Origin of the sequence: Embleya sp. NBC_00896, from assembly GCF_045207785.1 — a bacterium.
In the GTDB taxonomy this organism is placed as follows: domain Bacteria; phylum Actinomycetota; class Actinomycetes; order Streptomycetales; family Streptomycetaceae; genus Embleya.
This window is the reverse complement of the sequence record NZ_CP108777.1, coordinates 1,945,025-2,406,397: the sequence shown is the minus strand read 5'-3', so window position 1 is coordinate 2,406,397 and position 461,373 is coordinate 1,945,025. Positions and strand designations below refer to the sequence as shown.

General features: G+C 71.2%; 387 protein-coding genes, 15 pseudogenes and 1 riboswitch (1 of these 403 running past the window's edge). Of the genes and pseudogenes, 187 read left to right on the top strand and 215 right to left on the bottom strand.

Annotation, left to right across the window (positions count from 1 at the left end; all coding sequences use genetic code 11):
* The 15 genes from hypE to OG928_RS44025 form a co-directional block, all read right to left on the bottom strand.
* On the bottom strand, window positions 1-17 hold the 5' portion of the coding sequence (hypE, locus tag OG928_RS44095; RefSeq protein WP_406291841.1) for a hydrogenase expression/formation protein HypE. The gene continues 1,087 nt to the left of window position 1, outside the view; only the first 17 of its 1,104 coding nucleotides appear in the window; it begins with the start codon at window positions 15-17; its stop codon lies beyond the left edge, outside the window.
* Window positions 10-1,134, bottom strand: coding sequence for a hydrogenase formation protein HypD (gene hypD / locus OG928_RS44090; RefSeq protein WP_331767651.1), 1,125 nt, complete (start codon window positions 1,132-1,134; stop codon window positions 10-12). Before hypD ends, hypE begins: the two co-directional genes overlap by 8 nt.
* Window positions 1,131-1,487 (bottom strand): HypC/HybG/HupF family hydrogenase formation chaperone, encoded by a 357-nt coding sequence (locus OG928_RS44085; protein ID WP_331767650.1) that lies wholly within the window; start codon window positions 1,485-1,487, stop codon window positions 1,131-1,133. The genes hypD and OG928_RS44085 overlap by 4 nt, the downstream gene beginning before the upstream one ends.
* Window positions 1,488-1,534: 47 nt before the next feature.
* The gene (hypF, locus tag OG928_RS44080; protein WP_331767649.1) at window positions 1,535-3,895 is read right to left on the bottom strand and encodes a carbamoyltransferase HypF; all 2,361 of its coding nucleotides are present in this window, start codon (window positions 3,893-3,895) and stop codon (window positions 1,535-1,537) included.
* On the bottom strand, window positions 3,892-4,686 hold the full coding sequence (gene hypB / locus OG928_RS44075) for a hydrogenase nickel incorporation protein HypB (RefSeq protein ID WP_331767648.1): 795 nt from the start codon (window positions 4,684-4,686) through the stop codon (window positions 3,892-3,894). The genes hypF and hypB overlap by 4 nt, the downstream gene beginning before the upstream one ends.
* Before the next feature lie 4 nt (window positions 4,687-4,690).
* Entirely contained in the window at window positions 4,691-5,128 is a 438-nt protein-coding gene (locus tag OG928_RS44070; RefSeq protein ID WP_331767647.1) for a hydrogenase maturation nickel metallochaperone HypA, read from the bottom strand.
* Between the two features lie 169 nt (window positions 5,129-5,297).
* Window positions 5,298-5,411: a DUF6893 family small protein gene (locus OG928_RS44065; RefSeq protein WP_406291838.1), complete on the bottom strand. Its 114-nt coding sequence runs from the start codon at window positions 5,409-5,411 to the stop codon at window positions 5,298-5,300.
* The gene (locus OG928_RS44060; RefSeq protein ID WP_331767646.1) at window positions 5,396-6,067 is read right to left on the bottom strand and encodes a hydrogenase maturation protease; all 672 of its coding nucleotides are present in this window, start codon (window positions 6,065-6,067) and stop codon (window positions 5,396-5,398) included. Before OG928_RS44060 ends, OG928_RS44065 begins: the two co-directional genes overlap by 16 nt.
* Window positions 6,064-7,470: a hypothetical protein gene (locus OG928_RS44055; RefSeq protein ID WP_331767645.1), complete on the bottom strand. Its 1,407-nt coding sequence runs from the start codon at window positions 7,468-7,470 to the stop codon at window positions 6,064-6,066. The genes OG928_RS44060 and OG928_RS44055 overlap by 4 nt, the downstream gene beginning before the upstream one ends.
* Window positions 7,467-8,153 carry a DUF6084 family protein gene (locus OG928_RS44050; protein WP_331767644.1) on the bottom strand — a complete coding sequence of 229 codons (687 nt, stop codon included), beginning with the start codon at window positions 8,151-8,153 and terminating at the stop codon, window positions 7,467-7,469. Before OG928_RS44050 ends, OG928_RS44055 begins: the two co-directional genes overlap by 4 nt.
* Window positions 8,150-8,794, bottom strand: a complete 645-nt coding sequence (locus OG928_RS44045; RefSeq protein ID WP_331768327.1) for a DUF5947 family protein — start codon at window positions 8,792-8,794, stop codon at window positions 8,150-8,152. Before OG928_RS44045 ends, OG928_RS44050 begins: the two co-directional genes overlap by 4 nt.
* A 5-nt stretch (window positions 8,795-8,799) precedes the next feature.
* Entirely contained in the window at window positions 8,800-9,333 is a 534-nt protein-coding gene (locus tag OG928_RS44040; RefSeq protein ID WP_331767643.1) for a hypothetical protein, read from the bottom strand.
* Entirely contained in the window at window positions 9,330-11,108 is a 1,779-nt protein-coding gene (locus tag OG928_RS44035; protein ID WP_331767642.1) for a nickel-dependent hydrogenase large subunit, read from the bottom strand. The genes OG928_RS44040 and OG928_RS44035 overlap by 4 nt, the downstream gene beginning before the upstream one ends.
* Window positions 11,109-11,187: 79 nt before the next feature.
* Window positions 11,188-12,264 (bottom strand): hydrogenase expression protein HypE, encoded by a 1,077-nt coding sequence (locus OG928_RS44030; RefSeq protein ID WP_331767641.1) that lies wholly within the window; start codon window positions 12,262-12,264, stop codon window positions 11,188-11,190.
* A 222-nt stretch (window positions 12,265-12,486) separates the two neighbouring features.
* Complete coding sequence (locus OG928_RS44025; protein WP_331767640.1) at window positions 12,487-14,211, bottom strand: enoyl-CoA hydratase-related protein; 1,725 nt, start codon at window positions 14,209-14,211, stop codon at window positions 12,487-12,489.
* 576 nt (window positions 14,212-14,787) lie between these two features.
* Between OG928_RS44025 and OG928_RS44020 the strand changes: the two genes are divergently transcribed.
* From OG928_RS44020 to OG928_RS44010, 3 genes are all read left to right on the top strand, one after another.
* A complete protein-coding gene (locus OG928_RS44020) occupies window positions 14,788-16,599 on the top strand; it encodes a PIG-L family deacetylase (RefSeq protein ID WP_331767639.1) in 1,812 nt (603 codons plus the stop codon).
* Between the two features lie 163 nt (window positions 16,600-16,762).
* Window positions 16,763-17,251, top strand: coding sequence for an isochorismatase family protein (locus tag OG928_RS44015; protein WP_331767638.1), 489 nt, complete (start codon window positions 16,763-16,765; stop codon window positions 17,249-17,251).
* A 142-nt stretch (window positions 17,252-17,393) separates the two neighbouring features.
* Window positions 17,394-18,170 (top strand): hypothetical protein, encoded by a 777-nt coding sequence (locus OG928_RS44010; RefSeq protein ID WP_331767637.1) that lies wholly within the window; start codon window positions 17,394-17,396, stop codon window positions 18,168-18,170.
* Between the two features lie 306 nt (window positions 18,171-18,476).
* Here the strand turns inward: OG928_RS44010 and OG928_RS44005 are convergent, their stop codons facing one another.
* The 3 genes from OG928_RS44005 to OG928_RS43995 are packed head-to-tail and all read right to left on the bottom strand — an operon-like array spanning window position 18,477 to window position 19,887.
* Window positions 18,477-19,334 (bottom strand): class I SAM-dependent methyltransferase, encoded by an 858-nt coding sequence (locus tag OG928_RS44005; protein ID WP_331767636.1) that lies wholly within the window; start codon window positions 19,332-19,334, stop codon window positions 18,477-18,479.
* A gap of 27 nt (window positions 19,335-19,361) precedes the next feature.
* Entirely contained in the window at window positions 19,362-19,706 is a 345-nt protein-coding gene (locus tag OG928_RS44000; protein ID WP_331767635.1) for a VOC family protein, read from the bottom strand.
* Between the two features lies 1 nt (window position 19,707).
* Window positions 19,708-19,887: a CopG family transcriptional regulator gene (locus OG928_RS43995; RefSeq protein WP_331767634.1), complete on the bottom strand. Its 180-nt coding sequence runs from the start codon at window positions 19,885-19,887 to the stop codon at window positions 19,708-19,710.
* 258 nt (window positions 19,888-20,145) lie between these two features.
* Here OG928_RS43995 and OG928_RS43990 point away from each other — a divergent pair, with 258 nt between their 5' ends.
* The 4 genes from OG928_RS43990 to OG928_RS43975 all read left to right on the top strand — a co-directional run bounded on the left by OG928_RS43990 (window position 20,146) and on the right by OG928_RS43975 (window position 26,777).
* A complete protein-coding gene (locus OG928_RS43990) occupies window positions 20,146-23,571 on the top strand; it encodes a PQQ-binding-like beta-propeller repeat protein (RefSeq protein WP_331767633.1) in 3,426 nt (1,141 codons plus the stop codon).
* Between the two features lie 140 nt (window positions 23,572-23,711).
* Window positions 23,712-25,028 carry a hypothetical protein gene (locus tag OG928_RS43985; protein ID WP_406291833.1) on the top strand — a complete coding sequence of 439 codons (1,317 nt, stop codon included), beginning with the start codon at window positions 23,712-23,714 and terminating at the stop codon, window positions 25,026-25,028.
* Window positions 25,029-25,202: 174 nt separating this feature from the next.
* Window positions 25,203-25,913, top strand: coding sequence for a hypothetical protein (locus OG928_RS43980; protein ID WP_331767631.1), 711 nt, complete (start codon window positions 25,203-25,205; stop codon window positions 25,911-25,913).
* Window positions 25,914-25,967: 54 nt separating this feature from the next.
* Window positions 25,968-26,777: an SGNH/GDSL hydrolase family protein gene (locus tag OG928_RS43975; RefSeq protein WP_331767630.1), complete on the top strand. Its 810-nt coding sequence runs from the start codon at window positions 25,968-25,970 to the stop codon at window positions 26,775-26,777.
* A 188-nt stretch (window positions 26,778-26,965) separates the two neighbouring features.
* On the opposite strand, the gene OG928_RS43970 is transcribed toward OG928_RS43975, so the two are convergent.
* The 3 genes from OG928_RS43970 to OG928_RS43960 form a co-directional block, all read right to left on the bottom strand.
* Window positions 26,966-27,292 (bottom strand): YciI family protein, encoded by a 327-nt coding sequence (locus tag OG928_RS43970; RefSeq protein WP_406291831.1) that lies wholly within the window; start codon window positions 27,290-27,292, stop codon window positions 26,966-26,968.
* A gap of 398 nt (window positions 27,293-27,690) precedes the next feature.
* Window positions 27,691-28,962, bottom strand: a complete 1,272-nt coding sequence (gene mtnK, locus OG928_RS43965; protein ID WP_331767628.1) for an S-methyl-5-thioribose kinase — start codon at window positions 28,960-28,962, stop codon at window positions 27,691-27,693.
* A gap of 16 nt (window positions 28,963-28,978) precedes the next feature.
* Window positions 28,979-30,634, bottom strand: coding sequence for an FAD-dependent oxidoreductase (locus OG928_RS43960; RefSeq protein WP_331767627.1), 1,656 nt, complete (start codon window positions 30,632-30,634; stop codon window positions 28,979-28,981).
* Window positions 30,635-30,719: 85 nt separating this feature from the next.
* On the opposite strand from OG928_RS43960, the gene OG928_RS43955 reads away from it, so the two are divergent.
* The 4 genes from OG928_RS43955 to OG928_RS43940 all read left to right on the top strand — a co-directional run bounded on the left by OG928_RS43955 (window position 30,720) and on the right by OG928_RS43940 (window position 34,915).
* A complete protein-coding gene (locus OG928_RS43955) occupies window positions 30,720-31,439 on the top strand; it encodes a hypothetical protein (protein WP_331767626.1) in 720 nt (239 codons plus the stop codon).
* Entirely contained in the window at window positions 31,439-32,566 is a 1,128-nt protein-coding gene (locus OG928_RS43950) for an acyl-CoA dehydrogenase family protein (RefSeq protein ID WP_331767625.1), read from the top strand. The genes OG928_RS43955 and OG928_RS43950 overlap by 1 nt, the downstream gene beginning before the upstream one ends.
* 379 nt (window positions 32,567-32,945) lie before the next feature.
* Complete coding sequence (locus tag OG928_RS43945; protein WP_331767624.1) at window positions 32,946-34,286, top strand: phosphoribosyltransferase; 1,341 nt, start codon at window positions 32,946-32,948, stop codon at window positions 34,284-34,286.
* Window positions 34,287-34,444: 158 nt separating this feature from the next.
* Entirely contained in the window at window positions 34,445-34,915 is a 471-nt protein-coding gene (locus OG928_RS43940) for a VOC family protein (protein WP_331767623.1), read from the top strand.
* 208 nt (window positions 34,916-35,123) lie between these two features.
* Here OG928_RS43940 and OG928_RS43935 read toward each other — a convergent pair whose 3' ends face one another.
* From OG928_RS43935 to OG928_RS43915, 5 genes and pseudogenes are all read right to left on the bottom strand, one after another.
* Window positions 35,124-36,536: a GH39 family glycosyl hydrolase gene (locus OG928_RS43935; RefSeq protein WP_331767622.1), complete on the bottom strand. Its 1,413-nt coding sequence runs from the start codon at window positions 36,534-36,536 to the stop codon at window positions 35,124-35,126.
* A 357-nt stretch (window positions 36,537-36,893) separates the two neighbouring features.
* Window positions 36,894-37,904 carry an ornithine cyclodeaminase family protein gene (locus OG928_RS43930; protein ID WP_331768326.1) on the bottom strand — a complete coding sequence of 337 codons (1,011 nt, stop codon included), beginning with the start codon at window positions 37,902-37,904 and terminating at the stop codon, window positions 36,894-36,896.
* Window positions 37,905-37,918: 14 nt separating this feature from the next.
* On the bottom strand, window positions 37,919-38,953 hold the full coding sequence (locus tag OG928_RS43925) for a proline racemase family protein (RefSeq protein ID WP_331767621.1): 1,035 nt from the start codon (window positions 38,951-38,953) through the stop codon (window positions 37,919-37,921).
* Entirely contained in the window at window positions 38,950-39,192 is a 243-nt protein-coding gene (locus tag OG928_RS43920; RefSeq protein WP_331768360.1) for a hypothetical protein, read from the bottom strand. The genes OG928_RS43925 and OG928_RS43920 overlap by 4 nt, the downstream gene beginning before the upstream one ends.
* Window positions 39,192-39,542, bottom strand: a pseudogene (locus OG928_RS43915) (proline racemase family protein); the annotation flags it as partial. The pseudogene OG928_RS43915 and the gene OG928_RS43920, both read right to left, overlap by 1 nt.
* 344 nt (window positions 39,543-39,886) lie before the next feature.
* Between OG928_RS43915 and OG928_RS43910 the strand changes: the two are divergent.
* Window positions 39,887-40,336, top strand: a complete 450-nt coding sequence (locus OG928_RS43910) for a MarR family winged helix-turn-helix transcriptional regulator (RefSeq protein ID WP_406291827.1) — start codon at window positions 39,887-39,889, stop codon at window positions 40,334-40,336.
* Window positions 40,337-40,448: 112 nt separating this feature from the next.
* A pseudogene (locus OG928_RS43905) lies at window positions 40,449-40,523 on the top strand (hypothetical protein); the annotation flags it as partial.
* 156 nt (window positions 40,524-40,679) lie between these two features.
* Here the strand turns inward: OG928_RS43905 and OG928_RS43900 are convergent.
* Window positions 40,680-40,769, bottom strand: a pseudogene (locus OG928_RS43900) (hypothetical protein); the annotation flags it as partial.
* A gap of 360 nt (window positions 40,770-41,129) precedes the next feature.
* On the opposite strand from OG928_RS43900, the gene OG928_RS43895 reads away from it, so the two are divergent.
* Window positions 41,130-41,573, top strand: a complete 444-nt coding sequence (locus tag OG928_RS43895) for a hypothetical protein (protein ID WP_331767620.1) — start codon at window positions 41,130-41,132, stop codon at window positions 41,571-41,573.
* 718 nt (window positions 41,574-42,291) lie between these two features.
* Here the strand turns inward: OG928_RS43895 and OG928_RS43890 are convergent.
* A pseudogene (locus tag OG928_RS43890) lies at window positions 42,292-42,438 on the bottom strand (carboxylesterase family protein); the annotation flags it as partial.
* 398 nt (window positions 42,439-42,836) lie between these two features.
* Window positions 42,837-43,427, bottom strand: a pseudogene (locus OG928_RS43885) (aldo/keto reductase); the annotation flags it as partial.
* A 158-nt stretch (window positions 43,428-43,585) separates the two neighbouring features.
* On the opposite strand from OG928_RS43885, the gene OG928_RS43880 reads away from it, so the two are divergent.
* The 5 genes from OG928_RS43880 to OG928_RS43860 all read left to right on the top strand — a co-directional run bounded on the left by OG928_RS43880 (window position 43,586) and on the right by OG928_RS43860 (window position 48,512).
* Window positions 43,586-44,119, top strand: a complete 534-nt coding sequence (locus tag OG928_RS43880) for a hypothetical protein (protein ID WP_331767619.1) — start codon at window positions 43,586-43,588, stop codon at window positions 44,117-44,119.
* 300 nt (window positions 44,120-44,419) lie between these two features.
* Window positions 44,420-44,914, top strand: a complete 495-nt coding sequence (locus tag OG928_RS43875) for a DUF4259 domain-containing protein (RefSeq protein ID WP_331767618.1) — start codon at window positions 44,420-44,422, stop codon at window positions 44,912-44,914.
* An 82-nt stretch (window positions 44,915-44,996) separates the two neighbouring features.
* The gene (locus tag OG928_RS43870; RefSeq protein ID WP_331768324.1) at window positions 44,997-45,416 is read left to right on the top strand and encodes a helix-turn-helix transcriptional regulator; all 420 of its coding nucleotides are present in this window, start codon (window positions 44,997-44,999) and stop codon (window positions 45,414-45,416) included.
* A gap of 10 nt (window positions 45,417-45,426) precedes the next feature.
* Window positions 45,427-45,843: a VOC family protein gene (locus OG928_RS43865; RefSeq protein ID WP_331767617.1), complete on the top strand. Its 417-nt coding sequence runs from the start codon at window positions 45,427-45,429 to the stop codon at window positions 45,841-45,843.
* 263 nt (window positions 45,844-46,106) lie between these two features.
* Window positions 46,107-48,512, top strand: coding sequence for an excinuclease ABC subunit UvrA (locus tag OG928_RS43860; protein ID WP_331767616.1), 2,406 nt, complete (start codon window positions 46,107-46,109; stop codon window positions 48,510-48,512).
* On the opposite strand, the gene OG928_RS43855 is transcribed toward OG928_RS43860, so the two are convergent.
* On the bottom strand, window positions 48,497-50,704 hold the full coding sequence (locus tag OG928_RS43855; protein ID WP_331767615.1) for an MMPL family transporter: 2,208 nt from the start codon (window positions 50,702-50,704) through the stop codon (window positions 48,497-48,499). The two genes, OG928_RS43860 and OG928_RS43855, sit on opposite strands and share 16 nt — an antisense overlap.
* 483 nt (window positions 50,705-51,187) lie before the next feature.
* On the opposite strand from OG928_RS43855, the gene OG928_RS43850 reads away from it, so the two are divergent.
* From OG928_RS43850 to OG928_RS43840, 3 genes and pseudogenes are all read left to right on the top strand, one after another.
* The gene (locus OG928_RS43850; protein WP_331767614.1) at window positions 51,188-52,147 is read left to right on the top strand and encodes a phenylalanine 4-monooxygenase; all 960 of its coding nucleotides are present in this window, start codon (window positions 51,188-51,190) and stop codon (window positions 52,145-52,147) included.
* Window positions 52,144-52,398: pseudogene (locus OG928_RS43845) on the top strand (gamma-glutamyltransferase); the annotation flags it as partial. The gene OG928_RS43850 and the pseudogene OG928_RS43845, both read left to right, overlap by 4 nt.
* A 40-nt stretch (window positions 52,399-52,438) precedes the next feature.
* Entirely contained in the window at window positions 52,439-52,651 is a 213-nt protein-coding gene (locus OG928_RS43840) for a hypothetical protein (RefSeq protein ID WP_331768359.1), read from the top strand.
* Between the two features lie 254 nt (window positions 52,652-52,905).
* On the opposite strand, the gene OG928_RS43835 is transcribed toward OG928_RS43840, so the two are convergent.
* Window positions 52,906-53,889: an NADP-dependent oxidoreductase gene (locus OG928_RS43835; protein ID WP_331767613.1), complete on the bottom strand. Its 984-nt coding sequence runs from the start codon at window positions 53,887-53,889 to the stop codon at window positions 52,906-52,908.
* A gap of 532 nt (window positions 53,890-54,421) precedes the next feature.
* Between OG928_RS43835 and OG928_RS43830 the strand changes: the two genes are divergently transcribed.
* Entirely contained in the window at window positions 54,422-55,183 is a 762-nt protein-coding gene (locus OG928_RS43830; protein ID WP_331767612.1) for a hypothetical protein, read from the top strand.
* A 140-nt stretch (window positions 55,184-55,323) separates the two neighbouring features.
* Here OG928_RS43830 and OG928_RS43825 read toward each other — a convergent pair whose 3' ends face one another.
* Window positions 55,324-55,818 carry a PaaI family thioesterase gene (locus OG928_RS43825; protein WP_331767611.1) on the bottom strand — a complete coding sequence of 165 codons (495 nt, stop codon included), beginning with the start codon at window positions 55,816-55,818 and terminating at the stop codon, window positions 55,324-55,326.
* A 131-nt stretch (window positions 55,819-55,949) separates the two neighbouring features.
* Between OG928_RS43825 and OG928_RS43820 the strand changes: the two genes are divergently transcribed.
* Entirely contained in the window at window positions 55,950-56,429 is a 480-nt protein-coding gene (locus OG928_RS43820; RefSeq protein WP_331768323.1) for a helix-turn-helix domain-containing protein, read from the top strand.
* 113 nt (window positions 56,430-56,542) lie between these two features.
* On the opposite strand, the gene OG928_RS43815 is transcribed toward OG928_RS43820, so the two are convergent.
* From OG928_RS43815 to OG928_RS43790, 6 genes are all read right to left on the bottom strand, one after another.
* Window positions 56,543-57,091, bottom strand: coding sequence for a hypothetical protein (locus OG928_RS43815; RefSeq protein ID WP_331767610.1), 549 nt, complete (start codon window positions 57,089-57,091; stop codon window positions 56,543-56,545).
* Window positions 57,092-57,271: 180 nt separating this feature from the next.
* Window positions 57,272-58,105, bottom strand: a complete 834-nt coding sequence (locus OG928_RS43810) for a class II glutamine amidotransferase (RefSeq protein ID WP_331767609.1) — start codon at window positions 58,103-58,105, stop codon at window positions 57,272-57,274.
* 171 nt (window positions 58,106-58,276) lie between these two features.
* Window positions 58,277-58,597 (bottom strand): carboxymuconolactone decarboxylase, encoded by a 321-nt coding sequence (locus tag OG928_RS43805; protein ID WP_331767608.1) that lies wholly within the window; start codon window positions 58,595-58,597, stop codon window positions 58,277-58,279.
* A 232-nt stretch (window positions 58,598-58,829) separates the two neighbouring features.
* On the bottom strand, window positions 58,830-59,330 hold the full coding sequence (locus tag OG928_RS43800; RefSeq protein WP_331767607.1) for an NUDIX hydrolase: 501 nt from the start codon (window positions 59,328-59,330) through the stop codon (window positions 58,830-58,832).
* Window positions 59,331-59,552: 222 nt separating this feature from the next.
* Window positions 59,553-61,262, bottom strand: a complete 1,710-nt coding sequence (locus tag OG928_RS43795; RefSeq protein ID WP_331767606.1) for an FAD-dependent monooxygenase — start codon at window positions 61,260-61,262, stop codon at window positions 59,553-59,555.
* A gap of 195 nt (window positions 61,263-61,457) precedes the next feature.
* Window positions 61,458-62,486: an alpha/beta hydrolase gene (locus OG928_RS43790; RefSeq protein ID WP_331767605.1), complete on the bottom strand. Its 1,029-nt coding sequence runs from the start codon at window positions 62,484-62,486 to the stop codon at window positions 61,458-61,460.
* Between the two features lie 392 nt (window positions 62,487-62,878).
* Between OG928_RS43790 and OG928_RS43785 the strand changes: the two genes are divergently transcribed.
* Window positions 62,879-64,048 carry a hypothetical protein gene (locus OG928_RS43785; protein ID WP_406291824.1) on the top strand — a complete coding sequence of 390 codons (1,170 nt, stop codon included), beginning with the start codon at window positions 62,879-62,881 and terminating at the stop codon, window positions 64,046-64,048.
* Between the two features lie 136 nt (window positions 64,049-64,184).
* Here OG928_RS43785 and OG928_RS43780 read toward each other — a convergent pair whose 3' ends face one another.
* The 21 genes and pseudogenes from OG928_RS43780 to OG928_RS43680 form a co-directional block, all read right to left on the bottom strand.
* Window positions 64,185-65,579, bottom strand: a complete 1,395-nt coding sequence (locus tag OG928_RS43780) for a nucleotide pyrophosphatase/phosphodiesterase family protein (protein ID WP_331767603.1) — start codon at window positions 65,577-65,579, stop codon at window positions 64,185-64,187.
* Complete coding sequence (eboE, locus tag OG928_RS43775; protein ID WP_331767602.1) at window positions 65,579-66,763, bottom strand: metabolite traffic protein EboE; 1,185 nt, start codon at window positions 66,761-66,763, stop codon at window positions 65,579-65,581. The genes OG928_RS43780 and eboE overlap by 1 nt, the downstream gene beginning before the upstream one ends.
* Window positions 66,760-67,695 carry a TatD family hydrolase gene (locus tag OG928_RS43770; protein ID WP_331767601.1) on the bottom strand — a complete coding sequence of 312 codons (936 nt, stop codon included), beginning with the start codon at window positions 67,693-67,695 and terminating at the stop codon, window positions 66,760-66,762. The genes eboE and OG928_RS43770 overlap by 4 nt, the downstream gene beginning before the upstream one ends.
* A gap of 4 nt (window positions 67,696-67,699) precedes the next feature.
* Window positions 67,700-68,515, bottom strand: a complete 816-nt coding sequence (locus tag OG928_RS43765; RefSeq protein ID WP_331767600.1) for an EboA domain-containing protein — start codon at window positions 68,513-68,515, stop codon at window positions 67,700-67,702.
* Window positions 68,508-69,350: a sugar phosphate isomerase/epimerase family protein gene (locus tag OG928_RS43760; protein ID WP_331767599.1), complete on the bottom strand. Its 843-nt coding sequence runs from the start codon at window positions 69,348-69,350 to the stop codon at window positions 68,508-68,510. Before OG928_RS43760 ends, OG928_RS43765 begins: the two co-directional genes overlap by 8 nt.
* Window positions 69,351-69,357: 7 nt before the next feature.
* Window positions 69,358-69,534, bottom strand: a complete 177-nt coding sequence (locus tag OG928_RS43755; protein WP_331767598.1) for a hypothetical protein — start codon at window positions 69,532-69,534, stop codon at window positions 69,358-69,360.
* 99 nt (window positions 69,535-69,633) lie between these two features.
* Entirely contained in the window at window positions 69,634-70,764 is a 1,131-nt protein-coding gene (locus OG928_RS43750; RefSeq protein WP_331767597.1) for an SCO3242 family prenyltransferase, read from the bottom strand.
* The gene (locus OG928_RS43745; RefSeq protein WP_406291820.1) at window positions 70,754-71,947 is read right to left on the bottom strand and encodes an inositol-3-phosphate synthase; all 1,194 of its coding nucleotides are present in this window, start codon (window positions 71,945-71,947) and stop codon (window positions 70,754-70,756) included. Before OG928_RS43745 ends, OG928_RS43750 begins: the two co-directional genes overlap by 11 nt.
* A 327-nt stretch (window positions 71,948-72,274) precedes the next feature.
* Complete coding sequence (locus OG928_RS43740) at window positions 72,275-73,456, bottom strand: ROK family transcriptional regulator (protein ID WP_331768322.1); 1,182 nt, start codon at window positions 73,454-73,456, stop codon at window positions 72,275-72,277.
* A gap of 409 nt (window positions 73,457-73,865) precedes the next feature.
* Window positions 73,866-74,846 (bottom strand): OmpL47-type beta-barrel domain-containing protein, encoded by a 981-nt coding sequence (locus OG928_RS43735; RefSeq protein ID WP_406292130.1) that lies wholly within the window; start codon window positions 74,844-74,846, stop codon window positions 73,866-73,868.
* Window positions 74,847-74,942: 96 nt separating this feature from the next.
* Window positions 74,943-78,443 (bottom strand): annotated as a pseudogene (locus tag OG928_RS43730) (ThuA domain-containing protein); the annotation flags it as partial.
* 199 nt (window positions 78,444-78,642) lie between these two features.
* On the bottom strand, window positions 78,643-79,503 hold the full coding sequence (locus OG928_RS43725; RefSeq protein ID WP_331767595.1) for a sugar phosphate isomerase/epimerase family protein: 861 nt from the start codon (window positions 79,501-79,503) through the stop codon (window positions 78,643-78,645).
* A 94-nt stretch (window positions 79,504-79,597) separates the two neighbouring features.
* Complete coding sequence (locus OG928_RS43720; RefSeq protein ID WP_331767594.1) at window positions 79,598-80,821, bottom strand: ABC transporter substrate-binding protein; 1,224 nt, start codon at window positions 80,819-80,821, stop codon at window positions 79,598-79,600.
* A complete protein-coding gene (locus tag OG928_RS43715; RefSeq protein WP_331768321.1) occupies window positions 80,818-81,858 on the bottom strand; it encodes an ABC transporter permease in 1,041 nt (346 codons plus the stop codon). Before OG928_RS43715 ends, OG928_RS43720 begins: the two co-directional genes overlap by 4 nt.
* Window positions 81,859-81,923: 65 nt before the next feature.
* Entirely contained in the window at window positions 81,924-82,934 is a 1,011-nt protein-coding gene (locus OG928_RS43710; RefSeq protein ID WP_331767593.1) for an ABC transporter permease, read from the bottom strand.
* Window positions 82,931-84,445, bottom strand: a complete 1,515-nt coding sequence (locus OG928_RS43705) for a sugar ABC transporter ATP-binding protein (protein WP_331767592.1) — start codon at window positions 84,443-84,445, stop codon at window positions 82,931-82,933. The genes OG928_RS43710 and OG928_RS43705 overlap by 4 nt, the downstream gene beginning before the upstream one ends.
* On the bottom strand, window positions 84,442-85,596 hold the full coding sequence (locus OG928_RS43700) for a Gfo/Idh/MocA family oxidoreductase (protein WP_331768320.1): 1,155 nt from the start codon (window positions 85,594-85,596) through the stop codon (window positions 84,442-84,444). The genes OG928_RS43705 and OG928_RS43700 overlap by 4 nt, the downstream gene beginning before the upstream one ends.
* A gap of 646 nt (window positions 85,597-86,242) precedes the next feature.
* Window positions 86,243-86,410 carry a hypothetical protein gene (locus OG928_RS43695; RefSeq protein WP_331767591.1) on the bottom strand — a complete coding sequence of 56 codons (168 nt, stop codon included), beginning with the start codon at window positions 86,408-86,410 and terminating at the stop codon, window positions 86,243-86,245.
* Window positions 86,411-86,586: 176 nt separating this feature from the next.
* The gene (locus tag OG928_RS43690; RefSeq protein ID WP_331767590.1) at window positions 86,587-87,150 is read right to left on the bottom strand and encodes a hypothetical protein; all 564 of its coding nucleotides are present in this window, start codon (window positions 87,148-87,150) and stop codon (window positions 86,587-86,589) included.
* Window positions 87,151-87,212: 62 nt separating this feature from the next.
* A complete protein-coding gene (locus OG928_RS43685) occupies window positions 87,213-87,713 on the bottom strand; it encodes a hypothetical protein (RefSeq protein ID WP_331767589.1) in 501 nt (166 codons plus the stop codon).
* Between the two features lie 204 nt (window positions 87,714-87,917).
* Entirely contained in the window at window positions 87,918-88,763 is an 846-nt protein-coding gene (locus OG928_RS43680) for an SAM-dependent methyltransferase (RefSeq protein ID WP_406291817.1), read from the bottom strand.
* 361 nt (window positions 88,764-89,124) lie between these two features.
* On the opposite strand from OG928_RS43680, the gene OG928_RS43675 reads away from it, so the two are divergent.
* Window positions 89,125-90,687 carry an NAD(P)/FAD-dependent oxidoreductase gene (locus OG928_RS43675; RefSeq protein WP_331767588.1) on the top strand — a complete coding sequence of 521 codons (1,563 nt, stop codon included), beginning with the start codon at window positions 89,125-89,127 and terminating at the stop codon, window positions 90,685-90,687.
* Window positions 90,688-90,779: 92 nt separating this feature from the next.
* On the opposite strand, the gene OG928_RS43670 is transcribed toward OG928_RS43675, so the two are convergent.
* The 5 genes from OG928_RS43670 to OG928_RS43650 form a co-directional block, all read right to left on the bottom strand.
* Window positions 90,780-91,421, bottom strand: coding sequence for a hypothetical protein (locus tag OG928_RS43670; RefSeq protein ID WP_331767587.1), 642 nt, complete (start codon window positions 91,419-91,421; stop codon window positions 90,780-90,782).
* A 442-nt stretch (window positions 91,422-91,863) separates the two neighbouring features.
* A complete protein-coding gene (locus OG928_RS43665) occupies window positions 91,864-92,709 on the bottom strand; it encodes a hypothetical protein (RefSeq protein ID WP_331767586.1) in 846 nt (281 codons plus the stop codon).
* Between the two features lie 19 nt (window positions 92,710-92,728).
* Window positions 92,729-93,244 carry a SigE family RNA polymerase sigma factor gene (locus OG928_RS43660; protein WP_331767585.1) on the bottom strand — a complete coding sequence of 172 codons (516 nt, stop codon included), beginning with the start codon at window positions 93,242-93,244 and terminating at the stop codon, window positions 92,729-92,731.
* Between the two features lie 302 nt (window positions 93,245-93,546).
* The gene (locus OG928_RS43655) at window positions 93,547-93,912 is read right to left on the bottom strand and encodes a hypothetical protein (RefSeq protein ID WP_331767584.1); all 366 of its coding nucleotides are present in this window, start codon (window positions 93,910-93,912) and stop codon (window positions 93,547-93,549) included.
* A 25-nt stretch (window positions 93,913-93,937) separates the two neighbouring features.
* Window positions 93,938-94,729, bottom strand: a complete 792-nt coding sequence (locus OG928_RS43650) for a patatin-like phospholipase family protein (RefSeq protein ID WP_331767583.1) — start codon at window positions 94,727-94,729, stop codon at window positions 93,938-93,940.
* A 222-nt stretch (window positions 94,730-94,951) separates the two neighbouring features.
* On the opposite strand from OG928_RS43650, the gene OG928_RS43645 reads away from it, so the two are divergent.
* On the top strand, window positions 94,952-96,445 hold the full coding sequence (locus OG928_RS43645; protein ID WP_331767582.1) for an amidohydrolase family protein: 1,494 nt from the start codon (window positions 94,952-94,954) through the stop codon (window positions 96,443-96,445).
* A gap of 155 nt (window positions 96,446-96,600) precedes the next feature.
* Here OG928_RS43645 and OG928_RS43640 read toward each other — a convergent pair whose 3' ends face one another.
* The 3 genes from OG928_RS43640 to OG928_RS43630 form a co-directional block, all read right to left on the bottom strand.
* A complete protein-coding gene (locus tag OG928_RS43640; protein WP_406291813.1) occupies window positions 96,601-97,830 on the bottom strand; it encodes a nitric oxide synthase oxygenase in 1,230 nt (409 codons plus the stop codon).
* Between the two features lie 91 nt (window positions 97,831-97,921).
* Window positions 97,922-99,097: a globin domain-containing protein gene (locus OG928_RS43635; RefSeq protein WP_331767581.1), complete on the bottom strand. Its 1,176-nt coding sequence runs from the start codon at window positions 99,095-99,097 to the stop codon at window positions 97,922-97,924.
* Window positions 99,098-99,853: 756 nt separating this feature from the next.
* Entirely contained in the window at window positions 99,854-100,726 is an 873-nt protein-coding gene (locus tag OG928_RS43630) for an oxidoreductase (protein ID WP_331767580.1), read from the bottom strand.
* 81 nt (window positions 100,727-100,807) lie between these two features.
* On the opposite strand from OG928_RS43630, the gene OG928_RS43625 reads away from it, so the two are divergent.
* Complete coding sequence (locus OG928_RS43625) at window positions 100,808-101,785, top strand: DUF5937 family protein (protein ID WP_331768317.1); 978 nt, start codon at window positions 100,808-100,810, stop codon at window positions 101,783-101,785.
* A gap of 130 nt (window positions 101,786-101,915) precedes the next feature.
* Here OG928_RS43625 and OG928_RS43620 read toward each other — a convergent pair whose 3' ends face one another.
* Window positions 101,916-104,621, bottom strand: a complete 2,706-nt coding sequence (locus tag OG928_RS43620; protein WP_331767579.1) for an immune inhibitor A domain-containing protein — start codon at window positions 104,619-104,621, stop codon at window positions 101,916-101,918.
* Between the two features lie 428 nt (window positions 104,622-105,049).
* On the opposite strand from OG928_RS43620, the gene OG928_RS43615 reads away from it, so the two are divergent.
* From OG928_RS43615 to OG928_RS43600, 4 genes are all read left to right on the top strand, one after another.
* Complete coding sequence (locus tag OG928_RS43615; RefSeq protein ID WP_331767578.1) at window positions 105,050-105,844, top strand: metalloregulator ArsR/SmtB family transcription factor; 795 nt, start codon at window positions 105,050-105,052, stop codon at window positions 105,842-105,844.
* Window positions 105,845-105,968: 124 nt separating this feature from the next.
* Window positions 105,969-106,478, top strand: coding sequence for a hypothetical protein (locus OG928_RS43610; RefSeq protein ID WP_331767577.1), 510 nt, complete (start codon window positions 105,969-105,971; stop codon window positions 106,476-106,478).
* 547 nt (window positions 106,479-107,025) lie between these two features.
* Window positions 107,026-107,610 carry a hypothetical protein gene (locus OG928_RS43605; protein ID WP_331767576.1) on the top strand — a complete coding sequence of 195 codons (585 nt, stop codon included), beginning with the start codon at window positions 107,026-107,028 and terminating at the stop codon, window positions 107,608-107,610.
* Between the two features lie 414 nt (window positions 107,611-108,024).
* Complete coding sequence (locus OG928_RS43600; RefSeq protein WP_331767575.1) at window positions 108,025-108,393, top strand: VOC family protein; 369 nt, start codon at window positions 108,025-108,027, stop codon at window positions 108,391-108,393.
* 94 nt (window positions 108,394-108,487) lie between these two features.
* On the opposite strand, the gene OG928_RS43595 is transcribed toward OG928_RS43600, so the two are convergent.
* The 4 genes from OG928_RS43595 to OG928_RS43580 form a co-directional block, all read right to left on the bottom strand.
* Entirely contained in the window at window positions 108,488-109,750 is a 1,263-nt protein-coding gene (locus OG928_RS43595; protein WP_331767574.1) for a DUF2201 family putative metallopeptidase, read from the bottom strand.
* On the bottom strand, window positions 109,747-111,033 hold the full coding sequence (locus tag OG928_RS43590) for an AAA family ATPase (RefSeq protein WP_331767573.1): 1,287 nt from the start codon (window positions 111,031-111,033) through the stop codon (window positions 109,747-109,749). The genes OG928_RS43595 and OG928_RS43590 overlap by 4 nt, the downstream gene beginning before the upstream one ends.
* Before the next feature lie 59 nt (window positions 111,034-111,092).
* The gene (locus tag OG928_RS43585) at window positions 111,093-112,502 is read right to left on the bottom strand and encodes a hypothetical protein (protein WP_331767572.1); all 1,410 of its coding nucleotides are present in this window, start codon (window positions 112,500-112,502) and stop codon (window positions 111,093-111,095) included.
* A 367-nt stretch (window positions 112,503-112,869) separates the two neighbouring features.
* Window positions 112,870-113,280 carry a Fur family transcriptional regulator gene (locus tag OG928_RS43580; RefSeq protein ID WP_331767571.1) on the bottom strand — a complete coding sequence of 137 codons (411 nt, stop codon included), beginning with the start codon at window positions 113,278-113,280 and terminating at the stop codon, window positions 112,870-112,872.
* A gap of 215 nt (window positions 113,281-113,495) precedes the next feature.
* Between OG928_RS43580 and OG928_RS43575 the strand changes: the two are divergent.
* From OG928_RS43575 to OG928_RS43565, 3 genes and pseudogenes are all read left to right on the top strand, one after another.
* A pseudogene (locus OG928_RS43575) lies at window positions 113,496-113,920 on the top strand (transcriptional repressor).
* The gene (katG, locus tag OG928_RS43570; protein WP_331767570.1) at window positions 113,890-116,115 is read left to right on the top strand and encodes a catalase/peroxidase HPI; all 2,226 of its coding nucleotides are present in this window, start codon (window positions 113,890-113,892) and stop codon (window positions 116,113-116,115) included. The pseudogene OG928_RS43575 and the gene katG overlap by 31 nt, the downstream one beginning before the upstream one ends.
* A 308-nt stretch (window positions 116,116-116,423) precedes the next feature.
* On the top strand, window positions 116,424-116,942 hold the full coding sequence (locus OG928_RS43565; RefSeq protein WP_331767569.1) for a pyridoxamine 5'-phosphate oxidase family protein: 519 nt from the start codon (window positions 116,424-116,426) through the stop codon (window positions 116,940-116,942).
* Window positions 116,943-117,374: 432 nt separating this feature from the next.
* Here the strand turns inward: OG928_RS43565 and OG928_RS43560 are convergent.
* The 9 genes and pseudogenes from OG928_RS43560 to OG928_RS43520 form a co-directional block, all read right to left on the bottom strand.
* Window positions 117,375-117,476, bottom strand: a pseudogene (locus OG928_RS43560) (chloramphenicol phosphotransferase); the annotation flags it as partial.
* Window positions 117,477-117,775: 299 nt separating this feature from the next.
* Window positions 117,776-117,976 (bottom strand): DUF5988 family protein, encoded by a 201-nt coding sequence (locus tag OG928_RS43555; protein WP_331767568.1) that lies wholly within the window; start codon window positions 117,974-117,976, stop codon window positions 117,776-117,778.
* Between the two features lie 176 nt (window positions 117,977-118,152).
* Window positions 118,153-121,479, bottom strand: a complete 3,327-nt coding sequence (locus OG928_RS43550) for a S8 family serine peptidase (protein WP_331767567.1) — start codon at window positions 121,477-121,479, stop codon at window positions 118,153-118,155.
* Between the two features lie 255 nt (window positions 121,480-121,734).
* Window positions 121,735-122,550 carry a hypothetical protein gene (locus OG928_RS43545; RefSeq protein WP_331767566.1) on the bottom strand — a complete coding sequence of 272 codons (816 nt, stop codon included), beginning with the start codon at window positions 122,548-122,550 and terminating at the stop codon, window positions 121,735-121,737.
* Window positions 122,537-123,067 carry a SigE family RNA polymerase sigma factor gene (locus OG928_RS43540; protein WP_331767565.1) on the bottom strand — a complete coding sequence of 177 codons (531 nt, stop codon included), beginning with the start codon at window positions 123,065-123,067 and terminating at the stop codon, window positions 122,537-122,539. The genes OG928_RS43545 and OG928_RS43540 overlap by 14 nt, the downstream gene beginning before the upstream one ends.
* Before the next feature lie 308 nt (window positions 123,068-123,375).
* Window positions 123,376-124,257 (bottom strand): zf-HC2 domain-containing protein, encoded by an 882-nt coding sequence (locus tag OG928_RS43535; RefSeq protein WP_331767564.1) that lies wholly within the window; start codon window positions 124,255-124,257, stop codon window positions 123,376-123,378.
* Window positions 124,254-124,808, bottom strand: a complete 555-nt coding sequence (locus OG928_RS43530; protein WP_406292127.1) for a sigma-70 family RNA polymerase sigma factor — start codon at window positions 124,806-124,808, stop codon at window positions 124,254-124,256. The genes OG928_RS43535 and OG928_RS43530 overlap by 4 nt, the downstream gene beginning before the upstream one ends.
* Window positions 124,809-125,106: 298 nt before the next feature.
* Window positions 125,107-126,165, bottom strand: coding sequence for a cytochrome P450 (locus OG928_RS43525; protein ID WP_331767562.1), 1,059 nt, complete (start codon window positions 126,163-126,165; stop codon window positions 125,107-125,109).
* Window positions 126,166-126,357: 192 nt separating this feature from the next.
* Entirely contained in the window at window positions 126,358-126,441 is an 84-nt protein-coding gene (locus tag OG928_RS43520) for a tryptorubin family RiPP precursor (protein WP_406292125.1), read from the bottom strand.
* 491 nt (window positions 126,442-126,932) lie between these two features.
* Between OG928_RS43520 and OG928_RS43515 the strand changes: the two genes are divergently transcribed.
* Complete coding sequence (locus OG928_RS43515) at window positions 126,933-127,760, top strand: MOSC N-terminal beta barrel domain-containing protein (protein WP_331767561.1); 828 nt, start codon at window positions 126,933-126,935, stop codon at window positions 127,758-127,760.
* A gap of 219 nt (window positions 127,761-127,979) precedes the next feature.
* On the opposite strand, the gene OG928_RS43510 is transcribed toward OG928_RS43515, so the two are convergent.
* Both OG928_RS43510 and OG928_RS43505 read right to left on the bottom strand, forming a co-directional pair.
* Complete coding sequence (locus OG928_RS43510) at window positions 127,980-128,816, bottom strand: hypothetical protein (protein ID WP_406291807.1); 837 nt, start codon at window positions 128,814-128,816, stop codon at window positions 127,980-127,982.
* A gap of 107 nt (window positions 128,817-128,923) precedes the next feature.
* Complete coding sequence (locus tag OG928_RS43505) at window positions 128,924-129,427, bottom strand: SigE family RNA polymerase sigma factor (RefSeq protein WP_331767559.1); 504 nt, start codon at window positions 129,425-129,427, stop codon at window positions 128,924-128,926.
* 262 nt (window positions 129,428-129,689) lie between these two features.
* On the opposite strand from OG928_RS43505, the gene OG928_RS43500 reads away from it, so the two are divergent.
* The 3 genes from OG928_RS43500 to OG928_RS43490 all read left to right on the top strand — a co-directional run bounded on the left by OG928_RS43500 (window position 129,690) and on the right by OG928_RS43490 (window position 131,774).
* On the top strand, window positions 129,690-129,899 hold the full coding sequence (locus tag OG928_RS43500) for a hypothetical protein (RefSeq protein WP_331767558.1): 210 nt from the start codon (window positions 129,690-129,692) through the stop codon (window positions 129,897-129,899).
* Between the two features lie 82 nt (window positions 129,900-129,981).
* Window positions 129,982-131,253, top strand: coding sequence for a phosphotransferase family protein (locus OG928_RS43495; protein ID WP_331767557.1), 1,272 nt, complete (start codon window positions 129,982-129,984; stop codon window positions 131,251-131,253).
* Window positions 131,254-131,330: 77 nt separating this feature from the next.
* Complete coding sequence (locus tag OG928_RS43490) at window positions 131,331-131,774, top strand: nuclear transport factor 2 family protein (RefSeq protein ID WP_331767556.1); 444 nt, start codon at window positions 131,331-131,333, stop codon at window positions 131,772-131,774.
* 170 nt (window positions 131,775-131,944) lie between these two features.
* Here the strand turns inward: OG928_RS43490 and OG928_RS43485 are convergent, their stop codons facing one another.
* The 5 genes from OG928_RS43485 to OG928_RS43465 all read right to left on the bottom strand — a co-directional run bounded on the left by OG928_RS43485 (window position 131,945) and on the right by OG928_RS43465 (window position 136,132).
* Entirely contained in the window at window positions 131,945-132,448 is a 504-nt protein-coding gene (locus tag OG928_RS43485; RefSeq protein ID WP_331767555.1) for a MarR family transcriptional regulator, read from the bottom strand.
* 298 nt (window positions 132,449-132,746) lie between these two features.
* Complete coding sequence (locus tag OG928_RS43480; RefSeq protein WP_331767554.1) at window positions 132,747-133,523, bottom strand: tryptophan 2,3-dioxygenase family protein; 777 nt, start codon at window positions 133,521-133,523, stop codon at window positions 132,747-132,749.
* Between the two features lie 470 nt (window positions 133,524-133,993).
* Entirely contained in the window at window positions 133,994-134,455 is a 462-nt protein-coding gene (locus OG928_RS43475; protein ID WP_331768316.1) for an HIT family protein, read from the bottom strand.
* A 188-nt stretch (window positions 134,456-134,643) separates the two neighbouring features.
* Entirely contained in the window at window positions 134,644-134,772 is a 129-nt protein-coding gene (locus OG928_RS43470) for an LPFR motif small protein (RefSeq protein ID WP_331767553.1), read from the bottom strand.
* Between the two features lie 259 nt (window positions 134,773-135,031).
* A complete protein-coding gene (locus OG928_RS43465) occupies window positions 135,032-136,132 on the bottom strand; it encodes a M20 family metallopeptidase (protein WP_331768315.1) in 1,101 nt (366 codons plus the stop codon).
* Window positions 136,133-136,434: 302 nt separating this feature from the next.
* Between OG928_RS43465 and OG928_RS43460 the strand changes: the two genes are divergently transcribed.
* Together OG928_RS43460 and OG928_RS43455 are read left to right on the top strand one after the other, a co-directional pair.
* Window positions 136,435-137,319, top strand: coding sequence for a LysR family transcriptional regulator (locus tag OG928_RS43460; protein ID WP_331767552.1), 885 nt, complete (start codon window positions 136,435-136,437; stop codon window positions 137,317-137,319).
* Between the two features lie 310 nt (window positions 137,320-137,629).
* Complete coding sequence (locus OG928_RS43455; RefSeq protein WP_331768314.1) at window positions 137,630-138,850, top strand: GDSL-type esterase/lipase family protein; 1,221 nt, start codon at window positions 137,630-137,632, stop codon at window positions 138,848-138,850.
* Between the two features lie 100 nt (window positions 138,851-138,950).
* Here OG928_RS43455 and OG928_RS43450 read toward each other — a convergent pair whose 3' ends face one another.
* Window positions 138,951-139,310 (bottom strand): hypothetical protein, encoded by a 360-nt coding sequence (locus OG928_RS43450; RefSeq protein WP_331767551.1) that lies wholly within the window; start codon window positions 139,308-139,310, stop codon window positions 138,951-138,953.
* A gap of 163 nt (window positions 139,311-139,473) precedes the next feature.
* Entirely contained in the window at window positions 139,474-140,139 is a 666-nt protein-coding gene (locus OG928_RS43445; protein WP_331767550.1) for a hypothetical protein, read from the bottom strand.
* A 947-nt stretch (window positions 140,140-141,086) separates the two neighbouring features.
* Between OG928_RS43445 and OG928_RS43440 the strand changes: the two genes are divergently transcribed.
* Complete coding sequence (locus OG928_RS43440; protein WP_406291803.1) at window positions 141,087-142,637, top strand: hypothetical protein; 1,551 nt, start codon at window positions 141,087-141,089, stop codon at window positions 142,635-142,637.
* A 160-nt stretch (window positions 142,638-142,797) separates the two neighbouring features.
* On the opposite strand, the gene OG928_RS43435 is transcribed toward OG928_RS43440, so the two are convergent.
* Window positions 142,798-143,625 carry a serine protease gene (locus OG928_RS43435; RefSeq protein ID WP_331767548.1) on the bottom strand — a complete coding sequence of 276 codons (828 nt, stop codon included), beginning with the start codon at window positions 143,623-143,625 and terminating at the stop codon, window positions 142,798-142,800.
* A gap of 603 nt (window positions 143,626-144,228) precedes the next feature.
* On the bottom strand, window positions 144,229-145,200 hold the full coding sequence (locus OG928_RS43430; protein ID WP_331767547.1) for a helix-turn-helix domain-containing protein: 972 nt from the start codon (window positions 145,198-145,200) through the stop codon (window positions 144,229-144,231).
* A 105-nt stretch (window positions 145,201-145,305) separates the two neighbouring features.
* Here OG928_RS43430 and OG928_RS43425 point away from each other — a divergent pair, with 105 nt between their 5' ends.
* Entirely contained in the window at window positions 145,306-146,151 is an 846-nt protein-coding gene (locus tag OG928_RS43425; RefSeq protein ID WP_331767546.1) for a dienelactone hydrolase family protein, read from the top strand.
* A 130-nt stretch (window positions 146,152-146,281) separates the two neighbouring features.
* Here the strand turns inward: OG928_RS43425 and OG928_RS43420 are convergent, their stop codons facing one another.
* The 3 genes from OG928_RS43420 to OG928_RS43410 are packed head-to-tail and all read right to left on the bottom strand — an operon-like array spanning window position 146,282 to window position 148,185.
* The gene (locus OG928_RS43420) at window positions 146,282-147,622 is read right to left on the bottom strand and encodes a hypothetical protein (RefSeq protein ID WP_331767545.1); all 1,341 of its coding nucleotides are present in this window, start codon (window positions 147,620-147,622) and stop codon (window positions 146,282-146,284) included.
* A gap of 9 nt (window positions 147,623-147,631) precedes the next feature.
* Window positions 147,632-147,796, bottom strand: coding sequence for a hypothetical protein (locus OG928_RS43415; RefSeq protein ID WP_331767544.1), 165 nt, complete (start codon window positions 147,794-147,796; stop codon window positions 147,632-147,634).
* The gene (locus OG928_RS43410) at window positions 147,796-148,185 is read right to left on the bottom strand and encodes a MerR family transcriptional regulator (RefSeq protein ID WP_331767543.1); all 390 of its coding nucleotides are present in this window, start codon (window positions 148,183-148,185) and stop codon (window positions 147,796-147,798) included. The genes OG928_RS43415 and OG928_RS43410 overlap by 1 nt, the downstream gene beginning before the upstream one ends.
* A 62-nt stretch (window positions 148,186-148,247) precedes the next feature.
* Here OG928_RS43410 and OG928_RS43405 point away from each other — a divergent pair, with 62 nt between their 5' ends.
* The 3 genes from OG928_RS43405 to OG928_RS43395 all read left to right on the top strand — a co-directional run bounded on the left by OG928_RS43405 (window position 148,248) and on the right by OG928_RS43395 (window position 152,130).
* Window positions 148,248-149,534: an MFS transporter gene (locus tag OG928_RS43405; protein WP_331767542.1), complete on the top strand. Its 1,287-nt coding sequence runs from the start codon at window positions 148,248-148,250 to the stop codon at window positions 149,532-149,534.
* A 224-nt stretch (window positions 149,535-149,758) separates the two neighbouring features.
* On the top strand, window positions 149,759-151,180 hold the full coding sequence (locus tag OG928_RS43400; protein ID WP_331767541.1) for a DHA2 family efflux MFS transporter permease subunit: 1,422 nt from the start codon (window positions 149,759-149,761) through the stop codon (window positions 151,178-151,180).
* Entirely contained in the window at window positions 151,177-152,130 is a 954-nt protein-coding gene (locus OG928_RS43395; RefSeq protein ID WP_331767540.1) for a sigma-70 family RNA polymerase sigma factor, read from the top strand. The genes OG928_RS43400 and OG928_RS43395 overlap by 4 nt, the downstream gene beginning before the upstream one ends.
* Before the next feature lie 133 nt (window positions 152,131-152,263).
* Here OG928_RS43395 and OG928_RS43390 read toward each other — a convergent pair whose 3' ends face one another.
* The gene (locus OG928_RS43390) at window positions 152,264-153,109 is read right to left on the bottom strand and encodes a siderophore-interacting protein (RefSeq protein ID WP_331767539.1); all 846 of its coding nucleotides are present in this window, start codon (window positions 153,107-153,109) and stop codon (window positions 152,264-152,266) included.
* 362 nt (window positions 153,110-153,471) lie between these two features.
* Here OG928_RS43390 and OG928_RS43385 point away from each other — a divergent pair, with 362 nt between their 5' ends.
* From OG928_RS43385 to OG928_RS43375, 3 genes are all read left to right on the top strand, one after another.
* Entirely contained in the window at window positions 153,472-154,443 is a 972-nt protein-coding gene (locus tag OG928_RS43385) for a FecCD family ABC transporter permease (RefSeq protein ID WP_406292124.1), read from the top strand.
* Window positions 154,440-155,513 (top strand): iron chelate uptake ABC transporter family permease subunit, encoded by a 1,074-nt coding sequence (locus OG928_RS43380; protein WP_331767537.1) that lies wholly within the window; start codon window positions 154,440-154,442, stop codon window positions 155,511-155,513. The genes OG928_RS43385 and OG928_RS43380 overlap by 4 nt, the downstream gene beginning before the upstream one ends.
* A 286-nt stretch (window positions 155,514-155,799) precedes the next feature.
* Window positions 155,800-156,576 (top strand): ABC transporter ATP-binding protein, encoded by a 777-nt coding sequence (locus OG928_RS43375; RefSeq protein ID WP_331768313.1) that lies wholly within the window; start codon window positions 155,800-155,802, stop codon window positions 156,574-156,576.
* A 220-nt stretch (window positions 156,577-156,796) separates the two neighbouring features.
* Here OG928_RS43375 and OG928_RS43370 read toward each other — a convergent pair whose 3' ends face one another.
* Entirely contained in the window at window positions 156,797-158,122 is a 1,326-nt protein-coding gene (locus OG928_RS43370) for a salicylate synthase (RefSeq protein ID WP_331767536.1), read from the bottom strand.
* A gap of 159 nt (window positions 158,123-158,281) precedes the next feature.
* Between OG928_RS43370 and OG928_RS43365 the strand changes: the two genes are divergently transcribed.
* The 4 genes from OG928_RS43365 to panD are packed head-to-tail and all read left to right on the top strand — an operon-like array spanning window position 158,282 to window position 161,768.
* Complete coding sequence (locus OG928_RS43365; RefSeq protein WP_331767535.1) at window positions 158,282-159,673, top strand: lysine N(6)-hydroxylase/L-ornithine N(5)-oxygenase family protein; 1,392 nt, start codon at window positions 158,282-158,284, stop codon at window positions 159,671-159,673.
* 3 nt (window positions 159,674-159,676) lie between these two features.
* Window positions 159,677-161,116: an enterobactin transporter EntS gene (entS, locus tag OG928_RS43360; protein ID WP_331767534.1), complete on the top strand. Its 1,440-nt coding sequence runs from the start codon at window positions 159,677-159,679 to the stop codon at window positions 161,114-161,116.
* Window positions 161,117-161,122: 6 nt separating this feature from the next.
* Window positions 161,123-161,332 (top strand): MbtH family protein, encoded by a 210-nt coding sequence (locus OG928_RS43355; RefSeq protein ID WP_331767533.1) that lies wholly within the window; start codon window positions 161,123-161,125, stop codon window positions 161,330-161,332.
* Window positions 161,333-161,345: 13 nt separating this feature from the next.
* Window positions 161,346-161,768, top strand: coding sequence for an aspartate 1-decarboxylase (panD, locus tag OG928_RS43350; RefSeq protein ID WP_331767532.1), 423 nt, complete (start codon window positions 161,346-161,348; stop codon window positions 161,766-161,768).
* Between the two features lie 97 nt (window positions 161,769-161,865).
* On the opposite strand, the gene OG928_RS43345 is transcribed toward panD, so the two are convergent.
* From OG928_RS43345 to OG928_RS43335, 3 genes are read right to left on the bottom strand one after another with little or no spacing between them, the layout of a single operon-like run.
* A complete protein-coding gene (locus tag OG928_RS43345; protein WP_331767531.1) occupies window positions 161,866-162,966 on the bottom strand; it encodes an ABC transporter substrate-binding protein in 1,101 nt (366 codons plus the stop codon).
* A gap of 5 nt (window positions 162,967-162,971) precedes the next feature.
* The gene (locus tag OG928_RS43340; protein ID WP_331767530.1) at window positions 162,972-172,688 is read right to left on the bottom strand and encodes an amino acid adenylation domain-containing protein; all 9,717 of its coding nucleotides are present in this window, start codon (window positions 172,686-172,688) and stop codon (window positions 162,972-162,974) included.
* Window positions 172,685-180,466 carry an amino acid adenylation domain-containing protein gene (locus tag OG928_RS43335; RefSeq protein ID WP_331767529.1) on the bottom strand — a complete coding sequence of 2,594 codons (7,782 nt, stop codon included), beginning with the start codon at window positions 180,464-180,466 and terminating at the stop codon, window positions 172,685-172,687. Before OG928_RS43335 ends, OG928_RS43340 begins: the two co-directional genes overlap by 4 nt.
* 184 nt (window positions 180,467-180,650) lie before the next feature.
* On the opposite strand from OG928_RS43335, the gene OG928_RS43330 reads away from it, so the two are divergent.
* From OG928_RS43330 to OG928_RS43315, 4 genes are all read left to right on the top strand, one after another.
* On the top strand, window positions 180,651-184,187 hold the full coding sequence (locus OG928_RS43330; RefSeq protein WP_331767528.1) for an amino acid adenylation domain-containing protein: 3,537 nt from the start codon (window positions 180,651-180,653) through the stop codon (window positions 184,185-184,187).
* 241 nt (window positions 184,188-184,428) lie between these two features.
* Window positions 184,429-185,073: a PAS domain-containing protein gene (locus OG928_RS43325; RefSeq protein WP_331767527.1), complete on the top strand. Its 645-nt coding sequence runs from the start codon at window positions 184,429-184,431 to the stop codon at window positions 185,071-185,073.
* Window positions 185,074-185,078: 5 nt separating this feature from the next.
* Window positions 185,079-186,212, top strand: coding sequence for a pyridoxal phosphate-dependent aminotransferase (locus OG928_RS43320; RefSeq protein WP_331767526.1), 1,134 nt, complete (start codon window positions 185,079-185,081; stop codon window positions 186,210-186,212).
* Window positions 186,209-187,144 carry an ornithine cyclodeaminase family protein gene (locus OG928_RS43315; protein WP_331767525.1) on the top strand — a complete coding sequence of 312 codons (936 nt, stop codon included), beginning with the start codon at window positions 186,209-186,211 and terminating at the stop codon, window positions 187,142-187,144. The genes OG928_RS43320 and OG928_RS43315 overlap by 4 nt, the downstream gene beginning before the upstream one ends.
* A 19-nt stretch (window positions 187,145-187,163) precedes the next feature.
* Here OG928_RS43315 and OG928_RS43310 read toward each other — a convergent pair whose 3' ends face one another.
* From OG928_RS43310 to OG928_RS43290, 5 genes are all read right to left on the bottom strand, one after another.
* The gene (locus OG928_RS43310) at window positions 187,164-187,637 is read right to left on the bottom strand and encodes a cupin domain-containing protein (protein WP_331767524.1); all 474 of its coding nucleotides are present in this window, start codon (window positions 187,635-187,637) and stop codon (window positions 187,164-187,166) included.
* Between the two features lie 193 nt (window positions 187,638-187,830).
* Entirely contained in the window at window positions 187,831-188,469 is a 639-nt protein-coding gene (locus tag OG928_RS43305) for a hypothetical protein (RefSeq protein ID WP_331767523.1), read from the bottom strand.
* A gap of 519 nt (window positions 188,470-188,988) precedes the next feature.
* Window positions 188,989-190,038, bottom strand: a complete 1,050-nt coding sequence (locus OG928_RS43300) for a phosphotransferase (protein WP_331767522.1) — start codon at window positions 190,036-190,038, stop codon at window positions 188,989-188,991.
* Between the two features lie 216 nt (window positions 190,039-190,254).
* On the bottom strand, window positions 190,255-190,686 hold the full coding sequence (locus OG928_RS43295) for a MarR family winged helix-turn-helix transcriptional regulator (RefSeq protein WP_331767521.1): 432 nt from the start codon (window positions 190,684-190,686) through the stop codon (window positions 190,255-190,257).
* A 96-nt stretch (window positions 190,687-190,782) separates the two neighbouring features.
* The gene (locus OG928_RS43290) at window positions 190,783-191,349 is read right to left on the bottom strand and encodes a hypothetical protein (protein ID WP_331767520.1); all 567 of its coding nucleotides are present in this window, start codon (window positions 191,347-191,349) and stop codon (window positions 190,783-190,785) included.
* A gap of 1,038 nt (window positions 191,350-192,387) precedes the next feature.
* Between OG928_RS43290 and OG928_RS43285 the strand changes: the two genes are divergently transcribed.
* From OG928_RS43285 to OG928_RS43210, 16 genes are all read left to right on the top strand, one after another.
* On the top strand, window positions 192,388-193,731 hold the full coding sequence (locus OG928_RS43285) for a SidA/IucD/PvdA family monooxygenase (protein ID WP_331767519.1): 1,344 nt from the start codon (window positions 192,388-192,390) through the stop codon (window positions 193,729-193,731).
* Window positions 193,728-194,897, top strand: a complete 1,170-nt coding sequence (locus OG928_RS43280; RefSeq protein ID WP_331767518.1) for an FAD-dependent oxidoreductase — start codon at window positions 193,728-193,730, stop codon at window positions 194,895-194,897. The genes OG928_RS43285 and OG928_RS43280 overlap by 4 nt, the downstream gene beginning before the upstream one ends.
* Window positions 194,894-197,182 carry a class I tRNA ligase family protein gene (locus OG928_RS43275; protein ID WP_331767517.1) on the top strand — a complete coding sequence of 763 codons (2,289 nt, stop codon included), beginning with the start codon at window positions 194,894-194,896 and terminating at the stop codon, window positions 197,180-197,182. The genes OG928_RS43280 and OG928_RS43275 overlap by 4 nt, the downstream gene beginning before the upstream one ends.
* Window positions 197,179-200,559: an amino acid adenylation domain-containing protein gene (locus OG928_RS43270; protein ID WP_331767516.1), complete on the top strand. Its 3,381-nt coding sequence runs from the start codon at window positions 197,179-197,181 to the stop codon at window positions 200,557-200,559. The genes OG928_RS43275 and OG928_RS43270 overlap by 4 nt, the downstream gene beginning before the upstream one ends.
* Complete coding sequence (locus OG928_RS43265; RefSeq protein ID WP_331767515.1) at window positions 200,556-202,106, top strand: AMP-binding protein; 1,551 nt, start codon at window positions 200,556-200,558, stop codon at window positions 202,104-202,106. Before OG928_RS43270 ends, OG928_RS43265 begins: the two co-directional genes overlap by 4 nt.
* Window positions 202,090-202,353, top strand: a complete 264-nt coding sequence (locus OG928_RS43260) for an acyl carrier protein (protein WP_331767514.1) — start codon at window positions 202,090-202,092, stop codon at window positions 202,351-202,353. Before OG928_RS43265 ends, OG928_RS43260 begins: the two co-directional genes overlap by 17 nt.
* A gap of 1 nt (window position 202,354) precedes the next feature.
* Window positions 202,355-202,969: a GNAT family N-acetyltransferase gene (locus tag OG928_RS43255; RefSeq protein ID WP_331767513.1), complete on the top strand. Its 615-nt coding sequence runs from the start codon at window positions 202,355-202,357 to the stop codon at window positions 202,967-202,969.
* Window positions 202,966-204,063, top strand: coding sequence for a C45 family peptidase (locus tag OG928_RS43250; RefSeq protein WP_331767512.1), 1,098 nt, complete (start codon window positions 202,966-202,968; stop codon window positions 204,061-204,063). The genes OG928_RS43255 and OG928_RS43250 overlap by 4 nt, the downstream gene beginning before the upstream one ends.
* Window positions 204,060-204,872 (top strand): alpha/beta fold hydrolase, encoded by an 813-nt coding sequence (locus OG928_RS43245; RefSeq protein WP_331767511.1) that lies wholly within the window; start codon window positions 204,060-204,062, stop codon window positions 204,870-204,872. Before OG928_RS43250 ends, OG928_RS43245 begins: the two co-directional genes overlap by 4 nt.
* 113 nt (window positions 204,873-204,985) lie before the next feature.
* A complete protein-coding gene (locus tag OG928_RS43240; protein ID WP_331767510.1) occupies window positions 204,986-205,855 on the top strand; it encodes an isocitrate lyase/phosphoenolpyruvate mutase family protein in 870 nt (289 codons plus the stop codon).
* Window positions 205,852-206,778, top strand: a complete 927-nt coding sequence (locus OG928_RS43235) for a 3-oxoacyl-ACP synthase (RefSeq protein ID WP_331767509.1) — start codon at window positions 205,852-205,854, stop codon at window positions 206,776-206,778. Before OG928_RS43240 ends, OG928_RS43235 begins: the two co-directional genes overlap by 4 nt.
* A 49-nt stretch (window positions 206,779-206,827) precedes the next feature.
* Complete coding sequence (locus tag OG928_RS43230; protein WP_331767508.1) at window positions 206,828-209,092, top strand: iron-containing redox enzyme family protein; 2,265 nt, start codon at window positions 206,828-206,830, stop codon at window positions 209,090-209,092.
* A gap of 49 nt (window positions 209,093-209,141) precedes the next feature.
* Entirely contained in the window at window positions 209,142-210,224 is a 1,083-nt protein-coding gene (locus OG928_RS43225; protein WP_331767507.1) for a saccharopine dehydrogenase, read from the top strand.
* Window positions 210,217-211,407 carry a saccharopine dehydrogenase family protein gene (locus OG928_RS43220; RefSeq protein WP_331767506.1) on the top strand — a complete coding sequence of 397 codons (1,191 nt, stop codon included), beginning with the start codon at window positions 210,217-210,219 and terminating at the stop codon, window positions 211,405-211,407. Before OG928_RS43225 ends, OG928_RS43220 begins: the two co-directional genes overlap by 8 nt.
* Window positions 211,404-212,738, top strand: coding sequence for an ATP-grasp domain-containing protein (locus OG928_RS43215; RefSeq protein ID WP_331767505.1), 1,335 nt, complete (start codon window positions 211,404-211,406; stop codon window positions 212,736-212,738). Before OG928_RS43220 ends, OG928_RS43215 begins: the two co-directional genes overlap by 4 nt.
* Before the next feature lie 5 nt (window positions 212,739-212,743).
* The gene (locus OG928_RS43210; RefSeq protein ID WP_331767504.1) at window positions 212,744-214,060 is read left to right on the top strand and encodes an MFS transporter; all 1,317 of its coding nucleotides are present in this window, start codon (window positions 212,744-212,746) and stop codon (window positions 214,058-214,060) included.
* 137 nt (window positions 214,061-214,197) lie between these two features.
* On the opposite strand, the gene OG928_RS43205 is transcribed toward OG928_RS43210, so the two are convergent.
* Window positions 214,198-214,746 carry a MarR family transcriptional regulator gene (locus tag OG928_RS43205; protein WP_331767503.1) on the bottom strand — a complete coding sequence of 183 codons (549 nt, stop codon included), beginning with the start codon at window positions 214,744-214,746 and terminating at the stop codon, window positions 214,198-214,200.
* A gap of 148 nt (window positions 214,747-214,894) precedes the next feature.
* On the opposite strand from OG928_RS43205, the gene OG928_RS43200 reads away from it, so the two are divergent.
* Entirely contained in the window at window positions 214,895-216,145 is a 1,251-nt protein-coding gene (locus OG928_RS43200) for a flavin-dependent oxidoreductase (protein WP_331768312.1), read from the top strand.
* The gene (locus tag OG928_RS43195; protein ID WP_331767502.1) at window positions 216,142-216,621 is read left to right on the top strand and encodes a DUF3237 domain-containing protein; all 480 of its coding nucleotides are present in this window, start codon (window positions 216,142-216,144) and stop codon (window positions 216,619-216,621) included. The genes OG928_RS43200 and OG928_RS43195 overlap by 4 nt, the downstream gene beginning before the upstream one ends.
* 10 nt (window positions 216,622-216,631) lie before the next feature.
* On the opposite strand, the gene OG928_RS43190 is transcribed toward OG928_RS43195, so the two are convergent.
* A complete protein-coding gene (locus OG928_RS43190; protein ID WP_406291793.1) occupies window positions 216,632-217,729 on the bottom strand; it encodes a 1-aminocyclopropane-1-carboxylate deaminase/D-cysteine desulfhydrase in 1,098 nt (365 codons plus the stop codon).
* Window positions 217,730-218,350: 621 nt separating this feature from the next.
* On the opposite strand from OG928_RS43190, the gene OG928_RS43185 reads away from it, so the two are divergent.
* From OG928_RS43185 to OG928_RS43160, 6 genes and pseudogenes are all read left to right on the top strand, one after another.
* Entirely contained in the window at window positions 218,351-219,946 is a 1,596-nt protein-coding gene (locus OG928_RS43185; RefSeq protein WP_331768310.1) for a M14 family metallopeptidase, read from the top strand.
* Window positions 219,947-220,219: 273 nt separating this feature from the next.
* Window positions 220,220-221,032 (top strand): annotated as a pseudogene (locus OG928_RS43180) (S1 family peptidase); the annotation flags it as partial.
* 6 nt (window positions 221,033-221,038) lie between these two features.
* Window positions 221,039-221,398, top strand: a complete 360-nt coding sequence (locus tag OG928_RS43175) for a proprotein convertase P-domain-containing protein (RefSeq protein ID WP_406292122.1) — start codon at window positions 221,039-221,041, stop codon at window positions 221,396-221,398.
* A 348-nt stretch (window positions 221,399-221,746) separates the two neighbouring features.
* The gene (locus tag OG928_RS43170) at window positions 221,747-224,638 is read left to right on the top strand and encodes an AAA family ATPase (protein ID WP_331767501.1); all 2,892 of its coding nucleotides are present in this window, start codon (window positions 221,747-221,749) and stop codon (window positions 224,636-224,638) included.
* Between the two features lie 265 nt (window positions 224,639-224,903).
* On the top strand, window positions 224,904-225,803 hold the full coding sequence (locus OG928_RS43165) for a hypothetical protein (RefSeq protein WP_331767500.1): 900 nt from the start codon (window positions 224,904-224,906) through the stop codon (window positions 225,801-225,803).
* Entirely contained in the window at window positions 225,800-227,779 is a 1,980-nt protein-coding gene (locus tag OG928_RS43160) for a 2OG-Fe(II) oxygenase (protein ID WP_331767499.1), read from the top strand. Before OG928_RS43165 ends, OG928_RS43160 begins: the two co-directional genes overlap by 4 nt.
* Here OG928_RS43160 and OG928_RS43155 read toward each other — a convergent pair.
* A complete protein-coding gene (locus tag OG928_RS43155; RefSeq protein WP_406291790.1) occupies window positions 227,695-228,027 on the bottom strand; it encodes a DUF2071 domain-containing protein in 333 nt (110 codons plus the stop codon). The genes OG928_RS43160 and OG928_RS43155 overlap by 85 nt on opposite strands.
* A gap of 396 nt (window positions 228,028-228,423) precedes the next feature.
* On the opposite strand from OG928_RS43155, the gene OG928_RS43150 reads away from it, so the two are divergent.
* Complete coding sequence (locus OG928_RS43150) at window positions 228,424-229,035, top strand: class I SAM-dependent methyltransferase (protein ID WP_331767497.1); 612 nt, start codon at window positions 228,424-228,426, stop codon at window positions 229,033-229,035.
* A 111-nt stretch (window positions 229,036-229,146) separates the two neighbouring features.
* On the opposite strand, the gene OG928_RS43145 is transcribed toward OG928_RS43150, so the two are convergent.
* Window positions 229,147-230,835 (bottom strand): aromatic amino acid ammonia-lyase, encoded by a 1,689-nt coding sequence (locus OG928_RS43145; RefSeq protein ID WP_331767496.1) that lies wholly within the window; start codon window positions 230,833-230,835, stop codon window positions 229,147-229,149.
* A gap of 660 nt (window positions 230,836-231,495) precedes the next feature.
* Here OG928_RS43145 and OG928_RS43140 point away from each other — a divergent pair.
* Both OG928_RS43140 and OG928_RS43135 read left to right on the top strand, forming a co-directional pair.
* Complete coding sequence (locus tag OG928_RS43140; protein ID WP_331767495.1) at window positions 231,496-231,828, top strand: hypothetical protein; 333 nt, start codon at window positions 231,496-231,498, stop codon at window positions 231,826-231,828.
* 131 nt (window positions 231,829-231,959) lie between these two features.
* A pseudogene (locus OG928_RS43135) lies at window positions 231,960-232,364 on the top strand (class I SAM-dependent methyltransferase); the annotation flags it as partial.
* A gap of 31 nt (window positions 232,365-232,395) precedes the next feature.
* Here the strand turns inward: OG928_RS43135 and OG928_RS43130 are convergent.
* The gene (locus tag OG928_RS43130; RefSeq protein ID WP_331767494.1) at window positions 232,396-233,832 is read right to left on the bottom strand and encodes a helix-turn-helix domain-containing protein; all 1,437 of its coding nucleotides are present in this window, start codon (window positions 233,830-233,832) and stop codon (window positions 232,396-232,398) included.
* 128 nt (window positions 233,833-233,960) lie between these two features.
* Here OG928_RS43130 and OG928_RS43125 point away from each other — a divergent pair, with 128 nt between their 5' ends.
* Complete coding sequence (locus OG928_RS43125; RefSeq protein WP_331767493.1) at window positions 233,961-234,593, top strand: ATP-binding protein; 633 nt, start codon at window positions 233,961-233,963, stop codon at window positions 234,591-234,593.
* A gap of 1,335 nt (window positions 234,594-235,928) precedes the next feature.
* On the opposite strand, the gene OG928_RS43120 is transcribed toward OG928_RS43125, so the two are convergent.
* Window positions 235,929-236,057 (bottom strand): hypothetical protein, encoded by a 129-nt coding sequence (locus OG928_RS43120; protein ID WP_331767491.1) that lies wholly within the window; start codon window positions 236,055-236,057, stop codon window positions 235,929-235,931.
* Window positions 236,058-236,550: 493 nt separating this feature from the next.
* Here OG928_RS43120 and OG928_RS43115 point away from each other — a divergent pair, with 493 nt between their 5' ends.
* Both OG928_RS43115 and OG928_RS43110 read left to right on the top strand, forming a co-directional pair.
* Window positions 236,551-237,615, top strand: coding sequence for a hypothetical protein (locus OG928_RS43115; protein WP_331767490.1), 1,065 nt, complete (start codon window positions 236,551-236,553; stop codon window positions 237,613-237,615).
* A 141-nt stretch (window positions 237,616-237,756) separates the two neighbouring features.
* A pseudogene (locus OG928_RS43110) lies at window positions 237,757-238,184 on the top strand (pyridoxal-phosphate dependent enzyme); the annotation flags it as partial.
* A 40-nt stretch (window positions 238,185-238,224) separates the two neighbouring features.
* On the opposite strand, the gene OG928_RS43105 reads toward OG928_RS43110, so the two are convergent.
* Window positions 238,225-239,607 (bottom strand): serine hydrolase domain-containing protein, encoded by a 1,383-nt coding sequence (locus OG928_RS43105; protein ID WP_331767489.1) that lies wholly within the window; start codon window positions 239,605-239,607, stop codon window positions 238,225-238,227.
* A 287-nt stretch (window positions 239,608-239,894) separates the two neighbouring features.
* Between OG928_RS43105 and OG928_RS43100 the strand changes: the two genes are divergently transcribed.
* On the top strand, window positions 239,895-240,740 hold the full coding sequence (locus tag OG928_RS43100; RefSeq protein ID WP_331767488.1) for a M55 family metallopeptidase: 846 nt from the start codon (window positions 239,895-239,897) through the stop codon (window positions 240,738-240,740).
* Here OG928_RS43100 and OG928_RS43095 read toward each other — a convergent pair.
* Entirely contained in the window at window positions 240,737-241,018 is a 282-nt protein-coding gene (locus tag OG928_RS43095) for a hypothetical protein (RefSeq protein ID WP_331767487.1), read from the bottom strand. The genes OG928_RS43100 and OG928_RS43095 overlap by 4 nt on opposite strands.
* A 175-nt stretch (window positions 241,019-241,193) precedes the next feature.
* Here OG928_RS43095 and OG928_RS43090 point away from each other — a divergent pair, with 175 nt between their 5' ends.
* Together OG928_RS43090 and OG928_RS43085 are read left to right on the top strand one after the other, a co-directional pair.
* Window positions 241,194-241,661: a hypothetical protein gene (locus OG928_RS43090; protein WP_331767486.1), complete on the top strand. Its 468-nt coding sequence runs from the start codon at window positions 241,194-241,196 to the stop codon at window positions 241,659-241,661.
* 225 nt (window positions 241,662-241,886) lie between these two features.
* On the top strand, window positions 241,887-242,831 hold the full coding sequence (locus OG928_RS43085) for an endonuclease/exonuclease/phosphatase family protein (RefSeq protein WP_331768308.1): 945 nt from the start codon (window positions 241,887-241,889) through the stop codon (window positions 242,829-242,831).
* A gap of 55 nt (window positions 242,832-242,886) precedes the next feature.
* On the opposite strand, the gene OG928_RS43080 is transcribed toward OG928_RS43085, so the two are convergent.
* Complete coding sequence (locus tag OG928_RS43080; protein WP_331767485.1) at window positions 242,887-243,651, bottom strand: methyltransferase domain-containing protein; 765 nt, start codon at window positions 243,649-243,651, stop codon at window positions 242,887-242,889.
* Between the two features lie 380 nt (window positions 243,652-244,031).
* Here OG928_RS43080 and nadE point away from each other — a divergent pair, with 380 nt between their 5' ends.
* From nadE to OG928_RS43060, 4 genes are all read left to right on the top strand, one after another.
* On the top strand, window positions 244,032-244,871 hold the full coding sequence (gene nadE, locus OG928_RS43075) for an ammonia-dependent NAD(+) synthetase (protein ID WP_331767484.1): 840 nt from the start codon (window positions 244,032-244,034) through the stop codon (window positions 244,869-244,871).
* Window positions 244,872-244,975: 104 nt separating this feature from the next.
* Complete coding sequence (locus OG928_RS43070) at window positions 244,976-245,740, top strand: dienelactone hydrolase family protein (protein ID WP_331767483.1); 765 nt, start codon at window positions 244,976-244,978, stop codon at window positions 245,738-245,740.
* A gap of 350 nt (window positions 245,741-246,090) precedes the next feature.
* The gene (locus OG928_RS43065; RefSeq protein ID WP_331767482.1) at window positions 246,091-246,774 is read left to right on the top strand and encodes a hypothetical protein; all 684 of its coding nucleotides are present in this window, start codon (window positions 246,091-246,093) and stop codon (window positions 246,772-246,774) included.
* A gap of 193 nt (window positions 246,775-246,967) precedes the next feature.
* On the top strand, window positions 246,968-247,171 hold the full coding sequence (locus tag OG928_RS43060) for a cold-shock protein (RefSeq protein ID WP_331767481.1): 204 nt from the start codon (window positions 246,968-246,970) through the stop codon (window positions 247,169-247,171).
* A 200-nt stretch (window positions 247,172-247,371) separates the two neighbouring features.
* Here OG928_RS43060 and OG928_RS43055 read toward each other — a convergent pair whose 3' ends face one another.
* The 3 genes from OG928_RS43055 to OG928_RS43045 form a co-directional block, all read right to left on the bottom strand.
* Window positions 247,372-247,650: a hypothetical protein gene (locus OG928_RS43055; protein ID WP_331767480.1), complete on the bottom strand. Its 279-nt coding sequence runs from the start codon at window positions 247,648-247,650 to the stop codon at window positions 247,372-247,374.
* 87 nt (window positions 247,651-247,737) lie between these two features.
* On the bottom strand, window positions 247,738-248,400 hold the full coding sequence (locus OG928_RS43050) for a hypothetical protein (RefSeq protein WP_331767479.1): 663 nt from the start codon (window positions 248,398-248,400) through the stop codon (window positions 247,738-247,740).
* Entirely contained in the window at window positions 248,382-248,723 is a 342-nt protein-coding gene (locus tag OG928_RS43045; RefSeq protein ID WP_331767478.1) for a helix-turn-helix transcriptional regulator, read from the bottom strand. Before OG928_RS43045 ends, OG928_RS43050 begins: the two co-directional genes overlap by 19 nt.
* Before the next feature lie 133 nt (window positions 248,724-248,856).
* Here OG928_RS43045 and OG928_RS43040 point away from each other — a divergent pair, with 133 nt between their 5' ends.
* The 7 genes from OG928_RS43040 (at window position 248,857) to OG928_RS43010 (ending at window position 258,709) form a co-directional block, all read left to right on the top strand.
* Window positions 248,857-251,010 (top strand): MMPL family transporter, encoded by a 2,154-nt coding sequence (locus tag OG928_RS43040; protein ID WP_331767477.1) that lies wholly within the window; start codon window positions 248,857-248,859, stop codon window positions 251,008-251,010.
* 106 nt (window positions 251,011-251,116) lie between these two features.
* Window positions 251,117-251,668, top strand: a complete 552-nt coding sequence (locus OG928_RS43035) for a DUF1772 domain-containing protein (RefSeq protein WP_331767476.1) — start codon at window positions 251,117-251,119, stop codon at window positions 251,666-251,668.
* A 203-nt stretch (window positions 251,669-251,871) separates the two neighbouring features.
* Window positions 251,872-253,209, top strand: coding sequence for a hypothetical protein (locus OG928_RS43030; RefSeq protein WP_331767475.1), 1,338 nt, complete (start codon window positions 251,872-251,874; stop codon window positions 253,207-253,209).
* 137 nt (window positions 253,210-253,346) lie between these two features.
* Window positions 253,347-254,933, top strand: a complete 1,587-nt coding sequence (locus tag OG928_RS43025) for a hypothetical protein (RefSeq protein ID WP_331767474.1) — start codon at window positions 253,347-253,349, stop codon at window positions 254,931-254,933.
* Window positions 254,933-256,231 carry a CHAT domain-containing protein gene (locus OG928_RS43020; RefSeq protein ID WP_331767473.1) on the top strand — a complete coding sequence of 433 codons (1,299 nt, stop codon included), beginning with the start codon at window positions 254,933-254,935 and terminating at the stop codon, window positions 256,229-256,231. The genes OG928_RS43025 and OG928_RS43020 overlap by 1 nt, the downstream gene beginning before the upstream one ends.
* Window positions 256,228-257,631 carry a hypothetical protein gene (locus tag OG928_RS43015; protein WP_331767472.1) on the top strand — a complete coding sequence of 468 codons (1,404 nt, stop codon included), beginning with the start codon at window positions 256,228-256,230 and terminating at the stop codon, window positions 257,629-257,631. The genes OG928_RS43020 and OG928_RS43015 overlap by 4 nt, the downstream gene beginning before the upstream one ends.
* A gap of 316 nt (window positions 257,632-257,947) precedes the next feature.
* On the top strand, window positions 257,948-258,709 hold the full coding sequence (locus OG928_RS43010) for an LPXTG cell wall anchor domain-containing protein (protein WP_331767471.1): 762 nt from the start codon (window positions 257,948-257,950) through the stop codon (window positions 258,707-258,709).
* Window positions 258,710-258,804: 95 nt separating this feature from the next.
* Here OG928_RS43010 and OG928_RS43005 read toward each other — a convergent pair whose 3' ends face one another.
* Window positions 258,805-259,863 carry an AsnC family transcriptional regulator gene (locus tag OG928_RS43005; protein WP_331767470.1) on the bottom strand — a complete coding sequence of 353 codons (1,059 nt, stop codon included), beginning with the start codon at window positions 259,861-259,863 and terminating at the stop codon, window positions 258,805-258,807.
* Between the two features lie 131 nt (window positions 259,864-259,994).
* On the opposite strand from OG928_RS43005, the gene OG928_RS43000 reads away from it, so the two are divergent.
* Window positions 259,995-261,872 (top strand): glycoside hydrolase family 3 N-terminal domain-containing protein, encoded by a 1,878-nt coding sequence (locus OG928_RS43000; protein ID WP_331767469.1) that lies wholly within the window; start codon window positions 259,995-259,997, stop codon window positions 261,870-261,872.
* Between the two features lie 97 nt (window positions 261,873-261,969).
* Here the strand turns inward: OG928_RS43000 and OG928_RS42995 are convergent, their stop codons facing one another.
* Window positions 261,970-263,061 carry an NlpC/P60 family protein gene (locus tag OG928_RS42995; protein ID WP_331767468.1) on the bottom strand — a complete coding sequence of 364 codons (1,092 nt, stop codon included), beginning with the start codon at window positions 263,059-263,061 and terminating at the stop codon, window positions 261,970-261,972.
* Window positions 263,062-263,070: 9 nt separating this feature from the next.
* A riboswitch (cyclic di-AMP (ydaO/yuaA leader) is annotated at window positions 263,071-263,208 on the bottom strand.
* 423 nt (window positions 263,209-263,631) lie between these two features.
* Between OG928_RS42995 and OG928_RS42990 the strand changes: the two genes are divergently transcribed.
* Complete coding sequence (locus OG928_RS42990) at window positions 263,632-264,171, top strand: hypothetical protein (protein ID WP_331767467.1); 540 nt, start codon at window positions 263,632-263,634, stop codon at window positions 264,169-264,171.
* Window positions 264,172-264,264: 93 nt separating this feature from the next.
* Here the strand turns inward: OG928_RS42990 and OG928_RS42985 are convergent, their stop codons facing one another.
* Window positions 264,265-265,800: a DUF885 family protein gene (locus OG928_RS42985; protein ID WP_331767466.1), complete on the bottom strand. Its 1,536-nt coding sequence runs from the start codon at window positions 265,798-265,800 to the stop codon at window positions 264,265-264,267.
* Between the two features lie 117 nt (window positions 265,801-265,917).
* Here OG928_RS42985 and OG928_RS42980 point away from each other — a divergent pair, with 117 nt between their 5' ends.
* The gene (locus OG928_RS42980; RefSeq protein ID WP_331767465.1) at window positions 265,918-267,348 is read left to right on the top strand and encodes a PLP-dependent aminotransferase family protein; all 1,431 of its coding nucleotides are present in this window, start codon (window positions 265,918-265,920) and stop codon (window positions 267,346-267,348) included.
* Window positions 267,349-267,571: 223 nt separating this feature from the next.
* Here the strand turns inward: OG928_RS42980 and OG928_RS42975 are convergent, their stop codons facing one another.
* Together OG928_RS42975 and OG928_RS42970 are read right to left on the bottom strand one after the other, a co-directional pair.
* Window positions 267,572-267,811, bottom strand: coding sequence for a hypothetical protein (locus OG928_RS42975; protein WP_331767464.1), 240 nt, complete (start codon window positions 267,809-267,811; stop codon window positions 267,572-267,574).
* 89 nt (window positions 267,812-267,900) lie between these two features.
* Window positions 267,901-268,557 carry an FMN-binding negative transcriptional regulator gene (locus tag OG928_RS42970; protein WP_331767463.1) on the bottom strand — a complete coding sequence of 219 codons (657 nt, stop codon included), beginning with the start codon at window positions 268,555-268,557 and terminating at the stop codon, window positions 267,901-267,903.
* Window positions 268,558-268,769: 212 nt separating this feature from the next.
* On the opposite strand from OG928_RS42970, the gene OG928_RS42965 reads away from it, so the two are divergent.
* Entirely contained in the window at window positions 268,770-269,354 is a 585-nt protein-coding gene (locus OG928_RS42965) for an XRE family transcriptional regulator (RefSeq protein ID WP_331767462.1), read from the top strand.
* A 103-nt stretch (window positions 269,355-269,457) separates the two neighbouring features.
* Here OG928_RS42965 and OG928_RS42960 read toward each other — a convergent pair whose 3' ends face one another.
* Window positions 269,458-272,067, bottom strand: a complete 2,610-nt coding sequence (locus OG928_RS42960) for a LuxR C-terminal-related transcriptional regulator (RefSeq protein ID WP_331767461.1) — start codon at window positions 272,065-272,067, stop codon at window positions 269,458-269,460.
* A gap of 450 nt (window positions 272,068-272,517) precedes the next feature.
* Here OG928_RS42960 and OG928_RS42955 point away from each other — a divergent pair, with 450 nt between their 5' ends.
* From OG928_RS42955 to OG928_RS42940, 4 genes are all read left to right on the top strand, one after another.
* Entirely contained in the window at window positions 272,518-274,878 is a 2,361-nt protein-coding gene (locus OG928_RS42955; RefSeq protein WP_331767460.1) for an arylsulfatase, read from the top strand.
* 136 nt (window positions 274,879-275,014) lie between these two features.
* Window positions 275,015-275,974 carry a formylglycine-generating enzyme family protein gene (locus tag OG928_RS42950; protein ID WP_331767459.1) on the top strand — a complete coding sequence of 320 codons (960 nt, stop codon included), beginning with the start codon at window positions 275,015-275,017 and terminating at the stop codon, window positions 275,972-275,974.
* Window positions 275,975-276,540: 566 nt separating this feature from the next.
* Window positions 276,541-278,001, top strand: a complete 1,461-nt coding sequence (locus OG928_RS42945; protein WP_331767458.1) for an amidase — start codon at window positions 276,541-276,543, stop codon at window positions 277,999-278,001.
* A gap of 210 nt (window positions 278,002-278,211) precedes the next feature.
* Window positions 278,212-278,814 (top strand): RDD family protein, encoded by a 603-nt coding sequence (locus OG928_RS42940; RefSeq protein WP_331767457.1) that lies wholly within the window; start codon window positions 278,212-278,214, stop codon window positions 278,812-278,814.
* A 64-nt stretch (window positions 278,815-278,878) separates the two neighbouring features.
* Here the strand turns inward: OG928_RS42940 and OG928_RS42935 are convergent, their stop codons facing one another.
* The 3 genes from OG928_RS42935 to OG928_RS42925 all read right to left on the bottom strand — a co-directional run bounded on the left by OG928_RS42935 (window position 278,879) and on the right by OG928_RS42925 (window position 281,978).
* Window positions 278,879-279,982, bottom strand: coding sequence for a hypothetical protein (locus OG928_RS42935; RefSeq protein ID WP_406291780.1), 1,104 nt, complete (start codon window positions 279,980-279,982; stop codon window positions 278,879-278,881).
* 332 nt (window positions 279,983-280,314) lie between these two features.
* Window positions 280,315-280,662 carry a hypothetical protein gene (locus OG928_RS42930; protein WP_406291779.1) on the bottom strand — a complete coding sequence of 116 codons (348 nt, stop codon included), beginning with the start codon at window positions 280,660-280,662 and terminating at the stop codon, window positions 280,315-280,317.
* A gap of 284 nt (window positions 280,663-280,946) precedes the next feature.
* A complete protein-coding gene (locus OG928_RS42925) occupies window positions 280,947-281,978 on the bottom strand; it encodes a serine hydrolase domain-containing protein (protein WP_331767455.1) in 1,032 nt (343 codons plus the stop codon).
* Window positions 281,979-282,634: 656 nt separating this feature from the next.
* Between OG928_RS42925 and OG928_RS42920 the strand changes: the two genes are divergently transcribed.
* Complete coding sequence (locus OG928_RS42920; RefSeq protein WP_331767454.1) at window positions 282,635-283,282, top strand: GAP family protein; 648 nt, start codon at window positions 282,635-282,637, stop codon at window positions 283,280-283,282.
* A gap of 241 nt (window positions 283,283-283,523) precedes the next feature.
* On the opposite strand, the gene OG928_RS42915 is transcribed toward OG928_RS42920, so the two are convergent.
* The 5 genes from OG928_RS42915 to OG928_RS42895 form a co-directional block, all read right to left on the bottom strand.
* A complete protein-coding gene (locus OG928_RS42915; protein WP_331767453.1) occupies window positions 283,524-284,759 on the bottom strand; it encodes a hypothetical protein in 1,236 nt (411 codons plus the stop codon).
* Window positions 284,760-285,100: 341 nt separating this feature from the next.
* Window positions 285,101-285,376, bottom strand: coding sequence for an SHOCT domain-containing protein (locus OG928_RS42910; protein ID WP_331767452.1), 276 nt, complete (start codon window positions 285,374-285,376; stop codon window positions 285,101-285,103).
* A 44-nt stretch (window positions 285,377-285,420) separates the two neighbouring features.
* Window positions 285,421-285,864, bottom strand: coding sequence for a DUF6325 family protein (locus OG928_RS42905; protein WP_331767451.1), 444 nt, complete (start codon window positions 285,862-285,864; stop codon window positions 285,421-285,423).
* Between the two features lie 355 nt (window positions 285,865-286,219).
* Window positions 286,220-288,127 (bottom strand): HAMP domain-containing sensor histidine kinase, encoded by a 1,908-nt coding sequence (locus OG928_RS42900; protein WP_331767450.1) that lies wholly within the window; start codon window positions 288,125-288,127, stop codon window positions 286,220-286,222.
* Window positions 288,117-288,839, bottom strand: a complete 723-nt coding sequence (locus OG928_RS42895) for a response regulator transcription factor (RefSeq protein WP_331767449.1) — start codon at window positions 288,837-288,839, stop codon at window positions 288,117-288,119. Before OG928_RS42895 ends, OG928_RS42900 begins: the two co-directional genes overlap by 11 nt.
* Before the next feature lie 294 nt (window positions 288,840-289,133).
* Between OG928_RS42895 and OG928_RS42890 the strand changes: the two genes are divergently transcribed.
* The 6 genes from OG928_RS42890 to OG928_RS42865 all read left to right on the top strand — a co-directional run bounded on the left by OG928_RS42890 (window position 289,134) and on the right by OG928_RS42865 (window position 293,954).
* Window positions 289,134-289,775 carry a hypothetical protein gene (locus tag OG928_RS42890; protein WP_331767448.1) on the top strand — a complete coding sequence of 214 codons (642 nt, stop codon included), beginning with the start codon at window positions 289,134-289,136 and terminating at the stop codon, window positions 289,773-289,775.
* The gene (locus OG928_RS42885; RefSeq protein ID WP_331767447.1) at window positions 289,762-291,057 is read left to right on the top strand and encodes a hypothetical protein; all 1,296 of its coding nucleotides are present in this window, start codon (window positions 289,762-289,764) and stop codon (window positions 291,055-291,057) included. Before OG928_RS42890 ends, OG928_RS42885 begins: the two co-directional genes overlap by 14 nt.
* Window positions 291,054-291,818, top strand: coding sequence for an ABC transporter ATP-binding protein (locus tag OG928_RS42880; RefSeq protein WP_331767446.1), 765 nt, complete (start codon window positions 291,054-291,056; stop codon window positions 291,816-291,818). The genes OG928_RS42885 and OG928_RS42880 overlap by 4 nt, the downstream gene beginning before the upstream one ends.
* On the top strand, window positions 291,815-293,056 hold the full coding sequence (locus OG928_RS42875; RefSeq protein ID WP_331767445.1) for an ABC transporter permease: 1,242 nt from the start codon (window positions 291,815-291,817) through the stop codon (window positions 293,054-293,056). Before OG928_RS42880 ends, OG928_RS42875 begins: the two co-directional genes overlap by 4 nt.
* 161 nt (window positions 293,057-293,217) lie before the next feature.
* Window positions 293,218-293,442, top strand: a complete 225-nt coding sequence (locus tag OG928_RS42870) for a helix-turn-helix domain-containing protein (RefSeq protein ID WP_331767444.1) — start codon at window positions 293,218-293,220, stop codon at window positions 293,440-293,442.
* An 11-nt stretch (window positions 293,443-293,453) separates the two neighbouring features.
* On the top strand, window positions 293,454-293,954 hold the full coding sequence (locus OG928_RS42865) for a Clp protease N-terminal domain-containing protein (protein WP_331767443.1): 501 nt from the start codon (window positions 293,454-293,456) through the stop codon (window positions 293,952-293,954).
* Window positions 293,955-294,003: 49 nt separating this feature from the next.
* Here the strand turns inward: OG928_RS42865 and OG928_RS42860 are convergent, their stop codons facing one another.
* Together OG928_RS42860 and OG928_RS42855 are read right to left on the bottom strand one after the other, a co-directional pair.
* The gene (locus tag OG928_RS42860) at window positions 294,004-294,993 is read right to left on the bottom strand and encodes a Gfo/Idh/MocA family oxidoreductase (RefSeq protein ID WP_331767442.1); all 990 of its coding nucleotides are present in this window, start codon (window positions 294,991-294,993) and stop codon (window positions 294,004-294,006) included.
* A gap of 400 nt (window positions 294,994-295,393) precedes the next feature.
* Window positions 295,394-295,714, bottom strand: a pseudogene (locus OG928_RS42855) (MFS transporter); the annotation flags it as partial.
* Between the two features lie 361 nt (window positions 295,715-296,075).
* Between OG928_RS42855 and OG928_RS42850 the strand changes: the two are divergent.
* On the top strand, window positions 296,076-296,414 hold the full coding sequence (locus tag OG928_RS42850) for a chaplin (RefSeq protein WP_331767441.1): 339 nt from the start codon (window positions 296,076-296,078) through the stop codon (window positions 296,412-296,414).
* A gap of 157 nt (window positions 296,415-296,571) precedes the next feature.
* On the opposite strand, the gene OG928_RS42845 is transcribed toward OG928_RS42850, so the two are convergent.
* The 5 genes from OG928_RS42845 to OG928_RS42825 form a co-directional block, all read right to left on the bottom strand.
* Window positions 296,572-298,302, bottom strand: a complete 1,731-nt coding sequence (locus OG928_RS42845; RefSeq protein ID WP_331767440.1) for an amidohydrolase family protein — start codon at window positions 298,300-298,302, stop codon at window positions 296,572-296,574.
* A 410-nt stretch (window positions 298,303-298,712) separates the two neighbouring features.
* Entirely contained in the window at window positions 298,713-299,231 is a 519-nt protein-coding gene (locus OG928_RS42840; protein WP_331767439.1) for a DUF1990 domain-containing protein, read from the bottom strand.
* Between the two features lie 155 nt (window positions 299,232-299,386).
* Window positions 299,387-299,935: a hypothetical protein gene (locus tag OG928_RS42835; protein WP_331767438.1), complete on the bottom strand. Its 549-nt coding sequence runs from the start codon at window positions 299,933-299,935 to the stop codon at window positions 299,387-299,389.
* 193 nt (window positions 299,936-300,128) lie between these two features.
* The gene (locus OG928_RS42830) at window positions 300,129-300,578 is read right to left on the bottom strand and encodes an SRPBCC family protein (protein ID WP_331767437.1); all 450 of its coding nucleotides are present in this window, start codon (window positions 300,576-300,578) and stop codon (window positions 300,129-300,131) included.
* A gap of 333 nt (window positions 300,579-300,911) precedes the next feature.
* Window positions 300,912-301,778 (bottom strand): haloalkane dehalogenase, encoded by an 867-nt coding sequence (locus OG928_RS42825; protein WP_331767436.1) that lies wholly within the window; start codon window positions 301,776-301,778, stop codon window positions 300,912-300,914.
* 294 nt (window positions 301,779-302,072) lie between these two features.
* Here OG928_RS42825 and OG928_RS42820 point away from each other — a divergent pair, with 294 nt between their 5' ends.
* Window positions 302,073-302,402, top strand: a complete 330-nt coding sequence (locus OG928_RS42820; RefSeq protein WP_331767435.1) for a MarR family winged helix-turn-helix transcriptional regulator — start codon at window positions 302,073-302,075, stop codon at window positions 302,400-302,402.
* Window positions 302,403-302,422: 20 nt separating this feature from the next.
* On the opposite strand, the gene OG928_RS42815 is transcribed toward OG928_RS42820, so the two are convergent.
* Complete coding sequence (locus OG928_RS42815; protein WP_331767434.1) at window positions 302,423-302,980, bottom strand: TetR/AcrR family transcriptional regulator; 558 nt, start codon at window positions 302,978-302,980, stop codon at window positions 302,423-302,425.
* Between the two features lie 103 nt (window positions 302,981-303,083).
* Between OG928_RS42815 and OG928_RS42810 the strand changes: the two genes are divergently transcribed.
* The gene (locus OG928_RS42810) at window positions 303,084-303,689 is read left to right on the top strand and encodes a DUF2867 domain-containing protein (RefSeq protein WP_331767433.1); all 606 of its coding nucleotides are present in this window, start codon (window positions 303,084-303,086) and stop codon (window positions 303,687-303,689) included.
* Between the two features lie 330 nt (window positions 303,690-304,019).
* Here the strand turns inward: OG928_RS42810 and OG928_RS42805 are convergent, their stop codons facing one another.
* Window positions 304,020-305,150 (bottom strand): hypothetical protein, encoded by a 1,131-nt coding sequence (locus OG928_RS42805; RefSeq protein WP_331767432.1) that lies wholly within the window; start codon window positions 305,148-305,150, stop codon window positions 304,020-304,022.
* Window positions 305,151-305,791: 641 nt separating this feature from the next.
* Between OG928_RS42805 and OG928_RS42800 the strand changes: the two genes are divergently transcribed.
* The 3 genes from OG928_RS42800 to OG928_RS42790 all read left to right on the top strand — a co-directional run bounded on the left by OG928_RS42800 (window position 305,792) and on the right by OG928_RS42790 (window position 308,207).
* Complete coding sequence (locus OG928_RS42800) at window positions 305,792-306,334, top strand: flavodoxin domain-containing protein (protein ID WP_331767431.1); 543 nt, start codon at window positions 305,792-305,794, stop codon at window positions 306,332-306,334.
* Between the two features lie 300 nt (window positions 306,335-306,634).
* On the top strand, window positions 306,635-307,090 hold the full coding sequence (locus OG928_RS42795) for a cyclic nucleotide-binding domain-containing protein (RefSeq protein ID WP_331767430.1): 456 nt from the start codon (window positions 306,635-306,637) through the stop codon (window positions 307,088-307,090).
* Window positions 307,091-307,142: 52 nt separating this feature from the next.
* A complete protein-coding gene (locus OG928_RS42790) occupies window positions 307,143-308,207 on the top strand; it encodes a DNA alkylation repair protein (RefSeq protein ID WP_331767429.1) in 1,065 nt (354 codons plus the stop codon).
* A gap of 368 nt (window positions 308,208-308,575) precedes the next feature.
* On the opposite strand, the gene OG928_RS42785 is transcribed toward OG928_RS42790, so the two are convergent.
* From OG928_RS42785 to OG928_RS42755, 7 genes are all read right to left on the bottom strand, one after another.
* Window positions 308,576-309,199: a hypothetical protein gene (locus OG928_RS42785; RefSeq protein WP_331767428.1), complete on the bottom strand. Its 624-nt coding sequence runs from the start codon at window positions 309,197-309,199 to the stop codon at window positions 308,576-308,578.
* Window positions 309,200-309,418: 219 nt separating this feature from the next.
* A complete protein-coding gene (locus tag OG928_RS42780; RefSeq protein WP_331767427.1) occupies window positions 309,419-310,477 on the bottom strand; it encodes an NAD(P)-dependent oxidoreductase in 1,059 nt (352 codons plus the stop codon).
* A 192-nt stretch (window positions 310,478-310,669) separates the two neighbouring features.
* Window positions 310,670-313,489 (bottom strand): hypothetical protein, encoded by a 2,820-nt coding sequence (locus OG928_RS42775; protein WP_331767426.1) that lies wholly within the window; start codon window positions 313,487-313,489, stop codon window positions 310,670-310,672.
* Window positions 313,486-314,598, bottom strand: a complete 1,113-nt coding sequence (locus OG928_RS42770) for an AAA family ATPase (protein WP_331767425.1) — start codon at window positions 314,596-314,598, stop codon at window positions 313,486-313,488. Before OG928_RS42770 ends, OG928_RS42775 begins: the two co-directional genes overlap by 4 nt.
* A 12-nt stretch (window positions 314,599-314,610) precedes the next feature.
* A complete protein-coding gene (locus tag OG928_RS42765; protein ID WP_331767424.1) occupies window positions 314,611-316,116 on the bottom strand; it encodes a VWA domain-containing protein in 1,506 nt (501 codons plus the stop codon).
* Window positions 316,113-317,540 carry a hypothetical protein gene (locus OG928_RS42760; protein WP_331767423.1) on the bottom strand — a complete coding sequence of 476 codons (1,428 nt, stop codon included), beginning with the start codon at window positions 317,538-317,540 and terminating at the stop codon, window positions 316,113-316,115. Before OG928_RS42760 ends, OG928_RS42765 begins: the two co-directional genes overlap by 4 nt.
* On the bottom strand, window positions 317,510-318,019 hold the full coding sequence (locus OG928_RS42755; protein WP_331767422.1) for a hypothetical protein: 510 nt from the start codon (window positions 318,017-318,019) through the stop codon (window positions 317,510-317,512). Before OG928_RS42755 ends, OG928_RS42760 begins: the two co-directional genes overlap by 31 nt.
* A 420-nt stretch (window positions 318,020-318,439) precedes the next feature.
* Between OG928_RS42755 and OG928_RS42750 the strand changes: the two genes are divergently transcribed.
* Window positions 318,440-318,973 (top strand): hypothetical protein, encoded by a 534-nt coding sequence (locus OG928_RS42750; RefSeq protein ID WP_331767421.1) that lies wholly within the window; start codon window positions 318,440-318,442, stop codon window positions 318,971-318,973.
* A gap of 609 nt (window positions 318,974-319,582) precedes the next feature.
* Here OG928_RS42750 and OG928_RS42745 read toward each other — a convergent pair.
* From OG928_RS42745 to OG928_RS42730, 4 genes are all read right to left on the bottom strand, one after another.
* On the bottom strand, window positions 319,583-321,268 hold the full coding sequence (locus OG928_RS42745; RefSeq protein WP_331767420.1) for a BBE domain-containing protein: 1,686 nt from the start codon (window positions 321,266-321,268) through the stop codon (window positions 319,583-319,585).
* 201 nt (window positions 321,269-321,469) lie between these two features.
* Window positions 321,470-322,378 (bottom strand): zinc-binding dehydrogenase, encoded by a 909-nt coding sequence (locus OG928_RS42740; protein WP_331767419.1) that lies wholly within the window; start codon window positions 322,376-322,378, stop codon window positions 321,470-321,472.
* A gap of 116 nt (window positions 322,379-322,494) precedes the next feature.
* On the bottom strand, window positions 322,495-323,259 hold the full coding sequence (locus OG928_RS42735) for an SDR family oxidoreductase (protein ID WP_331767418.1): 765 nt from the start codon (window positions 323,257-323,259) through the stop codon (window positions 322,495-322,497).
* A gap of 94 nt (window positions 323,260-323,353) precedes the next feature.
* Window positions 323,354-324,436, bottom strand: coding sequence for an alkene reductase (locus tag OG928_RS42730; protein WP_331767417.1), 1,083 nt, complete (start codon window positions 324,434-324,436; stop codon window positions 323,354-323,356).
* A 323-nt stretch (window positions 324,437-324,759) separates the two neighbouring features.
* Here OG928_RS42730 and OG928_RS42725 point away from each other — a divergent pair, with 323 nt between their 5' ends.
* Entirely contained in the window at window positions 324,760-325,320 is a 561-nt protein-coding gene (locus tag OG928_RS42725) for an anthrone oxygenase family protein (RefSeq protein ID WP_331767416.1), read from the top strand.
* 47 nt (window positions 325,321-325,367) lie between these two features.
* Here the strand turns inward: OG928_RS42725 and OG928_RS42720 are convergent, their stop codons facing one another.
* The 3 genes from OG928_RS42720 to OG928_RS42710 form a co-directional block, all read right to left on the bottom strand.
* Window positions 325,368-325,946: a hypothetical protein gene (locus tag OG928_RS42720; protein ID WP_331767415.1), complete on the bottom strand. Its 579-nt coding sequence runs from the start codon at window positions 325,944-325,946 to the stop codon at window positions 325,368-325,370.
* Window positions 325,943-326,233: a helix-turn-helix domain-containing protein gene (locus tag OG928_RS42715; RefSeq protein WP_406291766.1), complete on the bottom strand. Its 291-nt coding sequence runs from the start codon at window positions 326,231-326,233 to the stop codon at window positions 325,943-325,945. Before OG928_RS42715 ends, OG928_RS42720 begins: the two co-directional genes overlap by 4 nt.
* A 228-nt stretch (window positions 326,234-326,461) precedes the next feature.
* A complete protein-coding gene (locus OG928_RS42710) occupies window positions 326,462-327,259 on the bottom strand; it encodes a TIGR03084 family metal-binding protein (RefSeq protein WP_331767413.1) in 798 nt (265 codons plus the stop codon).
* A gap of 212 nt (window positions 327,260-327,471) precedes the next feature.
* Between OG928_RS42710 and OG928_RS42705 the strand changes: the two genes are divergently transcribed.
* The 3 genes from OG928_RS42705 (at window position 327,472) to OG928_RS42695 (ending at window position 329,332) form a co-directional block, all read left to right on the top strand.
* Window positions 327,472-328,296: a MerR family transcriptional regulator gene (locus OG928_RS42705; RefSeq protein WP_331767412.1), complete on the top strand. Its 825-nt coding sequence runs from the start codon at window positions 327,472-327,474 to the stop codon at window positions 328,294-328,296.
* Between the two features lie 223 nt (window positions 328,297-328,519).
* Entirely contained in the window at window positions 328,520-328,669 is a 150-nt protein-coding gene (locus OG928_RS42700) for a hypothetical protein (RefSeq protein ID WP_406291764.1), read from the top strand.
* A 105-nt stretch (window positions 328,670-328,774) separates the two neighbouring features.
* Window positions 328,775-329,332, top strand: coding sequence for a hypothetical protein (locus OG928_RS42695; RefSeq protein WP_331767410.1), 558 nt, complete (start codon window positions 328,775-328,777; stop codon window positions 329,330-329,332).
* Between the two features lie 22 nt (window positions 329,333-329,354).
* On the opposite strand, the gene cynR is transcribed toward OG928_RS42695, so the two are convergent.
* Complete coding sequence (gene cynR / locus OG928_RS42690) at window positions 329,355-330,257, bottom strand: transcriptional regulator CynR (RefSeq protein ID WP_331768307.1); 903 nt, start codon at window positions 330,255-330,257, stop codon at window positions 329,355-329,357.
* Between the two features lie 124 nt (window positions 330,258-330,381).
* On the opposite strand from cynR, the gene OG928_RS42685 reads away from it, so the two are divergent.
* Window positions 330,382-331,023 carry a carbonic anhydrase gene (locus tag OG928_RS42685; protein ID WP_331767409.1) on the top strand — a complete coding sequence of 214 codons (642 nt, stop codon included), beginning with the start codon at window positions 330,382-330,384 and terminating at the stop codon, window positions 331,021-331,023.
* A gap of 108 nt (window positions 331,024-331,131) precedes the next feature.
* A complete protein-coding gene (gene cynS / locus OG928_RS42680; RefSeq protein ID WP_331767408.1) occupies window positions 331,132-331,602 on the top strand; it encodes a cyanase in 471 nt (156 codons plus the stop codon).
* A 57-nt stretch (window positions 331,603-331,659) separates the two neighbouring features.
* Here cynS and OG928_RS42675 read toward each other — a convergent pair whose 3' ends face one another.
* The 6 genes and pseudogenes from OG928_RS42675 to OG928_RS42650 all read right to left on the bottom strand — a co-directional run bounded on the left by OG928_RS42675 (window position 331,660) and on the right by OG928_RS42650 (window position 339,302).
* Window positions 331,660-332,781 carry an NADH:flavin oxidoreductase gene (locus tag OG928_RS42675; protein WP_331767407.1) on the bottom strand — a complete coding sequence of 374 codons (1,122 nt, stop codon included), beginning with the start codon at window positions 332,779-332,781 and terminating at the stop codon, window positions 331,660-331,662.
* Window positions 332,782-332,943: 162 nt separating this feature from the next.
* Entirely contained in the window at window positions 332,944-335,868 is a 2,925-nt protein-coding gene (locus tag OG928_RS42670) for a poly(A) polymerase (protein WP_331767406.1), read from the bottom strand.
* Window positions 335,868-337,595 (bottom strand): RNA ligase family protein, encoded by a 1,728-nt coding sequence (locus tag OG928_RS42665; protein ID WP_331767405.1) that lies wholly within the window; start codon window positions 337,593-337,595, stop codon window positions 335,868-335,870. The genes OG928_RS42670 and OG928_RS42665 overlap by 1 nt, the downstream gene beginning before the upstream one ends.
* 91 nt (window positions 337,596-337,686) lie before the next feature.
* On the bottom strand, window positions 337,687-338,079 hold the full coding sequence (locus tag OG928_RS42660) for a response regulator (RefSeq protein ID WP_406291760.1): 393 nt from the start codon (window positions 338,077-338,079) through the stop codon (window positions 337,687-337,689).
* Window positions 338,080-338,289: 210 nt separating this feature from the next.
* Window positions 338,290-338,679, bottom strand: a pseudogene (locus tag OG928_RS42655) (DUF1992 domain-containing protein); the annotation flags it as partial.
* A gap of 227 nt (window positions 338,680-338,906) precedes the next feature.
* A complete protein-coding gene (locus OG928_RS42650) occupies window positions 338,907-339,302 on the bottom strand; it encodes an SHOCT domain-containing protein (RefSeq protein WP_331767403.1) in 396 nt (131 codons plus the stop codon).
* A 428-nt stretch (window positions 339,303-339,730) separates the two neighbouring features.
* Between OG928_RS42650 and OG928_RS42645 the strand changes: the two genes are divergently transcribed.
* Window positions 339,731-340,552 carry an SAM-dependent methyltransferase gene (locus OG928_RS42645; protein WP_331767402.1) on the top strand — a complete coding sequence of 274 codons (822 nt, stop codon included), beginning with the start codon at window positions 339,731-339,733 and terminating at the stop codon, window positions 340,550-340,552.
* 72 nt (window positions 340,553-340,624) lie between these two features.
* Here OG928_RS42645 and OG928_RS42640 read toward each other — a convergent pair whose 3' ends face one another.
* From OG928_RS42640 to OG928_RS42630, 3 genes and pseudogenes are all read right to left on the bottom strand, one after another.
* Window positions 340,625-342,160 (bottom strand): YfcC family protein, encoded by a 1,536-nt coding sequence (locus OG928_RS42640; protein WP_331767401.1) that lies wholly within the window; start codon window positions 342,158-342,160, stop codon window positions 340,625-340,627.
* A 180-nt stretch (window positions 342,161-342,340) separates the two neighbouring features.
* Complete coding sequence (locus tag OG928_RS42635) at window positions 342,341-343,690, bottom strand: M20/M25/M40 family metallo-hydrolase (RefSeq protein ID WP_331767400.1); 1,350 nt, start codon at window positions 343,688-343,690, stop codon at window positions 342,341-342,343.
* A gap of 436 nt (window positions 343,691-344,126) precedes the next feature.
* A pseudogene (locus tag OG928_RS42630) lies at window positions 344,127-344,474 on the bottom strand (hemerythrin domain-containing protein); the annotation flags it as partial.
* Between the two features lie 433 nt (window positions 344,475-344,907).
* On the opposite strand from OG928_RS42630, the gene OG928_RS42625 reads away from it, so the two are divergent.
* The gene (locus tag OG928_RS42625) at window positions 344,908-346,521 is read left to right on the top strand and encodes an FAD-dependent oxidoreductase (RefSeq protein WP_331767399.1); all 1,614 of its coding nucleotides are present in this window, start codon (window positions 344,908-344,910) and stop codon (window positions 346,519-346,521) included.
* A 188-nt stretch (window positions 346,522-346,709) separates the two neighbouring features.
* On the opposite strand, the gene OG928_RS42620 is transcribed toward OG928_RS42625, so the two are convergent.
* From OG928_RS42620 to OG928_RS42595, 6 genes are all read right to left on the bottom strand, one after another.
* Window positions 346,710-347,081 carry a hypothetical protein gene (locus OG928_RS42620; protein ID WP_406291758.1) on the bottom strand — a complete coding sequence of 124 codons (372 nt, stop codon included), beginning with the start codon at window positions 347,079-347,081 and terminating at the stop codon, window positions 346,710-346,712.
* A 175-nt stretch (window positions 347,082-347,256) separates the two neighbouring features.
* The gene (locus OG928_RS42615; protein ID WP_331767397.1) at window positions 347,257-347,691 is read right to left on the bottom strand and encodes an SPW repeat protein; all 435 of its coding nucleotides are present in this window, start codon (window positions 347,689-347,691) and stop codon (window positions 347,257-347,259) included.
* A gap of 228 nt (window positions 347,692-347,919) precedes the next feature.
* Window positions 347,920-348,471 (bottom strand): DUF4396 domain-containing protein, encoded by a 552-nt coding sequence (locus OG928_RS42610; protein ID WP_331767396.1) that lies wholly within the window; start codon window positions 348,469-348,471, stop codon window positions 347,920-347,922.
* A 366-nt stretch (window positions 348,472-348,837) separates the two neighbouring features.
* Window positions 348,838-349,050 (bottom strand): hypothetical protein, encoded by a 213-nt coding sequence (locus OG928_RS42605; RefSeq protein WP_331767395.1) that lies wholly within the window; start codon window positions 349,048-349,050, stop codon window positions 348,838-348,840.
* 279 nt (window positions 349,051-349,329) lie between these two features.
* Window positions 349,330-349,497 carry a hypothetical protein gene (locus tag OG928_RS42600; protein WP_331767394.1) on the bottom strand — a complete coding sequence of 56 codons (168 nt, stop codon included), beginning with the start codon at window positions 349,495-349,497 and terminating at the stop codon, window positions 349,330-349,332.
* A 336-nt stretch (window positions 349,498-349,833) separates the two neighbouring features.
* Window positions 349,834-350,994: a helix-turn-helix domain-containing protein gene (locus OG928_RS42595; protein ID WP_331767393.1), complete on the bottom strand. Its 1,161-nt coding sequence runs from the start codon at window positions 350,992-350,994 to the stop codon at window positions 349,834-349,836.
* Window positions 350,995-351,086: 92 nt separating this feature from the next.
* On the opposite strand from OG928_RS42595, the gene OG928_RS42590 reads away from it, so the two are divergent.
* Complete coding sequence (locus OG928_RS42590) at window positions 351,087-352,277, top strand: M20 family metallopeptidase (RefSeq protein WP_331767392.1); 1,191 nt, start codon at window positions 351,087-351,089, stop codon at window positions 352,275-352,277.
* A gap of 90 nt (window positions 352,278-352,367) precedes the next feature.
* Here the strand turns inward: OG928_RS42590 and aroC are convergent, their stop codons facing one another.
* From aroC to OG928_RS42535, 11 genes are all read right to left on the bottom strand, one after another.
* Window positions 352,368-353,600 carry a chorismate synthase gene (gene aroC, locus OG928_RS42585; RefSeq protein ID WP_331767391.1) on the bottom strand — a complete coding sequence of 411 codons (1,233 nt, stop codon included), beginning with the start codon at window positions 353,598-353,600 and terminating at the stop codon, window positions 352,368-352,370.
* A gap of 165 nt (window positions 353,601-353,765) precedes the next feature.
* The gene (locus tag OG928_RS42580; RefSeq protein WP_331767390.1) at window positions 353,766-354,524 is read right to left on the bottom strand and encodes a sulfite exporter TauE/SafE family protein; all 759 of its coding nucleotides are present in this window, start codon (window positions 354,522-354,524) and stop codon (window positions 353,766-353,768) included.
* A complete protein-coding gene (locus OG928_RS42575) occupies window positions 354,521-355,564 on the bottom strand; it encodes a zinc-binding dehydrogenase (RefSeq protein ID WP_331767389.1) in 1,044 nt (347 codons plus the stop codon). The genes OG928_RS42580 and OG928_RS42575 overlap by 4 nt, the downstream gene beginning before the upstream one ends.
* Window positions 355,561-356,469, bottom strand: a complete 909-nt coding sequence (locus OG928_RS42570; RefSeq protein WP_331767388.1) for an ABC transporter permease — start codon at window positions 356,467-356,469, stop codon at window positions 355,561-355,563. Before OG928_RS42570 ends, OG928_RS42575 begins: the two co-directional genes overlap by 4 nt.
* A gap of 15 nt (window positions 356,470-356,484) precedes the next feature.
* Complete coding sequence (locus OG928_RS42565; protein WP_331767387.1) at window positions 356,485-357,612, bottom strand: ABC transporter permease; 1,128 nt, start codon at window positions 357,610-357,612, stop codon at window positions 356,485-356,487.
* Window positions 357,609-359,381 (bottom strand): ABC transporter ATP-binding protein, encoded by a 1,773-nt coding sequence (locus tag OG928_RS42560; protein WP_331767386.1) that lies wholly within the window; start codon window positions 359,379-359,381, stop codon window positions 357,609-357,611. The genes OG928_RS42565 and OG928_RS42560 overlap by 4 nt, the downstream gene beginning before the upstream one ends.
* Entirely contained in the window at window positions 359,356-360,435 is a 1,080-nt protein-coding gene (locus OG928_RS42555) for a BMP family ABC transporter substrate-binding protein (protein ID WP_406291754.1), read from the bottom strand. The genes OG928_RS42560 and OG928_RS42555 overlap by 26 nt, the downstream gene beginning before the upstream one ends.
* 311 nt (window positions 360,436-360,746) lie before the next feature.
* On the bottom strand, window positions 360,747-361,127 hold the full coding sequence (locus tag OG928_RS42550) for a cupin domain-containing protein (protein WP_331767384.1): 381 nt from the start codon (window positions 361,125-361,127) through the stop codon (window positions 360,747-360,749).
* 68 nt (window positions 361,128-361,195) lie between these two features.
* Window positions 361,196-361,927: an FCD domain-containing protein gene (locus OG928_RS42545; protein WP_331767383.1), complete on the bottom strand. Its 732-nt coding sequence runs from the start codon at window positions 361,925-361,927 to the stop codon at window positions 361,196-361,198.
* Window positions 361,927-362,412 carry a VOC family protein gene (locus tag OG928_RS42540; RefSeq protein WP_331767382.1) on the bottom strand — a complete coding sequence of 162 codons (486 nt, stop codon included), beginning with the start codon at window positions 362,410-362,412 and terminating at the stop codon, window positions 361,927-361,929. Before OG928_RS42540 ends, OG928_RS42545 begins: the two co-directional genes overlap by 1 nt.
* 103 nt (window positions 362,413-362,515) lie before the next feature.
* The gene (locus tag OG928_RS42535; protein WP_331767381.1) at window positions 362,516-364,039 is read right to left on the bottom strand and encodes an aldehyde dehydrogenase family protein; all 1,524 of its coding nucleotides are present in this window, start codon (window positions 364,037-364,039) and stop codon (window positions 362,516-362,518) included.
* Window positions 364,040-364,268: 229 nt separating this feature from the next.
* Here OG928_RS42535 and OG928_RS42530 point away from each other — a divergent pair, with 229 nt between their 5' ends.
* The 6 genes from OG928_RS42530 to OG928_RS42505 all read left to right on the top strand — a co-directional run bounded on the left by OG928_RS42530 (window position 364,269) and on the right by OG928_RS42505 (window position 369,027).
* Window positions 364,269-365,666, top strand: coding sequence for an amidohydrolase family protein (locus tag OG928_RS42530; protein ID WP_331767380.1), 1,398 nt, complete (start codon window positions 364,269-364,271; stop codon window positions 365,664-365,666).
* Window positions 365,667-365,806: 140 nt separating this feature from the next.
* Window positions 365,807-366,826 (top strand): zinc-binding dehydrogenase, encoded by a 1,020-nt coding sequence (locus tag OG928_RS42525; RefSeq protein ID WP_331767379.1) that lies wholly within the window; start codon window positions 365,807-365,809, stop codon window positions 366,824-366,826.
* Window positions 366,827-366,828: 2 nt separating this feature from the next.
* Window positions 366,829-367,152 (top strand): hypothetical protein, encoded by a 324-nt coding sequence (locus OG928_RS42520; protein WP_331767378.1) that lies wholly within the window; start codon window positions 366,829-366,831, stop codon window positions 367,150-367,152.
* Window positions 367,149-368,213 (top strand): FGGY-family carbohydrate kinase, encoded by a 1,065-nt coding sequence (locus OG928_RS42515; protein ID WP_331767377.1) that lies wholly within the window; start codon window positions 367,149-367,151, stop codon window positions 368,211-368,213. Before OG928_RS42520 ends, OG928_RS42515 begins: the two co-directional genes overlap by 4 nt.
* Window positions 368,198-368,587 carry a VOC family protein gene (locus OG928_RS42510; RefSeq protein WP_331767376.1) on the top strand — a complete coding sequence of 130 codons (390 nt, stop codon included), beginning with the start codon at window positions 368,198-368,200 and terminating at the stop codon, window positions 368,585-368,587. The genes OG928_RS42515 and OG928_RS42510 overlap by 16 nt, the downstream gene beginning before the upstream one ends.
* A 53-nt stretch (window positions 368,588-368,640) precedes the next feature.
* Window positions 368,641-369,027 carry a VOC family protein gene (locus OG928_RS42505; RefSeq protein ID WP_331767375.1) on the top strand — a complete coding sequence of 129 codons (387 nt, stop codon included), beginning with the start codon at window positions 368,641-368,643 and terminating at the stop codon, window positions 369,025-369,027.
* 159 nt (window positions 369,028-369,186) lie between these two features.
* Here OG928_RS42505 and OG928_RS42500 read toward each other — a convergent pair whose 3' ends face one another.
* Window positions 369,187-370,242, bottom strand: a complete 1,056-nt coding sequence (locus OG928_RS42500) for an aldo/keto reductase (protein WP_331767374.1) — start codon at window positions 370,240-370,242, stop codon at window positions 369,187-369,189.
* 185 nt (window positions 370,243-370,427) lie between these two features.
* Between OG928_RS42500 and OG928_RS42495 the strand changes: the two genes are divergently transcribed.
* The 12 genes from OG928_RS42495 (at window position 370,428) to OG928_RS42440 (ending at window position 385,024) form a co-directional block, all read left to right on the top strand.
* Window positions 370,428-371,627 (top strand): aromatic ring-hydroxylating dioxygenase subunit alpha, encoded by a 1,200-nt coding sequence (locus tag OG928_RS42495; protein ID WP_331767373.1) that lies wholly within the window; start codon window positions 370,428-370,430, stop codon window positions 371,625-371,627.
* A gap of 68 nt (window positions 371,628-371,695) precedes the next feature.
* Entirely contained in the window at window positions 371,696-372,157 is a 462-nt protein-coding gene (locus OG928_RS42490) for a VOC family protein (RefSeq protein ID WP_331767372.1), read from the top strand.
* A complete protein-coding gene (locus OG928_RS42485) occupies window positions 372,154-372,579 on the top strand; it encodes a nuclear transport factor 2 family protein (protein WP_331767371.1) in 426 nt (141 codons plus the stop codon). The genes OG928_RS42490 and OG928_RS42485 overlap by 4 nt, the downstream gene beginning before the upstream one ends.
* An 11-nt stretch (window positions 372,580-372,590) precedes the next feature.
* Window positions 372,591-373,373 (top strand): hypothetical protein, encoded by a 783-nt coding sequence (locus tag OG928_RS42480; RefSeq protein ID WP_331767370.1) that lies wholly within the window; start codon window positions 372,591-372,593, stop codon window positions 373,371-373,373.
* Between the two features lie 176 nt (window positions 373,374-373,549).
* A complete protein-coding gene (locus tag OG928_RS42475) occupies window positions 373,550-375,418 on the top strand; it encodes a 2-oxoacid:acceptor oxidoreductase subunit alpha (protein ID WP_331767369.1) in 1,869 nt (622 codons plus the stop codon).
* Window positions 375,411-376,475: a 2-oxoacid:ferredoxin oxidoreductase subunit beta gene (locus OG928_RS42470; RefSeq protein ID WP_331767368.1), complete on the top strand. Its 1,065-nt coding sequence runs from the start codon at window positions 375,411-375,413 to the stop codon at window positions 376,473-376,475. Before OG928_RS42475 ends, OG928_RS42470 begins: the two co-directional genes overlap by 8 nt.
* A complete protein-coding gene (gene fdxA / locus OG928_RS42465; protein WP_331767367.1) occupies window positions 376,472-376,777 on the top strand; it encodes a ferredoxin in 306 nt (101 codons plus the stop codon). The genes OG928_RS42470 and fdxA overlap by 4 nt, the downstream gene beginning before the upstream one ends.
* A 90-nt stretch (window positions 376,778-376,867) precedes the next feature.
* Entirely contained in the window at window positions 376,868-379,003 is a 2,136-nt protein-coding gene (locus OG928_RS42460) for a hydantoinase/oxoprolinase family protein (RefSeq protein ID WP_331767366.1), read from the top strand.
* Window positions 379,000-380,592, top strand: coding sequence for a hydantoinase B/oxoprolinase family protein (locus OG928_RS42455; RefSeq protein ID WP_331767365.1), 1,593 nt, complete (start codon window positions 379,000-379,002; stop codon window positions 380,590-380,592). The genes OG928_RS42460 and OG928_RS42455 overlap by 4 nt, the downstream gene beginning before the upstream one ends.
* A 273-nt stretch (window positions 380,593-380,865) precedes the next feature.
* Window positions 380,866-382,395 carry an AMP-binding protein gene (locus OG928_RS42450; protein ID WP_331767364.1) on the top strand — a complete coding sequence of 510 codons (1,530 nt, stop codon included), beginning with the start codon at window positions 380,866-380,868 and terminating at the stop codon, window positions 382,393-382,395.
* Complete coding sequence (locus OG928_RS42445; protein ID WP_331767363.1) at window positions 382,392-383,051, top strand: RraA family protein; 660 nt, start codon at window positions 382,392-382,394, stop codon at window positions 383,049-383,051. Before OG928_RS42450 ends, OG928_RS42445 begins: the two co-directional genes overlap by 4 nt.
* Before the next feature lie 281 nt (window positions 383,052-383,332).
* Window positions 383,333-385,024: an amidase gene (locus OG928_RS42440; RefSeq protein WP_331767362.1), complete on the top strand. Its 1,692-nt coding sequence runs from the start codon at window positions 383,333-383,335 to the stop codon at window positions 385,022-385,024.
* Window positions 385,025-385,079: 55 nt separating this feature from the next.
* Here the strand turns inward: OG928_RS42440 and OG928_RS42435 are convergent, their stop codons facing one another.
* Window positions 385,080-387,539: a hypothetical protein gene (locus tag OG928_RS42435; protein WP_406291747.1), complete on the bottom strand. Its 2,460-nt coding sequence runs from the start codon at window positions 387,537-387,539 to the stop codon at window positions 385,080-385,082.
* 247 nt (window positions 387,540-387,786) lie between these two features.
* On the opposite strand from OG928_RS42435, the gene OG928_RS42430 reads away from it, so the two are divergent.
* The 3 genes from OG928_RS42430 to OG928_RS42420 all read left to right on the top strand — a co-directional run bounded on the left by OG928_RS42430 (window position 387,787) and on the right by OG928_RS42420 (window position 391,994).
* Complete coding sequence (locus tag OG928_RS42430; RefSeq protein ID WP_331767360.1) at window positions 387,787-388,911, top strand: chitinase; 1,125 nt, start codon at window positions 387,787-387,789, stop codon at window positions 388,909-388,911.
* 251 nt (window positions 388,912-389,162) lie between these two features.
* The gene (locus OG928_RS42425) at window positions 389,163-389,873 is read left to right on the top strand and encodes an excalibur calcium-binding domain-containing protein (protein WP_331767359.1); all 711 of its coding nucleotides are present in this window, start codon (window positions 389,163-389,165) and stop codon (window positions 389,871-389,873) included.
* A 96-nt stretch (window positions 389,874-389,969) separates the two neighbouring features.
* Window positions 389,970-391,994, top strand: a complete 2,025-nt coding sequence (locus tag OG928_RS42420; protein WP_331767358.1) for a caspase family protein — start codon at window positions 389,970-389,972, stop codon at window positions 391,992-391,994.
* An 81-nt stretch (window positions 391,995-392,075) separates the two neighbouring features.
* On the opposite strand, the gene OG928_RS42415 is transcribed toward OG928_RS42420, so the two are convergent.
* Window positions 392,076-394,970, bottom strand: coding sequence for a CHAT domain-containing protein (locus OG928_RS42415; protein WP_331767357.1), 2,895 nt, complete (start codon window positions 394,968-394,970; stop codon window positions 392,076-392,078).
* Window positions 394,971-395,256: 286 nt separating this feature from the next.
* On the opposite strand from OG928_RS42415, the gene OG928_RS42410 reads away from it, so the two are divergent.
* Together OG928_RS42410 and OG928_RS42405 are read left to right on the top strand one after the other, a co-directional pair.
* The gene (locus OG928_RS42410) at window positions 395,257-396,243 is read left to right on the top strand and encodes a sigma-70 family RNA polymerase sigma factor (RefSeq protein WP_331767356.1); all 987 of its coding nucleotides are present in this window, start codon (window positions 395,257-395,259) and stop codon (window positions 396,241-396,243) included.
* A 245-nt stretch (window positions 396,244-396,488) separates the two neighbouring features.
* Complete coding sequence (locus tag OG928_RS42405) at window positions 396,489-396,899, top strand: SgcJ/EcaC family oxidoreductase (RefSeq protein ID WP_331767355.1); 411 nt, start codon at window positions 396,489-396,491, stop codon at window positions 396,897-396,899.
* Window positions 396,900-397,154: 255 nt separating this feature from the next.
* On the opposite strand, the gene OG928_RS42400 is transcribed toward OG928_RS42405, so the two are convergent.
* Together OG928_RS42400 and OG928_RS42395 are read right to left on the bottom strand one after the other, a co-directional pair.
* The gene (locus OG928_RS42400; protein WP_331767354.1) at window positions 397,155-398,075 is read right to left on the bottom strand and encodes a cobalamin-binding protein; all 921 of its coding nucleotides are present in this window, start codon (window positions 398,073-398,075) and stop codon (window positions 397,155-397,157) included.
* A gap of 16 nt (window positions 398,076-398,091) precedes the next feature.
* The gene (locus tag OG928_RS42395; RefSeq protein ID WP_331767353.1) at window positions 398,092-398,472 is read right to left on the bottom strand and encodes a MerR family transcriptional regulator; all 381 of its coding nucleotides are present in this window, start codon (window positions 398,470-398,472) and stop codon (window positions 398,092-398,094) included.
* 62 nt (window positions 398,473-398,534) lie between these two features.
* Here OG928_RS42395 and OG928_RS42390 point away from each other — a divergent pair, with 62 nt between their 5' ends.
* Window positions 398,535-399,677 carry an alkene reductase gene (locus tag OG928_RS42390; protein WP_331767352.1) on the top strand — a complete coding sequence of 381 codons (1,143 nt, stop codon included), beginning with the start codon at window positions 398,535-398,537 and terminating at the stop codon, window positions 399,675-399,677.
* A 115-nt stretch (window positions 399,678-399,792) separates the two neighbouring features.
* Here the strand turns inward: OG928_RS42390 and OG928_RS42385 are convergent, their stop codons facing one another.
* Window positions 399,793-401,307: a carboxylesterase family protein gene (locus tag OG928_RS42385; RefSeq protein WP_331767351.1), complete on the bottom strand. Its 1,515-nt coding sequence runs from the start codon at window positions 401,305-401,307 to the stop codon at window positions 399,793-399,795.
* Window positions 401,308-401,802: 495 nt separating this feature from the next.
* On the opposite strand from OG928_RS42385, the gene OG928_RS42380 reads away from it, so the two are divergent.
* The 6 genes from OG928_RS42380 to OG928_RS42355 all read left to right on the top strand — a co-directional run bounded on the left by OG928_RS42380 (window position 401,803) and on the right by OG928_RS42355 (window position 409,285).
* Complete coding sequence (locus OG928_RS42380; RefSeq protein ID WP_331767350.1) at window positions 401,803-403,098, top strand: extracellular solute-binding protein; 1,296 nt, start codon at window positions 401,803-401,805, stop codon at window positions 403,096-403,098.
* Window positions 403,099-403,279: 181 nt separating this feature from the next.
* Window positions 403,280-404,311: a carbohydrate ABC transporter permease gene (locus OG928_RS42375; RefSeq protein WP_406291742.1), complete on the top strand. Its 1,032-nt coding sequence runs from the start codon at window positions 403,280-403,282 to the stop codon at window positions 404,309-404,311.
* Window positions 404,308-405,219, top strand: a complete 912-nt coding sequence (locus OG928_RS42370; protein WP_331767349.1) for a carbohydrate ABC transporter permease — start codon at window positions 404,308-404,310, stop codon at window positions 405,217-405,219. Before OG928_RS42375 ends, OG928_RS42370 begins: the two co-directional genes overlap by 4 nt.
* Window positions 405,220-405,331: 112 nt before the next feature.
* Window positions 405,332-406,966 carry a glycoside hydrolase family 13 protein gene (locus OG928_RS42365; RefSeq protein ID WP_331767348.1) on the top strand — a complete coding sequence of 545 codons (1,635 nt, stop codon included), beginning with the start codon at window positions 405,332-405,334 and terminating at the stop codon, window positions 406,964-406,966.
* A 242-nt stretch (window positions 406,967-407,208) separates the two neighbouring features.
* Complete coding sequence (locus tag OG928_RS42360; protein ID WP_331767347.1) at window positions 407,209-408,228, top strand: LacI family DNA-binding transcriptional regulator; 1,020 nt, start codon at window positions 407,209-407,211, stop codon at window positions 408,226-408,228.
* A 67-nt stretch (window positions 408,229-408,295) separates the two neighbouring features.
* Entirely contained in the window at window positions 408,296-409,285 is a 990-nt protein-coding gene (locus OG928_RS42355; protein WP_331767346.1) for a PfkB family carbohydrate kinase, read from the top strand.
* Between the two features lie 27 nt (window positions 409,286-409,312).
* Here the strand turns inward: OG928_RS42355 and OG928_RS42350 are convergent, their stop codons facing one another.
* From OG928_RS42350 to OG928_RS42340, 3 genes are all read right to left on the bottom strand, one after another.
* Window positions 409,313-409,792 carry a hypothetical protein gene (locus OG928_RS42350; RefSeq protein WP_331767345.1) on the bottom strand — a complete coding sequence of 160 codons (480 nt, stop codon included), beginning with the start codon at window positions 409,790-409,792 and terminating at the stop codon, window positions 409,313-409,315.
* Between the two features lie 79 nt (window positions 409,793-409,871).
* Window positions 409,872-410,717, bottom strand: a complete 846-nt coding sequence (locus OG928_RS42345; RefSeq protein ID WP_331767344.1) for a hypothetical protein — start codon at window positions 410,715-410,717, stop codon at window positions 409,872-409,874.
* A gap of 141 nt (window positions 410,718-410,858) precedes the next feature.
* Window positions 410,859-411,785, bottom strand: a complete 927-nt coding sequence (locus OG928_RS42340) for an SMP-30/gluconolactonase/LRE family protein (protein WP_331767343.1) — start codon at window positions 411,783-411,785, stop codon at window positions 410,859-410,861.
* Between the two features lie 248 nt (window positions 411,786-412,033).
* On the opposite strand from OG928_RS42340, the gene OG928_RS42335 reads away from it, so the two are divergent.
* The 4 genes from OG928_RS42335 (at window position 412,034) to OG928_RS42320 (ending at window position 416,923) form a co-directional block, all read left to right on the top strand.
* A complete protein-coding gene (locus tag OG928_RS42335; protein ID WP_331767342.1) occupies window positions 412,034-412,537 on the top strand; it encodes an Lrp/AsnC family transcriptional regulator in 504 nt (167 codons plus the stop codon).
* 516 nt (window positions 412,538-413,053) lie between these two features.
* Window positions 413,054-414,613, top strand: coding sequence for a discoidin domain-containing protein (locus tag OG928_RS42330; RefSeq protein WP_331767341.1), 1,560 nt, complete (start codon window positions 413,054-413,056; stop codon window positions 414,611-414,613).
* A gap of 67 nt (window positions 414,614-414,680) precedes the next feature.
* Entirely contained in the window at window positions 414,681-415,967 is a 1,287-nt protein-coding gene (locus OG928_RS42325) for an MFS transporter (protein WP_331767340.1), read from the top strand.
* Entirely contained in the window at window positions 415,964-416,923 is a 960-nt protein-coding gene (locus OG928_RS42320; protein WP_331767339.1) for a hypothetical protein, read from the top strand. Before OG928_RS42325 ends, OG928_RS42320 begins: the two co-directional genes overlap by 4 nt.
* A gap of 144 nt (window positions 416,924-417,067) precedes the next feature.
* Here the strand turns inward: OG928_RS42320 and OG928_RS42315 are convergent, their stop codons facing one another.
* Together OG928_RS42315 and OG928_RS42310 are read right to left on the bottom strand one after the other, a co-directional pair.
* Window positions 417,068-417,958: a siderophore-interacting protein gene (locus OG928_RS42315; protein WP_331767338.1), complete on the bottom strand. Its 891-nt coding sequence runs from the start codon at window positions 417,956-417,958 to the stop codon at window positions 417,068-417,070.
* 46 nt (window positions 417,959-418,004) lie between these two features.
* The gene (locus tag OG928_RS42310) at window positions 418,005-419,054 is read right to left on the bottom strand and encodes an ABC transporter substrate-binding protein (RefSeq protein ID WP_331767337.1); all 1,050 of its coding nucleotides are present in this window, start codon (window positions 419,052-419,054) and stop codon (window positions 418,005-418,007) included.
* Between the two features lie 129 nt (window positions 419,055-419,183).
* Here OG928_RS42310 and OG928_RS42305 point away from each other — a divergent pair, with 129 nt between their 5' ends.
* From OG928_RS42305 to OG928_RS42295, 3 genes are read left to right on the top strand one after another with little or no spacing between them, the layout of a single operon-like run.
* On the top strand, window positions 419,184-420,242 hold the full coding sequence (locus OG928_RS42305) for an iron chelate uptake ABC transporter family permease subunit (protein WP_331767336.1): 1,059 nt from the start codon (window positions 419,184-419,186) through the stop codon (window positions 420,240-420,242).
* The gene (locus OG928_RS42300) at window positions 420,239-421,267 is read left to right on the top strand and encodes an iron chelate uptake ABC transporter family permease subunit (RefSeq protein ID WP_331767335.1); all 1,029 of its coding nucleotides are present in this window, start codon (window positions 420,239-420,241) and stop codon (window positions 421,265-421,267) included. Before OG928_RS42305 ends, OG928_RS42300 begins: the two co-directional genes overlap by 4 nt.
* Window positions 421,268-421,317: 50 nt before the next feature.
* On the top strand, window positions 421,318-422,148 hold the full coding sequence (locus tag OG928_RS42295) for an ABC transporter ATP-binding protein (protein WP_331767334.1): 831 nt from the start codon (window positions 421,318-421,320) through the stop codon (window positions 422,146-422,148).
* Window positions 422,149-422,289: 141 nt separating this feature from the next.
* Here OG928_RS42295 and OG928_RS42290 read toward each other — a convergent pair whose 3' ends face one another.
* Window positions 422,290-422,793 carry a hypothetical protein gene (locus OG928_RS42290; protein WP_331767333.1) on the bottom strand — a complete coding sequence of 168 codons (504 nt, stop codon included), beginning with the start codon at window positions 422,791-422,793 and terminating at the stop codon, window positions 422,290-422,292.
* A 283-nt stretch (window positions 422,794-423,076) separates the two neighbouring features.
* Between OG928_RS42290 and OG928_RS42285 the strand changes: the two genes are divergently transcribed.
* Window positions 423,077-423,421, top strand: a complete 345-nt coding sequence (locus tag OG928_RS42285; RefSeq protein WP_331767332.1) for a hypothetical protein — start codon at window positions 423,077-423,079, stop codon at window positions 423,419-423,421.
* A 237-nt stretch (window positions 423,422-423,658) separates the two neighbouring features.
* Entirely contained in the window at window positions 423,659-424,906 is a 1,248-nt protein-coding gene (locus tag OG928_RS42280) for a ricin-type beta-trefoil lectin domain protein (protein WP_406291737.1), read from the top strand.
* Window positions 424,907-425,052: 146 nt separating this feature from the next.
* On the opposite strand, the gene OG928_RS42275 is transcribed toward OG928_RS42280, so the two are convergent.
* The gene (locus OG928_RS42275; RefSeq protein ID WP_331767330.1) at window positions 425,053-426,207 is read right to left on the bottom strand and encodes an ROK family transcriptional regulator; all 1,155 of its coding nucleotides are present in this window, start codon (window positions 426,205-426,207) and stop codon (window positions 425,053-425,055) included.
* 208 nt (window positions 426,208-426,415) lie between these two features.
* Between OG928_RS42275 and OG928_RS42270 the strand changes: the two genes are divergently transcribed.
* From OG928_RS42270 to OG928_RS42235, 8 genes are all read left to right on the top strand, one after another.
* Entirely contained in the window at window positions 426,416-427,144 is a 729-nt protein-coding gene (locus OG928_RS42270) for an amino acid ABC transporter ATP-binding protein (RefSeq protein ID WP_331768305.1), read from the top strand.
* A 264-nt stretch (window positions 427,145-427,408) separates the two neighbouring features.
* Entirely contained in the window at window positions 427,409-428,347 is a 939-nt protein-coding gene (locus tag OG928_RS42265) for a glutamate ABC transporter substrate-binding protein (protein WP_331767329.1), read from the top strand.
* Between the two features lie 111 nt (window positions 428,348-428,458).
* Window positions 428,459-429,103: an amino acid ABC transporter permease gene (locus OG928_RS42260; protein ID WP_331767328.1), complete on the top strand. Its 645-nt coding sequence runs from the start codon at window positions 428,459-428,461 to the stop codon at window positions 429,101-429,103.
* Entirely contained in the window at window positions 429,100-429,966 is an 867-nt protein-coding gene (locus OG928_RS42255; protein WP_331767327.1) for an amino acid ABC transporter permease, read from the top strand. Before OG928_RS42260 ends, OG928_RS42255 begins: the two co-directional genes overlap by 4 nt.
* A gap of 59 nt (window positions 429,967-430,025) precedes the next feature.
* Window positions 430,026-430,991, top strand: a complete 966-nt coding sequence (locus OG928_RS42250; protein ID WP_331768304.1) for an asparaginase — start codon at window positions 430,026-430,028, stop codon at window positions 430,989-430,991.
* Between the two features lie 118 nt (window positions 430,992-431,109).
* Window positions 431,110-431,883 (top strand): copper homeostasis protein CutC, encoded by a 774-nt coding sequence (locus OG928_RS42245; protein WP_331767326.1) that lies wholly within the window; start codon window positions 431,110-431,112, stop codon window positions 431,881-431,883.
* A gap of 132 nt (window positions 431,884-432,015) precedes the next feature.
* Window positions 432,016-432,459, top strand: a complete 444-nt coding sequence (locus tag OG928_RS42240) for a hypothetical protein (protein ID WP_331767325.1) — start codon at window positions 432,016-432,018, stop codon at window positions 432,457-432,459.
* Between the two features lie 260 nt (window positions 432,460-432,719).
* The gene (locus OG928_RS42235) at window positions 432,720-432,908 is read left to right on the top strand and encodes a DUF1059 domain-containing protein (protein WP_331767324.1); all 189 of its coding nucleotides are present in this window, start codon (window positions 432,720-432,722) and stop codon (window positions 432,906-432,908) included.
* A gap of 153 nt (window positions 432,909-433,061) precedes the next feature.
* Here OG928_RS42235 and OG928_RS42230 read toward each other — a convergent pair whose 3' ends face one another.
* The 12 genes from OG928_RS42230 to OG928_RS42175 form a co-directional block, all read right to left on the bottom strand.
* Window positions 433,062-433,400: a chaplin gene (locus OG928_RS42230; RefSeq protein ID WP_331767323.1), complete on the bottom strand. Its 339-nt coding sequence runs from the start codon at window positions 433,398-433,400 to the stop codon at window positions 433,062-433,064.
* Window positions 433,401-433,585: 185 nt separating this feature from the next.
* On the bottom strand, window positions 433,586-434,623 hold the full coding sequence (locus tag OG928_RS42225; protein ID WP_331767322.1) for a right-handed parallel beta-helix repeat-containing protein: 1,038 nt from the start codon (window positions 434,621-434,623) through the stop codon (window positions 433,586-433,588).
* 57 nt (window positions 434,624-434,680) lie between these two features.
* Window positions 434,681-436,132, bottom strand: a complete 1,452-nt coding sequence (locus OG928_RS42220; protein ID WP_331767321.1) for an acetyl-CoA carboxylase biotin carboxylase subunit — start codon at window positions 436,130-436,132, stop codon at window positions 434,681-434,683.
* 5 nt (window positions 436,133-436,137) lie between these two features.
* Window positions 436,138-436,830, bottom strand: coding sequence for a biotin/lipoyl-containing protein (locus tag OG928_RS42215; RefSeq protein ID WP_331767320.1), 693 nt, complete (start codon window positions 436,828-436,830; stop codon window positions 436,138-436,140).
* Window positions 436,830-438,536, bottom strand: coding sequence for an acetyl-CoA carboxylase, carboxyltransferase subunit beta (gene accD, locus OG928_RS42210; protein ID WP_331767319.1), 1,707 nt, complete (start codon window positions 438,534-438,536; stop codon window positions 436,830-436,832). Before accD ends, OG928_RS42215 begins: the two co-directional genes overlap by 1 nt.
* Before the next feature lie 105 nt (window positions 438,537-438,641).
* On the bottom strand, window positions 438,642-438,971 hold the full coding sequence (locus OG928_RS42205) for a TcmI family type II polyketide cyclase (protein WP_331767318.1): 330 nt from the start codon (window positions 438,969-438,971) through the stop codon (window positions 438,642-438,644).
* Window positions 438,972-439,074: 103 nt separating this feature from the next.
* On the bottom strand, window positions 439,075-439,557 hold the full coding sequence (locus tag OG928_RS42200; RefSeq protein ID WP_331767317.1) for an SRPBCC family protein: 483 nt from the start codon (window positions 439,555-439,557) through the stop codon (window positions 439,075-439,077).
* Window position 439,558: 1 nt separating this feature from the next.
* Entirely contained in the window at window positions 439,559-439,816 is a 258-nt protein-coding gene (locus OG928_RS42195) for an acyl carrier protein (protein ID WP_331767316.1), read from the bottom strand.
* A complete protein-coding gene (locus OG928_RS42190) occupies window positions 439,813-441,099 on the bottom strand; it encodes a beta-ketoacyl synthase N-terminal-like domain-containing protein (protein ID WP_406292119.1) in 1,287 nt (428 codons plus the stop codon). Before OG928_RS42190 ends, OG928_RS42195 begins: the two co-directional genes overlap by 4 nt.
* A gap of 2 nt (window positions 441,100-441,101) precedes the next feature.
* Window positions 441,102-442,370, bottom strand: coding sequence for a beta-ketoacyl-[acyl-carrier-protein] synthase family protein (locus OG928_RS42185; protein WP_331767314.1), 1,269 nt, complete (start codon window positions 442,368-442,370; stop codon window positions 441,102-441,104).
* Window positions 442,367-442,783, bottom strand: a complete 417-nt coding sequence (locus OG928_RS42180; protein WP_331767313.1) for a cupin domain-containing protein — start codon at window positions 442,781-442,783, stop codon at window positions 442,367-442,369. Before OG928_RS42180 ends, OG928_RS42185 begins: the two co-directional genes overlap by 4 nt.
* Before the next feature lie 52 nt (window positions 442,784-442,835).
* The gene (locus tag OG928_RS42175) at window positions 442,836-444,014 is read right to left on the bottom strand and encodes a SchA/CurD-like domain-containing protein (protein ID WP_331767312.1); all 1,179 of its coding nucleotides are present in this window, start codon (window positions 444,012-444,014) and stop codon (window positions 442,836-442,838) included.
* Between the two features lie 354 nt (window positions 444,015-444,368).
* On the opposite strand from OG928_RS42175, the gene OG928_RS42170 reads away from it, so the two are divergent.
* Window positions 444,369-446,048: an FAD-dependent monooxygenase gene (locus OG928_RS42170; protein WP_331767311.1), complete on the top strand. Its 1,680-nt coding sequence runs from the start codon at window positions 444,369-444,371 to the stop codon at window positions 446,046-446,048.
* A 119-nt stretch (window positions 446,049-446,167) separates the two neighbouring features.
* On the opposite strand, the gene OG928_RS42165 is transcribed toward OG928_RS42170, so the two are convergent.
* The 4 genes from OG928_RS42165 to dctA form a co-directional block, all read right to left on the bottom strand.
* On the bottom strand, window positions 446,168-446,884 hold the full coding sequence (locus OG928_RS42165) for a class F sortase (protein ID WP_331767310.1): 717 nt from the start codon (window positions 446,882-446,884) through the stop codon (window positions 446,168-446,170).
* A 149-nt stretch (window positions 446,885-447,033) separates the two neighbouring features.
* Window positions 447,034-447,450, bottom strand: a complete 417-nt coding sequence (locus OG928_RS42160; RefSeq protein WP_331767309.1) for a hypothetical protein — start codon at window positions 447,448-447,450, stop codon at window positions 447,034-447,036.
* 237 nt (window positions 447,451-447,687) lie between these two features.
* Window positions 447,688-448,722: a methyltransferase gene (locus OG928_RS42155; RefSeq protein WP_331767308.1), complete on the bottom strand. Its 1,035-nt coding sequence runs from the start codon at window positions 448,720-448,722 to the stop codon at window positions 447,688-447,690.
* Window positions 448,723-449,000: 278 nt separating this feature from the next.
* Window positions 449,001-450,446 (bottom strand): C4-dicarboxylate transporter DctA, encoded by a 1,446-nt coding sequence (gene dctA / locus OG928_RS42150; RefSeq protein WP_331767307.1) that lies wholly within the window; start codon window positions 450,444-450,446, stop codon window positions 449,001-449,003.
* A gap of 317 nt (window positions 450,447-450,763) precedes the next feature.
* Between dctA and OG928_RS42145 the strand changes: the two genes are divergently transcribed.
* The 3 genes from OG928_RS42145 (at window position 450,764) to OG928_RS42135 (ending at window position 453,594) form a co-directional block, all read left to right on the top strand.
* Window positions 450,764-452,443 carry a sensor histidine kinase gene (locus OG928_RS42145; RefSeq protein WP_331767306.1) on the top strand — a complete coding sequence of 560 codons (1,680 nt, stop codon included), beginning with the start codon at window positions 450,764-450,766 and terminating at the stop codon, window positions 452,441-452,443.
* A complete protein-coding gene (locus tag OG928_RS42140) occupies window positions 452,440-453,135 on the top strand; it encodes a response regulator (RefSeq protein ID WP_331767305.1) in 696 nt (231 codons plus the stop codon). Before OG928_RS42145 ends, OG928_RS42140 begins: the two co-directional genes overlap by 4 nt.
* A gap of 138 nt (window positions 453,136-453,273) precedes the next feature.
* On the top strand, window positions 453,274-453,594 hold the full coding sequence (locus OG928_RS42135; RefSeq protein ID WP_331767304.1) for a hypothetical protein: 321 nt from the start codon (window positions 453,274-453,276) through the stop codon (window positions 453,592-453,594).
* Between the two features lie 72 nt (window positions 453,595-453,666).
* Here OG928_RS42135 and OG928_RS42130 read toward each other — a convergent pair whose 3' ends face one another.
* Window positions 453,667-453,951, bottom strand: a complete 285-nt coding sequence (locus OG928_RS42130; protein ID WP_331767303.1) for a hypothetical protein — start codon at window positions 453,949-453,951, stop codon at window positions 453,667-453,669.
* 391 nt (window positions 453,952-454,342) lie between these two features.
* Here OG928_RS42130 and OG928_RS42125 point away from each other — a divergent pair, with 391 nt between their 5' ends.
* Genes OG928_RS42125 through OG928_RS42115 form a run of 3 tightly spaced genes read left to right on the top strand, consistent with a single transcriptional unit; the run spans window position 454,343 to window position 456,815 of the window.
* Window positions 454,343-454,930, top strand: coding sequence for a M23 family metallopeptidase (locus OG928_RS42125; RefSeq protein ID WP_331767302.1), 588 nt, complete (start codon window positions 454,343-454,345; stop codon window positions 454,928-454,930).
* Window positions 454,918-455,913: an LD-carboxypeptidase gene (locus OG928_RS42120; protein ID WP_331767301.1), complete on the top strand. Its 996-nt coding sequence runs from the start codon at window positions 454,918-454,920 to the stop codon at window positions 455,911-455,913. Before OG928_RS42125 ends, OG928_RS42120 begins: the two co-directional genes overlap by 13 nt.
* Window positions 455,910-456,815 (top strand): aminodeoxychorismate lyase, encoded by a 906-nt coding sequence (locus tag OG928_RS42115; RefSeq protein WP_331767300.1) that lies wholly within the window; start codon window positions 455,910-455,912, stop codon window positions 456,813-456,815. Before OG928_RS42120 ends, OG928_RS42115 begins: the two co-directional genes overlap by 4 nt.
* Window positions 456,816-456,967: 152 nt before the next feature.
* Here OG928_RS42115 and OG928_RS42110 read toward each other — a convergent pair whose 3' ends face one another.
* The 4 genes from OG928_RS42110 to OG928_RS42095 form a co-directional block, all read right to left on the bottom strand.
* Window positions 456,968-458,110 (bottom strand): ABC transporter substrate-binding protein, encoded by a 1,143-nt coding sequence (locus tag OG928_RS42110; RefSeq protein ID WP_331767299.1) that lies wholly within the window; start codon window positions 458,108-458,110, stop codon window positions 456,968-456,970.
* A gap of 85 nt (window positions 458,111-458,195) precedes the next feature.
* Window positions 458,196-459,068 carry an ABC transporter permease gene (locus OG928_RS42105; RefSeq protein ID WP_331767298.1) on the bottom strand — a complete coding sequence of 291 codons (873 nt, stop codon included), beginning with the start codon at window positions 459,066-459,068 and terminating at the stop codon, window positions 458,196-458,198.
* Window positions 459,065-459,883, bottom strand: coding sequence for an ABC transporter ATP-binding protein (locus OG928_RS42100; protein ID WP_406291727.1), 819 nt, complete (start codon window positions 459,881-459,883; stop codon window positions 459,065-459,067). The genes OG928_RS42105 and OG928_RS42100 overlap by 4 nt, the downstream gene beginning before the upstream one ends.
* Before the next feature lie 366 nt (window positions 459,884-460,249).
* Window positions 460,250-460,576: a rhodanese-like domain-containing protein gene (locus OG928_RS42095; RefSeq protein WP_331767296.1), complete on the bottom strand. Its 327-nt coding sequence runs from the start codon at window positions 460,574-460,576 to the stop codon at window positions 460,250-460,252.
* Between the two features lie 44 nt (window positions 460,577-460,620).
* Between OG928_RS42095 and OG928_RS42090 the strand changes: the two genes are divergently transcribed.
* Window positions 460,621-461,253 carry a helix-turn-helix domain-containing protein gene (locus OG928_RS42090; protein WP_331767295.1) on the top strand — a complete coding sequence of 211 codons (633 nt, stop codon included), beginning with the start codon at window positions 460,621-460,623 and terminating at the stop codon, window positions 461,251-461,253.
* Window positions 461,254-461,373: the final 120 nt, after the last annotated feature.

The window sequence follows — 461,373 nt, the reverse complement described above, 5'->3', positions numbered from 1 at the left end:
ATCGTGAGGTCAGACAACGGAACTCGCTTTCCGGGGTGCGGTCGTAGCGTCGAGCCGGCGGTAGAGGTAATAGGCGGCGCAGGCGCCCTCGCTGGAGACCATGGTGGCGCCGAGCGGATTGCGCGGGGTGCACGTGGTGCCGAACGCCTCGCACTGGTTCGGCTTCAGCAGGCCCTGCAACACCTCGCCGCTTCGACACGCGGAGGGTTCGCGCGTGGTGATGTCGGTGACCTCGAAGCGATACTCGGCGTCGTGATCGCGGTAGCGCGGTGAGAGCCGCCACCCGCTCGCGGGAATGACGCCGATACCGCGCCACGCACGATCGGTCACCTCGAAAACGTCGTCCAACATCGCCTTGGCCGTCGGGTTGCCCTCGGCGCGAACCGCCCGGGGATACGCGTTCTCGACCGTGTACTCGCCGCGCTCCAGTTGGCCGACCGTGCGGCGGATGCCCTCCAGGATGTCCAGCGGCTCGAATCCCGTGACCACGATGGGTACCTTGTAGCGCTCGGCCAGTTCGGGATATTCGTCGACGCCCATGACGCTGCACACGTGACCGGCGGCGAGGAAACCCTGCACCCGGCAGTCCGGCGAGCGCATGATGGCCTCGATGGCCGGGGGCACCCGGACATGCGAGACCAGCAGACTGAAGTTTCGGATCCCGAGCTTCTTCGCCTGATGGACCGCCATCGCGTTCGGCGGGGCGGTGGTCTCGAAGCCGATGCCGAAGAACACCACCTCGCGCCCGGGGTTCTCCCGCGCGATCCGCAGCGCGTCGAGCGGCGAATACACCACACGCACGTCGCCGCCCTCGCCGCGGACGCGAAACAGGTCGCGGTCGGTGCCGGGCACCCGCAGCATGTCCCCGAAAGAGCAGAAGATCACCTCGGGGCGCGACGCGATCTCCAACGCCTTGTCGATCACCTCCAGCGGGGTCACACAGACGGGGCAGCCGGGACCGTGAATCAACTCGACCTCGGGCGGCAGGAGTTGGTCGATCCCGTGCCGGATGATCGTGTGTGTCTGCCCGCCGCACACCTCCATGAGCGCCCACGGCCGGGTCACGGTGGCGCGGATGTCCTCAAGGAGTCGTCGGGCCGTCTCCGGGTTGCGGAACTCCTCCAGATACTTCACTTCGCGGCCTCCATCGGCGTGTCGCCGGCCATCGTCCCGGGCGCGCCGGGCGCACCCCCGACCCCGGGCGCACCCCCCGCCCCGGGCGCACCCCCGAGCGCCTCCCACGGGTCGCCGAACTCCTCTTGCAACAGCCCGAGTTCGTCGAACAGCGCGAGGGTCTTGCGGGCCGACTCCTCATCCAGTCGTTGCAGCGCGAAACCCACGTGCACGATGGCGTACTCGCCCACGCGCAGGTCCGGCAGGTACTCCAGGCACACGTCCTTGATCACGCCGCCGAAGTCGACGACGGCCATCCGGGTACCGTCTCGTTCCTCGATCCGCATCACTTTTCCGGGTACCGCCAGGCACATCGGATTCTCCTCGTTCGGTGACCGCTCGGATCCGTCGTCTCCCGCACTCAGCCGACGGGGTCGCGGCCCGGGTGTGGGACGCGCGCGGCCACCATCAATTGGCCGAGCGCGAGACCTCCGTCGTTCGGCGGGACGCGCCGGTGCCGCAGTACCGTGAATCCCGCCTCGCGCAATTCCCGCGCGCAGGCCGACGACAGCAGCGCGTTGGCGAAAACGCCGCCCGTCAACGCGACCGTCTGCTCCGCGTACAGTTCGCGCGCACGCACGCACACGTCGACGACGAGCCGAACCAGCGCGCCGTGGAATGCGGCGGCGAGCGCCTCCGGTGTGGTCCCCGCGCGCAGATCCGCCACGGCGGCCTCGAGGAGCGGGCCCGGCTCCGCGACCAACATCGCCCCCTCCGCCCGCGCGTCGGCCGATCGCAGCCCGAACGCGTAGCGGGGGAAAGGGTGCCCCGCGTCGTGCCGGGTCGCGGCGGCCTCGAGTTCGAGCGCCGCCTGCGCCTCGTAGCCGGCTCGGTGACACACACCGATCAGCGACGAATACGCGTCGAAGAGTCGCCCCATGCTCGACGTCGGGACACAGTTGAGGTCGCGTTCGAGCTGACGCGCGAGCAATCGGCGCTCGTCCGACGGGCAGGCGACCACGCACGGCAGGTCCTTCGCCCACGGGATACCCGCGTCGTACAAGTGGGCCAGTGCCATCCGGTAAGGGCGCGCCACCGCCGCGTCGCCACCGGCCAGCGGTACCTGGCCAAGACGCGCGAAGCGCCGGTAACCGTCGTAGTCGGCCAACAGGAACTCGCCGCCCCACACCGTGCCGTCGTCGCCGTAGCCGGTGCCGTCGAACGCCACCCCGATCACCGGCCTGCCGCCGTCCAGTCCGTGTTCGGCCATGACCGCGGCGATGTGCGCGTGGTGGTGCTGTACCCGCAGAAGCGGCCGCCCCGCCGCGCCGTTCCGCGCCCAGGAGGCCGAGCGGTAGCCGGGATGGCGATCCGCGACGAGCACCTCGGGCCGCACGCCCGTAATCGTCTCCATGTGCTCCACCGCCTTGCCGAACGCGTCCAGCGTGGCCAAGTCGTCCATGTCGCCGATGTGCCCGGACAACCAGGCGTGTCGGCCCTCGGCCACGGCGAACGTGTTCTTGAGATCTCCGCCCACCGCCAACACCGCCCGAACCGGCACCGGCAGCGGAATGGGCAGCGGCGCGTACCCGCGGGAGCGACGCAGCGGCACGGGTTCGCCGTCGAGCACGCGTACGACGGAGTCGTCACACGGCACCCGGATCGGCCGGTCGTGCGCCAGCCACGCGTCGGCCAGTCCGGCCAGCCGCGTCAACGCCTCCTCGTCGTCGATGGCGATGGGTTCGCCGGCCACGTTCCCACTCGTCATCACGAGCAGGCGTGGGCCGGGCGGATCACCCGGGAGCCCGAAGAGGAGGTGGTGCAGCGGTGTGTACGGGAGCATGACGCCGAGGTCCGGAGCACCCGGGGCGACGGTGTCGGCCGGCGTGCAAACACCGCGGCGGCGCAGCAGGACGATCGGTCGCGCGGGATCGGTCAACAGTGCGCGTTCCCGCGGGCCGACCCGGGCGTGCGGTTCGATGTCGGCAAGCGACCGCGCCATCAGCGCGAACGGCTTGTCGCCTCGGGCCTTGCGGCGACGCAGGCGCGCCACGGCGGCCGCGTCGGCGGCGTCACACGCGAGGTGGTATCCGCCGATGCCCTTGACCGCCAGGACCGCCCCGTCGGCCAGCATCCGACGGGCCACCGCGACGGCGTCCGGACCGGTGGCGCGCACGCCGTCCCCGGGGACGATCACAGCGAGTCGGGGGCCGCACGCGTGGCAGGCGATGGGCTGGGCGTGAAAACGCCGGTCGGCCGGGTCGGCGTACTCGCGAGCGCAGTCCGGGCACATCGGGAAGCGGGCCATGGTCGTGCCCGCGCGGTCGTAGGGCAGGGCGGTGACGATGGTGAAGCGCGGGCCGCAGTTGGTGCACGTGATGAAGGGATGGCGGTAGCGACGATTCGCGGGGTCGGCGAGCTCCGTGAGGCAGTCCGCGCAGGTGGCCACGTCCGGTGGGATGAGCGTGCGACCACCGCCCTGGCGGGAGGCCACGATGGCGAATCCGGTGCCCCCGACGCTCGTCATGCCCTCGTGCGCCACGGACTGCACGTCGGCCAGTGGCGGTGCTTCGGTACCGACTCGCCGACAGAAGTCCGCGACCGCGTCCGGGTGTCCCTCGACCTCCGCGAGCACCCCCGCGCCGGTGTTCGTGACGTGGCCGGTGAGCCCGAGCTCGGTGGCGAGCGTGAAGACGAACGGCCGAAAGCCCACTCCCTGGACGAGGCCGCGCACGGCGACCCGACATCGCCGAGTCGTGGCGATATCGGGGGATGTCGTCAAGGCGTCTCCCCGGACAAGGCGTGGACATGCGCGGGGCCGTGGTCGTGGCCGTCGTGGCCGTCGTGGCCGTGGCCGTGGCCGTGGCTGTGCCCTCCGTGGGAGTGCTGTCGTGACATCACCGGCTGATGCGTGCTCCCACCCCCCAGAACGTCGACCGCCCGATCAAGGAGCGTGCCCGCCCCCAGGCCGCTCCGGGCGGATGTGAGCACGACCTCCACGCCGGGGTTGACCTGTTCGACATTGGCCCGAAAGGCGGCCTCGTCGAACTCCACGGCCTCGGCGATGTCGACCTTGGTGACTACGACCAGGTTCGCGAGCCCGAACGCGGTGGGGTACTTCAGCGGCTTGTCCTCGCCTTCGGTGACCGAGGCCAACACGACCCGCAGGGCTTCCCCGAGATCGTAGGAGGCGGGACAGACCAGATTTCCGACGTTCTCCACGAAAAGCAGCCGAGTGCCGTCGGGCAGCCAGCCGGCCAGGTGTCGCCGAAGCATCGACGCCTCCAGATGGCACAGCCCATCGGTGAGGATCTGTTTGACCGGCACACCGGCGCGGGCCAGCCGCGTCGCGTCGTTCTCGGTGGCCAGGTCGGCAGTCAACGCGGCGACCGGCAGGCCGCGTTGCCGGGCGAGGCCCAGCTCCGCCTCCAGGAGGGCGGTCTTCCCACTCCCGGGACTGGACAGCAGGTTGACGGCGACGGTGCCACGCTCGGCCAGCTCGGCCCGCAGGTCCCGCGCGCCCTCGTCGTTCCTGGCGAGCACGGCCTGCCGAAGATCGACGACTCGGCACATGGGTTCAGCCTTCCTGGTGGGCGCGAGCACGGGAGGGGGCGGGCGGGTCGGCGTGGGCGTCGGCCCCTCGGTGACCGTCGGCGCACGCCGAACCGTCGGCCCAACGAACGTCGAGGATGCGCAACTCGCGTCCGGCGAGCAGGTCGACGCCCGCGCCGCGGCCGCACCGGGAGCAGCACAGATCGGGCGGCATGCCTACGGCCCACTCCGTGGCGCACGGGATACATCGCGCACGGGCCGGCACCGGCTCGACGATCAGCTCCGCGCCCTCCGACACCGTGCCGGCGCACGCCAACTCGAAGCAGAAGGCCAGGGCTTCGGGAACGACACCGGCGAGTTCGCCGACTTGGAGCCGGACGGTCAGGACGGCATGCGCGCCGCCCGCCCGGGCCCTCGACTCGATCTGATCGACGACGGCCGCCGCGATCGACATCTCGTGCATGGGCCTCCTGACCGCGCGTGGTCGCCGCATCGGACACGTACATCCGCCCGGCGGGTCCGTCCGGCTCCATTACAGGCCGTGGTGACCGCGCAGGCGGGTCGCCGCGCCGTCACCACGTGTCGGTCTACCTCGTTCGCCGCAGTGCCCGGTCACCGTTCGCCGTCGGCGGTCACATCCGGCGGATGCGCAGGTAGCGCTCGATGTCCGGCAGGCTTTGCACGGTGAGGACGGCCAGACCGGCAAGGGCGACTGCGCCCAGGCCGCGGATCAGGATGTTTCGCACGCTGAAGCCTCTTTCTTCTCATCGGGCCTTGTGTCTTCTGTGTCTTCACCGGTTTCGGACGCACCGGCTGCCGGCGAGGCATCGTCCCGGGTCGGGTTCGACGCCACTTGGGGCACCGCGTCGTGGGCTTCGTCGGGTGACGAGCCGCGGGTCTCGCTGTGCAGCACCCGCAGGATCAGGTCGACCGCCTCGTCGACGGCCTCGGCCACGGGTGGGCTGAGCCCGATGCCCTCGTCGAGCGAGGCCGGTTCGCAGCCGACCACCAGTACCCGTCGCGGTGGGGTGCCACCGGTGCCCGCGCTCAGCGTGCCGAGCAGGGCCAGCACGGCGTCCGGCCCCATGCGGTGACCGTCGAGTAGGGCGGATCCGGGCTCGACCGCTCCCGGTGTCGCCGCCTCGATCAGGTACACGGTCCCCGGCTCGCCGCCGCGCGCGGTGGCGTCCACCAATACCAACGTCCGGTAGCCCTCCAGAAGTTGGTAGGCCAGGTGGACACCGCGTACACCGAAGTCCACCACCTCGACGCGGGCGGGCAGTGTGTGGCCCGCGAGCCGGCGGACGGTCTCCACCCCGAATCCGTCGTCCCCCAGGAAGATGTTGCCGACGCCGGCGACCAGTACGTGACCGGCGCCGCCGCCCTGTCCTCCGGCGCTCACATCTCCTCCAGGGGAGTGATCTCGTCGGGCTGGAAGTACAGGAACCGGCCCTGTTCGCGGCGCAGGTCCGCGCCGGGATCGCCGTCCACGGTGACCGCCAGGTGCACGAGACCGTCGACGTCGTGCAACACCGCCTCGACTCGGGCGGCCCGCCCGTGGAGGAACAGGTCCTGGGCGTCGGTGCGGCGCGGGCCGGGTTTGAGCAGGACACGGCTGCCCGCGCCGAGCGATCGGCCCTCGACCACGACCCGGTCGCGGGCCGGGTCGAAACCGGCGTCGCTCGCCGGATCCCACCACGGTGTGTCGGGCGGTGCCGGGGTCAGGCCGGCCGCGACCGCCATCGCGGCCGGTTCGGCGTCCGGGCGCAGCGTCCGGACCGCGCCGTGCAGGCGCTCCCATACCTCCGGCGGAAGCGAGTCCGCCAGGTCGATCACGGCGCCGGCCCGGGCATCGGTACCCCGGGCCTCGCGCTTTTCCTCGTCGGTGAGGGCCGCGGTACGCAGGGCCAGGATCTCGTCGATCTCCGTGCCGTCGTACAGCGCGCCCGGGCTCTCGGGAGCCACCATCGGATGGTCTTCCAGAATGATCGGGGAGGAGAGCACGACGTCGGTGCGACCCGATTCCCCGGCGAGCACGGGCCACGTGTGCAGGTTGCGGCAGCTCGCGACGGCGCCCTTGGCCCACTCGGGCGGATCCGTCATCGACACGAACGCCCCGCCGTCGAGGCCGAGCAGCACGTGTGCCGAGATCAGCGAGTGCGCCAGGGCGGTGTCCCGGTCCGCGCCCGGAGGCGGCTCCCAGTCGCTGGTGTTCTCCACCTCGACGATGAGCCGGGCACACGCGTACGGTCCGGGGACCTCGCCGGACCGAACCCGGACGACGCCCTCGACGCGCCGCCGCGTGCGCACCAGGCGGCCGACCACCCGATCGTCCTGGCATACCGGTTCGATCTCCCGGCGCACGTCGCGGGAGAACGGAAACACGACGCCGTCACCCGCCAACGCGTCGACGGGAACCACGAGTTCGACGCGCTCCTCGATACCCTCGTCCCAGGGAACCAGTACCCGCTCCGGCAGGGCGAGCGTGTCGACCGGCTCGAACACGTCCTCCCCCAGGGCTTGTTCCACCAGGCGTCGCTCCACGTGCAGGAAACGCACCTCGACCGAGAGGGACGCCCCGCGGCGCGGCTCCATCAGGCATTCGGTGCGTTGGGAACAGTGCTCGGCGCTGTCGGTGCCCCAGGAGGGCGGGACGAGCACGCCGAACTGCCACCGCATTCTGTTCTTGGCGGCCGACGCCCGGTACGGGTAGAGGACGTAGCCCTCGAACAGGACGGCGTCGGCGATCTGGCGGGCCGCGGCGAACCGGGACTCCACCGCCGGGGTGAAGGTGGTCGTGGTCATCGGGGCGTCCCCTCGGCGGTGAGGCGGCTCGAGGCGCGAACCGAGGGTGTCGGCGCGGGCGCCGCCGTGTCGAGCAGCGCCCGCACGGTCGCCTCCCAGGAGGCGAGCCCGTGCCGCGTGCGGAAGGCGAGCAGGTCGTCCATGCTGTCGCGGGGCAACCGGATCCACCCGCAGCCCGGGAAGTGCTGCTCGATCATCTCCTGCCACACGGTGACGGGCATGCGGACGTTCGCCTCCCGGTCCCACGGCACCGGCTCGACACGGAAACCGCCGGCGCCGGCGAAGAGCGTCCCGGAGAACAGCAGCAGGAGGGGCACCTCTCCGCTGCGCAGCGCGTGGAAGTAGCGGCCGGTGGCGATGTCCATGTCGTAGGTGCAGGGGACGGGCATGTCCACCTCGGTCGTCCCGGTGAAGCCGGGAACGGTGATCGACACCTGCGCGAACTGCATCGGGTTCATGCTGTCGGCCCAGCGCGAACGCTCGCCGAACAGGACGTCGAGCCGGTCGGCCTCGGGCGTGTCGTATCGGCGCCGGGCCGGCTCGATGCGCAGTTGACAGCGCAGCGCGAGGGCGTGCACGCGGGCGTCGTCGGCGGCGGTGATCCGGAGCCGAAACACCAGTGTCGGGCCCGCCGCGTATCGGTCGGCGCGCACGTCGACGCACGCGAAACTCAGCTCGGTCACGGCCGTTCGTCCTTTCGCGGGGTACGGGCCCGCTCCCTGACGTGGGCGAAGAACGCCTCGAGGTCGGCGCGGGCCTCGGCCCCGCCGTCGAAGCCCTGCCAGTGCAGGCGCATCCGGCCGACCAGTTCGTAGCAGATGTCGATCGGCACGAGGAAACACTCGGTGCCCTCCGCCGAGCGGTGTACCAAGAGGGCTTCGATATCGGCCCTGAGCGAGGCCGCGAGGTGGCTTTCGCCCAGTGCCTCCTGCCACGTTCGAGGATCCAGCTCACTCTCGGTCGCGCCTGCGGGGCTGGGGTACAGCGCGACCAGGCGATCGAGTGCGGCGTTGCGAAAGAAGAACGCGGTGCCGACCGGGATCTGCAGTGTTTCCCACACGCCGTCGTCGAGACAGTGGTCGGGATCGGCCAGGTAGCGATCGGGCACGGTGCGAAACCGGCCCCCGGCGGCGCCGGGTCGATCGAACAACATCGCGCAGCCCTGGCAGGCGCAGGCCAGGACGCGAACCTCGGTGTCCACGAGGTGGCGGTGGCCTTCCGCCAGTGCCTGTCCACAGAGTTCGCACCGCTCGCTCCGTGGGGGCGCGGGTTCCCGAAATCTGCGCAGCCCGGTCGTCGCGAGCCGCTCGGGCGCGGTGTGCATCGCGGTCACCGGGTGCCCTCCCGAGCGAGTTCGGGCGGCCGTGCGCCGATCTGCAACAGCGTCGGCTCGGGCGCGCGCGGCTCGGGTTTCTCGAGTTCGAGGGACGCCACCTCGGGGGCGAAGCACCCCAGTGCCGCCTCGATGCTCTCCCTGGCCGCGTTCTCGGTGCTCGCGCACCCGCACCCTCCACCGCCGTCGGCCAGGCGCAGCCGAAGGGTTCCGGCGTCGGGGTCGAAGGCGACGACCTCGGCCGGATGCGCCGTGACGGCCTTGAGCGCCCGCTCGATGCGGGTGTCGACGTCGTGCGGATGCAGGTCGTGCAACACCAGCAAACCGGTCACCAGCTCGTCGTCCAAGGCCGCCCGAAGGTCACCGCCGGACGCGTCGAGCAGTCCCGTCAGCCGGGCGAGGCCGGCACCGTAGAACTCCATCAGGACCCGCACCAGCTCTTCGGCGGCCGCGCATGCCGCCTGGTCACCGCTCTCCGCGAGGCGCTCGAGGACCTCCTCGACCCTGCGGCCGGTCTGCTCGGCGTTCATCCGCCGAAACCGCTCAGTCCGGTGGGCACGTGCATCTGACGCAACGTCTTGCCGCCGCCGACGTACATGTGCACACCGCAGGGCAGACACGGGTCGAAGCTGCGCACGGCCCGCATGATGTCGATGCCCTTGAAGTTCTCCGGGCTGTTCTCCTCGAAGATCGGCGTGTTCTGTACCGCGTCCTCGTAGGGTCCGGGTGTGCCGAAGCTGTCCCGTACGCTGGCGTTCCACGGCGTGGGTGGGTACGGGTGGTAGTTGGCGATCTTGCCGTCCCGGATCACCATGTGGTGCGAGAGCACACCGCGTACCGCCTCGGTGAAACCGACCCCGACGGCCTCGTTCGGAACCTCGAACTTCTCCCACGTCTGTGTGCGTCCCGCGCGGGCCTCCTCGAGGCCCTTCTCCGCGAAGTGCAGGGCGACGCCGGCGGCGTACGCCTGGAAGTACGTGCGGGCCCGGTTGCGTTCGAGGGTGTTGCTCCACTGCGGAATCCGCCACTCGAACGTGGTCTCGGGCTTGGTCATCGTGCGCGGAAGGTTGATCTGCACGCTGTGGCCGGTGGACTTGACGTAGCCGCAGTCGACGAGGCCGTTCAGGGCGGTGGACCACAGGCGGGCGAGCGGGCCGCCTCCGGTGTCCAGCGCCAGATAGTCCTTGCCGTCGAACCAGCGCGGTGACATCACCCAGCTGTAGTTGCCCTCGAAGTCCCGCTTCTGCGGATCCGGGATGGTGTGCTGGTTCCACGGGTGCCGGGCGTCGACGGGATTGCCGAGCGGGTCGTGGGTGACGAACTGCTCCTGCCCTTCCCAGTCCTTGTAGTAGGAGCTGCCGAGCAGGATCCGGATGCCCAGATTGATCTCGGTGAGGTCGTTGGTGATCAGTTTGCCGTCCACGATGATGCCGGGGCTGACGAACATCCGACGGCCCCAGTCCGTCATGTTGCGATAGGTGAAATCGCAGTGGTCCGGGTCGTTGAGCGCACCCCAACAGCCGAGCATGATGCGGCGCCTGCCGTTCTCCTCGTACCCGGGCAGCGCCTGGTAGAAGAAGTCGAACAGGTCGTCGTGCAGCGGCACCACGCGCTTCATGAACTCGACGTAGCGCATCAGCCGGGTGAGGTAGTCCGTGAACAGTTGCACGCTGGCGATGGTGCCCACGCCGCCCGGGTAGAGCGTGGAGGGGTGTACGTGACGCCCCTCCATCAGACAGAACATCTCCCGCGTGTACCGGCTGACCTGCAGGGCCTCGCGGTAGAACTCACCCTCGATGGGGTTGAGTGCGCGCATGATGTCCGCGATGGTGCGGTAACCGTGGTCGCCGGCATGCGGCGCCTCGGTACGCTCGGCCATCTCCAGCACGCCGGGATTGGTCTCGCGAACCATCTTCTCGCAGTAGTCGACCCCGACCAGGTTCTCCTGGAAGATGTTGTGGTCGAACATGTACTCGGCGGCCTCGCCGAGGTTGATGATCCACTCGGCCATGTGCGGCGGCTTGACGCCGTAGGCCATGTTCTGCGCGTAGACCGAACACGTCGCGTGGTTGTCCCCACAGATGCCGCAGATTCGGCTGGTGATGAAGTGCGAGTCGCGCGGATCCTTGCCGCGCATGAAGACGCTGTAGCCGCGGAAGACCGACGATGTGCTGTAGCACTCGGCGACCCGCTTCTGTTTGAAGTCGATCTTCGTGTGGATCCCCAGGCTGCCCACGATCCGGGTGATCGGATCCCAGGACATCTCCACCAGGCCGTCGCCGGACGATTTCGTCTTCGTTGCCATCGTGTCTGTCGTGCCCTTCTTCAAGCGAGGACGTCGGCGGGCCAGGAGTGGCCGCCGCGCGGTCGTGAGCGTTGGACGATCACCAGGGCGGTCGATAGCCCGTCGTCAGCTCGCGGCGGGTGTGGCGCCACTTGGGTTCCTTGTCGACGGCCTTGGCCGTCATGGCGCGGAGCTTGCGGATCACCACGCCGTACGCGGTGCTGGCGGAACTGGAGACCTTGGCGCCGGGAGGTTCGTCCATGAACGGCATGAACTTGTCGGGGAAGCCCGGCATGGTGCAGGCGATGCAGATTCCGCCGACGTTCGGGCATCCGCCGATGCCGTTCATCCAGCCGCGCTTGGGGACGTTGCACTTGACCACGGGTCCCCAACAGCCGAGCTTGACCAGGCACTTCGGCGAGTCGTAGCTCAAGGCGAACTGGCCCTGCTCGTAGTAGCCCGCCCGGTCGCAGCCCTCGTGCACGGTGGCGCCGAACAGCCATGTCGGGCGCAGCCGGTCGTCCAAGGGGATCATCGGTGCGGATCCGGCAAGCTGGTAGAGAAGGTAGGTCAGGGTTTCCGAGAAGTTGTCGGGCTGGATGGGGCACCCGGGCACGCACACGATCGGCAGGCCCGCCTTGGACTTCCAGTCCCACCCGAGGTAGTCGGGCACACCCATGGCGCCGGTGGGGTTGCCGGCCATGGCGTGGATGCCGCCGTAGGTCGCGCACGTGCCGATCGCGACGACCGCGGTGGCCTTGGGCGTCAGCCGGTCGAGCCATTCGCTCGTGGTGATGGGTTGACCGGTCTCGGGGTTGTCGCCGAAGCCACACCAGTAGCCCTCGGCCTTGATCGATTCGTTCGGGATCGAGCCCTCGACGACCAACACGAACGGATCGAGCTCGCCGCGCTCGGCCTTGAAGAACCACTCGATGAAGTTGTCCGCGCCCTGCACCGGGCCGCACTCGAAGTCGATCAGCGGCCAATGGACGGCGATCTTGGGCAAGCCCGGCAGTGTGCCGGTGACGATGTCCTCGATGCTCGGCTGCATCGCGGCGGTCAACGCCACGGAGTCGCCGTCACAACTCAGGCCGGCGTTGATCCACAGAATATGAACCAGCGGTTCCTCGTCCGGAGGTGGCTGCCCGGCGGGCCCTGCGGCGGTATCGGCGTTCATCGATGCGGCATCCATGCGAATGCCTCCTCAAAAGATGGAAGACTCCGACAAAACGGACCTTGTTCTTCATAGCAGGAACCGGGTCGGATGGGCTTGCGGACTGGGCCGAACAGGTGTGCCGCGGACCGGGTCCGAACCGCTCCTCGGTTGGGTCGGCGGCCGGTGGGTCGGCGGCCGGTGGGTCGCGGTCGCTCCGGGCCGCGGCCGAGTCGGCCACGCGCGTCAGTCGGGAATCGCGGCCGTACCGGACGCCTCGGTCGCGAGGTGCGGCGGTGTACACGGGGCGGGCCCCTTGCGTACGAAGGCGGAGCGCCGCGCGTGGTACGACTCGCCGGGTGCGAAGAAGTTGCGATGCATGGCGGCCAGTTCCTCCGCCCGGTAGTCGGCCAGCGGCTTGGTGGCCTCGTCGCGCTCGCGGATCGCCTTCTTGGTCCCGATCCGGTTCTGCACGTGCGGGTTCGACGCGGTGAGCCGGGCCAGCCGGGCGACCTCGCCCGCGAAGGACTGCGGTCCGACCGCGACGACCCGGTCCACCAGACCCAGCCGATGGGCGGTGGCCGTGGTCACCGGAAGAGCCTGTCGGGTGAGGCGTTCGGCGACGGTCGCTCCGACGCGGCGCGGCAGCGTGTACGTCCAGTACTCCGAGCCGTACAGACCCATCAGACGGTAGTGCGGGTTGAGCAGTGCGCCGTGGCGGCACCAGACTTCGTCGGTGGCCAGGGCCAGCATGACGCCGCCGGCGGCCGCGTTGCCCGCGACGGCCGCGATGGTCAGGCGGTCGGTGGTGGTCAGGATCGCCTCCACGAGATCATCCATCGCATCGATGTTCGCCCAGGACTCGGCGGCCGGATCGGGCGCCGCCTCGATCACGTTGAGGTGGATGCCGTTGGAGAAGAAGTCCCGGCCGCCACCGAGCACCAGGACCGAGGTCGGCCGGGAACACGCGTGCCGGTAGGCGTCGAGGAGTCGCCGGCAGTGGGCCGTGCTCATCGCACCGCCCGGGAAGCCGAATTCCAGGAAACCGACCGGGCCGTCCTCGCGGTAGCGGATGTCGCTCCAGGTGCGGCGGCCCTCGGGCAGCACGAGCGGGGCGGGCACCTCGGGCAGCGGGGGAAGCCCGGCGCCCAGAGCCATGGTCGCCGGCAGCTTGAAGGTCGGCGGACCGCCCGCACGGCGTCGGGGTCGCAACTCCGGAATCCACACCGCGCCGTCGGTCGTCGCCCGGCACAGCGCTCCGGCGCGGGTGGCGATCGGCGCACCGGGACTGCCGCGCAACTCGTCCTCGGCGTGGCCACCGTGGAGAAACCACTCGCCGCCGAGGAAATCGTCCAGGACACCGGGCTGGGAGTCGCCCGCCCGCAGCTTGCGCAACACGGTGTCGGTCGAATCCGTCGACCAGTCGATGCGGCGCACGACTTGGCGGTGATACGGCCTGGTGTGATCGTCGATGTCCCAGCCGGGCCCATGCTGAGGGCGCGGAATATGGGTCCCCGACGCGAATCGCCGCACGGCGAGGAGCACGGCTTCGAGGGCGGCGTCGGAAACCTCGTTGCGGTAGAAGTCGCTCTTGCCGATCGCCGGTGGCAGGGGACAGTCGACCGAGGCCCACACGTCGCCGCCGTCCATGACGTCGTCGGCTTGGAGAACGGTCACGCCCCACCGGGTGTTGCCCTCGTGGATCGCCCAGTCCAAGGACGAGGGGCCTCGGTCGCCGAGCGGTCCGGGGTGCAGGACGAGGCAGGTGTACGCCGACCAGATGTCCCGGGGAATCACGCTCTTGAGCATCGGGGCCACGATCAGGTCGGGCGCGTGCCGGCTCGCGGCCTCCCGAAGCAGGTCGTCGTCGACGCCCGCGCATACCGCCACCGTGTGGCCGCGGTCGCCCAGTTCGGCGAAAACACGCTGGGTCAGACTGTTGAACACGCTCGCGACGAGCAAAATCCGCATGCCATCCTCCGGGCCGCCACCCAGCGGCGAGAGCCGCGAGACCCGACCGGAATCGATCCTCGCCCCATATGCGACCTCCGCAGTCGAGACCCACCGACAAGGTCACCCGATTGAATCTGCCGCCGCCCGCCGAAGGCCCGTCCCGACGCTCTACGACGTGTTCCGACACGGCGCCTCGGGCCGAATGCGCCCGTCGTCGGTGCCGCTGACGAGTCGGCGCGGCTCGGTGGCCGTCAGGGCGATCGGCAACGCCGTCGCCGCCCCGACGGTCAAGCGCTGCCGCCCGCGCACCGTGCCGTCCCCGAGGTCGAGTGCGACGACCTCGCCGCGGTCGACGGCGGCGTTGGCGGGCCGCTCGGCTTCCCGGGTGACGCCGGTGTCTCAGGCGTAGTCTTTTCAAGAGATCGAACGCAGGTTCCCATCGGGCGACCGGCTCTACTTTTCCGACCCGTTTCCGGACGGTGTGTCAAGCAATGAGCACAGAACGCCAACGTTCCTCGCTGAACGGGTCGAATCCACATCAAGCGGTGGCCCGCGGATGACGACGCATCCCTCTCCCAGTCGACGGAGGAAAGCGTGAACACACCCGACGGCTTCATGCAGATCGCCGCGCACCCCGACGACGACCTGTATTTCATGAATCCCGAGATGATCGAGGGGATCCGGGCAGGCGCGGCTTCCACGTCGGTGTTCCTGACGGCCGGCGAGATCCAGGACCCGTTGCACACGCGCCAACTCGGGCTGATGGCCGCGCACGCCGAGGCGGCGCAGGTGCGCGCACCGACCTGGAGCGGTGCGGCGTTGGGGGTGCCGACCTCCCTGGTCGAGGTGTTCACCCTGGACCAGCGCCCCGACGTGCGCCTGGTCTTCATGAACCTCCCCGACGGCACGAGCCTGCCGGGCCTGGCTGCCGGCACCTCCGCTGCGCGGACCGTCAACCCGCGCTCCGCGGTCACCGGCGTCGACGCGGTATTCACGTATACCCGCGCCCAACTCCTGACCGCGCTGGTGACGCTGTTCGACCATTTCACCCCCGGCGTGCTGCGGACGCTCGACGACCTTCCGGACCCGCGCTACGCGAGCGACCACCTCGACCACACCTCGGCCGCGATACTCGCCAACGACGCCGTTTCGCAGTACCAGAGGTCCACGGGTCGCCGCATCCTTGTCACCTCGTATCGCGGATATGGCACCGCGAACTCCCCCGACGACATCTGCTCGACGGAACAGGCCGCGAAGACGGCCGTGTTGCTCGCGTACACGGACATCGCCACGCACGGCGCGACCACCTCGGGTTGGGGGAAGCCGCAATACGTGCGATGGTCCCGCGGCAGCCGCTGGGTGGGGCGGAACGCGGACAACACGCTTCAGGCCTTCGTCGTCGTCGGCAACCAGGTGCTGTTCTGGCGTCAGGCGGCCGACGGCACCTGGGGCAGCGCCCGGAGCCTGCCCTCACCCGGCGGTCCGCCGGCCCCGGGGCTGTCCGTCGCGAACAACCCGGACGGGCGGCTTCAGGTGGTCGGTCGGCGGCTGGACAACCATCGGGTCACCACGATCCATCAAACCTCGGTCAACGGCGATTTCGCCACATCGTGGTCCGACTTCGGCAACCCCAACGACATCGCGGCCCCGGCCAACAGGCCGCGGATCGGCACGCCGATCCTGGTCCGCAACCAGGACGGCCTGCTGCAGATCTTCGTCAAGAACGGCGGCGGCGGCGTCAGCACCGTGGTGCAGACGAACCCGGTCACCGGGGCCTGGGACCTGACCTGGACGGACCTGGGTGGCAGCGGCTTGCAGGACGAGCTCGCCGCCGTGGTGGGCAACGCCGGCCGGATCGAGCTGTTCGGCTACGCGCTGGACGACTCCCGCAACGGCCTGCTGTCCACGTGGTACCAGTCGGCGACCAAAACCGTGTTCGACCGCACCTCGCCGCTGGTCGCGACCAATGTCGCGAGCGGCCCGACCCCGGTGCGCAACGCCGACGGCCGGATCCAGGTGTTCTACCGCGAGGACGGCACCGCCGACGTCGCGGTACTCACCCAGTCCTCCGCGGGCGGCCCTTGGTCGACCGGTCCGACCAACGTGGGCGGCGACGGCGGCACCAGGGAGATCGGCGGGACCACCGTGCTGTCGGACGGCCGCGTCCTGCTCTACGCCCGCAACGCATCGGGCGGTATCAGCATCTGCCGGCAGACCGCCCCGAACGCGGGCTTCGGCAGTTGGACCGCTTTGGCCGGCACGGCCGCCGACACTCCGGCGACCGGCTACGGTCCCGACGGCCGACTCGTCCTGTTCCGGCTGGGTACGGACGCCAACCTGTACGCCGCCACCCAGACCACGAACGCGCCGGACGCGCCTTTCTCCGCATGGCGATTACTCGGCTGAACCGGCCGTGGCGGAACTCCGCCGGAAGGAAACTTTTCCATCCGTCCTCACGACCCTTCGGGCAGGGCGGTTCGCGATGGGTGGAGGACTGCGAGGTGGCGCCGATTCGGTGCGGCCGGTCGCGGCAGGTGACGTCTCGCGGGCTTGGCCTACGATCGTCTCCGTGACCACCGCGCTGATCCTGATCGACCTGATGCCACGCATCGTCGCCTTGCCCGTTGCGCCGCACTCCGGTGAGGAGGTACTGGCGCGTTGTCGTCGGCTGGCCGAGGTGTTCAGGGCGAACCAACGCCCGGTGGTGGCGGTTCGGGTGGAGAGGCCGAATACGAGCGAACAGCCGCCCGGCAGCGACTTCGTCGACGGTCTGGTCCGGCCCGGCGACATCGTGATCGTCAAGCGTACGGTCGGCGCGTTCCACGACACCGACCTGCACGACCGGTTGCGCGAGCGGGATGTGGACACGGTGGTACTCGCCGGGTTGGTCACCACCATGGGGGTGGAGTCCACGGCGCGGGCCGCGAGCGACCACGGCTACGACGTGGAGTTCGTCGCCGACGCGATGTCCGGATTCACGGCCGACGAGCACGACTTCACCGTGGAGAGGATCTTTCCCCGGTTCGGCGCGGTGAACAACAGCGCGGCCTACACCTGAACAACCCGACGCGATGGCCGGCGCGGACCACGGCGCCACCGCACTGCCGTCCCGATCGAGACGGCCGCCGACGGCCGGTGCCGTCACGCTTGTCGGGGCGCGGTGGTAGGACGGGGCTGACTCGTCGTCTTTGGGAGCTCACATGTCATCCGAACCACCCGTGCAGAGTGTGCAGTTGGACGATTCCGCAGAAAGCTGGAGGGGGGAACTCGCCGGCGCGTTCGAAGCACTTCTGGGCCGCCGGCTGGACGAGTTCGATCCGTCGGCGGCGTACGTCCTGTACCACTGGGACGACATGATGTCGGCGGAGTTCTTCGAGTTCTTCGAGGACGCCGACGTGCTCGGGGCGGTGGTCGCACCGGAGGCGGAGGACTTCGAAGCGGACGACTACCCGCTGAGCTGGACGCGTTGGCAACTGGATCTGGGGCGTTCGTTGTTCCTCCTCGAGGGGAACGTCTCGGCCGGGGCGCGGGCCGTCTCGCTGGACGAGTCCCGGCTCGTGGTGAACGGGGCCGATCTGGCGCGGCTGCTGGACGGCGAGGACGTGGCCCCGGACGACGTGTTCGTGACGGTGCTCGCGCGCGTGGCCACCGACGCCACGCTGTTCGACGCCATGCGCGCGGCTACGTGGACCATGGGATCGCCTGCGGACCTGGCGGATTTCCGTACCGACGCCGAGACCGAACCGAAGTGGGCCGCCGCACTCGAACGGATCGACCACCCGGCGCTGCGCGACCACCTTCGGATGCTGTGCCTGACCGCGCAGTCGGCGCGCAGCGCCGGCGGCCTCTACCTGGGCACCGACCACTGCCCGGCAGACCTTCTCTGGCCGGCCGAACAACCCGGCCACACTCTGGTGGCCGCCTGGGAGTTCGGCGAAGGCCAAGCGTCGTCCGCGATCTTCGAGGTCAAGCGCTAGGGCGTGTCTTCAATCCCCCGTCGGGCTCCGCGGCGTCCGGTGCCGTGCATCGGCGTGCCGGAGAAGCAGCCGCATAGTGGTTCTATTCGGCTGTTTCTCCGGTGCGGCGAGGCGAGCGCAGCGAGGAGCCCGAAGGGCGGATGCCGGGCGTCGTGGTGCTCGGCGGGGGATTGAAGACACGCCCTAGGACAGGTCTAGGGTCCCGCACTGCGAAAGGAGGGCCGGATTCCGAACGGATCCGGCCCTCCCGTCAATCGCGCTTCCAGGCTGCGGACACCGCCGGGCGGGCTGTGGAGCGGAGGCGGGTCAGGTAGTGGCTACCAGCAGTTCCTCACCGCTCGACGTGCGAAGGCCATCCGGGCGGCCGGTGAAGTATCGATCGTTGAGCTGGGACGCCGACACGTGCCGGGTTTCCTTGAATCCGGCCTCGTCGGCCATTGCCAGCATCTCCGGCGGCGCGAAGAAGCTGATGAACGGCGTCCCGGCCGCTCTGGCCCCGTTGACCGCGACCTGGAATCCGGCGCGCTTGTCCTCGTCGAGAAGCTCCGGCGGCAGCTGGAACGTCATGGCCAGCGTGGAGCCCGGGGCGAGCGACGCGAGTTGGCGCAGCGTGGCCGCGTTCGCGTCCTTGGTCAGGTACAAGGCGACGCCGGTGGAGGCCACCACGGCCGGCTGGTCCGGGTCGAAGCCGGCAGTCGTCAGTTGATCCCACCACGACCCGCCCGCCTCGAAGTCGAACGGCACCAGTCGCAGCCAGTCCGGGACGCCGAAGCCGAGCTCGGCCAGACGCCGGCGCTTCCAGGCCTGGGGTTCGGGTTGGTCGACCTCGAACACCCGCAGGCGGGAGGCGATCTCGGGCCTGCGCTGGGCGAAGGTGTCCAGGCCGGCGCCCAGGATGATGTATTGGCCGACGCCACGGCCGGCCTGCTCGACGACCAGGTCCTCGATGAAACGGGCCCGGCCCACGATTGCCGCCCGGAACCAGTCGGTCGTGCTCGGGTCCATGTCCGCGCGGCTGCGCCAATCGTCGCCCGGGGCGGCCAGCCGTAAGCCGATCTCGTCCTCGAGCACGTGGGGCGGCGAGTCGATCCGGACGTGCAAGGCCCGCCACAGGGCCACCCGCACCGCCGTGCTGTCCGGCTCCGCGGTCTGTTCGTCAGTCATGATGCGCTTCCTCTCCGTCTCCCGTGATCATCGCTGCGCCGGGGCCTGGAGGCTCCACAGACGCCCGTCGGGGTCGCGAACGGTCATCTCCCTGGTCCCGAAATGGGTGTCCGCGAACGGGGCGACCACCTCGACACCGGTGGCGGGGCGGAACGCATCCGCGTCGGGCACCTTCAGTACGAGCCGCATCTCGGGCTCCTTGTCTTCGGGAACCTCGGCGATGAACAGGTAGGGACCGTCGCCGTTGCGAAGTTGGCCGGAGTTGTGATCCGTCGAGAACTCCAGCTCATATCCCAGCCCTTGGAAGAACTTGGCGGCCTTGCCCCAGTTGTGCGTCTCCAGGAACACGGCCTCGATGCCTTCGGTCGTCATGTCAGTTCTCCTTCTCGGACGATGGCTCTCGTTCACCCTGGGTGTCGTCGAGGTAGGCGCGCAGCGCCGCGGCGACCAACGCCGACAGCGACAGCTCCGACTCGATGGCACGGTGCTTGACCTGCCTGATCAACCCGATCGGCAAGTACACGTTGAACTGCTTCACATCCTCGTCACCCACGACGTCGATGCTAGCAAGCTAGCAAGCTAGCCGTCGACAACTGCCGCAGTACATACCGGTCGGGTGATCGCGAGCCGCTCGGGCGCGGCACTAGCACTCGCCGGACGTCTGTCGGGTTACCTGCGTGCGGCGGTTGCGTGAAGGGACTGCATCGCGCTTCGTCGTGACATGACCCAATGGCGAACTCTCGCCGTCCCGACGAGGAATTCTCTGCCCACAGGGCGCAAAACGCGCCCCGACGGAAATAGCCTCCGCGGCATGAAATGGATACGTGTAGCAGCCAAGACAGGTCTTGTGCTGCTCGTCTTCGCTTTGTGCTTCGGAGTGCAGTCCGCATCGGCGCACGTGTCGCCGCAGCACGCCGAACTCGTTGTCTCGACCAAGGATGGAGTCACCAGTGGGCGGCTGATCGTCCACCGCGACCTGGTGTCCCCGGAGCAGGCCGGTGCCTGGGCGTCGCGCCTGCTGACCGCCGACTGCCCGGCGAGCGGATCGGGCGTCGCCGGCGACAGCGGCGGGGTCCCCGGCGGTGTCGTGATCGAACTGGCGTGGGGCTGCCACGTCGACGCGTTGGACCTGGCCGCGCTGCTGAAGCAGGGCGGGCTGACCCAAGTGGTCACCGAGTTCGACGGCACGACGGTCGACGCGACCGCCGCCACACCGATCGTCGACGCGGCGGGGGTCCACGCGGCTCCCACGACTCCCTCGTTCCCCTGGCGCCCGCTGATGGTGGGCGTGGCGCTCGCCGCCGCGATCGCGCTGCTCATCGCGCGTCTGGTGATCCGATACCGCGCGATGCCGCCGCGTCCGGTCCGCACTTCCCGCCGGCGCCGCACGAGGATCGCCTTCGGCGGTGCCGCGGTCCTGGCCGGTTTGGCGCAGCAGGCAACCTCGGGAGTGGCGTTCGCGGCCGACCAGGCGGTGACCGCCGACGTGGTGACCGTTCAGGGCACGGTGTACGCGGACGGCAACGCCAATGGGGTGCGCGACAACGGCGAGACGCCCATGCCGGGCGTCGACGTCACCGACGGTGCGGTCTGGACGACCACCGGCGCCGACGGCTCGTACAGCCTGCCGGTGGACCTGTCGCGCCGGGAGACGGACCTCGTCAGCATCGTCTCGCCGAACGGGTACACGCCCACCCTGCGCAACGACTACGTCCCGGGGTTCTTCCGCAAGGTGCCCGACGGCACTGGGCCGCGCACCGGCGTCGACTTCGCCCTGATGCCGGACAAGAACGCCGCGAATCCCACCGAGACATGGGAGATGGTCTCCGACGTCGAGGTCAGCAACACCCAGGACGGGGCCGCGGCCACGACGCTGCCGCAGTGGACCGGCCAGGTCGAGGCGATGTCCGAGGTCGACAAGGCAACCCTGACCATCACGACGGGCGACCTGACGGTCACCGACTACGCCGCGGAGCCCCGCCGTCAGGGCGGGTACGACATCCTCCGCAAGGGACTGGTCGACGGCAAACTGGGGCACCCGTTCTACCCGGTCGTGGGCAATCACGACGTCGGTGGCACCGCCACCTCCAAGGGATACGGCGGCAGCCTGGAGTACTTCCGCAGGAACATGGGCCCCGAGTGGTACAGCTTCGACCGCAACGGCCGCCACATCGTCGTACTTGAGAACAACTACGACTCCAGCGGCCTCGCACCGCAGTTGGCGTGGCTGCGCGAGGACCTCAAGCGCCACGCGGTGGGCAAGCAGGTGTTCGTCTTCGCGCATCGCTCCCTGTTCACCGTGTGGGGCCCCGGCGCCGGAATGCAGCCGACCGTCGACGAACTCTCCAAGTACGACGTGCGCATGTTCGCGGCCGGCCACAACCAACAGGCCGAGTTCCGCCGCGGCGCCTTCGACCGGTCGGTCGAGATCAACAACCAAGGCACGTACGGCATCGACGGCGCACGTCCGGACTACAAGGTCCTCGACTTCAAGGGGATCACCGACAACCCCGGCACCCCGGGGAACGAGGACACCGGCTATGTGATGGGCGTCCACCGCCAATTCGCCATCGACGACGACGCCGCCTTGGTGAGCCCCGCGCAGGGCAGCGTGCACGGCACGGGTACCGCCATCCCGATCGAACTGTATGCCGAGGACGACGGCCGCACTCCGGCCACGGCCCGCCTCACCATCCGCGACGCGCGCGGCAAGGTGCGGCAGGAGAGCCGGTTGACGTTCGGTGCGAAGGTCCCCGAGACGGGCATCCGGAACTGCTACACACCCCCCGGGGGCGTACCGGAGCCGTGTCCGGCGGCGCGGACTTCCTGGACCCGGGCAAGCGACACGACCAAGCCTCTTCCCCCCGGCGCGTACACGGCGGAGATGACCGCGGTCGACACGGCGGGCAAGCCGTGGACCACGATCACGAACACCTTCGAGGTGGTTCCGGGCGGCCGGTTGGAGAAGCCGAACACCGGTCAGGACTGGGTTCGTCAGGGCGGGGACGAAGCGGGCCGCTCCGCCAGTGCCGATGAACCGGGAACCGCGCTGGACCTGCGCTGGGCGGCCAATACCGGCGAGCAGTTCAACCTCAATGGATCGGTCGTGGTCGACGGCAAGGTGATCGTCTCGTCCCGGGCCTTCGATTCGCCGCACAGCATGATGCTCGCCTACGACATCAAGTCCGGCCGCGAGGTCTGGCGCACGTATCTGGACGGCGACGCGGAGTCCGCGCCGACGTTCCACGACGGAAAGGTCTACCTGACGACGGGTGTCGGCCGCATCTACGCACTCGACGCGTCCGACGGCCGGGTCGCCTGGCAGGCGATCGAGAACGAGGAGCAGCACGGGGATACGGTGCGCCGATACGGCCGTGCCGGAGGCCCGGTCAGCGTCTTCGAGCTGAAGAACGCGCAGCGAACAGTCGCCGTCTACCAGGACTGGAACAGGATCCAGTGCCGCGACGCCAAGAGCGGTGACCTGTTGGGCGGCTTCGGCGGAGCAACCAGTTGGGGCCAGTTCCACAGCACGGCGGTACGCGAGCCGGGCTCCGACACCGCCTACCTGCACACGGACTCCAGCAGCACGTTGGTCGCCATGGACCTCGCGAGTTGCAGCCAGTTGTGGGTGCAAGGCACCGGCGGGGGGATCGACAGCCACTCCTCCCCGGTCCTCACCAACCCGGCGAACGGCAACCCGCAGCTCGTGACGATGACGGCGAGCGGCGCCCGCGGGCACGACCCGAGGAAGCAGGGTGCGGTCACCTGGCAGTCGAGTGTGGGCGGATCCAGCTCCTGCGAGCCCGGCCCCGCCCCGGTGACCAGTCCCGCGGTCTGGGGCGGCATCGCCTACATCGCGGGTCGCGACGGCATCGTCCGCGCGTACGACACCACCGCCGTCGACCCGGCCAAGCCGCTGTGGGAGACCCGCGTCGGCTATCTGCCCGGCGAGAGCCCCCAGGACGACAAATGGCGGGTCGCGATGGGCTGCACCACCCCGGGAGCCGGGTCGCCGACGATGCACGCCCTGGTGACCGAGTCCCTCGTGTACGCCGGCACCTGGGACGGTCGGCTCGTCGTCCTGGACCGTGCCACCGGCAAGCTGCTGACCGAGTACAACCTCGGCGCCGGGCTGGCTTCGGCGCCGTCCGTCAGCGGTGACTGGCTGTTCGCCCTGACCGACGACGGGACGATCCACGCGCTGGCGGCCCGGCAGTTGCGCGGTCACACCGGCTGACGCCGCACCGGTAGGCACATCCACGCTTCGCGGGTTGCCCTCCCCGGCCGGGGAGGGCAACCCGCGGGGCACCGTCGATCGGAAGAATTACTGTGAACCCCCTTACGGCGGCTCGTTCCCGAGCGCTTCGTCTCCTGCTCATGGGCGCTTTGGCGGCAGCGGCGTCGGTCCTCGGACTCGCGGGCGTGGCCGAGGCGCACCCCTTCGGCACCCCGCCGGTCGTCCGCATCGCGGCCGAGGGCACGACCGTCAACGTCATCTGGTCGGCCGCGGCGGACGATCTGACCGTACTCGGCGAGGCGGCCAAGGCCGAGGCGGTCTCCGAAGCGCAGTACCTGGGCGCACACGTCAAGGTGAGCCAAAACGGAGTGGCCTGCCGACTCGACGAGGCGAACACCCTGCGCCTGGCCGGCGACGGCGCCCGGCTGCGTTACGGCTGCCCCGAGCCGGTGAACACTGTCGCCCTGTCCATCACCGCGCTGTCGAACGTCGACTCGAGGTACCGGACGATCTCCGTGACGCCGACGGGCGCAGGTGGACTGCACACGGCGAACGAGCCGACCCGTACGCTCGCCCTGGGCCCATCGGGCGCCGACCACGCCGACGACGCCGGCGGACCGCAGGGGCCCTTCAGTGTCTGGACCACGGATCTGACCGCACTCCTGGACCACCGTGTCGCGCTGCCGTTGGCGCTGCTCGTCGCCGCGCTCGTGGGCGCCTTCCACGCCTGCGCCCCGGGCCACGGGAAAACGCTCGCGGCGGGCTTTCTCATCGGCGGCCGGGGCCGGGCGCCACACGCGCTGTGGCTGGGCCTGATCGTCGCCGCGATGCACACCGTGTCCGTGGCCGCGCTCGCCGTCGGGTGGTGGCTCGCCGCCGAGAGCGCCCCGGACGTGGCGGCGCTGACCGGCTGGCTGCAACTGATCGCCGCGCTGGTCGTGGTCGGCGTGGGCGTGGGCTTGCTGCGGCGCCACCGGGCCGGCCTCACGCACGGGCACAACCACGACCACGCGCACAGCCATGCGCATGGGCACGACCATGCGCACGGGCACGGGCACGGGCACGGGCACAGCCACGGGCATGGGCATGAGCACGGGCACAGTCATGTCGTCCCCACCGAATCGCTGCTCACCAGGCGCGGCCTCGTGCTGCTCGGCACGTCCGGCGGCCTGCTGCCGTCCCCTTCGGCGTTCCTCGTGTTGCTCACCGGGCTGCTCACCGGTCGGTTCGGCATCGCCATCCTGATGGTGGCGGCCTTCGGGGTCGGGATGGCACTGACTCTCGCGGGCGTCGGTCTGGCCGTGCTGCGAGGACGCGACGTGCTGCTGGCCCAGGCGTCCAAGTCGGCCAGGCTGCGGACATGGACCCTGCGACTGCCGATCGCCGGAGCGTCGGCCGTGGTGATCGGCGGCGTCCTGGCATCCGCGATGGCCGCGGGACAGGTCCTCGCTCCGTGATCCACCGCCATCAGCGCACCGAGGCTTGCGACACCGACTCCCGCCCCCGCCCTGTCGGCGCGCCACGGTCGTGTCCGACGGGTCCTCCGGCCGACCGGCCATCGGAGCCGGCCCGGGCGAGTGTCGTCCGGGGCCGCGAGGGTGAGCGGGCTCCGGGAGGGCAATAGGGGTGGCGTGAGCACAAAGCAGCCGAACACCGAGGCCGGAGCCGTCGACGAGGACGCGGTGGTCGACGAGTTGTACGGGCTTTCCCCCGACGAGTTCACCACCGCCCGTGACACGTACGCCGCCCAGGCCCGCAAGACCGGCGACCGTGCCGCCTCCGGCCGGATCGGCAAGCTGCGGCGCCCGGTCCTGGCGGCCTGGCCGGCGAACCTGCTCGTCCGCGAACACCGCGAGGAGATCGACGCGTTCCTGGAGCTCGGCCCGGCCATGCGCCGAGCCCAGGAGCACCTGGAAGGCCGCGAACTGCGGGAACTCTCCCGACAGCGCCACCGGATGATCGATGCCCTTCAGCGCCGGGCCCAGGCCCTCGCCGCCGCTCGCGGACACCCCGCCATCGGCGAGGCGACCCTGCGCGAACTCCAGGACACCCTCGCCGCGGCCCTCGCGGACCCCGACGCGGCCCGGGCGTTGGCGGCCGGCGCCCCCACCGGCACCCTGCACCCCACGGGCGGCTTCGGCTCCCCCACCACGCCCGCCACGCCCGAAGGCGCACACCCGAGAAAGAGCACGGACGCGACCGACGCGAAGGACAACAAACGGCGATCTCACCGAAAGAAGGAAGACAAGGTCGGTAAACCCCGAGTGACGTCGACGGGCGCGTGTCGCGCAAGCGCCCCAAGGAGCTCTCGCCGATTCACCTGGTATGGGTACTTCCGGTGAAGTATGGGTGCTGCTAAGAAAGTCGAGGCAGAGATCCTGCTACTGGGAGGTTCCATGAAACTGTCCCGAATCGCGGCATTCTCATCCTCGCTCCTCCTCGGCGCCGTCCTCGCTCTCACCGGAGCCGGCCAAACACAGGCCTCGGACAACGCCGCCGCTCTCGACTACGTGGCCCTGGGCGACTCCTACTCCGCGGGAGTCGGCGCCGGCAGCTACGACAGCGCGAGCGGCAACTGCATGCGCAGCACCAAGGCATACCCCAAGCTTTGGGCGGCCGCGCATTCACCCTCGTCGTTCGCGTTCACCGCCTGTTCGGGTGCTCGCACGGATGATGTCAAGGCCGGTCAGCTCGCCCCCCTCAGCTCCGCGACCGACCTCGTCTCGATCACCGTCGGCGGCAATGACGCGGGTTTCTCGGACGTCATGATCACCTGCGTCCTCCAGTCCGAGTCCAACTGCATCAGCCGGATCAACCAGGCCAAGAGCTACGTCGACTCGACCCTGCCCGGAAAGCTCGACTCGGTGTACTCGGCGATCAGAACCAAGGCTCCCTCGGCCCGGGTCGTCGTCATCGGCTACCCCCGCTTCTACAAGCTCGGCGACGGCTGCACCTTCGGGCTGAGCGACAGGGCACGATCCGCGATCAACGAGGCCGCGGACTACCTCAACACCGCCGTCGCAAAGCGCGCGGCCAACCACGGCTACGACTTCGCGGATGTCGTCCCCGCCTTCACCGGCCACGAAATCTGTTCCGGGTCGGAGTGGCTGCACAGCGTGAACTGGTTCAACCTCACCGAGTCGTACCACCCCACCCGCGCCGGACAGTCCGGCGGCTACCTGCCCGTCTTCACCGCACACGCCTGAGAGCCGCATCGACGGCGTTCGTGGAGCAGTAGCCCTCGTCCGTAAGGGTCCGCGGATCGCACGTCACCGAGAAATCGATCCAGTCGGAGCGCACCTCGACCGGTCCGGAACTCCACCCGGATCCGGTCGAGGTACGTCTCACCCTGCCGGTACGTCAGCTCGGCACAGCCGCCGGGTCGTCCCCTCGTTCAGGGCAGCTCCGTCGGCCGACCCGGTATCCCACGAAACGACGGCCCCACCGCGCACGGACTGATGTCGAGACGCTGCCAGACATCGCCGGTCATGTACGGCTCGATCGCCAGCCAGGCGTCGAGCTCCTCGCGCGTCGGGAAGTCCAGGACGAGCATCGAACCGATCATCCGTCCGTCGGCGGCGAGGATCGCCGTGCCGAAGAGCATCCGCCCCGCGGCGACCATCGTGTCGCCGAGCTCGATGTGCCGTTGCCGGGCCGCGAGCCTGCGGGCCACAGCGTCCTGGTCGGTTCCGTCGTAGGCGATCAACAAGAACTGCACCACTGCCCCGATCATCCACCGGAAAGGGCATCACCATATCGCCGACGCCACGGCGACCGGCCCCGGTATCCGTGTCGGTCCGGGCGTGGATTGTTGAACTCGCTTTGCCTGTAGCCCAGTTGAAGTACGCGGGATCAAACTCGACCGACTCGACCGACTCGACCGATCGTCGTCCCGTACGAGGTAGCCCCGAAGGGAGGGGCGTCAGCCGGCGCGGGTGTTGCGTACTGCCAGGGAAGTGAGCACGCACGATGCGCGGGGACCGCGACGCGATCCTCATCGCCCTGGCCGCAGTGCTCAGGAAAGAGCGCCCTCCGCCGACGTGGCACAGGCGCTGGAGCAACTGGAGCGCGTCGTCGACGGACACCGCATCCGAGCCGAACGGGCCGGGTGCGAACGCCTCATGCCCTCGCCGTACACGGACCGTCGTGCCCGGCGGCGGCCGTGAGGTCGGCGGCGCTCTTGTACCGGCCGGGGCCGGTCACCAGGTCGCGGGCCAGGCGCAGGGCGCGACGCTCGGACGCAGCGCGTCGTCGGGGATCGGATATCGACGTGAAGTCGGTGGGCCGGGCGAAGCCGATGACGCGGCGTAGGATTTCGGCGCCGCAGAAGCCGAGGGTTTCCGTGAAGAGTCGGTCGAGGTAGTCCTGACGTTCTTCTTCGAGAGCGGTCCGGTCGCTCGGGGTGGCGAACATCGCCTGCGGGTAGGCGTCGCCGGACGCACTGGCGCGCCAAAGCGCGGCGAAGTGTTCACGGAAACCGTCCCAGAGGCGTTCGACGGTTTCGAGCAGCCATTGCTTTTGCGTGTGTTCGCGTTGTTCCTGGGCGAAGTAGCTGATGAGCAGGTGGGCCAGCACGTTGCCGAGGTCGAAGCCGAGGGGGCCGTAGCAGGCGAACTCCTGGTCGATCACGTGCACGCGGTCGTCGGAGATCATGATGGAGCCGGTGTGCAGATCGCCGTGGATCAGTGCGTCGCGTGCGCTGAGGTAGCGGGATTTCAGCCGGGACACCGCCAGCTTCAGTTCGGTGTCTTGTCGGATCAGGGCGACGTCTTCGTCGAGTTCGGGGCTGGTCCACTCGTTGCGCGGGTGGGGCAGATAGATGTCGGTGAAGACCATGTCTTCCATGATTCGACACATCTCGGTGTTGGTCTCGAACCAGGAAATCAGGGCGCGTTTGTGGTGTGCCGGGAGCGCGAGGTCCGAGGTGAAGAAGAGGGTTCGCGCCAGGTATTCGGCCATGTGATCGGCGAAGTGCCCGTAGCGTGTCGCGGTGGTGAGGCCGTGGCGCATGACTGTGTGCCCGTCAAGGTATTCGACGGCCAGCAGACGCAGTTGCGCGTCGATGTGCAGGGGTTCGGGCACGTACGCGCTCGCGTGTCGGCGGTGTTCGACGATCGCCCGGTGCTCGAAGAGGATGCGGTCGGGCGTCAGTGGCCATTCGGGTCCGATCGCGCGGACATAGGGCACGGCCTGCTTGACGCAGACGGCGCCTTGGGGGCCGTGGACGGCGAAGACGAAGTTGACGTTGCCGTCGCCGATCTCGCGCACGACCCAGTCGGCCGGTGCCCCTCCCAGCCGCCCGACCAGCGTCGGCACACCCGTCAGATAGCGCCGTAGGCCGCTCTCGTCGAGCAGCGGATAGTCCTCGTGCGGGGCAGGCGGTACGGGCATGGGTTTCCTCCGGGTGTCACGAGGGGCTGCGATCACGAGTGGGACGGTTTCGCCACACTGGCGGAGCGAGGCCGAGATGGTCTTGGAGGACCCGCTCCGCGCAGTCCAGCACGCCTGGGATCGAGCCGGGGTCGGATGTCCAGCAGTCGCTGACCACGTGCACGGCCTCGCCGGGCACGGGGCTGCGCATATCGGCCGCGATCGCATGCGAGCGGCGATTCGGCCGCCACACGTGCCACGCGCCCTCGTGTGGCGGACGCGACCAGTTCTGCCAACACGCCGCCAGCGGTGGCCGGATGCGTACCCGGTGCATCGCGCACAGCAGTTCGTGGGCGTGGTCGACCATGGCGGCACTGGGCCGCGGCGCCTGGTCGAAGACTTCGCCGTCCGGCCCGCGATAGCGGGGGCCGGCGTCGAATCGGTCCCAGTACCCGGCCGACGCGCCGTTGGGGTAGGCGGCCAGCAGCAGCGCGGGGCCCTTGTCGGGGGATGTGGGCGGGCGGATGCCTCCGTACCAGAGCTGTCGCAACGGGGTGTCGGTGGTGCTGCGCCCCGTGGTCACGCCCCGCTCCCGCCACCACGGTTCGGCGTACGCGAGGAAGAGCTTGAGCGCGGGCACCGCCTGGACCGCCTCGATGTTCCGGCGCAGCCGCTCGGTCGGCGCGAAGGCCGTTCCGTCGACGTGCCTGAGCGCGCCTTGCGGCAACGCCAGTACGACGGCGTGGGCTCGCACTCGCAGCCGGTCTCCGGTGTCCCGGCCCGCGCGGTCTTCGAGCGCGAAGGTCAGCTCGTAGGCGGGCGCCTCACGTACGGACTGTGGATCGGGGGTGGCTCGGTCGATCCGGCACAGTCGATGGCCGAAACAGGTTCGCCCTCCCGCCGCCTCGAAGGACTCGTGCAAAGTGGTGGGAAGGGACTGCATGCCGCCGGACAACGTGACGTATCGGGCGTGCGGCGGGGTGTGGAACAGTACGTCGATCCAGTCGGCCGCGTTTCCGCCGTGCCTGTCGTAGCCGCCGGTGTCGTCCACGTACCGCACCGCCTCGGCGCTGAGTGCGGCTTCGAGCACGGACGACCAGGCGAGCCGATTCAGCGGCCGGCCGAGGACGGTGGCGGTGTCCCGAAGCGACCGGTAGACGCCGGCGTGCGTGTGGGCGTCCCGTCGGCGCCCGTGCGCCACTGCCCGGTGATAGCGCGCGCGCAGCCACTGGAATCCGCCGATCGCGGATTCCACCGCGAGCAGGGTCAGTTCGTCCGGGCCGTACCCGCGTTCGCGGCGGCGCAGCCGGTACGGCAGGTGGGAGCCGGGGTCGCCGAGCTGGTGCTGGCGCAGCAACGTACCGCGCACGTACGTCAGGTTCTCGCCGCGGCCGAATTCGAAGGGGACGAGACGGGAGCCGAGACCGAGGTGGTCGAGGAGGCTCATCACCAGGGTCGCCTCGCGGTTCAGGCGCATGGCGCCGAGGTCGGCCCAGCCGCCGCGCACGCCTCGGAGGGCGACCGACCGGATGCGCCCGCCGGTCCGGTGGGAACGCTCGTACAACGTCACCGGGGTGTGGGGAGGGCCGGCGCGGCCGAACTTCAGGCGGTACGCCGTGTAGCAGCCACCCACACCGGCGCCGACGACGGCGATGCCGGTCGTGGTCGCGCCCCCCAGTTCGCGCCATTCCATTCATCACTCTTTACCGTAGCGTTCACCCCTTGCACCATAGAGTCACCAAACGCGGTGGTCGTCGAACGTCGTCGAGGGAGAATCTGTGATCTTCAGGAAAGACGTTCTGGCGAAAGCGCCCGCTGCCTACGACGGCCTGTCGGAGTACTTCCGCGACATTCGGGCCTTCTTCGAGGTCGTCAACGTGCGTTTCGCGATACCCGAGTACGGGGTCAGGCTGCGCCCGATCGCCGGCAACGAGCTGTTCTCCAACGCCAACAGCTATCTGCTCGCCGACGACAGCTCCTACCCGTTCTACCTGTGGCTGCCCACCTGGCTGGGGCGCTTCTACGTCGATCCCGATCGGGTACCCGGGCGATGTGTCATCGACGAGTGTCCGACGGCCGACGCCCGGCTCATCGCCTTCATCTGGCCGTGGCTGGGTTTCAACGACGCGTACGTCCGCGACGCCGCCGAGCCGGAATGCTGGTTCGGCGTAGCCGACCCCAGGCCCGACGATCCACACGAGAAGGTACGGGCCACGGCGGAGAGCCTGTTCAACTACTTCCGGGTCGAACGGACCCTGGACGACGAGGCCGACGGCTGGGCCACGGGCAACTTCGCCGGTCAGGAGATCGGCTGCAACCTGACGGGCCGCTGGCACCTGAAGCGGGTGCCGATGACCAACCTGACCAGCTACTACGAGGTGGAACGCAACGTCGTGCGACCGCTGGGGGAAAAGTTCTCCAAGCTCGCCGCCGACCTCGCCGCGCCCGACCTCACCCCCACACGCCTGGTCACCCCGCAGGCGGCCGCGGGCGCCTGATGACCGCTGCGCTCGCCTTGGGTACCGCGCCCGAGCTCCTCGCCCATCCCGTCCTGGCCGCAACCGTCCACGTGGCCGACCGGCTGCTGCGGCCGCACGCGGACGCCACCGCGCAGAGCGGGGTTCCCCGCGCGCACCTGGACGCCCTCGCGCGCGCGGGCACGCTCGGCCTCGCCGCTCATCGACCGGCCGGCGATGGGCGGCAGGGGGCCCGGCTCATGCGGGAGGCCGCGGAGGTGTTGGCCGCCGCGGACGGCGCCACCTGGTTCGTCGCCGCCCAGCACCACCAGCCGGTCCGGGAGGTCATGGCCAGCGACAACGGCGAACTGCGCGAGCGATGGCTCGGGGAACTCACCAGCGGCCGCACGCTGAGCGGCATCGCCGTGTCACACCTCGCCCACCCCGGCCGCCCCGCCGTCACCGCGACCGCTTCCCGCGGCGGCGGCTGGCTGCTGACCGGGCGGGTGCCGTGGTTCACCGGATGGGGCCTGGCCGATGTCGTGCTGCTCGGAGCGGCGACCCCGGACGACCGTGTCCTCTTGGCGCTCCTGCCGTGCGCGACGGTCGCCTCCCGCCCCGGCACGGTGCGCCGCCACGACCTGTGGAGCATGAGCGCCACGCACGCCGTCGGCATCGAGCTGAGGGCGGTACGGGTCACGCCGGCCCAGGTGGTTGCCCTCCCCTCGCGTACCGACTGGTTGCGTGCGTACACCCAACGCACGATCGACACCCACCCCGCCGTCTTCGGCTCGCTCCGCGCGACCACGGCCTTCCTTCACGCCCACGCCGGCGGTACGGACACCGCGCCGGGCGCGGCGGACGGCTTCGGACAACTCGCGATCGACGTCGCCCGGCGGGCGGCAATCCTGCGCAGGCGTGCCTACGCCCTGTGCGACCACGCACCGCCCGGCGAGGCCACCCGGGAACGGCATACGATCCGCGCCGCCGCTGTGGAACTGGCCTTCCGGAGCGCCTCCGCCTGCCTCGCCGCAACCGGAGCCCGCTCGATGCTGCGCCACGCCACCGCCGCACGTCTGACCGCCGAAGCCGCGTTCCACCTGGTCCACGGGCAGACATCCGACGCGGCGAACCTCTACGCACAACGTCTTCTCGACGGACCGGAGTGACGCTGCCGCGGATCTCGCCGAGGGGCTGGGTGGTGGCGGTGGCAGTTGCCGTGGCGGTTGCGGTTGCGGTGGTGGCGGCGTCATCGGCCGGGCGCACGTGATTGTTCCCGCTGCGCGGCTGTCCGGGCCGGGTAGTGCCGGGTAGTCCCGACGCCGAGGCGAACAAGCCGTACGTGGCAAGCACGGCGGGCGCTCGGGCCGTAAACATCGCAGAATCGAAGGAGCAAGGGAGACGGATCGGCAGCCGGTCTTTCGCCGCGCATCCGTCCAGGACCGGGCCATCACACCGATGGGAGCCGGTTCACGCGGCGGCCGAACACCGTCACCCGCCCGTATCGGGCCCGGCAGGTGCCCCGAGCGGCCGGAAGGAGAAGAAGTCGTGCTCTTCACCGATCGTGTCGACGCGGGACGAAAATTGGCCGAGCGGTTGGCGCCCCTGGCGGGCGAGGACGTGGTCGTCCTCGGACTGCCCCGGGGAGGGTTGCCGGTCGCCGCCGAGGTGGCGGACGCGCTCCGAGCGCCACTGGACGTGTGCCTGGTGCGGAAACTGGGCGTGCCCTTCCAACCGGAACTGGGGATGGGCGCCGTCGCCGAAGAGGGTGTCCTCGTCCTCAACGACCACGTCGTCCGGGCCTCGGGCGTCTCCCAGGCCGAATTGCGAGAGATCGAACAGCGGGAACGGGAGGTGTTGGAAGACCGTGCCCGCCGCTACCGGGGCGACCGGCCACCATTGGAAATCGGCGGCCGAACCGTCGTGGTCGTCGACGACGGCATCGCGACCGGATCCACCGCCCGCGCTGCGTGTCGAACCGTCCGAAACCGCGGCGCGGCGCGCGTGGTGCTCGCCGTACCGGTGGCGCCGGCCGGCTGGGGGGAGCAACCGGACCCGGACGCCGACGAGGTGATCTGCCTGAACAAGCCGGTGGGTTTCATGGCGGTGGGACAGTTCTACGCGGACTTCTCCCAGACCACCGACGAGGAGGTCGTCTCGTGCCTGGACCGGGCTGTCGCCCGGGAGTCGGAGCCGTCGCCGGGGGCGGGTGACGGGTCGACGCGGAGCGCGGGATCCGTGCCCACGAACAGGGACATCGAGCTACCGGTCGGAACCATGCGGCTTCGCGGGCACCTGATCGTGCCCGAAGGAGCCGGCCGGATCGTCGTCTTCGCCCATGGCAGCGGCAGCAGCCGACACAGCCCGCGCAACCGCTTCGTGGCCGGCACGCTGAACCGGGCCGGCCTGGGGACGTTGCTGTTCGATCTCCTCACCGAGAGTGAGGAACACGCCCAGGCGAACGTCTTCGACATCGAACTATTGGCCCAGCGCCTGATCGACGTCACGCGCGGGCTCCGGGAGCGGCCCGAAACGCGAGCGTTGGCGATCGACTACTTCGGGGCGAGCACCGGCGCCGCTGCCGCCCTGTGGGCGGCGGCCGAACTCGGTGACGAGGTGGGGGCGGTCGTCTCCCGGGGCGGCAGGCCCGACCTCGCGGAACCACGTCTGCCTGCGGTCACGGCTCGGACATTGCTCATCGTGGGCGGGAACGACCACGTGGTGCTGGAGCTCAACAACCGGGCGCGTACCTTCCTTCGCTGCGAGAACCGCCTCGAGGTCGTCCCCGGGGCCGGCCACCTGTTCGAGGAACCCGGCACTCTCGACGCGGTGGCCGAACTGGCTCGGAACTGGTTCGTCGGACGGCCGGGCCCCGACTCGAACGGATAGGCCGGAGCGCCCAGCGCCGCCCCCGCTTTTTCCTCGGCCGGCGGGTCGCGGGCCGCCCGTGGCTTCGGGCGGCAGACCGGATGCGGGCGTGCCAGGCTGGGACCGGGGGCATCGCACATCCTTCCGGGGGAATCGCACACCCTTCAGGAGAGACCGTCATGGCGAATGTCGAATCCGTAAAGCCCATTCCGGACGGATATCCGCAGCTCACTCCGTACCTGTGTGTCGACGGCGCGGGAGCGGCGATCGCCTTCTACACGGAGATCTTCGGCGCCACCGAACGCATGCGCATGGGCGGGCCCGAGGGCAAGATCGGCCACGCCGAGTTCACCATCGGCAACGCGCTGATCATGATCTCGGACGAGTACCCCGAGATGAGCGCCCTCGCCCCGAAATCCGTCGGCGGCACGCCGGTGACCATGCACCTGTATGTGGACGACGTCGACGCCACGTACAACCGGGCCGTGGCGGCCGGCGCGACGGTGGTGCAGCCGCTCGCCGACCAGTTCTACGGTGACCGCAGCGGCTGTTTCGAGGACCCCTTCGGGCACCGCTGGAACGTCGCCACGCACGTGGAGGACGTGCCACCCGAGGAGATTCGGCGGCGCGCCGCCGAGAAGGGTGGTTGAGCCGAGGCCGCCCGGCATCGCGCCGGGACACCGCCCCCACGGTGGGCTGCTTCACCGCGGGGGCGGTGCTGTTGTGGCGTTGCTTGACGTGACACGAAGGGTTGCCCGTGACAAGACGAGCGGCTGCTCCCCTGGGGCGTGCCCGCGTGCCGTCCCGCGCCACTCGGCCGAACGGCGCGGGACGGCACGTCTGTTCAGCGACCGGCGATCAGGACAGGACGAGTTGGGTGACCGACGGGCCGGGCAGGGTCACGGACACCTGACCGTTGACCACCTGTTGCCGGGCCAGTGGGACGGGCTTGGCGTAGCTGATGGTCGAGCCGTCCTTGCGGTGGCCGTCGACATTGGTGACGTTGCCCTTGACGGACACGACCGCGTTGTACGCCGTGGTGCCCTTGTTGATCAGGATCACCACGTTGGGGTTCGCCGACGCGAACACCTCGACACCGGGCAGGGTCGTCGACGACTGGACCAGGCTCGTCCCGAAGTGGGACAGCGCGGTGCCCTCCTGACCGGTGAAGAACCCCAACCCCTGGTAGAGGGGCATGCGTTCGTTCAAACCGGCACCGTTCCGCAAGGTGGGATCACGGTCGGCGTTCGCCTTGTCGTAGAGCAGGCTCAGTGCTCCGTTCTTGTCCCCGAAGGCGTAGCCGCGCGCACCCGCGTTCGCGAGGTGGCCGAACACGCTCGCGGACCACCAGATGGCGGCGTTGCGGTACTGGACGGGCTCGGTGCCGATGTTGTCGCAGCCGGCCGGGTTGGGGTGAATACCCCAGTCGGAGTTGGTCTCGCCGACCTGGATGCCGATCCGGTCCGCACGGGCCGGGACGATCTCGCGGATCATCGCACGGACCGTCTCGACGTCGGCGCCCCACTGCGGCGTGGCCGCGAGCAGGGCGTTGTCGCAGGCGGCACGCTCGCCCGCGCCGTACTTGTGGAAGTCGACGAAGTCCACCCGTGAACCGCTCGCCACCAGGAACGGGCGCAGGTAGTCCCAGTTCGGGTCCGACATCGCGGGGCCGCCGACGGTGATGGTCGGGTCGACCGCCTTCATCGCGTCGTAGGCCGAGTTGAACGCGGCCGCGTAGACGCCGGCGTCCCCGGTACCGGGCTTGGTGTTGGGCTCGTTGCCCACGATCCAGCGACCGACGCGGTTCGCGGCCGGCCCGGTGTTGAAGTGGCGCACCATGGCGGCCGCCTCGCGGGCGTCCACCGGCACGATGACCACCGGTTCGGAGCCCACGTCCTTGATGGCCTTGACCCACGCGTCACCCGACACCGTCGTGTCCGCGCCGTCGCCGTTGGCCACGATCGCCGAGGTGGTGTCGCCCGGAACCGCGTACTTCAACCCCATCCGCAGCGAGCCGTATCGCCCGGCGAGCATCGCGCGCACCTGCGGGTCGTTGGTGATGTAGGAGTGGTAGCCGTATCCGGTGACGTCCGCGCTGAACGTGTCGGCCGGCACGGCGCGTTTGACGGTGGTGAGATCGACGGTGATGTCGGCTGGGGCCGCCTGGGCCGTGCCGGCGGACATCGTGCTCGCCGCCAGGGCGAGGGCCGCCGCGATCGCGACGGATATCGGGATTCTCTTGCCGCGTTGCTTCTTACGGTCTTGCGACACGCTGAGCCCTTCGAGTCGGGGGCTGGACGCCGCCGTTCGGAATGCGACCGTCGGGAGGCGTACCAGCACCCGGTGACGGTGCGGCCAGTGTAGGCAGAACCGAGGGGGCAGATTCCGGTCACCGGACGCTCCTGACCGGCCCCGCGGGTACCGATACGGAGTTACCGGCGCATAGCCAACTCCCGTACGCCGTACGCAGGTTCGCGCAGACGCGACCGGTAGCCGAATCACGCGGATGCTCCTGCGCACAACCACCGAGAGGCGAGCCCCAGCCGAGTTCGGCCGGCAAGTCGACGAGTTCGTCAAGCGGGTCGGGCGCCCGCCCGCGTGTCAGCCCGCGATCGGCGCCAGGTGCCGTCAGTCGGCATCACGCACCAGGTCTGCTTCGACGGCATACCCGATTGCGGCGGCCGCCTCGGAGACGGTCTCCCGATGGGGTTCCGGTGCCGCCGGATCCAGGTCGTGCCGGTACGCCGCGACCGCCACGGCCAAGTCCTCCCAGGCCATGCCGACGCTCTTGAACAACCGGGGTCGGTCCATGGGGACGGTCGCCTTCCCGCGCACCAGTTCGGCGAGATTGCTCTGCGCCGCTCGCTCGGCGAACGCACCCTCGGCGAGCGGGATCAGCAGGTCCCCCGCCTCGCGATGGGCGGCCGTGCGCGCCTCGACGTAGACGGCGGAGCGGCGCACGAGAGCGGAGTCGACCTCGCGGGCGGTCGGTTCGTGCGAGCCGACCGCGACCACGGTGGCATGGTCGCGGATCAGACCACCGTCGAAGAGCGGGGTCCTGGCCGTCGTACAACAGACCACGATGTCCGCGTCCGCCACGGCGTCCGGGGTGCCGAGGGTCGCCGTGAGGCCGAGCGAACGGGCGTATCCCGCAAGGGCCTCGGCCGGTTCGGGCCGCCGAGCGACCACGGTGAGCCGGGTCAGTGGACGCACGGCGAGCAGCGCGTCCAGGTGCCCGTACGCCTGTGGTCCCGTGCCGAAGAGCACCAGGTGCGCGGCGTCGCGCACGGCCAGACGACGCACCGCGACCGCCGTGACGGCCGGGGTCCGCAACGAGGTGAGCGCCACGCCGTCGAGCCACGCGAGCGGTCGCAGCGTGGGCCCGTCCAGCAACAGGTACGTACCGGTGATCCGCGGCAGGCCGATCGCCGGGTTGGCGGGTGCCACCCCGGCGATCTTGACGCCGACGTACTCGGACAGGGCCGCGGGCATCAGCAGCAGGTCGCCGGCGGGGACCGGCACGATCGAGCGCGCCGGGACGGTCTCTGGATCGAGCCCGTCCAGCAGCACCCGCTCGATCGCGTCGGCGGCCGCCGTCGGCGGCAACGCGACGCGAGCGGACCGCGGTTGGGCCGACATCGGGTCGACTGTCGTCACAGCAGGAATCCCGTCCCCAGCGTGTCGTCGGCGTGCAACAGGAAGCGATGCTCACCGGTCCGGTGGGCCGTTCCGGTGACCTCGGTGATCACGCCCTCGGGATGGAAGCCGGCGAGTCGGCCGGTGAAGACCGTGCCCGTGATCGATTCGTGTCGCAGTGCGTCGTTCGGCCCGATCCGACCGCTGTCGGCCAACAGGGCGAGCCGGGCCGACGTCCCCGAGCCGCACGGGGAGCGGTCGATCTGGCCGTCGGCGAAGACGGTGACGTTGCGCTGGTTGGGCCCGCTCGCCGTCGGCGCAAGGTCCTCGTGCAGGATCACACCGTAGACGCCGGAGAGCATCGGGCTGTCCGGGTGTCGGGTCGCGGGCTCGTCGGCGAGAGCGGCGCGGATCTCCCGTCCCGTCGCGGTCAGTTCGGGCAGCAGGCCCGCGGTGACGGTCAACCCGAGCGTGGTCGCGTCGACCGAGGCGTAGTAGGCCCCGGAGTAGGCGAGGTCGACGTACACGGTGCCGCGCGAGGTGGTCACGGGGATCTTCCGCGCGGCGATCCGGGTCGGGACGTTGCGAAAGGTCACGTCGACGGTGCGACCGGCCCGGCGGCGCACGAGGGCGGTGACGCGGCCCGAGGGTACGTCGATCCGCACCCGGGCGATGCCGTCGTCGGGCGCGGCGACGAGCCCTGATTCCACGGCCCAGGCGCCGAGCGCGATCGTGCCGTGTCCGCACGCCGTGGAGTAGCCGTCCTTGTGCCAGAAGAGCACGCCGAGGTGTGCTTCGTCGTCGTCCGGGGGAACGACGAAGCCCCCGTACATCCCGGCGTGACCGCGCGGTTCGCGGGTGAGCAGGAGTCGGATGTCGTCGAGTGGGCTGCGGCGCGGGGCGGTGGCGTTGCCGCCCGCGCCGATGGCGATCGCGCGACGCTCGGCGACCGTGTCGCCCGCGATGATCGGCAGACCCGTTCGCACGATCCTGAAGGGTTCGCCGGCCGAGTGGTAATCGACGGTCTCGACGACCGCCGGGTCGTTGGTCATCGGGAAGCCTCCGAGGGCAGCGGGCTCACTGTGCGGGTCGTGGTGACGAAGTCGAGCCCGGTCCGGTCCGGGCGCCGGGCGGGGGCGCGCTCGACGGCCCGAACCGTTTCGGCCGCCCCGAAAGCGGGCACGGCGAGCACGGGATCGACGGGATCGACGGGATCGACGGGATCGACGGGATCGACGGGATCGACGGGATCGACGGGATCGGTGGGTTTGTGGGCGGTGACTGTCGCCACAGGATGCCTCCGGGGATCGGGTCGGTGGGGTCGAGGAAGTACTGGGCGGTGCCGGTGATCCAGGCTCGCCCGGTCACGCTGGGGACCACAGCGGGGCGGCCGGCGACGCTCGTCTGCGCGACCGGTCGACTGGTCGACCGGTCGACTGGTCGACTGGTCGACCAGTGAGGGTCGTGAGGTCGCGGAGATCGCGGAAGTCGCGGCCGAGCGGCAGGTCGCCGCGCGCGTGCGGTTGCGCCATGCACGCGAGGTCCCGATGCCGCACTGCGAACGATCGAACCTGGGCGGATGGCCATCGCGTGTGGCGAATACGACGAGATCGACCCGGGGGCGAGCAACCGGACGTACCGGCTTTTGCGATGCACGCACCCGTTCCGGATGCCCTGCGACGGCCACGCCGCCCTTGGGCTCGCTACTCATGGCCGGGCCCGCCAGGGCCGCGTAGTAGGCGCGCGCGGCTCCGACCACGACGGCATCCGTGGCAGGTCTCTTGAACACGACTGTACAATTTCACATTGCACTCGACTTGCCAAGGTCCAGCCCACTTGGACTCTGCGCACGCCGACTCCGCACGCACCGAAGCCCGCACACGCGGTGCGGCGCGTCGTGTCACCACGAGGCGCGATGCGGGCAGATGGACGGGTTACCACCACGGTCGCCGTATACACAGACTCATTGGCCGCGCCAACGATGTATGGCCGTCGTGGAAGAGACCCCCGCATGCCTGAGCGTGAAGCCGAGTTGGCTGCTCACCCAGTTGGCAGTGCACGCCCACCGGCTGGCGTCCGACGGATTCGGCGAGGTGGGCGCGCGCGGGTACCACTACCGGATCCTGGCCGCGCTGGACGAGTTCGGGGCGGCCAGCCAGGCCGAACTCGGTCGCCGATGCAACATGGACCGCAGCGACGTCGTGGCGGCGATCAACGAACTGGCCGAGCAGGGCTTCGTCGAGCGGACGCCGGACCCGGATGACCGAAGGCGCAACATCGTGACCTTCACCAACGCGGGTCATCGCCAGCTGCGACGCCTGGACCGAGCACTCGACAGGGTGCAGGACGACCTACTCGGACCGCTTTCGGCCGAGGACAGGCAGACCTTGACCCGCCTGCTCACTCAACTGCTCACCCACCACCAACGGGGGTGACGCGGCCGGCCCGAGCGTCCGAGGATGCCGCCTCCCTACCAAGGACGGTGCCGGGGACCACATTCGAGGGGCCCACGGCCCGCTCCGGCAGCACCCCGATGACCTGGTCCGCATGGTGGTGGTGGAGGTCGGGTTCGACCTCGACGACGACGAATCCGGCCTCGCCGAGCGGCTGACCGGCGTACGGGTCACCGAGGAGCTGCTGCGCGACGCCGAGTACCAGTTTGGGCGCGCCCCGGAGGAACCCGCCCCGGAATGGACCAGCGTCGTCATCGACATCACCGACGCCGACGAAGACGGTGCGGACGACGCGGCCGAGTTCTTCCAGCGCCTGGCGGGCGGGGCGTTTGGGGCCGCCGCGGGTGAAGCGGCGCAGTACCTGTTCGGCTTCGGCGGCGCCGAGGGTGGAGCACGGTGGCAACCCCTTCGGCATCCCCAGCGCGCACCGCCGTCAGCTTCCTGCCGTCCGCCGGTTCGGCCGCGTGGCCGTGGGCGGCTTGGCGGGGGCGACCGGCTCGTCCCGCTTCCGATCGATCCTCCCGTTCGGAGGAGTGACTCCCCGACCCGCTCCCCGGTGTCGCACCCAGGACCTCCCGCCCCCGCCACGGAAGCACCACGCATGACGCAAAGTCATGACCGAAGACTCCGTGTAACGCAAATCACGTTGATGCCCGCCCCGAAAGGTCACTGAGCGGCTCACCGCCGTGCAAGGATGTGTCATGTGAGATGTGAAATGTCACACCTCACCAGCTGTACGCCCGAACCCGGGCGTCACGACATCGGAGGATTCCCCATGAAGCGCATGTTGACCGCGGCAGCCTTAGGCGTCGCCGGATTGAGCATCGTCGCCGCCGCGCCGGTCGCGATCGCCGATCCTGCTCCCAGCACCGTGACCTGCGGTACCTACGGTCTCCAGTCCGGCCTCTCGACCAAGGTCTGTGCCGAGGTCACCGGCGAGAACGTCCAACTCTTCGGCCAGGTCGGCCTGGCGGGGCCCCCTTCGCCGGGCGGTCCGCTGCCGCAGCCGAAGCCGCTGATCATGCACCTGTCCGGCAACGTGGCCGGTGTCTCGCTCGGTGCGGTGAACCAGAATTCGGTCTTCCAGAACGCGACGATCAAGGTCTCCGGCGTGGGCGGCACCGTCGCATGCGGTTCGACCATCCACGGCAGCTTCAGCGTGGACTCCTACCAGTGGCCGGCGCGGCCGGTCACCATCGATCTTGTGATCCCCTGCTGACGTCGCGTCCGACCGTCACGCGGAGCCGCGCAACCGTCGCCTCGTAGTCCCGGGCGCAACAGCGCCGCCGTGAGCGCACAGCGTCGATCGAGTCCTGTCGGCTTCGCCGCGCCGAGTTGCCACTGATGCTATTGGCGAATTCGGGTGGGGTTGTCCGGCCCATCGGATCTCATCCGCGGGCCGGAATGCAACCAAGCGCGGCGTGCGGCCACGGGCGCGGGCGCGCGGTGTCTCGGTGAGCCAGGCGTCGATGCGGACGAGGTTGAGCGCGGCGCCGGTGAGTAGGCGTCCGAGGCTGGTCTTGGCCAGGCAGTGGTAGCGGCTGCGGCGTATGCCGAAGGCTCCGCTGCCTGGGAGATGGTCCCTTGGATGCCGGCGCGGAAGCTGGAGCACCGTTTTCCACGCGTCGGTCCGTTGGAGTACGCGTGCCCGGTGGACGGTCCGGTGGACCTTACAAGGTCGCAGTGTGACGGCCCGGACAACCCAATGCCCCATCCGCTTCGCGCGGATGGGGCATTGGTCGTCGAGTGGCCGCAGTCCTTGGGCGGGGTTCACTCCCACTCGCGTAGGAAACCCGGCACCGACACGGCCTGGGCTTCGGTCCGCTTCTCCAGGCGGCTGCCGCGGAGCAGGGTGACGGGCATGATGTCGCTGGGCCCACGATGCCCGGCGCGGGTCGTTGTGGCGGCCGTCGTCCCACCCCGTCCCGGAGGTTGCCGCCGTCACGCGCCAGGGGACCGCCGTCGTACTCGGGAAGACTGGACATGCCGATCGTGTAGGCGCCGCCTTGGATCCACACCATCACCGGCAGCCCTACGCCCGGGCCCGGCTCGGGCGACCAGACGTTGACCGTCAACCAGTCGTCGTCATCGACGGGCAACTGCCTTTCGGCTTCGGCGCGGAGGGTGCACGCGGCACGCTATCGATGCTCCCCGACACCCTACGGAACGGCGACCACGACGAACCCCCGGAAAGGGGTGACACCCGCAATACGCCGGAAAGGGGCCGCGGCGGCAGGCCGGGCCCGGATGTGAGGCCGGCCGTATAGCAGTTCGCGGGCCTCGCGCCGCCCGAGTACGGGTTCGCGGCCGGCGGGGCGGCCGTGGCGATCGTGCGCGGCGCGGACCCGGACGAGGCCCCGCCGCCGGGCTGATCGACACCGTCCCCAACGCCCCGCGCCTTGCGGGCCCGGCCGCAGGCGCGGCGCCGGTCCCCGACGCGGGGCGACGGGCGACATCAGGTGGGCGGCGGCGGCCCCGGCGGTCAGCGGCGGCGCAACGCCGGGTCGAGCAGCGCGGGCGGGGTGTCGTTCTTCTCGTGCGCGGCCAGGTCGGTGCCGGGAGCGACGATCGCGTCGATCGCGTCGAGCACGTCGGCGGAGAGCACGGTGTCAGCGGCGGCGAGCTGCGAGTGCAGGTGGTCCAGTGTGCGGGGACCGATGAGCGCGCTGGTCACGGCGGGATGCGCGGTCACGAATCCGAGCGCGAGCTGGATCATGGTCAGGCCGGCCTCGTCGGCGACCTTGGCCAACTGCTCGACGGCATCGAGCTTGGCCCGGTTGGAGGGGATGTCGGTGTCGAAGCGTTGCGGCAGGAACGTGGAGCGGCTGGTGGTGACGTCCCGGCCCGCACGGATCGCGCCCGACAGCCAGCCCGAAGCCAACGGGCTCCACACCAGTACACCGAGCCGGTACTGCTCGGTCACGGGCAGCACGTGGCTTTCGATACCGCGCTGCAGGATCGAGTAGCTGGGCTGTTCGGTGACGTAGCGGCCCAGGTGGTACTCGCGAGCGGCCGACTGGGCCTGCACGATGCGGTATGCGGGGAACGTCGAGGAGCCGAAGTAACGGATTCGAACTGGCGCGCCCCCGGCACGCCGGACCGTGTCCGGTGTGCCGCGTCCCGGACCCGGGGGAACCGGCCCGTGGCGGGCTGTACTCCCGGGTGCGCCGACGACGACGGCACACCGCCGCCGCCGCGGCGTCCGGACCGACCACGGCGAATCCACGCACCATGATCGCCCGCGACAGCGATCCCTCGGACGGCTCCTTCGCCGACGGCAACAGCTACTCCGCGGACGCCCTCAATGCCGCGAGGGCCGCCCCCGGCGCCCGGATCACGGTGGACGGACTGGCCTTCACCATGCCGCGGTACGGTCCCGGCGAGCGCGACAACGTGGCGGGCGGGGGCGGCGTGATCGCACTGAGCGGGCACGCCCGCGAGATCGGCTTCCTCGGCGCCTCGGCAGGCGGGGTCACCGGCGCGGTGACCATCCGGTACGCCGACGGCACCTCGACCACCGCGAACCTCTTCCTGACCAACTGGCTCACGGACCAGCCCACCGCGAACGGCGCCCGGATCGCCGTCACCACCGACCACCGGGTCACCCCGACCGGACCCGCCAACTTCGGCCTGAACTACCGCCTCTACGTCAACACCGTCCCCGTCGACCCGGCCAGGGAACTGCACTCGGTCACCGCCCGCCAACTCCGCCCTCCACATCCTCGACCTGGCGACCCGCCCGGTCACATAGCACCTCACACGTGACACCGGTCGGGTGTGCGGACCGGCTCCCCAAGCCCGGTCCGCACACCCGACACACCTGCATTCACCGGGTGAACCACCGAATGCCGCGTCCCCGGAGGCGATCGCCGAGCTCACCGATCGGGCACTTGGAGCCTGATGCGCGCCCTGCGCAGCCGCGGCCTCGGCAGCGCCTGGACGACACTCGGCCTCGGACGCGCAGTCGCGCGCCCTCTTGCGAGTACGTGAGTCCTGCCGGCCTCATGAACCATGTGTCGGTCGCCGATGCGAACATCCGCGAAAGAGCGACACGAGGGGAACAGCATGGGCACCTGGGATATCGGCCCCTTCGACAACGACATGGGCGCCGACTTCGCCAACACCTTGGACGAAGCCGCCGAAACGGATCGCGAGAGCATCATCCGCGGCGCGCTCACCACCACGATCGCCACCCGCGGCTACCTTAATGCCTTCGAAGGGACGGAAGCCGTCGCCGCCGCCGCACTGATCGCGGCCCAATGTCCCTCCGGCGTGCCGATCGACGCCTCCCACGGCCCCCAAGAGCCCATCCCCGCACTCCCCTTCGACCTGCGCACACTCACGATCGACGCGCTCGACCGGGTCTTGGCCGAGGACTCCGAACTCGCCGCGCTCTGGGACGAAACCGGTGACGGCCCTCGTTGGCGCCGGAACATCGCCTGTACCCGAAGGATCATCGCCGGCGCGGTCGAATCTCGGTTTCGGCCGAATCAGCCTGGCTCCGCCCAGCGGATCAAGATCGCGTGCCACGATCCGTCGGGCCCACCGCAAGGCCCCTGATCAGCGAGATCGTGGTGCGGCCGACGGTCCGGAAGCGCTGGTCGTGGACGCGGGCCGGCGGTGGCGTGCCATGCTGGTGCACATGATCCTGGAGGACCTGGTACGCCTGCGCCGCGCTCGGGACATGATGGACCGCGACTACGCTCAGCCGCTGGATGTCGCGGCGTTGGCGAACGTCGCCCTCATGTCGCCCGGGCACTTCTCCCGCAGCTTCCGCGCCGCCTTCGGGGAGACGCCCTACAGCTATCTGATGACCCGCCGTATCGAGCGGGCGAAGGCGCTGCTGCGGCGGGGCGACATGAGCGTGACGGACGTCTGCTTCGCGGTCGGATGCACCTCGCTGGGGTCGTTCAGCTCGCGCTTCTCCGAGCTGGTCGGCGAGAGCCCCAGCGCCTACCGGGCCCGCAGCCACGGGGCCGACGCCGCGATCCCGGCGTGCGTCGCCAAGATCCTCACGCGACCGGTCAGGAACGGAGAAGCGAAACCCGCCGCCACCTCGTAGCGTCGAGGACATGGACATCAAGCTCGCACAGTGCTTCATCGCAGTCGACGACCATGACAAGGCGCTCCCCTTCTATCGCGACGTCCTCGGCCTGGAGGTACGCAACGATGTCGCGTTCGAGGGGATGCGCTGGGTGACCGTCGGCTCCCCCGCGCAGCCGGACGTGGAGATCGTCCTCGAACCGCCGCTCGCCGACCCCAACGCCTCGCCGGCCGACAAGGAGGCGATGGCGGAACTGCTGGCCAAGGGCATGCTGCGCGGCGTGATCTTCTCCACCGACGACTGCGACGCCACCTTCGAACGCATCCGGGCCGCCGGCGGGGACGTGTTGCAGGAGCCGATCGACCAGCCGTACGGCGTCCGCGACTGCGCCTTCCGCGACCCGGCCGGCAACATGCTCCGCTTCAGCCAACCCCGCAAGCGGTAGGGACCGGCTGCGGTAGGTCCCGGCCCGGCCGTCGCCGTCCAGCGCTCCGACTCCCGGGCGGCGCAGGCGATCCGGTCCCTCCGGGCGGACGGCGGTGTCCCGCCCCGGCCCCGCTGCGCCGGATCGCGCCGCGTGGCCGGGGCCCAGAGCCGCCACGGGCCGAAACGAAGGACAACCAGGTGTACTGCTCGAACTGGTTGGATCGAGCCAGGCGCCACCAACGGAAACCGCGAAGGCGGCTCCGCCCAACAGATGGAGACACGATGAGCGCGGCCACGCGGACGGACACGCAGTCGCCTGCACTGCACGTTGCCGACACCCACGAACTGATCCGCGTGCACGGCGCGCGCGTGAACAACCTCAAGGACGTCAGCATCGAAATCCCGAAGCGCCGGCTGACGGTGTTCACCGGAGTCTCCGGCTCGGGCAAGAGCTCGCTGGTGTTCGGCACCATCGCCGCGGAGTCGCAGCGGATGATCAACGAGACCTACAGCGCCTTCGTGCAGGGCTTCATGCCGACGCTGGCGCGGCCTGAGGTCGACGTACTCGAAGGGCTGACGACCGCGATCATCGTCGACCAGCAGCGGATGGGTGCCGACCCCCGGTCCACGGTCGGTACCGCCACCGACGCCAACGCGCTGCTGCGTATCCTCTTCAGCCGACTCGGGAAACCGCACATCGGCCCGCCCAGCGCGTACGCCTTCAACGTCCCCTCGGTCCGGGCGAGCGGTGCCATCACCGTCGAGCGCGGTGCCAAGAAGGCGGTGAAAGCGACCTTCAACCGCACCGGCGGCATGTGTACGCGTTGCGAAGGCCGAGGCGCGGTCTCCGATATCGACCTCACCCAGCTCTACGACGACTCCAAGTCGATCGCCGAGGGCGCGTTCACCATCCCCGGCTGGAAGTCGGACAGCTGGTGGACCGTGCGGATCTACGCCGAGTCGGGCTTCCTCGACCCGAATAAGCCGATCCGCAAGTACACCAAGAAGGAAATGCAGGACTTCCTCTACCACGAGCCGGTCAAGGTGAAGGTCGAGGGCGTGAACCTCACCTACGAGGGGCTGATTCCCAAGATTCAGAAGTCGTTCCTGTCCAAGGACAAGGAGGCGCTGCAGCCGCACATCCGGGCGTTCGTGGAGCGTGCGGTCACCTTCACCACCTGCCCCGAGTGCGACGGAACGCGGCTCAGCGAGGGGGCCCGGTCGTCGAAGATCAAGCGGATCAACATCGCCGACGCCTGCGCGATGCAGATCAGCGACCTCGCCGAATGGGTCGGCGGTCTCGACGAGCCGTCGGTGGCGCCGCTGCTCGCGACGCTGCGGCAGACTCTCGACTCGTTCGTGGAGATCGGGCTGGGCTACCTCTCGCTCGACCGGCCGTCGGGCACGCTGTCGGGCGGCGAGGCGCAGCGGGTCAAGATGATCCGCCACCTCGGCTCCTCGCTCACCGACGTCACCTACGTCTTCGACGAGCCCACCGTCGGCCTGCACCCCCACGACATCCAGCGGATGAACGACCTGCTGCTGCGGCTGCGGGACAAGGGCAACACGGTGCTCGTCGTGGAGCACAAGCCGGAGACGATCGCGATCGCCGACCACGTCGTCGACCTCGGCCCCGGCGCCGGTACGGCGGGCGGCACCGTCTGCTTCGAGGGCACCGTCGAGGAACTGCGGACCGGCGGCACCGTCACCGGCCGCCATTTCGACGACCGGGCCTCCGTCAAGAAGACGGTACGCACGCCCACCGGCACGCTGGAGATCCGCGGCGCGACGAGGCACAACCTGCGCGACGTCGACGTCGACATTCCGCTCGGCGTGCTCACCGTCGTCACCGGCGTGGCCGGCTCCGGCAAGAGCTCGCTCGTGCAGGGGTCGCTGGTCAACGGTTCGGGGGCCGCCGGCGCGGGTGTGGTGTCGATCGACCAGGGCGCGATCCGCGGCTCGCGACGGAGCAACCCGGCGACGTACACCGGACTGCTCGACCCGATCCGCAAGGCGTTCGCGAAGGCCAACGGCGTGAAGCCGGCGCTGTTCAGCGCCAACTCCGAGGGCGCGTGCCCCACTTGCAACGGCATCGGCGTCACCTACACCGACCTGGCGATGATGGCCGGTGTCGCCACCACCTGCGAGGAGTGCGAGGGCAAGCGGTTCGAGGCATCGGTGCTGGATTACCACCTCGGCGGTCGCGACATCAGCGAGGTGCTCGCGATGTCGGTGAACGAGGCCCAGGACTTCTTCGGCGCCGGCGAGGCGCACACGCCGGCCGCGCACGCGATCCTCGGCCGGCTCGCCGACGTCGGGCTCGGCTACCTCAGCCTCGGCCAGCCGCTCACCACGCTGTCCGGCGGCGAGCGGCAACGGCTCAAGCTGGCCACCCACATGGCCGAAAAGGGCGGCGTCTACGTCCTCGACGAGCCGACCAGCGGCCTGCACCTCGCCGACGTCGAGCACCTGCTCGGCCTGCTCGACCGGATCGTCGACGCCGGCAAGTCAGTCATCGTCATCGAGCACCACCAGGCGGTCATGGCGCACGCCGACTGGATCGTCGACCTCGGCCCCGGCGCCGGCCACGACGGCGGCCGGATCGTCTTCGAGGGCACACCCGCCGACCTCGTCGCCGCCCGCTCCACCCTCACCGGCAAGCACCTCGCGACCTACGTCGGCACGTGACCGAGGCCGCCGCTGGGCGCGGGGGATGCCAGGGTTTCCTCGAGGTGTTTGCCCTCGATGTCGGGGTCCGGGACGTACTTGGCGAACCACTGGGGGTGGTACCAGAGCTTCGCGCGGACGATGGCCATCGTGGCCGGAACGAGGGCCAGGCGGACGACGAAGGCGTCGAGGAAGACGCCCACGGCGAAGCTGAAGCCGATGGCCTTGATGGTCGGGTCGTCGGTGAACATGAAGGCCACGAAGATCGAGAACATGATCAGCGCGGCCGCGGTCACCACGCGTGCCGACAGGCCGGTGCCGCGGGCGACCGCGCCGCGAGCGTCGCCGGTGGTGGTGAAGTCCTCCTTGATGCGCGACACGACGAACACCTCGTAGTCGCTGGAGAGTCCGAAGATGATCGCGAGCATGATGATCGGCAGGAAGCTGATCGTCTCCGACGGGGTGATGTCGAAGATGTCCTCGCCCCAACCCCACTGGAACATCGCGACCTCGACGCCGAACGCGGCGGAGATCGACAGCAGGAAGCCGATGATCGATTTGATCGGCACGAGGATGGTTCGGAACGCGAACGTGAGCAGCACGAACGCCAGACCGACGACGACGAGGAGGAACACCGGGAGGGCGGAGGCGAGTTTGGCGGAGACGTCGATGTTGGAGGCGGTGCTTCCGCCGACGAGGACCTGGGCGCCGGTCGCGCCTTCGATGGCGCTCCGGTTGTCGCGGATGTGATGCACCAGATCCGCGGTGGCGCTCGTGTCCGGTCCGCTGCCGGGGATGACGCGGATGACCGCGATCTGGTCGATCACCGCGAGCGGCGCCGCCGCCACGACGTTCGGCTGCCCGGCCAGCGCGGTGGTGAGCTGCTGCACGGCGGCCTGGTCGACGGCGTTCTCGGTGACGACCAGCAGCGGACCGTTGAAACCGGGGCCGAAACTCTCGGCGGTCAGGTCGTAGGCCTTGCGGGCCGTGTTGGACGTCGGCTGGGAGGCGGCGCTGGGCAGGCCCAGTTCCATCTGGGTCGCCGGAACGGCCAGCAGCAGCAACAGCCCGACCCCGGCGACGAGGACCGACACCCGATGCCGCACGACGAACCTCGCCCAGGAAGCGCCGAAGGTCCGCGCGGGTTCGGTCGCGGTGGTCCGCGCGACCTCCTCGTGGTGGCCCGGGCGCAGCGGGGTGCTGATGAACGCGGCGACCTTCTCGCCCGCGAAGCCGAGCATGGCCGGTAGCAGCGTCAGGGCGATCAGCAGCGCGATCAGTACCGCCGCCGCGGCGCACAGCCCCATGATGGTCAGGAACGGGATGCCGACGACGGACAGGCCGCACAACGCGGTGATCACGGTGAGCCCGGCGAAGACCACCGAACTGCCGGCGGTACCGAGCGCCAGGGCCGCGGAGTCCTCGACGTCCATGCCGGCGAGGAGGTTGTTGCGGTGCCGGAAGAGGATGAACAGTCCGTAGTCGATGCCGCAGGACAGGCCCAGCATGATCGCGACCGTGGTCGACGCCGAGGCGATGTCGATCACCGCGGCCAGGGCGGTCACGCTCGTCAGGGCGATGCCCACTCCGATGACCGCAGTGAGGATGGGCAGGCCCGCGGCCACGATCGCGCCGAAGGTGATGAGCAGGATGACGAGTGCGACCGCCAGGCCGATGATCTCGGGGAGTTCGGAGGGGGTGATCCGCCAGCCGGGGTAGACGCTGCCGGAGTACTCGACTTGGACTCCGGCCTGCTGGGCCGGCAGGGCCGCGCGTTCGAGGGCGTCGAGGGTCGAGTCCTGCACGTCCGCCGGTTGCGCGGTGTATTGGACCCAGGCGAGCGCGACGTGCTGGTCGGGTGAGACGCCCTGGTCGGTGAACGGATCGGAGACCGAGGCCACCTGGGGTACGGTCCGCATCTGCGCGACCGCCGCCTCGATGCCGGATCGATGGGCGGAATCGGTGACCGTCGTCGTGCCGCCGGTCGCGAACACGACCTGGGTCTGCGCGCCACCGAGCGCGGGGAGCTTCTGGTTGAGAAGGTCCGTCGTCTCCTGCGACTCCGTGCCGGGAATGGTGAACGCGTCGTTGGTCTGCCCCCCGCTCGCGGTCGCGGCGACGATCGCGGCGACGAGCAGGGCGAGCCAGACGCCGAGCACCGTGCGTCGATGCCGCAGCGACCACCGTCCGAGTCGGAACAGGTACGTGGACATGTGCTTCCCTCCGCGCCCACCACACAGCCGCTGCGGTCGGCGCGAACCACCGGCTCCCGGCTGCTTTTGCGATGTCGCCTGCCACCTCGACTGGACAATTTGGGCATATTGTCCGCTCTGCGACTCACCCGAACCCTGCGGCGCGCCGCATCGACCGCAAACGTGCACCACCCGGCACAGCCGCACCGAGCCTCGCTCCCCCATCACGCAGCCGCCGGGCTCGCCCGGGGGAATCCGCGCCTTGTGGAAGGGGGCGCGAGGCTGTCCCTGGTACCCGGCGAAGCCGCCTACGCCCGGCCCGATTTCCGCGCCCGATCGTGAATGGGCGGCGTCGGGGCGGGGGTTGCGCGGGCGACCAAGCATCGCGCGTTCGCGGTCGTGAGACCGAGATCGGTGACACCTTGTCCCGATAGGGGCACTGTAAGTGTCATGAGTGCTGCGTGGGAACCAGTCCCGATCACACCCGACGGCCGGCTCGGTCCAGTGGGTCGACATCCTGGCCTGCACGACCCCCAATACCGGTTACGGCGCAGCGCGATCATCGCGTTGGCCCACGGCCGCGGCGTGGGCGAGTCCTCGTTACCCGTCGCGTACAGCGCGGTAGAACACGCGACGTGGCGCACGGTGCACGCGGCCCTGGAGCCGGCCCTGCGCGCCCACGCGTGTCGTGCGGTGCTGGAGGCGCACGAGGACTCCAACATCCGCGCGGACCGGATCCCGCAGCACGCCGAGGTCGGGGCGCACCTGAGAGCCCGTACCGGGTTCGACTTCACCGTCGCCGGTGGCTTCGTACGGAACCGGCGGTTCCTGGGGTCGCTTGAGCACGGCTACTTCCACGCCGTGCAGTTCGTCCGGCACCCGGCCGCGCCGCTGTACACGCCGGAACCGGACGTGATCCACGACGTGTTCGGCCATGGCGTCCACCTGACGTCGCCGCGCTTCGCCGACCTGTACCGCCTGTTCGGCCGGAGCGCCGGACGGTTGCGCACCAGGCAGGCCCTGGACCTGCTCAGCCGGGTGTACTGGTACACCCTCGAGTTCGGCGTGGTGGCCGAGGCCGGGACCGTCAAGGCGTACGGTGCGGCGCTGCTCTCCTCGCCCGCGGAGATCAGCCGGTTGCCCCGGTTCGAGATCCGCGCATGGGATCTCCGCGCCATCGCCACGACCCCGTACCGCGCCGAGGGGTATCAGCCATTCCTGTTCGCCGCGCGCTCCATGGACCACCTCGCGGACGCCCTGGCCGTGTTCTGCGAGGACTTCGACGACGACACGGGGGCCCGCCTGGGGCTCCCTCCGGCTCCCCAAGTCCCGCATATCCCGCGGCGGGACGAGTGCCGTCTCCCGCGGCGGAGCCGAACCGAACCGAACCCCGCACGGGAGATGCGGCACCGCCCTTCGACCCGCGCCGTGACACGACCGCTCCCGGACGAGAGGCCCACATGACCGCCGCACTCCCGCTCCCGGTGCCGACCACGTCCTTCGGCCTGGCCACCCCGCACGCACTCGCGACCGACGCCGGCGCCCGCCGCGACGGCGGCAACGCGGTCGACGCCGCGCTGGCCGCCGCGGTGGCACTGACCGTGGTCTATCCGCACCACTGCGCCGTCGGCGGAGACCTGATCGCACTGGTGGCCCGCCCCGACGGGCGAATCCTCGTCGTCAACGCCGGCGGAGCCGCGCCGCCGGCCGCCGACCCGGACGCGCTTGCGGCGCCCGCGCTGGATCGTGGACGGCATGGGAGCGGGCGCGCCGGCCCATGTCGCCTCCGTCGAAGGCGACATGGGCGAGGAGACCACCGAGGCGCTGCGGGCGGCGGGCTTCCCAATACGGGTCTGCGCCGACCTCGACGAAGCGGTGGGACAAGGCCAACTCGTCCGCCGCGCGGCGAACGGCGCCCCCCGCGCCGCCGCCGACCCCCGCAGCGACGGGTCCGCGGTGTCGTGCTGACCGCCGCGGATCGGATCCTTGACCCACCGCCACCGCCACCGCGCGCCGGGCCGACCACCAGAGGAAGGAAATGGGCCCGGGGGGTCGCGAGTTGCTGCGAGGTGCTGCGCCCGGAGAACGCCTTCCGGGCGCAACGCCTCGCAACCCGCGTAGGTGCTCCATCACCCGCCCTGGACGCGGCCAAGGTCCATGCAGCGAAGGCCGGATACGCCCGTCCCTCGGGCTCCACAGAACCGCAGGGCGGGAAGTCGAGCTCAGCCGTTGGAGTCCGTCGCTCCGAGGGCCCGGTCATGGCCAGGTCGGAAGGTCAGAATCAGCCGTCCCCGGACGCCACCCGCTTCCAGGAGTCGGTGCGCTTCGGCGGCCTGCTCGGCCGGCAGGATCCGTGCGACCCGTAGCGCAACCCGGCCGTCCTCCACCTGCTGCCGGAGGCGGTCGAGCTTCGCCCGTTGGCGCGCGTACCGGGCTACCCACACCGGCTGAAAGGTGACGCCCCGTTCCCAGGTGCCCTCGAAGCCGCGGAGGGTCGCGATCCGACCGCCATCGCGTACGGCGCGGGCCGCGGGTCGGTCGAGGAGGGCGCCGTCAACGAGCCCGTCGACGCCGTCGGGCACCGCTGCGCGTACCTGCTCCGGAAACTCGGGCCCGCGCGGCAGCACGATGTCGGCACCCAGTTCCTTGACAAGCGGTTCGTCCTGCGGCGCAGCGTCGGCAACGACACGCAGACCGTCCGCCTTGGCCAGTTGGACGACGTAGCCGCCGACCGCGCCGGCTGCGCCGGTTACCGCGATGGTCGCGCCCGGCGCGAGGTCGAGCGTGTCCAGCGCCAGGCGCGCGGTCAAGCCGTTCATCGGCAGGGACGCGGCTTCGGCGTCGGTCGCGCCGGCCGGGACCCTGGCGACCGACTCGGCGGGCACCACGATGTGTTCCGCGTAGGCGCCGTGCGTCTCGGACGGCACCACGACGGCCATCACGTGCTCGCCGATCCGCAGATCGGTGTCGACTCCCGCGCCGATCTGCTCGAGTACGCCCGCGGCGTCCATTCCCGGAACATAAGGGGGCCGGGAGGTCGGCGGGATGACGAACGGTGCCCCGCTGCGCACCACGGTGTCGGTCGCGTTCACAGCCGCCGCATGGACCCGAATACGCAGTTCGCCCGGACCGGCATCGGGGGCCGGGAGATCGATGACGTGTAGCACCTCGGGCCCACCGAACCTGGTTACGCCTACGGCTTTCATGTGAACCTTCCAACTTCGCTTTGGGTACGGCTCGGTTCAAGACGGGAAGTCCTTCGGCGAGCGTCGTCGCGGTGGCCTCGCCCCGCGCGGCGAGCAGATCGAGCAGCACACGCCGCGTCGGGTCGGCCGGCGCGACCAGGACGCCGTCCACCGCCCCGACGCCGCCGCCACGTTCGTCCCTCACGCGATCCGGGCCGCGCTCATGAGGGAACACCTTCACCGCCGCCACTGAATGATGCAACTTCAGAGTTGCACATCATTTCCCCAGACGCAACCTCAGAGTTGCACTTCGACGGCACCCCGGGGCAGGTGCCCAGTGGTCGCGATCCCGGGACCGTCCAGAGCCGCGGGATCGCCAACGCTCACGCGCGCACCGCGACCGAGTCGCCGTCCACAACAGGGAACTCGCTACGAAACGAGGCGCGTTCGTCGGGTCGCGGAGGGGTACCCCGGAGCGCCCAACGGTGTGGTGCGCTGCCATACTGAGCGCCTTCCACATCCCCCGGCATTCTTTCCAGCGGAGGTTCCTGCCTTGGTACACGCCCACGCGCGCGGCACGATCGCGCTGCTCGTGGTCGCGCTCTTCTCCGCCACGACGGCCTGTACGGTCGCGGCCGACGTAGTCGCGGCCGGGTCCCCGTCACAGGCCGCGCCGAGCTCGTCCGCGGCGCCGTCCACCGCCGCGCCCGCTCCCGACGCCGAACCGTATCTGACGACGCGTGAACTGCAACGGGCACTGCTCACGAAGGCCGACATGCCCAAGGGTTGGGTCACGCGCATGGGATCGAACGACGTCGGTCGAGACCGCGGCGAGGGCACCGGCTGCGAGCGGTTGACCACCCACGCGAACCCGGCGTCCGGTCTCCATCCCGTCGAGGCGACGGCGGACATCCTGGCTTCCGACCCGGCCGGCGGCAAGAAGGCGTACGCGCTGTTCGGCGTGAGTCTGACCTCGCTGGCTTCCGGTGACGCGCAGCGTGTCATCCCGGCTGTTCGTGACGCCGTCCCGGGGTGCTCGAATCAGCAGCAGACCGTCGACGACCTCTCCGCGACCGTGACCGCCCGCGAGATCCAGGGTCCGGGGCTGGGCGACGAGAGCGTCGCGATCGTGATCACGACCCGAGTGGACGACGGCCGGAGCTGGGTCCACTCGGTGGTGCTGGTGCGTGTGGGCACCACGTTGATCCGCGCGGCCCACGTCAACCTCACCGGGGCCACTCCGCACCATCCCGACCCGGCGGCGGTCCGCAAGCAGGTCGAGCAGGTCGCGGCGGCTGTTCGGGCGAAGGGCTGAGCGGTACAACCGCGGATCCGGTGGGACGGGTGCGCCTGCGCCGGAGTCGAGGGGCGGTGCCGCCCCGTGTGCCGAGGAACACCGGCGACCGCCCCTCCGGCGCGGCGCGGCCGGCTACGGTGCGTCGGGCGCCCGTCCGGTCAGGCGCCCGGGATCGGGAAGATCAGGCAGCTGCTCGTCGCGTGCGCGAGCAGCCGGTCGTTCGCGTCCAGGAGTTCGGCCTCGGCGAACGCGGTACGGCGGCCGTGGCTGCGTACCCGGCCGACGGCGCGGATCTTGCCGGAGTCGAACGTGATCGGCCGCAGGAACTTGGTGGTGAGGTCCAGCGAGGTGTACGCCATCCCGGCCGGGAGGGTGGAGTGCACCGCGCAGCCCGCCGCCGAGTCCAGCAGTGTCGCGTACACACCGCCGTGCACGCTGCCGATCGGGTTGTAGTGCTCCTCGCCCGGCGTCATCGAGAACACCGCGTGGCCGTGGTCGACCTCCTCCAGGGTGAAGTCGAGCGTCGAGGCGATCGGCGGCGGGGGGTACTTGCCCGCGAGCATCGCGCGCAGGAACTCCAGGCCGGGCAGCGACATCGCACCGGCCGCGGTCAACGCCGGGTCTTCCCAGGTATAGGTACGCGACCTGCCCATGTGCGTCGTCTCCGCTTCGCTTCGGCCGTACCGTGGCTCGGCCGGCTGTTCGGTACTGACGCCTCGACGCTAGGCCCGCCACCAGCTGACTGTCAATCTCGAAGCCAGGTGCCTACACTGCCCCCATGGCCATGGAGTGGGTGGACATCGACGGCGACAACTGCCCCGTCCGGCGCACCCTGGACCTCGTCGGGGAGAAGTGGTCCCTGCTGATCGTGCGCGACGCCGTCAACGGTGTGCGCCGGTTCGAGGACTTCCGCCGGCACGTCGGCATGTCCGAGGCGGTCCTCGCCGACCGACTGCGCAAGCTCGTCGCGGGCGGCGTGCTGGAGACGCGGCCGTACCGCGAACCGGGCGCGCGCACCCGCCTCGAGTACCGCGTGACCGCCAAGGGCTGGGACCTGTGGCCCGCGCTGCTGGCGCTCAAACAGTTCGGCGACAAGCACTTCGCCGACCCGGCCGGGCCCCTGCTGGAGATACGCCATACCGAGTGCGGCGCACCAGCCCGCGTGGTCGTCGAATGCTCCGCCGATCACGCCCACCTGACGAACCGTGACGTGACGGTACGGCCGGGCCCGGCCGCGCGCCCCCTCGCCGCCGAAGCCGACTGACCGCGCGGCCGGTGTCCCGCTCCGGGGGTCCTGCGGCGTGGTCGCCTGCCCGGTCGCTTGTACCGAGCGGAAGACCTTGCTGCCCCCGGTTCTACGTCGGCAAGGTCACGCACCTACCCGGCGGATACGTACATGCTCGTACGCGTGGCCAGCTTGCCGAGGACGCGATTTCCCCGTCCCCAGTCGTAGAGTTGCCCGGGTACCTGTACGCCGCTCTGGACCTGTGCCTGCTGCGCGTCCCCCGCGACCGCGCAGACCACCGACCCGTGGTTGGTCGCCCAGTTCTTGGGCAGCTTGGCCTCCAAGAGGCAGCCGTCGGTGCCCTGGACGACGCGCTTGAGCGGGAAGCCGGCCTCGGCCATCGCACACGAGACGCCGAGCAGAGCGATACCCACCGGATGCGGGTAGGGCACCGTGTGGACACGACGTATCTCAAAGCCCAGGGCCTTGCCGAGTGCCGCGCCCAGCGCGTGACTGACCCGCTGCTCGATGCCGTCCAAGGACCCGCTCAAGAGGTCCCTGACATCGCCCGCCTTCCCCAGGAACTCATTCACGGACATCCCCTTCCCCTGGGCGGCCGCCTGTTCGAGTCGGGCACGGGCGTGCGGATAACTCATCAGGACGTCGTACCGGTACTCCATCCGCCAATCGGGCTGTTGCACAGAGCCCCTCCTCTTCCGCTGTTCGCATGTCACGGGTTGACACGTCGTCAGCATCGCAGGTCGTGGGGCTTCGCCGGGGGCAAATGCCGGGCCCGTCACGCGTGTTCGCGTACCGGGGACACCGCCTGGGGCTGCCCGCGCTGCCGGGCTCAGCCCCATTCGGCGGGGAGGTTGGTGGCGCTATCCGAATTGCGGGGTGAACGGGAGCAGTTCGTCCCCTCCGGGCTGCACGATGCCGTAGCTGCTCTCGGGGACCTCGTTCCAGGCACCGGGCAGATCGCCGGGGGGCTCGGACACGATGACGCGGGTCTCGTCGGATACTTCGCGCAGGAACTCCACATCAGGGTGGAGCGCTCGCAGTGTCTCCACCCGAGTACTGAAGAAGAGCGAGCGTGAGTCCGTCTGGCTGGAGTAGCGGAAGGCCCACAGCCGCTGTCCGTCGGTCACGGCGACCGTCATCTGCAGTGGGAACTCCACCCCGTGCCGGCGACCGGTCTGCTCCACCAGGCCGGCCATCCGCGCGACGGCGCCCGGCGGGTCCTGCTCCAGGCCGAAGGTGAGGGCCAGGAAGAACATGAGCTCGGAGTCCGTCGATCCCTCGATGTCGGGAAAGAGGTCCGGGTCGACGGCCACGGCAAGCTCTCGCTTGCTGCGGTGGAAGTCGGTGATGGCGCCGTTGTGCATCCACATCCAGCGCCCGTGCCGGAACGGGTGGCAGTTGGTCTGTTGCACTGCGGTGCCGGTCGTGGCCCGGATGTGAGCGAAGAACAGTGGAGAGCGGATGTGGTCGGCGATCTCCCGCAGGTTGCGGTTGCTCCACGCCGGGCCGGTGTCCCGGAAGACCGCCGGGACGTCGATGTCGGGTGCGTACCAGCCGACGCCGAACCCGTCGCCGTTGGTCGTCTCGACGCCCAAGCGGGAGTGCATGCTCTGGTCGATCAGCGAGTGCGCCGGTTTGTAGAGGATGGTGTCGAGCAGGATGGGTGTTCCCGCGTAGGCGAGCCATCGGCACATCGGCTACCGCCTCCTGGTCTTCTGGTCTGGCGGCCTTCAGACCTTCAGGCCTTCATGCCTTCTGGTCCGCGCCCGCCGGGATTCACGTGTGAGGGCGCCCCACCGGTGGGGATCTCCGCGAGATCCGCCGGTTCCCCGACCTCGCTGCAAGCGGGATTCCGTTGTGCGGGTTCAGTCTCCGGAGGTCATCTCCGACGCGGCGATCGAGAAGCCCAGGGCTTCGGCGATGTGGGTGGACGCGGTCATGACGCGGGCGGTGCCCACGATGGGCGCGATGGCCACGAGGACGTCCTGGACCTGCTCGGCGGTCAGATCGGTCTCGACGCCGACCGCGAGGTGCGCCAGGTACGAAACGGCAGGGGCGTCCATGGCCACGAGCGCGGCGATGCGGGTGAGGATGAGCGCCTCCGGCGCCAGGTTGCACCGCTCGAGCGAGTCGGCGGTCATGGCGAGCAGGGTGTCCATAACGGGAGTGTCCGACGATGTGGTCATCGTGTTCATTCCTTCTGAGACGGGACGCTTACGCGTCGAGACTGTGGGTGTCCGCTCCGCCCGGGCCCCACGCCCCCTCCTTTCGACCCTAAGCAGGCCCGCCGGCCACCGCACCTCGGCGGAAGCCGATGTGGATGGGCCGGGGCCGGCCCTGGCGGCCCGCTGCCTCGTGGCGCAGCGCGGCGACGGCTCTTTCGCCCGACAGTCGCTCCTCCTCGCCGCGGACACCGGGTCAGCCGTGGCCGGGGACGAGGCCGTGATGGAGGTAGGCGGTGGTGTGGTCGGCCAGGGCTTTGGCGCAGGCGTGCAGGCGGCGGGCCATGTGGGGGGCCATGAGGGTGTCCCACTCGGCCGGGGTGGCCAGGTGCCAGGCGGTGAGTTCACCGGCGGCGAGGCGGATGTCCCGGTGGGCGTGGGTTTCGGTGACGGGTCCGCCGTCGAAGAGGTAGTTCGCGAGGGCGGGGCGGCCGTCGGTTTGGGGCGGGACCCAGTCGACGACCAGGAGGCGACCGGGGTTGAGGTCGAGGCCGAGTTCCTCCCGGACCTCGCGGCGGGCGGTGTCCCAGGGGTATTCGCCGTCGTCCATGGCGCCGCCGGGGATCTCCCAGTGGCCGTCCCCGTAGGCGGGTTCGACCAGGAGGATTCGGCCGTGTTCGTCGTGCAGGATCGCTCCGGCGCCGCCGATGTGGCGGGGCAGCGTGGCGTAGTACTCGGCGGGAGGCAGGTGGGTCATGCCGCGCGACGTTAGCGCCGTGCGGCCTCCGGGGCGCGGCGGCATGGGCGGTTGCGACGAGCGTGTGACGAAGCGGTGTGACGACCACTCGCGTCGGGCCATGACGAATCGGGGCTGCCTACCCGGCGCCCTTCGTGCGCCGACGGGTTTCCGCGTTCCGCCGCGGGTGGCGATGGAGCAGCGGCCGACCGCCGCGGGGGCCTTCGGCGCGGCCGAGCGCGTTCATGTCGGGGCGGACAGGGCCTCGAGGTAGCCGGACAGGGCCGTCGCGGTGCCGGCGAGCGGGAAGCGTGCGCCGAGGTGCCCGTCCGGGCGGATGACGAAGCCGGTCGGGCCGTCGGGGCGGTAGAGCCGGGCGAACTCCCCGGCGGCGTCGCGGTATTCGGGGACGGCCAGGGTGCCGGGGGCGGTCGGTGCGGCTTCACGGGCGAGGACGGCGATGGCGTGCGGGCCGGCCTCGGGGTCCGGGTCGTCGGAGGTGCCCGGGCTGCCGCCGGGCACCCGCGGCGCCCCGGCAGTCCCGGCCGCGTCGGCGGCCTCGGCGGCCTCGGCCAGGGCGGCCGTCTCGGCCGCGTACAGGAGCAGCACGTGCCCCGGCCGGCCGCGCAGGATGTCGAGCAGGCGCAGCGGGTAGGTGGCGATGGGGGTGGTCAATCCTGCGCAGTCCGGGGCCCGGTCGCCGGGCTGAGGCGCGTCGGCCGGCCCGTACGGGCTGCCTGCGAGCGGACCGCCCCGGTAGCCGACGAGCAGTTGGGCCTCGCGGAGCATCAGGGTCCGCGGGTCGTCGGCGTCGGCCTCGATGCCGTGGGTGGCGTGCCGGACGGTCCGGCCGACGACTTCCTCGCCGACCGGGCGGCGTTCGGTGTCGTAGCCGGCGAGCAGGGCGGGCCCGGCCTCCCCGCGGACGACGAGGGCGAGTTTCCAGGCCAGGTTGCACGCGTCCTGGATACCGGTGTTCATGCCCTGGGCGCCGGTGGGCGGGTGAATGTGGGCGGCGTCGCCCGCGACGAAGACCCGGCCGGCGGCGTAGCGGTCGACGATCCGGTGGCTGATGCGGAAGACGGAGGACCAGCGCATTCGGGAGAGGGTGGCCGGCCCGGGCGCCAGGCGGTCGACGACGGCCTGGATATGGGACAGCTCCGGGGAGCGGCTGCCCTCCAGGCCGTGCGCCACGCCGTCGTCCCGCCCGGGCGCCCCGTCCGTCGCCCGGGTGGAGAGCTCGGGCGGGGCGGGCATCGACATGCGGTAGCGGCCCGCACCGGGCAGTGGGATGCAGACCAACAGGTCGTCGGTGGAGCCGTCGTCGGCGCGGTGGCTGGAGCGTAGGCCGTATCCGTGCGGCAGGGACCAGTCGGTCTCGACGTCGGCCAACATGTACTCCTGGGGGAAGGCCCCGCCCTCGAAGCCGAGGCCCAGCCCCTTGCGGACGGTGCTGTGCGCGCCGTCGCAGCCGATCAGGTAGCGGGCACGGACCTCCTCGGCGGCGCCGGAGGCGGAGCGCAGCCGGGCTGTGACCCCGTCCGCGTCCTGGATGAACGACAGCAGCTCGGTGTCGCGTTCGATCACCGTGCCCAGGCTCGCGACGTACGCTTCCAGGATGCGCTCGGTCTCGTACTGCGGCAGCGCGGCGAATCCGTAGGGCACCTCGGGCGGCAGCGCGAGGTCGATCCGCGTCTGCTCCCGGCCGTTGACGTAGATCAGCTGGCCGCGCAGCGGAACGGCGGCTTCCAGGACGGTGCGGACCAGGCCCATCCGGTCCCAGATCTCCAGCGTGCGCGGCTGGATGCCGACCGCCTTGGCGTACGGGAGGCGCGCCGGCAGCCGGTCGACGAGGCGGCAGCGCACCCCGTGGCGACGGAGTTCGGCGGCCGCGCTCAGTCCGACCGGGCCGGCGCCCGCGATCAGTACGTCGGTTGTGTGGGTGTGCGCCACGGGTGTCTCCCAGTGCCTGGCCCCCGAACCGGTCCGGCACTCCATGGTCGCCCGGCGCGGCACGGGCGGCGAGCCGAGTCCCGGGTGCCCGAGGCGGCCAGGCCCCCCGGCGGGGGCGTATCCCCGCGGGAACTCACCCGGGACAAGGGCGTGGCGACGCGGGCGGACGAGATCCTCTACTCGCCGGGGGCGGGGTCATCCGTCGAGGAAGCGCAGCAACTCCGCGGTGACGAATTGGGGGTTCTCCTCGACGAGCCAGTGCCCCGCCTTCGGCACGTCCACCGCGCGCACGATGTTGGTCATGCGCGAGGCCGCGGTGGCCCGGACCGGGTCGAGTTGGCCCTGGGCGGTCATGAGCAGGGTCGGGACACCTGTCGGTGCCGCCGCCATGGTGTCGCGGACGTCCTTGTCGAGGGCACGGTAGAGCTCGAAGCCGCCCGACAGGACCTCGGGTCGGCGGTAGGTCCGTGCGTACTCGTTGATCTCGGCGTCGGTGAACGGGGATCGATCCGAGGTGCCGCCGAACGCCGTTCCGCCGAACGAGACTTGGGGGTAGAACAGGGCCAGGTACGCGCGGACGTCGTCGCCGACCACCGTCTCGGGGATCCGGCGCTGGGAGTGGAAGGCGATGTGCCAGCTCAGTGAGCGGTATGTGGGCGCATCGATCGCGGGCCCGGGCAGCGGCAGGTCGAGGTAGCCGAGGCGTGCGGTGTCGGCGGGGAACTGGGTGGCGTACTGGAACGCCACCGCGGCGCCGAAGTCGTGCCCGACGACGCGGGCGTCGCGCAGCCCGAGCCGATCGGCGATCAGGGTGTGCACGTACCGCGCCAGGGTGGCTTTGTCGTAGCCGGTCGGAGAGCCGATGCTGTCGCCCAGCCCGGGGAGGTCGACAGCGTAGACGGTGTGGTGCTCGGCGAGGGCCGGCATGATCGGCCACCAGCCGAACCAGGTCTGCGGCCAGCCGTGGATCAGCACCACCGGCGGGCCGCTTCCGCCGGTCACGTAGTGCATCCGGACGTCGTCGACGTCGGCGAACTCGTGCCGGAACGTGCCCTCGAACTTCGGGTCGTCCCGGGTGGCGACGGCGTAGGGGGCGACGTCGTCGTCGCCCGGCGTGGTGCAGGCGGCCGCGCCGATCGTAAGCAGGAGGGTGAGCGTAATGGTCGCCGCCGTCCGCGCGGATCGGAGGCGGCGGCGCGGCGACGGCCGTGGTGCGGGGATCATGTGTTCCTGTCCTGGAGAAGATGGTGGAGTCGGCGCCCGGTCGCGCCGTCGCTCGGTTCGCGGATGAACCGGTCGCCGTCCCGGAACGTGACCGCATCGGTGGTACTCGTCGAGTCTCGTTCCGTTGGGACGCGCTCAGTCTTGCCAGGCACGCCACGACCGGGCACGAGAACTTGCGGTTTCGGCAAGGTGGTCTTGGACCTGCGCCCGATCCGTCCGTCCGGACATGGCTTGCCGGGGAGAAATATTCGCTGTTCCCGGCGGGGCCGTCGTGACAGGCTCCCCGTCGCGGACCTCGATGGACGGGAAGGACCACGCGGGGCACGGCCGCACCCGGGATCGGCCACGTGAACCCTCATGCTCTTGTGCTCGACCAAGCCCCATCACACGTCATGGCCGCGGTTCTGGCCCGGGTGGACAACCGGATGCGGGACGCGATCCTGGCCCGACCACCGTCACCGGGCGAAGCGTTGACGTCCTTCGTCCTGTCCCGGGGAAGCGTGGCCGATCGAGCCGCGCTCGCCCGGAATCCCCACGCGGCTCCGGACGTTCTGCTGCGGCTCGGCCGGATCATCGACCCGCACGTCGGAGCCGGGCTCTACCGCAACCCGCGCGTAACCCGAGAAACCGCGGTCCTTGTCCTGACCGCGAGCGAACTCGACCCGAACCTGCGCGAGGAACTGACGACAACCGACGACCAACGCCTGCTCTACCCCCTGGTCGAGTCCCACGACCACGAGCTCGTCGCACACGCGCTCGCCCGGATCGACGGCCGTCCGCGGTTCCCGGCCGCCGCGTCCGTCGTGTCACGGGGCTGCCTCAACCTTTGGCGGACAACCGGCCGCGAGTCGGCCCGGGCAGCGCCGGCGAACGTCACCGATCTCCTGCGGGACCGACTCGCGGTCACCCGCGAGGCACTCGACCGTGACGACGGCCAACAACGCCTCGACCGGCTGATCCAACGCGACGGCCGCACCCGCGTGGTCCTGCGCCGGCTGCGGGAACTGTCCAAGATCAGCCTGTACCACGACCCCTTGCCCGGTCACGTCCAAGACGCTCGGCTGGTCCTGGCGGCACCGCACGAACCGTTGCGCTGGGACGTGGTCCGTCGGGAACACGCCACCTCACCACTGCCGGACCACGCACTCGTCGCCCTCGCGGATCTCGCCGATTGCCCCGCGAATCTGGCCGCGGCGGCCGACGAAGTCCACGCGCGCGGGCCCGTACCCAATCGGGGTCGATGCCGCTCCCGCGCACGAGAGTTGCTCGGCACGCCGCTGTCCGCCGGTGCGCCCCTGCGGGAACTGCGCGACGCGTACCGTCGGCGTGCCGTCGACGCGGCCCACATCGTCACGCAGGGTTCTCCGGCGATCCACGCACTCGCCGCCTTCGAGGACTCGACCGGCCCGAAACTCGAACAAGCCCGCTCGGCCGTCGCCGAACTCACCACACAAACCCTCGGATTCCACGTCGAGGCGTGGACCGTCGCCCTGACCCTGCTCGACGACTTCAGCGGCACCCTCCCGCAACTGTTGACCACCGCGTCCTCCGTGACCGCGTGAGAGCCACAACCGCGTCCGTCCCGGCCCGAAGGGCCTTCCGCAGGCCGCCGGAGACCCCCGTGGCCCCGCACGGTCGCGCAGACCCGCGAGGTCCACACCTCGCCCCGCCCGTTGGCCGGCGGGCAGGGCGAGGTCGTCACGCGGGACTTCGGTCCGTGCCGAGGTCGAGCAGGAAGCGCTTGACGTTCGTGGCGTGTATCGACGACGCGCCGGAGAGGTGCCGCAAGGCGGCAGGGTCGTCGCACAGCAGGATCGGGCCGTCGTCCGGATCGGCGGGCAGTCGTCCGTGGGTGCCGCGCACGGGCGACGGGTCGAGCGGGACGACCGACATGCGGTAGCGCAGGCCGAGCTTCTTGCGGGCGAGCGCGATGCCCGCCTTGACCTTGACCGCGCGGTCGCTCGGGTCCCAGAACAGTTCCGCCGGGTCGTAGCCGGGTTTGCGGTGGATCTCGACCTGACGGGCGAAGTCGGGGGCGCGCGCGTCGTCGAGCCAGTAGTAGTAGGTGAACCATGCCTCCGGGTCGGCGATCGCGACGAGGTCGCCCGCGCGCTCGTGGTCGAGCCCGTATTCGCGTCGGCCGTCCTCGTCCAGGACCTCGGCCACGCCCGGCAGCTTGGCGAGCAGACCGGCGACGTGCGCGCGGTCCGCGGGGTCGGCCACGTACACGTGGGCGATCTGGTGGTCGGCGACGGCGAACGCGCGGGAGGTCCACGGGTCCAGGTATTCCATGCCGGCCTGGGTGTGCACGCGCAACAGGCCCTCGCCGCGCAGCATGCGATTGACGTCGACGGGCCGGCTCGCGCGGGTGATGCCGTACTCGCTGAGCACGACGACGGTGTACCCGTGGTCGCGGGCGTACCGCAGCAGCGGCCCCATCGCCGTGTCGATGGCCCGCGCGGCCTCGCGCGCCCGAGGCGAGTCGGGACCGTAGCGCTGGAGGTCGTAGTCCAGGTGTGGGAGGTAGGCGAGGGTGAGGTCGGGCCCGTGCCGGGTCAGGACATGCGTCGTGGCGTCGACGATCCACTGGGACGAGCGGATCGAGGCGGTCGGCCCCCAGTAGTCGAAGAGTGGGAACGTGCCGAGGGTCGCGGTGAGTTCGTCGTGCAGTTCGGGTGGGACGGTGTAGCAGTCGGGCTCCTTGCGGCCGTCGGAGTAGTAGATCGGACGGGGCGTCAGAGTCCAGTCGACGTCGGCGCCCATGGCATACCACCAGCCCATGTTGGCGACGGTGTAGCCGGGCCGCTCCCGTCGGGCCGCCTCCCAGATCTTCTCGCCGCGCACCAGGCGGTTGTGTTGGCGCCACAGGAAGACCTCCCCGAGGTCGCGGAAGTACCAGCCGTTGCCGACGATTCCGTGTTCGCGCGGGAGGGACCCGGTGAGGAAGGTGGATTGCACGGAGCACGTCACGGCCGGGAGCACCGTGTCCAGGCGGGCCTGGAATCCGGCATCGGCGACGGCGCGCAGGTTGGGCATGTCGGCGAGCAGGCGGGGGGTGAGGCCGACGACATCGAGAACGAGCAGACGGGGCATCAGATTCCTTCCTGGTCGGCCGACTTCAGGCCCAGATCGAGCAGGCCGGCGCGGAGCCGATCGAGTTCGGCGGCGATGCCGGCGACGAGGGCGTCCCGTGCGGGTGGCCCGTCACGGTCGAGGACGGGCCACGTGTACGTCTCGACCTCGACGTGGTCGGTGCGCGCGACGGGGCCGCCGAACAGGCCCTCGATCGCCCGGTCGAGCACGTCGTGTGTGGCGGTGAGCGGCGCGGGCGGGTCGCCGTGCAGGGGCAGGTGGTAGTGGATGCGCCACGGCCGTACGCCGGGCAGGCCGCCGGCGAGGGCGTCGGGCAGGTCGTCGACGGCGAGCGGGCTCCCGTGCGCGGCCTCCCTCGCCTCACGGGTCTGGTGGAGGAAGCGCGGTTCGGCGTAGGCGCGCAGGGCTTCCGCGGTGGCCTTCGTGTGCGGATCCTCCGCATGCAGGGCGCATGCCGCCTGCGCCTTGACGACGGGAATCCCGTCGGCGGCCAATGTGTCGAGCGCGGCGGCGGGATCCTCGAATCCGACGGCGAGGTGGCAGGTGTCGAAGCAGACGCCGATCCGGTCGGGATCGGTGCCGCGCAGTGCCGCCGCCGCCTGCTCGGTGGTCTCCAGGACACAGCCGGGTTCGGGTTCGAGGCCGACCCGGACGCGGCGCCCGTGATCGGCTTCGATCCGTTCGACACCTGCGGCGAGGTCGTCGAGCGCGCGGCGTGCGGCGTCGGCGCGTCGGACCGGCCAGGGCTCGCGCCACGCGAGCGGGAGCGTGGACACGCTTCCGCGTACGGCGTCGTCGGGAAGCAGGCGGGCGAGGAGTCGGGCGCAGTCGAGCGTGTACTCCAAGCGCGCGGGATCGGCCCAATCGGGGCTGTACACGGCCTTCTTGACGACCTCGTGTTGAAATCCCGTGTACGGGAACGCGTTGAGGGTGACCACTTCGAGGCCGCGCTCCGCGAGTGCGCGGCGGAGTCGGTCGACGGCCGCGGGGTCCTCGACGAGGGAGGTCGCGACGGGACGGGCGAGCCACAGGCCGACGCCCAGCGTGGCGATGCCGAGGCGTTCGCGGATCGGCTCGCAGTAGACGGCGAGTTGGTGGAGAACACCGGCGAGGTCTTCGGCGGCGTGGACGTTGGTGCAGTAGGCGGCGTGGACGAGGGTGCCGTCCGGATGGCGGAACCTCATGCGCGCGCTCCGCGCAGGATGGAGTTGCCCTCGAAGGTGGCACTCGGGCCGGGCGAGCGGGTCGGGTCCCGCCTCGGGGGCGTCGGGGTCTTCGGGGCCGTCGGCCCGGTCGGGTCGGCCGCGAAGTCACTGGCCTCCGTGGGTAGTTCGAGGCGACCGCTCTGGGCGTAGAACGCGACGGGGTTGCGCCACAGGACGAGGTCGACGTCGTCCTCGCGCCAACCCGCGGCGAGCATGGCCCGGCCGGTGTGGAGGGTGGACAGCGGATCACTGTGGCCCCAGTCCGCCGCCGAGTTGACCACCACGCGTTCCGGGCCGAGGTCGAGCAGGACGTCGACGGTGCGTTCGGGGGTCATCTTGGTGTCGGGATAGACGGAGAAACCCATCCAGCAACCGGTATCGGCGACCAGGCCGACGGTGGTCTCGTTCAGGTGGTCGACGAGCACGCGGCCCGGGTCGATGCCGCTGTCGCGGACGAGGTCGAGGGTGTGGCGGACACCGGCGGCCTTGTCCCGGTGTGGGGTGTGCACGAGCGCGGGCAGGTCGAACTCGACGGCGAGGGCGAGTTGGCGCCTGAACGCGTGTTCCTCGGCGTCGGTCATCGAATCGAAGCCGATCTCACCGACGGCGACGACGCGGTCCTTGGCGAGGTAGTCCGGCAGCACGTCGAGCACGGGCGTGCAGCGCGGGTCGTTGGCCTCCTTCGGGTTGAGCGCGATCGTGCAGTGGTGCTCGATGCCGTACTGGGCGGCCCGGAAGCGCTCCCAGCCGAGGAGCGCGTCGAAGTAGTCCGTGAACGTCGAGACGGCGGTCCGCGGTTGGCCGAGCCAGAACGCCGGTTCCACGAGGGCGAGCACGCCCGCGTCGCGCAGGGCGCGGTAGTCGTCCGTGGTGCGGGAGGTCATGTGGATGTGCGGGTCGAAGATACGCATCGGATCAGTACTCCTCGGGCGTCGGCGTGAAGCAGGAGGTGATCGGGGCGATGTCGGCGGGCACCGCCCGGCCGGCGGCCGCTCGCTCGCTGGCGAAGTCGGCCAGCATTCGGGCCAGTTCGGCATCGGCGCGGTCGCCGAGCCCGGTGACGGTGGGGCCCAGCGGAAGGCCGAGGAAGACACACTTGAGGACGCCGTGGCGCCATGCCTCGGACCCGAGCGCCCGGTAACCGCACGGGCCCATGGCGGCGGCGACGAGGCGGTGGTCGTTGGTGCGCAGCGCGTCCTCGACGAGGAGGCGGGACACGTCGGCCTGCGGGTCGGGGCCGGTTCGCGCGTTCGGCCCGGGCGGGTGCGAGGAACCCGCCGGCAGATAGGGCAGAGCGCGAAGTATCGCGCGCCGCTCGTGGGCGTCGCCGCGCTCGTACAGGGCACGCACGAGCGCCGGCAGGTCGCCGCTTGCCGGGTGGGTTCGGCCGCCTCCCGCGTGCGGTTCGAATTCCCGTACGGCTGCCGCGGACACGGCGTGCAAAAGCAGCACCCGAGCGGCGTCATCACAGGTCCAGCCCGGGAGTTCGGCGAGCGGTGCCCGGCCGCAGAGCCGCCCGGCGGACGCGAACGCGGTGGCCAGGCGGGCGGGTTCGGCCGCCGCCTCGACGGGCCAGTCCCGCCGATCGGGCCCGACCGCGTGGGCGAATACGGCGCGCAGTTCGGCCATGTCGGGATCGGGTGGCCCGTCCGGGCGCACCCCGTGTCCGGGCGGCGCGGGTGGGGGACCCGGTATCGCCGCTTCCTCCTCGACGGTTCGATGGTCAGGCACTCTCGGCCTCCTTCTCGGCGGCGCGCAGAAAGGCGATCGATCGCCGGGCGGTCTCGGTTGCCGCGTGGCTGTGGCGTGGAAGTTCGACGCCGACGAGCCCGTCGTAGCCGACCTCGGTCAACGCCGCCACGACCGGAGGGAAGTCGATCTCGCCCCGACCGAATTCCAGGTGCTCGTGCACCCCTCGCCGCATGTCCTCGATCTGGACGTTGACCAGGCGCGACCCGACGCGCCGCACGCAGTCGGGCACGGGCAGCGGTTCGAGGCAGCGGCAATGCCCGATGTCGAGGGTCGGACCGAGGTGTTCGGGTCGGCCGAGGCGCTGCCACAGCTCGTCGTAGCGGTCGAGCGTGTCGACGAACATTCCGGGTTCGGGCTCGAAGCCGAGCGTGACACCTCGGCTGTCCGCTTCGGCCAGAACGCGCGCGCAGCCGGATACGAGACGATCCCAGCAGGCCGCGGGGTCGGCATCGTCGGGGGCGGTGCCGCTCCAGAACGACACGACGGGCGCACCGAGTTCGGCCGCGATCCGAACGGCGCGTACCAACAGGTCCACCCGGCGTTCGGCGTCGTCGGCGCACAGCAGGGTCGGTCGATGTTTGCGCCAGGGATCGAGAAGGTAGCGGGCGCCGGTCTCGACGACGACGGAGAGCCCGAGTCGGTCGAGCCGGGCGGCCACATCCGCGACGCGCGCGGACAGGTCGTCGGCGTAGGGATCGAGGTGATGGTGGTCGAGCGTCAATGCGACACCGTCGTAGCCGAGATCGGCCAGAACCGAGAGCACGTCGCCGATCCGGTGATCGGCGAAGCCGTTGGTGCCGTAGGCGAGCCTCACGAAGACGTCACCTCCAGTGCGAGAAGCGCGAGAAGTACGAGACGTGCGAGACGTGCGAGACGTGCGAGACGTGCGAGACGTGCGAGACGTGCGAGACGTGCGAGACGTGCGAGACGTACGAGACGTGCGAGACGTGCGAGACGTGCGAGACGTGCGAAGCGTGCGAGACGTGCGAGCGCGACAAGTGCCAGAAGTGCGAGACGTGCGAGGGGTCAAGAGGTAGGAAAGGAACGGGCCGCGCGTGGCCGCCGGTCCGGGAGCGTGGGCGCTTCGAGCTCCGCCCTCACGTCGGCGACACGACCTTCGCGAGTGCTCGGGCGCCCGGCCACGCGGCCGACAGGACGAGCGCGGCGTGCGGTCGGCCGAGCCGGGACAGCAACGCGGCCTGGAGGGGCAACAGGCCCAGGACACCACCGCCGACGGCCGCGCGGACCGTGCCGACCCGAGGGTCGCCGATCGCCCGGACCAACGGCCGCCCGTAGGCGGCCAGGTAACCCGCAAGCCCCGCACCGGACACCGAAGCGGCCCCCGCCCGGTCCCATCGGGCGCCTCCCCGCGTCCCCGGGCCGCCCGGCGCGCCCCATCCCGCCCTCCGCCTCCGCCCCACGGCCCCCGCCGCGAACGAGGTCGCCGCCGCCGTGGCCAGGGCCGCCGCCGGCGGGCCCGGGGTCGTGCCGTGTACTTCGTGGCGGCTGAGCGCGGTCACGCCGTACGTGTGCAGGGCCACGACGCCCGCGCACCCGGCGGCGTCCGCGAGTCCGCCCGGCAACCCCGGTCGTGCGCCGACCATGACGTCCAGGCCGCGGGCGAGGGCCATGCCCGTCGGCGCGGCCGGGGTGCCCTTCAGGACCAGGTCGTACATCCACACCGCCCCGGCGAGGCCGAGCACCGCCGGCAGTCGCCGGCGACCGCCCGCCCAGGCCCCGAGCGCCACCCCGGCAGCCGTCAGACCCGCGGCCGTGGCCAACGCCTCGCCGGGACTGATCCGGCCCGAGGGGATCGGCCGCTCGGGCCGTTCCTTGGCGTCGAGATCCCGGTCGGCGTAGTCGTTCAGCGCCATGCCGGCCCAGTACAGGCACACGGACGCCACCGGCAGCGCCACCTCCCGGCCGCGGGGCAGCCCTCCCGACGCCGCCGCGCCCACCAGGACGTCGCCCGGGACACTCAGCGCGGCCGGGGCCCGGACCAGCTCCGCGAACGCCCGCCACCGCGAACGCCTCGCGCACGCACCAGGGTTCACGTTCGCGCCCAGGTTCGGGTTCGGGTTCGCGCCCGGGTTCGCGTCCGGGTCCGGGTCCGGGTCCGGGTCCGGGTTCGCGTTCGCGTCCGGGTTCGGGTTCACGCCGGGGTTCACGTTCGGGACACCCCCGTCCGCGACGTCCAGGCTTTCGAAGGATTCGCCATCACCACTCACCCACGGCCTCCTGACTTGCCGTCAGGCGTCCGCGGGCCCAGGACACGAGGGCGTCGTATTGCGCCGACAGGGCGTGCACGTCCGTCCCCACCGGATCCTTGAAGTAGAAGGCGAGTTCGCGCAGCGGCCCCGCGCAGCCCACGTCCAGGGCACGCGCCGAGAGCCGCGCGAGGTCCAGGACGAGTGGCGCGGCAAGCGACGAGTCGCAGCCGGTCCAGGTGAATTGCAGGTTCATGCGGGTTCCGAGGAAGCCCTCGAACGTCACGTGGTCCCAGGCCGTCTTCCACTCGCCGAGTTCCGGGACGTTGTGGATGTGGACTCCCCCGCCCACGGGGTGGCCGAGCAGCGAGCGGAGCGCCCGATCCTTGGAGTCGATCTTGGCGGCGGCCCGCTCGGGTCGGGACAGGGTCTCGCCGTCGCCGCCGCCGAGCAGGTTCGTCCCCGACCACGATGTGACGCGCAGGGCCCGCTGCGCGAACATCGGCGCGAGCACGGTCTTGAGCAGGGTTTCCCCCGTCTTGCCGTCGCTGCCCGCGAAGGGCAGCCCGCGCGAGGTGAACACCTCGGCCACGCCCGGTATTCGGGCACCCGCCGACGGGGTGAAGTCGACGAACGCGCAACCGGCGTGTGCGGCGGCCCACGCGTAGCGCGCGCTGGGGGGCAGGACGTCCTCCCCCGTCGCGAGCGCGTCACGCAGCGTCGCGCCGCAGGCGTGGGCCGGGTGTGGGGTCGTGACGGGTTCGGTCGACGCGAGATTGACCACCACCACGCGGGCGAGTGCGTACGTTTCCCGAAACTCCGTCAGATCGCCCGTCAGCGCGGCGATCTGCTCGACCTGTGGCCGCGGGTCGTCGACGGCCACGCCCGGACGCAGTCGGGCGTCCACCTCGTCGAGTCGGGCCGCGATCAGATCCGGCAGACCGGGCGGCAGCACCCCGTCGGCGGCGAGCCGCGCGGCGCGTTCGCGCAGCGGTGTCCCGAGGATGTCGTGTCCGCCGAACACCAGGTCGGCGAACGCGGGCAACGCGCACCCCTCGAACGGTTCGGTGGCCGTTACGCAGCCCAGTGGCGGCGCGTCGCCGGCACCGACCGCGAGCGCCCCGCTCATCGTGGTCACGGCCACCGAGCCACGGGCCCCCACCAACCACACGCCGGTCCGACCCGCCGACTTCACGAGCACCACCCGGGAAGGCGGCCTGCCGCACCCCGGACGACGTCGGTCGCCCGGCGGCCGATGGGCCCAGGCACCTCCTTGAGTGGTGGATCGACTCTCCATCCGGCGAACAACGCGATCGATCGAGGCATCGACTCTCCCTGTCCCTTGGTGCCGTCTGCGTGCCGAGCAATGTCGTGCCGAGCAACTGTCGTGCCAAGTACCTGTCGTGCCAGTCCCTGTCGTGCCGGTCCCGGTCGTGCCGGTCCCGGTCGTGCCGAGTACGTGTCGTGCCGGATATCCGCGGTCTGTTTTCGGTGTGTGCCTTCCTGCTGTGCGAACGAACCGGTGGAGGGATCAGTGGGCGATCAGAACGTGGTCGCTGATGAGGCGGGTCGCACCGATGACCCCTGCGGTGCCGCCGAGTTCGGACAGGACGATGGGCAGATTGCCGGTCGCGAGGGGCAACGACTGGCGGTAGACGACGCTGCGGATCTCGGCGAGCAGCGGGTGACCGAGCCCGGCCACACCGCCGCCGATGATGAGCAACCCGGGATTGAGGAAGCTGACGAGTGCCGCGATCACCCGGCCCACGCGCATGCCGCCTTCCCGGACGATGGCCACCGCCGCCGGGTCTCCGGCCGCGGCGGCATCGCCGACGTCCCGACCGTTGAGCGTTCCGTTGCTCGCCAGCCGGCGGACCAGGAACGGTGAGGCGCCCGAATCGGCGGCGGCCCGCGCCTCACGGGCGAGTGCCGCGCCCGAGAAGTAGGCCTCCAGGCAACCGGCGTTGCCGCAGACGCACATCGGGCCGGCGTCGTCGAGTCGAATGTGGCCGATGTCGCCGGCGCTGCCGGAGATGCCCCGGTAGATCTCACCGCCGACGACGATGCCGCACCCGATGCCGGTGCCGATCTTGATCAGGAGGAAGTCGTCGATGGATCGGGCCACCCCGGAATGCAGTTCACCGAGGGCCATGATGTTGACGTCGTTGTCGACGAGCACGGGGCAGCCGAGCCGGCGGCCGACGACGTCCCTTATCGGGAAGCGGTCCCACCCGGGCATGATCGGCGGGATCACCGGCATGCCCTCGCGGAAGCTGACGGGTCCGGGTACGCCGATGCCGACGCCGTGTACCTGTGGAAACGGGTCGACTTCGCGCAGTTTGTCGACGAGCGCGAAGACCCGGTCGAGGACCTTCTCGGGGCCGATCCGGACATCGCATGGCTCGGTCAGGTGACCCAGGACCTCTAGTTCGCCGTTGGTGACCGCGACGTCGATCGAGGTCGCGCCGATGTCGACGCCGATGAATCGCATGGCGGGCGAGAGCCGAACGATGCCCGAGCGTCGCCCGCCGCGTGAGGCGGCGAGCCCGGCCGGCTCCACGAGGGCGAGTTCGGTGAGGCGATCGACCTCGATGGCGAGCTTGGAACGCGACATGTGGACGCCGTCGCCGAGTTCGGCCCGGGACTGGGGGCCGTTGTCGCGCAGCAGACCGAGCAGGCGCGCTTGGTGTCGGTTCTCCGGGCGAGGTGGCATCCGCATGGCATCGCCTTCGTCGAGTTCCGCCGGGTCCGCATCGGCTGCACCGGAATCCGGACCGGGACTCGAGTCGGGGTGCGCATCCGCTGTGCCGGGGTCCGGATCCGAACCGGGACCCGAGTCGAGTTCGATCGAGTCGAGACAGGTCGCCCCCAAGCGCGCTTCGGGATCCGTGGCGGGGTCCCGATCCGGAGTTCGCGCCGACACGTGTCCGTCGACAGCCGGCTTTCGCCCGCTGCTCCTTGAGTTTGGCCTGTGCATCATCGAACTTTCCCCATTCAAGAACAAAGTTGATGACGACTGTATCGGGGTTCCCGCGGCCCCGCCGAAGCGGGGCCGCGGCAAGTCCCTTTCTCCTCCCCCACGTTGCCGTGTTTCGCGACGTTACGCCCTGTCTATCGCGAGATCACCCTCCGATGTCGGCTATCACGCGATTCGCATCCCGGGTGAGGGTCGTGCGCACGTCCGCGTTCGGGACCACCTTCATGTCGGCGACGAGGGTCTTGAACCTCCCCAGTTCGGCGATCGCCTTGTCGTCGTTGCCTTTCGCCTCGGCCACGCGAGCCTTCTCGATCTGGCTGGTGAGCTTCGTCTTGGCCGTCGCGGACAGCCATCCGGTGGCACGGAACCGGTCCACGAGGTTCTGCATGTCGCGCATCGACGTGGTCACCGCGAACCGGACCGCGGTCGTCGTCGTGTTGCCCGCGTTGTCCACGGCGGAGACGTCGACGGTGTGCTGCCCGAGGCTCAGGGCGAACAGCGGTTGAACCGTGCCGGACGTGAAGGCCTTCCCGTCGAGTGTGCCCGCGAGCGTCTTGACGCCGGAGGTCGGATCGATCGCTTCCCAACTCACCCGCACGTCCTGCGAGTCGCCGTACACCGCACCGTCGGCGACCCCGGCCACCAGCAGCACGGGCTTGGTCGCGTCGATCTTGATCGTCGCGGCCTTGTCCGCCTCGACCAGTCCGGCCCGGTCGGTACCCCGGTAGCGCAGGACGTGTTCGCCGTCGCCGGACACCGATACCGGGCTGCCCGAGTAGGGCGTCCAGGCGCCGCCGTCCAGCGCGTATTCGATGCCCGCGACCCCTGACGATTCGTCAACGGCCGCCAGCGTGACCGGAATCGCTCCCGCATGCCAGCCGCCGTCGCCGGGTGCCGCGAATCCCGCCGTGGTCAACGGCGCCTTGGCGTCGACCTTGACGACCAGTTCCCTGCTCTCCTCCGTGTTGCCGGCCTTGTCCTTCGAGCGGTACTGGAGTTTGTGCTCACGGTCGCCGCTGACGCTCACCGGAGTTCCGTCGTACGTCGTCCAACCGGCGGCGTCCAGGTTGTACTCGGTGGCGGCGACGCCCGACCCATCCGCCTCGTCGGTCCCCGTCAGCGTCACGTTGACGGGAGCCGTCGTGTACCAGCCGTCCTTCCCCGTGGGCTGGGCCGGATCCGGCGTCGCGGTGGTGACCGGCGCCTGGGCGTCCGCGGCGACCTTGGTGAACTTCCACTTCTGGTTGTTCGCGCCGTTGCACGTCCATTGCACGACCTTGGCACCGTCCTGCGTGCCGACGCCGGCGACGTCGGCGCACAGGTTGCTCGTGACGTTGGCGAGCGAGTACACGCCGGGCTCGGCGCCCGTCCCCGGCCGCCAGTGCTGGTTGCCGCCGCCATTGCACGTGTACTGGGCGAGCTGGACGTCGAGTTCGGTGGACTGGCCCGGGATCTCCAGGCACTTGCCGCCGATCGCCGACTTGATCGTGTACGAGCCGTCACCGACCGGGTCGACCTGCCACTTCTGCTCCTTGCCGGCGCCCGGCGTTTGCTGGACGATCGGCGCGGAATCGGCCGGCGACGCGCCCTGCACGGCCATGTTCTTGCCGCTGTGCTTGGCCGTCAGGGTGTACAGGCCGGCCTCGATGCCGGGCCCGGTGACCACCTCCGGATCGAACTGGATCGCGTCCACGTCGAAGGAGTTGTTCGCCGCCGCCTTGAACACCACGTAGAGCTTGTGCGTTCCGGCGAGCGCGGCCAGCGACACGCCGGGCGTGGTCTGGTAGTTGTTCCAGCCGCCGGTGGCCGGAACGGGCGTGCTGCCGAGGAGCGTTCCGGTGGGCGAGTCCGCGTGCACCTCGATGCTTCCACCGCCCGTGGGTGAGGACAGGCGGTATCGAACCGACTTGGTACCGGCGAGGTTGGCGGGGTCGAACATGATCCAGTCGTTGTTGCTGACGTCGCCGAGTCGCTTGCCGTTCTCCGCGCCCGGTTCGTCGATCACCCGAATCCCGGACTGCGCGGTGAAGTACTCGGCCTGCTTGTGGCGCGGCTGGAGGACGGCTCGGGCGTAGCCGGTGAGCCGGCTCGCGCCGGGTGCGCCGTTGTCGGTGTACTTCGCGTTGAGCACGAAGTACAGGTTGGCGCCCTCCGGGTGCCCACCGAGGTCGTCGGTGGCGATGGTGCCCTCACAGCCGGTGAGGTCGGCGGTCGGGTGTTCGTGGTCGTCGTGGCCGAGGGCCGGGTTGACCACGACCTGCGAGCAGTCGATGGGCCCGTCCTCGGGGTCGGTGACCTTGACCTTGTAGGGGACGCGGTCACCGAAGGCGATGAACTGTCCGTTGGCGGGGAACTCCAGGGTGACCGTGGGTGCGGTGTTGCCCACGGTTATCGCGAGGTTCGCGAAGCCCGATTGGCCGGCCGTGTCCGTCACCTTGAGTTGCACGCTGTAGTCGCCGTTGACGGTGTAGACGTGCGTCGGGTCGGCCTCGGTGGAATCGGTGGTGCCGTCGGCGTCGAAGTCCCACGCGTAGGTGAGCGCTCCACCGTCCGGGTCGAGCGTGCCCGCGCTGGAGAACTTCACGGTCAGCGGCCCGGGGCCGTTGCTCGGGGTCGCGCTCGCCTTGACGATCGGCTTGCGTTGGCCCTGCGTGTAGTCGATCCGGTAGAGGCCGGAGTCGTTGTTGCCGCCGCCGAACGAGCTGCCCCAGTCGAGCACGTACAGGGAGCCGTCCGGCCCGAAGGTCATGTCCATCGGCTTGGCGAACTTCGCCGTCGGCAGGAAGTCGTTGATCTTCAGGACCTTGTTCGACGCGTCGAAGCGGATCTCCTTGACGAAGCCGCGCGCCCACTCGTAGAAGAAGCCGGCGCCGTCGTAGTAGGCCGGGAACTTCGTGGTCGAGGGGTTGTTCGGGTCGTAGCGGTACACCGGCCCGGCCATCGGCGCGGAGCCGCCCTGGCCCATTTCGGGGAACTCGGGCGAGGCGCCGTAGCCGTACCAGATCTCCGGCATCTGCACGGCCGGGAGCTGGGTCAGACCGGTGTTGTTGGGCGAGGGGTTCGTCAGGTTGGCGCAGTCGAACTTCGCTCCGACGACCTTGGTGTCGGGGTTGTACGGCGCGTAGGGCTGGTTGTTGCCGTGGCAGAACGGCCAGCCGAAGTTGCCGGGCTGCTTGATGACGTTGTACTCGACCAGGCCTTCGGGCCCCCGGTCGGTGGTCGGCAGTCCACGGTCGGGCCCGTAGTCGGCCACGTGGACCCAGCCGGTGGCCTGGTCGACGCGGAAGCGGAACGGGTTGCGGAAGCCCATCGCGAAGACCTCGGGCCTGGTCTTGTCCGTACCCACCGCGAACATGTTCCCTGACGGAATGTCATATCCGCCGTCGGCCTTGGGCTTGATCCGCAGGATCTTGCCGCGCAAGTCGTTGGTGTTGCCCGCGGTCCGGGCCGAGTCGAGCATGAACTTGCCGGGCCGCCAGTCGATCGGTGAGTAGCCCTGCCAACTCGGGTCCAGGTTGGGCGCGACGTCGTCACCGGTGCCCAGGTACAGGGTGCCGTCGGGGCCGAAGTCGAGTGCGCCGCCGGTGTGGCCCGGCTCGCCGAAGGTACGGCTGCGGTAGGCGGGGACGTCGATGACCTTCTTCTCGCTCGCCAGGTCGATCGTGTCGCCGGTGACGGTGAAACGGGACAGGCGGTTCACGTCGTCCGGGCTCGCGGCCGGCGAGTGGTAGAGATAGATCCAGTGGTTCTGCGCGAAGTTCGGGTCGAGCGCCATGCCGACCAGGCCGTCCTCACCGCCGGTGTACACCGAGAGCTTGGCCGCCGTGGTCGAGCTGTGCGTGTCGGGCTTGTAGACCTTGACCTCACCGCTGCGCTGAATGTAGAAGACCCGCCCGTCGGGGGCGACGTCGAGCTGCATCGGGTCGGCGGTGTTGTCGTCGAGGGCGACCTTCTCGAAGCCGCTCCACACCGTGCCGCCGCAGTCGCCGGGCTCGGCGCCCGCCGCCCACTTCAAACCGCCCAGGATGTGCTTGCGCAGGTCGGGTTCCCCGTAGGACGAGGCGGTGTGGCCCATGGCCGTGGCCCAGACCCGACCGCCCTCCGCGTTGCGGCACCACGAGATCGGGTGGTCGGCGCCCATCTTGGACGGGCCCGGGTTGTACGTGGTCTCGTCCGCCGTCACGAGGACGTGCACGTTCCCTCGGGGGTTCTTGTCGAAGTTGTACCACTCCTCGCTGCGGGCCCAGCGCTCCGGCAGGTCCTTGGTCGAGGGGTGCTTCCGGTCGGCGACCTTGGCGGTGCCCGGGAGGACACCGGGCGAGTGGGCGGGCATGTGCGCGCCGCCGTTGACCAGGTCGTCCCACCACGGGAACTCGTTGTCGATGCCCATGTCGGTGGCGTTGTGGAGGGCCACGACGCCCTTGCCGGAACGGACGTACTTCTGCAGGGCGGTGCGCTGGGCGTCGTTGTCCCAGACCATGCCCGAGTTCTGGAGCATGACGAGGACGTCGAAGCCGGCCAGGCTCGCGTCGTTGAAGACGGCCGAGTCGTTGGATTGCACGACTTCGTAGTGGTTGGCCTCGGCCTCGTCCTGGAACATCTTGATCCCGGCGGGGATCGAGTCGTGCACGTAGCCGACGGCCTCGGTGAACAAGAGGGCGCGGAACGTGGGGTGCGCCTGCGCCTGCTGAACGGGCGTCAGGGTGAACAGGGCCAGGGCCATCGCGAGGACGACGCCGAGAGACCGTACGGATCGGGCGGATCGGGAGGCGCGTCTGGGGTTGGGTGGACCGATCGAGCGCATAGATTCTCCTCGTTTCACGCAGGGATGCGCTGCTCGCGCCGCGTGGGTCGCGGGCGAGCGGGACGGTGCGAGGGTTTTCCGTGGCCGGTTGGTCGGACCGGGCGAGGTGCCGTACGGGTCAGAGCGCGGCGAGGGTCGCACGCAGGAAGGCGATGCCGTCGCGGGCGATCGCGTCCTGGGTGGCCGCGAGCGGCCTCCAGATGGAGGCGGCCACCGCGATCGACGCGTTGTGCGCGGTGAAGGACTCGATGCAGAGCGGGCCCTGATGGCCGGCTTCCTGAAGCGCGGTCAGGAAGCCGGGCCAGTCGAGGTGATCGGCGCCGGGCGTACCGCGGTCGTTCGCGCACACCTGCACGTGCGCGATCCGCCCGCGCGCCGCCCGGACGGCGGTGACGAGGTCGTGCTCCTCGATGTTCTGGTGGTAGGTGTCGAGGGCGATGCCGACGGCGTCGGCCGGGAGTTCGGCGATGGCCTCCAGGGTTTGGGCGACGGTGTTGAGCAGGCTGGTCTCGTACCGGTTGAGCGGTTCGACGGCGAGCACGACACCGCTCGACCGGGCGTATTCGGCGATCGGCGCGAGGCCGTCGCGCAACTCGTCGAGGCAGCGGGCGCGTTCGGCCGCGGTCGTGCGCCAGGTGCGGCCGACCGCCGCGTACATGGGGCCCGCGACGACGGTCGCGCCGACCTCGGCGGCGGCATCGACGCAGCGGCGCAGGTAGTCGCGGGTTCGGCCCAGGCCGGCCGCGTCGGTGGCGACGAGGTCGCGGCCCGGTGGCATGACCGCCGCCACGGAGGCGGCCGTCAGGTCGTGGTCGAGGAGGATCTTGCGGACCGTCGCCGGACTCCAGTCGTCGGGCTGCTCCAACGGGAGTTCGACCATGTCGGCACCGAACTCCCGGATGCGCGGCGCGAGTTCGAGGAGGTCGGCATCGGTCAGCGGGGAGGCCCAGATCCAGGTGTTCACACCGAGCGGACGCATGGCTGTGCTCCTTGTCGTCGCGGGGTCGCCGAGGCGGCGGGATCGGTACAGGGCCGGAGCCGGGGCGGCCGGACGACCGCCCCGGCCCGCTCCGCTACTTGCCGCCCCACTTCTGCGGGTAGCCCGGCAGGGTCTCGCATCCGCACATCGCGTAGTGCAGCGGCGGCATGCCCGGCTTGATGTACTGGTCGCGGTTCTCGGCGGTGATGGTGGGCTGCGGCAGCTTCCATTCCTTCGGAACCGGTTCGCCCTTGAGGATCTTCAGGGCCGCGATGACCGGGGTGCGCCACTGGTACGAGGGGTAGGTCGGGGCGATCGCGGTGAGGTTCTTCTTCTTCCAGACCTCCAGGAACTGCTGCTGGTCCTCACCGGTGATCGGCGGCACCTTCTTGCCCGCGTCCTCGAACGCCTCGACGGCCGCGACGGCAGTGTCGCCCGCGTCCATCCAGACGCCGTCGATGGTGCCGTGCCGCTGGATGGCGTCGCTGACGACGGCCTTGGTCTTGGCGGTGTCGCCGTCCGTGAACTTGACGTCGACGACGTCGAGTCCGCCCTGTTCGAGGATCCGCTTGCCCGCCGCCCAGCGGTTCTCCAGGACGTCGACGCCCGGGAGGATGCGCAACGCGAGGATCTTCCCGCCCGGCTTCACCTTGGTCTTGAGGAACTCCGCGCCGGTCTGACCGAACGCGTAACCGCCGACGGGGTTGATGAACGTCACCGGACAGTCGGTGGTGACGCCGCGGTCGAAGACGATGACCGGGATCTTCCCGCACGCGGCCTTGACGGCCGGGGTGAGCGTCGCGGTGGTGTTGGGCGACACGATGAGCGCCGAGCAGCCCTTGCCGGCGAGCTCCTGGATGTCGGAGATCTGCTTGTCGTCCTTGCCCTGGGCGTCGAGGACGGTGAACTTGGAGATCTCCGGATGGGTGCCGGCCTCGGCCTGGATGTTCTTCAGGCCGGTCTGGCGCCAGTTGTTGGCGACACTCGCGTTGGAGAAGCAGATCTCGTACGGGCCGTCCTTCTTGTACTGCGTGGTGTCGACCATCTGTTGCGGGTCGAGCATCTGCTCCCAGGGTTTGTCGGCGGGTCCCTGCGGGGTCGCCTTGAGCAGCGCCAACTGCCGGTCGTAGTCCGCCTGCACGAAGAACTTCGAGTCACCGGAGTCGCTCTTGCCGGGGCTCGCCGAGTTGCCCGGGGCGGCACCGGGGACCGGTGCCTTGGTCGCCGACGGGGAGTCGGCCTTGTCGCTCGCACACGAGGCCGTGGCCACGAGGGTCGCCGCCAAGAGCACGGTGACCGGAAGTCTGCGCCGCTTCATCGTTGTTCTCCTCGGGGGTTGCGGGACGGGCGTGGAAGGTGACGCACGAGCAGAGACAGATACGGGGTCACACGCCGCCGCGTCCCGGCCCAGTCGAGGGCTCCCAGAGCGACCGCGGTGATGACGATGACGCCCTGCACCGTGGTCTCCATGGCTCCGGAGACGCCGCGCAGGTTGAGCAGGGTGAACAGGGTCTGGAGCGAGAGCGCGCCGGCCATCGCGGCGACGACGGATCCGCTGCCGCCCCCGAGCGCGACGCCGCCCAGGACGACGGCGGTGATGGCCTCGAACTCGTAGCCGCGGCCCGCCTGGGCGGACACTCCGGAGAAGCCGCCGACCAGGATCGCGGCGACGGCCGCGGCGGCCCCCGACAGCACGAACGCGAGCGTCCGCACCCACAGGACTCGTACACCGGCGAGGCCGGCCGCCCGGGCGTTGTCGCCCGTGGCGATGAGGGTGCGCCCGAAGTCGGAGCGCATGATCGTGACCGCGACGACACCGATCACCAGGCACAGGACGACCGCCCAGGGCACGGGCCCGAACGCGGTGTTGCGGCCGATCGTGCGGAAGTCGTCGGGCAGGATGCCGCGCGGGGACCCCTGGGTCCAGTAGAAGACGGCGCCTTCGAGGATGAGCGTCATGCCGAGGGTCGCGATGAACGACGGCACCCGCAACACGGTCGTGACGAGGCCGTTGACGAGGCCGACGAACGCGCCGCCGGCGATGAGCAGTGCGACGACGACGGTCCAGTGCGCGCCGGGGAACGCGTGGTACGTCTCGGCGGTGACGACGACGCCGACCGTGACGAGGGCGCCCACCGACAGGTCGTAGCCGCCGGAGACGATGACCAGGTACTGGCCTGCGGCGAGGACGATCAGCGGCGCCGAGCGCTTGAGGAACGCGAAGAACGGGTCGGGTTCGAAGAAGGTCGGGTCCTCGAGGCCGAGTGCGACCAGGAGCACGGCGAGGAGCACGTATACGGGGGCGCCGGCTCTGAGCGACGCGAGGAATCTGCGGGTGGGGGTGGGCCGGCCGATCCGGGTGCCGGCGACGCCGTCGCTCGCGGCGCCCCCGCGCTTGTCCACGGTCACCGTGACGGCTTTCACGACATCACCCCCTTGTTGCTGCCTCTGCGGGCGTACAGGGCGACCGCGACGATGATCACGACGCCGCGCACGACGTTCTGGAAGAACGGGTCGACGCCGAGTTGGTTGAAGACGCTGTCGAGGACGGAGAGCATGAGGACGCCGCCGATGGTGCCCGCGACGCCGCCGCGACCGCCCGCGAGCAGGGTGCCGCCGAGCACGACCGCCGCGATGGAGGTGAGGTCGTAGCGGGCCTCGGTACCGGCCCACGGCGAGCCCGCGCCCAGCCGCGACGCCAGGAAGAGCCCCGCGAGGCCCGCGCAGACGGCACAGAGCACGTGCGCGGCGATCACGACGCGGTGGGTGCGCACACCCGACAGGCGCGCGGTCTGCTCGTCCCCGCCGACCGCGTACATGTGGTAGCCGAGGCGGGTGCGGCGCAGGACGAACCAGACGGCGACGCCGACGGCGAGGAGGAGAAGCGCCGAGACGGGGATCGGCCCCATGCGGTCGTAGCCCAGGCGCTGGAAGGATTCGGGGACCTTCCCGGTGGGCCCGGAGTAGTTGTCCTCGATCCAACCGCGCAGAATGAAGCCGACGCCCAGGGTGGCGATGAACGCGTTGACCTTGAGTTTGGTGACCACGAGCCCGTTGGCCAGGCCGACCGCGACGGAGAACGCGAGGACGGCGGCGATCGCGGGAAGGATGTTGCCGTCCGCGCCGTCCATGGTCTCGGCGGCGACGAGCGTGGCGATGCTGATCAGATAGGCGACGGACAGGTCGAGCGAGCCGGTGAGGATGACGACGGTCTGGCCGACCGCGACGAGGCCCAGGACGACCGAGTTCTGCAGGATGCCCACCGTGTTGTCGAGGCTGAGGAATTCGCCTCCGCGCGCGGTGACGACGATCCAGCCCAGCAGGGTCACGCCGACGAGAGCCAGGTACACCACGGTGGTGGGGTCGGCGAGCCGGCTCGGAAGGACCGTCCTGCCGCCGGCTGTTCGCGGGGCCAAGGTGTGCGCGTTCACGCGACGGCCCCCGTCGGCGCGCGACCGGCGGTGGCCAGGCGCATGATTTCCTCCTCGGTCGGACCGGCGGGGAGTTCGCCGGCGATCCTGCCTTCGGACATGACGAGTACGCGATCACTCATGCCGATCACCTCGGGTAGCTCGGACGAGACCATGAGCACCGCCATGCCGTCGCGCGCCAGTTCGCGGACGAGGTCGTGGATGGCGGCCTTCGCGCCGACGTCGACGCCGCGCGTGGGCTCGTCGAAGACGAGCACTCCGGGGCGCACCCCGAGCCACTTGGCGATGACGACCTTTTGCTGGTTGCCGCCGGACAGGTAGCGCACCTGCTGGTCCTCGCCTCGGGCGCGCAACGCCACGCGGTCGAGCAGGTCGGCGACCGGGGGTGTGCGCGGTGCGCGCAACATCCGGGAGGCCCGCAACCTGCCGGAAGACATGGCCCGTTCGACGAGCATGGTGTTGTCTCGCACGGATTGGCGCAGTGCGAGGCCTTCGGCCTTGCGGTCCTCCCCGACGAGTGCGATACCGGCGCGGATCGCCTGGCGGGGGGTGCGGGGCCGCAGGTCCCTGCCGTCGACGTGCATGGTGCCGGTGGTGAACGGGCTCGCGCCGAACAGGGCACGGGCGAGGGACGTGCGGCCCGATCCCTGGAGTCCGGCGATCCCGACGACCTGGCCGGCGCGCAATTCGAGGTCGATGTCCGCGAGCTTGGCGTTGCCCGCGCCGCGCACCGCCAGGCGGACGTCGCCCAGGTCGACGGGATCGGCTCGCGGCGGGTAGTAGGCGCCGAGTTCGCGGCCCACCATCAGCCGCACGATCTCGTCCTCTCGGGTGTCGACCGTCGCGAGGGTCGCGACGCGCCGGCCGTCCTTGATCACGGTGACGCGTGCGGACAGGTCGAAGACCTCGCGCAGGCGATGGGAGATGTACAGGATTCCCAGGCCCCGCCCCGCGAGGCGGCGCACGAGCGCGTACAGCTTGTCGACCTCGTGGTCGGCGAGCGCCGCGGTGGGTTCGTCCATGATGAGGACGCGGGCGTCGGTGGAGAGCGCCTTGACGATCTCGACCACCTGCTGCTGGGCGACGGACAGGCGGCGTACCGGGGTGCGCGGGCCGAACGAGGTCTCGTCCAACTCGGCGAGCAGCCGCGCGGTGTGCCGTTCCATGGCCGCGCGATCGACGAGGCCGCGCCGCGTGGGTTCGCGGCCCAGGAACACGTTCTCGGCCACCGTGCGCTCGGGCAACAGCGTGAACTCCTGGTGGATGATCCCGATCCCGGCGGCCTGAGCCTGTGACGGGTGGGAGAACGTCATGGGCAGGCCGTCCACGGTGATCGTTCCGCTGTCGGGGGTGTGGACACCGGCGAGCGTCTTCATCAGGGTCGACTTGCCGGCACCGTTCTCGCCGACGACGGCGTGCACCTCGCCGCCGTCGACATCGAGGTCGACGTCGTGCAGGACGCGAACACCCAGGAATCCCTTGCTGATCCCGGTCACGGCCAGGAGGGTCATCGGACACCGCCGACGGGCGCGGGAACCTTGCCGGTCCGCACGGGGACCCATCCGCTGCCGGTTTCCGCGCTGGTCTCGACGGCGGCGAGGACGCGCTGCACCTGCAGGCCGTCGGCGAACGTGGGTGCGGGGTCGGTGTGTTCGGCGATCGCGGTGACCAGATCGGCGGCCTGGTGGGTGAAGGTGTGTTCGTAGCCGAGCCCATGGCCCGGCGGCCACCAGGCGCCGGCGTAGGGGTGTTCCGGTTCGGTGACGAGAATGCGGCGGAAGCCGGCCGTGCGGGCGTCCTCCGCTCGGTCGTCGAACCACAGTTCGTTCATGGACTCGAAGTCGAACGCGATACTGCCGGCCGATCCGTTGACCTCTATTCGCAGGCTGTTCTTGCGCCCGGTGGCGAAGCGGGTGGCCTCGAACGACGCGAGACCACCGCCGGAGAGTCGGCCGATGAACAGGGCCGCGTCGTCGACGCTGACGTCGCCGTGTTCCGATCCGGCCTCCCCGAGCGGACGTTGGCGCACGAAGGTCTCGGTGAGCGCGCTGACGCCGGTGAGCCGTTGGCCGGCGACGAACTGGGCGGTGTCGATGATGTGCGCGCCGATGTCGCCGAGCGCACCCGAACCGGCCTTCTCCTTGGCGAGGCGCCATACCAGCGGGAAGGAGGGGTCGACGATCCAGTCCTGAAGGTATTGGGCACGCACGTGTCGAATCTCGCCGAGGCGTCCTTCGGCCACGAGGTCGCGGGCAAGGGTGAGAGCGGGCACCCGCCGGTAGTTGAACCCGACCATGGCGCGAACACCGTGGGCTCGGGCGGCGTCGGCCGCGGCGGCCATGGCCTCGGCCTCGGCGACGGAGTTCGCGAGGGGCTTCTCGCACAGCACGTGCTTGCCCGCGGCGAGCGCGGCCACGGCGATCTCGGCGTGCGAGGCTCCGGGCGTGCAGATGTCGACGAGGTCGACATCGTCGCGGTCGAGCAGCTCGCGCCAGTCGGTGAGGGCGGTGGCCCAACCGAGTCTGTGTGCCGCCGTGGTCACGGCGGCACGGTCGCGACCGACCAGCGCGGCCATCGTCGGGGCACGTGGCAGATCGAAGAACGCGCTCACGTTGCGCCACGCCTGGGAGTGCGCGCGGCCCATGAACGAGTAGCCGACCATTCCGATCCCGAGCGACGGCCGGTCGTGATGCGTCGTCACAGAGTTGCTTCCCTTCGCTTCACAACCGCCCCTCTGCGGTCGAGGTTTGGCCAGGAACGTAGTCTCTTCCGCTCGTTCCGAGAAGAGTTTTCCCGCAGAAAAACAAACTTCTTCTACTCACTGGACAAACTGTGTGGTCGAGCGGATCCTGATCTCGATCCCCAGCTTGTAAAGGGAGTTGCGCCCCTTTCCGGGGTGAGGCCGGTCGCACCGCCGCGCGAACGTGCGCAGCCGGACATCGCCTGAGGCCGCTACCACGCAACGGGCTTCCGGGTCGGTTGGCCGGCAAGAGACCCCGAGGACATGGCGCTCCGAGGTCGAGGCCCCAAGGAGCCCACATGGCAAGGCAATTCCGCGTCGGCGATGCGTCAGGCCCGGGACCGGCTCAATGAACGCCCGCCGTGCGCACAGCGCTTCCCGCCGCCCGGGCGACGCCGCCGGCCGCAGTCGCGCGTTGCTCGGCACGGCGCCGGACTCGGGCAACCACAACCGCCCTGGGGTCAGCGGACCTCGGCGATCGGCTTGATGCTCGCGGGATCGGGCGCGTACACCGCGTCCACCGCGTCCTTCGGGCCGGAGTCGATTCTGGTGGCCGCCACGAGGAAGATCACGCGTTGACGGCGACACCGATCGGCAGGAGCAGCCACAGCGGCACGAAGGCGAGGGGCACGAAGAGCATGGCCGTGAACGGTGGATACGTCGCGAGCAGGTTGTGCGGTGTGTTCAGCGGGCCGTACAGGTCGTCCCGTCCCGGACGGCTCTGCCCCCTCGCCAACCCGTCGATGGTCGACTTGGTCGTCTATCGGGCGGAGTGTTCGATCGCGTGCTGCGGGCGACCATACCGAGTATATATACTCGGTATGGTCGATGGAGCAAGGCAGCCGTTCGGCCCCGACCCTCAGGCGACCTGTCTTGTGGCCGGAAAGGGGGTCGAGGCCGAACGGCGCCTCGTCAGCGGGGGGACGTCAGCCAGGGGTCGCGCAGATCGAGGTAGGTGAGGTCGCTGATGAGGGCCATCTCCTCCTCGAAGACTTCCCGTAGCTGCGGCGGCGGTTCCCGCAGCTCTCCTATGCGGGCCTCCGTCTCCGACGTGAAGTAGACCGTCTCGGTGAACCCGCCGTCGCCGTGCAAGGCGGCTGTGCTGCCGATGACATCCGGCCGGAAGTCGACGAAGAGGTCGTCGTCCATCGCCCGATTCAGCTGCCGCATTCGGTCGACGTCGGAGACCCGGCCCTGGATGACCTGGACGAAGCCCGCCTTGTCGGATCCCCCGCGCAGGTGGACGTCGACGTCCGGACAGTCCCGGAAGGTCACCTCGCCGGTGAACAGCTTGGACGTCGCGTCCCACCACGCGCCCTGTTCGGGCCGATCGCTGTTGCGACGCGCCGCGTCCTCGGATTCGAACCGCACGACCCCGACGAACGTGCCATCGTCGGCCACGCCGCCGGTGGCGCCGAGCCAGCCGGCGGCGCCGGGGGCAAGCTCGCGTTGCCACCGCTCGATTGCCCCCCGCATACCTTCGCGGTCCGACACCTTGCCTTGAACGACTTGGATGAACACGGCGCTCCCCCGGCTGCTCAGGCGCCCACGGGGCGACGACGGGGCCGGCGCGTGGCCGCGACGGCGACCCCGCCGGCGGCGATCAGGCCGAGGCCGACGGCGGCCAGCGGTGCCAGCTCGTCGCCCGGGCCGGTATCGGCCAGCTTCACAACGGTGGGGAACTCCTCGGGGCCGCATTGGATGTCGACGGAGGCACCCTTGACGGTCGCCCGCACCACTCCGGTACGCAACGTCAGCACATCCGTGCCGGCCGGCGTCGTGAAGTGCGTGCCCGGTCCGTTCGTTAGATGTTCGCGGCCGTCGGCGCCGGCGATGCGCAGGTCGTTGACCCCCGCACAAGCGACGATGTCGCCGCTGGTCAGGATGATGCTGCCACCCTCGGTCCGGCCCTGGATCGGCGGATTCTCGGAGGCGGGCCCGGCCGCGTACGCCGCGACCGGGAAGGCCGCCAACACCGCGAGCGCACCGGTCGCGACGACGGTGGCTCGACGGGCGCGCCTGCTGACAGTTGCTGACATGGTTCCTCCTCGCGGGGCCCGCCAACGGCAGGCATCTCTCCAGCGATGCCAGTTCCACGCGAAATATGTGTTAAACACACTTTTGGGGTAGTTACGCCGAAAGTACCCACCATGCCGTGGCGTTCCGGCTCGCCGAGGGCAATCCGGCACAGCCCTTCGGCGCGGCATCCCTCGGCCGAACCGGTGACCCGGCCAAGGGGTGGATCAAGCTCGTTTGACGGCCACACCGCCGTACATCGCGATGTCCTGGTCGCGCACGTGCGGGGCGTCCTCGTCGGGGCGCCAGTGGTGAACCAGGGTGACCCCGGGGTCGAGGAGGTCGTAACCGTCGAAGAAGGCGAGGGCCTCCGCCTTGTCCCGAACCTGGAGGGGCATGCCGCGTGCGTTGTACTCGCGGTCGACACCGCCGACACCCACCGGGTCGGTGTCACCGGTGAAGACGGTCAGCACGAGGAAGCTGCCCGGCGCCAGTTCGTCCATGATCCGCCGCACGAGTCCCTGGGGGTCGTCCTCGTCGAGGACGAAGTGCACGATCGCGATCAGGGACAGTGCCACCGGCTTCGTCAGATCCAGCACCTCGCGCAGTTGCGGGGCCTTGATGATCGAGTCGACGTCGCGCAGGTCGGCATCGACGTAGCAGGTCCGGCCCTGTGCGGTGCTCGACATCAGGGCCCGTGCGTGGGTCAGCACGATCGGGTCGTTGTCGACGTAGGCGACCCGCGTCTCGGGGGCGATCTCCTGCGCGATCTCGTGCACGTTCGGCGAGGTGGGGATGCCGGTGCCTATGTCCAGGAACTGGCGGACCCCGTACCGGTCGGTGAGGTGGCGGACCGCGCGCTGCATGAACGTGCGGGTGGTGCGCATCGAGATCGGAAGGGCCGGCCATGCCTCCACCGACGCGTTGGCGGCCACCCGGTCCGCCTCGAAGTTGGTCTTGCCGCCGATGAGGTAGTCGTAGACCCGAGCCGAGTGCGGGATATCCAAGCGCAGATCGACCACCGGCCAGTGGTCGTCCTGCGGCTCCTGTGACATCCACTCCGCGTCCGACATCCTTCGCCTCCTCATCCGTCCGCCGGAAGGAACAACACCAACTGCCGTGCAGGCAAGCCGTGATGTGCATGTTAACGGCGGGCTCCGGAGCGGTGACACACGGCTCTTCGGGTTCGGACCGCCGGAAACCGCCACCGTCGAGGGCGACCACGCCCGGAGGCCCGGCCGCGCACGTGGCCGCGCGGCGCACGGACCCCACGAGGTTGCGTGGGCGTCCCGAAGGGAATCGAGGCGCTTGGGGATGGGGCGCCCTTCCCGTCCGCCGCGATCACCGAATCGCGTATGTCGGCCGTGTTCGCGGGTGCCTACGCTGCTCTGTGTGGTTGCCGTGTAGCCCGAGATCGCTGATTTGGAGGCGGGTGTGGTGCGTGACGGTGGGAGATTCGACGTTGTCGTGGTCGGGGGCGGACACAACGGCCTGGTCGCGGCCGCGTATCTGGCGCGGGCGGGCCGGTCGGTCGTCGTGCTGGAACGGCTCGGCGAGGTCGGCGGCGCGGCAGTGTCGTGCCGGCCGTTCCCCGGGGTCGACGTGCGCCTGTCGCGATACTCGTACCTCGTCAGCCTGCTGCCTCGAAAGATCGTCGACGACCTGCGGCTGCCCCTCGTGCTGCGCCGGCGCCGCATCGGGTCGTACACCCCGCTCGGCGCCGGCGGCTTCCTCGTCGACTCCGCGGACCGGGAGCGGACCCGCGCCGAACTGACCCGCTTCGCGGGCCCTCGCGAGGCCGACGCGTGGGAGCGGTTCGGCGCGGCCACGGCGCGACTGGCCGGTCGGGTGTTTCCCACCCTCACCGAACCGCTGCGCTCCGCAGCCGAGTTCCGCCGACTGGTGGACGACGAACAGGTGTGGGACGCGCTGTTCACCCAGCCCCTGTCGGGCGTGATCGAGGCGGAGTTCGCCGACGACACGGTGCGCGGCGTGGTGGCGACGGACGCGCTGATCGGCACGTTCGCCCCGATGGACGACCCCGCGCTGCGGCAGAACCGCTGCTTCCTCTACCACGTCGTCGGCGGCGGAACCGGGGATTGGGACGTGCCGGTGGGTGGCATGGGCGCCGTCACCGCGGCCCTCGCCGACGCGGCCCGCGCGGAAGGGGCGGAGCTGCGCACCGGGGCGGCGGTCACCGCCGTGGACCCGGACGGCGAGGTGCGATACACGATCGGCGACGAGGAATATCGCGTGACGGGCGGGCAGGTGCTCGCCGCCATCGCCCCCGACACGCTGGACCGACTCCTCGGCGACACTCCCGAGGGGCCGGCGCCGGAGGGATCACAGCTCAAGGTCAACATGGTCCTCGCCCGGCTCCCGCGCCTGCGTGATCCGCTCGCGGACCCGCGCCGGGCATTCGCGGGCACCTTCCACGTCAACGAGGGATACGCGCAACTCGCGGCGGCGTACGACCGCGCCGCGACCGGGGAGATGCCGACGCTGCCGCCGGGCGAGATGTACTGCCACACGCTCACCGACCCCTCCATCCTCGGTCCGGGACCACAGGCCGCGGGCGTGCACACGCTGACGCTGTTCGGCCTGCACATGCCCGCACGCCTGTTCGCCGACGACAACGACGGCGCTCGGGCGAAGGCACTGCGCGCGATGCTCGACTCCGTCGACAGCGTGCTCGCGGAACCGATCGAGGACTGCCTGCTGCGCGACGGCGACGGCAACCCGTGCCTGGAGGTCCGCACGCCACTCGACCTGGAGCGCGAACTCGGGCTGCCCGCCGGGCACATCTTCCATCGGGACCTGTCCTGGCCGTACGCGCAGGACGCCCAGGCGCGCGGCACGTGGGGTGTCGAGACCGCCCACGAGCGGATCCTGCTGTGCGGGGCGGGTGCGCGGCGCGGCGGCGGCGTGAGCGGCATTCCCGGGCACAACGCGGCGATGGCGGTTCTACAGGGGAGTTCGACGCGGCGGGAGCAGTGAGCGGGGGCCGCGGCATCCGCGCGCACGTCGTAGGTCAGGCACGGTGCGGTCCCGGGGTGCGGGAGGAGACCGGTCGGGTCGGGCGCCGGTGGTCACGAGTCGGCGGTGGCGCAGAACTTGCGTTCCGCGTCGGCGGGGTTCGGAGGGATGGTGATGTGGGTGCGGTGCCAAGAGCCGACGAGGTTCCTCCAGAAGCGGCTCGCCGTCATCGGTGCGCGACTCGACTCGCGAAGTTCCTTCAGATCGCCGCATTCCAGGGCTCGGCGGGCGGCCGCGACCTGTTCAGCCGTCGGATCGTGCGCCTCGGCGAACGTACGGCTCGTGTTCAACGGCGCGTCGGGGTCCGCGTAGTCCGCCACGAGCCAAACGTTGCTCAGCGGTTTGGAGTGTCCCGGCTTGGTCACCGGGTAGGCGAATCGCGCACCGATCGGGTTGACGAGACCCCAGAAATCCACGATGCGTACATCGTTGGGCGCCAGTGCTCCGGCCGCTCCCAGGTAGACGCCGACGACAGCCGCCTTGCCCGGGATGTCGGCGCGCAACGGGACCTTGAGGATCGTGCCCTCGAGGGCCGGGCCGTAGTAGACCAGGGTTCGTCGACCGGCCGCGATCTCTTCGTCCAGCGCTTGCTTGATGCGCGGGTGGGTGCGTACGTAGTCGTCCGAGTCGGTGGGGTGCGACTCGCCCGTGAACACGACGTAGTAGGCGCGTTCGTCGTCGGTCTTCGCGCCCACACCGGCAGGTCGGCTGACCTGCCGACCTGCTGATCGGCTGGTGAGAAGGGAGGACTCGATGGTGCGGCGTCGGCGAATGCGTGCGTGAGCCGAGCACGGCGGCCCCGCTCGGGGCCCTGCCCTCGTGTGAGGCGGCGGGTCGGTGGCGCGCCGCAGTCCACGGGGCTCCGCGGTCCAGGTGTCCTCACGCGGCCCGGGCACGCCGATGGCCGCGGTCGTCACCGGACGGGGCTGTTCGCCCGAGCGGGTCGTTCACCCCGGGGGCTGTTCACCCGAAGGGTCGTTCACCGGAGGCGTCTCGTCCGACCGGGTCCGATCGGGTGGCGCTTGGGACGGCAGCCATGCGCGAAAGATGTGGTTCGCGTGCCACTGTGACCGGTATGCGACCGCGTGACGGTCGGGCACCCAGGTAACGAAGCGATTCGCGCGGCCACGCGTGGCGTCAGGAGTGACGCGGGGGCGCGGTCCCGACGATGTCCTCGGGCGTGGGCGCGGCCGGCGGTGCGGTGTACTTGTCCAATACCGGCTGCCATCGGGGATTCCTGAGCAGGGCGAGGGCCTCCTCGTCGGTGAGCGGCAAGGTCGCCCTGGTCGGCTTGGCCACGCTGCTCAGCGGGCCGTTGGCGTAGGACAGCGTGACCATGCTCTGTCCCGTGACGTACTGGAACTGCCGCCACGTGATGCCGGTGTCGGCATTGGTGCCCTCGTACCGACCCAGGAGCGTGCCGTCCGGGGTGACGCTGCACTGCACGCCGTCGTCCGGCCTGGCCTGCGGACGGCCCCCTTCGCCCGTCGTGCAGCCGAACCACCGTTCGCCGGTCACGCCGAAGCGCAGCTCAACCAGGCCCTGCCCGGTCTCCCAGTTCACGGAGACGTAGACGCTTCCGTCTCCGGTGTTGGTGTCGGCGGTGGTCCTGACGCCCGGGGGGAGCAACTCCTTGATGATGGCCGGGAGTTGGTTGGCGAGCGGGTTCTTGGCAACCGGTTGCGTCGGCAACCGCGGGTTGCCGTGGACGGCGTTCCATTCGATCGAGCCCGGGTTGGGCGGCATCACGGCGACGGGCCGTACCACGTCGGCCTCCCCCGGCCGCAGTGACGACGCGCCCACGATGCCCGTCGCGATCACCGCACCCGCGAGCGTGGCACCGAGCACCCGTCCGATCGTGCGCCGGCGGCCCCGGCGGCGCCCCCGTTCGGCGGCGCGATGGACGACGTCCGGCATCACCGGCGCGGGCCGCGCGTCGAGCTCGGCGCGGAGCATTTCCTTGAAGCGGTCTTCGGTCAACATGGTGGTCTCTTCTCGGGACTCAGCGCGACATCGTGAGGGAAGGGTCGGTTCCGAGCAGCTCACGCAGCCGGGCAAGGCCGCGCGGGCCCGCGTTCTTGACCGCGGACAGCGACATGTCGAGCATCTCGGCGGTGCTCTCCAGGCTCTGGTCCTCCCAGTAGCGCAGGACGAGCACGGCGCGCGTGCGGGGCGGGAGCCGCATCAGCGCCTCCCACAGCGTCAACCTCAACTCGGCGTCCTCGCCGGCACCGGCGTCCGGCCGGTCGAGTTCGCGAACGTCGAGGCCGATCACCTCACCCGAGCTACGCAACTGGCGCCGGTCGAGGTACACGTTGAGCATGATGCGCTTGGCGTACGCCTGGGGGTTGTCGGCGCGTTCGACCCGACGCCACGCCAAGTACACCTTCTCCAGCGCGATCTGCGTCAGGTCTTCGGCGCGGTGCCAGTCCCCACAAACCAGATAGGCGGTCTGCCGGAGCTGTGGTGCCACGGCTTGAGCGAACTCGGTGAAGTCACCGTGGTGTCTCCTACGCACACTGTGCCCCTTCGGTTTCGGCCTTTCGAGGATGAGACGAGTCCAGGCCGGCGGAAAGTCGCACATCCGCCACATGAATTCGCGACCTCGATCGGTGACACCCACGCGGGAGCGGATCCGGATCGACGGGGTTCCTGCCACGCGCGCCGGGTACACCGCGGCGTTTACCGAGGTGTGGCAGGCCAACCGCCGACGACACTCCCTCGGCGCCGAGTCGGGCCCGCCGGGCTCGGCGGCCTCGGCAGGCCCGGCGGAGTCAGCCGACGATCAACGGTCGACCACCGGCGCGAGTCACCAGGGCCCTAGCGCGGGAGCCGCATCGCCAGGCCGTCGAGGACGACTTCCAGGCCGTAGGCGAACTTGGTGTCGCGGATCGCGACGGGGCCGAGGGCCTCGGTGGCGACGTTGTAGGAGTCGGCGAGGTGGGCGTGGCCGGCCGCGGCTTCTCGGGCGGAGGGCATGAGGCGGGCGAAGAGGGCGGCCTCGGTCTCGCCGGAGCGGGCGACCGTGGTGAGCCAGGCCGCCTCCGTGGTGCTCACGCCGATGACGTAGGACAGGACGGTGTCGATCGCACGGCTGGGCTCGGGGAAGCCGGACCTGACCTCGTCGACAAGGCCGGTGCCCGCAAGGAGGCACCGGCCTTCCTCCGGGTACGCGGATCTCACCACCCGGCCCGCGCCCGCGTGGGCGGACTCATCGGTTGTCGGTGCCGTTCCACAGCCCACCGATGCGTTCGGCAGCCGGCGCGCCTTGCCGTAGACCCGCCTCGAAAGACGCCTCCCAGGCCGACAAGTCGTGCAGGTCGGGACCGAAAGCCGCCAAGGTTGCCTCGTCGGGGGTGATGGAGACGGCGGCACCACTGGGGAAGACATGACCCAGAGGCTCGATGACGACCACCGTGTCGGCGTCGGCCGCCAGGTCGGCGTTGGCTCCCCCGCGGAAGGCGCCGTCCATGTAGCGGTGACCGTTGATCGTGACAGGCGGATAGAGGCCGGGCACCGCGTAACTGGAGGCGACGGCCGACAGCAGCGACGCGTCCCCGTCTTGGTCCCAGACCGCGGCTTCGCCCGTTTCCGTGTCGACCGCGGTGATCAGGAGGCGCTGTTCGGGCCAGTCCCGGGCGGTGATCAGGGCGGCCGTCCGGTCGAGATGGTTCTGCTCGGGGGGCACGTCGGCGGTGAGGGCCGCCCTGCCGATTCTGCGCAGCTTCTCGCCGTGGTCCAGTGTGGGGTCGCCGAGAGTCGCGAAGACCTCGGCCGACTTGTCGGGGCCGGCAGTGCCGTTCCCGGATCCGTTGAGGGTGGCCAGGCGCGAAGGGTCCTGGCCGGTGGCAATCATGGCGCCGACGATCGCGCCGGCCGATGTACCCACGATGAGGTCGGCATCGGCCAAGTCGACGCCCGCGCGGCGAAGGCCGACGACGAGCCCGGCCAGCCATGCCGTACCGGCGACGCCGCCGGGACCGAGTACAAGTGCACGTGTCATACGGAGGATCCTGCAACCTCAACCAAAGTCGAGGTCAAGAGTGTCCGGACTCCGCAGCCGACCAACGCACCGGCGGCTCCGGGGCTGTGTCGTCGCACACGACACGACACCAGCCGCCACGCCACTCCCCGGCCCGACTCGTGCCCGCCCACGAACTCCCGCCACGGATTTCGGCCGCGCCGACAATGGCACGCGCCTGCCGGCTTCCTATCGTGTCTTCCCATGATGCGATCGGCCGTACCACCGACCCGAACCCACGATCTCGTTTTGCGCGGCGGACGGGTGCTCGACCCCGAAACGGGGCTGGACGCGACCGCCGACGTGGGCGTCACCGCCGGCACCATCACCGCCGTCTCGCCGCAACCCCTGACCGGACTGCGGACCCTCGACGTGACCGGCCTGGTCGTGGCCCCCGGCTTCATCGACATGCACAGCCACTCGCACGACGTGATCGGCCACCGGCTCCAGGCGCTCGACGGCGTCACCACCGCCCTCGACCTGGAGGCGGGCTTGTCGCCCGTCGACGAGGGCTACCGCCAAGCCGCCGCCGAGGGACGGCCGCTCAACTACGGCTTCTCCGCGTCGTGGTGCCAGGCTCGCATGACGGTCGTCGGCGGTCTCCCGCACGGCGGCGGGATCGCCGCCGGCCTGCGCAATCTCGGCAATCCCAGCTGGCAACACGAGGCCGACGCCCGACAGGTGGACGCGCTGCTGGAACTGCTCCGCCTCGACCTCGCCGCCGGCGCCCTGGGCATCGGGGTGGTGGTCGGCTACGCGCCGCTGATCAAGCCCGAGGAATACCTCGCCGTCTCCCGGCTGGCCGCGACCGCGGGGGTGGCGACGTACACGCACGCCCGGCACCTGGTCGAGCAGGTCGCCGGCACCCCCATCGACGGGGCCGAGGAGATCGCCCGCGCGGCGGCGGAGACCGGCGTCCACGCCCACTACTGCCACGTCAACAGCACCTCGCTCAGCCACACCGACCGGGTCCTGCGGCTGATGGACGGCGTCCGCGCGGAGGGCGGCCGGATCTCCACCGAGGCATACCCCTACGGCGCGGGGATGACCGCCATCGGCGCGGCCTTCCTCGCCCCCGAGCAACTCGGCGCCGCGGGTCTGACGGCCACCGACATCGTGTACGCCCCCACCGGGGAGCGCGTCACCGACGACAAGCGCCTGCGGGAGCTGCGGGCGTCGGATCCCGGCGGGCTGGCGATCGCGCACTTCCTCGACGAGAACGACCCCCACGAGCGCGGATTCATCGACCGGGCCCTGCTGCACTCGTCGACCGTCATCGGTTCCGACGCCATGCCGTTGGTCTGGACGAAGGGCCCGGCCGACCCGATGGCGTGGCCGCCGCCCCCGGAGGCGATCACCCACCCGCGCACCGCCGGCACGTACTCGAAGGTGTTGCGCCGCTACGTCCGCGAACTCGGCGCCCTCAGTCTCGTCGAGGCGGTCGGGCGCAGCAGCTTCGAGCCGGCCCGGCTCCTCCAGGACAGCGTGCCCGCGATGCGCCGCAAGGGCCGCCTCCAGGCGGGCTGCGACGCCGACCTGATCGTCTTCGACCCCGACACGGTCACCGACCAGGCCACCTACGAACACAGCACCCGCCCGTCCACCGGGTACGCCCACGTCCTGGTCGGCGGCGTCCCCGTCGTCCAGGACGGCGTCCTGTGCCTGGACGCCCTGCCCGGCAAGCCCGTTCGAACCTGAACGACGCGGCGGACCGGGCACGCGTTCACGCGCGACCCGGTCCGCCCACCGGACGTCGACGGACCGGTCGGGAGTGGCCGAGAGGCGGTGGACCAGCCGGAGTACCGCGGCCGCGGCCCGGTCGTCGCGCGCCAGGAGTCGGATTCCGGCCGGGCTCAGGGAAATTGTCCGCGCGCGCGTCGGGTGGACGCCTCGTCGAGGAGGTACGCCGGGCGCAGCGCGGCTTCGTCGTAGTCGTCGTAGTAGCGGTGGTAGACCGGGGTCAGCGCGCCGGACACCGGGGGCACGATCCAACTCCAGTCCGCGGGACATTCGCGGCCCGCGTCCGCCTCGCGGCGGACGTGGGTCAGGAACCGGGCGGATTCGGTGTGGTGGTCGGTGATCGTCGCGCCGGCTTGGTCGAAGGAGTGCAGGACGGCGCGGTTGAGCTCGATCAACGCCCGGTCGCGCCACAGCGTGCGCTCGTTGGAGGTGTCGAGGGCGAACAGTTCGGCCACGGCCGGGAGCATGTCGTAGCGGTCGGGGTCGACCAGGTTGCGGGCGCCGATCTCGGTGCCCATGTACCAGCCGTTGAACGGCGCGGCGCTGTAGGAGACGCCGCCGATCTCCAGGCGCATGTTGGAGATCGCCGGGACCGCGTGCCAGCGCAGGCCCAGTTCGGCGAAGGCCGGTTGGTCGGGGTGGGTGAGCGCCACCTCCTGGATCGCGTCCGCCGGCAGGGGGTAGGACCGGAGGATCCCGTCCTCGCCCTCGACGATCAGCGGCAGTACGTCGAACGCGGTGCCGGGACCGGACCAGCCCAGTCGCCGCGCGAGATCGGTTATGCCGGCGTTGCGTCCGTCGCCCACGACGGTGCCGTCCTGCGTCGTGTATCCCGCGTAGCGGACGAGTTGCTCGTTCCAGATGCGCACTCGCGGCCCCGCCGGGGCGTCGGGGGCGAACACCGTGATGGTGGGACGGATGCGGCCGTCGCGCCAGGTGTCGCGCAGGTGGCCGGCGCACTCGTCGGCGACCTCGTCCGGCCGGTGCACGTGGCGGCGGTCTCGTACCTGGAGGTTGTTCCAGTACAGGCGGCCGATGCAGCGCACCGAATTGCGCCACGCGACGCGGGCGCCCCAACCCAGTTCGGCCGCGGTGTGGGTGTAGGTCCCGGTGTCCTCGATCTGCTCGGAGATCTGTCGCCACCGGATGTCCGGGGCCTGCGGCGCCTTCGTCTCCCGGACGAAGCGGTCGAGGAACGAGCGGGCCTCCGCGCGATCCACCACCCCGTCGGCACGCGGGACGGGCTTCCCGCGTTCACCGGGCGCGGGCGGCGGGGAGGCGTCGTGCGGCACGGGGCACGACGGGCGCTCGGCGCGGGCATGGGCGATGCCTTGATCGGTCAACGTTCTCCTGGGAACCGGCTCGCGGGCGCGACCGTCGGTCGCGGGAGCCTGTTTCGGGTGGCTGGTGTGCGACTGCTGGGTTCGGAGCGGGTCAACCGGGCGCCCCCGCGGGGGCCCGCGTCGAGGACCCGGACCCCTCCACGGCGGCCGGGTACTCGCCGAGCACGGGGTCGTGGTGGATCTGGTCGCGGCCGAGCCCGAGGCGGCGCAGCACCCGCGCGCTGTCGAGCACCATCGCGGGCGGGCCACTGAGGTAGGCGTCGCAGTCGTAGCGGGGCCCGTACTCGCGGACCACGTCGGAGACTCCGCCGCTGATTCCGGCCAGGGTCAGGTCGTCGAGGGCGGGTCGGACCCGGAGCCAGGTCACGCGTTGCGACAGGCGCAGCAGGTCGTCGAGGCCGTAGAGACCGCTGTGCGCACTCGCGCCGTAGAAGAGGTCGACGAAGCGATCGGTGCCGTAGTAGGCGAGTTCCTCGACCATCGCCTTCAGCGGGGCGAGGCCGGTGCCACCCGCCACGCACAGGACCGGGTTGGGGGCCAGGTGGTCGACCACCATCTCGCCCATCGCCGCGCCGAGTTTGATCCGGTCGCCGATCTTGGCCTTGTGGACCAGGGCGTTGCTCACCCAGCCCGCGGGCACGGATCGGATGTGGAAGGTCAAGAGGCCGTGGTGGTCGGGCGCGTTGGCGATCGAGTAGGCCCGCCAGACACGGGGCCACCAGGGGGTTTCCATGAAGGTGTACTGGCCGGCCCGGTAGGGGAAGTGGAGTTCGGGGCGGACGGTGACCACGGCTATGTCGTCGGCGGGCTTCTCGTGTGCCACGATCTCGGCGGTCCAGTGCGGGGGGTTGGTGAGGGCGTCCTCGTCGGCCGCGCCGATCATGATGCCCGCCGCTGCCGCGTACGCGCGGACCCAGGCGTTTTGTGTGTGGTCGCTCCAGGTGTCCCCGCTGTATCGGGCCAGGGCCGCGACGAGGCATTCGCCGACGAGGTCGTAGTGCTCGGCGAGCACGTCGAACTTGCGGTGATCGCGTCCGAGTTGGGACAGGAACCCGGACAGGGCGGACGCGTTCTCCAGGTCGCCGACGATGCGGATGAGCGCGTGCAGCAGTCGGTCGCGCTGGGTGTCCATGGCGGGCGGGAACAGGTCGCGCAGGGCGGGTTCCCTCAGGAACAGCAGCGCGTAGAAGTGAGACGTGACGTCGGCCGCGCGAGGGGCGACGACGGCGAGATTTCGCTGGATGAGGTCTGCGTCATGAGGTTCCAAAATCGACCCATCGGTAGCCCTTTCGGAAGACGATCGCGTGCCGGCTGCATCGCGAGGTCGTCACGGAAAGTCGGTGGCCGGAACACGATCATGGTCTCGTCATACCGCCGTCAAGTCGAACGTCTGGTTCCGGTTGTGAAGGATGAGAAGTCTTCTATGTCGTATTCAGGGGGGTTGGCGCATGGCTCCGCAAAACCGTACTCACGCGTATGGAAGGGGCACAATGCCTGGTGAGCGGCACCTTTGCGGGTATGTGGCCGTGGGCGAGATCGATGCCTCGGCGTTGGATTCCAGCCGGCGAATCCAGGCGCGCGGCCCTCGACAATTCACGGAAGTTTCGGTTCACTTTGCCGACCCGAGGATCTCGGCCCGCATTGCCGTGCGCCGGCCGGAATATGCGGGTGCGCGTGGCGCCGACGGGCGGGGCGCGCGGCCGTAAGCCGGCGATGGGTGGGGGGTGTTCGATGCCTCGGCCCCAACGGCCCCTGTTTCAGGGCGGCGTCCGAAATCCCGGGCGAAGTGAACGACTACCGGCCGTACATGAACCGCGCGGACCAACACACCGCCGCGATCACTCTGTTCGGGTTCGACGTGCACGAGGCGAACGACGCCTGGTCCGGGCAGCCGATCGGCCCGGACACAGACGTCGTTCGCCGTCAACGGCGCGATCGACAACCTCCTGCGCCGACAGCGACCCGGCCGTCGCGCCGGCACCCGGGGAACCGCCGCCCGTCGCCGGTCGCCCGTCGCCCGCCTTCAGCCGGCGGCGAGCGCGTCGAGCGTGCGCAGCGCCCGCTCGGGCAGCTCGACGGCGGACGCCGCGATGTTCTCGTGCAGGTGCGCGACCGAGGAGGTGCCGGGAATGAGCAGGATGGTCGGGGAGCGCCGCAGCAGCCAGGCCAGCGCCACCTGGCGGGCCGTGCTGCCCAGATCGCGGGCGACCCCGTCCAGGGCGTCGACCTGGAGCGGGCGGAAGCCCCCCAACGGGTAGAACGGCACGTAGGCGATGCCCTGCTCGGCGCACCGGTCGACGAGTGCGTCGTCCGCGCGGAAGGCGACGTTGTAGTGGTTCTGTACCGCGGCCACGGGGGCGATGTCCTGGGCGGCCCGGACCTGTTCGGCGCTCACGTTGCTGACCCCCAGGTGCCGGATCAGGCCCTGCTCGCGCAGTTCGGCGAGCACGGTGAAGGGCTCGACGATGTCGGCGGCGGCCAGGGTGTGGGTCATCCGCAGGTTGACCAGGTCCAGGGCCGGCACGTCCAGGCGCTTGAGGTTGTCGTGGACGGCCTGGACCAGCTCGTCGCGGGACAGGGCGGCGGGCCAGGCGCGGTCGGGGGTGCGGCGGGCGCCGACCTTCGTGGCGATGCGCAGGTGTTGCGGGTAGGGGTGGAGTGCTTCGCGGACGAGGTCGTTGACCACGTGCGGGCCGTAGTAGTCGCTGGTGTCGATGTGGGTGATCCCCGCCTCGACGGCGGCGCGCAAAACGGCCAGGGCTCCGTCCCGATCGCGCGGTGGCCCCCAGACCTTCGGGCCCGCCAGTTGCATCGCGCCGTAGCCGATCCGGGTGAGTTCCAGATCGCCGAACTTCCAGGTGCCCGACGCGGCCGCGGTGGTCGTCTTTGAGGTCATGCCCGCATGCTCACGCACTTGTAGGCTGTCGACCATTGATTCACACATGTTTGAATCCTGGGGGTCGTTGTCGTGGCGGAGCTGGCGTTCTCGGCGAGCGATCTGGCACAGGTGCGGTTCGCGGTCTCGCCGATGTGGGAGGTCGGCACCAGCTTCCGGCTGCTGACCCGCGGCTCCGCGCATCCCGTGCATCAGCCCTGGGCCGAGCAGGTGCGGCCGCGGCTGGCGACCGCGGGGCTGGACCGGGGTTGGCTCGCCGAGCTCGTCCCGCCCTGGGGATACGTTCCCGACTTCCTCAACCCGGCGCCCGGCGGGCCGGCTCCCACGCTGACGCAGGAGCTGGCCGGGATCCTGGCCGCTCCCGCCGCCCGGGTACGCCAGGACCTCGACCGCCTGAGGCACGAGCAAGGGCGCCTGGGCCCCCGCCTGCGGACGCTGTACGCGGACCCGCCGTCCGGCCTGGTCCGGCTCGCGCAGGAGATCGAGACCTACTGGGAGCTGGCACTCGCCCCTTACTGGGCGCGGATCCGGGCAGTGCTCGACGCCGACGTCTTCCACCGGGCCCGGCAGGTCGCCGAGCACGGCACGGGCCGGCTGCTCAACGATCTGCACCCCTCGGTGAGCTGGGACGACAACGCCCTACGGCTGGCGCGCCGACAGCGGACGCTGTCCCGCGAGACCGCGGGCGCGGGGCTGCTGCTGATTCCCTCGGCCTTCACCACACCGGGCCCGCTCACCCGGGTGACCCCGCCGGAGCCACCGCAGTTGGCCTACCCGGCGCGCGGCGTCGGCGCGTTGTGGGAACCCCGGCCCGTCACCAGGACCGACGCCATCGCCGCCGTCCTCGGCCGCTCGCGGACCCTGCTGCTGACCGAACTGGAGATCCCGGCCTCCACCACCGAACTGGCCCACCGCACGGGGCTCTCCCGGGCCGGGGTCTCCCAGTACCTCACCGCGCTGCGCGACGCGGGTCTGGTCAGCGCCCACCGAACGGGCCGCTCGGTGCTCTACGCCCGCACCTCCGTCGCCGAAGCCGTCCTCGCCACCGCCCGCCCGTAGGACTCCGTCGGCCGTGGACGAACGAGCTGACGTGGGGTCGGCGCCGGCGGCGTACCGGGGCGTGTGTCGGCCCCCACGACCGCAACCGGGTCGTGGGGGCCGACGTCGCTCACATCCTGTTCGTCCGCGCCTACTTGCGCGCGGGCGCGATCCACACGACGGCACCCTTGTCACCCTGAAGCGGGGTGATCGGGAACGCGGTCACGCCGTATGCCTTGTCCCACCCGGGATTGCCGGAGCCGAGCACGGAGGAGAAGAACGGCTTGCCGTAGTTCGCGGAGTCCGGTGAGCCGTCCGGCTTGGTGACCCTGGTCGAGTACGGAGCCCGCGCCGGGACCACGGTCGAGCCGTAACGGTCCTTGGCGACGAAGCCGTTCGCGTTGGCCTCGGCGCCCGGCGCGTAGCCGAGCATGTCGGAGAAGAACCGTACCGGTTGCTGCTTGGCGAACGCGGCGCAGCGGTCGCCGGCCGGCGGTCGGCAGGCGCGGAAGGGCGACGTGTCCTTGAACCCGAACGCCGCGTTCGCCGACTGGACTCGGGGTTCCGCGTTGGCGGCCGGGTTCGACGGCGCGTCCGGGAAGCGGTAGGGGTCCGGGTGCGAGTCGACGAGGAGCAACTCCCCCTTGGCGCCCCACGACGGGGGCTTGTCGACGTTGAAGTTGACGCCGTTGTTGTCGAACTCGCTGTCCCTGAGCCACACCAGCAGGCCCGGCGCGTTGTAGGCGAGCTTCTCGCGCTTGCCGTTCTCGCCGAAGGTGTAGGTGTACTTGAGGCCCTGGTCGAAGCCGGAGGTGTTGCGCCACTCGAGCAGGTAATACTGCTCGCGGGTGAACGTACCGTCGGAACGGATCCAGCCGGCGCCCTGGGTGCCGGAGCCGACCGAGCCCCGCTGCGGGGTCCAGCCGTTGTCACCCTGCTCGACGTCGTCCGACCACACGGTGGCGGTGCCGTTGGTGAGCGAGAAGTCGTCGGCGACCCACCCCTTCTCCGTCGTCGCCGCGTCCGTGTTGACGCCGAGGCGCAGTTTGATGTTCTGCCCGGCGTACGGGGTCAGGTCCACCTGGTCGTGGCGCCAGCCGTTGCTGGTGCCGGTCAACGCGGTGGTCTTGCCGAACCCCCCGAGGTTCCCGTTGGGGTCCGGGTAGTCCGGCGGGGTCGACACGAGCGTGCCCGCCTGGTCACGGACCTGGAGTTGCAGCCACGTGGTGCCGCCGTCGGTGGACACCTCGACGAAGCCGTAGTCCCAGTCCTCCTCCAGGACGTAGTCGCTCCACCAGCGGAATTTCACGTCGGAGCCCGCGGGGACCGCGATGTCACGGACGATCTTGACGTCCGCCCAGTCCTGGTCGTTGCTCGAGTACCACGCCTTCTGGCCGCTGTGTGGCGTGCTGAACCTGATCACCTTGTCCGGGAGGTTGACCCGCACGGCCTGTTTGGTGCCCTTGGGCGTCTTGGCCGCCTGTCCGAGCGTGACCAGTCTGGGGTTGTCGCCCGAGTTGAGGACTTCGGGCGTCAGCCAGCCCAGCGTGTACTTGGACCACGCGCTCATGTGCGCGGGCATCGACTGGAACAGCGGACCCGAATGGGATCCGCTCGCCATCAGGTCCCAGAAGTTGACGTCCGACTGACCGCCGCTGAAGTTGTCGTACAGGTCGGGCAGGCCGAGGTCGTGGCCGTACTCGTGGGCGAACACGCCCACTCCGGAGTCCTCCGGCTGCACGATGTAGTTGGCGACCTTCAGTCGGGTCCCGGGGACCGTGTACCCGTTGGGCACGGAACTCGCGTGCGCCCAGATGGCGTACGTGCCCTCGGCGCCGCCGCCGGCGGACTTGTCCTTGCCCGAGTGCACGAGGACCAGGTGGTCGACCACGCCGTCCGGCTCCAGCGTGTTGCCGTCGCCGTCGGCGTCGCCGGTGTCCTCCTTGTCGTAGTCGGCCCACGGGAAGTTCGGTTGGCTGCGCGCGAGTTCGTTCACCGCGTCGATCGCGAGCCGCCCTGGACCGCGCGGATTGCTGGGGTGCCCGCCCATGTCCTGCTCGCGTTGCCCGCAGCGGCCGGCGCCGTACCACGCCTCGGAGTGCGGGGCCTTGATCCACGGGGTGGCGGTGCCGGAGACGGTGTACTTGCCGCCCGACATCTCCTCGTACATGTTCTTCATCGTGTAGCCGGAGACGTCGATGCCCGGCTTGCCGTCGGGACCGGTCAGGTCCAGGCGCATGCGTTCGGTGACGCCCTGCTTGGTGTAGAGCATCTTGTTGAAGTGCTCCGGGCTGAAGTCCTTGACCCACTGCGAGTTGTTGTCCCGCCCGGTGAGCGCCGGGTCCGGGATGGTGTTGTGCAGTGGCCCGTTCTTGATCGTGCCCGGCGGTTCGAGCACACAGGAGGGGTCGGCGACGCTCGCCCGGCGGTTGAACCCGGAGAAGTCGTCGTTGGCGTTCTCGTTGAACTCGACGAGGATCGTCAGCAGTTTGGCGTCCTGCTTCCCACCGGCCGCCAAGCTGCTCTTCTCGGCCCTGAGCTGCTCCGGGCTCTTGCCCGTGCGCTTGGCCTCGGCTTCGAGCACGCGCAGTTGCGACGCGGCGCGCGGGTTGCCCTCGCGGTCTTTGCGGCCGGTCCCGTCCTTGGCCTTGCGCGCCTTGTCCGAGCCGCTCTGCTCGGCATCGATCGCGCTGTCGTGGCCGCCCTCGGCCTCGACGGTGTTGAAGTAGTGGTCCTCGGGGCCGGGATTCCACTGGGCCCTGGTGTCGTCCACACGCGCGGTCGCCGCGGACGGCGTGGCGCCGGTCGCGGTCGACAGGCCCGCGATCGCGAGGACCGAGACCGACAGTAATGTCACCGGGCCACGGAATCGCCGGATGCCTCGCGGCGGCGTTCCGCCACGTCCGGGTATCGCTCGACTCAAGATGGTCCCCCTTCCGCCCGGAAGGTGATCCCGGACGCGAAGCGACGCCGATCAGGGTGCTGTGGTGCCGTACGCGCCCACGACGTCGAGCTGATTCGGCAGAAACCCGACGCCTGTCACCCACCAACCGTCGGGTCGCAGCGGTGGCGGGAGTTCGGGCCGGGCGTCCGGACACTAGAGGCGCAAGTGACTACAGAGGCAGAGGAGGGTGAGACTTCTTTACTAACTCTTTACTAACACACTCCGGCGGGGCGCGGTCCGCATCCACCACTCACGGAAGGGATCGGGTGAAGGTGACTCGTCGTTGACATTAGGCAGGTGATTACCTGCATAATTGAAGGGTGAGCCTCGAAGCGAGAGCGATGGACTCGGTTTTCAAAGCACTGGCCGACCCCACCCGACGACTCCTGCTCGACCGTCTGCACGAGCACAACGGGCAGACGCTGCGCGAGCTCTGCGAACGCCTGGACATGGCGCGCCAGTCGGCGACACAGCACCTCGACATTCTCGAGCGGGCCAACCTCGTGACCGTCGTTCGGCGCGGACGGGAACGACTTCACTACCTCAACCCGGTGCCGATCCACGAGATAGACGAGCGCTGGATCTCGGGGTTCGACAAGCCCCGCCTCCAAGCGATCAGTGCCATCCGAAACCAGGCAGAGGAGTACGCCATGACCGACACCAACGGACCCACACCCGTGCCGACCTACGTCTACGTCACCTACATCCGCGCCGGCGCGGAGCAGGTGTGGCAAGCCCTGACGGACGCGGACCTGACGGCGCGCTACTGGGGACACGCCAACGTTTCGGACTGGCAGCCCGGCTCGAAGTGGGAGCACCGACGCGTCGACGGATCAGGCGCCGTCGATGTCGTCGGTCGGGTGATCGAGGCCGAGCCCCCGACGCGCCTGGTCATCACCTTCGAGGACGCCCCCGACGCCGAATCGCCGAGGGAACCGTCGGTCGTCACCTTCCTCGTCGAACCGCACCACGACATCGTCCGACTCACCGTGACCCACGAGAACCTGGCCAACCTGGAGATGCTCGGCGGCATCTCGCGTGGATGGCCGGCGGTGCTGGCGAACCTCAAGTCGCTGCTGGAAACCGGTGAGACCCTCCCGCAAGCACCATGGGAGATGTCCCCCGCGCACGACTGAGCCGGCAGCCGCCGCAGCCCGTCCCGTATTCACCGCGCTTCACCCCGCATGACCCCGCATCACCTCGCTTCACCCCGCATCACCTCGCCTCACCCGCGCACGACCGCAGAAAGAGGAAGACACGATGGACACCGCCTCGCTTCGGGACGCCTACCGAGCACTGCTGGACGCCGCTGCCACAGTGGCCGACTCCGGCGACACGAGCCCCGTCCCGCCGGCCGGCGAGTGGAACGCCGACCAGATCCTCGCGCACGTCGCGATCGTCAACGCCACCACCATCGCAACCGTCTCCTCGGTCGCCACGGGAGCAATCGCGACGTACGACAACCGCGTCGCGCTCGACACCTGGACCATCGACCGCGTCACCGCGCTCGCCGGCGGCAACAAGGGGCTCCGGGACCGCATCCGTCTCCAAGGAGACGCCCTGTGCGCACTCGGCGGACCGATGCTGAGCGAGGCCGAACTCGACACACCGGTGCCCACCCTGCTCCTGTCCAACGACATGATGCTGGTCGATCAGCCCGTGCCGCTGAGGGACCTCATCACCGGCCTCGCGGAAGTGGAACTGCCCGGCCACACGAAGCAACTCCTGGCTCTCCTGCCGGAAGACACCGGGGCCGAAGCCACAACCTGATCTTCTCCAGGTCACCCGAGACGTGCACACCGGTCGGGAGTTCGAGCTCGGCGGATACGAGGCGTTCCGCTTCGGTGTGGCCGACCGGCCGTTCTACCAGTCCGCGCACATGTCGCGGGCTCCGTTGCCGGAGAGATGGTGGTCGGAGATCCAACCGTGTGTACCCACGCTGGGGACGAGGGGTATTGCCGAGCACAGGCGTCATCGAGACGTCCTTCGGGTTGGCCTCCTCGGTAGGCCCTCAGCCGACGACGTCGTGTCGGAGTAGGCGGCCGCAGTCGCGTTCGTCCCGATGCTCGCGCTTCACGCGGGTCGAGGACCGGGGCGTTTCCGGGGAAGCGGTTCGGGGCGGCCGGTGGACGCCGGTGTCCAATCCGGTGGCGGGCGGCCGGTCCGTGGCCCGGCGTTCTCGATGGTAGATCGAAGGATCCGGATGTCCACGAAAAGGGGCCTTTCGTACACGCGGCGTACCGCGACGGGTGATCATGTGCGCATCCCGGGCGGGGACCGTCCCGCCCACGGGTACGTCGAGCGAAGGAGTCGTCGGATGGCGTCGTCGGTTGAGCAACTGCGTGTGGCACTGGAGCGCGAGGCCGAGGAACTGGCCGTGCGCCGCGAGGAATTGGAGACGGAACTCGCCGAGGTGGAACGGCAACTCGAAGCCCGCCGCAACGCGGTCGCGCACCTGGCCCTGATCCGCCCCCTCGTGCCCCGCCCGCGCCAGGAGGTCGTACCGGCGACGCCGGCGGACACGGTCCCTGGCGACAGCAAGGTCCCCGACCGGGCCGAGCGTTCCGAATCCACCGGCGGCGGGACACGCCCGCCCAAGGCCGCGACGCGCAAGCGGGCCGCCCGAGCCCAGGCGACATCCGCGCCCGCGAGGAAGGCGACCCGGGTCGTGACCACCGCCCCCGTACCTGCCAAACCGCGCCCGGTTCGCACCCGGCTGCGCGACGAGATCGCCACACTCCTCGCCGCCACCGGCCAACCCATGAACGCCCGCCAACTCACCGAAGCCCTCGGCGAGAACCCCACCAAGAGCCGCCTGGAAAGCGTGCGCACCTCCGCCGAGGGCCTGATCAAGGCCGGACGCGCCGCCAAGGCCGGACGCGGCCTGTTCACCACCACCTGACCCGACGTCACCGGGCCGCCGGCGCCGCACCCGCTGGTACGCACAAGAAGGTGATGCGGTATGCGGTCGGGTGAACGGGGAGCGGGCCCGAGGCCGTTGTCGGTGCGGGCGACTACATTCCCCTGTACCGCCGGAGACTTGCCCCCCAACCAGGTCCGGTGGTGTGTACCGAACGGTCCGCCGCCCCCATAAGCACCCCTCCGGGGCGACGGACCGTTCGCACTCGACGACGACCGACCACCACGCTCAAACCGGCCGATGATGCTCCGTCGCGCCTTGCGTGGGGGTGGGGGTGTCACTCTTTGCTGCGGCTCGACGTTGACGTAAATCAGCTCGCGAGGCGTGGAGTTGATCACTACGGTGTGACGCCACACGAGTTCGAACCCGCAGCATGATGGCTGTCACGGAGTTGCCATGCCCCCACAGATGAAGCTGACGGCGATCACACTCGACTGCGCCGATCCCGAGGCGCTGGCCGCGTTCTATCGGCGGGCCACCGGATTCGAGCTTCACCCCACATCCGACAGTGACTTCGCCGGCCTCACCCGCGAGGACGGACTCTTCATCGGCTTCCAACGGGTCGACGACTACCAGCCCCCGCGCTGGCCCGCCCAAACCGTGCCACAACAAATCCACCTCGACTTCGCGGTCGACGACCTCGACGAGGCCGAGGCCCTGCTATTGAAGTTGGGCGCGACCAAGCCGGAACACCAACCGGGCGGACACAGATGGCGAATCTTCACCGACCCGGCCGGGCATCCCTTCTGCCTGACCAGAGCCTGACGCGATCCATGCAACAGACCGAAAACGATCGCCCGTGGCCGCTGGACGGCGACTTGGGTTCGGGAGGGATTCGTCCGCGCCGTCCTGACAGGGCTCAACGATTCGTGGAAGTCGGGTCGCCGATGACGACGACTCGGGCCCACTCGGGCGGTGCGTCCGGGACGTAGTCGGGATCGTTCTCGTCCCACGACTGGGCTGCCCACTGCCGGGGGAAGAGACCCACCACCGTGCGGCACGGTGGTCGCGTGGACGGCCAGGGTGTCTGGCCGTCGGTCAGCACCACGATGACGTCCGGTCGGGGCTGGGCTCGGAGCGCCCTGGCAAAACCCGCGCGTAGGTCCGTGCCCCCACCGCCCACCAGCGGAATTCCCTCGGCACGGCACAGCGGGTGCACGATCTGGGCCGCGGCGTCGCATGGCAGCACGCTGATCAGGTCGCGACGGCCGCCCACGGCGCGGGAGATCGCGGCCACCTCGAGGAGCGCGCCGCCCAGTTCGGCGTCGCTGACCGACCCGGAGGTGTCGATGATCACGGCAACCCGAGGCGGCCTACGCCGCAGGCTCGGCAAAACAGCGCGGGGCACCCCGGCCGAACGTCGCGACGGCCGGGCGTAGGTGTAGTCCTCGCCCGCGCCGGCGCCGGAGGTTGCCGAGCGGACCGCCGCTCCGAGCAACTCCCGCCACGGCTGCGGCGGGTGGAACGCCTCCTGCGCCCATCGCTGCCACCCCTTCGGGGCGTCCCCCGGGCGGGCGGCGATGCCCTGCGCCACCCGGAACCGGACCGCGTCCCGTTCCTGCGCGCTGAGGCCGTGCGCGCCGTCGGGTCCCAGCTCCCATTCCCGTTCCAGTCCGTCGGCGCCGCTGCCGCAGTCCAGCCAAACCAGGCTCTGCGTATGGCGCCCGAGCCGGAACCGGCGCAGGTAGTCCTCCATGAGCTCCCCGTCGTCCAGACCCAAGGACCGCGGCTCGACGGCGCCTTCGGGCCGGACCAACCCGTCGCCGAACACGTCGTCGTTGATCTCGCAGTCCGCGGCGATGTTCATCCGAAGCCGCTCCCCCGGGCCGGTCAGCCCGCGCTCCCGCGCGACCCGGTCGCTGCGTCCGTGATGGTCGCGCAGCAGGTGCGACACCTCGTGCACCCATACCCCGGCGAGTTCCTCCACCGGTGTGCGATCCACGAACACCGGCGAGACGTAGCACCGCCAGTGACGGTCGACGGCCATGGTCGGAACCCGCCGCGACTCCACTGTGTGCAGGGCGAACAGCGCCGTCGCCAAGTAGGGCCGGACCCGGGCGGCGTGCAGTCGGGCGGCGAAGAGCTTGTCGAGGTCGAGGGTCCCGGGTGCGTCCGGGATCATCGGCCGACCTCCGCAACGACCGCGGCCCGGGCCGCCGCGCGGTCTGCTCGCCGGGACAGGGACACCGCTCCGGCGAGCCGCTCGATCGATGCCGGTACGTCCCAGTCCTCGTGGCGCAGCGTGGCGAGGGTGGTCGCGGGGACGACCACCAGGTCCGGGGCTCCGGTCTCCATCGCCCGGACCAGAAGCGCCCATGCCGCGTCCCATCGGGACTTCTCCGGGCGGTTGCGGACCGCGTCCACGACACCGTCGAGCACGGCTTGGCGCAGGTCTCCGCGCTCGGGCAGGACGGCACCCGTCGGGTCGGCGAGAAGCGTCTCCGGGTCGGGGAGGTCCATCCGATCCAGGCTCGCCAGCAGCTCCAGCCCCGGTCCGTCCCCCACGGTGCCCCTGACCAGCAGGGAGAGTACTTCCCGGGAGGAGCCGGCCGCGGTCGCGAAGGCGGTCAGGCACAGTGCCATCTCCCAGCTTCGCGGTGACGGCCAGGGGCCGCCCCGGCGAGTTTCGTTGCTCGGCAGCCGGTGCACGAGCGCGGGGCGGGCGGAGAGGAGCCCGCACACCGCACGGCGGGCGAAGGCCACGGCCTCCGACAGTCCCTGCGGGTCGAGCCGTGGCAGCGTTGCCAGCGGCCATGTCCCACCGAGGCCTCGTACCACGACCTCGTGGTCATGCGTCCACTGAAGATGGACGAATCGGTTGGCCAGTGGCGGGCTCAGCTCCCAGCCGTCGGCCGCCGAGGATCGCGGATTGGCGGCGGCCACGATCCGGACCCCGGGGGGCAGTTGCAGGGCGCCGATCCGCCGCTCGAGCACGAGGCGAAGCAGGGCGGCTTGAACGGCCGGCGGCGCGGTGGACAGTTCGTCCAGGAACAGCAGCCCTTGGCCGGCCCGTACCAGTCGCACCGCCCAATCCGGCGGGGCCATCGGGACACCGTGTTCCGCGGGATCGTCTCCGACTATGGGCAGCCCCGAGAAGTCGGACGGCTCGTGCACGCTGGCGATCACTGTGGTCAGCGGAAGATCCAGGGCCGCGGCAAGCTGTGTCAGGGCTGCGGTCTTGCCGATCCCCGGCTCACCCCACAGGAGTACGGGCAGGTCGGCGGCCACAGCCAGGGTCAAGGCCTCCAGTTGCGTGTCGGCGCGTGGTTCGGTGGTGGCGTCGCGCAGCAGGGCCAGCAACTCGCCGGCAACGTCGAGCTGGGATGCGTCGGCCGGTGCGGAGGGGGCGTCGGTTGGGGCTTCGGTTGGGGCTTCGGTTGGGGCAAGCGGGGTGTATGTGGGCATGTTCGATCACCTTTGGGTTCGTGGTGGGGCGAGCGGGTGCGGGGACGGATGTCCCCGGGTCAGCTGAAGAGCGCGTGACGCGGGCGGGAGCGGCGGTCACGGGAACGGCGCCGATTCGGGTGGATCCGGGTGGGTTCCGACCCGACCAGGCCGGCCCTGAACAGGCCGTAGGTGATCCGCCGCAGCGCGGCCGCCTCGAGTTCGTCCCGTAGAGCGCCGCCGCGCAGCAGTGCGTCGGGGCCCAGCAGGCCCTCTACGACGGCCAGCGCACCGGCGATGTCGCCGTGGTCCAGGCGTTCTCGGACGCCGACGAGGCAGTCCGGTTGACGGTGCGCCTCATCGATCGCCTGCAGGCAGGGAAGCGGAGTACCGGACAGTGCGGCCAGCAGTTCCTCCCGGCGGATCTCGGCCGGGTCGTGGTCCAGCGGTGCCAGTACCCCGTTGACCAGGCCGATCCGGTGCCGAGCTCCCCGGCACTCCACCAGACGCGGTTGGCCTTCCCGGTCCGAAACCCGGGCCGAACCGGCCGGCGAATGATCCGGTACCAGTGCCGAGGCGACCAGCGGGTGCAGCCGATCGACCTCGATCGCACCGGTGCGGATCAGTTCCAGGTCGGGCAGCACCCAGGTCGCCGCGTCGGGCAGGACCGGCAGCGCGGAGGCGCCGCCGTCGGCGGACGCCGCGGTGATCCGCAGTACGGGTGGCCCGAGGCCGTCCCGGTCCGCGACCAGGTCCAGGGCCAGCCGATGTCGCCCCCCGAGCCGCACGTCGACGGTACCGGTGGGCCGCCCCTCGGCCTGGAGCAGAATGCTCGCCTCGGCCGCCCACCGGTCGACGGCACAGCGGCGTCCCTCCGGCACCATCCCCGGCAATTCCGGGTTGATCACAGGACGGCCGTCGGCGGGCAGCGGATCGACCCCGGACCGGATCCGCAGTTCATCGGTTCTGCGCGCGTCCCACAGGTGGCGATGCAGGTCGAGGCGGAACCGCCGGTGGGGATGGGGATGAGGGTATGGACGATGCGCGTCGCCCGCCCCGCGGTCGGATCCGTCCCACAGCGCGAGGCTGATCCGCTGGCCGGCATCCGCCCAAGCCGGCGCGGTCCGGGCCACGAGGTGCACCGGGCGTTCGCCGTCACGCCCCTCGGTGTCGTACCGGGCCAGAGCGATGGTCAGACCCGGCCGCAGCAGCCCGTCGGGAGCGATCCTCGGCATGTGCCAGCGCAACAGGTCAGGCGCCAAGTGGCGGAGATCGCCCCGGACCCGGGCTGCGAGATCCCGGCCATGGGTGCGCGCCATGGAACGCAGATTGAGATCGACATCGATGCGTGCGGCGGCGCACGCCCCTGCCCAATCCCCGGCACAACGGCGGGCGGTGGCAGTCTCGATCATGGACGGCGGCACGGCGAACTCACGCACGCGCGGCCAGAAGGAAAGGCGGGAATCCCTATTCGCGGTTCGAGTGAGCATCAGCACTCACCTTGCGCGGATGGGACCCCCAATCCGAGAACAGAATGAGTGGTCATCGCGGGGAGCATAGCGCTCCCGACTCGCGGTCTGCCAGGTACTTCCGTGCGAAGCACCACCCGATCCCTGATGGCGAACTCGGGTGCACGGACTACGAGTCGGTCCCCACGGCGCCTGTCGGCTCCGCCGGTGTCTCGGGGAGTCGACCATGCGGTGGTGAACGGTGGGTCGGCGCGGTGCGCGTCATGTTGCGTCGACCGTCCGAAACAAGAGTGCCGATGTCAACTTCGCGTTGTCACAGGGCCGTTCGCCGTTCGAGCGACCGCGACTCGCCGCGCAGCGCCGCCCTCCTGAACAGGGCGGGCGTTGCCTACGCGCAGGATGGGCACAGCCCGCGGTAGGTGACCTCGACGTCGGAGACCGTGAAGCCGAACCGTTCGTCCGCCGGGAGGTCGGCCAGCGGATTGCCGGTCGGGTGGACATCGCGGATGGTGCCGCACTCGGAGCACACCAGGTGCTGGTGCGGGTGGTGTGCGTTGGGGTCGTAGCGCTTGGCGCGGCCGTCGGTGGAGACCTCGATGACCTCGCCGAGGGAGACCAGCTCGCCCAGGGCGTTGTAGACGGTCGCCCGGGAGATCTCGGGCAGCCGCTGTACCGCGCGGGCGTGCACCTCGTCGGCCGTGAGATGCACGTGGTCGCCGTCGAGGACCTCCGCAACGACACGCCGCTGGGAGGTCATCCGCCAGCCGCGCTCCCGCAGTCGCTCCAGCAGGTCACTCATATCGGTTCACCTATTCAGGTTCGGTGGGGTGCCCGAAGTTTACCGGTGGACGTCCGGGTTCCGGTTGGATATGGGTTTGGCGCGCATCTTGACTTGGACTCTGTCCATCGTAGGATCGGTTCCGACGCTAGCCAAGGGGTAGGAAGACTCCATAAGGCGGGAGACAGAGACGTGACAGGACCACCGCCGGGGAGCCGCGCGGTGCCGGAGCGCCGGTGACGGCCACCAATGTCGCGCCGCTCGAGACCGTCCGAGATGGCGACCACCTCGACGTCGAGGCGATCGCCACCGGGGTGCGCGATCGCGTGGACCATGTCTCCCTTCACATCGTGTGTGCGGCCCTCGACGCGCTCGACGCCCTCGACGCGCACATGGCGGCGCGATTCGTACGCCGCATCGACCCGGCCGGCGGCTCGGCCCGGTTCGAGGAACGCGCCGTGTCGTCGCCGACGTCGACCGCGCGGTCGGCGAGGCGTCCTGCCCGACCGCGTCCGACGACCACGGGCTCTCGATCGACGAGGCCGAGGTCGTCAGTCGGGGCCTGTGCCCCGACCGTTCCACCGCCCACAGTTCCGAGCACCGCGATCCGCCTGGTCCGGAAGGAATCCCATGTCTGAGAACCATGATGCAATCGTCGTAGACGCGAAGACGGAGGGCGGGGGTGGGTGCCCCGTGGCGCGCGCCCCGCACCCGACTCAGGGCGGCGGAAACCGCCAGTGGTGGCCGGAGCGGCTCAACCTGAAAATCCTTGCCAAGAACCCCGCCGTGGCCAACCCCCTCGGCGAGGATTTCGACTACGCCGAGGCGTTCAAGACCCTCGACCTCCCGACCGTGAAGCAGGACATCGCCGAGGTCCTGACGACTTCGCAGGACTGGTGGCCGGCCGACTACGGCAACTACGGCCCGTTCATGATCCGGATGGCGTGGCACAGCGCGGGCACCTACCGGATCAGCGACGGCCGCGGCGGCGCCGGGGCCGGCCAGCAGCGCTTCGCCCCCCTCAACAGCTGGCCGGACAACGCGAGCCTCGACAAGGCCCGCCGCCTGCTGTGGCCGGTCAAGAAGAAGTACGGCCGGAGTCTGTCGTGGGCCGACCTGATGATCCTCGCCGGCAATGTCGCCCTGGAGTCGATGGGCTTCGAGACCTTCGGCTTCGGCGGCGGTCGTGCGGACGTCTGGGAGCCGGACGAGGACGTCTACTGGGGCCCCGAGACCACCTGGCTCGGCGACGAGCGCTACACCGGCGACCGGGATCTGGAGAACCCTCTCGGCGCGGTCCAGATGGGCCTCATCTACGTCAACCCGGAGGGCCCGAACGGCAACCCGGACCCGCTCGCCGCGGCCCGCGACATCCGTGAGACGTTCCGCCGAATGGCGATGAACGACGAGGAGACGGTCGCCCTGATCGCGGGCGGCCACACCTTCGGCAAGACGCACGGCGCCGGCCCGTCGGACCACATCGGCCCCGATCCCGAGGCTGCCCCGCTCGAACAGCAGGGCCTCGGCTGGCGGAGCTCCTTCGGCACCGGCAAGGGCGCCGACGCGATCACCAGCGGTCTCGAGGGTGCGTGGACGCACACTCCGGTGACCTGGGACAACAGCTTCCTCGAGATCCTGTTCGGTCACGAGTGGGAGCTGAGCAAGAGCCCCGCCGGTGCGCACCAGTGGAAGCCGAAGGACGGCGGCGGTGCGGGTACCGTCCCCGACGCCCACGACCCGTCGAAGAGCCACGCGCCGACGATGCTGACGACCGACCTCTCGCTCCGGTTCGACCCGGCCTACGAGCAGATCTCGCGACGTTTCCTGGAGAACCCCGACGCGTTCGCGGACGCCTTCGCCCGGGCGTGGTTCAAGCTGACCCACCGCGACATGGGCCCGGTCGTGCGCTACCTCGGCCCGGAGGTCCCGGCCGAGACGCTGTTGTGGCAGGACCCCCTTCCCGCGGTGACGCACGAGCTCGTCGACGCCGAGGACATCGCCTCGCTCAAGAGCCAGGTCCTCGCCTCGGGCCTGTCGGCGTCCCGGCTCGTGTCCGCCGCGTGGGCGTCGGCCTCGTCCTTCCGCGGCAGCGACAAGCGAGGCGGCGCCAACGGTGCGCGCATCCGCCTCCAGCCGCAGAGCGGGTGGGAGGCCAACGACCCCGACGAGCTGGCGACGGTGCTGCGCACCCTGGAGGGGATCCAGGAAGCCTTCAACGCCGCCCGGACCGGCGGCAAGCAGATCTCGTTCGCCGACCTGATCGTGCTCGCCGGTGGTGCCGCCGTCGAGCAGGCCGCCAAGGACGCCGGCTACCGCGTCGAGGTCCCCTTCACCCCGGGCCGCGTGGACGCGTCGCAGGAGCAGACCGACGTGGAGTCGTTCACCGCGCTCGAGCCGACCGCCGACGGGTTCCGCAACTACCTCGGGAAGGGCAACCGGCTGCCGGCCGAGTACCTGCTGATCGACCGGGCGAACCTGCTGACCCTGAGCGCCCCGGAGATGACGGCCCTCGTCGGTGGCCTCCGCGTCCTGGGCGCGAACCACCAGGAGTCGTCGCTCGGTGTCTTCACCGCGACCCCCGGGTCGTTGACCAACGACTTCTTCGTCAACCTGCTCGACCTGGGCACGACGTGGAAGGCGACGTCCGAGGACGCGAACACCTTCGAGGGTCGCGACGCCGCCACGGGCGAGGTCAAGTGGACCGGCAGCCGTGTCGACCTCCTCTTCGGCTCGAACTCCGAGCTGCGCGCGCTCGCGGAGGTCTACGCGAGCGATGACGCGAAGGAGAAGTTCGTCAACGACTTCGTCGCGGCGTGGGACAAGGTGATGAACCTCGACCGGTTCGACCTCGTCTGACCACGACGTCCGGGTCGGCCGCGCAGGCCGACCCGGACGTCCCCGGTCCGAGGAATCACGGGGCGGCCGGGGAGAGTCGCCACGCCCGGTTCCGCGCGGCCGGGGGGCACGGGCCATGTCCGGAGCGTGCTCGTCCATCCAGGGGCAGCAGAGCAGCAGCAGCGCACATCGACCGAAGAAGCGTCACCTCACGCCGTTGAGCGCTCTCGGCCCCATGGGAACTCGCGGACTCCGCCGATGAGTTTTCCGACGATGGACGGTCCTTCCTGTACAAGGCCCCAGCCGACCGACACCCGAAGGACGCCCCGATGTCGCAGAACGAACCCCGTACCGATCTCGACGCCCGCTACAGCGACCCCGCTGCCGCCGCCACCTCGTGGTCGGAGGCCGTCACACGACTCGCGACCGCCCAGGTGTACTGGCTGAGTACCGTGCGGCCCGAGGGGCGGCCGCACGTCACCCCGCTGTTGGGTGTCTGGTTCGACCACGCGTTGCACTTCTGCACGGGTGCCGAGGAGCGCAAGGCCCGCAACCTCGCCGCCAACCCGAACTGTGTCCTGACCACCGGCGACAACGCCCTGCACGAGGGCCTGGACCTGGTCGTGGAGGGTGCGGCGCTGCCGCTGACGGACCACCTGCGGCTGGGCCGGCTGGCCGACGCCTACCAGGGCAAGTACGGGCCGGATTGGCACTTCGAGGTCCGCGACGGAGCCTTCCACGGCAAGGACGGCAACCGGGCCGTGGTCTACCGCGTCGCGCCGACGACCGTCTTCGGCTTCGGCAAGGGCGTCTACAGCCAGACCCGGTGGCGCTTCGACATCGCCTGACCCGAAGCCGCGCTCCGCCGCGCGCACCGACGGCCACGATTGGGGTCTCCACGCGTCATGGGCGGTGTTCGAGGCCTGCGGTGCGCCCCGAGCAGGCGCAGGGGCACTCGCGCGGGGCTCAGGGCGAAGAGCAGCGGTTCGGTCGATGATCGCGGTGGCTTCGGATGCCGCATGATCGAACCGTGCTGATCGAACTCGTGAGCCTTGCCGAACTCGCCGGCAACTCCCGCATCGCCCGCGTCAAAACCCCCCTCGGCCTCGTCTCGGCGCGCTGGTGTGGGGATCCGGCGGCGGAGCCGGGCGAGTATCGCGTCGAGTGGACGATCGACGACGACATCGCCTGGGGACGGAACGCCGAGTCGGTTGTCGACACCGGGCCCGGGATCCGAGCGAGCGGGTCCCGCGTCGTCCTGCGAGGGCGTGTGCAGCTCACAACACCTGAAGTCCGGCCAATGCCTTCTGCCACCGCCGCTGAGACGACGCTCCGCCGAGGAAGACCTCATCGACGATGACCCGGGCGCCCGCCCGCGCCATGAACGGTGGTTCCGGCGGGCAGGGAGCGTCCGCCGCCCCGGAACACGACTCCCGCGTCCAGGCCCACTGCGGCGACCCGTTCGGCGGTGAAGGGCTCCGATCGCGCTCGCGGTCGGAGCCCTTCACCGTGTCGGCCTGCGGCTCGGGCGGCGTCCTCCCGGCATCGGCGACCGTGGGCGAACGCGAATCGGCCGCGCTCGCGCGATCTCGCCCGCTCGGTCGTCGGCGCGGTTCCGCCGCGGATGGGCAACAGTGTCCCACCCCCTCCGCCGACCGAGCCGAGGTCGTCGTGAAACCGCCTACTCGGCGATCGCCGTGCTGTAGGAGAACCGATAGACCGGGAGTTCTCGGCCGTCGACCACCTCGACGTCATGGGTGCGTTCGAAGTGGACGTGTTGTCCGTAGTGAGCCACTTGCAGCTTGTCCGGCGTGTCCGTGCCCTCCGTGCGATACACCGGGCCAAGACCGGAAGGCCCGCCCACCAACACAATCTCCGTCATCGAGTTCTCCCTAGCCGCACGGATCCGTCCCATGCATCGTTGATCACCCATTGTCCAACAGTGCTTACTGTACGGAATGGCGGATGTCACCTGGTTTCGGACTGGCCGGCCCTCGCGCCGGGCGAGGGCCGCCGCGGGTTCGGCGGCCCTCGTTGTGCTGCTTGTCGGCGGGGACGCTACGGGCGGGCGAAGGCGTAGGCGCGGGTGATGGTTTGGGCCTGGCCGTTGCCGTCGGCGTCGCGCACCGTGGTGCGCAGGGCGACGGCGCCGTCGCCGGTGCCCGGGGCGATCGGCGGGACGATCGCGACGTACTTGGCGCCGCCGATCGGCAGTGCGGTCAACATGTGCCACGTCGTGCCGCCGTCGTAGGACGCCTCGGCCGTGAACGAGCGCACCTTGGGCGCGTCGGCGCCGGCGCCCTCGACCCCGATCCGCAGGACGAACGGGCGGTTTGCCGGCGCATGGCCGTCCTGGTCGAAGTCACCGTCGATCCGGGTCGCGAGCAGGCCGTTGGCGTGTGGCACGCAGCCGGTCGGGCCGGTGGGCCGGGCGGATGCGAACGTCCATTCGGCGGCCACACTCGTCGAGGCGGCGTCGGTGTCGGGCCGGGTCGCGGTCAGGCGCAGGGCGTAGTCCGCCCGTTCGGCGGACATGCCGGTCAGCTCCGGGTAGTCCAGGTCCTGCGTGGTGGACAGTTCGCGGCCGCCCGTGGACAGCGCGAGTCGGCCGGTCCACTCCCCGTCGCTCGCGAATCCCCGGTGCCCGGGGGCGGATGCGGAGAACGGGCGATACTCGCCGTACAGCCCGTCGCCGCAGCGCAACGCGTCGACGACCGGCGCGAGCACCCCGCCGTTCCAGGTTTCGGCCGGGTTGCGTCCGGGCGTGTACGCGGTCACCGGACCGATCTCGGATCGGTAATTGCCGTCGGCGGAGAGCACTCCCTGCCAGGCGACGCGTGGTCCGGCCGAGAGGTATTCGGTCCTGACCTCGGGGAACCGGACGGCGTGGAACCAGCCCGACATGGAGGGGTCCCCGTCCAACGAGGAGAGTCGGGAGTGGGAGCCCTCCTGGGCCCGTCCCTGGCTGCGCAGACGCACCTGCACCGCCGCGAGGTCACGGGTGCGGACTTGGAACGACGGATCCTGCGGGATCCCGCCGTCCTTCGGCAGGGTCAGGTCGTAGTCGACCTTGTCCGCGCCGAAGAAGGCGCGCATCACCAGCGAGTAGGGCCGCGACGTCGTCGGCGTCGCCAGCGCGTACAGTCCGATGTCGGGGTCTTGGACGGTGATGTCGCCGTCGACTCGTCGGCCGGCGATGGTCTGGTTCACGCCGAGCCGGCGCACCACGAGCCGCGCCGCCGGGTTGTCCACCGTGACCGTCGCCGGCTTGGCCAGGCGCGCGTCCAGGGCGATCTCGGTGTCCGCGGTGAGGTTCAGTTCGGGGATGCCGGCCAGGGTCCAACTGCGGCCGTTCGCACCGGAGTCGGTGGAGATCATCGCGCCGACCGTGTATCGGCCCTTGGGCAGCCGGACCACCCGGGCGTCGCCGCGCCGGGTGGTTTCGTAGGGCTTGCCGGTGTCCAGGTCGGCGATCCACAGCGCGCCGGCGGCGAACGGTGCCCCGTCGCGGTCGCGCACGTCCAGGGTCAGGTCGTGCATCTCGCCCTCGGCGTACGCGCTCACCGGCACCCGGATCGCCGGCCCGGTCGGCCCGGCCGGCCCGGTCGCGAGCAGCGTGCCGCCGTGTGCGCCGCCGGCGCCGGACGGGTTCGCGGACAGCACGACGTCCGCGCTGCCGTGCGCCGGCATGGTGATCCGGTCCGTGCCGAGCGTTGTCACGGCCGCCGCGTCGCCGTCCACGCGCAGGTCGAGCCGGATCGGCTCGGCGCCGTCGTTGCGGTACGTCACGGTCTTGGCGACCGGTTCGGTACGGCCCCACTTCGCGTACAGGTTTACGGTGCTCTGGGTCGCGTACACGTCCTGGGTGATCGCGCGTGGCACGTCGAGCCGACCCGCGCCCTGCGCGTACACGCTCGTGTCGGCGGTCGGCGCGGCCGTCTCGACCAGCGCGGCCTTGAGCCGGTCCGCGCGCCAGTCCGGGTGTTGTTGGGCGAGCAGCGCGGCGGCGCCCGCGACGTGCGGGGTGGCCATCGAGGTGCCGCTCTTCGCCGTGTACCGCTGATCGGCGGGCTGGTCGGGCGCCGTGCCGGTGGCCCGGGCCGCGGTGATCGCCACACCGGGCGCGGTGAGTTCGGGCTTGGCGGCGTTGTCGCCTACGCGCGGGCCCTGGCTGGAGAAGTCGGCGAGCTTGTCGCCGTGGTCGACCGCGCCGACCGTGAGCGCCGCGTCGGCGGCCCCCGGATTGCTCACCTTGCCGCCCCGGCGACCGTCGTTGCCCGCCGCGACCACGAACAGCGCGCCGCTCGAGGCGGTCAGGCTGTTCAGCGCGAGCGACATCGGGTCGAGGCCGTCGCCCGGGCAGCTGCTCAGACTCAGATTGACCACGCGCGCGCCCTGTTCCGTCGCCCACTGCATCCCGGCGATGACGCTCGAATCGGTGCCGTGGCCGGTGTCGTCGAGAACCTTGCCGATCAGGAGCCTGGTGTCCGGGGCGACGCCCTTGTAGCGGCTGCCGGATGCGCTGCCGCTGCCGGTGATGATCGAGGCTACGTGCGTGCCGTGGCCGGCCCGGTCGGTGGCGCCGCTCGCGCTTCCGGTGAAGTCGACCGCCTGCTCTACGGCGTCGGTCAGATCCGGATGGGTCGCGTCGATGCCACTGTCCAGGACGGCCGTTCGCACGCCCTGGCCGGTGAAGCCGGCCTGCCACGCGGCGGGTGCGCCGACCTGCGGGACGCTCTTGTCGAGGGCGCCATCGACCCGGCCGTCCAGCCAGATCCGGGTGACCCCCGGCACGAGCGAACGGGCGTGCTGCGCACCGGAGGTGACGGACTGCCAGAACTCGCCGGCGGTCGTGCGGGGCTCGGCGATCGCGCGGGCGCCGATGCTCGGCAGGGCCGTGCCCGGCCGCCGTGCGAGGGTGCTCGGGCCGCCGTTGGACTGCACGATCAACGGCAGGCTGGGGTGCGAGCGGTCGTCGTATCCGGCGGCGAGGAGCGCGGTCACGTCGAACAGGCGGCGGTCCAGGGCGCCTTGGTTCAGCAGGGCGAGGGCATCCGCCGGTACCACGCTGACCGAATCGTCGACGCGCCGCTGCAGGAACGTCATCCGGTCGCGCCCGGGACCGGGCTTGACGGTGATCGCCTCGCGTCCCGCGGGCAGGTGTTCCACCCGGACCTGATCGCCCGTCAGGAGGGTTACGGTGTCGGGCGATCCGCCGGCGGCGCCGGTGGCTCCGGCGCCCCGGGTCGGTGGCCCGGTCGGGGGCTGGGCGGGGGGCTGGGCGGCGAACGCGCCGCCACCGGTCGTCAGTCCGATCGCGAGGGTGAGCGCCCCGATCCGGGCGCCCGCCCTTCGTCGTCGGGCGTGCTGGTCGCGCTGGTGCACGATGTCCTTTCGTCGTCCCCGTGCCGAGTGAGGCGAATCGCCCGACGGGACCGGTTGCGGGATCTGTGTCCGTGTGTGGCGGCCGGAAATGGGCAGCACCCATCGCCGTGTCGCCACGGTGGGAGCGCCGGCGTCGAGGACGCGGCGAGGGCTGGGGGACGTGGGCTCGCCGGTGCGGGAGCGAGCGGCCCACGTGGTGGTGCTGCTTGGGTGGTGCTACATGGGTGCTACTCGGCTGGTGCTACCGGGGTGGTGCTACTTGTGCATGCCGAGGCCGAGGTTCACGATGGAGACGATCTGCTCGCCCCGCGCGTCGTAGAAGTGCAGGGAGCCCGATTCGCCGTAGCCGGCGCCGCTCGCGACCGGGATCGCGTAGAACGACCGGCCGTTGGGGCCGTTCCTCGTCGGGGTCACGGTGATCGACGGCGCGCCGTTGTCGAACTTCGCGACCACCCGAACCACGTTCGGGGACACCACCCCGCACGTGATGCTGCCCAGCGACCCGACGCCGGGCTTGTACAGCGCCGTGTCGCCCACGCCGATCGTGGCGATCCCGGGAGATTCCTCGGACGACAGCGACGGCGGCGGCCCACCCGGGCTCGACGCGCACCACTCGCCGCCACGGTTGTCGAGCCGCCCGTCGAGCAGCACCTCGATCACCTCGCATCCGGGCGAGTAGCCGGTGAGCGGCGTCCTGGTCGGCGGGAGCGCAGGCGCGTGCACCAGGTCCCAGCGGTGCCCGGCGAACTCGCCCGAGGCGATCGGAGCCGGCTTCGGCGTCGCCGCCTCGGTGGGCGCCGTGGCGCTGGACGCCAGGTCGCCGGGTGCGACCGCGGGGCCGGCGCCCGCCGGGCCGCTCGCCCGAGTGCTCGACCCGGACAGGGACGCCGCCGTCAGCACCGACGCCACGACCACGGCCGCGACCGACGCGCCGAGCAACGCGGTGCGCCGGCGTCGGGCCCGGGTCCCGTCCCGCAGGATGCGTTCGTAGGGCGCGACCGTCGGCGGCAGGTGCTCGACCCCGGCGGCGAGTCTCGCGCGCAGTCGATCCGCCTCGTCAGGCCCGGTCATCGGCATACTCCTCGGCTCTGAGGCGGGCCCCGGTCAGGCCGGGGTGTTCCCGCAGTTTGGCCAGGCCCTTGGCGGCCTGGCTCTTGACCGTGCCGAGCGCGCAGCCCAGGATCCGGGCCACCTCCGTCTCGGGCAGATCGTCCCAATAGCGCAGCACGACAACCGCGCGCTGGCGCGCCGGCAGATCGGCGAGCGCGTCCCGCAACATGTGTTGTTGGTCGATCCGGCTGTATGGGTCCTCCCCGATCGACTGCGGCGGATCGGCGCTCAGTTGCTCCGCCACTCGGATCTTGCGAAAACGATCGGTGTTGGTGGTCACCAGCACACGGCGCACATAGGCGTCCGGATTGTCGGCGCGTTGCACGCGACGCCAGTTCACGTACGTCTTGGTCAACGCGCTCTGTGCGACGTCCTCCGCGATTCCGTGGTCGCCGGTCAACAGGTAGGCGGTACGTACGAGTCCGGACCACCTGGACTCCACGAACGCCCGAAAATCCGCGACCTCTTCGGCTTTCACTTCGGCACCTCCGAACACTCAGACCGCAGGATCGGCGGCAAAAGTTGCCCGCCGTTCGATCCTTTTTCGCGCAGGTTCGGATCCCCGGGCCCGCAGGGGCGTTTTCACCTGCGGAGACCCGGTTTGCGGGCGTCGCGCCCGTGGGGAAAGGATTCTTCCGGCGTGCGCCGCAGTGCCGAGCGGGCCCGACCACCGATCGGGAACGGACGCGGGACGCGCGACGCGGGACACCGGACGCCGGACGCCGGACGCGGCCGAGCGGCGCCTGTACCCGCTCGACCCGGGCCGCCGATCGCGCGGCCCCGGGCTCAGGCCGGCACGCTGACCAACGTCTTGCCCTCGGTCGTGCGGACATCGAAGCGGGCGATCTGATCGCGCGGAACCCACGTGCCGGTGTGCACGCGCAGCGGCGCCTCGGAGCCGGGTACGCCGTAGCCCTTCGGGGGAACCGTCCAGGTCGAGATCTCCTGCTCGCGCCCGTCACGCGTGACCGCGACCAGGGAGCAGCGCAACGGGCCGCGCACGTTGGTCAGTTCCAGGCCGAGGTGGGTGCCCCAGGCCTTGTTCTCCATGCCGATCCGGGCGATGGTGCCGGTCTCCGGGCTGGTGGCGCGCAGATTCTCGCCGGTGTCGAAGAGGATCTGCATCGGACCGTTCATCGCGTCGTGCGACATCGAGTGCTCGGACTTGTCGTCGTCCGACCACAGCCCGCCGGTGAGCAGCCCCGCGCCCAGGCCGAGAACGAGCGTCGCGACGCAGGCGGCGGCCATCAGAAGCATTCGCGGCGCACGGCGGGCCGCCCGGCGCGCGGCGAGGTCGGTCACGGGTGCGGGCTCGCGCTCGGACTCCGGCCGGGACCGGGGCTCGGACGGGAGTTCGGACGGGGGCTCGGCCGCGGGCGCGGATTCACCGCCGGCGTCGGGTCGTTCGGGCCCCGCGAGTTCACCCCGAGGGGGCGGAAAGGGGACCACGGACGCCACCGGCTCGGAATCCCGTACCAATTCCGGCAGTTCGTACGTGCCTTCGGAGCGGACCTCGGTCAGCAGCGTGGCCAGACCGGAGAAGTCGGCCAGTTCCTCGATGCACCGATCGCACGTCGCGAGGTGTTCCTCGAACGCGTCCCGATCCGCTTCCTCGAGCACACCGAGGGCGTACGCGGCGACGTCCGCGTGTTCGGGCTGGATGCTCACGCCGACACACCTCTCTCTTCCAAGACGACCCGCAAGGCGCGCAGCGCGTAGTACACGCGCGACTTCGCGGTGCCTGCCGGGATGCCGAGCACGTCGGCCGCCTGATTGACAGTACGGTCGCGGAAGAACGTTTCGATCAAAATTTCTCGATGCGATTCGGACAACGCGTCGATCGCGTCTCCAACCACCACGGATCGCAGCAGGGCGTCGATCCCGTCCTGTGTCGGCAGCAACGCCAACGGCTCGTCGCCCACCTCCGGAGGCCGCGCCGATCGCGCGCGCTGCTCGTCGATGACGAGCCGCCGGGCGACGGTGACCAACCACGGCAGCAGCGGCGCGGAGGCGTCCAGCTTGTCCCGGTTGCGCCAAGCCCGGACGAGGACTTCCTGCACGCTGTCCTCGGCCCGTTGCCGATCACCGCCGTTCAGTCGTGATACGACCGCCAGCAATGGCCGCGAGTATTCGCGGTAGAGCATCGTGACGAACCGGGCCTCCTCGTCCGACTCCGGTCTGTCCACATCGGCCGTCACCGTTCGGCCACCCCACCCCATCGACGAGATCCGAATCCCGAAACGCAAACACGGAACACCATATTGGGTGGGGGCGTCGAGTCCGAAGTTCCCGATAGGCACCCGCCGGCATCCGTGGCCGGCGGCATCGGACCCCGCGCGCGGGTACTTCCGAGTTCGGCGGCGCGGTGGGTCCAGGGGGTGCTCTCGGGCAGCCGGGTCGAGCGGGACCCGGCTGCCCGTGGCATACAGCACACCCAGGAGGAGACGCTTCCGGCCGGCCGTGCCGTCCTGCGCGCAGGCGCCCCGCGCGCCGATCTCACGGTCGGTTCACCCGTGTTCAGGTCACCCGTGTTCGGGAGACCCGTACTCGCGATACCCCGAGCAGGCCGGCGAGGGGCACCTTGGCGATGGTCTGGTGTGGGCTGACCGCGAGGTGCTCGGAACGGATCCGATCCAGGAGGTGTTCGGCCAGGGGCACGATCATGTGTCGGCCCCGGCAACGTTCGTTGGCGTGGCCGAAAGGGAAGTACGCCGAGTGGTTGTCGGCGTCCAGGTCGTTCCAGCGCTCGGGTCGGAACTCGTCCGGGTCGTCCCACAGATCGGGATCGCGGTGAGTCAGCAGCGGGAACAACAGCACGTCGTCGTTCGGACCGATCCTGGAGTCCAGGGCGGGAAACTCGGGGGACGCCACGCGCAGGATGTTCCACGACGGGGGCAGCAACCGGAGCGATTCCAGCACGATGTGCCGGTTCGACGCGTCGGCGCCGAAGGGCGAGCCGAGCCAGAGCGCGTTGGCGACCAGCGCTGACACGCCCAGGCACACCGGCGCCGCGACCCGCCGGTACAAACCCATGGCATATCGCCGATCGCCGTGGTCCTCGGCTGCTGTGACGGTCAGTGCCGCCAATTGGGACATCGACGCGTCGGGGTCGCGCTTGCCGGGCAGTACCGCACTCGTCCGGATTGCCGCCCGGGCCAGTGCCGGCGTCCTTTCGAGTCGACGATCCGTGAGGACGCGGAACCGCAAGGGATCGGGCCCGAAAAGCAGATCACGAAGATAGGCATGGCCCGCGCGCGGCCAAATTCCGGAAAGATCGACCGCATCGGGAGCCGGCCCGCTCAAGGCGGCACGGACGTCCCGCGAGACGGCGTGCAGCACATCGGCCGCCTCCGCCCGGTCGATGGATCTTCCTTGGAGCGGCTTGAAAGTCGGCCGCTCGAATTCATGAGCGCGCCTGCTCCCGAGCAGATTGTCGATCAGATCCGGGTCGGCGACTCCGACGGTGTCGGCGTCGAGTCGAAAAACCTTCGCACCGCGACGGTCGCGGAGGAGTTCCTCGATCTTCGACGAAAAGACGGTGACCCGGGCACGTTCGACCGTCTCGGAACGACTCATCGGTGCCCTCCACAAGGCGAGGGTCCCGCGCCCGGTGCGGCCGACGTGCGGCTGCACCGGACGCGAGCCCGGACGGCGAACCGACGCTTCGTCGGGTCGAGGTCGCGCTACCGCAGTGGTACCGATCGCGCGTCGGGAGCGAGCACGATCCGCGGCGGTTCGATGATCAACCGATTTTGGAACGTGTGCCGATCAGCTGTACCAGATGAACCAGGTGGCGGACTTCAGGCTCTTTTCGGACCTGAACCTCTTGGAGAAAGAGTTGACGATCTTCATCACGACAACCTCCAGGTGACTGTGAACCGGCCGAGCCCCGTACACACGACTCAGGCGGATCGGGGCGATAATCCACCGCTACAGAATCCGACTTTCCGATTCTCGTCGCCTGGAAAGTGAATCCCCGACACGAAAGACAAGTCAATGTGACGTGAATCACAGATCAAAAAGGTCACCTATCGGCCGCCTCTTACGTGGTTGATCACACTAAGCGCGAAGCAACTGATTGCGATCTTGCGGCTGTTGTCTGCGCGGGGATCTTCCGTCGAGCGGGGACGTGGATGCGCACGTGCGTTTTTCGGACACGGGCAATTCCTGCGGCACTCCCGGGCGCACAAGTGAACAGGGGAGTTATTCTCAAACTGCGAAAACTCGGCGGTGACACGTCCGTGCGGACTACACCGAAAGAGACCGGGCTTCTCGCCGTATACCTGCTCGGCTTCGTGGTGCTCCGCCTCATCGAGCAAAATCGCCATCGATAGGATCGGGCGATGGCCACTGTTGTCGGACTGACCTACTACCCCATCAAGGGCTGCGCCGGTACGTCGTCGGACCAGGCGCTGTTGACGACCGCCGGACTCGCCCACGACCGCGCCTTCATGGTGGTCGACGCGGGCGGCGTGTTCCGTACCCAGCGCCGGGATCCCCGGCTGGCGACGATCCGCCCGGAGATCGATGCCGACGGCGACCGTCTCACCCTGCATCGGCCCGGCGCCGATCCGGTGACGATCGAGGTGGACACCACCGGCCCCCGGCGGGACGTGGACCTGTTCGGCAATCCCTACCGGGGCATCGACCAGGGCGACGCGGCCGCCGACTGGCTGTCGGACGCGCTCGGCGCGGACAGCCGGCTGGTTCGGGTGCCTCCGGAGCACGATCGAGTGACCGACGGCGCGATCCCGGGCACCGCCGGGTACGCGGACAGCTCACCCCTGCACGTGCTCTCCCATACCTCGCTCGACGTGCTGAACACACGCCTGGCCGAGCGCGGCGAGGCCCCACTGCCGATGGACCGCTTCCGGCCGAACGTCGTCGTGGAGGGCTGGCCCGACCCGCACACCGAGGACCGGATCCGGCGGTTCACGGTCGGCGACGCCGAACTGGGCTACGCCAAGCTCGCGATCCGATGCGCGGTCACGATGGTGGACCAGATCGCCGGCGCCAAGGCGGGTCCGGAACCGCTGCGCACCTTCGCCGACTACCGTCGCGCCGCTCAGGGCGGGGTGGCCTTCGGCGCGAAATTCGCCGTGCTGCGCCCCGGCAAGCTGTCGGTGGGCGACGAGTTGGCGATCACCGAGTGGGGCGCGTCCGAACTCTAGGCGGCATTGTCTTCCTCGTTTTCCATTGCTGAAACGTGTAAACGCCACGCGGTCATCTTGTCGATGCCCGACGACGTTTACCTACCGTTTGGTGGGGTCCCGCAGGATGCGGCGCATGAAGAGCCCGCCGCACAGGGCTCCGGTCGCGAAGACCGGAGCCCTGTTCGAGCCCGGGTTGTTCGTCGGCCTTTTGCCGCGTCCGGGGTGCGGGTGGGTGGGTCAGCCCTCGTTCGCGGGGTGGTCGGCGGGGCCCGCGTGTGTCGGAGGCAGCGCCGCGAAGACGGCGGGATTGGCGGCGAGGGCGAAGAGTTCGGCCCCGGTCAGGGGTTGGCCGGTCATGACGGTGCCGTACTTGTCGCGTGTGCTGGATCTCACCGAGTACGGGATGCCGTCCGGGGTGATGAACCTGAGGGACACGATGATGTCCTGAGACCGGGCGAACTTGGAGGTGACGGATTTCGAGCCGTTGGGCAGGAGGGCGCGGACGCAGTCGGTGTAGGGCGGCATCAGGGCGCCGAGCTTGTCGTAACTGGGGCCTCGGTCGCACTCGGAAGCAGGCTCGGCACCGGCTTCCTCACGGGGACCGACGCCGGCCTCGAGGGTGAGGGTGCTGCCGTCGGACCTGGTCAGCTTGAAGAACAGGGTGTCGTCGTCCGGGTCCTGATCCTCGATCTTGACGACCCCCGGCGGGAGGTTCGCCCGGAACGCGGCGATCAGCACGTCGTGCTTCCGGGTCGTGTTGTCGATGGGAGACCCCGGCGGGGGCGGGATTGTCGGCTCCACGGCGGACGGCAACTCGGTCCGGGGCGGGGCGGCGGCGGGGCCGCTCGTCGCCGGGCGGTCGTCGCCGGGCGCCAGGGCCAGGACGCCGAACGTCCCCCCGACGAGCACGGCACCGGTCGCGACGGCGGCCGCTCCGATGCCCAGACGCCGGTATCGGCGCCGCCGGGCGCCGCCGGCGCGAACCCCGCTCAGGAAGTTCGGGATCGGCGGCTCGGCGTCGGTCGGGGGCAGCATGTCGCGCATCAACGCGCTCACATCCTCTTCCATGGGCACGATGTGCTCCTTCGTGTAGTGGTCGTTCACGTGGTTGGTCGTTGGTGTGCTGCTCGTGCGCGTGTTGGTCGTTCGTGTGGTCGTCGGCCGGCGGCAGGGGCCGGTGGTCACGACCGGGCGATCTCGTGGACGGAGTCGCCGAGGATCGCGCGCAGTTGCTCCAGACCGCGACTGGACGCCGAACGCACGGCCGACGAACTCCGGCCCAGGAGCGCGGCGGTCTCCTCCACGCTCTGGTCCTCCCAGTAGCGAAGGACCAGCGCGGCCCGATACACGGGCGTCACCTGTCCCAGGGCCGCCAGCAGCGCCAGTCGGCGGGCGGAATCCGGGCCGGGCGACGCCGCGTCGGGAACCTCCGCGGAAGGGAGTTCACGGCTGGCGCGCAGGCGTTTGCCGTCGACGAAGCCACGGACCATGACGCGGCGGGTGTAGGTGTCGACCGCACCCGGGTCGCGCATCTTGTGCCACGTCGAATACACCCGCTCCAATGCGTTCTGCACGAGATCCTCGGCCTGGTGCCAGTCACCGCACAGCAGGTACGCCGTACGGCGAAGAGCCGGATAGCGCGCCGCGACATACTCGTCGAACAATCGCTCCTTCTCGGGCTTCATCAGGGCGTCCCCATACGATCGATGTCACTGGATGAACGGGCGTCGCCGAATGAACGGGCCCGAGAGTGTGTGTCGGGAATAGGACGGGTCGAACGACCCGCAATGTTGCGTCCCCACCACCACGGCTCGCACAGGGCGCACCGCGCCGACGGCCGAAAGGCAACGAACGCGCCACGGACAGCCAATCGGAGAGCCGGCCGCAGTTCGCCGACCGAGGAGTGCGAGCGGCTGCCGGGCCGTGCTCGCCGCGAGCACGGGGATCATGCCGCGCATACGCGAACTCGCCGACGGGCACCGGGAAGGCGCCACCGGCACCGCACGGTTCCTCGACTTCGCCGCACTGCCGGCGACCGGTCCCGGCGACGCGGCGTCGTGCCGCCGCGCGCCGCTCCGCGCCGCGACCGACTGGGTTACGTGGCTCGAAGCCCGCGGTGCGGGTGGTCTCGGAAATCGAGTAGCCGCATATAGTTGATTCAGTGTCGCAACTATGTTTGTCTGGGTCGATCGTCGACCCCGGCCCGGCGGTCGCCCGGGCGCAGACAGGGAGAGATGCCGTGGAAGATCTGATTCGCTCGTGGCTGGAGAAGCACGTCGGCCGTGTCGCGAGCCTGGAGCGTCAGGCCAGGTGGCGGCCGGTCTGGTTCGCCGATGTCGACGTCGACGACGGTGCCGAGTCCCTTGCCCTGTGCGTGCGAGGCGACCGCACGGACTACCCGGGCATCTTCCCGTTGGAGCACGAGATGCTCGTGCAGCGGATGCTCCACGAGCGGGGCGTCCGCGTCGCCGCGGTGCACGGATGGATCGACGAGCCCCGGGCGTACGTGATGGACCGGGTCCCGGGCCGGTCCGACTTCTCCGACTGCACCCCGGAACAGCGCGACGCGGTGATGGACGACTACATCGGCATCCTCGCGGAACTGCACGCGCTCGACGTGGAGCCGTTCGAGGCGGCCGGTGTGCGGCGCGACGGCATGGGCGCCTACGAGCGCTGGTACCGGTCCTCGAAGAAGCGCCCCGATCCCTTCCTGGAATTCTGTCTGGGGTGGCTGAGGCGTCATCCGCCGGCCACCCGCGGCCGGGACTCGGTCATCGTGTGGGACTCCGGCCAGTTCCATCAGGAGGGGCAGCGGGTCACGGCGATTCTCGACCTCGAACTGGCCCATATCGGCGACCCGCTGATGGACCTCGCGGCCATGCGCATGCGCGACACCGTCATCGGCTACGGCGACTTCCGCCGGCTGTACGCGAAGTACGAGGAACAATCCGGGACCGAAGTGGACTTGGAGGCGCTCCAGCACCACCACTTCGCGTTCACCTTGTCGAACCAGCTCGCCTTCCACTCCGCACTCGCCGACCCGCCGCCCGGTTCGGACTACATGACCAACCTCCAGTGGTGCCACGAGACCAATCTGTTCGCGGTCGAGGCCCTGGCGGACTTCCTCGGGATCGAGTTGGAGCCTGTGGCCCTGCCGGAGCCGCAGGTGTCGCCGGCCGCGGTGCCCGGCCGGCACCTGGTCGAGTCGCTGCGGTCGGGCGACTATGAGCAGCGCCGCCTGTTCCGCCTGGCCCGACACCTCAAGCGTTTCGACGAGATCGGACGCGAGTGCGCCGAGGCGGATCTCGACGATCTGGCCGCCGTGCTGGGGCACCGCCCCGGGACCTGGCAGGAGGGGGACGCCGCTCTGGAGGCGTTCGTGCTCGCCGACGACGGCAGGTCCGACCACGTCCTCGTCCGGCTCTTCCACCGCCGCCTGTGGCGTGCCCACCAACTACTCGGCCCCGCCGGCTCGGCGATGACCACGCACCACCGTCTCCAGCCGTGGTGACGCGGTCGCACAACCGACGCGATCCCGCCCGCCCACTGCCCGTCCCTGCCCCCCTTTCCTCGGAGGAATTCGTCATCATGAACGACCGTGAGAAGCGCGCACGCACCGTCGCCGACTTCTGGAAGGGCGTCGACACCCACGACTGGGACCTCGTGGCCTCCACACTCGCCGACGACTTCGTACGCGTGGGCATGCGCGACAACGAGGAGGACACCTGCCGCGGGAAGGACGCCTACATAGCGTTCGTGTCCGGGGTGATCGGCCGTACGCAGAAGCACGAACTGCGGTCCCGTTTCACCTTCCTCGGCGAGGACGGCCGCCACGCGTTCAACGAGTCCGTCGAGATCATCACCTACGCGCCGGGCGAGGAACCCCTCGCGATGCGCTTCGCGAACCACCTCGAACTCGACGACGACGGCCTGATCAGCAGGCTCGACATCTTCTGGAAGACCCCGCCGATCATGCCGCCGGACTGGATCACCGTCGACTCCGTCATCGGCGACCGCACGGGCGACGAGTGAGCAGCGCCGCGGCGGAGAGCACCTGAGCGAACGCGCAGCCCTGGGGCGGCGGTCCGCCCGCCGTGCGAACGGCACGTTCGTGCTCTGACGGTGGGCCGCCGCCGGGCCGAAACGACGTCCCGCAGTGCGGTGCGGGCAACCGCGACGGCCGGGCGACGCCTCGGGGTGGATCAGGTGTCCGCCATGGCGGTCAGCGCCTGGGCCAGCCGCTCCAGCAACAGCGGAAGCACGTCCCGGTCGGCGGGGCCCCACGAGGCGGTCGCTTCGCCCAGGAGCCGGGCCCACGCCTGCCAGATGCCGCGCAGCGCGGACGCCCCCGAGGCGGTGAGTTCCAAGGTGGCCGCGCGTGCGTCCTGGGGATCGGGCGTGCGCCTGACCAGACCGGCCGCCACCAGGTCGGTCACCTGACGGCTGAGCGTGGTGCGGCCGATTCCCATCTGGTCCGCCAGGTCGCTGAGGCGGATCGGCTGGAAATCCCCGATGCGGGTCAGCGCCAGAACCAGGTGGGTGGGCACGTCGACCCGCGCCTCCCTGCCGACCCGTTCCAGGAGACGCTCGTCCCGGGCTGCCCGCACCAGGTCACGCAGGGGAGGCACGAGCGTGGCCAACCTCTTCGCCTCGGCGATGTCCGGCGACGCCGCGGGCGCCGGGGTGGTGTTCCTGTCGTCGGTCATCTCTGCCCTGTCCCATGCGGTTACCTGCGGCCCGGACGATCGTACCGATTTGGTTGCGCCGCGGACGCAACTTCATCGGCGGGCGCCCCGCCCACACCGCCGAACCCGACCACACGTCATCCGTGTTCGAGCCACGTCGATGACCCAGGCATCGAGGCGTCGCCACGGTCGCTGCCCGCGATCTCCCGCGTCCGGCGCCGGTGGAGCGGCGGTCGGCGACCGTAGGACTTCCCGGGAGCGGCAGCACCACGACCGGCATGCCGCCGCCGGGGCTCTGTCGGGGATCTGCCGGGGGATCTCAGGCCTGGGACCTGACCTCCCACAGGTCCGGGAAGACCGGGCTGAACAGCGTGGCGCGCAGGTATTCGGCGCCCGCCGAGCCGCCCGTGCCGATCTTGGCGCCGATGGTCCGCTCGACCATCTTCATGTGCCGGTAGCGCCATTCCTGGAGGCCCTCGTCGATGTCGACGAGGGCTTCGCAGACCTGCGCCGCGTGTCCGGTCTCGTCGATGTACACGGCCTTGAGGGCCTCTTGCACCTCCGGGTCCGGTCGCCACGCGGCGCTCGTGTCGCGCTCCAGGACACGCGCGGGGACCACGTACCCCAGACCCGCGAGGTGGCGCAGCAGCGAGTCGAATACGGAAGGTCGGTTGGCGGCGGCCTTGAGCCGGTCGTCGTGGCCGCCTTCGTACGCTCCGAACTCCCGCCGTCCGAGCACGGCTTCGAGCTCGCGGAACTGCGCCGACTGGAACCCGCTGGAGGTACCGAGCGCGTCGCGGAACGACGCGAACTGCCGGGGCGTCATCGTCTCCAGGATGTCGAGTTGGCCGACGACGGTCTTGAGGATCTTGGCGACCCGACGTGCCGTGTGCAGGGCACCCGCGCCGTTGCCGCCCTCCAGGTGCCGTTGGAGCAGCGCCAGCTCGTGCAGGATCTGCTTGAACCACAGCTCGTAGACCTGGTGAATGACGACGAACAACATCTCGTCGTGCGCCTCGGTCGCGGGCTCCTGGCAGGACAGCAGCGTGTCCAGCCGCAGATAGCTTCCGTACGTGACGACCGGCGCTTCGCTCATCGTCGTTTCCTCTCCTCGCGGGCTTTCAACCGTCCCGATGGGTCGGAGACGACGGGCACTATCTTGTGCCGGTCGAGGCCTTTCAGGAATGGCCGACACACGGAATGGAGCGGGTTTGATGTGATGATCACAACTTGATCGGGCAGTTGTGTTTATATTCATAAACCCGGCCCGGGGGTACACGTCGGCCTCGTCGACTCGCCGCGGATTCGACCGGCGAAACGCCCCGGGCACCGACCCCACCCTCGTTCCCGCTGTCGGCGGACGTATCAAAGGCACGCGTGTCCTTGGGTGGCGCGTCACTCGCGACGCGGAAGTTGTACGGGCGACGATCTCGCCATCGGTCCGGGCCGACGATCAGCCATCGGCGAGGCGGGCGGGTGCCATGGAGGCCGGCGCGCCAAGGAGTCGGTGTCGACGTGGCCACGGCACGACCCGATCGCGCTTGACGAAGGCATGGCTTCGAGGGATCACCCGCATTCGAGGCGCTCGCGCAGGGCGAGGGCGATGCGGTCCATCTCCGTGGTCGGCACCCGCTCGGCCTCGGGCGGGTTCAACAGCGCGAATGCTTTCGGGCCGTGCAGTTCAGGCGCCAGATCCGCCATTCGCGGCACCACGTGGAAGTGCACGTGCTCGAACCCCGGCTTCTCGGCGAACTGGGCCACGTAGGTCTTGGCGCAGCCGGTCGCGTCGTGCAGTGCCCGGGACAGACGGACCTGCCATCGGCCCAGGTCCGCGGACTCCTCCTCGGTCAGTCCCGCGATCGAGGTCACGTGGCGCCGGGGGATCAGCACCAGCCAGCCCGGCAGACTCGTGCTGATCGAGTGCGCTACCCGCCACCGCGCGTCGGAGGCGATCCGCTCGCGGGGCGGGAGCGCGTCGTGCGAGGCGTTCTGGCGGCAGGAGTAGCAGTCCGGGAAGGGTGTCGTCATGTCCGCGAGCGTAGAAGAGCCGAGGTGTGCGAGCACGGTGCGGTGCTTGTGCGCCGGGCGGGTTCGTGGCAGCGAACCGCCCTCCAGCCGAGGTGGCCGCGGCCCTCATCGCGGCGCAGTGCCCCGGCCCGAAGCGAGGGCCGCTCCTCGGCCGCCCTCGTGGGGCGTCGCGTCCTGCGCAGGAGTGGTCAGTGGTGGCCGCGAGCCGAGTCCGAGGCGCCGCCGAACAAGCGGGCCAGTGCGCGGAAGGGCAAGGTGACGACGGTGGCGATGGCGCTGCCGATCTTGCCGAGGACATCTCCGATTGCCCGAAACATTGGGTGCCTCCCTGTCGTGCGGTGGTGAGCGCCATTGCGGCGATCACCCAGCGTCTGCCCGGTCCCGGTCGCAGGAAACGGGGGTTCTCAATGGGGACTGCGCACCGTGACGACCACCATCGGTGGCGTGTGGTGCTGCGAGCCGCCGACTACGAAAACGAACGCCGAGAGGCCGAGAGGCCGAGAGGCCGAGAGGCCGAGAGGCCGAGAGAGTCTCTGCCGGGTTTGGTGTGGAGTTGCGTCGGTCAGGGTCGGGGCGTCACCGTGTCCGGGTGATGAGCCGAGCGAGCAGACGGGTGCGGGGGAGCATCTGTGCGACCTCGACGTGCTCGGTGTCCGCGTGAGCGCCGCCGCCCACGGCACCCAGGCCGTCCAGCGTCGGACAGCCCGCCGCCGCGGTGTAGTTGCCGTCCGAGGCGCCGCCGACGGCGATCCCCCGCGGCGGCTCCTGGCCCAGTTCCGTGGCGAGTCGGCAGGCGAGGGCGAACAGTTCGGCGGAGGACTCCGGTTCCATGGGCGGGCGTTGCCTGCCGCCCAGGACCTCCAGTCGGGCTCCGGGGGTCCGGGCGGTGAGCCCCCGCATGAGCCGGTCGATCCGGTCCTGCGCCGCAGCGGTGGGCGCGCGCACGTCCACCGAAACCCGGCCCAGCGCGGGCACCGTGTTGCGCGCGCTGCCGGCCGACAGCAGGGTGGGCGTGAGGGTCGCGCTGCCCAGGGGCGACCGGGCCGCATCGTCGGTACCCATCGAGGCCCCGATGTCGGCGATGGACAGCACCTGGTGTGCGACCTCGATCGCGGCGTTGACCCCCTTCTGCGGTTCCAGCCCCGCGTGCGCGGCCCGGCCGTGCACCACGACCTCGTACCGCGAAGTGCCCTTGCGGGCGGTCTTGAGCGTGCCCTGCTCGTCCGCGGACGCCTCCAACACGAAGGCCGCCGCGCACCCCCGCACGGATTCCTCGATCAGCTGCCGGGAGGTCGCGGAGCCGACTTCCTCGTCCCCGTTGACCAGTACGCACACCCCGTCCGTCGAGGGCAGGGAGGCCAGCGCGTGGAACATCTGCACCAGGCCCGCCTTCATGTCCAGGACCCCGGGGCCGCGGGCGATCCCGTCGACCACCGACCAGGGGTGGGTCCGCAGCGAGCCCATGGGCCACACCGTGTCGTGGTGTCCCACCAGCAGCACCCGCGGGGTGCCGAAGGTCCACCGCAAATGGGTCACACCATCGATCACGATCGTTTCCGGGCCGGCCCCCAGCAGCCTCGCCCCGAGGGCGCCGACCACCTCGGCGCTGCGCGCCACCGCCGCGTGATCGGCGGAGAAGGACTCGCAGAGCACGAGTTCCTCCAGATCGGCCAGCATCGCCGGCAACGCCGGCGCGGCTCCCCCGGTCACCGGGCGTGCCTCGTCTTGACGCTCGTCTGAACTCTCGTCCGAACTTCCGGTCGGAACAAAGCACTTCCCCCTCGGATCCGTGGACCACTTGAGCGGCGGAGCCCCTCCCCCCTCGGGAGCCCCGCCGCCTGAACGACGTTAGGGCGAGGCAAGGCATTCCACCAGCGACTGGATTGCATGCCACCTACGCGTTCCAGGAATGTGTCGAGAGAGGATGGTGATGGTCGGAAGAGGATCCTGGAGGCGGGGGATCTGGAGGCGGGGGGAACATGTTCGAGATCGACGCGCTGCGGCTGCTCGTGGCCGTGGCCGAGAGCGGATCGTTCACGAAGGCGGCGGCCCGGCTCAACTACACGCAGTCCGCGGTGTCACGACGGATCGCCGCGCTCGAACAGCAGGCGGGCGGACCGCTGTTCGAACGGCTGCCTCGGGGCGTACGGCTGAATCCCGCCGGCCGTACGCTGCACCGGCACGCCGTGGAGGTGCTCGACCGGCTGTCGCGGGCGGAGCGGGAGCTGGCCGTGCTGCACGCGGGGCACGGCGGGCTGCTGCACGTGGGCGCGTTCGCCACCGCCAACATCTCGCTGGTGCCCACCGCGCTGCGCGCGTTCCGGGACACCAGGCCGGATGTCGAGGTCGTCGCGGTCGAGGGTACGACCGACGCGCTGGTGCGGCGGCTCGCGGACGGGGCGCTGGACCTCGCCGTCGTCAGCGACTACCCGTCCGGCCTGCCGTCGGCCGACGGTGTCACCACGACCGTGCTGTGCCAGGACGAGCTGCTCGTCGCCCTCTGGCGCGGGCACCGCCTGGCCGGAGCCGACCCGGTCGACCTTCGTGAACTGCGCGACGAGGCCTGGCTCCAGAACGCGTACGGCGACCGTCCCACGATGCTCGCCGACGCCTGCGCGCGGGCGGGCTTCACGCCCAGGAAGCTCATCCGGATCGCGGAGTGGACCGGGAAGTTCGGCTACGTGGCCGCCGGGCTGGGGGTGGCGCTGGTCCCCTCGCTGGCCGCCCGGGCGGTCCCCGACGAGCTCGTCCTGTGCCGCCTCACGGACCCGGCCCTGCGTCGGACCGTACATGTGGCGCTGCCGGCCACCCCGCTACCGGCGGCACTGAAACTGTCGGATCTGCTGCGCGACGCCGTCGCCTGAACCGCGCCGGGCTTCGCGCGCCATCGCCCCACCCCGACGCGTCACCGAGCCACGGACCGGGACACCGAACAACAGCGGAAGCCGAAACGGCGGACAGCGCGCGGGTGCGCCCCTCGCCGGGTTTCGGGGATGGCTACCTGGTGACTCCACGGCTGGTGCTTCGGCCGGTGCTTCGGCTTACCGGTTCCGCCATCGCGAATTGCAGGATGTCCTCGCGGAGCGCCCGCGCACGGGCACTCGCCGCGGGGAGATGTGACCGGATCAAAGTATTTATTGGCGGATCAGGCATTCAATGGGCACGCTGAGAGTCATGAACTCCCAGCTCGACGACGTCCCCGACCCTGACGACACGAGGGCCGGCACGGCCGATTGGATCACCACGCCCGTCACCGCCGGCCTCCTGCGCGGGGCCCTCGATCTGGAGCCCACCGAGCACGGTGTGTTGCCGCACCGGCTGCCCGCCCGGGCGCGCAAGCAGATCCCCGATGGGCAGCTGGCCATGGCCGAGGCCCAACCCTCCGGCGTACGGCTGGTCTTTCGGACCCGGGCCACCACCGTCGAGCTGGACGTGCTCCCCACCAAGATGGTCTACGAGGGCGCTCCGCCCCGTCCCGACGGCGTGTACGACCTGCTCGTCGACGGCCGCCTCGCCGGGCGGGCCACCGCGTCCGGCGGCAACGTCCTGGTCGTGGACATGGCCACCGGGTCCGCGGTCACCCGGCCCGGTCCGGTCGGCACCGTCCGGTTCACCGGTCTGTCCGCCGATGTGAAGGACGTCGAGATCTGGCTGACGTACAGGGAGATCACCGAGCTGGTCGCCCTGCGCACCGACGCCCCGGTCGAGACGGTGCCGGACCGCGGCCGCAAGGTGTGGCTGCACCACGGCAGTTCGATCAGCCACGGCTCGGATGCCGCGAGCCCCACCACGACGTGGCCGGCGTTGGCCTCCTCCCTCGGCGGCGTGGAGCTGGTCAACCTGGGCTTCGGTGGCGGCGCCCTGCTCGACCCGTTCACCGCGCGCGCCATGCGGGACACCCCCGCGGACCTGATCAGCGTCAAGGTCGGCATCAACCTGGTCAACACCGACCTGATGCGTCTGCGGGCGTTCGGTCCGGCGGTACACGGCTTCCTCGACACGATCCGCGAGGGGCACCCCACCACGCCGCTGCTGGTCGTCTCGCCCGTCCTGTGCCCCATCCACGAGGACACCCCCGGCCCCTCCGCTCCGGACTTCGAGAACCTCGGCGCCGGAAGGTTGCTGTTCCGGGCCTCGGGCGACCCCTCGGACCGCACCCGTCTGACGCTCGGCGTCATCCGGGAGGAGCTCTCTCGCATCGTCGCGCAACGGGCGGCCGAGGATCCAAACCTGCACTATCTCGACGGCCGCGAGCTCTACGGCGAGAGGGACTTCGCGGAACTGCCGCTGCCCGACGGGCTCCACCCGGACGCCGCCACGCATCTGCGCATCGGGGAACACTTCGCCGGGCTGGCCTTCGGCGACGGCGGCCCGTTCACCGCGCAGGGCGCCTGACCCACCGCCCGGCTGCGCCGGGCGCGGCACTAGTTCTCGCCGTGGGCGGTGAGCGCCTCCCGCCCGACGCGTTCCACGGCCTGCCCCCGGGGCGTCGCCGTCACGGCGCGGGTGCGTACAGCATGGCGGCGTGCAGGTCTTTGCCGAGGCGGTCGGTCAGCTCGCGCGCTCGGCCCAGTGGGTAGGCGTGGGTGCCGGGGAAGATGCGGGGTGCGACGGGCTGAGCGGCCAGGTCGCCCCAGGTGTGCAGGCATTCCGGGGGAAAGACGGCGTCGTCGCGGCCACCGTATACGGCCGGCGGCAGTTCCAGGGGCGGTTCGTCGTGGTGGCGGTACTGCAAGGCCGGCAGCATGTCCGCCAGGAGCGGTGTGTACGCGGTGGCCAGGGCCTCGGGATCGGCAAGGAGTTCCGCCGGGACGGGGCCGTAGAGGTCCGCCAGCCCCGCGCGCCCGGCGATCATCGAGGAGGCGATCCGTGCGACGGGCGTGAAGGTCGCCCGTCCGCGGAGTTGTGGGCGTGCGATGCCACGGGTTCGTGTCCTCTCGGATCGCACTGCGGCCCGGCTCCGGTCGACTCGGCGCCCTCGCGAGGGGCGGCGCCGGGACAGGGGTCGAGCGGGGAGGCTACGGCTTCCAGACGACCGGGTCCTGGCTGCTGTCGGGGAAGTCGTACGTCACCGAGGCCACCGTCCCGCCCGCGGGGACCAACAGCAGGGTGCATCCCTCGACTTCGGCGCCGCCGGCGAAGCCCTTCGTGTCGAGGGATTGGCACATGCCGAACCGCCCGAAGAGCATGGTGAACCCGAAGCTGCGACCGGTGGCGTCCCGGCCCGCGAGCTCGGTGTCCGGATGGCTGTGCGACAGGTCGGCGGCGGACACGTTGCGGAACTTGGTCCGCACGTAGTAGGGCGTCGAATCCTTGTCGCTGTCGTCCACCTTGATCTTGGAGGCGGTGAGGTGATCGATCGAGCCCTTCTCGATGGCGGTGACGGTCACCTCCACGTTCCCCTTGGCCTGGTCCGACTCGAAGGGCACGACCGCGGTCTGCCCCAGAGCGAGTCGCGTACCGGGTTTGGCGGGGGTGAACTTCGCCGGGTCGACGGGGGTGGCGGTCGGCTTCGGGCTCTCCGACGCCTGCGAGGGGGCGTTGGAGGCGGATGCCCCGGCCGAGGCGGACTTCTTGTCTTCGGCCTTGCCCTGGTCGGACTTCTTGTCGTCACCGCCGCAGGCGCCGAGCGTGAGAGCGAGGGTGACGGTGGCGCCGATCACGGCGAATGGCAACGTGCGCATGCGTGGTGCTCCGAGGCGGGCCCGCGCGACCCCGAGGGGGCGCTCCCCTGCGGGCATCGCGGGTATGGCTTCCGGATCTGGGGCTGAGCACCTCGTACAGAGGGGCCTTCCGGCTGACGAACGGGCACCCTAGCAGGCAAGCTGCCGCCTCCAGGCAGACCCGGTCGGCCGAGCCGAGGCCGCGCCGCGGGGGTCGGCGAACCGCCGGACGCGGCCGGTGCGCCCCGGGCCGCACACCGCCCGGGGCCGCGCGACGTCGCACACCGGCACCGGATCGACGCAGGGATCGTTGTCGTGGCCCGGACCCCAACGGATCCTGGGGCTCGATCACTTGGCAGTGACGGGCGCGTGCGACAGGCTGCCCGAGAGAGGACGACCAGGCGACATCGGCCGTCGTCTCGACCAAGGCTCACACACGTGATCGAGCGGTCCGGCGAGCACCTCGGGGGCCTGCCGGGGCTCTGCTTCGGCAGGGCGCGCCGGGCTCCGTCCGAAGACCACGCGGTGAGCCGCGACCGGATACCTCGGGCATTGGCGACCGGCGGCCTGGACAGCACGCCGCAAACCCCCGCCCTGGGTCCCGGGCGCCGATTCCGCGCGGGGCAGGACACCGACCGTCCTCCCCGTGCGTGGTCGTCGGCGCCGGCCACCGACACTCCCCCACGTTCGCCGCACGGAGTCGTGCTCAGTCGCGCGGATCGGCTAGTGGCACCTGCCGCGAATGGCTATCTTCGTCCACCATGATCAACCGAAAATCTGCACGGTCGAGACGGCGCGTGTTGATCGTCGTCGCCGGTGCCGTAGCGATTCAGGTCGGATTGGGAGCCGGAGCGTTCGCGGCGTGGGATTCCGCGGGCTCGGGGAAGAGCTCCCAGGGGCCGCAGACATGCACCACTCGCCCGAACCCGGACGCGCCGGAGGCCGGGGAGGAGCGCAGTTGCTTCTCGGTGGACGCCACCGTCGATCACCCCCTCGCGGTCGGTGAGACCGCCACCGTCCGGTTCGTGGTGGGCGCTCAGTTCGCGACCAAGGGCGTACGCGTGGAGGCGGACCTGCCCGCCAACCTCGCCTGGGTCGACTCGCCCGTCGGCCTGACCCTGTCGTCGCACGCCTCACCCAATCCCGTGCATCTGGGCGGCATCAACCGTGCGGGCACCGTGCGTTCGTTCAAGGCCGGGCAGACCACGACCTACACGGGACGGATCGTCGCGAAGGCGGCCGGTCCCGCGGAGATCAAGGTTCGCGCCGCCGCCGACGTGCGCGCGGGAGTGGACGCCGCCGAGGACCTGATCCCGCTCACCGTGGGCGCGGTACCGGGGATGTCGAGTTTCGGCGCGGAGCGTTCGACCGACACGGACTCGGTCGAGGTCGCGTCCGACGTCACGCCGCAGGCGTCGACCCCCCATCTGCCGGCCGAGTCGCTGTCCCCGGTCGGTCTGGCCGCGGCCGCCGGGGACGACCCGCCGGCACCGCGCGCCCTGGCCGCCGCGGCACCGACCGCCTGCGCGACCGGCAAGTGGCTGTACGTCGACGAAAAGGGCGTCACCCGGCCCGTGGTCAACATGACCGTCGAGGCATGGGACGCCGACACGACCAACGCGCACGACCGGCTCGCCTCCGGCCTCACCGGAACCACGGGCGAGTACAAGCTGTGCTTCGACAACGCCGAGAGCAACAACTCGGGTCAGGACGTGTACGTCAAACTCATCACCACCAACAAGAACTGGCGCGTCCAGGCCACCGGCACCACGAACGCCTTCACGTTCACCACGCCCACGGTCTCCAACGTCGCCAACGGAAGCACCACTTCCTTCGGCAGCCGCAAGCCCACGGCCAACAAGATGCGCGCGCTGCACGCGTTCGACGCGCTCAACGACGCGTGGAAGTGGGTACCGGGCAACACCTGCTGGGACGGTCTGGACACCACGTGCCGTCAGGTCGTCGTCAACTGGGCACCGGACTCGACGGTCGGCAACTACTACGGGAACAAGCAGATCCACCTCAAGGCGGACGCTCCCGACTCGCACATGACCGTCGTCCACGAACTCACGCACGCCATCATGGCCGACGTCTACGAGGACAACACGCCGCCCATCCCCAACTGCAGCCCGCACGGCGTCTCGGCGAAGTCCTCGACGGGGTGCGCGTGGGTGGAGGGCTTCGCCGAGTGGGTGCCGGCGAGCGTGTACAAGGATCCGTACTACCGGTGGCCGAGCGGCGCGTCCCTCAACCTGGAGACTCCCAGCTGGAGCACGGCGGGTTGGGACGACGGTGACGCGGTCGAGGGCCGCGTGGCCGGTGCCCTGATCGACCTCACCGACACCACGAACGAGGGCTCCGACGTCTACGGCGAGGCCGCGCCCGGAAACGTCTGGAACACGTTCCTGCGCCACCGGTCCACGACGTTCGCCGAATTCTGGCAACAGCGCAAGGCGGACGGATACAACACCGCCGATGGTCCGCTGAAAAGCCTGTATCAGAGCACGATCGACTATTGAGAGGTACGCGGTCTTTCACCCGGAAGCGACCGGGCGAAAGACCGCGAGCCTGCATGAGTGAAACCCTCGAACCGAAACTCCGCAGCATCCGGAATTCGCGCTCCGCACACCGGGCGCCGGCGAACGGCTTCCGCCCTCGCCGGCGCCCGGTTTCGTCGGATCAGCCGTTCACGACGGCGCGAATCCAGCCGCTGTGATAGGGCACACTCGGCAGGACCTCCTTGGTCACCCCGCAGTCGCCGAGGCTGCGGCTGTCCGCGCCCACCAACTGCCAGCGTCCGTAGACCTTGCGGATCGCCGGCGTGCCGGAGTCACCGCCGCACGGGCCGGCCACACCACCCGGGTTGTCCGCGCAGAAGTCGCCCGTGTCGATGCCGAACTCGCCGCCGACGCACTCGCGAGCCGGGCGCACCGTGGTGTCCAACTGGTTGAGCGACTTGGGCAGTTCGGTGGCGTCGGTGCTGGTGTAACCCCAGCCCACGATGCGCAACGCGGTGCCCGGCCGACCGACGTTGTCGGCGAGCCTGATCGGCTTCTGCGGCACCTTCCGGTCGAGCCTGAGCAGAGCGAGATCGCCGGCCCGTCCGTTGGCCAGGTAGGCCGGATTGACGTGGACCTCGGTCACCTCGGCGGTGGACCCGCCCGTGGTGCGGTCCGCGGAGCCCGTCCGCGTGTGGAACAGCGCCGGATCCAGCGTCTTGCCGGTCGCGAAGTCGTGTACGCAGTGCGCCGCGGTCAGCACCCACTGCGCGTCGATGAGCGAGCCGCCGCAGCGAAAGCGCACCTCGCCGTTGTCCCGCGTCATGTCGATGGCCGTGGTGAACTCGTAGCTCTCCGAGGCGGGCGTCCCACCGATGATGGTGGGGCCCGTCGCGTCGGCCGAGGCGGCGGACTGGCCGCCCGCCACGATGCCGAGCGCGAAGCCGACGGCCGCGACGCCCCGGATCACCGTGCGACGCTTCTTCTTCGTTTTCGATATCGCGTTCATGAAACTCCCCGTTCGTCTCTTTCACCCGTACGAAACAATGCGTTGTCCGAGATTTCGGGCAAAGAGGGACGTCGGCGCACCGGCGCCCCTTTCGAATTCCGGATCCGCACGGCATTCAACCTATGGTTTTTCGCGAAGACTCGTCCAACGGGTCGGGGGGCGAATATCCGCGCGTCCCGGACGCGCGGACCGGGCCTATTCTCGATTCGGGGCGGCCGATAATCACCCGTCGATGCTGTCGCATCAATAGTCGACGCGCGTGATATCGCCGACCGGGACGCGGTGGGTCCCGCGCCGAACCGTCTCGCGAAAGCGGTCGGACGTACCCGGGACCGGGATCACAGAGCCGGGCGCACCCCTCCGAGCGGAGCCGGTTCGCGTCCACCGGGGGCGAGAACACGCCGGCGGTCACCCCGAGTCCACGCCCGCCCCGGGGCTCCGAGCTCCGCGAGGCAGGCCCAGCCCTTGAGGCTGTCGGGCTGAGGACAAGCGCCTCCGCCCCTCACCGCAGCGGCCCGTTACAACGAAGCGGCCCGATACCGCGTGCGGGCGGCCACCACGACGTCCACCACCACCGCCGAGCCGGGGGTGAGGCCGCCATCGTCAGTCGGCAGCACGCCGGAAGGTTGCGCGGTAGTCCCTCGGGCGTCGTCCGGTGTGCTTGGCGAAGAGAGCGGCGAAGGTTCCGGCGTCCCGGTACCCGACCGCGCCGGCGATGCCGGCGACGGTTCGGTCCGTGGTCTCGAGGAGGTGGCGGGCGCGACGGACGCGCGACGACTGCAGGTACTCGAGCGGACTCCGGCCGGTCTCGTCCGCGAAGCGCCGCAGCAGCGTCCGAGTGCTGACGTTGAACGTGTCCGCCAACGCGGCGAGGTCGTATCGGGCGACGAGGTTCTGGTCGAGCCGTCGCATGACCCTGCGGGAGAACTCGTTTCCGGGCCGCGGCAGAAGTCGGGCGTCGACGTACGGAGTCTGGGATGATCGCGCATCGTCGAGGAGCGCCACCCGCGCGGTTGTCCGCGCCACGCCGGCCCCGCTGTGCTCGCGGATCAGTTCCAGCGCGAAGTCGTACATGGCACTGAAGGCCGCCGTGGTCGTCACACCCTTGTCGGTGACGACCAGACATTCGGGTCGGACGTCGGCGTCCGGACAGCGTCGAGCCAATTCGTCCGCGAAGAGCCAGGCCGTCGTGGCCCGGCGTCGGTCGAGCAGTCCGGCCTCGGCGAGCAGGAACGCACCGACACAGATCGAGACGACGACGTTGCCCGCGGCCGCGTGTGAGCGGATCACGGCGATCTCGGGGGCGAGCGACGCGAGCTTCGCGTCCACGTCGAGGCCCCGCACGAGCTCGAACCCCGGCACCACAAGCACGTCGACCTCGCGCGGCGGAGAGACGGCCAACGCCGCACCACCCGATGCGGCGACGCGACGACGAGGCGAAACGACCGACACCTCGTATCCCGCGCGGTCCGGACCGGCCACGTGCGTGGCCATCGTCAAGAGATCGGGTACGCCGAACACCTCGGACGCGAAGCAGCCCGGATAGGCCAGGACACCGATCCGCAGTGCGCTCACGCTCGCCACCTCGCCTCCTCCCCACCCTGCCGTTGGCGAGATTACCCCCAAGCATGGCGATCCGGCCCATCGCCCTGTGCGGGCACATCAGTCCACGCTGTCACCATGAGTGCTGCCGACGGACGTCTCGACGACGCGATCACGGACTTTTCCCGCCGACTCGTGGACGTGGACGGGGTGGTGAAGACGGTGTACACCGCGGGTTCCGGACCGGCCGTCGTGTTGATGCCGGAGATGCCCGGGATCAGCCCCGACGTCCTTCGACTGGCGCGGTGGTTGCGGGACGCGGGCTTCACCGTCTACGTCCCCTCGCTCTTCGGGATCGACGGCGCCTATCCCACGGTCGAGGGTGGTGAGCAGGTTGTCCGTCGCGCGTGCGTCAGTACCGAGTTCCGTGCGTTCGCCGGGGGCGGCACCAGCCCCGCCACGGCGTGGCTACGTGGGCTCGCGCGCCGGGCCCACGCCGAATGCGGCGGTCCGGGAGTCGGCGCGATCGGACTGTGCTTCACCGGCAACTTCGCCCTCACCATGGCGCTCGAGCCGGCCGTCATCGCGCCGGTGGTCAACCACCCGTCATTGCCGCTGGACGACCCCGCCGGGCTCGAGATCAGCGACGAGGACGCGCGCGCGGTCCGAGACCGCATCGCGCGCGATGGGCTGAAGGTTCTCGCCTACCGCTTCGACGACGATCGCTGGTGCACCGGCCGGCGCTTCGCCGCCTACCAAGCGCTCCTCGGCGACGCCTTCGACGGCCGCGTCCTTCCGGGCGGTTCCGCGAACACCGACCCGCCCCCGTTCTTTCGCGACGTGGTCGGGTCCCCCCACAGCGTTGTCACGGCGCACCTCGTCGACGAGGACGGACATCCCACGCGGAAGGCCAGGGACGAGATCCTCGCCTTCCTGGCCGACCGCTTGGGCCCGTTCGCGCGCTCCGAGACGACATCCGGCTGAGCGGCACGACGGTCGGCACGCGCGTCACCGTCGGCTGTGCCTCGGTTACGGCCGGCGTCTCGGCTACGGCCGGCGTCTCGGCTCGGCTCGGCTCGGCTCTGGAGGTCAGCTCGTCCTGCTCGGATCCCCGTCAGAACCCACCGCCGCCGCCGTCACCGCCGCCCCAACCACCGCCGCCGTCTCCGCCCCAACCACCGAAGCCGCCGCCCTCACCGCCGAATCCGCCGTCACCCGACCCGGCCGCGCCCGCGTCCGCCGCGTAGCCCATGTTCATGGATGTGCCGAGTGTGGTCCCGATGAGCAGGCCCGGCAGCAGCATGCCGCCGTACCAGCCGGTCGCCCACGGCCCGTAGGCGGGACCGGCCTCCCAGTACGGGCGGCGGCCGAGGGGGCCCTCCACCTCGCGGATCGCCGGGTCGAGGCCGTCGTCCAGGCGGGCCGCGTCGGCCGCGCAGACGGGTACGTCCCGCTCGGCACCGTCCGCCGGTGCCCAGCGCATGTCCCGTACGGACGGGCCGTGCCGTGGGTCGAAGAAGCACGGCGGTCGACGCTCCGGGAGCGGTTCGCCCGCGCGTTGGGCCTCCAGGGTCGCGAGCGCGAATCGTCCCTCTTCCAGGGCCTCGCTGACCGCGCGGACGTCCGCGGGTCCTCGGGCCGCCGCCATGGCCGACTTCGCCCGCTCGTAGGCGTCGAGGGCCTTCGTCCATTCCTCGCGCATGGCGTCGTCGGAGTCGGCCGCGCCCGGATCGAAGGCCGCCCGATCGAGCGTCTCGCCGTATGCGGTGATGTCCTCGTCGACCACGGGCCGCACCTGCTCCAGCTCCTGCCGCGCCCGCGCCGCCGCGCGGGTTCGGGTCCGCCTGCGGACGAAGAGGACCGCGCCGACGGCGGCGACGATCAGGACCATAACCGTCACGAGGCCGGCCCACGACGAGCCGCCGGTGTCGCGAGTCGATTCCGAGCCCTGGTCCGCGTCGGCCACGGCCCCGTCGACGAAGGCGGTCAGCAGACCCGGTCCATCGCCCTGGTGCGCGGCCAATACGTCGCTCTTGAGCGTGGCGAGCTGCGCTCGCGACATGACCGACGCGTCGGCCGCGGCGTCGAACGTACGGCCCACGGCGACCGCGTACACGCCCGGTCGGCCCACCTGCTCGCGCAGGCCGGACAGTACGGCCCCGGAGGAACCGGCCGTCGCGAGCGGCGAGTCTGCCGGTACCGCGACCACGAAGACCGGCTTGTCGGACGAGCGGATCTTCGCCCGCAGCTCATCGGCGGTGGCCGACGGCAGCACGTCCGCGGCCTCCGGGACGGTGTACACCGGATCGTCGCGCAGCGAGGCGGCGATCGTCCCGATGCCACCGCCGGCCGCCGCGTGGACGGGCGCCGACGCGAAGAACAGGGCCGCCAGCACGAGCATGAGCACAGCCGTCATCGGCGGCAGACACGGGAAACGAAATGTAACTTTCGTCATGTATTCAGGCTACTGCCGCCAGCCGAGATCGCGTGGGAGCACGCACTCGTCGCCTACAGCCGCCGGGACGCTGTCGAGGAAGCCGTCGAAGCGGGCGTCCGGGTCTTCCCCGCGCAGCGTGTGCGGCATGATCCGCCCGTCACGGCGCGCCCACGGGACGACACGGAGCGGCATCACTCCAAGTTCGTGGTGCCCAGCAGTTCGCACTGATCGAAGTTCATGCAGCCGCACTCCAGGCAGTCCGCCACCGCCTGGCGCAGGGCCTGGGTTTGCGCGATGTGCCGGTCGAGTTCGGGCAGTTTGCGCGCGGCCATGTCCCGCCACTGGCGGGTGGCGGACGGCGTGGTGTCGGCGGCGAGCAGCTGTGTGATCTCGGCGAGGGTGAACCCGGCCCGCTGCGCCATCCTGATCAGTGCGACCCGGCGGAGGGCGGTCGCCGGCCATACCCGGCGTCCACCTTCGCGGCGCGCACCGGGCAGCAGGCCGCGCTCCTCCCAGTAGCGCAGTGCCGAGGCCCGCACGCGGGCCTTGTCCGCGAGCTCACCGATGGGCAGATAGCGCATGCCCGCCCCCTCCTCGGTCCGACCTTGACTTCAAGCGCGCGTGAAGGGCGACTGTGGCGTGCATGTTCTCAGCATGCCCGGGACGCTCGGTGCCCGGCCCCTACCGCGCGCTGTTCGCCGACCCGACGTTTCGGCGGCTGATGCCGGTCTTCGCGTTGTCCGACCTGGGCGACGGCATGACCGTCGTCGCCGTCGCGTGGCTGGCGTTCGCGCTGGGGCCGGAGGGCGGCCAAGGCGCGTTGGCCGGGATCGCGGTCGCCGCGTACGTGCTGCCCGGCGCCCTGGGCGCGCTGGTCCTCGGCCGGTGGATGCGACGACTTCCGGCGCAGCGGCTGCTGGTCACCGATTCCGCGTTGCGGGCCGCTCTGTTGGGGGCTGTTCCACTCGCGCACGCGACCGGGGTGCTCACCCCCGCCGTCTACGTCGGGTTGTTGGGTGCCTCGTCGCTGCTCCATGCCTGGGGCAGGGCCGGCAAGCACGCCCTGTTCGCCCCTCTGCTTGCCGACGACCAGCGTCTGGCGGCCCACAGCGTGCTCAGCACCAGTCTGTGGGGCGCGACCATCGCGGGTCCCGCCCTCGCGGGCGTGTTCGCGGGAGTGATGTCCCCGGCATGGATCATCGGCCTGGACGCCGCCACGTTCGCCGTACTCGCCCTGCAGGCCGGCCGCACCGAACTGCCGCCGTCTGCGGCCGCGCCACCGGGGACCGGCGGCACCCGGCACGGGCTCGGCATCCTGCGCCGGCAGCCGGAACTCCTCGGCCTGCTCGTGGTGACCTGGGTGTTCAACTTCGCCTTCGGCCCCGTCGAGGTCGCCCTGCCCCTGTTCGTCTCCGGCGACCTCCAGGCCGGCCCGGGGCTGCTCGGTGCCTACTGGGCCGCCTTCGGAAGCGGAGCCGTCATCGGCGCTCTCGCGTTGGGCGCGGCCGGGCGGCTCCCCCTGTGGCCGACCATGCTCGCCATCATCGCGGGCCACGGCATCGGCATGCTCCCCTTCGCGATCACCCACAGCGCGCTGCCTTCCCTGATCGGCTTCGCCTTCGCCGGACTCGTCTACGGTCCCTTCTCCGCGCTCTCCTTCACCCTCCTCCAAAACCGCGCACCCGCCGACTCGCTCACCACGGTCCTGGCGGCACGCAGCGCCATACTCCTCACGGCCTCCCCTCTCGGTGCGGCTCTCGGCGGCCTCTTCCTCGACCGGACCGGCGCCCCCGTCATGCTCGTCGGCTGCGGCGCCCTGATGATCCTCATCGTCCCCGCCGGCGCCGCCGCACAGAAATTCCACGGAGTCCGTCGGCGACGACACCGGCCCTCGCCCGCCCGGGCCGAGCGAGCGAGCCGGGCCGCCTGAGCCCGGGTCGCCCGGCTGTCCTACGGCCGGGCCCGCGCGTTGGCAGGAAGCCCTCAAGAGCGGGGTCAGTCCCACCGGAAGGCCCATTGATGGGAGCGCACCTGTCCTCGGCGATGGTCGCCGCCCGGTCGCCAACTCGCCGCCGCGATTACTCTCGCCGCCGCGATTACTTCGGCCCTCCTGCGTTGTCAGCACCAGTGACAGCGAACTTCTGGAGGACCCTCGTGGGCAGCAAGGAACGAACGACCGTCGAGCAGCGCTGGGTGCTGGGCCTGACCGCGGTCGGCTCGGTGGTGGTGGCGCTCGACGCCCTGGTGGTCGCGGCGGCGCTGACCACCATCAGGCAGGACCTCGGCGCCTCGATCGAACAGTTGGAATGGACGGTGAACGCGTACAGCCTCAGCTTCGCGATGCTGTTGATGACCGCGGCTGCGATCGGTGACCGATGGGGCCGGCGCCGGACGTTCGCGGCCGGCCTCGCCCTCTTCTCCGTCGCCTCCGTCGCCTGCGCGCTGGCGACCTCGGTGCCGTGGCTGATCGCCGCCCGCACCTTCCAGGGCGTCGGCGCCGCCGTCGTGATGCCGCTCGCGATGGGCCTGCTCGGCGCCGCCTTCCCACCCGAACGCCGCGGCTGGGCAATCGGCATCTTCAGCGGTCTGACCGGCCTGGCCGTGCTGAGCGGCCCGATGCTCGGCGGCGCCGTGACGGAGGGCCTGGCCTGGCAGTGGATCTTCTGGATCAACGTGCCGGTCGGAGCCATTGCCATCCCGCTCGTGCTCCGCAAGATCCCCGAGAGCCGGGGAGCGGCTCGCCGGGTGGACCTCCGCGGCGCCGCCCTGATCTCCCTGGCCGTCCTCGGCATCGTCTGGGGTGTGGTCCGCGGCGAGGCGACGGGCTGGGCCGGCCTCGAGGTGATCGGCTCGTTCGTTCTCGGAGCCCTGCTGTTGTCGGCGTTCCTGGCCTGGGAACGTCGCGCCCCGCAGCCGATGGTGCCACTGTCCTACTTCCGTTCGAGGGCGTTCTCGGCCGGTAACGCGGCCGGCTTCTTCCTCACCGCCGCCCTCTTCGGCGCGGTGTTCTTCCTCGCCCAGTACATGCAGGCCGTTTTCGGCTCCGGCCCGATGAAGGCCGGGCTGCAGCTTCTGCCCTGGACCGCCACACTCTTCCTGGTGGCGCCGATATCCGGCCGCCTGGTGGACAAGATCGGCGAACGCCCGCTCGTCGTAACGGGACTGGGTCTGCAGGCGGCCGGCATGTTCTGGATCAGCCGGGTCGCCTACGGCTCGGTCGAGTACTCCGAGCTGGTGCTGCCCCTGATCGTGGCCGGCTGCGGCGTGTCCATGGCGATGCCCGCGACGCAGAGCGCCAGTGTCGGAGCACTGCCACGCGAGGCCGTCGGAATCGCCTCCGGCATCTACACCATGATGCGGCAGCTCGGTGGAGTCGTCGGAGTCGCCGTCCTGGCCGCGGTGTTCGCCGCGGCCGGAGGCTACGAATCCCCCACTACGGGATTCACCCGGGTCTTGGCCGGCTGTGGCGTACTGTCGTTGCTCGGAGCATTTGCCGGACTCGGGATCGCCGTACGGCGCAGTCCCACCCCCGGGGCTCCGGTTGCCCGGCGGGAGCCGGTCGGGGAGTCGGCATGAACCTTGAGGACGAATTCGCGCAGTACCGGGGCGACCTGGTCGCGCACTGCTATCGGATGCTCGGCTCGCTGCACGACGCGGAGGACGCCGTACAGGAGACGTACCTGCGTGCGTGGCGGGGGTTCGCGGGGTTCGAGCAGCGTTCGTCGGTCAAGACCTGGCTCTACCGGATCGCCACTCGGATCTGCCTGAACGCGTTGCGGCACAGCAGCCGCCGGATGGTGCCGTCGGCGCTGGGTGCTCCTGGCACCGATCCTGACGACCTGGAGGCGCCGGCGCTGGAGGCGCCCTGGCTGGAGCCGTTCCCGGACCTCCTGCTGAGCGCCGACCCGGCTCAGGTCGTGGGCACTCGCCAGAGCCTCAGGCTGGCGATGGTGGCCGCACTACAGCACCTGCCACCCCGCCAGCGCGCGGTACTGATTCTCCGGGACGTTCTTGCGTGGCAGGCGTCGGAGGCCGCGAATCTACTCGAAACGACGACGGCGGCGGTGAACAGTTCGCTCCAGCGGGCGCGTGCGGAGCTCGTCAGGCTCGCGCCGGCCGAAGAGCAGTTCAGCGAACCGGACGAACCCGAACGCCGCGCGCTGCTTGACCAGTACGCCAATGCCTTCGAGAAGACCGATCTGGTCGCCCTGAAAGGGCTGCTGACTCAGGACACCCGCTGGGAAATGCCGCCGATTCCTACCTGGTTCGACGGTCGCGAGGACGTAATGCGTCTGCTCACGGCGAAGCTGCGGCCAGGGGAGGGACAGCGGATCATGGTGGAGACGTCGGCGAACGGGCAGCCCGCGTTCGCGGTGTACATCCGCGGACGAGACGGCGCCTTCCACGCGCACGCGCTGCAGGTGCCGACACTGACCAAGGCCGGCGTCTCCGCGGTGCTGGCGTTCCACCGGGCCGACCTGTTCCCCCTCTTCGGTCTGCCGATCGACCGGTATCCACAGAGATGAAGGCGCGGCCGGCCCGGGCGAGCCGGGGGCCGGTTGATCTTCGACCACCTCCACCGGTCCGGCCTGCTGACCTAGCCCGGAGGCGGTGACCGACGCATCGGCCGGCGCGCGTCGGCCGGGCGCGCGGCGATCGTCAGGCGTCTGTGTCCTGGGGGTCGTTCAGCCACTCCTCCACCGTCTTGCCCCGTCGCCAGTAGCCGGCCGCGTGCAAGGTGTGCTTGTTCAGGCCGCGTTCGTTGCACAGGTATCGGCGGATGGTGCGCACGGTGAGTGCCTCGCCGGCGACCCAGGCGTGCACGGTCCCATCCGGCCACGGGAACTCGCAGACTGCGTCGGCCAGTTGGTCGTCGTCGGCGTCGACCGCCGTGTCACGGTGCAGCCACTGGATCCGCACGTCGGTGTCCGGCGCCGCGGCGAGGGGCTGCTCCTCGAACCGGTCGGCGACCTCGATGAAGACGTGCGCGCACGTACCGGGGGCCAGGCGTTCGAGGATCGAGGCCACGGCCGGCAGCGCCGTCTCGTCCCCGGCGATCAACAACAGGTCGGCGTCGGCGGGCGGAAGCGAACCGGCCGCCGGCCCGGCTATGCCGAGTACGTCACCGGGTCGGGCGTCACGTGCCCACTCCACGGCTCGGCCGTCGCCGTGGATCACGAAGTCGATGTCGAGTTCGGGCCCGGCCGGGTCGAAGCGCCGCACGGTGTAGTTCCGCGCGTGCGGCGGCGTGGCGTCGTCGGGATAGACCAGGCCCTCCGGGCCGAATTCGGGCAGCACCGGTATCCGCTCACCCTGCGCCGGAAAGAACAGTTTGACCCGTTCGTCGGCCTGCCTGCCTCCGTCGAACGTGCGCAACTCGTCGCCGCCGAGGGTCAGTCGCAGCATCCTCGGGGTCACCTCGACCGATCGCACCACCGTGGCCAGACAGGTACGGATCGGCGATCGCCCGGTGCGGCTGCGGGTGGCCTTGTCGTCTCGCGCCATGGGTTGCCCCTTCGTCGTTGCGGACTCGATTGCTCGGTTCGTCGTGTCGGGCTCGGTCGCCCGGGTGCCGGGTTGCCCGGCGTACGGGCCGGATCGCTCGGTGTGGGCCGGCCGTGGGTGGCCGAACCCCGGCGCGCCGGCCGCGGGTTCGGGTCGGGCGCGCCCGGGCCGGCCCGTCGAGCGCGTTGTGTATGCGGCGCTCGACGGAACGAGCCCACAACCAGGCGCACTGGGCAAGGCATTCAGGTATGCCTTACCTTACTGGGGTGTCTCTCCGGGTCGATTCCCCCGCTGCTCCGTCCGTCGTCGCCGCGTCCGACGCCCGGGCCGCGCCCGGCCGTTCGTCACGGATCGGGCTGCTCGTGATCCTGACCGTGCTGTTGCTCGGCGCGCTGTTCGCGTCCCTGGCGATCGGCGCGCGCAACGTCGCGCCGAGCGAGGTGTTCGCCATGCTCGGCGGCGAACGCGATGGTGACGCCGGACTGATTCGCGATCTGCGGGTCCCGCGCACACTCCTCGGGCTGTTGGTCGGCGTCGCGCTCGGTGTGGCCGGTTCGGTCGCCCAGGACGTGACCCGCAACCCGTTGGCCGACCCCGGCCTGATCGGGGTCAGCGCGGGTGCGGCCTTCGCGGTCGCGGCGAGCGTGGGGCTGCTCGGACTGACCGGAACGCACAGCTACCTGTGGTTCGCCTTCGTGGGCGCGGCGATCGCCGGCGCGATCGCCTACCTGGTGGGCGGAGCCGGCGTGGGCGGCGCGACGCCCGCCAAGCTCGCGCTCGCGGGGGCCGCGGTCAGCGCGCTGCTGGAGGCGGGTACCAGCGCCCTCGTGCTGACCGACCCCGACTCGCTGAACCGGTACCGGTCCTGGGCGGTCGGTTCGCTCGCCGGCCGAGACAGCGAAACCATGCTGTTCCTTCTGCCGTTCGTCGTGGTCGGAGTCTGCCTCGCCCTCGGCTTGACCGGTCGGCTCAACGCGTTGGCCCTGGGCGACGAACTCGCCACCACGCTGGGCACGCGGGCGGGCAGTACCCGGGCCCTGGGTGCGCTCGTGGTCGTCCTGCTGACCGGCACCGCGGTCGCCGCCGCGGGGCCGATCGTGTTCGTCGGCCTCGTGGTCCCGCACGTGCTGCGGGCCTTCACCGGGCCCGACGCCCGCTGGTTGGTGCCGTGTTCGGGGCTGGCCGGCGCGGTGCTGTTGTTGGTCGCCGACGTGGTCGGGCGGGTGATCGCGCGGCCCACGGAGGTGGAGGTCGGCGTGGTCACCGCCTTCCTCGGGGCGCCCTTCCTCATCTATCTGGTCAGGCGCGGAAGGATCGGGGAGCACGCCGGATGAAGACTGCCGATCACGCACCGCGCGTCGTGCGGTGGGAGCGCGGGCCCCTCGGGATCGCCGTCCGCCCGCGCACGCTCGTGGCCGCCGTCGGCCTGGTGGCGGTGGTCTTCGGCGGCCTGATCGCGTCGCTGGCGTTGGGCGACTACCCGCTCTCGTGGAGCGACGTGGTCACCGGCCTGTTCGGGGCGGGGCCGGCCGACGCCGAGTTGGTCGTACACGAACTCCGGCTCCCTCGCGCACTGGTGGGGGCGCTGGTCGGGCTCGCCCTCGGGATGGCCGGGGCGGTCTTCCAGGCCGTGACCCGCAATCCGCTCGCCGGGCCGGACCTGATCGGGATCACGGCCGGCGCCGGGGCCGGTGCGGTGCTGGCCATCCTGCTGGGCGGCGTGAGCACCACGCGGTCCACGACCTACGGCGCGGTCCCCTTCGGTGCCTTGATCGGCGCGCTGGCGACGGCCGCGGCCATCTATCTGTTGGCGTTTCGCCGCGGCACCATCTCCGGATACGGCTTCGTGCTCGTGGGAATCGCGGTGAACGGCATGCTGGCGGCGTTCACCCGCTGGATGCTGGCGCGCGTCGACGTCGACGCCGCGACTCGGGCCACCGCGTGGCTGACCGGCAGCCTGGACGGACGCGAGTACACCCATGTGCGCTGGCTGGGCTACGCGCTCATCGTGCTGGTGCCGTCGACGATCGCGCTCGCGCGGCCGTATCGGATGCTCCAGTTCGACGACGACACCGCCGCGAGTCTGGGTATGCCGGTCACCCGCTCACGGATCGCCCTGCTCGTGTTGGCGACGGCGCTGACGGCGGTGGCGACCGCGTGCGCGGGGCCGGTGGTCTTCGTCGCGCTCGCCGCCCCGCAGATCGCCCGCCGACTGGCCGGCACCCCCGGGCTGCCCATGGTCGTGAGCGGCCTCGTCGGCGCGGCCCTGGTGGTCTTGGCGGACGTGGTCGCCCGGACCGCGTTTCCCGCCGAACTCCCCGTCGGTATCGTCACCGGCGCCGTCGGGGCGCCGTACCTGCTGTGGTTGCTCGCCTGGAACAACCGGGCCGGAAAGGGAGGCTGACGTGGGTTCCGCGACGGAGCAGACGAAGGACACGAAGGACACGAAGCAGACGGGACACCCGGAAGACACAGACCAGACCGCGCAGGCGGAACAGGCGGGACAAGCGGAGCGGAGCGAGCAGGCCGAGCAGACGGACCAGGCGGACCGGACCGAGCAGGCGGAGCGCACGAGGCAACCGAGCGAGTCGGCGGCGCGGGACGGAGCGACAGGGCTCCGGGCGACGGAGGCCGGGTCCGTGTCGACCCTGCCGAACGCACCCGCCGTGGCCCCGAAGCCCGCTCCCGGGATGACCGCCGAGAAGATCACCCTCGGCTATGGCGAGCGAGTGGTCGCCAGGGATCTGGATCTCGACATCCCCGCCGGCCGGGTGACCGCCCTGGTCGGGCCCAACGCGTGCGGGAAGTCGACCGCGCTGCGCGCGCTCGCCCGGTTGTTGAAACCGCGGCAGGGCGCCGTCCTGCTCGACGGCGAGAGCGTTGCCGGCCTGTCCGGGCGGGACTTCGCGCAACGGCTCGCGCTGCTGCCGCAGTCCCCGACCGCTCCCGAGGGGATCACCGTGCGCGATCTGGTCGCGCGTGGTCGTACTCCCTACCAGCGGTGGTGGCGGCAGTGGTCCTCGTCCGACGACGCCGTGGTGGACGCCGCGCTGGCGGCCACCGGCGTGGAGGCGCTGGCCGGACGAGGCATCGACGAACTCTCCGGCGGGCAGCGCCAACGGGTGTGGATCGCGATGGCGCTGGCTCAGGACACCCCGGTGTTGCTGCTCGACGAGCCGACCACCTACCTCGATCTGGCCTATCAGGTCGACGTGTTGGAGCTGGTGGCGGAGCTGGGGCGAGCCGAGGGCCGGACCGTGGTGATGGTCATCCACGAGCTCAACCACGCGTGCCGGTACGCCGATCACCTGATCGCGATGCGCGACGGTCGGGTGGTCGCGGCCGGGTCACCCGCCGAGGTGGTCACGCCGGAACTGGTACGGGAGGTATTCGACCTGCGCGCGGCGGTGATCGAGTGTCCCATCGCGGGCACGCCTCTGGTGATCCCGGTCGGCGGCCGTCGCTAGGGCCTGTCTTCAATCCCACGCCGAGCACCGCGACGCCCGGTACCGCACCTCGCCGCCCCGGTGAACCGCCCGAATAGAACCACTATGCGAGCGCTTCCCCGGCACGCCGATGCACGGCACCGGACGCCGCGGAGCCCGACGCGGGATTGAAGACAGGCCCTGGGTGCGAGCCCCCTTCGCGCCGCGCGAGATCCCCGGCGGCGCGAAGGGCGCGCATCGGTCAGTGCGCCGGCACCAGATACGTGGCCACCGAGCGCAGCTTCTCGCAGGTCTCCTCGAACTCGCGTCCGGGCTCGGACTGTTCCACGATGCCGGCCCCGGCTTGCAGCCACGTCCTGCCGTCGCGCCGGAACAGCGTGCGCAGCACCAGCGCCGCGTCCAGCGCTCCGTCGTGGTCCATGGTCAACACCGCGCCGCTGTAGAGCCCGCGCGGCGTGGCCTCGTGCCGCCGAATGGCGCGGTACGCCGCCGGCTTGGGCACACCCGACGCGGTGACCGCCGGGAACAGCGCCGCGAACGCGTCCCACGACCCGACGCCGGGCGCGAGCCGACCCACGAGCGAGGACGCCAGGTGCTGCACGCTGCCGCGTGGCTTGACCGACATGTAGTCGGTGACCATCACCGTGCCCGGGTCGCACAACGGCACCAGTTCGTCGTAGGCGACCTTGACCGAGATGGCGTGCTCGTAGATCTCCTTCGCGTCGCTGAGCAGGTCCTCGCGCCGGCGCAGGTCCGCCGCGGCCCCGCCGCCGAGTGCGCGGGTGCCGGCGAGTGGTTGGGTGCCGACGTTGCGATCGGCGTCCACGGACACCACGATCTCGGGGCTGAAGCCCGCCGCGCACACGCCGCCCAGGTCGAGCAGGAACGAGCGGGTGGGCGTGTTGCCCCGCCGGCCGGCGAGGTAGGTGCCGACCATGTCCACCGGTGTCGGCACCTCGACCGTCCGGGACAGGATGACCTTCCGCAGGACCCGCGCGCGGATCTCGTCCACCGCCGAGCCGACCGCCGAGCGATACTCGTCCGCGCCGGTGGCCGCGACGTCGAAGGCCACCGGATCCTTGCGCGGCGCCGGTCGATGCTCGGTCAACAGCGCGACGACAAACGCGAGTTCCTCGGCGTCGACGGCCCGGACGCGCGCCAGGCCCGTGCTCATGCGTATCTCGACGCGGGGCACGAACAGGTGCAACAACGGTTCTTCACCGACCAGTTCCGGCATCCCCGCCTGGAGGTAGGCGAATTCGAACCCGGCCCACCCGTAGGCGCGCCACCCCGACACCGGGGCTTGGCGCAGGAATTCGTCGACCACCGGCAGGGGCGACCCGATCCACGACCGGACGCTCTCGTCGCCGCCGCCGCGACAGCGGACCTCGCGCTTGGTCACCATGATCTCGACGAGCGCGCCCAGACCCACGCACCACTCGTCGTTCCGCTCGTAGACCACGTGCGCACGACCGCCCACGATGCTCGACGAGGCCTCGGCCAATGCTGCGGCAAGGTCCAAGGGATCCTCGGACAAAGGGAGTTCACGTTCGACGTAGTCGGACACGGCAGCCTCCGCGATTCGGCCCACTGACAGGTTAGGGCAGGCTAACCTATTAATCTCCAACCCTGTTCACATCGATCGAAGTTAGGTTAGCCTCCCCTACTGAAAGGCCATAGTGCTCAGTGTGCCCTTCGAGGCCACCAACCAGAAGGGACACGCGCGTTGACCTCCTCTCGGCACGACGGAATACCCATCCACGACCTCATCGGGGTCGGATTCGGGCCTTCGAACCTGGCGCTCGCCGTCGCGATCGAGGAACACAACGCGCTCGCCGGCTCGGACCGCCGGGTGGACGCCCTGTTCCTGGAGAAACAGCCGACGTTCGGCTGGCACCGGGGCATGCTCGTCGACGGCGCGACGATGCAGGTCTCGTTCCTCAAGGACCTGGCCACGATGCGCAATCCGACCAGCAGCTTCAGCTTCGTCGCCTATCTGCACTCGATCGGCCGGCTCGTCGATTTCGTGAACCACAAGGTGTTCTTCCCGCTCAGGGCGGAGTTCCACGGCTACCTCGAATGGGCCGCCGCGCGCGTCGCCGACCAGGTCCGCTACGGCGCCGAAGTCCTGGCGATCGAGCCTGTTCTCACGGACGGTCGGATCACCGCGTTCGACGTCGTCGTGGCGGGCGACCCCGTCGTACACCGCGCCCGCAACGTGGTGCTCGCCCCGGGCCTGACACCGCACCTGCCCGACGGAGTCGATCTCTCCGCCCGGGTATGGCACAACTCCCGACTCGTGCCCAACGTCGCCGGCACCGACCCGGCGAGCGTGCGCACCGCGGTGGTCGTCGGCGCCGGACAGAGCGCCGCCGAGACCGCCGACTACCTCTACCGACGCTTCCCCGACGCGGACGTGCACGCGGTCTTCGGCCGTTACGGCTATTCCCCCGCCGACGACAGTCCGTTCGCCAACCGGATCTTCGATCCCGAGGCCGTCGACCACTACTTCGAGGCGCCCGAGCACGTCAAGAGGCGACTGACGGAGTATCACCGCAACACGAACTACTCGGTCGTGGACGGCGATCTGATCGCGGAGCTGTACCGGCGCGTGTACGAGGAGCGGGTCCAGGGCCGACAGCGTCTGCATATTCGCCACGCGACCCGGGTCGTGGAACTGCGCGACGACCCCGAAGCAGCCCACGTGGACGTCGAGTTCCTGCCCACCGGCAAGATCGAGACCCTGCGCGCCGACGTCGTCGTATACGCGACGGGATACCGTCCCGGCGACGGCCTCGCGCTCTTCGGCGACACCGCCGACGCCTGCGCGCGCGACGAGTACGGACGCCCCCGCCTCGGCCGCGACTACCGCGTGCTCACCGAACCCCCGCTCAGCGCCGGGATCTACCTCCAGGGCGGCACCGAGCACACCCACGGCATCGGCTCCACGCTGCTGTCCAACATCGCGGTCCGCGCCGGCGAGATCCTCGCCTCGATCCAGGACCACTCGGGCACGGACCCCACCGCCGAGAGCGATCCCGGGACCGGGACGGTGGCGGCGGCGACGGCAACGGCAACGTCGGCACTCGGCCTGGTCCCCTCCTCCCGGCAGGGTTGATCGGTGCGCTTGGGGGACATCGCGGTAGACGTCACACCGCTGCGCGCGAGCCGCGAGTTCCGGCTGCTGTTCACCGCGACCGCGCTGTCCATGCTCGGGACCGCGTTGACCTCGGTCGCCGCGAGCATCCAGGTCTACGACCTGGGCGACTCCTCGCTGCACGTGGGGTTGGTCAACCTCGTGATCGGTGTCAGCCTGTGTGTGGGCCTGCTGGCCGGCGGCGTCCTGGCCGACCGCACCGACCGGCGCCGGCTGATCCTCTCCACCCGCGCCGGCTCCGCCGTCGTGGTGCTCGCCTTGGCCGGCAACGCGCTCGTGCCCGAGCCGCAACTGTGGTTCGTGTACCTCGCGGCCGTCGCGGCGGGCGTTGCCGGTGGCCTGGGCGCCCCCGCGCTGATGGCCGTGACGCCCGCTCTCGCCGGGCGCGAACACCTGGCCGCCGCCGGGGCGTTGCTCACCCTGACCACCCAGTTCGGCGCGATGGTGGGCCCCAGCCTGGCGGGCCTGATCGCCGCCGGTCCGGGAGTCGCGGTGTGCTACCTGGTCGACGCGGCCGGATTCGTGGTGGGCGCGGCCCTGCTGTGGCGGCTGCCGCCGCTGCGTGCCGCGCCCGACGAGGACGACGACGCCGATCACACGGCCGCGCAGCACCCGGTACGGGCCATCCTGGACGGCCTGCGGCACGTACGCGCGAACCGGGTCATCCGCGGGCTCATGCTCGTCGACCTGGCGGCCGTCGTGCTGGCGATGCCGTACGCGCTGTTCCCCGAGATGGGCCACGAGGTGTTCGACGGCGGTCCCACCGCGGTCGGCCTGCTCTACACCGCCCCCGCCGTGGGCGCCTTCCTGGGCGCGCTGGCGAGCGGCTGGATCGGGCGGGTGCGACGGCCCGGGGTGGCTCTGATCGTGGTGGCCGCCCTGTGGGGCGCGGCGATCGCCGCGTTCGGGCTGACCCGGCACCTGTGGCTCGGCCTGCTCGTCCTGGCCGTCGCGGGCGGCGCCGACACGATCTCCGAGATCCTGCGCCGCGCCCTCCTCCAGCAGTACACGCCCGACCGGCTCCAGGGCCGCGTGGGCAGCCTGTGGCTGGCCCAGGCCACCGCGGGCCCGGCCACCGGCAACGCGCTGTCCGGCGGCGTCGCACGCCTGATCGGTCCCGGCGCCACCCTCGTGGCGGGCGGCGTGGCGTGTGTCGCCGCGGTCATCGCGGTCGCCACAACGCTGCCCGCACTGCGCGCCGCCGGACCGACCTCGGAACCGACTGCGGAACCGACCGCGGAATCAACATCGGACCCGACCTCGAAACCGACCGCGGACCCGATCTCCCCACCGACCGCGGACGCGGCCCCGGTACCGGCCGCCCCGGCCCTCGCCGACCACGAACCCGCCGCCGGCTCCCCCGGCGGCACGCCGCCGACGAACACCACGACCGCGAAAGGCTGACCCGCCGTGACGAACCCGTTCGACGACGACTCCGGCACGTTCCTGGCCCTGCTCAACGACGAGGGCCAGTACTCGCTGTGGCCCGCGTTCCTGGACGTGCCCGCCGGTTGGCGCACCGAGCACGGGCCCGCCTCGCGGGCGCGGTGCCTGGAACACATCGAGACCCACTGGACCGACATGCGACCACGCTCCCTCGTGGCCGCCACCGAGAAGTGAGCGGAGAGCACCGGTGCTGCGCACGTTGCTGAGTGGCAAGATCCATCGGGCCCGGGTGACCCAGGCCGACCTGCACTACGTCGGATCGCTGACGGTCGACGAGGACCTGCTCGACGCGGCCGGCATCACCGAGGGCGAGGTGGTCCAGGTGGTCGACATCGACACCGGGGCGCGCCTGACCACGTACGCGATCCCCGGCCCTCGGGGCAGCGGGGTGATCGGCGCCAACGGGGCCGCCGCGCGGCTGATCCATCCGGGAGACCTGGTCATCGTGATGGCGTTCGCGCTCCTGAACGAGGCCGAACTGGCCGAGCACCGACCACGCGTGGTGCACGTCGACGCGGACAACCGGATCGTGGCGCTCGGCAGTGACCCGGCCGAGCCGGTCCCCGGCATGCCGGGGCAGATCGCCGGCACCACGGTCGCCGCACTCTGACGCCGGTCGAGCGGCCCGGGCCCGACGACGAGGCCCCCGACTCCCGCCGATCGGGCGGGAGTCGGGGGCCTTCAAGCGTTGCGGCGAGCGCCGGCGATCAGCCCTTCGCGGCCTTCGCGGCCACGTCGACGCGCGGCATGATCTTGTCGATCACGTACTCCACCGCCAGCGGGGTGGGCGCCCTCAGCGCCCAGAAGTCGTTGGAGTCCAGCGGGACATACGAACCACGCTTGACCACGTTCAGTTTCGCGAACTGCGGGTTGCCCTCGATCGCCTTCTTCAGCGCGTCGTCCCCGTTGTAGTTGCCGAGCAGCACACCCACTTCGAGCACGTCCAGCCGTTCCATGCTCAGTTCGGCCGCGAATCCGGCCCCGGGCAGGTTGGCGAGGGTGTCCGGGAAGGTCATCCCGAACCCGGCGAGCAGTTTCACCGAGGTGTCGGACCTGTCCTTGAGCACCGCGACCGTGCCCGCGTTCTGCGCGTTGGTGAGCGCGAAGGACTTGCCGGCGATCGCCGGATACTGCTTGGCGACGCCGCCGACCTTGGCCTCCAGGTCGGCCACCAGCTTCTCGGCCTCGGTGGACTTGCCCAGTGCCTTGCCGACCTGCCGGGTCACCTGCTGCCAGCTGTCCTGCGAGGGGCCGGTCTCGAACGCCGTGGTCGGCGCGATCTTGCTGAGCTTGTCGTACTCCTGCTCGACCCAGTAGTCGGTGTTCGCCAGGATCAGGTCGGGCTTGAGCGCGAGCACCTTCTCCAGCGGGGCGCCGTTCTCGCCCATCGTGATGATCTGCGGCTTGTCACCGCCCAACTTGGCCTTGGCCCACGGAGCCACCCCGTCCGGCGGGGTCGTCTCGACCATGCCGGCGAGCTTGGTCGCCAGCGCGAGCGCGGCGTCCTGATCGCCCTCGCCCAGCGCAACGATGCGCTTCGGCGCCTGCTTGATCGTGGTGGTGCCCAGCTTGTGCGTGATCGTGATCGGGTAGGTCGGCGCGGCTGCGCCGCCCGTCCCGGGGGAGCCCGCGACCGGAGCGCCCGGAACGGACGGGCCGGCGGACGAGTTCTTCTCGTCGTCATCGTCGCCGCAGGCCGCGAGACCGAACACGAGTGCCACCGCGATCCCGGTCGCGGCTATGCGACCGGGGCCGGTGTGACGGGCGGCGTTGCGGCGGACGAAGGCCGGCGCTGCGATTCTTCGCATGATGTTCAGTGCCTCTCTCGGTGTGTCGCGTCCGACCGTCGGCGTACGTGCGGGCCCCACTGGTCCACCGCGGCCGAGGTCAGCAGATCGTCGTGCGCGTGGTCGACGACGTACTCGTCGACCACGCCGAAAACATGGGCCGCCCAGGCTTCCCGGCCGGTCCGCCGGACGTTCTCGCGCGCCGCGACGCACAGCACGTCGCCGCGGAATGCCTCGTAGGTGTCGGCGGGCGAGAGGTGTTCGTGCGCGACCCGAGTCCTCAGCAGGGCCGCCACGACCTCCTCGCCCAGCGCGGTGGACAGGTCCACCTCGGCCGGGGTCGCCCGCGACAGATGCGCCCGCGCGGCCTCCTCGTCGAACCCGTCGCCAGGACCCGTTCCGTCGGCAGGCGTTCGGGGCACGGGCGGCTCGGCGTCGACGAGCACCAGCAGATCCACCCGGTCGCCCGCGCGTTGCAACTCGGTGGCCAGCGCGTAGGCGAGTTCGCCGCCGAAGGACCAGCCGAGGAGGTGGTACGGGCCCTGCGGTTGGAGCGTGCGAATGTTGCGCAGGTGCTCCGCGACCACGTCCTCGAAGCGGGTCGGCGCGGCGGCACCCGACAACATCGCGGCCTGGAGTCCGTATACCGGACGATCGGCCGCCACGTGCGAGAGCAGCGTCGTGTACGGCCAGGCGAACCCGAATCCCGCGTGCACACAGAACAGCGGCGGGAGTTCACCGTCGGAACGCAGCGCGAGCAGGGGTGCGGTCAGGTCGTCCGTGTCGGTGCTCCCGCGTAGCCGATCCGCCAGGTCGGCGACCGTCGGCGCGGTCAGCACCAGCGCCACGGTGACCGTGTCGGGGTCGGGCACGATGTCGGCGGCGCGGATCGCGCCGACAAGTCGAACGGCAAGCAGCGAATGCCCGCCGAGGGTGAAGAAGTTGTCGTCGATCCCCACCCGGGGAAGATCCAGGGTGTCGGCGAAGACCCGGCACAACACGGCCTCGACCGTGTCCCGAGGCCCTCGGGCGGTGACCGCGGCCGCGAAGTCCGGTTCGGGCAGGGCAGCCCGATCCAGTTTTCCGTTGACGGTCAGCGGCAGGACGTCCAGCGGCACGAACGCGCTCGGGACCATGTAGTCGGGCAGCCGCGAGGCCGACCACGTGCGCAGCGCGTGCGGATCGGCTCCGCCGACCACGTAGGCGGTCAACCGGGTCCCGTCCGCGCTCGGCACGACCGCGGACCGCAGCACGTCGGGATGCGCGTCCAACACGCTTTGGATCTCGGCGGGTTCGATCCGGTGGCCGCGGATCTTGATCTGGTCGTCGGTGCGGCCGAGGTAGTCGATGATGCCGTCGGGGCGGCGCCGGGCGAGGTCGCCGGTGCGGTAGAGCCGACTGCCGGGCGGCCCGAACGGGTTCGCCACGAACCGCGCGGCGGTGGGACCGGGGCTGTCCAGGTAGCCGCGGGCGAGGCCGATGCCCGTGACGTACAACTCGCCGGGTACGCCTACCGGTACCGGTTGCAGGTTGGCGTCGAGGATGTGCGTGGCGGTGTTGAGGATCGGCCACCCGATCGCCGGGGTCGCGCTGTCCTCGGTGCCGGCGCCGAGCGTGTTGATCGTGTACTCGGTCGGCCCGTACAGGTTGTAGCCCAGCACCGCGTCGGTGTCGCGCAACCGGTTCCACACCGCGTCCGACACCGCCTCGCCGCCGAGCAGCACCAGGCACGGTCGATGCCGGCCCCGCGCCGGGTCACCGTCGAGCAGGCCCAGATCGAGGAGGTGTTGGGCGTAGGTGGGGGTGACGTTGACGACGTCGATCCGGTGCCGGTCCACGTACCGCGTCAGCGCGTGCGCGTCACGCCGCAACTCCTCGTTGCACACGTGCACTTCGTGCCCCTCGACCAACCACAGAAGCTCCTCCCACGACATGTCGAACGCGAACGACACCGTATGCGCCACCCGCAACCGCCGACCCACCGCCGCCACCACCGGATCGAAGATCTCCCGACGATGATTGACCTGCATATTCGTCAAACCCCGATACGGAGTCACCACACCCTTGGGCCGCCCCGTCGAACCCGACGTATAGATCACATACGCCGGATGCTCCAACCGCGACCCGTCCCCACGCACGAAATCCGGACGCTCCACATCCGACAGATCCGCCCCCGACAACCCCGCCAACTCCGCGCGAACCAAGGGGTCATCGAGGTCGACGGTGTGCTCTCCCACGATGTCGCCGGCGGTCAGCACACATACCGGTCGGGCCTCGCCGACCATCCAGGCGATCCGCTCGCGCGGCAGATCGCGCTCCAGGGGCAGGTAGGCCGCGCCGGTCTTGAGCACCGCGAACAACGCCGCCACCATGTCGGCGGACCGCGGCAACGCCAGACCCACCACCCGCTCCGGACCCGCACCCCGCGCCCGCAACAACCGCGCGATCCGATTCGACCGCTCGTTCAACTCCCGATACGACCACACCAACGGCAACACACCATCCGGATCCTGCACCACCGCCACCACATCCGGAACCAGCCCCGCACGCTCCTCCAACAGGTCCGCCACCGTCAGTTCCGGAACCGAATGCGCGGTCGCGTTCCACTCGCCTACGATGCGCTCGCGCTCCGCCGCCGACAGCAGTTCGTAGTCGCCCACCCGGCGGTTCGGATCGTCCGTGATCGAGGCGAGCAACCGCAGCAGCCGCTCGGCGAAGTCCTCGACGGTGGTGTGGTCGAAGAGGTCCGCCGCGTATTCGATGCCCAGCTCGACCGCACCCTCGGGCACGGCGGCGAGGTCGGTCTCGCGGAAGACGAAGTCGAGGTCGAACTTGGCGGTCGGCGGGGTGAATCGCTCGCCGACCGGTTCGATATCGCCGAAGCGAACCTCGCCCACTCCCTGGTTCTGGTATCCGACCATCACCTGGAACAGCGGGTTGCGGCCGAGTGAGCGGGCCGGGTTGAGTTCCTCCACGAGTCGCTCGAACGGCAGGTCCTGGTGGGCGAACGCGTCCAGATCGGTATCGCGAACCCGCGCCAGCAGTTGTGCGAAGGTCGGGTTTCCCGTCACGTCCGCACGGATCACCACGGTGTTGACGAAGAATCCGATCAGGTCGCCCAGTGCCTCGTCGTCCCGCCCGGCCACCGGGCTGCCGAGGGGTATGTCCGTCCCCGCGCCGAGACGGTGCAGCAGGGTCGCCACCGCTGCCTGGTACAGCATGAACGCGCTGGCCCCGGCGGCCGATGCCACGGCGCGGACGCGCTCCGCGACTTCGGCGGGGATCAGTCGTTCGACGGTGCCGCCCCGGTAGCCGGCCACCGTGGGGCGCGGTCGGTCGGTGGGGAGCTCCAGCTCCTGCGGAAGTGCGGCCAGGGCCGTTCGCCAGTAGGCGAGTTGGCGGGCGTAGCGACCGGCGGGATCGGCCGGCTCGCCGAGCAGGTCGCGTTGCCAGAGTGTGTAGTCGGCGTACTGGAGCGGCAGCGGCTCCCATGCGGGCGCGTGCCCGGCGGAGCGTGCGGTGTAGGCCGCGGCGAGATCTTGCGCGAACGGCCGGATGGACCACTCGTCGATGGCGATGTGGTGGAACACCGCGAGCAACACGTGCTCGTCCGGGCGAATCCGGAACACCGTGGTCCGAAGCGGCAGTTCCGTGCCCAGATCGAAGGGACGGCGCGTGGCCTCGGCGACCAGCGCGACCAGCGCGGGTTCGGACGCGATGTCACCGAGGGTGTCCGTGTCGACGAACTCGACGTCGGCCCGCGCGTCTTCCGGGGCCAGGATGCGTTGGAACACCTCGGTGACGCCGCTTCCCGCGGTCTCCTCCTGCGCGACACACAACGTGCGCAACGTCTCGTGACGGTTCGTCACGTCCTGTACGGCCGCGCGCAGCGCCTGCCGGTCCAGGGTTCCGCGCAGCCGGACCGCGATCGGTTCGTGGTAGGCCGCGCTCGCCGTCTCGAACTGGCCGAGCAACCACAGCCGCCGCTGGGCGAACGACAGCGGCACCCGGTCGGGACGTTCCCGCCGCGTGACGGCGGGGCGCAGCGGCTCGGCCCCGGCCGCGTCCGACCCGGCGCGTTCCGCGAGCAGCGCCGCCAACGCGGCGGTGGTCGGGGCGGCGAAGACGTCCCGGATGGCGATCTCGACGCCGAGCGTGCCTCGGGCCTTGGCGGCCAGCCGGGCCGCGAGCAGCGAGTGGCCACCGAGGTCGAAGAAGTTGTCCTCGGCGCCGATGTCGGCGACCCCGAGCACCTCGGCGAACAGGGCGCACAGCGCGTGCTCGGCGGCGCCGGCGGGTGCCCGCGTGGGCGCGCGACCGGCGGTGGCGTCGGGGGCGGGCAGCGCGCGTCGGTCGAGCTTGCCGTTGACGGTGAGCGGGAGCCGGTCGAGCAGGACGATTCCGGCGGGCACCATGTACTCGGGCAGCCGCTCGCGCAGGTAGGTGCGCAGCCGGGGCACGAGGGTGCCCGCCTCGCGGCCGGCGGCCGGGTGGTTGGCGTAGCCGGACAGGTCGGGCCGGCCGGCACCGGTCGGCACGTACGTACCGAGCACACCGCCCCCGGCTTGTTCGCCGGCCACGAACACCGCGTCGAAGGCGCCGGGTCCGGCGCCCGACCAGGTCGCGACCACGGTGTAGCCGAGTTCCGCGCCCAGCGCGTACAGCGCCTCGGGCTCGACCGCCGCCTCGACGGCCTGCTCGGCCTCGGCCCGGGCGGTTCGCGCCTCGGCGCTCGTGCCGCCGTTCGCCAGTACGCGTTCCGCGGCGAGTTCGCCCGCGAGTCGGGCGTTGGGCACGGCCCGCAGGCGCAGCGCGTCCGGCCGGTCCGCCGTCAGCCGGCGCACGAGCCCGTCGGTGCCTTCGGACCCGGTCCACAGGAGGCTCGGCACGTCGGCGAGCGCCGCGTTCGGGCCGCCACCGGCCCGGCGCAGTACCGCGTCGTAGCGGTGTCGGGTCAGTTCGTTGTGCAGGTGTCCGCGTTTGAGCCGCACGTCGACCCCCGCGAGATCGGGCAGCAGATCGGGCAGGGCGGCGAAGTAGTCCGGGTCGACCAGCAGTTCCTTCTCCAGCAGCACGGCACGCTCGATCGCGGCGCGTACCGTCGCGTCGTCGGTGTCCGGTGTCGCCTGCCCGAGTCGGATCGCGCTGTGGAAGGTTCGGGCGAGCCGCAGGTTGCGCACGTCGCCGACGAATACCGCTCCCCCGGGCCGGACCAGGTCCAGTGCTCGGCGCAGCACGTCGGTGAGGTAGTCGACGCTCGGGAAGTACTGGACGACCGAGTTGATCACCACCGTGTCGAAGAACGCCTCGGGCAGCTCGTCGAGTTCGTGCGCCGGGGTCGTTCGCAGCTCGACCTTCGCGGCGAGTTCGGGGTCGCGGGCCAGGTCCGCGCGCAGCTTCTCGACAACCGGGTCGGCGAAGTCGGTGGCCCAGTAGCTCTCGCTCTGGGGCGCCAGTTCGCCCAGCAGCAACCCCGTGCCGACCCCGATCTCCAGGATCCGCGAAGGGTGCAGTTCGGTGATGCGTCGGATGGTCTCGGCGCGCCATTCGCGCATGTGCGCGAGCGGGATCGGCGCGCCGTCGTAGCTGCTGTCCCATCCGGCGAAGTCCTCGGTGAACACCGCCGTGTCGATGGCGGTGTACTCGTCGGCGTAGATCTGCCGCCATTGGGCGATGTGCTCGGCGTTGGCGCCGGTGCTGGTGTCGGCATCGGTCGAACCGGCTGTCTCGGGTACGACGTACGCGGTCAGCTGTACCGCGCCGTCCGGGCCGGTGGTGGGCACGATCGCCGTTCGGGCCACGTGCTGATGCGCGTCCAACACGCTCTGGATCTCGGCCGGTTCGATCCGGTGGCCGCGGATCTTGATCTGGTCGTCGGTGCGGCCGAGGTAGTCGATGATGCCGTCGGGGCGGCGCCGGGCGAGGTCGCCGGTGCGGTAGAGCCGGCTCCCGGGCGGCCCGAACGGGTTCGCCACGAACCGCGCGGCCGTCTGCCCCGGGCCGTTGAGGTAGCCGCGGGCGAGGCCGATCCCCGTGACGTACAACTCGCCGGGTACGCCTACCGGTACCGGTTGCAGGTTGGCGTCGAGGATGTGCGTGGCGGTGTTGAGGATCGGCCGCCCGATCGCCGGGGTCGCGCTGTCCTCGGTGCCGGCGCCGAGCGTGTTGATCGTGTACTCGGTCGGCCCGTACAGGTTGTAGCCGAGGACGCCCTCGGTGTCCCGCAGCGCTGCCCAGACTCCGTCGGAGACGGCCTCGCCGCCGAGCAGCACGAGGGCGGGTCGGTGCCGTCCGCCGCTCGGGTCGGACTCCAGGAGTCCTTCCTCCAGGAGGTGTTGGGCGTAGGTGGGGGTGACGTTGACGACGTCGATCCGATGCCGGTCCACATACCGCGTCAGCGCGTGCGCGTCACGCCGCAACTCCTCGTCGCACACGTGCACTTCGTGCCCCTCGACCAACCACAGAAGCTCCTCCCACGACATGTCGAACGCGAACGACACCGTATGCGCCACCCGCAACCGCCGACCCACCGCCGCCACCACCGGATCGAAGATCTCCCGACGATGATTGACCTGCATATTCGTCAAACCCCGATACGGAGTCACCACACCCTTGGGCCGCCCCGTCGAACCCGACGTATAGATCACATACGCCGGATGCTCCAACCGCGACCCGTCCCCACGCACGAAATCCGGACGCTCCACATCCGACAGATCCGCCCCCGACAACCCCGCCAACTCCGCGACAACCAAGGGGTCATCGAGGTCGACGGCGGCGGGAGTGTCCGGGCCGGGTCCGGCGGTGAGGACGCAGACGGGTGCGGTGTCAGCGAGCATCCACGCGGTACGCTCGGCGGGCACGTCGCGTTCGATGGGCAGGTAGGCCGCGCCGGTCTTGAGCACCGCGAACAACGCCGCGACCATGTCGGCGGTCCGCGGCAACGCCAGACCCACCACCCGCTCCGGACCCGCACCCCGCGCCCGCAACAACCGCGCGATCCGATTCGACCGCTCGTTCAACTCCCGATATGACCACACCAACGGCAACACACCATCCGGATCCTGCACCACCGCCACCACATCCGGAACCAGCCCCGCACGCTCCTCCAACAGGTCCGCCACCGTCAGTTCCGGTACGGGGTGCGCGGTCGCGTTCCAGGTGTCGACCACGCGGCGGCGTTCGGCCTGTCCGAGTACGTCGATCCGGGCGCACGCGCGGGTGGGGTCGCTCGCGAAGGCTTCGAGGACTCGCAGATAGCGTTCCGTCAGCACCTCGACCTCGGCGCGGTCGAAGGCGTCGTCGTGGTACATCGCCCGCAGTCGGGTCACCTCGCCGGGGGTGATCACCACGGACACCGGGTAGTGCGTGGCGTCGCGTACCGCGTGGCCCAGGACGCGCAGTCCTCCCTCGGGGCCGAACTCGCGGCTCTTGTCCGGCAGCGGGAGGTTCTGGAACACGAAGAACGTGTCGAAGAGCGGGCCCGCCCCCACCATCGCCTGGAGTTCGCTCAGGCCCAGGTACGGATGGTCGTGCAGATCCGTCTTGTCGTCCTGCGTGCGCCGCCACAGGTCCGCGATCGGCTCGTGCGGCGCGACGCGCACGCGCACCGGGACGGTGTTGAACAGCACCCCGACGGTCGTGTCGATGCCCTCGACGTCCGGGTGCCGCCCCGACACGAGCGCACCGAACACGGTGTCGTCGCGTCCGGTGAGCCGGCCCAGGAGCAGCCCCCAGGCGCTTTCGTAGAGCGTGCCGACGGTGACCCCGGCCTCGCGGGCGCGGGCCGCGAGGCGGGCGGCGAGTCGGGCGGGCACCTCGCGGTGGATCTCCCCGGCCGAGGCCGGGGTGGCGTCCTCGCCCGGCGGGCGCGGACCGGCCAGGAGCGTGGGTTCGGCGACGTCGCCCAGGTAGGCGTACCAGGCGTCGCGGGCGGCGTCGTGATCGCGGGTGTCCAACCAGCGCAGGAAGGCCCGGAAGGGTGTGATGGTCCGGGAGCTCTCGGCCTCGGCGTCGGTGTAGAACTCCAGGAGCGAGGTCAGCGCGAGGCCGCCGGACCAGCCGTCCAACAGGGCCACCTGTGACGTGAGCACGAGTCGGTGACCGGTGTCGGAGGTGCGGGCCAGCGCGAAGCGGATCAGCGGGGGGCGGGCCGGGTCGAACGGGATCTCGCGCTGGCGGTCGGCGAACGCCTCGAAGGCGGCGTCGACGTCGGCACCCGGGTCGGTGAGATCGGCGTAGGCGAACGGCACGGTGAACCGCTCGGGCACCACCTGGACCGGTCCGTCCTGGGTGCTCACGAAGCCCGCGCGCAAATTCGAATACTTCTCCAGAACCCGGCGGGCCGCGACCGCGAGGCGATCGGTGTCCACCGGGCCGTCCAGGAACAGGACGGCCTGCTGTACGTAGATGTCGCCGGCCACGCCGCCGAGCATGAGGTGGAAGAGCAGGCCCTCCTGCAACGGCGACAGCGGCAGCACCTCGGCCACTCCCAGGCCCCCGATCGCGGCGTCGAGTGCGGCGTCACGGGCAGCCTCATCGGCGGACGCGCCGTCCTCGCGCCCGGCCGGGGCCGCGTCGAGCAGGGCGGGTTCCAGTGCCGCCCGCCACGCCTGGACCAACGCCGCGACGTCGAGTTCGGGCAGCGCCTTCGGGTCGGCGACGACCCGCAGCGCGACGCGTCGCCCGGCCCCGGCGGGCGAGTGGTCCACCCACAGGTCCAAGCGCAGCGGATAGCGCGAGGCAGCGTGCCTGTCGCTGTCGCGGTCGTGGGCGAGCAGCGGTTCGTCGCCGAGGTCGGTGTGGCCGTAGGCGAGGAGCACGCCCGGCTCGGGCGCGTCCGCGAGGGCGCCCGCGGTCTGCTCGGCGAGGTAGAGCGCCATGCCGAAGTCCGCTGCGACACGCGGCTCTTCGGGCAGCGCGTCGGTGATCGGCGGGCCGGGTTCCAGCAGGGCGGGGAAGACCCGCCGCAGGTCGCCGACGGTGTGCGCGAAGCGATCGCCGTGCCGGTCGCGGTCGTCCTCGGCGACGTCCACGAACAGCGGCCCGGGCGCCAAGGGGCCCAGTACCTTCGCCGCCGTCGAAACGACGATCTCGCGCAGCGGCGTCCGCAAGGTCAACGGGCCCGCTTCGAGCGGCAGTTCGAGCGTGGCCGCCACGCTGGTGGGGGGCGTGTCCGCGACCCCGGGTTCGCTCCCGATCCACGGCAGGGGCGATTCCAGTTCGTCCACCCGGTCCATCAGGGTGAACCATCGGGTCGCGCGGTCGAGCAGTTCCGGGTCGGTGGCGTCGAGGGCGACGGCGGCGGCGTACTCCGCGGTCGCCGCGGGCTCGGGTCCCACGGGTGCGCCGCGCAGGCCCGAGCGCAGTTCGTCGGCGAGGATCCGCCACGACGTCCCGTCGACGAAGGCTCCGGGCAGTGCGACGACCAGCAGCCCCGGCAGGGCCGGGCCCCGATCCACCCACGCGGTCGCGGGTGTCCCGTCCACGCGCGCCACCCGGGCGGTCGAGCGCCTGGCGTCCGTGCCGATCGTGAAGGTGCCGCACCACGCCGTGCGGCCGTCGGCGCGCAAGCCTTGATGGCGGGCGAGGACCGCCATCGCGCGGACGTGCGCGGCGTCGGGCGCGAGTTCGCGCGGGGCGACCATCGCGCGCACCGTCGGCGGCGCGCTCTCGAACGCCTCGCGACGCCACAGCACCGCCGGGGTGTGGGCCGGCCGGTCGTTCGAAGGGTTGAGGTCGCTCACGTCTTCCGCCCCGTGTCCGTGTTCGGTGTGGTCGTCTCGGTGCTGGTGGTCGTCGAAGTGCCCGGGATGCGCGCGGCCGTCTCCGCGGCCCAGAGCGCGAGCAGTCGGCGGGCGTCGTCCGCGTCGACGGTCGGCCCGGCGTGCAGGGTGAGCCGGCACCGCGTGCCGTCGTCGCCCACCGCCACGGCGACCGCCGCGTCCAGGGGCCAGCGCGCGCTGACCGCGGAGGGCACGTCGTCGGCCCAGCCGTGGGCCGGCGCGTCGCGCAGGACGATCTCCGCGCGGGCGACCCGGCCCAGGACCCGGGCACCGGTTCGGCTCGCGTAGCGCACCCGGACGTAGCCGGCACCCCGAATGTCGGCGGCGGGCACGTCCCGCACCGGCCCCCCTCGAGCGAAGGCGAGCGGGTAGGCGAAGGCGAACGAGCCGACCGGGGCCGCCGATTGGGGCGATCCGTGCCGGTGCGGGTCCACGACCCGGTCGATCAACAGGGTTTCGAGGTCGGGGGTGCGCGCGCGCAGGGCGATCAGGAACGCCTCGCACGCGGCGGCCCGAGCGACCTCGACCGAGCCGGGGCCGGAGCCGGTACCGAAACCGGGGCCGGGGTCGGGGCCGGGGTCGGAACCGGGAGCGGGACCGGAGCCGGAGCCAGAACCCGTCAGGACGGTCGACAGGAACAGTGACCGGCCCGAACCCGTGCCCCGTACGGCCGGCGCCGGCAATGCGTCGCGCAATTCCTCCGCCCAGGTCGCCACGTCCGCATCGACCCGCTCGGCGTCGGGCGGCGCGGCGTCGGGCGGCGCGGCGTCGACCGGGGCCGCGACCGAGGCCGCGACCGGCACCGGAGCCGGTGCCCCCGGCCGACCGTCGGCCAGGGCGACGGTCAGTTCGTCCGCGACCCGTTCGACCGCCGCCGCGTCCAGAACGAGCGCGTGCGCGACCACGAACAGGCGCCCCGGCGTCAGGGTCACCGACAGCGTCGGTCCCCCGATTACGTCCAAGGTCACGTCCGACGCGGCGAGGGCTCGACCGAGTCCCTCGGCCGCGCCGTCCGGCTCGCCCTCGACGACGGTCACCCTCGGGTTCGCGTCGGCGGTCGACGTGGTGCGCCACAGCCGCTTGCCGACCGTCTCGATCCGCAACCGCAATCCGGGGTGTCGACGGGTGAGTTCGGCGACGGCCGGCGCCAAGAGATGCGACCGCCCGGCCCCGACCGGACGCACGGCGCAGACGTGATGGCCGTTCGGCCCCGTCCCGCCGTCCCGGAACACGTGCGACAGCGGCGGATCGGCGAACACGACCGGTGCGGGGGCCGCCGGCCGCGCGTCGTCCCGCCAGGCGACTCGGGCGAGCGCGCTCACGGTCTGATGCCGGAAGACGTCCTTGACGGTGAACCTCAGCCCGGCGGACCGGGCCTTGGTCGCCACGAGCGTGGCCCCGATGCTGTCCCCGCCCAGCGCGAAGAAGCCGTCCCGCACGCCGACTCGGTCCACCCGCAGCACCTCGGCGAAGATCCGGGCGAGTTCGGCGTGCACGGGATCGCTCGGCGCGGTGTCCGGGGTCGACTCCGCGACGGCCGGATCGGGCAGCGCCGCCCGGTCGAGTTTGCCGTTGGGCATCAGCGGCAGCGCGGGCAGGACCACGATCGCGGCCGGCACCAGGTGTTCGGGCAGGCAATCGGCCAACTCGCCGCGCAACACCTGCGGGTCCACGGCGGCCGAGGCCGCGGCCACCACGTGGGCGACCAGCAGCGGCGCGCCGGTCGGCCCGGGTCGGGCGCTGACCACGGCCGCCGTCAGGTCCGTCCGACGGGTCAAGTGCGCCTCGATCTCGCCGAGTTCAACCCGCACGCCGCGCAGTTTGACCTGATGGTCGGTCCGGCCGAGATAGACCAGTGCGCCGTCGGCACGCCGGCGTACCAGGTCTCCGGTGCGATACATCCGGGCGCCGGGCGGGCCGTACGGGTTCGCCAGGAAACGTTCGGCGGTCTGTCCGGGGCGGTGCAGGTATCCGTCGGCGAGTTGGGCACCGGTCAGGTACAGCTCGCCCGGCAGTCCGATCGGGGTGGGCCGCAGCCGGGCGTCGAGCACGAAGGCGCCGGTGTTCCACACGGGTCGTCCGATCGGCACGACGTCCCCGACGATGTCGCCTGCGGGGTTCCACGCGGTCGCGGTGATGGTGGCCTCGGTGGGGCCGTACGTGTTGTGCGGCATCAGCCCGAGCACCCGGGCGCTGCGGCCGGCGGTGGCCGGCGACAGCGCCTCGCCGCCGCACAGGAGAAGGCGCAACGGCCGCTCCCCCAACGGCGTTGCCCGCGCGTCGCGTGCGCCGTCGGCCGCCGCTTCGACGACGTCGAGTACCGCGTCCAGTACCGGCGGGACGAAGTGCGCCACGGTGACCGCACGGGTGTCGATCAGTTCGGCGAGGTGGGCGGGATCGCGGTGTCCGTCGGGGTCGGCCAGCACGACGGCGGCGCCGTGGCACAGCGGCCAGAACAGCTCCCACAGCGACACGTCGAACCCGATCGGCGCCTTGTGCAGGACGCGGTCGGCCGGGGTGAGCACGTACTCGCCCTGGACCCAGGCGAGTTGGTGGGCCAACGCGCCGTGCGAGACGAGCACGCCCTTGGGTCGGCCGGTCGAGCCGGAGGTGTAGAGCGCGTACGCGGGGTGCGCGGCCTGCGGCGGTGCCGGGCGGTCGCCCGTGCCGGCGGCTTCGGTCGAATCGGCGATCACGCTGACCCGCCGGCCCCAGGGCCGGTCCGCGCGCGCGGCGTCGGTGAGCACGAGCGTGGGCCGTGCGTCGGCGATCGTCTCCGCAAGGCGCGCGGGCGGGTCTTCGGGGTCGAGGGGTACGTAGGCCGCGCCGCTCGCGAGTACCGCGAGGAGTGCGACCACCAGGTCGACCGAACGCGGCAGCGCGACGGCCACCAGGGCACCGGGCTCGGCACCCTCGCCGATCAGCCGTCGGGCCGTCGCCTCGACGCGGGCGGCCAACTGCGCGTACGTGGTGACCGTGCCGCCGGCGTCGATCAGGGCGGGCGCGTCCGGGGTGCGCCGGGCTTGCGTGGTGAAGCGTTCCACCACGGTCGTGGTGGGCACCTCGTGCGCGGTCGCGTTGACCTCGTGCACCAGCAGGTGGTGTTCGGCGTCGGTGAGCAGGTCCAGGCTGCCCAGGCGCGCGTGCGGGTCGGCGAGCACACGTTGGAGCAATCGGTGCAGTCGGTCCAGGAGCGCGACGACGGTGGCGTGCTCGAACAGGTCGCACGCGTAGCCCGCTTGGACCCGGATGCCGTCGGTCGCGGATTCCACGAACCGCAGGTCGAGGTCGAACATCGCCGCGCCCGTGCTCGGCGCGAAGGGTTCGGCGCGCAGCCCGGGAAGCGCGACCTCGACCTCCTCGGCGCGGTGATGGGTGACGGTGGCCTGGATCAGCGGGTGCCGCGAGAGCGTGCGGGTGGGCCGCAGCCGGTCCACCACCCAGTCGAAGGGCACGTCGGCGTGCGCGAAGGCGGCCAGGTCGCCGCTCCTGGTGCGCTCGAGAAGCTCGATGAAGGTCGGGTCGCCGCCGACGTGGGTGCGCAGCACGACGGTGTTGACGAAGAAGCCCACCACGCCGTCGAGATCCTCGTCGGTGCGGCCCGCGACGGGCGCGCCCAGGAGCACGTCCTCGCCCGCGCCGAGGTGGTGCAGCACGGCGACGACGGCCGCGTGCAACGTGGTGAACACACTTGCCCCGGCCGCCCGCGCGACATCGCGCAGGGCATCGGTGAGGTCGGCCGGCAAGGTGTGTTCGACGGTCGCGCCGCGATGGGTGCGCTCCGCGGGACGGGAGCGGTCGGCGGGAAGCGCCAGTTCGTCCGGCGCGTCGCGCAAGGCGTTTTCCCAGTAGTCGAGTTGACGTGTCGTCAGGTCGGTGGGCGCTTCCCGCTCACCCAGGATCGCGCGCTGCCAGGCCGCGTACGCGCCGTGGCCGGTGACCGGCTCGGGACGCGGTGGCGGGTTCGGCCCGGCCGTGCGCGCGGCGTAGGCGAGGGACAGGTCGGCCAGCAGCGGCCCGAACGACCAGCGGTCGGCCGCGCTGTGGTGCAGCACCAGCACCAGGACGCTCGCGTCGTCGGGGGAGCCGACGAACAGCGCGGCCCGGAAGGGCAGATCGGCGTCTATGTCGAAGGGCCGCGCCACCAGGGCGGCAACTTCGGCGGCGACCCGCTCGGCCGACCAGGTGTGGGCCGCCACGACGGCGCAGTCCAGCCGGGAGCGCGCGGCGGCGGGGGTGAGCACGTCGCGCACGGGTGTGCCGTCGGCGCCGGGCGACAAGAGGGTGCGCAGGCTCTCGTGCCGCCCGACCACGTCGCGCAGCGCCGCCCGGAGCGCCTCCGGATCGAGCCGGCCGCGCAGTCGCACCCCCAGCGGCAGGTTGTAGGCCGCGGACGGCCCGCGCACCTGTTCCTCGAACCACAGACCGACCTGCGCGAACGACGCGGGTGCCGGCCGTGGTACGGCGATCTCGCGCACGCGCGGCCGCACCGGCTCGGCCGTGTCCAGGATCCGGGCCAGCGCGGCGGGTGTGGGCGCCTGGAAGACGTCGGGCACGGCCAGTTCGACCGCGAAGGCACTGCGGAGCCGGTTCGCGAGGCGCGCCGCGAGCAGCGAGTGCCCGCCGAGCGCGAAGAAGTCGTCGTCCGGGCCGACCTCGCCCGGCGCCCGGTCGAGGAACTCGGCGAAGATCGCGCACAGGGCGCGCTCGCGCTCGTCGGCCGGCGGTCGCGCCGGCGCGGTCCTCCCCTGCGGGGCGGGCAGCGCGGCCCGGTCGAGCTTGCCGTTGGGGTTGAGCGGGAACGCGTCCAGGACGACATAGGCGTCGGGCACGAACGGTCCGGGCAGCGTGCGCGCGAGATCGGCCCGCACCGCGTCGACGTCGATCGAAGTGCCCTTGGTGGGCACGAGGTAGGCGCACAGGGCCGCACCGGACCGGATCGGCACCACGAGGGCGCGGGCGATGCCGTCGTGTCGCAGGAGTCGGCTCTCGATCTCGCCGGGTTCGATCCGCACGCCGCGGATCTTGATCTGGTGGTCCGCGCGGCCCAGGAACTCCAGTCGGCCGTCGGATCGCCGACGGACCAGGTCGCCGGTGCGGTACAGCCGGCCGCCGGGCGGCCCGTAGGGGTCGGCCGTGAATCGCTCGGCCGTCGCGGCGGGGCGGCCGAGGTAACCGCGGGCGAGGCCGTCACCGGCCAGGTAGAGCTCGCCCGGCACCCCGAGGGGCACCGGACGCAGCGCCGCGTCCAGCACGTGGGCCCGGGTGCGTGCGATCGGCCGGCCGATCGGCACCGTCGGGGACGCCGCGGCGGCGGGCGGCCGGTGGAAGTGCGCGAGGCTGTCGCCGGCGGCCTCGGAACAGCCGTACAGGTTGACCACGCCGGCGTTGGGCCAGCGGGCGGTGACGGCGTCGGCCAGGGCGGTCGGCAGCGCCTCGCCGGAGCAGATCCAGGTGTGCACGCTGTCGAGGGCACCGGGCGGCGCGGTGTCGAGGAGGGTCTCCAGCAGGCTGGGCACGACGGTGAGCACGCCGGCGCCGTGCCGGTCCGCGAGCTCGGTCAGGCGCAACACGTCGCGGGCGGTGGCGTCGTCGGCCAGCACGACGGTGTCGCCGGCGACGAGGGCGCCCAGGAGTTCGGTGCTGCCGTCGATGAAGGCGAGCGCGCTCTTGGCCACCCGGACGGTCGGGCCCGGCGCGGACGACAGGGCGCCCCGGCCCCAGCGCAGCCGGTTGGTCAGGGCGCGTTGGGTGCCGACGACGGCCTTGGGGCGGCCGGTGGAGCCCGAGGTGAAGACGACGTAGGCGGGCGTCTGCGGGTGGATCGGCGGGTGGTCCCGGCCGGGCGTCGGGACGTCGGCGGGCAGGGCGAGGAGGTCGTCGATCCGGAGCACGCGCGCGGTGTCGGTGGGTGGGGTGTAGGAGGCGTCGCACACGACCAGGTCGGGTGCCGCGTCGGCGAGCATCGCGGCGACCCGCTCGTGCGGGTGGGTGCGGTCCAGCGGCAGGTAGGCGGCGCCCACGCGCAGGGTGGCGAGCAGGGTCGCGATCAGGTCGGCCGTGCGCGGCAGGGCCAGGGCGACGACCGGTTCGGTGCCGGTGTGGCGCAGGGCATCGGTGATGCCGGCGGCGATCCGGTCCGCGCGCGCGTCCAGGTCGGCGTAGGTCCAGGTGGTGTCGCCGGCGCGCACGGCGACGGCCTGCGGTCGCGCCCGGATCGTCGCGTCCACCAGCGCGGCGACGCCGCCCTCGGGGAAGTCCTCGGCGTCGTCGTCGGGTGGCTCGGGTGTTTCCGCGGTCGCGGTCAGGTCGAGCAGCGCCAGTGGCGCGTCGGGTTCGGACAGCGCGGCGGTCAGCAGCGTTTCGAGGTGGGCGAGTATTCGCTCGACGGTGTCGGGCGCGAACAGCGGCGCGCGGTACGTCGCCTCCACGAGCAGGTCCTCGTCCCGGAGGAAGCCCTCCAGGGCGAGGTCGAACTGGGTGGTGCCGTTGTGTACGTGGCGCCACGAGGTCTCCAGGCCGGGCAGGTCGAGTTCGCCGAGCTCCCGGGTGAGCAGTCCGAACATCACGTCGAACAGCGGTGGTCGACCGGGGCGACGCGCCGGGCGGACCTCGTCCAGAACCCGGTCGAAGGGGATGTCCTGGTGCTCGAAGGCGTCGGCGCACATGGCGCCCAGTCGCGCACTGGCCTGGCGGAACGTCAACTGCCGTGCCTCGTCCGCGAGGTCGGCCCGCAACACGACGGTGTTGCCGAAGTTGCCGACCAGTTCGGCGGTCTGCGGGTCGGCCCGGTCCATCACGAGCGTGCCGATCGGCAGGTCGCCGGCCCCGGTGTAGCGCTGGAGTACGGCCGCGAACGCGGTGAGCACGAGGGTGAACGCCGTGCTCCCGGATTCCGCGGCGAACGCCCGGATCCGGACCGGAAGTTCCGGGGCGAATCGGCGCACGACGCGGCCGCCGCGTTCGTCGGGAGCCGGGCTCCTGGGGCCGTCGGCCGGCAGTTCGGGTGGTATCGGGGGCGGGGTCAGTCGTTCGCGCCAGTACTTCGTGCCGGCCTCGTCGAGGGGCCGCGCCTGCGCCCAGGCGGCGATGTCGGCGTACTGCACGCGGGGCGCGGTCGCGGTGAACGCGCCGTCCGGCCCGCTCGCGCGCCGGTAGAACGCCGCGAGGTCGCGCGAGAGCACGCCCCACGTACCGCCGTCCCACGCGATGTGGTGCACGACCTGGACGAGTGCGTGGTCCGCGGGCCCGAGGACGAGGAGTTCGTACCGCACGGATCGCTCGCGCGCGAGGTCGAAGGGGCGCGACGCGAGACGCAGCGCGACGCGGTCGGCCTCGACATCCCGGGACTCCACGGGAATGTGCGTGAAGTCCCGTACCGGAAGCAGGTCTTCGGGTGCCTCGGCGATCACCTGATACGGAACGCCGGCCGGGTCGGCGTGGTAGGTGGTGCGCAGGACTTCGTGTGCGCGCACGAGTTCGCGCGTGGCCACGCGCAGCGCGCCGACGTCGAGGGGACCGCGGATCCGGATGAGCAGACAGCCGTTGTACGACGTGCTCTCGGGGTAAGCCTGCTGGTGCAGCCAGAGGCTGTGCTGCACCGCGGAGAGCGGCGCGGGCCCGGTCCGGTCGCGTGGCCGGATGCCGTCGGCGGGGGTGTCCGGTTGCATGCCCGCTTCGGCCATCAGCCGCCGGATCAGTTCTTGGCGGCGTTCGGCGGCCGGGTTCGCACTCGTCAAGGCGTGGCCCCTTCGGCGCCGGCTCCGGAGAGCGGCGAACGGTCTCGATCAATCGAAAAGCCTTGCCTGACTTAGGTTTGCCTACCCTATATTTGTGACGCTCGGGGTGGGTGTCAAGGACGTGTCGCGTGGACACGGTCGCACTCGCGTCCTGCGGACACATTCGCGATCGAAGGAGAACAGCGTGCGGCTGACCGTCGAGGACGTACGGCGCGACGTGGCGGAACTGCTGGGCGTGGCACCGGAGTCCCTGCGCGAGGAGGACGACCTGATCGCGCACGGCCTCGACTCGCTGCGGCTGATGCGCCTGGCCGGCGGCTGGCGCCGGGGCGGTGCACGGGTCACCTTCGCGGATCTGGCGACCGCTCCCACGCTGGCGGCGTGGAGCGCGCTGCTCGGCGGCGGCGCCGAGTCGGCGGCGACCGAGCCGGACCGCGAACCGGCACCCGAGCCGGCGGCGGAACGCACGCCGGACTCCGGGCCGTTCCCGCTCGCGCCCATGCAGCACGCGTACTGGATCGGCCGATCCGAAGGGCAGACCCTGGGCGGTGTCGCGGCGCACCTGTACACCGAGTTCGACACCGAACCCGGCCACGCCGTGGACCCGATTCGACTGGAAGTCGCGGCGCGCGCCCTGGTCGCGCGGCACCCCATGCTGCGCGTGCGGATCACCGACGACGGCCGCCAGGAGATCCTGCCCGGCGCGCCCGGCGACGTACTGCGGGTGCTGGACCTGCGCGAGGTGGACCCCGAGAGCGTCCCCGCGCGACTCGACCGGATCCGCGACGAATGCTCGCACCAGACGCTCGACATCGAATCCGGCCGCGTCTTCGACCTGCGCGTGACGCTGCTGCCCGGCGATCGCAGCCGACTGCACCTGGACGTGGACATGGTCGCCGCCGACGCGCTCAGCTTCCGGGTGCTGCTCGCCGACCTCGCGCACCTGTACGCGCACCCCGATCGTGTGCCCGCCGAACTCGGCTACGACTACCGCAGTTACCTCGCGGCCCGTCCCCCTCGCCGGCGCGCCGCCGCCGAACGCGCCGGCGCGTACTGGCACGAGCGCATACCCGACCTGCCCGGCGCGCCCGAACTGCCGCTGCGCGGCCCGCGACCGGCCGACCTGAGCCGGGTGACCCGGCGTCACCTGTGGCTGACCGCCGAGGAGCGCGGCCACTGGTCGGCCCGGGCGCACGCGCACGGGGTGACTCCCGCGATGGCCTTCGCGACCGCGTTCGCCGGCGTCCTGGCGGGGTGGAGCGCCACGCCGAGATTCCTGCTGAACGTACCCCTGTTCGACCGCGAGGACCTGCACCCGGACGTGCCGCGCCTGGTCGGCGACTTCACCGGATCGGTGCTCCTGGACGTCGACATGTCCAAGCCGCGCTCGTTCCTCGATCACGCCCGTGCGCTGCAGACGCGCATGCACCACGACGCGGCGCACGCCGACCACTCGGGGTTGCACGTCCTGCGCGACATGGCGCGTGCCCGAGGCGAACAGGTGCTCGCCCCGATCGTGTACACGAGCGCGCTGGGCCTGGGCGAACTCTTCGACCCCGACGTGCGCCGTCTGTTCGGCGAGCCGTCATGGATCCTCTCGCAGGGCCCGCAGGTGCTGCTCGACGCGCAGATCACCGAGGTGCGCGGCGGCCTGCTGGTCAACTGGGACATCCGCGAGAACGCCTTCCCCGACGGTGTCGCGGACGCGATGTTCGCCGCGTACCGGGAGTTGGTCACGCGCCTGGGCACGGCGGAGGCCGACTGGCGATTGCCGATCCCCGATCTGCTGCCCGCCGCGCAGCGGACTGTACTCGATCGCGTCAACGCCACCGACGCCCCACGCTCGCACCGCGCCCTGCACGACGGGTTCTTCGCGCACGCCGCGGCGCGACCACACGCGCCGGCCGTGCTGTGGGGCCTCCCGGACGCCGACGGCGGCACGCTGTCGTACGGCGAACTCGCCGAGCGCGCACTGCGCGTGGCCGCCGCCCTGCGCGCGCGGGGCATCGCCTCCGGCGACACCGTCGCGATCACCCTGCCCAAGGGGCCGGAGCAGATCGTGGCGGCACTGGGCGTGCTCGCCGCCGGCGCCGCGTACGTCCCGATCGGCGTCGAGCAGCCGGCCGCGCGCCGCGAACGCATCCACCGCACGGCGGGCGCACGACTGGTCCTGGACACCGACGGCACGAGCGGCGGCTCCGCGCTCGCCCCGGCGCTCGCGCTCGCCGATGCCGTCGCCCACCCCGCACCGCCCGCCGGTGGCCTTCCGGTCCCCGTCGACGAGGAGAGCATCGCCTACGTGCTCTTCACGTCCGGATCCACCGGTGAGCCCAAGGGTGTCGAAGTCCCGCACCGCGCCGCGATGAACACGATCGACGACCTCGTCGAGCGCTTCGCGCTGGGGCCTGCCGATCGCGCGTTGGGCCTGTCCGCACTCGACTTCGACCTTTCGGTCTTCGACGTATTCGGCCTGCTCTCGGCCGGCGGCGCGGTGGTCCTGCCCGCCGACCAAGACCGACGCGAGGCCGGCCGGTGGGTCGACCTCGTACGCGAGCGGCACGTCACCGTCGTCAACTGTGTGCCGGCCCTGCTCGACATGCTGCTCACCGCGGGCGCGGCGCCGACGTCGGCGGGCCTGGGCTCCGGGTTGCGCGTGGTACTGCTGGGCGGCGACTGGGTCACCGTCGACCTTCCGGGACGGCTGCACGCGCAGGTCCCCGGGTGCCGGTTCGTCGCGCTCGGCGGCACGACCGAGACGGCCATCCACTCCACCGTCCACGAGGTGCGCGCCGGCACCGAACTCCCCGCCCACTGGCGGACGATCCCCTACGGCACACCGCTGCGCAACGTGCGCTGCCGAGTCGTGGACGCGGTCGGCCGGGACAGCCCGGACTGGGTCCCCGGCGAACTGTGGATCGGCGGCGACGGCGTGGCCGCCGGATACCGCGGCGATCCCGAGCGCACCGCGGACCGCTTCCGCGAGGTCGCGGGGCGGCGCTGGTACCGCACCGGGGACCTGGCCCGGCGACTGCCCGACGGCACCCTGGAGTTCCTGGGTCGAGGCGATCACCAGGTCAAACTGCGCGGGTTCCGGATCGAGCCCGGCGAGATCGAGGCCGCGCTCGCCGGCGTCGCGGGGGTGCGCCGCGCGGTGGCGGGCGTACACGAGGGGGCGCTGGTCGCGGCGGTCGCCGCGGGGTCCGGAGTGAGTGTGGATCAACTCGTCGCCGCGGCCGGGAAGTCACTGCCGGCGCACATGATTCCCGAGCACGTCGTCCTGGTCGACGAACTGCCGCTGACCGCCAATGGGAAGATCGACCGGCGCGCGCTGGCCCCCTTGTGGGGGCGTCGACCCGCGGGCCCACCGCCCGAGCCGCCGCGCACCGACCTCGAACGCCTCATCGCGTCGGTGTGGCAGGAGGCCCTGCCCCCCACCGACCGCGCGCTCGGGCGCGACGACGACTTCTTCGCGCTGGGCGGGGACTCGATCCTGGCCACGGCGATCGTGGGCCGCCTGCGGGAGGTTCTCGGCGCCGGCGCGGTGACCGTCCGCCTGGTCTTCGCCTCCCGCACCGTCGCGTCGTTGGCCGCGCGCCTGCGCGCGGAAGAAGCGACGCCCGGGCGATTGGAACAGATCGCCGGCATCCACGTGCGGGTCGCGGCGCTCTCGGACGAGGCGGTCGACGCCGCGCTCGCCGCGCACGACCCCACGACGCCGTGACCGGTCACCCATTGCTTGCTGCCCTCGACGGCGCCGAGGTGGTCGGCCACCCGGTCGGACGGGGAATCGGACGGGGAAGAAGGCACAGCCCACTCCGATGATGAATAGTCGACATGTGATGTCGAGCGGGCTCGGTAGCGGTGCCCCGCCGCGGTTTCCATGGCGGTCGGGCTCACATCGCCGCCTACGTATGGACTCATTGTCCAATCTGGACGTATAGTCCAAGCATGAGGTCACGAGCATGGCGGTAACGGAAGAGGGCCCGGACCCTCGTGTGCGGACATGGGCGCCGGTATGCCGGGCCGTGGCGCTCTTGCTCGGGCCGTACGCCGAGGTCGTCCTGCACGATCCCGAGACCGACCGGGTCCTGGAGATCTGGAACCCGATGACCGCTCGCGGCCCGGGAGATCCGTCTCTGCTCGGCGAGCTGGACGCGCTCGACCCGTCGGCACAGGACGTGTACGGCCCGTACGAAAAGCTGTTGGCGGACGGCCGACGGCTGTCCTCGGTCAGCGCGGTCCTGCGGGATGCGCAGGACCGGGCGTCCGCGGTGTTGTGCATCAACCTCGACCGCACGCCGCTGGAGCAGGCCGCCGCCGTCCTGTCCGCCTTCGGCGCGCCGACCGTGCAGCGCCCCGAGCCGTTGTTCGAGCAGGACTGGTCCGAGCGCATCCAGCACGTGATCGGCGGCTACGTCCGCGAAACGGGACGCCCGATCGAACGCATGACCCGCCAGGACCGCCTCGCCGTCCTCGGCCGGCTGGACGAGGCCCGCGTGTTCGCGGTGCGCCGCGCCGCCCCGGCCGTCGCCACGGCCCTGCGCGTGTCCCGATCCACCGTCTACGGCCTGCTGGCCGAGCTCAGAACACCAAGCGCGAAGGATTGATCGCGATGACCCGGCTGCCCGACTTCCGCCTGGAAACGTACTTCTCCCGCTGGGAGTTCACCGCTCGCCACCACCTGACCGCCTCCGACGCCCAGACGATGACACTCGGCGAACTGCTCGGGCTGGCCGACGACACGGACCGCGACGCGTTCGAGAACCTGTCCCTGGGCTACACCGAGACGTTCGGCGACCCGGCCCTGCGCGCGGTGATCGCCCGGACGTACGAGCACGCGGACGCGGACGACGTCATCTGCTTCGCGGGCGCCGAGGAAGCCGTCTACCTGGCGATGAACGTCCTGCTCGACGCCGGTGACCACGCGGTGGTGGTGACCCCGAACTACCAGGCCGCCGAGACCGTGCCGCTGGCGCTGTGCGAGGTCACCGGCGTGGCCCTGGACCCGGAGCGGGACTGGGCCCTGGACCTCGACGCGGTGGCGGCGGCGATCCGGCCGAACACCCGGGTCGTCTCGGTGAACTTCCCCAATAATCCCACCGGCAAGATCATCGACGCCGCCGACTTCACCGCGTTGACCCGGCTGTGTGACGAGCGCGGCATCCACCTGTTCAGCGACGAGGTCTACCGCGGCCTCGAACGCGACCCGGCCCGCATCCTGCCGCAGGCGGCCGACCTGTCCGAGCGCGCGCTGTCGTTGAACGTGACCTCGAAGTCCCTGGGGCTGCCAGGGCTGCGCATCGGCTGGATCACCTGCCGCGACCGCGCGCTCCGCGCGCGCCTGGAGCGGGCCAAGCACTACACGAGCATCTGCAACTCCGCGCCCAGCGAGATCCTGGCCCGTATCGGGCTCAAGGCCCGCGAGACGATCCTGGCGCGCAACCGGGCCCTGATCACCGCCAACCTGTCGGCTTTCGAGGCGTTCTTCGCCGAGTTCGCGGACGACTTCGAGTGGCAGGCGCCGGACGGCGGATGCGTCGCCTATCCCCGCTACCTCGGCGCCGACGGGGTGGAGAAATTCTGCACTCGCCTGGTGGAGGAGGCCGGCGTCCTGCTGTTGCCCGCGAGCGTCTTCCGCTCCGACCTCACCGCCGGCCCCACCGACCGGTTCCGCATCGGTATCGGCCGCCGCGACCCCGAGAAGGGCCTGGCGGCCTTCGCCGAGTGGATGCGAGCGGGCCGATGACGCTCCGCGTCCTGGACACCGCCGCCATCGAGCAGGCCGCCACGCCGAAACTGGTCCTCGACACCGTCCGCGGGGCGCTGATCGCCCACTCCGAGGGCGGCACCAACGTGCCGCCACCGCTCCACCTCGACTTTCCCGAGGCCGACGGGGACTGCCACGTCAAGGCCGGCTGGATCACCGGTGCCGCCGACTTCACCGTCAAGATCGCGACCGGCTTCTACGGCAACCCCGGCCTCGGTCTTCCGTCCAACCACGGCCTGGTCTGCGTCGTCAGCGCACGCACCGGACAGGTGCGCGCCATCCTCGACGACCGCGGTCTGCTGACCGCCCGGCGAACCGCCGCCGCGGGTGCGCTGGTCACCCACGCCATGGCCCGGCCCGACGCCCGCACGCTGGGCGTCTTCGGCGCCGGCGAGCAGGCCCGCCTCCAGGCGTCCTGGTTGGCCATGCTCCGCCCGCTCGACATGGTGCTGATCCACGGCCGCGACCCGTACAAGGCGAACGCCCTGTGCGACGAGCTCAACGCCGACGGCCTGCCCGCGCGGCCCGCTTCGGCACGAGAGGCGGCCGGCGCCGACATGATCGTCACCACGACTCCGGCAGCGGCCCCCGTCCTGGACGCCGCGCAGGTGCGCGCGGGCGCGCACCTGACCGGCATCGGCACGGACATGCCGCACAAGAACGAACTTCCGCCGGCCCTCTTTCGGCGCGCCTGGCTCATCGCAACCGACGACCATGCGCAGTGCCTCGAACACGGGGACTTCGGCCACGCCGTCCGCGCCGGGGCCGTCGCCCAGGACGACGACATCACCGCCGGCCTCCTGCTCAAGACTCCCCTCGACCGGCCGGACACGGCGATCACAGTCGCCGACCTCACCGGTGTCGGAGCACTCGACGCGGCACTCGCCTCGGCCGTCCTCGACCGGCTGTGAGCATCGCCCGGGCAAAAGCCTAGGCGGCAGGCATCGGTCGCATCACAAGTCCGTGCCGCTTGCCGATCTCGATGAGGCGATCGACGTCCGGCAGCGCGTCCGACGGGGGCGGTAGCTCACGTCGCAGGGCCGGCTCGCCGGCCTCGGCGAAGAATTTTTCGATGCCGCCCGGCATGTAAGTGATCAGGAGCCGCGCCGTGCTGGTGGGCTCGAACCGCTCCAATGTGCCCTCGGGGATGTGGAAAAAGCTCCCGGGGCCGCCTTCGAACGTCTCGTCCCCGATGTGATACCGCAGCGTGCCTTCGATCACGTAGACGCTCTCGGTTCCGGGGTGGGTGTGCGGCGGCGGGCCGCTGTTCACCGGAACCGTAACCTCCATGACGGTCATCACGCCGTTGGTCTCGTCGCTCGACGCCTTGACCTCGTAGAGACCGTTCAGCATCCAGAATGCCTGCCCGTCACCGTTTTGGCGCACATGGGCGTTCTTGGCCATGGGTGGCTCCTTTTCCTCGATGGGCCCCCCGTGTGTTCCCGTCCACAGCCCGACGGAACGCCGCCATCCGGGTACGCGCACCCGGATGGCGGGTCCACCACGATCGGCCGGACAGCCCCCGACACCGGCCGCGACGGCCGCGCACCGCAGTGGGGCGCCGCGCCGCCCCGGCGGAAAGCGCCGCCGGGGCCGACTACTTGGCGAGCGGTGCGGTGCCGGGGGTCGTCGCGAGGACGGTGCCGTCGGCGGCGTACACCTTGACCGGGGCCGCGACCGACTCGCCCTTTCGCTCGGGCATCTTCGCGGCGGGGCCGTCGACGTAGTACGCGGACCAACCGGGATCGCCCGCCAGGGTCAGGATGCGGGCGTCCAGCGTTTGACCGGCCACCTCCACGGTGACCCGGGCGACCTTGTCGTCACCGTGGTACGCGCCGGTGTACAGGCTCGACGATCCGGCGCCGAACACGCGCAGGTCGACGCTGTCGGCCGGGAAGAACCTGCCGTCCGTGACCGACTTTCCGTAGTCGGCCCCCTTCGAGCTCGCGGAGCTGATCCAGTGGTACCCGTCCGCGAGCCACGTGGTGTTGCCGTTGCCGAGATCGACGCGCTCCGCCGGGTCGACGACCCGCGCGTTCGAGGTGGCGGCGGGGGTGCCGGCAGCGGGCTGGGTCTTGACGGTCTCGGTCTGGGCGGTCTCGGTCTGGGCGGTCTTGGGCGAGTCGTCGCCCGACGCGAACGCCACGCCGCCGACCGCGACCACCGCCGCGGCACCGATGGCGGCGAGGACCGTGCGGCTGCGGAGCCGGCGTCGGGATCCGTTGTTCGAGTTCATCACGGGCATTCCGTTCGTCCAGTGGGGAGTTGGCACCCCGATGGTCCGCTTGGGGCGGGCCGGGGAGACCGGATCGTCGACCCGGCCACCCCTCCTGACGGGAAGACCACGCGATTCGTTGCTCGGAATCGAAACTCTCTCGCCGCGACGGGTTAGCCCCGAGCCGACGGACCCCGCTGAAATCGGCGGGCAAGATGCGTACTTCCGCCGCGTGCATGAACACGCGCTCTGGATCGCTCCTGCGCAAATGCCTGACCACCGGCGCAAAGCGCGATCGTCATGGCCGGTCCATCCCGATGTTTCAGCCCTTGTGGGGTTCCGTGGTCGCATCCCCGGAACCGAGCTGTGACGACTGCCAACCGTGGATCAGCAGATCGAACACCGTCTCCACGGAAGCGCGTGGATCGTGCCGGACCATGGCGATGTCACGTTCCAACCACCGCATGACCCACCAGCCCGGCAAACGTTTCCGGTCACGGCACCAGCGAGGACGCGCCGGTGGGCGACGCTCGACTTGGGTCATCGTGTGGATGCCTTGAGGGCGTCCTCGATGTCGGTCAGGGCCGCGAGAAGGCGGCGGGTCATCTGCCACCGCCGGTGCCAATAGCCGTCGAGGTCCGCCTGGTGGACGGGGTCGGGTCGTTCGTAGTGTTCACGGACGCCGTAGAAGGACTGCATGGCCTGGAGCAGAGCCATGCGCGCGCAGGCGGTGATCTGCTCGGTGGGCAGATCGGGGTTCTCGGACCGGTACGCGGCGATCAGGGTCAGTGCCGTGGTGGGCCAGTCGTCCGTGGTGGCCACGGTCAGGGGGTCGAACGCGACCCGGCCCAGTTCCCAGGCCGGTGGGGCGATGCGGTCGTGGAGGTCGATGACGGCCGCGATCGTGTCGTCCGGGTGGACGAGCAGGTTCGGGCGGGTGAAGTCGTAGTGCACCGGCTGCACGACCACTCTGGGCAAGCCCGCGGTCAGGCCCGGGGCGTGTGCCTCGAAGTCCGCGCGGCGCGTCGCGACCTGATCGCGCCGCGCGGCATCGGCCTGTGTTCGCGGTTCGCCGATACGACGCAGGAGGGCGTCCGCGACGTCGAGCGCGCTTCGGATGTCCCGGTCCCACCACAGCGGTCGGACCGGGACCAGGCGAGGTGCGGCGGGGTGGTGGGCGAAGGCGCGGTGCAGGCGGCCCAGTGTCAGTCCGAGGTTCTCGGCGACACGAAGGGTCCAGGGGCGCGTGGACGGGGTCGCGGCGACGAACTCCCAAACGGACAGGACCGGTTCCCGCTCGCGGGAGAGGGCCTGTCCCGCCCGGTCGGGAACGACGGCCGGGGTGGGAACACCTTGCGCGCGGGCGAAGCGCGCCGACTCCACGCGCACCGACTGCCGCTCCAGGTCCTGACCGGTCCGATAGACCTTGACGAAGACCCCGCCGCCGTCCGACAGGCGAGCCGTGAAGTTGTCGGTCTCCGCCCCGAACGGGATCCGCGCGACCGCGGCCACACTCAGGCCGTACGCGTGGACGAGCCTGTCCGCCACGATGTCCTCGAACCGGCCCGGCGCGTCACCATGCACTGTCACCGCCGTATTCCACCACGGCCGGCCGACCCGACCACGCGCATGGCCCGCCGCCCACGACCCCGTTCGCCGAGGGCGGGGCCGCCAGGTCTGCGGCGAGGCGGAGGCCTGTCCGCCGCGCGTGCCGTGTGTTCGTCGCCGGCTCGGTCGGCCGGATCGTCCACAGACTCGAACGGCGCAGCGGTGCGCCGCTGTTCGAGCGCGGCGTGGGGATCGGGCTCAGTCGTGGTGTTCGGATCCGGCTTCCAGGTTGTGGGTCAGGTTGTGGGTCATGCGTTCGAGGACTGTGACGGCGGTGTGGTATTCCTCGCGGGTGATACCGGTCGTCGACAGGTCGCGGAAGGCGTCGACGCGTTCGGCGACCTTGGCGAGGCGCGCGCGGCCGTCGTCGGTCAGGGCGAGGCGGGTCGGCTCCGGGCGGGTCGCCCAGCCGTCGGCAAGGACCGTCTCGATGGCGGCCGTCAGGTCGGCGACGCCGGCGTTGGCGGCCAGGACCGTGCGGACGTCGGTGTCGCCGGCCTGTGGGTTGTCCTCGATGACGTTGAGGACCTGCCAGGCGAGGCGCGTGAGGCCGAACTCGGACAGCATCGCGTTCATGTAGCCGGTGAGGGCCTTGTCGGTGCGGTTGAGCCAGTAGCCGATGGGCTTCATGTCTGCTCCCGAGTAAGTCGGCGGTGCCGAGGCTGGGTTGGGCTGAGTTGGGTGACGGTGAACGGGCCGGCCGACGGCTGTCGCCGGCCGTTCGGGTCAGTGCCGGGTGAAGGCGCCGGCGTTCTCGCGGGCCCACTGCTCGAAGGTGCGGGCGGGCCGGCCGAGGAGCGTCTCGGTGGTGTCGGCGATCGTGGCGGGGCCGTGGTTGGCGGCTTCCCACAGGTTGAGCAGCGAGAACGCCATCGGCGCGGGCATGTGGTTGCCCATCTGCCGCTCCGCCTCGGCGCGGGTGATGAGTTCGACCGGGATCTCGCGGCCGATGGTGTCGGCGAGGACGGCGAGCTGCTCGCGGAAGGAGAGCGACTCGGCGCCGGTCAGGGTGACCGAGCGGCCGGTGAGGGCGTCGCCGGTCAGGGCCTCCACGGCGATGTCGGCGATGTCCTGGGGGTGGATGGGCGCGATCTGCGCGTCCGGGTAGGCGAGCTGGATCGGCATCGACTGGCCGATGAAGTAGGCCCAGCCGAGGGAGTTGCCGGCGAAGGCGTCGGGCCGCAGGAACGTGCAGGTGAGGTCGGAGTCGGCGAGGGCGCGCTCGACCTTGAGGCTGTGGCTCGCGAGCGGGTCGTTCTCGGCATCGGGGCCCAGGACCGAGGACGAGGACACCCCCCGCCGCCGCACCCCGGACAAGGGCACCCTCGACTGAGCCGCACCGCAACCCGATCCCCGGGCACACCCTGCCGGGTGGTGCGGCGGGAGTCACCGGGCCCGGTCGACCGGCCGGACCGGTGCGGGTCGGAGACCGCAGGTCTCGGCGGCCGCGGAATTCGCGATCATGCGACTCGCGATCCTTGCGTAAACCCTTGATTCATCCTTGCGTAACCCTTGATTCGGAGACACGCGGGAATTGGCGCGACACGGCCGGAGCAGAAGGATCGCCCGATATCCCGGCCCGGGGCTTCCATCTCCCGAGGCTGGCCGACGATACCCGACGCCGCATGTCCGTCAAATGCTCGGCCGGACCCGACCGGCCCGTGCGAACGGATCTTGTCCACGCGCGTCACATGCCGTGCCTGCGCGGGCAATACCCGGGAGAAACAACCTGGTCAATGCCCCTACGGCAGTTGTTCGACCAGGGAAACGGAATGGGATCTTCGAGTATCACGATCACCGAGAGAAAGCGGAATGGGATCTTCGAGCACCCCGGTCGCGATCGGGTAATCGATCTTCTCGACAGGGCTTCCGCGACGCACTAGCCAAGCCGCTGTGACTGCTATAGAGTCTGTCTCGGTCATCAGCCCGCGTGAACTCACGTGAATAGGCTTTTGCAGTGAATAACTGTTCTTCAGCTCTTTCACAGGCCCGACGTTCCTCCTTTCTGTTGACGTCGACCAAAGACGGACCGGGATCGGATGTCCGCAACCCGTTCCGCCGTGGTCGAAATCGAGAAAGAGCGGACCGGGAATTTCGCGTGGATACAATCCGACCGCTTGTCGCCGTCTGATTTTTGCCGTGGATAGCTGTTCGATTTCTGCAGCACATGGCGGCCAATCTCTGAGAAGCATCTGTCGTGAAGCTCCGAGTGGGGTCGGCAACCGACCGTACTCGAGCTGTTCTGTCGCCGCCCCGCGAGTGGCTCATGGAACGACGCAGAATTTCGCCAGATGATCAGTCCTGCGCGAGTGCTGGGAGTGTCTTCGAGCTGTGGGAAAATCAGTCGAAAACCGCATTCCGGAAACAGGCGGACACCAGTCGGCGCAGTACCGCTGCGTCGGCATCGGAGTCGGTCCTGCCAATCTGAGCCTGGCATCGCTGCTGTACGGCCGCTCGGAGACGCCGAACCTCTTCCTCGACCAGAGGGAGCAGTTCGGCTGGCACGACAATCAACAGATACCCGGCGCGGCACTCCAGGTATCACTGCTCAAGGACCTCGTCCTCCTCTCCGACCCGACGAACGGATTTTCTTTCCTCTCGTATCTGCACGAGCAGGGAAAGATCTATCATTTCATCAACGCCCAGTACGAAGCCGTGCCCCGCCGCGAGTTTCGCAATTATCTGGAGTGGGCCAGTCGGCGCAACGAGAACATCGTCTTCGGCGAGAAGGTGCTCGCCGTCGAGTTCGATCGATCCTTCGTCGTACACACCAACCGGCGAAGCGTGACCACGGATAACATCTGCGTCGGTGTCGGCACCAGACCCTGGGTTCCGGAGCAGGCCCGCGACAAGCTCGGCGACACCCAGTTCCACGTCTCCGACTTCACTGCCGAAACGCACGTGGACCTCGACGGGAAGAGAGTCGCCGTGGTCGGCGGCGGCCAGTCCGGGGCGGAGGCGTTCCTGGACTTGATATCACGGCCGCCGAAAGAGTTACCCAGGCGGGTGACGTGGATATCGCGACGCGGAAACTATTTTCCCATCGACGACTCCCCGTTCACGAACGAGTATTACATGCCGAGCTATTCCGAATACTTCTCCGGCCTGGACAAGGCCGTCAGGGAATCGCTCAACAACCGGAACGTGCTGAGCAGCGATGGGATCTCCGCGTCGACGCTCCGGGACATCTACCAGCGCTGCTACGAGCACCGCTTCATCGCCGGAGCACACGATCTGCTGGCGCTGCTCCCCAATCGGGGCGTCACCGACGTGACGGGGAACGAGTCCGGCGGCTGGACCATCAAGATGGGCCACAACGACCGGCCGGGCGTCATCGAGCACGTGGACGTGGACGCCATTGTCTGGGCCACCGGATTTCGTCCGGCGTCGACGGATTTCCTCGCGCCGATCGAAAGTCGACTGGAGCGCGAGGGCGACGAGTACCGCATCGACCAGGACTTCGCCGTCCAATGGGACGGGCCCCGGGACCGGCTGATCTTCATGCAGAACGCGGCACGCGGGCAACGCGGCCTGGCGGACCCCAACCTGAGCCTGACCGCCTGGCGCAGCCGACGCATCCTCGACCGGTTGCTCGGCGTCGGCTCGAACGAACAACTGCCCTCGTTCGTCGAGTGGTCGGCCAAGCCGCCGGCCGACGAACTGGACGCCCTGTGACACCGGCCAGGACCGATGTAGCCGTCGTCGGCGCCGGAATCGTCGGCTGCATGGTCGCCCGGGAAATCACCGCACGCATACCGGATGCCTCGGTCGTGCTCCTGGACCGGGACACGGTCGGGACCGGCGCGAGCCGGCGATCGGCGGGGCTGCACTGCCCGCGCGGCTCGACGGAGCGCGTACGGCGCATGGCGCGGTACAGCCAGGACTACTACGGCGAGCTCAAGGCCGGCGCCCCCGGGCTTCCGATCCACGAGGTGCCCATGTCGGTCGTCGCCTCGCCCGCGAGCGCACCGCGACTGCGGGAGGTCTACCTCGACAGCGCCGAGCTGACCCGCACCGATCACCTGCCCGACCGCGCCCCGTCGGGCCACCCCGGCGGCCCAGGCAACCCGGGCGACCCCGCCCACCCCGGCCACCCCGGCATCCGCTTTCCCGAGGACGCGGAGATCTGGGACTGCCAAGGCGCCCAGTACGCCGACGTGTACGCCCTGGTCCAGGAGCTCACCCGAGAGCTCCGCCCGCGAGCGACGCTCCGAGAGTGCGTCCGGGTGGACGCGGTGAACACCGTCGGCCACAACGGCCGAGACACCGGGGACGTCGAGCTGAGGCTGGGCACCGGGGAGACGCTGACCGCGGGTCGGGTCGTCCTCGCGCCGGGGCCCTGGCTCGCCGCCCCCGCCTGGCGCGGCCTCGTCGCCCCGCTCGGCGCCCGGGTCAAGAAGGTCGTCGCCCTGCACATCGAGCAGGTTCCGGACCGGGGCGACCGAGCCGTCGTCTTCCAGGACGAGGACGCCTTCCTGCTGCCCCTCCACGCGCTGGGGCACTGGCTCTTCAGCTACACCTGCACGACATGGGACGTCGATCCCGACGAGATGGTCGACGGGTTGTCTCCCCACGACGTCGACGAAGCGCGCGGGAGTCTGCGCCGCCACGCCCCCGAGCTGGCCGAACGAGGTGTCTCCGGCCGCGTGTTCTGCGACGCGTACAGCCCCACCGGTGAACCGGAGGTACGGGCGCTGGAGGACGGACGCGTCGTCTTCGCGGGCGCCGCCAACGGATCCGGTTACCGGCTCGCCCCAGCGATCGCGGCGGAGGCCGCGGACCTGCTGCACCTGCCACCGAAGCCGCCGCACACGATGGAGAAGCAAAGGAGTCAGTCGTGAGGATCAGCACCTACGGCCCCGACGCCCCGGATGCCGCCCACGGCATCGCCGTGGCCGCCGTCGAGGCCGGCTCCGCGACGCGGCTGGGTGTCGGTGCGGCCTGGGTCAGCGTCGCGCCCGGCGCCCGCTCGGACGCGCACCAGCACGACGAGACGGAGACCTGGGTCTTCATCTCGGGCACGGGCGAGCTGACCGTCGACGCCGAACACCATCCGGTATCCGCCTCCACCGTCGCCCAGTTCGAACCGTTCGAGACGCACTCGGTCGAGAACACCGGCGAGACCGACCTGCTCTTCGTCAGCTTCTACTGGCGCGACGGCGAACGCGCCGTGCGCGCGGCGAACGACCCGGGGCACCGACGCTTCGGGGCCCGTCCGCTGTTCGTCTTCTCCTCCGCGCCGACCCCCAACGGGGATCTCCACCTGGGCCACCTGTCCGGCCCGTACTTCGGCGCCGACGTGTTCGTCCGCTACCAGCGCATGATCGGCGCCGAGGCCTGGCACATCACCGGCAGCGACGACTACCAGAACTACGTCGTGGCCGCCGCCCGTCGAGAAGGACGGGAACCGGCGGAGACCGCCGCGCACTACAGCGCCGAGATCCTGGCCACGCTCAAGCTGATGGACATCGATGTCCACCAGTACACCGCGACCAGCCGGGACGCCGCCTACCCCGCCGCCCTGCGGGCGTTCTTCTCCCGGTTGACCGCCTCGGGGACCGTGGCGCCCAGGGAGGGCAGCGCGCTCTTCGCCGCCGACACCGGCGAATACCTGTACGAGTCGGGAGTCACCGGTCGCTGCCCCACCTGCGGCAGCGAGGCCGGCGGGAACGTCTGCGAGGCGTGCCTGGAGCCCAACGTCTGCACCGACCTGATCGAGCCGCGCTCCCCCGCCTGCGACGTCCCTCCCCGCGAGGGTGCCGTCACCCGCTACACCCTTCCCTTGCACGAGCTCGGCAACGACATCACGGCCCATCACCGACTCGGGCGCGTCCCGGCCGCGGTGAAGGAGCTGGCGGAGCGGCTCTCCCGCCGCGAGCGGCTCGACATCCCCGTCACCCACCCGGCCGAATGGGGTGTGGCGCCCGCCGAATCCGACGTGCCGGGCCAGGTCATCTGGTCGTGGCTGGACTACGCCTTCAGCATTCTGTACGGCATCGGCGCACTCGGCCGCGACCTGGGCCGGGACTGGGACGCGGACGCCCCCGACGCCGACTGGAAGATCGTGCACTTCCTGGGCTCGGACGGCAGCTTCTTCCACCCGATGTTCATCCCGGCGCTCTACCGGCTCGCGCACCCGCGGTGGAACCCGGACATCGACTACAACATCAACGAGTTCTACCTGCTCGAGGACAGCAAGTTCTCCACCAGCCGCGGCCACGCCATCTGGGGCAAGGACGTCCTGAACCCGCACACGGTCGACTCCATCCGCTGCTACCTGGCGCTGACCCGCCCCGAGGGCCGCCGCACCGGCTTCGCGCCTGCCGCGTACGAGACCTTCGTCCGCGACACTCTGGTCGGCACCTGGCAGGAGTGGCTGAACGACCTGGGCGACCGCGTCCGGAAGCGGTACGACGGCACCGCTCCGGAAGCCGGCACCTGGACGCCCGAGCACATGGCCTTCCTGGCCCGCCTGGAGGCGCGGCGGTCGGCGCTGACCGGCAGCCTCGGCCAGGACGGCTTCTCGCTCAACCGCGCGGCCGAGATCCTCGACGGCATCGTCGAGGACGTCACCACCTTCGTCCGGCTCCAGGCCCCCTCCGCGGACGTCGCGACCTGCAAGGACGAGGCCCGCACGGCGGTCGCCCTCGAACTCGCCGCCGCGCGGCTGCTCGCCACGTGCGGCGCCCCCGTGATGCCGAGGTTCGCGAACCGCCTCTCGGCCGCCCTCGGAGGACCCCCACCGACGCGATGGCCGGACTCGGTCGCCCTGGTGCCCGCCGGGACCCCCGTCGACCTGACCGGACAGGTGTTCTTCGGCGTTCCCACGGCGTGGGAGCGGGCTCCGGAGCGGCCGCCCTCGCCGTTGCTCCCGTGGTTCGGCCGCCTGGTGCGCGACCTTCTGCGCCTGCCCGACGACGAGCCCGTACACGACAAGTCGCTCGTGCTGCTGGGCATGGAGTCGCTGCAGGCCATCGCCCTGCAGTACCGGCTCACGGAGCAGGTCGGCGCCGACGTCTCGATCGAGGACCTGCTCGGCGCCCGCACGGTCGCCGAGCTGAGCGCGCTCATCGCGGAGGGCCTGGATCCCGACGTCGTCGCCGCCCACGCGGAGGTTCAGGGGTGAGCCACGTACAGGTTCTGCGCGAGATCGAGGCGAGGGGTCTGACCATCACGGCCGCCGGCGCCGACCTGCGCCTGCAAGGGCCGCGGGAGCGGATGGACGCCGACCTGCTGCGCCTGATCAAGGCGCACAAGGCGGAACTCATCGCCCACCTGGACGCGCCGGACGGCTTCGCGCCGACCGACCTTCAGCGGAGCTACCTGGTCGGCCGGGGCGAGCACGTCGAGATCGGCAACGTGGCCAGCCACGTCTACCACGAGATCGAGGGCGTCTGGGACATCGATCGCCTGGAGGCGGCACTGCGTTCGGTGGTGGCGCGACACGGCGCGTTGCGCACCCGCTTCACGCCCGACGGCAGACAGGTTCAGGAGGACACCGTCGAGGTGCGCATCGAGCGCCTGGACCTGCGCGGTGCGCCCGAGGCCGCGCAGCGCGAGCACCGGCTCGCCCAGCGCGAACGGCGCTCGCACCGCGTCCTGCCCGCCGACCGGGCCCCGCTGCTGACGGCGGACGTCACGATCCTGGCGGACGATCGCATGGTGCTGCACGTCGAGCACGACGGGCTCGTCATGGACGCCATCAGCATGTTCCTGTTCTTCCGGGACTGGTGGTCCGCCTACGACACGGTCGCCGGCATTGATGCCGCCGACGGCGCGGACCCGGCTCGGGAGGCGTCCTTCGAGGCGTACGTCGCGGCGCTGGAGGCCGCCCGCACCCGCGCCCCCGCGAAGCGCGCGCGCGAGTACTGGCTGGGCCGGCTGGACGATCTCGCCCCCTATCCGGACCTGCCGCTGCGGACCAGTCCGTCGGCGATCGTCAACCCCCGGTTCTCGGCGCACTTCGCGCGGCTGGCCGAGCCGTCGTGGACCGTGCTCAAATCCCGCGCCGCCGAGGCCGGACTCACCCCCTCGGCGCTGCTGTTCGCGATCTACGCGGACACCCTCGCGGCGTGGGGCGCCGGTTCGCGTTTCACCATCAACACCACCGTGGCGAACCGTCCGCCGATTCACCCGCGCATCTTCGAGGCCATCGGCAACTTCTGCGAGACGATGCTCGTCGAGATCGCCGTGGACCGGCGGACCATGTTCGTCGACCGGGCACGTGCCCTCCAGGCGAGGCTCCGCCAGGAACTGGACAACCGGCACTTCTCCGGCATCGAGGTGATGCGTGAACTGGCCCGCCGCGGCGACGGCGCGGCGCGCGGGCGGATGCCGTACACGTTCAACAGCGCGCTCGGATACGTGCACGCCGACGTCGACGGCTCGGCCCTGGAGCTGTTCGGGCCGGAGGTGTACACCTCCAGCCAGACGCCGCAGGTCTGGCTCGACGTATCCGCCTTCGAGCAACACGGCGGCGTGGTCGTGCAGTTCGACAGTGTCGACGGACTGTTTCCCGACGGGCTGGTCGAAGATCTGGTGTCCGGCTACCAACGTCTCCTGGAGGCCCTGCTGACGGAGCAAGCGTGGTCGGCGACCACGTTCGATCTGCTTCCCGAGCGGCAGCGGGAGCGTCGCCGGGCGGCCAACGCCACGACCACGGCGCCGCCTTCGCCCGGGATGCTGACGGACGCCTTCCTGGCGAACGTGGACCGGGCGCCGGCCGCGCCGGCCGTCCTGACCGGCGCCGGGACACTGAGTTACGCGGAACTGTACGCACGCGCCGCGCACGCCGCGGCCTGGTTGCGTGCCCGGCACGTCGCCCCCGACGAACTGGTCGGGCTCGTCATGCACCGCGGCCCCGAGCAGATCATCGGGATCCTCGCATCGATGCTCGCCGGGGCCGCCTATCTGCCGGTCGACGCCGCGCTCCCGGCGGCCCGCAGGCGGTACATGCTGGCCAACGGCCGAGCCCGCCTGGTCCTGACCGACGCGGACGCGGCGCGGGATTGCGACGATCCGGGCGGCCCGGGACGCGAGGTCCTGGTGCTCGACGCGACCCGCCCGCTTCCCCCCGGCCCCGCGCCCGATCCGCGACCGGTCCCGGGCGGGGACGACGACGACCGCCTGGCGTACGTCCTCTACACCTCGGGCACGACGGGCGAGCCCAAGGGCGTCATGGTCAGCCGCAAGAGCGTGGCCAACGTCGTCGCCGACTGCAACGCGCGGTTCCGCGTCGGGCCGCGGGACCGGTTCTTCGGGATCAGCGCCTTCAACTTCGACCTGTCCGTCTACGACGTCTTCGGCGCCCTGTGCTCGGGCGCGGCCGTCGTCGTGCCGGACGCGGACAAGGCGACCGATCCCGCGCACTGGTTGCAGTTGTGCGGCGAGGCCGGCGTCACCGTCTGGAACTCGGTTCCCGCGATCGTCTCCCTCCTGCGGGACCAGGCGGCCTCGGACGGGACGGACGCGTTGAAGGCACTGCGCCTGGTGATGATGAGCGGGGATCGCGTCCCGCCGACGTTGCCCGCCGCCGTGCGAGGGCTGCGGCCCGACCTGGAGATCGTCTCGCTCGGTGGGCCGACGGAGACCACGATCTGGAACGTGCTGCACCCGATCGACGCGGACGAGGACGGCTCGCGGAGCATCCCGTACGGCAGGCCCAACGCGAACAACCGGGCGTACGTCCTGGACGAGCACCTGTGCGACGTACCCGACGCGGTGACCGGTGAGATCTGGGCCGCCGGTGTCGGCCTGGCCCGGGGGTACTGGGGCGACGACGCCCTCACCGCCGAGCGCTTCGTCACCGACCCGGTGCGGGGCGAACGCCTGTACCGGACCGGCGATCTGGGCCGCTACCTGCCGAACGGCGAGATCGACATCCTCGGCCGCGGCGACTTCCAGATCAAGGTGAACGGCTATCGCATCGAGGCCGGCGAGGTGGAGACCCGGCTGGTCGCGTTGGACGACGTGGAGCGGGCCGTCGTCACCCGGCAGGGCGGTGCCCGGGGCGACCGGCTGGTCGCCCATCTCGTACCGTCCGGCGCGGGGCGCCCGTCCGTCGAGGTGGTGCGCGAGGCGCTGCGCAGCCATCTGCCCCCGTACATGATCCCCGCCGCCGTCCACTGGCACGCCGACCTGCCGCTGACCGGGAACGGCAAGGTCGACCGGGCGAGGTTGGCGGCCGCCGCCGACACGGCCGCGCCGCCCGCGTCCGTCGCCGCTCCCGCCGGGTCGGAGCTGGAACTCCGGGTCGCCGGGCTGTGGGCGAAGCCGCTGCGGATCGCGGACGGGGATCTGGACGTCACCCGCCCGCTGTACGACCTCGGCGGCGACTCGCTGGCGGCCGCGCGCATCCTCGCCGGTGTGCGCAAGCAGTTCGGCCTGACCATCACGCTGGACCGGCTGCCGGAGGTCGACACGGTACGGGCCATGGCGGCACACATCGAGCGAAGCCTCGCCGAGAGGTCCCCGAAGGCCGGGAAGGAGACGAGCGCGACGTGAGCGACTCGGTGATCAACCACATCGTGTCCCGGCCTCCCCCGCTCGGACATCGCATCTCCTTCTTCCGGCTCGGCGGGATCGAGACCCTGGACCTGACGGAGCTCCACGCACGCGCCGGACGGCTGGCGCTGTCGTTGCGCGACCTGGGCATCGACCGGGGTGACCGGATCGGCATCCTCGCGGCGAACTGCCTCGAATGGGTGCTGCTGGATCTCGCGGCGATCCGCCTGGGCGCGGTGACCGTGGGCTTCGACCCGGCCAAGTTCGACTCCGACGCCGATCTGCGGGAGCGCTACCGCCTGAGCCTGCTGTTCACGGACCGCTCCCCCGACGCGCCCGGCAGCCGGGCGCTCGGGGACGTCGGTCCGCTCGCCGACGAGCCCGAACACGGTCGGACCCTCGAACCGATCGTCTACGCGCCCGACGACGTGCTGTCGCTGAAACTCACCTCCGGCAGCACCGGCGAGCCCAAGACGCTCACGGCCGCCGTCGGCAGCATCGACAGCGACCTGCGGGCGGTCCAGGAGATGTTCGGGCACGGCGGCGACGACAACCTGCTCGTCTTCCTCCCGCTTTCGGTGCTACAGCAGCGGTACTGGACGTACTCCGCGCTCCGCTGGGGCCATGACGTCACCATCGCCGGCTACGAGGCCGCGTTCCCCGCGCTCCGGCGGATCCGGCCGACCGTGGTGATGGGCGTGCCGGGCTTCTACGAGACCGCCAGGAAGCACATCGAGGCCCGCATGGGCGACACCGGAGCCGCCGGTGACGACCGGAGCGCGCGCGAGCGCGCGGCCCGACAACTGTTCGGCGACCGCATCCGCTACCTGTGGACCGGCTCGGCGCCGGCCGCCGGCGGCACGCTGAGGTTCTTCGCCGGCGCCGGGCTGCCGATCTTCGAGGGCTACGGGCTCAACGAGACCTGCATCGTCGCCAAGAACCACCCCGGCGCGCACCGGGAGGGCAGCGTCGGGCGTGTGCTGCCGGGCAAACAGGTTCTGTTGGATGCCGAAGGCGTGATCCACGTGCGCGGCGACCACCCGGTGTGCCGGGGCTACGAGCAGGCACCGCCGGGTGTGTCGGAACAGGTCTTCGGCGCGGACGGGACGGTGCGGACCAACGACATCGGCCGTTTCGACGAGGACGGGTTCCTCTACATCCACGGCCGCGCCGACGACGTGATCGTGCTGGACAACGGCCGGAAGATCGTCGTACGGCCGCTGGAGGAGCACATGAGGACCAGTCCCGCGATCGAGGAGTGCGTGGTGTTCTGCCCGACGCAGACCCATCTGGTCGCCGTGGTCTCACCCACGAGGGAACCGGTCGGGCCGGCCGAGGAGCGGGCCATCGCCGAGCAACTCGCCCGCACCAACGCCGCCTTCGGCCCGGACGAGCAGATCCGCCGGGTCGTGGTGGCGCGCACCCGCTTCAGCGTCGACAACGGGCTGCTCACCTCTCAGCTCAAGGTCAGGCGCGGGCGGATTCTCGACGCCTACCGCGCGCAGATCCACGACACCCAGGGAAGCATCCATGCAGTCCGAGATTGAGACCGCGGCCAGGAAGAACCTCGCCCGGGTCCTGGAAACCGACGTCGCCCCACAGGACATCGACCTCGACGAGGACATGGTCGGCCGCTACGGGTTGACCTCGCTCAACAAGGTCCTGTTCCTCATGTCCGCCTGCGACGATGCCGGAGTGGACCTGTCGAGCTTCACCGAACCCGACGTGGCGGCCATGAGCACGCTGCGCGACGTGACCGAGGCGCTGTCGCGCCACGCCGGAAAGGTGGCCTGAGATGAGCTGGGTGGAGACCGCGTCGACGACGCTGGAGAACGATCACGTCCTGCTCAGGCCGATCGTCCCGGCGGACCGCGAGGCATTGCGCAAGCAGGCGATGGACCCGGATATCTGGCGCTACTTCGTCCTGCTGATCGAGACGGACGCCGAGTTCGACGCGTTCTTCGACGCGGCCCTGGCCGACCAGGCCGCCGGCCGCCGCGTCGTCTACAACGTCATCGACAAGCCCACGGGCCACACGGCGGGCAGCATGAGCTTTTGCAGCATCGCCGAGCCGGACGGGCGGCTCGAGATCGGCTGGTCGTGGCTCGGCAGGGAGTTCCGGGGGCAGGGGATCAATCGCTGGGCGAAGTTCCTCATGTTGGAGCACGCCTTCGAGCGGCTCGGGGCCGAACGTGTCGAATTCAAGACCGACGTGCTCAACCTCCAGGCGCGCCAGGGTCTGCGCAACATCGGTGCCACCGAGGAAGGGGTGCTGCGCAGCTTCAACCCGATGCCCGGCGGTCGGCGCCGCGACGCGATCTACTTCAGCGTGCTGCGCGCCGAATGGCCGCCGGTGCGCGAGCAACTGCGCACGCGGGCCAAGGTGACGTGGCCGGTGGGGATCGGATGACCGGGGACACCCTCCACGTCCCGTTGGTGCGGGCCCACGGCGACGCGTTCGAGTGCGGCCGTCGGCACGGGAGGGAGCGGGGGAGGAGCCTGCGTGCCTTCGTCGGCGACGGGCTGACCCGACTGGACCGGATCATGCCGGACCCGGTGTCGTTGCCGTCGCTGCGGCCCGTGCTCGACGCGTACCGGGACCAGATCGAGACCCAGACGCCGCTGCTGGCACAGGAGTTGCGCGGTCTGGCCGACGGCGCGGGGCTGGGCGCCGACGAGGCGTTGTTGCTGCAATTGCGGCGCGAAATCATGGGATACCATCGGATACCGACCATGGGTGACTGCACGACGTACGCCCTTCGCGGCGACGCCGGCCCCGTGCTGGCGCAGACCGTCGATCTCAACGGGGACCTCGACGACCAGATCTGCGTGCTGCACATCGCGCGCACCGGTTCGCCCCGACAGGTGCTCGTGCTCAGCTTCGGCGGGCTCCTGGGCTACCTCGGGGTCAACAGCGACGGTCTCGCGGTGGGGCTGAACCTGGTGCTCGGCGGTGAGTGGCGCCCCGGCCTGCCGCCCTACCTCGCCATCCGCCACCTGCTGGACACGGCCTCGGGCGTGGACGAGGCGGTGGAGATCCTGCGCGGACTGAAGCCGGCCGGCTCCCGCAACCTGGTCCTGTGCGACACCCGCAAGACGGCCTGGGTGGAGATCCTCGGGGACGAGCAGCGCGTGACCGAGGCCGAGGTGACCACGCATACCAACCACTTCCTGCACCCCGACTTCCGCGCGCACGACGAACTCAACGTCTTCGCACACAACTTCTCCCGGCTGCGGCTGGACACCTGCCGTACGGAACTGGCCGCCCTGCCGGCCGACGCGGGTGTCGAGGACCACTTCGCCCTGCTGTCGGCGGCGCCGATCCGGGTCGAGGGCAATGGCGACATCCGACGGGAGCGGACGGTCGCGGCGGTCGTGATGCGGCCGGATCTGGGGGAACTGCATGTGCGGCCGGGCGATCCGGCCCGCAACCGCACACGCTCGTTCGGGCTGCGCGGTCCCGGGGCGCAGTCGATGACGGAGATGGCGGAGGTGACGCCGTGACCGCGTCCGTGGACGACACCGGCTGGTTCGTCACCCGCGGCGGCGCCGCCGCGCACGCCCCGCGCGTCTACTGCTTCGCGCCCGCGGGCGAGGACTCCCGCGCGTTTCTGCCCTGGCAGGACGAGTTGGGAGACGAGGCGGAGCTGGTCGCGGTATGCCCGCCCGGTCGAGCGCATCGGGCCCGCGAACCCCGGCCCTCCCTGGAGGAGTTCGCCCAGGGCGCGGCCGCGGCGATCCTCGCCCGGGCCCGCGACTCCGGCCGCGGCGACGGTGACGGGAACGGGAACGGGCGGCCGGTCTACCTCTTCGGGCACAGCCTCGGCAGTCTCGTCGCGTTCGAGACGGCGCGGCGACTCCGGGACCTGCCCGCCCTGCGCCATCTGTTCGTCTCCGGGGTCTCGGCCCCCTCCCTGGCGCCCTCACAGCGGGTGCGCGAGCTCGCGGCCCTGGAGGGCCGGGAGTTCGCCGAGGCGCTCCGGTTCTTCGAAGGACTCCCCCCGGAGGCCATGGCCCACGAGGAACTGCTGGACCTGCTGCTGCCCGGCGTGATCGCGGACTTCCGCATGGCCGCCGCGTACCGCTACCGGCCGGCTCCCCCGCTGGCGGTGCGCGTCACGCTGATCGCCGGCCGGGACGACGCCTACCTGGATCCCGACAAGGTGGCGCTGTGGGACGAGGAATGCCTGACGCGGCCCGCGTGTCACTGGGTCGACGGCGGCCACTTCTACTACCGCGACACGAGCCCGTCGGCCGTGACCGACCTGATGCTCGCCGCCGTTCGGGCCGACCGGCACATCGAAGTGATCTAGGGCCGGGCGCGGCAACGTTGCCCGGCAACGGTTGCCCCGTCGCGGCACTGGAAGTCGTAGCCCACCACCGATCCAGAACCGATCCACACGTGATCGAACCGGAAGGAACGGCAATGCTGCTCGACCCGGCAGACCAGTACCGACGGGGAGTCTCCTTCAAGGAAGCGCACGCCGGTGAGCGGGCCTTCGTCGTGGCGAACGCGTGGGACGCGGGAAGCGCACGCCTGTTGTCGCAACTGGGCTTCGCCGCCCTTGCGACCACCAGTGCCGGCCTGGCCTTCGCACTCGGCCGGTCCGACGGCGTGAACCTGCTGGATCGCGAACAGGCGCTGGACAACGCGCGATCGATCGTGGCCGCGACGCCGCTCGCGGTCAGCGCCGACCTGGAGAGCTGCTACGCCGGCTCCGCCGAGGAGATCGCCACGACGATCCGCCTGGCCGCGGCGGCCGGGCTGGTGGGCGCCTCCATCGAGGACGCGACCGGTGATCCGGACGATCCGATCCTGCCCGTGGAGACGGCGGTGGAACGCGTCACCGCCGCCGTCGAGGCGGCCAGGGCGCTGCCCTTCCCGTTCACCCTGACCGCGCGGGCCGAGAACTTCCTGTACGGCCGGGAAGACCTCAAGGACACCATCGCGCGCCTTCAGGCGTACGAGGCGGCGGGAGCCGACGTCCTGTACGCCCCCTGCCTGCCCGACGCCGAGGCGATCCGCCTCGTGTGTTCGGTGCTCGACAAGCCGGTGAACGTCCTCGCGGGCGTCGGCCCGATGCTCTCGGTCGACGAGTTGTCGGCGCTGGGAGCCCGGCGGATCAGCCTCGGCTCGGCGCTGGCCCGGGCCGCGATGGGGGGCTTCCTGCGGGCGGCTCGGGAGGTCCGCGAGCACGGGACGGTCTGCTTCGTCGAGCAGGCCGTGCCCTACGGCGAGCTGAACACGCTGATGTCCGGGACCGCGGCCGGGCCGGAAGAAGGCGGGCGCTCGTGAACGCGCCCGCGGCGTACCTGCACGGGCCGCGCTACGTCCTGGGCGAGACCGAGGTCCACCACACCCGGATCGCCAACCTGTCCGCGCGCGCGGCCGAGTTCCGCATGGCGCCTACGGCCGACCTGTGGGGGTGGGGCAACGTCCGCCGCACCGGGCGGAGCCTGGAGGCGATGGCGGCCGAGAGCGCGGCCGCGACGTTACGGGCCGCCGCGACCGCCCCCTCCCGGGTCGACGCGGTCGTGCTGTGTTCCACCCGGATCCCCGGACCCGCGGAAGGCCACGGCGGCTTCATGGAGACCTTTCTCGCCGAGGCCGGCCTGGGCGACATCCCGTTCTACGGGCAGAACATGAACCGCTGCGTGAACCTCCTGGCCGCGATCGACACGGCGACCGCGTTCGTCAACGCCGGCCGGTACCGCCGGGTGCTGATCGTCACCACCGACAGCGTCGCGCACGAGGACGACCGGGTGGCGAGTTACGCCCTGTTCAGCGACGGGGCGGCGAGTTGCCTCGTCGCGGCCGAGGGCGAGATCGACGGCGGATACGAGATCGTCGCGTGCGCGAGCGCCCAGCACCGGGGATCCCTGGCGCACGCCAACGAGATCAGCGCGGACCTGGCCCGAACGGTGAACGACCGTCTGCTCACCCCCTCGGGCATGAAACTCGGCGATGTCGCGGGCCTGATGCACGCGAACATCTTCAAACCCGTCGTCGTGATGAAGGAACGCCAGGCCGGTTTCACACAGGCCCAACTCCACCTCGACAACATCACCCGGGTAGGGCACTGCTTCGCCGCGGATCCGCTGATCAACCTGGTCGACCGGGCCGCGGCGGGACACGTCGAATCCGGCCGCCACTACATGCTCGCCGCCGCCGTTCCCGGTCAACGGATCGGAGTGCTGCTGCGCGGGGCCGACGCGTGACACCGGACGACACCGACGACACCGACGACACCCCGGAAGGAGGCCCCCCATGACCACCACACCGAGCACACCGAACACGCCGGGCCGCGACCGTGCCTTCGTCCCCTTCGTCCTTCCGGACACCATCGACGCGCTGCCGCACCGGCCCTTCGAGTTCAGCCGCGCCGGATGGGACGACGCCGCGGCGGCCACGCGCGCGGAGCCGGACGCGTTGTTCCGGCGGCTGTTGCGCGACCAGGAATCGGAGTCCTCGCTCCTGATCGCGCGGCGCGTCATCGACGCCTTCGTCCGGGAGACGGACGTCGGGCCGTCGGACGCGGAAGCGGACGCCGAGGCGATCGCCGCCCACGTGCTCGGCGCACGCGCGGAGTCGGCCGCGGTGATCGACGCGCTGACCCGCCTGGAGCCGGAACCGCGCGAGAGCGTCCTGCGCCAGCGCGCGCCCCTGGGGCTGTTGGCCGGCTGTTGGCTGGACACCGTCTCCCAACCCGCGACCCAGCCCTCCGTCGTCGTCAACCGGCTCTTCGCCCAGCACCTGACCCTGCGCGGCGGCGGCAACGCCGAGCACGGTCAGGCCCGGCGGCGGCGGCGCGCGCTGGCCGACGCGGGCGTGCACCTGCCGGAGATCGCCGCCGCCGACTTCCTGGACAGGGCACAGGCCCGTCCGCTCACCGCACTGCACGGCTGCTTCTACCTCGCCCTCTCCCGCCTGCCGGCCAACTTCCTGCCCGAGGTCTCGGGCGTGCACTACACCTTCCACGCCCTGGGCACGGACGACCTGCTGAGCGGCACACCGCCGCTGTTGTCCGAGCCGGCGCTACGGGAGGTCCTGGCCGAGCACCTGGCCCTGGCCGGCCCCTCCGCGCGGCGCCGGCTGTACGCGGCCGTGCGACTGACGCTCGAACTCGAGCGCGAGCACCTCGCGATGCTGACCGAACTCGGCGCCTGGCGCGGCGCGCTCACGCCGGAGTCGAAGGTCGCGCGGATCATCGCACGACACGCCCCGCTGGCCGGCCGACAGCACGGCGGCACCCGGGTCGGCGGCCGGCTGCTGTCGGACGTCTTCGGCGCTCCCCGGATCGACCTGGCCGGCTTTTTGGCCGACCTCCGCGAATCCGGTCACCTGCGAGGCCCCGGAGACGGCAGTTGCCGGCTCGTGGACGCCATGCGATTCGGCGGTCCGATGTTCGGGATCTTCGACGAACGCGAGGCGGCGACCATCCGGGCCTGGGCGGCGAGTGTGCAGGCCGGCGAGCGGCCCCGGATCGAGATCTCGAACATCACCGCCGGGGACGAACCGGCCGACCGCCGACGGGCCGCCATCGCGCGCAGCGCCCCCGCCGACGTCGTGGTGGCCGAAGCCGAACCGCGCGATCAGCGCGAGCTGTTCCACCGCCTGGTCAACGTGGAGAACTTCGCCAACATCCTCCCGGTGGCGGCCGAGCGGGCGCAGCGATGCTTCGAGGAGGCGGAGATCCTCTTCGTGCACGGCGCCGGCGGCAGGTACACCGACGCGACCTGGTTCGAATACAGCCCGCAGGCGCTGTACGAGCGCGCGGAACGGGTCTATTGGGAGAAACTGGTCGACCCCTACGAGCCGCTCCGGGAGATCCCGGACCGCGACGAGGTGATCTTCCGGCAATCCACGTACTACCTCACCTACCTGATCGACGGCGCCTGGCTGCACCGACTCGGCAACCTCGGCCGCGAACGCGAGAGCGACGGCATGCTGTTCGCGATCTACGCCGACGAGATGGGCAACGGGGACCTGTGCAAGAACCACATCACGCTGACCCACCGAGTACTGGCCAGCGCGGGGATCGAACTGCCGCACATTCGCGACGAGGCGTTCGTCGAGCAGGACGAACTGCCCGACGACCTCTACGGGTTCGCGATCCAGCAGCTGTGCATGTGCCTGTTCCCGGATCGTTTCCACAACGAGATCCTCGGCTACAACCTCGCGATCGAGATGTTCGGCTCCGGCGAGATGCGGCTGCACGAGATCCAAAAACTCCGCCACCACGACATCGACACCTGCTACGAGCAGGCACATCTGACGATCGACAACTTCTCCGCCGGTCACGCCAAGCAGGCCGCCGAGATCATCGTCGGCTACCTCGACCACGTGCGGCGCACCGTGGGCGAGGCGGCCGTGGCAGTGGAATGGCGCCGCGTCTGGCGCGGCTACGCGTCCTTCGCGTACTTCCTCGAACAGCCGCTGCTCAAGGGGATATCCGCCGGCGAGCCGGCCGCCGGCCCGACCGCCCCGTCGCCCGGCCCCGCCGACGACACCGTGGCCGAGCTGGTCATCTGAGCCCGGCTCGACCACGCGGAACCCCGAACCGGCAACCGGAGGAGGACACATGGCCGACATCAGGATCACCATGCGACACGAGGTGCGCGAGACCGAGCGGCGGGCACCCATCGTGCCGGCCGACGCCGCGCTCCTGGTCGAGCGCGGCATCGCGCTCACCGTCGAGCACTCGCCGCAGCGCGCGTTCGCGATCTCGGACTACCTCGACGCCGGCTGCGCCCAGGCCGAGGCCGGCAGCTGGATCGACGCCCCGCCCGGGGAGTTCGTCGTCGGCCTCAAGGAACTACCCGACGAGCCCGCGGCACTCGGACACCGGCACGTGTACTTCGGCCACGCGTACAAGGGCCAGCGCGACGCCCGGGCACTGCTGCGCCGGTTCGCCGCCGGCGGCGGCGCGCTGCTGGACATGGAGTACCTCACCGACTCCGACGGCCGGCGGCTCGCCGCCTTCGGCTACTGGGCCGGATACATGGGTGCCGCGCTCGCGGTGCTCCACCATCGGGGCCGACTCGCCCTGCCGCTGCGACCGCTGCCCAAGGAGTCCCTGGACGAGGCGTTGCGTGCCTCGGCCGCCGGCGCGCAGCCGAGGGTTGTGGTCATCGGGGCCCTCGGACGGTGCGGACGGGGCGCACGTGACGCGCTGGCGGTCGCCGGGATCGAACCGACCTGCTGGGACGTCGCCGAGACCGTCTCGCTCGATCACGCGGCGCTGCTCGACCACGACATTCTCGTCAACACCGTCCTGGTGACCGGACCGACCCCGCCCTTCGTGACCGCGGAACTGCTGCGGTCGGGGCCCCGGAGGTTGTCCCTGGTCGCGGACGTCACCTGCGACGTGACCTCCAAGCACAACGTACTGCCCATCTACGACAGCGTCACCGGATGGCGGGAGCCGGTACGACGACTGGACGACGTCGGCGATCCCCTGGGGGTCATCGCCATCGACAACCTGCCGTCGTTGCTGCCCGGGGAGGCCAGTGTCGCCTTCTCCGCCGAACTGACGCCCCATCTGCTGACGCTGGGCGAACCCGGGGAACCCGGGAAACCCGGCGAACCCTGGCAGCGCTGCCTGCGGGTCTTCCGCGAAGCATGCGAAGCGAACGGCCTGGAAACGGAGAGCGCCCATGTCTGAGTCGATTCCCGCCGGCGGAACCGTCCACTGGATCGGTACCGGCCTGTCCTCCGGCAGCGGGCTGCGGGTGCTGGCCGAGCGGGCACCTCGCCTGCTGGTGTGGGGCCGCACCGACGACAAGGCCGAGCGGTGCCTGGCCCGGCTGGGCCTGACCGATCGAGCCACCGCGCGTGCGTACGACCTTGCGCGGCTCGCCGCGGAACTGCGCACCGGTGACATCGTCGTGTCGATGCTGCCCGCGAGCGAACACCCCGCGCTGCTGCGGCTCTGCGTCGAGTACAACGCCCACTTCGCGTGCAGCAGTTACGTCTCCGAGGCCATCCTGGCCGAGGTGCCGGCCGCGGCGAAGGCCGGCCTGGCCGTGCTGACCGAGGCCGGCCTCGACCCGGGCATCGACCACCTGTTCGCGGACCTGCTGGTGGCCAGGGGCCGCGAAGCGGTCGGCGACGGCCCGGCCACGGTGGAGTTCACCTCGTACTGCGGTGGGCTCCCCGCCGTGCCCAACGAGTTCCGCTACCGATTCAGCTGGGCCCCGCGCGGGGTACTGGGCGCGCTGCGCGCCCCGGCCCGATACATCGACGAGGGGGTGGAGAAGACCGTCGCCCTCCCCTGGACCGTCACCCGCCCGCACATCCTGGACGGCGAGCCGTTCGAGGTCTACCCGAACCGCGACAGCGTCCCCTACCTCGCCCAGTACGCCTTCCCGAAATCCTGGCAACCGCGCGTGTTCGTCCGGGGCACCCTGCGCCTGGACGGCTGGCAGCGGGCATGGGAGGACGTCTTCACCACGCTGCGCACCGACGACGACGAACGCATCGCCGCCCTGGCCGACGAACTCGCCGCCCGATACCCGACCACCGACGTCGACCGCGACCGGGTGGTCCTCGCGGTCGCGCTCGACGTCCGGGGCGCGAACGGCGGCGCCTGGCGCGGCGAATACGTACTCGACGCCGTCGGCGAGGCCGACGAGAGCGCGATGGCGCGGTGTGTCTCGCTGCCGCTGGCGTACGGGGTCACCGAGATCCTCGACGGGAAGGCGCCCGCCGGGCTGCGCCAGGCCGCACAGGGCGCCGAAGACGCCCAACGGTGGCTGGCGTTCCTGAGCGCGAACGGCGTCGGTTGGCGATTCGACGAGACAACGCAATCCGACCAGGTGCGGACCCAGGGGGACACGCGAGCATGACCGACGCCCGACTCGAGTCGCACGATGCCGACGGCAGGCCCAAGGCATTCATCCTGACCGGCTCCTTCCCCGTGATCCGCCGCAATCCGCTGTACTTGACCGAACTCTCCGGGCGCGGACTGAGGATCCTGGTGATCACCGCGGAGTCCTACCGCGAGCAGGCGACGGCGGCGATGGCCGACACGTCGAACCCCGCGTCGCAGATCACCGAGATCGCGTACGTCACCGGTGACTTCACCGTCCAGGGTGCCTTCGTCGCGGGCGCGGTGGCCCGCACCACGGCCTGGCGCGAGACGTACACGATCGTGGGCGCCTACGCCGTGGGCGACTACCTCGCCGAGCCGACCGGTCTTCTCGCCGACGGACTCGGCGTGCGCTCGCCCGGTCTGCGGGCCAGCCGCGCCTGCCGCAGCAAGTACCTCCAGCGCTGGTACGCCCCCGAGCTCGGCCCCGGCTCGCTGACCGTCCCGGCGGGCGAGCGCGACACCGCGGACCTCGGCGCGGTGCGTTTCCCCGCCGTGGTCAAACCCGCCTCCCGCGCCTCGAGTTCCGGCGTCGAGACCGTCGAGGACCCGGCGGGCCTGCGCCGTCGGCTCGCGACGTATCCCGACCACGAGGTGGTACTGGTCGAGGAGAAGGTCATCGGCCCCGAGTTCTCGGTGGAGAGCCTCGTCCAGGAGGGCCGGGTGATCTTCGCGTCGGTGACGGACAAGGAAACCAGCGACAGCCACACGCACACCTTCGTGGAGATGGCACACAGCGTGCCCAGCGCCCGCGAGGACCTGCGCGAGGCGCTCCTCGCGGCCAACCGCCGGCTGCTCGACGCGCTGGCGTTCGAGAACGGGATCACCCACTCGGAGTGGCGGGTCGGGGGCGACGGTCGCCCGCGCCTGATGGAGGTGGCCGCACGCACCCCCGGCGACGGGCTGCTGACGCTCTATCAACTGGCCACCGGGCGCCCCCTGGAGCCGGAGATCCTGCGCGTCGCGCTCGGCGAGCCGGCCTCCTACCCGGAACCACACCGCCACACGCGGCAGGTCTACCTGGAACACGAGTGCGGGACGCTGGAGGACGTCGTCGTCGACTGGCCGGACGTACGGCCGGAGTGGATCGGTGACAGCGGCGTGTGGCCGGACATCAAGCCCGGCGAGCCGGGCGAGGGACCGACGTTACGCGCGGTGCTGGTCCTGCGGAAGCGAGGCAGTGACCTGGTGCCGCTCGCCAGTTCCGACGACCGGTCCGTCACCTTCTTCATCGACGCCCCCACGCCCGACGGACTCGACGCCCTGGAACAGCGGGTCCGCGGCGCCATCCGCATCGTCACCGGCTGACGGACATGACCGACGTCGTCCAAGGGGAGACCCACGAGCCGGACAAGGTCGCGGTGGCGGCCACCTTCCGGCAGGCTCCGCTCCCGGCGAAGACGCTCCTCGCCGGGGCGTTCGTGAACCGCCTCGGCGCGTTCCTCAACATCTTCCTGGTGCTCTTCCTGACCTCCCGGGGCTACTCCGCCGGACAGGCGGCGTTCGCGCTGGGCGTGTACGGCGGCGGCGCCATCGTGGGGGTGCTACTCGGCGGGGCGCTCTCGATCAGACTCGGGGCGCGCAACGCGAGCGTGCTCGGCATGGTGGGCGCGAGCGTGCCCCTCGCCGCCATCCTCTACCTGCCCTCGTTCGGCCTGATCCTGGCCGCCGTGGCGCTGGTGAGCCTGGCCGGACAGCTGTACCGCCCGGCGTCGGCAACCCTGCTCTCCGACCTCACCCCGGCGAATCGCCAGGTGATGATCTTCGCGATGTACCGCTTCGGCCTGAACCTCGGCACCACCGTCGCGCCGCTGTTCGGGTTCGCGCTCTACAACCTGGCGGACCAAAGTTACGCGCTGGTCTTCTGGGTCGAGGCGCTGATCTCGCTCTTCTACGCGACCGTCGCCTGGCTGACGCTGCCACCGCGCTCCGCCGATGGGGCGGCCGCGGGCACGGGCGCGGGCGCGGGCGCCGATGGCGATGGTGGCGATGGCGACAAGGAGGCGGCCGGCGCGGACGGGACTGCCCAGGCCGGGCGGGGCGGCTATCGAGCCATGATGCGCGACCGGCGTTACATGCTCTACCTGGTCGCGATCTTCTTCTTCGGGGTCGTCTATGTGCAATACCTCTCCACGCTGCCGCTCGATGTGCGCGACAGCGGCGTCGCGATCTTCTGGTACACGCTCGCGGTTTCGCTGAACGGCTTCATCGTCATCTCGTTCGAGTTGCTGGTCACGAAATACGCGCAAGCGTGGTCACAACGACTGACGATCGCGTGGGCACTCGTACTGGTCGGCGTCGGCGTGGCCGTATACGGCCTGCCGCTCGGCCCGGCCGTCATCCTGCTCGGCACCCTGATCTGGTCCGTCGGCGAGATCCTCGGCGGTCCGGCGACCACGGCCTATCCGGTGGTCGCCGGACCCCCGCACCTGAAGGGCCACTACATCGGCGGCTTCCACTTCGCCTGGAGCCTGGGCGCCGCGGTCGGCCCCGTCGTGGGCGGCTGGCTGTTCATCCGGCTCGGACACCAGGTCTGGCCGGTACTCACCGCGGGCTCGGTGCTGGCCACCGTCCTGGTGCTCGTGTCGGTGCGGGACAGGCCGCCGACACCCGTCGCGCCCGGCGAATGACGAACGCCCCGACCCGGGTGCGCGGGCCCGGACTCCGCCGAGGGGCGCGGGCGCGGCAGCGCGACGGCGCCCGTGCGGTTCGGTGCCGGGGACCTCACCGCCGGGAAGCCCACCAGCACGACCGGTAGCGGTGAGGTTCAGTCGGCTGCGGGCGTGTGGGTGGGGCGTCCTGCCGTCAGGCGACGCAGCAGAGCGGCGAGTCGGTCGCGGTCTCGTTGGTCCAGGGACGAGAACCAGTCGAGTTCGCGTTCGGCGTGGGCGGTGAACGCTTCGGCGACCGCTGTGCGGCCCTGTTCGGTCAGGGCGACCAGGACCGCTCGCTTGTCCTCGGAGACCCGGCGGCGTTCCACCAGCCCGTCGCGTTCGAGGGTGTTGACCGCGTTGGTCAGCGCCGAGCGCGACAGCACCGACAGCTCGGCGAGCCGCGCGGGCTGGGTGGGGCCCAGCACCCACAGCTTGAACATGATCCGGAAGCCCGGAAGCGTCCAGCCCCGCGGCCGGTGCACGGTCGCCTCGAGGTCGGCGACCAGCAGGTAGGCGACGTGCAGCAGCTGGTAGCCCAGGTCGAACGCGTCCGGGTCGGCGCCCGGCGCCAGCTCGGTGACGCGCTCGCGCGCCTGGTCGGCGTACCGGACGTCCGGCAGCGCGGCGGTCGCCTTGGCAGGGGGTGTCGCGCGCGGCGTCATGGGTTCCGTCTCGATCGGTGGGCCCCTCGGCGGGTGCCTCGACGGGGGCGTACGGGGCACATCTTCCCAAGAGTTGTTGCGGATCTCGGCCCGTACCCCCAAGATGTCCAAAGTTGTTATGGCCGAAACAATCTATCGGGAGGTTCTCGTGCGCGTCATCGTCGCCGGGGGAGGAATCGGCGGGCTCGCCGCCGCGCTGTCGCTGCACGCGGCGGGCATCACGGACGTCACCGTCCTGGAGTCGGCGACCGAGATCCGGCCATTGGGGGTGGGCATCAACGTCCTGCCGCACGCCGTGCGCGAACTGACCGAGCTCGGCCTGGCCGATCGGCTCGCCGCGCTGGGCGTGCCGACCGGCGAACTCGCGTACTTCAACCGGTTCGGCCAGGCCATCTGGTCCGAGCCGCGCGGCATCGACGCGGGGTATCGCTGGCCGCAGTACTCCGTCCACCGCGGCGGCCTGCAGATGCTGCTCCTGGACGCGGTCCGCGAACGCCTCGGCGCCGACGCGGTGCACACCGGCCGAGCGGTGACCTCGTACGAGGACCTCCCGCAGGGCGTACGCGCCCACACCTCCTCGGGTCATCTCGACGGCGACGTCCTCGTCGCCGCCGACGGCATCCGCTCCGCGATCCGCCGGCAGCTCTTCCCCGACGAGGGTCCGCCGCCGTGGAACGGCCTCGTCCTGTGGCGCGGCATCAGCCGCGCGCCCGCCTTCCTCACCGGCCGGACCATGATCATGGCCGGCGACGGCAGCGAGAAGTTCGTCGCGTACCCGCTCACCTCGGAGCCGGACGCCGACGGCAACCGGCTGCTCAACTGGATCGCCGAACGCCCGCTCGACACTCCGCCGCCCGCGCCCGGGGATTGGAACCGCAAGGCCGAACCCGCCGACGTCCTGGCGCACTTCGGGCACTGGAGGTTCCCGTGGCTGGACATACCCGCGGTCGTCGCCGCCGCCGACGCGGTGTACGAGTACCCGATGGTCGACCGCGACCCGTTGCCGCGCTGGACGCACGGACGCGTCACCCTGCTCGGTGACGCCGCGCACGCGATGTACCCCATCGGGTCCAACGGCGCCTCGCAGGCGATCCTCGACGCCCGCGTCCTCGCCTGGCGGCTCGCCACCTGTCCCGTCGACGACGCGCTGGCCGCCTACGAGGCGGAGCGCCGCCCCGCGACCACCGCCATCCAACAGGCCAACCGGGGCCTGGGCCCGGAGATCGTGATGCGGATCGTCCACGAGCGCGCCCCGCACGGCTTCACCGACATCGACGACGTCCTCACCCGCGCCGAACGCGAGGCCGCCGCGGCCGGCTACAAGCGCACCGCGGGCTTCGACCCCGCCCTGCTCAACGAGCGCGCCTCCTACACCGTCGGCACCGGGAGCCAGGCATGAGCACGGAACCGATCCTGCCGCCGCCCCCCGGTCTGGAGTTCCTCGCCCGCTTCCGGGTGGACCTGGACCCGATGCTGGACCTGGGCGACACCCCGTGGGGCCGGCGCCGCGTCATCCCGATCGTCGGCGGCTCGTTCGAGGGACCGCGGCTGCGCGGCGAGGTCCTCGCGGGCGGCGGCGACTGGCAGGTCGTCCACGCGGGCGGCGCGGCCGACATCGACACTCGATACACCCTGCGCACCGACGACGGGGCGCTGGTCCATCTGGCCACCACCGGGCTGCGGCATGGCCCGCCCGAGGTGCTGGCCCGGCTCGGCCGGGGCGAGGACGTGGACCCGCGGTCGTACTATTTCCGCCTGGTCTGCCGCTTCGAGACGGGCGACGCCCGTTACGACTGGCTCAACCGAACCATCGGTGTCGCGGCCGCGATGCGCAGCGCGAACACGGTCCGATACGACGCCCACGGGCTCCTGTAGCCGTGGACGCTCACCGTGGCCCGTTCGTGTCCAGGTAGAGGACGGGACCGGCTCCGAGGCGGCCGGAGGCGTTCATCGCCAGCAGCGCCGCCATGGCCTTGGCGGTGTAGACCGGGTCGAGGGTGAGGTTCTCCCTTTCGGCGGCCAGGTGTTGTGCGTGTTCGCCTTCCGCCGTCGCGTGACCGTAGGCCGGCCCGAGCCAGTCGCGGACGAGGTGGAGGTCGTCCGGAGACACATCCGTGTGGGGAAGGTCCGCGCCTCGGGCCCGCAGCAACTTCTGTGCGCGGCGGGCCAGACCCACGAGGGCGGGCGGGTCGAGTCGCAGGGTGTCGTTGACGACGACACCGACCACCCGGGTGCGCAGGCCGGCGAGCCGCAGGCCCAGGAGCAGCCCTGCCGTCGTGCCGCCGGATCCGACCGCGGTGACGATGTGCGACGGCTCGGGCAGCGTTCCCTCTCGCACCTGGGCGGCCAGTTCGAGAGCCGCCTCGACATAGCCGAGAGCACCGATCGGTGACGAACCGCCCGCCGGGACGAAGTACGGCGGTCGGCCGCCGGCCATGTGCCGGGCGAACAGTACCGGCGCCGCGGCGATGGTCCGGGCCTTGGTGCGGGTGAAGTGCAGTGTCGCGCCGCTGCCTTCGAGTCGGGCCGACTGCGCGCGCACGTGGTCGTCGATGGGCTGGTCGATCAGCGCGATGGCGGTGGCCACCCCGTGTTCCCGGGCGTACAGGGCGGTGGCCAGCCCCCAGTTCGTGCCCAGCCCGCCCACGGTCAGGATCGTGCGTCGCCCTCGCCGGAGGGCGTCGGGCAGCAGCCACTCCAGCTTGCGGACCTTGTTCCCGCCCCAACCGCCGTCCCCGAAGACACTCTCGTCCTTCACCCACACGGGTGCGGCGCCTTCGGACAGCCCCGGCAGCGGACGCACCGGGGTGGGGACCGAGCCCAGCCGCAGGTGTGGCAGTGTCTCGCGCAGCGCCGGGAATCGCTGATGCAGCAGCGGAGCCGTCACCTCGTTCGACGCGGACCCGCCCGCGCCGCCGGAGCCGAGTACACGCTCGACACGGCCGTTGGTGAACAATCCGTGCGGGTCGTCCTCGGTACGCATGTCCACAGTCTCCTGTGCGGCCCGTGGGAGTGGGTGCCTTTCGATCGATCTCGCCCCTGGGCGGCCCGCGGGACGATCGGCGGGGTGCGGGTGTCGGGTGGGCCCTGCCGGACCCCCCTTTGGTTGGCCGGGACGACAAGGGTTTTCCCCGATTCGCGAGCGGAGTCGGATGGTTACCGTTTGGTAGCGGTCCCCCTCGACTTCTCGTGCCGAGCACGTCCCCCGTACCGCATCGCCTCCGGCGTGAGGAATCGGAAGTCAAGCGCGCCCGTTCGCTCGATGAGCGGTTGTCCCCCTCGACGCGGTTGTCCTCTCAACGCGCGGCTTTGCGTTCAACGCGCGGTTCGTCCCCTCCGCACCTTATCTTGTGGTTTCGTTCGGCGCTGCCCGGCGCGACCGGGTGTCCCCCTGCCGGTCGGCCCACACCTGCCCTCTCACGGCATTGCGCGTCGATTCCGATCCACTCGGGCGGAATGCCGTCGGCCTCCCACCGACGGCATCCGTCGACACACGACGAAATCCCTCCGGCACCGGAGACATCCGGCGCCCCCACGAGGAGGTACACGTGTGAAACGCAAACGCCTGTCCGCCCTGACGGCCGCCCTCACCGCCGCCCTCACGATGGTGGCGGTGAACTCCAACCCCGCCGTCGGGGAGAAGGCGCCGTCGTCCGCCGAAACCACGACATCGGCCGAGTACAGCGTCATCGGCGTCCGAACCGCCCAACAGCGCAGCGCCATCGCGGCGACCGGCGCCGCCGTCAACGGCGTCGAGGACGGTCGTCTGTTGATCACCGCGACCCCCGCCGAGGTCCGGCAGATCAGGGCGCTCGGCTTCAAGGTGAACTCCGAGGCCCCGCCCGCCCTCAGCGGCCAGACCAACCGGGACTTCCCGCCCGCGGACTCCAACTACCACAACTACGCGGAGATGGTCACCGAGATCGACAAGGCCGTCGCCAACCACCCGACCCTGATCAGCAAGCAGGTGATCGGGCGCTCCTACGAGGGCCGCGACCTGTACGTGCTGAAGATCTCGGACAACGTGGCGGCCGACGAGAGCGAACCGGAAGTGCTGTTCACGCACCATCAGCACGCCCGCGAGCACCTTACCGTCGAAATGGCGCTCTATCTGGTCAAGTTGCTCGGCGACGGCTACGCCACCGACCCTCGGGTCAAGGCGCTCGTCGACAGCCGCGAGATCTGGATCATGCCCGATGTCAACCCGGACGGCGGCGAGTTCGACATCTCCTCCGGTTCGTACCGCAGTTGGCGCAAGAACCGTCAGCCCAACTCCGGTTCGAGCAACGTCGGTACCGACCTCAACCGCAACTGGCCCTACAAGTGGGGCTGCTGTGGCGGCTCCTCGGGCAGCACCGGCAGTGAGACGTATCGCGGCCCCCGGGCCGAGTCCGCGCCCGAGGTCAAGGCCGTGACCGACTGGGTGAAGGGCCGCGTCGTCGGTGGCAAGCAGCAGTTGACGGCGGCGATCGACTTCCACACCTACAGCGAACTGGTGCTGTGGCCGTTCGGTTGGACGTACGACCAGGTCGTGCCGGGCATGACCGCCGACGAGTACAACACGTTCGCCACCATCGGCCGGGACATGGCCGCGACCAACGGCTACACCCCCGAGCAGTCGTCCGATCTCTACATCACGGACGGCTCGATCGACGACTGGCTGTGGGGCGAACAGCGGGTCTACGCCTACACGTTCGAGATGTACCCGGCCTCGGGCAACGGCGGGTTCTATCCGCCCGACGAGGTCATCGATCGCGAAACGTCCCGAAACAAGGCCGCGGTTCTGCATCTGCTCGACTACGCGGACTGTCCCCCGCGTGCGATCGGCAAACCCTGTGGCGGAGAGCCGCCGGGCAAGACGTTCGAGAACACCAACGACGTGGCGATCCCCGACAATGGCGCCGCGGTCTTCAGCGACATCGCCGTGACCGGTGTACCGGGCAACGCACCCGCCACCCTCAAGGTCGGCGTCGACATCAAGCACACCTGGCGCGGCGACCTCACCATCGACCTCGTCGCCCCGGACAACTCGGTCTACCGGCTGAAGAACTCCAGCGGCAACGACTCCGCGGACAACGTCATCACCACCTACACCGTCGACGCCTCCAGCGAAGTCGCCAACGGCACCTGGCGGCTGAAGGTGCAGGACGTGGCCTCCGCCGACACCGGCAAGATCGACTCCTGGAAGGTCACCTTCTAGGTCCCCGGATCCCCGGTGCGGCATTCCCGATCGGCACCAACCGGCCGCACCGGCGCCGGCTCTCCACGCCGGCACCAGCACCAAAGCCAACACCGGCTCGATCGAACCTTCCTGCCGTCGCCCGGAGTTCGTGTCCCGCTCCGGGCATCCCAGGGAACCGACGAGCGTCCCCCTTCCCCCAGCGAACGGACCCGACGAACGTCCCCCCTCGTTGTCGTCGGGTCCGTTCGGTTCCACATCCACGCAGCCTTCATGTGGGCCGAAAGGAAGACAATGGTGAGCAGGCACTCTCTGATCAAGAGACTCCTGGTGGTTTCCGCGGCGGTAACGGCGATCGTCGCCGGCGGCGCGGGGCAGACGATCGCCACCCCGCCCCCACCCCCCTCGGACTCGGGCGACGTCACCCCGCACATCGTCGGTGGCACCCGAGCCGCACAAGGCGAGTTCCCCTGGATGGTCAGGCTGTCCATGGGCTGTGGCGGGGCCATGTACACGAGCCAGATCGTGTTGACCGCCGCGCACTGCGTCGACGGCTCCGGCCCCGACACGAGCATCACGGCCACGTACGGCGTGGTCGACCTCCAGAGCACGGCGGCGATCAAGCGCACGTCGGTCGAAATCCTTCGCTCCCCCACCTACGACACGCCCACCGGTGGTGACTGGGCGCTGATCAAGCTGGCCAGTGCCATCCCGGGGGCGGTGACGTTGCCGGTCGCCGCCACCAAGACGTACGACAACGGCACGTTCACCATCGCCGGTTGGGGTGCGGCCACCGAGGGCGGCGGACAGCAGCGGTACCTGCTCAAGGCCGACGTCCCGTTCGTGACCGACGCCACCTGCAAGGCGTCCAGCGGATACTCGGGGCTGATCCCGGCCGCCGAGATCTGCGCCGCGTACCCGCAGGGCGGTACGGACACCTGCCAAGGCGACTCCGGCGGGCCGATGTTCCGCAAGGACAACGCGGGCGCCTGGATCCAGATCGGCATCACCAGTTGGGGCGTCGGCTGCGCGCGACCGGGCCAACCGGGCGTGTACACCGAGGTGAGCACCTTCGCCACGGCCATCGCGCAGGGCGCCGCCGATCTGGGCGGAGTGGACCCGCCGGGCAAGACGTTCGAGAACACCAACGACGTGGCGATCCCCGACAAGGGCGCCGCGGTCTTCAGCGACATCGCCGTGACCGGTGTATCGGGCAACGCGCCCGCCACCCTCAAGGTCGGCGTCGACATCAAGCACACCTGGCGCGGCGACCTCACCATCGACCTCGTCGCCCCCGACAACTCCCTCTACCGACTCAAGAACTCCAGCGGAAGCGACTCCGCCGACAACGTCATCACCACCTACACCGTCAACGCCTCCAGCGAAGTCGCCAACGGCACCTGGCGGCTGAAGGTGCAGGACGTGGCCTCCGCCGACACCGGCAAGATCGACTCCTGGAAGGTCACCTTCTGATCAGGCGCCTCACCTCCTGGAAAGTCACCGTCTGAGCAGCCGTCTCGCTTCCTGGAAGGTCACGCCGAGCACGCGTCTCGCTTCCTGGAAGGTCCCATCCGAGCAGGCCTCTCGTTCGCATCGGCTCGGCTCGGCCCGGTTCCGCCACGGGCCGGGCCGGGCCGCCGGGGCGTGTCTTCCACCATGGAAGACACGCCCCAGGGCGTGCCCTTGTGCCGCGGCAACCGGCGATCGCCCCGGCAAACCCGTGGGGAGCATGACGGGCGACACCCGCCAACGGGATTGATGCCGGGCACACCCAGTGGCTAGGGTTCGGTCGGGACTCCCCACACCCGCTGGGAGCAGACGATGGCCGACCATGTCGCCGGCTCTGCCGAAACCCTCGGCCCGCCGTCAGCACCTTTGGTGGGTCGGGCGGCCTTGCTCGCCTCCGTCGAGTCACGGATCGCGGCCGGTGGCAGCGTGGTGCTGACCGGATCGAGCGGCATCGGCAAGACCACGGTGGTGGACGCCGTGTGCGGGGCGGCCGCGGCCCGCGGCGAGAACATCCTGCGCACGAGCGGCACCGAGGTCGGTCGACGGGTCCCCTACTCCGGGCTGGCCGCCCTGCTGCAAGGCGTTCCGCCCGAGTCGGTGGCCGCGCTGGCGCCGCCGCAGCGCTCCGTCGTCGGCGACCTGCTCGCGGGCAGGCACACGCCGGTGCGGACCCACCCGTTCGCCCCGGGCCACGCGCCCCCGGGAACTCACGTGTCCGGAGCGCCTTTTCACGACCTGTGCCGGCGGGCCTGGCGGGATCTGCTCGAAGGTTGTTCCGTGCTCTTGCCGACCCTGGTGGTGGTCGACGACGCGCACTGGCTCGACGCCGCCTCGGCCGACGTCCTCTCGCACGCGTTGCACCATCTGGCCGGCCCCGACGTCCGGGCCCTGGTCGCCGGCGGGTGGCCCGAGCGCGGCGCGGCCGAGCACGGCGGAGACCTGCCCTGGCTCACCGCGCCGATCGCCGTCGAGGTCGCCGTACCGCCGCTGCCGCCGGAAGACCTGGTCGAACTCTTCGACCGGCACGGCGTACCCGCCCGCATCGCGAACAAGCTGCACGCGGACTCCGGCGGCAATCCATATCTGGCCCTGGCCCTGGCGGGCGGACCCTCGGACCGCACCCCGCGCCACGGCCGGCCGGCGCCGCTGCCGCAGCGGGTGCGCGCCCTGATCGGCGAGCGCGTCGACCGGCTGTCTCCGGAGACCCGCGAGACGTTGCTCGTTGCCGCGCTGACGACCCGCCCGACCACCGAACTGCTCCTGCGCGCGGGCCGCGCGGACGCCGAGCACGACGTACGGCTCGCCGCCGCCACCGGACTCCTGGTCACCGAGGGCGAGCACATCAGGTTCACCCCGCCGGCCGTGGCCGGCGTGATCGCGGAATCCGCGCGCGCCGACCATCGCGCGAAGCTGCACCTGGCCCTGTCCACGGTGGTGACCGACGCCGCCGGGCGCATCCGCCATCGGGCGCTCGTGTCGGCCGACCCGGACGCGGAGGTCGCGCGGAAGCTGGCGACCGCCGCCGACGAGGCCCGCCGACGCGGGTCCCGCCGGCTCGCCGCCGAGTTGTACCTGCTGGCCGCCGGCCGTACGCCCGCGGAGTTCGACGCCCAACGACTCGATCGGCTGGTCGCCGCGGCGGAGGTCGGTGCGACCGCCGGGCTGTCGGAGGCCGTGCACCGGGCCGCGGATTCCGTGCTGGCCGCCGATTCGCTGCCCGCGCAACGGGTGCGGGTGCGCATCGCGTTGATCGACCTCGCCGGCCAAGGGCTGGTGGAAATGGACGAGTTGTTCGCGGCCGCCATGCTCGACGCGGGCGAGGACCCCGCCCTGACCGGACCGGTGTGGCTGCGGCGATCGTGGGCGGCGATGGTCGAGGGCGACCACGAACGCAGCGCGTACCACGCCGAGTTGGCCGGTGATCTGGCCCGGACGGCCGACGATGCGGCTACCGAGTCGATGGCCCTGGCCCTGACCGCGATGACCGCGCGGGTCACCGGACGCCCCGACTACCGGCTCCACATGGACCGGGCGCTGGCACTGCCGGAACCCGCGCTCGACGGCTGGCTGCACATGACGCCGCGCTTCGTGGCCGCGCGATTCGCGGTCTTCGACGACCGCCTCGACGACGCCCGCCGCGACCTGCTCGCGATGCTCGCGCGGACCGAGCGCGGCACCGGCGAGGAGATCGTCGCGGTGCTGCGCTCGCTGTCCGAGGTCTCCGCTCGCCTGGGCCGGTGCGCGGACGCGCTGCACTTCGCGGACCGGGCGATGCGCATCGCCGAGGATTCCGGCCTGAGCCCGGGGCCGGGCTGGTACAACGGCGCGATCGCGGAACTGGCCGGCGGCAGCGTGTCCCGGGCCCTGGCGTACGCGGAACGCGGCGTGCGCGCCTCGGAGCAGGAGGGCGACTCGATCTTCCTGGAGCGCCACCTGCACGCGCTCGGGCAGGCGAAGTTACGGGCGGGCGACGTCGCGGGCGGCATCGAGGCGTTGCGGCGGATCGCCGACCTGGAGCGGGTCCAGGGGGTGTCGCCGCCGCCGGTGCTGCGCTGGCACGGCGACCTGGCCTGCGCACTGGGTATCGGGGGCCGACTCGACGAGGCGGAGCAGGTGATCCGGTCGGCGCGGGAGGCGCTGGCCCCCTCGGATCGTGGTCGGGGCACCAGCGCCCAACTCGACCGCGCGCAGGCGGTCTTGTACGCCGCCCGGGGCGACGTCGGCCGGGCGGTGGAGCTGCTCGACCACGCCAGGCACGTGTTCGAGGCCCTGCGTCAGCCCCTGGAGTCGGGCCACTGCCTGCTGATCCGGGGCCGGATCGAGCGCAGCCGCCGCCGGCACGCCGCCGCGCGTTCGGCCGGGGAGCAGGCGCTGGCGGTGTTCACCCGGTACGGCGCGCGGCCGTGGATGGAACAGGCGGGTCGTACACTCGCCCGGCACCCGGCAACCGGTGGGCCACCGGCCGCCCATCCGCAACCCGACGCGGTCGGGGCGTTCGCGACGCTGACCGCGACCGAGGAACGGGTGGCGCGGCTGGTCGCGGAGGGGGCGAGCAACCGCGAGGTAGCGGCGGCCCTGTTCCTGAGCGTGAAGACGGTCGAGGCGTCGCTGACCCGCATCTACCGCAAATTCGCCGTCCGTTCGCGGACCCAACTCGGCTCGCACCTGCGCGCCGCACTGGGCCTGCCGGAACAACCTCGCTGACCCGACACCGCGGGGCCGGTCCGGGCCCGGCGGAGCCGCCGGGGGCTACTCGGCGGTGTTCTGCCCCGTGTGCAACGACACCGGCAAGTACGTTCACCACTACTCCCAGACCTACGGCGCCATCTATCGCGACTGCAAATGCCGCAGCCGGCGCAGGCGATAGAGCGCCGTCATCGCGATCGCGGGCACGCTCGGTTGACGGCATCCGCCGTGATTCGCGCACCGCGGGGGACGACTGTCCGTGGCTGTCGATAGCGTGCTCGGGATGGAAACTGCAACCCTTGAACAGGCATTGCGGGATCACCCCGACGACGTCGCCACGTGGCGTGTCTACGGCGACCGGCTCCTGGCGCAGGGCGACGCCCGGGGCACGCTGATCCGTCTGGAACAGCGCCACGCACACGTCGGCCCCGTCGAGCGCGAGGCCCTGGCGCGCGAGATCGCCGCGCTGATGGAAGAGCACCGGCAGAGCTGGGACGCGGCGCTGCCGCCGGGGGCGACCGTCCTGGCCCGCCGGTACGGATTCGCCACGAAGGTCGCCGTCGAATGGTCCGACGACGCGCCCGCGCTGATCGCGGGGGCCCTGGAGGACCGCTTCGTGACGGCCCTGCGGATCGGACCGTCCGCCGACGTCGCGGAGGACGACCACGACTGGGACGACTGCTTCGACGAGGAAGACAATCCGATCCCGCCACCGCCCATCGAGGCCGCCGCCCTCGCGACGCTCGACCTCGGCCGCCTCGTCGAGCTCGACCTCGCGCATCTGCGCATCGGCGACCCCGGCGCCCAGGCCCTGGCGGCGTCGACCCCCGGCGGGCGGATCCGGGCGCTCGACCTGCGGTACTGCGGCATCGGCGACGCCGGCTTGGCGGCACTCGCGGCGTCCCCGCACTTCGGCGACGTCCGGCGCCTGCACCTCCAACGCAACGCGCTCACCGCCGAGGGCGTGCGCTCACTGGCGCGTTTCGAGCACCTCGTCGAACTCGACCTGCGCTACAACCGGATCGGCGCGGAGGGGGCGGAAGCCCTGCTCGCGGCGGGGTTCGTCGGCTCGCTCACGCGGCTGCTGCTGTATCGCGGCGACGTCTCCGACGCCGGCGTGCGGAAATTGGCGCTTGCCCCGCAGCTCTCACCCGCGCTGCGCAACTACTGGAGGAGTGTGTGAGCATCGATCTCCGCGATCGCTTCTTTGCCCTGTCGAGCGGTCGGGCCCTCGGGGACGCGGGTGCGGACGAGGCCGCCCGCTACCGCGCCCAGGTCGACGCGACCGACACCGAACCCGCCGCGACGCTCGACGGGCTCGCGATCTCCTGGCACCCGACCGTGCGCTACAAGGCGGTGCGCTTCGTCGATGCCGAGCGCATCGACGCCGACGTGCGCGAGCTGTTCACCCGGCCCAGCGAGGCCGCGCCACACCTGGCCGCCGTCTTCGTCGATCCGCGCGAGTTGTCGTTCCGCACGTTCGAGAACATCCTTCCGCTGGACCGCCTGTTCGCGGACACCGGGCTGGAGTTCGAGCTCGCAAAGCGCGTGGAGCTCGCGAAGGACGCGTACTCGTTCTCGCTGCGGCTCCCGGCCCCCGCCCGTGCCCGGCTCGAGAGCCTCGACGCGCTGAACCTCTACGTCCCGCCGCTCAACGCCGCCTCGCGCGGCGGCGACCGCTTCATCTTCCACTCCGCGCTGCTTGCCGAGGCGCTCACCGCGGCAGTGGTCGAGGCGATGCCGCAGTCGCTGCTCGACGGCTTCTCGCACGTGAACCCCGTGTTCCGCTGCAACCGCTTCGAGCCGGGCGACGCCCACTTCCACCGCCACCGCGACACGCCCTACTACGACGCCGCGCGCGGGCACATCTCCCGCTACACGGTCCTGATCTACCTCACCGGCGGCTCGGCCGCGCCCGCCCTCGACCTCGTCACCGGCGCCGCGCTCACGGACATCGAGCCTTTCACCTGTGTGATCCTCGATCAGCGGTACGAGCACGAGGGCGCGCCCTACCGCGACGGCCGCAAGGTCTTCCTGCGCACCGAACTCGTCTTCACCGATCCCGAGGTCACGCACGATCCCGAGATCGGCGCGCTGTTCGCCAAGGCCTGTTATTGGACCGGCGAGAGCGTCTTCGCCCCCGAACTCGCCCGCCACGCCGACGCCTGTTACAACCAGGTCGCGGCGGCGCATTGGAGCGGCCTCACGCCCGGTGCCGCCCGCGAGCCGTTCGTCCACAGGCAGTTCCGCGGCGTGCATTTCGTCGCGAACGGCTACGACTTCTGGTTCCCCAAGAGCGACACGCTCTCGCTCGCCGAGTGCGCCGCGATCACGCTTCTCGACTACTTCAACTGCAAGGTCGGCGACACCGCGTTCCGCGCCCTGTGCGACTCGGCCGTGATCGAGGCCGACGACGACGCGTGGATTCCCGGGTTCCTCCAAGGCAAGGGCGGCGGTTCGGGTGTCGCGCCGTTCGACAAGTCCGCTCTCTTCCCCGATCCGGAGGAGCCCGACGACAATCAGTGTTGCCCGTTCCACGACTACGGCGGGTTCGACGCCACGCGCCACGACGAGATCGTCGATCTCTATACGCGAGCCCAGAGCTTCGCGAAGGCGCACATCATGCCGGCGCCGATTCTGATGCTCGGAGAGGAAGTGGTCCTCGATCCGGACAAGTTCGTGATCCGGGGCAACCTCATCCACGTGCTCGGCAAGGAGTCGTTGGCTCCCGTGAACTTCGCCGCCTGCTGGAACTCCGGCGGCACCCCCGAGAACTACATCGATGTCGCGGCCACTGTCGGCGTGGCACACTTCCTCGTCCCGCCGATCGTCTTCACCGAGTCGGCCGACTGCCACCACCTTCGGTTCGACTTCTTCCGCAACTCCTGGATGGTCAAGCAGCGGCAGTCGACCGTTCCCGTCCCGATGATCACCGACGCCGACCCCGTCGAGCTCGAAGAGGACGGCGACGCCCCCTGGCTGGACGCCGTCGATCCCTCTCTGGTCGTCGGCGCCTCCGGCAAGCGTACGGCGAATCTCTGGTGGGCCGACGACTCTCCGCTGATCGACGAGCTCTACGACTCCCTCGGCGGCGACGAGGTGGAGGACGAGGAGAACGAGGCGGTGAGGACGGAGTCGCTGTCGCGGCGCGGGATGTAGACCCCCGAGCGCGGGCCGTCGGATGTGTCCCAACGTACGGCGATGCGGTGCGCGGCGTTCTCGGTGCGCAGTCCGAGGCCGAATGGTGCGGAGTCCGGGCGGAGTCGGGCCAGGCGGATGAGACAGATACCGGCGGCCGCGTACCCGCGGACCAGGACTGGCCGCAAGGGTGCCGGAAGCAGACGGGCGGTGATCTCGGGGTCGACGCGATAGTTGACCAGCAGCCGACGTTCGATGGTGCTCGCCATGACCGGCGCTTTCACGACCGTGTCCTTTCGATGATCTCGCACAGTCTTTCCGATGCACTCACGGCTGCTTCCCTTCGGTGGTCCTGCGCCGCCTTTGCCGTATCACGAGTTGTTCGGGACATACGGCGCCGAGAAACCGTCCGAGGGAGAGCGCGAGGCGTTCCTCCACCAGGGAGTAGTGGATGCGGTTCGCGTCCCGGCGCAACCCGTTTCGTGCGGTCGTGGACGATCGTCTTGAGGATGCCGCCGAAGTGGTCGAACGCCCGCGCATGGCTGCCCCGGAACGCCGTGAGGTCCATGCTCGTGGAGGCCGGCCGGCCCGAGCCTTGACGGCACCTCGACAGCGCGAGTCGAGCAAGGACGAGGCCCCTCGCCCCGCAGGGATAGGTTGGGCCGATGGGCGCGGACTACTGGAATCACAACGTGCACTACCACCCGCTCGTCCTCGAAGCCGTGCCGGATGGATGCGACGCGGCCCTGGACATCGGATGCGGCGAAGGATCACTGGCTCGCAAGCTCGCTGAGCGGGCGAACACGGTGGTCGGCGTCGACAGATCCGGCGAGATGGTCCTCCTCGCCCGCCGGCACTGCCCGGACCTGCGCAACGCCACCTTCGCGGAGGCGGACTTCCTCGACGAATCGCACGGCCTGCTCAGCGAAGGCGCGTACGACTTCGTCAGCGCCGTGGCAGTCGTGCATCACGTCGAGTTCTCGAAGGCGATCAACGCCATGACGCGCCTGCTCGCACCGGGTGGCCGCCTGGTCGTCATCGGTCTGGCCCGCAACCGGACACCGCTGGACTGGATCATCAGCGGCGCCGGAGTCCCGGCGGCCCGCCTGAACGCCCGCCGACACGGAGGCAAGACCGACCCGGACGGCATGCCCACCCAGGAGCCCACCATGGCCTGGGGCGACGTCCGCCGAGAGGCCGAACTCCTGCTGCCGGGCTGCCACTTCCGCCGCCATCTGCTCTGGCGATATTCACTCGTCTGGGACAGCCCCGCGTAAACGCCCCCACCGCCGTGGCCCGGCGGAACGTTGGCCCCGAACCCGCACTCGTTCACACGGCGGGCGCCGCCGGGGCGCCCGCCGAACGATCTCGCCGGGTCGGGTCGGGCGTCAGGTCACGTCGGGGCGCAGGTCGCCGGCCTCGACCATGGCGACGGCGGCTCGGACGTCGGGTGTCATCCAGCGATCCTCGCCCAGGGTCTGGACCCGCTGCCGGAACCGCTCGTGGAGCGCCTGGGTGGCCTTGGCGAGGGGCAGCGGATCCATCGTGGGGCGGGCCAGGTCGATGCCCTGGGCGGCGAGCAGGAACTGGACGGCCAGTACGGTCTCGGCGCGTTCGAGGTTGTCGTCCAGGTTGCGCACCGACGCCATCGCCATCGTGTTGTGGTCCTCCTGGCCGAACTTCTCCGGCCGGGACAGGACCCCGGCGGGCATCGCCCGCGCCTGCATCTCCGGGATCAGCGCCGCGCCCACGGTCTGGACCTGCACCATGCCGGAGTTGAGGCCCACCGGCGGCGCGCCCAGGTTGTCGGGAAGGCCGTAGCTCCACTTGGACGCGATCAGCCGCCCGGACAGTTCGTGACTGAGTACCGCGACGTCGGTGACCTGCGCGTTGAGGGTGTCGATCGCGTGTCCGATCTGCGCCCCGTCCCAGTTGCCGCCCATGACGAACTCGTAGTCTCCGCCGTCGCGTTGGAATACGAGGGGGTTGGAGGTCGAGGCGTTGGCCTCGCGGGTGATGATGGTGTCCGCTTCGGACAACGTCTGGCGCAGCGTCGCGGCGATGTGCGGGGCCGCCCGTACGGAGACGGCGTCCTGTACGCGGGGCGATTTCTCGCCGAAGCGCAGCCGTCCCTCCTCGGTCGTCCAACGGCTGCCGGAGATCAGGGAACGCAGTCGGGCAGCCTCCTTCTCCTCTACGGGGATGCGCCGTTCGGCGTGGGTGCGGGGGTCGAGGGAGTCGGCTTCGGCGCGGGTGGCCTCCAGGAAGAGCGCGAAAGCCCCGTCGAACTGGTCGAGGAAGGTCTCGGCCCGGTACGTGGACGCGACGTAGCGGGCGGTGAGTACGCCGCTGCCGCTGAGAAGGGGCAGCGCCTCGCCCGCCTCCAGGGCGAACCGGTCGGGCAGGCCGGCCTCGGCGAGCACGGCCGCGGCGGGGCGTTCCGGGCCGCCCCGCAGGCGGGCCGTCGCGCCGTCGCCGGTGAGCACCAGGCCGGCCGCCGCCATGGGCTGCAGGTCACCGGTGCCCAGCGAGCCGACGGCCGGCATGACCGGTGTGACGCCGGCGTTGACCAGGGCCAGCATGCGACGCACCATCTCGGGGCGTACCCCCATGTGGGCGCGGGCCATCGAGTTCGCCCGCAGGACCAAGGCCAGGCGCGCCACACCCACGGGGAGTTCGTCCCCGACGCCGGCGGCGTGCGAACGGAGGATCCGGCGTTGGAAGTCGAGCTGTTCCGCGTCCGTCAGGGGGTGGTCCTTGAGCGGTCCCAGGGCCTGGTTCCAGCCGTAGACGCGTTGCCCGGCCTTGAGGGCGTCCAGTGCGCCCGACCGGGAGTCGCGCATCCGGTCGGCGGCCTCGTTCGAGAGCTGCAGCGTGCCGGCGGTCCCCCGCAGGACCGCTCTCATCTGGGTGACCGTCAGATGGTCACCGTCGAGGGTGATCGCCGCCTTGGACTCGGCCGCCGGTGTGATCGTTCCTGCCATGGGCTGGGCCAGTACGGGGCCGGTCGAGCCCGGCAGCAGCACGATCGCGGCCACGGTGGTCGCCGCCGCCCACAGTCGAAGTACCTTGCGCACACGGGTCGTTCGGGGTCGGCCGAAAGGACGGGGCCTGGAACACGGCCGATTCGAGGGTGTCGGAAGAGAAAATGGCTCACAACCGTGTGGTCGGTACAACCGGCCCATCCGTTGAACAATTCGTACAAGCACACGGCACGGCCACAGCCACGCGTCGCGGCCGATCGAGTCGCGACGATTTCACCGGTTCACTGGTTCACCGATCACACGCGAGCCATCGGCCCAAGACCGGGTCGTCGAGGGCGGCATGAAGGCTCGCGGACCCATCGCCCCGCGAACACGCCGCCCGCCGACGGAAGACCCGCACCTTTGGTGGCCCGCGGCATGGTGTTCATGATGCCCGCAGGCCCACACTGACGATGAGGGTAATTCGCCCCAGGGGAGGGGAACTTCATGTCGACTCCGGCTGCACCGAAACCCGGCGGCACGGACGGTCCATCCGGCACAGGCTCCGGCGGCGGTGACAAACCCCCGCCGAAGCCCACCGGTACCGCTACGCCGACCCCGTCGCCGTCGACCACCGGCAGCACCCCCGCGACGTCCACGACGTCCACGAGCTCGACGACCCCCACGAGCACGACTCCCGCGCCCGTCCCGGCATCGGCACCGCCGCCCACCGAAAGCGCGCGCTCACTACTGCGCGCGGTCCTGAAGGACCAGGTGGAATTCAACTTCTACTGGGAGGGCCGGAGTTCGCTCACCACCAAGGCCATCCGCGTCGGCGTGCACGGCGTCGAGCTCATCATCAATGTCCACCCGGGCACCGACACGACGGGCGAGTACCTCTTCGGCTTCGGCTCCGCGTACGTCCGCGGGGACGAGGACAACGAGGTGAACATCGGCAGCCTTGGCCAAGGGGCCCTGGCTCCCTTGCGCGACCAACTCGCCGAGCAGTTCCACGCGCAATTCACCGAGGCCTACGACAAGCTCGAAGCCGCCCCCCGCTCCTCGGACCGCGACTGGCGAAACAAGGACGGCAAGACGAGGAAGTAGCCACCCGGACACAGGACAACCGGCAGCCATCCAGCGCTGTGCAGTGACCAGGGCGCTGAAGAGCGCATGGCGAGAGGAGACTCGGAGGAACCCCGCTCGCCGTCGCGAGCGGGCTCACCTAGGGTGCGGGCATGGTTCAGCCTGCTGATTTCTACACAGGTATCGTCGCGGAGGCATACGGGCCGCTGAAATCCTTCGCCCAGGACCCGGAGCCCTACGCGGCCTTCATCGAGGAGGCCGGCGCCCCGGCCCTGGAACTGGGATGCGGGGATGGCGATCCGCTCCTCGATCTACGGGAACGTGGTCTGGATGTCGAGGGCGTGGACTCCTCCGCGGACATGATCGAGCGATGTCGCCGCCGGTCGAAGGAGCGTGGCGTCGACGTCGTAGTCCATTGCCAACGGATGGAAGCACTCGATCTGCCTCGCCGCTATCGCGCGATCTTCCTGGCCGGTCCGACCTTCACACTGCTCCCCGACGACGCCACCGCCCTGGCCGCCCTCCGTAGCATCCGCAGTCACCTCGCCGAGGGCGGAACGGCCCTGGTCCCGTTGTTCGTTCCCTCATCTACTCCCACTGATGACATGGGCCGAGTGCGCACCACGGTGGCTCCCGACGGCGCCGAGCTGCGAGTGTCGGTGGTGGCGGAAACCCGGGATGAATCCACGCGCACGCAGACGTCGGTCCTGCGGGTGTGCCGGGCCGCGTCAGGTCTTGGTATGCCGCTCTCAGGTCGCCGGCCTCGGGCAGACCCCGTGCCTCGACGGCCCTGACGACTTCCAGCGCCCGCCAATGGTTCGACGGCACTACTCGACCGGAAAGAATGGCTTGCTGGGCCGAATGGCAGGCTTCGTCGAGGCTGTCGTTCACCAAAAGGGTCAGGGCCAGGTCGAGGCCGGCCACGGCCGCCCTGCGCGGCCATTTGCTGTGTCCCTCGCCGGGAGCGAGCCGAGCGATGACCTCGCGCGCATAGTCTTCGGCCGCGGGGTCGCCCAACCACGCCAATGTGGTGGCAGTGTATGACATGGATTTATTGGGGTCGTATCGGTAGTGATGTTCCGGGCGGTCCGGCCTGGGGAGATTCGATACGAGCTTGTGGACTCTCGCTATCGAGTCGTACGTCTCGGGGAATTTCCCCAGACGTGCGTTGACGCGGCCTTCCTGGGCGGTCGCCTGAATGGCGACAGAGCTTCCTTTGGGCGCAAGCTTCCGCGCCGCCCGGGAAAGGTCCGCCGCTTGCGCGTACCTCCCTTGCGTCAGCAGCCGCCAGGCAGCGGTTTCATGGCACCACGCCTGCAACTCGGGGTACTCGGCCTGCTCGGCGAGGCCGATGGCCGTCGCCAATCGAGCCGTCGCGGCTTCCTGTTGGGCCAAGTCGATGTGCAGCGTCGCGCTCAACAGGGAGAGCCATCCGCCCAGAGCGATCAAGCGCCGATGTTCGGCCAGAGTCTTCCGCGCGTCGAAAAGCCGTGCCACATAGGACAGGTGTTGGCGTGTGCGCACGAGAAGTTCATGCGGCGGTGTCACGGAATAACCGATGGCCAACTCGTCGAATACCGCTTCGAGGCGAGCAAGCGTCTCGGTTCCCACATCGCTGGCTACGGCGCGGCGGCCGAGTTCCAGCGCATCCAGCTCGTCGTTGAATGGGAAGACTTCAGGCGATTGATCGACACGAACCACCGCCGGCGCAACGGAACTCCGTCCGGAGGTCGCCTTTTCCCATTCACACGGAGTCATTCCAATCATTTCTCCGGGAACACGGAGGGCCTCGGCAATGTGTCGGATCTTCTCGACGGTGGTGATGCGGCCGATTCCTCGGGCGAGTGTGCCGACCCGCTCGGGCTTGATGTCGCAGGCGTCGGCGATCTTCTGGAAGCTGATGCCGCCGTACTTGCGGGCGATACGGAACACGGCCCCGAAGTCGTGGTCCGCGAGTGCCTGGCGCATGTCGTCGCGGTCGAGCACGTGGCGGGGCAGGGCTGCCGGTGATACGACGCTCGTCATGATCCGTCGACCCCCTGGCCCGCGTCCGGTCACACACAGTCGATCTCTGTAAACGCCGAGTTTACCCACCACGGGTACCCCCACCGGGGGGTGACGGACAGACGCACCCAACCTCGAAGCTCGTCCGCATGAGCAGAACGCAGACAAGTCCGGCAGGCCTCCAGGGTGTGATCGAGTGGACGCCGACCGAGGGGGAACGGCCGCATCTGAAGTGCCTGGACGCCTTGCCGGTTCCCGGGCTTCGGGTGGTCAGGGAAGGGCTCAACGTGGCCACGAAGGACTGGGTGCGGATCAGGGACCGGGCGTGGTGGCCCCATCCCGCCTCGGTGGCCGAGGTGCGCGTCTGGACGGCCGCGGCGCTGGTCGGGTGGGGGTTGCCCGAGTTGGTCGACGACGCGCTGTTGTGCGTGTCGGAATTGGTGACGAACTCCGTGACGCACGCGGTGTTCCCGGCCGGGGACGGGGTCACGGTGCGGTTGTGGTTCTGGCAGTTCCAGGCCCTCGCCGTCGAAGTCGTGGACCCCGACCGGGACTTGCCCGGGATGCGGGCGTCGAGCCTGTCGACGCCCTCGCCGGCCGCCGTGAACGACCTGCCCGAATGCCATCGCGGCCTGGCGACCGTACGTGCGTTCTCGGATCAGCTGTGCTGGGGACCGCACGAGTACGGCAAGTCGGTGTGGTGCCGCTTCGACCTGGAGCAGCGAGGACTCGCACGACCGTTCCCGGCGACCGGGACCACTGCTGAGACGTTCTTGGGGTAACGGTGGTGCGGGCGGGATGCCGACGCGCGCGAGGCGATCGCGTGTACCCGCTCGGGCGGCACTCGCCGCAGCTCGCCGCGCCCGAGCTGGTCAACGGATTGACGGAGCCACGTCGAGAGCCGGAAGCGGTCGGGTCGGCCGTCGCGGCGCAGGCGCGGAGCGCTCCGGCGCTCCGCGCCTGTGGGCCTGTGGGCCTGTGGGCCTGGGATCGCATTCCCGGCCCGGCCCAGGAGCCGGGATTCCGGGTTCAGGTTCGCGGGCCCGCCTGCGCGCCTACCAACACCGCGCCGCAGCGGCCGGACGCGCCGTCCTCGCCGAGCGCCTGGCCTGACACTCCACCGATCCCCCGGCCCCGGCGTCTCCGGTGGCGGGCGTGGACCGACCGCAAGACCTTGGGAATAGGAGGCGGCAACCCACGATCAGCGGTCGAGCTGGGCGAACGACGGGCGCGTTGAGTCGGCGTACCGCGACGATCGCCGGGTGCCTGCGGGTCGCAGGATCGTCGTCGTCCAGGTCGTATGCGTAGACGAGATCCCCGAAGTGGGCCAGAAGCGCCAGGGGGTTCGGCGGAAGGCAACGAGCGGCGGCCGGTCAAGAATTGTGAATGCGGCGCAGTCCCCTCGTGGGTCGTGGATCGGTGTGGCGGCCGCGAGGGCGGCCAGCAGCAGCCGCACGTACTCGGGGCATGGCCGCAGCATCGCGTGCTGCGCCGACACGATGAATCTTCCGGAGTAGTCCCGGTCCTATCGGATTGGTCATCGCGTGGTGATACGGCACCCTCAGCATCCGTCGGCCACTCAACCGCCCGCCCGACTTGCCTCACACCCCATGGATATCGGTGAGGCAAGTGGGCTTCGACGTACTTGCCTTGACATGCCTCGCGGCCAGAGTCCCCTCGACCTCGCGCAGATCTCCCCGTTCCCGACCGAGCACATCAAGCGATTCGGCGAGTACTCCACCCACGAACTCGGCATCACCCCCGACGACTACGACGCCCACCTGGACGGCGACTTCAGGGCGCCCGGCGACGACGGCAGGGAGGCGGCAGCACGACGGACAGGCCGCCCGAGCCGGACCACCGCGGCACCCCTCGCCACCAGGCCCGGAGCACCGACGGGCACCAGGCACCCGAGCATGCGAGGCAGCCGCCGAAGTCCTGCGGTCACCTTTCGAACCCGCGTAGCCGGCAGAGTGCCCGAGACCGCGCAGCCTCTCGCCGCCGTTGGTCTGGCCGGTGTCCTCTCTCAGGTGGACGCCGGTGGCGCGCTCCATGCCGACACCGGTTCAGGGGCGTCAGGGTGAAGCAGTGTTCGGACGCAGCGTTGCAGTCCCGCGTCACGCCCGTAGTCGACCGCGCGCATCCGGCGCGGACATCGAGAGGACCCCCTGGTGGTTCTGCGGATCGCCGTCCAGGAACGCCCGCACGATCGCCTGGTAGGCCAGATCGTCTTCCCGCCCTGCCATGTACAAGCCCCCTCCACGCACAGGAACGTCAGTCCCGAGACTGGCGCGGACGGCGGTGACCACCACGTCAATGCCGTTGTTTCGGTCGACACCCTGACGACCGTAAGCCGACGGGCACCGGCCCGCCCGATGTTGACCACACTCCTCAGCCCGGACCCGCGCCGGAGGGATCCGTCCGTCAACAAACCAACTGTGCGATATCGGTGAAATCGTGTGGTGTCGCCTGCCCTGCCAGGACAAGCGCGGACAGCACCAAACCCACCCCGACTCCGGGAGGGCGTGCGGGGTCGGCAGCAGCGGGGCGGCCAGGTCCCGGCGGCCGTGCTCGTTTCGGTGCCGACGATCTGCCGACCCATCTTGCGGACCCTGTGCCCCGCGTCCGATTGCGTCGTTGGTAGGCAGCGCTAGCGTGGGTATTGGGTTTTCTGGGCTGGCTGTCGCATCGCTCGAAGGCCCCAATCCGTGCTGTGCACGATAGGTGTGAGGTGGCGACATGGGTCTCGTCTCGAACGAAAAGTGCGACCAGCCTGTGATCTACGGCCCTGGAGAGCGCATCCACGTGTTCGCGCAGGGCAGGACCGGCGACATCATGTACTGCCAACAAGCGGAGCCGAACGGCACGTCGTTCTCCGGATGGGAATCTCTCCCTCACAACCACCATCCACTGACCACCGGAAGTCCGGTCGCCGCCACCACCTTTGGCGCCGGATTGGAGGTGTTTGCCCGGGGCCTGGACGGTGCGATCTGGCACACTCGGCAGCGCGAACCCGGCGGTCCCTGGGGCGACTGGGAAAGCCTCGGCGGAAGACTGGCCGGCGGGCCGGTGATCTCGGAGACCAACGCCGGTGGGCTGGAGGTCTATGCCTACGGCTGGGATGGCGCGATCTGGCACACATGGCAGGTGGAGCCGGGCGGCGCCTGGTTCGGCGGATGGGCGAGCCTCGGCGGAGTGTTGGCCGACTCACCGTCGGTCAACCGCTACGAGGCCTACGCCGGTCCTGGGCGCGAGCGGGAGGTATTTGCTCGCGGCATCGACAACGCGATCTGGCACACGTGGACGGTCGAGGAGGGCAAATCCTGGTTCGGCGGCTGGGACACCCTCGGGGGACCCATGACGGTCGGAACACCGGTGGCATACATGGACACTCGCGGGGCGATGGCGGTATTCGCCTACGGTGCGGACAACGCGATCTGGCACACTTCGCAACGGTCGCCGGGCGTCCCCGAGTACCGCGATTGGGAGAGCCTCGGCGGAAGGCTGGCGGGTTGGCCGACGGCCAAGCTCAACAACAACGGGCAGGAAGTCTTCGCCCTGGGAGTTGATCGCGCGATCTGGCATACCTGGGAGATCGAGCCCGATGGCGCCTGGTTCGGCGGATGGGCGAGCCTCGGCGGAAGGCTGGCGGGCAGGCCGGTAGTCGCCGCGAACAAGGACGGTCGGCTGCAAGTGTTCGCCTACGGTCCGGACGGCGCGATCTGGCACACCTGGCAAGAAGATGACAGCGGCGCCTGGTTCGGCGGATGGGACACCCTCGGCGAACACATGACCGGCTTCTGAAGGCGATGGGCGACCGCCGAGCGGGACGTCGCCGAACTCGGACACGGGGGCACGAGGTCCGCGAGGAGGACGTGGCCTGGCTGTCCCCGCTCAAGCACAAGCACCTGAACGTCAGCGAACACGGACTCCCCGCAACGGTAGGAGGTGCGGCGACGGGACGTGTCGGCCGTAGTCCGCAGCGAGATCTGCCGCATCGTGGACGGCCTCCACGAGGTGCTCGTCGACGACCCGGTCCTCGGCCTGGAACTCGTGGACGCCGCACCGACGTTCGACGCCGTCCTGATCGCCCTCGGCGGCGGGGCGCCGGCCACCGGTGTGGGTCATGTGGTGAAGGCATTGGCGCCCGAAGTCGAGGTGATCTGCGTCCAGCCGCTGGGCGCACCGGCGATGACACACTCGTGGCGCCGACGGCGCGTCGTCACCACCGACGCGACCGACACCATCGCCGACGGCGTCGCCGGCCGACGACCCATCCCGGCCGTCCTGGACGACCTCCTCCTGGTCGCCGACGCGCCGTCCTGGTCCGGGAGGCATCGATCATGGCGTCGGTCGCGCTTCACCACGTGGGCCCATGCCCGGTGCGGCCTCGACGGAACGACCCGCGGCGCTCTACCCGGCTTCGGCCTCGGTGGCCCGTACCCGGCGCAACACCCGCCCCATGTGCAGGAGATCGGCCTGCTCGCCTTCCCCGAGGAAGGCGTACACCGGGAGTCGCCCGCCCCCTTCGCCGGCGATGAGGGCGCGCTCGCTCACGGGCACCACCCGCGTGGTGACGACCTCGTCGCCGGCCAGTTCGGCGATGGCGCCGAGGTTCTGTGCGGTGAGGGTCAGGCCGTCCTCGGTCTCGGCGATGTCGACCCGCATCGCCGCCGACGCGTAGCCGCCGACGACATAACGCGCATCGATCGTCGGCGGTTCGGTGGGCGGCACCCGCAGGTCGGGTACCTCGACGCCCGCGAGCGTGCCGAGCAGTTCGCGGATCAGGTCGTACACGAGGTACATGTTGCCGCCGTTGGTCAGCAACGCGACCGAGACCCCGCGCGAGGGCACCACGCGCAGCATCGCCGACTGGCCGATCGTGCCGCCGTCGTGGCCGATGACCGGTTCGCCGGGCCAGTCGTACAGGTTCCAGCCGAGCCCCCACGACCGGCCGAGCACGCCGTCCCCGATGATCTCGACCTGCGGTTCGCACATCGCCCGCGCGGACGCCTCCGAGAGCAGCCGTGTCCCGTCCGGGAGCAGCCCTCGGCGCACGTGCGCGGCGGCGAATTCCAGCAGGTCCGTCGCGCTCGTGGCGAGCATCCCCCCGGAGGGGGCGCCGGCGCGGCCCATGTGGTGGACCGGTGCCTTGACCTGCGTGCCGTCGGGGCCGCTCAGGTGGCCGATCGCCGTACGCTGCACGATCGACTCGCTCGCGTTGTTAGCCACGTGTGCGAGGCCGAGCGGCACGACGATGCGCTCGCGCACCGCCGTCTCCCACGTCAGGCCCGTCAGCACCTCGACGACGCGGCCGAGCAGGTCGAATCCGCTGTTGCAGTACGAGAACATCTCACCGGGCGGGAACAGTTGGTCGGCGACGGTCGCCAGGCTCGCGACCAGGCGCTCGATGGCATCGTCTCCGGGGCCGTGGTCGTCGAACAGCTCGCCCTCGAAACCGGCTGTGTGGCAAAGGAGTTGACGGGCCGTCACTTGCCGGGCCGCGTCCTCGTCGACGAGCCGGAAGTCGGGGAGGTAGGTGCGTACGGGGGCGTCCAGGTCGAGCAGGCCCTCGTCGACGAGTTGCATCACCAGGGTCGTGGTCCACACCTTGGTGATCGAGCCGATCTGGAAGAGCGAGTCGGTGGTCGCGGGGTAGCCCGTAGCCGTGTCCAGCACGCCCACCGCCGCGGCGACGGTCCGATCGCCCACGCGAACCGCGATGCTCGCGCCGGGTATGCCGGCCTTGTGGGCCAGTTCCGCGAGCCGGGCCTCGAGGTATTCGGGCGTCGGCACGGACTCGGTCGGGCTTTGCGGGTCCGGTCGGCCCGAAGTCGGTGTAGCGGCCGGTGTCGGGTCGGGTCGTCCCACGGTCGGGCACCTCCTCGAAGAGCGGCGAGTGTGCCGCGGTGACGGATCACGGTAGGCAGCGTCCGAGAGCCCCGAATCGTCGTCCTCGACGAAGAACCGCCACCGAACCTGTCCGAATCTCCGACGCCCCCCGGGGGCGGCGTGCGTGATGCTCGGCAGGGCGTCGTACAGCCCGCGAACCGGCCGAGCAGGGCAACGAACGGGAGAAATCCATGGACGTATACATCTCGATCGACATGGAAGGCGTGGCGGGCATCGCCACCCTCGACCAGATCGTGCGCGGAGGCGGCGGGTACAGCCGGGCACAGGAGATGATGACGGGCGAGGCGAACGCGGCCATCGAGGGCGCGTTCGCGGCGGGCGCGGACACGGTCCTGATCAACGACAGCCACGGCACGATGGACAACCTCATCGCGCAGGACCTGGACCCGCGGGCCCGGGTGATCCTGGGCAGCCCCAAGGCCCAGTGCATGGCGCACGGCCTCGGCCCGAACCACGCGGTCGCGCTGTTCATCGGCTACCACGCGGCGGCCGGCGCGTCGGGAGTGCTCGCACACACCTTCTCGTCCGACTTCACGTCGGTGCGGCTGAACGACCACCCCGTCACCGAGGCCGAGGTCAACGCGCTGCTCGCGGCCCGACACGGTGTCCCGGTCGGACTGGTCACCGGCGACAACGAGGTCTGCGACGCGACGGCCAAGGCGTTCCCGGGCGTGATCACGGTCCCGGTCAAGACGGCCGAGGGCTTCACCGCGGCGAACAACGTGCACCCGTCCGTGGCCCGGGACCTGATCCGCGCCGGCGCGGCGGCGGCCGTGGAGAAGGCCGCGACCCTTGAGCCGCTGCCGCTGCCGGAGAAGTTCGTCTTCGAGGTCGGGTTCCAGATCCCGCTGGCCGCCGAGCTCGCGGCGGCGGTGCCGGGCGCGGAGCGCGTGAACCTGCTGACCGTGCGCTGCGAGGCGCCCGACCCGAACGGGGTGATGGACCTGGTCAACGTCTGGTACACCATCGCCGCACACTCCGCCCGCTCGCGGCTCCCGATGCTGGACCGCCGCTAGGGCGTGACCGGCGGTGGTGAGAAGTCGCCGGGTGGGCTCGTGGGCGCCCAGGTCCCGCCACGTGGGTGAGGTGTCTCGTCGGGAATCCGGTCGGGCTTTCCGTGGGCGGCCTGCCACGCGGCGGAGATGCGGCCGGCGAGTACCCGTGGTCCGGTGGGTTCCCACAGCGCGGCGGGGTCGTCGGGCAGGACGTTCGCGAGCAGGTCCAACCGCTCCTGGACGGTCAGCGGGGCCAACTCCCCGAGTCCGACCTCGCATTCGGCGACCTTGAGGCGCATGGTCCGCCGTTCGGGGACGGGGAGGCACGAAATCGAGTACCGAAGGATCGCCCGCACGACCCATCGGGAGTACGCATGAAGTAGGACGCGGGAACCGCGCCCCGGCGACAGACTCGAACTCCGGGCCCTGGCGACGAGAACCAAAGGCGCCCCCGTGGACGGAAGGCGGCGGTCGATGAGAGCACGAGCACTTGCCGCGACGCTCGCGATGGTGGCCGGTGCGCTCGTCGCCGGGTGTGACGCCGAGCACGACGCGAAGGTCGAACAGGCGGCGCACCGTTGTGAACCGCTCAGCACGAGCACGCCCGCCTTGTCGGCGAGCTTTCCGCGGCTGGGTACCGTCGCCTCCGCGACCTGGTGCGTCAGGGCCTTGGGTACACCCGACAAATCCCGCGTGACGATCCCGGGCCCCCACGACTGGGCGTACTACGCGGTGGTCCGACTGGCGGACACCGCGGCTGTGGAGGCGTGGGGGCCCTGGCAGCCGACCGAGAATCCGCAAACGTCGGAGATGCCGGCCACCCTGCGCTCGCTCGTACCCGCACAGGGCCGATGGTCCTCCAACGAAGCGGGCGCCTACCTGGATCGCGCATCCGCGACTGTCGTCCTCAACGGGGCATCCGCGGACACCGTTCAGCCGTAATAGTGCCGCGGCGTGCCGTCAAACCCTCGCCGGGTCCGCGGCGCGGCCCGGCATCGCACCTCGCCGCACCGGAGAAGCAGCCGAATGGAACCGCCGGCGAGACACCCGTCGTACAACGGCGGACTTCGCCCGCGGATATACACCGGACGGCCCTTACACAGGAACGGGAGCGACCGAAACACTTGGAGGGTCCCGCTCAGCCGTCGTCAGGAGCCGCTCGTGAGGGTGACCATCGGTACGTGGAATCTGGAGAACCTGTTCCGCCCCGGCGAGGAGGGCGGCCCCAAGGACGACGCGTCCTACCGAGCGAAGTTGGCCGCGCTCGCATCCACGATCAACCGGCTCGGCCCCGACCTGCTCGGCATCCAGGAGGTCGGCAACCCCGACGCGCTCGCCGACCTGGTCGACCTGCTGGACGGCCAATGGCACACCGCGCTGTCCGCCCACCCGGACGGACGCCGCATCCGCGTCGGCTTCCTCGGCCGCAAACCGCTCACCGTGGTCGCCGACGTCACCGCGTTCCCGGCCCAATTCGGGCCGGTGCAGACCCAGGACACCGGTGTCCCGCTCAACACCATGGGCCGAGGCGGCCTCGCCGTAACCATCGAGCCCCGGCCCGGCCACACCCTGACCGCGGCCGTCTGCCACCTCAAGTCGAAGCTGCTCACCTATCCCGGCAACCGCCACGCCCCGCGCAACGAAGGCGAACGCGCCCGCTACGCCGCCTACGCCCTGTGGCGCCGCGGCGCCGAGGCCACCACCATGCGCGCCCTGGCAGACCAGCTCCTCGCCGGCGACGGCCGTACCCATGACGTCGCCCTCCTCGGCGACCTCAACGACCAGCCGCAGGCCGCCACCACCCAGATCCTCTACGGCCCGCCCGGCTCCCAGATCGGCACCGGCGGCTTCACCCGCGCCGACAACGGCGACGCCGCGCGGCTGTGGAACCTGGCCCCGCGCATCCCCGAGGAGCAGCGCTTCTCCCGCGTCTTCGAGGGCCAGGGCGAACTCATCGACCACATCCTCGTCAGCCATGCGCTGCTCGCCCGCGTCGACACCGTCTTCACCGGAGCCGACGGCCCCCTGCCGTCCGTCACCACCCAACCCGCCGAACGCCAGGGCAAACCCGGCTCCGACCACGCACCCGTCGTCGCCCGACTCGAGTACTGAACGGCCGCCGAGGAGACGGCCCGCACGCGACCGCCACCCGCCGGGTCGCGAGGGATCAGTACGCGATGAGGGTGAGGTAGGCGAAGCCGAGTATGCCGCGATAGCCCAGCCACATCTTCCGGTGCTCGTCGGCCGCGGCGCGGACCGCTGCCGACTCGGGGTGATCGCGGTGGGATGCCAGCCACTCCTCCTTGCCGGCGAGGTATCCGGATTCGAATTGCTCCCACTCGTCGAGGTTCGCCGTCTCGATCCACATGGGGCGGAATCTCGCGGCACCCGCGAGCTCGACGAGTGCGGTGAGATCCACGTGCTCGTCAGCCGAAGCGCCCGGCCACATCTTCGCGAGCTCATCGGCCGTCGGTGGCCGCTGCCAGAAGCTCTCGCCGAACAGCACCCGGCCGCCGGTTCCCACCATGTTCCGCAGGGCGTTCAGGGCCTCGGCCGTGTGGGCCGGCGGCTCGGCGTCGCCGAACGCGTGGCTCGATCCGACACAGAGGACGACGTCGCCGGGACCCCCGGAGAAGCCGGCGACGGGCCCCTCGATGAACTCGGCCCGGTCGGCGAGACCCCGCGACGCGGCGTTCGCGCGGCCCCTGGCGAGGTGTTCCGCGTTGGTGTCGACCCCGGTGCCGACCGCACCGGGCACCGCGGACAACAACCGAAGCATCAGCTCTCCCCACCCGCACCCGAGATCGAGCACCGTCGACGGTGTGCTCCCGGCGAGGCGATCGACCAAGCCGGCCGACCGAGCGGATGAGAGCGGCGAGTTGAAGTCGAGCCAGGAGTGGATGGGCGGCGGGGAGAACGGGGTCGCGGTCATGACCCCGCAGACTAATCGCACCGCAGCGGGGACAACCGGCGCACCGGCCGACGAGATCATTCGAGCCACCATCGCCACGGCGGCCTCCGCGAGCCGCCGAGGCCGATCCCATCCGTGGGCGCTGTCCCGGACATCATCCGGACCAAAGCCCTGACCAAGCCGGACGATGTCCCGCTCGTCCGGGACAGGGCATTCCCGTTGCTCCCTGACCCGAACGATGCTCAGTCAGGTCCGTTTGTGCGACCGGGCGCGACGCGACACCCACTCACCCGAACCCGGTACCCCGCACTGGCACCGGCACCCGGCACCGGGCGGACCACCCTCGGCATCGAGCGCGGTCCACCCGTCCTGCTCGAAGAACCGGCCAGTACAGTACGTGGATGGCAAACCTACGGGAGCAGATTCTCACCGAACTCGGCGTCAAGGCGACCATTGTGCCCAAAGTCGAAATCCGGCAACGGGTCGACTTCCTCAAGGGCTACCTGCGGTCGACCCCGGCCAAGGGCTACGTGCTCGGGATCAGTGGCGGCCAGGACAGCACGCTGACCGGCAGGTTGTGCCAACTCGCCGCCGAAGAGCTGCGGGCCGAGGGGCACGAGGCCACCTTCGTCGCGGTGCGGCTGCCCTACGGTGTGCAGGCCGACGAGCACGACGCACAGATCGCGCTGGCCTTCATCCGGCCCGACCGGTCGATCACGGTGAACGTCAAGCCGAGCGCGGACGCCGTCGCCGCCGAGGCGGCGCTCGGCCTGCGCGAGCTGCTGGGCGATGAGCCCAAGCTGCGGGACTTCGTGCGCGGCAACATCAAGGCCCGCGAACGCATGGTGATCCAGTACTCGATCGCCGGCCAGCTGAGCCTGCTCGTCGTGGGCACCGACCACGCGGCCGAGGCGGTGACCGGCTTCTTCACCAAGTACGGCGACGGCGGTGTCGACATCACCCCGCTGACCGGACTGACCAAGCGTCAAGGCGCCGCCCTGTTGCAGGAGTTGGGCGCACCACCGAGTGTCTGGGAGAAGGTGCCGACCGCCGACCTCGAGGACGACCGGCCCGCGCTGCCCGACGAGGTGGCACTCGGCCTGACGTACACCCAGATCGACGACTATCTGGAAGGCACCGACGTCGCGCCGGACCTGGCGGCAAAGGTGGAGTCGGGATACCTCGCGACCCGGCACAAGCGGGCCGTTCCCGTCACCCCACTCGACGACTGGTGGCGTTGATCCCGGAGTCGATCCCGGACCGGCCGCCCGGATCCCGATACGGTGCCCGGTGGCTGTCGGTGATCCGACAGAGTCCGAGAATCGTCACGCTTGAGGGGGCTTCCGTGGCATACGAAATCGTCGCGCAGGATGTGGACATCGAGGTTGACGGCTCGATACCGATGACCGCCTACGTGGCCCGTCCCGCAGGGGCCGGGAGCCGTCCGGCCGTGCTCGTCTGCTCCGAGCTGTGGGGCGTGACCGAGGAGGTCCGGGACACCGTGCGCCAGGTCGCGGCGCTCGGCTATGTCGCGGTCGCCCCGAACCTCTATCACCGCTCCGGCCCGGAGACCGCCGCCGGCCTGGCGGAGAGCGATGCCAACCGGGAGCGCGGCTTCGAACTGCTCGGTCGGCTGACCCGCGAGGGCGTCGAGGCCGATCTGCGAGCCTGCACCGCCTACGTCCGCGACCACGCGGCAGCCACCGGGAAGACCGGCGTGCTCGGCTTCAGCCTCGGCGGCCACATCGCCTACTTCGCCGCGAGCAGGATCGACCTCGCGGCAGCCGCGATCTTCTACCCCGGCTGGCTACCCGTTGCCGGCACCGCGCTGAGCCGCCCCGAACCGCTGCTGGAGTCGACCGGCAGCATCGCCGAGCGCGATGTGCGGATGCTCTTGTTCTTCGCGGAGCTCGACCACGTCATCGACGAGGACCAGCGCGGCAGGATCGGTGACGCGCTGACGGCGGCCGGGGTACGCCATGAGACGGTCGTCTACCCGGGGGTCCAGCACGCCTTCTTCTTCCCCGAGCGCGCGCCCTACGACAAGGCCGCCGCCGAGGACTCCTGGGCTCGTGTACGCACGCTCTTCGCCGCCGAGCTCGGCCAGTAGCACGCCGCAGGCCCTTCACGGCCCAACCGCAGGCGGCGGGCAGGCCACACTCCGGCGGTGACCCATTCCGCTGATCGGATTGTGTGCCATGCCCGTTGCCGCGGCCTGGCCGAGCCGGAAGCTCCTTTGCCGGCCGACCCGCGGCGATACTCACCCCTCCCGCGATTGGCGACCCGGCGCCCTCGGGCATTTCGGCAGTGCGTCGAGGGGCCGTGCCGGGCGCCGAGAACCGGTGAACCTTTCCAGCCACGGCAATAGCCGGACGAAGGTCCCCAACTCCCCTGTGTCGGCGCAGGGGTGGCCGCGTCGCTTCGGTGGGGGCCGAAGCGTCGCGGGGTCAGCATGGGGCCATGACGACGAGAAACCATGCCCTGCTCACCGATCCCGCCTACGTGGTCCCCTCCGTACCCGATGCCCCGCCCGGGGGCGTCGCCTGGCTGCGGGCCTCGGTCGCGCGGTTCAGCGGCGGCACGGCACACCGACGCAGGCGCGCCCTCGCGATCGCCGAACTCGCGCACATCGCCCCGGACACCCTGCTGGAACGAGCCGCCAAAGGCGCCCCGGGCCCCGTCGAGGTCCTCGCCGAAGCACTCGGCCTGTCCCCCGACAGCGCCGCCGAGATCGCCGACGACGTCGCCCTCGTGGCACGGTCCTACCAACCCCACACCGTGATCACCGACGCCGCCGATCAAGCCCTGGACCGGCTCGTTCGGGCCTTTGGCGGCGTGGCGGACGAGGCCACCGCGAACCGGATCGGCCTCCTCGTCCAGGCCTGCGACGCCACCAAGGCACTGGTCGAGAACATCAGGTCGGGACGCACCGACCCACCCGTGCCCCGCACGCGTCGTGTCGGACCGGACGGCACCCTCGTGGAAATCGACCTCTCGGCGGCATTCTTCGGACTCGGCCCGCACGCCTGCCCCGGCCAAGCCCACGCACTCGCCCTCGCGGAAGGCTTGGCCCGGGCGTCCTCGTCGACGTCGGACGCCGGCGAGGACGCCGGGGCCCGTCACGCTCGGCCCGGGTCCCCGTGACGCGCAACCGGGCAGTGGTGCGACCGACGTTTCCGTATGGCCCAAGGCGAGTTGCGGCCGGTGCGGGCTTTTGTGGCGACCCGACCATTGCGGTAGGTATCCAAACCCGTACCTTCCGTCATAATTTCTGCTCGGAAGCAGTACCGTGGCTGCGCCGCCGACGGCGCCCGACATCTCTGCAAGGAGAGCAGCAATGGCAACAGGCAAAGTGAAGTGGTTCAACGCGGACAAGGGCTTCGGCTTCATCGCGCAAGACGATGGCGGCCCGGACGTGTTCGTCCACTTCTCCGCCATTCAGAGCACCGGCTTCAAGGAGCTGTACGAGGACGACGTGGTCGAGTACGACGTCACCCAGGGCCCCAAGGGTCCCCAGGCGGAAAACGTCGTCAAGCTGTAGCCGAGGCCGCAGCCCGGCCCGCCGCGCCGTCACCCCGTCCACCGGTTGGCCGTTCGGGCCGGGTGGCGGCGCCGGCTTCGCCCGCCGAAGCGCGGGTGTCGTCCCCACCGACGAATTGTCGGTGGGGACGACACCGAGAGGTGCGGCACGGCCGGAACCGTGGGCTGTCGGAGCGTCGAGGTGTCGGGGTGTCGCAGTGACTACTTCACCCACAGCTCGTAGTTCTCGAACTGGCCGCCGCCGGTGCACTGGTAGCTCGACCAGCGGTGGGCGTTGATCCCCTGGTTGCCGGTGTCGTTGCACGCGCTGGCCCAGTAGTAGTCGGTGATGTAGGTGTAGCCGGGGCTGGCCGGCGGGTGACACGGATGGGTGCAGGCGACCGTCGCGGGAGCGGCCTGGGCGGGAGCGGCGCTCAGCACGGTGCCGGCGAGGACGGCGCTGCCCGTGGCGAGACCGAGCACGAGGTTACGAAGACGCATGACGAAGTCCCTTCGATGTACAAAAAGCGGACACCCCGTACACGGTCGGTAACGGCTCCCGGTATGACACGGATAATGTGACCTACATCACATGGCGCGCCCTCCGCGCAGGCGGCGCCATGCCGTGGCCAAGTGCACGGCCAGGCCGAGGTTGACTGCGATCGCGGGGGCGATCAGCGGCCATGCGAGCGAATGGGGGTCGGTGACGCCGCGGTTGACGACCATCGCGGGCAGGGTGGCCAGGACCAGGAGTACGCCGGACACCGCCGCCGTCGCCTCGCGCGTGGGCGCCGGTGTGCCGGGCGCCACCGCTCGGATGCCCCTGGCGGCGCGCAGGCCGGACAGGGCGGCCGCCACGCCGAAGGCACAACCGAAGCCGAGCAGGACCAGGCCGGCGTCCACCAATACCGGCCGTCGCTCCCACGGGCCGGCGGGTCCGGCGAGCATGGCCACGCACCACACGGCCGCCAGCACGGGCAGCGTTCCGAGGGCCGTCGCGATCAGCCGTCGGGTGCCACGCCGATGGCCGGCCGCGTTGTGGGCTCGGGCCACCACGGTCACCGGTCCCCACTCGGCGACGGCTCGGCGCGCGGCTTCGTCCGGGTCGGCGCAGTCGTCCGAGTGGGCGTCGGCGGCCTCCAGGAGTCCGTCGAGCGCCTCGTCGAGGATCGCGCGGCGGCGGGCGCGCGGGCCCACCAACTCGGCGGCGAGGGCGTCGAGGTACTCCTCGATCACGGTGTCACGGTCCATCCGGGTTCCACTCCCATCACGCCGGAGACGACCGAGGTGAACTCCCGCCAGGACGAGCGCTGTTCCTTCAAGGCCCGGCGACCCGCGCGGGTGAGTTCGTAGCTGCGGCGTCGGCGTCCGCCGTGCACCGACCAGCGGCCGGCGATCAGACCGGCCGTCTCCAGGCGATGCAGCGCCGGGTAGACGGTGCCCGTGGGCAGGGCGATGTGCCCGCCGCTACGGGCCTTGAGTTCCTCGACGATCGCGTAGCCATGCTGTTCGCCGGTTTCCAACACGGCGAGCAGCATGCCCTCGAGATGCCCTTTGAGCACTTCGGCCTTCATGAGTAGTCAGGCTACATCGAGCTCGCGGCCGATCGCTTGCGATAGGTAGCGTCACTATGCATAGACTGCGCGCCGACAGACCATAAGTAGCGACGCTATCTATTCGGAAGCGAGGGCGTCCGTCGTGGAAGCGATGACGCGCTGGGTCCTTGGACACCGGCGTCTGGTAACCCTGGTGTGGTTGGTGCTCGCCGCGGCGGGCGTGGCCACCATCGGCGGCACCATCGATCGATTGGGTCAGGGCTCGAAGTTGCCCGGCCGGCCGGGGCAGGAGGCCAACGACCTCGTCGCCGAACGATTCGGCGGCACCGGCGGGCGCAACGCCCCGCTGCTGCTCGAACTGACCGTGCCCGAGGGTCGACGCGCCGACGCGGCCGACGTACGCGCGCAGTTCGACGCGGTCGTACAGCGGGTCACTCCCCCCGGCGGGCGGCATGCCTCGCTCGCCGCCACCGGCGATCCGTCGCTGATCTCGGCCGACGGACGCACCACCGTGGCCCTGATCTACCCGCCCGGCGGCGAGGGCCCGAACGCGTACGGCGACACGCCGGCCCGAGTGCGCGAAGCGCTGGCCGGGACCGAGGTCGCCGGCGCGCCCGTCCGCGTCACCGGCCAACCCCTGCTGACCGGCCGGGGCAACGGTGCTCCCCGCAGCCCCATCGCCGAGACGTTGCTCGGCGCGGTGGGCGCGATCGTGGTACTCGGCCTGACCTTCGCGAGCGGCCTGGCCCTGGTGCCGCTGCTGATCGCCGGGATCGCCATTCCCACGACGTTCCTGCTCGTGGGCGGCCTGACGCGGGTCACCGACGTGTCGTTCATCGTGCAATACCTGGTCGCCTTGATCGGGCTCGGCATCGCGATCGACTACGCGCTGCTCGTGGTGACCCGATGGCGCGAGGAGCGGGCCCGCGGCGACGACCGCGATCCGGCCCACCGCGTCGAGGCGATCGTGCGGGCCGCGACCACCGCCGGCCACGCGGTCCTGCTCAGCGGGGCGACCGTGGCGCTGTCCCTCGCCGCGCTCGTGGTCCTCCCGGTGCCCTTCCTGCGCAGCGTCGGCTACGCCGGCCTGCTGATGCCGCTGGTGAGCGTCGCGGTCACGCTCACCCTGCTGCCGGTCCTGCTGTACACGTGCGGCGCACGCCTGGACGTACCGCGTCGAACCCCGTCCCCGGACAGCCGGCTCTGGTCGCGGATCGCGCGGGCCACCACGCGTCGACCGCTCCTGGCCGCCGTGCTCAGCGCCGCGCTGTTGCTCGCGCTCGCCGCGCCGGCGCTGACCATGCGGGTGGGGCAGCCGCAGGTGGCGTCGCTGGGACGCGGCGGCGAGCCGGCGAGGGTGTTCGCCGCGATCGAGGACGCCGGCCTCGGTTCGGGTATCGCGCGGCCGATCGAGGTGGCCACCGACGGCGATCCGGTCGCTCTCGCAGCCCGGTTGGCCGCCGAGCCGGGCGTCTCGGGCGCGATCGCACCCGGCGCGTGGACCAACGGCGACCTGCGGGTCGTGGACGTGTGGACGACCGAGGACCCGGCCACCGACGCCGGTCGCGACGCCGTCGCCGGGGTCCTGGCGGCCGCGCGCGCGACCCCCGGCGCCCATGCGGGTGGCGGCCCGGCCCAGGACCGCGACTTCGTGGACGCGGTCTACGGGTCGTTGCCGGTCGTACTCGCCGTGATCGCGTTGTTGACGTTCCTGGTGCTGGCCCTGTCGTTGCGCTCGATCTGGCTGCCGGTGAAGGCACTCGTGTTGAACACCGTGTCCGTGGCCGCCTCCTACGGCGCGATCGTGCTCGTCTGGCAGGAGGGCCACGGCAGCGAGTTGTTGTTCGACACCCCGGCCACGGGCGCGATCACCGTGTGGGTTCCGATGGCGGTGTTCGCGTTCCTGTTCGGATTGTCCATGGACTACGAGGTGTTCATCCTGACCCGGATCCGCGAGGCCCATCTGGACCTCGCCGCGAGCGGGGTGCGCGACACCACGGACGACGCCGTCGTGGTCGGCGTCGGTCGCACCGGCCGATTGGTCACCTCGGCCGCGCTGATCCTGTTCCTGGCCTTCGTGGCGTTGTCCACGGTGCCGGTCACCGACGTCAAGATCCTCGCCACCGCGCTGGCGGTCGGCATCCTGGTGGACGCGACGATCGTGCGCGGAGTGCTCGCGCCCGCCCTGGTGGCCCTGTTGCGCGGGGCCAACTGGTGGTTTCCGCCCGCCCTGGCCCGGCTGTTGCCGGCCGAACGATCGGGTCCGGCCGCCGGCCCGGCCGACCGCGTCGACACCCGCGCCTGATCGAGACCCGGCTCCGCCCAGGCGTGCACGACCGCGCCCGGGCGGGCCGCAGCCGGCCCCCACAACTTTCGCTGGGGCCCTGGCCCCGACAACTTCCGGAGGAAGCATGCTCGTTCGGCTCGTTCGGCTTGCTCGGCTTGCTCGGCTTGCTCGGCTTGCTCGGCCCGTTCGGCCCCGGCTCGTCCGGCTCGTCCAAGGCATCGCCCTGCTGTCCACCGGCCTGCTCGCGGGCGCGTTCGGCTACGGCGCGGTCAATCTGGTCCCGACGTTCGGCGCCGTACCGCTGGAGACCAGGCTGACCTTCCACACCGAACTGATGCGGATGAACAGCCCGGTGATGCAGACCGCGATGGGCGTCGCGGCGGTCGGTGCGCTCGCGCTGTCGGTGATTCGGGTCGGCCGGGAACGACTCCTGGCCGCCGGAGCGACGGCGCTGGTGGCGGCGTCCTTCCTGATCACCCGATTCGGCAACGTACCGATCAACGCCCGAATCAAGGAGTGGGCCCGCACGTCGGCGCCCGCCGACCACGCCGAGGTACTGCAGCGGTGGGAGATGTTCAACATCGCGCGAACCGTCACCGCCCTGGCGGCCTTCACGCTGCTCATCGCCCTGTCCCTGGTCCGGCCGGCACGGACGAGCCGAACGGCTGCCGACTGAACCCGGCATGGATCGAACTGCCAGGTCGGCTCGAAGGACCGCACTGCCGCGGTCCTGTCCCCAGGTTCCGCTCATCCGACCGGCGGCGCCACTTCGTGCGAACCCTCCGGGCGCCGGGGCCCTGCCCCGCTTGCCGCGGCCCGGAGGGAGGTGAAGCATGGAATCAAGGTCGCTCCACAACCGCACGGACATGGAGCTGGACGATGTCTGGTCCTTTTCAACAATTTCCGCTCGACGGGGGCCCGACCGCGGATCTCTATCTGCTTCGCTACGGCCAGGACGGGCGGCTGCGCAGCCCGCTCGCCGAACAGGAGATCAAGGACAGGCTCGCCGGGGTCAGCGACGTCTTCCTCTTTTCGCACGGCTGGAACAACATCTTCGCGCAGGCCTTGGCGCGGTATCGCAGCTTCATCACCGGGTTCATCGATCAGCGGCAGAAATTCGCCGTTCCGGTCCCACCGGACTACAAGCCCCTGCTGATCGGCGTCATCTGGCCCTCCACGAGTTTCGTCATGCCGTGGGAGGCGGGCCCGAAGATCGCGGCCGACCCTGATCCCGACGGGGCGGGGGCCCGCCAGATCGAGGAAATGCTCGGCCTGGTCACCGAGTCCCTGGATCCCGAGGTGGACCGGGAATTCATCGAGCTGGTGGACGGCCGGGCGGTGATCGACTCCGACGCCGCGCTGCGTGCCGCCGAGATCGTGCTCGACGGATTGCGCGCCGAACACGACCCGGACGACGGCTCGCCGCCGCCGACCGCAAAGGAATTCCTCGCCGTCTGGGAGGCATTGGACGGCGGCGGAGACGCGGCCCCACCCGCCGACCCCAACGAATTCGGCACCGCACACCGTGCCGAGTCGGGCCTGCTCGTCGCGGGGGGCGGGTCGTTCGATCCACGCAGCCTGTTGCGTACCGCCACCGTGTGGAAGATGAAGGCGCGCGCGGGTGAGGTGGGGAGCAACGGAGTGGGTCCGCTCGTGGCGCACATCCTGCGCGAGAGCGGGGTCCGGCTGCACATGGTCGGCCATTCGTTCGGCGCGAAGGTGTTGCTGTCCGCGCTCGTGTCCGCCGCCCCGAACCGTCCCGCGCGTTCGATGCTGCTGCTGCAAGCCGCCATCAACCGCTGGTGCTTCGCGGCCGACGTCGCCGGCACCGGACGCCCCGGCGGCTACCACTCTGCTCTGGATCAGTTGGAGCGGCCACTGCTCACGACGTTCTCCGCGTTCGACGACCCGTTGACCAAGGTCTTCCATCTCGCGATGCGCGGAAGTCAACTGGGCGAGCCGGGCGTCGCCGCGATCGGCGACCCCGAACTGTACGGCGCGCTCGGCGGATTCGGTCCCGCCGGGGTGGAAGGGATCTCCGCCCGGCGGACCGCGGCCGTCCCCGGTCTGGAGCGCTACGACCTCGGTGGCGGGCTGCGCCTGATCGCCGTGGACGGCGGAATCGAGATCGACGGCGAGCCCGCCATCGCCGGACACGGCGAGGTCAGCAACCCGGCGACGTGGTGGGCCATGCACGCCCTCGCCCGGCCCGACTGACGCGCAATGGGAGCGAACCGCGTGAACCGCCCCGACATGAGCGAATCGTGCGAACCCCGCGAACCGCGACTCGAAACGCTGCCCGCCCGGCCGAGTCCCCGGCGGCGCGGATTCGCGACCGAATCGAAGGAGTCGTGATGGCCGAGGCCCTCATCGAGAGATGGCGCCTGGCAGTGCTTCGGGTGCGGCTCGACCTGGCAAGCTCGTCGCCGATGGTGACGGCCGAACTGGTCGGATATCCCTCGACGGACGCGCACACGTACTGGCGGGCCGAATTCGACTACGGCAAGTTCGGGCTCTCCGAGGGCACCGGGCCCCCGAGCCGACTGGACGTGCCCCGCGACCTGGTCGACGGCGTCGCACGTTGCCTCAACGCGGACTTCAGCGCGAATACGGCGCTCTGGTTGCGGCTGATCCCGCCGTACGGCCACCTGGGGGCGGTGCCGTGGGAAGGCGCCCTGGTCCCGACCACCGGCCGCCCACTGGTCCGGGTTCCCGATCGGCTGCCGCCGGGCTCCGACCCGGGGCGGGTGTGGACCGTGGCCATCGCGGTGTCCGCGGCGCCGGACGCGCCCTGGGTGGCCGGATATCTCTCGTCGTTCGTCTCCTCCCTGCGCACCTCCGTCGCGGGCGGGGTGGACGTGCACGTGTTCACCGAGCGAGGCGGCGAACAGGCGTTGCGGGCGCTGTTGCAGCGGGGGTCGGACGAGCCGCAGGTGCATCTCCACGACCCCGGCGAGGCCATCTGGTTCGACCGGTCGGGGACAGGACCACAGCTCCAGGTGTACGACGGAAACGCGATGGGGGGCTCGTTGGGGACGGGATCGCAGCTCGAGGTGTACGACGGCGACGTGCGGAGGTTTAGATGGTCTATCTCGGGTCGGGCGTCGGGGACAGGACCACAGCTCGAGGTGGACGACAACCTCGATGCGCAGCCGGCCCCGGGCCGGCTGCTGTGGGGGGACTGGATCGCCGCGGGGCTCGCCGGGCGTGCGGTGCGGGCGCTGCACATCGTCGCTGACGGCGCGTTCGATGGCAACCGCCCGGTCTTGTCGGTGAGTTCCGATCCCGCGGTGCCGACCCGCCGATCCGATCAGGCGTACGTGACCGCGGACCGGGTGCGGCGCCTGGCCGACCGCGTCGGCGCGTCCGTGTTGTCCTTCGGCTCGCCCCCGGACAATCCGTGCGACTCGGCCACCCGGATGATGGCCGCCCACGTCGGCCTGCGGCGCGCGGGGCCGACCTTCTATAGCGCGCTGCCACTGGATCCCGCCGGATACGCGTTGGCACGGGCGCACGCGTTCATCGCCGCTGCCCCGGGGTCGCTTCCGATACCGCGTGATCCCTCGCTGTTCATGTACCTCCAGCCCGAGTTCGTCCAAGCCGCGCTCCAGGACCCGTGGCCCGATCCCGACCGGCCCGGGCAGGCCTGGCTCAGTGGGCGAGCGCCGATCGGCGATTCGGCCACCAGTGGCGAGATCCTGCCGAACGCCCTCGGTGCGGCCGGCGGAGAGCAAATCACCGCGCGCTACGCGGACGCGGAGTCGGTGCCGATGTGGGTCGCCGCGGCCACGCGCTACATCGAGAACCAGGTGGCCGCCCTGGTGCGGACCGCGGGCGTTCCGGGCGAGACCCCGGACGCGAAGCAGGCCTACGACCTCGGCGTCGGACAGGCCATCGCCGAACTGCGTGCCCTGGTCGACGAGCGGATGCGGGAGTCGTGATGCGTACCGTCCTTGGCTTCGAACCGTTCGGGGACGGCACCGTACTCAAACTGCGGGAGGCGCCCGTCAACATCCCGGGGCTGGGTACCAACGAACTCACCGACGTCACCGACCCCGGCGGCACGATCACCTCCCGCGGCGAGGCCCTGCTGGAGCGACTGCGCCAGCATCCGGTGGTGAGCCAAGGGCTGAACGTCGCGCTGGCGCAGCCGCCGACCGCCCGACCGGAACCGCTGTACCTGCACATGGTCTCCAACCAAGCCGATCAACTGCCTTGGGAGCAACTCCGGGCAGAACCACAGGGGTTCATCGCCCTCGATGCCCGCTGGCCGATCGCCCGCATCGCCGCGATTCGCAGCCCCGTCGATCGCCGCACGTTCACCCCGCCGTTGAACATCGTCGCCGTCCTGTCCGCGGCCCAACGCAGTGGCGTGCCCCAGCTCCAGGCACTGCTGGCCGCCACCGCCCTGCCCGATGCCCGCGCGGTCGATACGCATCTGCACGTCATCACCGCCGAGCAGGCCGTGCTGAAGGCCGTGGAGTCCGCCGGGCGATCCGACGTCAGCGTCGAGCAGATCGCCTCCACCGCCCCCGAACTGGCCAAGCAGATCACCGGTGCCAAGCCGCACATCATCCATCTGCTGTGTCACGGTGGGGCGAGCGGCGGTGTCCGTACGCTGGCCTTCGCGCACACCGCCGACTTCGTCGACGACGAGACGCTCGTCGGCTCCGTGCCGTTGAAACTGCCCGATCTGGTGGTCGCGCTGGTTCCGTGCGCGCCGTGGCTGGTCGTCCTCGGTGCCTGCCAGACGGCACAGGCCTCGGAGACTCTCGCGCCGGCACACGAACTCGTCTCGCAGGGGTTGCCCGCCGTCGCGGGTATGCGCAGGTTGATCGACCTCAACGACACGGACCGGTTCTGCGCCGCCCTGTATCCGGAGGTGCTCGCCACCGTCCGCATCGCCGTGGCGGACACCAGGGAACACGAGATCGACTGGGCCACGACCTTCACCGCGCCGCGCCAGGCGATGGCGCAGGTCGACCCGACCCGGACCGACGCGTGGTCGGACCCCGTGCTCTACGTGCAGGACAGCCCGCTGCGGATCCAGCGGATCGACAAGGCCTCCGCCCCCGCCGCCGTCCGATCGTTCGACATGGCATTCCTGCAAGGGCAGCTCGACACCTACGAACGGTTCCGCGCGATCCTCGACGCGGCCACCACCGACCTGGCCGTGCTGACCTGGGTCCACGCCCGAATCGACGACCTGCGGTCTCGACTGGCGGGTGGGAAGACATGACGCTGCCGGCGGAGATACAGCTCAACGCCTGGACCGGGGACGAGGTCGCAACGGCCGCCTTGGACGACGACGCGACGCGCTGGGGCGCCGGGAAGCGCGGCATTCCGCGCTCCCAGGCCGTGCTCCCCTTCGGCCCGCCGGCGGATCCGAGGGACTGGCGTTCGCCCGACGTCGGCTACGGAATCCTGTTGCCGGACAATACCGATCCGAGTCTCTCCGACGCCGCGAAGGCGGCCGGCGAGGATGCCGCCGCACCGGTACGCGAGCTGCTGGCGGCGCGGCCGGGCACCGTGGTGCTCCGCTGGAGCCCGGACCTGCCCGACCACCTGCTGCGCAGGTACTTCGCGCAGGACGCGGTACAGGAACCGGCCATCGGGTTGTCGGACTTCGGGGTCGGCCGGGGCCGTCTCCCGAGGTACGTGGCGATCATCGGCGGCCCCGAGGTGATCCCCTGGTCCGTGCAGTACGCGCTGGGCACCAGGCACCTGGTCGGGCGCATCCCCCTGTCCGGGGACGCCCTCGCCCACTACGTCCGGGCGCTGCTCGCGGACTGGAACGGCGCCCAGGCCCGTCCCGATCGGGCGATGTCCTGGACGGTCGACCACGGCCCCACGGACATCACCGCGTTGATGCGCGCGGTGATCGCCGCACCGCTGGCCGCGCGGCTCACGCCGCCCCCGCTCGCGGAGTTCCGCGATCTCACCGCGGCCCAGGCCACCGGCGCCGCGCTGGTGAGCGCGTTGTCCGAGATCCGCCCCGGCCTGCTCGCGACCTCCAGTCACGGCCGCACCGGACCGCTCGGGAACCCCGCCGAGATGAGCGCCGCGCTCGGGCTTCCGGTCGACAGCACTCACACCACCGTGGCGCTGCGGACCCTGTGCGACGGGATGCCGGGCGGCTGCGTCTGGTACGCCCAGGCGTGCTGCTCGGCCGGCGCCGCGGGCGAGAGCTTCTACGCCGGGCTGCTTCCGGTGGGAACCTCCGCCTTCGCCACGGTCGATGCGGTCGCGAGCCTCGGGACGATGGTGGCGCCGGCGGCGCTGGAACTGCTCGGCCGCGAGAACCCGGTGCGTGCCGTACTCGGGCACGTCGAACCCACGTTCAGCTGGACCCTCCAGGTCGACGACACCGGGCAGGGTCTCGGGGGGCGCCTCGTCTCCGCCCTGTCCGCGCATCTGTACGCGGGTGAGCCGCTGGGCCTGGCCCTGGCCGAATACCGAGCCGACGTGGGCGAGTTGCACACCCGCTGGGCCCGCCTGAGGGAGACCCTGGCCGGCGGCGACACGTCGGTCCGGGAGACGCTGACCAGACTGCGCGTCTCGGCACTCGACCGGCAGAGCCTGGTCCTGCTGGGCGATCCCACCATCGCGTTCCCGGCGTTGACCCATGGTGGGCAGTGATCGCGTCGGCCACGACGGATGTGTTCGAGTCGCCCGCGGGCGCGGACGGGTCGTTGGCCGAAATCGTTACCTCCGACCTTTCGGGCATACGAGATATTCAGTGTCAGTCGGGAAATTCGCTTCTTGACGGGGAAGTCCGGCGGCGGGAATCTTGGCTGCCCTCATTCGGGGGCCGCCGTTCCGGTTTGTGGGGGGAACGAGCCGATCTTCGGCCCGACCGCGTGATGTGGTCGCGCCCCGGGGGCTCCTCGCGTCCACTCCGAGACGGCGCGCCCTTGTGGGTCACACTCGATTACTGCCACAGAGGTGCCTCAGCATGACTTCCCGCTCCACGGCCGCCCGGTGGGCCGCCGTGCTCGCCGTGCCGTCGCTCGTCCTGTCCGCCGGCATGGCGCCCGCGTTCGCCGCCGCCGACACGTACAGCATCGGCCTGCACCAGAAGCTCCCCCTGACGGCCACCGACCCCGGCGTGGAGCGGGGCGATTGCCCGGACACGATTCCCGCCGACAAGGACGGCTGGCACTTCGTTCTCCCCACCAACGACGCGGTCTTCGTCAAACTGACCGTGACGTTCGCGCCGGGCGGCCAACAGGTGGTCACCGTCTTCGGTCCCCCGACCGGCAAGCACGCCTACGTCGCCTCGGCCGCCGGAGCCAAGCTCACGTCCGCGGTCGCTGAGGTCAAGGGCGGCAGGGTCGCGTGGTTCAACCTGTCCCACGCCTGCCCCGCCACCCCGCCGACGAGCACGCCCCCGACCACCAAGCCGCCCACCAGCACCCCGACGACGACAGCTTCGGCCTCCACCAAGCCTCCCACGGCGACCACGAAGCCCCCCGTCCCGAGCACCCCGGCCACCTCACCGTCCGGCTCCCTGACCCCGTCGGCCTCCGTGTCGGCGTCGGCGAGTGCGACCGCGTCGGTCGCGGCGACGGCGACGGCACCCGCGAGCACGGGCGGCGGCGGATCCCTTGCCCAGACCGGCGCGGTCGCGCTCGGCGGGCTGCTCACCGCCGCGGCAGCCCTGGTCGGCGGCGGCTACCTGTTGCGCCGCAGGCGCGGCGGCAGCCACACGGCCTGACAAGTTTCACGCCCCGGGGCCCGGATCGCACCACGCGGTCCGGGCCCCGGCCACGTCGACGACACACCGCAACTCCGTTGCGGAATACGCCCTTCCTACGAGTCGATCCCCGCCAGTGGGTCGGACCAGATGTCCAGGGGCACGAAGCCGGTGCCGTGGCCGTCGGGGCCGACGACGCGGCCCATGCGCTTGACGACCTGGATGGTCATCGCGCTGTCGAGGACTCCGAGGCGGGGGAAGCGGCGCGACCAGTCCACTTCGAGGGCGGGGGCGTCGCTCGCGCGGCGCAGCCACACGACGACCACGAGGTTGGCGGTGCCGGTGACGGCGCAGCACATGCGCACGTCGCCCAAGGCCGTCAACCGGGCGGCGGTCTCGTCCAGTTCGGCGGCGGGGACGCGGAGCCACCAGGTCATGCAGACCGGCCAGCCGGTGAGCGAGCGGGCCACCTCACAGCGGAATCTGGCCTGGCCGGAGGCCACGAGGCGGGACAGTCGGCGGGCCACGGTGACGCCGGTGGTGCCCAGGCGGCGGGCGAGTTCCGCCGTGCCGAGCCTGCCGTCGGGGCCGAGTTCGAGCAGCAGCGCGCGGTCGTCGTCGTCGAGTCCGCGGGCGGCCGACGCGGGCGGGAGCGGCGCGGTGGCCAGTTGCTCGCGTTCTCGCCGGTCGAGGGCTCGCAGCCGCCACGAACCCGAGTCCTTGTAGAGCCGGATCGGCAGCTGGACGCGGATGCCGGTGATGCCGGGCACGGCGGGCAGGCGGACCTGGAGGTATTGGGCCAGGGCGTCGGCGTCGGCCGCGATGGCGGTGATCAGCAGGTCGCGGTTTCCGGTGAGGTACTCGATGTTGACGGCGTGCGTGTGCCGGGCCAGCGCGGTGGCGACCTCCGGGATCCGGCCCGGTGCGACCTGCACCTCCACCAGCGCGACGCTCGTGGCGCCGAGCGTGCCGGGGCCGCCCGGATGGCAGGTGATCCAGGCGGCGCCGGTCGCTTCGAGGCGGCGCCAACGGCGCGCGAGCGTCGCGGGGTCGACGCCGAGTACCGGCCCGAGCCCGGACCACGTCGCGCGCGGGGCGAGTTGGAGGGCGTGCACGAGCGCGAGGTCGAGTTCGTCCAGCGCGTCCGGACCGTGCGCCGCTTTCGATTCCCGCATGAGCCGGGCCTTTCGGGAGGTGTTCCGGCATCCACGATGCCATCCCGCGTTCCGCGGCAAGGCTGGCGGGGGTCGCGGGGAGCCCACGTGACCACCCGCCTTCCGGCCCACGACTCCAGCGAGGACGTACGGTGAAACTGCTGCGCCACCATGACGGGACGATGTTCCGTGACCTGAACCACAACGGCACCATGGAGCCGTACGAGAACCCGGGCCTGCCGACCGAGCAGCGGGTCGCCGACCTCCTGGCCCGCATGACGTTGGCCGAGAAGGCGGCGCTGATGTGCCACGGGCGCGTCAACGCCCCGCGGCCGGACGCCTTCCCGGCCGGATCCGACGCGATCACCGAGCTCGGCATCACCCACTTCCTGGTGATGACCGCCCCGGAGGTGGCGACCATGGCCCGCTGGAACAACCACCTCCAGGACCTGGCCGCCGCCACCCGCCTGGGGATCCCGGTCACGCTGTCGTCCGACCCCCGCCACGGGTTCGGCGACAACCCGGCGGCCGCGCACACCGGCGGCGGGTTCAGTCGCGGGCCCGAGCCGATCGGTCTGGCCGCCACCGGCGACCCGGAGCTGGTCCGCGAGTTCGCGGCGGCGACCGCGCGCGAACTGTGTGCCGTGGGCATCCGGGTCGCCGTGCACCCGATGGCCGACCTGGCGACCGAGCCGCGCTGGGCGCGAGTCGGCGGAACGTTCGGCGAGGACGCGGAGTCGGCCTCCCGCATGCTCGCCGCCTATATCCGCGGTATGCAGGGCGAGACGCTCGGCGCCGAGAGCGTCGCCTGCATGGTCAAGCACTTCCCCGGCGGCGGCCCGGTGGCCGGCGGCGAGGACCCGCACTTCGCGTACGGCCGGTTCCAGGCATATCCGGGCGGCAACCTCGAATACCACCTGCGCCCGTTCGCGGCCGCGCTGGAGGCCGGAGTCGCCCAGGTCATGCCGGGGTACGGCATCCCGGTCGGCACCGGCCTCGCCGAGGTCGGCGCGTGCTTCAACCGCGATGTGATCGCCGGGCTGCTGCGCGGCCGATACCGCTTCGACGGCGTCGTGTGCACCGACTTCAACCTGCTGGCCGGCATGAACATCCCCGGCCGCGGCTCGCTGCCCGCGCGCAACTGGGGCGTCGAGCACCTCCCGCTCGCCGAGCAGGTACGCATGCTCCTGGACGCCGACGTCGACCAGTTCGGCGGTGAGACCCGTCCCGAGCTGATCATCGAGGCGGTGCGCTCCGGCGCCGCCACCGAGGCGCGGATCGACGCCTCGGTCCGCCGGATCCTGCGCGACAAGTTCCGTCTGGGCCTCTTCGACAACCCGTACGTCGACCCGGAGGCCGCCGAGGAACTGGTCGGCCGCCCGGAGACCCGCGCGCTCGCCCGCCGCGTCCAACAGCGTTCACTCGTCCCGCTGTCGGGGACCCCGGTCGGGTTCGGCCCGGACTGCGCCCTCTATGTCGAGAACATCGACCCGCGCGTGGCCGCGCGCTACGGCGCGCCCGTGCAACGCCCGGAGGACGCCGACGTCGCGGTGGTCCGCCTCGACGCCCCGTACGAGCAACGCGAGGGCCTACTCGAACGCTACTTCCACGCGGGCTCCCTGGAATTCCCTCCCGCCGAACTCGAACGACTGCGCGAGCTCGCCGCCACCGTTCCCCTGGCGGTCTGTGTCGCTCTGGACCGGCCCGCCGTACTCACCGGGCTCGCCGACTCCGCGCTGCTGCTGCTCGCCGACTTCGGTGCCGAAGACGACGTCGTCCTCGACGCCGTCTTCAACCGCACCCCGGCCACCGGACGCCTCCCGTTCGACCTGCCGTCCTCCATGCGCGCGGTCGAACAGTCACGCGAGGACGTCCCCTTCGACACCCGCGACCCGCTGTTCCGATGCGGCCACCCCGGCCCGCCACCGATCGGCCCGAAGCACCTGCCGGAAGGCGCGGACGCCACAGCGGGGCGGCGGGGCGGCGGGCCGAGCACCGAACACCGGACTCCGGGCGACAGCGGCCCCTGAAGCCTCAGCGAACGAACCCCATGAACGAAGACCGGAAGGACGACAGCGCGCCGAAGGACCCGGCCTCGACTTGGCGCTCTACGCGCGACCGATGGGCTTAACCGGGTCGAACGGCCGCGTAGAACGGCATCGAGTCGACCGGCGCGATGGTCACGTTCTTGCCCGGCCGCGGGGCGTGCACGATCTGACCGTTGCCGATGAAGATGCCCACGTGCGAGTTGTCGGGGTAGTAGAACACCAGGTCGCCCGGCTTGAGCGCGCCCTTGGAGATCCGCGGACCGTCGTTGACCTGGGTCAAGGTGGTGCGGGTCAGCTTGACGTTGGCGGCCTTCCACGAAGCCATGGTCAGCCCCGAGCAGTCGTAGGAGTCGGGGCCCACACCCCGGGGCACGTACGGCTTGCCGATCTGGGCCTTCGCGAACGCGACCGCGGCCGCGGCCCGGCCGGACACGGGGACATCGTTCGCCGGCGGCGGCGTGTCCGGCTTGGCCCGCGAGCTGCGGTCGGTGTCGTCGCGCGAACCGGGGCCGCTCGCGTGCTTGTCCGAGTTGAGGATGTCGTCCTGCTGCTTCTTGTCCAGCGTGTTCAGCAGCCGCTGGGCCTCGGCGAGCTTGGTCTGGATGTCGGTCTTGTTCTTGTTCAGCTCGGTCCGCAGCTTCTCCAGCTCGGCGAGCTGCGAGGATGCCTCGGTGCGGTCCTGCTGGAGGACTCGGGCCTGCGCCGCGATCTGCTTCAGCTTGGCGGCCTGCCGGCCGTCGAGCTGGGACATCATCTGCGACTTCTGGAGGAAGCCCTCGGGGTCGCCGCTGAGCGCGAGCGAGAGCGACGGCGGCAGGCCGCCGCTGCGGTACTGGTTGGCCGCGAGGACACCGATCTGGTCGCGCAGGGCGTTCAGTACGGCCTGTTCCTCGGTGATCCGGGCCTGCGTCTGGTTCGCGTTGCCCTGCTGCTTCTCGATCTGCTCCTCGACGCCGTTGGCGGCCTCGGTGGCCTTGATCACGTCACTGTGCAGCTGGTTGACGCGTTCCTTCGTCTGCTGGAACGACTGCGCGGGATCCGCGCTCGCGGTGCCGGCGAAGGTCATCACGCCGGTCATCGTCGCGGCGGCCGTGACAACGGTCGCTGCGGTACGGACGGCGGTGCGCGGCTTGGGCTTGCGGTGCTGCCCGGGTCGACGTTGGGACGCCACTGGCGGCGGGTCTCCTTCCTCGGCCGCCTACCGGGTTAGCTGACGGGTTCGGGCGGAAGAAGGCGCCCTACGGTGCCGAAGCACCGATTCACCCCAGGGACTGCGAGGGTCCCCGGTTCCGGCTTCGCGTCCCGACGACAGCGGTTACCCACCGTCACCGAAACTCGTCCCCGAATTCGGCGGAGGCGATCGTGTCGACCGGGGTGGTCAACCTCGAACCGATCACCTGTCGCGAAACAATAGTCACAGGCGTGTCACGACCATCACCACGGACTTCTGCATTACCAAACCTTTACCAATATCATCGTTTACTTTTCCGCGTATCACGGGAAAAGCACCCGGATTCCCTAAAGTCGATCTTGAGCCGTTTTGGCAACGATTGGTCGCGAGGACCCGCCGGCAGCCCAACTCCACAGACTTCACTGAACGTGAGAAATAAACCGGCTGCGGATTACGAGCGGCGAACGAGGTTGCAAAGCTCGCCGTCCCTGGGTGTCACACTGCCGGGAAGTGGTCTCGCTCCCGCTGTATCCGCCGCGCTCACACAGCTCGACCCAAGGGAATCAACGGGTGTCCGATCTGGACTTCTACGCTCACGTCGCCACCCGCTCCGACGTGCTCGGAGCCGGGGCGGGAACCGACTTCGGCCCCGAGGACTGGGAGAAGGCGGTGGGACCGGGCTACCTCGATGTCCCCGGGGGCGGCTCCCTGAGGCGGGAGTACGGACTCGTGACGGTCAACTTCCTGCCGGACTCCCGAGGGCGCATGTCCTGTTTCGGATTCGGCGTGAAGGTCCACCGGCTGATGCACGACCGCTCCCCCGACACGGTGCCACCCGCCCTCTCCCGAAGGTACGGGACCTTCGCGCCCCGGGCCCGATTCGAGGAACTGCGCAACGCCGTCCTGGCCCTGGGGCACACGGTCGAACTCGAGGACGAGACGATCGACATGAACCGCTACCGCGTATCGGACTCGGGCACCCGCATCTTCGTCATCACGGACCCCGACCCCTACGGAGACGGCGACCACGACCTTGACGACCCGGACGAGCAACAGGTGGGCGACATCTGGTCCCTCGACATCTCCCCCACCTGGTGGGAACCGCGGTAGCCGGTCGCTTCCGTCCGGGCCCGATCCCACGGCTCGGCCACAGGTTCGGCCCGGGGACGGCGGTCGACACCAAGGTGGCCGCAAGAAACGTGATCATCCGCGTTCGAGGGCGATGCCCAGAAGCCCGAGCGGGGGCGCGCCCAGGTTCAGCAGCGCGGCGTGGAAGCGCGGCAGCGAGAACGCCGGCCCCCACTGCCGGCGGGCCTGCTCCCGCAGGTCCACGACGGCGAACTTGCCCCAGGTGTAGCGGCCGTAGGTCGGATCGAAGAGGCCGCGCTGGGCCTCGTGCAGAGCGGCCGGGCCGGCCAGCGCGACGTCCTCGGTGAACCTGCGGGCGGCGTCGTTGATGGTCATCTCGCCGGTGTGCAGCCCGATCGCGCACGCGAAGCGGGTGACCCGGCGCAAGGCGTCCTGCGCGACGGCGACGGCGAACGCGGGGTCGATGCGAAAGCCCTCCTCCAGGGCCATCTCCTCGCAGTAGTGGGCCCAGCCCTCGATGAAGACCTCCGAGAGCACGGTCCGCCGCACCTCGCTGGTGGCCCGGCGCATGGCCCGGCCGTGGCTGAGGTGTCCCGGGGCGACCTCGTGCACGACCATGTTGGCCATCAGGTTCCGGCTGAAACCGGTCCGCAGCCATTGGTCACGCTCGGTTGCCGACCACGCGTCGAGCGGAAGCGAGACGTGGAATCGGCCGGGCGCGTCGGCCTCGTTCGCGGCGGCCCAGGTGGCGCCCGCAAGGGCCCTGCGCTGCGCCTCGGGCATCGGCAACACCTCGACGAGCACGTCGTGGTCCGGAGCCAGGTCGTGTTCGGCGACCCACTTGACGGCCTCCTCGACCAGCGCCCGGAACTCGGTGATGACGCCGTCCGTGTCGGGGTGATCCTCCTGTAGGGAGCGGATCGTGTCCGCGATCTCGGCACGCGGATCCAGCCGCCGGCAGGCCTGGTCGCGGAGCCGGCGCAGTCGGTCGCGCTCGGCGTCGACGCGGGTGGTCATCAGATCCAGATCGATGTCCAGCGCCTCGGCCGAACCGAGGAGTCGGGCCAGGTTGCGGCTGCCCAGGGCACCCAAGGGTGGACCGTCGACGACGGCCCGCTCCAGGTGCCGAACAAAGCGCCCGACCGCGTGGCGCGCGGCGTCGTGTACGGGACTCGAATCGGGCCCGACGAAGGACGCCAACCCACGCGCGAGCGGGAGGGTGGCGGCGGCCAGTGGAGCCGGCACGCGATCGAGTGCCTCGATCGCCGCGTCCACGCCCTCCGGCCAGCGCGCGAGGTGTGCCCGTCGCGCGGCCGCGCGTTCCGGCGCCGGCGCGTATTCGCGGTCGTAGCCGGACAGGTCGAGATTGTCGATGTGCCACACGGGATTGCTGCGGTGCAACTCCAGTTCGCCCAGGCGCACGCGCAGTGCCCGCTCCGCCGCGCTCGCGAGTGCCTCGTCGTGCGGGTCCGGGTAGCTCGGGGTTCCGGGCGGTCCGCCGAGCGCGGCGAGTGCCCGGTCCACGCCGGCGGGGGACAAATCCTGGATCGTGCCGTCGTACTCGTGCCGGCCGGCGCTCTCGCGGGCGGCGAACACGGACGCGTCGCATATGGCGGCGAGCCGGTCATCCAGAGGTCGAGCCGTACCCATGTGTTGCTCCAGTTACTGTGGCGCTGTGCTGACGACGACCAGCCTGCGGGCAACGCCCCTCTTCGACACGGGCCAATAGGGCCGGAGGTGGACCGGATTTCACACCCGACGCAGCCGATGGAGGTCGACGACCTCGTCGGGTTGCTCGGCGACTGGACCTCCGGCGAAGGGGCGCTCTACCGCAGGCTGGCGACCGCGACCACGCGGCTGATCGCGGACGGCGCCTTGCCCGCCGGAACGCGGCTTCCGGCCGAGCGACGGCTCGCCAAGGCACTCGCGGTGAGCAGGGCCACGGTGGTCTCCGCATACGACGCGTTGCGGGCCGCCGCACTGGCGGAGAGTCGACGGGGCAGCGGGACGAGCGTCGCGCGCCGTCCCGACCTGCCGGACGCCGCCGGGGACGGGCGGGTACGGGGCGGTCAGGCGACGGCGCTGCTGCAACGCATGGTCTCCGGACCGGGCGACGTGATCTCGCTGGGGCACGCGGTCGACGGTGGCGGCCCCGATTTGGCGAGCGCCCTGCTCGATCTGGTCCGCGAGGACCTTCCCGACCTGCTCCGCGACGCCGGCTATCACCCGGCCGGTCTGCCCGCGCTACGGGCGGCGATCGCCGCGCATCACACCGACCACGGTCTGCCGACCGAACCGGATCAGGTCCTGGTCACCACCGGCGCGACCCAGGCGATCGCTCTCGCCACCCGGCTGTTCGTTCGCCGGGGAGCGGCCGTCGTGATCGAGTCTCCGAGTTGGCCGGGCTGTATCGACGCCTTCCGGGCGGCCGGCGCGCGACTGGTCGCGGTCGGACTCGACGACGAGGGGGTACGCGTCGACCTGCTCGCCCGGGCCTTCGTCGAACATCGGCCCGCGCTGCTGTTCGTCATGCCGACCTATCACAACCCCACCGGTTCGTTGATGTCCGAGAGCCGGCGACGCCGGGTGGCCGCGCTGGCGGGCGAGTACGGCGTCACCGTCATGGAAGACAGCGCGCACGCGGCGGCGACGGCCCCCGGAGAGGTGCCCGCGCCGATCGCGGCGCACGCGTCGGGCGGGCGGGTACTCACGGTGGGGTCTTTGTCCAAGGCGGTGTGGAGCGGCCTGCGGATCGGGTGGGTTCGCGCGCCGCGGGCCACCATCGAACCGCTCGCCCGGCTCAAGGCCGGATCGGATCTGAGCACGCCGCTCCTGGACCAGGCGCTGGCCGCCCGGCTCCTGCCAGGGCTGCCGGCGCTGAGCGTCGAGCGCCGTGCCCTCATGCGACACCGGCTCACCACGTTCGAGCGACTGCTCGCCGAGCGGTTGCCCGACTGGCGCCCCCATCCGCCCGCCGGCGGGTCGGTGCTGTGGGTCGAACTCCCACCGGACACCGACGCTCGCGTCTACGCCCAGGTGGCCCTGCGCCACGGTGTGGAGGTGGTCCCCGGTGCCGCCATGGACGCGACCGGAGCGCACGACCACTTTCTCCGCGTCCCGTTCGCCTTCGACGACGAGGTGCTGCGGCGAATCGCGGACCGCTTGGCGGCGGCCTGGGTGGAATCGGCAGGGAATTGACGGGTTCGACGGAACCCGCGCCGGGTCGGCGATGTACGTCGCGAGTGTGCGCGACACGAGCCGGTCGCATTGGCCTGTGCCCGGATCTCGACGTGAGCGTCATGAGCGCCGTGAGCGGTCCCGTACGGAGCCGGGCCCCGCCCGGACGCGGCGGATGGGCCGAGTTCGCCGTGCCTGGGCCCATCCGCCTTCCTGCTTCTCGTTCCTTGGGCGCCGGGCCCGGCTACACGGACTTTCGATACACCCCGAAGGTGCGCATCGACAACCACACCGCGAAGACCGCCAGTGCCGTCAGCGCCGCGCCGCGGCTCAGCACCAGGCTCCAGTCCGGGGAGTCGCGCATCGCCGAACGCGCGGACACCAGGGCCCAGTCGATCGGGTTGAAGCGCGCGACCACGCGGATCCAGTGCGGCACCAGCGACTTGGGCAGCGCCGGCTCGACGTCGCCCTCGGCCTGGTCCACCGGCCGCAGGCCACTGTCCAGACTTCGGAGGCCAGGTGCGGTCGAAGTACGGCGGATCGAGGGCGTGACGGGGAGAAATCGGGGGCGGGCTATCGGGGTGTGGGCTTCCAGGGGCCGATGCGGTCCAGGCGCTGCTGCTGCCTGCGGGCGGTGGGGATGTCCAGGTCCCGGGCGCGTGCGGTGAGTCTGTCCGCCACGGCGGCGCGGTGCTCGGCCGGCTTGTGGTCGTCGTACTTGAACTTCGCCAGGACCTCGGTGACTTCGAGGTGCAGGCCCCGGATGCCGGACAGCAGCCGCCCGTACGGGGGTTGGTCGACCTCGACGGGGGCGTGGTCGCCGTCCGGCTGGAAATGGGCGAGTTGGCGGCGCAGGAGGTCGGCCTTGGCCTGGGGGTCGTCGATGATCTCGGCGTGGCAGGTGAACTGGACGGCGGCGTAGTAGCTGGTGGGGACGCCGTCGTGGGCCGGAATGTCCGGCGTGGCACGCCACGGGCCGGGGATGAAGGCGTAGTCGCCGATGACGCTGAGTACGACATTCGGGTCGTGCTCGATCGCCGCCCACACGGGGTTGGGGCGGGCCAGGTGGACCAGCAGGTCCGGGCCGTGACCGGTGAAGTGGGTGGGGACGACGGCGGGCGGGCGGCCGGGGAGGCCGTTGACGACGAGTTGCCCGAAGTCGTGGCCCTCCTTGATCCAGGTCTGCCATTCGGCCTCGTCCAAGGCGGCGTCCCAGGGCTGCACGAACATGTGGATTTCCTTGGTGGGTTGGTGAGTTGTCGGGCTGCTGGGTGAGTCGGGTTCTCACGCCAAGGCGAGGAGGGCCAGTGGAACGACCACAGGGTATAATGAAATGACCAGCGCGGTGCAATGAAATGACCGTGGAGTACATTCTGAATCTCGTACGGAGCTCTTGATTCTCGATGGGATCAGGGCTCGGCGGAGCGACGGAAGGTGATCCGGTGACCGAGACGGGGGCGGCGCTGCGGACGGTCGCGTACAACGTGCGGGCGGCCCGCGTCCGCGCCGGCCTGTCCCTGGAGCAGCTCAGCACCCGGGCCCAGGTCAGCAAGGGTGCCCTCGTGGGCCTGGAGAAGGCCCAGGGCAATCCCAACCTGGCCACCCTGGTCCGCCTGGCCGACACCCTCGGCCTGTCGGTGTCCGCGCTGATGCGGGGTCCGCAGGAGAGCCGCGTCCGGGTGGTCGCGTCCGCCGACGTGACCCCGCTGTGGACCGGCGACCGGGGCGGCGAAGCGCGACTGATGCTCACCACGACGGGCCCCGCCCCCGTGGAGGTCTGGCGCTGGACGCTCCACCCGGACGAGGAATACCCCAGCCACCCGCACCAAGCCGGCGTCGTGGAGACCGTCAGCGTGACCCGGGGGCGGATGACCCTCCTCGTCGACGGCGTGGAACACCCCGTCGCGGCCGGCGAAACCGCCACCTTCGACGGCGACAACGCCCACACCTACCGCGGCGCCGGAACCGACCCCTGCCATCTGATCATGACCGTCCACCTACCCCCGGTGCCCGCCTCCATGACCTGACCACCCCGAAGACATGGCCGGGCGCGGTCAGCGGCAGTGCGCGATACAGGTCGGAGCCCGGAGCCCCGGAGCCCCGGAGTCCCGGAGTCCCGGAGTCCCGGAGTCACAGAATGCCCAACTCCCGGGCCCGGCGGACCGCCTCGCTGCGTCGGGTGACGCAGAGCTTGCGGTAGATGCTCTTCAGATGGGTCTTGACCGTATTGGTGGACAGGTACAGCTCGGCCGCGATCTCCCGCGTCGACAGCATCTGCGCCACCTGGCGCAGGACCTCGTTCTCGCGGTCGCTCAGCGGCGTCACCGCCGCGGGCGACCGCGTGCGGGCGCCGGCCCGCGGATGGCCGAGGGCACGAGCGGGCAGCCGGCCGTGTACCCGCGCCGGCTCCGGGTCCTGGCGGAGGAGCCGACGCGTCCACGGGCCGGCTTCGACGAACACGCGGCGCAGCCGCTCGGTACGGGCGAGTCCGAGGGCGGCGCACAGCAGGCGGTGCGCCTCCCGCGGCGAGCCGGCCTCGGCCGCCGCCTCGGCCCTGAGCAGGCACGCTTGAGCCCGGCTGGTCGCCGTCGCGTCGACATCGTCCGCCAAGTCGGCCAGCACCTCCAGCGCCCGGTCGCGCCGGCCCGCGGCCAGGAGCACGCGGGCCAGCGCGACCGCGTGCTCGGGCCGGCCGCACTCCGTGTCGTCCAGGGCGGCCAGCGCCGCGTCCGCGTCGCCATGGGCCAGGTGCGCGCGGGACTCCGCGATGGCGAGCTCGTCCGCTTCCCAATCCGCCATCGGTACCGCGGACGGAAACGCCGATCCGGCTGCCCGCAGCACCGCCAGCGCCTGCTCCCAGTCGCCTGCGGCGATCGCCAGTCGGGAGCCGATCACGGCGGCCTCGACCGTCGCAACGGGTTCGGCGTACGGTCCGGCGGACGCGATGGCCAGGTCGAGTTGTGTGCGGGCCGCCGCGAGGTCGTCCCGCTCGGCCGCGACGCCCGCCAGGACGAGGTGGTCGACGCCGACGGGACGGTCCGGCGGCATCGCGGACGCTTCGGCGACCGTGAGCGAGCCGTACGCGTGCGCTTCGGCTTCGCGCAGCCGGCCGCGCAGCAGCTCGACCAGGGCCAGCGACCCCAGCGCATCGCACAGCGGGTCCTCCGTTCCCGGGCCGTGGCACGCCTTGACGGCGGCGCCGAGTTCGGCTTCGGCGCGATCCAGACGCCCGGCACCCAACTCGGCCGCGCCGAGTCCGGCCCGCACCAGAGCCGGTATCTCCGGGTGCTGTTCGCGCAACGGCGGCGGGAGCCGGCGCAGCAGCCGGTCGACGTCCGCCGCGGCGTGTTCGGTGGCCGCCGGGTCGCCTGCCAGCCGCCCGGCGAGCACACCGACCAGGGCCCGGCCGAGCCGCGCGGCAGGACCGGCCCGGCCGGTGGGGTGGGCGTCCGCGCGCCGCAGTCCCGCCGCACAGCCGTCGAGGTCGTGGTCGGCCGCCCGGCAGGCCGCCCCGACCAACGCCGCGGCCGCACCCGGCGTATCCGGCGGCAGTCCCGAGAACGCATGAGCCAGCCGCTCGCTCTCCAAGCCGGTGAACAGCCGGCCGATCGCCAGGTTGTCGACCATCAGCTCGGCCGCGAACCGCCAGTCGGCGGCGGCGGTCGCCTGCACGATCGCGTCCGTCGGCCGCCCGGTGCCGGCGAGCCACCGGGCGGCTCGTGCGTGCAGTCGCGGCTCCAGGCCCGGGCACCGGTGACGCAGGTGGGCGCGCAGAACCTCGGCGAACAGCGGGTGCAGCCGGTACCAGTCCGATTCGTCGACCCGGTCCAGGAAGGCGTTGGCACGGGCGAGTCGGGCCAGCGTCCACTCGGCGTCCCGGCGGCCGGTCAGCGCGTCCATCAGATCCGGATGGACGCGGTCGGTGATCCCGGCCCGCAACAGCAGGTCCTGCGTCGTGGGCGGCTGCGCGTCGAGCACCTCGGTGAGCAGGTAGTCGGCGATCGTCGTACGGTCGGCGGCGAACTCGCGGACGAACGCCTCGGGATCGCCGCCCCGCTGCATGGCCAACGCGCACAGGCGCAGCCCGGCGGCCCAGCCCTCGGTACGTCTCACCAGCAGGCGAACGCCCGCCGGTGAGACGTCGAGCGTGTGACCGCGCAGCAGTTCGTCGGCCTCCGCGACGGTGAACCGCAGGTCCGCGTTGCGGATCTCGGCGATGTCACCCGCCGCCCGGTAGCGATGCAGGGGCAGCAGCGGTTCGACCCGCCCCGTGAGCACAAGGCGTAGGCCGCCATCGGCATGCGCGAGGACGAAGTGCAGGTTGTCGGTGATCTCACGCGAGGAGACCGTGTCGAACTCGTCGAGGATCAGGACGACGGGTTCCGGAAGGTCGGCCAGCGCCGCGGCCAGGCGCACCAGGAACGACCGGTCCACCCCTTCGGTGCGCGCGGGGCTGCCCACCGCGACCGGCAGCTCGACACCGTGCCGACGGAACGCCTCCAGCAGGTACGCCCAGAACACGCCGGGCGCGTCGGGGCGTTCGGCGGTCAGCCATACCGTCGCGCGCGGCGCCTCCCCCGAGGCGGCCCAGTGGGCGGCGAGGACGGTCTTACCCGCACCGGCCGCGCCGCTGACCAGGGTGAGCGGCCTTTCGATCCCGGCTGTCAGTCGCCTCAGCAACGCGGGCCGATGGACCAGGATCCTCGGCGCCGCCGGGACGGAGAACCTGACCGCGAGCATCGGATCACCGGAACGCGCCGGGCCTCGGTGTGGCGAGGCTCCGGGAGCGACGGGCGCGGCAAGGTCGTGCATCCGGGTCACCGATGTTCACATCCAGGTCACCGACGGTCACGAGGGGACTGTGATCGGGCGACTCCTTCCACTGAACCGCAGCCGGGTGGTGCCCGCCACTCGGTGATGCCCGCCACTCCAGGTCACGCGACCGAGCCGGGGCGCGCGTCGCGCGCGTGCCCGAGCCGCGCCCGTCGCGCACGGTGTCGGCGCGATGCCGACGGCGGTCGGGCAGGCGATCGAGCCGATCTTCACCCGCGCGGGGTGAGGCGGCGGGCCGAGCTGCCGACCAGGGTGGACACAGGGCCGGCGTGGGGTGTCCACGGACCCGAGTGTCCGCGGCGTGTCCCGGACCGTAGACCCCGAGCAGGGCGAAATTCGCGAGAGAAGGCAAAGCTCATGGGTGACATCCAGCGCCAGATCCTGCCGATCCCGGATATACCGCGCACGGGGCCGATCACGTACGACGCGAAGGACCCCGACACCTCCTTCGCGGCGATCCGGCCCCTGCTCCCCCCGGACGGCGCGCCGAACGTCATGGTGATCATGCTCGACGACGTCGGCTTCGGTGCCGCCAGTGTCTTCGGCGGGCCCTGTCGGACCCCGGTGTTCGAGCGGCTGGCCATGGGCGGGCTCCGCTTCACGCGCTTCCACACCACCGCGCTGTGCTCACCGACCCGCCAAGCACTGCTCACCGGACGCAACCACCACTCCGTCGGCATGGGCAGCATCACCGAGATCGCGACCTCGGCCCCCGGCTACAACTCGATGAGGCCCAACACCAAGGCGCCGATCGCCGAGATCCTCAAGCTCAACGGCTATTCCACGGCGCAGTTCGGCAAGTGCCACGAGGTGCCCGTGTGGCAGACCAGCCCGGCCGGCCCCTTCGACGCGTGGCCCAGCGGTGGCGGCGGATTCGAGCACTTCTACGGCTTCATCGGAGGCGAGACCAACCAGTACGACCCGGCACTGTACGAAGGGACGACACCGGTGGATCCGCCGAAGACCGCGGCGGAGGGCTACCACCTCACCGAGGACCTGACCGACCGGGCCATCGCCTGGATCCGCCAACAGAAGACCCTGATACCCGACAAGCCGTTCTTCTGCTATTTCGTGCCCGGCGCCACCCACGCGCCGCACCATGTGCCCAAGGAGTGGGCCGACGGTTACCGCGGCCGGTTCGACCAGGGCTGGGACGCGATCCGCCGGCAGACCCTCGCCCGGCAAAAGGAACTCGGCGTCGTGCCGCCGAATGCCGAACTGACCAAGCGGCACGCGGAGATCCCCGCCTGGGACGAGATCGAGCCCGAGCTGCGGCCGGTACTCGCCCGGCAGATGGAGGTCTACGCCGGTTTCCTGGAGCACACCGATTTCCACATCGGTCGGCTCGTCGAGGCCATGGAGGACCTGGGCATCCTCAACGACACGTTGCTGATGGTGATCGTCGGCGACAACGGCGCATCCGCCGAGGGCGGCCTGCGCGGCAGCTTCAACGAGATGCTCGCCTTCAACGCCTTGGCCGATGTCGAGACGCCCGAGTTCCTGTCCGCACGGATCGACAAGTTCGGCACGCCGGAGGCGTACAACCACTACGCGGTCGGCTGGGCGCACGCCATGGACACCCCGTACCAGTGGACCAAACAGGTGGCCTCGCACTGGGGCGGGACCCGGAACGGCACCGTCGTCCACTGGCCGCGCGGCATTCGGTCCACGGGCCAGGTGCGCGACCAGTTCTGCCACGTCATCGACGTCGCCCCGACGATCCTCGAAGCCGCCGGGTTGCCGGAGCCGACCATGGTCAACGGCGTGCAGCAGTCGCCGATGGAGGGCATCTCGATGCTCTACAGCTTCAACGACGCCGACGCGCCCGAACGCCACGACCAGCAGTACTTCGAGATGTTCGGCAACCGCGGCATCTACCACAAGGGTTGGTCCGCGGTCACCAAGCACCGCACTCCGTGGCTGCTCGGCACCGCGCAGCAGATCGCCTTCGACGACGACATATGGGAGCTGTACAGCGGCCCGAACGACCCCACCCAGGCCCACGACCTGTCCGAGGTGATGCCGGACAAGCTGCACGAGTTGCAGCGACTCTGGCTGATCGAGGCGACCAGGTACAACGTGCTGCCCTTGGACGACCGCGCGGCCGAGCGCCTGAACGCCGACCTCGCCGGGCGACCCCGACTCGTCGAGGGCGATTCCCAACTGCTGTACGGCGGCATGGGCCGACTCAGCGAGAACAGCCTGGTCAACGTGAAGAACAAGTCGTTCTCGGTCACCGCCGAGATCGCGTCCACCAACGGCCCGGTATCCGGCGTCATCCTCGCCCAGGGCGGGAGCTTCGGCGGCTGGAGCCTGTACACCAAGCAGGGCCGGGCGAAGTTCGCCTACAACCTCTGCGCGCTGGAGACCGCGGAGATCGAGGCGGACCAGGCCCTTTCGTCCGGTGAGCACCAGGTGCGCATGGAGTTCGACTACGACGGCGGCGGTCTCGGCAGGGGCGGCAACGTCTCGCTGTTCTACGACGGCGAGAAGGTCGGCGAGGGCCACATCGAGCACACGGTTCCCTTCCTCTTCTCGGCGGACGAGACGGCCGACGTCGGGCAGGACAGCGGCACTCCGGTCGCCGCCGGCTACGGCACGTTGAACGGCGCCTTCACCGGCGACATCCACTGGGTGCAGGTCGACACCGGCGCGAACGACGACGACCACTTCATCGCGCCCGAGGAACGCATCCGCATCGCGATGGCCCGTCAGTGACCCGGGTCATGGAATCCGTCGGTGACCCGGGGCGTGGAATTGGGACGCCTCGCACGGACCAGTTCCGGAGGCTATGGCCGCCCTGCGTGAGCAGAATGACGGAACGGCGTGTATCCGGCATTCCAGGAGGAACCCCGTGACGACCAACCGGCCCGGTTGCTGTAGCCCCGGCCGCGCCGCGGACGCCCCTCGCGCGCCGGGCGACGCCGTGCCGCCGACCGGCCCCGTCGATGCGGCGGCGCGCCTGGTCCGCCTGGAGGGCGGTTGGTTCCGGATGGGCAGCGAGGACGCCGCGGCCTACCCGGAGGACGGGGAGGGTCCGTTGCGGCGGGTCCGCGTCGGCGCCTTCGGTCTCGATCCGCACTGCGTCACCAACGCGCGCTTCGCCGCTTTCGTGCGCGCCACCGGACACGTCACCGATGCCGAGCGATACGGCGCGTCCTTCGTCTTCGGCGGCCTGCTGCCCGACGACTTCCCGCCCACCCGCGCCGTGGCCGCCGCTCCGTGGTGGCGCGAGGTGCCCGGCGCCGACTGGCGCCACCCCGAGGGCGGCGGTTCCACGGCGGACGGCCGCGAGGACCACCCGGTGGTGCATGTGTCCTGGTACGACGCGGCCGCGTACTGCGCCTGGGCCGGGCTGCGGCTGCCCACCGAGGCGGAGTGGGAGTACGCCGCCCGGGGCGGGCTGGAGGATCGGCCGTTCCCGTGGGGCGGCGAGCTCCGGCCCGGCGGACGGCACCGAATGAACGTCTGGAACGGTTCCTTCCCCGACCACAACACCCTCGAGGACGGCTACCTCGGTACCTGCCCGGTTCACGCCTTCGCCCCCAACGGCCACGGCCTGCACAACATGACCGGCAACGTCTGGGAGTGGACCGCCGACTGGTTCCACCCCACCTGGCACGCCGACGGCCCCCGCGAGGACCCGGCGGGGCCGCCCACCGGCAGCGCACGCGCGTTGCGGGGCGGCTCGTACCTGTGCCACGCGTCGTACTGCCGCCGCTACCGGGTCTCGGCGCGCATGCCGAACACCCCGGAATCCGCGACCGGCAACATCGGCTTCCGTTGCGCGGGCCCCGCCGATTCCCGGTCCTGAACCCGCCGGGCCTTCGTCGCGAGACCCGAGATCCGAGATCCGAGAACGTGCGGCGTGCTCGCCCGATGCGCGGGTGAACACCGGGCATGCCGACCCGGGCACGACGGCCGATTCCGACGGCCGTTACCCGACGGCCCCTACCCGGCGGCCGTTCCTGGTGCGGGCTCCGACGACCTGCGCGATCGTGAAGGGGTGAACCGTGGCCGAGGAAACGATCGATCGCCGCACACCGACGCGCGCCTCTTCGCGGCCGGCGCGGTGCTGACCGCGGGCGGTGCGGTGGTCGCGTCCGCGGGCGTGGGTCTTGCCGCCTTCGCCGTCGCTGCGGCCGGCCGCAAGTGGATGCGGCGGCTCGAGGAGCCCGCCAGAGAACGGACCGTCGGCACGTTGCGAAGGGCCCGGAAGGCGTCCCGGGCCGGTCGGGATGCCTGGCGCACGGCGGACGGTCGCCCCCGCCCTTGAGAGGAACACCTTCGGCCTCGACGTCCGCTGGGATGCGCATGCTCGGATACACACGTCGGCGCGCCGGTCCGCGCTCCCTGTCCGTCGCTCCTCCAGGAGTCTCCTTGACCAGCGACAGCCCGACCCACCTGACCGCCGTCGAACTCGCCGGGCTGATCCGCCGCAAGGACCTCAGCAGCCGCGAGGCGACACAGGCCCACCTCGACCGGATCGAACGCCTCGACGCCGAGGTCAACGCCGTGGTCACGGTGGTCCCGGAGTCGGCCCTGGCGGCAGCCGACCGCGCCGACCGGGCCCTCGTCCGCTCGGGGCCGCTCGGTCCCCTGCACGGCGTCCCCGTGGTCCACAAAGACCTGTTCGACACCGCCGGCATCCGCACCACCTACGGGTCGACGATCTACGCGGACCACGTCCCGACCACGGACGCGATCATCGTCGAACGCATGGCCCGCGCCGGCGCGGTGACTCTGGGCAAGTCCAACACCCCCGAATTCGGCACCGGGTCCCACACCGTCAACCGCATCTTCGGCGCCACGCGCAACCCCTACGACCTCACGCTCAGCGCGGGGGGCAGCAGCGGCGGCTCGGCGGCGGCCCTCGCGGCGCGCATGACGCCCCTCGCGACCGGCACCGACATGGGCGGCTCGCTCCGCAACCCGGCCGGCTTCTGCAACGTCGTGGGTTTCCGTCCCAGTCCCGGCCTGGTCCCGTCGTCGCCGTCCGGCACGGCCTGGTGCAACCTGGCCGTCGACGGCCCGATGGCCCGCACCGTCGAGGACGTCGCCCTGATGCTGCGCGCCATCGCCGGCCACGACCCGCGCAGCCCGCTGTCCTGGCCGGGCGCAACCGGCGACTTCGCGCCGCACCTGGAACCGGGGCCGCGCACACTGCCCGGTCTGCGGGTCGCGTGGGGCGGGAACCTCGGCGGCCTCCCGGTGGACCGCCACGTCACCGAAGTCCTGCGCGACCAGGGCCTCGCGACCCTCGAAGCACTCGGATGTCACGTCACCGAGGACGAACCCGACTTCACCGGTGCCGAGGAGTCCTTCCGCACGCAGCGGGCCTGGTACTACGCGACCTGGTTCGAGGAGGAGTACCGCGATCGCCGCGACGCCCTGACCCCCGAGACGCGGTGGAACATCGAATGCGGACTCACCCTCACGGGCCACGACCTCGCCGTCGCCGAAGCCCGACGGAGCCGGCTGTTCCAGCACATGGCGGAGTTCTTCCATCGGTATGACGTGCTGGCGCTGCCCGTGAGCCAGACACCACCGTTCCCGGTCGAGCGCTCCTGGCCCACCGAGATCGAGGGCGTCCCGCAACACACCTACCTGGACTGGATGCGGTCGGCCTACTTCATCACCGCCACCGGCCTGCCCGCGATCTCGGTCCCGTGCGGCTTCACCGCGGCGGGCCTGCCCGTCGGCATCCAACTCGTGGGCGCACCGGCCGCCGACGCGAGCCTGCTCCGCACGGCCCACGCCTTCGAAACCGTCAACGGCTCGGGACGCCACCTCCCCGGCCGGCAACCCAACGCCTCGCCCCGAGCCCTGCACGGCGTCTGAACCCGGGCGGCGACTCACAGGTAGTGGTGGCACACCACCCTCGTACGCCAGGACGTCGTGCGCCACTTCGCGCGAGCCGCCTGTCGGTGCGCGGCCGGTGGCGAACGCGCCGACGTACCCGAACACATCGCGGCGTTCCGGCCCCAAGCGCGGCGGGGCGGCGTCACACTGGTGGCCCGCGTCGGGGGGCGCGGACAAGGGGGTGGGGACGTGTTCGGTGGTGCGCTGTGGCGTCGTCTCGGGGCCAGGTTCGTCGACTATTTGTTGGTGATGGTGCCGACCGTCGCGCTCGGCTGGGCCGCGGTGCCACTCGTGCAGCGGATGGTCTCGGCACAGGCGCAGCAGGTGGGTCGGCGGACCCGGGCGCGGATCATCTCGTCCGGCGTGGACGCCGACGTGCTGAGGGACACCGCACGCGACTCGGCGGAGACGATGTCTAAGACGGCCTCCGCGTTCGTGATCGCGCTGCTCGTGGTCGCGATGGTGTTGTGGTTCCTGTACGACTGGTTCGCGCACGCGGTGTTCGGCCGGACGTTGGGCAAGGTGGTGTTCGGCCTCGAGGTCGTCCGCGGCAGTGGCTGGGGGCGGCCCGGCCTCGTGCGAAGCCTGGCGCGCACCGCGGTGCTCATCGGGGTGCCGACCGTGTTGTTGTGCTACGCGTGGGCGTACACCCTGGCCGAACGCCCGGACCGCCCAACGGCGTTCCACGCGGCATCCTGGGCGGCAGCCGGCGGCCTGGCGATCGCGGTGCTGCCGGGCAACCGCGCACTGCACGACTGGCTGTCCTTCACCCGAGTGGAGACCACCCGATAGCCCGGCCGCTTTCGGCGGCCGGGCCGGCGAACCGACCCTGGGGGCGGCCGTTCGATCCTCGGGTCTACGAAGACCGCTCCGGTAGCCAGACCGGTGTCCGGCTGCCGGTCGGCCAAGCCGCGGTGGTCTCGCCGGTCCGACTGTCATAGGCCAGCGTGCGACCCGGATCCTGATGGTCGATCGCGATGTGGTCACCGTCGGGGGACCAGCCGAAGATCGGGCGGAAGGGGCCGCCGCCGTTGGTCGCATTGCCGGGGATCCGGTTCAGCTCGCCGGAATCCAGATCCAGGACGTATAGGTGGATCGAGTGGGTGACGACCGAGACGACCGCGAGCCGCTTGCCGTCCGGCGAAATGGCCGAGAACGGATCCACCGGGGGAAGTCCCTCCGGGCGCGGCACGTCGATGATCGAGCCGTCCTTCTCGTTGTACAGCGCGAGAACACCCCCGGTAGCCCCGCACTTCGGCGGGGAATCCGGCCAGCTCGCGTCCTCGGTGATCCTCTCCGCGCGGGAGAAGGAGTACAAACCGACCCGAGACGCGGAGAACGTGGAATCGCAGAACTCGTTCGCATCGTCGAAGAGTTGCTTGGGCGCCGAACCGCCGTCCGCCGGAACGGACATGATCCGCGCTCCGAAATGAGTCACGCCGCCCGGGTCGGCTGTGTGCGTGAAGAACAGTGTGCTGCCATCGACAGAGAACTCCGGCTGGATGTAGGCGCCGTCCTTCGGCGCGAAGTCCACCGGGTGGGACCCGTCCAGGGACTCCACGCGCAGCCCGGGCCCGGGCTTGCCGTCGGCCGCCAGGACGTTCCCCGCGACCCGACGGGCGTCCGGGGAGATCGCCTCGATCCCGATGTCGCGCACAGGGATCTCGGTGGGGGGTCCTTCGGGATCCCGGAGATCGGTGAGCACCGGTCGACCGTCGATGTTCAGGATCAGTGGGCGGGCCTCCGGGTCGGTCGGTAGATCGACCTTGGCATCCCCGTCCCGGGGACCTTCCGTCGGAGACCCGGTCACATCGGGTCCGTCCGTCCGCGGGCCGCCCGAGGGGGTGGCCCCCCTGCTCGGGGCGGCGTGACCCCGCGAGCCGTGATCCGCCCGCTCGATCGTCCAGGCCACCAGTGCCGCGCAGACCAGCGCGATCAGCGCCGCGGTGAGAAACCACACCGGACGGATCTTCCCCGCATCACTTCGCAAGCGCACGACATCCACCTCTCTTGCCGGCGCGAAAGTCGAGCACCATCCGCGTCCGACCCGCCCCCGGAAGGGCCACCACGGCCACGCACCGCGACCACGCCCTACCAAGCCGTCGCCCATCAAAGCACGCGTGGCCGATGGCCGCCGCCGATGCACTCGACCAACCTGTTCGAAGTCCTGGCCGAGGGCGGCATGCACGTCACGCCGGCGTGAGCTGCGGCCCCTCCCTCTGGATCACACTCCGAGCATCGGGCTGGAGACGCTTCCCGAACGGCGCGCACCGCAGGACGCCCACGAAGGGATCAACCGGGCGGCGGCATCGACATGTGGACACAGGTGGCGCCTGGCGCGGCTTCGGTGATGCACATTCGGCGCAGCAGGCCGCGTGCGAGGCGCCCGCCCGAGGCATGGTGCCAGGCCACACCGGGGTGCAGGGATCGCAGATGTGACAGGGCTCGAATCCCCAACCCGCCCGCGAGGAACGGTTGTCCGAGCATGAGATGGGTGATCACCGCGCGCCCACATCGCCGACAGATCACATAGGTCACCTCGCCGACGACCCGGCGCGCGTGGACCAGGAGGAGGCATTGATCGACGCCTCGACCAGGGACCGGCGTGTCCAGGATGTTCACGTCGCGATAGGCACGCATCCTGCGGCGAAGGCGACCCTTGACGCGATGTGTTCGGCGGTGGCGGCCGGATATCGCTTTCCTCGAGCCGACCCGCGAGCCGGGGGTGGCGCTGTAGGTCCGGGCGGCCGGAAGGGCCGGGGCGGGAGACGCGTCGGCTCCATGCATGCGTCGATGCCTACCCACAGCCATCCGATCAATGCGTACATTCACCGCCTGAACGGCATGACTCCGGACGAAATCTCCGGACGAGCTCTCACGACGAGCTCTCCGGCCCCGGGCCGACCCGTGCGCGTCGGCCCGGATCAGGGGCCGTCGGAAAGCAGGGCGACGAGTCCTCGGGTGAGTTCGCCATCCTGATCCTCGAGGTCCCAACCGCCCTTCCGGGTGACGTGGTTGGTGGCCCAGAAGACCATGATGGAGTCGGTGGGGCGGATGGCGTAGCGCGCGTAGGACCAGTCGTTGCCGCCGTCGTGGGTGGCGATCGGGCCGCCGGGAGAGGGCAGGATGGTCCAGCCGTAGCCATACGATCCGGTGGAGCCGTCGCCTTCGGGAACGTGGGGCGTGAACATCTTCGCTTTGGCTCCGGCGTTCAGGACCGCATCGCCTTGCAGAGCGCGATACCAGCGGTACATGTCGCGCGCGGTGGAGAGCAGACCCCCGTTGCCGCGCAGGTTCCAGTACGGGCCGTCGGGTGCCCACGGGTGGTCGAGCGGAGTGCCGTGGGCGCGGCCGTCCCGGTCGTACTCGACGGCCACGTCGTCGCGGCGGGGGTCGGCGAGGAGGTAGCCGGTGCGGGTCATGCCGGCCGGTTCGAACAGGCTCCGCGTCAGGAACTCGGCGTATCCGGTGCCGGATGCCTTCTCCACGATCGCGGCAAGCACCGAGTAGCCGGTGTTGGAGTAGGCGAACACGGTTCCCGGCACGGATCGCAGGGGTGCGGCGAGAGCGCGGTCGAGCATCGCGTCCCGGGTCAGGGGCTCGTAGTCGTCGCCGAGGCCCTCGGGCAGCCCCGAGGTGTGGGTGAGCAGGTGGTGCACGGTGATCGCGCGTTTGTCGTCCGGGACCGGGTCCAGGTAGGCGCCGATGGGGTCGGTGACCCGCAGCGCGCCGGTCATCTCCAGCTTCAGCACGGCCGCGGCGGTGAAGGATTTGGTGACCGAGCCGATGTCGTAGACCGTGTCGCAGCCCGCCGCGCGGTTCTCCTCCCGGTTCGCCGGCCCGCGGCCCTGGCAGCCGACGAGCTCGCCGTCCCGCGCGGTGGCCACCGTGCCGCCCGCCTTCGCGGGCCAGTTCTCGGCGAGGAACCGCTCGATCGCGGCCGCCCGTGCGGACACCGGGCTCCCCGCGGCGCCCGTCGAAACCGAGGGCCGTGACCGGGGACGGTCGTCCCTGTGCTCGTCCCCGCCCGCACAGCCGGCCAACGCGACCGCCATGGCCGCCGCCCCCGCGATGTACCCGCGCCGGTGCCCACGCCCGCGCCGTGGTGTCGTGCCGATGCGTCCCATCAGGTCCCCCGAACGTCCGGACGCGGACTTCCCGCGTCGCCTTCGAAAACGCTACGAATCCGGAAGGCTTGCGTCGTCCCGCAGACGAGCCAACGTTCCCTCCCCGCCACGGGGGAGCCCTGCGGCCGCCCCTCCCCGGCCGGAGCCACCCCGCCCCCGAACGCCGCCCGGCGGACGACGCCGTATCAGGCCGGAACCGGGACGCGTGGAGCGTCACTCCACGGCGCCGCGGCACCCGCCGCCGACGCCGGCCTCCGATGGACACGTCCGGCTCAGTGCGTCCCGGGCCCGGTTGCCGCTCCCCGAGAAGAGCGGAAGCGTGGCACTCACGACGACTCCGCAGCGTCGCTCCGGCCACGTGACGCGGCGTCGGGGTGGTCGGGGGCACGAGGTGGCACCGGGGACAACCTCTGGTGTTCGAAGGCGAGGGCACGTGAGCACGTTGTCGAGTGACCCACAAACGCCGAGTCCCGTGAGCGGCAGCCATGGTCCTTGATCTCGTCGTCATCGGCACAGCCATCACCCTGGGGCCGTTGCACAACTCCGCGTTCATCCTCTTGCTGTCCGCCAACAGGGGGTTGCTGAAGGGACTCGTCTTCGTCCTCACCTGGCTCGCCGAGCTGGTCGTGGTGGTGGCCGGCGTGCTGGCGCTGACCGGTGGCGACCCTCCTTCGCGCCACAGCTCGCCCTCGACGACGGCCCTGGCGATCAAGCTTGCCGTGGGCGTCGCGCTGGTCGTGTACGGCGAGCACAGACGGCGTCGGAAGGTCACCCGCTCCCGGGGAACTCCCAAGTGGCTGGCACAACTGGATCGCGTCTCGGCATGGACGGCCGCCGGTCTCGCCATCCTTCTGCAGCCCTGGGCGATGGTGGCCGCCGGTGGCGCCACCGTGTTGCAGGCGGACCTGTCCTCCACCGCCTCGTTCGTGGCTCTGACCGGCTACTTCCTGCTCGCCACCGCCAGCCTGCTCGCGATGGAGCTCTACGCGACGTTCGCACCGACCAAGGCGCACGCCGAGCTCGGGAGGCTTCGCACGGCGATCGACGAACACCAGGACCAGGCGATCGTCATCCTGTCGCTGCTGCTCGGCCTGTGGCTCGTGGCGGAGAGCACCTACGAACTCGTCACATAGGACCGACCCCTCCGCCGTCCGATTCGCCTCCCCTGCGCCGGAAGCGCCTCGCCCATGCGTCGGGCCGGTGAGTCACGGACGCCCCCTCGACCGCATCCCGCCGAGCAGTGCCGGGGGGATTCCTTGCCGGGATCGGCCAGGCCCAGATGCGCGTCACCCACCCCGCCGGATCCTCCTGGATCGACGGGGTGGGCGCTGGTTTGGTGCGGGTTCCCCCACGGTCCAGGGACCCGACGCGGCGTCAGACGGCGCTGGATCCCGGCCGGCCGTTCGGGTCGTGATGGTGGGCCTGCGTCTCTCGACCGGTCGCGGCCAGCAGTGCGATCACCGCGAGCAGGACGAGGAGGATGACGACGAGCAGCAGGATCGTCAGTGCGGTGGGGCGGTTCCACAGCGCGAACCACAAGGCGATCAGCAGCAGTACGCCGAGGACGAGCCACCGCCGCTGGGCGGCCACCCAGGTGCCCACCTTCCCCGTGACAATCCCGTGGCGGTCGGCCCAGTGCGCGATGGAGTCGCTGGTGCGCTCCAGACGTCCGCGCAGGGCGCGCGGCAGCCGGCCCGCGCCGGACAGGTACGCGCCGATCGCCACGACCAGGCCCAGGACGATCGCGGTGCGAACGCTGTCCTTGAGGAAGCGCAGCAGCGTGTCGAAGATCGCCGCGGCCGCCGCCGGGGACTGTACCTCCGCGGGCAGGTGGTCGAGATAGAAGCGGCGTGCGATCGCCAGGCCGATGGCGATGATCAGGGAGGCGGCGGCCGCACCCAGAGCCACGGCGATCAGGGCTCGGCGGCGGCGCCGGGCGAGGAGTACCCCGATGGCGCCGATCAGGACGGCGATGACCGGCAGCCAGTTGCCCAGCATGTCGAGCGCGTGTGCGGCGCCTCTGATCTGATCCAGTTTGTCGGACTGGAAGAGCACCATCTGCTTGTTGACGTCGGGGATGCTCTCCGCCGGGCTGACGCCGGCGGACACGAGATCCTGCTTGACCGTATCCACGGCGGTGCCGACATCGAGGGTGACGGTGCCTCCGTCGACCCCGATCGCGCCGCGGCCCTCGCCGGTGAGGGCGTCGACGACGGCTGTGTGGGCGGCGCGGTTGGCGTCGGTCCAGACGGTCTCGAACCTGTCGCTCTCGACGAAGCGGGTCGACGCTTTGTGGGCGGCCTGGGTGGCCGCGTCGTTCAACTGCGGCGCCAGTCCCTTCACCGCCTTGCCCACTCGCGGCGGCAGTCCTTGGGATTCGAGCCAGGCCGCGAGGTCCGAGGTGACCTGGACGCCGTCGACGCGGACGTCGACCGCCTTGGTGATGCGATTGGCCACGGCGGCCTCGATCGCGGAGTTCGACGCGAGTGGGGACACCGTCTCGACGTAGCGGTCGGTGTCCAGCACGATGTCGTGCACCCACACGGTGATCAGCGAGACCGGCACCAGGATGCAGGTGAGCGTGATCAGCACGGCCGAGATCGTGCTCATGACGATCCGCCCCGCACGCGAGGCACCCCTTCGGCCCAGTGAACGCGGTGGCGGGGCGGGCGCGTCGTGCGGCGGCTCGGGCGGCGTGCTCATGTCACTCCCGGGGCGACTGCGCTGGAACTGCGTACCCGTCCATTGAGTACACAATGTGACCCACAGCGCACTCCGGGTTGCATCCTTCGGGTCGGCGCCCCGGGACCACGGCAGGGCCGACCGATGCGAAGGCACGCCCGGCGCGGTGTTTTCGGGGGCTTCAGGGCATCGGGTGCTTCAGGTGCTTCAGGTGCTCCGGACGCCTCGGACGCCTCGGACACTTCAGGCCAGGAGCTTCTGCTCGGCCTTCAGCCGAGGATCCTGGCCTTCTGGGCCTCGAACTCGCTTTCGCTGAGTACGCCTTGGTCCTTGAGCTCCCCCAACTCCTTGAGTTGGGCGAGCTTGCCGCTCATGTCGTCCGTCGGTGCCGCTGCCTCCGGGGCGGGTGCGGGCTGGGGCGCGGCTTGCTGTGGCTCCTGCTCGGCCCAGCGGCCGGCCTGCCGCCGGGAGACTCGGTTGGAGACCGCGGTGGCGGTTCCCGCGACCACGGCGGTGCGGGCGACCCCGCGAAGAAGGCCTGGCATGGTGTTCTCCTTGGCTGGCTTCGAGGAAAGCGGTCGGGAACGATTCAGGCCCTGGACTCGGCGGCGTCGAGCGAGGCCAGGATCTCCTGGACGGGGATGCGTCCGTTGGCGACGAGCCGGCCTCCGCCGCGCCGCAGGGCCGCCGCGAACGGTCCCGCCCACACGTTCTCGTAGACGAGGATGCCCGCGGAGCTGCCGGGTTCCAGGACTCCGCTCACGTCTTCGATCTCGTCCCGGCCGAGCAGGCCCGAGGAGACGCCGTCGAAGACGGTGAGGTCGAGTTGGCTGTCCCCGGTCAGGTCGGCGAGTTCGACGCCTCGGACCGATCCGTCCTGCTCCTTCCTGACGAAGATCAGGTCCAGGATCCGGATGATGCCCCGGTCGACCAGATCGATCAGGAGAGGCAGTCCTTCGCCGGTCATCCGGCTTCCCGGGAACTCGACCACCAGGTAGTCGATCGGTCCGGGCTCGTTGGATTCGTCGCTCATGTCGGCTCCTCGTCTGGTCGGGCCATGGCGGCGGGCCGGCTGCGCGGAGCATCGGGACCGTTCGCCCTCGGCCCCTCCGGGCCACCGCGGCCCGCCGGGACCGATCGGTGACCGCCGCCTCCGTCATTGCACCAGCGCACGGGTGGACGCGCATCTCGGCCGTCGACCGGCTCCCGGGGTGGTGGTGCCGCGGTGGGACACCGCGCGGCGGGGTATCGGCCCCGCCGAGCACGACCGGGCCCGGTCCGGGGTCAGGCGGGCTCGCCGCCGCTCATCACCGCCACCCATGACCGCGATGACGACCGGCTGTCACATCCGGACATCCGACCGAGCCCCGGTTGCTCAGGAAGGCTGCTCAGGCCGGCAGGCGTATGCCGAATACCGAACCGACGCCGGGTGTGCTCCGTACCGTGACCGAACCGCCATGGGCCCGGGCGAGTCGGTGGACGATCGCGAGGCCGAGTCCGCTGCCGCCGGTGCGTCGGTTCCGGGACTTCTCCGCGCGCCAGAACCGGTCGAAGACGTGCGGAAGGTCCTGCGCCGCGATGCCGGTTCCGGTGTCGGTCACCTCGAACACGACCTCCGGCCCGTCCTGGTACGCGTGCACGGTCACGCTCCCGCCCTCCGGGGTGTGCCGCACCGCGTTCGACACGAGGTTGCCCACCATCTGCCGCAGCCGCACCGCGTCGGCCGGCACCCGCAGGTCCGCCTCGCCCCGCGCCACCAGCGCGACGCCCGCCGCCGCGGCCCGGGGCAGGTGCGCCGCCACGACCTGCTCCGACAACTCACGCGGCGACACCGGTTCCACCCGCAGGCCGAGCCGGCCCGCGTCGGCCTCGGCCAAGTCCTGGAGATCGTCGATCACGTGTTGGAGCAGCACCGCCTCTTCGAGCAGCGAGGACGTCAACGCGCGGTCCGGCGCCACGATCCCGTCCTCGACCGCCTCCAGCCAGCCGCGGATGTTGCTCAGCGGCGTACGCAGCTCGTGGGCCACGTCGCCGACCATCTCCTTGCGCTGCTCCTCCATCCGGCTCCGGTGCTCGGACATGTCGTTGAATGCCTCGGCGAGCCGGCCGATCTCGTGGTTCGCGGCGAGGTCCACCCGCGTCGCGTCGTCGCCGTCCCGCATGCGCAGGGCCGCGTCGGTGAGCGCGGTCAGCGGCCGGATCAGCCGGGCCGCGACCAGTCCGGTGACCGCTGCGGTGAGCAACAGGATCAGCGCGGCGACGCCGCCGATGCGTGCGGTGTCGGCCCGGCTCAGGTCGAACGCGGGCGCTGTGGAGCCGTCGTGGTCGCCCACGAACAACAGCGTCGCCGGCACGACGTAGGGGGTGAGCTGCTCGCGCCGGGCGGTGTCGACGCACGCGTCGACGTCCCGGGCGGTGGCGGGCGAGGCGTTCTTGTCCCAGGTCAGGTCGAGCCCGAGCGTGAGCGGCGCGATCCGCTTGCGCTCCAGGCAGGCCGCGAACAGGCCGTTGAGCGCGCCCAGCGCCTTCACCTCGGTCCCGGTCGGCGCGTTCAGTCGTTCGAGGCCGCACAGCCTGCCGATCACGTCGTTCGAAGCCCGGCTGTCGCCGGCTCCGGGACGTACGCCGGAGCTGTCGGACACCACGTTCGGACTGCGACCGGAGTCAGGCACGGAAACGGGACCCGGGGAGGTCGCGATGGGCCCGGCGGATTCGCCGGCCCCCGTGGGTCCGCCCACGATCGTGACGACCGAGCGCCCGTTCGGCCGCTGCCCGATGTCACCGGAGCGGCCCGACGCGCGCAGGCACTGCACCACCAGGTCCGCGTCCTTGCGCGACTGCGCGCTTTCGGTGTCCGTGAGCCGGAACGGTCCCACCGCCTCCGGATCGATGCGGTCGGATCCGGTGGTGGGTACGAGGAGCGCGTCGACCGCGAGCGGGTCGACCACGGCCGACGGTCGCGTGAACGGCGGCGGCGACGCCGGCCCCGCGTCGGAGTCGGCGATCGGTGCGCCTTCGCGCGTCGCCAGCGCGATCCGTCGGCCGGTGTCCCGGGACAGCTCGCGCAGGATCGGTTCGACACCGGGCCACTGCGTGTGGGTCGCCGCGTACGTCGACAGCGTCCGGTAGATCCGGGTGTCGTCGGCCAGAACCCGGCTCTGCCCCTCTCGGATCGCCCCCTCGGTGGTCTGCGCCGCCAGCCACGCGGTCGCCGCCACCGCGCACGCCGCGACCAGGATCGAGGAGGCGAGCAGACGGACGAGGAGGCTCCGGTGCAGCGGGACCCTACGCGCCACCGCCGCGCTCCCCACGGGCGTCCGCGCCGGGCTCGCCCATCTTGTAGCCGACGCCGAACACCGTCACCAGATACGCCGGGCGCTGCGGGTCGGCCTCGATCTTCCGGCGCAGATTCATGATGTGCACGTCGACCGTGCGGATGGTCACGTAGCGGTCGAACCCGTGCGCCTGATCGAGCAGCTGCTGCCGGGTGTACACCCGACCCGGCTCGGTGATCAGGGTCTCCAGGAGCCGGAACTCGCCGGGCGTACAGTCCACGCGGCGCCCGGCGACGGCCACTTCGTGCCGTACCGGGTCCACCGAGAGCTCGCCGACCCGCAGGACCGGATCGGGCGGACTCGCCGGGCGCCCGCTTCGGCGCAGCAGCGTACGCACGCGCGCCATCAGCTCGCGCGGGCTGTACGGCTTGGTCAGGTAGTCGTCCGCGCCCAGGTCCAGACCGAGCAGCAGGTCGTCCTCGGTCGAGCGCGCGGTGAGCATCAGAATCGGCAGTTCGCTCTCGCGGCGCAGGACTCGGGTGACGTCCAGGCCGTCGACGCGCGGCATCATCACGTCCAGGACCAGGATGTCGGGTCGCTTCGTGCGGGCCGCGTCGATCGCGTCCCGACCGTCGTGGACGACGGTGACCACGTGACCCTCGCGCTCCAGGTAGAGGCGGACCAATCGGGCCTGCTTCTCGTCGTCCTCGGCCACCAAAACGTGCGCGCACATGGCGTCGATGCTAGTGCCGCGCCCGGCAACGTTTGCCCCGTCGCGGTGTCCGGTGCGGTGCCTCGGCGTGGCGCCGGAACGTTCTCGTACTGGAGTACTCGGACGTTTCGGCGGGACGGCGAGGCGCCGTGCCGGGCGCCGCGACGGGGCAAACGTTGCCGGGCGCGGCACTGGTGCCGCGCCCGGGTGCCGTGACCTGGTCCGATCGCCATCGGGCCCAGGTCGTCCCGGTTCCGATCCCATCCTGACCACGACCTGACAGGTTTCTGACATCCGGACGGCAGCATCACGGCCATGCCTCGAATCGACCCCTTCCTCCCGCCCGCCCGCCGTTCCCGTTCGGTCGCCCTGTCCGGCGTCGCCCTGGCGGCTCTGCTCGTGCTGACGGCATGTGGTGCCGACGATGCCGATAAGTCCTCCTCGCAGGTCGCCTCGCTTCCCACGTCCGCGGCCCCGGCCCAGGACCGACCCGCCGCCCCCGGTACCGCGGGCGGACAGGTCGGTGCGCCGCCCGCCACGAGCGCCGACACGTCCCAGGCGCCCACCGCCGGCCGACCCCAGCGCCGCCTGGACACGTCCGAGGAGGAGGAGAAGCGCATGTGGGCCGCCTACGAGGCGTGCCTGACCGGCAAGGGCGTCGACACCCGGCAGACCGGATCCGTGGAGGGCGAGATCGCGCGCACCAAGAAGTACGCGCGCGAGTTCAAGGAGTGCGAGATCAAGTTGCCGTTGATGGCGCCGGAGATGGACAGGAAGACGAACCCGAAGTACGACGACGACATGCGCAATTGGGTCAAGTGCATGAACGCGAAGGGCATGAAGGTCAAGGTCGTCTCCGATGGATGGACCTTCACCGGCGAATCGACGTTGACCAATGAGCAGCACCGCAAGATCGAACAGGAATGCAAGATGGAGGCCTTCGGTGGCAAGCGCTGACGACGAGGGCGCCGGCACCGTCGAGTTCCGCGAGCCGCGGCGCGCGCGAGCCGGGCGACGGGTCGTACTGATCGTCGTCGTGGTGCTGGTCCTCGGCGCGGGCGCCGCGTTCGCCGTCACGAGTCGAGGCGACGGGTCGCACGGTTCCGCGAAGAAGTCGGCGAGCGTCGCGACGGCCGCGGTGGCCAGGACCGACCTGTCCGACGCCCGTGATCTGCCGGGCACACTCGGGTTCGGGACCGAACAGCCGCTCAAGGCCGGCCGCAAGGGCATCGTGACGTGGCTGCCCAAGAGCGGGGACACGATCACCCGCGGCAAGCCGCTGTACCGCCTCGACGATCGGCCGGTCTCGCTCTTCTACGGGGCGACCCCGATGTTCCGCGCGCTGGGCAGGGCGGAGGGGGACGCGGCGGGCGGCGGCACGGACGCCAAGTCGGATCCGAAGCAGACGGATTCCAAGCAGACGGATTCCAAGCAGTCCGACCCGAAGCAGTCCGATCCCAAGCAGTCCGATCCCAAGCAGGACACCGCCAAGAAGGATGCCGCCAAGCCCCCTCGGGGCCGTGACGTGCGGATGGTCGCGGACAACCTCAAGGCACTCGGCCACGACATCGGTACCCAGCCCACCGGCAACCCGGCAGGTGAGGCGACCTGGACTCCCGCCCTGTCCGCGGCCGTCAAGAAGTGGCAGAAGGCGATCGGCGCCCCGCAGACCGGTGTCCTGGAGGTCGGCGATGTCACCGTGTTGACCGGCGAGATCCGGGTGGGCGCGCTGTCCGCCGCGCTCGGCGACGACGCGTCCATCGCACCGGTGATGACCGCCACGCCGACGGCCAAGGCGGTCAGTGTGTCCGTCGCCGCGACCGACATCGGCTCGATCGCCGTGGACACCCCCGTGACCGTCGTGCTCCCGGACAACACCGAGGCCCCGGGCACGGTGTCCGGAATCAGCCGCAGCACCGAGCGCAAGGACGCCGGCATCGGCGCCCTTGGCCCGGAGGCCGGCGCGGCGAAGATGACCGTGACGGTCACCCTCGACGACCCCGCGGCGGTGAAGAACCTCGACGCGGCCGGCGTCCAGGTCCGCTTCGTCACCGAGACCAGGAAGGGAGTCCTGACCGTGCCGATCGGCGCGCTGGTCGCGCTCCGCGAGGGCGGGTACGCCGTGCAACTGCCCGCCGGCCGCCTGATCGCGGTCAAGACCGGCCTGTTCGTCAAGGGCTTGGTCGAGGTCGAAGGCAGCGGCCTGGAGCCGGGCACGCGGGTGGTGACCACGTCGTGAGTCCCGTCCTGGAGGTCGTACACGCGAGCAAGGCGTATCCGGGCGGCGTCAAGGCGCTCGACGACGTGTCGCTCGCGATCGAACCCGGCGAACTCGTGGGCATCGTCGGCCCGTCCGGCTCGGGCAAGTCCACCCTGCTCAACCTGATGGGCACGCTGGACACCCCGACCGCGGGCACGGTGTCCATCCTGGGCCACGACGTCGGCGTCCTGTCCGACCGTCGGCTCTCCGCTCTCCGTGGACGCCTGCTCGGCTTCGTGTTCCAGCAGTTCCACCTCACCGACGGGCTCACCGCCGCGGAGAACGTGGCGACCGGACTGCTGTACGCAGGCGTCCCGCGCCGCCGTCGCCGGCCACTCGCCCTGGAGGCGCTCGGCCGGGTCGGCCTGGCCCGCCGCGCCGAACACCGGCCCAACGAACTGTCCGGCGGCGAACGGCAACGCGTCGCGATCGCCCGGGCGTTGGTCAACGCGCCCGCCCTCGTCCTCGCCGACGAACCCACCGGCGCGCTGGACACGGCGAATGGGCAGGCGGTCCTGGAGTTGCTGAATCACCTGAACACCGAGGGCGCCACGATCGCGATCATCACGCACGACCGGGACATCGCCGCCGGATTGCCGCGCCGCGTGGAGATCCGCGACGGGCGACTCGTCGCCGACAGCGGGCGCCCGGCGCCCGAAGCGCCCGACGCCCTTGAGGGGTCCGAGGGGTCCGAGGGGTCCGTACCCGCGGCGCCCGCGACCGTCGGAGGTCGGCCGTGAGCCGCCGCGCCCGCTCGGCGCGAGCGGCGACCGCGACCGACCGGACCCGACCCGTGCGCCTGGCCCCGGCCGACATCCTGCGGCTCGGCCTGCTCGGCATCCGCACGCGCAAGATGCGCGCCGCGCTGTCCGCCCTCGGCATCTCGATCGGCATCGCGACGATGATCATCGTCATCGGCATTCCGGCGTCGAGCCAGAAGGCGTTGATGGACGAACTCTCCGCGATGGGTACCGACACGCTGCGCGCCGAACCGCAGCCGGACCAGAAGCCCCCGGTACTGCTGCCCGAGGCCGCCGACGCGATGGCCGCCCGGATCGGCCCGGTCACCCTCACCAGCGCGGTCGCGAACACCCACGCGGTGGTCCGTCGTTCGGACCGGATCGACCCGAACGACGGCTCGGGTCTGGCGGTGTTGGCGAGCCGGCCCAACCTCCTCGAAGCCATCCACGGCAAGGTCCGCTCCGGCCGCTTCCTCGACGCGGTCACCGAACGCTTCCCGACCGTCGTACTCGGCCACGAGGCCGCGCTCCGGCTCGGCTTCGACACGTTGACACCGGGCCAGGCCCCACCTCAGGTCGACATCGGCAACCGGTGGTTCACCGTCGTCGGCATCCTCGAACCGGCCCCGCTGGCCCCCGACATCGACCGCGCGGTCCTGGTCGGCTGGGAGGCCGCCCGGATGAACCTGGGCTTCGACGGCCACCCCACCGTCGTCTACGTCCGCTCCGACGAATCGGCCATCGAGGCCGTCCGCGCGGTCCTGGCCGAAACCGTCAACCCGGCCCTGCCCGGCATGGTCCACGTCAGCCGACCCTCCGACGCCCTGGCCGCCAAGCGCGCGACCGAGAGCACGTTCTCCGCCCTGTTCCTGGGCCTCGCCGGCGTCGCACTCCTGGTCGGTGGCATCGGGGTGGCCAACACGATGTTCATCTCGGTCCTGGAACGCCGAAAGGAAATCGGCCTACGCCGCGCCCTGGGCGCCAACCGCGGCCAGATCCGCGGCCAGTTCCTCACCGAGTCCGTCGCCCTGTCCACCCTCGGCGGCCTCGCCGGCACGGCTCTGGGGGTGGCGGCGACCATCGGCTACGCCTGGTCCCAACACTGGCCCGCGGTGGTCTCGCCGGCCTCGGTCGCGGCGGGCTTCGGCGGCGCGGTCCTCGTGGGCATGGCCGCCGGCGTCTACCCCTCGATCCGCGCCTCCCGCCTGACCCCGACGGAGGCACTGGCCGGCACGTGACCCCCACCCGAAGGCCGGGACCGCCTCATGCCTCGGCGTGGCGGGCGCGGCCCCGGCGCCGGGCACCGGGGCGAGGGCGGGCCGGGCCGGGCCGGGCCGGGCCGGGCAGACCTCATCAACCTTTGTTGACGCGCCGATCCTCTATCAACTAAAGTTGATGCGTGATCGATTCGGGAGACATTCCCTCGCCAGAGAACCCCGAGGACGCGTTCGCCGCCGTTGTTGCACTGCGGAGGCTCGCGGCCTCATTGGAGCGATCTGCGGTGGAGCACGCGCTCGCCCAGGGGTGGACCTGGAACCACATCGGGCAGGCCCTCGGCACCAGTGCTCAGGCGGCCCACAAGCGACTGTCTCCGAACCGGCGAGCACCACAACAGGACCAGTAGGGAGAATCACCATGGGTATTCGAAACGCGATACACGACATGGGCGCGATGAAGCTCCTGCTCACCGGGGCGGAAGCGGAGGCACGGGCGCTCGGCGACGAACTCCCCGGCCCCGAACACCTCCTCCTGGCCGCACTCGCGCTCCCCGACGACTCCGGGCGCGAGGCCCTGGCTGCGTCGGGCGTCACCGTCGAGGACGTCCGCCGCTCCCTGACCGCGTCCCACGTCGCGGCCCTGCGTTCGGTCGGGGTCGACGCCGACTCGGTCCCTCCGACGCCACCGGGCCCCGCCCCCCACGGGCCGTATCGCGCGTCCGGCAGCGCGAACGACGTGTTCCAGCGCGCGGTCGCCATCTCCAAGACCGCACGACCCAAGAAGCTGCGAACGGCCCACGTGGTCATGGCAGTCGCGGAACTCGAGCACGGAACCGCGGCCCGGGTCCTGCGCGATCTGGGCATCGAACGTGCGGCTCTCATCGCGGCCGCGGACGAAGCGATCCGAGCCAGGCCCTGACAACCGCGGCGGCCGCGGGAACGCGGCAGCGGCGGATCCCGCGACCGGGTCAGGCCACGACACCAAGTGTGGTGCGTGCCCTCTCCAGGGTGCGCAGGACGGCGAGGGTGGCGTCGTGCGGCATGGTCGGGCTCTCGATGCGCCCCGCGCGTACCAGGTCGCGGACTTCGCGGAGTTCGGCGGCGTATGCCTGTTCGGCGCCGTCGATCCGGAACTCCTGCGGCAGGGTTCCGTCCGGCCGCACCGTGATCGTGGTGGCCGCGTGGAACGGCGGGTCGATGTCGATGCGTCCGGCGGTGCCGATCACGGTGGCGGTCATGGGCAGGAAGCTGACGAGTGAGGTCTCCAGCAGGGCTCTGGCCCCGCCGGGCCAACCCAGCAGCAGGGCGGCTTCCGCATCGACGCCGTTCGGTGCCAGTGCTCCCACCGTGGCCACCGAATCGGGTGTCCCGAAGAGCAACTGCGCCAGGGCGACGGGATAGACGCCGAGGTCCAGCAGCGCGCCTCCACCCAGGGCTCGGTTCCACAGGCGGTGCTGCGCGTCGTACGGGAGGGGGAACCCGAAGGAGGCGCTGAGAGAGCGTGGTTCGCCGATCGCGCCGTCGGCGACGGCGTCCGTGACGCGGCGGATCAGCGGGTTGAACCGCATCCACATGGCCTCCATCAGGAACACGTCGGCCTCTCGCGCCCGCGCGACCATCGCCTCGGCCTCGGCGAGCGTCGCGGCGAGGGGCTTCTCGCACAGCACCGCCTTCCCCGCGGCGATCGCCAGGTCGACGACATGGCGGTGTCGCGTGTGCGGGGTGGCCACGTAGACGGCTTCCACGGCCGGGTCGGCGACCATCTCCTCGTACGAGCCGAACGCCGCGGCCGCGCCGAGTCGGCCGGCGAGGTCGACCGCGCGGTCCTTGTCGCGGGACCCGACCGCGGCCACTCGCATCCCCGGCTCGGCCGCGATCACCCTACCCACGGTCTCGGCGATCGACCCGGTGGCCGCGATCCCCCAGCCGAACCCCGCAGTGTCGTGTGTCGAACTCATGACCCACTCCTTCTGACGTGTTGTCGTACGCGATGTGGGTCGCGCGGGGTTCGCGACGACGCGGCGCCGGTGAAGCGGTCGGCTTCGAGTCGGTCACCGGGGCCGGCATGATCCGGCGGCCCTACCCGCTTCCATGTACCAAGGAATTTGGCCCCTCAGCGTGCGGATGAACCCTGGCCGTGTCAAGGTCGCCTTCCGGAATCGTCTCGCGGAGTAACTCCGCTCAGGGCTTTCCCCTTCGCGGACGGGCGCGAGGCGGTCCCCGCCGGGAGGTACGCGGGCGATGCCGCCCGGGAGAGTGCGTCGGCCTCGATTCGGGAGATCCTTTCCCGGCACGGATGACACGTGCGAAGGGGGTTCCCGGCCGCGGTGTTCGGTCCTCGGCAATCCCAGGTCCGGGCTATCCGATGCCTGACTGCGTTGGCGTGCGGGAGGGTTGCGGCGCGGGGCGGTGGAGGAGGAAGGCGACCGCCGCGCCCAGGACGGCGACGGCCGCGGCGATGGTGAAGGCGGCCGTGGCGTCGGCCGTCGGGCCGGTCACGGCGCCGGTGGCCGCGGTGCCCAGGCCGTACCCGGTCCACATGAAGGTGTTGAGCCGGCCGAAGACCTCGGTGCGGTACCGGTCGGGCGCGCGCTCGGCGAGCAGGGTGGTCACCAGGATGTCGCGCGGACCGCTCAGCAGACCGGCCGCGATGATCACCGCGGCCAGCGCGAGGAACCCGGAGGCGAAGGCACCTGCGTCGGTACGGCGCGATCACGGCAGCCCGACGCGGGCAGCGGGCGGGGAGTCGGCGGTCGAAACGCGGTTGACCCCGGTTTGATCGCCGGTCGACACCGGTCGACACCGCGGCAGGCGATGCGGGGGCAGTGTGCGCGGCGTACGGCGGCGCCCGCCTGATGCGCCCGATGCGCCCGATGCGCCCGATGCGCCCGAGTGCAACTCGCCGAATTACGCGTCGAGTTGCCCCGCTAGGCCGATCGGATGAATGGGCGCACAGGGTGGTTGCCGGGACGGGTTCGCGTCGTTGAACCGGTCCTGCGCCGCACTCGGGCGGCGTGGGTGGGTGATTCGGAGATATGCAGTGAACTCGTTCAAGAAGGCCACCATGATGGCCGCCGGCAGCGCCGCCCTGGTCATGAGCGGCGCGGGCGCCGCCGGTGCCGCCGCCGACGCGGACGGCGCCGCGGTGGACTCCCCTGGTGTCCTTTCCGGCAACAACATCCAGGTCCCGGTCCACATCCCGGTCAACGTGTGCGGGAACACTGTCGACATCGTCGGCATCCTCAACCCGACGTTCGGGAACTTCTGCGCCAACATCGACGGCGACGACGACAAGGGCAAGCACCACGAGTCCGGCAAGCACGAAGGTGCCGGCAAGCACGAGGGTTCCGGCGAGCACGGTGGCGGCATGCACAACTGACCCGAGCCCCGTTCCCTCCTGATCGGCCGTCCTCCGCGTCCGACGCCCGGGCCCCGCGAGTGCATCCGCGGGGCTCGAGGCATGTCCGGTCCAGGAAGGCGATCGTGTCGTCGGCCATCAGCCGGTCGGTGATCGGCCCCGCCACGTTGGGTCGGCGTCAGCAGTGGTGGGTGAAGAGGATCGGCTCGTCGTGTGGCAGGACCGGGGCGGTCTTCGGGCCGGTCGCCGGGTGGATCGTCCGGCCTTCCTTGATGGTCTCCTCGACGGTGATGTCCTGGATCGCGCCCGGCGGCACTGTGACCGGGTTGGCGCTGAGGATCACCAGGTCGGCGAGTTTGCCCACCTCGATGCTGCCCTTGGTGGCCTCTTCGCCGTACTGGTACGCGGCGTTGATCGTGATGGACTTGACCGCGTCGAGGCCCGACACGCACTGGTGCCGTCCCAGTTGGTAGCCGTCGCGGGTGACGCGGGTGACCTGGCTGGACAGGATCGCGATCGAGTTCGGCAGCGCGACGGGGGCGTCGTGGTGGGACGTGTAGATCATGCCGCGCTTCAGCGCCCACTGGGCCGGTGAGATGTCGGCCGCGCGCAGCGGACCAAGCACGACGTCGCGGTACCAGTCGCCCCAGTAGAACGTGTGCATCGAGAAGAACGACGGGATGATGCCGAGTTCGCGGAAGTCTTCGATCTGATCCTCACCCGCCGTCTGGCAGTGGATCGCCGTGATGCGACGATCGGCGGGCTCGGCCTTTTGGGTCACGATCCGTACGGAGCGGATCAGTTGGTCGACCGCGGCGTCGCCGTTGACGTGCGCGATGATCTGCCAACCGTGCTTGAAGCCGGCGCGGACCTGGGCGAGGGCGACCTTGTCGGTGAGGGTCGCGTAGCCGCAGTATTCCTTGCCGTGATCCCCCGGTGGGGTGGTGTAGGGCTCGCGCAGCCACGCGGTGCGGCCCTGCGGGGAGCCGTCGAGGATCATTTTGATACCGGCGGCCCGCAGCCCCTTCGTGTACTGGTTGCTCGGCCTGAGCCGGTCGGGTTCGTCGATCGCCTCCTTCGCCTTGACGTAGACGACGACGTCCGCCGCGAGGCGGTCGGGCTCGGCGTTCGCCAAGGCCCGCAAGGCGTCCAGTACGGCCAGGGACGCGGCGCCCTCCTGGACGGTGGTGAAGCCGAAGCTCGCGGCGGCCCGTAGGCCCTTGTCCAGGAGCTGTGCGGTGTCGATCTTGCCCAGGCCCGCGATCGCCCGGTCGGAGGCGGGAAAGAAGGCGGTCTCCTCCAGCACTCCGTTGGGGTCCCCGTGCTCCGGCGCGTCGTTCTCGCGCCGGATCGCGCCACCCTCGGGGTCGCACGTCAGGGCGCTGTACTCGAGCAGTTCCAGGCCCTTGGTGTTGACCGCGCCGAGGTGGAAGGACTGATGGATGGCCAGTACCGGTCGTTCCGTCGAGACCTCGTCCAACTCCTGACGTGTGGGGTGCCGTTCCTCGGTGAGCTGGGAGTCGTCGTAGCCGAAGCCGATGATCCACTTGGACCGCAGGCCGACATCGCTGTCGGCGAACTCGCGCAGTTTCCGCTGGATCGAGGCGGTGTCCGTGACGTCGCCGTCGGGATCGCTCAGCAGGTTGGCGATCGTGGCCTGCAGGCCGGTGCCGACGACGTGACCGTGTGGGTCGATGAAGCCGGGCAGCAGCACGCGGCCCTTGAGGTCGCGGAGGCGCGTCCCCTCCCCCTGCCAATCGGCGATCGCCCGCTCCAGTGTGCCGACGAAGACGATCAGCCCGTCCTTGACCGCCACCGCCTCGGGCGCGGCGTCCGTAGGCGCGAATCCGTCGGCCACCGGCACGATTTCGCCGCCGTGGAAGATCACGTCGGCCGCTCCGGCTCGCATTCCCGGTGTTTCCGGTGTTTCCGACGAGAGTTCATCCGACATGCCAAACCACCCGATCCTTCGCGTCGACCACGATCATGTCGTTACGCAGTCTGACGGCAACACTCCGTGACATCGAAGGCGAAATCCGGCCGTCCTGCGCGGGCCCCGGCCGCACCCCGGCCACATCGCGCCGCGCCGAACCGGCCCCGGCGCCTCCGGTACTCCCGGAAGATCAGGAGGCGGATGCGGCGAGGAGTGCCAAGACGCGATCACAATGGCGCTGAACGCGCACATGAGGATGTTCTCCCGGTTCCACCCCGTTGCGGATCTCGAAGGGCTCATGGACGGCGCGCACGGATGTCATGGGGTGGATCCTCGCCCGTGCGGGTGAGGCGACACAATCGCGTCCGGTGTCCCGCGCGTGCGTTCTACGCGCGCGCCGCCGACTCGTGTGCCGCCCGCACGTACCGGTCGGTGATCCGCCTCTGCACCAGTCGCGCCACCGGTCCGCCCAGGCGGCTCCACCAGACCCCCGGGCGGCTGAACGCGCGTACCACGAACCACACTTCGCCCTGAGCGTCGCGTTCGACGAGAAACGCTTCCTCGCCGTGTTCCGGATGGCCGCGCAGCGTTCCGTAGGCGAAGCCGATCCGGTCCGGTTCGTCGATCACTCGGACGACGCGACACGGCGCCGCGATCGGCACGAAGCCCAGCCGCACGACGGACGTGATGTCCACGTCCAGCGCGGCGCGTTCGGCGCTCACCTTGATCGTCAGGCCCGCGCCGCGCTGGATCGCCCAGCTCAGGATCCCGTCGGCGAGCGCGCGGAACACCACGTCACCGTCGCCCACGCGAACGCGCCGTTCGACATGGTGGTAGCCGTGCGGCAGGGCCGCCCCGGCGTCGACGGTGGCCCCGATCTCGGTGTACGTCAGTGGTGCGCTCATGGTCTGTAATTGTCCGGCACGGCAGGCGGCGGGCGACAGGCGGTACCGGCGCCGCCCCTCGGAGGCGATCGACCACGACGTCGAATCAAGGAACGCGGCACGACGCCCGGCCCGGCGCGGCCGAGTGCCGATGTGCGCCGAGGTCCGGTCCCGTTTCAGCCGGCGACCTCGGGAAACATCCCCCGCAACTCGCCTGTCGACGCCGCGAGATCGCCCAGGTCGGGATCTGCTTCGGCGTCCTCCCAGAACAGGTATATCTGCCCGGATCGCGTCCACGCCAAGAGGTCGACGATCTGCGTGAACGTCGACGGCGCGAAGGTCGGGAGGATGTCCTCGTCGTCGAACCCGGTGGGCAGCGGGTGCCCTGCGACCAGCTGCAACCAGGCGGCTGCGGCATAGGCCGACTGGGAGATCACGTGCCGCTCCGGGTCCTGGTCCTCGGAGTAGTTCAGCCCCATCCCGGCCAGGTGCTCGTGGATCGCCTCGACGTCGACCTGCTCCCCGGCGGCCGCGCAGCGCAGTCCGCGCACCGCCTCGGGTGTCGACAACTCCTGCTCGTCGGCGAACTCCTCGTCCTCCTCCTCGACGCTTTCGAGCAGCGGGGCGATCAGGCCGTACAGGCGGGCGAGCCGCTCGCGCGGCGGCAGGGTCCGGGCGAACTCGTCGATGGATCGCAGGAGTTCGGGGTAGGTCGTCTCCGTCATGCGGGCCTGGATAGCACGCGGCACCGACACCATCACGATCACCGGCTCCCGGGCACGTACGGCCCGACACCGTCCTCGGCGCGCAGCGTCACCCCGAGCGCCGAGTTCTCGCTCACGATGCGGTCGATGGGGCCGGACCCGATGTCCAAGCGCCGAAGCCGGTCGCCGGTAGGTCGGCAAGGAAGTCGGCAGCTCATGGACGGACTTCGGCCAGCCCGTCCAGCGCGGCCCCCCAGAGCCGGGGGAAGGCGATGGGACCCAGGAGGCGCCGACCCAGCAGGATGGCGCGCCCCCTCGCACCGCGGGGATCCCTGTGGTCGAAGACGACGTCGAGCCTGCTGCCGCCCCCGGGGCGTGGAGTGATGGCGATGTCGCCGGTCCCGCCGTCGCAATGGTCGCTGTCGAGCACGGTCCAGTGCACGGCGCCGGGCTCTCGCCACTCGTAGCGCAACAGGACCCAGACCCTCGTACCGGCACTGCCTTCCCTGGCGACCGCCCAGGTGTCCCCGAGCTCGCGAAGTTCGTACTTCCCCGGGTCGAGGGTCATTCGCCAGGTGTCCAGGCGGCGCCCGCCGAAGTCGGTGAACGCGCGGAAGGCCTGCTCGGCGGAAGCCTTCGTCTCCACACGGAAGCGGAAGTACATTCATCCATCATTGCGCCCATATCCGACTCGGGGGCGCAGGACCCGCCAACGTCATCGCAGCGATCACGGAACAGGGAACAGGCAACGAACAGGGACGCGAACGCGCTCGGCATCGCCGCCGACCATCCGGCCGCCCTGCCCGACGGTCCCCCACCGCGCCGACCCGCGCGTTCCGCACCGCCATGTCGTGGACCGCACGCGCTGCCGGGCACCTCGGCCGGTCCGGCGAACGGGCCGGTCGGTGGCGGCGATCACCCCCGGACCCGTGCACCGTCCCGTTCGACGTCCGCTTCCGCGCCCGCGCCCACCCCCACCACCGCGAGCCCTCGGCCGTCAGGCCTGCGTCAGGCCGTGGCGACCGGCCCAGTCGTTGATCGCCGCAGTGATGGCCTCGGGGCGGTCTTCCGGCGCGTGGTGTCCGGCCGGGCCGCAGTGTTCGACCTCCAGAGCGGCGATGTTGTCCTTGCACCACGCGGCCATCTCCGGGCCGATCATCAGGGTCGGCGAGGAGTCGAAGGTCATCAGGAGCTTGGGGACGCTCGGGCTCGTCGCCAACCAGGCGTCGTAGTCCTCGATCCGCGCGACCACGTCCGCCGGGCCGCCGCCCAGGGGCATCGCGCGCGGCCACTCCAGCAGCGGCCGGCGGCTCTCCACCGTGGGGTAGGGCGCCCTGTACGCCTCCCGGTCCTCCTCGCTCATGACGGTCAACACCGCGGCATTGAATGCCTGTTCGATGAAGACGTTCTCCTCCAGGACCAACCGCTCGCCCACCCCGGGGGTGCGGAACGCCTCGAACCTGGAGACCGCGGGGGCCGGGAACTCCTCCCAGCTCATGGGACGCACGATCGCCTCCAGGAACGCGATCCCGCGCACCCGCTCGGGGTGCCGCGCCGCGTAGTCGAAGGCGAGTGCGCCGCCCCAGTCCTGGCCGACCAGGACGACCCGGTCGAGTCCGAGCGCGTCGAACCAGGCGTCCAGGTAGCGGGCGTGATCCGCGAACGAGTAGGCGATGTCGGGCTTGCCCGATCGGCCCATCCCGATCAGGTCGACCGCCAGGCGACGGACCGGGCCCTGTACGCCCGGCAACACGTTGCGCCACAGGTGGGAGGAGGTCGGGTTGCCGTGCAGGAACACGAACGGCGTTCCGGTGCCGATCTCCTCGTAGTACATCGTCGAGTCGAGGACGTCGATCGTGGGCATGGCGCGCTCCTTGGTACCGGTCTTAATCGTTAGCGACATAAACGTTAGTGATATGAATGAAAGTACATCGTTAGTGGCACTAACACAAGAGGTAGGGTCGACTACGTAAACCCAACGAACGACGACGCCGCGAACTCGACGGACGAGGCGGAGAACGCGGAGAACACACCCACCCCGACATGCCTTCACGCGCTCCCCAGCCGCCTGCCGACCCAGACCGCCGACCAGGCCGACCGCCTCGTCGGAGCGCTCCTGGCCGGTGCGAACGCGCACAAGTGGCACTACGCCACGCTCGTGGGGTTGGCGGTGTACGGACCGGCCGGCCAGGCGGAACCGAGTCGGCGCACCGACATCCATCGCAGCGACCTGGTCGCCGTGATCAACGCGCCGGCCGAAAGCGGGTTCGTCGACCGTGCGCCGGACCCCGAGGACCGACGCCGGAACGTCATCACCTTGACCGCGGCGGGCCGCGCCCACCTGCGCCGGCTCGACGAGCTCCTCAACGGGGTCCAGCAGGACCTGCCGGAGCCGCTGACCGATCCCGAACGCGAGGAACTGGTACGGCTGTTGACCCGACTACTCGCCCACCATCGACAGCCCGCCCGGGGCGCCGGCGCGCCGTGACGCCAGTGCCGCGCGCGGCACTAGTTCAGGAGCCATTCCCTGGTCAGCCCCATCACGTCCGCGCGACTGCGACCGGCGTGGTCCGCGGCGATGAAGTGGCTGCCGATTCGTAGTGAGAAGACGAGCATGCAGCGGACCTCGACCTCGTCCTCGTCGGCGCAGAACGAGCCGAACAGCGAGCGCAGGTAGTCCATTCGGCGGTTGTCGACGCGCCGCAGTCGCTCCGCGACGTCCTCGTCGCGCCTGGCCCAGTCCCGGATCGCGAGTTCGGCCGCGATGCCCGTCGTCGGCCCGTCGGCGGACGCGGCGATCGCGAACAACCGCCCCAGCCTGGCCCTGGCGTCGCCCCCGCCGCTCTCGACCCGCTCGATCACTCCCGCGGCGACGTCGTGCTCCCAGGTGTCGAGCATCTCGGCGAGCAGCGCGCCCCGGTTGGCGAAGTACCCGTAGAAGCCGCCCTTGCTGACGCCGAGCGCCTGCGCCAACGACTCGATCCGGACGGCCTCCGGGCCGCCGGCGGCGAGGGCTCGCAGCCCCTCCTCGATCCATCTCCCGCGAGGCGTGCGGAGGGCGCCCATGATGTGCCTCCTCTCACGTCTCCACCGGTTATACGACATCGTACAACCGGTGCTAGCCTCGATCTATACGGCATCGTATAGATCGATGGATAGGGGCCCGTTCATGCGACTCCCCAAGACCGCACACACCTCCCAGTCCTGGCGGATCCACGAGATCGCCGGCGACTTCCATCTGGAAGACGTGTGGGCACTGCCGACACCGGGCGGTCCCGACGACCTGGAGCGACTGGTGCGCCAGTTCACGACCGGCGACCCGGAACACGGGGCGCACGTCTCCTCCCCCGTGCCGCGCCTGCTCTTCGCCGTCCGCTGGAAGCTCGGGGAACTGCTCGGCTGGGACAGGCCCGACGACGGCATCGGCACCCGCGTGCCGACGCTGCGGGACCGGCTGCCGGCCGACCTTCGCGAGGGACCCCGGGGACCCGACCTCCGCGCGGTTCCGTTCACGTCCGTCTACCAGACGCACGACGAGTGGGCGGCCGAGATGGCCAACCGAACCGTGCACGGGGTGATGCACATCAGTTGGGTCCCGGACGAGGCCGGTGGATACCGCGGCCAGATGGCCGTCCTGGTGAAGCCGAACGGATTGCTCGGCGCCCTGTACATGGCAGGCATCAAACCTTTCCGATACGTGGGGGTGTACCCCGCCCTGCTCCGGGCCATCGGACGCGAGTGGCGGGCGAACGCCGACGAGAAGACGGCAGGCTGACCACATCCGACGGAGGGCCATCGCGATCATCCGCCGTGGCCCTCCGCCCCAGCACCCGTCCGACCCGCTCGTGCGGGCGGGCGCGGGGCGGTGCGTAGAGGGGCTGGGCCACGGCAGCGCGACCCGGCTACCCGACCGATTCGGCGGGCGCCGGCGGGCCCGTCGGTGAGTGCCCCGTCGGGTCGCGCGGGCCGTTTCGAGCTTGGGCTGTGGCAATGGGTCGGGCCCCACACCCCTGTTCGGCGGTGTGGGGTGTGGGGTGCGGGGTGCAGGGCCGAATCGTGTTCGGAGTCTGGTGTATTGGCGGAGCGCGCTTGTTCGTGGTTTGCGCTACGCCTCCGTGTTCGGCTGATCGTCGAGGAAGGCCCTCAGCTTGAGACTTGGTGCCACGGATTCGGCGAGCCCTGTCAGTCGACCGTCTTCGGCCGCGAGACCCTCGCGCGCCGTGTCGCACCAGTCCTTCCTGTCGAGCAGGGCGAGGTATGAGGACCCGATCCACCGCCAACGCGCCTCGAGGCCGGGATCGTCGGATCCGGCGGGCATCTCCTCGGTCAGGTACCGGGCGATCGACGCCGCGACGAAGTAGCGCGAGGCTGTCGGTCCGAGATCGGCCAGGTGCCGGACGTGCGCCTCCATCACCGTGACCGCGTGCGGGTAGTGGCGGAGGGACGTACCCATGCCTTCGCAGTACGTCATCACGTGGAGAAGCCGCGTCGTGTGGTCGACCAGTTCCGCGTCGTCCCCCGACTCCGTGACGGCCTCGTGGAGTCTGACCACTTGCGCGACCCGACCCACGAAGTAGCCATTGAGGAAGTCGCCGTCGGCCGCTCTCCGCAACAGCCATGGCCGGACGACCGCGTCATCGTCGTGGAGTCGGCACAGGGCCTCCACTACGTAGACCCTCCCCCAGCCGGTCACGCGCTCGGCAAGCCGGATCAGCGCTTCCGCACCACCGGGCAGGCGTTCGAGGGCCCGCGCCGCGAGCGGGCCGAAGGTGCAGGAGAGCAGTCCGATGGTCTGGATCGCCGGGATGTCCTCCACGGTGCCGACTGCGGCGAGCAAGGCCAACCCGACGGTGACGCCGCAGGTCTCGGTCCCGTGCCGCACCAGCCAACGGCCGGCTTCCCGGGCGCGGTCCCCCTCTGCCGCTCCGGCTGCGGCGGCAATGTGCTCGTTGTGATGGATCGGCACGTAGATGCCGTGAAAGCGGTCGTTCAACGCGCTCGGCATCGTGCTCGGGTCGGCGAAGTACGCGTCGAGAATCCGGGCGACGTCGACTCCCGCGAGCCTGTGGTCTCGCGGCCTCCTCGGCTGTGGTTCACTCTGGCGCCGTTCCTCGTCGGGATAGGGCTCGCCATCGCGTGGAAGGGGTTTGTCCGGCGTCTGTCGATGCAGCCGGAGCGCATGGCCGAACAGCGTGGGCCGGGTTCCGGGCAGTTCAGTCCCGGGCGTCTCGCTCACGGGCGGACGGAAGACTCGATTCTCTTGATCACGCCCCGGAGACTGCCATCGCGGCGCCGGCCGCGGCAAGCCCTTTTCGTAGGCGGCCTGTTGCATCCCGCGTCGTGGGGCGGCCTGTCGCATCCCGCGCGACGGCCAGGCGGCACAGCCGCCGAAGGCGGTGGAACCGAGACATCGACTCCACCGCTCCCGACCAGGAAGCCCACGCCCGGCTGGTGTACGCCCTGGACCGGCCGACGGCGCCGACCGGAACGTGCGGACAACCCGCCCGGCCGGATCTCCCCCGCGGAGCCGACATGAGTGGATGTGACTGCCAAACGAGAGTCGGCCCTGCCGCACGTTCGCAGGGGATCGGCGCCCGCGGCCCGGTGGAGCGCTCGCCGGCGGATTCGCGAGTGCGGCGCCCCGCAGTACGCTCGAAGCAACGAGTGTCACCGGATGCCTCCTCGTACCGGTCGTGACCGGTGGGCGCGCGTCCGATCGGGGACGCCCACCACCACGCCCCCTCGGCGGTCGTCCCGGTTCCGGCCGCGCGCGCCGGCGCAGGGCCGTCCAGCCCGTCACGACGGGCCCAACGGCCCTGCCGCACTCTCGCCCGCAGCGGCACGGTGAACGCATACACCCCCTTGGAAGGTGGCGCGATGATCGTCCTCGTCGGATACGCGAGTGCTCACGGTTCCACCCACGAAATCGCGCAACGGATCGCCACCCTGCTCAAACAAGACGGTGTCGACGCGGAGACGGCGGCCATGGACGCGGTCCGGGATCCCCAGCGGTACGACGCGTTCGTCCTGGGCAGCGCGGTCCACAACGGCCACTGGCTGCCGCCCGCGACGGCGTTCCTGCGTGAGCACGGCCGGCACCTCGACGGCCGACCCGTGTGGCTGTACAGCGTGGGTCTCACCCGCGTCGTGGCCGGCCGACACGCCGGGAGCGCCCACGAGAGCGAACAGGTCGCGGCCTTCCGGGAAATCGCCGATGTACGCGAACACCACGTGTTCTCCGGGGTTTTGGCCAAAGACGACCTTCCATGGTTCGGCCGCAGGCTCTTTCGCATGGTCCGGGGCCACTACGGCGACTACCGCGACTGGCCCGAGATCGACGCATGGGCCGACAGGATCGCCCGCGCGCTGAGCGCCGACCACGCACCGGCAGGAGATCCGGATGCCCCACGACAGAGTTGAACACGCCACCACACGAGACGCCCTCGGAGTGGGCGGCGACGAGGCACTCGAGCCGTCGCGATCGCGCGACGAACACGACGCCCGCGGCGATGCCCGTCGCCGCGCCGCACAGCGGTCCGCGGGTCCCCACTCCGACGAGGAGATTCGCGACGCCATCGGGCACGAACTGCGGCGAAACGAGCCGGAGGCGGCGCCTGGAGTCGTCACCCTCCGCGTCGACGGAGGGCTGGTGGCGTTGTCCGGGCCCCCGCCGGTCCCGCCGTCGACACCGACCGCCTCACATTCCGAGGGGAAACGACCATGATCGACAGGACGGGACAACTCGATCGACTGCCGGCGCCGCACCTGAGCCATCTGCTCGACTTCGGCACCGAAGTGGTCTTCGCGCCGGGCGCCCGCATCTTCGAGGAGGGCTCGGCGGCACGCCAATTCTGGCTGCTCCGCTCCGGCAGCGTCGCGCTCGACATGCATGTCCCCGGTCGGCACGCGGTCGCCGTGGAACGACTGGGTCCGGGCGATCTGCTGGGCTGGGCCTGGCTGTTCCCACCCCACCGGTGGCACATGAGCGCCGAAAGCGTCGGGACCGTGCACGCCCTGCAGTTCGAGGCGGGCGCGATCCGAGCCGAGTGCGAACGCGACCCGGAATTCGGCTACCACGTGATCCTGGCCTGCGCCCGGGTGGTCGCCGAACGCCTCCAAACGAGCCGCCTCCGCATCCTGGAGCTCTACGGCCCGCACGCCTCGGACGCACCATGAGCCGCTGCCTGTGCTGACGCTTGCGTCGGACCGGTCTGACACCGTTGCCCCCATGGCCCAACCGCTCAAGGACATGATCAACGCGACCTCCGTCGCCGCCCTCGCCGACGGTGTCGCCGCCGCCCGCAGCGCCTTCCCCCGCGACCGCTTCGTCGCCACCGCGCTGTCCGGCCTCGACGGCCAGGAGCTGAAGGCCCGCGTCGGGCACGTGGCCCAAGCCCTGCACGCGACCCTCGACCTGCCCTTCCCGCAAGCCGCCCCGGTCCTGCGCGCAGCGACCGCGCACACCCGCCTCGACATGTGGAGCGGCTGGCCCGCCACCGACTACGTCGCCGTCCACGGCGTCGACCACCTCGACGAGGCCATGTCCACGCTCGCCGCGATCACCCCCTACGCCACCGCCGAGTTCGCGGTACGCCCCTACCTCGACCGCTACCGGGACACCGCGCTCAAGACCATGCAGGACTGGGCCGACTCCGACGACGAACACCTCCGCCGCCTCGCGTCCGAAGGCACCCGCCCGCGCCTTCCCTGGGGCACACGCGTCCGCTGGCTGATGTCCCCCGGCCCGGCCCTCCCCATCCTCGAGCGGCTGCGCGACGACCCGAGCGAGTACGTCCGACGCTCGGTCGCCAACCACGTCAACGACATCGCCAAGGACCATCCCGACACGGCCCTCACCCTGCTGCGCCGCTGGCACACGGAAGGCGGCGCACACACCACCCGCGTCGTACGCCACGCCGCCCGGGGCCTGCTACGCGCTGGTCACCCCGAAGCGCTCGACCTCGTCGGCGCGGCGCATGGCAGCGGCGCGGTCGAATCCCTCACGGTCGCGGACACCGTCGCGACCGGCGACCGCATCCCCTTCACCGTCACCGTCCGCGCCGACGGCCCCGGGGCGCTCATCCTGAAGTACGCGGTCCGCCGCGACGGTTCCCGCCGTGTGTTCCACCTGGCCGAACGCGTCGCAAAGTCCGCCGGCGACACCTTCACGCTCGCCAGGTCCCACTCCTTCCGCCCGGTCACCACGCGCACCGAACCCCCCGGCCCCCGCGACCTCGAGATCATCGTCAACGGCGAAGTCCGCGCGACGACCCCCTTCACTTTGCTCCCTTGAAATCCCCCAGGCGTACTCCACTTCCGGTGCTGCCGGCCCACCACCGATTCGGCGCGGGAGTCGGCAATGAAGTCCCCGACCCCGAGCGGCGACAATCCGGCCCCGATTCCGCCGGGCCACTATGTCCAGGGTGCCAACACCAAGATCGGCGAGAACAGCGCGGTCCGGGTTCGGCGAGGTCGAACGTGACGTCGGGGAACCGATCGACGAGGCGAATCGGCCCCGCGTCCTGTTCCTCAACTCTGTCAGGGCTTCCGGAGCCGGCCGTCGTGCGGCGGGACGAGAATTCCTCGTGGGGCGATACCGGGGTACTGGTACTCAGGCCCGGGGGCCGTCGAGGCCCGGTCGGGATCGACGTCGAGGCGGGTCTACTTGGCCCAGACCGTCACGGTGGCCATGTCGCCCTGGAAGCCCTCGACCAGGACGACGCGGCCCTTGTCGGTCGTCAGGCACACGTACTCGACTCCGTCGGTGTCGACGCTGGACCTTGCCTGGGTCGACACCAGAGTCGCGCATTCCTGCCGCGTGGGACGCGTCCCCTTGGGCGCGACGGCCGGGCCGGGTCCCCTGCTGTTGACCAGGATGCCGTTCGGCCTGCCGCCGATGTCGGCGTACGCCACGCTCGATTGCTGAGGTGGGACTGTGTCGAGGTCGAGGTCGCCAAGGCGTACGCTGCCCGTCCACTGCACCTCGTCGGGTGCCGTCGAACTCGTCGACGTGCCGGTGGGCGGGGACGAGGCTCCGGACCCTTGGGGGCGTGCCACCGTCGTGACGGTCGCGGTGACCGTGACCGTCTCGCGCGGGCCGGGGCTCCCGACTTGTTGTTGAACCTGACACCCGCTGAAGAAGCCCGCACCGATCATGGCCGCGAGCACTCCGAGTACAGCCGGGAGATTCTCCCAGAGCCGCGCCCGCCGACCGGGCGGCAGCGGCGGTGGCCCCGCCCACGGTCCACCCGGTTGGACTTGTCGGTTCCCGGCGGATTCGGTCATCCCGTGCCTCCCTCTCGTGCCCCCGTAGGCACCCATGGTTCACCGATCACATCTTGCCGTGCCTCGGCCGCGCCTTCAGCCCGCGACGACTGACTCCGCTGCACCGCCGGGGAGTTCCCCGGTGCCCTCGGCCCCCCGACGTGATTGTGGAGGACAGGTGCCGGCGCGAGAAGTCGAGCGGCGCGGGGGTGACCGATGCCTCCTGCCCACCGGCGGCTGTTATGCGGCGGCCACCACGGGAATGCCCTCCGGACGGCCGGCGAGCAGGGCCGCGATGTGGTCCGCGCGGCGGAGGGCCGCCGTGGCCATGGCGCTCCTGGTCATCCCGGCGACGTGCGGGGTGAGCATGGCGTTCGGCAGGCCGAAGAGTGGCGAGGCGAACGCGGCGTGCTCGTGCTCGAAGGTGTCGACGGCGGCCGCCGCGAGCGGGTGCGCCGGGTCGCGCAGCACGTCGGCCAGCGCCTGTTCGTCGACGATCCCGCCTCGGGAGGTGTTCAGCAGGATCGACCCCGGACGCATCAGTGCCGGCTCGGGCCGGCCGATCAGCCCTCGGGTCTGCGGAGTGAGCGGAAGGTGCAGGGAGACCACGTCGCTGGTCGCCAGCAGCGCGGCAAGGGACTTGGCCCGCGGCACCCGGGTCTCGGTCGGCCGCCGCGAGAAACCCTGGACGTCCATGCCCAGGGACTGCGCTCGCGCGGCCAGTGCCAGGCCGATCCTCCCCGTGCCGACGATGCCCAGGGTCAGCTCCGACAGTTCCACCGTGGGTGTGGCCGGCGCGCTCCAATCGCCGTGGTGTGCGGCGGAGTTGAGCGCCGGGAGATCACGGGTCAGGGTGAGCAGTTGGGCCAGGGCGAACTCGGCAACCGCGTTTGCGTTGGACCCCGGGGTATGGGTGACCGCGACACCGTGACGGGCGGCGGACACCACATCGACGTGATCCGTACCCGCCCCGGCCCGGCCGATCACGCGAAGCCGGTTGGCCTGCGCGGCGTCGGTCGCCGCCGCGAGAAACGCGGCCCGCAACGGCACACCCGCACGGGACTTCACCGCGTGATGGCCCACCCCGCCCCGAGTGGTCTCGGCGAGCAACGCCGCCTCGTCGAAGGCGTCGAAATCGGTGAAGTCCACCCGCCCCGTCCACGCGGCCCGCACACCGACCCGATCCGCCACCCGGCGCAGATTCAACGTCACGGCCGGCCCATGACCGAGCAGGCACTCCAACTCCCGATCGAGCAACTCACCGGGAGCCGCGTCCAGCAGCAGGATTCGAGCGTGCACGTGGTTCCCCTGATTCCCTGGATTCACGGATGCGCTGCAAGCCGGAGCCGCCCCGGGAGCCCGACTCGTCCAACCATCGGAGCGATCATGGTCCGCATCATGCCGGCCGTGCGCTCTTGGCGCCGGAATCGCTGGTCGAGAGCCGGGGCGGCGACGGGTCGCGGCGCCGCCCCGGCGGGGGTCTGGGGGTGGTCAGCGGGTGGTCAGGAGGGCTTCCAGGGCTGCTGCGGTGGTTGGATGCTGGGTGATGAGGAGTGTTGCGCCCGTCGGGTTGGCGGTTGCCGGACTCCATGGGTCGGTGCAGTTCAGCAGGGTCGCGACCGCGTCGCATGTGGCGGGGTGGGTGGCAAGGAGTGCGACGCCGCGGCCGGGGGCGGGTGTGGCCTTCGCGGTTGGCTGGGTTCCCCACGGGGGCGTCCACTCGTCCAGCGCGGCGAGGCGGGCGGGGAAGATGCGGCCGGCCTCGCGGATGAGCAGTGGGGCGAGTTCGGCGCCGCCGGATCGCAGGGTGCCGATCAGGGTCGGCAGCCACGGCAGCAGCACCGGGTCCGGCAACCGTGCGAAGGCGTTCGACACCGCCTCCACGACGAAGTCGGTCAGCTGCGGCACCGGCTCCAGCGCGTGCACGAACCCGCTGAGGTAGCGCGGATAGGCGGGCAGCACCAGGGGGTTGCCCAGCAACTCGTCGCACCGCGCCCGCAGGTCCGCGCGGGTTCGGCGGCCGAGCTGTACCTGCGCCGCCCACAGCAGCGCCACCTTCGACGGGTCCTCCGGATGCGACTGCGCGACCGCCAACTCCAGTTGGGTCCGGTCACAGCCCAGCGACAGCGCCAGGCTCTCCATGCCGAACAGGAAGCCCAGCATCGCCGCGACCTGCCGCACGGTCGCGTCCTCGTCGGCGAACGCCGTCGGCAGCAGGGTGCAGTAGTGCGCGTACCCGGTCTTGACGAAGGACTCGATCCAGGCCGGGAGTACCGGCTCGCCGGTGCGGTAGTAGGCGAGCAACCGCCGTACCCGGCGCAGTACTTCGGGCGCCCCGTCGACGCTGCGCTCGGTCGCGAGCACCTCCAGGGCGCGCGTACCCAGCTCGTCGGAGAGGCGGCGGCCGCGCAGATACAGCGTCGCGTCCTCGACGGCCTCCAGGACGGTCGCCGCGGTCGCATGCGGGCCGTACGCCTTCCGCCGAAGCCGCTGCTCCAGGACCTGCTCGATGCTGACGCCCTCGTAGCCGAGTTCGATGAGCGCACGCTGGTGGGTGCCCAGCGCCAGGTCCCACGATTCCTGGATCGACTTCTCGCCGAGCCGTCGCTCGCCCATGATCGGTCGTGCGGCGCCGTGCGGCATCAGGTACCGCAGCATCCACAGCACGTCGGAGCACTGTCCCAGTTCCGGGTGGGAGACGATGTCCAGCAACGCCCGCCGCACGCCCCGCTGTTCCAGGTTCAGCCGCAGCGGCGCGAGCCGGTCGTGCACGTCGCGCGCCAGCGGCGGCAGGGCGTCGTAGCCGACCCGGCCGATCCTGTCTCCGCCCATCATGATCTCGACGAGGCGGCGCACGTCGCGGCGGCCCGGCACGGCGTCCTTCTCGATGCAGGTGACCGCCGCGTCCTGGAAGTCGTACGGCGTGGGCTTGGCCCGGTCGCGCATCCCGGCCAGCAGGATCGACGTCTCGAACACCGCGATGGCGTCGGCGGTGGAGGCGAGGTAGCCGTTGCGGCGCGCGGCGCGCACGATCTCCACGGACCAGCCGAGCAGTTCGGCCTCGTCCAGGTGGTCGAGGACCGGCGGCCGGCGCAGGAAGCCGGACAGCTTGTCGGCGGGCGGGGCCGACGGTCCGGCGGCGGCGACCGGTACCGCGGCCTTCTTGGCGGTCGCGCCCTTCTTGGCGTTCGAGCTCTTCTTGGCGCCCGCCTGTCCGGCCAGGCGGAACGGCGCGACGCCGGTGCGCTTGAGGTTCTTCGTCCACTCCGTCGCGGCGATCGACACCGAGCCGGCGGCAAGGCCGAACTGCGTCTCGATCGCGGCGTGGCTGGACGGGATCAGGCCGTGTTGCCACTTGGTCGCACTGCGCGGGGTGATCTCGAAGGTGTCGGTGCCGTGGACGCCGAACTCGGCGACGCGGGCGGCCGCGTGGAACGCACCGCAGACGTAGAGGCAGTCCGCGGGATCGGTCCCGGTCGCGGCGAGGTGCTCACGCATCCGGGTCCACATGTGGCGCTCGCGGTCCTCGTCCACCCGCACCCGGCGCGAATCCCCGGGCGCCAGGCGGCGGAACAAACTGCCGATCAGGAGCATGACCTGCCGGTAGGTGTCGTGGTCGCAGTCGCCCAGCGGCAACTCGACGTACTGGTGCCACCATTCCGACCAGTGCCGCACCCGGCCGTGGCGCAGCAGGTGCTCCTCCAGTTCGGCGAAGCGCGGGCGCAGGTCGCCGATCTCCAGGCCGACCGCGTCGCCGTGCAGCGCGGTCTCCTCCTCCACCGAAGCCTGCGGGTCGGCCGGGTCGACCGGGTCGGCGGGTTCGGTGCCCCGCGGCTCCCACTGGAACACGTGGTCCGAGGAGCGGTCGACCAGGACCAGCTCGGTGCCAGGGGTGTCCAAGGCGTAGGCGATCGCCTGGTATTCGGCCGATGCCTCGGTGATCGGCGCGACCACCGACAGCGGCGCCCACTCGGCGGGGAAGCCCTCGATCTCGCTCGCGAACGCCTGTACCGCCACCGGGAGCGTGCAGTTGCGCAGTTCGGACAGCAGCGGCGCCATGTCCTCGCACAGCTCCAGGTACACCACCTTCGGCTGCTTCTCGCGCAGCCGCCGGGCCATGGCGATCGCCGAGGCCGGCGAGTGGTGGCAGACCGGGAAGATCTCCAGCGGCTCGCGCACGGCGCGGTCGACGTCGTCCACGATGCCGAGCAGGATTTCCTGGAGCGCGTCGGGTCCGTCGGCGAACGTGCCGGCGGCTTCGTGCAGTTGGGTGCGCAGCGCGTCGAACTCGCCCTTGTGCGTGGTGCTCATGACAGGGCGGCGATCGCGTTGCGGCCGCCCTCCAGGAACTCGGGCCAGGGACCGCCCTCTTCCTTGCCGCGCGGTTCGACGACGCCGTGCAGGTACTTGTTGATGATGGCCAGGTCCTCCGGCTCGCGCCGGGCCAGCGATCCGACGAGCGAGGAGGCGAGGGTGTGGGCGGTCAGTGCGCGCGCGCCGAAGAAGTTGCTGTGCAGGATCGCGTCTTCCAGCACGCCGATCTGCTCGGCGGTGGACAGCGCCGATTCCAGTTTCTCGTCGTCGCTGCCGGCCGCGGCCGCCGCGGCGCGCAGGTCGGCGAAGCTCTGCAGGAGGACGTCCAGCAGCGTCGGCGGGACGTCCAACTCGATTTGGTGGCGGCGCAGGAGTTCCTCGGTGCGGAAGCGGACGATCTCCGCTTCGCTCTTCTTGTTGGTCACCACCGGGATGCGCACGAAGTTGAAGCGGCGCTTGAGGGCCGAGGACAGGTCGTTGACGCCTCGGTCGCGGCTGTTGGCGGTGGCGATGATCGAGAAGCCGGGTTTGGCGAAGACGATGCCGTCGCTGTCCAGTTCCGGCACGGAGATGTACTTCTCCGACAGGATCGAGATCAGCGCGTCCTGGACGTCGCTGGTGGAGCGGGTGAGCTCCTCGAAGCGGCCGATCGCGCCGGATTCCATCGCGGTCATGATCGGTGAGGGGATCATCGACGTGCGCGACTGGCCCTTGGCGATCACCATGGACACGTTCCACGAGTACTTGATGTGGTCCTCGGTGGTGCCGGCCGTGCCCTGGACGACCAGTGTGGAGTTGCGGGAGATCGCGGCGGCCAACAGTTCGGCCAGCCAGCTCTTGCCGGTGCCGGGGTCGCCGATGAGCAGTAGGCCGCGGTCGGAGGCCAGGGTGACGATGGCGCGCTCGACGATGCTGCGGTCGCCGAACCACTTCTGGGAGACTTCCCGGTCGAGGCCGTCGGAGCGCTCGGAGCCCAGGACGAACAGGCGGATCATCTTGGGCGACAGGCGCCAGGTGAAGGGCTTGGAGCCGTCGTCGACCGACTCCAGCCAGTCCAGTTCCTCGGCGTACTTGATCTCGGCGGGGGCGCGCAACAGGTCGGACATGTCTGTGTCTTTCTAGGCGAGGAACGTCTTGAGTTCGTGGACGAGCTTGCGGATGTGGCCGGAGATCACCGGTGTGCCGAGGTCTTTGAAGCGCTCCCGGAACCACGGGTTGACACTGCCGCGGCCGGAGCTGGTCACCGAGCCGACCGGGATGAACTTGGCCCCGGAGCGGTGAATGGCGGCCATGCTCTCGAACAGCCGATCGGTGTGCCATTCGTAGAAGTCGGAGATCCACACCACGACGGTGTTGCGCGGCTCGGCGATCTTCGGCTGGGCCAGCGCCATGGCGACGGTGCCGTCGGTGCCGCCGCCCAGGGTGGTGCGCAGCAGGGACTCGAAGGGGTCGTGCACCCACGGTGTGAGGTCGATCGCCCGCGTGTCGTAGGCGATCAGGTGCACGTCCACCTTCGGCAGTCCGGCGAAGATCGATGCCAGGATGGTGCAGTTCACCATGGAGTCGACCATCGAGCCCGACTGGTCCACGACCACGATCAGGCGTGTGGGCGTGGTCTTGCGCACGGTGTGGCGGTAGAAGAGGCGGTCGACGTAGAGCCGTTCGTCCTCCGGGCTCCAGTTGGTGAGGTTCTTCCAGATCGTGCGATCGATGTCGAGGTTGCGGAACACCCGCTTGGGCGGGATCGAGCGGTCCAGGGAGCCGACCGTGGCCTTGGCCACCTGCGTGCGCAGGACCTCGGCGACCTCGTCGACGAAGCGGCGGATCAGGACCTTGGCGTTGGCCAGGGCGACGCCGGACAGGTTGTTCTTGTCGTGCAGCAGCTGTTCGATCAGCGACATGCTGGGGGTCAGCTGCGCGGCGAGCCTGGGGTCGGCGAGGACCTCGCGTAGGTGCATGCGCTTGACGAGGTCGGCCTCGATGGCGCCGAGTTCGGGGCCGATCGTCGGGATCAGGTTGCCGAGGTCGGGTGTCGTGCCGCGGCCGCCGGTTCCGGTCGGGGAGACGCCCGGGCCCGGGGCGCTTGGTCCCGGGCGGCCGCCGCGCAATTCGCCGGGCTTGCAGCCGAGCGCGCGCTCGAACCAGCCGGCGTCGGACTGCCATCGGGACAGCTGTCCGGCGGTGACCGTGCCGGAGCCGGTGGCGAGGACGTTGAGCAGCACCTTGGACACCATCGCCGCGCGTCGCACCTCGGCGGCGCGGTCGCGTCCGTCCTCGTCGGGCTCGGGCACCATCAGGCCGTCGAACTCGTCGGCCAGTTCGGGGTGGCGCTGCACGATCGAGTCGACCGAGACCTGTGGGTCCAGGAGCGCGGGCGGCAGGCCGATGTCCTCGACGACAGCCAGGCTCGCCGATTCCAGCGACGCCTGTTCCTCGTGGTCGAACAGGCGCGCGAGGAGGCGCCAGTAGAGGACTTGGCGGCGGTTCTCGTCGGGGTCCACCGCGGGGGTGGGGTCGGCAAGGGTGGGGTCGGCGAGGGTGGGTTCGGGGGTGGGCCGGGTCGTGGACTCGGCCGTGGGTTCGGCCGGGGGTTCGGCCCTGTGCTCGGCCGTGGGCTCGGTCATTTCCGCAGCAGCTTTCCGGCGCGCTCGCGCAACACCGCCACGGCGTCGGTGGCGGCCTTCTCGGCCTTGACGCCCTGCTTGTCGGTCGTGCCGCCGGCCCATGCCCCGGCGTGGATCGCGACCGTCTTGTTCTTCACGGTGGTCTCGACGGCGAGCGGCTGGATGCCGAACGTCCCGCCGTCCCAGCGCAACAGGCCGATGCACGCGCCGGATGTCGCGACGGCCTCGGGAGTGAGCGGGCCGGCGGTCGGCACGCGGTCGGTCCGGACGGCGAGTCGGTGTCCGGCGACGGTGAACGTCGGGGCGGCGTCGTCCGTGTGCACGGCGTAGCCCTCCAGGAACACGGGTATCGCGATGTGTGCCGGGTGCCGGTCCAGCGGTGCGGTCGCCGCGGCGTCGGCGCCGGGGAGGGCGACGCGGGCGGTGGCGAAGGCGTCGGCGGGTGCACCGAGGCGCGCGTGCTCGTCACTCCAGATCAGGTCGCCTTCGACGGTGATCGGCATGTCCGTCAGGTCCATCGAGCGGCCTTCGCCGGCGGCTGCCAGCAGCGACATGTGCGGGCGCAGCAGTTGCCAGACGCCGGCGCCGACAACCGTGTCCGGCTTCGGTACCGAGACGCTCGCGCGCACCAGGCGGGGCGTGGTGCCGTCGGCGGGCTCGAACACCGCGTGCACCTGGGCCTGGGCGGCGGTCGCGTGCTCGTGCACGTCGACGCCCAGAGGCAGCAGGCGGCCGGTCGCGGTGCCGGTCGCGGGCGCGGCGGCGGTCGCGGCGGCTCGGGGCTGCGTCAGCAGTATCGCGCGCGACCACAGGTCGGCCCAGCGGCGCACCGGTATCCGTTCCAGGGTCGCGCCGGGGCAGGACGCGGCGAGTTCGGCGGCGAAGCCGTCGAGGAGTGTCGCCAGTCGGCGCAGGGCAGGGTCCGGGAGCATCGCGAAGACCACTTGCGCCGACCCGGAGACCAGGTCGTGGTCGATGCCCTGCCACCCGGCGCGCGCCAGATCGCAGAGCCAGGAGCGGGCGGCGGCGAGCAGGTTCGCCGTCGGCGGCTCGCCCGGCTCGGGGGCCGCCTCCTCGATGCGGGTTCGGCCGGTCGCCTCGTCGACGCGGGCCGTGAGCGCGTCGTGGACGGAACCCAGCAGCGCGGTGCGGGCGGCGGCGAGGGCGACGAAGTGGTCCTCGCTCGCGGCTCCGGCCACCGCCTTCTCGGCCGCTTCGGCGACCCGGGAGGCCAGCGGCGTCCCCGCGACGGCACCGGCGAGTTCGGTCAGGGCGGCGGCGTGGGCGGGCTGGGGTCGGAGCAGGCCGCCGACGAGGGTCCGGTCGAAGGCGTCGACGGCCGCGAGGGCTTCGTCGAGCCCGGCGATGGGTTCGGCGAGCAGGTCGGCGCGCATCAGGCCACCGCCCTGGTCGGCGGGAACCACTGCATCTCCGGCAGCGGCGCGGTGGTCGGGGCGAGTTCCAGGTAGGCCAGGTGGCGCAGGAACCTGCTGAAGACCGGTGCGGCGGCCTTGCTGTCTCCCTGCGGTGGGCGGGTGTTGGTCATGCCGCCGATGATGCTTTGCACGCTCGGCTCCGCGTTCACGATCTCGACCCGCAGGTAGCGGGCGACGCGCTCGGCGCCGTACTGCAGCACCGACTCGCTGACCAGGGCCCGGATGTGGTTGCAGAACGAGCCGCGCGCGCCGCCGCAGGCCCGGTTGTTGTTGGTGCTGCAGGCGAACGTGTAGTCGCCGGCCGCGATCGACGACACGTAGACGCGCCCGATGTCCGAGCCACTGGACACCACGCCCTGCAGGCGTCCGTCGGCCAGCTCGACGAACGGGACCTTGGCGAGCTTGCGCGGCCGGGCGGGTGGTACCACCCGTGCCGTGCTCGACTCCTCCCAATCCGACAACGCCATCTCCTTTTCTCGTGCCGAGGGGAACTGCCACGACTGCCACAACTGCCACACCGGAACGGCGAGACGCAGCCGAACGTACTCACGATCACCGACAAGCCGGGCGGCGGGCCTGTGTTGCCGTGGTCCGGCAGCGGACCGCGAGGCGGAGGCGGAGTGGCGGTCCGGCCGGGTCGGTGTCGAAGGCGGGTGTGGGGCCTGCGTGTTCGCACGTCGGAGGGGGTGGATAGCCTCTGCGCACACTTGATCGGATCACCGGTCCGGGACCGGGGTGGGCTCGCCGGGCGCGGGGGTCCAGGGGGAGAACCGGCGTGTCCGAAACACCCGTTCCGAGCGATCCGGACCACGGATCCGACGACGGGGCACGCCCGGGACGGGTCTTGTGGTGGTGGGGCGGTGGCGGGAAGATCCAGGGTCGCCGTCGTGGGGATCGTCTCGGAGGGAATCGGATACGTGGCAGGCGAGATGCGGGACGCGTCCATCGCGGGCGAGGGTGCGGAGGATCGGGTGCTTGGGCCGATCTTCGTGGCCGACGCTTGCTCGACCAACATGCTCGCGCATGGGAGTCGGTTGTGGTTGCTCGAGGATCGGCTCGTGTACATCGACATGCCGTGGGCGTCCAAGCGCGGCATGCGAAACGTGTTGGCGAGCCAGGCCAACGCACTCGCCGGCTCGGCGGCCAGGCGTCAGCGGCGGGCGCGGGACGACTTTCGACTCGGTTCGGCCTATCGGTTCACCGAGCGGGAATGGGTCGACTATCTGGCCGAACAGGGCGCGACCCGGGTGGTCGAGATCCCCTGGCACTCGATCGCGCGGACCCGGATCAAGAACTCGTGGTCGGGCGAGACCCTGCTGCGTCTGGACCTTCGCGACGGCAGCACGATGACCATCAAGTGGCGTACGGGATCCGGCGCGGACGCGGTACTGCGACGGGTGCTGCCGTTCCAGTCCGCGTGACGCACCGAACCCTGTGCCCGAGCCCGTCCCCGAGTCGGACGCTCCGCGTGGACGGGCCCTCGCCGTCACCCGGCCGTTGGAATTCGGTGGCCGACGGGGTATGGCATGGGACTACCGGCTGGTGCGACGAACGGCCGTGAGCCTGGGGTGTGTTCGCGCACGTGTTGGGCGGGGGTGTGTTGCGGGAATCGTTCGTTCCACAGGGGCCGGGCCGGCGGCGAGGCGGGCTCCCGATGATCGCAGTGGGCGCAGCGGCCGGGCGCGGTGGATTACCCACCGCACATTGAGTACAACAACCCGTCGGCCTCACGTCACTTGCGAGGCGTCACGGCGTCATGTCGGGAGCGTCGACCCCGTGTCACGTCCGGGTCGAGCCTGTTTCGACCGGTGGAAGCCTGTTCGCGGTGTTCCCGGCATCGTTTCGCCTGGCCCGTTCGCTGGGGCGAGCCGAACCTGGTCGAGGACGCCGAGACGGCGGCCGCCGAGCTCGCGTAGCCCAGCGGCGCAGGCGATCGCGTCGTACGGCGGAAGGGGATTGCCGGACCGTCGCCCGAGCCCGCGGTGCGCGGCGGTGGGTGGGCCGCGAACGGCCGGGCGCGGTCCGTGACCTCACTGTGCCGGTGGCACGATCGACTGCTGGTGGTGGAAGAGGTTCTTCGGGTCCCAGGTCTTCTTGGTCCGTTGCAGGCGGGCGTAGTTGTCCTTGTAGTAGAGCGTGGGGTACTGCGGCGCGGGGTCCGTCGCGATCCCGAGGTCGACGTCGGGATAGTTGACGTAGGCGCCGTCCGTGGTGCGGTCGTGTGTCGCGTCGGTGATCTCGGGGACCCCGCCGGTCTCCGCGTAGACCGCCTCGTAGAAGCCGCGCATGAAGTCCACGTGCGCCGAGTCCTCGGCGGGATCGGTCCAGTACGTCTGGTACTGCAGCTTGAGGACGGAATCACGCTGTGGGACGGCCGTCTCGTGCGGCCGGATCGCGTTGATGCGGCATCCGTACGAGTCGATCTGGACCAGGGTCTGGGTGAGATTGACGTCGGGGACGTCGCGCGTCAGCCAGGTCCACATGCCCGCGATCTGCGTCGGGGTGAACGCCTTGCGGTGGTAGGCGGACTTGTACTTGCCGCGCTGGTTGGGGCCCGATCCGTTCAGCGTCTGGGTCGCCTGCAACCAGGGCATCCTGCGGTGCTTGTCCGGGTAGGGCAGGAAGTGATCCCCCACGCTGTACATCTGGACCGTCGACTTGGTCCGCAGGCCGGCCTCGACCGCGGCGAGGAAGTCTTCGACGGGGCCGATGTCCTCGCCGGCCCACTGACTCGAGAGGACGACGTTGCCGTTGCTCTTGTGGGTGAGTTTCAGCAGGCTGAACAGGTTCTGGTAGAGCGGCTCCTCGGCGCCGCTGTGGGTTTCAAAGAACCTGCCGTAGTTCGCCACGAGTTTGGTGAAGTCGTCCGGGTTCTTCTCCAGCTCGGCCCACGGCCACGCGATGCTGCTGAGCCAGACGTTCGGCGGCGGCGCCGGGATGGACTCGGCGAAGTAGTAGCGCAGGACGACGCCGAAGTTCCCGCCGCCGCCACCGGTGTGCGCCCAGAAGAGGTCGGACGTGTGGGAGCCGGGCGGGTCCGAACGGTGTGCCCGGGTCACGACGGCGTGGCCGTTCTCGACGGTGACGACGTCGACCTGTACGAGGTGGTCCACGGTCAGGCCGTCGCGACGCGAGAGCACCCCGTATCCCCCGCCGCAGACGTGCCCGCCCGCTCCCACCGAGTAGCACGAGCCGCCCGGAATGGTCACGCCGTACCGACGAAAGAGTGTCGTGTAGATGTCCCAGATGGTGGCGCCGGACTCCACGCCGTAGGCGGCCTTGCCGTACTTGTCCTTCGTCTTCCGGACGTCCTTCATCGCGCTCATGTCGAGGATCGCGCCGCCCGTGTTCTCCACGAAGTCCTCGTAGCAGTGGCCTCCACTGCGTACGGTCGGCCGCAATCCGAGCCGCAGGGCCTCGTCCACGCCGGTCACCACGTCGGCGTCGCTGGTGATCACCTGGATGTAGCGGGGGCTGCTGGTCCAGCGTTGGTTGAAGCCCTGACTCAGGGTCTCGTACCGGGGATCGTCGGGGAGCACGCGCGACGCGCCCGATGCGGCCGCACCCCCTTCGGCGGGATGGGGGTACGCGGACGGGGGCGGGGTCTCCGCCGCCTGGGCCTGGCCGTCCCCGAGCCCCAGGCCGGCGATGGAGGCCCCTGCGGCCACAACGCCGACGGAACCCAGCAGGTTTCGTCGCGATACCTCGTGCGACATGTCTCAGCTCTCTTTCGCCGAAGGGTCGGGAGTACACCCACACTCCTCCGCGCCCGGCCGAAGCCCGGGGTGACACGCGCTGCGCGGATCAAGATCCCCCTCCCGGGCCAGCGCGTCCCGTGGCCGCGCGTATTCGCGCCTGCCACGAGACGGCGGTCGCCCTGAGCCGCGCGCGTCACTCGCTGACGATCGCCGTCATGGTCACGACTCGACGTCGAGTACCGCCTTGCCCGGGACGCGGCGGGTGAGCAGGGCTTGGGCGGCCTCTTCGGCCTGCCTCCAGGGGCCGCGCCAGCCGATCTGCGGGTCGAGCCGCCCGGTTTCGAGGAGGCGGAGGAGGTAGGCGAGGTCGTCGGCGAAGGGGGTGGCGACGTTGAAGTTCTCCAGTCGCCCCCGGGCGGATTTCGTACCGGCCACCTCGAAGTCGATGGTGGTCGCCTCGCGCGAGGCCCTGCCGATCGCCAGCACGACGCCGTCGGGCCCGATCCGGTAGAACGCCTCGGCCAGTTGCGCGCCGCCCACCGTGTCGAGCACGCCGTACACGGGCTCCGACAGCCCCTCGGGGCCGAAGACGATCTCCGCGGCGCCCAGTTCGGGCAGCCCCTGGGCGCGTTGCGGGCCGCCGACGGAGGCGATCACGTGCGCGCCCGCGAGGGCGGCCAGGCGCACCGCGTAGCGGCCGACCCCGCCGGACGCGCCGGTGACCAGTACACGGCGACCGACGACCGGGCCCAGCCTGCGTACCGCCTGAAGAGCCGTCACACCGGCCACCGGCAGCGCGCTCGCCACGCCCAGGTCGACGCTGTCGGGGACGACGGCGAGTTCGGTGGTGTCGACCGCGCGCAACTCGGCCCAGGCTCCGGACCAGCCGAACGTCACCACCCGCGCGCCCACGGCGGGACCCGAGCCGTCGGCCGCGGCCTGGATGACGATCCCGGCGGCGTCCCAGCCGGAGACGTGCTTCGAGCGAGTGTCCGGTGATCGGAAGGCGACCTCACCGAAGTTGAGCGAGACCGCCTCGACCGCGACCAGCACCTGGGAGTCGCGGGGTTTCGGGTCGGGCGCGTCCGCGAGGTGCAGGCCCTGTGGGCCGTTGATCAGTGCTCGCATGTGTGGCTCCCTTTCTTGGGGCCCGGGGGCGGGTTCGAGCCCGCCCCCCGGGGGCTTGCTCGCTTGCTTGGTTGCCGTGCTTGCCGGTTTGCGTGCTTGCCGGTATGCGCGCTTGCCTACAGGACCTTGAGGAGTCCGCCGTCGATGACGTAGTCGCTGCCGGTGACGTAGGCGGCGGCCGGGGACCCGAGGAAGACGATCACGTTGGCGACCTCCTGCGGGGTGCCCCAGCGGCCCAGCGTGACGTTGATCTTCTCGGGCAGGTCGGTCATCAACTCCTGGAAGTCGCCGCCGACGGCCTTGCTGACGCGCGGACCATACTCGTCCCACAACGGGGTGCGGATCAGGGCGGGCGAGACGGTGTTCACGCGGATCCCGCGCGGGCCCAGCTCGTCGGCGAGGCCCTTGCCGAACGCCGTCAGCGCGGCCTTGGACGCCCCGTACCAATGCGGACCCGACGCCGGCCAGTGCGCCACGCTCGTGGAGATGTTGACCACCGACTCCCGCAACAGCGGCACCAGCGCGCGGGTGATCCGCATGGTCCCGAAGAAGTTCAACTCGAACGCACGCTGCCACGTCGCGTCGTCCAGATCCGGCAACCCGCCCAGATCCAGGCCCGCCAATCCGCCGACGCCGTTCACGAGCAGATCGACACCGCCGAGTTCGTTCTCGGCCACCCGCCGCAACTCCTCCACACCCTCGACTGAGAGGAGATCCGCCTCGACGGTCACGGCACCCGTCTCCTTCAGCGCGGCCGAGACCGTGCGGTCCGCACCGAGCACCTTGACGCCCTCGGCGATCAAGGTACGCACCACCGCACCGCCGATACCGCCACTCGCGGCCGTCACCACGGCGGTCTTGCCGGCAAGCTGCAAATCCATGACTTCTCCTGATATTTCCGTTGTTTCACAACACGGTGGAGAGGCGTCCTCGGGAGGAGGGCGCCTCGGGGTTTCCGATGCGTGTGGACGCCGGTCAGTCGTCCGCGTCGAGGGTCGGGTAGTCGGTGTAACCGCGGTGGTCGCCGCCGTAGAACGTGGCCTTGTCGGCCACGTTGTAGGGACCGCCCGCACGTACCCGCGCGGGCAGGTCCGGGTTGGCCAACCACATCTCCGCCATCGCGACCGCGTCGGCCACCCCCTCGCGCAGCGCCTCCGCACCGATCTCCGGCGTGCTCGGGAACGACTCCGGCGTGGGGTGCGCGCACAGGATCACCGAACCGGGCCACTCGGCACGGATCAGGCGGGTCACGTCCCGGGTCACGATCTCGAGGACGTGCAGGTAGGCCAACGGCAACGGGGCCAACGCGCGCACCAGTTCGGTGTACAGGTCGGCGGTGTCGCTCTCGCCGATCCCGTTGTACGTGATCCCGGGCGAGAGCCTGATCCCCACCCGCTCCGGGCCGATCGCCTCGGCCACGGCCGTGACGACCTCGACGGTGAACCGGATCCGATTCGCGATCGACCCGCCGTAGCCGTCGGTCCGCCGGTTCGCGCCGTCTGCCAGGAACTGGTGCAGCAGGAACCCGTTCGCCGCGTGCACCTCCACCCCGTCGAAGCCCGCCGCGATCGCGTTGCGGGCCCCGGCGACGAAGTCATCGACCGCGCCGCGGATGTCGTCCAGGGTCATTTCGCGCGGCGTCGGGTGATCCAACATGCCCTCGGCGGTGAACAGTTGCTCGCCGGACGCGATCGGCGACGGGCCCACGGGAAGCACGCCGTCCGGGTACAGGCTCGGGTGGCCGATCCGGCCGCAGTGCACCAGTTGGGCGACGATCCGGCCACCGGCCGCGTGTACCGCGTCAGTCACCCCGCGCCAGGCCGCGACCTGGTCCGCCGTGTGCAGACCCGGCGTCAGGATGTAGCCCTGTCCGAGCTCACTCACCTGGGTCGCCTCGGTGATGATCAGACCCGCACCGGCCCGCTGTGCGTAGTACTCGGCGGTCAACTCCGAGACCACGCCCGCCCGGTCCGCGCGACTTCGTGTCATCGGCGCCATCACCAGTCGATTGGGCAGGTCCAACTTGCCCATGGTCAGGGGTTCGAAGTATCCGGTCATGACGTCACTCCCGCGCAAAAGGACGCCGCCACCGCGGACGCGGAGGAGGCACCCCCAACACTCGTCCAGCGGTGGAGTCGGAACAACGACGGATTCCGAGACGATCGTGCACCGCGACTAAACGATCGGGACTCGCGGCGGACGCGCTCGCGCCTGGGGCGACCGGGCCGAGATCGGTAACCCGTGGGTTAACCGCGGTTGCGGGATCGGCCGTTGTTCGCGCTGCTCGCACACGCGAATCTTGAGGTGTCGAAGAACAGGGCGGCGAAACACCGCAACCGCCCACCGTCCCTCACCCGCACCACGTCTCTCGGGAGTTCGCCATGGCCGCCATGAACCACACCCTCACCGCCACCGCCGCCACCGCCGCTGCCTCGGCCGGCACCGTCGCCGCCACCCGCGACACCGTCGGCCGCTGGCTCACCGCCGGAACCGTCGCCAACGGCCTCATGGCCGGCACCTACGTCGCCTTCACCGCCGTGGTCATGCCCATGCTCTCCACCAAGGACGACGCCGGGTTCGTGAACTCGATGCAGAGCATCAACACAGGGATCGAGAACCCGCTCTTCCTCGCGGTGTTCTTCGGCGCGCTGGCCGCACCCGCCGTCGCCGCCTGGAAGCTGCGCAAGCGCGGCGGCGGCACCACCATGAAGTGGGCCATCGGCGCGCTCGCCCTCTACACGACCACCGTGCTGACCACCTCGGGCATCAATGTCCCCCTCAACGAGATGCTCGCCTCCACCGGCGACGCCGACCCCACCAAGGCCCGCACCGACTTCGAGACCACCTGGAACATCTGGAACGGCATCCGCGCACTCCTGACCACCGGCGCCACCCTCGCCATGGCCAAGGCCCTCCGCCTCCACCGCCGCAACCGGATCTGAAACAAGCCCCGACCGGACCCCGAACCCGGTCGGAGCCTTCGTGGCGCCTACCGCGTGTTGCCCAGGGCTTCGCGGAGCGGCAGCCTGCCCGTGGCGATGTGGATTCCGCGCGACACGATCCGCGCGTTGGTCGTGTCCAGCAACGACAGTTGCGACAGGGGCGCCGGGCCGTCGTCGTGCAGGGAACAGCACAGCAGAAGCATCGTGCGCAGCGATCCGTCGGGGTAGGGGGCGTTCGTCCCGGTGACCACCTCGCGCAGCGTGTGCCATTGCACGGAGGCGAACCGGCCGTCGTCGGACCAGTCCAGGCACACGGCGTACAGATCGGGGCGGCGTACGAACGAGCCCTCCTCCGTGAGGATGTACGCGGTCGCCTGCGCCGCGTAGTTCCCCTCGGCCGCCCGGTAGAGAGCGGCCTCGATCACCTCCGACGACATGGCCGGCACGGACGCGCCGTCGTGGCGGTGCTCGACCTGGACGGCCGTCGCGCCGTTGTCGTGCTCGACGTCGACGTTGGCGTTGGCGTCGACGTTGGCGTCGACGTCGACGTCCACGGCCACCTTGTCGGGGCGGCGCGCGGTGGCCGGCTTGTTCCTACGGCGGGTCGGGCGTCGGTTCGCGCTCATGACGCCACCCTTCGAGCCGGGTCCGGAGTCCACGTGTGGGCCGGGGCAAGGAGATGCGCGGGGTCCACGTGGAAGAGGTCCGCCAGGCGTTCCACGTCGTTGAGGTCGAAGGGGAGTTCGCCGGTGAATCGGCGCCACGCCCAGGACCTTCCGTGCCCCAGCGCCTCGCCGATGGCACTGTCCGTGTAGCCGTCGCGGCGTGCGAGCATCCGCACGTTTCGCACGACGATCATCCGTATCGGCTCTTCCGTCCCCGTGTCACGCGCTCTGGGCGCAGCGTTGCTCATCCGGGAAGGGTATCCCGCGAGAGAGTCAACTGTCCCTCTCTCCGGGAGAGTTGCCCCGGCCTGCGAACATCGCCGACGCCGACGGCGCGCGTCCCGATGGCCGCCCGGAGCGGACCGAGATCCGTTGCGGGTGGCGGGGCACGGTCGTTCGATGCCGGCGGGTGGGTCGGTCAGGGAGAGGGGTCGAGAGGGATCGAGAGGGATCGAGCTGGATCGAGAGGGATCGGGTCAGGCGAACTGCCCCGGGGTTCGGCCCTGTCCGGGCGGCCCGGCGTAGGACTGGGTGATGCCCAGCCAGCGGGCGGCCTCCGCTCCGTGCGCTCGGATGGCGAGGTCGTCCGCGTGCCGGCGCCGGGTGACCAGGAGGCAGAAGTCGAGCAGCGGTCCACTGACCCGCTCGGCCGCGTCCTGGGGACCGTGGGTCCAGGGACCGCCGACCTCGGCCGGTCCGGTCAGCTCCACGCGGAACTCCCGCTCCGGCGGCCGCAGGCCGTGCACCGCGTACGCGTAGTCGCGGGCCCGTACGCCGATCCGCGCGACGTACCTCAGCCGGTCGGTGAGCGGACGGACCACCCCGAGCGTGTCGGCGATGTCCTGACCGTGTGCCCAGGTCTCCATGATCCGGGCGCCGGCCATCGACGCGACGCTCATCGGCGGCCCGTACCACGGCAGTCGCTGCCCCGCCGGTACCGCCGCCAGTACCGCCGACACGGCGGCTCGACCGGTCCGCCACCGCGCCAGGATTCGCTCCGGCGGCAACGCCGCGCCGCGCACCGCCGCCCGGTCGACGAAGCCGTCGGGGTCGGCCGCGGCGTCCTCGAGGGCCGCGGCGAAGGCGGCGGGGTCGGTCGCGGCCGATCGGACCTGGTCGTCGGTCCAGGCGAGGTGAGCGATCTGGTGGGCGATCGTCCAACCGGGCGCCGGTGTCTCCGCGGCCCACAGCTCCGGCCCGAGGTCGCCGACGAGACGATCCAGCGCCGCGCCCTCCGCCTCGAGGTCGTCCAGAACGGCTGCGAGATCCACCATCGTTCCTGCCCTCCGTCGCCGCCCACCGCGGCCGAACCGGCCATGTGAACCGGGCCGATCCGTTCGCCGTCATCCGTCTCGGGTTCGCCCTCGGCAGGGTTCCACCGCAACGACCGGGAATCAAGCACTCATTGCCGACGGGGCATGGGAAGCGAGATCGATGCGTGGCCGTTGACTCTGACACCGTGTGAGGCCCTGCACTGGGAGACATCATGTTCACCATCGGAGATTTCGCCAGGCACGGCCGCGTGTCGGTCCGCATGCTGCGTCACTACGACGCGATCGGGTTGCTGCGGCCCGCCCACGTCGACCCGGCCAGTGGCTATCGCTTCTACGAGGCGGGGCAACTCGCCCAACTCAACCGCGTCGTCGCGCTCAAGGAGCTCGGCTTCACCCTTCAACAGGTGCGGGAGATCCTGGACCAACGGGTGAACCTCGACGAGCTGCGCGGAATGCTGCGGCTGCGGCGGGCCGAGCTCGCGGCGGCGATGGCCGCGGATGCCCTGCGGTTGGCCCGGGTCGAGGCGAGGCTCCGGACGATCGAGAGTGAGGGACGCGTGCCGTCCGACGACGTTGTACTCAAGCGCATTCCCGCGGTGCGGGTGGCCGAGCTGACCGGTACCGCCGCCACGGACACGCCCGAGGGCATCGGGCCGGTCATCGGGCCGCTCTACGACGAGCTGTGTGGTCGGCTCGCGGCCGCGGGTGTGGCCGCGACGGGGCCGGGCATCGCCTACTACGAGGATTCGCCCGAGGGGGACGACGCGATCATCGTCCACGCCTGCGTGCCGGTGGCGGCCGGCGCCCGAGGCGGCCACGACTTCGCGATCGTGGACCTGCCCGGAATCGACAGCGCCGCCACCCTCGTGCATCGCGGCCCGATGGACGCGGTCCTGGCGGGGGTCCAGGCGCTGGCCCGCTGGATCGACGCCAACGGCTACCGCTCCGTCGGTTACGCGCGCGAGCTCTACCTCGAATGCCCGGACGACCCCGAGCAGTGGGTGACCGAACTCCAGGAACCCGTCGTCTCCCCCTGAACCGTCGTCTCCCCCTGAGCCGTCACCTCCGCCTGAACCCGTCGTCTCCCCCTGAACCGTCACCTCCGCCTGAACCGGCCGCCCGCGGTCAGGCGCCCGCGCCGACCGCACGTGCTGTTCGCGGCCCGACGACGTCGACGCGGGCTGGCGGAACACCACCGGCGCCGCACCCACGCAGGTCCTGACCGCCCTGGGCCTGCCTCCCGCCGCCATCCCCGACGGGGTGTTGCCGGAACTGAAGTCGCTGGGCCTGCGCTACGACACCGCCGCCAAGTCCCTGATCCTGTGGGGCGAGGCGGGCGCCACGAAGGTGGCCATCGCCCACACCGCGACTGCCCCGAAGACGAATGACGGTGATTCGGCGACGGTTTGACGCATTCGGCGGTGATTCAACGGTAATTCGATGGTGATCGGCTGATGGGAGCCAAGTGCCGCCGGCATGCTGGTCGTTCCGGATCGGACGACTGGGGGGTTGTCGATGCGCGCGGAAGACGTGGGGGCGGTCGCGGTCGCGGTGGTGGTGCCCGTGCTGACGGCGGTGGTGGGGGCGTTCGCGGTGGTGTGGCAGGACCGACGGGTGAGTCGGTCGCGGGTCGGGCGTCGGCAGTCGGCCTTCGACGACGCGAATCGGCAGGTCGAGTTCGCGGTGCGGTGGTGGGAGGCACGGCAGTTGGTGCCGGGCACCCCGGAGGAGTCGCGGAACGCGAGCGCGATCACGCGGGAGTGGCTGGATCAGGCGTGCGCGCTCGTCGTCGCGGCGGGACCGGGCGCACTCGAGCCGGAACGGCGGTTGTCACCGAGGCGGCTGTTACTGCTCTACGGGTTCGGGCGTACCTCGGCCAAGGTCATCCGGGTGGGCTTCTTCGCAATGCTCGCCCTCATGGCGGTCACCAGCCTCGGCGTGCTCAGTGTGGCCCTGTCGGACGGAGCGGGCGCCGATCTCGGCTGGTCGGTGACATGGTTGGTGCTGTTCGCGCTGGTCACGCTGTCGCTGCGGTTCTGGGCGGTCTCGGCGGACGCGGTACGCCGGCCCTGAGCCGCCGGCATGCGGCGGCGGCTCACTCGGCGGGGGCGTGCTCCCGCGTCCAGTGGCGCGCGAGGTCGGTGAAGGCCCGGGCCGCGGCGCTGGTGTACGCGCTCTCGCGGCGCAGCAGGGTGACGGTGCGGGCCGGGAGCGCGGGGGTGAGCGGGATGGGGTGGAGGCCGGGGTGGTCTCGGGTGACCGCGTCGGGCAGGACGGTGGCCAGGGTGGTGCGCCGGACGATCTCGGTCAGCGCGTTGATGGAGTTGGCCTCGATCGTGATGCGCGGTCGTACCCGCTGCTCGGCGAAGTAGCCGTCGATGTGCACGCGGGTGGCGAAGTCTCCGCTGAGCAGCGCGAGTTCGAGCCCGGCCAGCTCGGCCACAGGCAGCGCTCGGCGGTCGTCCGCGTGGGCATGGAGCGGGCCGACGACCAGGCCGAGGGTTTCGGTGAACAGCGGGGTGGCGTCGATGCCCGGCAGATGGGTGGCGCCGAAGGCGATGCCGAGGTCGAGTTCGTCGGCGAGCAGGGCGGATTCGATCCGGTCCTGGGTCATCTCCCGTACGTCCAAGGTGAGTTGGGCGTGACTGGCGTGGAACCGTGCGACGAGCGGGCCGATCAGGTAGGCGGTGAAGGTGGGGGTCATCGCGAGGCGCAGGTGTCCGCGGCTGAGGTCCTGTACGTCCAGGACGGCGCGTTCGGCGGCGGCGAGGTCGCGCAGGGCGCGCCGGGCGTAGTGGAGGTAGGTCTCACCGGCGTCGGTCGGGCGCACGGTGCGCCCGGTGCGGTCGAGGAGCTGGACGCCCAGTCCCTTCTCCAGTTGCCTGATCTGCTGGGACAGCGTCGGCTGGGAGATGCGCAGGGCTTCTGCGGCGCGGGTGAAGTTGGCGTGTTCGACCACCGCGAGCAGATAGCGCAGGTGACGCAGTTCCGGGCTCATGTCATCGACTATAGATGCCATCGATGGCAACCATCGAGATTGCGTCTTGGACACTATAGGTACAGGTCGTGCATGGTTGGACTCGTCGGCCTCGCCGGCACCCCGACCGAACGGAGGAAAGGCCATGCAGAACCTCTCCGAAGGAACGCGCCGCTTCCAGCGGGACGTGTTCCCCGCCAAGGCCGAACTGTTCTCGCGCCTTGCCACCACCCACCAGCCCGGCACGTTGTTCATCGGCTGCTCCGACGCCCGGGTCGTCCCCGAGCTGATCACGCAGCAGGATCCAGGCGAACTGTTCGTCATTCGCACCGCCGGCAACCTCATCCCCGCATACGCTCCCGGCGCGGACGGCGTGGCCGCCGGCATCGAGTACGCCGTCGCCGTCCTGGGCGTCGCCGACATCGTCGTGTGCGGCCACTCCGCGTGCGGCGCCATGACCGCCCTCGCCGAGCACCACGACCTCACCGCACTGCCCGCGATCGCCGACTGGCTCCGGCACGCGGATGCGGCCCAGGCCCGCACCGCCAACGCCACCACCACCGGCGCCGGCGCCGGCGCCGGCGCCGGCGAACCGGAGACGGTCGCCACCCTCGTACGCGACAACGTGGCGGCGCAGCTGGCCAACCTGGTCACCCACCCCTCGGTGGCCCGCGCGCTCGCCCGGGACGCCGTCCGTCTGCATGGCTGGGTCTTCGACATCGCCACCGGCGCCGTCGAGGAGCTCGCCCCCGCGAGCGGCCGGCCCGCCGCCCTCGCGGTGGCCTGATCCCCCTCTCTCCCCACGGACCGGCTCCGCGCTTCGGCCGCGCCGGTTCGGGACCACACTCGCCTGCCCACCCTCCCGGGACGGCAGGACTCTCGAAAGGAATCACTCATGGTGCACGCCCAGTTCGACCCCACCGCCCGGCAACGGATCGCGATCGTCGCGGTCGAGGCCAAGACCCGCAAGGACCTGTCGTGGCAGCAGATCGCGGACGCGGCCGGTCTGTCGCCGGCCTTCGTCACCGCCGCCGTCCTGGGCCAACACCCCCTCCCGGCCGACGCGGCCGAGGCGGTCGGCGCGCTGCTGGACCTGGACGAGGACGCGGTGCGGCTCCTGCAGACCATTCCGACCCGCGGCTCGCACGTCGGTGGTGTCCCGACGGATCCGACCATCTACCGCTTCCACGAGATGCTCCAGGTCTACGGCACCACGCTGAAGGCGCTGATCCACGAGCAGTTCGGCGACGGCATCATCAGCGCGATCAACTTCAAGCTGGACGTACGCAAGGTCGCCGACCCCGAGGGCGGCGAGCGCGCCGTGATCACCCTGGACGGCAAGTACCTGCCCACCAGGCCCTTCTGACTCGCCCGCCCCGCCCTGCCCCGCCCGACGCGGACCGACGCGGACCGACGCGGACGATCAGTACAGGGTGCCGAGCATGCGCACGTCGAAGGGCTCGAGTTCGTTCGTGCGGCCGCTCAGGATCTTCGCGGCCCATTCGGGGTCGGCCAGCAGGGCGCGACCGACCGCCACGAGGTCGAATTCCTCCCGCTCCAGCCGGTCCAGCAGCCCTTCGATGCCGGTGACCCGGCCCTGGTCGCCCTGGAACGCCTCGGTGAACTCGTTGTCGAGGCCGACCGAGCCGACGCTGATCGTGGCCTTGCCGGAGATCTTCTTTGCCCAGCCCGCGAGGTTGAGGTCGGAGCCCGCGAACTCCGGTTGGGAGAAACGGCGGGTGGAGCAGTGGAAGACGTCGACGCCGGCCGCCGCCAACGGGGTGAGGACGGCCTCGAGTTCCCGCGCCGTTTCGGCGAGCCTGGCCTCGTAGACGCCGAACTTCCACTGGGACATCCGGAAGAGGATCGGGAAGTCCGCGGACACGGCCCGGCGACAGGCGGCCACGACCTCCGCTGCGAAGCGGGTCCGCCGGACCGGGTCGCCGCCGTAGGCGTCGGTGCGCCGGTTCGTGTCGGCCCACAGGAACTGGTCGATGAGGTAGCCGTGCGCTCCGTGCAGTTCGACGCCGTCGAAGCCGAGCCGCTCGGCCGCGCCGGCCGCGGCGGCGAAGGCGGCGACGACGTCGTCGATGTCTGCCCCGGTCATCGCTCGGCCGGATCGCGTGCCGTCCAGGGCGATTCCGGAGGGGCCGACGCGCGGGGCCCGCGGAACCGGCGGGGTGCCGGCGGCGCGCTCCATGCCCATGTGCCACAACTGCGGCACGATCCTCCCGCCGGCGCGGTGGACCGCGTCCACCACCCCGGCCCAACCGGCGAGCGCGTCGTCGCCGTGGAATCGGGGGACGCGGTCGCTGGTCCCCGCCGAGTCGTGGCCGACGTACGTTCCCTGGGTGATGACCAGACCCACCCCGGCCGACGCTCGTCGGGCGTAGTAGGCCGCCACGTCGGGACCGGGCACGCCGCCGGGCGAGAACTCGCGGGTCATCGGTGCCATCGCGATCCGGTTCGGGAGCGCGAGGCCGCCCACGGAGAACGGGCGGACCAATATGTCCCTGGCACGTGCGGCGGAGCTGTCGGATGTCACGTCATTCACTTTCGCGCGGCGGAATCGACGGATCCCCCACGGAAGGACATCCGATGCGTACGTCGTATCGACACAGATACAACGTACACATCACTGTGTACATCGTCTACTCCGAATACGTTGTACACATCCGCCACTTGACGAGGCCGAGAGGCCGCCCGGTCAGTACAGGGTCGGTACGGCGCCGCCCTCGGCCCAGGTCAGGTCGACGCCCGGCAGACCCTTGACCCATCGGCCGCCGAGCTCCGCGAGCGCGGCGGCGTTCGGCGGGTCGGCGCCGAGGCCGATCGCGTAGCGCACTCGCGTTCCGGTCTCGAACGGTCGAGGCCACGCGTGCGCGTCCCCGCAGCCGGCCTCGTGGAGAGCGCCCAAGAGCGCGCGGACCCGACCCCGGAACCGACCCTCGGTGGTCGCGAACTCCTCGCCCCGGAACGGCGATACGGTCAGCACCGCCCACGCCGCGTGCCGGCGGTGCAGCGGAGCCGGCGCGAGCAGGGCGGGCCACGAGTCGGTGCCGTCGGCCGCCGCCGTCAGGATCTCCCACGCGCGGTACAGCTCGTCGGTCAGCAGGTCGCGGCCGCCCGGACCGACCTGTTCGGTGCACGAACGCACCGGGTCGGTCGGCGTCAGGATCGACACCGGCGCGTCGCCGCACGCGGGGACGGCCGGGCCCGCCAGGGCCACCGGCTCGCGCCAGTCCCACGCCGCCCACGTGCCGAAGAAGTGCCGCAGCGGGTCACCGCCGCCCCGGGCGGCCTCGCGCGTCGTCCGCGCCGCGAGCACCGACCAGGCCAGGCCGGGCAGTCCACCGAAGGGGGCCGCGTCGAGACCGCGCGCCCGCGCCCACGCCTTGACCTCCCGGGCCAGGACGGCGAACCGCTCGTGATCCGCGCCGACGAAGGCCCGCACCGCGTCCGCGTCGGTGACCGCGCTCAACGCGATCGCGGTGGCCGGGTCCGGATCGGCGCCCCCTCCGACGGCGTCGGCGGGCGCCGCTCCGACGGTGCCGACCACGATCAGATCCACGTCCAGGTCGCCCACGGAAAAGCGCAGCCCCGGTACCCGCGCACCGACGACGTGTCGCACGCCGGCGGCCTCCGGAAGCGCCGCCGCCACCCGGGCCGCGACCTCCGCGAGGTCCACGGGCGCGGGCAGCGCCGCCACCAAGTCGAGGTCGGCGCCGGGCAGGGCGCAGCCCATGCGACGCGATCCGACCACCGACACGACGCCCTCGGCCAAGGCTCCCGCAACCCGTCCGGCGATCCGGCCCGCCCGGGCGTCCCCGGCGTCCCGGACGTCCAAGGCGTCCCGAGCCGGGTCCGGGACGGCCGGCGCCCGGTCCACGGCCCATGCCGTCGGGACCGCCTCGACCTCGGCGGCGTCCCACGCGTGCGCCTGCGGCTCGGTCAGCCACCGCAGTTCGCCCGTGCCCAGCGCGACCGTGGCACGCGGGCGCATCGGCTCGTCGCCGCGGCGCGAGAGCAGGACCAGTTCGCCGACCCGCGTCGCCATCGGTTCGAGCCGAGCCGCGCACTCGGCCGCCACCCGCTGCGGGTCGCTGCTGCGGCCCAGGGTCAGATGCGGGGTGTAGCCCTCCGCCCGGCCGAGGCAGCGCGGGAAACGCTCCGCCAACGCGCGGCGCAGCAGGGCCCACGGCTGTTCGTCGGCCGCCGCCGGGTCGAGCCAGACGGTGGCGTCCTCGCGGTGTCCGAACGTGTGCACGCCGGCGAGCCTCACCGTGAACGGCGCGATCCTCGCCGCCGCGGCCGCCAGCAGCGGCGCGGCCCGCTCGAAATCGGCCTCCGGTACGAAGCCGAACAGCACGTTCACGTGCGGCGGCCAGCGGTCCACCTGCGGGTCGTGGGCGCGGCGGGCCGCCTGGATCGCCGGCCACAGCCGCCGCGGCGGCAGCCAGGCCACCGCCGTGCGGGCGGTCGGCGCGATGTCGAGCATCTTGGCGGGCGCGCTCGCGCCGACGGCCAGGTCCGCCTGTACCGCGAAGTGGTCCGACGCGTACAGGCCGTCGGGCGTGGGCGTGTCCCCGCGCAGCACCGCCGCCCGCGTCCGCCACCCGTCCGCGCGCAGCAGTACCCGGTCGAGGCGGGACGCCCGGCCCGTGCGCGAGCAGATCGCCGCGAGCGGGTTGACCCGCGGGTCGAACGTGGGCGTGTGGTCGTCGGCGCCGTGCACGTCCGCCCACGCGTCCCGCAGCCCGAGCCTCGCGGCCGGTCCGTCGGGCCCGGCGTCGCCGTCGTTGAAGTCGCCGACCACGACCAGGTCGCCCGGCACACCCGCGAACCCGTCCGCGAGGCTTGCCAGTTCGATCCGACGCCTGCCCGGTCCGTCCTCGGCGTGGTCGCTGGTCAGGTGGGTGACTGCCACCACGAGCGGCTCCGCCGCGGTCGCCACCGTAATCGCGGCCACGGCCTTGTACGGCCCCAGCGCGTGCCGGGCCGCCTCGCGCACCGGCAACCGGCTCAGCAGCAACAGGCCGCTGTCCTGGACATCGCGGCCGTCGGGAACGGTGTCCATCGTGTACGCGGCGCGCACCCACGGCTGGGCCGCGAGCATCGCGAGCAGGTCGGCTTCGACCTCCTGGAGCGCGATGACGTCCGCGTCGGCCTCCTCGAGCGCCGCGAGCAGCAACAGGCGCCGCCGCGCGGTGTCGATCCGGTCGCCGTCGTAGCGATCCCACAGCGTGTTCCAGGTGAGCACCCGGATCCGCCCCGCACCCGGCGCGCCGGCGGGCTCGGCGCCGCTCGCGGGCAGCCAGGCCGCCGCCCGCGGGTCGAACGCGTACGGCTCGCGCGCGGTGAAGTACGGCGCCCGCAACCGGCGCGGACCCCGGGCCCGGCCCACGTCGCAGGTGTCGACGCGATCCACCCGGGCGGCCCGATCCCACACCACCTCGCCGTCCGCCTCGATCAGCAGCACGCGGTGCCACGGGATCTCGCCGCCGGGCACGAACGCCGGCAGCGGGATCCGCTTCGGGCCCTGGCCGCGCCGACTGACGGCCAGCACGAACCGCGCCGGATCGAATCGGGGATCCCACCGCACCCGGTGGTAGATCTCCTCGCTCGTACGCATCAGGCGTCCTCCGCGTCCAGGGCGCCGGCGACGTCGTCGAGTTCGCCGCCCGCGCCGATGTACCAGGTCCGGTGCGCCTGACCGGGGTACGGCGGAGCGAACCGGCGCGCCTGTGCGGCGAGCGCGGCCGGCGGGACCGGGTGCTCACGCTCGGCGTTGCGTCGGGCCAACGCGTCGTCGTCGACCAGCACGACGGCGTGCGTGGTCAGCGCGTCGCGCCGGCGCGCGATCTCCTGTACCGGGGCGCGTTGGTGCTTGTTGAGCGAGGTGGCGTCCCACACCACCGTCCCGCCGCCGGCGAGCGCCGCGTCCAAGCGGTCCAGGCCCTCGCGCAGTACGTCGCCGTTGGCCGTCTGGTCCGCGCGCGACCCGCGCGCGCGGCGCAGATCGTCGAGGCCGATGTACGCGTCCACGCCCGGGAGTTCGCGCGCGAACGTGCTCTTGCCGCTGCCCGAGCGGCCGACCAGGTGGATCAATCGGGGGAACGTCCCCGCCCACCAGCCCCGGGTGGCCTCGGGCGGCATCGGCCAATCCCTGGCGTACGCGTCGCGCATGTGCGCCCAGCAGCGGTCCGCCACGTCCGGGGCCAGGCCGGCGAACGCGTCGCGCGCCCGGGCCCGCAGCGGCGCGAGCGGTGCCTCCTCGGTCAGGCCGGCATCCGTCGCGATCAGCGCCGACCACTCGACCTGCTCGCGCGCGTCGTCGGCTTCGGGGCCGGTACCTCCGACCAGGACCGCGCCGGCCACCGCGTGCAGCACACCGACATCCGCGGCGACCGTCAACCGGGCCAATCCGCCGCGGCGTTCGTCGTCCGGGAACAGTTCGCGCAGGCGCGCCTGCAACCCGACCAGGTCCGCGACGCGACGCGCCTGCGGCATGCCCAGGGCCGGGGCGAGTCGCGGCGCGAGGTCGGCCCGCCGCTCGGCGTGCAGCGCGGCGGCCAGCACGCCGGCCAACCGCGCGTCGCCCGAACGCCCCAGCACGTCCAGGCGCGCGCACACGTCGGAGACCACTTCGGCGGCGGTGGCGGGTACTTCGGGTGTCCCCACCGCGGCGAGCAGGGCCGCCAGGTCGGGGTTCGCGCCCGAACGCACGGCCCACAATGCCGCGTCGGGTCCCACTCCATTGGCGACCACGGCGGCGTGCATCCAGTGCGTGTCGGTCCGGACGTGACCGCGCCGCACCCACTTGGCCACCCGCAGCCCGAACTCCGCGCGCCCGAAGCCCTCGACCGAACGCACGACAAAGCCCTCCTGCCGCGTGGGATCGAGCCGGATCGCGCGCAGCGCACGTTCGTCGAACACGCCCCGCCACAGCACCGGTGGCGACGGAACCCCCAGCCGGCGCAGGAAACGCGTGCTCGCGTCCCAATCCAGACAGTGATCGCCGGCCCAGACGGAGAACCCGTAGAACCAGCTCTCCAACGCGTCGTAGGAGATCGAGTGCCGCGCGTACATGTTCTCTCCGCACACCCGCCACCCCGCCGGGATCCGCGCGCCGATCCGCCCCTGGAGTGCCTTGACCCACGCGCGCGAGGGGTGGTGCGCCGAATCGAGCGACCGCGCGTGCAGTCCGTCCGGGTACAAGGTGGTGTTCTCGCCGTCGAGCTTCTCGGTGACCACGACTTCGCGCCCCCGCAGGCCCGACAGGTCACCGGCGCGGATGTCGTCGGCGCCGGCTCCGGGCGACCAGGGCACGTGCGGCGTACGGGGATAGTGCGTACGCATGTCCCCCTCCCCCGACCCGCCCCGACGTCCCGTCATCGCGCTGCGGGAATCCCTGGTCACTGTAGGAGCAGCCCGGGCGGCGAGCCATCGATTAACGTCCGACGGCTCGCGCCCGAAGCCGGGCGCAACCGCATCGGGGCGGCCGCGCCCGGTGCTTGTTGAGGTAGTCGTCGGCGCCTTCCTCCAGTGCCATGGCGCGCTCGGTCGACTCGCCGACCTGGGTCAGCAGGATGACCGGGATCCACGCGCCGGAGCGCCGGATGCGCCGCAGCACCTCGCGGCCGTCCATCAGCGGCATGAGCACGTCCAGCACGATCAGGTCCGGGGCCGGTTCCCCGGTCCCGGCGGCCGGCGCCGCCGCTCCGTCGTGCACGACCCGCACGTCGAACCCGGAACGCTGCAACAGCGGTTCGAGCTGCGCCGTGATGGCGACATCGTCGTCGGCCAACAGCACCGCGGCCCGCCGGGTCTCGTCCACCGTCACTGTTGCCTCCCCCGTATCCGCGTCGAGAATAGGGGACACGGGGGGCTCGTACAGGGTGTTCCGTCCGGGCGGGCCGATCGGGTCGGCCGGTATGGGCTACCGGGTTCGGCGGCGCCAGGGCCGCCAACCGGGCGAGGAGGGGCGGGCGGCGGAAGCGGGTGCCGGAGGCTCCGCGGGCGCGGAGGACTCCGCGCGGACCCGATCCGGATGCGCGGCCCGCCACCGGGCGACCATCTCCTCGGCGTCGAACGGGCGGAGTCCCAGGACCGGGCCGGGCGGCGGCCTCCGGAGCGCGGAGCCGATCTTCTCGTTGATCTCCGTGACGATCCGCCGGACCTCACGCTCCGACCGGGCCTCCCCCGCCGCGGCCACCGCGTCCTCGGCCTCCTTGCGCAGGGCCAGGGTGGGCGGCAGTACGGCGATGCCCTCGCTCTGCATCTTGCCCCGGACCCACCACAACTCGTCATAGGGCGCGTCGATCGCGGCCAACCGTTTTCCGAACCCGGGAAGATCGTCGAACGCGCCCCGCGCGGCGGCGTCCTCGATCTCTCGGTCCACCCACGAGTCGAACGGGACCTCAGGCGGCTTGCGCTCGGTCACGTACTTCCTCCTCCGTACGACGACTACGGCCTCCCTCCAGGATGCCCCACCCTCCTCGGCCCCGGCCCGTGACCCTGACGCGCGCGGGATCCGGGATCACCGCGCCCGCACCCCCGACCACACGCGCCCAAACCACACGCGCCCGGCGGCCGCGGGTGCGGCCGCCGGGCGCGTGTGGAGGCGCTTGGCGTGTGGGGGCGCTTGGCGCCTGCGAGGGCGCCCCGTCGTCAGGCGAGCAGCTTCTGCTTGGCCCGCTCGTACTCTTCGACGGAGATGTCGCCGTTGCTCTTGAGCTGCGCGAGCTTGGACAGCTCCTCGACACCGCTGCTGCCCTTGTTGGTGCCGGCGGCGTCGCGAACGTAGGCCTGGAACGCCTCGTCCTGCTGTTTGGCCTGGGCAATGTCACGCCGGCCCATGTCGCTGCCGCGGGCCATGATGTAGACGAACACGCCGAGGAACGGCAGCACGATCACGAAGACCAACCAGCCGGTCTTGCCCCAGCCGCTGAGGCTGTCGTCGCGGAAGATGTCCGTGATGATCCTGAAGAGCAGGAAGAACCACAGGATCCACAGGAACAGCCACATCATGGTGAGGAACGCGTTGAGGAGCGGGTAGTCGTCCATTCGGGTGACTCCTGACGTGAGCGACGGCAATCGTGCGGCGGCGCCACGGGCGCGAACGGCCGCCGCGCACCGCCGATCGGGACCGCCTTTACTCTCGACAGTGGAACGCGGCATCCACCTCGCCGCAACCGCAGGGAGTCCCTCCACGTGCCAACGCGGCGGATCCGAGGCACGGCGAACGCGCCGGACCCGGCTCCGGTGCGGCGGCGGTGGCCGTCGCGTGCCGGGACCGGGTCGGGTGCGGTGTGGCCTCGGCGTCGTACCCGCTCGCCCGGCGCAGCCTTGTGGACGGTGCCTTGTGGACGGTGCAAGAACGACGAAAAGTTTGCCGACCGTGATGGAACGTTCACCGACAACGTCCTCGGGCGGATATTCGGCCGCCTAGATTGGGCGTGACCGTCCAATCCGTCATCCGGAGATGAGAGTCCGTGACCGAGTCCCTCCCCGACGCAGAATCGGCCTTACCCGCGCGGAAGATCAACACGGACGTGCCGCACACGGCCCGCGTGTGGAACTACTGGCTGGGCGGCAAGGACAACTACCCCGTGGACCGCGAGACCGGCGATCGGATCCGCGCGATCCACCCGGGCACCAGCGACTACGCACTCGCCGACCGGCTGTTCCTGGGCCGGGCCGTGCGCCACTTGGCCGGTGAGGTGGGCATCCGGCAGTTCCTCGACATCGGCACGGGGTTGCCGACCGCCGGGAACACCCACGAGATCGCCCAGCAGGTGGCCCCCGAGTCGCGGATCGTCTACGTCGACAACGACCCCCTGGTGCTCGTGCACGCGCGGGCGTTGCTGACCAGCAGCCCGCAGGGAGCCACCCGCTACATCGACGCCGATCTGCGTGACGTCGACGAGATCCTGGCCCGGGCGTCGAAGACGCTGGACTTCACCCGGCCCGTGGCCCTGGTACTGCTGGGCGTGGTCATCTTCGTGAACGACGACGACGAGGCGTACGCGACGGTGCGTCGGCTCGTGGACGCGCTTCCCGCCGGCAGTCACCTCGCGTTGTCCCACACCGTCACCAGCCCGCCGGCACCGCCCGATGTGGACGAGGCCGTCGCGTTCTGGAACGAGCACGGCACGCCCAGGCTCAAGCAGCGCTCGCCCGAGGGGATCGGGCGTTTCTTCGACGGCCTGGAACTGCTCGAACCGGGTGTCGTCTCGTGCTCGCGTTGGCGACCCGAAGGCGACCCGAAGCCGCCCGAGGTCGCCATGTACGGCGCGGTGGGCCGCAAGCCGTAGCCCCGCCGGCCGTAGCCCGGGCTTCCGGGGTCGAAGCCCGGTCGGTCCGATGTGACGGGCCGGGCGCGCGGGTCACGAGAGTCCCGCGCCCAGTGCGACGAAGCCGCAGATCAGCACGAACAGGATGGCCAGCAGCGGCGCGGCGAACCGCAGGTATCGGTTGTAGCCGACCTTGGCCAGCGACACGCCACCCATGACCACCGCGGTGGTCGGCACCCAGAGGTTCATCCATCCCGACGCGGCCTGCCACGCGGTCACCACCAGGGCGCGCGGCACGTCGGCGAAGTCGGCCAACGGCGCGAGGATCGGCATCGCGAGGGTCGCGTGCCCGGACGTCGAGGGGATCAGGAACGCCAGCGGCAGGTTCACCCCGAAGATCAGCATCCCGAACACCGCCGATGAGGAGTCGGAGACGGCACCCTCCATCGAGTGCAGCACCGTGTCGGTGACCAGGGCGTTGTTCATGATGACGGTGACGCCTCTGGCCAGCATGATGATCAGTGCCGGGGAGACGAAGTCGGCCGCGCCTTGGATGATCGTCTCCGACAGCTTCTTCTCGCCGAGCCGGGCCACCACCCCGACGACCACCGCCGCCACGATGAACATGGCCGCCAACTCCGCGAAGGACCAGTCCAGTTCCCACCCGTACGGGGTGGCGTCGGCATCGCCGCTGAGCACCTGCGCCCACGGGATGATCGCGAAGATCATGAACGTGAACGTGAACGTCACCGCACCCAGGACGGTCTTGTGCGTGTCGGTCAGCGGCTCCGGCTCGCTGCCGGCCGCCGCGGCCGCCTGCTCGCGGTCGCCGGGCAGGAACCCCACCAGCGAGCGCGTCGGATCGGTCTTGACCCGGCGCGCGTACCGGATCACGTACAGGATCGTCACGGTGGTCAGCACGACCAGCATCAGCAGCCGCAGCACGATCCCGTCACCCAGCGAGATCGACGCCGCCGACGAGGCGACACCGGTCGCGAACGGGTTGACCGTCGAACACAGCACCCCCACGCCCGCGCCCAGGATGATCGTGCCGGTGGCCACCATCCGGTCGTAGCCCAGCGCGAGCATCAGCGGCACGATCAGCCCGTAGAACCCGAGCGTCTCCTCGGCGAACCCCTCGACCGAGCCGAGGATCGAGAACACCGTCATGATCGCGGCGATGAGCACCGCCCCGCGCGTGCGCAGCCGGTGGGCGAGCCGGGCGATGCCCCGGTCGAGGGCGCCGGTCGCGAACACCACCGTGATGAACGCGCCGATCGCCAGCACGAACAGGAACACCGCCGCGCTGCCGTACAGATCGCCGGCGTTGTCCGGCGCGACCTGACCGGTCTGCGCGTCCCTGATCCCGTACAGGCCGTTGACCGGCGACAGGAACAGGTCGTTGAGCCGCTGGACGAAGTCCTCGGGCGGGTCCGTGTGGTGATAGCTGCCCTGGACCGGCTTGCCGTCCTCGCCGCGCCGGTACTCGCCGGTCGGGATCGCGAAGGCGAGCACCCACACCGCGAGCGTCACGATCGCCAGCACCGTCAGCGCGCTGGGGAACCGGAAGCCGCGTTTGGGCCCGGGGGCGTCGTCCGTGACCTCGGGCGGGGCTTGGTCGGTACTCACGCGGCTCCCTACGGCTGCTGATGACGAGGAGGAGTGGATCGGGTCGCGCGAGGCGCGAGGGGCGAGGCGCGAGGCGCGAGGGACGAGGGGCGAGAGACGAGGCGCGAGGGACGAGGGGCGAGAGACGAGGGGCGAGGCGCGAGGATCGGGCGACAGGCGACAGGCGACAGCCGCCAGGCGCTACGCGCGGCGGAAGCGGTCGGCGTACGCGGCGAAGAACGCGGCCTCGGCCACCACCGCGTCGCGCAGTTCGCTCACCAGCAGCCGTTCGTTGGGCCCGTGCAGGTTGCACATGCTGTCCTGTGCCCCGAACAGCAGGACCTCGGCCTCGGGTTGGGCCGCCGCGAGGCTGTTGACCAACGGGATCGATCCGCCCGCCGCCGCGTGTACCGGATCCGAACCCCACGCGGTACGCAGTGCCTCGTGCGCCGCCTGGTACGCCGCTCCGTCGGTCGCCGCCGCGAACCCGGAGCCGGGCGCCCCGGCCTGGGTCACCGTCAGCGGTACCCCGAACGGCCGTGTGCCTTCCAGGAATTCGATGAGCAGCCGCTGTGCCTCCTCCGGGTCCTGGCCCGGGTGGCAGCGCATGTTGATCTTCGCCCGGGCGGACGGCACGACGGCGGAGGCGGCCCGCTCGACGGACGGCGCGTCCAGCCCGATGACCGTGATCGCCGGCCCCGACCACAGCCGCGAGCCCAGGCTGCCGGAGCCGATCAGCGGCAGGCCGTCGCGGACCCCGGCGAGCCGGCGGAACTCCTCCTCGTTCCAGCCGCCGCCGTGCCATTCCTCGCGCCGCAGACCCGGCACCGCGACGTCGCCGTTCGCGTCGTGCAACCGGGCCAGCCCGTGCATCAGCACCAGAAGCGCGTCGGGTGCCGCGCCGCCGAAGTTGCCGCTGTGCCTGGGCTCGTCGAGCGTGCGCACCTCGGCGATCACCTCGACCACGCCGCGCAGCGCCACCGTCAGCGTGCCGGTGCCCGGACGGATGTTGCCCATGTCCGCGATGACCATCGCGTCGCAGGCGAACTCGTCCGGACGGGTCGGGGGGTAGCCGTCGAAGTCGCTGCCGTACTCCTCCTGTCCCTCGAACACGATCCGGATCCCCACCGGCGGGCGACCCCCGAACGCGCGCAGCGCGCCCAGGTGCACGATCAGGTTCGACTTGTCGTCCGCCACCCCGCGGCCGTGGATCGCGCCGTCGACGTCGGTCGGCTCGAACGGCGGTGTCGTCCACAGCGATTCGTCACCGGCGGGCTGGACGTCGTAGTGGCCGTACAGGAGCACGGTCGGCGCGTCCGGATGCGGAGGCGGGACGTGGCCGGTGATCACCGGCGAGGTGTCCGGCAGACGCAGCGCCGAGACGTCCCGGACGCCGACCTCGCGCAGCAGGTCGACCAGCAGGTCGTGCGCCTCCTGTACGGGCGCCTGCGGATATCCCGGGAACGCGATCGACGGGATACGGGTGAGCCGTCGCAGGTCGTCGCAAAGGTCGTCGAGCATGCTGTCGACCAGGGCCGTCAGCTCGTCCATCGTCGTGCTCCCTCGGCGGCGCCGGATACGGTGCGAGACCGCGTCGTCCGGGGCCCATGCTCACCCGCGGCGGGCGACCCCGATGCGCCGCATCGCCGGGCCTCACCCGGGTGGACGCGCCGAACCGGCGGCCGATCGGGTGAAGGGTCGGGCGGGCGGAGGGCGCGGCACACGCCGGGCCGGCGACGGGCGGGCGCCCGCCCTCGATCACAGGCGCCGCGGCCAGCGTGCGCTCGTAGCGGCGGCGCAGCACGGTGCCCCCGAGCAGGCGCGCGGGCGGCGGGACCGTGGCGAGCACGTGCGCCACCGACGCTCGGTCGGCACCGTCGAACATCCACGGTTGCAGGTACATCAGCACCGAGCGCGGCGCGCTCGCGATCAGCCGCCGCTCGACCGCGAGGTACGGCCGGACCGCGACCCGGGCGAGCACGGGGAACGCGGCGGCCTCCTCGCGCCGCAGGTGCTCGTGGACGAGCGTGTCGAACCGGGCCGCCGCCGCGATCAGGGCGTCGGTGTCCGCGGGGCCGACCAGCGCGGCGGAGACGGCGGCCATGGCCCGGTCCAGGCCGGTGTGGTCGTCGTCGAGGGCATCGTCGACGGACACGCCGGTGCGGCGCCGGAGTTCGGGCCAGAAGATGTCGTCCTCGCTGTGGTGGTGCCAGTCGATCACCGCGCGCAGACGCTCCCACCACGCGGCGGTGCCGGCGAGCCGGGCGGGCGTGGCCGCGACCGAGGGGGCGACCGCGACGAGCCTGCGGGCGTCGCGGCGCATCGCCCGGTGCATCAGACCGAAGGCGTGGAGGTGACCGGGGATCAGTTCCAGGCCGCCTTCGCTCGACACGGTGGAGGGGGCGAGGTGGGCGCTCGGGACGGACGCGGACGGGACGAACGCTGCGGACACTGCGGACGCCGCGGGAAGGACGGACATGGGAGACGGTTCCTCTCTCCGGTGGTGGCGACCCCGTGTGGGGCGCCCTTGTTCATGTCTCAAGCAAACCGCAGACGTTTGAGTGCCTCCATGGCCCATGCTCCAGATTTCATGTCCGATCGTCTACGGATGCGGCTGCGGCGATGCGCGCGGCGACATTTCGCAAACCCGGAGTTGGCAACTCCTGGAAATCACTTCGGTACTACACGTAACATCCGAACGGTTGGAGAAATCGTCCACGACTCGGAGACGAGGCTGCCATGAACACTGCACGCTGTCGGAGGCACTCGTGACACCCCCCGACGCCACAACGGCGTTGCGCGAGGCCATGATCGGTAACGCGGGACCGGAAGCGACCGGGTGGACAGGGGTGTTCGGCCTGCCGCCCGCGCCCAGGAAGGGCGCGAAAGTACTCATCCTCGGGGCCGGTATCGCCGGACTGACGACGGCTTACGAGTTGAGCAAACGCGGCTACGACTGCACTGTCCTGGAAGCGCAGGATCGCGTCGGCGGACGCAACCGCACCGCCCGCAACGGTGACGTCCTCACGGAGCTGGACGAGACCGGGGACGTATACGAGACGCACCGGTGCGACTTCGACCGCGGCCTCTACCTCAACCTGGGTCCGGGGCGCATCCCCTACCACCACCGCCGGGTGTTGAAGTACTGCCGCGACTTCGAGGTGGCCCTGGAGCCGTACGTCATGGAGACCACGGCCAACCTGGTCAGCCTCTCCAACGGTAGGTCGCTGCGCTGGCGCAATCGCCGGGTGGCCAACGACACCCGCGGCCACCTCGCCGCGCGGATCGCCGGGACGCTGACCGAACAGGACGCGTTCTCCGGGAAGTTGTTCGATCTGCTGCGCGCCTTCGGCGCACTGGACGAGGACGGCGTATATCGCGGGTCCACCCGGTCCGGATACTCCGAGGACCTGGACGTCCACGACTTCCCGCGGCCCGCGCCGCCGCTGGGCTTCGAGGAGCTGGTGGAATCGGAGTTCTGGAAGCAGCACTTCTACCAGCCGGCCGACTATCTGTGGCAGGCCTCGATGTTCCAACCCGTCGGCGGCATGGACCGGATCGTCGACGCGTTCCGGAAGCGGATCGAGACGGAGTTCGGCGACGAGGTGTTGGAGCTCGAAGCCGAGGTCGTCGGGATCGAGATCCTCGAGGAGGGCGGCGTCGCGGTCGAGTACCGGCGCGAAGGCGTCCCGAACAGGGCGATCGCCGACTACGTCGTGAGCAGCATCCCGCTGCCGGTGCTCCGCAAGATCGTCCGGAGCAACTTCTCGGCCGAATTCGAGAACGCGATCAAGGTCGTGCCCTACGCGAGCACGTGCAAGGTGGGTTGGCAGGCCAACGAGAGGTTCTGGGAGGACGAGCCGGACAAGATCTACGGCGGGATCAGCTGGACCGACCACAACATCACCCAGATGTGGTACCCCTCCAACGACTACTTCTCGGGCAAGGGCACCCTGACCGGCGCGTACAACTTCGACGAGGACGCCGTCAAGCTCGGCGCACTCCACCCCGACGGCCGCCTGGGCGAGGCCCGTGCGGGCGCGATCCGACTGCACCGCCAATTCGAGCGGGAGGACGTCGTCCCCACCGACAAGGGCGTGTCGATCGCGTGGCACCGGGTGCCGTACCAGCTCGGCGGCTGGGCCGCGTGGGACCCGAGGAAGCCCGATCACCGGGTGGCCTACAAGCAGTTGCTCCAGCCCGAGGGTCAGGGCCGCTTCTTCGTCACGGGTGACCAGGCGTCCCCGCTTCCGGGTTGGCAGGAGGGCGCGATGATGTCGGCCCACTATGTGATGGGCCAGATCCTCGGCGCCATCCCGCTCACCGTCACCGAGGACGTCCGGGTCCCGGACTCCGCCGCCCTCACCCAGGGCACCACCTGAGCCCACCGGCGACCCGCGTCGGGGACGGCCCACCCGCCGTCCCCGACGCGGCGCTGCCCTCGATACGAAGAACAGGCACGAAGAACGGGCACTACGAACGAGCACGAAGAACAGGCACGAAGAAACGCCCCGAACGCACACCCACCCGCCCCGCAAACCCGGAGCGGGTGACACGCACGACGCCGTCGTCAGTCCTCCCGGCGGCGGGTGGGGGTGTCGGGGGGTTGCGGGGTGGGGTGGGTCCAGGTGTGGGGAGCGTGAGGGGTGCTCGGGTGGCGGGTGCGGTAGCGCCTGTACGCGAGGGTTGCCGCCACGAGCAGGGTTGCCACCGAGACACACACCGCCGCCAGGAGGATCGCCGGGGCGGCCGTGAGGATCGCGGCGGCGGTCAGTCCGACGGATGCCCCCACCAACAGCAGCGGCGACCATTTCACCGCCCCGGGACCGATGCGCCGACCGATGCGCCGGTAACGCGGGATCGGGGTCGGGGGCGCGGCCGAACCGTCGAACACCCGCACCAGTTCGGTCAGCAGTACATCCTGCGCGAGTGACGCCTCCAAATGCGCCAGTATTCGACGTTCACGGCCCGAAAGCGAAGACCCGTCCACTACAGCCACCTCCACCCCCGGAGTCGCGCAGGGGGCCGGCGACCGGACACGCCGGGCGGGGCCGTCGGGCGGACCGCCCACGAGCAGGGGCCGACCGGCCACCCGGTCAGTCATCGATTCGAATCACTCACAACCGGCGAATGCCGATGACTCCCCTCAGGGCCAGGCCCAGGGCCATCAGACACGCCACCGCGCCGACGATCACGTTGCTGGTGATCGTGCGGGTGGTGTCGACGGCTCCGGTCACGGCCCATGGTGCCACGATCGTCCAGACGCCGATGCAGAATGCGGCCCAACTCATCGCGTGGGTACGCTCGTACGGGTTGCCGAAGACTCCCATCAGCAGCGCGAGCGCCACGCCCGTGATGAGGTTGGACGTCGCCAGGGCGGTCAGGTCGCTGAACCCGACGATCCACGGGGACGCCGCCAGATAGACACCGCACAGCACGCCCAGCGCTTCCGCCGCCTGCCCCACCACACCGGTGGTCGCCCGTTCGGAGCGGGCGTGCATTTCCATGATGTCCGGGTGCTGTTCGATCGGAGACGATGTCGACGTCGACACGTCCACCACCCTCTTTCCGAGGAATCGCGGTCCCCTAGTTGATAGCCCTCACACTTGGGAATAACCCGCTCAAACACTAATATTTACCGCATATTTCACACTCGGGGCCGACCGCGGTCACCAGGGTCGAAACGACACCGACGGACGGAGCCGCTCCGGCAGCCACTGGCCGACCGGTGCGCGGATCGACCCGAGCGGACGGCGGGAGCACCGACCCGGTGAGGGTGGTCATTGGTAGGCGTGGACGACGGCGTGGCCCTTGCCGCGGGCGATGAGCCAACGGTTGACGGGGACGGTGACCACGAAGGCGACCGCGAACGCGAAGGCCAGGGCGCCCCAGAAGAGCAGGTCGCCCAGTCCCGCGTGCATGGCGCCGGGGACGAGCATCATGACGCCGTTGTCGAGGATCTCCATGACGGTGATGGAGATGGTGTCGGCGGCCAGTGCGACCTTGAGCGCCTGACGCAGGTCCACGCCGGCCTTCAGCACCCCGCGCATGGTGAGGGCGTAGCCGAAGACGAACGCCAGGACGACGGCCAGCACGATGGTGGCCGGGTTCGACCAGCCGAGCGCGGTGCCGATGACCATGCCGAGGACCTCGCCGATCGCGCAGCCGGTCAGGCAGTGCAGGGTCGCCATCGCCGCCATCTTCCACGAGGCCGCGCCGTCGGGCGGGTGGGGCTCGGCGTGGTGCTCGTGGTGCTCGTGCTCCCCGTGCCCGGCGTGCTCGTCGTGCTCGTCGTGCTCGTGCCCGGACCGGTGGTCGTGGTGTGACTCCATGGAGCTCTCCCCGTGAAGGCAGCGCGCAGCGCCTGCGCCGAGCCGTGACTATACGGGTATGGGGTATCAGGCGCCACAAGATCGATCATCGGGAACCGATCCCGACGCCCGGGTCAGCGCACCGTGACGTCGTACACGAAGACGGGCGCCGAGGTCGATCTCGCTGCGGACGATCGTCCACGGATCGTTCATCAGCGGCCCCGCGCCGGGGTTCACGGCCGGGCTCCACTGGCCGGGCCGCTGCGCGGACCGCGTCCGTGCGTCCGTGCGTCCAAGCGCGGACGGACGAGCGGGACGCGGCAGTGCTCGGGCCGCGTCCCGCCCCGCTGTACCCGGCGCAGCCGCGCCGGTGGCGCCGGTCGGCGACTACATGACGAACAGGTCGTACTTGTTGTTGCCCCGGTCCACGCACTTGAACGTGGAGAAACCTTCCCGCTGGTACTGCTGGCCCGCGTCCACGCATCGGGAGTTGGACGTGTAATAGCCCACATACAGCCAACTGGCCGCCTGGGCGGAGGTGGTGGTGACCGCGGTCAACGCCAGGATGGTGGTTCCCATGGTCAGGAGTGCAGAACGCATGCGCATTCGAATCTTCCTTCCGTTAGGTGGAACAGGATGGAAGGTAGTAGCGCGCTTCGACCATGGACAAGACCTCTGCGGTAAGAAAATTCGGACAAGCGGATGGCTGAAAATGGTGCCACCGAGGATTGGATTCGTTGTGATGCGATTTCGTGGATCCCGCCCGAATTCATGTATCCGGTTGCCAAATGGTGCCGTGCGGATCAACCCTCCGAACAGGTTGGATTGCGTAAACGGCCCGGCCCGGGGCACGTGCCGCTCGCGGACCGAGTCGGGTGGTCACCGCCGGCCGACCCGGCCGCGTTCCGGCACCACGATCGGGATGACGCGGCGGGTTCGGGCCTGGTGGGCGTGGTAGGCGGGGGCCGGGGTCTTCCTCGGCCGGGTCCGTTCCTCGCCTATGACGATGTACGCGCGGACGGCGAATGGCTCCGCGAGAATCCGCACGCGCGCCTCCGGGTGCGCCGCCACGCCGAGATAGCAGGCGGGATGCGTGTGCGGGACGACGGAGCCGGCCGCGGCCGGAATGTTGCGGCCGTCGTCCCCGCCGAAATACAGCCCGGCCGGTGGACTTTCCGGACCTGCCTACGGCCCGATAGATGAGCACCGGATTGATCTCGTCGCCTTCTCTGTATCCGCTCTCCCATTGGGGGGCGACAAAGCGGCGAACATGTTCCGCAACCGAAAGGTCGGGGCCGTCCGGTACTTTTTCCGGAGGGGAATTCGACACTTCCCGGTCGCCTTTACGAGATTCCGGCTCCCGGCCGGGGACCGACGGTGGGCCTACGGCACGCCCTTGAGGGCCAGCAGCAGTTCGCGTGCGGTCAGGGCGGCCTGGAGTTGGAGGGTGACCTCGGGGTCGAGCGGGTTCGCGCCCAGGAGTTCGCGGATCTGGCCGATTCGGTAGCCCACCGAATTGCGGTGCAGGTGCAGCAGTTCGGCCACCGCGGCGCGGCTGCCGTTGGTCGCGAGCCACGCGCTGAGCGTGGCCACCCATTCCTCCCGCTCCAGGATCGGCCCCAGGTGCTGGTCCACGAAGGCCTGGAGCCGGGCCGGCGGCACCCCGAACAGCAACTGCGCCAGGCCGAGCGACGAGAACATCAACTGCACCTCGCCGGGCCGCCGACGCAGCAGCCCGAGCACCGTCTCCGCGTCGTGGAACGAGCGCGCGGTCCCGCGCGGGTCGCTGACCGTGGGCCCCGCGGCGGCCAGCACCGGGACGTCACCGACCATGCCCTGCAAGCGGATTCGGATCCGGCTGATCTCCCGCTCGACATCGCCCGAGAGCACCGCGAGACCCAGTTCGCCCTCCTGGCGCACCGGCATCTCCAACCACGACAGCGCGGTGGTCCAGGTGCGCTGGTTGGGTCCGTCGTACGCGAACACCACGGCGGAGTGCGGCCGATCGAGATGCAGGCCGAAGCGCGCCGCGGTACGGGTCACGTCGCCGAGGTTGCGCAGCGCGCCGTAACGCAGCTCGTCGATCAGCCGCCCGGCCGTCTCGGCGGTCGCGGTGGCCACCGCGTCGCGGCGGATCGCCTCGATCGCCACCGCCGTGACCGCGGCGCGCAGCAGCGGTTCGTCGTCCGCGGCGCCGTCCGGTTCGCCCAACAGCAGGAGTCCGACCCGGCGTTGGGCCACCCGCACCGCCAGCGCCGAGGCCCGCCAGCCCTCGTCGCAGGTGACCTCGACGACCTTGTCGTCGACGAAGACGCGGGCGACGCCGACCGGCGTCATCGACTCGGTGCCGTTGTCGGTCGCGGCGAGCACTCCGCCGTGCACGCCCACAAGTCGGGCGGTGCGGCCGGTGCGCGCGGCCAGGGCGCGCAGGATCGCGAGCCAGCCGTCGCCGGAGAGGGCGAGGACGTTCAGCTCACGCTCGAACGCCTCGGCCCGATCCGACATGGTGTGCCGGGTTTCCGTCGCATCTGCCTTATCGATCATGGAATTCCGCACCTTATCCGGTCGCTGATGCACGGAATAGATACTTCGGTTGGTCACTTCCCGTTACGTCCCTCGTGGGGCAAGATGCGCGCATGCGAGCCTTCGACCTCGCGGCGACCGCAAAGGCCGCCGCCCAGGCGGCGGTGGACGCCGCCGCCCCAGACCTGGTTGCACTCAGTCACCGACTTCACGCTCACCCCGAACTCGGCTTCGCCGAGGAACGGGCCTGCGGTTGGCTCGGCGACCAACTGACCGAGAACGGCTTCACCGTCACCTCCGGTGTCTGTGACCTTCCGACCGCCTTCACCGCCGAACGCGGCAGCGGACCGCTCGTGCTCGGCATCTGCGCCGAGTACGACGCCCTGCCGGGCATCGGGCACGCGTGCGGGCACAACGTCATCGCGTCGGCGGCGATGACAGCGGCGCTCGCGCTCGGCGCGATAGCCGACGACCTCGGCGTGACCGTGCGTGTCCTGGGCACTCCGGCCGAGGAGAACGGCGGCGGCAAGGTGCTCATGCTGGAGCGCGGCGCGTTCGACGGCGTGCACGCGGCGATGATGGTGCACCCGTCCCCGCGCGAGCGCCTGGACCCGACCTGCCTGGCTCGCGCGCAACTGCACGTCGAGTACGACGGCCGGGCCGCGCACGCCTCCGCCTGCCCCGAGGACGGCGTCAACGCCGCCGACGCGCTGACCGTCGCCCAGGTGGCGATCGGGCTGCTGCGCCAGCACATGACACCGGATCAGCGGGTGCACGGGATCACCACGGTCGGCGGGCAGGTACCGAACGTGATCCCCGAGCACACCGAGGCGGGCTACTACGTGCGGGCCGCGACGCTGGCCGGGCTGACCGACCTGGAGGCGCGCGTGCGCGAGTGCTTCGAGGCGGGCGCGGTGGCCACCCGGTCGCGGTTGAGCATCTCCTCGACCTCGCCCGCGTACTCGGAGTTCCGACACGATGGCGACCTCCTGGCCGCGTACGAGCGCAACGCGCTGACGGTGGGACGGGAGTTCCCGCCGGTGACCCCGGCGGACGACCGGCAGGCCGGGTCCACGGACATGGCGAACGTGTCCCTGGCGATCCCGTCCATCCAGCCGCTGGTCTCGATCGAATCGGGCACGGCCGGGTTGCATCAGGCGGAGTTCGCCGCGTACGCGGTCCGGCCGGCCGCGGACCGGGCGCTGCTCGAAGGCGGTCTGGCGATGGCCTGGACGTGCGTGGACGCCGCGCTGGACGAGGGCCTGCGCGGACGCCTGCTCGCGGGGTCGGCGGCCCAAGACTGATCCGCCGACGGGCTCCGGGGCGATCGCCCCGGAGCCCGTGTACTCGCCCGTGGGCTCGCCCATCATCCGCGCGCGCCGAACCACGCCGACTCACGCGTCGGCGACGGTCACCGGCAGGGCCGCCAGATATGCCTCGGCGTTGCGGCGGGTCTCGGCCACGCTGTCGCCGCCGAACTTCTCCAGGACCGCGTCCGCGAGCACCAACGCGACCATCGCCTCGGCGACCACGCCGGTCGCGGGCACCGAACACACGTCGCTGCGCTGCGCGATGGCCTTGGCCGGGTCGCCGGTGCGGACGTCGAAGGTGGCCAGCGGGCGCGACAGCGTGGAGATCGGCTTCATCGCGGCCCGCACCCGCAGCAGCTCGCCGGAAGTCATCCCGCCCTCGATGCCGCCCGCGCGCCCGGTGACCCGGCGCACCCGGGCGGGTCCGGGCCGGCCCGGGGAGACCGGCGTGATCTCGTCGTGCGCGACCGAGCCGCGCCGGGTCGCGCTGGTGAAGCCGTCGCCGACCTCGACCCCCTTGATCGCCTGAATGCCCATCAGGGCCGCGGCCAGCCGGGCGTCCAGGCGCCGGTCCCAGTGCACGTAGCTGCCGATGCCGGGCGGCAGTCCGTAGACGACGACCTCGACCACGCCGCCCAGCGTGTCGGCCTCCTTCTGGGCGGCCTCGATCTCCGCGTTCATCGCGGCGGCGGTGTCCGGGTCGATACAGCGCACCGGGTCGGCGTCGATCGCGTCCGCGCTGCCGGGCTCGGGCACGAGGGCGTCGGGCAGGGCGATCGCGCCGATCCGCACGACGTGGCTGAGGATCTCCACGCCCAGCGTCTGGCGCAGGAACGCGCGCGCGACCTCACCGATCGCCACCCGGGCGGCGGTCTCGCGGGCGCTGGCTCGCTCCAGCACCGGGCGGATGTCGTCGAAGCCGTACTTCTGCATGCCCGCGAGGTCGGCGTGGCCGGGTCTGGGGCGGGTCAGCGCCGCGGCGCGTCCGCGGTCCGCGAGTCGCCCCGGCTCGTCATAGCGCCGGCCGTCGGCGTCGGCGGGATCGGGCGCCATCACGTCGGCCCACTTCGCCCATTCGGTGTTGGCCACCCGCAGCGCGACCGGGCCGCCGAGGGTCAGGCCGTGCCGGACCCCGCCGTTGAACTCGACCTCGTCGCGCTCGAAGCGCATCCGCGCGCCCCGACCGTTGCCCAGGCGCCGCCGGGCGAGCGCCGCGGCCAGGTCGGCGGAGGAGATCTCCACTCCGGCGGGCAGGCCCTCCAGGACGGCGGTGAGCGCGGGGCCGTGCGACTCTCCGGCGGTCAGCCAGCGCAACATGTGTGTCCTTCTTTCAGACGTACGTCGTTCGGTCGGTCGGGAGACATTCGGTCGGTCGGGAGACGTTCAGTCGGGAGACGTTCGGTCGGGTCCGGAGACGAGCAGGGAACGGACGGGGGCGAATGAACGCGAACAGCGGCGAACCGGATCGGGCGAGCGGCGGGATCAGGTGACCAACAAGGCGACGCCCACCCCCGTCCCCACCACGACCACCACCGCGCGCAGCACGGGCGCGGGCACGCGGCGGCCGAGCACGGCGCCGAGCCCGCCGCCCGCCACGGACCCCAGGGCGAGCAGCGCCACGGGCGGCCAGGCCACGTCGGCGGTGAGCGTGAACAGCACCGCCGCGACCAGATTGACCAGGGCCTGGAGCAGGTTCTTCAGGCCGTTGAGCAGATTCAGGTCCTCGTCCAGGGCGGTCGCGAGCAGGGCGAGCAGCAGGACGCCCTGCGCGGCGCCGAAGTAGCCGCCGTACACGCTCACCGTGAACACCGCCGTGAGCAGGACCGGGCCGATCCGCACCGGGTGCGGCCCCGTGCGCCGCGCGCGCATCCGGCGCGACAGCCACGGCTGGATCGCCATCAGCAGCGCGGCGAGCAGCACCAGGGCCGGTACCACCGCGCGAAAGGCGCCCGGCGGCAGGCCGAGCAGGAGCAGCCCGCCGGCCGTCCCGCCGAGCACGGCGGCGATCGACAGGGGCAACAACCGCGCGGACTGCGCGGCCAATTCGCGCCGATATCCGAGCGCGCCGCCGATCGAACCGGGGGTGAGCCCGACCGTGTTGGAGACGTTCGCCACCACCGGTGGGTAGCCGAGCGCGAGCAGCACGGGGAAGGTCAACAGCGAGCCGGACCCCACGATGGTGTTGACGGTGCCCGCGCCGAGGCCCGCGACGAGCACGAGCAGGGCCTCGGCGGGGGTCACGACGTGCCGCCGGGCAGGAGCACGACCTTGCCGAACGCGTCGCCGCTCTCCAACCGGCGGTGCGCGCGGGCGGCATCGGCGAGCGGGTACGCCGTGTCCACCACGGGAGCCAGGCCATGGGCGAGGCAGAAGGCGACCATGGCCGAGAAGTCGGCGTGCCCGCACGAGCCGGCGCCGAGCAGGGTGACCCCGCTGTGGAAGGCGTGCGGGAGGTCGAAGGTCGCCTCGGTGCCGGTGGTGTCCCCGCAGAAGACCAGGCGGCCGCGCGGGCGCAGCGCGTGCAGCGACGCCTGGAACAGTGCCGGGCCGACGTGGTCGAGCACCAGGTCGACGCCGAGCCCGTCGGTCGCCGCCCGGGCCTGCTCGGCCAGGTCCGAGGTGCGGTGGTCGATCAGCACGTCGGCGCCGAGGTCGGCCATCCGGTCCAGCTTGGCCCGGGAACCGGAGGTGACCACCACGCGCGCGCCGAGTGCCTGGGCGAGTTGCACGGCGGCGATGCTCACCCCGCTGCCGGCGCCGTGGACCAGGAGTGTCTCGCCGGGTCGGAGGCCGCCGCGCACGACCAGGCCCTGCCAGGCCATCCCGTAGGCGGTGGGCAGGCTCGCGGCGGCCACGTGGCCGACGTGCGCCGGGACCCGGTGGGTACGCGCGGCCGGCGCGACCACGAACTCGGCGTAGCCGCCGGGCCGATTGCCGCCGACCACGCGCAGCGCCGCGCACCACGCGTCGTCGCCGACCCGACACGCCGTGCAACGCCCGCAGTGCAGCGCGGGATTGACCAACACCCGGTCGCCCACCCGGCGTTCGTGCACCCCGCCGCCGACCGCCACGATGTCGCCCGCGATGTCCATGCCGGGCACGTGCGGGAGGGTGAAGCCGGGCAGCAGCCCGGGGCCGCGGCGCTGCAACAGGTCGAGCCGATTGACCGCGGCGGCGCGTACCGCGACCAGCACCTCCCCGGGGCCGGGTTCGGGGTCGGGCAGCTCGACCGCCCGCAGGATCTCGGGGCCGCCGTGGCCCTGGTGCCGGACGGCCCTCACACGATCCCCCGAACGAACGGCGCGCCGAGCGCGGCCGGTTGGCGGTGTGTCCTGGCCAGGAACATCATCGCGAGCAGCGCCAACAGGTAGGGCGCCGCGATCAGCAACTGCGAGTTCAGGTGCACCCCCAGCGCGGGCAGCGCGAGCCGCATCGCGTCGGCGGCGCCGAACACGAGGCAGCCGGCCATGGTGCCGCGCAGTGTCCAGCCACCGAAGATCACGGCGGCGATCACCACGAAGCCGCGGCCCGCGGTCATGTTCTGGTTGAACGCGCCCACTTCGCCGACCGCGAGGTAGGCGCCGCCGAGCCCGGCGAGCACACCGCACAGCAGCACGCTCTGCCGGCGCCGCCGGCGCACGTCGATCCCGGTGACGTCGGCCGACTGGGGGTTCTCCCCGGCGGCGCGCAGTTCCAGGCCGAAGCGGCTGCGGTGCACCAGCCACCAGACCAGCGGGATCACGCCGAGCAGCAGGTAGGCGGGCCAGCGGTGGGAGAACAGCACCGGGCCCAGCAGCGGCAGGTCGGACAGGACGGGGAGGTTCAGCGCGTCCACCTGATGCCCGGTCAGGTCGACCGAGTCCAGGAGGAAGCTGGTGAGCCCGAGCACAAGCGCGTTCAGGGCGAGTCCGACGACGTAGGTGTTGACGGACAGGCGGTGGCTGAACTCGGCGTGGACGTACCCGATCACGAGTCCGGCGAGCATGCCGAAGACCAGCCCGAAGGAGGCCGATCCGGAGATCGAGGCGCCCCAGACGGCGTTGAACGCGCCGCCGAGCATCATCGCCTCGACCGAGATGTTGATGGTTCCGGCCCGTTCGGCGATGTACTCGCCGCAGGCCGCGAAGGCCAGTGGCACGGTGAGCCGGACCGAACTGGCGAGGACCATGGCAAGGTCGTCGATCATGTCAACCTCCTGGTCTCAGGCCGCGCCGACGGTGCGACGGCGCCGCATCTCGGCGTAGGCGGCGGGGAACACCGTGGCCAGCACCATCAGCGCGGTGACGACGGCGACGATGTAGCGCGGCACTCCGGTCGCGGAGAGGAAGCCGCCGCCCGCGCGCAGGGCGCCGAAGAACAGCGCGACGGGCACGGCGAGCAGCGGTTTGTCGCGGGCGACCAGTGCGACGAGCAGGCCGTCGAAGCCGACGTTGTCGGCGAAGCCGTCCTGCATGCGGTGTCCGCTGCCGGTGAGCATGACGCCGCCGGCGAGCCCGGCGAACGCGCCGGAGGCCAGCAGCGCGCCGCCGCCGATCAGCACGGCGCCGACGCCGGCCCGGTGCGCGGCCTTGGGGTTGAGCCCGAGCATGCGCACCCGGAAACCGAGCCGGCTGCGCACCAGGACGAGCGAGGTGGCGAGGGTCAGCGCCAGGGCGACGAAGATGCCCGCGCCGAGGTTGAAGTTCGGGTACTCGCCGATCCGGGGCAGCCACACCGCTTCGCGCAGCATGTCCGTCTGCGAGGTGGTGACCTGGCCGGCCACGGCCTTCTCGCGCAGCAGCGAGGGCGAGTTGACCGCGTACGAGACGGCCTGGTTCGCGACGAAGATCAGCAGCAGTGTGCTGATCACCACCGCCACCCCGCGCCAGTAGAAGAGCACGGCCGCGACACCGGCCCACAGCGCGCCGCCGACGGCCGCGCCGAGCAGGGCCAGGATCAGTACGAGCGGGCCGGGGCCGGGGGTGAACAGCGCGATCGCGGCGCCGACCGCGCCGCCGACCAGGAGTTGGCCCTCCTGGCCGATGTTGAAGATCCCGGCCCGGGCGGCGATCACCGAGCCGATCGCGACCAGGAGCAGCGGCGCGGCCTGGTCGATGCTCTGGCCAAGGGCCGCACCGTCGCGCAGGCTGCCGTCGTACATCGCGCCCGCGGCGTCCCACGGGGAACGGCCGACGAGCGCGACGAGCAGGCCTGCGAGGACGAGCGCGGTGGACAGGGACACGACGTACAGGAGTGGTGTGCCCAGGTCGGTGAGCGGGGATCGACGGCGCGCGGCGGCCGGCGGCTCGTCCAGGGCCGGCGCCGGTTCGGGGATCAGGGTCTGCGTCATGCCGCCTGCCCTCCCATCATCAGGCCGAGTCGCTCGGTGTCGACGTCGGCGCGGTCCATCTCGCCGACGACGGCGCCGCGGTGGATGACCGCGACGCGGTGCGAGAGGGTGAGGATCTCGCCCAGTTCGGTGGACAGCAGCAGGACCGCGATGCCGGCGCGGGCCGCGGCGTGCAGCCGCTCGGTCATGTATTCGATCGCGCCGATGTCCAGGCCGCGGGTGGGCTGAGCGGCGACCAACACCCTTGGCTGAGCCGCGAGTTCGCGGGCGAGCACGACCTTTTGCTGGTTGCCGCCGGACAGTTGCCGCATCGGGGTGTCCGGCGAGGGTGTGGCGATTTCGAATTCCTCGATCAACCGCCGGGCCCGCTCGGCCATTCGTCGCCTGCTGAGCAGTCCTCGGGTGGTGACCGAGGACAGGTCGGCCAGGAGCAGGTTCTCCGCGACGGTCATGTCCAGGACGCAACCCGACACGTGCCGATCCTCGGGCACGATGCCGACCCCGGCCGCGTGCATCGCGCCGGCCCGACCGGCGACCACGGCCCGGCCGCACACCTCCACCCGGCCCGCGCTGAGCGGGAGCAGGCTGGAGAGCAGATCGCCGAGCGCGGCCTGGCCGTTGCCCTCGACGCCCGCGATGCCCAGGATCTCCCCGGCGCGGACCTCCAGGGTGAGTCCGCGCAGGAGCGGGCGGCGGTCCGCGGCGACCGCGTGCGCGTCGCTGATCCGCAGCCGCACCTCGCCGGCCGGCGGCCGCGGGTCCGGTGCGGGCGCCGCGGCCGGCTCGCGCACGTCGAGGAGCGCGCTCCCGCCGCTCGGTTCGCCCGTGCCGGGTTCGATCAGCGCGTCCATCGCACCCACCGCCGCGGCGGCGGTCCACTTGGACAGTTCGCGCCCGACCATCTCCCGGGCGAGCGAGCGCACGTCGGTGTCGGCGGTGGCCCGGCGGGCCACCACGCGACCCTGTCGCATGATCGTCACCCGGTCCGTGGCGTGCACGATCTCGTCCAGCTTGTGGCTGATCAGAATCACCGCCTTGCCCTCGTCGGCGACCACGCGGCGCAGCACGGTGAACAGTTCGCGCGATTCCTCCAGGGTCAGCACCGACGTCGGCTCGTCGAGGATCAGCACCCGGGGGTCGCGGCGCAGACACTTGACGATCTCGACCCGCTGGCGCTGGCCGGTGGACAGGTCCTCGACGCACGCGTCGGGGTCCACGTCCAGGCCGTAGCGTTCGCCGACCTCGCGCACGAGCGCTCGGGCCCGGTCGCGGTCGACCCGGCCCCGGTCGCCGAGCACGACGTTCTCCCACACGCTCAGCCGGTCCACCAGGCTGAAGTGCTGGTGCACCATCGAGATGCCGTGCGCCGCCGCGGCCAACGGGTCGGCGATGGTGGTGGGTTCGCCGCGTAGCAGGATCCGCCCGGTGTCGGGGACGACCAGGCCGAGCAGGATCTTCATCAGGGTGCTCTTGCCCGCGCCGTTCTCGCCGAGCAGGCCGTGGATCTCCCCGGCGTGCACGCGCAGCGAGACGTCCTGGCACGCACGCACCGCGCCGAAGCGCTTGCCGATGCCGAGCAGTTGCACGACGGGCACCGCGACGACGGACGGCGAGGCGGGGTGGCCGGCGGCCGGTTCGCGCTCGGGCGCCGGTTCGCGCTCGGGTGCGGGGTCGGGTGCGGGTGCGGGTGCGGGGTCGCGCTCGGGTGCGGGTGCGGGGTCGGGTGCGGTCACGGCGGCGACGTCACTTGCCTGTGGCGACGGCCTCATCGACCTTCACCTTTCCGCTGCCGATGTCCTGGATGAGCGCGGTGAGCAGCTGCTCCTGGTTGCCCGTGGGCTTGCAGAGCTTGACGGTGGGCACCGGGTCCTTGCCCAGGTGCCACTCGCGGGCCACGCCCATCCGCAGCGTGCCCTTCTTGAAGTCCTCCAGGGCGGCGGCGAAGTACGCGCCGGGGCTGAAGATCACCGACACCGCGTACTGCGTGCCGGGCGTCGAGCAGCGGTCGGTGCCGGGGGTGAGCGCCGGGACGCCCTTCTCGTTGGCGAGTTCGGTGACCACCTCGGTGGCGCCGCCGAGGTAGGGGTAGATCACCTTGACGCCCTGGCTGATCTGCGCCTGGGCGGCCTCCTTGGCCTTGCCGGAGTCGTTGAAGTCGCCGGTGTAGGTCTGCACGAACTCGGCGTCCGGGACGACCTTCCTGATGCCCGCCGCGAAGGCCTTGGCCACGTCGCGCGCGAACTGGAGGTCGGGGCCGGTGATGAAGCCGGCCTTCTTGCCGCCGTTCTCCTTGAGGATCAGTCCGGCGGCGTAACCGGCCACGTACAGCGACTCGTTGATGTAGTCGAGGGACTGGGTGAACTCGGCGGTCTGGTTCACGCCCTGGCCGCCGCTGATGTACCAGGCGGTGCCCTTGCACTGCGGTTCCTTGGCGGCGCTGAGCGCGTCCTTGAGCTCGCTGGCGCCGATCGCGATCATGTCGACCTTCTGCCGACACAGGTTGCGGGCCTGCTGGACCGCGTTGGCCGGGTTGATCTTGTCGACGACGACGAGTTTCCAACCATTGGCGTTCGCGTAGCTGTTCGCCTCGTCCACGAAGCTCTGGTAGTAGCCCTTGTCCTTGGTGTCGCCGGGGCTCATCACCCCGATGACGACCTTCTTGTCCTGGTTGACGTCGGGTTCGTTGGCGGGGAGCGTACCGGCGCCGGGCGCACCGGCCGAGGCGGGTGCCGCGGCGGAACTCGAAGAGGAGGAGGAGCCACCGCCACAGGCGGTGACGAGCAGTCCCGGTATGATGACCGAGGCCACGATGACTCGAACCATGTTCTTCATCGGAAGGTCTCCAGACGAATCAGGGCGCTTTGGTTCGACACGGACCGACGGGTACGCGGCGATCCGAGCCGCCACGGTGGGCGTGCGGTCTCGGATGTGGATGTGCGGTGGGTGCCGCGAGCGGGGATTGTCGGTCCGGCGGAGGAACCCGTTCCGGTTGCGCGGGGGAATCCGGCCCGGAAGCGGGTGGGGGTCGGTGCGCGGCGCCTGCGGCGACCGCGACCGTCCGACAGTGATGTGGGTGTTGCGATGTCGCCGTATCGTGGTGGTGCGGTGACGCGGTGGTACGGGTGCGTCCGCGGTCAGCCGTTGCGGTATTCGTCGCGCGGCGGCGTGAAGATGTCGAGGATCCACGTCTCGCCGTGCTCGGGGTCGCCGATGAACAGGCTGTCCCCGTGGTCGCAGCCCTTGGGCGCCCAATACACGTCGCCGGGGCCGAGCACTGCTCGCTCTTCCGAGTCGATCCGGAAGTCGAGCCGCCCCTTGAGCACCATGCCGTACTGCTCGTGCTCGGGGTGGTCGTCGTACGGGGTGGGACCGCAGCCCTCGCGGATGCGCCACAGGGTCAGCATCATGTCGTCGCCGGTGTAGACCCGGCGCCGGAATCCCGGCTTGACCTCGACGAACTCGCTGTCGTCGAAGGCCCAGACGCGTTGTACGTCGCTGATGTCACTGTCGCTCATGTCGTTCCCGTCCTCTCCGTCGATCCGCGCCTGCGGCGCGGAGGGGGGCGGCGCGCGGCGTCGCCCCGCTAGAACATCCGGGCGGTCATCTGTTTCTCCACCTCGCCGAGGTGGACGGCGGCGGCGCGGGCGGCCGCGTCGGGTGCGCCGGCCGCGACCGCGTCGGCGATGTCGCGGTGCGAGCGGCAGGACTCGGTGATCACCTGTCGGACCGCGTCGGCGTTGCCCTCGGCGTCGAGGAGCGAGGCGAAGTCGCCGGACGCGAATACCGCGTCGAGCACCTTCGCGTACAGCTCGCGCAGTGTGGTGTTGCCACACGCGCGGGCGAGCGCCGCGTGGAAGCGGCGGTCCTGGCGGCGGAACGCCTCCAGGGTCATCTGTGGGTCGAAGCCGGCCGCGAGTTCGGTGATCTCGGCCCGCTCGTCGTCCTCGGCGCGGATGGCCGCGAGACGGGCGATGGCGACCTCGGTCACCTGGCGTACCTCGAACAGTTCCGAGACCCGCAGTTTGCGGCCGTCCTCGGCGTCGAAGGACACTCCGGGCAGGCGTTCGGCGACGTAGAAGCGGTTGCCGCGCTTGACGAGGCAACCGAGCGAGACGAGTCCTTGGATCGCCTCGCGGACGGATGTGCGGGCCACCCCGAACTGTTCGCACAGGGTGCGTTCCGGCGGCAGCCGGGCGCCCGGGCGGAGTTCGCCCTCGCGCACGCTCGCCAGGAGCGCGTCGCGGACCTCCTCGGAGATCGTGCGACGCGCGACGCGGGCGAACCGGATCCGATCGCCCGGCGCCCGTAGCGGCACTACGAACCCGCCAGGATCGCGAAGCGCTCGCGTTCCGCGTCCAGGTCGAGCGGACGAATGATCGCCTCGTGTTCCTCGTCGCCCCAGTGCGCGGGCGGGACCAGCCACATGACCTCGAACTCGAGGCCGTCGGGGTCCTTCGCGTACAGGCTCTTGTTGGCGCCGTGGTCGCTCGCGCCGATCAGGGCGCCCGCGGCCACCAGTCGTTGCCGCGCCTCGGCCAGCGCGTCGAGCGTGGGGACCTCCCACGCGACGTGGTACATCCCCACGGTGCGGCGGCCGGCCTGCGAGTCGCCCGCCTCGGCACCGACGGTGAAGAACGCGATGTCGTGGTGGTTCTCGGAGGCGGGGGCCCGCATGAAGACGTAGCTGCCGGGCGGGCCGTCGATGACGGTGATGAAGTCCAGCACCTCGTGATAGAACCGGGCGGTCCGGTGTGCGTCGCGCACGTACAGGACCGCGTGGTTCATCCCGGTAACGGCCACGATCGGGCCTCCTCAGGGTGTGGGTCAGGCTGTTGGTCTGACAATCAGAAGGTATGAAGCTCGGTCCGGTGCGGTCATTGGTCTCCCAGCACAACCCCACGCTTCACCCGCTGTGCACCTGGACGTTCACCGCCTTGGTCCGGGTGTAGGCGTCGACGCCGGTCTTCGAGAACCCGCTGGCCCGGCGCGGCTCCCCGCGGCCGCCGTTCATGTCGGGCGCGAAGTGGCAGTTCACGTTGACCTCGCCGCAGTCCAGCGCGTCCGCGAAGCGGAACGCGCGCTCGATGTCGCGGGTGAACACCGTGCCGTTCAGGCCGTAATCGGTCCCGTTGGCCAGGGCGACCGCCTCCGCCTCGTCGCGGAAGGGCATCGCGGCCAGCACCGGCCCGAAGACCTCCCGCTGCTCCACCTCGCACCCGCGCCGCACCCGGCCGAGCACGGTCGGCGCGACATACGTCGGCGACAACCCCTCGGGCAGGCCCGGTTTGCCCACCACCGAGGCGTCGCCGGCGTCGAGTGCCCGGCGCACGTAGCCCCGGACCCGGTCCGCGTGCCGCTCGTTGATCAAGGGCCCGATGAAGGTGTCCGGGTCGAGCGCGTCACCCACCGGCAGCGTCGCCGCGGCCGCCGCGACCGCCTCCACGACCTGCTCGTACACCGATTCCTCGACCAGCAGCCGGCTGCCGGCGACGCACACCTCGCCCATGTTCACGAACGCGGCCATCATCGCCCAGCCCACCGCCTGGTCCAGGTCGGCGTCGGCGAACACCACGACCGGCGACTTCCCGCCCAGCTCCAGGTGCACCGGAGTCAGGTTGCGCGCGGCGGCGGCCATCACGTGCCGACCGGTGTCGGTGCCGCCGGTCAGGCTGATCAGGTCGATCCGCCGGTCGGTGATCAACTGTTCGCCGACCGTCGAGCCGGCGCCGAGCACGATGTTCAGCACCCCGGCCGGCAGCCCCGCCGCGGTCAGGACGCGACCGAGCTCGACCAGGGTCACCACCGCGTCGGCGGGCGGCTTCGCGACGATCGAGCAACCGGCGGCGAGCGCCGACGCGATCCGCTGACTGCCCGTCATCAGCGGTCCGTTCCACGGCAACAACTCCGCGACCACGCCCGCCGCCTCGCGCAACCGCAGGGTCAGCAGGTCGGGGCCGCCGCCGGGCAGCAGTTCGGGCGGGAAGGACGAGCGCCGCACGTCGCCGTGCGTGGTGCGGCACACCGCCGCGGCGTACGAGAAGGCGTTCGCCGCCTCGTAGACGTCGTTGGTCAGCGCCCCCGAGATCGCCTTGCCGGTGTCCATCGCCTCGAGCGCGGCCAACCGGCCGGCGTCCGCGCGGATCGCCGCGGCCGCGGCCTCCAGCACCTCGGCCTTGCGCGGGCCCGGCATCCGCTGCCACACCTTCGCGTCGAAACTGGTCCGCGCCGCGGCGATCGCGGCCTCGACCTCGGCGCCGGTCGCGGCCAGGTAGGACGCGGGCCGCCCGCCGGTCGAGGGGTCGATCACCGGGCACAGCTCGCCGTCGTGCGACTCGCGACCGCCGATCAGCTGGGGATACGGCTCCGGGCTGAGCCAATCGGCGCGTATGCGCGGCCGGGTGCCGGGGGCGGGGGTGGGGTCGGTCATCGTGGCAACTCCCTGGACGCGGCGGACGGACACGGTGCCGTGCGGGCGCCGCGACGGGGTACGGAGTCGCCGGACGCGGCACTGCGCCAGGTTTGCCCCCACCACACCGTGCTCGCATTGTGTTCCCGGCATGGACTGGGCCCACTTGATTGTGCTCCCGGCCACGATGCCGGCGGACGACGCCGGGCCTAGTGTCCCCAGACATGGTGAGTTCGCAGGTGAGAGCAACGTGAGCGGCGCCGATCCGGCCCGACCCGACCTGCTGGTCGTGGGCGGTGACGTGGTCACGATGAACCCGCGCCGAGAGGTGCTGCTCGGCGGCGCGGTCGCCGTCGCGGGCGAGCGGATCCTCGCCGTCGGCGCCACGTCCCGGCTGCGGGCGCGCTGGCCCGGCACCACCGAGCTGGACGCGACCGACTGCGTGGTCACCCCCGGCCTGGTCAACGCCCATCTGCACCAGACCGGCGACCCGTTGGCCCGCGCCCGGATCCCCGACGATCTGCCGCCGGGCGCCTCCGTCGACACCTGGGCGGTACCGCTGCACGCGGCCCACCTGCCCGCCGACGACGAACTCTCCGCGCTGCTGGCCGGCGTGGAGAGCCTGCGCAACGGCGTCACCACGATCGTCGAGGCCGGTACGGTCGCCCACCCGCACCGGGTCGCCGCCGCGATGACCGAGGTCGGCATTCGCGGCACGATCGGCGCGTGGGGCTGGGACGTGCCGGGCGCCCCGTTCGCCGCCCCCGCCGCCGAGGTGCTGGACCGGCTCGCCGATCTGGTCGCCGCCTACCCGGCGGGCGGGCGGGTCGAGGGCTGGGTCACCCTGGTCGGACACGGCCTGGCCTCCGACGAACTGCTCGCCGGCGCGGCCGACCTGGCCCGCGTCAGCGGCGCGCCGATGACGATGCACCTGTCCCCCTCCGGCGCCGACCCCGACGACTACCTGCGGCGCACCGGCCGCAGGCCCGCCCTGCACCTGGCCGACCTGGGCGTGCTCGGCCCGCACCTGCTGCTGGCGCACGCGGTGTGGCTCGACGACGCCGAGGTCGAGGCGCTCCTGGACAGCCGCACCGCGCTCGCCTACTGCCCCTGGGCCTACCTGCGGCTGGGCCAGGGCGTCACCCGCGCCGGTCGGCACGCCGAGATCCTGCGCCGGGGCGGCCGGCTCGCGCTGGGCACCGACGCGGGCAACGCCGCCGACTCCGCCGACCTGCTGCGCGCCGCCGCGCTCGCGGTCGGCCTGGCCAAGGACATGGCGATCGACCCCACCGGACCCGGCGCCGTCGAGGCGCTGGAACTGGCCACCATCGGCGGCGCCGAGGCGGTGGGCATGGCGGATCGGATCGGCTCGCTCGAACCGGGCAAGTACGCCGACCTGGTCGTGCACGACGCCACCGGCCCGCAGTGGACCCCGCGCGGCGACATCGCCCAACAGCTGGTGTGGTCCTCGGACGGCCGCTCGGTCCGCGACGTGCTCGTCGGCGGGCGGATCGTGATCCGCGAGCACGTGTGCGTGAGCGTCGACGAACGCGTACTGCGGGCCGACGCCGCACGCGCCTCCGGCGCGCTGCTGGCCCGGGCGGGCGTGCCGCTGCGCTCGCGCTGGCCGACGGTGCCCGCGCACTGAGCCGGCCCGGGTCCTCGACCCCGCCCCGGGTCCGCCGGGGGTTCGAGGGCCCGCGCCGGCCTCCTGTCCACCTCGTCCGCCGCCACCACTGTGCCCCCACCCACCTTCGTCCGATGTCTCGCCGAACCCAGGAGCACACGATGCGAGTTGCCGTTGTCACCGCCCCCGAACAGGTCGATCTGCGCGAGGAGCCGGTCCCCGAGGTCGGCCCCGACGACGTGCTCGTGCGCGTCGGGCGCACCGGCCTGTGCACGATGGAACGCCGCCTCTACCTCGGCACCAAGCCGATCTACCCGGTCGCCCCCGGCCACGAGGTCGCGGGCGAGGTGGTCGCGGTCGGCGCGGCCGTCGCCGGCCTGCCCGGGGTCGCGGCCGTCGGCGACACCGTCACCGTCGACCTGCTCACCCGCTGCGGCACCTGCACCTCGTGCCGGCGCGGCCGCAGCGCGCTGTGCAAGCAGCCGCAGGGCGGCGCCCTGGCCGACGGCACGATGTCCATGGGCGCGGGCTTCGCCGAGTTCGTCAAGGTCAAGGCGCTCCAGGCGTTCCGGACCGGCTCCGCGCCGATCGGCCACGCCGCGATGGGCGAACCGCTCGCGTGCGTCGCGCACTCGGCCCGGCTCGGCGGCCTGCGCGCGGGCGACCGCGTCGCGGTGGTCGGCGCCGGGTTCATGGGCCGCCTGCACCTGGCCCTGGCCCGGTTCAAGGGCGCCGAGTCGGTCGGCCTGATCGACATCAGCCCCGAACGCCTCGCCGAGGCCCGCGAGGCCGGCGCCGACTGGACGAGCACACCGGACGAGGCCGCCGCGACCGGCGGCAGGCAGGACGTCGTCTTCGTCACCGCCGGCGCCCCCGGCGCCCTGGAGACCGCCCTGTCGCTGTGCGACGACGGCGGCACGGTCGTCCTGTTCGGCGCCTTCGCCAAGGACGCGGTCGCCGGCGTCGGCCCCGACCACGTGCACCACCACGAGCTGAGCATCGTCGGCGTGTACAGCCAGGAGCCGCAGGACTGGACCGAGGCCGCCGCGATCATCGGCTCCGGCCGGCTCGCCGCCGAGCTGGACGCCCTGGTCACCGCCACCTACCCGCTCGCCGACGTCGACGCGGCGTTCCGCCTCGCCGCCAAGTCGCCGGTCTACCGCGTACTCGTGGGCGGCTGAGCGTGGCCGCCAGGCCGCCCGTCGTCGTCGGCGTCGACGTCGGGAGCAACTCGGCCCGCGCCCTGGCGCTCGACCCGGACGGCACCGTCCTGGGCGGGACCACCGCCGGCTACCCCGGCGCGGCGTCCTGGCCGCCCGGCCACGCCGACCCGCGCGCGTGGCTGGCCGCGACCGGCGAGGCGCTCGCGGCGTTGGCCGCGCAGGTGCCCGGCGCGGCCCGTCCCGCCGCGCTGTGCCTCGGCGGCCAGAGCCCGACCACCGTGGCCGACGGCGCGGGCCTGCCCGCCGGCCCGCCGCGCTCACCTGCCGGCACCCGGCGGGCGTGACCGGCTCGCCGCCCGACCAGCACCACGCCCAGCACGCCGCGCTGCGCGCCGAACACGGGCCCGACGTCCGGGCCTGGCAGCTCTACGACTGGCTCGCCGCCCGGCTGGGCGCGGACCGGACGCAGGCCCGCTGGCCGGGCGATCCGCCACTGACCGGCTACGGGCCGATCGCCGCGACCGGCTCGGTCGTGGGCGCGGTCGGCGCCGGGCATACCGTCGCGGCCGGCACCCCGCTGGTGGCCGGCGGCCAGGACGCCTACCTCGCGTTCTGGGCCGGCGGCCTGGACCGGCCCGGTCGCGCGATGGACCCGGGCGGTCGGACCGGCGGCCTGGCGGTGGCGGTGCCCGCGGGTTCGCCCGCCGCCGACGCGTACGCGCTGCCCGCCGCGGTGCCCGGGGTCGACATCGTCGGCGGCCCGGTCGCCGCGCACGGCCTGATGCTGGAGTGGCTGCGCGACCTCACCGGCCGCACCGTGCCCGAACTGCTCGCGCTGGCCGCGAAGGTGCCGCCCGGCGCGCGCGGCGTGCTGGTCCTGCCCTACCTGGAGGGCGAGCGCGCACCGCGCTGGAATCGCGAGCTGCGCGGCGAGGTGCTGGGCCTGACCTCGGCCGCGGGTCCGGGCGAACTGGCCCGCGCGGTCCTGGAATGCACCTCGTACGGCCTGGCCCACATCGCGAAGGGGCTGACCGCACAGGGAGTTCGCCTGGACACCCTGGTCTGCGCCGGCTCGCCCGCGCGCAGCCCGCTGTGGTGCTCGATCAAGGCCGCCGTGCTCGGCGTACCGGTCGAGGTGCCCGCCGAGACCGACCTCGCCGCGTACGGCGCGGCCCTGGCCGCCGGCGCCGGCGCGCGCTGGTGGCCCGCGCCGGGCGCCGGACGGGCCGGCGACTGGCCGCGCCCCGCGATGACCGTGATCGAGCCCGAACCGCACCCCGAGTACCGGGACGGCCTGCGCCGCTTCCTCAGCCTCGGCGACGCCGCCGAGTCGTGGCTGTCCGATCTGACGAACGCCACCACCACCCCCGACCCCTCCGAGGAGCCGACGTGCCCAACCCGGTGATCTTCATGGACCTGCCGACGCCCGACGTCGAGGCGACGTCCGTCTTCTACGCCGAGCTGTTCGAGTGGGACTTCAAGCGACGACCCGCGGGCGAGTTCAGCGAGGTGCTCCCGGGCGTCAAGCCCAATCTGGGGATCCGGCACGAGCCGAGCCCCGCGGTCGGTCCGGTGCCGCGCATCTACGTCATGGTCGACGAGCCCCCCGCCTACCTCGACAGGGCCGTCGCGGCCGGTGCGAGCGTGCTGTGGGAGGAGAAGCCGTGGGCCGAGTTCGAGGCCCGCTACGCGGCGTTCCGCGACCCGTGGGGCAACGAGGTCGTGCTGTGGCGCGACAAGGGCACCTACTTCAAGCACGGCCACGCCCACCAGGTCTGACGGCCCGTCACATACCGCCCGACGTTCCCGAGTTCCCCCCGGAAAGGATCCTCATGCCCAACACCCTGGTCTTCGTCGACCTGCCCACGCCCGACGTCAAGGCGACCACCGAGTTCTACCGAGAGCTGTTCGGCTGGACCATCAACCCGCGCCCGGAAGGGATCTTCCACCAGATCGTCCCCGGCGAGGGGCTGCACCTGGGCCTGTACGACGAGATCGCCCAGGTGCCCGACCCCGCCCCGCTGCCGCAGCAGCCGCGCGCCGGCCTGCACGCCCGGGTGTACATCCTGGTCGACGCGGCCCCGAGCGAATACCTCAACAAGGCCGTCCTGCTGGGCGCGACGGCGCTGTGGGAGCAGTGCTTCTGGGAGGAGTTCGGCGGTCACCACGCCTCGTTCCTGGACCCGTGGGGGAACCAGATCGTGATGTGGGAGAAGTAGCGGGATCACCACGTCGACACGCTCGTACCCGCGATCCGAGGGGGATCGCGGGTACGGGCGTGTCGACTTGCTCGGAAGTGGTCGGCCGTCGGCCGAGGGTCGGGCCGTTCCCGGTCGGACGCAAGCCGTGGGTGGCGCCCGTCGGGACGACCGGTCGAGTCATCGTGGTTCGGTGCCTTCCCGGTGTTCCCGTCCGGCGGTGCGACGGCGGGCCGGGACGGGTCGCGGGTACGGCGAGTCCGCCGGGTTGACGTCGGTGCCGGGCGGTACCAGGGCGTCCAGGCGGGCGAGGACCTCGGGAGTCAACTCCACTTCGCAGGCCCCGAGTTGGGCTTGCAGCTGCTCGGGTGTGCGCGGGCCGATGATCGCCGCCGTCACGTCGGCGTGGGCCAGCGCGAAGGCCAGCGCCAGCTCCGGGAGGGTGCAGTTCGCGTCCGCGGCGATCACCGCGAACTCCTCGACCAGGGACAGCTTTCGGGCCCGGATCGCGGCGTCGGCGTGGTCGAAGTGCTCGGCGTTGCGCACCGCCCGCGAGTCGGCCGAAACAGCCGCGCCCGCACGGTACTTGCCGCTCAGCCAGCCGCCGTTGAGCGGGCTGAAGGCCATCACGCCCAGGCCGTGCCGCCCGCACGTGGGCAGCGCGGCCGACTCCGCGTGGCGGGCGAACGCCGAATAGGCGAGCTGCTCGACCGCGAACCGCTCGTGCCCGCGCCGCTCGGCGATCCGGCGGGCCTCCACGATGCCCTCCGCGGGCAGCGCCGAGGAGCCGATCGCGCGCACCTTGCCCTGGCGGACCAGGTCGGTCAGCGCGCCCAGCGTCTCGTCCGGGTCGGTGTGCGGGTCGGGGCGGTGCAGCTGGTAGAGGTCGATGTGGTCGGTGTCCAGGCGGCGCAGGCTGTCCTCCACCGCGCGCATGATCCAGCGCCGCGATGCCCCCCGGCGCAGCGGCTCGCCCGGATCCATCGCCTCGCCGAACTTGGTCGCGAGCACGATGTCGTCGCGCCGCCCCTTCAGCGCCCTGGCCAGGATCCGCTCGCTCTCGCCGAACGCGTACACGTCGGCGGTGTCCACGAAATTGACCCCGGCGTCGAGCGCGTCGTGCACCATGCGCACGCACGCGTCGTGGTCGGGGTTGCCCCAGGCGCCGAACATCATCGTGCCCAGGCACAGCCTGCTGACCCGCATGCCGGTGCGGCCGAGCGCGGCGTACTCCACGGTTGCCCTCCCAAGGTGATCATCGGACCTGCTCCCCCGAGGCTGGCATGCCGATGCGTGCGCACCGATGTGGTCCCGGCGCAGCTGGCAGGCCGTTTGTTCGTGCCTCAAGCACATATCGGGGCCGATTCCCGACGCCTACCTTCGGCTGTATCGCAAACATCCCAGGTGACGGGGAGGAAGCTGTGCCGGCGAACCAGATGGGGGCTGCGGAACTTGCCCTGGACGAGCGGGTGGCGGAGCATCGCCGGACCGCGTCGGCGCGAGAGGGCGACGGGCTCGTGGTCGCTCCCCTGCCGAGCGAGATGTTGCAGCCGTGGGAGGTCTGGGATCGGGACCTGTTCGACCTGGAGATGATCCGGGTTTTCGCCCGCTCGTGGGTGTGGCTGGGCGACACGGAGGATCTGCGTCGGCCCGGCGACTTCATCACCGGGCGGATCGGCAGCCAGTCGGTCCTGGTGGTCATGCAGCGGGACGGCTCGATCAAGGGCTTCCTGAACAACTGCCGGCACCGCGCCTCCGGTGTCGCGTTCGACGCCGCGGGCAACTGCGGCAAGGCGTTCGCGTGCCCGTACCACGCCTGGACGTACGGCCTCGACGGCAAGCTGCTGTCGATTCCGGACATGAACCGGATGTACGGCCCGGACTTCCCGATGCAGCAGTACGGCCTGGTGCCCATCAGGGTGCACCTGGCCTTCGACAAGCTCGTCTTCGCGTGCCTGTCCCACAAGGCGCCGACGTTCGAGGAGTGGATCGCGCCGCTGCTGCCGCGCTACACCGCGTACAAGATCGGCGGGTACCACCGCTATCACCGCGAGCTCGACGACGAGTATCCGTTCAACTGGAAGGCGTTCGTCGAGAACTCGAACGACGACTACCACGTGCGGTTCGTGCACCGGCGGCTGAACAAGGTGCGCAAGCAGATGGACACCGTCGTGCGCTTCGAGGGCCGGACCACCAGCGGCTACAAGCCGCACAGCGACGCGTACGACATGTCGCTGGGGCGGACCGACCTGGGCGAGGAGGACCTGCGCGGGAGCTACGCCGAGTTCATCTACCCGAATCTGACCCCGCTGCCCTACGCGTCGCAGTTGATCATGGTGCGGGCGGACCCGATCGCCCCCGACCGGACCCGGTTGTTCTCCCGGATCTACGGGCTGACCGAGGACATCGAGCTCCAGGAGCGCGAGCTGGTCAACCTGGAGCTGACGAACAAGGAGGACACGGACATGGTGACCGTGCTCATGGAGAACCTCCGTTCGCCGTTCTACCGGGTGGGCCCGGCCAGCGCGTGGGAGGGCCGCGCCCAGCACATGATGCGGCAGATCCGACAGGACGTCGCGACGCCGCTCGCGCCGGACGAGTTCGACGGTCCGATCGACTGAGCCCGACCCGCCGAAGCGCCGAACCCGGCCAACCCGCCAACGCACCGAACGTGAGAGGAGTCGCCGCGATGGAACCGACGCTGACCGAGGCCCGCTGGACCCACATCGCACTGCCGTCGTCCGACCTGGAGGCAGCGATCGAGTTCTACACCTCATTCACCCCGCTCGTGGTGGTGTCCCGACACAGCGACCCTGACGGCTCCAACGCGTGGTTGTCCAACCCCAACCAGGTACAGACGCCCTTCGTGCTCGTCCTGGTCGGGTTCAACAAGGACAAGGGCAACCCGCAGCCGCAGCTGACCCCGTTCGCGCACCTGGGCATGGAGGTGGCCGCGCGCGGCGATGTCGACGCGATCGCGGCCCGGGCCCGCGCGGCCGGCTGTCTGCACTGGGAGCCGATGGACATCCCGCCGCCGGTCGGCTACATCTGCGCGCTCAAGGACCCGGACGGCAATGTCGTGGAGATCTCGCACAACCAGCGGGTGTTCGCGGAGGTCCGCGAGCTGTGGGGCGACCGGGCCGGCGCGTGAGTGTCGACGCGCGGACGCGGGCGGCCGCCGAGGCGTACGTCGCGGCGCTGAACTCCGGTGATCCGGACCGGGTCGCGGCTTGCGTCACCGAGGACTTCCACAACGAGCACACCTCGGCGCTCGGCCGGAGCCTGCGCGGGCGCGCGGCGTACCGCGAGCGATTGCCTGGATTCCTCGCCGAGTTCGAGGACCTGCGCTACCGGGTCGAGGATTTGCTCGTCGACGGCGATCGGGCCGCCCTGGCGTACACGATGACGTTCCGCGTCCGCGTCCGCGGCTCGGCGTCCGGCGAACCGGTGCGGATCCGGGGCGTGTTCCGGCTGCGGATCGCGGACGGTCTGGTCGCGCACCGCGTGGACTACTGGGACGGCGCCGAGTTCGAGCGGCAGACGGCCGCGGCAAGAACCACTGAAAACCTTTGAAGGGAACGACTGTGCAGACATTCTCGGCCACCGGGGCCGGCAAGCTCCGCCGGATGCGGCGGATGTTCGGTGCGGACGGCCGCGCCGTGTTCGTCGCGATCGACCACGCCGCGTACATGGGCGCAGGACCGCCGCTGGGCGAGCCGATGGCGCAGATCGCCGCGGGCGGTCCGGACGCGGTGCTCGCGACCTGGCATCTGGCCCGCGCGTACGCCGACACGTTCGCCGACTCGGGGCTGGTCCTGCGGATCGACGGCGGCGCCTCGGAGTTGGGCGATTTCGCCCCGGGTGACGTCACCGACATCATGCACCTGCCCGAGCAGGCGCTGCGGCTCGGCGCGGACTGCGTCGTGGTGCTGGCCTTCCCCGGGGCGCCCGACGAGCACCTGTCGCTGCAACGGCTGGCCCGGCTGACCTCGGAGTGCGAGCAGCTCGGCCTGCCGGTGATGGCCGAGATGATCCCGGGCGGCTGGGGCAAGGCCGTGCCGTGGACCATCGAGAACGTGGCCCGTGCGGCCCGGATCGGCGCCGAACTGGGCGCGGACATCGTCAAGACCGTGTGCCCGGGGCGCCCCGAGGAGTTCGCGGCGGTGGTCGCGGCGTGCCCGGTGCCGGTCGTCGCGCTCGGCGGCCCCAAGTCCGACAGCGAGGACGAGGTCGTCGCGATCGCCAAGGGCGTCGTCGAGGCCGGCGGTGCGGGTGTGGCCTTCGGCCGCAACGTGTGGGGATCGGCCAAGCCGCAGCTCTTGGTCGAACGGCTCCGCGACGCGGTGCATGGTGGCCTTTCGGCGTGACTGGCCCGGTCGGCCTGGCCGGCCTGCGGCCCGCTTGTCCTCAAACGCCGGACGGGCTGAGGTTCGCCCCACTGGGTCCGCCTCGGCCTGCGGGCCGCTTGTCCTCGAACGCCGGACGGGCTGAGGGGGGCCGTCCGGCGTTGTCTTCGCCGTGCCTGTGATCAGGAGTCGTGATCGTGTCCAAACAGGTCATTCCCGTATCCCGGGTGGTCATTCGGTTCGCCGGTGACTCCGGTGACGGCATGCAGCTTGCCGGCGACCGGTTCACCGCGCAGACCGCGCTCTTCGGCAACGATGTGTCCACCTTTCCCGACTTTCCCGCCGAGATCCGTGCCCCCGCGGGCACGCTGCCGGGAGTGTCCGCCTTCCAGGTGCAGTTCGCCGACCACGCGGTCACCACCTCCGGCGACGCCGCCGACGTGCTGGTCGCGATGAACCCCGCCGCGCTGCGGGTGAATCTGCCCGAACTGCCGCGCGGGGCCCGGATCATCGCGGACGCCGACGAGTTCACCGCCCGCAACCTGGTCAAGGCCGGCTACCCGGCGGGCGGCAACCCGCTCACCGACGACTCACTGGCCGACTACCGGCTGCACGCCGTACCCCTGACCGGCCTGACCGTCGAGGCGCTGCGCGCGTTCGAACTGCCGCGCAAGGACGCCGAACGGGCGAAGAACATGTTCGCGCTCGGCCTGCTCTCGTGGATGTACCACCGCCCGACCGAGGTCACCCTAGGTTTCCTGCGCGAGAAGTTCGCGAAGCGCCCGCAGTTGGCCGCCGCCAACGTGGCCGCGTTCACGGCCGGGTGGAACTTCGGCGAGACCACCGAGTCGTTCGCGGTCGGCTACGAGGTCGCGCCCGCCCCGCGCGCCGCCGGCATGCACCGTACGATCACCGGCAACCGGGCCCTCGCCTTCGGCCTGATCGCGGCCGCCGACCGGGCCGGGCTGCCGCTGTTCCTGGGCTCGTACCCGATCACCCCGGCCTCCGACATCCTGCACGAACTCGCCAAGCACAAGAACTTCGGCGTGACCACGTTCCAGGCCGAGGACGAGATCGCGGGTATCGGCGCGGCGCTCGGCGCGTCCTTCGGCGGCGCGCTCGGGGTGACCACGACCTCCGGGCCCGGGCTCGCGCTCAAGTCGGAGACGATCGGCCTGGCGGTCTCGCTCGAACTGCCGCTGGTGATCGTGGACGTGCAGCGTGGCGGCCCCTCGACCGGGCTGCCCACCAGGACCGAACAGTCCGACCTGCTCCAGGCGTTGTACGGCCGCAACGGCGAATCGCCCGTGCCGGTCCTGGCCGCGTCCTCGCCCGGCGACTGCTTCGACGCGGCCGTCGAGGCGGTGCGGATCGCGGTCACCTACCGCACCCCCGTGGTGCTGCTCTCGGACGGCTACCTCGCCAACGGCTCCGAGCCGTGGCTGATCCCGGACCTCGACGAACTCCCGCTGATCGACCCGGCGTTCGCGACCGGGCCGAACGCGGTCGACGCCGACGGAACGCCGTGCTTCCTGCCCTATCTGCGCGATCCGCTGACCCTGGCGCGGCCCTGGGCGGTGCCCGGCACCCCCGGCCTGGAGCACCGCGTGGGTGGTTTGGAGAAGGCCGACCGCACCGGCGAGATCTCCTACGACGCAGCCAATCACGACCTCATGGTGCGCACCCGTCGGGCCAAGGTGGACGGGATCGCCCGCGACCTGCCGCCCTTGGCGGTCGACGACCCGAGCGGCGCCGCCGAGCTGCTCGTGCTCGGGTGGGGCTCCACCGCCGGCCCGATCGCCGCCGCGTGCGCCGAGGTCCGCGCCGCCGGCGGCTCGGTGGCCCATGCCCACCTTCGCCACCTCGACCCGCTCCCCGCCGACCTGGGCACCCTGCTCGCCCGGTACCGGCGCGTGCTCGTCCCGGAGATGAACCTCGGCCAGCTCGCGCACCTGCTGCGCGCCCGCCATCCGGTCGACGTCGAATCCCTCACCCAGGTGCGCGGCATGCCCTTCAAGGTGGCCGAGTTGCGCACCGCGATCGAGAAGGCCGCCGCCGATGTCTGAGTCCACGATCACCGAGCCGGCGGCGCCCCCGCTGTCGGCCCGGGACTTCCGCAGCGGCCAGGAGGTGCGCTGGTGCCCGGGTTGCGGCGACTACGCGATCCTCGCCGCCGTCCAGGGCTTCCTGCCCGAACTGGGCCTGCGCCGCGAGAACATCGTCTTCGTCTCGGGCATCGGCTGCTCCAGCCGGTTCCCGTACTACCTCGACACGTACGGCATGCACTCGATCCACGGGCGCGCGCCGGCCATCGCGACCGGCCTGGCCGTGTCCCGCCCCAACCTGAGCGTGTGGGTGGTCACCGGTGACGGCGACGCGCTCTCGATCGGCGGCAACCACCTCATCCACGCGCTGCGGCGCAACGTCAACCTCAAGATCCTGCTGTTCAACAACCGGATCTACGGCCTGACGAAGGGTCAGTACTCGCCGACCTCAGAGACCGGCAAGATCACCAAGTCCACCCCGGAGGGCTCGCTCGACCACCCCTTCAACCCGGTCTCGCTCGCGCTCGGCGCCGAGGCGAGCTTCGTCGCCCGCACACTCGACTCCGACCGCAAGCACCTCACGTCGGTACTGCGCGCCGCGGCCGAACACGAGGGCACCGCGCTCGTGGAGATCTACCAGAACTGCAACATCTTCAACGACGGCGCGTTCGAGCAGCTCAAGGCGCCCGGCACCCGGGACGAGTACGTCCTGCGTCTGGAACACGGCGCGCCGATGCGCTACGGCGCGAACGGCACCCGCGCCGTCGTGCGCGACGCGGGCGGCGGGCTGCGGCCCGGCGGCCCGGACGACACCGCCGTGACGCACGACGCGCACACGAGCGACCCGGTCCACGCGTTCGCGCTGTCCCGATTGCCGGACGCGGGCGGGCCGACCCCGATCGGGGTGTTCCGCGACGTGCGGCGGCCCGCGTACGACCGCCAGGTGGCCGAGCAGGCCCGGCGCGCGCTCGCCGCGCGCGGGCCCGGCAGGGTCGCCGACCTGCTCGCGGCCGGCGACACCTGGACCGTGCCCGAATCGCCGCTCGCGGCCGTTGGTATTGGAGGTGGGCCCGCGTGACCTACGTCATCGGCGCGAACTGCGTGGACGTCAAGGACCGCACGTGCGTCGCGGAATGCCCGGTCGCGTGCATCCACGAGGGCGACCGGATGCTCTACATCCACCCGGAGGAGTGCGTCGACTGCGGCGCGTGCGAGCCGGTGTGCCCGGTCGAGGCCATCTACCACGTGGACGACCTGCCCGCCGACTGGCTGTGGCACCTCGACGCCGCCACCGAGGTCACCGCCGGCCGCGAGGACGCCGAGCCGGTGCCCGACCACCCGGCCGTGACCGCGCTGCCGGCGCGGCCCCCGACGTGGTGAACCCGACTCCCCTGCGCTCCCGCCCTCCCGCGCTCCCGAACCCCTCCCCGCACCCCTGAACTCCCCCACCCGAGAAAGAAGGAGGCTGACGTGACCGACTGGCGCCTTGCCGTAGACATCGGTGGCACCTTCACCGACGTGGTCCTGTTGGATGCCGACACCGGCCGAGTGGTGGTCGAGAAGACGCTGACCACCCCCTCCGCCCCGCTCGGCGGGGTGCGGGCGGGTGTGACGTCCGCACTGGCCAAGGCCGGCATCACGCCGGCCGACATCACCCGGCCCATCGTGCACGCGACCACGCTGATCACCAACGCCCTGATCGAGGGCAAGACCGGGCGGGCCGCGCTGGTGACGACCGCGGGCTTCGGCGACACGCTGGAGATCCGCAACGAGCACCGGTACGACATGTACGACCTCCAGATCGAGTTCCCGGCCCCGCCGATCCCGCGCGAGCTGGTCTTCGAGATCGACGAGCGCACCACCGCGACCGGCGACGTGCGCACCCCGCCGAGCGAGGACGAACTCGACGCGCTGGCCGCGCGGTTGGCCGCGAACGAGGTCGAGGCCGTCGCGGTGTGCCTGCTCAACTCGTACGCCAACGCCGACAACGAGCGCGCGGTCGCCGAGGGCCTGGCCAAGCGCCTGTCGGTGCCGGTGTGCGCGTCGCACGAGGTGACCCCGCAGATCCGCGAGTACCCGCGCATGGTCACCACGGCCTGCAACGCGGCGACCATGCCGGTGATCGGCCCGTACCTGGCCGAGCTCCAGGCCTGGCTGACCGCCGAGGGTTTCGGCGCGTCGGTGCTGATGATGCTCTCCAACGGCGGCGTGGTCTCGGCCGACGACGCCCGCCGGGTGCCGATCCGCCTGGTGGAGTCCGGTCCGGCCGCCGGCGCGCTCGCGGGTGTCTGGTACGCCCGACGCCTGGGCGAGGAGCGGCTGTTCTGCTTCGACATGGGCGGCACCACGGCCAAGTCCTGTCTGATCGAGGACTACCGGCCCGAGTTGACCAACGCGTTCGAGGTGGCCCGGGTCTACCGGTTCAAGAAGGGCTCGGGCTACCCGTGCTCGATCCCCTCGGTCGACCTGGTCGAGATCGGCGCGGGCGGCGGCAGCCTGGCCCGGGTCGACGACCTGGGCCTGCTCAAGGTCGGCCCGGACTCCGCCGGCGCCGACCCGGGCCCGGTCGGCTACGCGCGGGGCGGCACCATCCCCGCGACCACCGACGCCGACCTGGTGCTCGGCCTGCTCGACCCCGAGTACTTCCTCGGCGGCGAGATGCCGCTCGACCTGGCCGCCGCGCGGGCCGCGTTCGCGCCGCTGGCGGAGCGGCTGGGCGGCGACGCCGATCCGGACCACGTCGCGGTGGGCGTGTACGAGGTGATCAACCAGAACATGGCCGCGTCCGCGCGGATGCACGCGGTGGAACGCGGCATCGATCTGCGCGGCGTCGCGCTGATCGCCTTCGGCGGCGCCGGGCCCGTGCACGCGTGCGGCGTGGCCACCCTCCTGGAGGCCCCGCGGGTGATCTTCCCGGTCAACGCGAGCGTGCTCTCGGCGTTCGGCACGCTGGTCAGCCCGGTGCGCATCGACCTGGCCCGCAGCATGGTCCGCACGCTCGACGACGGGGTGTCCGCCGACCGCGACACGCTGCTGGCGGACATGCGTCAGGAGGCGCGCCGGGTGCTCGCCGCCGCCGGCGCGGCCGCCGGGGACGTGAGCTTCCGCTACGGCCTCGACGCCCGCTACGAGGGCCAAGGCAACGAGATCACCCTGTGGGTCGGCGAAGGCGACGCCTGGCCGACCTCGCTCGCGGACACCGTCGAACTGTTCCACGCCGAGTACGAGAAGATCTACGGCCTGCGCATCCCCGACGTCGGCGTCGAGGTGGTCACCTGGCGGGTCGCGGGCTGGTCGGACGCCCCCGGCTTCGAGGTCCCCACCATCGCGGTCGGCAACGGCGCCCCGACTCCGAACCGGTATCGCGCCGCGCGGTTCCGCCTCGGCTCCCCCGCCGTCGAGGTGCCCGTGTACCGCCGCGCCGAGCTCGGCGCGGGCCACCGCTTCGCCGGCCCGGCCGTGGTCGAGGAGCGCGAGACGACATCGGTGATCCCGGACGGCTGGACCTGCGAGGTCGCGCCGGACGGCTCGATCATCGCCACCGCCGTCACCACCGCCACCGCCGACACCAGCACCGCCACCAGGAACGAGGAGGGATCCGCGTGACCCGCACCTTCGACGCGATCGAGCTGGAAGTCCTGTGGGGCTCCCTCGTCGCCACCGTCAACGAGCAGGCCAAGGCGCTCCAACGGGCCGCGTTCAGCCCGATCGTGCGCGAGGCCGGCGACCTCGCGAACGCGCTCTTCGACCGGCGCGGCCGGATGGTCGCCCAGGCCGTGACCGGCACCCCCGGCCACATCAACTCGCTCGCCATCGCGTGTCGCAACATCCTGGACCGACACCCCGTCGACTCGCTCGCCCCCGGCGACGTACTGGTCACCAACGACCCCTACCAGACCGCCGGTCAGCTGCTCGACGTCACCGTCCTGGTTCCGGTGTGGCGCGGCGGCCGGGTGATCGCGTTCTTCGGCTCGACCATCCACCACACCGACGTCGGCGGCTACGGCATCGGCGCGGGCGCGCGCGACGTGTTCGAAGAGGGCCTGTGGATCCCGATCAGCAAACTCATGGTCGGCGGCGAACGCAACGAGCCGGTCTGGGACTTCGTGCTTGCGAACGTACGCCAACCCACCCACATGGCCGGCGACCTGCACGCCCAGATGGCGTCCGGCGAGGTCGGCGCGGCCCGGCTGAAGACGCTGCTCGACGCGTACGCGCTCGACGACATCGAGGACCTCGGCGACGAGGTGATCCGCCGCTCCGAGGAGGCCACTCGGCGGGCGATCCGGGCGCTGCCCGGCGGCACGTACGAGGCCGCGTCGATCCTCGACCTCGCGGACGGCTCAGAGATCACCATCAAGGTCGCGGTCACCATCGACCCCGAGGCCGGCGAGATCCTGGTGGACTACGCGGGTTCGTCCGGCGCGAGCCCGTTCGGCATCAACGTGGTCAAGAACTACACGCACGCCTACACCACGTTCACGCTGCGCAGCCTGCTCAACCCGGACGTGCCCAACAACGCCGGCTCGCTCGCGCCGATCAAGGTCGAGGCGCCGCTGGGCAGCATCGTCAACGCGGTGTCGCCGTCGCCGTGCACCGCCCGGCACGTGGTGGGCATGTTCCTGCCGATGCCGCTGCTCAACGCGATGTCGCAGGCGCTGCCCGAGGCGGTCATGGCCGAGGGCTCGGCGGCGGTGTGGACGATGCAGGTGAGCGGGCACGACGCGGAGGGCAAGCCGTTCATCACGGCGATGTTCACGTACGCGGGCGGGGTGGGCGCGCGGGCCGGCAAGCCCGGCCTGTCCACCACGTCGTACCCGACCGGGGTCTCCGCCGTGCCACTGGAAGTGGTCGAGGCGTCCGCACCGATTCGCTTCCTGCGCAAGGAACTTCGGCGTGGGTCCGGCGGACTCGGCGCGCAGGAGGGCGGTATGGGCCAGACCATCGAGTTCACCGTCGACTCGCCGTCGCCGTGGGTGCTCAACGCCGTCGCCAGCCGGCTCGCGCGCGGCCCGCGCGGGATCTTCGGCGGCCAAGCGGGCGCGACCGGGCGTTTCCTGGTCAACGGCGAACCGGTGCGTACGCAGGCGCGGATCACCTTGCAGCCGGGGGACGTGGTGCGGCTCGAACTGCCGGGCGGGGGCGGCTACGGTACGCCCGTCGCGGCGGCGGTCGGGGCCGCGGTCACGGGGTGACGACGGGCACGGCGCGCGACTTGCGCCTCGTGCGTCGCGACTGGTGACCTGTGGGGCCCGGCGTCGGGTCGGGCCCCCGTCCCGCGATCGCGCGCCGACCGGTCCCGTTCCGTGTCGGTCCGCTCCGTGTCGGTCCCGCTCCGCCGGTCCCGCTCCGCCGGTCCCGCTCCGCCGGTCCCGTTTCGTGTCGGTCCGTTCCGCGCCGGTCCCGTTCCGTTCCGCTCGGGTCCCGTACTGTTCCGTCCGTTCCTCGGTTGATGTCCTGGAGGTCACATGGTGTCCGTTCCGCCCACCTTCGCGTCGCGCTGGTCCGACACCGTGACCGCCCACCCCCACGCGCTCTTCCTGGTCTGGGAGGCACCCGACGGTGAGGTGACCCGCTGGACCTACGCCGAGTTCGACGCCCTGGTCGCCCGCGTCGCCGGCGGTCTGCTCGCGCGGGGCGTGGCGCCCGGCGACCGGGTGGGCATCGCGCTGCGCAACTCCCCGGCGTACGTGGCCCTTTGGCTCGCCCTCGTCCGCGTCGGCGCGGCGATGGTGTGCTCCGATCCCTCGGCCCGCACCCCGGAGTTGGCCGCGCACCTGCGCCGCACGGGTGCCCGGCTCGGATTCTGCGCGCCCGAACGGGCCGACGACTACCGGGCGGCGGCACGCGACACGGGCACGACCGTCGTCGAGATCGCCGAGGACGACACCCACCTCTCCGCTCTCCTCGGCCGGGCCGCGCCCGCGAGCACTCCCCCGCCCGGTCCGTACGACCTCGTCGGGCTGATGTTCACCTCCGGCACCACCGCCGAGCCCAAGTGCGTGATGGTCACCCAGGCCAACTACGCCTTCGCCGGCGACGTGATGGCCGCCGCCGCCGAACTCGGGCCCACCGACCGACAGTTCGTCGTCCTGCCGATGTTCCACGCGAACGCGCAGTACTACTCGTTCGCGTCGGCGATCGCGGTGGGCGCGAGCGTCGTGCTGCTTCCCGCCTTCTCCGCGAGCCGCTTCGTGGCTCAGGCCGCGCGGCACGAGGTCACCCACGTCAGCCTGTTCGCCGCGCCGATCCGGATGATCCTGGCCCGGACCGAGGCCGGCGACACGGCAGCGGAGCTGCGGGTTCGGCACTGCTGGTACGCGCAGAACGTCACCGACGAGCAGTACGAACGCTTCGCGGCCCTGCTCGGCGGTTGCCGGCCGCGCCAGTTGTACGGGATGACCGAGACCATCCCCGCGGTGCTGACCAATCCCACCGTCGCGCCGCTCCCTCGGTCGATGGGCCGGCCCACGCCCGGCTGCGTCGTGGCCGTCCACGACGCCGCGACCGGGGCGCCCGCGCGCGCCGGCGAGATCGTGGTCGGCGGCGAGCCCGGGGTGAGCCTGTTCGCGGGCTACCTGGACGACCCGGCCGCGACCGCCGCCGCGTACCGGGACGGCTGGTTCGTCACCGGCGACCGGGCCCGGGTGGACGCGGACGGCCACTTCCACTTCGCGGGGCGGCGCGGCGACGTGCTCAAGGTCGCGGGCGAGAACGTCTCCATCGTGGAGATCGAGGCCGTGCTCGCCGAGCATCCCGCGGTGCTGGAGGCCGCGGTCGCGGGCGTGCCGGACGACGTGCGCGACGAGGTACCGGTCGCGTTCGTGGTGGCCGTGCCCGACGCCGGTCCGGGCGCGCTCGACGATCTCGCCGACTGGTGCGCGGCCCGGCTCGCGAAGGCCAAGCGGCCGGCGCGCTACGAGCTGGTGGCCGAGTTGCCGCGGACGTCCGTCGGCAAGATCCGCAAGTTCCTGCTCACCGAGAGGACCGCACCGTGACCGGCCTCGACCCGTCGTCCCTGCCCGCCACCGCCGCGCTCGCCGACGTGCTCCAACTCCGGGGCCGGACAGGCTGGTTGACGCCGCCGCTGCGGCCGTTCCAGCGCGGCGAGGGGGCGGTGCTCGGCACCGCCCGCACGGTGCGTGTGCTGCCGGGTCCGGGCGGGCACGGCCTCAAGCCGCTGCACGCGTTGCTCGCGGAGGACCTGACCGGCCGGGTCGTGGTGGTCGCCGGCGCGGACGCGGCACCCGGGGCGGTGTGGGGCGAGATCCTCAGCGTCGCGGCGCTGGCCCGGGGAGCGGTCGGCGCGCTGATCGAGGGCAGCGTCCGGGACGTACCGGCCGTCACCCGCCTGGGCCTGCGCCTGTGGGCCCTGGCCGAGGCGACGGCGGGCCCCGGGGGAGCGGTCCACGTCGCCGAGATCGGCGGCGCGATCCGGATCGGCGACACCCCCGTCGCGGACGGCGACCCGATCCTGCTGGACGACGGCGGAGCCGTGGCCCTATCCCCCGCCGACGCCGCCGCCCTGCTCGCCGACGCCCTCACCTACCACCAAGCCGAGACCGAAGTCCTCGAAGCCCTGACCGCCGGCCTGCACCTCCCCCGCGCCTACACCCCCAAGTCCAAGGCAATAACCCACCTCCGCAACCACTGACCCCACCACCCGGTGTGGTGCGCCTCGCACCGTCTTCCGTCGCCGCGGTGATCGACAGCGCCTCATTCATTGGCTCGGACACATCCGTCTTGTTGTCGGCGCGCGCCGACAGTCGGGGCGTGCGGACAGTCGGGGCGTGCGGACAGTCGGGGCGTGCGGACAGTCGGGCGTGCCACCACGAGGGTGAAGTCGGGTGGTGGCTCGACTGGAATCGGGGGGTGGGTGATCGAGACTGGCGGCTACCGGGATGGGAGTGGAGACGAGGGGAAGGTGGGCGGGTCGTGGGCGCAGGGAATGGAGAGCGGAACGGCGACACCGGTGGGCGTGGGTTGGGGCGGCGGGCCCTGTTGGGGTTGGGGGTTGCGAGCGGCGCCGGCGTGGTGGCGGCGGGCGGTGGGGGCGTGGCCTTCGCGACGGAGTCGGCCGCCGACGCGGATGGAGGCTCGGGGGCCGGATCCGCGTCCACGTGGCCGGCGGAGTTGGACATCGCCGGCGCCCAGGCGCGGATGGCGTCCGGCGCGCTCACGGCGGTGGCGCTCACCGGGTTCTACCTGGACCGGATCGAGCGCCTCGACAAGCGGGGGCCGACGCTTCGCGCGGTCATCCAGGTCAACCCCGACGCCCTGCGCGACGCCGCCGCGCTCGACGCGGAGCGACGGGCCCGGGGGCCGCGCGGGATCCTGCACGGCATCCCGATCCTGCTCAAGGACAACCTGGACACGGCGGGCCGACTCCGCACCACCGCCGGTTCGCTGGCCATGCTCGGCTCCCGGCCCGAGCGTGATTCGACCGTCGCCGATCGGCTGCGCGCGGCGGGCGCGATCCTGCTCGGCAAGGCGAACCTGAGCGAGTGGGCCGGCGGCACGAGTTGGCCCCGTTCCGGCGGTTGGAGCGCCGTGGGCGGGCAGTGCCGCAACCCGTACAAGCTGGACCGAAGCCCCAACGAGTCCAGTTCGGGTTCGGCCGCGGCCACCGCCGCGAACCTGTGCACGGCCGCCATCGGCACCGAGACCGATGGTTCCATCCTGTCCCCCGCCGGGGCGAACGCCCTGGTGGGCCTCAAGCCGACGGTCGGTCTCGTCGGTCGCGGCGGCCTGATCCCGGGCACGTTCAGCCAGGACTCGGTCGGCCCGCTGTGCCGCACCGTGGCCGACGCCGCGGCGATCCTGGGCCGACTGGTCGGTGTCGACCCGCGCGACCCGGCCACCCGCGACAGCGTCGGACACGACCACCCCGACTACACCCGCTTCCTCGATCGCGACGCGCTGGCCGGCGCGCGCATCGGTATCCCCCGGGACGTCTACTTCGGCTACAGCCCCCGTGCCGACGCCGTCGCCCACCAGGCGATCGAGGTCATGCGCGCCGCGGGAGCGGTGATCGTCGATCCGGCGGACATCCCCACCGCCCGCGAACTGGCGAGCACCGACGTCAACTTCATCGTGATCCTCACCGAGATGGCCCACGGCCTGGGCGCATACCTGGCCGAAACCCCCGGCGAGCACCCTCGCACCATCGCCGAACTCGTCGCGTTCAACCGCGAGCACGCCGACCGTGAACTGCCCTACTTCGGCCAGGAGGGCCTGGAGATCCTCGCCGGGGCCTCGGGCGACCGTACCGATCCCACCTACCTCAAGGCCCTCGCGACCATGCGATCGCTTGCCCGCGAGCAGGGCATCGACGCGGTACTGCGCCAACACCGCCTGGACGCGCTGGTGATGCCCACGGGTGGCCCGCCCGGGAAGATCGACCTGCTCAACGGCGACTACTCCGCCGGTTCGAGTTCGCAGGCCGCCGCGCTGGCCGGCTATCCCGCGATCACCGTCCCGGCGGGCTGGTGTTCCGACCTGCCGGTCGGCATCACCTTCGTCGGCACCGCCTGGAGCGAACCCACCCTGATCCGCCTCGCCTACGCATACGAACAGGCCACCCTCGCCCGCCGGACACCCCGGTTCCTGCCGGCGGACGTCGGCTGAGCACCGCCGCCTCCCGTCCGGACGCCGCGCCGCGCCGCGTCAGTCCACGACCACGTCACTCCACGATCGCGACCACCGTGTCGAGGAGTTCGAGAAGCGTGCCGGGGAACTCGGGCAGCATGCGGACGGCGATCGTCCACGCCTCCACCGAGTCGCCCAGTCGGTCGATCACACATGCCTCCCGCAGGTCGCGCATCACCCACTGTTCGTGCTCTTGCGGATCCTTCGTGATCGGTACGTCCACCGTGAGCATCATGGCCATTCCGGCCGGGGCGCAGTGGGCGCTGATGTCATGCACGGTGAGGGTGCCACGCTCCAGACTGTCGCGGACCCAGAACGCCCTTCCGGTATAGGCGTTCGGCTGGAATCGGAGACCGTCCAGCAGTAGTTCGCGTGGGCAGTCCGCTCGCGCGACGAGGGCGTTGATGGGCCCGAAGTCCAGCGATCGCACCGCGTGCGCCGCGAGCAGTGCCGGCCACGGCATCGCCACCCCCTCGGCGATCAGGTGCCGAATGGCCTCGCTGCCCTGTCGGATCTCCGCGACCAGGCGGGCCGGATCGCCGGCCGTGTCCGCGTGCCGGCGCATCCGGTCGAGGCCGTCGAGTTCGGCGAGCGCCTCCCGCGCGTACCGGGCCACATCGGCGTCGAAGGGAAGTCGCTTGTGTGTCCCCTCCGGCGGGGTGACGTCGTCCAGCAGTGCGCGCACCGCGTCCGGACCGCCGCGTTCCCAGAGCGCGACCAGCATCCGACTCGCCCCGACCCCGGTGTACAACCGGGTGCGGCCCAGGATCAGCCGGACGAGTCGAGGGTCCCCCGAGCAGAGCCCGGTCAGCAGCCGGCCCCTGAACCGAGTCAGGTCCATCCGGCTCAGGGTGTGGAACAGGTCGTCGGTCAGCGGCACCGCACCGCGCTCGCCGTGGCGATCCACGCCGGCCAGGACGCGCACTCGCTGCGCGTCGGTCAGCGGCGCGTCCCGAAACAGCGCGGCATTGACGTCGGGGTCGTCGAGATCCAGCAACTCCCGTACGGTTTCCGGTGCTTGCTCGGTGCGCATGGCTCGCGCGACGAGCACCCGCCTCCCGTGCACGGCCGCGATCCGGGTGCGGGTCTCGGCGTTCGTCGACGCCGACGCGAGTACGTCGCGCAGCGCGGGCAGGTCGAGGACCGGCACGAGGGCGTCGCGTACATCCTGCGGCACGCTCTGAAAGAGCATCAGGAATCCGGCGCGCGCCGCGTCGGTCGGGGCGGACGCCGGGGTATCGGCTCCTTCCGGCACGACGTCGTCGGGCTCGGGATCGCGCGGCTCGGCGGCGCCCAGCCGTGACTCGTCCGCGTCGCGCGCGGCCAGTACGTCGGCCACGAGCGCGGCCAGGAATCCCTCGTGCGCGCCCAGTCGGGCATACACGGCGGTCCACGCGACGTGGTCGGCACCCAGCGGCGCGACCAGTTCGGCGATCGCCTTCCGGGTTCCGGCGTCCTCGGCGTCCAGGCACCCCAGGGCGTCGACGGCGGGCGCGATCTCGGCGAGGACGCGCTCGGCGGGCAACCACCCGTGTCGCCGATGGCGGCGAATGAACTCCGGCCACCACTTGGGGTCGTGCTCGATCTCGGGGTCCGCCAACAGGTCGTCCGGCAACCGGTGGGCGAGCCGGGCGGTGGCCGCGGGATCGTGCCGGTACGCCTCGCGCACGAGGTCCTCGGGGCAGTCGGGTTCGATCGCCGACCGGGCGAGTACGGCCCCCGGGCACGGCTTGCGCACGTGCTCGGCCCGGACCAGGTCCCAATCGATCACCGTCGAGCCGCGCTCGGCACCGCGGCCCCGGGTCGCCAGCAGCCACAAACCCGTGGGATCGGGTGGGCCGGCCGGTTCCTCGTCGAGGTGCGCGAGCAGTCCGGGATGGCCCAGCTCGTCCTCTTCCCACGCGCGGCGGACGAAGTCCGCGAACTCGGCCGCCCCGACGAGGTCGCGCAGCCCGCGGACGCGGTCGAGCAGCAACTCGGGCGCCATGTCGGAGCCGATCCGCAGCAGCGTGGCGGCGAGGACCTCCCCGAACGGCGTGTACAGGAGTTCGTGCCGGAAGACGTGGTCCCCCGCGACGAGCCACGGGACGAGTCCATCCGGCGCGCGCCAACCCGGATCGGTCGGATCGGCCGCGGCCACGACCGCCGCCATCACCTCGGCCGGATTCCAGTCGTGGCGCCGGAACGTGCACAGCGCGCGGCCCAGTTCGGGCCGTCCGAGCCGGGCGAGCGCGAGCAGCGTGGTCATCCCGGCGAATTCGGCCTCCGCCAACGACAACTGCGCTTCGAGGTCACCGGAATCGAGCACCGCCGCCAACAGCGCGGGCGGCCGTCGATGCTCGACACGCAGCACCTCCACGCACTCGGCCCGCAGCCGGGTCCTCAACTCCGCGGCGTCGCCCCGCCGGACGGCCCGAAACGCCGCCACCACCCCGGCGTGCGTCGCCTTTTCCTCGTACCACCACTCCACGAACGCACCTCGATCCACCGCCATGGCCGGGACGCTACGCGATCGATCCGGCCGGCGAATCCGTCCCCGCCGCGGGCGCCTGCCCAGGTTTCGGGTTGGTCCAGACCTATTGACCAAAGGTCCAGACCACTTTACGGTTTGGGCAATCGCACCACGTACGTCTCCGGGCCGTCGCAGTCCGGGAGGTGAGCGTGCCCGCAGATGCTCCTTCACGTCGCCACGCGCACCATCGACTCGATGACGGCCGACCGCGGTGAGGGGGGAATCACGCATGACAAGTCGGACGTCACGCCTGCTGGGGGTCACCCTGGCGATGGCTTTCACCGTGATCGTGCCGGCCGCCGCGACACCGAGCGCGTCCGGCACCCCGAATACGACGAGTACGACGAGCACGACGCATACGGCGAGCGCGCCGGGTACGGCGGGCGCGGCGCCCGGCGACACCTGCGCGGTCAAGTCGAAGCCCGAGGGCAAGGTGCTCCAGGGCTACTGGGAGAACTGGGACGGCGCGGCGAACGGCGTGCATCCGCCGCTCGGGTGGATCCCCATCACCGACACCCGCATCCGGGAGCACGGATACAACGTGGTCAACGCGGCCTTCCCGGTCATCCGCTCGGACGGCACCGTCCTGTGGGAGGACGGGATGGACGCGACGGTGAAGGTGGCGACCCCGGCCGAGATGTGTCAGGCCAAGGCGTCCGGGCTCACCATCCTGATGTCGATCGGCGGCGCGACGGCCGGCATCGACCTGAACTCCCGTGCCGTCGCCGACCGGTTCGTCGCGACGGTGGTGCCGATCCTCAGGGCGTACAACTTCGACGGGATCGACATCGACGTCGAGACCGGGCTCGTCGGCAGCGGCAACATCAACACCCTGTCGACCTCGCAGGCCAATCTCGTACGCATCATCGACGGCGTACTGGCCGCCATGCCACCGAACTTCGGCCTGACCATGGCGCCCGAGACGGCCTACGTCACCGGGGGAAGCGTCGTCTACGGCTCGATCTGGGGCGCGTACCTGCCCATCGTGAAGAAGTACGCGGACAACGGCCGGCTGTGGTGGCTGAACATGCAGTACTACAACGGCAACATGTACGGGTGTGCCGGCGACTCGTACTCCGCCGGCACCGTCGCGGGGTTCACCGCCCAGACCGACTGCCTCAACCGCGGCCTGGTCGTCCAGGGCACCACGATCAAGGTTCCCTACGACAAGCAGGCCCCCGGACTGCCGGCCCAACCCGGCGCCGGCGGCGGCCACATGTCGCCGACCCTGGTCTCCCGTGCCTGGAACTCCTATGGCAACGGCCTGAAGGGGCTGATGACCTGGTCGATCAACTGGGACGGCTCGAAGGGATGGACCTTCGGCAACAACGTCAAGGCGCTTCAGGGCCGTTGAGCGCCCCGGCGGTCGCCGGCGGGTCGGCCCGGTGGGGAGGCGGTGGGACGCGGTGGGGACGCGGTGGGCATGCGGTGCCCGGAAATACTCCGGCAGGTGAAGCAACCGGTTCGTCCCCGAACCCGAGGGCCGCCCGGCCTTCCGCCTGCCTTCCGTCTGCCTTCCGCCGGCGGTCGGGCGAAGGCCGGCGCACGCTGGACACAGGGCCGACGTCCGCCGACCCGGCTCCGCCGAACGAGAAGGTGACGCCTGTGCGTCGCACACTCTCCCTCTCCGCGGCGGGCCTGGCCGCGTTGACCGCGGTTGCGGTGGGCGGATGCGGCTCCTCCGAGGACGCGAGCGATCCGCGGCCCTCGACGGTCACCGTGACGGCGCCCCCGTCGCCCTCCGCGACCCCGACGCCCTCGGAGTCCCCCGCGCCCACGCCGACCGCGACCGTGACCGTCACGAACCCGGCGCCACCCCGCTCGTCGCCGGTGGCCGATGCCGCCTCCGTGGTCCGGGCCTATTTCGACGCCGTCAACCGCCACGACCACCGGCGCGCGTGGGACCTCGGCGGGCACCGATTCGCCGCGTCCTACGAGCAGTTCGTCGCCGGCTTCGCAACCACCGCCCACGATCGGGTCGACATCGTCTCGGTGCGCGGCGAAACCGTGACGATCACCCTGGACGCCATCCAGACCGACGCGACCCACCGCTACTTCGTCGGCACCTACACGGTGCGCGACGGGGCCATCGTGCGCGCCGACCTCGACCAGGTGGGCGGCACGAGTGGCCCGACCGACCCCACCGCCCCGACCCACTCGACCGGCCCGACCGGCCGAACGTTCGCGAACTGCGACGAAGCCCGAGCAGCCGGCGTCGCTCCCCTGCACTCCGGTGAGCCGGGCTACTCCGCCGAACTCGACGCGGACGGCGACGGTGTGGCCTGCGAGCCGTACACCCCGCACCTCCCGTTCTGACACCCGCGCGGTGGGGTTGCGTCGACAGGTCGGATTTCGGCGTTTCGCGTAGTGGATCTTCCGGGGCGAATAGGGTGCTTTCGCGGGTTGAAGCGGATGGCCGAGGTGGGTGGGCACGTGGTCCTGTATGCGCTCCTGGTGGGCATCGACGGCTATCGCGAACCGGTCAGGCGGCTCGCGGGCTGCGGCAATGACGTCTCCGCCGCGGCGGCGCTCCTCGAAAGTCGGCTCGCCGCGGCCGAGTACGCCCCGCTGTGCCTGCGCGACGGGGACGCCACCCGCGCGGCGGTGATCGACGGCTTCCGTCGGCATCTCGGGCGGGCCGGCCCCGAGGACAGTGCCCTGTTCTGGTTCAGCGGCCACGGGTCCCAGGCTCCGGTGCCGCCGGAGTGGGCCCACCTCGAACCCACCGGCCTGCTCCAGACGATCCTGTGCGTCGACAGCAGACACGACGGGGTCCCCGACCTCTACGACAAGGAACTCGCGCTGCTGATCGGCGAGATCACCGCGCGCGGGGTCCATGTCGTGGCCGTGATGGACTGCTGCCACGCGGACAGCGCCACGCGGCAGGCCACCGCCGTGCGGGCGGCGACCGGTCCGCCGAAGCTGCCCTCGTTCGTGGCCCGTTGGGAGCCCGCAGCCACCTCGCCGACGCCCACGGCGGCCCTGCTGGACGGGCTCGCCGACCGGCCGGCCGTGCCGCGGATCGCCCACGTGTCCCTCGCGGCCTGCCACTCGCACCAGTTCGCCTGCGAGACCTCGACCCCCGAGGGCGGGCGCGGTCTCTTCAGCCTGGCCCTGCTGGAACAGCTGGGCGCCCTCGGATTCGCGGCGACCTACCGGGAGTTGATGGCCGGCGCCCGCTGCCGCGTCGAGAACGTCGCCCGAGCTCAGATCCCGGTGTTGTCCCCGAGCGCCGATGCCCTCGTCGATCGGCCCTTCCTCGGCGGCCGGATCACCGTACCCCGCTCCGCCGTGACCATGCGCTGTCTGCGCGACGTCTGGGAGGTCGACGCCGGGGCGTGCCACGGCATGGCGGCGGGGACGGCCCGGGACCCGTCGTTGCTGGCCGTGCACGGCTCCGATCCGCCGCTCGAGGTCAGGGTCGTCACGGTGCTGGCGGATCGCAGCCTGGTCGAGCCGATCGGCTGGGCACCGGCCCCCGCCAGGCAATACCCCATGATCCTGACCAGTGTTCCGCTGCCCGTGGGGACGGTCGCGCTCGGCGGCGCTCCCGGTGACGACGAGAAGACCCTCGCGCTGATCGCGACGGCGCTGGGCGTCGCCGCTCCGGGCGGTCTGCCGTCGCCGCACGTCCGCGCACTGGATCCGTCGGGCCCGCTCGACGCGGCGCGTTCGCCCGACACCCGCGTCTCGACCCCGGGCCCCGGCGTGGCGCGGATCACCGACACGGACGGCACCCCGCTCGTTCCCGAGGCACCGTGCCGAACGTCGGGCGAGGCTTCGCGGGTGGTGACGGATCTCGAACACATCGCCCGCTGGCGGCGGATCAAGGGCCTCGACAATCCCCTCTCCGCGCTGCCCAACGCGGTGGTCATCGAGGTGGTGGCCGTGCGCGCGGGCGAGGTGACCGATCCCGGGAACCGGCCGGCGCTGCGCCCGGGCCGCGACGGAGCCGTGCACCTCGACTACCGCCGCGGGTCGGCGGGTTGGGCGGGCCCCGAGGTGTTCGTCCGCCTGCGCAACACCACCGGCCGGCAGCTGTACTGCGTCCTGTTGGACCTGACCGACCGGTTCCGCGTGCACGCGGAGCTCTTCTCCGGCGACTGGGTGGCTCCACACCACACCGCCTCGGCGGCCTGGGGTCAGGTGATCGACCTGGCGCTGCCGCCGGGCCGCCCCGTCGTGCCCGGCGCCACCGGAACCGACTGGTTCAAGGTCCTGGTGGCCGAAACCCCGTTCAACGCGGCGGCGTTCGCCCTGGGGCGGGTCGGCGAACCGGAGGGTGCCTGCGCACGTAGGGGCTCTCGTGGCTACCGCGGCGTGCTCGATCGACTCGGCCTCGCCGCCCTCGACCGCGACATGGGCGCGGCCCGGCCGGCTGCGGGCGACTGGACGACGGCGATCCTGCCGATCGTGGTCCACGTCCCCGAGGTCTGACCACCGCCGGACGACGACCTCGGCCACCCCGCCCGCGAGCGACCGCCCACGACCGGCGACGCCCGCGACGCCGTGCCGCCCTCACCGCCCGAAGTGTACGAACGCCGCCCAGGACACGATGTCCGAGCCGTCGCCGAGACGCAGGTCGTCGCGCAACCGCTTCGGCATCACGTCGGGCAGCTCCCGATGGCCGATCACGCACAGTTGGGCCTCGCGCAGGGCGTCCGCCGCCGGCATTCCCCGCTCGCGCAGGAAGTGGTGGAACAGGAACATCAACACCGAGGTGGCGGTATCCGGCACGCTCCACGTGGCGCCGACCACCGAGCGCACCCGGCCGGCCAGCAGCGTGGTGCTCAGGCTGAACGCCTCGTCGTACCCCCGGCCGCACCGGCCGCTGCTACAGGCCGCCAGCACGGCCAACGCGATCTCCCGGCCCGGATCGGCACCCAACTCCCGGATCAGCGTCTCCGCGGCCAAGGTCTCGCCGCCGTCCAGCACCAGGTACGCACTGTCCCCGGCGGACGTTCGCTCCTCGACGACGCCGTGGCACGCCAGATGCACCACCGATCCCCCGTCGGGATCGGCGAACCAGCGCAGGACCTCCTCGCGGGTCCCCGGCCCCTCCGGGCTGGGCTGCCCGTCGAGCCCCCTGCCGAGGTAGCGCGCGTCCCGGTAGAAGTGGTCCCTGATCGCCAACGCCTCGATCCGCGCCGCGGGCAGGTCCCTGGCCCGCCCGCCCGGGTCGGGGTCGCCCACGATCAGGCCCCGGTCGGTCAGCGGCACCGCGGTGCGCCAGGCCGACCCGCAGAACATCCGGGCGGACGCCGCGTACGAGAAGACGGCCTGCTCCATCGCGTAGCGCCGCTTCCCGTCCACGTGCCGGCGGGCCGCGTGCCACGGCACCCGCGCCAACTCGCGCACCGGGATCAGCACCAGCCGCATCGGGCGACCGGCGGGAGGGGCGAGATGCGTCTCGAGCAGCGGTCCGATCGCGGCCTCCCAGGCCCATTCGGAGATGCCGGAGAGCACCCCGGGCGCCTTGATCCCCGCGTCGCGCGTGGCGGCCTCGCGGTCCTGCGCCGATCGCGCCGTCATGCCCTGCGCGGCCTCGCGCATGAAGGCATCGAGGGCCGCGGCGCCGGAGTCGTTGAGCTTCGGCAGCTGCATCCAGGTCGGCGGAGCGTCGGCCGGGATCACCACGGCGGCGCCGTTGCGCTCGTCGCCCGGCACGAGGTAGATCAGCGCGTCGGCCCCGAGCGCGACCAGGGCGGCACGTACCTCGTGCACATCCGGCGGGTCGAGCAGCCGGGTCGTCCCCTCGCCGGGGCTCGTCGTCAGCGAGCCGTAGGGGTCCATCGAGATGCCCGCCAAGGCGCCGACGACCTTGCGCCGCAGCTCGCTCGGCGGCTCCTCGGCGGGGGTCCGCCGCCCCCGCGTCCACTGCCGCCACTCCTGAAGCAACGCCGGGTCGCCCTTCGCGACGAGCCGGGCCTCGATGTCCCGGGTCTCGGTCGCGGCGTAGAGGATCAGGCCGCGTCCCGCGTCCAAGGCGGTCACGGCCCGGTCGATGTCGTGGTCGGTCAGGCACCAGCGCGCGGTGTCGAGGGCGTCGTCGGCGGCGTGGCGGGCGGCTGCCTGCATCTCGTCGGGGTTGGCCTGGAGCAGCACGTTCCAGGTGTGCCCGCGCAGCCCGCTCAGGGCGGTGAGCCGGCACGACTCGGTACGCCCGGCGAGCCGGTAGGCGTGGGCCAGGGGCATCGCGATCGTGGTCCACAGCGTCTGTGCGGTGGGCTCGGTCAGCGCTCGGGCCTGTTCGAGCAGTTCGATGCCGCGGACGAGATCGTCGGCCCGGCCGGTCATCTCCCTGCGGCGGATGCGCGCCGCACCGGCCGACAGCAGGTAGAACGCCAAACGCGGGTCGTGGTCCGCCGCGGCGGCCAGGGCCTCGTGCAGGTGTTGCACGGCACTGTCCACCGACTGCGGGGTGTCCATGCCCAGTTCGGCGGTGCCGAGATTGGCCAGCCGGAGCGCGCGTTCGCTGCCGGGGAGGTCGGGCTCACGGGCGAACTCCTCCAGTCGGCGGAGCGCGGCGTCGGGGGGTGGAGTGAGGTTCCCGGTGCGCGGGGTGGTCCGAGAGTCGTTGCGGTCGCCGCCGCTCGGCGCGCGGTTCGGCCGCAACATGTCCAGGAGCGGCTCGATCGACGCCAACGCCTGCTCCGACGACAGTCGAAGGGGATCGCCGAGCGGCAGTCGGTCCACCACCCTGCGGATCTCGTCGAGCTTGTCCACGGCGGCCAGGACGTCGCCTCGCAGGCCCAGCTCGTGCACCTCCGCGAGCAGGGTGAGCAGGGTGCTGCGATCGCGCAGCGGTGACCCCGGGTCGAGCTTGTCGTCGAACGCCCGTGCGCCCTGGGTCACTTCCTGGGCTTCGCCGATATTGGCCTCCGCCTGGCCGATCAGATGCCGCAGGCCCAACCGCGCCATCTCGATCATCTTCGTGTGCGGCTCGGTGTCCCCGACGATCAGCGCGTAGCGCTCCACGTCGGCCGACGCCGTGCGCGGGTTGAAACCCGGTCGGCCCTCCTGCCCCGCCGCGAGCAGGTCGGCCGCCCGCAGCGTCGCGGAGGTCACCGGCCAGTCGCGCAATGGGGCGGGATCCGCGTCGGCGACGTCCGCCAGGGAGATCGCCCGGCCCATCCGCTCGGATCCCACCAGCGAACCCGAGCGCAGCAGCGCGGTCGCCATCATGGCCGCGAGCTTGGCGCGTCCCGGCAGCGTCCCGGGCAACGTCTCGAAATCCGCGATCGCCGCGTCGATGTCCGCCGGGGCCCAGCCGTGTTCCTCGTAGCGGCTCGCCAGCATCCAGCAGCGTGCGAAGACCCACGACGCGCGCTCGTCGGCGTCCACCAGCGCGAAGGCCCGGGCGGTGCGCTCGATCACGGCGGCCAAGGCGTCCGCGTGCGGTATCCGGCTCATCGGGGCCTCCCGGGGCCGGCGTGCACCGGCTCGACTCGGCTGGGGCGACCATTGGAGCAGAGTCACGGCCCCGCCACTGTCTGTTTTGCCGGACCGAGTACATCCGGCGCGCGGTGCGGCCGGGCCGGGCGGCGGGCCGCGCGGGCGCCGACGCGTCGGTCGGCCCCGGTCGGAAGAGCTCCCTGAGCGACACCCGGGCAAGGGAGTTCGATCCGGTGGCCGACCGGCCCGCAGGAGCATGTCATCGCCTCGCGGGTATCGTGCTCTTGATATCGGCAGAGAGGGTGTGGGCGTGACGGCCAAGGCAGAAGGCTTCGATCGCCTGGTCGAACCGTTCCGTTCGGAGTTGCTGGCGTACTGCTACCGGATGCTCGGCTCGGCTCACGACGCCGAGGACTTGGTCCAGGACACGTACCTGAGGGCGTGGCGGGCGCGGGAGCAGTACGACGAGACTCGCAGTTCGCTGCGTACCTGGCTCTACCGGATCGCGACGAACGTCTGTCTGACCGCCTTGGAGGCCCGCAGCCGCCGACCGCTGCCGTCGGGTCTGGTGGCCGCGTCGGAGCCGCTCGCGCCGCTCGTGCCGGGAGAGAACCTCGCCTGGCTCCAGCCCCTGCCGGACTCCTTGGTGGACGCGGGCGATCCGGCTGGGACCGTGATCGACCGCAGCAGCCTGCGCCTGGCGTTCGCCGCCGCCCTGCAGTACCTGTCGGCGCGTCAGCGTGGTGCGCTGGTCCTGCGTGATGTGCTCGGCTTCTCCGCGTCCGAGGCAGCGGAAATCCTCGGCACCACCGTCGTGTCGGTGAACAGCTCCCTACAGCGGGCGCGTTCCCGTTTGAAGCAGGTCGGGGGCCGGCAGGAGCGTGTCAGCGAGCCGTCGACAGCCGAGCAGCGCGCCTGGGTCGATCGCTACATGAAGGCGTTCCAGCAGGCCGATGTCGAGGGTCTCAAGCGGCTGCTCACCGAAGACGTGATCATGGAGATGCCGCCGATGCTCAACTGGTTCGCCGGCCCCGGCAAATACGGCCTGTTCATGGAGTGGGTCTTCGACCAGGCCGGAACGGACTGGTCTCTGCAGCCGGTCGCGGCCAACGGCCAGCCCGGTTTCGCCGCCTATCGGCGCGTCGGTGGCGGATACGAGCTGCACACGCTTCAGATCTTCACCGTCACCGCCGGCGGCATCAGCCGGAATTCGGTGTTCCAGGATTCCGAGGTCTTCGCGTCCTTCGGTCTGGCGGCCCGACTCGACGCCCAGGGACTCGCGACCACCTGATCCGCCGAGATGGGCCTGATGGTGACGGAGGCCGACGGCGTGTTCGGGAAGCCGTAGCCGGACTGCTTCGTGCCGGGGTACGGCCTGGAGGTGATGCCGGTGCGGCAACCTCTCTGTGTCGAGCGCGCCTCGACACCTTTTTGCCGCGGGTTTACCGCAGGCGCGATGAGTTCCGACCCCGCCGCCGGTATGTAGTGACGAGTTCGCCGGGATACCCCCGGCGAACCGCTCACAAGGGAGATCCGATGTCCGACAGTCGTGCGGAAGACAGGGCCGCCATCGAGGCCGTCCTGGTCGACTCCTACAAGGCGTGGGAGGGCGGCGACGCCGAGGGCATGGTCGCCGACTACACCGTGGACGCGACCGCCATCATGACCGGCTCGCTCCGCGACAGCCGTGAGGTGATCCGCGAGAACATGGCCCTGGCCTTCGCCGGACCACTCAAGGACAGCTCGACCTACAACAAGCAGCTCAGCCTCCGCTTCGTCGGCAGGGACGCCGCCATCGTCGTCAGCGAATCCGGCATCCTGTTCCCCGGCCAGACCGAGGTGCCGGACACGGGCAAGGTGAACGCGACCTGGGTTTTCGAGAAGGAGGACGGCCGGTGGCGCATCGCCGCCTATCACAACAGCCCGGTGCTGGCGCCTGGGCAGTGAACCCTTCCCGTAACCGATAGTGACAGTGTGTAGCGGCACGAACACCCCAATGTCGCCGACAGGGACGCCGAAGACCCCGGCCACTCCCGGGCCTGCGCCGGCCTGAGCTGCGCCGACACGCGCGCGGGTGTCGGCCGGAGCCGCAGCCACGGCGGACCATACACAGCGTGTGCACGCGCTGTGTATGGTCCGCCGGCACGTCCGGTGCGAGGGCGGTGTCCGGCCCCGACGGCGGGTTTGCCGGGCGTGCCTTCGTCAGACCGGGAGCAGCCGCCGGGCCTCGGACGACGAGACGGCGGGGACGGCGTCGACTCCGTGCAGCACGTGCGCGAGGACCTCGGCGCCGCGGACCACCCGGGGACCGGGGCGGTTGAAGTACGCGGGGCCGTCCAGGACCCACACCTCGCCGGCGCGCACCGCCGTCAGCTCGGCCCACCCGGGCAGCTCGGTCAGCAACTGCCGTTCCGCCTCCGTGCGTTCGGGGCTGAACCCGCATGGCAAGAGCACGATCACGTCGGGGTCCGCGGCGCGCAGGCGCGCCCATTCCATCGGCTTGGTGTGCTCGCCGACCTCCGCCAGGAGCGGCTCGCCGCCGGCCGTCCGGATCTGCTCGGGAACCCAGTGGCCGGCCGGCCACAGCGGATCCAGCCATTCGATCGCCGCCACCCGCGGTCGGGGTCGATCCCGCACCGTCCGACGGACCGCGTCGAGCCGGGCGCGCAGGCGCGCGACCTGCACGGCGGCCACGTCCGGCACGCCCAGCACCGCCCCGACGTGTTCGCGACAGGCCAACACGTCGGGCAGCGTGCGCGGTTCGAGGCTGATCACGCGCGGACCGGCGTCCAGCACCCGGACGGCCCGCGCGACGCCCGTGTACGAGACCGCGCACACATCGCAGAGGTCCTGTGTCAGGACGACGTCGGGGGCCAGTTCGGCGAGCCGCTCGACGTCGAGGGTGTAGAGCGACGAGCCCCGATGGGACGCGCCGCCCACGGCGTCGGAGATCTCCCGGCTGCTCAGCGTGTCGGCGGAGAACTCGGCCGCCGTGACCACCGGCACGGACCGCACCACGTCCGGGGGCCAGTCGCACTCGTGCGTACGCCCGACCAGGTCACCGCCCAGACCCAACTCGGCGACGATGTCGGTGGCGGCGGGCAACAACGACACGATGCGCATACGGAGAGCCTAGAGCTCAGGTCGGCAGCGCCACCGGCACCCGCTCCGCCGCCGTGTCGATCACCTCGTCCAGGACCTCCCGGGACCGGACCAGGTCGGCGATCAGGCGATCGATGCGCTCGCGCTCCTTGGTGAGATCGTCGACCAACCGCGGCGTGGCGATCTCGGACGGGCCGCCGTCCGCGTCCCGCATGCAGGGCAGCATCTGCGCGATCTTCGCGCTGTGCAGTCCCGCGGCGAAGAGTTCCTGGATGCGGATGACGCGGTCGGTCGCGCTGTCGGCGTAGTGGCGGTGGCCGCCGGGGCTGCGCTCGGCCGTCAACAGACCCTGCTTCTCGTAGTAGCGCAGCGAGCGCTCGCTCACCCCGGTGCGCTGGGCCAGTTCCCCGATCCGCATTACCCACCTCGCCTGCCGCAGGACTTGACTCTGACATCAGTGTCAACTTCTACCGTACCGGCATGACGAACGCACGAGTTGCCTCCAGCCTCTTCGAGTCCACCCACCTCGGCACCCTGCCGCTGCCCAACCGCCTGGTGATGGCACCGATGACCCGAAACCGCGCCGCCGCCGACGGCGTCCCGCAATCGACCATGGCCACCTACTACGCACAACGCGCCTCCGCCGGGCTGATCATCGCCGAGGCCGCCACGCCGAACGCCGTGGGGCAGACCTACCCCAACATCACCGCGATCCACAACGACGCGCATGTGGCCGGCTGGCGGGGCGTCACCGACGCCGTGCACGCCGCGGGCGGCCGGATATTCCTCCAGCTACAGCATGGCGGCCGGGTCGGCCACCCCGACAACAGCGGGCTGACGCCGGTCGCGCCCTCGCCGGTCGCGCTCCCGGGCACGATGTACACCCCCGACGGGCACCGGCCCTCCGTCGTGCCCCGCGAGATGACCCTCGACGAGATCCGCTCCACGGTGGCCGACTTCGCCGCCGCCGCCCGCAACGCGGTCGACGCGGGCTTCGCCGGCGTGGAGGTGCACGCCGCCAACGGCTACCTCCTCCACCAGTTCCTGGCGCAGGGCACCAACCACCGCACCGACGCCTACGGCGGCTCGGTGGCCGGCCGCATCCGGTTCGCGGTCGAGGTGGTCCGCGCCGTCGTCGACGCGATCGGCGCCGACCGGGTGGGCGTGCGCATCTCCCCCGGACTCACCGTCAACGGCATCGAAGAGGGCGACACCGAGGCCATCTACCCGGCGCTCGTCGACGCGCTGGCCGAGGTCGGTCCGACCTACCTGCACTTCGTCTTCGCCGACCCGGACCAGCCGCTCTTCCGGGAGATCCGCGCGGCTTGGCCGGGCACGCTGATCGCCAATCCGGTGCTGGGATTCGGAGGGCCGCTGCCCGCCGACGGCGGCCGGCACGAGGGCGAGCGGCTCCTGGCCGCAGGGGCCGACCTGATCTCGCTCGGCCGTTCGTTCCTGGCCAACCCCGACCTGGTCGAACGGCTGCGCGTCGGCGCACCGCTCAATCCGGTGCGGGACCAGTACCTGATGTATGTGGGCGGGGAGACCGGCTACACCGACTACCCCACACTCGGCGCCGCCGGCCTTCCCCACGCCGAGTCCCTCGAACCCGCCACCACCTGACCGGCGCGAGCCGGGCCCGCCGACCACGCCCGGCGTCCCCGCACGATCGACGACCCACTCCCGGTCCCGTCCCCCGACGGCACGCACTGGTCGGAGTCGTTCCAGGACGGCGCGCTCACGGGCGCAGGACGGCGAACTCCGCCGCGGTCCATGGTGTGCGGACGGGCACCGGCCGGCGCTCGTCGGGCAGGCGGTCGTCGTCGGTGTCCCAGATCCGGGTGTGCTCGCCGGTCGTGTCGATGGGCGGCCAGCCGGGGTCGCCGGTGCCGGCGAAGTCCGCCCAGGCGCGCACCATCTGCCCGGAGAGTCGGCGGTCGGCGGGGTCGGGTGGGCCGCCGATGAGGAATCGCACGGCGTCGGCGTCGAGGTTGCCGAAGGCGAAGGGGACGTCGGCGCAGTGCCAGGCGCGGGCCGGCGCGCCCGGGCCGTCGGGTCGGCGTACGAAGCGGGACGCGTGGGCCCGGCCGCCGGCCCGGGCGTGCGCTTCGGCGAGTCGTCGGGTGTACTCGCCGAACATCAGGTCGCCGAAGATCGCGAGGTAGACGTCCAGGGTCGGGGCCTGCGGCAGCGCCGCCCGGTATGCGGTCACGAGGCCGTCGGGCAGGCGGAAGTCGGCGGCGAAGGCGGCCAGTTGCTCGGCGGTGGTGACCTTGGGGCTGCCGCCCACCGCGTCGAACAGCCAGGACTCCTCGGCGGTGTGGCAGACCAGCAGGTCGAGGTCGGGCGCCCGGCCCGCGGCCAGGCCGGTGAGGGGGTCGGCGGGCAGCACCTCGCCGTCGACGACCGGCGCGTGGATGGCCGAGCCGTAGTGCCGGGGACCCGACGAGGGGTCGCGACGGTAGCCGTCCAGGACCCGGTCGCAGGCGGCGACCAGGGTCTGCGGGGTCGTCGACAGCAGGGCCTCGGCGGTGTCGGCGCAGCCGGCCGCGGCGGCGACCTCGGTCGTGGTCGCCGCGGCCAGCTCCAGGGAGTGGACGGGGGCGACCGCGCTGTGCGCGATGACGCGGCGGAAGAGGCCCCGGGCGCGGTCCATCACCATCAGGCAGGCCGCGGAGGTGGCTCCGGAGGACTGGCCGGCCACCGTGACGTTGTCGGGGTCGCCGCCGAAGGCCGCGATGTTCTCCCGGACCCAGCGCAGCGCGGCGACCTGATCGAGCAGGCCCCGATTGTCGGGAAATACACCTTCTCTTCCATTTGGCACATGTCCGAACCCTTCGAAGCCGAGCCGATGGTTCGCGGTGACCACGACCAGTCCGGCCCGGGCCAGGGCGACCCCGTCGAAGTCGGGCTGGGCCGAGGATCCGAAGGTGTAGGCGCCGCCGTGGATCCACACCAGCACGGGTAGGCGGGCGCCGCCGGGGGCCGGCGTCCAGACGTTGACGGTGAGGATGTCCTCGCCCCCGGGCGACCACACCGGCGCGCCCGGCAGTCGCGCCGACTGCGGCGCGATCGGGCCGAAGCGCGTGCCGTCCCGGACGCCGGTCCACGCCGCCGCGGCGCGCGGCTCACGGAACCGGTCGGCGCCGAAGGGCGGCGCGGCGTAGGGCACGCCGAGGGTCGCGACGACGTCGGGCACGGGTCGATGCCCTCGGACCGCCCCGTTCGTGGTCTCGAAGATATCCACGCACATCACCTTTCGACGCGCGGCCGACGGTCGCCTGCCGACTGCCGACTGCCGACTGCCGACTGCCGACTGCCGACGATCCCCCGAGCCGCCGGCGTGGGCCGGCCACGGTCCGCAATCCTCGCGCGTTCGTTGCTGAAACTCCTTGCAAGCCGATGTGAACCTAAAGGTGGCCTGACGCCACGTCAATACACCGCCGACAGGCGGCCGTTCCCCCGCGCGGCCGGTCGGGACACCGGCCGGGGACGGCACGGCAGGTCACCGGCGCCCCCGTGGTGCCCGCCCCCCGGCAGCCGTGGCCCCGGGATCGAGAGCACAGGCAGCCGGCGCCCTCGACCGGTCGATCCGAGCTTGCAAATCTGCAAGATGTTGCGGAAATCTCTTGCAAGGTCTTCCAATGAGGGGCCTCCCGTTGCTACGTTCCTCCGGCAGTCCGGTGGCCGCCCCGGCCAACGGACGGTCCGACGCCCCAGTGGCCGGACCCATTCCCGAGGAGTGCAGATGCGACGGAGCATTTCCGCGGCGGCCGCAGCCGCGGCGCTCACACTCACGCTCACCGCGTGTGGCGGTGACGACGGCGGCGGCAGCAGCAAGCAGGCGGCCGCAGCGAAGGATCCCGCGGCCGTGTCCGGGACCGTGACCTGGTGGGACACCTCCGACTCCACCAGCGAGGCGCCCGCCTACAAGGAACTGATAGCCAAGTTCGAGGCGGCCTACCCCAAGATCAAGGTCAAGTACGAGAACGTCCCGTTCGACGACGCTCGGGACAAGTTCAAGACCGCGGCCCAGGGCGGTTCCGGCGCTCCCGACGTGCTGCGCGCCGACGTGGGCTGGACCCCGGCCTTCGCCGAGCTGGGCTACCTCCAGCCGCTCGACGGCACGCCCGCGCTGACCGGCCAGGAGGGCTTCCTGCCCAGCGCGTTCGCGAGCACCCAGTACAAGCAGAAGACCTACGGCGTGCCGATGGTGACGGACACCCTCGCGCTGCTCTACAACAAGGACCTGCTCGCGAAGGCCGGCGTCACCAAGCCGCCCGCGACGTGGGACGAGGTCAAGGCCGCGGGTCTCGCGGTCAAGGCCAAGACCGGGAACGCGGGCGTGTTCATGAAGCCGCAGGGCTTCTACGCGCTGCCGCTCATCTACGGCGAGGGCGGTGGGCTGGTCGACGTGCAGGCGAAGAAGATCACCGTCAACGACGAGAAGGCGCAGAAGGCGATCGGCATCGGGCAGGACCTGATCTCCTCGGGCGCCGCGGTCACCGACGTCACCAAGGACTCCTACTCGAACATGCAGGCCATGTTCAAGGAGGGCAAGGTGGCCATGATGATCAACGGCCCCTGGTCCGTCAGCGACGACCTCAAGGGCCCGGCGTTCGCCGACAAGGCCAACCTCGGCATCGCCCCGGTCCCCGCGGGCAGCAGCGGCAAGGCCGGCGCCCCCAACGGCGGCCACAACCTCGTCGTCTACGCGGGCTCGAAGAACCTCGACGCGTCGTACCTGTTCGTCGACTTCCTCACCAAGGCCGAGAACCAGGCGTTCGCCGCCGAGAAGAACCACGTGCTGCCCACCCGCACCGCGGCGTACTCGATGAGCGCGGTCACCGCCGACCCCACCATCACCGCCTTCCGGGCCGCACTCGACACCGCCCGGCCGGGCCCGCCGCTGGCGCGAGCGAGCGACCTCTTCGACCCGCTGGACACCACGCTGGAGAAGATCTACAGCGGTCAGGTCTCCGCCAAGTCCGGCCTCGACGACGTCGCCAAGGCGGCTCGGGACATCCTGCCCGACTACAAGTAGCGGCCGAGGGCGCCGGCCCCCACCCGGCGCGCCGCGAACGTCGAACGGGTGGGCCCGGGAGAACGAGCCCCGGGCCCACCCGTCCCCAACCCCCCAAGCGCCGTACCCCGACCGACATCGCGTCAGACATCGCGTCGGGCGTCGCGGACCCTGCGGCAGCAGGCTATGAGGCAGGCCCATCATGACCACCACCATCGAAGCGCCGGAGTCCCCCGGCCCGCCCCCCGTCCCCGAAGGCACGACGGAGAAGGAACGCGCCGCCGGTCGCTTCCGTCGGATCCTGCGCCGGCTCCGCAGGTCCTACGACTCGCACTGGTACGCCTGGGCCATGGTGCTCCCGGTCGTACTGGTCCTGGGTGTGCTGGTGGGCTATCCGCTCATCAGCGGGCTCTACTACTCGTTGACCGACATCAACGAGGCCAACATGGGCCGCACGATCGGGGTCAACCACATCCCCGCCACCTACGAGTGGGTGGGGCTGAAGAACTACGTCGACGTGCTGTCGGGCAGCGACGGCAACTTCTACCCGAAGCTGCGGTGGACGCTGATCTGGACGGTCTCGTGTGTCGTCCTGCACTACACGCTCGGCCTGGCGCTCGCGGTCCTGCTCAACCGCAAGGTCCGGTTCAGCGGCGTGTACCGGATCCTGCTCGTCGTCCCGTGGGCGGTGCCCGCGTTCGTCTCCGCATTCGCGTGGCGGCTGATGCTCAACAAGGACAACGGCGTGATCAACTCGATCCTCGGCGGGGCGGGCATGGACCCCGTCGACTGGCTCGGTCAGCCCACCACGGCCAAGATCTCGGTGATCATGGTCAACGTCTGGATCGGCGTGCCGTTCTGCATGGTCGCGATCCTCGGCGGCCTCCAGGCGATCCCGCAGGAGCAGTACGAGGCCGCCGAGATGGACGGCGCGACCCCCTGGCAGCGGTTCCGCTACGTGACCCTGCCCGGCCTGCGCCCGATCAGCGCGACGATCATCCTGCTCGGCGTGATCTGGACGTTCAACCAGTTCGCCGTCATCTACCTCGTCACCGAGGGCGGACCGTTCGGGTCCACGGAGATCCTCGTGACCTTCGCCTACAAGCTCGGGTTCGCCAACATCCGCGACTACGCCGGGGCCGCCACCTACGGGGCGATCATCCTGTCGATGCTCATCCTGTTCGCCACGGCCTACCGTCGCACGCTCGACCGCAAGGGGCAGGAGACGGCATGACCACGTCCATCACGCGCCAAGAGGCCCGGACCGCTCCCGATGCCCCGAGCGACCGGGCACCGGCGCGCCCCCGCAGGCGCAAGCGCGGCGAACGCGGCCCGCTCGCCTCGATCGCCCTGCACGCCACCCTGCTGCTCGCGAGCGCCGTCGCGATCTTCCCGGTCGTCTGGATCGCACTGACCTCGCTCAAGCCGGGCGACGACTGGCAAAAGCCCGGCAGCTTCGAGGGGCTGTCCCTGAACAACTACCGCGACGTGCTCTCCGACGGCTCGTTCGTGCGCTGGTTCGGCAACTCGATCGTCGTCGCGCTCGGCACCACCGTGATCGGCGTGTTCATCGCGGCGAGCGCCGGCTACGCCCTCTCCCGGATGCGCTTCCCCGGCCACAAGCCGCTGATGTGGGCCTTTCTGGTCGTGCAGATGTTCCCGGTGGCCGTGCTCATCGTGCCGATGTACACGATCATGTCGAAGCTGCACCTGATCAACACCTACGGCAGCCTGATCCTCGCCTACTGCACGGTGGCCGTGCCGTTCTGCGCCTGGATGCTCAAGGGCTACTTCGACACGATCCCGCGCGAGATCGACGAAGCCGGCCGGGTCGACGGGCTGACGCCGTTCGGGACGTTCTGGCGGCTGATCATGCCGCTCGCCCGACCCGGTCTCGCGGTCACCGCGTTCTACAGCTTCCTCACCGCGTGGGGCGAGGTCGCCTACGCGACGACGTTCATGAACGACCGCAAGCACTACACGCTGGCCGTCGGCCTGAGCACCTGGGTGGGCCAGTTCAAGAGCGAGTGGGGCCTGATGACCGCGGCCTCGGTGCTCATCACGATCCCCGCCGCGCTCGTCTTCTTCTTCGTACAGCGTCACCTCGTCTCCGGACTCACCGCCGGCGGCACCAAATCCTGACCCGCCACCGCGCCCACCCCCCGCGTCCGGCCGTGACCCGGCCACGGTCCGGATGGGGCGCGCACGCCCACGAATCCATCGCATCGCGAGACGACAGGACGACAGGACAGCCATGAACTTCCCACTGACTCTTCCCGAGCCGTCGCGGACCCGGGAGACCCCCGGGCCCTGGTGGCGGGACGCGGTCATCTACCAGGTGTACGTGCGCAGTTTCGCCGACGGCAACGGTGACGGCGTGGGGGACCTGCTGGGCATCCGCACTCGGCTGCCGTACCTGCGCGACCTGGGCGTGGACGCGCTGTGGATCACCCCGTTCTACGCGTCGCCGATGGCCGACGGCGGCTACGACGTCGCCGACTACCGGGCGGTCGACCCGACCCTGGGCACGCTCGGCGACATCGACGCGCTGGTGCGCGAGGCGCACGGGCTGGGCCTGCGGGTCATCGTCGACATCGTGCCCAACCACACCTCCGACCGGCACGCGTGGTTCCAGGAGGCGCTGGCGGCCGAACCCGGTGCCGCCGCGCGCGAGCGGTACATGTTCCGCGAGGGTCGCGGCGAGCACGGCGAACTCCCGCCCAACGACTGGGAATCGGTCTTCGGCGGGCCGGCCTGGACCCGGGTGCCGGACGGCTCCTGGTACCTGCACCTGTTCGCCCCCGAACAGCCCGACCTCAACTGGCACCACCCCGAGGTGCGCGCCGAGTTCCTCGACATCCTCGCCTTCTGGCTCAACCTCGGCGTGGACGGCTTCCGGATCGACGTCGCGCACGGCATGTTCAAGGAGCCGACGCTCGCCGACATCGGGCACGGCAAGCAGATCTCGCTGCTGGGCACCCAGGCCCTGCCGTACTTCGACCGCGACGAGGTGCACGAGGTGTACCGCGACTGGCGGGCCCTGCTCGACACCTACCCCGGCGACCGGGTCGCGGTCGCCGAGGCGTGGGTGCCCGACGCCGCCCGGCTCGCGCTGTACCTGCGCCCGGACGAGCTGCACACCGCGTTCAACTTCCACTACCTGGGCACCGACTGGTCGGCGCCGGCGTTCCGCGCGGTCGTCGACGACTCGCTCGCGGCCGTCGCGGACGTCGGCGCGCCGGCCACCTGGGTGCTGTCCAACCACGACGTGCAGCGCCACGTCACCCGCTACGGCGGGGGCGAACTCGGTCAGGCGCGCGCCCGCGCGGCGGTGCTGCTCACCCTCGCCCTGCCGGGGTCGGCGTACCTCTACCAGGGCGAGGAGCTCGGGCTGCCCGAGGTCACCGACCTGCCCGACGAGGTGCTCCAAGACCCCCAGTGGGAACGCTCGGGCCACACCGACCGCGGCCGCGACGGGTGCCGGGTACCCATGCCCTGGGACGGCACCGAGGCGCCGTTCGGCTTCGGCCCGCCCGGATCACGCCTGAGCTGGCTGCCGGTGCCCGCCGACTGGCAGGAGCTCGGTGTCCAGGCGCAGAGCGGGCGACCCGACTCGATGCTGGAGCTGTACCGGGAGGCGCTTCGCCTGCGCCGCACGCTGCCGGGTCTCGGTGGCGGCACACTGCGGTGGATCGACGCGCCGCAGGACTGCCTCGCGTTCGAGCGTGGTGCCGAATTCGTGTGCGTGGTCAACTTCGGTGTCGCGCCGGTGACCATACCCGCGTACGGACGGCCGCTGCTCGCGGGCGCGCCGCTCGTCGCGGCCGCGGACGGCGGCGTGGTGCTGCCGGCGAACAGCGCGGTCTGGTGGGAGCGGACACCGGAGTGAGCACCGGCCCGTTCGGCGGCGCCGCCGACGGCCGGCACGGCGGCGCCGGAGGGTCCTTTTCGGACAATCGACGTGGCTTTCCGGGCGCTTTCCATCGCACGTCCTTCCCCGGCGGCACGGGCCGCACGGGCACCGATCCCTTATCCGCACCGCACCGCACTGACGACCCGTCAGTTGCACCGCGCAGGAGGTTTCACCCCGCTATGACCTTCCCTTCCGGTGGTCAACTAGAGTCGTCTTCCATGACCCCGAGGCTTTCCGACATCGCCGCCCAAGCGGGCGTGAGCGAGGCGACGGTCAGCCGTGTCCTCAACGGAAAGCCCGGCGTTTCGGCGGCCACCCGCCAGGTCGTCCTGGCCGCTCTCGACCTGCTCGGCTACGAGCGGCCGACCCGGTTGCGCCGCCGCAGCGCCGGCCTCGTGGGGCTGATCACCCCCGAGCTCGACAACCCGATCTTCCCCGCGTTCGCGCAGGTCATCGAAAGCGCGCTGACGCAGCGCGAGTTCACGCCCGTGCTGTGCACGCGGACCCCCGGCGGCACGACCGAGGACGAGTTCACCGGCCTGCTGATCGAGCGCGGGGTCGCCGGCATCATCTTCGTCTCCGGCATGCACGCGGACACCACCGCGGGGGTCGAGCGCTACACGAAACTGTCCGGCGAGAACGTGCCGATGGTGATGATCAACGGCTACGCGGAAGGCGTGGACGCGCCCTTTCTCTCCACCGACGACCGGCTCGCGATGCGGCTCGCGGTCAACCATCTCGTCGAACTCGGGCACGAGCGAATAGGGCTACTCTCCGGGCCGCGACGGTTCGTGCCGGTCATCCGCAAGACCGAGGGCTTTCTGCGGACGATGGCCGAACTCCTGGGCACCGCCGAGGAGGACGCCCTCCTGGAGAACACCATCTTCTCCTTCGAGGGCGGGGCCGCCGGCGCCCGGTCACTGCTCGACCAGAACGCGACCGCCCTGGTGTGCGGCAGCGACGTGATGGCCCTGGGCGCGATCACCACGATTCGTGAGCGCGGCCTTTCGGTGCCCCACGACGTCTCGGTGATCGGCTTCGACGACTCGCCGTTCATCGCCTACACCGACCCGCCGCTGACCACCATCCGCCAGCCGGTGCAGGCGATCGGGCTGGCCGCGGTCCGCGCGCTCTTCGACGAACTGGCCGGAATCCCGGCGCCGCGTTCGGAGTTCGTCTTTCGGCCGGAGCTCATCGTGCGCGGATCGACCGGCTCCGGGCCGAAGATCCAGCGCTGACCCGCCGTCCCGCCACCGCCGGCGGCGGCACGGCCGGGCCCACCCAGAGCAGAGGTGAGGACGCACCATGCCCATGCCCATGTCCGGTCTGCCCGAGCCTTCCCCCGCGCCCGCCGCCTCGGGTGCCGCCGTCCCGGCGGGCGGCACCGCGCGCCCGCGTGTCCTGGTGGTGGGCGGTGCGGGGGTGGACACCATCGTGCGGGTGCCGACGCTGCCGCCGGCATACGCCGACTCGACCCACGTGCCACCGGTGTACGAGCGTGCGGCGCACACCGGCATCGGCGTCGCGCTCGGCTGCCACGCACTGGGTCTGCCCACCGCGCTCGTCGACGCGATCGGCGACGACCCGCACGGGGAACTCGTCCGCGCGACGCTGCGCCGGCACGGAGTGGACCTGCACGCGGCGCACAGCCCGGCGGGGACCCGGCGGGCGGTCAACCTCGTCGACGACGAGGGGCGGCGGATGTCCTTCTTCGACGGGCGGGACCAACCCGCACTCGTCCTGCCGCCGGATCTGTACGTGCCACTGCTGCCCGCGGTCCGGCACGTGCACGTGACGATCACCGAGTCCGCCCGGCACGTGTATCCGGAGCTGCGCCGCCACCCCGTGTCGATCTCCACGGACCTGCACGACTGGGACGGGGTGCGGGAGCATCACCGGGTCTTCGCGCACTCCTCCGACGTGGTCTTCCTCAGCACGGCCGCGGTGCCCGAGCGGTTCGCCGACCTGATGCGGCACATCGTCGACCGCGGGCGGGCACACACGGTCGTGGCCACCGCCGGCGCGCATGGCTGCCACCTGTTCGCGCGGGGAGCCGACGCCGTCCGACACGTGCCGGCCGCGGTCCCACCGGGGCCGGTCGTGGACTCCAACGGCGCGGGCGACGCGTTCGTCGCGGGCTACCTGTACGGCCTGCTCACCGGCCGAACCCCCGAGGACTGCGCACGATTGGGCACCGTCTCGGGCGCCTACACCTGCACCGTCCCCGGCGACGGCGCCAGATCGATCGACGAGCCGTCCCTGCTGGGAACCGCGGCGCGACCGCACAGCCGATAGCTCGACCCGCTGCGCGATGGACACGCCCTACTCCTCGTGGTGCAGTTCGGCGGCCACCAGGACGTGCAGTTGCGCGTCCACCCATGGGCGGATCGAGGCCGTGTGCCCCCGGGAGTGGTGTACGGACAGGAATTCGCGGAGGAGGCCGGCCGCCGTGGTCAGTCCGGGCTTCGCCAGGGCGGTCGCCGCGGACTCCAGGCGGGCGCGCGTCGCGGCGCTCACCCGGCGCAGCCCGTGATGGGCGGCCTCCGCGAGGGCCGCGCGTGCTTCGTCCAACGCGTCGGCCAACAGGTCGCGGGCGCACGGGGCGGGTCGACCGAGCGGCCCCGCGGCGCCGTCCGGGGCCAGGTCCGGCACCACGATCGCGCCCGCGCCGGTCTGCACGGCGATCGGGTGGATCAGCAGGCGACCGTCCGAGCGGCTCAGCGTTCCGCTCACCCGACGGGCCTCGGGCAGTGCCGCTGCCAGTGCGTCCAACCCGCCGGGCGCGATCGGGTTGTACGCCATCGACACCAGCCCGCGGGTTCCCCGCCGTCGCGCACCACCGCGGTCACGCACTGCTCGGCCGCGTCGTATCCGATGTCCGTCACCTCCGCGACCTCGACCACCCGTACCGCCTCGGCAGCGCGCCGCGGCCGTCGCGCAGCCGGATCTGTGGCAGGGCGGCAGGCTCGGCCCACTCCGGCACCTCCGGGATCGCGGCCGGCAGGGTGGCCACCAGGGCGTCGGCCGGGTGGTAATCGCGGAAGCCGGTCGCCGTCGCCGCCCACTGCTCGCCTTCGTCGGGTCGCCACACGACCCGACGAATGTCGGCCGGAACCGGCCCCGGCACCGCCGCACCACGCGCGGGCCGTACCCGCGGCCGCGTCCAGGGCGGCGACACCAGCAACGTTGGCAGCGCCTCCTCGGGAGCCTCCTCGACCCGCGCGGTGGTTTCCACCAACGACGCGACCACCGCGGCGAGTTCCGGCGGAAGCTTGGGCAGGGTCGCCGCCACCAACTCGTGCCGGCCCCGGATGTGCGCGGCGAGCAGCCGGCGCGCGGCCAGGGCGGGTTTGCCCGTACCGTTCGCCGCCTCGGCCATCGGCTCCAGCGCCCCCGCGGGGGAGCGACGGGCCGCGGCGAGCACGCTCGTCCGCGCCACCTTGTCGTCGACGTGATCGAGCATCGCGCGGATCGCGTCGACGGACGCGAGTTCGGCGAGCGCGCCGTAGACGAGCTTGAGCGTGTCCGCGTAGTGGTAGGTGTTGTCCGCCAGTTCCTCGACCAACAGCCCGGCGAATCCGGTGCCGACGCCGTCCGCGAGTGTGGCGAGGAGATCGATCGACCAGCCGCCGTATCCCAAGCCGCCGTGGCCGCGCAGCCAGTCGAGTTGTTGCGACTCGCTCGCCGAGCACAGGAGCATGTTCCGGGCGTAGGTGTCGGATCGCACGCCGGACACCCCACCGCCCACGCGCCTCTCCCCGGTGGAGGCGCGGCGGCGACGCGGCGGCGCCGCACTCCGGCTATTGCGTCCCGGCCCGCGAGCGCGTGCGCGCCGAGGGGTTCATGTCGGACGCCGCCGAGCGTGCGGTCAGCGCGCCGACCGTACGCGTGGGGCTCCCGTCACCGACATCACCAGCGAGTACAGCGACGTGGTGGCGGTGAGGAACATGCGATTGCGCTTGGCGCCGCCGAAGGTGATGTTGGCGACCGGCTCCGGGGTTTCGATCCGGCCCAGGAGAGTCCCGTCGGGGTGGTAGCAGTGCACCCCGTCCGCCATCGCCGCCGCCCACAGCCGACCCTCGTCGTCGAAACGAATGTTGTCGAAGGAGCCGTTCTCCCGCCCTTCGACGAAGACGTCGCCGTCGGACAGGGTGCCGTCCGCGCGGACGTCGAAGACGCGGATCTGGTTGGCGCGGGTGTCGGAGACGTACAGCCGGCTCTCGTCGAGGGAGAACACCAGTCCGTTGGGGCCGCGGAACCCGTCGGCGGCCAGCCGCACTTCGCCGTCCACGGGATCGATCCGGTAGACGTTCGTCGCACCGATCTCGCTCTTCGCCCGGTGGCCCTCGTAGTCGGTGGTGATCCCGAAGTCCGGGTCGGAGAAGTAGATCGAGCCGTCCGAGCGCACGACGGCGTCGTTGGGGCTGTTCAGTCGCTTGCCGTCGAACCGGTCGGCGAGCACGGTGATCGAGCCGTCGTGCTCGGTGCGGGTGACCCGGCGGTTGCCCTGTTCGCACGTGATCAACCGGCCCTCCCGGTCGAGGGTGTTGCCGTTGGAGTGACCGGCGGGCGCGCGGAAGACGCCGACGTGGCCGGTGGTCTCGTCCCAGCGCAGCATGCGGTCGTTGGGTATGTCGCTCCAGATCAGGTAGCGCCCGGCGGGCACGTAGATCGGCCCCTCGGCCCAGCGGCTGCCCACGTACAGCGTCTCCAGCTGATCGTCGCCGAAGATGCATCGGTCGGTGTGGAAGCGCTCGTCGATGACGTCGTATACCGAGAGCTGTGTAGCGGGCATCACATGCTCCAAACTATGCGTTGCCGAATGACGTTCTGTCAGATGGCAGTATTGCAGTATGAGATATGGTCCGAGCAAGATCCCGAGCGCGGCGATCAACCAACGGACGTAACCGGATTCGAGGTTCGACGCGTCGAGCCTTTCGAGTCGACCCGACACCAGGCCCGAGATACCAGACACACCCGGTACACCCGGTACACCCGGTACACCCGGTACACCCGGCACACCCGACACAGGAGGATCAAGGCGTGGACGAGACCGACCGGAGGCTGTTGGCATTGCTCCAGGCGGACGCGACCCGGGCCTACGCCGCCTTGGCCAAGGAGGTCGGGCTCTCCGCCGGCGCCGTGCACGAACGGGTGCGCAAGCTGCGGGAACGGGGCGTGATCCGACGCACGACCGTCGACGTCGACCCGGCGGCGGTCGGGCGCGGGGTGCTGGCCTTCGTCCTGATCGAATCGACCGCGTGGATGGGCGATTCGAGCGCGGACTTCGCCGCGATCCCCGAGATCCAGGAGGCGCACGTCATCGCGGGCAACGCGTCGGTCCTGGTCAAGGTGCGGACCGGGAGCACCGAGGAACTCCAGGACGTGCTGCGCCGGCTCTACGCGATCGACGGCGTCGGTGGTACCCAGGCCACGGTCGCCCTGGAGACGTTCTTCGAGCGGCCACTGCTGCCCACCACCGGCGCGCCCCCAGGCACGACCGCCGGCACGACCCCCGACGCAGCCGACGAATCGCCCCTCGGTTAGGAAACTTTCCTGACCGGTGATACGAACACCGGTACAGGCACCCGACATCGGCCCGCCGAGGGCCCAATCGGCCCACGAAACACGCTACGTGACGCCTCGTCAGATCCCGGCCCCGAACCACGCCGACCTGCGGCTCCTCGGTCGGGGCGGGCCGGCACCGGCCCGACCGGCCCGTCCCACACCCCGCCGCCGCGCGGGTCGCCACGCCCGCGAGCGCTATTAGTAAAGTTTCCTAACATGACTTGACGTCGCGCGCGGCGCCTTGGGATCGTCAGCGCAACGGCCGCTCCGGAGCCCCGCGAAGGCGTACCGCACTACCGCACGGTGAGGCCCCCCGGCCCGGTCGCGCACACGAACATGCTCGGTCCCAGCACCACGATCGGATCCTCAACGCTGGAGGACGACGTGCTTCTGCCCCTGCCCCCACTCCTGACCCGTCGAAGGTCCCGTCCCCATACCTCCCGTGCCGGTACGTCCCGCCCCCGTACGTCCCATGCCCGTCCGTCCCGGCGCACCATGCCCAGGCTGTCCGCCGTCGTCGCGGTCACCGCTCTCCTGGCCACCGTGCTGACGTTCAGCGAGACCGCCTCCGCCGCCGACGTCCTGCTCTCCCGCGGCAAACCCACCTCCGCCTCGTCGAGCGAGAGTTCCTCGCTCGGACCGGCCAAGGCCGTGGACGGCAAGTCGACGACCCGGTGGGCAAGTCAGGAGGGCGCCGGCGCCCAGTGGATCCGGGTCGACCTCGGGGCCGACGTCGCGATCTCCCGGGTCCGGCTGACCTGGGAGGCCGCGTACGCCACGGCGTACCGGATCGAGGTCTCGCCCGACGGCGCGTCCTGGGCCGGGGCCTACAGCACCTCCGCCGGCAACGGCGGTACGGACGACCTCGGCGCGTTGTCCACGCACGGCCGCTACGTCCGGGTGTACGCGACCACCCGCGCCACGGAATACGGTTACTCGCTCTGGGAGTTCGAGGTCTTCGGCACGGGTGGCCCGGACACCACCGCGCCGAGCGTGCCGACCGGCCCCCGGGTCACCGGCACCACGTCCACCGGTGTCTCGCTGGGCTGGACGGCGTCGACCGACAACGTCGGCGTGACCGGATACGACGTGCTGCGCAACGGAGTCGTCGTCGGCACGACCGCCACCGCGTCCTACACCGACACCGGCCTGACCACCGGGGTCTCCTACACCTACACGATCCGCGCCCGCGACGCGGCGGGCAACGTCTCGGCGCCCAGCGCGGCCGTGATCGGCACCCCGCAGGCCGGGGGTTCGTCCATCACCGTCGTCGCCGCGGGCGACATCTCCGACCCTGGCTGCACCTCGGCCCAGGACTGCGGGGCCGAACAGACCGCGCGGCGGGTCGAGGCGATCAACCCCGACGACGTGATCACGCTCGGGGACAACCAGTACGACACCGGCAGCCTCTCCGACTACCGCAAGTACTACGACACCACCTGGGGCCGGTTCAAGGCCAAGACCCGACCCTCCCCCGGCAACCACGAGTACGACGACAGCACGCCCGCCGCCGGCTACAAGGCCTACTTCGGCGACCGAGCCACCCCCGCCGGCACCACGTGGTACAGCTGGAATCGGGGCGGCTGGCACTTCATCGCGCTCGACTCCGAATCGTCGATGTCGGCGAACTCGGCGCAGATCCAGTGGCTCAAGGCCGATTTGGCGAACAACACCCAGGGATGCGTCGCCGCCTACTGGCACCGCCCCCTGTACAGCTCCGGCCCGCAGGCCGACAAGGTCAGCCAGACCGCGTGGCAGGTGCTCTACGACGCGCGCACCGACCTCATCCTCAACGGCCACGACCACCTGTACGAGCGCTACGCGCCACAGAACCCCAAGGCCAAGGCGGATCCCAACGGCGTCCGCGAACTGATCGTGGGCACCGGAGGCGCCGACAGCTACGACTTCGAGAGCCCGCAACCCAACAGCGAGAAGCGGGTGACCGGTTCGCCGGCCGTGCTCAAGCTGACCCTCACCGACAGCACGTACTCCGGGCAGCTCGTGCGCTATGACGGCAAGCAACTCGACTCCTTCGGACCGGTCGCCTGCCACTGAGCCCAGGAAACGTTCCCACCTCACCCGACAGGTCCGCCGGACGGACGGACGAAGAGAGGGACCGCCCGTGTACATCGCCGCGAGCCGGCGTTCGGACCAGGCCGGTGGGATCGCCGCAGCCGGGACGCCACGCAGATTCATGCGCGCCGTCCCGGCCAACGTGATCGCGCTCGGCACCGTCAGTCTCGTCACCGACATCTCCTCCGAGATGGTCACCGCCGTACTGCCTGCGTACTTCGTGCTCACCCTGGGTCTGAGCCCGCTGCAGTACGGACTCCTCGACGGCACGTACTTCGGGGTCACCGCGTTCGTCCGCCTGCTCGGCGGCCAGGTGGCCGACCGCACCCGTCGGCGCAAGCTCGTCGCCGGCACCGGGTACGGCCTGTCCGCCGCGTGCAAACTCGCCCTGCCGATGGCCGGTTCGTCGCTCACCGGGCTCGGTGTCGTGCTGGCCGCGGACCGGACCGGCAAGGGGCTGCGGACCGCGCCGCGCGACGCGCTGATCTCGTTGAGCACCCCGCCGAGCGAGCTCGGTCGCGCGTTCGGCGTACACCGCGCCATGGACACCTTCGGCGCCTTCCTGGGCCCGCTCGCCGCGTTCGCCGTGTTGTGGGCCACCCACGACGCCTACGACGCGGTCTTCGTGGTGAGTTTCTGTGTGGCCACGTTCGCCGTCCTGCTCCTGGCGTTGTACGTCCGCGACCATCGGGAGCCGGCCCGGCCGCGGCGCGCCGCGACGTTGCGGGCCGCGTTCGGCCTGCTGCGGCTGCCGCGGTTCCGCCGTACCTGCGTGGCCGCGACGGTATTGGGCCTGCTCACCGTCGGCGACACGTTCGTGTACCTCGTGCTGCAACGGAACTTCGACATCCCGCTCCGCTACTTCCCCCTGCTGCCGCTCGGCACCGCGGCGGCCTATCTGCTGCTCGCCGTGCCGCTCGGCCGGCTGGCCGATCGGGTCGGCCGCTTCCGGGTGTTCCTCGGTGGGCACCTCGCGCTGCTGGCGACGTACGCGGTGGCCGCCGCGCCCACCGGCGGCCGGGTATCGGGCGGGGTCCTGTTGTGGACCGTGCTGCTCGCCGTCCTCGGTCTCCAGGGGCTGTTCTACGCCGCCACCGACGGCGTCCTGATGGCCGCCGTCGGGCCGCTGCTGCCGACCCACCTGCGCACCAGCGGCATGGCGCTGCTCCAGACCGGGCAGGCGGGCGCCCGGCTGGTGTCGTCCGTGCTCTTCGGCGCGGTCTGGACGCTGTGGGGTTCCGACACCGCACTGCTCGCGATGGGCGCCGGGCTCGCCGGCTGCCTCGTCCTCGCCCGGCGGCTGTTGCCGTCGCACGCACCGGAGGTGACCGGATGAAGCGCGCGCTCGCGCTGGTGCTCGGCCTGCTCGTGCTGGTGGGAGTGGCCGTCGGCTACTCGACGTTCGCCGCCGGACGCGACGACGCGTCGACGGTCGAGCGCCGTCCCCTCGACCTGGCCGCCGCCGGGCGGTTGGTGTTCGTCGACACCACGCGCGGCGGCGGCCACCGCACCGTGGCCGCGGCCGGGCTGGCCGCTCCCGGCGATACCCGCACCGACAGCGGCCTGCGCTGCGAACGGTTCGCCACCGGCGCGGGCATCGGGGTCTGCCTCCAGACCCGGGGCGGCCCGTTGCCGGGTACGGACGCGGTGATCCTCGACCAGGGCATGAACGTCCGCCGCCGGATCGAGCTCGCGGGCACGCCCAGCCGGGCCCGCGTCTCCGCGAGCGGACGCATGGTGTCGTGGACGGTCTTCGTCACCGGCGATTCCTACAACAAGACCGGGTTCTCCACCTGGACCGGCATCGCGGACACCCGCACGGACTACACGCTGCTCAACATCGAGGGCATCCCGTTGACCGTCGACGGAAAACGATACCGATCCGCCGACGTCAACTACTGGGGCGTCACGTTCGCCGCCGACGACAACCGCTTCTACGCCACCGTCTCCACGAAAGGACATACGTACCTGGTCGAGGGCGACTACGCGAACTGGGAGGCGCACACGATTCGGGAGAACGTCGAGTGCCCGTCCCTGTCACCGGACGGCACCCGCATCGCGTTCAAGAAGCGCTCGGGCAAGACCACGTGGCGACTGCACGTGCTCGACCTGGCGACGATGCGGGAGACCCCGCTGGCTGAGCACGCGAGTATCGACGACCAGGCGGCGTGGCTGGACGACGACACCGTGATGTACGGCCGGGGCCACGACGTCTACGCCACCCCCGCCGACGGAAGCGGCACCCCGCGCCTGCTCGCCGCCGACGCGGCATCGCCGACGGCGGTGCGGTAACGGCGGCGCGCCGAACGGGCGTTGGGCCGAAAGCGCGGCCGCAGGCCGTGGCGCCGTGGCGCCATGGTGCCGTGGTGCCGTGGCACCGGAACAGGCCGTGGCCGCGGGGTGTCGTCTCCCCTCCGGCCACGGCCCATCGCCCCGTCAGCCCTCGACGGCCTCGGCGCGCAGGTCCTCCTCGGAGGCGCCCGGCCGCCAGTAGCCGGTGAACTCGACCCGGCCGCGATCGTGGCCGCGCTCACCCACCAGTTCGCGGCGCAGCGCGCGCACCGCGCCCGACTCGCCCGCGAGCCACGCGTAGGGCCGCCCCTCGGGAAGGTCGGCCGCGCGGACGGCGTCCACCAGGAGTCCGGGTCGGGTGCCGGGCGCACGCACGAGCCACACCACGTCGGCGTCGGCCGCGGTGGGCAGTTCGATCCGGTCGTCCTCGTGCGGGACCTCGATCCAGGCCCGCACGCGCGTGCCCTCCGGCAGCCACGCGAGGATGCCCGCCGCGGCCGGCAGCGCGGTCGCGTCCGCCGCCAACAGCACCCAGTCGGTGTCCGGCGGCGGGCGGAAGCCCACGCTCTTGTTGTCCTCGATCCGCGGCCCGAGCAGCGCGACCCGGTCGCCGGCCCGCGCCCGGGCGGCCCAGCGCGAAGCGGGTCCGCCATCGCCGTGCAGAACGAAGTCGACGTCCACCTCGGCCACTTCGCGGCGCTGCTCCGCGACCGTGTAGGAGCGCATCACGGCGCGCACCGAGGGGTCCATCTCGCGGTACGCGGTGAACCATTCGTCGGCCGGCACCTGGGGCAGCAGCGGGGCCGGTTGGCCCGGATGCGGCAGGAACAGCGAGAAGCTCTGGTCCCGGCCGCCGCTCGCGAACTCGCGCAGCGACTCGCCGCCGAAGGTCACCCGCACGAGCGAGTGGCCGAGCGTGCGCGTCCGCAGCACACTCGCGTCGAAGAGTCCGAACGCGGCGAGTTCGGCGGCATCGGTGTCGGCGGCATCGGTGTGATCGTCGCGGCCGGTGGCGTCGTTGGTGTCGGTGGTCATGCGGGTCCTCCCCCTGTCGATATGCCGGTACGGGCGTCGTGCGGGCTCAGCCGAGCTTCCTGGCGGACTCGACCGCCTTGGCCAGGTTCTCGAGCAGCGGCGCGGCTCCGGCGTACGAGAAGCGCGGGACCGCGTCCCACGGGGCCACCTGGTTCGCCTTGACCGCCGGGAGTTCGTTCCAGGTCGGCTTCGCGGTCAGGTCCTTGGGCTGAAGCGCGGTCGAGCGGTTGTCGAGGAGGATCAGGTCGGCGGCGTACTTGCCGACGTTCTCCCAGCTCAGGCTCTCGAAGTAGCCGCCACTGGCGCTCACGTCCTGGGGGATGACGAACTGCACGCCCAACTCGGCGAAGTAGGTCAGGTCGGCGGCCGGCCCCGGCGTGGAGGCGTAGAACGTGTCGGCGCTGCCGGAGGCGGCCAGCACCCGGATCCCGCCGTTCGCCTTGGCCGCCTGGCGCAGCTTCGCCGAGGCCGCCTCGAAGCGGGCCTTGGCCTCGGTGACCTTGGGGGCGTTCAGGTCCGCGCCGAGCGAGCGCGCGAGTTCGGCGTAGCGCTCGATCGGCTTGGGCAGCGACAGCTTCGCCACCGAGATCGCGACGCTGGGCGCGAGCCGCAGGATCTGGTCCTTGCTCTCGTCGGGCACGTACCACAGCGCGCCCGGGTCGTACATGTGGGTCACCAGCAACGCGGGGTCGAGCGTTGCGTACTTCTCGACGCTGAACTCGCCCCAGGCGTTGCCCAGGACCTTGACCTTCTTGACGTCCAGGTCGCCCGCCTGGGGGTGCGGCGCGCCGTTGTCGAGGGTGGTCTCGCCGAAGACGCCGACGATGCGATCGGCGAGCCCGAAGTCGGCGAGCGCGGCGGCGGTGCCGGTGAACGCGACGATGCGCTTGGGCGCGGACTTCGCGGTGACGGTGGTGTTGCGGTCGTCGACGAAGGACCAATTCCCGCCGGCCTCCGAACCCGAGCCCGACGTCTTCGACTTCGAGTCGGAGCCGCACGCCGCGAGCAGGGCGCCGATGCCCGCGGCGCCGCCCGCGGCGAGCAGGCCGCGGCGCGAGAGCCCGGCGGTGATTCTTCCATTTCCGGCATTGGGCATGGCTGCGCCCTTTCCTGTGCGAGTGATCTGCGAGGGGGGCGAAAGCCCGATGTGGAGGTTAGGTTAACCTAACCTCAGTTCAGCACCCGGGGGTGGGATCCGCTCTCGGCACGACCGGAGAGCGCACCCTTGTTGGAAGTCGAAAAACCGCAGGTCAAGGACGGTCCGGCCGAGTCGCCCGACCGCTCCCGACCACCTTCGCGGCACGCCCGGCGAGCCGTCGGACTGGTCGCCTCCCTGGTGCTGCTGCTCGTCGTGCTCGCCCTGAGCATCGGCTTCGGCGCCCGGTCGTTGACGCTGCCGGAGGTGTGGCGGGGGCTCGTCGACCACGACTCCGACACGTACACCGTGGTGCATCGCATGCGACTGCCCCGCACCCTGCTCGGGCTGTTGGTGGGGGTGGCGCTCGGGTTGGCCGGTGGCGTGATGCAGGCCCTGACCCGCAATCCGCTCGCCGATCCGGGGCTGCTCGGAATCAACGCCGGCGCGTCCGCGGCCGTGGTCAGCGGCATGTCGTTCCTCGGCGTGACGAGCTTCACCGGCTCGGTGTGGCTCGCCCTGATCGGCGCCGCGATCGTGTCCGTCCTGGTGTACGTCGTCGGCGGTGGGCGTGGCGCCACGGGGGCGCGGTTGGCGCTGGCCGGGGCCGCGCTCAACGCGAGCCTGTACTCGTACGTCAACGCCGCGATGCTGCTCGAATCCGAGTCCCTGGACAAGATGCGGTTCTGGTCGGTCGGCTCGTTGGCCTCGGCCCAGATGTCCACCGTGGTACGGGTGTTGCCGTTCATCGCGGTCGGCACCGCGCTCGCGCTCGCGCTGGCCCGGCCGCTCGACGCGATGGCGCTCGGCGACGACGCGGCGCGGGCGGTGGGTGCCCGGCCGGCGCGGGTGCGGGCCGCCTCCATCGTCGCGATCACGCTGCTGTGCGGTGCCGCCACGGCCGCGTGCGGGCCGCTGGTCTTCGTCGGGCTGATGGTGCCGCACCTGGTGCGCGCGATCACCGGTCCCGACCTGCGGTGGCTGCTGCCGTACTGCGCGGTGCTCGCCCCGGTGCTGCTGCTCGGCGCGGATGTGCTGGGCCGGCTGCTCGGCCGGCCCGGCGAACTCCAGGTCGGCATCGTCACCGCCGTACTGGGCGGGCCGCTGTTCCTGTACTTCGTCCGTCGCGGGAAGGTGGCCCACACGTGAGGGTCGTTCGGATCGGCTCACTCGTGAGCCTGCGGATACGCCCCAGAGCCCTGCTCGCCACCGGCGGATGCGTCCTGGTCGCGGTGCTGTTCGGGCTGTACACGATCGGCCGCGGCGACTACCCGATGAGTCTCGGCGAAGTCCTGGACACCATCGCCGGCCACGGCACACCCACGCAGGACTTCATCGTCAACGAGGTCCGGCTGCCGCGCGTGGTCGCCGCGCTGTCCGTGGGCGCGGCGCTCGGTCTGGCGGGCGCGGTCTTCCAGTCGCTCGTGCGCAATCCGCTCGGCAGTCCCGACCTGCTCGGCTTCACGCAGGGGGCGGCGACCGGGGCGCTGCTGGTGGTCATCGCCGGCGGCGGCACGATGGCCCTCGCGGGCGGCGCGGTGCTCGGCGGCCTGGCCACCGGCGTCGTGGTGTACGCCCTCGCGTGGCGGGGCGGCGCGCCCGGGTTCCGGTTGATCCTGGTGGGCATCGGCGTGTCCGCGATGCTCACGGGCGTCAACGGCTACCTGCTCACCCGCGGCAAACTCACCGAGGCGGCGCGGGCGTTGCTGTGGCTGACCGGCAGTCTGGACGGGCGCGGTTGGGCCCAGGTGGTGCCGCTGCTCGTGGTCCTCGCCGTGCTCGCGCCGATCGTGGTCCTGGGCTGCGGGCGGGCGTTGCGCGTCATCGAGATGGGCGACGACACCGCCGCGGCCGTCGGGGTCCGGGTCGAACGCACCCGGCTGACGGCGCTCGCGGGCGCCGTCGTGCTCGCGTCGTTCGCGGCGGCCACGGCCGGGCCGGTGGGATTCGTGGCGCTGACCGCGCCGCAACTGGCGCAACGGCTCACCCGCGCACCGGGCCCCAACCTCGTCCCGGCCGCGTGCGTGGGAGCGGCCCTGATGGTGTCCGCCGACTGGATCGCCCAACGGGCCTTCGCCGCACATCGATTGCCCGTCGGCGTGGTCACCGGCCTGCTCGGCGGCGGCTACCTGGTCTGGCTACTGGCCCGACAGCGCAAGGCGGGACGCATTTGAGCAGGGCCACTGCCCCCGACCCCCGGCAGACACCGACACGGAGCGCACCCATGACCCCGGACAACGACAGCCCCAACGGCAGCGGCAGCGCCCGGCTGAGCGGCAGCGACCTGACGCTCGCCTACGACAAACGCACGATCGCCCGCGAGCTGACGGTGGCCATCCCCGACAACTCGTTCACCGTGATCGTCGGCCCCAACGCGTGCGGCAAGTCGACCCTGCTGCGAGCCCTGGCCCGGATGCTCAAGCCGACCACCGGGACGATCCTCCTGGACGGCGCGGACATCGCCGCGCTGCCCGCCAAGAAGCTCGCCCGCACCCTGGGCCTGCTGCCGCAGTCCTCGATCGCCCCCGACGGCATCACCGTGTCCGAACTCGTCGCGCGCGGGCGCTACCCGCACCAGAGCCTGCTGCGCCAGTGGTCGCCCAGGGACGAACGCGTGGTCGAGGAGTCCATGGCCGCCACCGGCGTCGCGGACCTGGCCGAGCGCGGCGTCGACGAACTCTCGGGCGGGCAACGCCAACGCGTGTGGATCGCGATGGCACTCGCGCAGGAGACCCCCGTGCTGCTCCTCGACGAACCCACCACCTACCTCGACATCGCCCACCAGGTCGAGATCCTCGACCTGTGCGCGCGACTGCACGAGGAGCAGGGCCGCACCCTCGTCGCGGTGCTGCACGAACTCAACCACGCCGCCCGCTACGCCACCCATCTGATCGCCATGCGCGACGGCAACGTGGTCGCCGCGGGCCACCCCAACGACATCGTCACGGCCGCGCTCGTGGAGGAGGTGTTCCGGCTGCCGTGCCGGGTGATCGAGGACCCGGAGAGCGGCACTCCCCTGATCGTCCCGGCCGCACGTCGGCGGGTGCGCGTGTGAGGCGGACCGATCACCGCACGCGAGCCGGCCGTGCGGCGCCGGCTCGCCGCGCTCTTGGGCCGACGACCCGATGGCGCGGCATACGGCCTCGACCAGATTCGCGGCCACCGGCGGCGGACCCGCACCGCCCACGGCGCCCGGTCAGTCCTCGGGCTTCGGCGGCGCGGCCATGTGCTTGAGCGCGTTGACCAGGTACACGGCGGTCGGGTCGACGCGGTCGAGCGCCCCGTGGACGATGTCCGCCAGGTATTGCGCGTCCATGAAGGCGACGACCACGGCATCGCCGTCCAGGAAGACGCGGTTGCGGGCGCTCGCCCGGTCGATCCAGGCGCTCGCGACCTCGACGGCGGCGTCCTCGTCCAGGCATCTCATCCGGGCGTAGCCATACTTGAGGAGGTCGGCGGGCAGGACGCGCACGACCCGCTGGACGTCCGCCAGGTGCTCCTCGAATCCGGCCTGGTGGGACTGGACGTCCCAGGGGCGCGTCGATCTCCACAGTCCGCAGGAGCACCACACCGAGACGGCGGCGACGTCCGGATGGTGCGCCGCGTCCGGATGCCGACTCGACTCCCGCACGTGCTTGGGGAGCTCCCGCAGGAACAGCGGGTGGTTGTCGGAAGGCCAGTACGGGATTTCGTCGCTCACGGTTCCCCATCTCGATCGGGCGGGTCGGATCCGGCGTCGCGCCCGCCGGAACGCGTCCGGTGCGCACGACGATGCTGGTCAGGCCCTGTGTAGCACGGTGATCGGCGTCCTCAAAACGCCGCCGGAGCGCGCCGCCGGCGCCTCGACGACGGCCGCTCCGCCCGGTCGGCGCGCGCGGGCGCGGTGGGTCGGGCGTACGGTCGAAGTGGGCGCGCGATCGCATGTCCGCCCCGCCGCCTGCGGGGCCGGGTTCGCGGCCTTTGGCGAAAGAGGGAGGCCGGCCATGGAGCCCGGCATCTTCAAGGACCGCGTCACGGTGACCTTGGTCGACGACCCCGAGGCCCGATACGACGCCGACGCGATCATGTACCCCTGCCGCCGCTTCCAGGACGCGCCCCATCGGTGGCGCGGCACCCTGACGCGCGTCCCCGGCACCCCGTCGCTGACGCCGATCAAGGAGGCGGGGCACGGCCACGTGCACTTCAACGGCGAACGGGCCACCTTCCGCGTCGCCATGGACGAGCTGCTCGATCGGCTGGACGGGAACGAGCTCCGGTTCGACGGAGTCGGCGACCGTCCGTCCTGGCTGGACCCGGGCGGGCGCCCGGATGAGGCGGACCCCGGGTAGAAAATCGAGAGCGCGTGGCCACCACGCCCACCGGAGAGGTCGCCCGGCGGGAAGCGCGGAAGCACCCACGGAGACTACGGCCGACCGCCGACTACGCGGACATCGCAGGCGGTTGTTCGGCGTGCGGCGGTGATCAGTAGCCTGTTGGCCCTTCGACGAAAGGGTTACGGGGACTTGAAAGCAACGGGGAAACGTCGAATATCACTGATCGCCGCGCTTGCGGCGACAGCCGCGGTCGTGGGTGGGCTACAGCTCTCGAACTCGGCGTCGGGTTCACAGGACGACGAGGGGCCGAGCGCCGAGGCCGTCGTGGCGGCGGCCGGTACGGCCGGCGATCAGCTGGACGCGCCGGACACGGGGTGGTCGGAAGTGGACGGCACCGTCTTCAGCGGTGGTCGGATGACCATTCCGGCAGCGAGCCCGGCTCGGCAGCGCGCCGCGCTCGCCGCGGCGGCGGAGGCGCCGTCGGGGGTCGGCTGGAAGTCGGGCGGCGCGACCAAGCTGCTGTCGACCGGCTACACGATCAAGTTCTACGATCAGAAGGCCGTCGACTGGCTGGGCCCGTACGTCAAGGGTTCGGCGGCCGAACTCCAGCGCGTCACCGGGTTGTCGATCAACGTCGACACCAAGCCGGTCGGCTACGACCACGTCCGACTCAAGGGTGAGGTGGTCGTCGGGACCTTCCTCAACCCCTGCTTCGTGCCCACCGACGGCGGCCCGTGGAAGGTCGTCATGGACGGGTCCGGTACGCCCGGCTGGAGCTGCGGCTTCCACACGCGCAGCACCCCCGACACGGTGACCAGCGGGCACGCGTACATCAACACGTCCTTCTTCACCGCCGCCGGGAAGCCGATCGACCGCTTCGGCGTGGCGGGGATGAAGAACCATGTCAGCCACGAGCTGGGGCACACCATGGGCTTCACCCACGCGGACAAGAGCGCCACGCGGGGCGACTGCGTCCGGGGCACCGACTCCAACCAGACGCCCGTGATGTGCGCGATCGTCAACGCGTATCCGGACGCCCGCGCCGGCCAGTACGTGCAGCAGTTCGACGTACAGGGCCTGCGCACACTCGCCGCGGGCGGCGGCGCGCCCGTGCCGCCGCAGGGCAAGGTGACCGGGATCGCCGGCAAGTGCCTCGATCCCAAGGGCGGCAAGCCGGCCAACGGGACGCAGATCCAGATCTACACCTGCAACACCGGCGCCGGGCAGTCCTGGATCGTCAACAAGGACGGCACGCTGCGCTCGATGGGCAAGTGCCTGGACAACGCGGGCAACAAGACCGCCGAGGGCAACAAGATCCAGCTGTACGACTGCAACGGCTCGGCCGCGCAGAAGTGGAGCGTCGACGCCAAGGGCCGCATCGTGCATGTCGCGTCCGGCAAGGTGCTCGACGTCAAGGGGGCCGCGACCGCGAACAGCACGGTGGTCCAGCTCCACTCGGCCAACACGAGCAAGGGCCAACTCTGGTCGGTCCCCAAGTAGCCGAACCCGCACGAACGCACACGAAAACGCACGAACACGCACGGTAGAAAAGCGGCCCGGGTCGACCTCGTCGACCCGGGCCGCGCCCGTCCCGCGCCCCGACTCGGCACCCGAGCTCGCACCGGGTCACCGAGTCACCGACCGAGTCACCTGGCGGACAGCGTCTCGTCCACCCAGGCGCTGGTGAGCACTTCGTCCAGGATCACGCTGCCCGCGCCCAACATGCACGCGTCCTCGCCGGTGACCGCGGTCGCGATCTCCAGGTCCCGGGTGGCCAGCGGCAGGCAGCGTTCGTAGATGGCCCCGCGCACGGCGGCGATGAACGGCTCGGCCGCCGACAGGCCGCCGCCCAGGACGACCACGTCGGGGTTGAAGAAGTTCACCAGCGGGGTGAGCACCTGGCCGGCCAGCCGGCCCGCGTTGCGGACGAGCGTGGTGACCTCGGGGACGCCGTCGTTGACCAGTTCGACCAGATGGCGCGAGGACGTGACCTCGATGCCCTTGCTCCGCAGGATGCGCCGCAGCGCCGCCCCGCTCGCGTGTGCCTCCAGGCAGTCGGAGTGGCCGCACGAGCAGGTGACCGGCTCCGGCCCGTGCACCGGGACGTGGCTGATGTCGCCCGCCGCGCCCCGACCGCGGTGCAGCTTGCCGGACGCGATGATGCCGCAGCCGATTCCGGTGCCCGCCTTGACCGCCATCAGATTGTCCCGGCCCGGCCAGCCGTAGCGGTGCTCGCCGACCGCCATGAGGTTGGCGTCGTTCTCCACGAGCACGCGCACGCCCAGGAGTTCGCCGAGCCGCTCCCCCACCGGGAAGTCGTTCCAGCCCGGCATCCGAGACGGCGCGACGACCTTGGCCGTCGCGGGATCCACGGGTCCGGGCATGCCGACACCGACACCCAGGAGCGGCAGCTGTTCGGCACCGGCCTGACGCAGCGTCGAGCGGATGTGGCGGGTCAGCCGCTCGGTGACCTGCTCGGGCCCTTCGGCGATTTCGCCGGGGAGTTCGTGTTTGAGGACGATGCGGCCGGCCAGGTCCATGACCGCCATGCGCACGTGGTGGGTGCCCACGTCGGCGCCGACCACGACGCCCGCGTTCTCGTGCAGGCGAAGGTGTCGGGGGCGCCGGCCGCCACGGGAGGCGCCTTCGCCGTCCTCGCGCAGGAGCCCCGCGTCTATGAGTTCCTCCACCCGCAGGGAAACGCTCGACGGCGCCATGCCGCTCAGTCGGGCGAGCTCCGCACGTGAACGACCGTGCCCTGTGGCCACCAGTCGCACCAGGTCACCTGCGGTTCCAGCCAACGTCCCACTCCCGTTCGAGGCGTGCCTGCTGCGGTACGGCAGTGACAGGAATAGCACACGCCGTAATTTCCAGCAAGGCGTTGACTTCATTCGAATTCCGGATCTAGTGTCACACGAAACTTCGATTCCGAACAAAGATGGAGCGTCGATGAAGCCCGCGCCGCCTTCTTCCGTCGTCGGGACACCTACTGTCCCCGTCGAGACACCCATGGTCGAGGCCCGCGCCATCAGCAAGTCGTTCGGGGCGGTCCGCGTGCTGACCGACGTGGACCTGGTCGTGGGGGCCGGCGAGGTGGTCGTCCTGATCGGCCCCTCGGGCGCCGGCAAATCGACGCTGTGTCGCTGCCTGAATCGACTGGAAGGCGTCGACTCGGGCGTGGTCCTGCTCGACGGCGAGGAACTACCCGCCGAGGGCCGGGCCTTGGCCCGGCTGCGCACCGAAGTGGGCATGGTCTTCCAACAGTTCAACCTGTTCGCGCACAAGAGCGTGCTGCAGAACATCACGCTGGGGCCCATCCGGGTCAAGGGCCTGTCCGCGAGTCGGGCCGAGCAGGAGGCCCGGGTCCTGCTCGAACGTGTGGGCATCGCCGACAAGGCCGACCACTACCCCGCCCAACTGTCCGGCGGTCAGCAGCAACGCGCCGCCATCGCCCGGGCCCTCGCGATGCGGCCCAAGGTGATGCTGTTCGACGAACCCACGAGCGCGCTGGACCCGGAGATGGTCAACGAGGTCCTGGACGTGATGGTCGACCTGGCCCGCGAGGGCATGACCATGGTCGTCGTCACGCACGAGATGGGCTTCGCCCGCCGCGCCGCCGATCGCGTGGTCTTCATGGCGGACGGACAAATCGTCGAGGTCGGCGACCCCGACACCTTCTTCACCGCGCCGACCACCGAGCGCGCCCGCGACTTCCTGTCCAAGGTCCTCAGCCACTGAAGCGCCCGAATCACCCGGCGCACCCGACGTACCCGACGTACCCGAGGCGTCTGTAGGCGCTCGAAGCCACGAGAGCCACCAGAGCCACCAGAGCCACCAGAGCCACCGAAGCCACCGCCCGACCGCCGGACACGCGGTCCGCTCCTCGGCCCCCGGGCCCGGGCCCACCCCGCTCCGGTCCCCCGGACCCGCCGCCACGATCGGCCCGGGCCCGCCACGTCCCCGCACCTCCGCAGATTCCCTTACCTGCAAAGGAAGGCCCCGATGTCCGGCTCCTCCTCACGTCGAGCGCGCACCGCTGTGTCGGTGGCCCTCGCGACACTGTCCCTGACCGTCCTGGCCGCGTGCTCGAGCGGCTCGTCGTCGGACGTACCCGGCGGGAAGAAGCCCGCCGGCGAGGACGTGGCCAAGCAGGCCCAGTCCGCGCCCGACACCGCGATCCTGCCCGGCTCCACGATGGAGAAGATCAAGCAGCGCGGCTACCTCATCGTCGGCGGATCGCAGGACGCGCCGCTGTGGTCGCAGCTCAACCCGATATCCGGCCGCACCGAGGGGTTCGACGCGGAGATGGGCCGCATGCTCGCCAAGTACATCATCGGCAAGCCCGAGGTGAAGATCGTCAGTTCGGCGACCGAGACACGCGAGGCACTGCTGCAGAACGGCACGGTCGACGTGGTGTTCCAGACGTACACGATCACTCCCAAGCGCGCCGAGCAGGTCGCGTTCGCCGGCCCGTACTACTCGTCGGGACAGGCCATCCTGACCAAGAAGGGCGCGGGCGGCATCAAGCTGCCGGCCGACCTGAACGGCAAGACCGTCATCGCCGGCGCCAACACGCCCGCCATCGCCGCGATCAAGCAGGTCGCGCCGGACGCGAAGATCGTCACGTTCGGAAGCGACCCCGAGTGCGTGGCGGCCCTGCGCCAGGGACGCGGCGAGGCGTACGTCCAGGACCAGGCGCTCCTGGTCGCCGCCGTCAAGGACAACCCCGACACCACCGTCGTCGGCGAGCCCTTCACGGCCGACCCGTACGGCATCGGCCTCAAGCACGACGACGCCGCGTTCAAGACGTTCGTCAACGACTGGCTGCGCAAGATCGCCCAGGACAACTCCTGGCAGCAGGCGTGGAAGCAGACCCTCGGCACGGTCGTCGAGGGCAACCCGCCGACGCCGCCCGCGATCGGTGGCGTGCCCGGCTCCTGACGCGTCGGGTCGGGCTCCGAGCCCCCCTCGGAGCCCGACCCGGTCCGGTCCCGCCCCGCCCGGCCCCACCCCGCCGGCCGTCCCTGTCCCCTCCGCGAAAGGCCACCGCCGATGGATGTCGTGCTGCGACATCTCTCCGCCTTCACCGACGGCATCACCACCACGCTCGAGCTCACCGCGCTGTCCTTCGTCGGCGCCCTGCTCATCGGCGTCGTCGTGGCCGCCATGCGGGTGTCCCCCGTCGCCGCCCTGCGCGGGGTGGGCACCGTGTACGTGGAGACGTTCCAGAACACCCCGCTGCTCGTCCTGCTCGTCCTGTTCGTCTTCGGACTGCCCGAAGTCGGCGTCATCTTCCCGCTGTTCACCACGGCGGTGATCGTGATCGCGCTGTACGAGGCCGCGTACATCGCCGAGGCGGTCCGATCCGGGATCAACACCGTGTCGATCGGCCAGGCGGAGGCGGCCCGCGCGCTCGGGTTGACGTTCGGTCAGTCGCTGCGCCTGGTGATCCTGCCGCAGGCGCTGCGCGGCGTCGTCCAGCCGATCGGCAACATCTTCATCGCGCTGACGATGAACACCTCGCTCGCGGCCGCCGTCGGCGTGGTCGAACTGACCGCCGCGGCCAACCGCGTCAACCTTCTCGAAGCCCAGCCCATCCCCGTGTTCGTCGGCGCCGGCCTCGGCTACATGGTCATCTGCGCCGCGGCCGGGCTGGCCACCGGCGTGATCGAGCGGAAGGTGGCGATCGTACGATGAGCGCGTCCCGAGTGCTGTTCGACGAGCCCGGCCCGATCGCGCGCCGGCGGATGCGCATCGCCACCGTCGTGGTCGCGATCGTGGTGGCCGGCCTGCTCGCCCTGGCCGTGCGCCGGTTCGCCGATCACGGCCAACTCGACGCCGACAAGTGGCGCCCCTACACCACCTGGCCGATGTGGCGGTACCTGCTGGAAGGGCTGTGGGCCACGATTCGCGCCGCGGCCGTCGCGACCGCCCTGTCCGTGCTCGGCGGCATCGTGCTGGCGCTGGGCCGGTTGTCCCGGCGGCGCCGACTGCGCTGGCCGGCCACCGTGTACATCGAGGTCATGCGGACCGTCCCGGTTCTGCTCCTGGTCTACCTCGTCCTGTTCGGCCTGCCGCACTACGGCGTGGACCTGCCGCTGTTCTGGAAGCTGGTCGTCCCCCTGTCGCTGTCCAGCGCCGCCGTCTTCGCCGAGATCTTCCGGGCCGGGATCCTGTCCCTGGACCGGGGACAGCGCGAGGCCGGGCTCGCGGTGGGCCTGACCGACACCCAGGCCATGCGGCTGATCGTGCTGCCGCAGGCCGTCCGCCGGCTGCTCCCGTCCCTGGTCAGCCAGTCGGTCGGGTTGCTGAAGGACACCTCGCTCGGCTTCATCGTCAGCTATTCGGAACTGCTCTTCAGCGGGCGCATCCTGGCCGGCTACAACCGCCTGCTGATCCAGACCTACATCATCATCGCGCTCGTCTACATCGTCCTGAACGCGTCGCTGTCGAAACTGGCCCGCACGCTGGAGGCGCGCCAAGGCGTCCGCCCGGCCGGCCGGCGCGGTCTGCGCACGCTCACCCGGGCCCGCGCCGGCGCGGACGGCGCGCTGGTGTGACGCCCGCCAACGTCGGCCGACGGGATCGGCCCGCCCACGAGGAGACCGAGTTGACCCCCATGACGTCCGTGACGTCGATGCAGTACGCCGAACTCGCCGAGGTCGTCCGGTCCGGCTTCGTGGAGAGCCGGCACTTCGGCAGCCTCGTCGCGCTGGCTCCGGACGGCCGGACCGCGATCAGCCTCGGCACCCCGAACGAGCCGGTCGTACCCCGGTCTTCGGCCAAGCCCTTCCAGGCGCTCGCGTGTCTGCGCGCCGGTGCGCCGCTGCACGGAGAGCACGTGGCGATCGCGGCCGGCAGCCACACCGGACAGGACTTCCACGTCCGCGCGGTCGACGAGATCCTCGCGGCCGCGCGCCTGGGCGTCGACGCCCTGCGGTGTCCGCCGAGTCGCCCGGAGGACGAGGCGGCCTACCGCGCGATGATCGGTCGCGGCGAGACGGAGTCCCGGGTACGGATGAACTGTTCCGGAAAGCACGCCGCGATGCTTGCCGCCTGCGTCGCCGCCGGCTGGTCCACCGACGACTACCTCGCCCCGGAGCATCCGCTGCAGCTCCTGGTCCGCGAGGGCATCGAGGAACTCGCGGACGAGCGCGTCGCGCACACGGCCGTCGACGGCTGCGGCGCACCGGTGTTCGCGATGACCCTCGCCGGTCTCGCCCGCGGCGTGCGGGCGCTCGCGACGGCGCCGGACGGGCCCGCGCAAGCGGTGGCGGCGGCGATGCGCGCGCACCCGGCCCACGTCGGCGGCGACGGCCAGGCCAACACGGAGGTCATGCGGCTGCTGCCGGGCACCCTGGTCAAGGGCGGCGCCGAGGGCGTGTTCGTGGCGGCGACGACGGCCGGACACGCCGTGGCGCTCAAGGTCGTCGACGGCAGTCCCCGAGCGACCACCGCACTCGCCCTGGCCGCGTTGCATACGCTCGGCGTGGACACGACCGCCGCACGGGAGTGGGCATCGGTACCGGTCCTGGGCGGGGGACTCCCGGTGGGCGAGATTCGGCTGACTCCGATCCTGACGTGACGTCAATTCACTTGCGGGGCACGCCTGTTCGACCGGCGTCCCCGGATCCGTAACGCCCCCCGCCGCGGGCATCCGACCGGATTCCCGCAACCCTTGGCTACCCGAGGAGATCCACGACATGATCGTCACCGCCGGACCCCACCCCCCGCTGACCTACGAGATCTGCATCGACGACGTCGCGGGCGCGCTCGCCGCCGAGCAGGCCGGCGCGCACCGCGTCGAGCTGTGCGCGGATCTGTTCGAGGGCGGCATCACCCCGAGCATCGGCCTGATCCAAACCACCCTGCGGGCGGTGGACACCATCCGCGTCCATGTCATCGTGCGCCCGCGCGGCGGCGACTTCGTCTACGACGAGCACGAGGTCGCCGTGATGGAACGGGATGTGGCGGCCGTCCGCGAGGCGGGCGCCCACGGCGTCGTGATCGGCGCGCTGACTCCGGCGGGCGACATCGACCGACCGGTGATCGAGCGACTGATGGCCGCGGCCGGAGACCTGTCCGTCACCTTCCACCGTGCCTTCGACATGGCCCGCGACCCGTTCGCCGCGTTCGAGGAACTGGTCGAGCTGGGCGTCCATCGACTGCTGACCTCCGGTCAGGACAGCAGCGTGCTCGAAGGCGCCCCGCTGATCGCGCGCCTGGTCGAGAAGGCCGCGGGGCGCATCGTGGTGATGCCCGGCGGCGGCGTCACCGCGCGCAACATCGACCGGGTCCTGGCCGCGACCGGTGCCCGCGAGGTGCACTTCGCGGCGGGCGCGATCCTGGAGAGCCCCGAAGGGCACCGCAACCCGTACCCCTACATGGGCGGCGCGCTGCGGCAGCCCGAGTACGCCCGCCGGGTGACCTCGGCGGACGGGATCCGGGACATCGTCGCGGCGGCGCAACGTCTCTGACCGGCACACCGGCTCCCGCGGCCGTGCGCCGGCGACCGGCGACCCCGCCGATGGCGATAGCCTGCGAGCCGGCGCGGACGCGTGATCGCCGCGCACGCCGTGCCGCCACCGCCGCGCTCGGAAGGTCGTGCCATGTTCGAGCTGCTGTCGACCGTCGCCCACCTGACGCTCGCGGCGTCCTGGATGGGATCGATGGCCTACAGCCTGACCGTGGTCCAGCCCAAGGTGGCGTCGTTCCTTCCCGACGAGCAGCGCCGGGAGGAGTTCCTGGTGACGTTGGCGCACGGCAATCGCCGGAAGGTCGTAGGCCTGGTGGCGGCCCTGCTGCTCACCGGCGTCGCCGTGATCGTCTCCTCCGCGGGCGCGAAGGTGGTCGGCTACGCGGCGGCGCTGGTGCTGTACGCCGGCGCGGCCGGCATCTTCGCGCACGTCTCGTGGCGGCACTGGCCGGCCCGGGTCTTCGCGCTCCCACCGGAGTTGGCGGGCTTCCGACGACGCCTGCGTTTGCTGGCGACGACGATGCTCGCGCTGGTGGGCGCCGGCTTCGTCGTGACGCTCACGGTGAGCGTGGCATAGCTTCGCCCGCCACCCTGACGCCCGTTCCCGACGCCCGTTCGGGAAAGCGCGGTCGGGCCGGCAATGCGACGGCCCCGAATCCGACCAGGGTCGAATCGATCCAGTGACCGAGCCAAAACCCGCTGGTGATCGCGGCAGTCCGCCCGATCGGGCATACGAGGGAATTTCGGGAGCATTCGTTCTAAACTGTGAGTGCGGTCCCGCACCGTCTCGTCCGGGGCCGCGCCCCATCGGGGCCATCCCAGTCCAGGAGGACCATCATGCGCAAGGTCGCCGACTGCCGGGACATGCCCAGCGAGTCCGGGTGCACTCTCACCATTGCCGGATCCGAGGACGAGGTCCTCGAGGCCGCCGCTCAACACGCCCAGGCCGTCCACGGACACACCGACTCGCCCGAGCTGCGCCAGGAGATCCGCGCCATGCTCAAGGACGAGGAGCCCGGCCGATAGATCGAGGAAACCGGCACGCGATCGCGGACCGTGAAGAAGCCGGTACGGCGTCGCGGACCGGCACGTGAAAGCGGCCCCTCGGATCCGTCCGCTCGAGGGGCCGCCGGTACTGCGGTGTCGTGTTATTTCAGGAGGACGAGTAGTGCCGGTGGCTCAGCCGCCGTGGTGCGGGGCCTCGCCCTTGCCGTGCTCACCCTTGCCGTGCTCACCCTGGGCGTGCTCGCCCCGGTCGTCACCCCGGTGGTGGTCGCCGTCGATGTTCGCGCAGAAGTTGCCGATCGTCGGGTTGAGCACACCGACGATGTTCACGGAGTTGCCGCAAATGTTGATCGGGATGTGGATCGGGACCTGGATGTTGTTGCCGGAAAGCACGCCGGGGGAACCGACTGCGGCACCCTGGGCGGTGGAGTCGGCGCTGGCGATTCCCGAGCCCGACAGGACGAGCGCGGCAGAGCCGACGACCAGGGCAGCCGTCTTCTTGAACGAGTTCACGTGATCTCCACTTCGGATGGCGCCGGGGTGGCGCGGACGTCACGTGCAACGACCCGAATTCCGGAAGGCAATGGCTTGTTCCGGGAGTTCACTCGCTTGGCCGCCCGGCCCGACCCTGGTGCCGTGGCCGGAAAGCGGTGAGCCTTTCCGGTCACGGCACCGGCCGCCCGCGCCGCTCCGCCCGGTCAGCAGTGGCCCGCCGGCTCCGAGGTACCGCAGACGTTGCGTTCGAACGTGTTGACGGCCGCGCTGTCGCGGTCGGCCAGGTCCGACGGTCCGTTGCCCTGCACGACGTTGCCGCTGACGACGTTGAGCGTGGTCGGGCTGCCGGTGAAGCTCGGGAACATCACGATGCCGCCGGACATCGGGGACTCGCCTCGGTTGTCGTGCACCTCATTGCCCGTCACCCGCGTTTCCTGGGCACCGGTGAGCACGATGCCGGAACCCTGGATGTGGGCCAGGCGCGAGTTGCCCTCGCAGTACTTGTTGTTCTCGTTGATCTCGTTGCGCCGGATGGACAGCGCCCCGGCGGACGGTTTCGTCTCGTCGCCCACAACGAACACTCCGGCGCAGTTCCCGGTCAGCTCGTTGTGCTCGATGACCAGTTCCCGACCGCGCCGGATATGCACGCCCAGGCGGTTGCCGGAGGCCTGGTTGCGGGCGATTCTCGCGCCCATCGCGTCGGGCGTGTCCGCGAGGAACAGGCCGGCCTGCGCGTTGTCCTTCGTGACGTTGCCGGTCAGTTCGCCCCGGAGGGAGTCCTCCTGTCCGATCCCGTGCTCGCCGTTGTCGTGCGCGAACACGTGACGGACGCTCATGCGTTCGGTGTGACTGCCCATCACGCCGGTCTTGCGGAACCCCGTGACGGCCAGCGAGAGGACCCGCACGCCGGTGATCCGCTGCTCCGCGGTTCCGGAGACGCAGATGCCGTGCCCGGCACTCGCGCACGCGCCCGCCGCGTCCGCCGCACCGGGCGTGATCACGGTGCGCTCCCCCGCGCCGCGCAGCGTCAGGTCGGGCGAGGTGATCAGGACGCTGCCCGGGTAGGTGCCGGGCAGCACGTCGATGATGTCCCCGGGGGCCGCGGCGTCCACCGCGGCCTGGATCGATTCACCCGGATGGACGATGTGGCGGGTGGTCGCGTGGGCGGCCGGTGTCACGGCCGAGCCCAGCACGGTGAGGGCGGAGACGCAGGCGAGGGGAAGCAGGTTTCGTGCGTGCATGAGCGGTGATCTGCCTTCGCTGGATGAGACTCGCTGGATGAAGCGTCGGATGACGGTTCAGGCGACGGGTGCGGGATGGGCCGGGGCGGGTGTGCCCGCGAGCGGCATGAGTGGTTTCGGTGGCGGGCCGGACGCGACCGCGGGGACCTCGACCTCCGCCGGATCCGCGGTCATCGCGCCGACGAGGCTCGTGGAGTGGTCACCGGCGCGGAACCGCGGGTGCGCGAGGATGCGGCGCAGGAAGCCCTTGGTCGTGCGGACTCCGTCGCCGGTCACCCGGAACTCGCCGAGCGCCCGGTCGGCCCGAGCGATCGCCTGGTCCCGGTCGGGCGCCCAGACGATGACCTTGGCGAGCAGCGAGTCGTAGTCGGGGCCCACCTTCCACCCGGCGTAGGCGTGGGTGTCGACCCGCACGCATGGTCCGCCCGGTGCCACGAACTCGTTGAGCCGACCGGGTGTCGGCGCGAAGCCGCGGTCCGGGTCCTCCGCGTTGATCCGGCACTCGATCGCCACACCGCGGGGCACGACCTCTTCCTGACGGAACGACAGCGGTGCTCCGGCGGCGATCTTGAGCTGTTCGCGGACGATGTCGACGCCGGTGACCATCTCGGTGACGGGGTGTTCGACCTGGATCCGGCAGTTGATCTCCAGGAGGTGGAACTCGTGCGTGGGCGTGACCACGAACTCGAAGGTCCCGGCCCCGACGTAGCCGACGGCGGTGGCCCCGCGCAGCGCCGCCGAGCACATCGCCTCACGGGTGTGCGGCGGCAGATGGGGAGCCGGGGACTCCTCGACCAGTTTCTGATGCCGGCGTTGCACGGAGCAGTCGCGTTCGCCGAGGTGGACGGCGCCGCCGTGCCCGTCGCACAACACCTGGACCTCGACGTGCCGGGCATCGTCGATGTACCGCTCCAGGTAGACCCGTTCGTCGCCGAAGACGGCGCGCGCCTGGGCCCGGGTGTCCTGGTAGGCCCAGGCGAGTTCGTCCGGGTCGCGGACGACGCTCATGCCCCGCCCGCCGCCGCCCGCGACGGCCTTGAGGATCACCGGATAGCCGATCCGGGCGGCGGTCTCCACCGCGTCGGCGGGGGAGGTCAACGCGCCGTCGCTGCCCGGGAGTACGGGCAGTCCGGCGGCCGCCATCACCGCGCGTGCCCGGCTCTTGTCGCCGAGTTGTTGCATCACCTTCGGCGGCGGCCCGATGAAGGTGATCCCGCTCGCCTCGCAGATCTCGGCGAAGTCGGGGTCCTCGGACAGGAACCCGTAGCCGGGGTGGATCGCGTCCGCCCCGCTGCGTCGGGCCGCTTCGATGATGGCCGGCATGTTGAGGTAGCTGGCCCGGGCCGACGGTGGGCCGATGTGGACGGCATCGTCCGCGAAGCGCACCACCGCGGAGTCCCGGTCCGCGGTGGAGTAGACGGCGACGCTGCGGATGCCGAGCTCGCGGCAGGTGCGGGCCACCCGAAGGGCGATCTCCCCCCGGTTGGCGATGAGCACGGTCGAGAACACGTGGATCACCCCGATCGCCGGCGTTGGTTGTGGTGGCCGCCATGGCCCTGGCCCCGACCGTCGTCGGACTTGCGGTCCTGCCGGCCCGGGTCGCCGCCGTTGTGGTCGGCGCGGCCGTCCGGGCCGGCGGTTCGCGGTTCGATCGCGATCAGGGGCTGCTGGTACTCCACCGGGTGCGCGTCCGGCGCGATCACCTCCACCACCTCGCCGGAGACGTCGGCGGTGATGGTGTTCATCATCTTCATGATTTCGAGGATGCCCACCGTCTGGCCGTGCCGGACGATGTCCCCCACGCTGACGAACGGCTTCGCGCCCACCTCGGGCGCGTGGTAGAACGTGCCGACCATCGGGGCGCACACGAACCGGAGTTCGCTGTCGGGCTCGGCCGGCTGCTCGACGGGGGACGCGGCGGCAACGGGCGCGCGGGTGACCACGGGCGCGGCGCCGGCCGAAGCGGGTTCGGGCCACTCGACCTCGATGGTCGTGTCGCCGCACCGCATCCTGATCCAGCGCGGCGGGATCGGGGCCGGGGACGGAGGTCCCTGCCTCGGCTCGTCCTGCGGGTGCGCGTGCGGGGTGCGCGTGGCGTCGAGCGGGGTCACCCACCGCTCGTCCGCGTACCCGACGTGGCGTCCCGCGCGGTCCCGGTCGTTGGGGTGGGTGTCGCGCCCGTGGGCCGTTCCGTGCTGTGGGGTCATCACGCGCTTCCTTCGGTGCGGGTGTCCGGCTCGACGCCGAACCTGCGGAATCGGTCCCCGCGTTCGCGCACGAGTCGGGTCCGTTCGATCGGGAGGAGTTCGTCGAGGACCCGGATCAGCGCCGCGCGCAGCAGTGCGGCGGCCTTGCCCGGGTCGGTGTGCGCGCCGCCGGGTGGTTCGCGGACGATGTGGTCGACGACGCCTTGGCGCAGGAGTTCCCGGGGGCGCATGCGCAGCGCGGCCGCCGCGGCCGGCGCCGCCGCGGGGTCCTTCCACAGGATGGCCGCGCAGCCCTCGGGGCTGATGACGGAGTAGACGCCGTTCTCGCCGATCAGGACGCGGTCGGCGACGGCCAGCGCGAGCGCGCCGCCACTGCCGCCCTCGCCGGTGACGACCGTGACGATCGGGGTCGGCAGTCGGGCCATCAGGCGCAGGTTCTCCGCGATGGCGACCGCCTGGCCGTTGGCCTCGGCGTCCGGCCCGGGGTTGGCTCCCGGGGTGTCGACCAGGGTGAGCACGGGCAGGCCCAGCTTGGCGGCGAGCCGCATCAGGCGGGCGGCCTTGCGAAAGCCCGCGGGGGTCGCCATGCCGAACTTGCGGCGTTGCCGCTCGGCGAGGTTGTCGCCGCCCTTTTGGTGGCCGATCAGCATGACGGGGAGGCCGTCGAGCAGGCCGACGCCGCCGACCACGGCAGGGCAGTCGGCGCCGATCCGGTCCCCGTGCAACTCGTGGAAGTCGTCGAGGATTCGGCCCGCGTAGTCGAGGGTGGTGGGTCGCGCGGAGTGGCGGGCGAGCCGGACGGCTTCCCACGGGTCGCCCTCGTCGGGTTCGTTCGCCGTGGAAACGAAGGGGGTCGGCGCGCCGGCGGGGGTCTCTACGCGGTCCGGGTCCCGTGTCGCGTCGAGGGCGAGGAAGTGCCGGATCGTGGTGCGCAGCGCGGGCCGGGAGACGATCGCGTCGACCATGCCGTGTTCGAGCAGGAATTCGGCGGTCTGGAAGCCCGCGGGCAGCCGTTCGCCGATCGTGTGCTCGATCACCCGGGGTCCGGCGAAGCCCATCCGCGCGCCGGGTTCGATCAGGATGACGTCGGCCAGGGTCGCGAACGACGCGGCCACTCCGCCGTAGGTGGGGTCGGTGATCAGCGACAGGACCAGGACGCCGGCCTCGTCGAGTTCCGCCAACGCCTGGGCGGTCTTGGCCATCTGCATCAGGGACAGCACGCCCTCCTGCATCCGCGCGCCGCCGGAGGCGGTGATCAGCAGCAGTGGGGCGCGGGTGCGCAGGCTCTCGTTCGCGGCCGCGGTGACCAGCGCGCCGACGCCGCAGCCGAGGCTTCCGCCGAGGAAGCGGAAGTCCATCGCGGCCACCACGACCGGGTGGCCGTGGATGGTTCCCCGCGCGCACAGCGCGGCCTCGCGCATCCCGGTGACGGCCCGGGCCTGGTCCAGGCGTTCCGGGTAGGGACGCGAGTCCACGAAGCCCAGCGGGTCGTGCGGGGTCCGGCCGGCCTCCAGTGGCGTCTCGGAGCCGGGGTCGAGCAGTTGCTCCAACCGTTGACGCGCCGTCAGCCGAGCGTGGTCGCCGCAGTCGGGGCAGACCTGCAGGCCCCGCGTGAAGCGCTTGCCGTATACGAGTTCGGCGCAGCGTCCACACTTGACCCAGTCGGGTCGGTCGAGGACGGTGAGTCCGGGGTCGGTCTCGATCATCACTACTGGTCCTTGCGCGAAGGGGCCTTTGGACGAAGGGCCTTGGACAGGACGGGTTCGCGAGGGCGGCGCAGGGAGCCAGGCCCTGTCCGGTCACGGCACCGGCTAGGCGAGGTCGCGTTCCCAGCGGTAGAACTCGCGGGCCATCGCGTCCTGGGGGGTGCGCCACGTCTGCGGGTCGTACGCGTCGACGTGGACGGCGAGCCGTTCGCTGATGTCGCGGAACTCCGGGTGCTTGGCGACCTTGGCGACCGCGGGCCCCGGTGGTCGGTCGGCCTCGATCAGGTGCAGGTACAGGTCGCCGAACTGGAACAGGCTGCGGCCGGTGACCCCCACGAGGTGCGGGAGTTCGCCGGTGTCGGAGTCGGCGAAGATGTCGGCGATCCGCGGCGCCGAATCGGGCTTCATCCGGGCGACGATCAGGGTGCGGTGCATGGGGACTCGTCCTTCTCGCTGGGTGGGACCCGGCGGAGCCGCGGGCGTGGCGGCCCCGCCGGGGAGGTGCGTCGTCGGGCACGGGAGGTCGACGACGCGGGCGTCACCAGGTGCGCACGGTGGGGGCCGACCCCAGCTCCCGGGCGCGCTGCTGGATCTTGTCCCGGATCAGCTCCATCTGGACGCGCGAGTTGCGGTTGATGTTGTCCGTCATCCACGCGTCGTCGACGGGAGCGGTGGGCTTCATCGCGAAGTCCTGCACCCAGCGCATCCGCACGCCGTCGGGGACCTCGTGGTACTCCCAGCGGATGTGCATGTGCGCGAACGGTCCGGTCTCCACGCGCTTGGCCCACACCGTGCGGGTCTCGCGGTCGGCCTCGCGTTCGGACACCCAGCTCCAGATCTTGCCGTCCTTGTCGGGGTGCATCGTGAGGCGGAAGGTGATCTTGGCGCCCTCACGAGCGAGGATCTCGACCGACGCGTACTCGCTGAACAGGTCCGTCCAGTTGTCCACGTCGTTGGTCATGTCCCAGATCAGGTCGAGCGGGGCCGAGATGACGATGTCGTTGTCGGTATGGCCGGCCATGTCACACTCCAGAGGTCAGTTGCGAGTTGGTCGTCTCGAGGAATTCGAGCGGGGTCTTGCACTGGTCCGCGTCGGCGCCGAGCGGGAACCGGTAGCGGCGCTCCAGTTCCGAGACGATGCCCAGCAGTCCGAGCGAATCGAGCCCGAACTCGGCGAACGTCGACTCGGGTCGGCGTCGCATGTCGTTCGGGTCGGCGGTGACGCCGGCGCAGGACTTCATCAGCGCGGCGAGTTCCTCGTGGGTGAGGGGTCCGTTCATCGGAGTTGTCCTTTCGTGCGGACCGCGGGTGCGGTGGGGGTGGGGACCTGGCGGGTGGGCCGGCCGTCGCCGCGGCGCAGCACCAGGGCGGCGTTGCAGCCCATCAGGCCGCGGCTGAGGACCAGTGCGGTGCGCAGTTCCGCGTTGCGGGCCCGTCCGGTCACCAGGTCCAGGTCGTGGCAGACGTCGAAGACGCCCGGGGTGGGCGGCAGTACGCCGTGTTCCATCGCGAGGATGGCGGCGGCGCAGTCCAGGGCCGGCGCACCGCAGTAGGCGCGGCCGAAGCCGGCCTTGGGCGCGGTGACGGGGACCCGGGCGGCGTGCGCGCCCAACGCGTCGGACAGGGCGAGCACTTCGGCGTGGTCGGCGGCGGGCACGCCGAGCGCGTCCGCGAAGACCACGTCGATGTCCTGCGGGGCGCATTCGGCCTCGGCCAGGGCGTCGCGGATGGCCCGCGCGAGCCCGTGTCGGGACTGTTCCCAGCCGGCGGTTCCGGTGAAGGTCGCGCCGTGCCCGGCGACGACCGCCCGGACCCGCGCGCCGCGCCGGCGGGCCGCCTCGGCCTCCTCGACGACGAACATCGCGCCGCCCTCGGCGGGCGCGAATCCGCAGGCGGCCGCCGTGAACGGGAGGTAGGCCTTGGTGGGATCGGTGGCCAGGCTGAGTTCGTCGTAGGCCAGCTGGCAGACCATCGAGTACGGGGCCAGGGGCGCCTCCGCGGCGCCCACGACCACGGCGTCCGCGCCGCGCCGGATGGTCCGGGCCGCGTGCGCGATCGCGTCGAGGCCGCCCGCCTCGTCGTTGGCCAGAACCGCGCAGGGGCCCTTGAAGCCGCCACGGATGGAGATCTGGCCGGTGGTGGCGGCGTAGAACCAGGCGATGGACTGGTACGGGCCGACGAAGCCCGGGCCCTGGCCCCACAGGTTCTGCAACTCGCGTTGACCGAACTCGCCGCCCCCGGAGCAGCTCGCGGTGGTGACCCCGACGCCGAACGTCGGCATCTCGCCGAGCGCGGCGTCGGCCAGCGCCTGGTCGGCGGCCACCAGCGCGAAGTGCGTGAACCGGTCCGTCTGGACCAGGAAGCGCTCCTCGACCGTGGCGGCCGGGTCGAAGTCGCGCACCTCCCCCGCGACGGCCAACGGGAGGTCCCCGCAGCCCTCGCGGGAGATCCGGCCCAGGGCACCGACGCCCTCCCGGGTGGCCTTCCAGAAGACGTCGGCGCCGATTCCGTTCGGCGCGACGACGCCGAGACCGGTCACCACGGTCCGCCTGGGTGCGGAAATGTTCACCGGGATCTCCTTTCCCGGCGGTCCAGGACCACCGCAGACTGGAAGCCGCCGAACCCGCTGCCGACCGACAACACCGTGTCGAGGGCCATCGGGCGCGCGGTCCCCGGCACGTAGTCGAGGTCGCACTCCGGGTCCGGGGTCTGGTAGTTCGCCGTGGGGGGCACCGCCCCGTGCTCCATGGCCAGCGCACAGGCGGCGAGTTCGATGGCACCGATCGCGCCGAGCGAGTGGCCCACCATGGACTTGATCGAGCTCATCGGGGTCGCGTACGCGTGCGCGCCCAGTGACCGCTTCACCGCGGCCGTCTCGTGCCGGTCGTTCTGCTTGGTGCCCGAACCGTGCGCGTTGACGTAGTCGATCTCGCCGGCGTCGACCCGCGCGTCGGCCAGCGCGCGGTCGATCGCCTCGGACATCTCCAGGCCCTCGCGGGTGAGCCCGGTCATGTGGTGCGCGTTGCCGAGGGTGGCGAAGCCGCCGACCTCGCAGTACACGTGCGCGCCGCGCCGCCGGGCGTGCTCCAGCTCCTCCAGGACGAGCACGGCGGCGCCCTCGCCGAGGACGAAGCCGTCCCGGTCCGCGTCGAACGGCCGGGAGGCGTGAGCCGGGTCGTCGTTGCGGGTCGAGGTGGCCTTGATGGCGTCGAAGCAGGCGACCGTGATCGGCGAGATCGGCGAATCCGAGGCGCCGGCGATGTACACGTCGGCGCGGCCTTCCTCGATGGCGTGCGCGGCGTACCCGATCGCGTCGAGGCCGGAGGTGCAGCCGGTCGAGACCGTCTGCACCGGGCCGCGGGCCTGGAATTCCTCGGCCACCTCGGACGCGAGCGTGCTCGGCGAGAACGCCCGGTGCAGGAACGGGTTCGCCTTCCGGGGGTCGACGGCCCAGGTCCCACCCGAGCCGCTGACCGCGGTGTAGTCGTGTTCGAGCCGGGTGGTGCCGCCCACGGCGGTGCCGAGGGACACCCCGACGCGCCAGGGGTCCTCCGCGTCGCGGTCGAGTCCGCAGTCGCGCATCGCCTCTCCGGCCGCCGCGAGCGCGAACTGCACGTATCGGTCGGCCCGTCGGGCCCGGTCCGGATCGACACCGCACGCGAGCGGGTCGAAGTCGCATTCGGCGGCGATCCGGGACCGGAAGCCCGCGGGGTCGAAGAACGTGATGCCGCGGGTCGCCGTGCGACCGGCCATCAGCATGTCCCAGAACGCGGCGACGCCCACGCCACCGGGTGCCACGACGCCGACGCCGGTGACCGCCACCCGGCGCTTCACGACCGCGCTCCCCCGGGCTCGGTGGGCTCGACCCCCTCCGTGTCGACATGCCCGAGTTCCGGGCGGGGTGCCAGCGGCGCGAGCTGGAAGACCATCCGTGCCTGGACCCGGCCGACGTTGCGGAACCGGTGGCGCATGTGTCGGGGGATCATCAGCCCCTGGTCGGGTCGGAGTTCGTACGCCGTGCCGTCCAGGTCGACCTCGATGGAGCCGGTGACGACGTGGATGAACTCCTCGGAGTACGGGTGGTAGTGCTCGGCGATCGAGTCGCCGGGCTCGATGATGGCCAGGCCCATGAAGCCGCTGGTGGCCCCCACGGTCGCGGGGCCGAGCATGACCCGGAGGTCACCGCCCCGGCGGCGGTTGGGCTCGATCTCGTCGAGGTTGACGATGCGTACGGTCTGCGTGGTCATGCGTGCCACCTCCAAGTGGCGGGGCGGCGCCGGGTGGCGCCGCCCCGGGGGGTCAGGCGTCGCGGTCGGCGCGACGGTCGGTGACGAGGGTGGTCTCGCAGGTGGCGAGCAGGCGCCGGATGCCCTCGTCGGTGTCCAGCTGGCCTTCCTCGATGTCCAGCAGCCGGCCCAGCCGGGCCGCGGATTCCTTGCGGTCGATACCGAGCGCGAGCGCCGGGTCGTCGTCCAGCGAGCGGCGCAGGTCGAGCACCCGGACGAGGGTGTCCCCGCGCAGGAAGACCGAGCTGCAGGCGATCGGCCCCGAGGCGGACGCGATCGCCTGCTCGTCGCGGCGCTTGAGCAGTGCCGCCGCGGATTCGCCGCTGCCGTGCCGGACCGGGTACAGGAACGCGCGGCGGGTGGTCTTCTGCTGCTTCCCGGACTTGGGCTCGGGCGCCGTCAGGTGGTAGATCTCCGCCAGCGACGACCGCATGAAGAACGCGCGGGCGGCCTCCGAGTCGTTCAGGTCGCGCGCCTCCTCCAGGTGCGGGTTCAGCGCCTCCTCGGCGGCCCGGACCTGCGGCTGCTCGGCCACGTGGCGCAGCGCGGCCCGCAGGTCGCCCTCGACCTCGATCGCGCGCACGACGCGGTTGCCGAGCATGAACACCGAGGTGTGCCGCAGCGACGTCGTGGCGTTCACGCGCGCCTTCGGCGACTTGTAGCCGGCCAGGATGCGGGCCACCTCGGCCTCGCTGCCGGGCTTGACCGTGAAGGTGAGGGCGCACCGGACCACGCTCGGTGCGTCCGCACGGGTGGTTTTGGCCGCGACCCGCGCCTTGTCGGCGGGGCCGGCCTTCGACTTGCCGGCGGCCGCCCGCTTCGGGGCCTTCGTGGTGACGCCGCCCGCCCTCACGTCGGTCTCCCGGGCCACCGCGAAGCGCAGCGACCGCGTGCCGCGCACGCAGCCGTGTAGCGGCTGCACCATCAGCTGGTGCTCCGGGCTGTCCACCCAGGCCAGGTATTCGGCGCTGCCGGTCCACTCGCTCGTGATGAGCCACTGGGTCGGGTCCTCGATCGACTGGCACAACTGGTCGCGCAGGTGGCCCGGCACGGCGGCCACCTCGTGCCTGATGTGTTCGTACGCCTCGAGGAAGCGCTGCTCCGACCCTTCGTGGATCTCCAGCATGAGCAGCACTCGGAGCTTCGCCGTGTCGACGGCGGCGGGTGCTGCGGGGTGGACCAGGGTTTCCATGTCATTCCTTTGCTCATGGGATCCGGCGTGCCTGGTGATGCCCGATGGGAGGAATCCCGGGGCCCGGGTCGCGCCGACGCCGGCCGGGGTGCGTGGACGCGAGGGAGACACGGTGCGCCGCGCATACCGCGTGGTCGCACCGAGACACCCGACCGATCCCTCCGTCGGGACCCGGCCTCGACTCCGAGCGTGGCGGCGAATCGTCACACTCTGCATCTTTTAGTAGCATATGAGTGACATTCGACCGTCTGAATCGCTCACCGTGGAACATCGGGAAAAGGAGGACACCGACGGAGCACGGCCGTCCACGAGGACGGTCGCGCGTCCGTAGTCCTCGCCTACGCAGGAGAAGTGATGAACCCCGAGATCGAACAGCGGGTACCGGTCCTGGTCGTGGGAGGCTCGCTGGTCGGGCTGTCCACTTCCGTGTTCCTGGGCCGCCTCGGCGTGCCGCACATGCTGGTGGAACGGCACGCCGACACCTCCCGGCACCCGCGCGGCCGCGGCAACAACGTCCGCACGATGGAGCTGTTCCGCACCGCGGGGGTCGAGGATCGGATCCGCGCCGCCTCCGCCGTCCTGGCCGACAACCACGGCATCCTCCAGGCCGACACCATCGCCGGGGACCGGCAGGAGTGGCTGTTCAAGGAGATCGACCCCGGCGGCGGGCTGGCGAAGTTCAGCCCGAGCTCGTGGTGCCTGTGCAGCCAGAACGACCTGGAGCCGGTGCTCGTCGACTACGCCCGAGAGCTCGGCGGCGACCTGCGCTTCGGGACCGAGCTCGTCTCGTTCGAACAGGACGAGGACGGCGTGACGGCGATCGTCCAGACCCGGCTGAACGGGCAGCGGCACACCGTGCGCGCGGACTACCTGGTCGCCGCCGACGGGCCGCGCAGTCCCGTTCGCGAGGAGCTCGGCATCGAGGTATCGGGCCCGGGCGACCTCTTCCACAACGTGAGCGTCACCTTCGCGTCCCGGCGGTTGGCCGAGTTCGTCGGCGAACGGCGGTTCATCGTCTGCTACCTGACGAACCCTCAGGGAGAGGGCGCGTTGTTGCCGGTGGACAACCGGGAGCACTGGGTCTTCCACCTGCCGTGGCACCCCGACCGGGGCGAGCCGATCGAGGCGTTCACCGACGAGCGCTGCGTCGAGCACATCCGCGCCGCCGCCGGCGTACCGGACCTGGACGTGGAGATCACCGGAAAGGCCCCGTGGCACGCCGCGGAACGCGTCGCCGAGCGTTACCGCTCCGGGCGGGTGTTCCTGGCGGGCGACTCCGCGCACGAGATGTCGCCCACCGGGGCGTTCGGCTCGAACACCGGCATCCAGGACGCGCACAACCTGGCGTGGAAGCTCGCGGCCGTCCTGAACGACCACGCGGGCGCCGAGCTGTTGGACACCTACGAGGCCGAACGCCGCCCCGTGGCGCGGGCCACCGCCGCGCGGGCGTCCACCCGGTCGGCGGAACACAGCCACCCGGGGTACGCCGCGCCGCCGGTGGGCGGCGGCAAGCAGCCGGGTGTCCTGGGCGTGGTCCTGGGCTACCGCTACGCGTCCGCCGCGGTGCTCGGGACGGACCCGGAACAGCCGCTGCTGCCCGAACGGTTCCAACCGCCGAACGGGGAGCCGGGCAGCCGGGCCCCGCACCTGTGGCTGCGCCGGGCCGGCGCCCGGGTGTCCACACTCGATCTGTACGAGACCTCGCTCGTGCTGCTGGTCGGCGCCGGCCCGGCCGGGGACGCGTGGCGCAGCGCCGCGGCCGCCACCGCCGAACGGCTCCGGGTGCCGGTGACGGTGTACCGGATCGGCACCGAGGCCGAGTCGGCGGGCGTGGACCTGGTCACCGAGCCGGACGTCGACTGGGCGATCCTGCACGGGATCACCGACGAGGGGGCGGTGCTGGTGCGTCCCGACGGCTTCGTGGCCTGGCGCGTCCCGGCCGCCGAGCCCGACCCCGAGGACGCGCTGATCGCGGTCCTGCACACGGTGGCGGCCCGCACCGAGGCCGGGGTGCGCGGCGAGGTCGACGGATAGGGCACACGCACACCGCGGCCGGCTCCGGGATTCGGAGCCGGCCGCAGTGCGTTCGGTGCGTTCGAGGTGTTCGGGGCGCTCCGGCCACGGGGGCGGCGTGGTCCGCTGGGCTGTCCGGGCTACGCGGGGGGCAGCAGGTGGGCGAACACGACCACGTTGTCCGTGTAGTCCTTGGCCTTCTTGTCGTACACGCCGCCGCACGTGATCAGCCGCAGCTGGGCGTCGGGCGTCTTTCCGTAGACCCGCGCGTCGGGGAAGTCGTCCTTCGGGAACGACTCGACCGAGTCCACGACGAATTTCGCGACGCTGCCGTCGGTGCGCGAGATCTCCACCTTGTCGCCGGCCTTGAGACTGCCGAGCCCCCAGAAGACGGCCGAGCCCAGGCTGGTGTCGACGTGGCCCAGCACGATCGCGTTGCCGAGGGCGCCGGGAGTGACGCCGTCCGCGTACCAGCCGGCCAGGTTGCGATCCGCCGCGGGCGGGACGTTGAGCACGCCGGAGGAGTTCAGGTGCAGCGGCGTGAAGGGCGCGTCCACCTTGATCTTGGGGATCTTGATGCGCACCGGCTTCGAGGACTTCATCGCGAACGGTCCGGAGGGACTCTCCACCGGTGTCGCGGGCGGGCGGCCGGCGGAGGGGGAGGCGGACGGGGACGCGGAGGCGGAAGGGGAGGCGCTGGGTTGCGCGGCGGCGGGCACCGGCTGCGGCGGCGGGCCCGAGTCGGTGGTGAGGTGGTTCCGGATGACCAGGACGCCGAGGAGGACCGCCGCCACGGCGATCAGCATCAGCCGACCGGCGCTGATACGGCGTTCGGCCGGTGGTTCGGCGTTCTCCATGGGCGGTGCCGAGTCGTGCAAGACGATGCCTCTCTGTCTGGCCGGCGCGGCCGGACGGCGTCGCGCCGACGACGACGTGACCGTGGCCACCGCCCCCGTGGAAGGGCGGTGGCCACGGCGTATGTTGCTGTGCTGCCCGACGGCGACCGTCAGGCCTGGGCCGCAACCGCGCTCGGACGACGGCGGAGCGCGTACACGCCCATGCCGACACCGCCCGCGATCAGGGCCGCACCCGTACCGAGCGCGGCACCGTCATCGAGGAACGCGCCACCGATGCCGGTGTGCACGCCACCGTGCGGGCTCTTGTGGTCCTTCCAGGACTTCTCGTGCGAGGACTTCTCGTAGGAGCCTTCCCCGCCCTTGTCCGACTCCTCGTACTTCTTCTCGGCTTCCTTCTCCGGGGTCCACTTCCCCTCGGACGAATGGGACTTCTCGCCGCTACCGTTCTCGGCGGCAGGCGCGTTGTGCGGCGCCGGCTGCCCATCGGCGTAGGCGGCCGGGACGGCCAGGGTCAGGGCGGCGAAGCCGAGGGCGGAACCGGCGACAAGAGTGCGTACACGACGCATTGTGGTAATCCTTCCGGCGCTTCGCGAGACTGCCGACGGGCATCGGCAACGGGGATCGGCGAGGCGCCTTAATCACCATCGACCGCCTTTCCCGACCCCGCGACCGACGTGACTGCATTCGAGGACCTCCAGTGGGCCTGTCGAGCGGAAATCACGGCCGTCTTCACTCGCGCGGAGCATTCGAATGTTTACCTCACCGCTACAACTCGTCACGTTCGGTAGCCATTCGGCGTGGGATCACGCGGGCACGGCGCACTCGAACATGTGCAGCGACGGGTTCACCGCGCGCACGTCCCGGCCGCACAGGCCCGCCCGCTCGATCAGGGTCAGGAGGCTGTCCTTGGTGTGCTTGCGGCCCCCGACGTTCATCAGCAGCAGCAGGTCCATGGCCGCGGTGAACTTCATCGAGGCGGTCTCGTCGACGAGATTCTCGATGATGACGACCCGGGCCCCGGGCGTCGCCGCCGAGACGATGTTGCGCAGCGTCCGGGCCGTGCTGTCGTCGTCCCATTCGAGGATGTTCTTGATGATGTACAGGTCGGCCCGGATCGGGATGTCCACCCGGCAGTCGCCACCCACCAGCCGTGCCCTGGAAGCGAGTTCGCCGCCTTCGCGCAGTCGGGGGTCGGCCGCGGCGACCACGCCGGGCAGGTCGAGCAGCGTTCCGCGCAGGGTGGGATTGCGCTCCAACAGGGTGGCCAGCACGAGCCCTTGCCCGCCGCCGATGTCGGCGACGGTGTCCACTCCGGTGAGGTCGAGAATCGCCGTGACGTCCTGGGCGGACTGCTTGCTGGACTGGGTCATCGCCCGGTCGAACGTCGCCGCCGATTCCGGCGCGTCCTCGTGCAGGTAGTCGAAGAACTGCTTGCCGTGCAGACCGGGGAAGACGCTCTTGCCGGTCCGGACCGCCTCGTCCAGGTGCGGCCACACCTCCCAGGTCCACGGCTCGGTGGACCACAGCGCGACGTCGCGCATGCTGCGCGGCGCGTCGGCGCACAGCAGCCGGGACGCCTCGGTGTGCGTGTACCGGCCGTCGGGCTCCTCCGCGAAGATGCCGTGACACGCCAACGCGCGCAACAGCCGGTGCAGCGCCTGGGGTTCGGCGCGTACCGCGCTCGCCAGCTCGTCGACGCTCGCCGGGGTGTCGCCCAGCGCGTCCGGGATGCCCAGGCGCAGCGCGGCCCGAACCGCGGCGGCGGACACGGCGCTCATCGCCAGTTCGCGCAGCTGGGTCGCCGCCTGCGGCGGATGGGTGACGTGGGTATCCGTCATGGTGATCGCCTCTCAACCGGTGGAAGTGGAACAGGGGCCGGCCGGCGAACTCGACCCGAACGGACCGCGCGTCGACCCTGTCCCGACGGTGCCCGTCGGGACAGGAACGACTGTGACCCACGCCTTCGGCTTCGCTTCATAGGCGCGGCCGGGCGAGCCGAATCGGGTCCGAGAGTCATCCTGATGGCAGACATGGGGCGGCCCATGCCCGACGGGTACCGACGAGGGAACGCACGTGGGCGCGTTCGCGGCCACGTGCGTTCCCTCGTGGACGGGCGTCAGTGCGCGGCGCCCACCGGCTCGCCGACGGGTGCCTTCCCGAGCGACACCGGAGCGCCCGTCACGGCCGACGGTCGGTCGGCCGAATCGATCGGTTCCGGCGGCTCGATCGGTTCCACCGGCTCGCCCGCGAGGACCTTGCGGGCGCGATCCCGGTCCAGGACGCCGTCCCAGGCCGCGACGACCAGGCTGGCCACGCTGTTGCCGCACACGTTCGTCAGCGCCCGGCACTCGCTCATGAACTTGTCGATGCCGAACACCAGCATGATGCCCGCGACCGGCACGTGCCCGACCGTGGACAGCGTCGCGGCCAGCACGATGAACCCCGAACCCGTCACCCCCGCCGCACCCTTGGAGGTCAGCAACAGCACCCCGATCAGGCCGAGTTGCTGCCCCATGGACAACGCCGTGTCGGTGGCCTGGGCGACGTACAGCGCGGCGAGCGTGAGGTAGATGCAGGTCCCGTCGAGGTTGAACGAGTACCCGCTCGGCACGGTGAGGCCGGCCACCTGCCGCGGCACGCCCAGGTTCTCCATCTTCGTGATCACCCGAGGCAGCACGGTCTCGCTGGAGGACGTGCCCAGCACGATCAGCAGCTCGTCCTTCATGTAGCGCAGCAGGTGGAAGATGTTCAGCCGGATGATCGCCATGACCACGCCGAGCACCACCACGACGAAGAACAGGCTCGTGCCGTAGAAGATGGCCACCAGCTTGCCGAGGCTGGTCAGCGTGTCGACCCCGTACTTGCCGACCGTGAACGCCATCGCGCCGAAGGCACCGACCGGCGCCGCGTACATCACGATGCGCAGCACCGCGAACAGCACTCGGCCGGTCTTCTCGACACCGGCCGCCACGCCCGCCGCAGGCCGCCCGACCAGCTTGATCGAGACGCCGAACAGCACCGCGAAGAACAGCACCTGGAGCACGTCGCCGTCGGCGAAGGCGCCCACGATGCTGCTGGGCACCAGATCGGTGAGGAAGTGCCACCAGGTCTGCGACTCGCCCTTGTCGATGTAGTTCTGGGCCGTCTCGGAGATCTTGATCGAGCCGACATCGGCGTGCACGCCGTCGCCGGGGCGCAGCACGTTCATGACCACGAGCCCGAGGATGAGCGCGATGGTGGTGAGCACCTCGAAGTACAGCAGCGACTTCCACCCGATGCGGCCCGCGCTGCGCAGGCTGTCGACGCCGGCGATGCCGGTCACCACGGTCACGAAGATGATCGGCGTGATGATCATCTTGATCGCGTTGACGAACGTGTCGCCCAGCGGCCGAAGCTCCTCCCCCGTGGCGGGCCAGGCGGCCCCCACGACGATGCCGGCGACGATGCCGACGAGGACCCATACGTACAAACGCGAGTACCACGCCTGGCGCGCGGGCGGCGCCCCGGCGGGCGTCGGGTCTGGTGAACCGGCGACGCTGTCGGTCGCGGTGGCCTGGGACATGACGGGCCTCCCTGAGAGCGGTGGTGAGCGGAGCGATGGAATGAGCGGGGCGGGGCGGTGCCGTGAGTGCGACGGTGCCGACCGGCGGACGGGAACACTGCCGGGACGACGAGTCCGGCCGCCCGGTCGGACGGGCGTGGCGGAAACGTCGGGGAAACATCGCGTTACGCGTCGTAGATTGGCGCGCCCCGGCGGTCGCTTCGCGGTTACGCGCATTACGTGCATGGCGACAATCGGCGAGAATCGTCGGTAATCAGGTGAAAACCGGGCAGTGGGTGCCTTGCGAGATGGCCCCGACGTCCGTTGATAATTCGGGCATGCCCCACCAGAGCATCGCCCGGCAGGTACTGCTGTGGCAGCTCGCCCTCGTACTGCTGCTCGTCGCGGCCGGCTCGGGCGTCGCCGTCCACAGCGTGCGCCGTGCCGGCGAGCAGACCGCCCGCGAACGCGCGCTCGACGTCGCGCGCACGCTCGCCCGCGCCCCCGGCATCGCCGAGGCCGTGGCCTCCGCCGACCCCACCGCCCGCCTGCAGCCGATGGCCGAGGCCGTGCGCAAGGAGAACGGTGTCGACTTCGTCGTGGTGATGACCGTCGACGGCGTTCGGTTCACCCACCCCGACCCGACGCTGATCGGGCAGACCTTCCGCGGCCACATCGCCTCCGCCGCCCGCGGCGAGACCTCGACCGAGAGGTACGCCGGATCGCTGGGGCCGTCCGTCCGCGCCGTCGTCCCGGTCCCCGGCGGTCCCGGCGGCCGCCCGGCGGCCCTGGTCTCCGTCGGCGTCACCGATCAGCGCGTCGACGCCCTGGTCGGCGAGGACATCCCGCTGGTCCTGGCCGTCGCCGGCGCCGCCCTCGCGCTGGCCTGCGCGGCGAGCATGGCGGTCCACCTGCGACTGCGCCGGCAGACGCTGGGCCTGGGTCCGGTGGAACTGCGGCGCGTGTACGAGCACCACGACGCCGTCCTGCACGCCGTCCGGGAGGGCCTGGTCGTCGTCGACGCCGACGGCCGTCTCGTGCTGGCCAACGACGAGGCCGTGCGGCTGCTCGACCTGCCGCCGTCCTCGGAGGGGCGCCACGTGAGCGCGCTGGGCCTGGACGAGACCCTGGCCCGGACGCTCGCCGCGGGCCGGACCGTCACCGACGAGATCCACCTCGGCGGCGTGCACGCGCTCGCGGTCAACATCAGCCCGACCGGGCGCGACGGCCGGATCGTCGCCACCCTGCGCGACCACACCGAGCTGCGGGCCCTGGTCGGCGAACTCGACCAGGTCCGCGGGTTCGCCGAGGCACTGCGCGCGTCCGCCCACGAGGCGGGCAACCGACTGCACACCATCGTCGCGCTGGTCGAACTGGGCCGCGGCGAGGAGGCGATCCGATTCGCCACCGGCGAGCTGGCCGCCTCCCAGGACCTCGCGGACGAACTCACCGCCGCCGTCCACGAACCCGCGCTCGCCGCGTTGCTGTTCGGCAAGCACGCGCATGCCGCCGAACGCGGCGTACAGCTGACGGTGACGGGAGAGCCCTCACCCGACGTCGGCGCCGCCGACCCGCTGGACGCACTCGCCGCCAGGTTCGAGCCGCGTGACCTGGTCACCGTGCTCGGCAACCTGGTCGACAACGCCATCGACGCCGCGGTCTCGGCGCCGCCGCCGCGGACCGTGCACGTCGCCGTCGAGACGATCCCGACCCCGGCGGGCGGGTTGCTGCTGCGGGTGGCCGACAGCGGTCCCGGCATCGACGAGCCACTCGCCACCCGCGTCTTCGAACGCGGCTGGAGCACCAAGGAGGCGTACGGATCCCAGGGCCGCGGCCTCGGCCTCGCCCTCGTGCGCGCGATCGTCGCGCGCCACCAGGGCAGCGTGGAGGTCACCCGGGGGGACGGCGGCGGCGCGGTGTTCACCGTACGACTGCCCGCCCAACCCGCCCTGCCCGCCCAACCCGCCCTGCTCGCCCGGCCCACTCCGACCACCGAATCCGAACGGGAGGACACGTGATCCGCACCCTCGTCGTCGAGGACGATCCCGTACTCGCCGAGGCACACGTCGTCTTCACCGGGCGGGTGCCGGGATTCGAGGTGGTCGGCGTCGCCGGCCGGGGCGCCGAGGCGCTGCGACTGCTGTCCACCCGCGGGGTGGACCTCGTCCTCCTCGATCTCTACCTCCCGGACCTGCACGGCCTCGACCTGTGCCGGACCATGCGCGCCCAGGGCCACGAGGCCGACGTCATCGCGGTGACCTCGGCACGGGATCTGCGGCTGGTGCGGTCGGCGGTGTCGCTCGGCGTCGTGCAGTACCTGCTCAAGCCGTTCTCGTTCGCCGCGTTCCGTGAGCGCCTCGACGGCTACGCCGAGTACCGCCGCCGGATCGGCGACGCCGCCGACGCGCCCACCGCCACCGGACAGGAGGAGGTCGACCAGGCCTTCGCCGCGTTGCGGCACACCTCCGACGCGTCACCGCTGCCCAAGGGCCTGGCGCCGGCCACGTTCGAGGCGATCGTCGCCCGGCTGAGCACCGGCGTCGAGACCTCCTCCGCGGACATCGCCGACGCGGTGGGCATCTCCCGGCCGACCGCCCGCCGCTACCTGGACCACCTGTCCTCGCGCCGGCTGGTCTCGCGCGAGCCGCGCTACGGCGGCACGGGCCGGCCGGAGTACGTCTACGTGTGGCTGACCCCGCAGACGGGTTGACCCTCGCACCTCAGCGATGCGACCGAATGTGGTCGTACGATCGCTTCAGGTTGTCCATTTTCGGACAATGGCATCCCGGCGTCGGATCAAAGCCGTGTCGGCGTGCCGAAGGGACCCCGGCGGACGACACTGGCAACCATGAAGGACCACGAGGGATCGGCGACCGTCGTCCTGCCCGACGGGAAGCGCATCCGGGTGCACGCGGTCGTGGACGCGGACGAGGAGCGCCTCTACGACCCCGGGCCGGACGCGGCTCCGATGGGGTGGACGGCGACGTTGAGTCCCAGGAGCCCCGCGGCCCGCACCGATCTGCACGAGGTCTACCGGGCGGGCCGCGGCAGGTTGTGCCTGCCGTGCGGGACGCGCGGCGAGTTCCTGGTGGTCAACATCAGGATCGGGGCGGCACACGGCGACAAGGTGGACATCCAGGGAACGAGCGCTTCGCCGAGGGCGAGCTGAGCCGGCCGGAGCCGCCGTGGGCGGGGTGTGGCCTGCCCGACCCGGTTCGCGCGGCGGCGTTCGCGCGGCGCTCTACGCGCCCGGGATCCAATAGTTGTGCACCTCGCTGACCTGCGGCGCGGTCGAGCCCTCCGGGAAGCCCAGTTCCTGGGCCGCCGGCATCATCTTGGCGGTGAAGGTGTCCATCGCCGCCTGCGACTCCCACAGGTCGACGACCCGCACCCCGTCGCCCGTCACGATCGCCGCGTGCGCCAGACAGCCGTCCGCCGGTATCTCGCCCGACTCGACCCGGGCGGACAGTGCGTCGTACTGCTCCTTCTTGACGCCCACGAGGTCGATCTGCATGAGAATGGCCATGACGATCCTCCAACCGTGCGGATGCCCCCGTTTCGGCGACACCACCTCCAATCTCTGCCTGCCCCATGGGTCACGCAACCGCAGTTCCGTGCGATACGGGCGGGCCGGCGGCGCGTGGGACGGCATGTGGCCGGCGCGGCCGACGGCCGATCCGCCGAGGACGCGAAGCCGCGTGCCGCCGGTGTGTGGGGCGCACGCACCGGCCGGCCGGTGCGACCGGAGCATCCGGGGGATCACCCGAAGGGGCGAGTCCCGACGGTGCGTACGGGCCGTCGCGGGCAGGATGCACAGCATGGAGAGCGCACGCACGCCCGGTGGCCGGACCCCGTCGCGCGGCCGGCGGCCGCGGACGCGGCCCCGCGGGACCACATCCGGCAGGCTCTGTTTCCCGTTGCACGACCTGGATTGGCCCGCGTTCGCGGACGATCCGGATCTGGTGGGCGCGGACGACGGCGAGGCCGGGAGCGGGGGTTGGCGGTACGCGCGCGGCAACGGCCATGTCCATCGGGGGATCGATCTGCGGGCCGCCGTGGGCCATCCCGTGATCGCCGTCGAGGACGGCGTCGCCGAGTACCGCTCGGCCTCGGTGGACGCCGGGCGCCGGGGCTGGAGCACGGCGGGGAACCGGGTCCTGCTGAGCGGTCGCGGCGGGGCCGACTACCGGTACTTCCATCTGGGCACCTCGTTGCGGTCCACCGGCGACGCCTTTCCGGCCGACGTGGCCTGCGGTGACCGGCTGGTCGTGCGCGCGGGCGACGTGCTCGGCTTCGTGGGCTGTACCGGCGGGTCCGTGGCGACGGGGCTGCCCGTCCCGCGCGAATGCGCCCACCTGCATTTCGAGTTCCATCCGGACGGGTTCCATCCGGACGGGGCGGATCGGAACCCGGTGCGGTTCTTCGAGGCGGTCGAGGCGGTCGCGGCGGCGATGGGGCCGGGTGCCGAGGCCGGTCCGGAGGGTGGCGGGCCGTGGACTCGGTGAGCCCCGTCGCCGCGCCGGTCGCGCCCGAGCCGGCGCCGGGTGCGGGACCCGGCCTGCGCCGGCCTCGGCGGCTACGGCGCGGCGATCGCGTCGCCGTGGTGTCCCCCTGTAGCCCGGCCGATCCCGAGCGGCTGCGCGCCGGGTGCGCGGTGCTGGGCGGCCTCGGCCTGGACGTGGTGGTCGGCGAGCACGCGCTCGACGAGATCGCGCCGGGGCATCTCGCCGGCACCGATCGGGATCGGGCCCGCGATCTGGAGCGCGCCTGGCGGGACCCGGACATCGCCGCCGTCGTGTGCGCCCGCGGCGGCTACGGCGCGACTCGCCTGCTCGACCACCTACGGTGGGACCTGATGGCCGAGGCGGAGCCGAAAATCCTCCTGGGGTCCAGCGACGTCACCGCGCTGCATCAGGCGTTCGCCACCCGGCTGGGGGTGGCCACCCTGTTCGGGCCGATGCCCGCCACCGCCGGCTTCGTGACGGCCGCCGGCGTCCCCGACGACGGCACGCTCGCCCACCTGCGGACGGCCCTGTTCGCCCCGGAGGACGCCCTGGTCTTCGCCTCCCCCCGGGCCCACTGCCTCGTCGCCGGCCGCGCCCGCGGGGTCACCACCGGCGGCACCCTCACCCTGCTCGCCGCCGCCGTCGGCTGCCCCGAGTCGGCGCCCACCGCCACCGGCGCGATCGTGCTCCTCGAGGACACCGGGGAGCAGCCGTACCGGATCGACCGCATGCTCACCCAGCTGCTGCGGGCGGGCCGGTTCGCGGGGGCGGCCGGCGTCGTGGCCGGCACCTGGACGGACTGCGGGCCGGCCGACAGGGTCGCCGCCGTGCTGCGCGAGCGGCTCGCGCACCTGGGTGTGCCGGTGCTCGCCGGGCTCGACTTCGGCCACGGCCGCCCCCAGCTCACCGTCCCGCTCGGCGTCGAGGCCGAACTGGACGCGGGCGCGGGCACCTTGACGCTCACCTCGGCGGCGCTGCGATGACCGCGGACCGGGGCCGGGAGCCCGCGGCCGACGGGACCCTCGTGCGCCTCGACGGTACCGTCGCCGACCGCGCCGAGCCGCTGTTGCGCGCCGACGATCTGGGCGCCCTGCGCGGCGACGGCGTGTTCGAGGCGCTGCTCGTCGTCGAGGGCCGGCCGTGGCACCTCGACGAACACCTCGCGCGCCTGGCCCGATCCGCGGCCACGCTCGGGCTGCGCGCGCCCGACGCCGACGCCTGGCGACGCTGCCTCGCCGTCGCGATCGACCGGCACGGCACCGCCGGGGAGAGCTACGCCCGGCTCATTCTGACCCGCGGCCCCGAGGGCGGCGGCCCCGAAACCGGGTACGTGTTGGTCGATCCCGTCCCGGCCGGTACGCGGCGCGCCCGCGCGCGGGGCGTGCGGGTGGTGACCCTGACGCGGGGGACGGTGGTCGCCGCCCCCGATCGGGCGCCCTGGCTGCTGACCGGCGCCAAGTCCCTGTCGTACGCGATCAACATGGCCGCGCAGCGCTGGGCACGGAGTCACGACGCGGACGACGCGATCTTCCTGGCCGAGGACGGCACGGTGCTGGAGGCGCCGACGGCCGCCGTGGTGGTGGCCCAGGGGCGTACCTTGCGCTCACCCTCCCCCGACCTGGGCATCCTGGCGAGCATCGCGCTCAGGGGTCTGTTCACGGCGGCGCGGCAGGCCGGGTGGGAGTGCGAGTTCGGGCGGCTTTCGGTCGACGACCTGCGTGCGGGTGACGGGTTGTGGCTGATCTCCAGCATTCGGCTCGCGACGTGGGTGCGTGCCATCGATGGCGTGCCGTGTGCGGCGAGTCCGTACGACGGCGAGGTCGCGGCGCTCGTGCGGGAACATCCGGCCGCGACGGGGACGCCCGGTGCGACGGGGGCCGGGTAGGTCCTGTCGTGCGGCGAGGGTCGGAACGGGGCGAGGGCCCGTTCCCGTCCCCGTGTGTCGGGGACGGGACGGGCCCTCGGCTCGGGCGTCCCTGGGTGGTGCACTGGCGTGGTGCGGGTGGGGGCGCTTTTGCCGTCCTGTCGTCTCGGCGTCTACGAGGTGTGGCCGACGGCTTCCGCGTAGAAGGAGCGGTCGACGAGCTTGTCCTCGGGCAGCGCGGGGTCCTTGACCACCTGGCCCTCGATGTACATCTTCTGGACGCGGTCGGTGGTGCCGGCGCGGATCTCCCAGTCGACCACCTGGGCGGGGACGGACTTGAGGAGTTCGGGCTTGCTGCCGAGTGTCGTGGCGAGTTGCTGGACGAAGGCCGGGTCCTGCTTGTAGTCGCCCGCGAAGTCCGTGTTGACCGTGCGGATCAGGGCGCGCAGGAAGGCGACGCCGGCGTCGCGGTTCTTCTCCAGCAGGTTCTGGCCGTACAACATTCCGCCGAGGGGTTCGCCGACCGGCTGGCCGCCGAGGAAGGTGTACTCGGGCTTGCCCTCGAAGTCCTTCCAGATCGGGTCGAGCAGCCAGGCCGCGTCGATGCCGCCGTTCTTGAGCGCCTCGGGGGCGCCCACGCCGTCGAGTTGCTGGAAGGAGACGTCGGTGACCTTGGTCTTGTGCTGGGCGAGCACGCTCTCGATCGGGTACATGATCACGGACGTCTTGCCCACCAGGGTGCCGAAGCGGGCGTTCTTCAGGTCGACCGCGGCGCCGGTCTTGCCGTCCTTGACCCGGGCCCAGACCCCGGTCTTGGATTCGGGTGCCACGGAGTAGTTGCCCGCGACCCACTTGATGTCGAAGCCCTGCTTGACGGCGTTGACCATGCCCGCCTCGGGCGCGGAGTAGAGCACGTCGACCTGGCCCTTGGCGAGCAGTGTGATCGCGTCGGTGGCCGGCATCTGCTTCAGCTCGACGTCCAGACCCTCCTTCGCGAACTCGCCCTTGGCGATCGCGGTGCGCAGCGGGCCGAGGTATTCGGCGGACAGCGAGCCGGCGGTCACGGTGATCTTCGTCTTCTGCGCGAGCGGCTTCGCGGCGGGGGCGCCGGGCGCGCAGCGCGCGGGCTTGCGGGTCGGGGACAGGTCGGTCGGATCGGTCCACGCGTGCTCGCAGCCGGCGACCGCCTGGATCGGCCGTTTGGGCTGCTCGGACTTCGCCTTGTCCGAGTCGGAGTCGGAGGACCCGCCGCACGCGGCGAGCAACGTGGTGCAGGCCAACAGGACGGTTGCCGTCAGGAGTCCGCGTCTCGCCATGATGTGCCTTTCGGAAGTGGTTTCGCTGAGCGGGTCGGGCGGGTCGAGGGGAACTGCGGTGCGTGCAGGGGGTGGTGACGGGGTCTCAGGACTGGCCGGGGCCGCGGTCGCGCGGAGCCCACGGGGTGCAGAGTCGGCCGATGTACCGGATCAGCTCGGAGAACAGCACGCCGACGATCGCCACCACGATGATTCCGACGAACATCGCCCGGTTGTCGAAGAGTTGGCGCGAGTTGAAGATCACGTAGCCCAGGCCCTTGTTGTCGGGCGAAGCGATCCCCTCGGAGGCGATGATGACCAGCACCGCGACGCCGGCCGAGATCCGCAGTCCCACCATGACCTGCGGCAGCGACGCGGGCAGCAGTACGTGTCGGAACATCTGCCAGGGCCCGGCGCCGAAGACCGCGCCGGCCTCGCGGTAGCCGTCCGGAACCGCGATGACCGCGGCCATGGTGGCGATCCAGACGAAGAAGAACACGGTCACCGCGACGAGCGCGATGTGCGGAGCCTCGCCCAGCCCGAACATGGTCATGAAGATCGGCAGCAGCGCGAGCTTGGGGACCACGTACAGGGCGTCCAGCGCCGGTTCGAGCGCGGCGCGGATCAGCGCGTTGGTGCCCATCAGCAGGCCGACCACGAAGCCGCCGAGGGCGCCGATCGCATAGCCGGGCAGGACCCGGGCGAGGGTGGCCCACACGTCCGGCCACAGTTTGCCGTCGGCGGCGTCGTTCCAGCCGTCCTGGACGATGGTCGACGGAGCGGGGTAGAGGCGGTCGTCGATCCACCCCTGGCTCGCGGCGAGTTGCCACCACAGCAGCAGTACGACGGGGACCGCGATGGCCAACCCGATCTCCAACAGGCGGCGACGCAGCCGGGCCTTGCCGGGGTCGCGTTCGGCGGCTCCGGGCTCGCGGACCAGGACGCGGGTCGGCGCGCTCTCCTTGACGGTGACGGTCACGGCGCGACCTCCTCCTTCTTCTGTGCGGACGCCTGCTCGACCTCGCCGCGCAGCAGCTCCCACAGTTCGGCCTGCATCGCGGCGAACTCCGGTGACCTGCGCACCTCCCCGGTGCGCGGGCGGGCGAACGGGGGGACCCGCTCGGCGATCAGTCGGCCCGGGCGCGCGGACATCACCAGGACGCGGTCGCCGAGGACCAGCGCCTCCTCCAGGCTGTGCGTGACGAACAGGACGGTCCGCTTGTCCGCCTGGCAGATCTCCAGGAGTTCGTCCTGGAGGATCGTGCGCAACTGCGCGTCCAACGCCGCGAACGGCTCGTCCATGAGCAGGATTTCCGGTTCCACGGCGAGGGCGCGGGCGATCGACACGCGCTGCTGCATGCCGCCGGAGAGGGCGGCGGGATAGCGGTCGGCGAACTCCGCGAGGCCGAGTCGGCGCAGCCAGTCGCGGGCCCGCGCGTCGGCTTCGCGGCGCGGCACGCGGCGCAGGTCGAGGCCGAACCTGACGTTGGCGAGCACCGTCTTCCACGGGCTGATGCCGTAGTTCTGGAACACCATCGCGGCGGGGTTGGCGGTCGCCGCGGTCACCTCGACGCGGCCCGCGGTCGGCTTCACGAGGCCGGCCACGATGCGCAGGAAGGTGGATTTGCCGCAGCCGGACGGGCCGACGATGCAGCAGAACTCCCCTGCCTCGATGTCGAGATCGAGCGGACCGAGGGCGTGTACCTCCGACGCGCCGCGGCCGAACCGGCGCTCGACTCCCGCTGCTCGGATTCTGCCGGCCTGCCCGGCCGATTCGGGTGGCTCCTGGCCCACGTGTCTCACCCCTGGTGTCCGTGCGTCCATGCGTCCGCGTCCCTGCGTGCGCGCTTCGCGCCTGTGTCGGTGGCGGAGGAGATCATTCCGCTCGACCGGCGTGACGATATGACGATGCGTCAGATTTGACAATCGACTTAATCGACAAGACGACGTTGATCATGATGCGCGCGCACAGCGGGAATTGACGCAGCGTCAGATGTGCGTCACGGCCGATCACGACGCCCGGACGAACGGGCCGATCCCGGCGAAGCCATGGCGCCGATGGCCCCCATGGCACCGATCGAGGCCGGGATCACGAGCAGGCCCGCCCGCACCGGTGGGAACGCCGGTGCGGGCGGGCCGAAGTGCCGCGTGCGTGTCGCGTCAGGACGATTCGGTGGGCAGACCCGCGCCCACCCAGTCCTCGATCCCGTCGCGGTACTTGCGTACGTCGGTGTAGCCCAGCGCGGTGAGGCGGTCCGCGACCTGGCCGCTGTTCGGGCAGGCCGGGTTGGAGCAGTACGTGACGATCGCGGCGGCCCGGTCCGGCAGCAGGGTCGGCGCGAGGGTGTCGACCTCGTCCCGGACGAGCGCGACGGCGCCGGGCAGGTGCTGCTTCGCGTAGTACTCGCCACCCAGGGCGTCGACCACGGTCACGGCGCCGGCCTCGATCGCCGTCTTCAGTTCGTCGCGGGATATCAGTGCGGTCATGGTGGGGCACAACCTTTCCGAGAGAATCGGACTAGAGTCCGCTTGTGCCTCCAAAGATTAACGGACCGCAGTCCGCTTCTGCTACCCCCGTCCCGCTCGAACTGCTGCGCACGCCGCCGCCCAGGGAGCGCGCCGACGCGGCACGCAATCGCGCGGCCGTGCTGGACGCCGCGGCTCGGCTGTTCGCCGAGCGCGGCGTGGCGGATGTGTCGATGGACCAGATCGCCTCGGCGGCCGGCGTGGGCAAGGGCACGCTGTTTCGCCGGTTCGGCGACAAGTCGGGCCTGGCCGTGGCGCTGCTCGACGCGCGCGAACGCCGGTTGCAGGAGGCCGTGCTGTCGGGGCCGCCGCCACTGGGGCCCGGCGCCCCGGCCGACGCCCGCCTCGCCGCGTTCGTCACGGCCTACCTCGACTACCTGATCGAACACCTGGACCTGGTCCGGATGTCCGAGACGGCCGCGCCGGGCGCGCGCTACCGGATCGGCGCGTACCGGTTCTGGCAGCGCCACGTGTCGATCCTGCTCGCGGACACGCCGGACCCGGCGACGGCGGCCCACTGCCTGCTGGCTCCGCTCGCCGCCGAACACGTCGCGGCGATCCTGCCGGAGGTGGGCGAGGAGCGCCTGCGCGCAGGCGTCCTGCGTCTAGGGCACGCCCTGGCGCGATCCGTGGGGTGACACGGGCCCACCCCGGCCGGGACGGGGGAGGGGCGTGGGCGCGCCTCGACCCGCCGGTCGGTCGAGCCTAGGCTGATCACAGGAGTCACCGCCCGAGCCGCCGGGGCGCGGCCGCGGCGC

What these genes read in the sequence shown, in the direction of transcription:
- OG928_RS43500 (WP_331767558.1), top strand. Translation starts at nt 129,690, where the DNA reads ATGCCGCGCATACGCGAACTCGCCGACGGGCACCGGGAAGGCGCCACC.
- OG928_RS43925 (WP_331767621.1), bottom strand. Translation starts at nt 38,953, where the DNA reads ATGACCAACGACCCGGCGGTCGTCGAGACCGTCGATTACCACTCGGCC.
- OG928_RS43295 (WP_331767521.1), bottom strand. Translation starts at nt 190,686, where the DNA reads ATGAAGCCCATCGGCTACTGGCTCAACCGCACCGACAAGGCCCTCACC.
- OG928_RS43230 (WP_331767508.1), top strand. Translation starts at nt 206,828, where the DNA reads ATGACCACCACACCGAGCACACCGAACACGCCGGGCCGCGACCGTGCC.
- OG928_RS43220 (WP_331767506.1), top strand. Translation starts at nt 210,217, where the DNA reads ATGTCTGAGTCGATTCCCGCCGGCGGAACCGTCCACTGGATCGGTACC.
- OG928_RS42980 (WP_331767465.1), top strand. Translation starts at nt 265,918, where the DNA reads ATGGAGGTCGACGACCTCGTCGGGTTGCTCGGCGACTGGACCTCCGGC.
- OG928_RS43390 (WP_331767539.1), bottom strand. Translation starts at nt 153,109, where the DNA reads ATGGCGCGAGACGACAAGGCCACCCGCAGCCGCACCGGGCGATCGCCG.
- dctA (WP_331767307.1), bottom strand. Translation starts at nt 450,446, where the DNA reads ATGTCCCAGGCCACCGCGACCGACAGCGTCGCCGGTTCACCAGACCCG.
- OG928_RS42930 (WP_406291779.1), bottom strand. Translation starts at nt 280,662, where the DNA reads ATGCGTGCCTATCGCGACGTGAACATCCTGGACACGCCGGTCCCTGGT.
- OG928_RS43310 (WP_331767524.1), bottom strand. Translation starts at nt 187,637, where the DNA reads ATGGCCAAGAACGCCCATGTGCGCCAAAACGGTGACGGGCAGGCATTC.
- OG928_RS43470 (WP_331767553.1), bottom strand. Translation starts at nt 134,772, where the DNA reads ATGTTTCGGGCAATCGGAGATGTCCTCGGCAAGATCGGCAGCGCCATC.
- OG928_RS42415 (WP_331767357.1), bottom strand. Translation starts at nt 394,970, where the DNA reads ATGAGCCGGATACCGCACGCGGACGCCTTGGCCGCCGTGATCGAGCGC.
- OG928_RS43870 (WP_331768324.1), top strand. Translation starts at nt 44,997, where the DNA reads ATGATCCTGGAGGACCTGGTACGCCTGCGCCGCGCTCGGGACATGATG.
- OG928_RS42155 (WP_331767308.1), bottom strand. Translation starts at nt 448,722, where the DNA reads ATGACGGATACCCACGTCACCCATCCGCCGCAGGCGGCGACCCAGCTG.
- OG928_RS43880 (WP_331767619.1), top strand. Translation starts at nt 43,586, where the DNA reads ATGATCGCCCGCGACAGCGATCCCTCGGACGGCTCCTTCGCCGACGGC.
- OG928_RS43770 (WP_331767601.1), bottom strand. Translation starts at nt 67,695, where the DNA reads ATGCGTATCTTCGACCCGCACATCCACATGACCTCCCGCACCACGGAC.
- OG928_RS42505 (WP_331767375.1), top strand. Translation starts at nt 368,641, where the DNA reads ATGCCCAACACCCTGGTCTTCGTCGACCTGCCCACGCCCGACGTCAAG.
- OG928_RS43520 (WP_406292125.1), bottom strand. Translation starts at nt 126,441, where the DNA reads ATGAAGATCGTCAACTCTTTCTCCAAGAGGTTCAGGTCCGAAAAGAGC.
- OG928_RS43020 (WP_331767473.1), top strand. Translation starts at nt 254,933, where the DNA reads ATGCGTACCGTCCTTGGCTTCGAACCGTTCGGGGACGGCACCGTACTC.
- OG928_RS43800 (WP_331767607.1), bottom strand. Translation starts at nt 59,330, where the DNA reads ATGACCCACCTGCCTCCCGCCGAGTACTACGCCACGCTGCCCCGCCAC.
- OG928_RS43690 (WP_331767590.1), bottom strand. Translation starts at nt 87,150, where the DNA reads ATGCGGGGGGCAATCGAGCGGTGGCAACGCGAGCTTGCCCCCGGCGCC.
- OG928_RS42955 (WP_331767460.1), top strand. Translation starts at nt 272,518, where the DNA reads ATGGGTGACATCCAGCGCCAGATCCTGCCGATCCCGGATATACCGCGC.
- OG928_RS42130 (WP_331767303.1), bottom strand. Translation starts at nt 453,951, where the DNA reads ATGGCCATTCTCATGCAGATCGACCTCGTGGGCGTCAAGAAGGAGCAG.
- OG928_RS43975 (WP_331767630.1), top strand. Translation starts at nt 25,968, where the DNA reads ATGAAACTGTCCCGAATCGCGGCATTCTCATCCTCGCTCCTCCTCGGC.
- OG928_RS42800 (WP_331767431.1), top strand. Translation starts at nt 305,792, where the DNA reads ATGATCGTCCTCGTCGGATACGCGAGTGCTCACGGTTCCACCCACGAA.
- OG928_RS43930 (WP_331768326.1), bottom strand. Translation starts at nt 37,904, where the DNA reads ATGTCGGCCCAACCGCGGTCCGCTCGCGTCGCGTTGCCGCCGACGGCG.
- OG928_RS43950 (WP_331767625.1), top strand. Translation starts at nt 31,439, where the DNA reads ATGACCGCTGCGCTCGCCTTGGGTACCGCGCCCGAGCTCCTCGCCCAT.
- OG928_RS42550 (WP_331767384.1), bottom strand. Translation starts at nt 361,127, where the DNA reads ATGAGCGACAGTGACATCAGCGACGTACAACGCGTCTGGGCCTTCGAC.
- OG928_RS42535 (WP_331767381.1), bottom strand. Translation starts at nt 364,039, where the DNA reads ATGACCGACCCCACCCCCGCCCCCGGCACCCGGCCGCGCATACGCGCC.
- OG928_RS43940 (WP_331767623.1), top strand. Translation starts at nt 34,445, where the DNA reads ATGGCGAATGTCGAATCCGTAAAGCCCATTCCGGACGGATATCCGCAG.
- OG928_RS42685 (WP_331767409.1), top strand. Translation starts at nt 330,382, where the DNA reads ATGCAGAACCTCTCCGAAGGAACGCGCCGCTTCCAGCGGGACGTGTTC.
- OG928_RS42695 (WP_331767410.1), top strand. Translation starts at nt 328,775, where the DNA reads ATGCGCGCGGAAGACGTGGGGGCGGTCGCGGTCGCGGTGGTGGTGCCC.
- OG928_RS43115 (WP_331767490.1), top strand. Translation starts at nt 236,551, where the DNA reads ATGGGTCTCGTCTCGAACGAAAAGTGCGACCAGCCTGTGATCTACGGC.
- OG928_RS43035 (WP_331767476.1), top strand. Translation starts at nt 251,117, where the DNA reads ATGCTCGTTCGGCTCGTTCGGCTTGCTCGGCTTGCTCGGCTTGCTCGG.
- OG928_RS43455 (WP_331768314.1), top strand. Translation starts at nt 137,630, where the DNA reads ATGAACTCCCAGCTCGACGACGTCCCCGACCCTGACGACACGAGGGCC.
- OG928_RS43720 (WP_331767594.1), bottom strand. Translation starts at nt 80,821, where the DNA reads ATGAAGCGGCGCAGACTTCCGGTCACCGTGCTCTTGGCGGCGACCCTC.
- OG928_RS43725 (WP_331767595.1), bottom strand. Translation starts at nt 79,503, where the DNA reads ATGCGTCCGCTCGGTGTGAACACCTGGATCTGGGCCTCCCCGCTGACC.
- OG928_RS43065 (WP_331767482.1), top strand. Translation starts at nt 246,091, where the DNA reads ATGACGACGAGAAACCATGCCCTGCTCACCGATCCCGCCTACGTGGTC.
- OG928_RS43305 (WP_331767523.1), bottom strand. Translation starts at nt 188,469, where the DNA reads ATGAACTCGAACAACGGATCCCGACGCCGGCTCCGCAGCCGCACGGTC.
- OG928_RS42370 (WP_331767349.1), top strand. Translation starts at nt 404,308, where the DNA reads ATGACCACGTCCATCACGCGCCAAGAGGCCCGGACCGCTCCCGATGCC.
- OG928_RS42560 (WP_331767386.1), bottom strand. Translation starts at nt 359,381, where the DNA reads ATGAGGCCGTCGCCACAGGCAAGTGACGTCGCCGCCGTGACCGCACCC.
- OG928_RS43680 (WP_406291817.1), bottom strand. Translation starts at nt 88,763, where the DNA reads ATGTCGGACGCGGAGTGGATGTCACAGGAGCCGCAGGACGACCACTGG.
- OG928_RS43240 (WP_331767510.1), top strand. Translation starts at nt 204,986, where the DNA reads ATGCTGCTCGACCCGGCAGACCAGTACCGACGGGGAGTCTCCTTCAAG.
- OG928_RS42245 (WP_331767326.1), top strand. Translation starts at nt 431,110, where the DNA reads ATGATCGTCACCGCCGGACCCCACCCCCCGCTGACCTACGAGATCTGC.
- OG928_RS42375 (WP_406291742.1), top strand. Translation starts at nt 403,280, where the DNA reads ATGACCACCACCATCGAAGCGCCGGAGTCCCCCGGCCCGCCCCCCGTC.
- OG928_RS43855 (WP_331767615.1), bottom strand. Translation starts at nt 50,704, where the DNA reads ATGTCCACGTACCTGTTCCGACTCGGACGGTGGTCGCTGCGGCATCGA.
- OG928_RS43465 (WP_331768315.1), bottom strand. Translation starts at nt 136,132, where the DNA reads ATGCTGGCCGATCTGGAGGAACTCGTGCTCTGCGAGTCCTTCTCCGCC.
- OG928_RS43895 (WP_331767620.1), top strand. Translation starts at nt 41,130, where the DNA reads ATGAAGCGCATGTTGACCGCGGCAGCCTTAGGCGTCGCCGGATTGAGC.
- OG928_RS43345 (WP_331767531.1), bottom strand. Translation starts at nt 162,966, where the DNA reads ATGCGAAGAATCGCAGCGCCGGCCTTCGTCCGCCGCAACGCCGCCCGT.
- OG928_RS43990 (WP_331767633.1), top strand. Translation starts at nt 20,146, where the DNA reads ATGAAATGGATACGTGTAGCAGCCAAGACAGGTCTTGTGCTGCTCGTC.
- OG928_RS42225 (WP_331767322.1), bottom strand. Translation starts at nt 434,623, where the DNA reads ATGCACGCACGAAACCTGCTTCCCCTCGCCTGCGTCTCCGCCCTCACC.
- OG928_RS43320 (WP_331767526.1), top strand. Translation starts at nt 185,079, where the DNA reads ATGACCCGGCTGCCCGACTTCCGCCTGGAAACGTACTTCTCCCGCTGG.
- OG928_RS42110 (WP_331767299.1), bottom strand. Translation starts at nt 458,110, where the DNA reads ATGGCGAGACGCGGACTCCTGACGGCAACCGTCCTGTTGGCCTGCACC.
- OG928_RS42650 (WP_331767403.1), bottom strand. Translation starts at nt 339,302, where the DNA reads ATGGACGACTACCCGCTCCTCAACGCGTTCCTCACCATGATGTGGCTG.
- OG928_RS42175 (WP_331767312.1), bottom strand. Translation starts at nt 444,014, where the DNA reads ATGGAAACCCTGGTCCACCCCGCAGCACCCGCCGCCGTCGACACGGCG.
- OG928_RS43375 (WP_331768313.1), top strand. Translation starts at nt 155,800, where the DNA reads ATGACCGCCGAGAAGATCACCCTCGGCTATGGCGAGCGAGTGGTCGCC.
- OG928_RS42970 (WP_331767463.1), bottom strand. Translation starts at nt 268,557, where the DNA reads ATGTTCGTGCAGCCCTGGGACGCCGCCTTGGACGAGGCCGAATGGCAG.
- OG928_RS43315 (WP_331767525.1), top strand. Translation starts at nt 186,209, where the DNA reads ATGACGCTCCGCGTCCTGGACACCGCCGCCATCGAGCAGGCCGCCACG.
- OG928_RS43590 (WP_331767573.1), bottom strand. Translation starts at nt 111,033, where the DNA reads ATGCCCACATACACCCCGCTTGCCCCAACCGAAGCCCCAACCGAAGCC.
- OG928_RS43480 (WP_331767554.1), bottom strand. Translation starts at nt 133,523, where the DNA reads ATGAGCGAAGCGCCGGTCGTCACGTACGGAAGCTATCTGCGGCTGGAC.
- OG928_RS43595 (WP_331767574.1), bottom strand. Translation starts at nt 109,750, where the DNA reads ATGATCCCGGACGCACCCGGGACCCTCGACCTCGACAAGCTCTTCGCC.
- OG928_RS42365 (WP_331767348.1), top strand. Translation starts at nt 405,332, where the DNA reads ATGAACTTCCCACTGACTCTTCCCGAGCCGTCGCGGACCCGGGAGACC.
- OG928_RS42235 (WP_331767324.1), top strand. Translation starts at nt 432,720, where the DNA reads ATGCGCAAGGTCGCCGACTGCCGGGACATGCCCAGCGAGTCCGGGTGC.
- OG928_RS42730 (WP_331767417.1), bottom strand. Translation starts at nt 324,436, where the DNA reads ATGACCGGATACTTCGAACCCCTGACCATGGGCAAGTTGGACCTGCCC.
- OG928_RS42195 (WP_331767316.1), bottom strand. Translation starts at nt 439,816, where the DNA reads ATGAACGGACCCCTCACCCACGAGGAACTCGCCGCGCTGATGAAGTCC.
- OG928_RS42565 (WP_331767387.1), bottom strand. Translation starts at nt 357,612, where the DNA reads ATGACGCAGACCCTGATCCCCGAACCGGCGCCGGCCCTGGACGAGCCG.
- OG928_RS43490 (WP_331767556.1), top strand. Translation starts at nt 131,331, where the DNA reads ATGAACGACCGTGAGAAGCGCGCACGCACCGTCGCCGACTTCTGGAAG.
- OG928_RS42915 (WP_331767453.1), bottom strand. Translation starts at nt 284,759, where the DNA reads ATGAGCACGATCTCGGCCGTGCTGATCACGCTCACCTGCATCCTGGTG.
- OG928_RS43615 (WP_331767578.1), top strand. Translation starts at nt 105,050, where the DNA reads ATGGACTCGGTTTTCAAAGCACTGGCCGACCCCACCCGACGACTCCTG.
- OG928_RS42790 (WP_331767429.1), top strand. Translation starts at nt 307,143, where the DNA reads ATGGCCCAACCGCTCAAGGACATGATCAACGCGACCTCCGTCGCCGCC.
- OG928_RS42450 (WP_331767364.1), top strand. Translation starts at nt 380,866, where the DNA reads ATGGTGTCCGTTCCGCCCACCTTCGCGTCGCGCTGGTCCGACACCGTG.
- OG928_RS42360 (WP_331767347.1), top strand. Translation starts at nt 407,209, where the DNA reads ATGACCCCGAGGCTTTCCGACATCGCCGCCCAAGCGGGCGTGAGCGAG.
- OG928_RS42265 (WP_331767329.1), top strand. Translation starts at nt 427,409, where the DNA reads ATGTCCGGCTCCTCCTCACGTCGAGCGCGCACCGCTGTGTCGGTGGCC.
- OG928_RS43100 (WP_331767488.1), top strand. Translation starts at nt 239,895, where the DNA reads ATGGACGTATACATCTCGATCGACATGGAAGGCGTGGCGGGCATCGCC.
- OG928_RS43025 (WP_331767474.1), top strand. Translation starts at nt 253,347, where the DNA reads ATGGCCGAGGCCCTCATCGAGAGATGGCGCCTGGCAGTGCTTCGGGTG.
- OG928_RS43865 (WP_331767617.1), top strand. Translation starts at nt 45,427, where the DNA reads ATGGACATCAAGCTCGCACAGTGCTTCATCGCAGTCGACGACCATGAC.
- OG928_RS42330 (WP_331767341.1), top strand. Translation starts at nt 413,054, where the DNA reads ATGCCCAGGCTGTCCGCCGTCGTCGCGGTCACCGCTCTCCTGGCCACC.
- OG928_RS42960 (WP_331767461.1), bottom strand. Translation starts at nt 272,067, where the DNA reads ATGCTCGCGGTCAGGTTCTCCGTCCCGGCGGCGCCGAGGATCCTGGTC.
- OG928_RS42895 (WP_331767449.1), bottom strand. Translation starts at nt 288,839, where the DNA reads ATGTGCGCGCACGTTTTGGTGGCCGAGGACGACGAGAAGCAGGCCCGA.
- OG928_RS42815 (WP_331767434.1), bottom strand. Translation starts at nt 302,980, where the DNA reads ATGGGCGCCCTCCGCACGCCTCGCGGGAGATGGATCGAGGAGGGGCTG.
- OG928_RS43250 (WP_331767512.1), top strand. Translation starts at nt 202,966, where the DNA reads ATGACCGGGGACACCCTCCACGTCCCGTTGGTGCGGGCCCACGGCGAC.
- OG928_RS42115 (WP_331767300.1), top strand. Translation starts at nt 455,910, where the DNA reads ATGACCGCGGACCGGGGCCGGGAGCCCGCGGCCGACGGGACCCTCGTG.
- OG928_RS43395 (WP_331767540.1), top strand. Translation starts at nt 151,177, where the DNA reads ATGAACCTTGAGGACGAATTCGCGCAGTACCGGGGCGACCTGGTCGCG.
- OG928_RS44085 (WP_331767650.1), bottom strand. Translation starts at nt 1,487, where the DNA reads ATGTGCCTGGCGGTACCCGGAAAAGTGATGCGGATCGAGGAACGAGAC.
- OG928_RS43555 (WP_331767568.1), bottom strand. Translation starts at nt 117,976, where the DNA reads ATGACGGAGATTGTGTTGGTGGGCGGGCCTTCCGGTCTTGGCCCGGTG.
- OG928_RS43740 (WP_331768322.1), bottom strand. Translation starts at nt 73,456, where the DNA reads ATGCCACCTCGCCCGGAGAACCGACACCAAGCGCGCCTGCTCGGTCTG.
- OG928_RS43090 (WP_331767486.1), top strand. Translation starts at nt 241,194, where the DNA reads ATGAGAGCACGAGCACTTGCCGCGACGCTCGCGATGGTGGCCGGTGCG.
- OG928_RS42355 (WP_331767346.1), top strand. Translation starts at nt 408,296, where the DNA reads ATGCCCATGCCCATGTCCGGTCTGCCCGAGCCTTCCCCCGCGCCCGCC.
- OG928_RS42795 (WP_331767430.1), top strand. Translation starts at nt 306,635, where the DNA reads ATGATCGACAGGACGGGACAACTCGATCGACTGCCGGCGCCGCACCTG.
- OG928_RS42215 (WP_331767320.1), bottom strand. Translation starts at nt 436,830, where the DNA reads ATGACCCCACAGCACGGAACGGCCCACGGGCGCGACACCCACCCCAAC.
- OG928_RS42720 (WP_331767415.1), bottom strand. Translation starts at nt 325,946, where the DNA reads ATGAGCGCGAACCGACGCCCGACCCGCCGTAGGAACAAGCCGGCCACC.
- OG928_RS43960 (WP_331767627.1), bottom strand. Translation starts at nt 30,634, where the DNA reads ATGGAATGGCGCGAACTGGGGGGCGCGACCACGACCGGCATCGCCGTC.
- OG928_RS43705 (WP_331767592.1), bottom strand. Translation starts at nt 84,445, where the DNA reads ATGACCCTCCTGGCCGTGACCGGGATCAGCAAGGGATTCCTGGGTGTT.
- OG928_RS42670 (WP_331767406.1), bottom strand. Translation starts at nt 335,868, where the DNA reads ATGCGTACGAGCGAGGAGATCTACCACCGGGTGCGGTGGGATCCCCGA.
- OG928_RS42725 (WP_331767416.1), top strand. Translation starts at nt 324,760, where the DNA reads ATGGCCGCCATGAACCACACCCTCACCGCCACCGCCGCCACCGCCGCT.
- hypB (WP_331767648.1), bottom strand. Translation starts at nt 4,686, where the DNA reads ATGTGCCGAGTCGTCGATCTTCGGCAGGCCGTGCTCGCCAGGAACGAC.
- nadE (WP_331767484.1), top strand. Translation starts at nt 244,032, where the DNA reads ATGGCAAACCTACGGGAGCAGATTCTCACCGAACTCGGCGTCAAGGCG.
- OG928_RS43785 (WP_406291824.1), top strand. Translation starts at nt 62,879, where the DNA reads ATGGCCGCGGTTCTGGCCCGGGTGGACAACCGGATGCGGGACGCGATC.
- mtnK (WP_331767628.1), bottom strand. Translation starts at nt 28,962, where the DNA reads ATGCCCGTACCGCCTGCCCCGCACGAGGACTATCCGCTGCTCGACGAG.
- OG928_RS42320 (WP_331767339.1), top strand. Translation starts at nt 415,964, where the DNA reads ATGAAGCGCGCGCTCGCGCTGGTGCTCGGCCTGCTCGTGCTGGTGGGA.
- OG928_RS42905 (WP_331767451.1), bottom strand. Translation starts at nt 285,864, where the DNA reads ATGAGCGACGAATCCAACGAGCCCGGACCGATCGACTACCTGGTGGTC.
- OG928_RS42765 (WP_331767424.1), bottom strand. Translation starts at nt 316,116, where the DNA reads ATGACCGAGCCCACGGCCGAGCACAGGGCCGAACCCCCGGCCGAACCC.
- OG928_RS42845 (WP_331767440.1), bottom strand. Translation starts at nt 298,302, where the DNA reads ATGCGAGCCGGAGCGGCCGACGTGATCTTCCACGGCGGCGAAATCGTG.
- OG928_RS42390 (WP_331767352.1), top strand. Translation starts at nt 398,535, where the DNA reads ATGACGAACGCACGAGTTGCCTCCAGCCTCTTCGAGTCCACCCACCTC.
- OG928_RS42180 (WP_331767313.1), bottom strand. Translation starts at nt 442,783, where the DNA reads ATGACCACGCAGACCGTACGCATCGTCAACCTCGACGAGATCGAGCCC.
- OG928_RS42825 (WP_331767436.1), bottom strand. Translation starts at nt 301,778, where the DNA reads ATGCCCACGATCGACGTCCTCGACTCGACGATGTACTACGAGGAGATC.
- OG928_RS43860 (WP_331767616.1), top strand. Translation starts at nt 46,107, where the DNA reads ATGAGCGCGGCCACGCGGACGGACACGCAGTCGCCTGCACTGCACGTT.
- OG928_RS42555 (WP_406291754.1), bottom strand. Translation starts at nt 360,435, where the DNA reads ATGGTTCGAGTCATCGTGGCCTCGGTCATCATACCGGGACTGCTCGTC.
- OG928_RS43700 (WP_331768320.1), bottom strand. Translation starts at nt 85,596, where the DNA reads ATGGTCGGCTACTCGTTCATGGGCCGCGCGCACTCCCAGGCGTGGCGC.
- OG928_RS42785 (WP_331767428.1), bottom strand. Translation starts at nt 309,199, where the DNA reads ATGACCGAATCCGCCGGGAACCGACAAGTCCAACCGGGTGGACCGTGG.
- OG928_RS42285 (WP_331767332.1), top strand. Translation starts at nt 423,077, where the DNA reads ATGGAGCCCGGCATCTTCAAGGACCGCGTCACGGTGACCTTGGTCGAC.
- OG928_RS42735 (WP_331767418.1), bottom strand. Translation starts at nt 323,259, where the DNA reads ATGGATTTGCAGCTTGCCGGCAAGACCGCCGTGGTGACGGCCGCGAGT.
- OG928_RS42830 (WP_331767437.1), bottom strand. Translation starts at nt 300,578, where the DNA reads ATGTACTTCCGCTTCCGTGTGGAGACGAAGGCTTCCGCCGAGCAGGCC.
- OG928_RS42715 (WP_406291766.1), bottom strand. Translation starts at nt 326,233, where the DNA reads ATGAGCAACGCTGCGCCCAGAGCGCGTGACACGGGGACGGAAGAGCCG.
- OG928_RS42255 (WP_331767327.1), top strand. Translation starts at nt 429,100, where the DNA reads ATGAGCGCGTCCCGAGTGCTGTTCGACGAGCCCGGCCCGATCGCGCGC.
- OG928_RS43650 (WP_331767583.1), bottom strand. Translation starts at nt 94,729, where the DNA reads ATGACACGTGCACTTGTACTCGGTCCCGGCGGCGTCGCCGGTACGGCA.
- OG928_RS42775 (WP_331767426.1), bottom strand. Translation starts at nt 313,489, where the DNA reads ATGAGCACCACGCACAAGGGCGAGTTCGACGCGCTGCGCACCCAACTG.
- OG928_RS42200 (WP_331767317.1), bottom strand. Translation starts at nt 439,557, where the DNA reads ATGGCCGGCCATACCGACAACGACATCGTCATCTCGGCCCCGCTCGAC.
- OG928_RS43165 (WP_331767500.1), top strand. Translation starts at nt 224,904, where the DNA reads ATGGAAACTGCAACCCTTGAACAGGCATTGCGGGATCACCCCGACGAC.
- OG928_RS43580 (WP_331767571.1), bottom strand. Translation starts at nt 113,280, where the DNA reads ATGAGTGACCTGCTGGAGCGACTGCGGGAGCGCGGCTGGCGGATGACC.
- OG928_RS42170 (WP_331767311.1), top strand. Translation starts at nt 444,369, where the DNA reads ATGAACCCCGAGATCGAACAGCGGGTACCGGTCCTGGTCGTGGGAGGC.
- OG928_RS43585 (WP_331767572.1), bottom strand. Translation starts at nt 112,502, where the DNA reads ATGCTCACTCGAACCGCGAATAGGGATTCCCGCCTTTCCTTCTGGCCG.
- OG928_RS44045 (WP_331768327.1), bottom strand. Translation starts at nt 8,794, where the DNA reads ATGCACACCGCGCCCGAGCGGCTCGCGACGACCGGGCTGCGCAGATTT.
- OG928_RS42570 (WP_331767388.1), bottom strand. Translation starts at nt 356,469, where the DNA reads ATGATCGACGACCTTGCCATGGTCCTCGCCAGTTCGGTCCGGCTCACC.
- OG928_RS43780 (WP_331767603.1), bottom strand. Translation starts at nt 65,579, where the DNA reads ATGCCCCGTCTGCTCGTTCTCGATGTCGTCGGCCTCACCCCCCGCCTG.
- OG928_RS42380 (WP_331767350.1), top strand. Translation starts at nt 401,803, where the DNA reads ATGCGACGGAGCATTTCCGCGGCGGCCGCAGCCGCGGCGCTCACACTC.
- OG928_RS43185 (WP_331768310.1), top strand. Translation starts at nt 218,351, where the DNA reads ATGGTGGCGGTGAACTCCAACCCCGCCGTCGGGGAGAAGGCGCCGTCG.
- OG928_RS42350 (WP_331767345.1), bottom strand. Translation starts at nt 409,792, where the DNA reads ATGGCGTACAACCCGATCGCGCCCGGCGGGTTGGACGCACTGGCAGCG.
- OG928_RS42860 (WP_331767442.1), bottom strand. Translation starts at nt 294,993, where the DNA reads ATGAGTTCGACACACGACACTGCGGGGTTCGGCTGGGGGATCGCGGCC.
- OG928_RS43170 (WP_331767501.1), top strand. Translation starts at nt 221,747, where the DNA reads ATGGCCGACCATGTCGCCGGCTCTGCCGAAACCCTCGGCCCGCCGTCA.
- OG928_RS42755 (WP_331767422.1), bottom strand. Translation starts at nt 318,019, where the DNA reads ATGGCGTTGTCGGATTGGGAGGAGTCGAGCACGGCACGGGTGGTACCA.
- OG928_RS43205 (WP_331767503.1), bottom strand. Translation starts at nt 214,746, where the DNA reads ATGACGCCGCGCGCGACACCCCCTGCCAAGGCGACCGCCGCGCTGCCG.
- OG928_RS42405 (WP_331767355.1), top strand. Translation starts at nt 396,489, where the DNA reads ATGTCCGACAGTCGTGCGGAAGACAGGGCCGCCATCGAGGCCGTCCTG.
- OG928_RS43460 (WP_331767552.1), top strand. Translation starts at nt 136,435, where the DNA reads ATGTTCGAGATCGACGCGCTGCGGCTGCTCGTGGCCGTGGCCGAGAGC.
- OG928_RS43645 (WP_331767582.1), top strand. Translation starts at nt 94,952, where the DNA reads ATGATGCGATCGGCCGTACCACCGACCCGAACCCACGATCTCGTTTTG.
- OG928_RS44035 (WP_331767642.1), bottom strand. Translation starts at nt 11,108, where the DNA reads ATGGCAACGAAGACGAAATCGTCCGGCGACGGCCTGGTGGAGATGTCC.
- OG928_RS42865 (WP_331767443.1), top strand. Translation starts at nt 293,454, where the DNA reads ATGGGTATTCGAAACGCGATACACGACATGGGCGCGATGAAGCTCCTG.
- OG928_RS42165 (WP_331767310.1), bottom strand. Translation starts at nt 446,884, where the DNA reads ATGGAGAACGCCGAACCACCGGCCGAACGCCGTATCAGCGCCGGTCGG.
- OG928_RS43095 (WP_331767487.1), bottom strand. Translation starts at nt 241,018, where the DNA reads ATGCGCCTCAAGGTCGCCGAATGCGAGGTCGGACTCGGGGAGTTGGCC.
- OG928_RS42840 (WP_331767439.1), bottom strand. Translation starts at nt 299,231, where the DNA reads ATGAGCGCACCACTGACGTACACCGAGATCGGGGCCACCGTCGACGCC.
- OG928_RS42635 (WP_331767400.1), bottom strand. Translation starts at nt 343,690, where the DNA reads ATGGACGAGCTGACGGCCCTGGTCGACAGCATGCTCGACGACCTTTGC.
- OG928_RS43125 (WP_331767493.1), top strand. Translation starts at nt 233,961, where the DNA reads ATGAGCAGAACGCAGACAAGTCCGGCAGGCCTCCAGGGTGTGATCGAG.
- OG928_RS42435 (WP_406291747.1), bottom strand. Translation starts at nt 387,539, where the DNA reads ATGGCGGTGGATCGAGGTGCGTTCGTGGAGTGGTGGTACGAGGAAAAG.
- accD (WP_331767319.1), bottom strand. Translation starts at nt 438,536, where the DNA reads ATGATCGAGACCGACCCCGGACTCACCGTCCTCGACCGACCCGACTGG.
- aroC (WP_331767391.1), bottom strand. Translation starts at nt 353,600, where the DNA reads ATGTTGCGCTGGCTGACCGCCGGAGAGTCGCACGGCCCCGCGCTCACC.
- katG (WP_331767570.1), top strand. Translation starts at nt 113,890, where the DNA reads ATGTCTGAGAACCATGATGCAATCGTCGTAGACGCGAAGACGGAGGGC.
- OG928_RS42385 (WP_331767351.1), bottom strand. Translation starts at nt 401,307, where the DNA reads ATGTGCGTGGATATCTTCGAGACCACGAACGGGGCGGTCCGAGGGCAT.
- OG928_RS43435 (WP_331767548.1), bottom strand. Translation starts at nt 143,625, where the DNA reads ATGAACGCGATATCGAAAACGAAGAAGAAGCGTCGCACGGTGATCCGG.
- OG928_RS43405 (WP_331767542.1), top strand. Translation starts at nt 148,248, where the DNA reads ATGTTCTCAGCATGCCCGGGACGCTCGGTGCCCGGCCCCTACCGCGCG.
- OG928_RS42250 (WP_331768304.1), top strand. Translation starts at nt 430,026, where the DNA reads ATGACGTCCGTGACGTCGATGCAGTACGCCGAACTCGCCGAGGTCGTC.
- OG928_RS42315 (WP_331767338.1), bottom strand. Translation starts at nt 417,958, where the DNA reads ATGACCACCGACACCAACGACGCCACCGGCCGCGACGATCACACCGAT.
- OG928_RS43005 (WP_331767470.1), bottom strand. Translation starts at nt 259,863, where the DNA reads ATGCGGGAATCGAAAGCGGCGCACGGTCCGGACGCGCTGGACGAACTC.
- OG928_RS42095 (WP_331767296.1), bottom strand. Translation starts at nt 460,576, where the DNA reads ATGACCGCACTGATATCCCGCGACGAACTGAAGACGGCGATCGAGGCC.
- OG928_RS44005 (WP_331767636.1), bottom strand. Translation starts at nt 19,334, where the DNA reads ATGACTGACGAACAGACCGCGGAGCCGGACAGCACGGCGGTGCGGGTG.
- OG928_RS42710 (WP_331767413.1), bottom strand. Translation starts at nt 327,259, where the DNA reads ATGGTGGATCTCGCAGCCGTTCTGGACGACCTCGAGGCGGAGGGCGCG.
- OG928_RS43155 (WP_406291790.1), bottom strand. Translation starts at nt 228,027, where the DNA reads ATGGCGAGCACCATCGAACGTCGGCTGCTGGTCAACTATCGCGTCGAC.
- OG928_RS44010 (WP_331767637.1), top strand. Translation starts at nt 17,394, where the DNA reads ATGTCATCCGAACCACCCGTGCAGAGTGTGCAGTTGGACGATTCCGCA.
- OG928_RS42525 (WP_331767379.1), top strand. Translation starts at nt 365,807, where the DNA reads ATGCGAGTTGCCGTTGTCACCGCCCCCGAACAGGTCGATCTGCGCGAG.
- OG928_RS42430 (WP_331767360.1), top strand. Translation starts at nt 387,787, where the DNA reads ATGACAAGTCGGACGTCACGCCTGCTGGGGGTCACCCTGGCGATGGCT.
- OG928_RS43415 (WP_331767544.1), bottom strand. Translation starts at nt 147,796, where the DNA reads ATGCCGCTCCGTGTCGTCCCGTGGGCGCGCCGTGACGGGCGGATCATG.
- OG928_RS42270 (WP_331768305.1), top strand. Translation starts at nt 426,416, where the DNA reads ATGGTCGAGGCCCGCGCCATCAGCAAGTCGTTCGGGGCGGTCCGCGTG.
- OG928_RS42160 (WP_331767309.1), bottom strand. Translation starts at nt 447,450, where the DNA reads ATGCGTCGTGTACGCACTCTTGTCGCCGGTTCCGCCCTCGGCTTCGCC.
- OG928_RS43505 (WP_331767559.1), bottom strand. Translation starts at nt 129,427, where the DNA reads ATGAAGCCCGAGAAGGAGCGATTGTTCGACGAGTATGTCGCGGCGCGC.
- OG928_RS42770 (WP_331767425.1), bottom strand. Translation starts at nt 314,598, where the DNA reads ATGTCCGACCTGTTGCGCGCCCCCGCCGAGATCAAGTACGCCGAGGAA.
- OG928_RS42240 (WP_331767325.1), top strand. Translation starts at nt 432,016, where the DNA reads ATGTTCGAGCTGCTGTCGACCGTCGCCCACCTGACGCTCGCGGCGTCC.
- OG928_RS43325 (WP_331767527.1), top strand. Translation starts at nt 184,429, where the DNA reads ATGGCGGTAACGGAAGAGGGCCCGGACCCTCGTGTGCGGACATGGGCG.
- OG928_RS42605 (WP_331767395.1), bottom strand. Translation starts at nt 349,050, where the DNA reads ATGCGTTCTGCACTCCTGACCATGGGAACCACCATCCTGGCGTTGACC.
- OG928_RS43805 (WP_331767608.1), bottom strand. Translation starts at nt 58,597, where the DNA reads ATGACCACATCGTCGGACACTCCCGTTATGGACACCCTGCTCGCCATG.
- OG928_RS43610 (WP_331767577.1), top strand. Translation starts at nt 105,969, where the DNA reads ATGGACACCGCCTCGCTTCGGGACGCCTACCGAGCACTGCTGGACGCC.
- OG928_RS43665 (WP_331767586.1), bottom strand. Translation starts at nt 92,709, where the DNA reads ATGTTGACCGAAGACCGCTTCAAGGAAATGCTCCGCGCCGAGCTCGAC.
- OG928_RS43450 (WP_331767551.1), bottom strand. Translation starts at nt 139,310, where the DNA reads ATGATCGCCGGGCGCGCGGGGCTGGCGGACCTCTACGGCCCCGTCCCG.
- OG928_RS42890 (WP_331767448.1), top strand. Translation starts at nt 289,134, where the DNA reads ATGCCTCGAATCGACCCCTTCCTCCCGCCCGCCCGCCGTTCCCGTTCG.
- OG928_RS42145 (WP_331767306.1), top strand. Translation starts at nt 450,764, where the DNA reads ATGCCCCACCAGAGCATCGCCCGGCAGGTACTGCTGTGGCAGCTCGCC.
- OG928_RS43820 (WP_331768323.1), top strand. Translation starts at nt 55,950, where the DNA reads ATGGAGTGGGTGGACATCGACGGCGACAACTGCCCCGTCCGGCGCACC.
- OG928_RS43150 (WP_331767497.1), top strand. Translation starts at nt 228,424, where the DNA reads ATGGGCGCGGACTACTGGAATCACAACGTGCACTACCACCCGCTCGTC.
- OG928_RS43910 (WP_406291827.1), top strand. Translation starts at nt 39,887, where the DNA reads ATGGCCGTCGTGGAAGAGACCCCCGCATGCCTGAGCGTGAAGCCGAGT.
- OG928_RS43040 (WP_331767477.1), top strand. Translation starts at nt 248,857, where the DNA reads ATGACGCGCTGGGTCCTTGGACACCGGCGTCTGGTAACCCTGGTGTGG.
- OG928_RS43790 (WP_331767605.1), bottom strand. Translation starts at nt 62,486, where the DNA reads ATGATCCCCGCACCACGGCCGTCGCCGCGCCGCCGCCTCCGATCCGCG.
- OG928_RS43190 (WP_406291793.1), bottom strand. Translation starts at nt 217,729, where the DNA reads ATGCGTACCGAGGACGACCCGCACGGATTGTTCACCAACGGCCGTGTC.
- OG928_RS43045 (WP_331767478.1), bottom strand. Translation starts at nt 248,723, where the DNA reads ATGAAGGCCGAAGTGCTCAAAGGGCATCTCGAGGGCATGCTGCTCGCC.
- OG928_RS44040 (WP_331767643.1), bottom strand. Translation starts at nt 9,333, where the DNA reads ATGAACGCCGAGCAGACCGGCCGCAGGGTCGAGGAGGTCCTCGAGCGC.
- OG928_RS43380 (WP_331767537.1), top strand. Translation starts at nt 154,440, where the DNA reads ATGAAGACTGCCGATCACGCACCGCGCGTCGTGCGGTGGGAGCGCGGG.
- OG928_RS42420 (WP_331767358.1), top strand. Translation starts at nt 389,970, where the DNA reads ATGGCCGAGGTGGGTGGGCACGTGGTCCTGTATGCGCTCCTGGTGGGC.
- OG928_RS43080 (WP_331767485.1), bottom strand. Translation starts at nt 243,651, where the DNA reads ATGACCGCGACCCCGTTCTCCCCGCCGCCCATCCACTCCTGGCTCGAC.
- OG928_RS42310 (WP_331767337.1), bottom strand. Translation starts at nt 419,054, where the DNA reads ATGCCCAATGCCGGAAATGGAAGAATCACCGCCGGGCTCTCGCGCCGC.
- OG928_RS42665 (WP_331767405.1), bottom strand. Translation starts at nt 337,595, where the DNA reads ATGCGTACGCACTATCCCCGTACGCCGCACGTGCCCTGGTCGCCCGGA.
- OG928_RS42470 (WP_331767368.1), top strand. Translation starts at nt 375,411, where the DNA reads ATGTCTGAGTCCACGATCACCGAGCCGGCGGCGCCCCCGCTGTCGGCC.
- OG928_RS43530 (WP_406292127.1), bottom strand. Translation starts at nt 124,808, where the DNA reads ATGGGGTGGGGTGGCCGAACGGTGACGGCCGATGTGGACAGACCGGAG.
- OG928_RS44025 (WP_331767640.1), bottom strand. Translation starts at nt 14,211, where the DNA reads ATGCGGATTTTGCTCGTCGCGAGCGTGTTCAACAGTCTGACCCAGCGT.
- OG928_RS42745 (WP_331767420.1), bottom strand. Translation starts at nt 321,268, where the DNA reads ATGTCGCACGAGGTATCGCGACGAAACCTGCTGGGTTCCGTCGGCGTT.
- OG928_RS42490 (WP_331767372.1), top strand. Translation starts at nt 371,696, where the DNA reads ATGGAACCGACGCTGACCGAGGCCCGCTGGACCCACATCGCACTGCCG.
- OG928_RS43255 (WP_331767513.1), top strand. Translation starts at nt 202,355, where the DNA reads ATGAGCTGGGTGGAGACCGCGTCGACGACGCTGGAGAACGATCACGTC.
- OG928_RS42135 (WP_331767304.1), top strand. Translation starts at nt 453,274, where the DNA reads ATGAAGGACCACGAGGGATCGGCGACCGTCGTCCTGCCCGACGGGAAG.
- OG928_RS42985 (WP_331767466.1), bottom strand. Translation starts at nt 265,800, where the DNA reads ATGGGTACGGCTCGACCTCTGGATGACCGGCTCGCCGCCATATGCGAC.
- OG928_RS42260 (WP_331767328.1), top strand. Translation starts at nt 428,459, where the DNA reads ATGGATGTCGTGCTGCGACATCTCTCCGCCTTCACCGACGGCATCACC.
- OG928_RS43515 (WP_331767561.1), top strand. Translation starts at nt 126,933, where the DNA reads ATGGCCACTGTTGTCGGACTGACCTACTACCCCATCAAGGGCTGCGCC.
- OG928_RS43810 (WP_331767609.1), bottom strand. Translation starts at nt 58,105, where the DNA reads ATGTGCCGATGGCTCGCCTACGCGGGAACACCCATCCTGCTCGACACC.
- OG928_RS42205 (WP_331767318.1), bottom strand. Translation starts at nt 438,971, where the DNA reads ATGCACCGCACCCTGATCGTCGCCCGGATGAAGCCCGATTCGGCGCCG.
- eboE (WP_331767602.1), bottom strand. Translation starts at nt 66,763, where the DNA reads ATGAGGTTCCGCCATCCGGACGGCACCCTCGTCCACGCCGCCTACTGC.
- OG928_RS44000 (WP_331767635.1), bottom strand. Translation starts at nt 19,706, where the DNA reads ATGACGACCGAAGGCATCGAGGCCGTGTTCCTGGAGACGCACAACTGG.
- OG928_RS43475 (WP_331768316.1), bottom strand. Translation starts at nt 134,455, where the DNA reads ATGACGACACCCTTCCCGGACTGCTACTCCTGCCGCCAGAACGCCTCG.
- OG928_RS43605 (WP_331767576.1), top strand. Translation starts at nt 107,026, where the DNA reads ATGGCGTCGTCGGTTGAGCAACTGCGTGTGGCACTGGAGCGCGAGGCC.
- OG928_RS43600 (WP_331767575.1), top strand. Translation starts at nt 108,025, where the DNA reads ATGCCCCCACAGATGAAGCTGACGGCGATCACACTCGACTGCGCCGAT.
- OG928_RS43420 (WP_331767545.1), bottom strand. Translation starts at nt 147,622, where the DNA reads ATGACGAAAGTTACATTTCGTTTCCCGTGTCTGCCGCCGATGACGGCT.
- OG928_RS42740 (WP_331767419.1), bottom strand. Translation starts at nt 322,378, where the DNA reads ATGCGAGCACTGATCAACGGCCCACAGGGCCTGCACCTCGCGGACGCG.
- OG928_RS43485 (WP_331767555.1), bottom strand. Translation starts at nt 132,448, where the DNA reads ATGACCGACGACAGGAACACCACCCCGGCGCCCGCGGCGTCGCCGGAC.
- OG928_RS42610 (WP_331767396.1), bottom strand. Translation starts at nt 348,471, where the DNA reads ATGGAGTCACACCACGACCACCGGTCCGGGCACGAGCACGACGAGCAC.
- OG928_RS43010 (WP_331767471.1), top strand. Translation starts at nt 257,948, where the DNA reads ATGACTTCCCGCTCCACGGCCGCCCGGTGGGCCGCCGTGCTCGCCGTG.
- cynS (WP_331767408.1), top strand. Translation starts at nt 331,132, where the DNA reads ATGGTGCACGCCCAGTTCGACCCCACCGCCCGGCAACGGATCGCGATC.
- OG928_RS42910 (WP_331767452.1), bottom strand. Translation starts at nt 285,376, where the DNA reads ATGCCAGGCCTTCTTCGCGGGGTCGCCCGCACCGCCGTGGTCGCGGGA.
- OG928_RS44070 (WP_331767647.1), bottom strand. Translation starts at nt 5,128, where the DNA reads ATGCACGAGATGTCGATCGCGGCGGCCGTCGTCGATCAGATCGAGTCG.
- cynR (WP_331768307.1), bottom strand. Translation starts at nt 330,257, where the DNA reads ATGAGCCCGGAACTGCGTCACCTGCGCTATCTGCTCGCGGTGGTCGAA.
- OG928_RS43840 (WP_331768359.1), top strand. Translation starts at nt 52,439, where the DNA reads ATGGGAGCGGGCGCGCCGGCCCATGTCGCCTCCGTCGAAGGCGACATG.
- OG928_RS43825 (WP_331767611.1), bottom strand. Translation starts at nt 55,818, where the DNA reads ATGGGCAGGTCGCGTACCTATACCTGGGAAGACCCGGCGTTGACCGCG.
- OG928_RS43060 (WP_331767481.1), top strand. Translation starts at nt 246,968, where the DNA reads ATGGCAACAGGCAAAGTGAAGTGGTTCAACGCGGACAAGGGCTTCGGC.
- OG928_RS43195 (WP_331767502.1), top strand. Translation starts at nt 216,142, where the DNA reads ATGAGCACGGAACCGATCCTGCCGCCGCCCCCCGGTCTGGAGTTCCTC.
- OG928_RS42920 (WP_331767454.1), top strand. Translation starts at nt 282,635, where the DNA reads ATGGTCCTTGATCTCGTCGTCATCGGCACAGCCATCACCCTGGGGCCG.
- OG928_RS43210 (WP_331767504.1), top strand. Translation starts at nt 212,744, where the DNA reads ATGACCGACGTCGTCCAAGGGGAGACCCACGAGCCGGACAAGGTCGCG.
- OG928_RS42810 (WP_331767433.1), top strand. Translation starts at nt 303,084, where the DNA reads ATGCGACTCCCCAAGACCGCACACACCTCCCAGTCCTGGCGGATCCAC.
- OG928_RS43525 (WP_331767562.1), bottom strand. Translation starts at nt 126,165, where the DNA reads ATGAGTCGTTCCGAGACGGTCGAACGTGCCCGGGTCACCGTCTTTTCG.
- OG928_RS42595 (WP_331767393.1), bottom strand. Translation starts at nt 350,994, where the DNA reads ATGATCGATAAGGCAGATGCGACGGAAACCCGGCACACCATGTCGGAT.
- OG928_RS44030 (WP_331767641.1), bottom strand. Translation starts at nt 12,264, where the DNA reads ATGAACGCCGATACCGCCGCAGGGCCCGCCGGGCAGCCACCTCCGGAC.
- OG928_RS43685 (WP_331767589.1), bottom strand. Translation starts at nt 87,713, where the DNA reads ATGTCAGCAACTGTCAGCAGGCGCGCCCGTCGAGCCACCGTCGTCGCG.
- OG928_RS43835 (WP_331767613.1), bottom strand. Translation starts at nt 53,889, where the DNA reads ATGAAAGCCGTAGGCGTAACCAGGTTCGGTGGGCCCGAGGTGCTACAC.
- OG928_RS43875 (WP_331767618.1), top strand. Translation starts at nt 44,420, where the DNA reads ATGGGCACCTGGGATATCGGCCCCTTCGACAACGACATGGGCGCCGAC.
- OG928_RS43545 (WP_331767566.1), bottom strand. Translation starts at nt 122,550, where the DNA reads ATGACCGGGCCTGACGAGGCGGATCGACTGCGCGCGAGACTCGCCGCC.
- OG928_RS43015 (WP_331767472.1), top strand. Translation starts at nt 256,228, where the DNA reads ATGACGCTGCCGGCGGAGATACAGCTCAACGCCTGGACCGGGGACGAG.
- OG928_RS43050 (WP_331767479.1), bottom strand. Translation starts at nt 248,400, where the DNA reads ATGGACCGTGACACCGTGATCGAGGAGTACCTCGACGCCCTCGCCGCC.
- OG928_RS43985 (WP_406291833.1), top strand. Translation starts at nt 23,712, where the DNA reads ATGGGCGCTTTGGCGGCAGCGGCGTCGGTCCTCGGACTCGCGGGCGTG.
- OG928_RS42705 (WP_331767412.1), top strand. Translation starts at nt 327,472, where the DNA reads ATGTTCACCATCGGAGATTTCGCCAGGCACGGCCGCGTGTCGGTCCGC.
- OG928_RS42395 (WP_331767353.1), bottom strand. Translation starts at nt 398,472, where the DNA reads ATGCGGATCGGGGAACTGGCCCAGCGCACCGGGGTGAGCGAGCGCTCG.
- OG928_RS43260 (WP_331767514.1), top strand. Translation starts at nt 202,090, where the DNA reads ATGCAGTCCGAGATTGAGACCGCGGCCAGGAAGAACCTCGCCCGGGTC.
- OG928_RS43120 (WP_331767491.1), bottom strand. Translation starts at nt 236,057, where the DNA reads ATGGCAGGGCGGGAAGACGATCTGGCCTACCAGGCGATCGTGCGGGCG.
- OG928_RS43445 (WP_331767550.1), bottom strand. Translation starts at nt 140,139, where the DNA reads ATGCGCACGTTGCCATTCGCCGTGATCGGCGCCACCGTCACCCTCGCT.
- OG928_RS42340 (WP_331767343.1), bottom strand. Translation starts at nt 411,785, where the DNA reads ATGCCCGCTACACAGCTCTCGGTATACGACGTCATCGACGAGCGCTTC.
- OG928_RS43030 (WP_331767475.1), top strand. Translation starts at nt 251,872, where the DNA reads ATGTCTGGTCCTTTTCAACAATTTCCGCTCGACGGGGGCCCGACCGCG.
- OG928_RS43565 (WP_331767569.1), top strand. Translation starts at nt 116,424, where the DNA reads ATGTCGCAGAACGAACCCCGTACCGATCTCGACGCCCGCTACAGCGAC.
- OG928_RS42835 (WP_331767438.1), bottom strand. Translation starts at nt 299,935, where the DNA reads ATGACGGAGACGACCTACCCCGAACTCCTGCGATCCATCGACGAGTTC.
- OG928_RS43410 (WP_331767543.1), bottom strand. Translation starts at nt 148,185, where the DNA reads ATGCGCTATCTGCCCATCGGTGAGCTCGCGGACAAGGCCCGCGTGCGG.
- OG928_RS42400 (WP_331767354.1), bottom strand. Translation starts at nt 398,075, where the DNA reads ATGCGCATCGTGTCGTTGTTGCCCGCCGCCACCGACATCGTCGCCGAG.
- OG928_RS42295 (WP_331767334.1), top strand. Translation starts at nt 421,318, where the DNA reads ATGACCCCGGACAACGACAGCCCCAACGGCAGCGGCAGCGCCCGGCTG.
- OG928_RS43425 (WP_331767546.1), top strand. Translation starts at nt 145,306, where the DNA reads ATGAGTGCTGCCGACGGACGTCTCGACGACGCGATCACGGACTTTTCC.
- OG928_RS43630 (WP_331767580.1), bottom strand. Translation starts at nt 100,726, where the DNA reads ATGACCTCAAAGACGACCACCGCGGCCGCGTCGGGCACCTGGAAGTTC.
- OG928_RS42590 (WP_331767392.1), top strand. Translation starts at nt 351,087, where the DNA reads ATGCGAGCCTTCGACCTCGCGGCGACCGCAAAGGCCGCCGCCCAGGCG.
- OG928_RS43130 (WP_331767494.1), bottom strand. Translation starts at nt 233,832, where the DNA reads ATGACGAGCGTCGTATCACCGGCAGCCCTGCCCCGCCACGTGCTCGAC.
- OG928_RS44055 (WP_331767645.1), bottom strand. Translation starts at nt 7,470, where the DNA reads ATGACCACGACCACCTTCACCCCGGCGGTGGAGTCCCGGTTCGCCGCG.
- OG928_RS43055 (WP_331767480.1), bottom strand. Translation starts at nt 247,650, where the DNA reads ATGCGTCTTCGTAACCTCGTGCTCGGTCTCGCCACGGGCAGCGCCGTC.
- OG928_RS43225 (WP_331767507.1), top strand. Translation starts at nt 209,142, where the DNA reads ATGGCCGACATCAGGATCACCATGCGACACGAGGTGCGCGAGACCGAG.
- OG928_RS43215 (WP_331767505.1), top strand. Translation starts at nt 211,404, where the DNA reads ATGACCGACGCCCGACTCGAGTCGCACGATGCCGACGGCAGGCCCAAG.